Source organism: Streptomyces sp. TAA204, assembly GCF_000424965.1.
In genome coordinates, this window is record NZ_AUKW01000001.1 from 346,029 (window position 1) to 677,680 (window position 331,652).

Consider the following 331,652-nt stretch of genomic DNA (forward strand, 5'->3'; position numbering starts at 1 on the left):
GAATTTCGAAGCTGTCCTCCAGGCGGCGCGTGTCGACGAGGACGAGCAGGCCGATCGCCCCGATGACCAGGCCCTCCCACAGGTCCCAGAAGCGCCGCTGCCCCGGGGTGCCGAACAGGTAGAGCACCATGCGGGAGTTGAGCGTGATACGCCCGAAGTCCATGGCCACCGTGGTGGAGGTCTTCTCCTCGAGACCGGAGAGGTCGTCGACGCCGGTGCTGGCCTGAGTGATGGTCTCCTCGGTGCGCAGCGGACTGATCTCGCTGACGCTCCCCACCAGGGTCGTCTTGCCGACCCCGAAGGCGCCGACGACCAGGATCTTCAGTGCCTGGTCGACGGTCGGGGCCACGTAGCGCGGTTCAGGCGCTGAGTTGTCTGCGGAGTCCATCCAACACCTCTTGGAGTATGTGCACGTCGGGAAGCTGCGCCTGGGGGGCCTGGGAACGAGTGGTGAGGTACCCGGCGTCGATCAGGTCGCAGGCGAGGATCATGACGACGCTGACCGGCAGGCCCAGATGCGCGGCGGTCTCCGCGACGGACAGCCTGTAACGGCACAGCCGCCACAGCATCTGCTCATGCCGGCTCGCGGTCGGGGGGAGTCGAGTGCCCTCGGCGTCGGCCGTCTCCAGCAGCGTCTCCACTGCCAGCCGGCGCCGGGGACGAGCGCGTCCGCCGGTCAGCACGTAGGGGCGGACAGGTCCTCTTCCCGGCTCGGTCACGGTATTGATTGCCTCCTCGGTGGAGTGCCCTGGTGCTCACCGAACCGCTGCACCTGGAGGACCATCTGGGCGGCGATCACACCGGGATCGACCCTGTTGCTGGTGATCACCGCGAGCCTCGATCCGTCCCCGCCCCCACGCAGGAACAGGAACCCGCCCTTCCACTCGATCATGTGCTGCTTCGGCGCGCCTTCCCCGAACCTGCCCGCCAGGCTCGTGCCGAGCGACTGCAGCCCCGCCGCCGCCGCGGCGAGCGTGTCGGCCTCGTCGGCGTCGAGATCGCTGGTCCGCGCCCGGACCAGCCCGTCTGCGCTGAGTACCACCGCGTGCTGGACACCAGGGACATCAGCTACGTCACTGAGCATCCAGGACTGGTCGTGAGCAGCTGCTTCCTGCCTCATCGGTCGTTGTCTCCCCTGGGCGAGTCGGTTTCGTCGGTTCGTCCCCCGAGCACGAAGTTGCTCATGAACGAGGCGGCGGCATCGGGGTCTTCTTCGGTGCCGATGTTGTTCTGCTGTGCCTCGGCGGGGGCAACGGTGCGGGTGTGACGGGGAGAGCGACGCCGCGGCAGCCCCTTGCTGCTCGCCGACCGCTCCTCGGGCATGGGGACGCTCGCGGTGTCGTCGGCGGCACCCCGCGACGGCGGGGCGGAGGAGGCCGGGACTGCCGTGGGCGCGGACTCCCCCGGCACCTGACGGGTGGGCAGCGGCGACGCGGCCTCACGGACGGGCAGCGGGGACGGGCCCTCTTCGCGCTCCTCGTGCGACGCGGCGGCTCTGATGACGCCCTCGGGGAGGGGCATCGTGTTCACCGGGTCGATGGCTTCGAGCAGGTCCATCGGGACGAGCACGACCGCGCGGATGCCTCCGTAGGGCGAACGGCCCAGGCTCACGGTGAGCTTCAGCCGGCGCGCGATGTTGCCGATCACGGCCAGACCGACCTGCGGCGTCTGAAGGTCGCGCAGGGTGATGTCGCGCTCTCCCGCGACCAGTTCGTGCGCCCGCTGCAGACGGGCCTCCGTCATACCCGTTCCGCGGTCGTCGATCTGGATGACCGCTCCGGAGGGCACGGCCTCGAGCTGTGCCGTGACCTCCTTCGTGCTGGGGCTGTAGATCGTCGCGTTCCCCAGGATCTCGGCGACGAGGTGGATCAGCCACTCGGCCGCGAAGTCCTTGACTCCCAGGTCGGGTTCGCCGCCGATGACCACACGCTGGTAGTCGGTGATCTGACCGCCCGCGGCGCGGACGATGTCGGTGAGCGGAACGGTCTGCTGCCACTGCTGCCCGGTCCAGGAGCCGCCCAGGATGCGCAGGCTCTGCGCGTGGTGCGCGAAGGTCGTCGCCAAGTGGTCGATCTCGATACCCAGTTCCGGCAGGCCCGGCTCCGGCCGGTTCATCAGCCCGCTGACCTTCTCCTGGATCTGGAGTCCGCCCGCCTGAAGACGCTGGGCCAGGAAGACGACCGCGTGCTCACACGCGTCCTGGACGTCGACGAGTTCCTCGTCCACCTCGTCGAGCGCGTTGTCGAGCAGCTTCGCGGTCTGCGGACTCAGCCGGGTCGGTGAGGGTTCGGGTTTTCTCCGCTCCGTGAGCACGGTGTGCAGATCCCGGCACCACGCTTCGACCGATTCGTGGAATGCCTCGGTCTGGCTGTGGCTGCGCGCCTGCCACTGTTCCGCCATGTGTGCCCGCTCGGTGCCGAGTTGGGCATCGGCGGACTGCCGTATCTGGTCGGCCTGTTCCGCGCACCGTGCCGCGTACTGGCTCTCCTCCCGGTGCTTGCGCCACAGGTGCGGGAGGCAAAGCAACAGCCCCACAGTGGCCACTGAACCACCAGCCATGACAGCCGGGGACTGCATCCACCAACTGGTGAGCTGCGCGGCGACCGCGGCCCCCGCGAAAACGAGCGCGAGGGGCCACACACTCTGCCGACCGTGTCCCGCACGGCCGGCAAACGATTGGGTACTCAATATGGGACCGCAGCTTTCACATATCGACGACGGGGGACAATTGACGGGCTGATGCTGCGTCAGTGTAAAAGCCAATACCGTAACGCTGCGCTCGAAGACGGAAGTTGGCGGCCCCTGGCCAAGAAGTCCGGAAGCGCAACAACGCTTCTCTTCGCGTCTGCGGACAGCGGTCCCGAAGCGGGCGGAGCGCATGGTTCCGCTGCATTCGATTCAAACAGTGGAATCGCGGCGCAGAACGGGCACAGCATTCGGCGCACAACGTGCGGCGCGGTGAACGGCACGCGCCTCCGAGGCTTCCCCTATTGCCCGTCCGGACAACACCCCGGCGCCGTGGATACGCCTTCCCGGACACCCGTGGAAAAAACCGGCCCACCGGAATCCCGCAGTGCGCAGGCTTTCCCCCTCACACGGCGGGGAAAGCGTGCCGGACAAGACCCGGCGCGCATTCCTGAACGCCCTTTCGCGCGCAGTGAGTTCTGCGCTTCCCGGGTCCGTACCGCACCCGGAAGCGTCCGGGGACCGGACACACCGCCGGAGACTGCGCCTCGGCACGGTCAGGTGTCACATCCCGGGAGCGGCCCGGACGGCTCAATGGACCGCTCCCGACGCGCCGCCGGCCGTCCGCGGCAAAGCAGGCACCGTCAGCCGGAAGCGGTCTCAGGTGGCGCGCCCGGCGTGCACCAGCAACGTGCCGATGTGGCCAGGCGTCGGCGCCTCGAGCACTTTGGCCTCGGCACGTTCGAAGCCGGCACGCTTGAGCAGGTTCTCCCACTTCCGCGGCGTGTAGCTGTAGCGGTACGTGAACATGGCCTTCCCCGCGAACCCGCCCTTGTACATGCCCTGTGGGCCGTACGCGCCGGGGATGGCCGGCGGATGCGCGAACACGAACCGCCCACCCGGATTCAGGCGCTCGGCGACGAGCGGGAACAGCTTCACCGGGTCCGTGAACCAAGCTGCACCGAAGATGGAGTACACGGCGTCGAACGTCTCCGTGCACTCCCGGAGGAACTCGAGGACTTCGCCGTGGTGGACCAGCACGCCCAGCGGCGCCCAACGCTCGCGCGTCTTCGCCACCATGACGGGCGAGAGGTCGACTCCCTGCGCCTGCACTCCCTGCTGCGCGAGGCAGGCCAGAGCGCGACCTGTGCCGCAGCCGATCTCCAGCACCGTCGATGGCTCGCCGAGGAGTTCGGGGCCCGGACCGTGACCCGCGTACTGCGTCCAGCAGAACGCCGGGTCGGCGTCGGCCTTGAACGCCGACCCGGCGTAGGCGTCCCACAGTTCCGTCTCTGCGACGACGTCGTGACGTGCGGGCATCTCTGTCCTCTGCGGTCTCGGTCCGGCCGTCCTCTTCCCGCCACGGGACGGGCAGAGGACGGCAGCGTGTCGGGTCAATGGCTGTCGGGCACCTTGTTGTCGCACGGCGAGCACTCGGAAGCATCCACCGACCACAACTCGTCGTCGACCTCGAAGCCGTTGGCCCGGATGATTCCGGCCGTTCTCATCACCGTGCCGTCACGACGGCGCTCGATCAGCGGCGCATGGTGCTTGTACTTCCCGCTGTTGTGCTCGTCGCACAGAGCGAAGTACAGGGGCGTGTCCAGGATGACCTGATGCACGCCGACGTCCACCGTGTACCCGACGCCCAAGTCGACGCCCGGATTCTCCATGGCGGTGATCAGGTAGGCGACAGCTTGGCCGAGGGTGCGTTCCGCGAGGCTGCGCACGGCGACGCTGTCGCGGAGGAGGAGCCTCACCTCTCGCTCCCAGAGGTCGGGCACGCCGACATCGGCGACGAGATGAGGTACCCGGCCGACGAGCGCATTAAGGATGCTGCGCGGGTCACGAGTCCTCGTCCGTAAGGCAGTTGTCATCTCTTACACCTCTCAGCTGATGGTGCTCGGAAGGACCCGCCCCGGGCCGCTGTCGAACCGTCCCGGGGCAGGAGTCATCGCGTGGTGGCGGTCTTGCATCGGGAACAGCGGTACACGCCGCTGCCCATGGGCTTCATCTCCCGGCCGCAGCAGGCAGGCACAGTGACGCGCCCCGTCAACGCAGGTCCGTGGATCGCGTGGCCCGGGCGGCGCGGTCTTCCATGGCTGCGACTTGTTCGCGGAACCAGACGGGGGCGTCGCGGCGCCGCGCAAGGGGGAGAGCGCAGGGCAGGCACGCGCGGGTGCCTCCACCCGCCCCGGACCCTGCCTCGACCACGTTGACGAGAACGACGTCTTCCGCATGGCCCCCGTGGTGATCGCAGCGGCCTGGGTGCCCCCGGGACCTTCCAGCTGCGCCGCTCATCCGATCACCCCCGTGAGCGCCGTGTGCAGCCGATGCGTACTGGTGGCGAGGCGGAACGCGGTCCGTGTCCAGTGCGGCCCCGGCAGCGTCGTCAGCCGGTCCGCCGGCATCAGCACGTATCCGCTGGTGCCGAGCACGGTGACACCGGGCATCATGAGGCGGCCGCCCTGACCGGGCTCGACGAAGAACCACATGTGCGCACCGTCGGAAATGACGGACCCGCAGGCCGGGCCGAGGCGGTCCATGACCCTCCGGCCGACGGCGACGGTGACGCGGACGGCGTCCCAGCCCTCTCCGGCCCTCACCAGGGTCAGGTTCATCCGGGTCTCGGGGACGGTCACGGCGCGACCGCCTCTCGCGGATCCATCGCCTCCGTGGTGACGGCCCGCATAGCGGCCTGGAGCCGACGTGCACGGGTGAGCACGCGGCCCGCCACGACAGGCCGGGTCCAGTGCGGGCCAGGCGAGCGGTCCTGATGGACCGGCGGTACGAGGACGACGCTCGACGCGCCGAGAATGCGGATATGTGCGTCCCCAGGAAATGCCCAGTCGTCGGCGGCGCCGGGCCGGACGAGGAAATACAGGAGATGGTTGAACGGATCACGGATGACGGCGCCGCAGCCGTCGTCGAGTCGGGCCAGGACGCGGTCACCGAAGTGTTCGGGGATGCGCACCGCGTCCCATACCGTGCCCGCGTCGATCAGTTCGGCGGCACTCCCCCTGGGGAGAGACATGCGTGACGGGGTGAGTCCGGTAGCGCTGAGCACGGCGGCACTTCCTTACGTTCGGGCGAGTGATCGTCCACTCACCGAACGTAAGGGAGCTATCGGGCGAGCAGGGGCAGGAATCCTGACCCTTCGTCATCAGGCAGCCAGCACGCCGATCTTGACGGCCAGTTCAGAGGCGCGGCGCCTGCGCTCCGGGGCCTTCGCCTCGGTCTCCTCCAGGAGGATGCGGCGCGCATAGCCGTTGTAGCGGATCGTATCGGGCGCGTTGGCGTGCGCCTGGGCCAGCGTTTCCAATGCCGTCCCCGGCCTCCCGTCGAGGTGGTAAGCACGGGCTTCCTCGATGCGGTGACGCGCACGGCGGGGCCGGGACGGGATGGACCGGGCGTCAGCCCGCGCCGCCTGACGCACGCTCTCATTGCCGGAGTGCAACTCCACTGCGAGAGTCACCGCGTGAGCGCCCATCACCGCCCGTGAGAACGACGTGATCGGGTGGTAGTAGTCGGCAGGGAGGCCTCGGGCAGCACTGTCGGCCTTGTCCCACCACCGCCACGCACTGCCGGTGTCCCCTCGACGGGCGGCTGTGTATCCCGCCGCGACCTGCAACGCCCCGGCGATGGCACGCACGTCCTCCCCCGCGTCGGGCAGTTGCGGCTCAAGCCTGCGCAGCGCCTCGCGCGTCACCGCGTCCGCGCCGTCATAGTGCGCGGAGTCCCTGTGCGCCTCGGCGGTCAACCACGCGGCCATACCCAGCGCGTGTGGGTCCTCGGACTCCTGAGCGGCGACCATGCCCCGTTCGGCCACACGCCACAGCAGAGCCGAATCCGGCTGATAGGCGAGGAAGAACTGCGAGAGCGAGTACACCTCGGCGAGCACGGCCTGCGCCTCGCGTCGCTCAGCAGAGGTGCCGGCCTGCCGCACGGCCAGTTGCCCGTCTCGGATCAGGTCTGGCAGCAACTGGCCTACGACATCCCGGTGGTTCGGTGCCGAGTGCCGGGTCGCCCACGCGTGCGAGAGGCGCGCCCGCAGGTTCCAGGCGTCCGGCGCGGCTCGGTCATCCCCCGAACAGGGGAAAGCGTCCACGGCTGCTCGCACGCCGGGCAGTCGGGGGTGCCCGGGACCGATGAAGAGCTCTGTGGGCATGCGTGCGTCGCCTGTGAGGTCGGAGAGGTCACGCACCCTGAGGGCTTCGGCCATGCGCAGCACCATCGGAAGGGAGGGAATGTGAAGGTCCCCGCGCTCTACTTGCTTGAGCCAGGAGGGGGACTTGCCCAGCAGTCCGGCAAGTACCGGGCGGGTCATGCCGCGGCGGGTGCGCAGGATGCGAAGGCGCTCTCCGAACGCGATGGGTTCCGGCTCAGCATCGGGGTACGACATGGCTCCACCCTTCTCATGTGTGGCTCACCCACAGGGTATTGGGCAGGGGCGGTACTTGTGACCCGAGTTACATCCGCCCCTTCCGCGTGACGGACCCGGGCCGGACTGAACGCCCCGCCCCGGTCTCTGAGGGCCGGCCGGGCTCGAGGCCGCGGAAACCGGATCGTTCCGGGCCGCTCCGTCCGACGGTGCGCCGGCTTGAGCCGGACGTCCGACTGGTCTCCGAACAGCACGTCGTCGACGGCCGCACCCGCACCCGCTGCCCCGCATACGGCCGTCCGCGCGGTCAGCCGCGGCGTACCGCCTTGCGCAGCCCGTAGACGGCGGCGCCGAGCGCGAGCACCGCGCTGCCCGTGACCACCGAGGTGAGCGGCAGCGCGAAGGCCACGAGCAGGCAGCCGGCGAGCCCGGCGGCCGGGACGATCCCGGGCGGGCGCCCCTCGGCGCGGCTGAGGGTGAGCGCGGAGGCGTTGGCGACGGCGTAGTAGGCGAGCACGCCGAAGGAGGAGAAGCCGATCGCCCCCCGCAAGTCGGCGGTGGCGGCGAGGACGGCGACGACCGCGCCGACCAGCAGCTCCGCCCGGTGGGGGACGCCGGTACGCGGATGCACGGCGGACAGGGCGTGCGGCAGGTGGCGGTCGCGGCCCATCGCCAGGGCGGTGCGCGAGACTCCGAGGATCAGCGCGAGCAGCGAACCGAGAGCGGCGACCGCCGCGCCCGCACGCACCACCGGGGCGAGGCCGGGTACGCCCGCGGCGCGCACGGCATCGGCCAGCGGTGCGCCGCTCTCGGCGAGCCGCGCGGGCCCCAGTACGGACAGCACCGCGACGGCGACGGCCGCGTAGACGACCAGTGTGATGCCGAGCGCGACCGGGATCGCCCGGGGGATGGTGCGGCGCGGGTCGCGGACCTCTTCGCCGAGGGTGGCGATGCGCGCGTAGCCGGCGAAGGCGAAGAAGAGCAGTCCGGCCGCCTCCAGCACGCCGCCCGGTGCGGCGCCCGCACCGAACGCCTGCGGGGCGGCGCCGTCCGCGGCGGCCCCGGTGAGGCAGGCGGTGACGACCGCGGCGAGCACCGCCAGTACGACGGCGACGATCCCCCTCGTCAGCCACGCCGCCTTCTGAACCCCGGCCCAGCTCACCGCTGTGAGCGCCACCACCGAGGCGACCGCCACCTCGTGCGTACGGGCGGGCCACGCGTAGGAGCCGACGGTGAGCGCCATCGCGGCGCAGGAGGCGGTCTTGCCGACCACGAAGCCCCACCCGGCGAGGTAGCCCCAGAACGCTCCGAGGCGCTCGCGGCCGTAGACGTAGGTGCCGCCGGAGCGCGGGTAGCGTGCGGCCAGCCGGGCGGAGGAGGTCGCATTGCAGTACGCCACCACCGCCGCGAGGGCCAGTCCGAGCAGCAGGCCCTCTTCCGCGGCGCCGGCGGCCGGCGCCAGCGCGGCGAAGACGCCGGCTCCGAGCATGGCGCCCAGCCCGATCACCGTGGCGTCGAAGACGCCCAGATGCCGGGCAGGCTCGCCCGTGCCGCCGGGGGACGCAGCCGTGCTCATCTCTCACTCCTGGAGGCCGGGTGCCATCACCGCGGAATAAAACGGACTCCGATGCCGGGAAACGATAGAGGAGCGCCCGAGGGCACCCGGCCACCCGTACGTCCGCCGCCGGGAAGCGGCACCCGAACGCCGGACTCCATCATCCGCCCCGTAGGCCGACGTGGAACCCTTGCACCCCAAAGCCCCCCAGCGGCAGGCCAGTTGGGATCTACCATCATCAGCCGGCCGCAACCCGGCCCACTTTCGAGAAGAGGTGCTTCATGACGGACGACGACGTCGAGCGGGACCCGGAGCTCCAGACCAAGATCGACACCACCGTGCCCCAGTCCGCCCGGATCTGGAACTACTGGCTGGGCGGCAAGGACAACTACGAGGTCGACCAGGTCGCCGGCGACCAGTTCCGCGAGATCTACCCGGGCATCGAGGACGGTGCCCGCGCCGCCCGCTACTTCCTCGCCCGCGCCGTACGCCACCTGGCCGGAGAGGCCGGCATCAGCCAGTTCCTCGACATCGGCACCGGCCTGCCCAACGTGGACAACACCCACCAGATCGCCCAGCGCGTGAACCCGCAGGCCAAGATCGTCTACGTCGACAACGACCCGCTCGTGCTGGCACACGCCCGCGCGCTGCTCACCAGCACCCCCGAAGGTGTCACGCACTACGTGGACGCGGACCTGCGCGACCCGGGGACCATCCTGCGGGAGGCCGGGCGCATCCTGGACTTCTCCCGGCCCGTGGCTCTGATGCTCATGGGCATCCTCGGCCACATCGAGGACTACGACGAGGCACGTTCGATCGTGCGCACACTCACGGACGCGCTGCCGCCCGGCAGTCATCTGGTGCAGTACGACAGCACCGACACCAGCGACGCCTACGTGGAGGCGCTGCGCCTCTACAACGAGGGCGGCTCCGCCCCCTACATCCTGCGCAGCCCGGAGCAGATCACCCGCTTCTTCGACGGGCTGGAACTGCTGGAGCCGGGTGTGGTCTCCTGCCCGCGCTGGCGGCCGGAGGCCATGCCCGTGGGCGGTCCCGTGGACGTCGACCAGTACGGCGGTGTGGCCCTGAAGAGGTAGGCGGGGCAGGGCACTCGGGCTGCGGCGGCCCCTCCGTACGTCCGCACGCGGGCGGCGCGTACGGAGGGGCCGGGGACGCACGGGCGGCGGGGCGGCCGGGCGACGGGCCTCGGGGCCGGGGCCGTGCCTGCCTGCGCTGCCGGACCACCCGCACCGCCATGCCTCCCGCGCCTCCCGCGCCTGCCCCCGCGGGATCAGCGGCCCATGCGCAGGCCCTGTTCCGCCGCACCCCTGCTGAGGACGGCCTGTCTGATCTTCCGGTACGCCTCGGAGCGGCCGGCACCGGACGAACGGGCCTCCTCCGAGGCCAGGTTGACCACCCTGATCCGTGGCGCCGTCTGCACGAGGAAGGGAATGAACTCGGCCTTCCGCACGGACCACTCGCCCTTCCCGCCGGCGGCCCTCCCCTCCCCCCTGTCTCCCGCTCTCTTCCCGGCGCCCGGCGGTACGAAGGTGAAGCGGGCCGCCGAACTCATGGAGCCGCGCGGGTCGTTCATCTTCCCGGCGAGCTGATCGCCCATCCCGTAGACGACCCAGGTGCCGTTCACCTTCTCGTACGCCTGCGGCACATGCGCGTGCGTACCGATGATGAGGTCGATGTCCTTGCGGCCGTTGCTGCGGGAGCGGGTCAGCCGGTCGGCCAGGGCCTTCTGCTGCGCGTCCGGCGCCTGCTGCCACTCCGTGCCCCAGTGCAGGCTCGCCACGACGACGTCCGCGCCCGCGCGGCGTGCGGCGCGGGCGTCGGCGATGATGCGCTCCGGGTCGATGAGGTCCACCGCCCAGGACTGCTTCTTCGGCACGGGTATGCCGTTGGTGCCGTAGGTGTAGGCCAGTTGGGCCACGGTCGCTCCCCCGGCCTTCATCACGGCCGGGCTGCCGCGCCGGCTCGCCGAGGCGGCGGCCCCGGCGTGCTTCAGCCCCGCCTCTTCCATGACCGACAGGGTGCGGCGGACTCCTTCGACACCGGCGTCCATGCTGTGGTTCGAGGCGGCGGAGCAGCTCTCGTAACCGGTGTCCTTGACGGCGGACGCCACTTCCGGGGGCGTCCTGAAGGCCGGGTAGCCGGTGAAGGGGCCGCCCGCGCGGCCGTAGACGGTCTCCATGTGGCATATCGCCAGGTCGGCCCGGGAGGCGAGGGGCTTGGCGCCGGAGAGCATCTCGCGGAAGTCGTATCCGGAGCCGCCCGCGTCCTCACGGGCCTGCCGTATGACCGAGTCGTGGGAGAGGATGTCGCCGGTCGCCAGAAGGGTGAACGGCCGCTGTCCCTCCCCGGGCGAGGGCCGGCTCTTCGCCGCGTCCTCGCGGCCCCGTTCCCGCTGCGTGTGGTCCTGCGCGCTGCCGCAGGCGGAGACCGTTCCCAGCAGCGTCGTCGCGGCGGCGAGGAGGGCGGCCTGGCGTATGTACGTGATCATGGCGGGTTCTCGCTCTTCCTTGAGGAGGTCGACAACGACAAACCCAGATATATGGCCTGCAAACGGACAGCGCCCCGGCTGGCGGCCGAACGGCGCAACGTTCCGCCCGTCCGCACCTCCCACGGACCCCGCCCGGGGACGTACCGGCCCGAAGAGGGCACCGCCTCCCGGCGGGCGGGCCGCGAGCGCCGTACACCTCCGTCCCGCAACCCTGTCGTTACCGCAACAGTCCTGCGGCACTACGCGCGTTGACCGTAGGCTGCCCAGCGCCCGTGCAGTCCACGAAGGGGAACTCGATGTCAGCGAAACCTCAACGGCGCAGACGACTGAGCCGGTTGTCGGCAGGCGTGGCGGCGCTGGCCGCCGTCGGCGTGCTCTCCGCCGCCCTGCCGGCGGGGTCGGAAAGCGGCCAGGCCCAGGCCCGGTCCGGTCAGCAGAGCCAGTCCGGTCAGGCCGGTCAGTCCCACGGCCGTACGGTCGACGTCCAGTTGCTCTCCTTCAACGACTTCCACGGCAACATCGAGCCGCCCGCCGGCTCCTCGGGCGAGGTCTCACGGCTGAAGCCCGACGGCACCACGGAGACGGTCGAGGCCGGGGGCGCGGAGTACCTGGCGACGTCGCTGCGGAAGGCCCGCAAGGGCAACCCGTACAGCGTCACAGCCGCCGCGGGTGACCTGATCGGCGCCAGCCCGCTGGTCTCGGGCCTCTTCCACGACGAACCCACCATCGAAGCGCTCAACAAGGCCGAGCTGGACGTGGCGGGCGTCGGCAACCACGAGTTCGACGAGGGCCGCGAGGAGCTCCGGCGGATGCAGGACGGCGGCTGCCACCCGGAGGACGGCTGCGCCGAGGAGGGCAAGACCTTCAAGGGCTCCGACTTCCCCTACCTCGCCGCCAACGTGACGGACGAGAAGACGGAACGCCCGATCCTCAAGCCCTACACGGTGTGGAAGAAGAAGGGCGTGAAGATCGGCTTCATCGGGGTCACGCTGGAGGGCACCCCCGACATCGTCACGGAGGAGGGCGTCAAGGGCCTGAAGTTCCACGACGAGGTCGAGACGGTCAACAAGTACGCCGAGAAGCTGCACAAGATGGGCGTGAAGTCCGTCGTCGCGCTGATCCACGAGGGCGGCTCCCCGGCGAAGCCGGAGTACAACTACGACTGCGACAGCCCCGGCCCGGGTGACGGCATCTCCGGCCCCGTCACCGACATCGCCAAGGGCATCACCCCCAAGGTCGACGCGCTGGTCACCGGCCACACCCACCAGGCGTACGCCTGCACCGTGCCGGACCCCGCCGGCGACCCCCGCACGGTCACCTCCGCGTCCTCCTTCGGCAAGCTCTACACGGACACGACACTCACGTACGACCGCCGCACCCACGACATCGTGCGTACGGGCGTGGAGTCGGCCAACCACGTGGTGAGCCGCGAGCAGAAGAAGGCCAAGGACATCACCTCGCTCATCGAGCGCTGGAACGAGCTCGCGGAGCCCATCGCCAACCGGCCCATCGGCTACATCTCCGACGACATCGCGGGCCGCGGCGCCACCACACCCGAGTCGCCGCTGGGCGACCTCATCGCGGACGCCCAGCTCGAGGCGATGAAGCCGGAGGACAACGGGGGCGCCCAGCTCGCGCTGATGAACCCCGGCGGCATCCGCTCCGACCTCACCCACGCGGCATCGGGCAGCGAGGGCGACGGCGTGGTGACCTATGGGGAAGGGTTCACCGTGCAGCCCTTCACCAACATGATGACCGCGATCGACCTCACCGGCGAGCAGCTGATCACCGCGCTGCGGCAGCAGGTGAGCGGGGCCAACGAGGAGTCGCCGAAGATCCTCCAGGTCTCGGAGGGCTTCACCTACACCCTGGACATGACGAAGTCCGGTGAGGACCGCGTCGTCGAGGACTCGGTGAAGCTCGACGGAGAGGCGATCGACCCGTCGGCGACCTACCGCGTCGCGATGAACGAGTTCCTGGCGGGCGGCGGCGACGGCTTCGCGGCCTTCAAGGACGGCAAGGACAAGTTCGTCGGCGAGTCCGACCTGGACGCGCTGGAGGCGTACTTCGGCGAGCACTCCTCGGAGTCCGGCCCGCTCGCGCCGCCGGAGGCGGACCGCATCGAGGTCGTGGAGTAACGAGCCGCACGGGTACGTTCGCGCTCGCCGCGTCCCTGCCCGTGAGAGGCGGCAGCCTGTGCGGCGCGACTGCCCGGCGGGGGGCTCCCCCGCCGGGCAGTCGTATGCGCGCTGACGCCCCGCGTCCCCCGCATGGGGGAACGCCGCAGGTGGGAGGCGGAGTAAGAGAGCCCCTGATGGTGTGTCACAGGGGTCGGTGGTGGTTTGAGGGCGGCGGAGCGTGCTACCCGCCGCAGCGGCGCTCCCGTGCGCCGCACACGTACACGACCGCTGTGGAACCCGATCCCCTTCACGCTACGCAAGGAGCCATGAGATGGCCGTATGTGAGGTCTGCGGAAACGACTACGAGGGCGCGTTCGAAGTCCGTGCGGCCGGCGCCGTGCACGTCTTCGACAGCTTCGAATGTGCCGCGCAGAGGATGGCGCCCATCTGCGAGAACTGCGGGTGCCGCATCCTGGGGCACGGCCTGCAGGCGGAGGGGCAGTTCTTCTGCTGCGCGAACTGCGCACGCATGCAGGGCCGCATGGAGCTGGCGGACAGCGTCTGAGGGCCCGGCGGGGGGCCTGCGGACCGGACCGCCCGGGGGCCCGGCGGGCAGGCGGCCCTCTCAGCCGGTGACGCGGAGACGGGGAACGCCCCGCGCACGGGCGCGGGGCGTTCCGTCCATGGTCATTCCGCGGCGGCGGTGGCCTGTCAGCCCACCGGGCTGGCCTTCTCGAAGCCGAGGACCACGACTGCCTGGTAGTAGGTCCACGCGAGACCGTCGCAGGACGTCTTGGTCGCGCCGTCGTAGCCGGCGCACACACGCTTGAGGTCCTCGTAGAAGGCGCTGTCGACCCGGGCCTTGTTGGCCTCGAAGGTGCCCTGTGCCTTGTAGTTGCGGTAGCCGAAGTCGTGCCGGATGCACCCGTTCTCGAAGGGGAAGCCGAACGGGTTGTCGGGGGACGAGGAGCACTTGTCCGTCGACCAGTCGAAGTTGTAGTCGGCCCAGGAGCCCTGGTTGGCCCGGGCGGAGAGGAAGGCGCTCTGGCTTGAAGCGCTGGTCTGCGTCCAGCTCGAGAGCACCTGCGGCTTGTCGGCGGGGTCGGCGACAGCGGTCGTGGCTGATCCGATCACGGCAAGGAGAGCCGTCGAGGTGACGACAAGGCCCGCGGTGAGTCTTCGATGCATTTCATGCCTCCGTGGGGGAAGAGGTCCTGACGCCGGACCGTTGCAGCTTCAGCATGAGCATGACAGAACAATCGCCTCCCAAGTAGCTTCCTGCACCGAGGAATTCGTACTCCTCGCACATCGGCGAGAACGAGAAGCGCAGCGGGGAGTCACGCTCGGCCCCGCCCGTACGGGCACCGGCTGCGTCCGCCCCGCTCGCTCTGCCCGCACGGGCACCGGCGGACGCTCCGCGGAGCCCCCGGAAACGGCCTGAGGCTCCGGGGCGACCCCGGAGCCTCAGTTGCCAACGTGGGGGAAGAGACCCACGACCAGCCTGCACATCAACAACGAAGCGACCGTTGCAATGTCACGGTTTCTCGACATCTCTGACGTTGTCATTCAAAACTGATAAATAAATCTCCCGGCGACGACCGCTAATCCGCAGGAACCCGGAGGACCGGGGCTGCCGCCCCGGAGCAGGCCCCGCACCGCACCGACCACTGAACCGAGCCGCCACCCCGTTCACACGGTCCCCGCCGCGCGCTCGGGCGGCTCCGCACGCGCAGGCAGCGTGCGGACGTCTGCGCGGACACGGAGCGGAAGGAGGGGGTGTTTACGGGACTTGGTCAACAGGCCCAGGTCAGAGGGTGTTTCGCGCTGCGGGGCCGCCCGTACCGGAGTGATTTCAGCGAACCTGCACAACTGGTCCGTAGGGGAGGCACAGGGCCGTGCGGGAGCCGGCCCCTCCGCGTGACGAGCGGTGACTTTGGGGCGGGAATGTCCAATTGAATCAGGGGAGTTCACCGCGCACGCACCGACAGGGCCGGAGCGACAAGTGAAGGGATCGCCACGAACTCGTGCACATGGCTCCACGTAAGCGAAGCCCATTGCCCTCATCGGCGCGGAACGAGCACACCGGCGAGTGGCCCGGCAGCGCGTCAGCGTGCTTTGATCGGCCCAGACGCGGAAGTTGAACGAATGGTTCCCGTTGTCGGGCATCAGACGACCGCTCACGGCCGGACGGATTCACTTCCGAGCCGGCCGCTGCATAGAGAACATCCAGCAAGCGAAGGGAAGCTCAAATCATGGACGTTACGCCCCAGGTTGAGACCCGCGAGATCGCCGACAACGACCTGGACAACGTTTCGGGTGGCGTCCTCGGCGCCGTCGTCGGCACCGCTGTGAGCACCGCTGACTCCGTCGCCCCGGTCTCGGAGACCGTCGCCACCGTGAACGGCGCCGTCTCCGGCGCCACCGGCGTCGACACCTCCCAGGTCACGGGCCTCGCCGGCCTCTGAGGCGATGCCGGCACCCGGGCAGCACGGCCGGCTTCGCCGAGAGCCGGGCTGCCTGGTGCATCCCAATCCCATTGGGGTGAAGTGAGCCCCGGAACACTCGTTCCGGGGCTTACGGATGCGTTCGGGGGCAGGTCGCACCGGCCCTTCCCGAATTACTGTCAGCCGCTGCCATCCACACGGGCTCCGCGGTTTCACCCCGCACCGATCGACACGCCGAACGGCGTCGTCACCGAATGAGGCGTCGTGCCCGAAAGCAACGAACGCAGTTGAGAGAATAGCCCCGTGCAGTTCAGGCAGAAGGCATTTTCCAAGCTGCAGTCCCCGGAGGAACTCGACCTGCCCGTGCGCTTCGCACGGCCGCAGGGGTGGCTCGTCCTGCTCGTGACGCTCGCCGTCATGGCGGCCGCGGGCTACTGGGCCGTGACCGGCCGCGTCTCCGCGAAGCTCGACGCCCCCGGCGTCCTCACCCACCCCAAGGGCAGCTACGTGCTGCAGAGCCCCGTCTCCGGCCAGGTCGAGCAGGTACTCGCCGAGGAGGGCAGCATGCTGCAGGCGGGCGCCCCCGTGCTGAAGGTGCGTACGGAGCGCGGTTTCAGGGCCGTACGGACGGTGGCCGCGGGCCGCGTGACCACCCTGACGGCCAAGATCGGCTCCGTGGTCACCACAGGCAAGGACGTGGCCACGGTCGAGCGCATCGAGTCGGCCGGCGAACCGCTGGTGGCGATGCTGTACGTGCCGGGCAGCAGTGGTGCCACGGTCCGGCCGGGCGCCCGGGTCGACCTGACCGTCCAGTCGGCGCCGACGGACCAGTTCGGTGTGCTGCGCGGACGCGTGAAGGCCGTCGGCCGGTCCCCCCAGACGCAGCAGCAGATATCCGGCTTCCTCGGCGACGGCCAGCTGGCCGCCCAGTTCTCCAAGGAGGGCCAGCCCGTGGCCGTCCTCGTGCACCTGGAGCGCTCCTCGGCGACGAAGTCCGGCTACGAATGGTCCTCCGAGAAGGGCCCCCCGTTCCGGCTGGACTCCATGACGACGGCCGAAGGCGCGATACACCAGCCCGCGGAGCGCCCCGTCGACTGGCTGCTCCCGTGACCGCGCGGCAGGACAAGCGGCGGGAGAACAAGCGGCGGGAGAACAAGCGCGGAAGGGGCAGCCGGAACCGCCAGGAAGCCGCGGGCGGCCCCCAGCACGAACTGCCGCCCCCCGACAGGGGAAAGCACCGCACGAACAGCCGCGGCGGCGGACGCAGGCACCGCGCGGGCTCCGCCGGGGGCCGTACGCCGAAGTCCGTGCCCAAGCCCAGGTACAAGGCCGTACGCAGCCCGACGGTGCTGCAGATGGAGGCCGTCGAGTGCGGCGCCGCCGCCCTGGCCATGGTCCTGGGGCAGTTCGGGCGTCACGTGCCCCTCGAAGAGCTGCGCATCGCCTGCGGCGTCTCCCGCGACGGCTCGCGCGCCAGCAACCTGCTGAAAGCGGCCCGCAGTTACGGTCTGACGGCCAAGGGCATGCAGATGGAGCCCGCGGCGCTGGCGGAGGTGCCCGGGCCGGCCGTGCTGTTCTGGGAGTTCAACCACTACGTCGTCTACGAGGGCATGGGACGGCGCTTCGGCCGGCGCGGCGTCCACCTCAACGACCCGGACAAGGGGCGGCGGTTCGTCCCGCTGGAGGAGTTCGACACGAGCTTCACCGGCGTCGTCCTCACCTTCGAACCCGGAGAGGACTTCCGGCCGGGCGGCAAGCGCCCCGGCTTCATGAGCGCCATGCCGGCGCGGCTGCGCGGCACGACGGGCACCATGCTGACCGCGCTGCTCGCCAGCCTCCTGCTCGTCGCGGTGGGCGCGGCGGTTCCGGCGCTGAGCCGGACGTACATCGACATGTTCCTGGTCGGGGAACAGACCTCCCTGCTGGGCGTGCTCTTCGCCTCGATGGGCGCCACGGTCGTCCTCACGGCCGCCCTGACCGGACTCCAGCAGGCCAACCTGCTGCGCGGGCGCATCATCTCCTCGACGCTCAGCAGCGCCCGCTTCTTCCGCCATCTGCTCAGGCTGCCGGTCACCTTCTTCGGCCAGCGCAGTCCCGCCGACCTCGTCCAGCGTCTGCAGTCCAACGACACCGTCGCCGAGACCCTGGCGCGGGACCTGGCCGCCGCGGGCGTGGACGCGGTGGTCGTGGTCCTCTACGCCGTCCTGCTGTGGACGTACGATCCGCAGCTCACCGTCGTCGGTGTACTGATCGCGCTGCTGAACCTGGTGGCCATGCGGGTGGTGATACGGCTGCGCGCGACGGGCACCCAGAAGCTGCGCGCGGACACCGCGAAACTGACCAACACCTCCTACACCGGCCTCCAGTTGATCGAGACGATGAAGGCCACCGGCGGCGAGAACGGCTACTTCCGCCGCTGGGCCGGGCAGCACGCCACCACGCTGGAGGAACAGCAGAAGCTCGGGGTGCCCACGGCCGCGCTGGCAGTCGTCGCCCCGACCCTCGCCACCCTCAACAGCGCGATGATCCTGCTCATCGGAGGCATGAGGGCCGTCGAGGGTCACATCTCGATCGGCCTGCTGGTGGCCTTCCAGGCGCTGGTCACGCGCTTCACGGCCCCCATCACGCGGCTGAACGGCGTCGCGGGGCGCATCCAGGACTTCGCCGCCGACGTGGCGAGGCTGAAGGACGTGGAGAACTTCCCCGTGGACCCGCTCTACTCCCGGCGCGCGCCGGCCGCGAGCACCCGCCGCCTCAAGGGCCATGTGTCGCTGGAGAACATCACGTTCGGCTACAGCCCGCTCGACAAGCCGCTGCTGACGGACTTCTCCCTGTCCGTCGGGCCGGGGCGGCAGGTCGCGCTCGTCGGAGGCTCCGGCAGCGGCAAGTCCACTGTCTCCAGGCTCATCTCCGGTCTCTACAGCCCGTGGGAGGGAGTCATCCGTATCGACGGCGAGCGGCTGGAGGACATCTCCCGCAGCGCGCTGGCCGCCTCGGTCTCCTTCGTCGACCAGGACGTCTTCCTCTTCGAGGGCACGGTCCGGGACAACGTGGCGCTGTGGGATCCCTCGATCCCCGACGACGCCGTCACCGCCGCCCTGCGCGACGCCGCCGTGCTGGAGGACTTCGCCCACCGCCCCGGCGGAATCCACAGCCGGGTGGAGCAGGACGGCCGCAACCTCTCCGGCGGCCAGCGCCAGCGCCTGGAGGTCGCCAGGGCACTGGTGCGGCGGCCCAGCATCCTCGTCCTGGACGAGGTGACGAGCGCGCTGGACGCACAGACCGAGCAGCTCATCATCGACAACCTGCGCCGCCGGGGCTGCGCGTGCGTCGTGATCGCGCACCGGCTGAGCACCGTCCGCGACAGCGACGAGATCGTGGTGCTGGAGCGGGGGACGGTCGTCGAGCGCGGGCGGCACGAGGAACTGGTGGCCGCGGGGGGCCAGTACGCCGAACTGGTCAAGGAGCACTGAGTGGCATCCGTCGACGGCTCGGGCGGGCAGGGGACGCCGGAGCAGCAGGGAAGCGGGACGTACGGGACCGGCGCCCACCAGGCCGCGGGGTACGGCACGGGCGCCTACGAGACCGGTGGTTACGAGACGGGCGCCTACGACACCGGCGCGCCGCCCGCCGTGGACGCGGGAGGCGGCATCCCGCAGGCCCGGACCGGCACAGGCGCCGGCACCGGGACGGGCACAGGCGCCGGGACCGGCACCGGTGACACCGTCACCGCTGCCTTCGGTGCGCTGGGCGAACAGGTCGACGTCGTCGGCAGGCGCAGCATGCCGCTGGAGGGTCCTCATGTGCTGTGGCTGGTCACGGCCGGTGCGATGGACCTCTTCGCCGTGGACGCCGTCCAGGAGGGCCACTGGCACTTCCTCGGACGGCTCGAACAGGGAACCCTCCTGCTCGGCCCCGTGCAGGGGCCCGTGCACACCCTGACCGGCAAGCCGCTGCGCGACTGCGTCCTGCGCAGGATCGAGCTGCGGGAGCTTTTCGCTCCCGCGCACGGCGGCGCGTACGGCTCGGCGCCCTCCGGCACTTGGACCGGCGGGAGCAACGGCTGGGACGGGTGGACGGGCGGACACGAGGCGGCGGCTCCCGTCCCCGCCCCCACCTCTCTCGACGCCGCCTTCGCCCTCGGCATCGGCCGCAGCCTCCGCGTCCTCTTCGAGGCGCCGCTGGAGGGCGGGGCGGCCCTGGACGCGGTGGCGCCGGCACCCGGCCACAGCCCCGACGACGACGACATCATGTGGATGACGGTCGGTCCCCGCAGCGTCCAGTACGGCGCCGAGTTCAGCTCGGAGGCGGCGTCCCAGCTCCTCATCGACGGCGCGATGTGGCAGCGCATGGTGGACCAGCAGTTCCGCCTCCAGTCGGCGCTGGACCGCTGGATCGACCGGCTGGAACGCGCGCACGAGGACCGCACGGCCGCGGGCATCGAAGCGGGCGAGAACGTACGGGCTCAGGCGGACCAGGCGCTGCTCGCCTCCATCAACACCACGGGCAAGGGCCCCTCCGGCTCCTCCCGTGCCACGGACGACGCGACGTTCGCCGTCTCCCGTCTCGCGGCGGAGGCCGCCGGAATCAGCCTCACGGCCCCCGAGGAGGGCAACTCCGTCGACGAGCGCACCAATCCGGTGGAGCGCATCGCCCTCAGCTCCCGGGTCCGTACCCGCGTGGTCAGGCTGGGGGACCGCTGGTGGCGGGAGAACACCGGGCCGCTGGTGGGCCAGCGCTCCGGGTCCGGAACGCCCGTCGCGCTGCTGTGGCGGCGCGGCCGGTACGAGGCGGTGGACGCCGCCGGAAGACGCACCGCAGTGGGCAGGAGGAACGCGGGGGACTTCGAGCAGCGCGCCGTGATGTTCTACCGCCCGCTGCCCGAAGAGCCCATGAACGCGTGGCAGTTGCTGCGCTTCTGTCTGCGCGGCACCCGTACGGACGTACGCAGCCTGCTGCTCGGCGGGCTGGTAGCCGTGGGCCTCGGCGCGCTGGTGCCCGTCGCGACCGGACAGGTGCTGGGTGTGTACGTGCCCAACGCCGAAACGTCGCTCATCACGCAGGTCTCGCTGGCGATCGTGCTGAGCAGCTTCGTGACGGCGGCGTTCATGCTGATGCAGAACATCTCCATCCTGCGGATGGAGGGCCGCGTGGAGAGCGCGCTGCAACCGGCCGTGTGGGACCGGCTGCTGCGCCTGCCGACGAAGTTCTTCGCAGAGCGGTCGACCGGTGAACTGGCCAGCGCGGCCATGGGTATCAGCACGATGCGGCGCGTGCTGTCAGGTGTGGGCCCGGTGGCGGTGCAGGCGTGCACGGTCGGCGGGATGAATCTGGTGCTGCTGCTGTTCTACAGCGTGCCTCTCGCGCTGGTGGCTCTCGCCCTGCTGGTCGTCATCGCGGGCGCGTTCATCGGCATGGGTGTGTGGCAGCTGCGCTGGCAGAGCCGTCTGGTCGACCTCAACAACAAGCTGAACAACAAGGCGTTCCAGACTCTACGCGGTCTGCCCAAGCTGCGCGTCGCCGCGGCCGAGAGCTTCGCGTACGCCGCGTGGGCGCAGGAGTTCGCCCGCAGCCGGGAGCTCCAGCAGCGGGTTGGCCGGATCAAGAACGCGACGACGGTTCTCAACTCGGTCTACCTGCCCCTCACTTCACTGATCATGTTCATGCTGCTGGCGGGTCCGGCCCGCGGCACGCTGTCCTCGGCGGGCTTCCTCACCTTCAACACCGCGGTGACGATGATGCTGACGTCGGTGACGCAGCTGACCAACTCCCTCATCTCGGCCGCCGCCGCACTGCCGATGTTCGAGAAGGTCAAACCGGTGCTGCACGAGCCCACCGAGGTGCGCGGCGGAAGCGCCCTGCCCGGTCCGCTCTCCGGCGCCGTCGAGGCACGGCAGCTCTCCTTCCGCTACAGCGACGAGGGCCCTCTGGTACTCGACGACGTCTCCTTCCGTGTGCAGCCGGGCGAGTTCGTGGCAGTGGTCGGTCCGAGCGGCTGCGGCAAGTCGACGCTGCTGCGGCTCCTCATCGGCTTCGACGAGCCGCACTCGGGCAGCGTCCTCTACGACGGCCAGGATCTCGCCGCCCTCGACCAGTCGGCCGTCCGCCGGCAGTGCGGGGTCGTGCTGCAGAACGCGCAGCCGTTCGTCGGCTCGATCCTGGACTCCATATGCGGCGCCGAGATCTTCTCGCACGAAGAGGCCTGGGAGGCCGCCGAGATGGCGGGCCTGGCCGAGGACATCAAGCAGATGCCCATGGGCATGCACACCGTGCTCTCCGACGGCGGAGCGGCCGTCTCGGGCGGTCAGCGGCAGCGGCTGATGATCGCTCAGGCCCTCATCCGGCGCCCGCGCATCCTCTACTTCGACGAGGCGACCAGCGCCCTGGACAACGAGACCCAGCGCACCGTGATCGAGAGCACGCGCAAGCTGCAGGCGTCGCGAGTCGTGATCGCTCACCGGCTCTCCACCGTGATGGACGCCGACAGGGTCCTGGTGATGTCACAGGGGCGGATCGTGCAGCAGGGGACGCCCGCCGCGCTGCTCGCGGACACGGGCGGCCAGTTCCACGAACTGGTCCGCCGTCAGATCCGGTGACCGCACCTCCGGGCCGGCTCAGGACGCCCGGCTGTACCTGCTCACGACCACCCCGTTGCCGAACGTGCTCACCGACTCCAGGGAGAACTCGGTGAAGGCGAACGGGGAGGCGAACATCGGCATCCCGGTACCGAGAACCAGCGGATAGGTCTTGATGATCAACTCGTCCGTCTCGCCGAGCAGTTCACCGGCCATCGCGGACCCTCCGCAGAGGTAGATGCCCAGCCCCTCCTCCTGCTTGAGGGCGCGCACCCGTCCGGTCAGGTCCCCGCCCACGATCTCCACGGCGGGGTCGGGCGAGGTGCCGATGGTGCGCGAGGCCACGTACTGGCGCATGTGCCCGTACGGGCTGGTGATGCCCTCCGCCAGTGCGACGTCGTAGCTGCCCCGGCCCTGGAGGATCGTGTCGAACTTCTTGTTCTCCAGATCGTCGATGCCCAGTGCGCGGCGCCCGTGGGTGGGAAGCGTCTCGGGGAACTCCGCCTTCAGGAACGCGAGGAACTCCTCGTCGACGTACCGGGTGAAGAACTGCCCGTCGCCTCCCGGCGCCCCGATGAAGCCGTCGACCGACGCGGCGACGAAGTAGGTCAGCTTTCGCATGGAGGTCCCCCTTGTCCGTGGGCGATGAGGTGTGGCGGCGTGCTCGCACCCGCGCGACCACTACGGCTAGAGTGCTCCAGGCGTAGTGGTCGCGCAAGGTGATTCTTTCTCGCCGAGCCGGGCGGAGCCCGCGCGGAGCAGAAGGGAGCGGTGAGGGATGGCAAGGAACCCTCAGCGGCGAACAGCCCTTGTCGACGCCGCCATCGAAGTGCTGGCGCGCGAAGGGGCCCGCGGCCTCACCTTCCGAGCCGTCGACACGGAGGCCGGCGTCCCCGCCGGAACCGCGTCCAACTACTTCTCCAGCAGGGACGATCTGCTCACACAGGCGGGCGGCCGCATCCATCTGCGGATGGCGCCCGACCCCGCCGAGGTCGAGACCGCGATGAGCTCGGCCCCCCTCACCCGCGAAGTGGTCGCCGAACTGCTGCGCCGTCTGGTGCGCCGCATGACGCGGGAACGCACCGGATATCTCGCGATGCTGGAACTGCGTCTCGAAGCCACCAGGCGGCCGGCGCTGCGGCTGGAGCTCACCCGCGCCGTACGCTCCGAGTTCGACGAGAGCACGCGCTTCCACCTGGACGCGGGGCTCCCGGGTGACGCCGACACCGTGCTCGTGCTGTATCTCGCCATGACAGGTGTGCTGCTGGAGCACTTCACACTGCCGGGGATGCTCGCCGAGACCGATGTGGACAGCCTGGTGCAGACGGTCGTCGACCGGGTCGTCCCGCGCGAGTGAACACGGGGCGGGCAGGGGCGGGGCGAGCCGTGCCGTGCCGTGCCCTGCCGTGCCGTGCCGTGCCGTGCCGTGCCGGCGAACGTCTGTGGCCTGTCTGCCGCGGACGCCCCGCGTACCGCGGATGTCCGCGCCCGGCTCGAACGCCGTCACCGGGGACCGGCGGCGCGTGACCCGCGCGTGATCGAACGAGAGCCCTCGTGGCGGTGAACGGACTGCCGGAACGGTGTCCCGATTTCGCCCCCGGAGTTGCCCCGTCATGGGAAACACGTCATTCACCGTCCTCCGCGCCGTGCAGCCGCACGGGCTCCCCGGCCCGTCGCTCCCCGGCCCGCCGACGCAGTTCGCAGAGCTGACCGGCGCGTACTGGCTGGAACCGATCTACGCCGGACTCGCCGACGAATGGAACCGCCAGGGCAGGACCGTGCCCGGGACCGCCGACACCGCGGGGATCGCAGAGTCCGCCGGCTCCCCCGACACCGCGGACAGACATCTGCGCGTCCTCACCGAAGGGCCGGACGGGCCGCGTATGACGGCAAGTCCGAGTGACCCCCTCTCTTAACTCGATCGAGTCAATGTGCCGCCCTGGACGCGACGTGCGCCCCCCGGAGGACGTTGGCGGGCCAGGGGCACCCTCCTCACCCTGCCCTGCCCTCACCCCCTCTCCGAGCCCCCGCCCCGCCCCGCCCCGCAGAAGCGTCCAGGGAGTGTCCGATGCTGATCCGCCGCCTCGCCGTCACCGCCACCGCCGTCGCCGCCGCTCTGAGCCTCACCCCGCAGGCCCTCGCCGGCACCGGCTTCGGCCCCGTCGAGCACGCCCCCGAGAACCGTCTGACCGTCACCGTCGCCGACTCCGGCGCGGACGGATCCGACGGCACGTACGAGCTGTACTGCAACCCCGCCTCGGGCGACCACCCGAAGCCCGAGAAGGCATGCGACAAGCTGGACGAGGTGACGCGCTGGGGCGAGGACCCGTTCGCCCCCGTCAGCGCGGGCACCCGCTGCACGATGCAGTACGGCGGCCCCGTCAGCGCACACGTCCGCGGCAGGTGGGCCGGGCACCGCGTGAACGCACACTTCAACCGTGAGAACGGCTGCGAGATGCAGCGCTGGGACAACCTCGTCCCGCTGCTGCCGGCCATCAGCTCCGCGGGGCACGGGGAGAGCGGCGTTCGGTCCCAGCCGTTGTGACGCACGCCCGGCCGCCTCGCCGGGACGGTTCCGGCCGGCCCGACCCCCGACCCCCGACCCGGGACGTACGACCAAAGACGGAAGCGGTTCCCGAAATCAGCGCCCCCCGACGTCAGTTGGAACCAGTGACCGACGGCACGGCCCCGGCGGCCCACGGGCCGGGCCTGGCCGGGCCGCACCGCGAACGTCCGAGGAGACCAGCATGTCCGTAAAGCTCAACCACACCATCGTCCACGCCACGGACAAGAAGGCGTCGGCCGAGTTCGCCGCCTCACTGCTGGGCCTCGAAGTGCAGCCGCAGTTCGGCCCGTTCCTTCCCGTCGTCGTGGCCAACGACGTCACGCTCGACTACATGGACGCCGGCGACGGGCCGATCACGCCGCAGCACTACGCGTTCCTGGTCTCGGAGGAGGAGTTCGACTCCATCTTCGGCCGCATCAGGAAGGCCGGCCTCACCTACTACGCCGACCCGGGCCGGCAGCGTCCCGGCGAGATCAACCACAACGACGGCGGCAGGGGCGTCTACTGGGCCGACCCGGACGGGCACTTCCTGGAGATCATCACCCGTCCCTACGGCAGCGGCGGCTGACACGCGGCAGGCAGGGCACCGGGCGGGACGGGCGCGGCCTCAGCGTTCCCCCTGTCCCTCCCGTCCCCGCCGCTCCGGCTCGCCCGCCGGAGGCTCAGCCCCGTCTCCGTCGCCGTCTCCGTCTCCGTCTCCGTCGCCGTCGCCATCAGCGTCGTCGTCCGCGCCGGCGTCCGGGCCGTCGGTGCTGTTCGGCGCGAGGTCACGCTCACCCTCGGGGCACTGCGTTCCCCGGGGCAGCCGATAGGGCGCCGCCAGGCGGTAGGTGCCCGGCCGGGGGGCGTCCAGCAGCGTCCAGGTGTCCATCACCGGCTTCTTCTCACCCGGGGGCGGCGGACCGCCGACGGTCGGGTCCGCCTTCCGCAGACAGCCGTACCGGTTCGGCGCCCCGCTCTCGGGCGGCTCGATACGACGGCCGGACTTGTCCACAAGCCCCAGCCACGGGGACCAGGGAATGCGCACCAGTACCGCACCGCGCTCCCGTACCCGCACTTCCACCTCTCCCGCGCCCGCGTGCTCGACGCTCGCGGGCGGCTCGGCGAGCGGCAGCGGGTCGGCGACCCGGAAGAGGCGCCAGTTCTCGTCGCTCCAGATCTCGCGCAGATACGGCTGACCCGCGCGGACGATGTCGGCCTCCTCCTGGGCCGCGCCGTCGGGCGGGGAGGAGGGCAGCACCACGTAGTGCACCGCCCACCGGCGCAGCCACTGGTGGTAACTCTCCGGCGTGAGGCCGCCGTTCTCGTAGAAGACGGGATTGCGGTCGGTGTCCGCCTGCCTGTTCCAGCCCCGGGCGAGATTGACGTACGGGGCGAGGGCCGACGCCTCGCGGTGGCTGCGCACGGGCACCACCTCCACCCGGCCGCGCACGGCGTCGACGCGTTCGAGCTGCTCCACGAGAGGGGTCAGCCCGCTGCTCCACACCTTGTCGGGCGTCGTCGCAAGAACGTCGTAGACGGGCTTGGCGAGCTGCCAGCCGACCGCCACCACGATCGCGGTCACCATCGCCACGCCCCGCCGCGAACGCCAGTCGCCGACCACCAGCGGGGCGGCGGCCAGCAGCACCACCACGCCGAACAGCAGGCTGAGTCGCTCCACGTTGGAACCGACCTGCGAGGGGATCAGCCAGGTCAGCACGGTGCCCACCCCGTAGACCAGCGCGCCCAGCCGCACGGTGCGCCACGTACGGGGCACGAACAGCAGGGCGGAGAGCGCGCCCACCAGCGGGAAGAGCGCCGACCACCACGGCATCGGCTGCATGCCCTCGAAGGGGAAGAAGACCGTCGAGACGATGACCACGACGGGAGGGGTCACGGCGAGTGAATAGGCGGCCTGACGGCGGCGGTCCAGGAACAGCGCCGCGGCGACCACTTCGAGGAAGAGCCCGGCGACGGGGCTTCCCGTCGTCGCCAGCGCGGCCAGCACCGCCGCGGCGGCACCCCGCAGGAACCTGCCCTTGCCCGCGCTGCGCCACCAACGCCGCGGCCAGGCCCACACCATGGCGACCGCACCGAGTGCGAAGAGCACACCGAGTCCGAAGGTGACCCGTCCGGAAGCGGCGTTGCACGCGAAGGAGAACGCGCCCCACAGAGCGGGTACGAGCGGCCTGCTCAGCACACGGCGGAGGATCAGGGCGAGCAGCCCGGAGGAGAGGATGCCCGCTAGCATCAGCGTGGTGCGCACACCGAGCGCCGCCATCAGGTAGGGCGAGAGCACGCTGTACGAGAAGGGGTGGAGCCCGCCGTACCAGGCGAGGTTGTAGGCGGAACCCGGGTGCCGCTCGACGAACTCGGCCCATGCGTCCTGCGCGGCCAGGTCGCCGCCGCTGCTGGCCAGGAACCACAGCCAGATCAGGTGCAGGACGGTGGCGAGCAGTACCGGCGCCACGACGGGGTGGCGCAGCAGATCCGCCGCCGCGGAGCGTACGGATCGGAGCGGGACGCTGAAGGGCCGCGTCCCGCCCTCGGGCTCGCTGCGGGTGCGGGAGCGGGCGGCTGCGGCGGTGTCCGCGTCCGTGTCCGCGTCTGCGTCCGTGCTTGTGCTTGTGCTTGTGCTTGTGCCCGAGTCTGCGTCAGCGGTGACCTGATCGTGCGCGTCGGGGGCGCCGTGCACATGCTCGTGGGCGGTCGCGGAGACGTCCGCGTCCGGGGAGTCCGCTCTCGTGTGCTGCTCGTGCCGTGTGCCGACCGAAGTGCCGGTCTCCCGGTCGGTCTTCGCCGCCGAATCACCGGCCACCTGCCCGGACCGCGGTCCGGGTACGGCACCAGGCCCGGGACCAGTACTGGTCCCGGGACCGGAACCTCGACGCAAAGCGGTGTCGGCCCTGGGGAAACCCGTCTCCCCAGGGCCTATCTCACTGTCTTCTCCGTCCGGCATCTGCGGCTCCCGCACAGTGGGCACTGCGCTCTCCCCCGTAAGGCCGGCCCGCGCCCACCGGTACGCGGGCCGGGCTCAGTTCGCCCGGATCTCGTGTCGCCCGGATCAGAGGATCCTGGTCAGCTTGGCTCCGAGACCCGGTTCGGTCATGTCTTCCTTCAACGCCACCGGCACCCGTACCTGGCCGGGTCCGTCGCCGACGGTGAGCGTCCCGGCATTGTCACCCGCGCTTCCCTCGTGCGGCAGAGCCTTGCCTCCGTCGGTCAGCCCGAGCTTCACCTTCAGCCCGGACCAGCCGACCGCCGAGACGTCCTTGGTCGCCACGACCGGGGTCCTGCCGCCGAGCTGGTCGTCCACGTACCCGACGACGTCGCCCTTGCGCACGACCTTCTGGGTGCGCAGCTCCTCCTGAGCGCTGTCGATGAGCTTCTTGCTCTCGGCGAGCACGGTGTCGAGTATCGACGGCTGGTACTGCCCGAGAACCGCTCCGATGATCAGCTGCTCGGTTCCGCCGACCTTCTGCTCGGCCGCGAAGAGCAGGTTGCCGCCCGCCTTGGTCGTCGTGCCGGTCTTGATCCCGACGACGCCGTCGAGCGGGACGAGCTTGTTCCAGTTCCCGTGCTCATCGCCCTTGGTGTCGGTGTAGCCGGGAAGCCGCACCGTCTCCCGGAACAGGTCGATGGCCATCGCCTTCTTGGCCAGCTTCACCTGGTCCTCGGAGGTGCTCACGGTCGAGGCGTTGAGGCCGCTGGGGTCGGTGTACCTGGTGTTCGTCATCCCCAGGTCCTTTGCCGCGGCGTTCATCTTCTTCGCGAACGCCTTCTCCGAACCCGCGTCCCAACGGGCCAGCAGCCGCGCCACGTTGTTCGCGGACGCGATCATGAGCGCCTCGACGGCCTCCCGCTGCGAGATCTTGTCGCCCTGCTTCACCTCGACGGTCGACTCGTTCTGCGCGCTCAGCCCCGCCTCTTCCTCCGCCTTCTTGTCGACGGGGATGGTCGCGCCCTTCGACCCCTTCTTCACCGGATGGTCGCGCAGGATGACGTAGGCGGTCATCACCTTCGCCACGCTCGCTATCGGCACCGGCTTCTGCTTGCCGTACGTACCGAGCGAGCCCAGACCCTGGACGTCCAGCGTCGCCTGACCCTCGGAAGGCCAGGGGACGGAGGGCTTCGCACCCTGGAAGGTGTACGTCGGTGACGCGGTCAGCGACAGCCCCGGCTCCGGCAGCGGCCGTACCGCCTGCGCCACGACGAAGACGATCGCCAGCAGCGCCACCAGCGGCGTCCAGATCTTGACCCGGCGTGCGGCCGTGCGCAGCGGAGTCTCCGGCGGCGGCGGCTTGTTGGTGAGCTGGGCCAGCAGGTCGAGCGGTGCTTGGTCGGGCCGCGGCTGCTGCCGGGTGCGCTCGGCCTCGGTGAGCTGAGGGGCGGGGGCTTCGTCCGGCGCCTCGGCGGGCGCCGTGTCCGTCGCGGATCCGCCCAGGGGCTTCGGGGGCGCGGCGGGGTCCTGCTTCGGGCGCGGCGGGGCGTCGGCGGACTTCAGCGGCACGAACTGGCTCGTACGCTCGGACTCGGTCTCGGACCCGGATGTGGTCTCGGACTCAGACTCGGTCTCGGGCGTGGTCTCGGTCTCGGACGTGGCGCCCGGGCCGTCCACGGCGGGCTTGACCGGCTCGCCGGTGACCGTCCGCGGATCAACCGGCTTTGCGGGCTTTGCGGAAGCATCCGCGTTCGCCTCGCCCGGCTCAGCCTCCTTCCCCGTCCGCTCCGGCCCGGCGTCCTCGCCGGACGCCTCCGGAGTGCCGCTCTTCGGGGGCTGGACGGTACGGAAGACGGCGGTCGACTGGTCGACACCCTCCTGCTGCGCGCCTTCGCCGAGCTCGGCCGTACGGAAGACCGCGGTGGGCTCGTCGACACGGGAGGCGTCCGCCCCCGCGTCCGCCCCGCCCGGTTCGGGCTTCTCCGCGGGTTCCGGAGGCTCCGGGGTCTCTGCCTTCGGGGCCTGCGCGGTCTCCGGGATCTCCGACTTCGCGGTCTCCGACTGCTCGGCGGCGGACATCTCGGCCTCGGACCCGCTTGCCGCAGGCCCCAGGGGCTCCGGCTGCTCGGCCGCCGGCCGGCCGTCCGGTTCGGGGCCCGCGGAGCCGGGCGGTTCATCCTCTTCTTCGGATTTGGCCGCTCTGCTCGAGCCGAAGAAGGCCGCGGTCATGCGCTCCGCCCGGCGCGCGGCCTCCTCCTCGTCGTCCGCGTCCGCCGTACCGCCTGAATCCGGCCGTACGGTCCTGAACATAGCCGTCGGCTGGTCGACCTCCTCCACGCCCCGCCCGGGGCCTGCGGGCGCCGCTGCGGGCCTCTCGGAGCCCGTGGAGTCCGGTTCCGCCGTGCCTTCCGGCCGGGTCGCCGCCCCGGACACCTCGGCACCCTCCGCCTCCTCTTCGCCGTCGGACGAGGGGCGCACGGGCAGACCGCCGGCCGAGGATTGGCTTGAATTCCCCTCTCCGGAACCCGAGTCGGCGTGCTCACCCGCGGACTCGCCATCCGCGTCCCCGGCTGCGGAGACCTCTTCGTCCGGCTCGTCCGGCCCGTCGTCCGTACCGGCGACCCACGCCGCGACTGCCGCTTTGAGCCGGTCGTCACCGCCCGTACCGGTCGCGCTGCCGCCTTCGGAGGTGGACGCGCCGTTCTCGCCGTCCGCGGCCCTCTCCGGGCCGGAGGTCTTTCCTTCATCGGTGGTCACGGTGGCGGCGGATTCCGGCGTGGCGTCCTCGCCCGGCGGTGCCGCGGCCGGAGCGGAGTTCTGCTCGGGGCTCTTCCCGCCGGTGCCGTTGCCGTTGCCGTCCGGACCGTGCTCGGCCTTCGCGGAGCGGGGCGCCGGCATCGCAGGCTTGGCCTGCTCGGCCGCCTTGCCCGTCCCTGTTTCCTTGGCCGGCTTCGCCGCCTTGGCGCTCTTGGCAGCCTTCGCGCTCTTGACCGATTCGGCCGACTTCGCGGCCTTCGCAGCCTTCGCGGGCTTGGCCGTCTTCGCGGTCTCGGCCGACTTGGCCGACTTGGCGCTCTGGCCGGAGCCGCGCTTGCGCGCCGGCTTCTTCTCCCGGGGCTTGTTCCCACCGGAGGACGCAACCGCGTCGCCTCCCCCGGTCGTCTCCCCCGACGACTCCTCGCGCTCCACCTTGTCGGGGGACTCGCCCGCCACCGATGCCTCCTGATGCTGAATGCTCGCCGCTCGCCGTACCAGTTAACAGTGTCCTGTCCGCCGCGCCTCCCACATTGTGCGGGGACGTCCGACAGGGGCTTGGATCGGTCTTTCCACCCCGCAGACGAGAACGACATACCTACTGGTTCCCGTCCATAACACCCAGGCACTCTCGACAGACCATTGTGAGAGGAGTCACCCTGTCTGACATCCACGCGGGGAGGCATGGATGGGCAGGAGCCGCAGAACTATTCCGGAGGAGCTTCTGCTGCTGGCCTTGGACCCGGCCACGGGCACCACGGCACAGCCGCAGTCGCTTGACCTCGGCCTGGCCGGGGCCCAGCTCGTCGAGCTGGCTCTCGCAGGACGTATAGCCCCTGACGGGGACCGCATCGCCGTGGTGCTGCCACGGCCGACCGGAGATCCAACTCTGGACTCCGCGCTCGAGTTGCTGCGCAGGCGCGGCAGCCCGGTGCGCGCTGTCCACTGGATCGGTGGGCCCCGACTGGGGCTTCGCCAAACTTATCTCACACACCTGGAGCGGTGCGGCATGGTGCATGCCGTATCAAGCCAGATGTGCGGGGTGCTGCCGACGACTCGCTACCAGGCGACGGAGACGGCGATCAGCCGGGAGATCCGAACCCGGCTGGACGGGGCGATCCGCACCGGCGTGCCGCCGGACCCGCGGACCGCCGCACTCGCGGCGCTGGCCCACGCGGTCGGCCTCGGCAAGCACCTCTATCCCGGCAACGAGGGGCGCTCATGCCGCTCCCGGCTGCGGGACCTGATCCGGCACGACCCGATGGGCGGCCTCGTCGCGCACGCCGTGATGGACGTGCAGAACGGCGCGGGGGCGCAGCCCCGGCGTGCGGCGGGCAACAGTGCCCACGGCGGTCAGCAGGCACCCCAGGGCGCGGACGGCCGCGCTCCGGCGCGTGCGGGTGTGAACGCCGGATCCGTCGCGGCCCGGCACGTACCGGACCAGTCACGGCAGACCGTCGGCGGCGGGATGGCCCGAGCCGGCTGAGCAGGTGCGCGCGGGCCGGTGTGCGCGGGTGCGCACCGGCACCACAGCACCGCGGCACCACGGCGTAGCACCGCAGGCAGTGCAGGCGCGCGGGGTGGTGGTGCGGTCGCCGGGAACGGTGGCCGCACCACCACCCCGCGCGCATGTCCGGACCCACCCGACCGGAGACGGGACGGGCGCGGACGGCGCGCCCGCGGGACCGCGAGCCGTGAGTGCGCGTGCCGTCGTGCCGTCGAGCCGTCGAGCCGTCGAGCCGTCGAGAGCAATCGACTGCTGTCGGCATGCTGCCGCCGTGAAGCCGTCGGCGTGCCCGGGTCCGCACTGTCCGCACCGTCCGCGCCCTCTGTCGCCATTCTCCAGCGCGATAGCACACAGTGGTGGCAACCTTCTGGAAAGTAGTCGTACTTTACGCGGAGGTGCAGTCCCTGTGGCGTCCAACGTCAATCCCACCGTCCGACGCCGCCGACTGGGCCAGGAGTTGCGCCGCCTCCGGGAAGTGAAGGGCATGACGGCGGAAGAGGTGGCCGACAGACTGCTGGTCTCCCAGTCCAAGATCAGCCGGCTGGAGAACGGCCGCCGCAGCATCAGCCAGCGGGACGTACGCGACCTGTGCGGGGTCTACGAGGTGGAGGACAACCGCATAGTGGAGTCGCTGATGCAGATGGCCAAGGAGTCGCGTCAGCAGGGCTGGTGGCACGCCTTCGGCGACATCCCCTACAGCGTCTACATCGGGCTGGAGACCGACGCGGCCTCCCTGCGCGTCTACGAACCGCAGGTGGTGCCCGGTCTTTTACAGACACGCGCCTACGCGGAGGCCGTCTGCGAGGGCGCCAATCCCGAGGCGACGGGAGCGGAGACCGAAAAGCGCGTCCAGGTGCGCATGCGGCGCCAGGAGCGCGTCAACGACCTGCGACACCCGCTGCGCCTGTGGGCGGTGCTGGACGAGTCCGCGCTGCGGCGCGAGGTGGGCGGCCGGCAGACGATGGTGGAGCAGCTGGAGAAGCTGAACGAGGTTTCCCAGCTGCCGCACGTGACGGTTCAGGTGATGCCGTTCTCCATGGGCGCGCATCCGGGGGTCAACGGGCAGTACGCGATCCTCGAGTTCCCCGACGCGTCGGACTCCTCCGTGGTGTATCTGGAGGGCGTCACCAGCGATCTCTATCTGGAGAGGTCGCACGATGTGCAGAGCTACAGCGTGATGTACGAGCATTTGCGCGCGGAAGCTCTCAACCCCGACCAGACGCGGGAATTCATCGAGAATGTGGCAAAGGACTATGCCCGTGGATGAAAAAGGGGAGAGTACACTCCGCCAGCTGCGGATGTGAAGAGACGCCTGGAATATGCCATCCGGTCGAGTGAACGACTTCTTCGCCATGGGAAATCGGGGCGTACGGTCGGGCACACGAGTCGAACAACCGGAGCAGACATGGCTATTCACCAGGGAAACACCACCGACTGGATCAAATCGACCTACTCGGCCAACGGTGCGTGTGTCGAGGTCAGGTCCCCGACACCGCGCGCGGTGGCGGTGCGTGACTCGAAGGCCCCTGAAGGGCCGGCACTGAGCTTCCCCCCGGGAGCGTGGACCGGCTTCGTCGCCGAAGTGCGCGACGACGTCTGCGACGGTCCGAGCTGATCCGTCCGTCGACGCGCACGGTCCGGTGCACGAAGTTGCGTGAGCCACCGGGTGATTGACGGCCGCACGCGACAGCGTCGGCCTTGAGCAGAGCCCTCTCGACCGGTCCGCCGTCCCTGCCGAGAGGGCTCGCCCGTGTGCGGACCCTTCGAGGGCCGCGGCCGTTCACGCGGCACCCGGCACCCGGCACTTCGGGCGACGTAGCACACCCTTCGTGCGATCCGCCCCGCATACCGTCAAAACCGCATCCCGCCCGAACCGCGTGCCGCCAAAACCGCATCCCGCCAAAACCGCGTGCCGCCCGAACCGCGTGCCGCCGGAGCCGAGTGCCGTTCGGAGGCGAACGGACGGGTCAGGCCCGCGGATAGCGGGTCAGCCACGCCGGAGCCGCTGCCCCCGGTGCGTGCAGGGCGGGGCCCTGCGTCATCTCCATCGCGAAGTCGTCCGCCAGCTCCAGTACGGTCGCTCTGCCCTCCAACTCGGCGACCCAGCCCGGCGGGAGCGCCGTCTCGCCGTGCATCGCACCGAGCAGGTTGCCGCAGACGGAACCCGTGGAGTCGCTGTCACCGCCGTGGTTGACCGCCAGCAGCAGCCCGTGCCGTACGTCCTCGGCGACGAGCGCACAGTAGACGCCGATGGAGAGCGCCTCCTCGGCCGTCCACCCCTCCCCCAGGGACTCCACGAGTTCCGCCGTCGGCATGCCCTGCCGTACGGCTCCGAGGGCCCGTTTCAGCGCATGCGTCGTCTCCTCGTGGCCCGGGCGCGCGGCGAGCTGCACCAGCGCCTTCTGCACCGCGTGGTCGAGATGGTCCCCGCACGCGAGCGCGTGCACGATCGCGGAGAAGGCACCGGCCGCCAGATAACCGGTCGGGTGTCCGTGCGTCTGCGCGGCGCACTCCACGGAGAGCTGGAAGACCAACTGCGGCTCCCAGCCCACCAGCAGCCCGAACGGCGCCGACCTCATGACCGTGCCGCAGCCCTTGGAGTCGGGGTTCTTGGGCTGGTCGAGGGTTCCCATGCGTTCCTCGGCAAGACCGCTCAGGCACGCGTTCCCGGGCGCCCGGCGTGCGTAGAGCCACTCCTCGCGCGCCAGCCAGCCGTCCTCCTTCTTGCGCTCGTCCGGCCCCCAGTCCCGCTGTGTCGCGGCCCATCTGCGGTACGCGGCGTGCACGTCGGTGGGCGGGTGCCAGGCGCCCGTGTCGCGCCGTACGTGCGCGCGGATGAGGCCGTCGACCGTGAAGAGCGTCATCTGCGTGTCGTCGGTGACGGCGCCCCGCCGTCCGTAGGCCGGAACGTAGTCCGTCACCCCGGGCGGGCCGTGCGTCTCGCGTATCGCGTTCAGGGAGTCGAACTCGACGCCGGCGCCGAGCGCGTCACCGATGGCGCCGCCCAGCAGGCAACCGCGCACCCTGCTGCGGAAATCCTGCTGCTCGGCTCGGCCCCACACGGCATCTCCGCCTGAAGCGGCCACGTCTGACTCCCTGGAACGACGGCAGGCACGGGCAGGCAGGGGAAGGGCGTCGTCCCCCGGCCGCTTGCACTCTAGAACGCCGGTTCAGTTTTCCAACACCGGAAGCAGCTCCGGCAGATGTCCGTCGGAGCGCGCCGCCGCCCGCAGCCGCTCCTCGGGGACCTCGCCGTACAGCGTCGTACGCGCACGGGCGGGGCGCCCGGCAGCGTCGGCGATGGCGGTCAGGTCACGCACGGACCGGTAGGAACCGTAGGAGGACCCGGCCATGCGGGAGATGGTCTCCTCCATCAGCGTGCCGCCCAGGTCGTTCGCCCCGGAGCGCAGCATCTCCGCCGCGCCTTCCGTGCCGAGCTTGACCCAGCTCGTCTGGATGTTGGTGATGTGGGGATGCAGCAGCAGCCGCGCCATGGCGGTCACCGCACGGTTGTCCCGGAGTGTCGGTCCGGGGCGGGCGATGCCCGCGAGATAAACGGGCGCGTTGGTGTGGATGAAGGGCAGGGTGACGAACTCGGTGAAACCCTCCACGCCCTTCTCGAGGGCCGACTGCTGGATCTGTGCGAGCCGGCGCAGGTGGCCGAGCCAGTGCCGGGGCTGGTCCACGTGCCCGTACATCATCGTGGAGGACGAACGGATGCCCAGCTCGTGCGCCGTCTCGACGACCTCGATCCAGGTGGCCGCCGGGAGTTTGCCCTTGGTGAGGATCCAGCGGACCTCGTCGTCGAGGATCTCGGCGGCCGTGCCGGGGATCGATCCGAGGCCCGCGTCCCGTGCCCGTACGAGCCAGTCCCGGATCGAAAGGCCCGTACGGCTGGCACCGTTGACGACCTCCATCGGGGAGAACGCGTGCACGTGCATGCCCGGCACCCGCTCGCGCACCGCCCGTGCGATGTCGAAGTAGGCGCTGCCCGGGAGGTCGGGATGGATGCCGCCCTGCATGCACACCTCGACGGCCCCCACCTCCCATGCCTGCTGCGCCCGGTCGGCGACCTGGTCCAGGGAGAGGGTGTAGGCGTCGGCGTCCGTGCGGCGCTGCGCGAAGGCGCAGAAACGGCAGCCGGTGTAGCAGACGTTGGTGAAGTTGATGTTCCGGGTGACGATGTACGTCACGTCGTCTCCGACCACGTCGCGGCGCAGTTCGTCGGCGACGCGGCACAGCGCGTCCAGGGCGGGGCCGTCCGCGTGCAGCAGGGCGAGCGCTTCGCCGTCGGTGAGCCTCGCGGGATCGTCGGCGGCGCGGGAGAGCGCCGCGCGCACGTCCGTGTCGATGCGCTCCGGCACCATGCCGGGCCGGGCGGCCTCCCGCAGGGACTCCCAGTCCCCGTAGACGTCGTCGAAGTCGTCGCGGCGGTCCGAGGTGCGGCCGTCGGTGTCGATGGTGCGGTGCAGGTCCGTACGTCCCGACGGGGCGAGGAAGCCGTCCTCGGGCTCCTGCCACGGGCGGCCCTCGACCGGGGCGTCCTCCAGGGCCAGCCCCGTCTCCGGTTCGGTCAGCGCGGTCACGTGCGGCAGGAGCCGGGGGTCGAGCCAGGGTTCGCCGCGCCGGATGAACTCCGGGTAGACCGGCAGCCGTTCGCGCAGTGTGAAGCCGGCGTCGGCCGTGTGCCGTGCCAGCTCGTCGATCTGCGGCCACGGGCGCTCGGGATTGACATGGTCCTTGGTCAGCGGGGAGACGCCGCCCCAGTCGTCGATGCCGGCACGGATGAGCATGGCGTACTCACCGTCCACCAGGTTCGGGGGTGCCTGGATGCGGGTCGAGGGGCCCATGATGTGCCGGGCGACCGCGACCGTGGCGGCCAGCTCCTCGAGTTCGGCGTCGGGCATGCCACGCATGGCCGTGTCCGGCTTGGCGCGGAAGTTCTGCATGATCAGTTCCTGGATGCCGTGGTACGCCCGCTGGACGCGCCGCAGCGCGAAGAGCGACTCGGCACGCTCCTCCCAGGTCTCACCGATCCCGATCAGCAGACCCGTGGTGAAGGGAACGTTGGAACGTCCCGCGTCCTCAAGCACCCGCAGCCGCACCGCCGGGTCCTTGTCCGGCGATCCGTGGTGCGGGCCGCCGGGCTCGCTCCACAGCCGCTCGGCCGTCGTCTCCAGCATCATTCCCATGGACGGCGCGACCGGCTTGAGCCGTTGCAGGTCCGCCCAGGAGAGCACGCCGGGATTGAGGTGGGGCAGCAGCCCTGTCTCCTCCAGGACGCGGATGGCCATGGCCCGTACGTACGAGAGCGTGTCGTCGTAGCCGTGCGCCTCCAGCCACTCACGCGCCTCGGGCCAGCGGTCCTCCGGCTTGTCCCCGAGGGTGAACAGCGCCTCCTTGCAGCCGGTCGCGGCGCCGCGGCGCGCGATGTCCAGCACCTCGTCGGGCGAGAGGAACATCCCGTGCCCTTCACGCCGCAGCTTGCCCGGGACGGTGACGAACGTGCAGTAGTGGCACTTGTCCCTGCACAGCCGGGTGAGCGGGATGAAGACGCCGCGCGAGTAGGTGATCACGCCCTCACGGCCCGCCTCCGTCAGCCCGGCGTCACGCACCCGCGCCGCCGACCGGGCGAGTTCGGCGAGATCCTCCCCGCGTGCCTGGAGCAGCACGGCGGCCTCGGCGGTGTCGAGCGTCACCCCGTCGCGGGCTCGGCGCAGGGCGCGCCGCATGGCGGTGGGAGTGGGAGCTGCCTGCGGACTCGAAGTCATGGCCCGAGCATACGAGCGGCACGCCCGGGGCCCCGGAGACGTCGCTGCGGCCTATCTCACACCGCCGGCGATGCCGGATACTGAGCGGCCGCCTGACCGAGGGCAGGCAGCCGTGTCATGACCTTGTGCGTCTGCGGCGCACACAACAACGGGGAAAACCATGCGCATTGTCACAACGGGTCTGCTGCTGGTGTCGCTGCTGGGCGGTACGGCGGCGACCGCTTACGCCGCACCGGAGCGGAGCCCGGGCACCGGGGGCGCGGGGGCCTCCGGCGGTTCGTCGTACGGGCGGTCCGGGGAGTCCGGGCGTATCGCTGCGGCTCCGGGACGCGTGTCCGGTGGGAGCAGCAGCACGGGCGGCAGTTCGGTCTCCGCCTCCGGGTCCACGACGAGTTCGGCGAGCGGCTCCCCTTCCATATCGTCGTCCGGCTCGACCACGGGCTCCTCCTCGGCATCGTCGTCCGGCTCGACGACCGGTTCCGGTTCCGGTTCGGGTTCGGGTTCGGCCGCCGGGAGCAGCTCAGGAGGCAGCAAGACCAGTACGGCCGGCAGCAGGAGCGGCGGCACGGTCACCGGCGGAGACGTCAGCAAGAGCAGCTCCGGCGGCAGCACCGGCAGCAGCGGCGCCGTGGCCGGCACGAGCAGCCACGGCGGCAGTTCGTCCTCCGGCTGGGAGAAGAGCGGCACGAAGAAGAGCGGCAGCCCGTGGTGGGTGTGGCTGCTCGCGCCGCTGGTGGTGGGGGCCGTGGTGGTCGGCGTGTTCCTCGCCGTGCGGTCGGTCAGGCGCTCCTGAACGGGGCGCGCCCTCACGGGCGTTTCCCGGCCGTCACCGGGCCGCCGAGTTGTCCACAGGGGTTTTCGCGCCCGCCTCCTGCGCGTAGAACGGTGGTCCGTGGCGTCCGGGGCGGCGCCACGACCACGGTTGCGTGCGTACAGAGACGTGCGCTCAGGGGGAGGCTGAAATGACCCGTGTGGACAGACGTGACGTGCTCAGGCTGTCGGCGGTGGCGGGAGCCGCGAGCGCCGCCACGCTCGGCGGTGTGAGCTTCGCGCGCGCCGCCGAGGGCTCGGAGCACTCCAGGACGCTGCGGGGTCATCTGCCCACCGGCGCACCCGACTTCGTGTATCTGCCGGTGGAGGTGCCCCCGGGCGTGCGCGAGATCGCCGTGTCCTACTCCTACGGCAAACCGGAGGTGCCGGAAGGCACCCAGGGCAACGCGCTGGACATCGGCATCTTCGACGAGCGGGGCACGGCGCTCGGCGGCCGCGGCTTCCGCGGCTGGTCGGGCGGGGCCCGCGACCGGTTCTCGCTCAGCGCGCGTGAGGCGACGCCCGGCTATCTGCCCGGGCCCGTGCGGTCCGGCACCTGGCACGTGGTTCTCGGCCCCTACACCGTCGCACCCCAGGGGATGGACTACGAGGTCACCGTCACCCTCCGGCACGGCGAGCAGGGCGCCACGCCACGGCCCGTGCACCCGCCGGAGCGCGCCCGTGGCCGGGGCCGCGCCTGGTACCGCGGGGACTGCCATCTGCACACCGTGCACTCCGACGGCAAGCGCACACCGGCAGAAGCCGCAGCGGCCGCCCGTGAGGCCGGGCTGGACTTCATCGCCACCACCGAGCACAACACCACCTCGGGGCACGGCGCATGGGAAGGGCTGTGGGACGAGGACTTCCTCATCCTCTGCGGTGAGGAGATCACCACCCGCAACGGCCACTTCCTGGCCGTGGGCACCGACCCGGAGACCTTCGTCGACTGGCGCTACCGAGCGAGGGACGACGCCTTCCCCCGCTTCGCCCGCCGAATTCACCGTGCGGGCGGCCTGGTCGTCCCCGCCCACCCCGACTGCCCGTTCGTGGGCTGCCGGTGGAAGTTCGGCTACGAGGATGCGGACGCCGTCGAGGTGTGGAACGGCCCGTGGACGACCGACGACGAACTCTCCGTCGCCGCCTGGGACAACATGCTGACCGCCCCGCCCGGGGACGGCCGCCGGCTGCCCGCCGTCGGCAACAGCGACGCCCACTCCGAACCTCAGAAGGTGGGCCTGCCGCACACCGTGGTCCACGCCGACGACCTCTCACGGCACGCTCTGCTGGAGGGCATCAAGGCGGGCCGCAGCTATCTCGTGGAGTCCTCGGCGATCTCGCTGAAACTCACGGCGAGCGGCGCGCACGGAGAACACGCGGGCATCGGCGAGCGGTTGCGTGCCGGCCCGGAGTCGGAGGTCACCGTCCGGCTGGAGGTCTCGGGAGCCCCGGAGGGCGCGACGGCCCGGCTCATGACCGACCAGGGGGAGATGCACACCGGCGCGGTCTCCGCGAAGCCCCTGGTGTGGCGGACGACGGCCTCGCTGGCGACATACGTACGGGCGGAGATACGCCACCGGCCCGCAGAGGGGTCGCCGCCCGGGCTCCCCGGTGCGATGGCCGCGATGACGAACCCGGTGTGGCTCGGCCGGGACGGCTGACACACGCTCCTGAACCCCCGGTGGAACGCCGGCCCTTCCTCTCACGGCGGGGCTGCGTCACTCGTGCTGGGCGCAGCCGATGTGTACAGATGTGCCGGTTACGGGTGTGCTTACGACGCGACTGCGGCACCATATGAGACCCGCCGGATGACGGCCTGCCCTCCTCCCCGCGGCCGGACCTTGTTCACCCGACACCCTCCCTTCCCCCGCGATCCCTTGATCCCTTCCCCGCGATCCCGTTGAACCAAGGACACCGATGACAGACACACCGGTGGCGCTGATCATGTTCCTCGCCCTGGGTGCCGTCGCTCTCGTTCTGGCGCTGCTGCTCGTCCGCTCACAGCAGGAGCTGAGCCGTCTGCGGCTGCGCTCGGAGAGGACCGAGACGGAACTGGAGAGCGCCTCACGGCGGAGCGCCGATCTCGGGGCCAGGCTGCGTGCGGTCGAGTCCGAGCTCAAGCACCTCACGAACGCGCGGATACCGGACCTGGCGGCCTCACTGGGCCACTCGGGCGTCCCGGTCCGCGGTCCGCTCGGCTCCCCGGCGCTCACCCCGGAGCTGGAGCGGTCGATCGACGCCGTACTGGGTCAGGTCAAGGAGCAGGTCACCAAGGAGCGGCGCAGCGTCGACTTCGCGGCGCAGGCGGCGATGCGGGGCGCCACCACCACCATCCAGGCGCTGCTGTACCAGATGCAGAGCCTCCTGCAGCGTATGCAGGAGCAGTACGACGACCCGCTCGTCGCCGAGGACCTGCTCTCCGCCGACTTCCTCAACGAACGGGCGCTGCGCCGCATCCAGGCCACGGCCGTGGTGTGCGGGGCATGGCCCGGGCTGACCCGGGAGAACTCCCACCTCGCGGACGTCGTCGTCGGTGCCACCTCCCGGCTGGCCGGCTACGAACGCGTCCAGGTGACCAGCCAGCTGCGCGATCCGGTGGGCGTGGTCGCGCGGGCGGTCGAGCCCGTCGCCGTGGCCCTGACCGAGCTGATGGCCAACGCCCTGCACCACTCGCGTCCGGACCTGCCCGTCGTCGTCACTCTCCAGCAGGGCAACCGGGGCGTCTCGGTGATCGTCGACGACGCGGGCGTCGGCATGCATGCCGATGAGATGGCCCGCGCCAAGCGGCTGATGTCGGGCGAGGAGAGGCTGCTGCTCACAGAGCTCGGAGATCCTCCGCGCAACGGTTTCGCCGCCGTCGGCCGACTCGTGCGCCAGTACGGGTTCGGCACCCATGTGGAGACTTCTCCCTACGGCGGCGTGCGGGCGGTCGTGCACATTCCGGGCGAGCCGCTGCTCACCCTGCTCGACGAGGAGCAGCAGCCGATGTCCGCCATGGCGCCGACGCCGCCCGTGGCGATGGCCGCTCTTCCGGAGCGCGCGGGCGGCGGCTCCGGGCCGGTGACCCCGGCCGGGGTCACCGGCCCGGAGCCGGGACAGACCGAGGAACTGCCGCGCCGCCGCAGACGACGGCCCGTCAGCTCGACAACAGCGGCAGCGACAACGGAAGCGGCAACGGAAGCAGCGGCGCAGACCGTGGGCGGGGCCACGCGGAGGGGCGGCACCGGCTCGGCGGCGTCCGGCCCGGCGGCATCGCCCGGAGCGGGCTCGCCGTCCGCCGCCGTCCCGACCGCCGCCGCCCCGACCCCCGAGGAGAGCGCGCAGACGTGGTCGGCGCTCCAGCAGGGCACGGAATCCGGCCGTGCAGCTGCCCTGTCCGGGACGACACGCACCCGGGAACGGGCGGACGGCACCGCAGAGGCCGGTCCTCACGACGGCACCCCGCACGACAGCGCGTCCGGCGGTGAGGACCCGGGCACGTCCGGGGGCCGCGCCGACGGTGGCGACCTGACCGATCCCCCCGCTCCGGAAGGGAATCCGCCCTCATGACCACTTCCGCACGCCGGCCCGTTCAGGAGGACACCTCCTGGGTGCTCGCTCCGCTTCTGGAACTGCCGCATGTCGTCCATGCCGCCGTCATCTCCGGCGACGGCCTCATAGAGGGCCGCTCTCCCGAGCTCGGGCGGGACGCGGCGGAGGGTGTCGCCGCGATGCTGTCGGCCCTGCAGGGAGCCGCGCGTACCACCACGGCGGCCTTCGCCGGCGACTACGACGTGACACTGCGCCAGACCGTCGTCGAGTCCGACCGCGGCTGGGTCTTCGCGATACCCGCGGGCGAGAACACCTCTCTCGCGGTCTTCGCCGAACGCGAGGTCAACATGGGGGTCGTCACGCACCAGATGCAGGTGCAGGTGGCCACGCTCGGAGCCAAGGCCATGAGCAGTCCGCCACGGGACGACGGTTCCGTATGACGCCACCCCCGCGCGACCACAGGCGCCTCGTACCCGCGTATCTGGCCACCACCGGACGGGCCCGTCCCAGCCGCAACACACTGGACCGGCTCTCCGTGCTGCACTCTCCGGCCGAGCCGTCCACGAGCGGCCTGCGCCCGGAGCAGCGGAGGCTGTTGGAACTGCTGCAGCCGGGACCGCTCTCCCTCGCCGAGACGGCCGCGCACCTGCGGCTGCCGCTGAGCGTGGTGAGAGTCATGGTGGCGGATCTCGTCGACGCCGGCCTGCTGTCCGCCCGTGCCCCCGTACCCGACGCCGAACTGCCCGACCGGCAGATTCTGGAGAAGGTTCTCGATGGACTCCGCACTTTCAAGTCCTCCCGGTAGCGCGCCCGCCCGCGAGACCGGCCACGCTCAGGACGCCGGTCAGGACGCCGGTCAGGACGCCGGTGAGGGGGCCGCGCCCGGTCCCCTCCCGGACGCCGTGCCCCTCGACGGGGACAGGCCGCAGACGCTGGTGAAGCTGCTGGTCGCAGGCCCGTTCGGGGTGGGCAAGACCACGTTCATACGCTCGCTGTCGGAGACGGAGCCGCTGCACACCGAGGAGATCATGACGCACGGCAGTACGGCCGTCGACGATCTCACCGGCGTCCGGGAGAAGACCGCGACGACCGTGGCGATCGATTTCGGACGCCTGACGCTGCCCGGGGATCTGGTCCTCTACATGTTCGGCACCCCCGGTCAGCAGCGCTTCCGCCCGCTGTGGCAGGACATCGCCCGGGGAGCGCTCGGCGCGCTCGTCCTGACCGACACCCGCCGCCTGTCGGACTCCTTCGAGGTGATGGACATGATCGAGGAGGCCGGTCTGCGCTACGCGGTGGCGGTCAACACCTTCCCCGATTCGCCCTCCCACTGCCCCTCCACGCTCCGCGACCACCTCGACCTGCTCCCCGACACCCCGCTCGTGCTGTGCGACGCACGCGACCGCGACCAGGCCGCCGACGCGCTGATCGCCCTGGTGGGCCACGTACTCACTCTCACGCCGCAGGAGACCGTGTGACTCCTCCCAGCCCGCCGCCCGCCGGCCCGCCGCCCACGGCCGGAACACCGGACCCGGGCCCCGCCCGCTCCCACGCCTCCGGCGGCAGCGGCGGTGGTGATGGCGGCGGTGGCGGTGGTGATGGCGGCGGTGGCGGCGGTCGTGTTGACAGCGGCGAGAGCGATGAGCGCGGCGTGACGAAGCTGTACGGCCCGGAGTTCGCCGCCGACCCCTACGCCGTCTACGACCGGCTGCGCCGGTACGGCGCGCTCGCCCCCGTGGAGATCGCACCGGACGTCGGAGCCATGCTCGTCACCGACTACCGCGCGGCGCTGGATCTGCTGCACGACTCCGACACGTGGTCCAAGGACTCCCGCGCCTGGCAGCGGGGCGTTCCCGAGGACTCCCCGGTTCTGCCGATGATCGGCTGGCGCCCCAACGTCATCTTCAGCGACGGCGCGGAACACGAGCGCTACCGCGGGGTCATCACGGACGGCTTCGCCCGCATACCCCCGCACGAGTTGCGGGCGAGCGTCGTGGCGACGGCCGACTCGCTCATCGCGCGCTTCGGGAGGGACGGCGAGGCGGACCTGATGGGCCGGTACGCCCGTCTGCTGCCCCTGATGCTCTTCAACCGGCTGTTCGGACTGCCCGACGCCTACGGCGACCGGCTCATAGCGGCGCTCGCGGGAATGCTGGAGGGGAACACCCCCGAGGAGGCGTCCGCGGCGAACGCTGCCTTCACGGGCTACATCGGCGAGCTGATCGCGGCGAAGAAGCGTGCGCGCGGCCAGGACCTCACGTCGTGGTTCATGGACCATCCAGCGCGTCTGAGCGAGGAGGAGGTCACCCATCAGATCGTGCTCACGATGGGCGCCGGCCACGAGCCCACGGCCAATCTGATCGGCAACGCCCTGGCGCGGATGCTGACCGACGACCGCTACTACAGCACGCTCTCCAGCGGCGCCCTGACCCCGCAGGACGCCATCCACGACGTCCTGCGCAACGAGCCGCCGATGGCCAACTACTCGGCGCACTTCCCCAAGCGCGAGGTCTACTTCCACGGCAACCGGATACGCCCCGGCCAGCTCGTCCTCGTCTCCTACGCGGCTGCCAACACCCAGCAGGGCAGGACCGAGGCCGGTGCGGACGGCGGCACGGACGGCTCCGGCGGCGGCTCCCACCTTGCGTGGGCGGCGGGCCCGCACTCCTGCCCCGTGCACCGCTCCGCCCTGCTCATCGCGACGACCGCGATCGAGCGTCTGACGGCCTGGCTCTCCGACCTCGAACTGACCGTCCGGCACGACGAACTCGTCCACCGGCACGGCCCGTTCCACCGCGCCCTCGCGCAACTACCCGCCCGATTCACTCCGATCAGCCCCGACCAGGCAGGAGCCACCCCATGGGAGAACAGGCAGAGCACGGACAGCGGCGGCAGCAGCAGAGCAGCTTACGGCGGCCCGTCCCCGTCGACCCCGCCGGAAGAGACATCCACGGCGAGGCGGACCGCCTCCGCGAACACGGCCCGGCCGCCCTCGTCGAGCTGCCCGCGGGAATCCACGCCTGGTCCGTGAGCAGCCTCGACCTGCTCAAGCAGCTCCTGACCGACCCCAGGGTCTCCAAGGACCCGCGCCGCCACTGGCCCGCCTGGCAGCGCGGCGAGTTCCACGACACGTGGATACGGTCGTGGGTCGGCGTCACCAACATGTTCACCTCCTACGGAGCCGACCACCGCCGTCTGCGCAAGCTCGTCGCCCCCGCCTTCACCGGCCGGCGCACCGAGGAGATGCGTCCCGGCGTCGAGCGGATCACCCGGCAGCTTCTCGACGCGATGGCACTTGCGCCGCGGGACGAGCCGGTGGATCTGCGCAGTGCCTACGCGCATCCGCTCCCGATGGGCGTGATCTGCGAACTGTTCGGCATTCCCGAGGAGCAGCGCGGCGAGATGGCCCGGCTCGTCGAGCGGATCATGGACACCTCCGTCTCCGCCGAGGAGGCGGCGCGCACGGCACAGGACGTGCAGAGCGCCTTCGGCGCTCTCGTGGCCCGCAAGCGTGAGCAGCCCGGTGAGGATCTGACGAGTGTGCTCGTCTCCGCCCGCGACGAAGACGGTTCGAAGCTGTCCGAGCCCGAACTCCTCGACACCCTGCTGCTGGTCGTCGGCGCCGGACACGAGACGACGGTGAACCTGATCGGCAACGCGGTGCACGCCCTGCTCACCCACCCCGGACAGCTGCGGCTGGTGCTGGAGAAGGAGGTCTCCTGGGACGACGTCATCGAGGAGACGCTGCGCTGGGCCCCCAGCATCGCCAGCCTGCCGCTGCGCTACGCGGTCGAGGACATCGGCCTGCCGGACGGAGCGACTATCCGCGAGGGCGAGGCGATCCTCGCCACCTACGCCGCGGCCGGCCGCGATCCCGGCCGGCACGGCCCCACCGCGGGGCAGTTCGATGTGCGGCGTGGAGATACGGAGCACCTCTCCTTCGGGCACGGTGTGCACTTCTGCCTGGGCGCACCGCTGGCCCGCATGGAGGCGCGTACGGCGCTCCCCGCCCTCTTCGAACGTTTTCCCGCACTCCGTCTGGCGTCTCCCGCCGGGGAGCTGGAACAGGTCGAGTCCTTCATCGCGCACGGCTGGCGGACGCTGCCCGTGCTCCTGAACGGCGAGAACTGAGACCCGTCCGCACGGCGGAAGGCGGGCCGGATTCCCGCCAGGTGGTGGGGGACGCAAAGGGCTTCCCCCACCACCGTGATGCACACCGCCCGTACCACACCAAGTGCACCGGTTCAGCACGAAGTTCGAAGGTGTCGTAGAGGACTTGGTGCCGTGCTGACGCAGAGCTGGCGGCAAGGCAGACTGATCCCTGCGGGGAGTGGAGTGCGCAAAATCAGGGGGCGACCATGGGCGCCGAGGCAGATGTCGGCCGCGAGAGAGAACAGCAGATTCACCTGCTGCGCTTCGCGGTGCTCGGACCCGTCCGTGCCTGGCGCAGCGACGAGGAGATCCCGATGGGATCACCGCAGCAGCGCGCCCTTCTCGCCGCACTTCTGCTGCGTTCCGGCCACACCGCGACGGCCGAGGAGCTGATCGACGCCCTGTGGGGCGAGGAGTCCCCGGACCGGGCGAAGGCGGCGCTGCGCACGTACGCCTCACGTATCCGCAAGGCGCTCGGCTCCGAGGCGGAGCTGCTGGTGAGCGAGTCGGGCGGATACGCGGTCCGTCCGGACCGCGTCCATCCCGATGTCACCGTCGACCTCGAAACCGCCACGGCGTATGTGGCCGAGGCGGAGAAGTCGCTGGCGAGCGGCGACCGTTCCCGCGCCCGCGAGCAGTACATCTCCGCGCTGGAGCAGTGGAGCGGCGAGCCGCTGGCGCACGTACCGGGCCCTTTCGCGGAGCGGCAGCGTGACCGTCTCACGGAGTGGCAGCTCTCCATCCTGGAGCACCGCCTCGACCTGGACCTCCAAGTGGGCTGCCACGCCGAGGCCGTCACCGAACTCACCGCTCTGACCGCCGCACACCCGCTGCGCGAGAGCCTGCGTGAACTGCTGATGCTCGCCCTGTACCGCAGCGGCCGGCAGGCAGAGGCTCTGGCCGTCTACGCCGACACACGGCGCCTGCTCGACGACGAGCTGGGCGTCGATCCGCGTCCTGAGCTGGCGGACCTCCATCAGCGCATCCTGCAGGCCGACGAGGGCCTGGCGCTGACCGCCGAGGAGGAGGAACCCGCCGAGGCGGGCACGTCCAGACCCGCGCAGCCCGCGCAACTCCCGGCCACCGTCTCCGACTTCACGGGACGCGCCGCGTTCGTCGCGGAACTGCGGGACCAGCTCGCGCAGGCCGAGGGCACCGTGATGGCGGTCTCGGCGGTGGCGGGCATCGGCGGCGTCGGCAAGACGACGCTGGCCGTGCACGTCGCGCACGCCGCGGCCGAGCAGTTCCCGGACGGACAGCTCTACGTCGACCTGCAGGGCGCCGGCACCTCGCCGAGCGAACCGGAGGCCGTACTGGGCGCGTTCCTGCGTTCGCTGGGCGTGGAGGACTCCCGTGTCCCGGAGGGTGTGCAGGAGCGGTCGGCGCTGTTCCGGTCGCTGCTCTCCGGCCGCCGCGTGCTGACGCTGCTGGACAACGCGCGTGACGCGGCGCAGGTCCGTCCGCTCCTCGCGGGGGCGGCGGGGTGCGCGGCGCTGGTCACCAGCAGGGCACGCATGGTGGATCTGGCCGGTGCGCACCTCGTGGACCTCGATGTGATGAGTCCCGAGGAGGCGATGACGCTCTTCACCCGCGTCGTCGGCGAGGAGCGAGTGGCCGCCGAACGCAAGGCGGCCATGGACGTCGTCGGCGCCTGCGGTTTCCTTCCGCTGGCCATCCGTATCGCGGCGGCACGGCTGGCGGCGCGCCGTACCTGGACGGTCGCCACACTCGCCACCAAGCTCGGCGACGAGTGCAGGCGTCTGGACGAGCTCCAGGTGGGCGACCAGGCCGTCAAGGCCACCTTCGAACTCGGCTACGGACAGCTCGACGCCGAACAGGCCCGCGGGTTCCGCCTGCTGGGCCTCGCCGACGGCGCCGACATCTCCGTGCACGGCGCGGCGGCCCTGCTCGGCCGTCCCGCGGAGGACGCGGAGACCCTGCTGGAGTCCCTCGTCGACGCGTCCCTGCTGGAGTCCGCGGCGCCGGGTCGCTACCGCTTCCACGATCTGGTACGTCTCTTCGCCCGCGCCTGCGCCGAACGTGACGAACAGCCGCCGTCCGCAAGGGAGGAGGCGCTGAACCGGCTCCTGGACTTCTACCTCGCGACGGCCACCACGGTCTTCACCCTGGAGAAGCCGGGTGAACGCGGCGCCGACCACCTCATCCAGCCGTCCGCGGGCGGGATGCTCTTCGCCGACCGGAACGCCGCGCTGGAGTGGCTGTTCTCGGAGGCCGACTGTGTCCTGGCCTGCGTGGAGCAGTCGGCGGCACGCGGCATGCTGCGGCACGCCGCCGACCTGCTCATCGCGATCAAGGACTGTGCCGACTCCGGTGTGCACTCCCTGCGTTACGAGCGGGCCGCGACGACCGTACGGGATGCCGCACGGGACGCGGAGGACGCGCTGGCGGAGGCGCGTACCCAGACGATGCTCACGCATGTCCACATCGTGGCTGGACGCTTCGACCAGGCCGACCAGGAGGCGGAGCGCGCCCAGCTGCTCGCCGAGGGGGCGGGCGACGCGCTGGCGGGCTGCTGGGCCCTCAACGACCGCGGCATCATCGCCAATTGCCAGAACCGTTTCACCGACGGGGAGTCCTTCCTGCTGCGGGCGATCGAGGCCTGCCGCGAGGACGGGAACCGGCCGAGCGAGGCGAGCGCCCTCTCCAACCTCTCGCACATCAACCTCGCTCTGGGCCGGACGGACAACGCGATCCGGCTGGCGCGGCAGGGACTTGAGATCTACGAGAGCCTCAACCACAGAATGCGCGTGGCCAACGGCAGGTACGCGCTGGGGCGGGCCCTGGCACTGGGCGGACGCATCCAGGAGAGCCTCGATCAGCTCAACCGCGCCGCGGAGCTCTTCCGGGAGACCCGGCAGCCGCTGTGGGAGGGGGTCTCGCACTTCCGCATGGCCGAGGCCCACCTGGCGGCCCGGTCCCCCGCGAAGGCCGCCGGTCACGCCGAACAGGCCCTGGCGCTGCGCGGTATCGGCGGCGAGTGGATGCGGGGCAGGATGCTCACCGTGCTGGGCCGGGCGCTGGTCGCGCTGGGGCAGCGCGACCGCGCCCGCGTGTGCTGGAAGGACGCGCTGGCCATCTTCGACGACATGGGCGCCTCGGACGCGGAAGAGGTCCGCGCGTTGCTGACCCCCGCCCCGGCTGCCTGAACGCCGCCTGGGCGGCGCGCTTATCGGGCGTTCATCGATCGTTTATCGCGTCCCGCCATTCTTCTCATGTCGATCCGCTGCGTCGGGGGGCTGGCGGATCACGGGGGAGGCCGCTGTCCGGCTATGGTGAGCGGCCCTCACGCCCGTCCGGCGGCTTTCGGGGGAGTCGCTGGACGGGCCTGTCAGAAGAATCGGCCACCTAGCCAGGAGAGTTCGGCATGAGCGAGACGACACAGTCCACGGTCCAGGACCTCGACGAGTCCACGGTCGAGGACTTCGAGGACGAGATGCGTACGGCCGGCACCGAGGAGAACCACACTCCCATCCTTCCCGAGAAGGACGGGACGGAAGCGGGCGGCGACGAGGGCGTCACCACGATGGAGAACCACACCCCCATCGCCCCGGCCAGGGGCGAGGGCAACTAGACCCCTCCTCGGGGGAAAGGCGGGCTTGGTGTCAGCGGCGCGGAGGGGGCGCCGCTGACGCCAAGTCCCGCTGCTTGAGCGGCTGTTCAGGGGGAACCCTGATGGGTGCGCGCGGTGCGCGCCCCTGGGCGGGCCCCGGCTCGACCGGCCGGCTCCAGGGCCGCGCGCCCCGCATTTCGATGTCAGGTGCAGTACAGGACTTCCGGAGGACCGAGAATGCCCAGAGTGCTGAAGACGCTTCTCATTTGCTCGTTACTGATAGCTGGAGCGGTGTCTCCGGCGGTTGCCGCCGGATCGCACGGCCCGGACGCCGCCGCGACCGCGCACGGCACCCACTTCACGGGCCCCCCGGACGGGCACACGCCCTGAACCGGAACTGACACCGCAGCAGAGGGGGCGGGCCGCACCGGCCCGCCCCCTCCTCTGCGTTCTCGCGCGCTCCTTGCCGGCGTCGGCCCGCCGGCACGGCCTCAACTGACGGAGGAGACCTCGCACTCGGCGACGTCGCGGAGCCGTTCCGGGTGCTCCATCCGTACGTCCACGGTGCCGCTCCCGTTGGCGCTGACCGTCACTCGGGCCGACCCGGTGTCGACAAGAGTGTCGGCCGTGTCACGGAAGTCGACCCTGACCCGGTAGGTCTTGCGCTCACCGTTGGGGTTGCGGACCCGCACCACGGCCTTCGCCTCGGTCCCCTCCTCCGCCGCGCACCGGTCGACGGTCCCGGTCGGCGAGCTGCTGCTGGAGCTGTGGCTCGAACCGGACTTCCCCGTGCTGTTGTTGTAGCGCGAGCCACGCCGGTAGCCGCCGTCGGAGCCCGTCTTGTAGCCGCTGTCGTCGTCGTAGCTGCCGCTGCTGTTGTTGTGGCTGCTGGAGCTGGAAGAACTGCAGCCGCCGCCGCTCTTGCCGCTGCTACTGCCGCCGCTGCTGCTGCCCTTGCCGCTGCTACTGCCGCCGCGCCCGCCGCTCTTGGCGGGGCTGAAGCCGCTGAGAGCCACGAGCACCACTGCAACCGTGGCGATGAGCTTGAGATGACGCGACATGTATGAGAACCCCCGATGGTTGTCATGGCCGTTGAGGCGGGCGGGCCTCCTTGCCGGCCCTCGCACGGGCCTTCGTGTCCAGCCCCTCGCGTGCCCCTCCCGGGGACGCGGCCGAGTGGCCGAAGGGTTCCGTCAGGCGTACGGTTTTTTTCAAGGACCGACTCACGACGCACCCTGCGGTGCCCGCCGGGCTCCCCGCCACGCCGGGGGCCGCCCGGGTGCCGGGAAGCGAGGCGAAGCCGATGGTCCGGAACCTGCTCGGCGTCCTGCTCGCACTCGTCGGAGCCGCGGTGGCAGCCTGGAGCCCCTTCCGCGTGTGGTACGGGGGCCGCCTCGGCCGCTACTTCAGCGTCCAGGACCTCTTCACGGGCAGCGGAGTCACCGACGCCCGTGCCGGCCTGTGGACCGGTCTCTTCCTGCCGATGGTCGTGGCGGGGGCCGTGGCGCTGTTCGCGGTGCTGCTGCGCTCGCGCTTCTTCACGGCGCTCGCCGGCCTGATCGTGCTCGGCTTCACCGTGCTGTGGATGGTCCGCCAGGGGCAGGAGGCGGGAAGCCTCACCGCCGGCGGGGACGGACTGGGTTCAGGAGCCGGTCTCGCGGCAGGCGGAGGGGTGCTGCTCCTCCTCGGGGCACTCGTGATGCGCGGCCGCCACGTGGCGCCCCGGCGCCGGGGCGCACACGCACGCGTGGACGGACGGGAGCGCCACAGTCCCGTCGACGACGGCCACGAACCCTCGGAGTCGCCCCAGCCGTACGGGCCGTTCGGAGGCACCACGCACGGACCGCACGGCGCTTACCAGGCCGATGAGGGGTACGGGCCCCCGCCCGGCGGCTACTACGAGGACGACGCCACTCCCGCCGAGGAATGGGACCCCTGGGAGGCCGGACGCCCGCAGCAGGGTCAGCAGGATCAGCAGGGACCGCAGCCTCCGCAGGGACCGCAGCAGCAGCCCTACGGGCCGCAGCAGGGGCCGCAGCAAGGGCCGCAGGACAGCCAGCGCATCCCGCGCCGTCCCGACCACCGCCGGGGCGGGCCGCAGTAGCACCCGCGTGCCGGCCGGTTCGCCCGCCCGCCCGGTGCGTGCCCGGTCGCGGCAGGTCGATGCGCCCCGCCAGTGCCCCGTCAGTGCCCGGCCAGTGCCCGTCAGTGCCCGGCCAGTGCCCGGCCAGTGCCCGGCCAGGAACAGGCAGAACGGATGTCCGGCCGGGTCGAGATGGACGCGTACGCCCTCCTGCGGCTGGTGCTCCGCGACGACCGCACCGGCGGCCACCGCGTGCGCCCCCGCCTCGTCGAGATCGTCGACCTCGATGTCCAGGTGGACCATCATCTGCTGGTCCCCGGGACGGGCCGGCCACACGGGCCTGACGTGGTCCGGTTCCGTCTGGAACGACAGCCCCGCCCCGCCGTCCGGGGATTCGAGCATGACCCAGTCCGGCTCGTCCCACTTCACCCGCCAGCCCAGCAGCTTCCGGTAGAAACCGGCCAGGGCCCTCGGGTCGGGGGCGCCCAGCACGACTCCGGAGAGTCTCGTCCTCGGCCGGCTGGTCATGTGCGCCTCCTCGCTCGGACCTCGTCCGCCCGCCCGCCGCACCGCGGCGACGCCCACCACATCAGCGACGGACACCGGACAGCGGACACCGGCCGGACACCGCCTGGGAGGCGGAGCCGATGCTCAGCCCTGCCTGGCCTGCCCCGTCCCCTTGGCGGCGTCCAGTGCGTAGACGCAGCGGTCCTTGCTGCACGCGTAGACCACTCCGCGCTCGGCCACCGGCGACCCCGTGATCTCCCCGCCGGTCGCCAGCTTCCAGCGGAGCTGTCCGCCCACGGCGTCCAGCGTGTAGAGGCAGTGGTCGGCCGACCCGAAGTGCACCCGCCCCTGCGCGACGACCGGCGCGCCCACGACGTCGCCGCCCGCCGCGAACCGCCACCGCGGCGTACCGCTGACCGCGTCGAGGGTGTAGAGCGCGCCGCCGCTGCCCAGGTGCACCAGCCCGTCGGCGACGACGACGGGCTCCGGCGAGTGCCGGGCCTCCGTCGCGATACGCCACCTGTCGGTACCGGTGAGCGAGTCCAGGGCGTAGACGGTGCCCAGGTAGTCGGCGAGGTACACGCCGCCGCCCGCGACCGCCGGGCCGTGGGCGAGGGCCGGAGGACTCAGGAAGGCGGCCGGGGCGTCGAAACGCCACCGCTCCGCCCCCGTGGCGCCGTCGAGCGCGTAGACACGTGAACCGGCGCAGACGTAGACCGTGCCGTCCTCCGCGGGCGTCAGCCGCAGTGCGACGCCGCCGGTGACTCCGGCGTCCCCGACCGGGTACGACCAGCGCTCGGCGCCCGAACGCGCCTCCAGGGCGTACAGACGGCCGTCGCCCCAGGTGTAGACCGTCCCGCCGTGTATCGCGGGGCCGCCCTCGGGAGTCTCGAAGTCGGCCTGGGCACCGCTGAGTTCCCACAGTTTCTCGCCGCTGGCGGCCTCCCACGCCTGTACGCCGCCGCCACGGGTGCCGGTGACGATGGTGCCGCGGTCGACCTGGAGCGAATACACCCAGCCGTCCGTGGCGACGCGCCAGGCCTCCACGCCCTCGCGGGCGTCGAGGGCGTACAGGCTGGGCCCGTCGGAGGCGTGCACGCGGCCGCCCGAGACGGCCATCGACCAGGCCACCTCACGGGTCTTGAACTGCCTTCGCCCGCTGGCGACGTCGAGCGCGTGCACCTCGAAGGAGGTGACATAGAGGAGATCGTCGGCGACGACCGGAGTGCCCCAGACGTCGTTGGACATCCGGAACCGCCACGGGCGCCAGCGCTGCGGCTCCGGCTGGCCCGTGCCGGGCGCGGGCCCCGGTGCCGGGACGGCCCCGCCGTGCGGTGCGGCGGCAGGAGGCGGCGGTGCGGCGGCGGCACCGGGACCGGCGCCGGGACCGCTCGGCGGCCGGACCCAGCCGGTAGCGGGTCCGGCGTCCGCGTCCGGCCGCGCGTCCTCGGCGCGGCGCGGGCCCGGCCCGATGGGGACCTGCGACCCGGGCAGCCGTACGGGTGCGCCGTCCGCCCCCGCTTCCGGCGGGGGCCCGGGCTGGGGCGGAGGAGCTGCCGGTGGTGTGACGGGCGCCGGGGCGGGCGGTGCGACGGACGGTGAGGACGACGCCACCGCACCGACGGCCGAAGGTCCGCCCGGACCGGCCGGAATGGCGTGCCGGGGGCCGTCGCCGCGCTGCGGTGCGTGCCGTGGCCCGGAGCCGCCCGCGGCGTGCGCGGGTGCGGCCTCGGGGGTCTGCGGCGGGGCGGAGGAGGCGGGGGCGGAGGCGTGGGCCGGGGCGTGCGCCGGGGGGCGCGCTTCCGGTACTCCGGGAGCGGGGGCGGGGGCGTCCGGGCCGCGCGGCGGGCTGTCCTGCCGGTGTGCCGGACGTCTGGGGGTGGGCCGCGCACCGCGCTTCCGCTCGATCAGGGCCACGGCCCCCGCGGGCAGCCACGCGGAGGCCGTGCCGCTGTCGTCGCCGCCCGCGGCGAAGAGATGCGGGGCAAGCTGCGTCTGCAGGTCGGCGGGGCTCGGGCGCTCCTCCGCGGCCATGCGCATACAGGACTCGATGAGCGGCCGCAGCTCCTCGTTCATCCCCTCCAGGTCCGGGCCCTCACGCAGCAGCATGAAGACCGTCTCGACCGGGTTGGCGCCGTGGAAGGGCGCATGCCCGGTGGCGGCGAAGACGAGGGTGGAGGCGAGGGAGAAGATGTCGCTGGCACCGGTGACGCTGCGCGAGTCCCGCGCCTGTTCGGGGGACATGTACGCGGGCGTGCCGACGGCCACGTTCGTCATCGTCAGACGGGTGTTGGAGACACCGGAGGCGATACCGAAGTCGATGACGCGGGGCCCGTCCTCGACCACGAGGACGTTGGAGGGCTTCAGGTCGCGGTGGACGAGGCCGGCACCGTGGATGGACTGCAGCGCCTCGGCGACACCCGCGGCCAGCCAGCGCACGGCCTGCACCGGCAGAGGCCCGCACTCATTGACTATTTCCTCCAGCGAGGGAGCGGGCACGAAGGCGGTCGCCAGCCAGGGCACGGCGGCCCTCGGGTCGGCGTCCACCACGGCCGCGGTGTAGAAGCCGCTGACCGCCCGCGCGGCCTCGACCTCACGGGTGAACCGCACCCGGAACAGCTGATCCTCGGCCAGCTCGGTCCGCACGGTCTTGATCGCCACTCGCCGTCCTGACGCCGAGCGCGCGAGATAGACCAGTCCCATGCCGCCGGCACCGAGTCGGCCGAGCACCTCGAACGGGCCGATCCGCCGCGGATCGTGCTGCGTCAGCTGCTCCACCACTTGCCTGCCACCTCCCCGTAGGGGCTCATCGAAATCCGCCCCGTGCAGCTTCTCACTGCCGTACCGGACACATGGTCCACTGGCCGATTCTTCCTGCTGAAGCCGACGGTTGCGAACCCGGGGGCCGGTCGGAGGGGTCTTACCAGGCCACAGGCCGCCGAGAAGTGTCCTGATTCGATCGCTGAGGGCGCCGAGCGGGGACGAGTCCGGCACCGGCGCGCCGGGTACCTCCGTCTCACGCGGTACCCGCACCCGTCCCGGCTGCCGTACCCGTCTCCGCCGCCGGCGGCGGCAGCGGAGGGGGAGGCTGCAGCACGGCGAAACTCGCGCCCTGGTCGTCGGCGAGCACGGCGTACGTGCCGAACGGCGTCTCCTCCGGTTCGCGCAGCACCCGTCCGCTCAGCCGTACGGCTGTGCGCGCGGCGGCGTCGCAGTCGTCCACCGCGAAGTAGGTCAGGAAGTGGGCGGGCATCCGCGCGGGCCAGGTCTCCCCCATGACGCTGCGCCCGCCGATCGCGTGCTCCTCGTCGACCGGGTCCCCTGCCGCGGCCCACACCATGAAGTCCTCCTCCTCGCTCTCCCGCACGTCCGTCCGCTGCTCCGCGCTCTCCGCGCTCTCCGCGCTCTCCGCGCTCTCCGGGCTCTCCGGGCTCTCCTCCCCGGCTGCCCCGCCGTCCGGCTGCTCAGTGCCGGATCCGGCCAGTTCCCGCAGATCGCGCATGCCGAAGCCGAAGACCCGGGCGTAGAAGGTGTCCACGGCCGCCGTGTCGCGCACGTGGACCTCGGACCAGACATAGGCGCCGTGCTCGCCCCGGACCCCGAATCCGGTGAACTCGCCGGCCTGCAGCAGCGCGAAGACCGCGCCCGAGGGGTCGGCCGCCTCGGCCGTGATTGTGCCGCCTCCGGCGTGGACGGGCTCCGTCAGTACGCTGCCGCCCGCCTCGCGGACCCTGGCGACGGCGGCGACGGCGTCCCCGGTGGCGAGGTGGAGGTTCCACACGGTGGGCATCCGCCCGTCGGGCTTCGCGTAGAGACCCGCTGCGGGTCTGCCGTCCAGGTACGCCGTGCTGCCCTCGCGCTCCAGGAGGCTTCCGCCGAACGTCCAGCCGAAGAGCTCGCCGTAGAAGCGCCTGCCTGCCGCGACGTCGGAGAGCATCGCGTCGGTCCAGCAGGGGACACCCTCGGCGGACGGCTGTGCCTGTACGGCCATGACGGTGCCTCCCGTACCTTCCGCGCCCCGTGCCCGAGGGCGTGCGTTCGTAACGGCACGCTAGCCCCGTCGGCGGGCCTTCGCAGTTCAATGATCCGAGCGAACGGGCAATTGCGGGTGCCCGGGGACGTACCGGTCCCCGCGGCGGGCCCGGCGGACCCCATTTGCATGCGGCCGAATCGCGCTGTCGTTCGCCGTCGATAAGCTGACGGCATGACAGGACAAGTACGAACCGTCGACGGGCGAGTAGCAGGGCGCCGCGGGCAGGCGACGCGGCAGAAGCTGCTCGACTGCCTCGGCGAGATGCTCAGTTCGTCGCCGTATCGCGATGTCAAGGTCATCGATGTCGCCCGCCGGGCGGGCACGTCCCCGGCGACCTTCTACCAGTACTTCCCGGACGTCGAGGGCGCGGTGCTGGAGCTGGCCGAGTCCATGGCGAAGGAGGGCGCCGCGCTCAGCGGGCTGGTGGCCGAGCGCTCGTGGGCGGGCAAGTCCGGCTGGCGGACCGCCGAGGAACTCGTGGACGGCTTCCTCTCCTTCTGGCGCAAGAACGACGCCATCCTGCGCGTGGTCGACCTGGGCGCGGCGGAGGGCGACAAGCGCTTCTACAAGATCCGGATGAAGATCCTCAACGCCGTCAACGGCCCGCTCACCGACTCCATCAAGGAGCTGCAGGCCAAGGGCAGGGTCGACAAGGACGTCAACCCCGCTGCCACGGCGGGCGCCCTGGTCATGATGCTCGCCTCGGTGGCGAGCCATCAGAAGGGCTTCCAGACCTGGGGCGTGAAGCAGGCGGAGCTGAAGCCGAATCTGGCGCTGCTGGTCCATCTGGGCGTCACGGGCAGGAAGCCCACCAGATGAGGCGCCACCCGCACTCACCCGAAGAAACGTATCTCCACAACACGTGACGCTTCCTCACCGCGCCGCACACCCCTCACGACCGCACCACCGTCCCGCACCTTCTTCGGGGAACCTCCGCCGGCGTCCGCAAGGTGCTCTTCCCGTGATGCATCCGTGACGGGAACACCACGCCACCAGCACTAAACTCTCCGTCATGCCCATGACCGACGACGGAGTCCCCGTTCACATCATCGGCGCCGGTCCGGGCGGGCTGGCGACCGCCGCCGCACTGCACGAACGGGGCATCAGCACCGTCGTACTGGAGAAGTCCCCCTCCGTCGCGGCCTCCTGGCGCGCCCACTACGACCGGCTGCGGCTGCACACCACACGCCGCTGGTCCGCGCTCCCCGGTATGCCGATCCCGCGCTCGTACGGACGCTGGGTCGCCCGCGACGACTTCGTGCGCTACCTGGAGAGCTACGCCGAGCACCACGGCATCGAAGTGGCCACGGGCGTCGAGGTCGACAGCATCGAGAGCAGCAAGGGCGAGTGGGTGCTGCACGCCAACGGCGGACGCCGGCTGACGAGCCCGGTCACCGTCGTCGCCACCGGCCACAACCACACCGCGCACCTCCCCTCCTGGCCCGGCCGGGAGAGCTTCGAGGGCGAGTTGCTGCACGCGTCCCGCTACCGCGGCGCCCAGCCGTACGCGGACAAGGACGTGCTCGTCGTAGGCACCGGCAACACGGGCGCGGAGATCGCCGCGGACCTGGCGGAGGGCGGGGCCGCCCGCGTCCGGCTGGCAGTGCGCACCCCTCCGCACATCGTCCGCAGGTCCACGCTGGGCTGGCCCGCGCAGGCCAACGGCATCCTGTGCCGCCGCCTGCCCACACGGCTGGTGGACCGGCTCGCCGCGCGCATGGCGAAGATCGCGGTACCGGACCTGTCCGGGTACGGGCTCCCCCGGCCGGAGACCGGTCTCTACACGCGGGCCAGGCAGGGCGCGATACCCGTCCAGGACGTAGGGCTGATCAAGGCCGTGCGCGGGCGGAGGGTCGAGCCCGTCGCAGCCGTCGAGGCCTTCGACGGCGCGAAGATCCAGCTCGCCGACGGCTCCACCGCGAGCCCCGACACCGTGATCGCGGCGACCGGCTACCGGCCCGGGCTGGAGGACATGGTCGGCGGCCTGGGCGTGCTCGACGCCGAGGGACGCCCCCTGGCGCACGGCGGCCGTACGCACCCGGAGGCGCCCGGGCTCTACTTCCTCGGATACACCAACCCGCTCAGCGGGATGCTGCGCGAGCTGTCGCTCGACGCGCGCCGGATCGCGCGGGCGGTCGCCCGCACGACCTCGTGACCGCGCGACCTCGTGACCGCACGACCTCGTGACCGCACAGCCCCTCCCGCGGACCGGGCCGCGAGGGCGCACGCGAGGCCCACGTCAGCGGGCGACGTGTGAGCGCTCGGGGGCGGCTGCGGCCGACGGCGCAGTGGTACGGCACGCCTCGTGGATGCCCGGGCCCGAGCCGTCCGGCGCGATCCACGGCCGGAGCCTGAGTTCGTCGTCGTAGTCGCCGCCGCTCTCGCGGCGGTAGTCGATCGGCGCGGAGCCGGGCAGGGCGCGGAGCCGTTCACGCAGTGCGCGCGCGTATCCGTCGTAGGCGTCCGGGGTCAGACGGTCCGCGCCGTAGATCACGAAGGGCTCGTGCGCGCTCATGCCCGTGTACCAGAAGGTGCCGTGCAGCAGGGGCCAGAGGACGTCCTTGATGTGCCCGTGAATGCCGCGCGGTCCGAAGCTGCTCTCCCTGGCGCCGGCGGAGGTGACGACCAGAGCGCGCCTGCCCGCCAGGCCGCCCTCGCCGTAGCGGAGCGTACGTCCGTCCGCGTCGCGCACGCCGAAGGCGAAACCCTGGACGAGCACACGGTCGAGCCAGCCCTTGAGCACGGCGGGCGGCCCGAACCACCAGAGGGGGAACTGGAGGACGAGGGTGTCGGCCCAGGCGATCTTCTGCTGCTCGGCGCGGACGTCCTCGCTCTGCGTACCGCCGAGGTAGGCGCGTTCCTGCTCCGCGCCGACGGTGAAGCGGCGGGCGCCCCGGTCCGCTGCCGGCTCGTGTGCGCCGGCTCCGGGGTCTCCGGGGTCTCCGGCGCCTCCGCCGTCGCCGTCCGCGTCGAGCACAGCCCTCCAGCCCATCGCGTACAGGTCGCTGACCCGGGTGTCGTGGCCGTGTGCCGCCAGTTCGTCCAGGCCCTCGCGCATGAGGGAGGCGTTCAGGGAGCGCTGTTCGGGGTGGGCGAGTATCCATAGAACCTTCATGGCTCCGATGGTGCGAGGTTCTCTCCCCCCGCAGGCAGTGGCCAGATGGCCATGCTGTGAAAGAATCCGGCCATGCCACTTCCACCGTCCGCCGTCGCGTTCCGCGAGGAGAGCCGTCACCGGGTGGCGGTCCTGGTGCGGCCCGGTGTGATGCCGCTGGAACTCGGTCTGGTGCACCAGCTGTTCGGCACAGCGAAGAGCGCGAAGGACGGCAACGGGCTGTACGAGGTCGTCACGTGCGCCCTCACAGCGGGCCCCGTCAGGACGAACGCCGACTTCCCCGTCCACGTCGCGCACGGTCCGCACACCCTGGCCGAGGCGGACACCGTGATCGTCCCGGCCACGCACGAGGAGGACGAGCCCGGCAGCACGGGCCGGCTCGGTGACGCGCTCGCCGGCGCGCTGGCCCTGATACGGCCGGGAACCCGCGTCGCCTCGGTCTGCACCGGGGCGTTCGTGCTGGCCGCGGCGGGCTGGCTGAACGGCAGACGGGCCACGACCCACTGGAAGTCGGCCGGCCGCTTCCGCCGGCTCTTCCCCGCCGTCGACCTCGACCCGGACGTCCTCTACACGGACGAGGGCGACGTGCTCACCTCGGCGGGAGAGGCCGCCGGCATCGACCTGTGCCTGCACATGATCCGCCGCGACCACGGCGCCGCCGTCGCCAACGACGTCGCGCGCTCCACCGTCGTACCGCCGCACCGCGAAGGCGGCCAGGCCCAGTTCATTCCCCGGCCCGTCGCGGGCGGCGCGGGGCGCTCGTCCACGGGCGCCGCCCGAGCCTGGGCGCTGCGCCATCTGGACCGTCCGCTGTCGCTGCGCGAGCTCGCGGAGCGGGAGTCGATGAGCGTACGGACGTTCACGCGGCGCTTCCGCGAGGAGTCCGGCCAGACGCCCGTGCAGTGGCTGACACAGCAACGCATCGAACGGGCACGGCAGTTGCTGGAGGAGACGGACCTGCCGGTCGACCGCGTCGCCGCGGCGGCGGGCTTCGGCACGGGCGCCTCGCTGCGGCAGCACCTGCACACCGCCCTCGGGGTCTCACCCAGCGCGTACCGTGCCACGTTCCGCGGCCCCAGCGGCCCCAGCGGCCCCAGCGGCACGGTCAGGGCTTGAGGGCGGCTCCGTCCGCGGCAGTGCCGCCGCCCGCCTCCGGGAGCTCCGGCCGCTTGCGTATGACGAGGGCCATCAGCGCGGCCGTCGCGCACAGCGCTCCCGAGGCGACCCAGGCGACGTCATAGCTGCCGAAGGTGTCCCGCACGAGGCCGGTGAGGAAGGCGACGACCGCCGCGCCGAGCTGGTGCGAGGCGAGGACCCAGCCGAAGACGATCGCACCGCTCTCACCGAAGTGGCTGCGGCACAGGGCGATGGTGGGCGGAACGGTCGCGACCCAGTCGAGCCCGTAGAAGACGATGAAGAACAGCATCGGCGGCTGCACCGTCTCGGCGAAGAGCAACGGCAGGAAGAGCAGCGAGACCCCGCGCAGCGCGTAGTAGACCGCCAGCAGGCGCCGAGGGTCGAAGCGGTCGGTGAACCAGCCGGACGCGACCGTCCCCACCAGGTCGAAGACACCGATGACGGCGAGCAGGGACGCGGCCGCCGGGACGGGCATCCCGTGGTCGTGCGCCGCGGGCACGAAGTGGGTGCCGACCAGCCCGTTCGTCGAGGCCCCGCACACCGCGAAGGTGCCGGCCAGCAGCCAGAAGACCCTGCTGCGGGAGGCGTCGCGGAGGGCGCGCAGCGCCTGCTTCGCCGCGCCGGGCGGAGCGGGAGGCGGCGGAGTGTGGCCGGGGCCCGCTCCGTACGGGCGCAGCCCGATGTCCTCCGGACGGTCACGGAGCACGAACAGCACCAGGGGCACCACGGCCAGCGCGGCGAGAGCGACGGTCAGCGAGGCCGCACGCCATCCCGGACCCTCCACCAGCAGCGCCACGAGCGGCAGGAACACCAGCTGCCCGGCCGCGGAGCCGGCCGTGAGGATGCCGCTGACGAGCCCCCGGCGCCGGACGAACCAGCGGTTGGTGACGGTCGCGGCGAAGGCGAGCGCCATCGATCCGGAGCCGAGACCGACCAGGAATCCCCAGCACAGGACGAGCTGCCAGGTGGCGTCCATGAAGACGGTCAGACCGCTGCCCGTGGCGATCAGCAGCAGCGCGCCGGAGACGACGCGCCGGATGCCGTACCGCTCCATCAGCGCGGCGGCGAAGGGTGAAGTGAGCCCGTAGAGCAGCACGTTCACGGACACGGCCGCCGAGATGGTGCTGTGCGACCAGCCGAACTCCTCGTGCAGCGGGTCGATGAACACGCCCGGTGTCGCACGGAAGGCGGCGGCGCCGACGAGAGCGACGAAGGAGACCGCGGCCACCCACCAGGCGTGGTGGACGCGCGGGAGGCGGAGTGCGCGCCGCGCCGATCGGGGTGCGGAGTCAGGAGGCGCGGACTCAGGAGGCGCGGAGTCAGGAGGCGCGGAGTCAGGAGGCGCGGAGTCAGGCAGGGAGCCAGGAGGCGGGGAGAGGGCCTCTGCGGGCTCCTCGGGGACGGGGCGCGGGGCGCGGCGTGGAGCGGGTCTTCCGGGTGCAGGTGTCACATGCGCAAGCCTCCGCGCGGTGCTCACGACGGACGAGTGGCCCGGAAGCCATGTTGTGCGAGGATCGGGCCATGAGTGTTTTCCGCCATCCCGGGCGCCACCGCGTCGCGGTTCTCGTGCGGCACGGGCTGCTGCCCATCGAGCTGGGCATTCCGCACCGTCTGCTGGGCTGGTCCTGGGACGAGCGCGGCGAACCGCTGTACGAGGTCGTCACCTGCTCCGTCACGCCGGGCCAGGTCCGTACGGACGCCGATTTCACGGTCACCGTCGAGCACGGGCCACAGGCCCTCGCCGAAGCGGACACCGTGATCGTGCCCGCCTCCCACGACCTCGACGAGCCCTACACCGAGGGCCGTCTGAGCGCACCGCTCGCCGACGCGCTGTCCCTGATCCGGCCGGGCGCGCGCGTCGCGTCGATCTGTACGGGCGCCTTCGTGCTGGCGGCCGGCGGGATGCTCGACGGCAGACGTGCGACGACGCACTGGTCGAGCTGTGAACGGCTGCAGGAGCTGCACCCCGCGGTGAAGGTCGACCCGGACGTGCTCTATGTCGCCGACGGCAACGTGCTGACGTCGGCGGGCATCGCCTCCGGCATCGACCTGTGCCTGCACATGGTGCGCGACGACTTCGGCTCGGCCGTCGCCAACTCCGTGGCCAGACGTACGGTCGTGCCGCCCCACCGGGACGGCGGCCAGGCCCAGTTCATCGAACGGCCCGTCCCCGAGCCCGGTGGGCACACCACCGGGGCCGCACGGAGCTGGGCACTGCGCCATCTGGAGCGGCCGATCGGACTGCGGGAGCTGGCACGGCAGGAGGCCATGAGCGTACGGACGTTCACGAGGCGCTTCCGCGAGGAGGTGGGGACGAGCCCGCAGCAGTGGCTGACCCAGCAGCGCATCGAGCGGGCCCGGCATCTGCTGGAGAGCAGCGATCTGCCCGTCGACAGGATCGCGGCCGACGCGGGCTTCGGGTCGGCCTCGTCACTGCGGGTGCACTTCCAGGCAGCTCTGGGCGTCTCACCGAGCGCGTACCGGCGCACGTTCCGCGTCCGTACCGGTGGCGGAGGCGAGGGCGGCGGAAGCGGAGGAAGCGGGGGCGGAGGCGGGGGCGGAGGCGAGGACAGCGGGGCCGGGGAGCAGCGTCTCCGCACCACCGCCGCCTGAGGCGTGCGGCGGGCGGTGGGCGGACCGGCGCGTATCCGGGGTGGCGGCACGCGTGCGCACGCCGAGCGCGCGACGGACCGCGGGCCGCCACCCGTTCCAGCGCTCGGGCACCGTCTCCGCGCCCCGCGCGGACGGTACTTCCGGCCGACGAACAGCGGGCGCCGGAACACGACCCGCACTCGGCGAGGAGCCCTTCGGCTCCTCGTCGTCCCCTCGCAACGAATCGTGTACCCAAGGGTGATCAGACCGGCACTGAACGTCAACACCCTGTACCGGGATGAGCGTTGTGCCCGGAAAGCATCCTGGCCGGCCCGGAGTCCCGCACCGTCTCCGGGCCGCCACCGCCGAACGGCGCGGTCAACCGCACGGCGGGCACGGCCGGAACGGCAGGATCGAGGGGACCGGCGGGAGGAACGGGGGCGGCGGGACCAGGGGGACCGGGAGGACCGGCACAGTCGGCGGACGCCGTGACGTCCGCACCGGGCGCGACGCCACCGCCGGGCGCTCCGGCCCTCTCCCGGTCCAGTTCGCACCAGATGCGCTTGCCCACCCCCTCGCGCTGCCACCCCCAGCGGTCGGCGAGACCGGAAACCAGCTCCAGGCCGCGGCCGTTGGTGTCGTCACCGTCGACCTGGCGCTGCCGGGGCGGACGGCCGCAGCCGTCCACGACCTCGACGCGTACGGCACCGCTCGCGTGCTGTCCGGGCAGCTGTATGCGCAGCTCCGCGGGCGCACCCGTGTGCACCACCGCGTTGGTCACCAGCTCCGAGATCAGCAGCAACAGCGTCTCCGTGAGCTGTTCGTCCCTGCCGATGCCGCAGCCCGCCAGGCTCGACCTGGCCCACCTCCGTGCGCGTCCCACCTCCGCCGGGTCCGCCCCGATCTCCAACTGAACATGGAGCACCTGCACCGCTCACACCGTCCGAACTGGCAAGCACATCGCCTCGCGTCTGCCCGGGATCACGGAGTGTGACCCGCTGGAGAACAGCATGGTTGATGCATAGTTGGCACAACAAGAGCTTCAGGCATATTCAGGCGCAAAAGAGTATCCGTACTGCATACTGTGCGGCACCGTGCAGGCCGACAGGAACGAGGGCGCATCATGCCTTGTCGGCCAGTCTGCCTCAGGACTGAATTCCCCGTACGAAACGGAACGTCCGGGCGGATGCAGCGGGCGGATGCCGCTCTGCGCGCAGTGCCGGGCGTGGCAGGGGCGTGGGAACGTCCGGGCGCGGGAGTGGGCCGGGACGGTCCGCCGCACCGGCGGTTGGTCACACCGAGTGGCCGGTGCTTCCGCGGGCGTCAGCGGCTCCGCGGGCTGTGAACTCCGCGCTCCCGGCGCGGAGACCGTGTTCCGCTCTCAGGCGGAGAGAGGACCTGCGGCCGCCCCCTCCTGTGTGGCGGTGGAGAGGTCCGGATAGCAGTCGAAGAGCCGGCGCACGCCCAGCGCCGCCAGCACACGGTTGACGTGGGAGCCGTCCTCGGCGCCGCGCGCGGGCAGGATCAGTCGCAGCTGGCCGGCGCAGGAGCGCATCAGGCGACGCGACGCGATCAGAACACCGACCCCACTGGAGTCGCAGAAGAGCACGTCCGAAAGGTCCAGCACCAGACTGCGCCGTCCGTCCGCGACCGCGTCGTGCACGTGCTGCCGCACCGCGGGCGAGGTGACCAGATCCATCTCACCCGACACCCGGAGAACGGCCCACTCCCCTCGCTCCTCCTCCAACACCTTCAACGACACGTCCCGCATCCCCTTCGCTCGGCTGGGGCCTTGCCCGGGGCCGCCTTACCGGAATAGTTCCTTCCCCGTTCGGCTGCCCGTGCCCCCACGGTCAAAACGAGCCATTCACCAGACCCTATGAGCCCGCCAGCCTGTTCTCCCCCTCAATAGTCGCAGTCATACGCGTGTGACACTTCTGCAATTTCGGGTGTGACCGGTCAACGACGCTTCTTGAGAATTATCGCAACGTGACGGGACCGACACCATCAGCGATCAGCACGGGAGGCACATTGCCGCAAAGGGCCGTTGGTTGTCAGCCCCTCGCACTACATTCGAAGGGCCGCCCGCGACGAGGGGCAGCGACGAAGCAGCACGGACCGGGCTGGGAGCCACCATGGCGAATGACACACCACCGCGCTGGGACCGGAAGATGCAGCAGCGACTTGCGCGCGGCGAGGCGGCCGCGCTCGGCGAGTTGTACGACCGCTTCGCATCCCTCGTGCACAGCCTCTCCTACCGGGTGCTCGACGACGAGGACGCGGCCGACCGCACCACCCGCGACGTGTTCGGCTACATCTGGGAGAACCCGCACGCGTTCGACCCCAAGCAGGGCCCGATGCGCTCCTGGATCGCGGGAGTCACCCAGCGGCTCGCGACAGGGCGGCTGCGCCGGCGGCACCACGAGGAAGGGCCGCGGTCCCGGGAGAGGCACGCCCAGATCGAGGAGAAGGTGCGCGCCGCCTCGACCGCCGCCCGGGCCGACTACATCGTCACGTCCATGCCCGCCTCTCTGCGCGCGGCGCTCGAACTGACCTACTTCCAGCGCCGCGACTACCGCCGGACGGCACGGCAGTTGGGCGTCACGGAGGACGAGGCGAGACGGAGGCTGCGGCTCGGCCTGCAGTTGCTCTCGTCGGCGGCGAGCAGACCGCTGCCTTCGCACCACGGCAACGGACCTGGACTTCCGCAGTGAGCGGGCCGCACGGGGAAGTTCCGGACGGCGGGGACGGCGGGGACGGCGGGGACGGTCCGGACAGTACGAACGGCAGGGGCGGTACGAACGGTCCGGACAGCACGAACGGCAGGCACGGTCCGGACAGTCCGGACGGCATGAACAGCCACGACGCAACCCGCGAGTCCCGCCCGCCGCAGCGCCCCGGCGACGGCGCGGGCAGCAGCAGCGGCGCCCACCCGGCCGGTACGGCCCCGGAGGGCGACGCCTGCGGACCGCCCCGCATACCCGTGCCGCGCAGTCCGGCGGACGACGCGACGGCGCCTCCCGCCGGCATCGCGGACGGTCCGGCCGCGGCCCCTCGGCCGCCGGACGCCCCCGACACCCCCGGCATCCCCGAGATGCCCGAGATGCCCGGCGTCCCCGGTTCCGCCGAACCTGCCGCCGCCCGGCCGCAGTACGACCACCGTGTGCTGAAGTCGCTGCTCGGGGCCTGGGCGCTCTCGGCCTGCCCGGTCGAGGAGACCGCCGCCGTCGAGGGGCACTTGAGCGACTGCGGCGCCTGTGCCGAGGAAGCGCTGCGGCTGCGTGACGCGGTCGGACTGCTCCACCCCGAGGACAGCCTGGATCTGGACCCCACGCTGCGCTCCCACGTGCTGGAGAGCTGCATGACGCGCCGGCCGCCGCGCGTGCCCGTCCCCGAGTGGGCCGCCCCCTACGACGCGGAAGCCTCGCGGCTCGACGCCCTGCTGCGGGACATGGCGGACGCGGAGTGGCGGGCGTCCGTCCGGCTGCGCTGGTTCGACGGCGCGGGGCAGGCCGAGCGGGAGACGACGGTCGCCGGAGTCATCGCCCATCTGCTGGCCGTGGACGGGCTGGTCGCCGCCGCGCTCGGACTGCCCGACCCGCTCGATCTCGGCAGCGGCGCCACGGGCGGCGAGAGAGCCGGCGCCGACGCCCCAGGCGGCCCAGGCTGGACCGACGGCACTGACGGCACCGACGGCGGGAGAACCGTTGGCGCGCCACCGGCCGGAGACCGGACGGGCGCCGCCGACCGTGCGCACGGAGCGGACGGCTGCGGTTCCACGCGCGGTGTCCGGGCATGCCGGGCGGGTCCCTCAGCGCGCACGGAGAAGTTCTGGCGCTCGGACTGCGACATGCTGCGTACGCCGGACGCCCGCAGGCACTGGCGGGAACAGGGTCATGCCATGGTCCGTACGGCCTCCTTCGCCGGCGGAAGCGTCTCCGAACTGGACGTCTCCTACGGCGGCTTCGCCCTTCCCGTCCGCGACGCCCTGGTGGAGCGGGCCTTCGAATGCTGGGTGCACGCCGAGGACATCGCCGAGGCCGTCGACTACCCCTACGACGCGCCGCAGGGCGCGCACCTGCACCACATGGTTGACCTGGCGGCCCGGCTGCTGCCGTCGACCATCGCGCACCGGCGCCGCACGGGCCGCGCGGCCTCCCCGCGGCTCGCCGCAGCGGACGCCCCGGGCAGGGCGCTGCACCTGGAGGTGGAGGGCGACGGCGGTGGCGACTGGTACATCCCGCTGGACTCACCCGCGGCGCGCGTGCGACCGGCGGACGCCGTGGCCCATGTGGCCCTGGACGGCTACGAGTTCTGTCAGCTCGCCGCCGGACACGTACCGCCCCTGGAGGCGGCGGTGGGCCAGGACGGGGACCGGGAAGCCATCCGGGACGTGCTGTTCGCGGCGGCCTCCCTGTCGCGGATGTAGCCGCCGCCCCGAAGCGCATTCGCGTGGGGGAGCCTCAGGTGAAGACCACCGTGCGGTGGCCGTTGAGGAGCACGCGGTGCTCGCTGTGCCACTTCACCGCCCGGGCGAGCGCCTGGCACTCGACGTCCCGCCCGACGGCCACGAGCTGAGCCGGGGTGGCCTCGTGCCCCACCCGCTCGACCTCCTGCTCGATGATCGGACCCTCGTCGAGTTCCGCCGTGACGTAGTGCGCTGTCGCACCGATCAGCTTGACGCCGCGGGCGTGCGCCTGGTGGTAGGGCCGTGCGCCCTTGAAACTGGGCAGGAACGAGTGGTGGATGTTGATGATCCGGCCGGCGAGCTGTTTGCACAGGTTGTCGGAGAGGACCTGCATGTAGCGGGCCAGGACGACCAGTTCGACCCTCTCGTCCTCGACGAGGCGCAGCAGCCGGGCCTCACTCTCCTCCTTGCCGTCCTTGGTCACCGGAATGTGGTGGAAGGGGACGCCGTAGGAGCCGACGAGTTCGGCGAAGTCGGTGTGGTTGGAGACCACCGCGGCGATCTCCACCGGGAGGGCGCCGCTGCGCGAGCGGAAGAGCAGGTCGTTGAGGCAGTGGCCGAACCGGCTGACCATCAGCACGACCCGCATCCGCTCACCGGCGTGGTGCATCTGCCAGTCCATCTGGAAGGAGTCGCCGATCGCCGTGAAGCTCGCCCGCAGTTTCTCCACCGTGACCCCGGCGTCGGCCGAGAAGTGGACGCGCATGAAGAACAGTCCGGTGTCGTGGTCACCGAACTGCTGACTGTCCTCGATGTTGCAGCCGGTCATGAACAGATAGCTGGAGACCGCGTGCACGATGCCCTGCTTGTCCGGGCACGACAGCGTGAGGATGTACTGTCCGCGCCGGCCGGCCGGCTCCTCCCCCTCCGTCAGCTCCTCCTGCTCGCGGCGGGCGGGGTCGTCGGGGCTGTTCGCGGCAGCGTCGTGCTCTGCGCGGGCGGCGTGCGGCTGGCTCATGGGGTCAAGCCTGGCACACCCTTCGCGCGGTCATGACCGGCGCCAGGAGGTCCTCGGGGGTGGCGTTCAGACGGAATGCAGCATGGCCGCCAGCACGTCGAGCGAGCGCGGCGGCTCGTCCGGGTTCTCCTCGTCGTTCGTGGCCAGCCGTACGTGCGCGTCACGCGCGGCCCGTACCGCTTCGGGCCAGCCGTGGTGCTCCATGTAGGAGACCACGGGGGCGTCGGCGCCGACCTGGTGCATGATGCGCAGCACCCGCAGCACGGCGGTGTCGACGAGCGCGGCCTCCTGCGAGTCACGGAAGATCGTGCCGACGTACTTCTCCGCCGACCAGTTGTCCAGCCAGGTGTCCTCGACGAGGCGGTACACGGCGTCGGTGACGTCGCCGTAGCCGGGCCGGCCTGTGGCCCAGCACTCCTGCTGGAACGCGGGGTCGGAGAGCATGTGAAGCGCGGAGCGCACATTGCTGCGCCAGCGCCACCAGGGCATGTCATGGACGGGCATGGTCTCCATGGTGGTGGACCGGGGCCCGCGGCGGGAAGAGTTCACAGAACCTTGCTGCATGACCATCGACCATACGTTCCCCCCACGGCCTCCCGGCCGGGGGCCCGGTGTTCACCCCCGGGTCACGCGGAGTTGGCCGTCCGTGACGCACACGTTACGGACGGCCCGGAATCGTGCGGTGGCATGACTGTCCGTCGCCGCTCCGGCCTTCTTCGCTCCGCAGCCGCCACCGCCACCGTCACCGCCTGCGCCGTCGCGCTGAGCGGCTGCGGCGTGCTGCCCTCCGCCGCCGGGGCGGAGGACGGGCCGCTCAAGGTGATGACGTGGGCACCGCAGGGCACCAAGGCCACGAACATGCCCGGTATGCCGGCGATGGCGCGCGCGTACGCGCGCTGGGTCAACGCGGAGGGCGGCATCGACGGCCGCCGCCTGCAGGTGCTCACCTGCAACGACCACAACGACACGGTGCGCGCGGCCCGTTGCGCGAACCGTGCCGTGGAGGAGGACGTGATCGCGGTCGTGGGCTCCTACAGCCAGCACGGCCGCTCCTTCATGTCCACGCTGGAGCGCTGGGGCATCCCCTACATCGGCGGCTACGGCGTGGCGCACCAGGAGTTCACCAGCCCGCTGTCCTACCCCGTCAACGGCGGAGTGCCGGCCCTCATCGCGGGCAACGGACGCCAGCTCGCCGCCGGCGACTGCTCGCACGTCTCCCTGGTCCGGCCGGACACCATCGCGGGCGACCAGCTCCCCAGGCTGATCAACGCCGGCCTCGAGGGCAGCGGCACCGGCCCCGTCACGGACGTACGGGCACCGGAGGACGCCTCCGCGTACTCCCGGCAGGCACGCCGGGCACTGGAGGGTGCCGATGCCTCCGGCGGTGCGCAGGGGCAGGCCGAGGGCGGCGGCGAGGCGTCCGGACCGTGCGTCACCGCCGTTCTGGGCGGACGTACCGACACCTTCTTCGACGCCTTCCGCAGGCTGCGCGAGGACTCCCCGCGGGTGCGCACGGCGTCGGTGCTGGGCAGTGTGCGGCAGTCCCTGGTGGACCGGTCCGGAGGGCGGAGCAGCCCGCTGGAGGGCGCGTACGCGACGGGCTGGTACCCCTCGGCGGACGACGCCCGCTGGAACCGGATGAAGGGCGTCATCGAGCGGCACGCCTTCGGGGACAACCGGGTCCAGGACTCCGACCCGGGCGTGCAGACCACATGGGTCGCCTACACGGTGCTGCGCCATGTCCTGGAGTCGCTGGACGGTGAGGCCGCCACCGCCAAGTCCGTACGGCTGGCCCTGGACCGCGGTGAACCGGTCGGGACGGGCGGGCTGACGCCGAAGCTGAACTGGGGCTACGACAACATGCTCGCCGCCCGCGACTTCCCGCGCCTCGTCAACGCGATGGTGACCTACCAGCGTGTCCGTGACGGGAAGCTGACGGCGGTGCACAAGGGCTTCGTCGACGTGCGGGAGACGCTGGAGCGCGGAGCCGACGCCTCCTGAAAGCGCGGCGGCTCGCCGCGCCACGTCACAGCTGGCCGAACTCCCGCTTCTTCAGGCCGTACTTCTCGGCCGTGGGATTCCACAGCCCGGCCGCCTCCCTCTTGGCGGTGGTCGCCTCGCCGCTGGCACGCGTGCCCAGACCCGTGTGCGAGGTCACCCGCGCCTTGCCCTTGCGGCAGCCCTTCTTGCCCGCGGTCTGATCCGCCCACGCCGCGTAGTGGTTGTCGGCGGAGGCTGAGGACTTCCACGCCCGCGTCAGAGCTGACCTCAGCTTCGTGCTGGCGGGGATCGCGTCGGTCTCCAGGTCACCGAGCCGGGTCACGAGCCCGTTGCGCTGCTGGGCCGCGGCACGCAGATCGGCGGCGGCCTTGCCGAGCTTCTTGCACGCCTTGATGTTCTCCACCGAACGGACAACAGCCGTACGGCTGTTGTTGCTGTCGGCGAGAAGCTTGTCGAGCTCCTCGGCCTGCGCCTCGGCGGGGTCGACAGCGGCGGAGGACTTCTTCTCACCGGAGTTGGGCGAGGACGCCTCGCTCTTGGCCTTCTCCCCCTCGCCCCCGCCGCTCAGGGCGGCGCCCGCGGCCACGCCGATACCCGCGATGAGCACGACACCGATGGCGATCAGCACGACGGGAGACATCCGGGAGGCCCCGCCCCGCTCGGCGTTACGGCGGGCGGCACGGCCCTGCGGCTCGTACGGGCCGGAACCCCCGCCGCCGTTCCGTGCGTTCGGGCCCTGCCCCGCGACGGCGGCGTCGAAGACGGGCAGGCTCTGCGTCGAGCCGGGTTCGTCGGCGCCCGCGGCAGCCGGCCGGGCGGGCTCCGCCCGGAAGAGACGGTCGAACTCCGCGGGAGTCTGCCGCGGTTGCCCGTCGCCCTGGTCCGCGCCGTACGCACCGGAGCCGCCGCGTCTCTCGGGCGGCAGCGGCGAACGGAGCATCGTCGTCGATTCGGCGTCCTGGGCCGCCCCGGACTGCGGCGGCAGCATCTGCGTCGCCTCGGCGTCCCCGGCGGGAGGCGGAGGTCCCGGCTGCGGCACGGAGTGCTGTCCGGGCTGGGGCCCGTCGGTGACGGGGGGTATGTACTGGGTGGCGTCGCTCGCGGAGAGTGACGGCGGCTGCGAGGGCTGCGCGGCGGTGTAGTCCTGTGCGGACAGGCCCTGTTGAGGCGGCAGCATCTGCGTCGCATCGGCCCCGCCGGCGAACGGCTGCTGCGCGAAGGGCGTCTCTCCCGCCGTGTAAGGCTGCGGCGGCACCTGCGGTGGCGGCGGTGCCTGCGGTGGTGGCTGAGCGGGCGGAGGCGGCAAGTGGGAGTCCCCGTAGAGGGACTGACCGCCGTGCGGGGCACCGGGCGGCGGCATCCCCTGGGAGAGCATGCCCTCCGAAGCCCCCGTACCGCCCCCGCGGTGCCTGCCCCGGGGAGCGGGGCCCGCACCGTCCGCGCTCTCCGGCAGCGCGTGCTGCGGCGGACTGACGGCTGGCGGCTCGGCGGGGGCGTGCGGAGGCAGGGGTGGCGGTCCGGCGGAGTACTCGGGGAACGTGTGAGCCGGCTGCGGCCCCCAGGGGTCGCCCCACGGCTGCCCGGAGGGGGGCTGCATCTGTGACTGGGCGGCCTGTCGCTGCTGTTCGGGGGTCCACGGCTCGCCGTTCGCCGGCAGCACGACACCCTCATAGAGGGGCTTGTCGCCCTGACCGCGTCCGCTCTGCGCTGTCACCCGGGGCTCCTCGATCAACCTGGCTACCGGAACGTCGGGTCACGCTACCGGGTCGCTCGGATGCTCGACCACGCAGCTGATGGGGTGACACCAACCCTTCACCTCAGATAAGGAGCAGAAGCGAACATAACCGCCCTTAATCCATCGCGAGATGATCCACTCGCGCCAGGAACTCCCGCACGACCGGCTCCTTCACAAAAGGCACAAGTTGCCGACGAAGATCCTCCAGGTACTCACACCCCAGGCTGGAGCGCAGCGTTGCGAGCAGTTCCGCCGCTTTCGTCCCGGTTCGGCAGGCGTGTTCAAGCTCACGCATGTGCGCCTGCGCGGACGCCAGCAGCAGCAGCCCGACGGCACGCCGCCGCACGCGGCTGGGCGGACACCCCGCCAGCGCCTCCTCCGCCCGCTCGGCCGTCTCCCGCGGCCGGCCCAGGTCCCGGTGGCAGTGGGCCAGTTCGCCGGCCAGACAGGCGCGGTCGAAGTGTGCGATCCACGCCGGGTCGCCATCCGTCGCGGCCCCCGCCTCCGCCTGCTCCATCGCCGAGAGCGCCTCACCGGCGCACTCACGGAAGGCACGTCCGTCCCCCGTCAGGGCGTGCCCCCGCGCCTGTGCGGCACAGAACATCGCGAGCGTACGCGGCGTCACGAGCCCCCTCGTCCCTTGCTGCGCCGTACGGGCCAGCTGGGCCACCTCACGCGGGTCCTCGAGAGAGGCGGCCAGGTGGCTCATGCCGGCGGCCAGCACGTACCCGCCGAGTGCGCGGTCGTCCGCCGCCTGCGCCAGCCGCAGCGCCTGTACGTAGCAGCGCTGGGCCAGGCCCGCCCGGCCCGTGTCGAGGGCCGTGTAGCCCGCGAGTTCGGTCAGCCGCGCCGCAGCGGCGAACAGGGCGCGCCCCACCGCCTCCGTGTACGAGCCCGTCAGCAGCCCGGAGACGACGCTGTTGAGGTAGTGCACGACGACAGGACGGACGTGGCCCCCGCCGAAGCGGTGGTCGAGCTGCGCCAGGGAGCAGGTCGTCGCCCGCACCGCCGCCACGTCGGACATTCCCACCCTCGCGCCGGCATCCCGCGCGACATGGACGTCCGGCGGGGTGACGAGCCAGTCGCGGCTGGGCTCCACGAGGACGGAGACGGAACCGGCCGGCCCGCACAGGGCTCCGCTCCGTCCCGCGTCGCAGCGCCACAGCTCGCAGACCTGCTCGACGGCGGCGGCGACGGCGTGCGGGAAGGAGAGGCCGACACGTGACGCGGCACCCCCGACGCCGTCCATGCCGATCTCCTCCAGGGTGACCGTGCGCCCCAGCTTGCGTCCGAGCGCCTCGGAGATGACGAGAGCCGCGCGGCCGCGCGGCCGCTGCCCCCGCAGCCAGCGGGCGACGGAGGTCTTGTCGTACCGCAGGTCCAGGCCGTGCTCCGCACCGCACACGTTGACGCGTCTGGCCAGCCCGGCATTGGAGCAGCCGGCCTCCTGGATGAGTGCCTGGAGCCTTTCGTTGGACTGCCGAGCGGCCGGCGGCCTGGCGGCCATGATCCTCCCTGGAGGAACGACACCGAATGATCACTGACCGGGACATTTGCCCACGGTCCGGCCCACACAGGCACTTCGCGGCACTGTGCGCCGAAGTGGTGATTCCCCCTCACGCCGGGCATCTGACCGTGCGCCCCCACGCATGTACCCGTACGCCCCGGGCCGCACCGGCGGCGCCCACCGGTGCGCCCCCGACCGTCCACGGCGCTCCTGGCGGCACTCCTCCCGGCGGCCGTACCGGGGGGAGGCCCAGGGGGATGGCCAGGGGAGGTCCAGGGGGGAGGTCCGGGGAGGAGAGGGAGGGACCTCAGCCGTTCGGGGGAAGCACGGCCTGCAGGAACGGTTCGACGACGCGGCGCCAGTCGGCCGGCTGTTCCAGGTGCATGAGATGACCGCCCTCCGGCACCTCCGCGTAGATGCCGCGCGGAAGCACCCGCACCATCTCCTGCGCCTCCGCGCGCCCCAGTTCACCGTCGACGGCCCGTACGACGAGCGTGGGGCAGGTGACGCGGGCCAACTCGTCCCAGTGCGCGTCGTGCACCCACGCCTCGCGCACCGCGAGCATCTGACGGCGGGAGAAGACCGGCCGCCAGCCGTCCTCCGCCTCCGCCATCACCTCGGCGAAGAAGTCGCCCCTGGACGGCAGCGGCCGCTCCAGCGAGGGGTCCTCCTCGCCGAACCACTTGCGGACGTCCGCGAGCGTGGCGAAGGGCACCGGCCAGGAGGCGAACCACTGCTCCCACTCACGCTGCGACTGCTCACCCAGAGCGGAGGCCTTCATGTCGCAGATGACCAGCGCGTGCACGAGGTCCGGCCGCTTCGCCGCGAGCTGCCAGGCGGTGAGGGCACCCATCGAGTGACCGACGAGTGCGAGCGGGGCCAGACCGAGCTGTTCGATCGCGGCCTCCGCGTCGCGGACGAAGGACTCCCGTGCGAAGTCGCCGTCTAAGGGGCTGTCGCTGCGCCCGTGGGCGCGCTGGTCGAGGCCGACGGCGCGGTACCGCCCCGAGAGCCAGCGGGCGGTGTCGGCCCAGTGCGCCGCACGGCCCATCAGCCCGTGCAGTAACAGCACGCCTTTCGGGGCCTCTTCCGCCTCTCCGTCCCCGGGTGCACCGGCGTCGCGCGCGGAGGTCCCCGTACGGGCGGCCGGGCGCCCGGGCCGGAGCGCCGCACCCGCGCCCACGGCCTTCCCCCGCGCCTCTCCCGGGTCGGAGCTGCCCTTGGGCGGGTCCGCGAACTCCCAGGCGGCGAGCCGGAGTCCGTTCGAACCAGTCACGTTGATCCGTCGCACCATGCGTCCTGGCACCCCCATTCCGTCTGCCCGCTCCGCCACGCTATCGAACTTCTATTCGAACACGCCGTCGTCGTGGAGAAACCCCTACTTTCGAGTGACCGCGCTCGAAGGTTGGCCACCGAGGCCACGGGGAGACAGCTACCGGGAGGAGGGCCGACCCTGAGAGCTCGGGGCTCCGGGTCGCCCCCGGGGGACGAGGGGAGGCGGGGCCCCGGCTGCCGAAGGCGCCGGGGCCCTCGTCGACGGCCCCGCGAACCAGGGTTCTTCGAGCAGCCGCCGGGGCGGCTCCCCCGGGCGGTCTCCACCGACACGACTTCCGGCAGGCTCTTCGCCCCGGAAGGTCACCGCCTCCGCCGCCGCGGGAGAAAGCGGCCCCGCCTCCCGCCCCGCAGCCCCGCTCCGCCCGGTCCATCACGGCTCCCCTCCGCCCGTACACGCACACGCAGCGTCGAACGCCGGATGCTTGGGCCCTCGGTCTACCGCAACTTTCGTACCACCGGGGCTGTTTGGGAAGATACTCCGCTTCGAGCCGGATACGCCCCACGGCCCGGCCGCCGGCACCGGCAGCAGCGCCGGGCAGCGTCCGTCCAGGGAACTCAGCGCCGCGCCACGAACACGTGCGCCGCGATGTCCGAATCCAGTTCGGCCGCCTCCCCGCTGCTGCCGATCTGCACACCGCCGGTCGCCCCGGCGTTCACACTCACCACGGCGCCGGGCTGCACACCGGCCCGCCGCAGCGTGTACATCAGCTGGGAATCCATCTGGATCGGCTCGCCGATGCGCCGTACGACGACGGTCTTGCCGTCGCCCTCCGCCCCCAGGTCCGTCAGGCTGACCATGCTGTCGTCCAGGAACGCCTCCGCCTCCGCCTCCTCACCCAGCTCCTCCAGTCCGGGGATGGGGTTGCCGTACGGCGACTCGGTGGGGTGGCGCAGCAGCTCCAGCACACGGCGCTCGACCGCCTCGCTCATCACATGCTCCCAGCGGCACGCCTCCGCGTGGACCTGCTCCCACTCCAGGCCGATCACGTCGACGAGCAGGCACTCGGCCAGGCGGTGCTTGCGCATGACGCGCGTGGCCAGCCGCCGCCCCTCGTCCGTCAGCTCCAGATGACGGTCCCCGGCGACCTTGACCAGCCCGTCCCTCTCCATGCGCGCCACCGTCTGACTCACGGTGGGGCCGCTCTGGTCGAGGCGCTCGGCGATACGGGCACGCATGGGAACGACGCCTTCCTCCTCCAGCTCCAGAATGGTGCGGAGATACATCTCCGTGGTGTCGATCAGTCCGGACATGCGTGCCCCTCGTCGGTTCGTGCGGGTGGCCCCTGCTCCAATTCTGACGCATCGGAGGGACAACCGTCCCTCCGTGTACGAGATGCTCTCTTGACAAGGCAGTGGTCCAGACCTCACCGTGACCGCGGCGAGCACCGGGGCCGCGGACGGAGGCCCGCCCGCCTCCCCGGCGGGACGAGGGCGAGGGGACCTGCGGGATGAGTGACAGCACACCGGCGAGCGACTTCTTCGACGCCGCGGCGGCCCTGCTCCAGCAGGTCGGAGAGCTGGAGGCGGAGTCCGTGGCCGAGGCGGGCGCGCTGCTCGCCCGCACCGTCGCGGAGGGCGGACGCGTCTTCGCCTTCGGAGCGGGCCACTCCTCGCTCCCCGCCCAGGACGTCGTCTACCGCGCGGGCGGTCTCGCGGTGATGAATCTGCTCCCCGTACCGGGTGCGGTGGGAGTCGACGTACGCCCCGCCACGCTCGGGAGCGCGCTGGAGCGCGTGGACGGCCTGGCCACCGCCGTGCTCGACGCCGCCCCCGTGCGCGCGGGCGACCTGCTGTTCGTCATATCCCTCTCCGGCCGCAACGCGCTGCCGGTGGAGATGGCGGCGCACGCGCGCTCGCTCGGGCTGAGCGTCGTCGGCCTGACCTCCGTCGCCTACACCCGGGACACCGTCTCCCGGCACTCGTCCGGCACCTTCCTCAAGGACCACTGCGACATCGTCCTGGACAGCCACATAGCCGTCGGCGACGCGGAACTGACGGCCGAGGGCGTCCCCGCCCCCTTCGCACCCGCGTCGACCGTGGTCACCAGCGCGCTGATGCAGGCAGTGGTCGCGACCGCCGTGAGCGATCTGGCCGCGAGCGGCGCCGAGGTGCCGATGCTGCGCTCCGGGAACGTCGACGGCGGCCACGCGTGGAACGAGGGCGTCATGAAGCGGTACGCCGACCGGATCTTCCACAGCTGACGGGCCTGCCGGCACCGCCTCCCCCACGGCCCGGCCGACGGCCGGCGCCCCGCCGCTCAGCCCCCGGAGCCGCCCTGCCCCCGCCCCCGCGCATCCGTCTGCGCCAGGTCGACCACCGCTCCGATGCGTACCGCGATGTCCTCGGCGTACGCGGCGTCCGTACGGTCGAAGGAACGGCGGCTCGCGCCGCGCAGGAACGTCACCACACCCAGGGTGCGGCCACGGCTGCGCAGCACCGCGCACAGTCCGTGCCTCGTGCCCTCCGGCCACTTGCGGGCCGCGGCCCACCCTTCCGGCACGCCACCACCGCCCGCGCCGCCCTCACCGCCGGCCGGAGCGACGCTGCCGACACTCGCGCGGACCGAACCGCAGCGCGCGTACGCCTGCAGCACCGGGTGACCCTCCGCGTAGCCCACGGGGATACCGCTGGGAAGGCCGCTCTGAGGGGCGGGCAGCGGTCCCGGACCGGAGGCCGGCGTGACCGCCGCACGCACCAGCCGCGCCGCGGCGGCGGACTCGTCGGCGCTCCCCCGCGTGCCGGCGTCGACAGCGCCCTCGGCGCTCTCGACGCTCCCGGCATCCTCGCCGGCGCCGGCGGTGCCGTCCCCGCAGGGAGGCAGGACGAGGTCCAGCAGGGCGTGGTCGGCGAACCCCGCCAGGGCGAAGTCGAGATGGATCGTGGCCGCCTCCATCGGGTCCTCGCTCTCGGCGGCGGCACGGGCGGCCCGGTGGAGCTGGTTGTCGCGGAAGCGCAGCCGTGCTGCCTCCTGCTCGGCGCGCTTGGACTCGGTGACGTCCTGGAAGAGCCATGCCACCCCCAGCGGCACCGGCTCCTCGGCCAGCGGTGAGGCCAGCCGCAGAAAGCCGCTGCGCCAGCACCGGGCGGCGCCGGTGCCGCCCGCGCCCGCTTCGGCGCCGGGCTCGTCGGGGGCCGTACGGCTGCCCGGCCGCAGCGTCACCCAAATCTCCGACGGCGCGGACGGCGGGCCTTCCGCCAGCACGTGCTGCAGGGCGCCCTCCAGCTCCTCCGCTCCCCGGTCGATCAGCTCACCCAGCGGCCGTCCGAGCATCGCCGCGCGTGAGACGCGGAAGGCGTTCCCCGCCGAGACGTTGACCACGGCGGGACGCAGGTCCGCGTCGACCAGGACCACGCCCCAGGTCGCTTCCTCGAAGAGCCCTTCGCTCAGTGCGATGGAGCGCTCCAGGTCGATCTGGGTGTGCACTTCGCTGAACGCGCAGTAGACGCCCGTCGGACGGCCGTCCGCGCCGGAGACGCCGGAGGACTGGGTGCGTACGAGAACCCGCCCGCCGTCCTTCTTCAGCAGCGCGAACTCGTGGACCTGACGCCCGGGGGCGTGCATGGCGCCCAGCAGCCGCGCCTCCACGGCCTCGGCGTCGGCCTCTCGCAGCGCCCACCCGGCCAGACCCTTGCGGCCGACGGCTTCCTGCTGGGTCCAGCCGAGGATGCGTTCGGCCTCGCGGTTCCAGTGAGTGACGACGCCGTCCGCGTCGAAGGCGCAGAGCGCGGCGTCCATGCCGTCCAGAAGGGCGGCCAGCAGCAGTTCGTCGTCGGGCCCGCCGTCGTCGTCACCGTCGGACGACGAGGATGCGTGGGTCTTGAATTGAGCGGACAACCAATCACCCCCAGCTCGACGCGCGATCACCGCTGCCTGCCGCTGCGCGCAGGGATCATTCAACTCGAACGTGACGCAGCGCACACGGGGTTCCACGAAATCGTTGCGGCCCCGAAATCGCTTGCGGCCGTGCGCGGCGCTGCCTAACGTGCGGTGCACACGAGAAAGGAGGTGATCCGGTAGATGAAGCACACCCGGACGCGTGAGGTGGCTGCGGCCTAGCGCCGACGCCACAGTGTGACGCCGGTGTCGCCGGCCAATCTCAATGCAGTCACCCGGCCCGCGGGCTCGTCGGACTCGTCCGACCGGCGCCGTTCGCCACGGCGAGCGGAGCAGCCCGCGGGCCGTCTGCGTTCACGGGCAGAGACGGTCGACCGTCCAGCAGCCGTCCGAGCCGTCCGGGCCGCCCGGTCCCTCCGGCCCCTGCGCGCCCTCCGTGCGTACGTAGCGCAGTCTGTCGTGCAGCCGGTTCTCGCGCCCCTGCCAGAACTCGACCGTCTCCGCACGCACCCGGAAGCCGCCCCAGCCCGGCGGCGCGGGTACGTCCTCGCCCTCGGGGTAGCGGTCGGCGAGCTGCTCGTAGAGTCTGTCGAGTTCACCCCGTGAGGCCACCCGCGAGGACTGCTCGCTCGCCCAGGCCCCCAGCTGGGAGCCGTGCGGCCGGGTACGGAAGTAGGCGACCGTCTCGTCCCGCCCGATGCGCTCGGCGGTGCCCGAGACGATGACCTGGCGGGCGATGGGGTGCCAGGGGAAGAGCAGCGAGGCGTGGGCGTTGACCTCCAGCTCCCGGCCCTTGCGGGAGCCGTAGTTGGTGAAGAAGACGAAGCCGCGCTCGTCGTACTGCTTCATCAGCACCGTGCGGGAGCTGGGCCGTCCCCGGGCGTCGGCCGTCGAGACGATCATCGCGTTGGGCTCGTGCAGTCCGGCGGCTGCCGCGTCGGTGAACCACCGGGCGAACTGGCCGTACGGATCGGGCGCGAGGTCCGCCTCCGAGAGCCCTTCGGCACGGTAGAGGGCGCGCATCGCGGCGGGGTCGAGGAGGGCCGGCGGCGTACTGGGGGCGGCGTCATCGTCAGCATCGGACACGCCCTCATCTTGCAACACGGCACATCGCGGCGTTGACGGCAGCACCCGCATGGACGCCGCCCCGGAACGTGTGCCTGAACTCACCCTTCCCCCGCATGTGGCGGACCCCCCAAAATCGGCTGTCCGGCCTCTGCGCCCCCGGACAAAGGATCACCGTTTCCGGTGGAGCGTGCGGATGACCGCCCGCTCCACCGGGCATGAGCGCCCTCGGGACGCAGGTCCGCCAGCCGCACCGCGCGGCGGCGGAACCGTCACGTCACGTCCCGCCCCGCACAGCCAGGGACGGGCAGCCGGCCGGGCCACGGCCGCGCTGCCGCCGCAGAGACCGCAGCACTGTCTGCCGACAACCTCATGAGGAGCCGCCTGATGTCCGACTTCGTACCCGGACTCGAAGGAGTCGTCGCGTTCGAGACGGAGATCGCCGAACCCGACAAGGAGGGCGGCTCGCTGCGCTACAGAGGCGTGGACATCGAGGATCTGGTGGGGCACGTCTCCTTCGGCAACGTGTGGGGGCTGCTGGTCGACGGCGGGTTCAACCCCGGGCTGCCTCCGGCCGAACCGTTCCCCATCCCCGTCCACTCCGGCGACATCCGGGTGGATGTGCAGTCGGCTCTGGCGCTGCTCGCCCCGGTGTGGGGGCTCAGGCCGCTGCTGGACATCGACGCCGAGGAGGCGCGGGACAACCTGGCGCGTGCCGCCGTGATGGCGCTCTCGTACGTCGCGCAGTCCGCACGCGGACAGGGCGTGCCGATGGTGCCGCAGCAGGAGATCGACAAGGCGGACACGGTCGTCGAACGGTTCATGCGGCGCTGGCGGGGCGAGCCCGACCCCAAGCACGTGGCCGCCGTCGACGCCTACTGGACCTCGGCGGCCGAACACGGCATGAACGCCTCCACGTTCACCGCGCGCGTCATCGCCTCCACCGGGGCCGACGTCTCGGCCGCTCTCTCGGGCGCGGTCGGCGCCATGTCGGGACCGCTGCACGGCGGCGCGCCCTCGCGTGTGCTCGGCATGATCGAGGAGATCGAGCGCACGGGCGACGCGGAGAGCTTCGTCAAACGCCAACTCGACCGCGGCGAACGCCTGATGGGCTTCGGCCACCGGGTCTACCGGGCCGAGGACCCGAGGGCGCGTGTGCTGCGCCGTACGGCCAAGGAGCTGGGCGCGCCGCGCTACGAGGTCGCCGAGGCGCTGGAGCGCGCGGCGCTGGCGGAGCTGCACAGCCGCCGGCCCGACCGTGTGCTGGCGACCAACGTGGAGTTCTGGGCGGCGATCGTGCTGGACTTCGCGGAGGTGCCCGCGCACATGTTCACCTCGATGTTCACCTGCGCCCGTACGGCCGGCTGGTCCGCGCACATCCTGGAGCAGAAGCGCACGGGGCGGCTGGTGCGGCCCTCGGCCCGCTACGTCGGCCCCGGGCCCCGTGACCCCGGGGAGATCTCCGGGTACGCGCAGCCGCCCGGCTGAAACGCCGCCGAACCGCGCACGGCCCGGTCGCGGCACGGGCCGTGCGGCGGTGTCAACTCACGCACGGTCCGCGCCGGTCAGCAGTGTAGCCGTGCAGGGCTCCGGCGCCTTCGAGCATGGCCGCGGTCCGCCGGTCCAGCTCCGTGCCCCGCTGAGCGATCGCCGCGCGGAGAGCGTCGCGGCTGCCCGTGGCGCGTAGGTCGTCCAGGACGGCGCGGATGCGGAGCAGCGGATAGCGGCTCTGCCGGAGCGTGCTGACGAGCAGCGCGTCACGCACGTCGGCCGCGCCGAAGCGGCGGTACCGGGTGCCCGCCTCGCGCCGGGGGGCCAGCAGCCCCGCGGACTCCCACACCCTCAGCGCGGACGTCCGTACGCCGATGTGTGCGGCCAGCTCCCCGATGCGCATGCCGGAGCGCGGCACCGCCGCCTCGTCCGGCCGGCGCCGTGCGATCTCCTCCAGCGCACGGCTCGCCGCACGCAGGGAGAGCCGCTGCTCGTGCAGCGCCGCGTGCGCGGCGTCGACGAGAGCGAGCGCGGCGGGAAGGTCGCCGGCGTGGACGGCTCTCATGATCTCCTGGGCGGCGTGCGGGCCGTAGCCCCGCACCAGAGCCCGGTGGGTGAGCAGGGCACGGCGGTGAGAGCCGGTGAACCTGCGGTAGCCGGACGCGGTACGCGCGGCGGGCGGAAGGACGCCTGCCGCCTCGTAGTTGCGGACCTGCTGGCTCGACACACCCGCCTCGCGTGCCAGATCGACGGGCCGCAGCCCCTTCTCCTCACTGCTCACCGGCCGCCCCTCCCGTCCTGCTGTCCCTGCCGCCCTGCTGTCCCTGCCGTCCTGCTGTCCCTGCTGTCCCTGCTGTCCCTGCCGTCCAGCGGCCCGATTGCACCCGGGTGTTGAAGGTTATCCGCACCCATTCCCTCAATGCCGCGGCCTGTTGGCGAAAAAGTCTCAACAGGTACTTCAATGAGAAACTTGAAGGCATGGATGCCGTGAAGGATTCCGCCAAGGAAGACGACCGTCCGACTCCCTCCGCGCGCCGGCCGGACGACTCGATCCGCATCGAGGGCGCGCGCCTGCACAACCTGAAGAACATCTCCCTCTCCGTCCCCAAGAACTCGCTCGTCGTGCTGACGGGCCTGTCCGGCTCGGGCAAGTCCACCCTCGCCTTCGACACGCTGCACCGGGAGGGCCAGCGCCAGTACTTGGAGTCGCTGGGCATGGTCACCGGCTTCGTCAGCAAGCCGTCGGTCGACTCGATCACCGGTCTGTCGCCCTCGATCAGCGTCGACCAGCATCTGAGCAACCGCAGCCCGCGGTCGACGGTCGGCACCGTCACCGAGGTGTTCACGTATCTGCGTCTGCTGTGGGCGCGCATCGGCCGCCGTCCGTGCCCCGCCTGCGGCACGGACCTTCCGCCCGCCTTCCACGTCGGAGGGGACGAACTCCCCGACGGCGAGGGCGGGTCACCGCCCGGCGGTGAACCCGAGGATGAGGACGGGAGCTGGGACGAAGGTCCCGCCGTGCCGTGTCCGCAGTGCGGGAAGCACGTGCGGGCGATGGTGATGGGCGACTTCTCCTTCAACAAGCCCGCCGGCGCCTGCCCCGGCTGCACCGGCCTCGGCACCGTCTTCCAGGCCGACGCGCACCGCCTCGTCGACCACGGGCGGAGCGTCGCTGGAGGCGCAGTCCTCGCCTGGCGTCCCGCCCTGACCGCCCACAACATCCCGGTCCTCGAGGCGGCCGCACGGCACTACGGGTTCACCTTCGACGCGGACACTCCGGTGGATCGGCTGACCGGCCCACAGCGCGACCTGCTGCTGCACGGCGTCGACAGCCCGCGCTTCCGGGGGCACTTCCCCCTGACCGCGCCGCCCGCCACGGTCTCCGGCGGACGCTTCGAGGGAGTCGTGACGAGCATGCTGCGGCGGTACGCCGAACGCATCGACGACACCGACTACAGGGAGAAGACCGAGCAGGCGCTGGTCAAGCAGGTCTGCCCGGACTGCGAGGGCACACGGCTGCGGGCGTCGAGCCGCACCGTCACCGTCGACGGGCTGACCATCGTCGACGCCGCCCGCCTTCCGCTGGATGAACTCGCGACATGGATCGACGCCCTGCACGAGAAGGGCACCGCCCAGGAGGAGTCCGTCACCGAACCGGTCGTGGCCGACCTGCGGGAACGCGTACGCCGGCTGGTCGCCGTCGGGGTGGGATATCTGACGCTGGAGCAGGCCACGCCCAGCCTGTCGGCCGGAGAGGCCCAGCGTCTGCGCCTCGCGGCACTGCTCGGCTCCGGACTCACCGGCGTGCTGTACGTACTCGACGAACCCACCATCGGCCTGCATCCCTCCGACGGCGCACGCCTGGTCGAAGTGCTGCGGCGGCTGCGCGACTTGGGCAACACGGTGCTCGTCATCGAGCACGACCTGGAGATTCTGCGCGCCGCCGACCACGTCGTCGACGTCGGTCCGGGCGCCGGGCGGGACGGCGGGCGCATCGTGGCCGCGGGCACGCCGGAGGAGGTCGCCGCGCACGCCGGGTCTCCCACGGCCGACTGTCTGTCGGGCCGGATCGCCATGCCCGTACCGGCGGCTCCGCGCAAGGGCGACGGCAGGTCACTGGTCGTGCGCGGGGCGCGGGCGCACAACCTCAGGAACGTCACCGCCCGGCTGCCTCTGGGGCTGCTGGTCGCGGTGACCGGCCCGTCGGGGTCGGGCAAGTCCTCGCTGCTCTTCGACGTCCTCGACCGCGCGGGCCGCAGGCACTTCCACGATGCGGGCGAGAGACCCGGTCCGCACGACGGTGTCGAGGGCTGGGAGCACATCGACAAGATCGTGACCATCGACCAGCAGCCCGTCAGCCGTGTTCCCCGCTCGAACGCCGCCACGTACTCGGACGCCTTCACACCGATACGCGAAGCCTTCGCCGCCACACCCGCCGCACGCGAACGCGGCCTGACCGCCAAGCACTTCTCGCCCAACACCCCCGGCGGCCGGTGCGAGCGCTGCGCGGGCTCGGGTGTCCTCAGCGTACAGATGCACTTCCTGCCCGATGTCGAGGTGCGCTGCCCCGCCTGCGGGGGACGCCGCTTCGGCGGTGAGGTGCTCGGCGCGCGCTACCGGGGCCACGACATCGCGCAGGTCCTGCGGATGACCGTCGAGGAAGCGCTCGGAGTCTTCGCCGACGTGCCGGGTGCAGCCACGCGGCTGCGGCGCATGCACGACGTCGGGCTCGGCTATCTGCAGCTCGGGCAGCCTGCCACGACGCTGTCGGGCGGTGAGGCCCAGCGGATCAAACTCGCGAAGGAGCTCGGCCAGCGCGCCACCGGCCGCACGCTGTACCTGCTCGACGAACCGACCACCGGTCTCCATGTCGCCGACACCGCACGGCTGATGGACGTGCTCCAGCGGCTGGTGGACGCCGGCAACACCGTCGTCACCGTCGAGCACGACGTCCATGTCATCCGCGCCGCGGACTGGGTGGTCGACCTCGGGCCCGCGGGCGGCGCCGCGGGCGGCGAGATCGTGGCCGAGGGGACGCCGGACGACATCGCGCGGGTGAGCGCGTCACGGACGGGGGCGTTCCTCCGGGACTCCTGACGGCGCAGGGAGGGCCCGGGAGGGGCAGGGAGGGCCCGGGAGGGGCAGGCAGGGCCCGGGAGGGGCAGGGAGGGCCCGGGGCCGTACGTCCGCTCAGCGGGCGGGCGTCGGCTCCTGGGCGTCCTCCCCACCGGGGCCTCCGCCCCGGTCGGGGTCCGCGAGGAACTTCCGCTCCAGCGCGGCCCGTTCCTCCTCGCTGGGGTCGCTGCCGAGCGAGTCGACCAGCGCGGAACGCGCCGCGTCGGCCTCCGGCTTGAGCAGCCCGATGCCCACGTACAGCACGAGCGAGGTGAGCACGGGGGAACCGACCGTGACCGCCTCGGAGGCGTCCTCGGCCACCCAGTACAGGTACGCCCACACGGCCAGCCCGCCCGCCCAGGAGACGATGGCGGCGAGGGGCCCCGTCCGCTTGAACCAGGGCAGCAGTCCGAGCATCAGCGGGATGGAGATCGGCCCCATCGTCGCCGCCACGATGCTGACGACGACGGTCATGATGAAGCCGTCGGGGTCGCTGAGGAGGGCGAGGGCCATGCTCGACGTCACGAACGCGACGGTCGTCACACGCGCGAAGAGCAACTGGGCACCCTGCGTCATCCGCCTCACCCGGGGGACGAGCACGGGCGCGAGGTCCCGCGTGATGACGGCGGTGATGACGTTGGAGTCGGAGGCGACCATCGCCATGGTGTGCGAGAAGAACCCGGCGAGGAGCAGACCGATCACACCGGTGGGCAGCAGTTCCTGGGCGAGCCTGATGTAGGACTCCTCGCCGTTGTCCAGGCCGGGGACGATGAGCGGCGCGGCGATCATCGGAACGAAGAGGATGAAAGGCCACACCAGCCACAGCGCGCTGGAGAGAAGCGCCGACTTGCGCGCGCGGGAACCGCTGGGCGCCGACATGTAACGCTGCGCCAGGTTCCACATGCCGCCGTTGTACTCGAAGGTCTTCACGAGCAGGAACGCCATGAGAAGCCCGGTGGTGACGGTGCCGGCGACCGGGTCGCCGTGCCCCTCCGGCAGGTCGTCCCACATGGTCCACAGTGTGGAGACGCCGTCCAGGTGGGCCATGACGGCGAAGAGCATCGCGAAGCCGGCCACGGCCTGGATGACGAACTGACCGAAGTCGGTGAGGACATCGGCCCACAGCCCGCCGAAGGTCACGTAGAACATCGTGCACACACCGGTCAGACCGATGCCCCATACGAGCGGAAGGTCCGCGAACCCCTGCAGCAGTACCGCGATCGCGACCCACTTGGCCGCGATGTCGACGACCTTCAGCGCCGCACCGCTGTAGGCGAGCACCTGCTGGGTGGGCAGGTTGTAGCGGACGGCGAGGTAGGCCAGCGGAGAGTTGACACCGTGCTTGGCGCGCAGCCGGTTCCAGCGGGGCGCGAAGAGGAACGCGCCGATGCCGACGCCGAGTCCGATGGTCAGCGGCCACCAGAAGTAGACGGTCACGCCGTAGTCGTAGGCGACGGCGGCGAAGGTGACGAACATGATTGCGCTGTAGCCCGACATGTGGTGGGAGATGCCGGAGAGCCACCAGGGCACGCGACCGCGGGCCGTGAAGAAGTCCGCGACGTTCTTCACCCGGGCCTTGGACCACACGCCGATGACCACCATCACGAGGAAGTACGCACCGACCACGACCCAGTCCAGTGGGGACATCACGGCTCCTCACGCCATCGACGTGTTCATAATTGTGAACGAATGCCAGGTCTATGAACCAAGTGCCGTCACCTTAGAAGTGGCCCCAAGGGCCGTCAATACTGCGCACATCAGCGGGAGAACGGGCCGGGAGGCACGGCACCCCGCGGTTCACATCCATGTCGATGAATCGGAGCCGCGGGGGTGTTGGAGGTGTGCCGTGCGTACGGCGGCTGTATGCAGAGGGTATGGCGCCCGTATGCGCACGGCATGAGTGCTGCATGGGCGCGGTGCACCCACCCGCACGGCACCCCCAGCAGGCGCCGCACGGCGCTCGTACACGCGACATGCGGCCGCTCGAACCCGCCCTCGTCCAGGCGGTGTACCGGCAGTACGGCACCCGTACACCGGCCGCGTCCCTTCCCGGACCGGGCGGTGCACACCGGCCGCACGCCGGCTGTATACCGCGGCGGCCGGTCCGTACCGGTACGCGCTACCGCCCGAGCGCGTCCCGGAGGATCAGACCCCACTGCGCGGCGACCCTCTCCCGCCGCGCGCTGTCGTCGGTCAGCAGGTTGGCCAGCCCGAGTCCGCGCGCCATGTCGAGCAGCCCCTGCACGGTCTCGCGCACCCCCGGCACCGACTCGTCGGCCTCCAGCAGCTCCACAGCCATCCGGTGCGTCTCCCGCCCGATCCGCGCCTCCAGCGCACTGACGCGCGGCCCCAGTTGGTGCTCGTTCGAGGCCGCGACCCACAGTTGCAGCGCGGCCCGGAAGAGCGGCCCGGTGAAGAGGGAGACGAGCATCTCGACCGCCGCCTGCGTGTCCGGCGGCGTCGGCAGCGTACGCAGCGCCTTGGAGCGCTCCTCGGCGACATACTCGACGGCTGCCGTGAACAGGTCCTCACGGGTGGGGAAATGGTGCTGGGCGGCACCGCGTGAGACACCGGCGTGTTCCGCGACGACGGTGACCGTGCTGCCCGTCCAGCCGTGCTCGGCCAGGCAGGTCACGGCCGACTCCAGCAGCCGCTGCCGGGTCGCGCGGCTGCGGTCCTGCTTGGGCGCGGCACCGCGGGCGTTCACGGCACCCATGCGGGCTCCCGTCGTTCGAGAAAGGCGGTCATGCCCTCGCGGGCCTCCTCGGATGCGAACAGCCGCGCGGACAGCTCCGCGAGGCTGTCGGTGTCCCTGTCGAAGACGCGCAGCACCTCCGCCGTGACCAGGCGCTTGGACTCGGCGAGCCCCTGCGGTGAGCCGCGCCGCAGCCCGTCGAGCACGGGCGCCAGCAGACTGTCCACGTCTTCGCCCGCCTGTGTCACCAGGCCGATGCGGGCCGCCTCCGCCGCGTCGAAGCGCTCGCCGGTGAGGTAGTAGCGGGAGGCCGCACGGGCGTCCAGCCGCGGCAGCAGCGGCATCGAGATCACGGCCGGAGCGACGCCGATGCGCGCCTCTGTGAAGGCGAAGGACGAGCCGGGTCCGGCCACCGAGATGTCGCAGGCGCCCAGCAGCCCCGTGCCTCCCGCCCGTACGTGGCCGTCCACACGGGCGACGACCGGCTTGGGCAGCTCCACGACAGCGCGCAGCACGGCGGCGAGATCTCCCGGGCTGCCGCTGCCCTCGCGCAGATCGGCGCCCGCGCAGAAGGTGTTGCCGGTGTGGGTGAGCACCAGGGCGCGGACGCGAGGGTCCTCCGCCGCCTGTTCCAGTCGCGTGTACAGCTCGCCGACGAGACGTACGGAGAGGGCGTTCCTGTTGTGCGGCGAGTCAAGGGTGAGGGTGGTGACGCCCCGTTCGTGGGTGCTGCGCACCAGCGGCTCGTCCGTCCTTGCCTCTTCGGCGGCTCGGGTCACTGCTCGCTCGTCCTCTCCGGTGTCCACATCGTCTCCGGTCTCTCCGATCTCTCCGGTGCCTCCGGTGTCTCCGTTGCCTCCGGTGCCCCCGGTCTCTCCGTCCACGGCTTCGCCGTCCCGCTCTCCCCCCCGTTCACCTACGGCTCACCTACCGCTGAGGTGACGGCGCGGCACCCGCCCGTGCCAGGCACCCGGGAGGGCGGACAGGTCGCCGCGCCGCGCGCGCCCGCTGCCGCGCCCTACGCCTTCGCGGACTCCGCGGCGCGCAGTTCGCGCCGCAGGATCTTGCCGCTCACGGCACGCGGCACGCTCCCGGTGAACTCCACCTGCCGCACCTTCTTGTACGGGGAGACCTGCCCGGCCACGTACGTCAGCACGTCGTCCACGGTCAGCCGCCCGCCCGCCTCGTCAGGCTGCCGCACCACGAACGCCTTGGGCACCTCGCTGCCCTCCTCGTCCGTGACGCCGATGACCGCGGCGTCCGCGATCGCCGGGTGTGCGAGCAGTACGGCCTCCAGTTCGGCCGGCGCGACCTGATACCCCTTGTATTTGATCAGTTCCTTGACGCGGTCCACGACGTGGAGCCAGCCCTCCTCGTCGACCCGCCCGATGTCCCCGGTCCGCAGCCACCCCTCTTCGTCGATCATTGCGGCGGTCTCGCCCGTACGCCCCAGGTATCCCTTCATCACCTGCGGGCCGCGGAAGAGGAGTTCACCGGCCTCTCCCACTCCGAGGTCCCGGCCGGGGTCGTCCAGATCGACGACGCGCATCTGCGTGCTCGGCAGCAGCTTGCCGACCGCTCCGGGCGGAGCGGAGGTGGTGTGCCGGGGCACCACATGGGTGCCGGGCGAGAGTTCGGTCATCCCGTACGCCTGCATCACCGTCGGCAGTCCCAGCCGCCGCGCGCAGGCGGTGGCCAGTTCGGCGTCCAGCGGGGCGGCGGCGCTGACGACCATCTCCAGCGAGGACAGGTCGTACTTCTCGACGTCCGGGTGCTTGGCCAGCGCCAGAACGATCGGCGGCGCGACGTAGAGGGCGTTCACGCGGTGCGTCTCGATCGCGGAGAGGAACTGGCCCAGTTCGAAGCGCGGCAGCACCACGACGGTCGAGCCGTTGCGCAGGGGCGCGTTCATCAGGGCCGTCAGCCCGTAGATGTGGAAGAAGGGCAGCACCGCCAGGAGCTTGTCCCCGGGGCCGCTGGGCGTCAGCGGATAGAGCTGGGCCAGGTTGGTGGCGATGTTGCGGTGGGTGAGCATCACGCCCTTCGGCATGGACGTCGTGCCGGAGGAGTACGGCAGCGCGGCCAGGTCCTGGCCGGGGTCGACGGTGATGTGCGGCTCGGGCGCCGTGGTCTCCCGCATGTCCAGTACGCTGCGGTGCCCCTCGGCACGGTCGCAGACGAAGATCTCCTCCACTCCGCCCGTCCACTCGGCCGCCTGGCGTGCGGCTTCCAGCAGCGGGGAGACCGTCACGATCCAGCGGGCGCCCGAGTCGCTGAGCTGACGCGCGAGTTCCTTGGCGGTGGCGAGCGGATGGACGGTGCTCACCGCCGCTCCGGCTCTCGTCGCGCCGTAGAAGACGGCGGGGAAGGCGAGCGTGTTGGGGCTGTGCAGGGCCAGGACGTCGCCCTTGCGCACTCCCGCCTCCGCGAGTGCGGCGGCGATGCGGCGGGAGAAGGCGTCGAGCTGCGCGTAGGTGAGGGACGTGCCCTCGACCCCGTCGATGAGTGCGGTGCCGCTGCTGCAGGCGCCGGCGGACCAGCCGAGGACGGCGTCGTGGATGGGCTCGTCGAGAACGGGGACATCGACGTACTCGCTGTGGAAAATCATGCGGTCCTCCCGGAGCAGCGGGCGTGGGCGGCGCCGGCTGGTGCGCCGGCGGTACGGCCAGGGGTGACCTCACAGTCTCCGCCCGTTCGGCCTTCGTCAGAAGGTCCCGCGCGGGAGCCGTGCACCGGAGGCGGGCACAGCATGCCGGGGACGGGCCAGGGTCAGGGGGCCAGGGGGTCAGGGCTGGGCGGTCAGGGCGGGCCCGGCCGGGCTCAGTAGGACTTGGGCAGGCCGAGCGTCCGGTGCGAGACGAAGTTGAGGATCATCTCCCGGCTGACCGGTGCGATACGGGCCACGCGCGCCGCCGTGATCATGGAGGCGAGACCGTACTCGCGGGTGAGCCCGTTACCGCCGAGGGTGTGCACGGCCTGGTCGACGGCCCGCACGCACGCCTCCCCGGCCGCGTACTTGGCCATGTTCGCCGCCTCGCCGGCGCCCATGTCGTCGCCCGCGTCGTAGAGAGCGGCGGCCTTGGACATCATCAGCCGCGCCAGTTCGAGTTCGATGTGGGCCTGGGCGAGCGGATGGGCGATGGCCTGGTGCGCGCCTATGGGTTCCTTCCACACCTGGCGGGTCCGTGCGTAGTCCAGCGCCCGCTCCAGTGCGTAGCGGCCCATACCGATACCGAAGGCGGCGGTCATGATGCGCTCGGGATTGAGCCCGGCGAAGAGCTGGAGGAGGCCCGCGTCCTCTCCCCCGCTCTCCCCGCCGACGAGCGCGTCGGCGGGCAGCCGCACATCGTCCAGGACGAGCTCGAACTGCTTCTCCGGGGCGGAGAGTTCCATCTCGATGGGGTTGCGGGTGAAGCCGGGTGCGTCGCGCGGGACGATGAAGAGGCAGGGCTTGAGCCTGCCCGTGCGGGCGTCCTCGGTCCGGCCGACGACGAGGGTGGCGTCAGCGATGTCGACGCCGGATATGAAGACCTTGCGTCCGGTCAGCAGCCAGTCCCCCGACTTCCGGTCACGCCGGGCGGTGGTGGTGATGCGGTGCGAGTTGGAGCCGGCGTCGGGTTCGGTGATGCCGAACGCCATCTTGCGGCTTCCGTCGGCGAGTCCGGGCAGCCACTGCCGCTTCTGTTCCTCGGTGCCGAACCGTGCGATGACGGTGCCGCAGATCGCGGGCGAGACGACGAGCATGAGCAGCGGGCAGCCGGCAGCACCCAACTCCTCCAGGACGATGGCCAGTTCGGCCATGCCGCTGCCTCCGCCTCCGTACTCCTCGGGGAGGTTGACTCCCAGGTAGCCCAACGAGGCGGCCTCGGCCCACAGTTCGTCCGTGTGCCCGCCTTCGCGGACGACGCCGGCGAAGTACTCACGTCCGAAGCGCTTGCCGAGCGCGGCGACGGCCGCTCGCAGGTCGCACTGTTCCTCGGTCTCCAGCAGCGCAGTGGTCATGACGACTCCTTGTGTGCGGGCGTGACGGGCGGTTCGGGCGCGGCGGGCGGTTCGGACGTGGCCGACGTTCCCGGCCGGACGGGGCCCGGGGGCCGTGCGTCCTCCGTGACGACCGCGAGCAGCGCCCCGACCTCCACCTGACGGCCGGGTTCGGCGTGCAGGCCGGTGAGGGTGCCGGATACGGGAGCGACGACCTTGTGCTCCATCTTCATCGCCTCCAGCCACAGCAGCGGCTCCCCGGCCTTGACGCTCGCGCCCACGGCCAGCCCGGGTACGACGCGTGCGACCGTCCCCGGCATGGGCGCCAGCAGCGAGCCGGGTTCGTTGCGCGTCTCCGGCTCCCGCAGGCGCGGCAGCACGGTCAGGGCGTACGAGCCCAGGGGCGGCGGCCCGTCGACGTGCACGAGGGTGCCGTCGCCGTACTGCGCCACCTCGAAGTCCCGCCGTACACCGTCGACTTCGAGGCAGACCCGGTCCGGCGCCGCGTGGAGAAGGCGCAGCCGCAGTGCGCTCAGCTCCTCGTCGTCCTCGACCCGCAGACCCTCCCGTGTGAGGCGGTAGCGGACCTCGGTCTCCTCCCCCGCGTGACCCGCGCGGTAGGTCCTGACCTGGGGCTGGGCAGGGACGTTGCGCCAGCCGCCGAGGCGGGCAGCGACGCTGCGGCCCGTGGCCCGGGTGCGCGCGGCGTCCGCCAGGGCTGCCGCGAGCGCGGCCAGCCGGGGGCCGGCGGCGGACGCGGCGGACGCGGTGAGTTCCGGCAGGTGCCTGTCGTAGAAGCCGGTGTCCAGGCGCGCGGCGGCGAAGTCCGGGTGACGCAGCGACCGCAGCAGCAGTTCGCGGTTGGTGACGGGCCCGTGCACGCGGGCGCGCTCCAGGGCGTGTGCCAGTTTGCGGACGGCCTCACGGCGGGTGGGCGCCCAGGCGATGACCTTGGCCAGCATCGGGTCGTAGTGCACGCCGATCGTGTCGCCGTCCGCGACGCCGCTGTCGAGGCGGACGCCGTCCGGGACACGGAGCCTGTGCAGCGTGCCGGTCTGGGGCTGCCAGTCGCGTGCGGGGTCCTCCGCGTACAGCCGGGCCTCGACGGCGTGGCCGCGTGCGGGCGGCGGTCCCGCCGGGTCGAGCTGCTCTCCCTCGGCGACGCGGATCTGCAGCGCGACCAGGTCCACCCCGTGCACGCACTCCGTGACGGGATGTTCGACCTGGAGGCGGGTGTTCATCTCCAGGAAGTACGCCCGCGCGTCGCCGGCAAGGGCCGCTTCCCCGGAGCCCGCGCCCGCGCCTCCGTCCCCGCCGCCGTTCGTTCCCCCGCCCCCGCCTGCGCCCGCGCCGGCGGCCTCGCCGCCGCCGGAGCCTCCGTCCGCGCCGGCCACCAGGAACTCCACGGTGCCCGCGCCCCGGTAGTCCACCGCCCGCGCCGCGCTCACCGCGGCCTCGCGCAGGACCCGGCGCACGCCTTCGTCCAGCGCGGGCGCGGGCGCCTCCTCGATGACCTTCTGGTGGCGCCGCTGCAGCGAGCAGTCCCGGGTGCCCAGAGTCCACACCGTGCCGTGCCCGTCGGCGAGGATCTGCACCTCCACATGGCGTCCGTGCTCCACGTACGGCTCGACGAAGACCTCGCCGTCCCCAAAGGCCGCCGCCGCCTCGGCGCGCGCTGAGGCGATCTCGCCCTCCAGGGCGCCGAGTTCGCGCACGATCCGCATGCCGCGCCCCCCGCCGCCCGCCGCCGCCTTCACCAGCAGCGGCAGGTCGCGCCCGGTCGCCTTCCCGGGCCGTACGGGCGTGAGCAGCGGCACACCCGCCTCGCCCATCAGCCGCTTCGCGCGTGTCTTGGACGCCATCGCCTCGATCGCCTCGGCGTCCGGACCGATCCACACCAGTCCCGCGTCCCGTACGGCACGCGCGAACCCGGCGCTCTCGGAGAGGAATCCGTAGCCGGGGTGGACGGCGTCGGCGCCTGCCGCCAGCGCCGCCTCGACGATCAGGTCACCGCGCAGATAGGTCTCGGCGGGCGTGTCGCCGGGAAGCCGCACCGCCGCGTCGGCTTCCTCCACGTGCGGGGCGTGCGTGTCGGCGTCCGAGTGGACCGCGACCGTGGCGATGCCCAGCTCCGCGCAGGTACGGAAGACGCGCCGGGCGATCTCGCCCCGGTTCGCGACCAGCACCGAAGTGATCATGCTCCCCGTCACCTCTCACATCCGGAAGACGCCGAAGCCACCGCGTACGCCCTCCACGGGCGCCGTGTGGATGGCGGACAGACACAGGCCCAGCACGGTGCGGGTGTCGCGCGGGTCGATCACCCCGTCGTCGTAGAGGCGCCCGGAGAGGAACATCGGCAGCGACTCCGACTCGATCTGCTGCTCGACCATCGCCCTCAGCCCGGCGTCCGCCTCCTCGTCGAACGGCTTGCCCCGTGCGGCGGCCGACTCCCGCATGACGATCGACATCACCCCGGCGAGCTGCTGAGGGCCCATGACGGCCGACTTGGCGCTCGGCCAGGCGAACAGGAACCGCGGATCGTAGGCCCTGCCGCACATCCCGTAGTGGCCCGCGCCGTAGCTCGCGCCCATCAGGACGGACAGGTGAGGCACCTTCGAGTTGGAGACCGCGTTGATCATCATGGCGCCGTGCTTGATGATGCCGCCCTGCTCGTACTCCTTGCCCACCATGTAGCCCGTGGTGTTGTGCAGGAACAGCAGCGGGATGTCCCGCTGGTTGGCGAGCTGGATGAACTGGGTCGCCTTCTGCGACTCCTCGCTGAAGAGCACGCCGCGCGCGTTGGCGAGGATGCCCAGGGGGTACCCGTGCAGCCGGGCCCAGCCCGTCACCAGGCTCGTCCCGTAGCGCGGTTTGAACTCGTCGAAGTCCGAGCCGTCCACGACCCGGGCGATGACCTCGCGCGGGTCGAAGGGCGTCCTCAGGTCGCCGGGTACGACGCCCAGCAGTTCCTCCTCGTCGCACAGCGGCGGCGCGGCGGGGCCCGGATCGCCGTGCGCCTTGCGCCAGTTGAGGCGGGCGACGACGCGGCGGGCCCGGCGCAGGGCGTCCGGCTCGTCCAGGGCGAAGTGGTCGCCGAGACCGGACACGCGGGTGTGGACGTCCGCACCGCCCAGCTCCTCGTCGTCGGCCTCCTCGCCGGTCGCCATCCTCACCAGCGGCGGGCCGCCGAGGAAGACCTTCGACTGCTCCTTGACCATGATGACGTGGTCGGACATGCCCGGGACGTAGGCGCCTCCGGCGGTCGAGTTGCCGAAGACCACCGCCACTGTGGGGATGCCCGCCCCGGACAGCCGGGTCAGGTCGCGGAAGAGAGCACCGCCGGGGATGAAGATCTCTTTCTGGCTGGGCAGATCGGCACCGCCGGACTCGACGAGGCTGATGCACGGCAGCCGGTTGGCGCGGGCGATCTCGTTGGCGCGCAGCGCCTTCTTCAGCGTCCAGGGGTTGCTGGCGCCGCCGCGCACGGTCGGATCGTTGGCGGTGATCAGGCACTCGACGCCCTCGACCACCCCGATGCCGGTGACGAGCGAGGCACCCACCGTGTAGTCGCTGCCCCAGCCGGCGAGCGGGGAGAGTTCGAGGAAGGGGGTGTCGGGGTCGAGCAGCAGCTCGATGCGCTCCCGCGCGAGCAGCTTGCCGCGTCCCCGGTGCCGTTGGACGTACTTCTCACCGCCTCCGGCGACCGACTTGGCCAGCTCGGCGTCGAGTTCGCCGATCCGCTCGAGCATGGTCCGCCGGTGTGCGGCGTACTCCTCGCCCGTCACGTCCAGCGCCGATTGCAGCACAGTCACGCCGCGACCAACTCCTCCGGTATGTCCATGTGCCGGGAACGCAGCCACTCCCCGAGGGCCTTGGCCTGCGGATCGAACCGCGCCTGAGAGGCGACGCCCTGCCCGAGGAGCCCCTCGATGACGAAGTTGACGGCCCGCAGATGCGGGAAGAGGTGCCGGGTGACGGGCAGTTCGGCGGCTTCGGGCAGCAGCCGGCGCAGTTCGTCCACCGTCAGTGTGTGCGCCAGCCACCGCCACGCCTCGTCGCTGCGTACCCACACCCCTACGTTCGCGCTGCCGCCCTTGTCACCGCTGCGCGCGCCCGCCACCTCGCCCAGCGGCATCCTGCGCGGCGCGCCGGCGGCGAAGTCGGGCAGTGGCGGCGGCAGTTCGGGTGCGCCTACGGGTTCCAGCTCCCGCGTCACGCGGGGCGCCGGGATTTCCTGGCGCCGCCCGTCGGGCAGCACAGCCACGTGCGGTACGCCGCGCGCGTCCTCGTAGGCGGCCTCGAACACCCCGTAGGGCGCCCCTTTTCCGGGCGGTGCCGTCACGTGGAAGCCGGGGATGCTCGCGAGCGCCAGCTCGACGGCCGCTCCGCTGACCGCGCGGCCCACCGCCTCCGCCGAGGGGTCCCGCACGACCATGCGCAGCACCGCGGCGGCCTCCTCCTGTACGGGCGCGTCCGGGCGGTCGGTGCGGGCGAGGCTCCAGGTCACCTCCCGGGGGCGCTGCCCGGCTCGCTCCAGCGCGTCCTCCATCTGCCCCTGTACGAGCGCTGCCTTGGCCTCGATGTCGAGACCGGTGAGGACGAAGGTCACTTCGTTGCGCCAGCCGCCCGTCCGGGTCAGCCCGACCTTGAGTGCGGGCGGCGGCGGTTCACCCCGTACGCCCTCGATCCGCACGCGGTCCCGCCCGGCGCCGGTCAGCCGGACGGTGTCGAGCCGGGCGGTCACGTCCGGGCCGGGGTAGCGGGCGCCCGCCGTCTCGTACAGCAGCTGCGCGGTCACCGTGCCCACCGTCACGGCGCCGCCGGTGCCGGGGTGCTTGGTGATCACGGACGTTCCGTCGCGGGCGACTTCGGCGACGGGGAAGCCGGGGCGGCGGACGTCGATGTCCTCCCGCGCGAAGAAGGCGTAGTTGCCGCCCGTCGCCTGCGCTCCGCACTCCAGGACGTGCCCGGCGACCACCGCACCGGCCAGTGCGTCCAGATCGTCCTCAGCCCAGCCGAAGTGTGCGGCTGCAGCGCCGCTGACCAGCGCGGCATCGGTCACCCGCCCGGTGACCACGACGTCGGCGCCGCCGCGCAGGCATGCGGCGATTCCGCCGCCGCCGAGATAGGCGTTGGCGGTCAGCACGCCCTCTCCCCACGAGCCGCGGGTGAGGACGTCGTCGCCCTCGACGTGCGCGACCGCGGCCGGCACCCGGACGCGTTCACTCAACTCCCGTACCGCCGCCGCGAGTCCGGCGGGATTCAGCCCGCCCGCGTTGACGACGATCCGCACTCCCCGGTCCCTGGCGAGGGCGAGCCCGGTCTCCAACTGCCGCAGGAACGTCCGTGCGTAGCCGCGTGCCGGGTCCTTCAGCCGGTCGCGGCCGAGGATCAGCATGGTCAGTTCGGCGAGATAGTCGCCGGTCAGTACGTCCAGCTCGCCGCCGGTGAGCATCTCCTCCATGGCGTCGAAGCGATCGCCGTAGAAGCCCGAGCAGTTGCCGACGCGCAGGACGTCGTCCGGGTGGGCGCTCATGCCGTCCCCTTGCGCTCACGGCCCTGGCCGGGCGGTCCCGCGAACGCCTGCGCGATCTCCAGCCACCGTGCGGCGTCCTCACCTTCGGCCCGTACGTCCGCGTCGGCGGGATGGACGCGCCGGGTCACCAGACGGCAGAAGGCGACGGCGTCGCCCGTCACCCGCTGTGCGCCACCGGCGGGCCCGTGCTGCCACAACTGGCCGCCGACGCCGGTCAGTTCGACCCGGAACGGCTCGGAGGGCGGCTGAAGTCCGCGCACCGCGTAGGCGAAGTCCCGTGTCCGCACCCCGATCCGTACGACGTGACGCAGCCTCACCGTCGGCTCCCGGTACGTCCCCAGTGCCTCGGCCACGTCCTCGCCGTGCGCCCAGGTCTCCATGATCCGTGCAGTGGCCATGCTCGCGACGCTCATCGGCGGCCCGTACCAGGGCAGTCGCCGCCCCCGGGGCACCCGGCCCAGCACCTCCAGCAGCTCCTCGCGTCCGGCACGCCAGCTTTCCAGGAGCCGCGCGGGCGGCTGGGCGGCACCCGCCTCGGCGCCCTCGTCGACGAACGTGCCGGGCGCCGCGAGCGCCGCCTGCGCGGCGCGCTGGAAGGCGGCCTCGTCCCTGGCGGCCAGCAGGCTCTGCCGGTCGGTCCAGGCCAGATGGGCGATCTGATGGGCGACGGTCCAGCGTGGCGCCGGCGTGGGCAGGGCCCAGTCACTCGGCCGGAGCCCGGCCACCAGCCGCTCCGCCGACTCGCCCTCGTCCCGCAGGTCCGCGAGAACGGCTTCGGTCACATCCGCCGCGTCGGCCATCGCCCCGCCCCTCCTCCGCTCGCCCGGCACACACGAGAGTGGCAGCGGGAAGAAAAACAAGCAAGCGTGCTTGCATTACTTCCCGGGGTGAATCCGCCAGCCGTGCACCGGACGTCGCGCTCCCGTCACTCCCCGCCCGTCACTCCGCGGGCGCCTCCCCGCGCGGACCTCGCCCTCGCCCCGCACGCTCCTCCAGCGCTTCGGCCAGGACCTCCGCGAGGTGACGGCTCGTGCGCCCGCCGAGCTGTTCGAGCTGGGTACGGCACGAATAGCCGTCCGCCAGCAGTTCCGCGTCCGGCCCCGCCTCCCGCACGGCGGGCAGCAGCTGATCCTCGGCGCAGGCCGCCGAGACCTCGTAATGCCCCTTCTCGAAGCCGAAGTTGCCCGCCAGACCGCAGCAGCCCTTGCTCAACTCCCCGCTCAGCCCGGCCCGTTCACGCAGCCGCCGGTCCGCCGCGTCGCCGATGACGGCGTGCTGGTGGCAGTGGGTCTGTCCCGCGACCGGACGGTCCACGCGGGGCGGCTCCCAATCCGGGGCGTACTCCTGGAGCGTCTCGGCGAAGGTGCGCACGGACTCGGCCAGCCGCCGCGCACGCGGGTCGTCGCCCAGCAACTCCGGGACGTCCGTACGCAGCGCCGCCGCACACGGCGGCTCCAGCACGGTGACCGGCAGCCCGGCGTCCAGGGCCGGTTCGATGTGATCCAGGGTGCGGCGCATGACCGTACGTGCCTCGTCGAGCTGCCCGGTGGAGACATACGTCAGGCCGCAGCACACCTGCTTCGGCGGCACCGTGACACGCAGCCCGGCATCCCGCAGCACCCGTACCGCCGCCGAACCCGCCTCGGGCGAGAGGTAGTTGGTGAACGTGTCCGGCCACAGAACGATCTGCTCGCCGGACCCGGACCCGGACCCTGCCCCGGCGCCGGACTCCGCGCCGCCTCCGGTCCAGACCCGGGGCCCGCCGCGCTCCCCGTCCCCGGACCGCTTGCGCCACCAGCGCGTGAACGGCTCCCGCGGCAGCGGCGGGATGTCCCGTTCGGGCGCGATGCCGCCGAGCCGCTTCGCGAGCGCGGCGAGCGGCCGGACGCGGGCGGCGGCGTTCAGCAGCGGCGCGGTGCGGCTCGCCCCCCCCAGCCGCAGCCACACCGGCAGCCGGCCCATCGAGTAGTGCGCCATGGGCCGGCGCCTGCCCTCGTAGTGGTGGTGCATGAACTCGGCCTTGTAGGTGGCCATGTCGACGCCCACGGGGCAGTCGCTGCGGCAGCCCTTGCACGACAGGCACAGGTCGAGCGCCTCGCGCACCTCCTCCGACTGCCAGCCGTCCGTGACCACTTCACCGGCGAGCATCTCGTGCAGCAGCCGGGCACGTCCGCGTGTGGAGTGCCGCTCCTCCCCCGTCGCACGGAACGAGGGGCACATCACCGACGCTCCCGCGTCCGTGTTGCGGCACTTGGCGACGCCGACGCAGCGCCGTACCGCCGCCGAGAAGTCGCCGCCGTCGTGCGGGTAGCCGAACTCCACGTCGACGGGCCGGCGCGGCAGCGGCTCGAAGCGCAGGTTCTCGTCGATGCGGGCGGGCCGCACCAGCATCCCCGGGTTGAGCCCGCCTGCCGGATCCCACAGGTCCTTGAAGCGTCCGAAGGCGTCGATCATCTCCTCCCCGTACATCCTGGGCAGCAGCTCGGCCCGCGCCTGGCCGTCGCCGTGCTCGCCGGAGAGCGATCCGCCGTGGGCGACGACGACGTCCGCGAGGTCGTGGGAGAAGTCCCGGAAGCGCCGGATGCCCTCCTCGCCCAGCAGGTCGAAGTCGATACGCACGTGGATGCAGCCGTCGCCGAAGTGCCCGTAGGGCAGACCGCGCAGTCCGTGCTGTCGCAGCAGCGCGCGGAAGTCCCGCAGGTACGCGCCGAGCCGCTCGGGAGGCACGGCGCAGTCCTCCCATCCGGGCCACGCCTCGCTGCCGTCGGCCATCCGCGTGGCCGTCCCGGAGGCGTCCTCGCGGATGCGCCACAGGGCGCGCTGGGCGGCGGGTGCCACGACGAGCTGGTGCGCGGTCGCACCGTCCGCCGAGGCGGCGCGGCACAGCCGGGCCGCACGGTCCCGTGCCGCCGCCTCGTCCTCCCCGCCGACCTCGACGAACAGCCACGCGCCGCCGCGCGGCAGGTCCGCCCTGGCCGCGTGAGAGACCAGGTCGTTCGCCATGCCCTCGACGGTCAGCGGCTCGTGCGGCAGCAGCCCTGCCGCTGCCTCGGCGGCGGCGCTCTCGTCGGCGTAGCCGAGCACGGCGAGCACCCGGGCACCCGGCGTCGCCACGAGCCTCACCCGTGCCCGCGTCAGCACGCCCAGCGTCCCCTCGCTCCCGGTGAACGCGCGCGCCCAGTCCTCGCCCTTCTCGGGCAGCAGCTCGTCCAGGGCGTAGCCGGAGATGCGGCGCGGGAGCCCGGGGAAGCCCGTGCGCAGCAGGGACAGCTCGTCCTGTACGAGCTTCCGTACGCCCTCGCGCAGCGCTGGGGGAACGCCGTCCCCGCCTCGGGCGAGCCGCATGCGCTGCCCGCCGTACCCGAGGACGTCCAGCTCGTGGACGTTGTCGGCGGTGGTGCCCCAGGCGACGGAGTGCGAGCCGCAGGAGTTGTTCCCGATCATGCCGCCGAGGGTGCAGCGGCTGTGCGTGGACGGGTCGGGCCCGAAGGTGAGGCCGTGCGGGGCGGCGGCGTCGCGCAGCCGGTCCAGGATCACCCCGGGCTGTACGACGGCGGTGCGGGAGCCGGGATCGACGGACTCGATCCGGTCCATGTGGCGGGTGAAGTCGAGCACCACTCCGGTCCCGGTGGCCTGCCCGGCGATCGACGTCCCGGCGCCGCGCGCGAGAACGGGCACGCCCCGCTCCCGGCACACGGCGAGGACCGCCGCGACGTCGGCGTCGTCACGGGGAGCGACGATTCCCAGCGGTACGCGCCTGTAGTTGGACGCGTCCATCGTGAACAGGGCGCGGGTGCCCGTATCGAAGTCGACCTCGCCTCCCACGTCGGCGCGCAGCGCCTTCTCCACGTCGCCGGCCAGGGCTTCCGTCCCCGCCTGCTCCTGCATACCGCCTGTACGCGCCGGGGTGTCCCGGGCCGCATTCCGTGCCTGTGCCATGGGTCCAGCGTGCATGCTCACGGGCCTGGGACGGCACCCCTCCCGGGGGTCCTTCCAGGGTCTTTCCCGGTGCCGGACCCTCCGCGCAGCGCGCTCGTCGCGGCGACCGTACCCGAGCGTCAACCACGGGTTGACGACACCCAGGTGTCAACCTACGGTTGACGCATGGTGAATCCCATCGGCACGACACACCCCGTACGGCTCGACGACCTGATCACAGCCATCAAGAAGGTCCACCCCGAGGTCCTCGACCAGCTCTCCGACGCGGTCGTCGCCGCGGACCACCTGGGCGAAGTGGCGGACCACCTGATCGGCCACTTCGTGGACCAGGCGAGGCGCTCCGGAGCCTCCTGGACGGAGATCGGCCGGAGCATGGGCGTCAGCAGGCAGGCGGCCCAGAAACGCTTCGTCACGAAGGCCCCGGGCGAGGCCCCGGACCTCGACCCCTCCCAGGGCTTCGGCCGCTTCACCCAGCGGGCGCGGAACGCCGTCGTGGCCTCGCAGAACGAGGCGCAGGCCGCCGCCAACGACGAGATCCGCACCGAGCATCTGACGCTGGGGCTCCTGGCCGAGCCACGGTCGGTCGCGGCGCAGGCGGTCACCGCACAGGGCGTCGACCTGGAGTCCGTACGGGAGACGGTGACCGCGGCACTGCCGCCGGCCGCCGCCGACGTGCCCGAACTGGTCCCCTACGACGCGGGAGCGCGCAAAGTCCTGGAACTGACCTTCCGGGAAGCCCTGCGGCTGGGCCACAACCACGTGGGCACCGAACACATCCTGCTGGCACTGCTGGAGTTCGAGGACGGCTCGGGCGTCCTGACCGGCCTCGGCGTCGACAAGGCCGAGGCCGAGGCCGAGATCACCGCGGCGGTGGCCGCCGCAGTCGCCGCCGAGGAACCGGAGCGCCTCTGACAGCGGCCGGAACCTCCCGGCTCCGAATCCGCTCAGCGTCCGGCGGTCTCCCGGCACAGCTCTTCCGGGAGACCGCGGGTGTCGATGCTCACGCCCCCCAGTACGCGCCCGCCGGCGATGTCGGCGGCCCGCAGGCAGTAGTGCACCCACATGTTGAACTGGATCTCCTTGGCGACCCGCAGCCGGCTGTAGAGGAGGTTCGCCATCCGGTCGCCGGCCCGGGACCACGCCTCGATCTCGAACCGCAGCACCCCGTCGGACTCATGCGCCCGGAACTGGATCTGCCCCGCCTCCAGGTGCCCCTGAAGGGTGCCGAACCGCATCGAGGTCCCGTCGCGGTGGAGAACCCGTACCGGCCCGTCCCAGGGCCCCGGCATCTGCACCCGGTACTCGTCGGCGACGCGCGTCGCCCCCTCCTCCCCCCGGGTCTTGTGGAAGACGGCGACGGTCCACGGGGCGGCCCGGTTCAGGTTCCTGGCCACCGCGTCCAGCAACTCCCGCGGCCCCATCCGGGAACCGTCGATCCGGACGCTGAAGCGGCGGTGGAACATCGGCCCGACGCCGTCGCCGAGAGCCTTGGTCTGCTCGTCGACCAGTTCCGGCGGCAGGGGAGGCGGAAGGTCGGCCGGGGCTCCGGGTCTGTCGCGGCGGTGCAGGGCCGTGACGCGCCAGAAGTACCGCCAGGTCACCAGCGCCATCCCCGCCGGAAGGCGCAGCAGCACTCCCGCCCGGCGCTTCGGCGAGGGCCCTCGCGGTCGTGCTCCACTCGTTGCGGGCATGACCCTTATGACAACATGAGAGAAATTTGTTCACCTTTCCAGATCGCCCGGTCGCCGGACGGGGCGGCGCGGGACAGGAGGCCGGATGCTCGCGGTGAAGGTCGTCCAGGCTCTGGGAGTGCGGGGCTGGCTGCTCCAGACCGCATCCGTTTCGTCGGTCGCGCTGTGCATCGGACTGTGGACCCGGGCCGGCTGCTTCGACCAGGAGGAACGTGCCAACGCGGAACGCCGGGCCCTGCTCGTGGGCCTGTGGGCCCCGACGCTGTGGGTCATGGGCCAGTCGCTGCGGGAGTTCGAGTAGCACCGGCCGCCGCCGGGTCTCCCGGCGGCACACCGGAGGCGGCCCCGTGAGGCGTGGATGATGCGTGAGCGACGGCTGTACCGCGCCGGCGCGGTCTCCGCACTGCGCGACCTGCGCGGCCTGGACGTCAACTACGCCCTGCCCGGCCCTGACCCCGACCCCGGTGAGGGCTGGCACATCGACACGCTCGTCCAGCCCCTCCCGCCGGAGGCCGCCGGGGAACCCGTCAGCGACGGCTCGTGGGAGATCGCCTGCCGCCTCGTGCGCGACTACCAGTTCGCGGAACCACGCATCCTGCGCTCCGTCTACAGAGCGGCGGACCCGCTGCCCGGCCGGGACATGCTCCTGGAGGTCCGCTTCTACGGTCTGCGCTTCGACATGGGCGTACGCGTCACCCATGTGACCGATGACACACGCGGCAGCGGCTGCTCCGCCCGGCGTGTGTGGGGCTGGGGCTACCGGACCCTTGAGGGACACATGGAGGAGGGCGAACTCAACTACGAGGTGGTCAAGCACCTGCACACCGGCGATGTGGATTTCGTCATCACCGGACACTCACGCCGTGCCCCCATCGGTCACCCGCTCATCAGACTGGGCTTCGCCCTGTTCGGGCGCCTGACCCAGCGTCGCTTCTACCGAAGGAGCGCCGGACGTCTGCGCCGGCTCCTCCTCGCCGAGCTGGGAGGTCTTCCTCCTGCGGCGACGGAGACCCACCCCCTCGCGGAGGGCGTCGTGATCGCTCCGAGCCGCTGACGGCGCCTTCCCCCACCCGGATACGGGCTCCGCTCCAGTGATCGGCGGCGTCAACGTGGTTGAAATCGCTGTGAACGGGAGACTCGTCGCTCTGCATCCGACAGCGCTGCATGGATGAAGGCGCCGGCAGTTGGGAACGCAGCTCCGCCGCCGACCCCTCCGCGTGGGCTCACGCCCTTCGCGGAGGGGATCCCGGCAGCGCTCCGGCCTGCGGGTTCGTCTCACCCGGTGGACCTCGTCCCGTGCCGCGCCAGGGGACGCACTAGGCTTCACCCGTGGCTGATCTCCAGATTCCCGCTGACATCAAGCCCGCCGACGGTCGATTCGGCTCGGGCCCGTCCAAGGTACGCACGGAGGCACTCGACGCCCTTGCTGCCACCGGTACTTCACTGCTCGGCACCTCGCACCGCCAGGCCCCGGTCAAGAACCTGGTCGGCAAAGTGCGCGAAGGCGTCAAGGAACTCTTCCAACTGCCCGACGGATACGAGGTCGTTCTCGGCAACGGCGGCTCGACCGCCTTCTGGGACATCGCGACGTACGGGCTGATCGAGTCCCGCTCGCAGCACCTCTCCTTCGGCGAGTTCTCCAGCAAGTTCGCCAAGGCGGCGAAGCAGGCCCCGTGGCTGGCCGAACCCACGGTGATCGAGTCGGCACCCGGCACCCACCCCACGCCGCTGGCCGAGGCGGGCACCGACGTGTACGCCTTCACGCACAACGAGACCTCGACCGGCGTCGCGATGCCCATCCGGCGCGTGGCGGGTGCCGACGAGGGCGCGCTGGTGCTCGTCGACGCCACCTCCGGCGCGGGCGGCCTCCCCGTCGACGTACGCGAGAGCGACGTCTACTACTTCGCGCCGCAGAAGTCCTTCGCCTCCGACGGAGGACTGTGGATCGGCGTCTTCTCCCCGGCCGCGATCGAGCGCGCCGAGCGCATCGCGGCCTCCGACCGGCACATCCCGGCCTTCTTCGACCTGGCGACGGCGATCGACAACTCCCGCAAGAACCAGACGTACAACACCCCGGCCGTCTCCACGCTCTTCCTGCTGGGCGACCAGCTGGAGTGGATCAACGGCCAGGGCGGCCTCGACTGGGCGGTGAGGCGTACGGCCGCTTCCTCGCGCGCGCTCTACGGATGGGCGGAGGACGCCAAGTCCGCCTCGCCCTTCGTCGCCGACCCGGCCCAGCGCTCGCAGGTCGTCGGCACCGTCGACTTCGACGAGGACGTCGACGCCGCCGCGGTGGCCAAGGTGCTGCGGGCCAACGGCGTCGTCGACACCGAGCCCTACCGGAAGCTGGGACGCAACCAGCTGCGCGTGGCCATGTTCCCGGCGGTCGAGCCCTCGGACGTCGAGGCGCTGACGCGCTGCGTGGACTACGTCATCGAGAACCTGTAGCGGCGCGCGACGCGCTGCGGAGCGGGCCCGGACGGCGCGTCCGGGCCCGCTCTCTTCCACGGTCTGCCAGGCCGGCTCGTACGGTCTGCCACGCTGGCTCGTACGGTCTGCCATGCCGGACCGCCCGGCCCTCCGGTCCGCCGCTTGCGGCTCCCGCCCTACGCCGACAGGCGCTGGAACTTCCGCACGGCGAGCGGCAGGAAGACCGCCGTGATGAGCAGCGGCCACACCAGGGCCATCAGCGCGGAGTGCTGCTCGATCCAGCTGTCCCCGGCCGGCAGCGGATTGCCGTACAGCTCACGCACGGCGTTCGACGTGGAGGAGACCGGGTTCCATATGGCGATGGCGCCCAGCCAGTCCGGCATCGCCGACGGCGGCGTGAAGACACTGGAGATCATCCCGAAGGGGAAGGCCACCGCGAAGAGGTTCCCGGCCGCTTCCTGGCTCGGGGTGACCAGGCCCAGCCAGACGCCGATCCAGATGAGCGAGAAGCGCAGCAGGAGCAGCAGGCCGAAGGCGTAGACCGTCGCGAACAGCCCTCCGTCCGAGCGCCAGCCCACCACGAGTGCGATCCCCGCCAGCACCATCAGGTCGAGGGCGGCGTGCAGCACGTCGGAGACGCCGCGCCCGGTGACCACCGCGGAGGGTGACATCGGCATGGAGCGGAAGCGGTCGGTCACCCCGCGTTCCTTGTCGATGACGACGCTCATCGCGGTGTTCATGAAGCCGAAGGCCATCGTCATCGCGAACATGCCGGGCATCGCGTAGTCCTTGTAGTCCACGCCCTCGCCGATGTCCATGGCACTGCCGAAGACGAAGACGAAGAGCAGGACGGAGACGATCGGGAAGCCCAACTGCCAGGCGACGAGCGAGGGTTGCTTGCCCAGGTGGATCAGGTCCCGCCGTACGATCGTCCAGCAGTCGGCCAGCGCCCAGTGGAGGCGGCGCTCGCGCTCGCTCCCGCCGGGGGCGCCGGGCGGGAGCGCGGGTCTGCCGGGGGCGGTCGTGGTCCCGCTCATGCGCCGGCCCCCTGCTTGTGCCCGGTGAGTGTCAGGAAGACCTCGTCCAGTGTGGGGCGGCGCAGCCCGATGTCCTCCACGGTGATGCCCGCCTCCTGAAGGGCGAGCGCGACGTGGGTCAGCGCGACCACGCCCTCGCCCGCGGGGACGGACGCGTGGACGCGCCGCTCGTCGAGGTCGGTCTCCGGCTCGCCGCCGTCGGCGGCCACGCGGGCGACGGCCTTGACGACGTCCGGGATGTCCCGTTCCTCGCCCGCGACCACTTCGACGCGGTCGCCGCCGATCGCCCGCTTCAGCGCGGCCGGCGTGGGCGTCCGGCCCGAGAAGGCGGACGAGGCGTCGGTGACGTTCCGGCCGCGGTCGATGACGGCGATCCGGTCCGCGAGCTTGTCGGCCTCGTCCAGGTAGTGCGTGGTCAGCACGACGGTGGTGCCGGTCTCGGTCAACGACCGTACGGCCTCCCACACTTCGCTGCGTCCACGCGGATCGAGCCCGGTCGTCGGCTCGTCCAGGAAGAGCACCTCGGGTGCGAGGATCATGCTGGAGGCGAGGTCGAGACGGCGGCGCATGCCACCGCTGAAGCCCGCGCACTGCTTGTCGGCGGCCTCGGTCAGTCCGAACTGCTCCAGCAGCTGTGCGGCCCGCCGCCGTGCCTGCTTGCCGCCGAGGTGGAAGAGCCGGCCGAACATCTCCAGGTTCTGGCGGGCTGTCATGATCTCGTCGACGGCCGCGTGCTGGCCGGTCAGGCCGATGCGGCGGCGCACCTGACGGGGCTCGCGCGCCACGTCGTGGCCGCCGACGCGGGCGCTGCCGCCGTCGAGACGGATCAGCGTGGACAGGATGCGGACGGCGGTCGTCTTGCCGGCACCGTTCGGACCGAGAAGGCCGAAGACGGTGCCGCGCGGCACGGCCAGATCGAAGCCGTCCAGGGCGTGCTTGCCGCCGTAGGTCTTGCGCAGTCCCTCGGCGAGCACGGAGAACTCCTCGGACGGACCGGCCACAGGCGTGATCACAGCAGCTCCCTCCCTGGTGACGTGCGGATCGGGCCGCACGGGAACAAAACTGGGTACGGTGTACTCACAAAAAACAGCGTACAGCGCACGCGGAATTGCGCAAGCCCTTTAGGATGGCGGCCACTATGCGGACGGTGACGAGCGCGAAGAGGCCGGCGATCACGACGAGAACGGCGCGGACGCCGAGAGCGGCGAGAACGGCGAGAACGGCGCGGACGCGGAGCACGACGCCGACGCGGAGCACGGCGGGCCCGCCCGCGCCCCCGGGCAGCAGCGCATGACCACGGAACACAGCGGCAGTGGTGACATCACCCGCAGCCTCGAACTGCTCTGGAGCGGCAAGGAGCAGCCCAGCCGCGGGCCCAGGCCCGGACTGACCCTCGACCACATCGTCGTCACCGCCGTCGGCCTCGCCAACCGCGAGGGCCTGCCCGCGCTCTCCATGCGCAAGGTCGCCACAGAGCTGGGCGTGGGCACGATGACCCTCTACCGCTACGTCCCCGGCAAGGGCGAGCTGCTCGACCTGATGCTCGACCACGTCAACGGCCCCGGGGAGGACCTGGAGCAGCACCGCGGCAAGGGCTGGCGCAACGCCTTGGAGATCAGCGCCGAGGGCTCATGGACGCTCTACACGCAGAACCCCTGGCTGCTCCAGGTCAACCAGGTACGCCCCGTCCTCGGTCCGAACTCCATGGCCGGCTTCGAGCTCGCGCTCGCCGCCCTCGACGACGTCCCGCTGACCGGGCAGGAGAAGGTGCGCATGCTCACCACTCTGGACGCCTACATGGTGGGCGTGGCACGCACACACGTGCTCCAGCAGCAGGCCGCCGCCCAGACGGGTCTCTCCGACGAGGACTTCTGGACGGCCCAAGTCCCCTATCTCGAACGGGCGATGGCCAGCGGCGCCTACCCGCGGATCGCGGCGCTGCCCGAGGACTCCTTCTCCACGAGCGGCGAGGAGGCGATGCGCTTCGGGCTGCGGGCGCTGCTGGACGGCTTCCAGTCACTCATCGACGGCAGGAAGCGGGAGTGACGGCAGGGGCACACGGGCCCGCTCAGGTCCTGGCGGCAAACGGACCGTGAACGGCGGGCCCGTGCCGCGGCTGCCCGGCCGGCCGCGCGAACGGCGCTGAACGAGGGGCCGTACAGCCGCCGTGGACGACGGCCGCGCGCCCGGCTCACTCCCCGCGGCGGCGGAAGAGCCGCCGCAGGCCCAGCCACAGACCGACGAGGGCAGCGACGGCGGCACCGCCGACGACGACCTCACGGTCGGCGCCCTCGCCCCCGCCGGACGCCGCGCCGTCCCCGCCCTCCGCGTCGCCGCCGTCCGTTCCGCCGTCGCTGTCCGCGACGCTCTCCGGGAGCAGTTCGCCGTCCAGCTCCAGCGGGTCCACGGAGCTGGACCTGCCCTCGGAACCGCACATCAGGGTCCGGCCGTCCGGGGTGAAGGTCACCGACTCCCCCTGGCCCGCCATGGGCACGCTCACGGGACGGTCGAGCGGCTCGGGTCTGCCGTCCCGCCAGCGGAACATCTCCCCGCCGAAGTAGCTCCGCAGCATCAGGCGGGTGCCGTCCGGCGAGAAGGCGCCGTCGGTCGCCCACACCTCGGTGGGGGCGATCCGCTCGAAGGTGTTCACGCCCGAGGTGGAGAGCCGCTCGGGACCGGCGTAGATGCCGCCCTTCTTCTCCTGGCTCTTGCTGGCGATGTACGCCCGTCCGGTCTTCGGGTGCACCATCAGCGACTCGGCGTCACGCGGCCCGTCGGCGTAGCGCACGGTGTAGCGGTCCGGCGTCACCGTCACGTCGCGAAGCTGCTCCGGCTCCTCGAAGCGGTAGATCCACACCTCGCTCCAGGTGCCGTTCAGGTTGTCGCCGATGTCCCCCACGTACACGTTGTTCTCCGGGCCGATCGAGATGCCCTCCACGTCGCGGGGCTCGATGCCGCGCAGGGTGACGGTCGCGACGGTCCTGCCCGTCGCGGAGTCCACCGCGTAGACGTAGGGGCCGTCGTCGGAGTCGTTGTGCGTCCAGTAGATCCCCTTGTGCGTACGGCTCGCGGCGAGCCCGCTCGATTCGGTGATGCGAGGGCTCTCGATACGGAAGGACCGTGGGCCCTCCTCCCCGGAGTCCGCGGCAGCCGGGGCGGCGGGCCCCGTCACGGCCCCGAGAGCCAGTACACCCACTGCCGCGAGAGCGCGGCGCACATCGGCAGACATGCTCACCAGTGTCCAGCATGCGGCGGCCACCGCCGGGACACGAAGTACGGCCGGGCATGCGGGCCTTGCTTCGAGCCCACTCCAACGGATTGGCTTCCCGGCATGGAGTACACGAAGCTGGGCCGCACCGGTCTCACGGTCAGCCGGATCGTCCTCGGGACGATGAACTTCGGACCGCAGACCGACGAGGCCGACAGTCACGCGATCATGGACGCCGCACACAGTGCGGGCATCAACTTCTTCGACACCGCCAACGTGTACGGCTGGGGCGCGAACAAGGGCCGCACCGAGGAGATCATCGGCAGCTGGTTCGCCAAGGGCGGCGACCGCCGCGAGAAGACCGTGCTGGCCACCAAGGTCTTCGGGAACATGGGCCCCGAGGGCGAGCGCTGGCCCAACCGGGACCGCCTCTCCGCACTCAACATCCGCCGCGCCGTGGACGCCAGCCTCAAGCGGCTGCGCACCGACCACATCGACCTCTACCAGTTCCACCACGTCGACCGGGCGACCCCCTGGGAGGAGGTCTGGCAGGCGATCGACGTCCTCGTCCAGCAGGGAAAGATCATCTACGCCGGCTCCTCCAACCACGCGGGCTGGCACATCGCGCAGGCCAACGAGACGGCGGCACGCCATGGCACGTACGGGCTCGTCAGCGAGCAGTGCCTCTACAACCTCGCCGAACGCCGCGCGGAGATGGACGTCATCCCGGCCGCGCGGGAGTACGGCCTGGGCATCATCCCGTGGTCGCCGCTGCACGGGGGACTGCTGGGCGGCGCGATCCGCAAGGAGACCCAGGGCGGCGCCGGGCGCACCGCGTCGGGGCGGTCGGCGGACGCCCTGTCGAACACGAAGGTGCGCGAGCAGGTCCAGCGGTACGAGGACCTGCTCGGCAAGCACGGCGTGGAGCCGGGCGAGGCCGCCCTCGCCTGGCTGCTCGCGCAGCCGGGAGTGACCGGCCCGATCGTCGGTCCGCGGACGTCGGAGCAGCTGGATTCGGCGCTGCGCGCGGTGGAACTGAAGCTCGGCGAGGAACTCCTGGAGTCCCTCGACGAGATCTTTCCCGGGCCCGGGCCCACGCCGGAGGCGTTCGCCTGGTAATGGCGGCCCTTCCGGTGACCGGTCCGGGCTGCCGCTCGCGGCCCGGACCGGCCCCGTCCACAGCGCCCGGCACCGGGCACCGGGCGCCGGGCACGCAGTACGTCCTGTCCGGCAGGCTCTGCCCTCGCCGGGGGGCAGACCCTAGGCGCCGACGGCTGCCGCGACGGCCACCACGATGAGCATCAGCACGAGCACACCACTCACGATGCGCGTCCTTGTCTTGGTATTCACGCCATCCACCGTAACCGGACGTCCGACCGGCCCAGCGGCCAGGCCGCCACCTGTTCGTACCGGGGCTGCTCGCCCGGCCGGCCGCTGCGGGGCGGTTCGCTGCGTACGAGCGCGATCTCGTCGGCCGTCCAGGGCTCGCCCCGGAAGGGCTCCAGGGCCTCGGCGCAGGGACGCAGGCCGGCGGCAGGAGGTGCCGACGGACGGACCCTGGCGACGGTGAGGTGTGCGTGGAAGCGACCGGGCTCCTGCGCGCCGAGTCCCATGCGGCGCCCGGCGGCGGAAGTGGTGGCGGCGAGCCTCCGCAGTGCTTCGGCGGCTCCGCCCTCGTCCGGCTCCCCGGGCACGGGGGCGATCCCCGCCCACAGCGTCCTGTCCCCGAAGCGGCCGGACCCGGCGATCCGCAGCCGCAGCGGCCGGCCGCGCCGGGCGGCACGTGCCAGCCGGACGGTCAGCTCCGGCAGGCGCTCCTCGGGCACCTCGCCGTAGAAGGCGAGGGTGATGTGCCAGCCCGCCCGGTCCGTCCAGCGCAGCTCCCCCGCCCCGTCCGCCGAACGCAACGCGGCCACCGCCTCGGCGAGTTGGCCGGGGCCGTCGAGGACACGGGCGGGCGGGAACAGCGCCGCGAAGAGTCTCATGCGGCAAGCATGCCCCCGTCGGCGCGTGGACGCGGAAGGAGTGCGGTGTCCCGTCAGAGGAAACGGCGCAGGGGCCGTGTCGCCGACTCCTGCAGGCGCCGCGCTGCGGACCGGCGCTTCCACCTGCCGGGTTGGATGCGTTTGCTCGCGGCCAGGTCCTCGGTGAAGTGCTCGTCCAGTGTCCCCGTGAACGCCTGGTCCATGACGGCGAGCATCACTTCCTCGTCGTGGTCGAGGGAGCGGCGGTTGACGTTGGTGGACCCGACCAGCGACACCACACCGTCGATCGTGATGATCTTGGCGTGCAGCATGGTCGGCTGGTACTGCCAGACCCGCACGCCCGCCTGAAGCAGCTGCTCGTAGTAGCGCTCGGCGGCGATCCGGCACACCCGCTTGTCCGTGTGCGGGCCGGGCAGCAGGATGTCCACCTCGACGCCGCGACGCGCGGTGGCGCACAGCAGTTCGGTGAAGTAGTCGTCCGGCGCGAAGTAAGCGGTGGCCAGGCGGACCCGCTCGTGTGCCGACTCCAGTACGACCCGGAGCAGGGTCTGCATGTCCTGCCAGCCGAAACTCGCCGAGCCGCGCACCACCTGCACGACGGAGTCGCCCGTGGCCTCGTGCTCCACGAACCGGTCGCTCTCGTCGAAGAGTTCGCGGTGGCACTCCGCCCAGTTCTGCGCGAACGCGGCGCTGATCCCGTCGACGGCCGGGCCGCTCACCTCGATGTGGGTGTCACGCCACTCGTTCTCGTTCCGCGCGTCACCGCACCACTCCTCGGCGATGCCCACCCCTCCGGTGAATGCCGTCTTCTCGTCGACGACCAGCACCTTGCGGTGACAGCGGTGGTTCTGCTTCAGCGGCGAACTCCACAGCGGCTTGCGGAACCACACCACCTCCACGCCCGCCTCGGCCATGTCCTTCAGCAGGTGCTGCTCGATCGGCCGGCTGCCGAACGCGTCGAGCAGCAGCCGCACCCGCAGCCCGTTCCGCGCACGGTCGGCGAGAGCACCGGCGAAGTCGCGGGCGATGTCGCCCCGCCAGTAGACGAACGTCATCATGTCGACGGTGTGCTGCGCCGAGCGGACCGCCTCCAGCATCGCCGGGAAGATCTCGTCCCCGTTCCGCAGGATGCGCAGCCGGTTGCCCTCGGTCGCCGCGATGCCGATCAGCCGCTCCAGCCGTCTGCGTATGCTGTGCATGCGCTCCGCGGACCCGGTCTGCGACGAAGGGGTGTCATCCGCGGACACCGGTTCGGTAAGACTCATGACCGTCACCATACGGACTGTCGCATTCACACGATGGTGGTCACCCGGTCACGCTTGCGTGACGACGTCCCGTTCCTCCTGCCGTCCCCTCCTCTTCGTCCCCGCCCGGGCCCGACTGACCGGTCACCGGGGCCTGTTCGGATGCCGCCGCGCCGCCCGCGGCTTCCTCCCGCGGGACGAACGTCACATGACGGTGGCCGCGCCGCAGGTCCAGCCGGAGCCTCAGGCCGCCCGCCCGTGCCAGCGCCAGTCCGACACCGACGGCGATGACGGCCGAGATGACACCGCCGGACAGGAAGCCGATACGGGCGCCGAAGGTGTCGGTGATCCAGCCCATGAGGGGCCCGCCGATGGGCGTGCCGCCCACGAAGACCATCATGTAGAGGCTCATGACCCTGCCCCGCATCGCGGGGTCCGCGGCGAGCTGGACGGTCGAGTTGGCGGTGACGTTGAACGTCAGGCCCATGATGCCGATGGGCGCCATCAGCGCGGCGAAGAGCCAGAAGGACGGCGAGAGCGCCGCCGCGGTCTCCAGCACGCCGAAGAGGAGTGCCGCCCCCGCCATCAGCCGCAGACGGGACCTGCCGCGCCGCGCGGACAGCAGCGCACCCGCCACGGAGCCCACCGCCATCAGCGTGTTGAGCAGGCCGTAGGTGCCCGCGCCCTCCTCGAAGACCTTGTCGGTGAAGGCCGTGAGCCAGATCGGGAAGTTGAAGCCGAAGGTGCCGATGAAACCGACGAGCACGATGGGCCAGATCAGCTCGGGGCGGCTGCGTACGTGACTCAGCCCCTCACGGAGCTGGCCCTTGGTGCGCGGGGCGCGTTCGACGCTGTGCAGCTCGCTCGTACGCATCAGCAGCAGGCCGGCGAGAGGGGCGAGGAAGGAGAGGCCGTTGAAGAGGAAGGCCCAGCCGCTTCCCACGGCGGAGATCAGCACACCGGCGATCGCGGGGCCGACGAGGCGCGCGCTCTGGAAGTTCGCGGAGTTGAGCGAGACAGCGTTGCGTATCTGTGCGGGCCCGACCATCTCGGAGACGAACGTCTGCCGGGTGGGGTTGTCGAGCACCGTGGCCAGGCCGAGCACGAAGGCCAGCACGTAGACGTGCATGACGTGCACGTGTCCGCTCAGCGTCAGCGCGGCCAGCGCGAGGCCGGTCAGGCCCATCACGGACTGGGTGATCAGCAGCAGCCTGCGCTTGTCGCAGCGGTCGGCGACGAGCCCGCCCCAGAGGCCGAAGAGCAGCATGGGCAGGAACTGCAGAGCTGTGGTGATGCCGACGGCCGTGGCCGAGCCGGTGAGGCTGAGCACCAGCCAGTCCTGGGCGATGCGCTGCATCCAGGTGCCGGTGTTGGAGACGGCCTGGCCCATCGCGAAGAGGCGGTAGTTGCGTATGCGCAGGGAGCTGAACATCGACGGCTTGGCGGCCTCCTTCTGCACGGACGTGGGGTCCGGCGGGGAGGCGGGCGTCGTCGTCCTCGGGTGCTGCTCGTCGTGGGTGGGTTCGTCATCGGGCGCGGGTGCGGAATCTGCTCCGTTTCCCGTACGCAAATCGGGTTCGCCTCCTCATCCTCGTCGTTCTCGTCCTGGTGTCCTGCTCCTCATGAGTGCGCCAGCTTCTCCAGCACGGGCGCCGCCGCGCGCAGCCGCGCCCACTCGTCCTCGTCGAGCTGACCGGCCAGCTCGGCCAGCCAGGCGTTCCGCTTCTCGCGGCTGGCGGCGAGCATCGACTCGGCGCGCCCGGTCTGCGTGACCGTCTTCTGGCGGCGGTCCTCCGGGTGCGGGTCCAGCCGGACCAGCCCCTTGGCCTCCAGCATCGTGACGATACGTGTCATCGACGGAGGCTGCACGTGCTCCTTGCGGGCCAGCTCACTGGGTGTGGCCGAGCCGCAGCGGGCGAGCGTGCCGAGCACCGACATCTCCGTCGGGCTCAGCGACTCGTCCACCCGCTGGTGCTTGAGGCGCCGCGAGAGGCGCATGACTGCGGTGCGCAGAGCGTTCACAGCGGCCATGTCGGGGTCGCTGCCGGCGGGGTGCGCCGTGCCGCGCTCGGACGATTCCGGCATGTCATTAGCCTAACTCATTACCCGGCCTAAAGACCAGTCGGGGCGGAGCCCGCCACTGTCTGACGCCTCACACATACGAGTGAGTTCGCACGGAATTCTGACTCGCCGGACCCGTCCCGGGCGGGACGGTGGACGCATGACTTCGATGACCTCGAAGGTGCTCAGCCTGCGGATGGACGGTGACCTGTTCGACCGGCTGCACGACCACGCGGCCAAGCGCGGCATGAGCGTCCAGGACTATGTGATCCGCACTCTCGTGCGCGACGACTTCGACGAACGCTTCCATGCCTCCGTGGAGGAGACGGAGCGGCTCCACGGCCCGGCGGACCGTACGGGCGGCGCCGGGGCCTCCCGCCCCTGAGCGGTGACCGGCGTGACCGGCGCGACCGGCGCGCAGAGAGGGAGCGGCCCGCGCCCGGGCTGCGGGTGACCGAGCCGGCACCGACGAAGCTGCCCGCCGCACGCGGATAGGCTGGGCCCGACCGACGAGCCGACCTGCGAGCGTGAGAGGGAGCTGCGGCGATGGGCCTCTTGGACCGGTGGACCAACGGCGAGCGCGAGGCCCCCGAGCCGCTGGAGGGCCCCGTCACGGGGACGGTCGTCACCGGCATCGCCGTGTGGTCCGTGCTCTTCCTCGCCCAACTCCCCTTCTACGGCTGGTACGAGGACCACGGGCACACCTGGTTCATCTGGACCTGCCTCGCCGGAGCGGGCCTCGGGCTGATCGGCCTGTGGTACGTACGGGTACGCGAGCGGGCCGCGCGGCGCTCCGCGGCGGAGCGGGACGCCGAGCCGCCCGCCACGTGAGACCCCCGGCCCCTGGCGCGCCGCCTGCGCGGGGAGTGTGCCGAAACTGACCTGCGCCGTGCGGACCTGCGTATGATCGCCACTCGGGCATGTGCCCATCAGCCGGCTGAGCCGACGGTGCATCACAGGTCACCCTGAGTGGAATTGGGGCAAGCATGGGCGACGCGGAGAGTCCGCATCCCGAACTGGAGCAGCTGCGCCGGGCGATGGAGACCCGTCCGGTGATCGACCAGGCGCACGGCGTGCTGATGGCCGCCTACCGCTGCGCGCCTCCGGTCGCGTGGGACGTACTGGTTGCCGTCTCACAGCACACCAACGTCAAGCTGCACAAGGTCGCGGCGGCGCTGGTGGCCAGCACCCAGGGTGAGCCCCTGCCGGAACCTTTCAGCGCGGCACTGAAGGCAGCCCTGCACCGCACCGCCCGGCGGGAGCCGGGGCCGGGGCGGGAGTCGCAGACCCCGCCGTCACCGCAGACCGCACCGTCGCCGCAGACCCCGCCGTCGCCGCCGGTCCCCGAGGGCGCGTAGCGAACTGGGGCCCGGCCGTCCCGGCGCGCGTGAATCCGGACAACAGGTACTTGACGCCCGTAACGTCTCAGGAATGACAGAGCGGTCGGCCGGGCGGCCCGCTCCCGGCACGGGGCGGGGACTGAGCACGGCCGAGGTCGAGGCCCGGAAAGCGCGCGGGGAGATCAACGACGTCCCCGCGCGCAGCAGCCGCTCGGCCATGGACATCGTCCGCGCCAACGTCCTCACCCGCTTCAACGCGATCATCGGCGCGCTCTTCCTGATCATTCTCGTGGTCGGCCCGATCCAGGACAGCCTGTTCGGATTCGTGATCCTCGCCAACACCCTCATCGGCATCGTCCAGGAGCTGCGTGCCAAGAGGACCCTCGACAGCCTCGCCGTCATCGGAGAGGCGCGGCCGACCGTCAGACGGGACGGCGAGGCCCTCTCCCTCGCGCCCCACCAGATCGTGCTGGGCGACGTCATCGAACTCGGGCCGGGCGACAAGTGCGTGGTGGACGGCGAGATCACCGATTCCGACAGCCTGGAGATCGACGAGTCGCTGCTGACCGGCGAGGCCGACCCCGTACTCAAGCAGCCCGGTGGCCGGATCATGTCCGGCAGCTTCGTCGTCGCCGGCAGCGGAGCCTTCACCGCGACCCGCGTGGGCCGTGCGGCCTACGCGGCGCAGCTCGCCGAGGAGGCGTCCCGCTTCACGCTCGTCCACTCCGAACTGCGCAGCGGCATCGACACCATCCTCAAGTACGTCACCTGGATGATCGTCCCCACGGGGATCGGGCTCGTCCTCAGCCAGCTCGTCCTGGCGGGCAACGACATCGAGGGCGCTGTCCGGCGCATGGTCGGCGGCATCGCGCCGATGGTGCCCGAAGGGCTGGTGCTGCTGACGTCGATCGCCTTCGCCATCGGTGTCGTACGGCTGGGGCGCAAGCAGTGCCTCGTTCAGGAGCTGCCCGCGATCGAAGGGCTCGCACGGGTCGACGTCGTCTGCCTCGACAAGACGGGCACGCTGACCGAGGGCGGCATGGACGTCACCGAGGTACGCGTCCTCCCGGACGGCGCGGTCGGCGACGGGCCGGCGGACAGCGCGTACGTGCAGCGAGTGCTGTCCGCGCTCGGCGGGTCCGACCCGCGCCCGAACGCCAGCATGCGCGCCATCGTCGACGCGTACCCGCCCGACGGCCCGGGTCCGAGCGAGGTCCCGGGCCCGTCCGGACCCGACAGCCCCGAAGAACCCGACAGCCCCGACGGCTCCGTCCCGGACGGCTCCCCCGGCGCACCCTGGACCACCGCGCAGACGCTGCCGTTCTCCTCCGCCCGCAAGTACAGCGGCGCCACCTTCGTCGAGCAGGACGGCGCAGCCCGTACCTGGCTGCTGGGCGCCCCCGAGATCCTGCTGCCCCAGGGCCACCCCACGCTCGCCGATGTCGACAGGCTCAGCCAGGACGGGCTGCGCGTCCTGCTGCTGGCCGCCACGCACGGCCCCCCGGACGCGCCCGGGGCCGCGGACGGCGCCGTGCCCGCCGCCCTCGTCGTACTGGAGCAGCGGCTGCGCCCCGACGCGGCCGACACACTGCGCTACTTCGACGAGCAGGACGTCGCCGCGAAGGTCCTCTCCGGCGACAACGCCGTCTCCGTCGGCGCCGTCGCGGGCAAGCTCCGGCTTCCCGGCGCGCAGGCCCCCGTCGACTCCCGCCGCCTCCCCGAGGACCCCGACGGGATGGTTCAGGCCCTGGAGGAGGGGACCGTCTTCGGCAGGGTCTCGCCGAAACAGAAGCAGAACATGGTCACCTCGCTCCAGGCGCACGGCCACCATGTCGCCATGACCGGCGACGGCGTCAACGACGTACTCGCCCTGAAGAACGCCGACATCGGCGTCGCCATGGGCACCGGATCCGAAGCCACCCGGGCCGTCGCCCAGATCGTGCTGCTCAACAACAGCTTCGCGTCCCTCCCTTCGGTGGTGGCGGAGGGCCGCCGCGTCATCGGCAACATCGAACGCGTCGCCCACCTCTTCCTCACCAAGACCGTCTACTCGGTGCTGCTCGCCGCGCTCGTCATCGCCTGGCAGGTGCCCTACCCCTTCCTCCCCCGCCATCTGACGCTGGTCTCCTCGCTGACCATCGGCATTCCCGCCTTCTTCCTCGCCCTCGCCCCCAACCGCGAGCGCGCCCGGCCCGACTTCGTCCGCAGGGTCATGCGGTACTCCGTGCCCGCCGGGCTCATCGCGGGAGGCGCCACCTTCGCGGTCTACCTCGTGGCCCGGTACCGCTACACCGGACCCGGCTCGCTGGCGGCCGAGACGAGCGTGGCGACGCTGACCCTCTTCCTGATCGCGATGTGGGTGCTTGCGATCGTCGCCCGCCCCTACACGTGGTGGCGGATCGCGCTGGTGCTGACGATGGGACTGGGCTTCCTGGCCGTACTGGCGGTGCCCTGGCTCCAGGACTTCTTCGCGCTGAAGCTGGTGGGGACGGTCATGCCGTGGACGGCCGTGGCCGTGGCCGGGGTGGCGGGATCGGCCCTGGAGGCCGCCTGGCGCTACGTCGGCCACAGCCGCGGCGGCACCCGGGGACGCCGGAGGCGGGACCGGAAGGAGTCACCGGGCGCCGGGGGCCGGTGACCGTCCAGGCCACTGCGCCGGCGCCCCTCCCGGCGGGGGTCTGCCCCTCCCGGCGGCTCCATGCGTATCGACCACGAACGCTGTCGGCACTCGTGATCAACACCTCTAGAAGGCGTGCCATCGCACCGCCGTGTCCCCCTCCCGCAGAGAAGCCACACGGCGGGCGAACTCGCGGCTGGCCGCCGGGTTCCCCGGCGCGTGCTGCGCCACCCAGGCGCAGCTCGCCGTCTCCCGCGCGCCCCGCAGCACCGCGCATCCGTCCCACTCGCGTACGTCCCAGCCGTAGACGGTCACGAAGTCCGCGTAGCCGGCGGCGGAAAGTCCGTACCGGTCCAGGCTCAGGGCGAGGACCGTCAGGTCGTGCTCCCGCATGTCGTCGGAGAACGTCTCCAGATCGAGCAGGACCGGACCGTCCGGGCCGGCACGGACGTTGCGCGGGAGCGCGTCCCCGTGGAGGGGCCCCGGCGGCAGCACGGGAGCCAGCTCCTCGACCGCGGCGCCGAAGTCGTCACGCCGCGAGAGCAGATAGGCCGCGTCGCCGGCGGGCACCGCGTCCCCCGCCAGCCGAAGCCACCGGTCCACGCCGGAGAGCAGATCGCGGCGGGGCAGCGCGAAGGGCGCGGGAGGCAGGGCGTGGACGAGCCGCAGCAGCGCGGCGAGATCGCCGGGCCCGGCCTCGCGTACGGGCTGGGGCAGGCGCTGCCAGAAGGTGAGCGGATGCCCTTCGACGACGGTGACGCCGGGCCGCGCCGCCCGTACCGCGGGCACGCCCCGCTCCTCCAGCCACGCGGCGACCCGCAGTTCACGCTCCGCACGCGGGTACAGCCAGGGCCCGCGCCCGACCCGCACGACGACGGGTTCGGGGCCGTCCAGGGCGAAGACGGCGTTCTCGCCGAGCGCGAGCAGCCCGGCGTCCTCGCCGCGCTCACCGGCAGCGGCCAGCAGCGCCCGTGCCCGCGCCTCGGTGAAGGGCGCGGTCTCCTGCGTGCTCACCCGGTGAGGCTAACCGAGCTCGAACGTGCCGTACGCCGGGCGCCCCGCCCACTTGTAGGTGTGGATGGCGACACCCGTGCCGGTCGTCCTGGAGTTCGCCAGCTCCATCGCCGTGGGCAGCGCGCCGTCCGCGAACAGCCGCTTGCCCGTGCCGAGAACGACCGGGTAGATCAGCAGCCGCAGCTCGTCGATGAGGTCGCGCGCCATCAGCGACCGGGCGAGCCCGCCGCTCCCGTGGATCTGCAGCTCGCCCTCCGGCTGCTTCTTCAGCGCGGCGATCTGCTCCACCGCGTCCTCGCGGAGCACGGTGGTGTTGTACCAGTCCGCGCTCCGCAGGCTGGTCGAGGCGACGTACTTGGGCAGGGTGTTGAGCCGCGAGGCGATGGGGTCGTCCGGGTCCGTGACCCTCGGCCAGTGGGCCGCGAAGATCTCGTACGTGCGGCGTCCGAGCACGAAGCCGTCGGCCAGTTCGAAGCATTCGCTCATGAAGGCGCCCATGTCCGCGTCGGCGTACGGAACCAGCCAGCCGCCGAGGCCGAAGCCTCCGCTGGTGTCCTCGTCCGGGCCACCGGGCGCCTGCATGACGCCGTCCAGCGACAGGAAGGTGGTGAGCGTGAGTGAGGTCATACCGGACAGACCGCGGGCGGGGCCGGAACTCATCGGCGCTCACGGCCGGACGGGCCGTGGCGTCAGCGGCCCGTCCGGCCATCAGCCGGCCGGCCCGTCAGTCGAACCAGCGCGCCCGCTCCAGCTCCGCCACCCGCTCGGGGTCCTCCAGCAGAGCCGCCACCTCGAAACGGCGGCCCCACTGACCCGCCGCCCAGGCAAGCCCGGCGGCGACCCCCTCCAGCGTGGCCGCGTGCAGGACACCGTCACCGGTCAGGCGCCAGTCCACGTCGGTGCCGTCGACGACGAGTTCGTCGTGCTCCCGGTACTCCTCCGGCGCATCCGGCAGCAGCGCACGAACCGCCCTCGGCACCTCCCGCGGCGTGCCCTCACCCGACGCCGCAGCGTCCACCGCGCCCGGCACCACCTCGCTCAGGCGCCGTACCTCCAGCACGGCGGCCAGCCCCCCGGCGTGCGCGGGCGGTACGGGAAGCAGGGCACGCTCGCCCGCCAGGGGGATCAGGTCGGGCGCGTCCGCGACGACGGCCTCGTCCGAGGGGACGACCTCCACGGTTCCCGAACCGGCGCGTACCGCACGCAGCTCGGCGGGCAGCGTCACCTCGTCGGGGTCCATCACGGCCAGCAGGCCGTACAGACCGTGCAGTTGGGCGTGCCCGGCCTCCGACTCCGGCTCGGCGAGACGTCCCAGCAGCTCAGCGGCGCCACCGGGCTCCTCCAGCAGCGCGGCCGCGGACGTACGGATGCCCAGTGCCCGCAGCAGCCCGGGGTCACCGAACCCCGAGGCGTCCGCCTCCTCGTACAGCCCGTCCAGCAGCGGATCGCCGCCCGCCGCGCGCAGGCCCGCGGGACGCCGGCCCTCCAGCACGGGATGCCCGCGCAGCCACCACGCGGTGTACGGGCGCACGGTCTCCGTACCGCCGTCCGGCAGCACCACCCTCACCGGCGCGGTCAGCGCGTCACGCAGCGGCGGCTCGGCGAGCATCGCCAGCACCTGCGGCCAGCAATCGTCGTCGACGAGGTCCAGGTCGCGCACGGCCACCAGTTCGGCCGCGACGGGCGGCAGGGCCGTGGCGCTCTCCGGAAGCTGGTCCAGGACGTCCTCGCACCACACGTCGACCGCGTCCAGCAGACCGGCGTCGTCGGGCTCGGCGAAGTCGCCCTCACGAGGCTCCAGTTCGTCGGGGTCGAGCACGACATCGGTCGCGCGTACCAGGGCGAAGCCGGCCTGCACGCCCACGGCGGTCAACGGCTGCGAGCCCCATCGCTCCGTGAACTCTGCGTCGCAGGCAGCAAGTTCACCTTCGCGGATGACGTTCTCGAAGGGGCTGCCGGGAAGGACGAGTTCACCGGCGGGGGCGAGTTCGCCGTCCTCGTCGGGCAGCGCCAGCGCACCCAGCCACGGCTCGTCACCGGGCGCCAGGGCCGCGTCCCGCACCAGCCCCAGGACCACCTCGGCCAACTCGTCCGCGTCGAGGGGACCTTCACCCTCCTCGCCGAACCCGTCGTCCCAGGACTCCTCGGCGTCCAGCGAGGCGGCCACGGCGGCACGCACCTGCGGCGTGGTCAGCACGGCGCGCGGCGTCGCACCTGTCGCACCGAGCTTCTCCAGCAGGGGATGCGCGGCGTCCGTGTGTGCGACCTTCAGGCCCAGCCGCGCCAACTGCCGTGCCCGGTCCGGCTCCAGGGTGCCGCCCGGCAGCGGCATCAGCACGTGCCGCGGCCCGACGGTCGTGCGTCCCCCTGCCGCGAGCGGCACGGGAAGCCCGGTGAGCCGGTCCGGGTCGACCCCGGCGAGCGAGTCGTACAGCCGCCACCACCACTCCGGTGAGCGCTGCACACCCGCGAGCCGGTCGATCACCTCACCGAGCGGCACCCGCGCCACATCCAGCGCACGCAGCTCCGTACGCCGCTCCAGCCCCGCAGGCAGCAGGCTCGGGAACAGCTCCGCCAGCACGCCGACGGTGGCGGCCCCCGCCCCCTCCACGATCTCCGCCTCACGCGGGCGCAGCGCGAGCGGCTCGCCGTCCTCATCCGTGCCGGCACCCGCGAGGAACGGCACGGACGGCAGCTTCGACAGCAGCAACTGCCGCAGCTCACCGTCGAGTTCACTCTTCCCCAGCGGGCCCGGAACCAGCGGGACCAGCCCGCCCGAGACGGGACGCCACTCACGCAGCAGCCGCACATACGTCTCCGCCGCACGGCCCAGCAGGAACCGGGTCAACGGGCCCGGAGCGACATGCCGCCGTGTCGGCTCCAGCGGGAAACTCCCGATGAGCAGCGCGGGCAGACCCAGCGGCTCGTCCGTGGGCGTCGGCGCATGCAGGTACGGCACCGTGGGCGGCGGCACCGGAGCCCCGTCCTCCACCGGCACCGCCCAGGTGACCGACCATGCGGGCCGCATCCGCTCCTCGACGGGACGGTCGGCGAGCAGCTCCTCGTCCACGACCCCGCTGTCCCCCGCCACGCGCCAACGCCGCACCGACCGCGCGCCGTTGCCGTCCTCGTGGCGGATCTCGACACACGGACCGTCCTCATGGCGCGTCAGCGTCCTGACTCCCCCGCCGGGGGACTCCACGACGACCTCGGCGAGACCCGGCAGCGTCAGCAGCAGCGCGTCGTCCACCGCGTTGAGCAATCGTTCCGTCAACTCGTGCGCCGCGGCATCGCGCAGAGGCAGCACCACCGCCGTCTCGTACCCCTCCGGGGCGGTACCCTCCGCCGGCAACGGAAGCCGCAGCAACGGCGCGTGGCCCTCCCTGCGACGCAACTCCTCACCGAGCGCGGGCACTTCCTCCGCCCCGCCCACCACCAGCTCCCGCGCCTCCGCGAGCGACCAGCGCACACCGCCGCCACGGCCGACGACAGCGGGCTCGTCACTTACCGCGAGCACGGCGGAGAACCCCACACCGAACCGCCCGACGGTCGCCGCGTCCTCCGCGTCCCGCTTGGCGGACGCGCGCAGTGTGGAGAGGGACTCGACGCCCGTGTCGTCCAGCGGCGCCCCGCTGTTGGCCGCGACGAGCACGCCCTCCCGCAGGGTCAGCCGCAACCGTCCCGGTGTCCGCGCGCGTGCGGCGGCATCGGCGGCGTTCTGGGCCAACTCGACGACGAGACGGTCCCGGTAGCCGCCCAGAGCCAGCTCCTGCTCGGCGTTGGCGTCCTCACGGAAACGGGCGGGCGAAGCGGCCCACGCGTCCAGCACACCCCGGCGCAGCCGCGCGGTCCCGAACACGTCCGCCGGTGGTTCCGACTGGCCCATTGCCGCCTCCTTCATCACGCCCTGCCCCGCGTACCCCGCCCGGCGACGGTACGGCATACGGGGCGCCCTTCGCGGGGGCGGTTCGCTCGTGCGGGGTTCCGGTGCGGTGCCGGGTGCCGTGTCCGGCGGTGGTGGGTGCGGGGTGCGCCGGGGTGTGTGGTGGGTGCGGGGGCGTGCCGCTGCGCGCGTGACTCCGGGACGGCATGATTTCCGGCCCGGCCCCGGAATTATCGAGGGCGAAGCTCACCAACACCGGGCCGCAAATCACGCTTGAGTGTCCCGGAGCCACCCGCTCCGCGTCCCACCCCCTCCCGCCCGTTCCCCGGCTGCCACACTCTCCCGGACCCGGACCCGGACCCGGACCCGGCAAGGCCCCTGGCCCCCCTGCACACGAGGGGCATCGCCTGCGTATGAGACTCCGCACCCCTGAATGACCGCCGAGTTCCCCGCGTGCGGGCCGAGCAGCCCCCGGGGGGAGGGCCGCCGACGGACAGGAGGGGGTGGGACGCGGAGGGGTGGGTGTCCGGACACTCAAGCGTGATTTGCGGCCCGGCGAAAAAGAGCTCAGCCTCGATGTTCCGGGGCCGGGCCGGAAATCATGCCGTCCGGACATCCATCCCGCAGCGGCACACCCCCGCACCCACCACCGGCCACGGAACCCCGCACACCCGGCTAGGACAACTCGTCCGCCCGCGTCTCGTCGATCACCGGGGGCGGCGGCTGCGGCGTCTTCGGCATCACCGCGGCCTCCGAGTGGCCCCCGCATCCGTACGACAGGGACACCACGTGCCCGTCCGCCGGGCTGTACTCGTTGGCGCACACCCCGAACGCCTGCCGCAGCGACCCCACGAGGGGCACGAGGAAGCCGCACGTCACGCAGTTCGCCGGAGCGGACTGTGCCATGGGCGTCGCGGCCCCGTACTCCTCCTCCCAGCGGTCCGCGGCGGTGCGCAGCCCGTAGCGGGACAGCACGCGCGGGCGTGCCATGCCCAGTTCCGCCGCGACCGAGGTGATCGTGCCGCGCTCCGGCGGCGGTGCGACCTCGGGCGCGTAGGTGCCGGTGTCCGCGTCCTCCGCCTCGTCGGTGTCCTCGGGCGCGGGCGGGGCGGTGACGGCGCCGTCGGCGAGACCCGCGGTCTCGTCGCCCGCGTAACCCGGTTCGAGGCGCAGGTCCTCCGCCTCGGTGGGCAGCAGGTCGCCCGGCCCGAGGTCGCCGGGGCGCAACCGCTCGCTCCAGGGGACCCATTCGGGCGCGAGGAGGGCGTCGGGACCGGGAAGGAGTACGGTTTCGTCCAGTGTGACCGTCTTCGCCCGCGATGCGCGGGTTACGGTCGCGGCCCAGCGCCAGCCGCGGTACGCGGACTCCCGGCACTCGAAGAGGTGGGTGACCACGCGGTCCCCGTCGGCGACGACTTCGACGTGTTCGCCGACCGTCCCGGGAGCGGCGGCTCGCTGGACGGCCTCCCTCGCGAGTTCGACGGCCTCGGCGCAGAGCCGGTCCGGGGCGGGGGCGCGGCGGGCACGGCCACTTCGCGTCGCGGCACTCATGCAGCACTCACAAGAATCGTCTCTCCTACGCCATAGCGCCGTTGTCGGCGTGCACTGCCGTAGCGCGGCCGTGGAAGGGACGGGCGGGATGTGGACGGAGCGGGACAGGGGAGCCGCTTCGACGTCCGCGCCCCGCTCGGGGCCGTGCGGAGCGCACCGCCGACCACGCTACCCCACCGGCCGGGCAGTGGTCGTCGAGGGATTGAGTGCCCGGCCCTTCCGGCGTGGACCGGCCGCATCCGGTGCGGCTTGTGGGGCAGACTGAAACTCGTGGCTGCCGAGCCCCGACGTCTGCGTCAAGCGCTGTTCGGAGCCGCGCGTGCCGTGCGACGGCCACCCGCGGCGGTTGCCCGTCGCCTCCGGCGCTTCACGCACGCGGAGGGGGCGGGCGAGTCCGGGCTCGGCAAGCTCATCGAGTTGCACGCCGTCAACTCGGCGGGCGACATGCTGATCACGGTCGCTCTGGCCTCCACCATTTTCTTCTCCGTCCCCACCGGCGAGGCGCGTGGCCGGGTCGCTCTCTATCTTCTGGTCACGATGGCTCCGTTCGCGCTTCTGGCGCCCGTGGTGGGGCCGTTGCTGGACCGGGTGCCGCACGGGCGGCGGGCGGCGATGGCGGCGTCGATGCTCGCCCGTGCGCTGCTGGCGCTGATGATGGCGGGGGCGGTGGGGACGGGTTCGCTGGAGCTGTATCCGGCGGCGCTGGCGGTGCTGGTGTCCTCGAAGGCGTACGGGGTGGTGCGTTCGGCTGTGGTCCCGCGGCTGCTGCCGCGGACGTTCTCGCTGGTGAAGGCGAATTCGCGGGTGACTCTTGCCGGGCTCCTGGCCACCGGTGCGGCAGCTCCGCTCGGTGCGGGGCTGCATCAACTCGGTCCGCCCTGGCCGCTGTACGGGGCTTTCGCCGTCTTCGTCCTCGGTACGTTCCTCTCCTTCACCCTTCCGCCCAAGGTCGACTCGGCGAAGGGCGAGCACAAGGCGCGGCTGGCGCCGGCCGTGGTCTCGCTCAGGAAGCGGACGCAGGGCGAGGCGGCGCGGGAGGACGACGGCGGTGCGCGGGAGCGGCGGCCGGGGCTGAGGACGGTGGGTGCTCCGGTTCGCAGCGCGCTGATCGCCAATTCGTCGTTGCGCGGACTCTCCGGTTTCCTCACCTTCTTCCTCGCCTTCTTCCTGCGTGACCAGCCGCTGAGCGGCCTGACGGGGGCTTTCTCGCTGGGGCTGGTCGCTGTCGCGGCGGGTGGGGGCAACGCGCTGGGTACGGCCATCGGCGCGTGGCTCAAGTCCCGCGGCCCGGAAGTGATCATCGCGTGTGTGCTGGGGTGTGCGCTGACCGCGGCCGTCGTCGCGTCCGCGTTGTTCGGGACGGTGACCGTGGCCGCGGTGGCGGCGACCGCCGGTATCGCGCAGGCGCTGGGCAAGCTGTCGCTGGACGCGCTGATCCAGCGGGACGTGCCGGAGGAGGTGCGTACGTCCGCGTTCGCGCGTTCGGAGACGCTGATGCAGATGTCCTGGGTGGTGGGCGGTGGTCTGGGCATCTCGCTGCCGCTGATCGCGCCGCTGGGGATGGGTGCGGGCGCGGTCGTGGTGGCGGTGGGGCTGGTGCTGTCGACGGGGAGTCTGGTGCGTGCCGCCCGGCAGGGGTCACCCCGCCCGCGTACCGTCTGAGCAGCGCTCTCAGCGGGGGGGGGTTCGCCGCCTGTGCGGCGGTCCGGCGGCACCACCCCCGCGCGGTCCGGTGGCCCCGGCCCGGTAGCCTGCCGCCATGAGCTACGCGATCTCCCGGCGGGGTCTTCGTTCTGCCGCTGCCGTCTGTGCCGCCTCTCTCGGGCTTGTCCTGCTCTCGGCGTGCCAGAAGCCGACCCCGCTGGTGACCGCGACCGTCAACAGCACGACCATGACGACCGAGGCGGCCTGCTACGACGAGGGCCGGGCTCTGCCGTCCGGTGAGGCGAAGAAGTGCCTGGGCGAGAAGGCCGGCAAGAGCATCGAGGTCGGGCCGGGCGACAAGCTCCGTGTCGGCGTCGAACCGGACACGGCGGAGAGCGGCTGGCTCCTGGTCGTCGACGGCCGGCCCGCGATGGCGGGCCCGGTGAAGAAGACGTACTACACCTTCAGCGGTGACTCGCTGCTTCAGCAGCAGGACGAGCAGGGCCGCACGACGATGAAGGACTCGGCTCGGGTGAGCGTCGCGCAGATCGACGACGGGGACTTCAAGGGCGTGTGGCACCTCGATGTCCGGAACTCCGGCTGACCGGCGGGCGGTCCCGGTGAGCGGGCTCACGGCGCCGTGAGGGTCCTGGTCGTCACAGCCGTCGCGGCGGAGCGGGACGCCGTGGCGTCCGGTGTGACGGGCGGTGCGCCGTCGGGGAGTTCACCGTCGGCGGTGGCGCTTCCCGGCGGGCTGACCCTGCACCGTGGCGACGCGGGTACCTCCGGCCGGCTCGTCGTCGACGTCCTCGCCGCCGGTGTCGGCCCCGCCGCGGCGGCGGCCGGCACGGCCACGGCGCTCACCGCCGCCGCGTGCGGCGGCGCACCCTACGGCCTCGCTGTCTCCGCCGGTATCGCCGGCGGGTTCGCGCAGCCTCCCGGCGGCGCCGTGACCGCCACCTCGATCGTCGCCGCCGACCTGGGCGCGGTCACGCCGAGGGGTTTCGCATCGGTGACGGAGCTGGGTTTCGGCGCCGCCGCGCACACCCCGCCCGAACAGCTCGTACGGGCGGTCGCCGGGGCCACCGGAGCGGCGGCCGGACCCGTGCTCACCGTCTCCACGGTGACCGGGACCGCGGAGCGTGCCGGGGAGTTGGCGGCGCGGCACCCGGGAGCGGTGGCCGAGGCCATGGAGGGCTTCGGCGTCGCCGAGGCGGCGGCCGCGCACGGGGTCGCGGTGCTGGAACTGCGTACGGTCTCCAACCCCGTGGGCGCGCGCGACCGGGACGCGTGGCGCATTCCCGCCGCGCTGAGCGCGCTGAGGGACTCCTTCGCCGCCGCCGGGCCGGTGCTGCGAGCATGGGGGCCATGAGCACAAGCGGCCACGACACGTCCCGGAACCCGGTGAGCATCGCTTTCTCGCCGTGCCCCAACGACACCTTCGTCTTCGACGCCTGGGCGCACGGCCGGGTGCCGGGCGCGCCCCCGGTGGAGGTCACCTTCGCCGACATCGACGTCACCAACGGCATGGCGGAACGCGGCGAGCTGGATGTGCTGAAGGTCTCCTACGGAATGCTGCCGTGGGTGCTCGACGAGTACGCGCTGCTGCCCTGCGGCGGTGCTCTCGGACGCGGCTGCGGCCCGCTGGTGCTCACCCGCGACGCGCTGAGCGCCGCGGACCTGCGCGGCAGGACCGTCGCGGTGCCGGGCGAACGCTCCACCGCGTATCTGCTCTTCCGGCTGTGGGCGGCACAGGAGGTGCCGGGCGGCGGCGTGGGCGAGGTGGTCGTGCTGCCGTTCCACGAGATCATGCCCGCGGTGCGGGACGGCAAGGTCGACGCCGGGCTGGTGATCCACGAGGCCCGCTTCACGTACCAGGAGTACGGGCTGCGGCGGCTGGCCGACATGGGCGAGCACTGGGAGTTCACCACGCGGCTGCCGATCCCGCTGGGCGCCATCATCGCCCGGCGCGCGCTCGGCGGGCCGATGCTGCGCGCGCTGGCGGCGGCGACACGCGAGTCGGTGCGGATGGCGTGGGAGGACCCGGAGGCGTCGCGTCCGTACGTGCTGGAGCACGCGCAGGAGATGGACCCGGCCGTCGCCGATCAGCACATCGGGCTCTACGTCAACGAGTTCACCGCGGATCTCGGCGAGGACGGCCTCGCCGCGGTACGCGGTCTGCTGACCCGTGCCGCGGCGGAGGGTCTGGTGCCCCCGCTGGCCGACGACGCGCTGGCCTTCCCCTGAGCGGCGGGGGCCGGCGGGCTCCCCGGCCGCCCCGTCAGACGTCGAGCTGGTCGGCGACGGCCCGCAGCATGCCGGCGATCTTGCGGCCGTGCTGCTTGTCGGGGTAGCGGCCGCGTTCCAGGGACTGGGAGACGCCGTCCAGGAGAGTGGTCAGGTCCTGGACGATCGAGGCCAGTTCGTCGGGCTTGCGCCGCTGCGCGGCGGCCACGGAGGGGGCCGCTTCCAGCACACTCACGGAGAGGGCCTGGTCACCGCGCTGTCCGGCGACGACGCCGAACTCGACCTTCTGGCCCGGTTTCAGCGCATCCACACCGCTGGGCAACACGGAGGAGTGCACGAACACATCGCCGCCGTCGTCGCGGGAGAGGAAGCCGAAGCCCTTCTCGCTGTTGAACCACTTGACCTTGCCGGTAGGCACGTCTGTCCTCGTCCTCGTACTGCCGGGCAGCCTCGGCTGCGTCCTGAAAAGCTGTGTGATCTCGTCCGAACATGGCTCCGGAGAGCACTTGAGCGGGCCTCTCGACCCGCTCCCCACCAAGGCTGATCCCCCGGTGCCCGATGGCAGGCTGCCGCCGAGCGGTCCTCCGTACAGCTGCCCACCGATCTACCCTGGCGGCGTGAACACTGAAACGTCCCGCGCCGGTGATCTTCTCGTACGAATCGGCGGCGTCTTCTTCCTCGTCGGCGCCGTCGCCACACTCGTCACCGTGGCTCCTCTCTTCCTCGGCACCGAGCCCTTCCCCGCACCCGCCTATTTCGTGTGCATGCTGATGGCCGTGGGCTTCGTGCTGGCCGCCGCGGGGGTGCTGCGCACGGCCGCCCGTCAGCGGCGCGAGGCGCGCTCCGCGCTGAACCCGTCCCGGTAGCCCCGGAACCAGGCGGGGAAGCCGGGCAGCCCTTCGGGGAGTACGACGTCGGCGCCGGCGGCGCGCAGCTCCGCCGCGTCACAGGGTCCGGTGGGGACGGCGACCGAGAGCGCCGCGGCCGCTCTGGCGCCCCGTACGTCGCCGGTGTGGTCGCCCACGTACACGCTCGCGCCGTACTCGCGCAGCGCCTCCGCCTTGGCCTCGGCCCACAGCCAGCCGGCCACGGCGTCCGGCTCGATGCCGAGGTGTTCCAGGTGCAGCTTCGCGTTCGGCTCGTGCTTGGCGGTGACGACGACGGCTCTGCCGCCCGCCGCCCGTACGGCTTCGATCGCCTCGCGGGCGCCCGGCATGGCGAGGGCGGGCTCGATCCCGTACGCCGGGTAGAGCTCGCGGTAGAGATCGCTCACCTCCTCGATCCGCTCGTCGGGGAACCAGTGCGCCAACTCCTGCTCCAGCGGCGGCCCGAGGCGGGTGACGGCCAGATCGGCGTCGATCCGGGTGCCGGTGCGCGCCGACAGCTCCACGTAGGCCGCCCTGATACCGGGACGCGAGTCGATCAGCGTCATGTCGAGGTCGAACCCGACGGTGGGCCCCCCGGCGCTCGGCGGGGGCGAATGGGCCGCGGGACGGCCGGTGGTGCCGTACGGGTGCGAAGGGTGCGAAGGGTGCGAGCCGTGCGATGCCATATCGAACATTCTGCCTTGCCCGTACGCCGCACATCGCGGCTGCTCATGGCTGTCCGGCCTGCGGTGTCCGTCGTGCGGACGGGACGCCTCCCGCGCACGGCGCCCCGTTCCGGAGGACCGGCGGCGCTCGTACCGGAGCCCGGGCCGGCCGGGAAGCGGCGTCCGGCGCGCGACGGCCCGCCGCGACGCCCCCGCGTGACCGCCGAACGCCCTCCCGGTCACAGCCGCGTGCGCTCGGCGGAGCGTGGATCGTCCACGGTGGTCCCGCTGTTGAGGATGCCCGCCATGGCACGGGCGCGCCACACCGCCGTGGACTCGTACAGCGGCTCGCCGGTGTCGACGGTGGAGAGCAGCACACCGGTCCGGTTGCGCGGCAGCCGTCCCGTCGTGACGCCGTCGGCACGGACGAAGAACGCGCCCCAGCAGCTTTCGCGGGCCGAGGAGTTGGGGCAGCTGATCCAGACATGGTTGGCCGCCGCCTGCGCGGTCATCGTCGCCGGCATGGTGATGCCGGGATATGTGCCGCCCGGGTTGAGGCGCAGCACGTCCTCGCCGATCTCGGCGCGGATCGCGGCGATCTTCTCCGGTGTCACGTGCCCGGCGTGCTAGGAGTGCAGGACGAGTTGGACGTCCTGCCGCCGGTAGTCCCTGTACAGCTCCGGATAGCGGTAGTCGTTGCAGATCAGGGCACCGCATCTGACTCCCTTGACGGTGAAGACAGTTGAGTGGTCACCGGGGGTGTAGTGCGCCAGATCGCCCGTCGTGCCGTCCGCGTCGCCGGAGCAGAAGCGCTTGTCGTAGCGGTCGGCGAGGCGGCCGTCCGCGTCGATGACGTAGAGGCTGTTGTGCGGCTTGTGGTCACCGGTGAGGCGGTGCGCCGAACCGAGCACCGTCCACAGCCGCAGTTCCCCGGCGAGTTCGGCGACGCGCCGGGCGCGGGCTTCGAGCAGTTCCCAGCGGAATCCCGCGTGGTCGGGGAAGTCCGTGCCCGCGTAGCCGGACAGACACGCCTCGGGGAAGTGGACGAGATCGGCGCCGCGCTCCCTCGCGTACCGCATCTGCCGCATGACGTGGCGGCTGTTGCGGTCGATGTCGGCGTCCACCGGGAACTGGCAGGTCGCCACCGTGAGCCTGGCCATCACTCAGGATCGCACCGGCCGCGCCCCGCGTCACCGGCTTTACGGCCGCGTGCCCGGGGCCGGTCAGGACGGCGGCACCGCCTCGCCCTCCCACTCCCCCTACCGCGCGCGGAGCCTCTTCCCCCGCGCGGACTCAGCCCCTCGGACGCCGGGCGCGCCAGACGAGGAACAGCGCACTGGCGACCGCCGCGATCCGCAGCAGCACCGGCCACGTCCCGGACAGCGCCTGGCTCAGCCCTTCACCGCCCTGCGCCACGCGCTCTCCCCAGCGGCCGTCCATCCGGCCCCACAGCCACACGAGCGTGCCGCCCGCGACCACACCGGGCATGCCCGCCGCGGCCCACTTCGCCTCCGTACGGCTCAGCCGCGGCGACCACCAGGCAGCGAGCCAGCCGACCCCGAGGGGAATCAGCGAGCCGGCCACGGCACCGGCCACCAGCAGCAGCGCGGCCGCCCACTCCACGACCCCGCCCGTACGCGGCCCCGAGGAGCCGCCCCGTGGGCGGAAGGGAATCCCGCCCGGCCACAGCACCCTCCGCCGCACGCCGCCGCCGGTCTCTGCTTCCTCGCCGACGGCCGCGCCGCCCCGCTCCCCGCCGGGACGCGGCGCGGGGACCTTCGTGGTGCCGACGCCGGCACCACCGGCACCGGCCTTGATCCCGCCCGCCTTGTCGGGGTCCTGCGGCGGCTTGAACAGCTCCGGCAGCTCGATGCCTCCGACGAAGCCGGGGACCGTCTCCCCGGCAGCGCGTCCGCCGCCGCCCCCGTCCCCGAACGGACTGGTGTCGACACGCCACCAGTCGGGGTCGGACTCCTCCGGGCCCAGCTCGTCCATGCCCGCGAGATGAGGGGCGGAGGCCCCCCGGGACGCGGTGGCGGGCGGCGGCGCCGGCGGTTCCGGCCGGGAGGAGCGCCCGGGAGCGGCGCGCTTCCACAGCGAGATCTTCTCCTCCTCGCCGAACCGGTCGTCACCGTACGGTTCTTCACCGGACCGGCCTTTGCCGAAGAGGTCCTTGCCGAAGAGGTCCTTGCCGGGTCGGTCCTTGCCGAAGAGGTCCTTCGCCGGCCCGCCGGCCCTGTCGGCGCCCGACCCCTCCCGCGGCCCCGGGACCTGCGTACCGGCCCCCGGCGCACGCCCCGAGGTGCCGCCCCCTCCGGCGGCACCCGCGACGACGTCCTCCGGCTTGCCCAGCCGGGAGAGGATCTTCCGCACGGCCGCCTTGCTCTGGGCGCCGCCCTGTTCGGCACGCAGCCGGTCGATCTCGGTGCGCAGCCCGCCCACCAGCCGCGCCCGTTCGGCCGCGGTCATCGACGTACCGTGAGCCAGGTCGCCGATCCGGCTCAGATAGTCGAATACGAGCTGCTCGCTCTCGATCCCCACCAAATCCCCAACGACTGCGTGACTTTGGCGCCTGCCCTGCCGCTTTCCAGGCTCGATGACGACGGTACCGTGCCCCGCCGCCGACGGGACGAGGGCGACCGCCCGGAACCGCCCCGCTAACGTGGTGTGGATGAGCACCGAGCAGACCGGCGGCAGCGCCGCCCCCCGTACGCTCGCCGACGACCTGCGCTCCCGGGACGACCGGGCCCTGGCGGAACTCCTGCGCACCCGCCCCGATCTGCTCTCCCCCGTGCCCAACGACCTCACGCAGCTCGCCACCCGCGCCGGAACGCGTGCCTCCGTCGTCCGGGCGGTCCAGCGGCTGGACCGCTTCGCGCTGCAGACCGCGGAAGCCATCGCTGTCGCCCCCGACCCGTGCCCCCGCGCGACTCTCGAAGGGCTGCTCGCGGGCGACCAGCCCTGGGGAGGCGGCGACCCGGCCCACCACGTCGCGGACGAGCTGCCCCGCGCCCTGTCCGCGCTGCGCGCGCAGGCCCTGCTGTGGGGCGACGACGAGCGGCTGCGCCTCGTACGCACCGCTCGCGAACTCCTGGCTCCCAGCCCGTCCTCGCCCTCCCCCACCGGGCTCGGCCCGACCCTCGCCGAGGCGACGGCCGGAATGTCGCCGGGACGCCTCCAGGAGATCCTCGCCACCACGGGACTCCCCGCCACGCACGACCCCGTCAGTGCTCTCGCCTCGCTGACCGCCCTGTTCACCGACCGCGTGCGCATGGCCGTCCTCCTCGGCCAGGCCCCGCCCGAATCGCTCCTCATGCTGGACAAGCTGCGCTGGGGCCCGCCCTACGGTTCCGTGCAGAGCGACGCCCCGTCGGCGCCGGTGACGTGGCTGCTCGACCGGGCCCTGCTGGTGCGCTCCTCGGCCCGTACCGTCGTCATGCCCCGTGAGGTCGCCCTCCACCTGCGCGAGGGCCGTGCGCACCGTGACGTCGAACCGCAGGCCCCACCCCTGACCGCTCTGCGCGACCACCCGGTGGAGACCGTCGACGCGACGGCCGCGGGCCAGGTCCTCGCCGCGCTGGGCACCCTAGAGGACCTGCTGACGGACTGGGAGTCCGATCCTCCCTCCGTGCTCCGCGCCGGCGGCCTGGGCGTGCGCGACCTCAAACGCACCGCCACGGTGCTCGACCGTCCGGAGCCGGAGGCGGCCTTCTGGATCGAACTCGCCTACGCGGCGGGCCTGCTGGCCCCCGACGGCGAACCCGAGGAACGCTACGCCCCCACGCCGGCCTACGACGAGTGGCTGCACCGCCCGGCGCACGAACGCTGGGCGCACATCGTCGTCCGCTGGCTCACCGGCACCCGCGTCGCCGGGCTCGTCGGCACCCGCGACGCGAAGGGACGCGGCATCACCGCGCTCGGTCAGGGCCTGGATCGGGGCCTCACCGCCGACGTGCGCCGCCGCACACTGGCGCTGCTCGCCTCGCTCGAACCCGGCACGGCACCCTCCCAGCAGTCCGTCCTCGCCCGGCTGCGCTGGGAACACCCGCTGCGGGGCGGCGGCACCGGCGTGCCCGCCGGAGCGGAGGCCGCCGCCGGAGCGGGCACGGACGACATGCGCACGCAGATGGCCGAATGGGCGCTGCACGAGGCCGAGTTGCTGGGCCTCACCGGACGCGGCGCCCTGGCCTCCTACGCACGGGTGCTGCCCTTCCCCGAGGCCGGCGCCCGTACCGCACCCGAGCTGGAGACACTGAAGGCCACCGCATCCCGCGCCGCCGGGGATCTCGCGCCGCTGCTGCCCGAGCCGCTGGACCACATCCTCCTCCAGGCCGACCTGACCGCCGTCGCGCCCGGACCGCTGGAGCGGCCGCTCGCCGCGGCGCTCGGCACCCTCGCCGACGTCGAGTCCAAGGGCGGCGCGACCGTCTACCGCTTCACACCCGACTCCGTACGCAGGGCCCTCGACGCGGGACGCGGCGCCGGCGACATCCACGCCTTCCTCGCCGCCCACTCCCGTACACCCGTGCCCCAGCCCCTCAGCTATCTCGTGGACGACGTCGCCCGCAGGCACGGCCGCCTCCGGGTCGGGGTGGCGTCCTCCTACGTCCGCTGCGACGACGACGCGCTCCTGACCGAGATCCTGGCCGACAAGCGGTCGGCTGCGCTGCGCCCCCGCCGCCTGGCTCCCACCGTGCTGGCCTCACCCCTCCCGCCGGACCAACTGCTCGCCAGGCTGCGGGAGATGGGGTACGCGCCCGCCGCGGAGTCCGCCGAGGGCGATGTGCTCGTCGCCCGTGCCGACGCCCACCGCGCGCCGCCGCGCACGGCCCCCGAACCGGTGCCGGACGGTCCCCCGGTGCCGGACGCGGCGCTGCTCACCGCTGCCGTACGGGCGATCCGCGCCGGCGACCACGCGGCGACAGCGGAGCACAAGCCGCGGCAGACTCCCGGACGTGCGTCGCGGCCGCCCTCCAAGGAGGGCGAACTGCCCCGCACTACCTCCGCGGAGACGATCGCCGCGATGCAGGCGGCGGTGCTCTCGGGAGACTCCCTGTGCATCGGCTACGTCAACGCGGACGGCGCGGCAGCCCGTCGCGTGATCGCACCGGTGCGCGTCGAGGGCGGCTTCGTGACGGTCTACGACCACACCGCGGACGAGGTCCGCACCTATCCGCTGCACCGCATCACGGGCGCCGCCGAACTCGCCGACAGCTGACCGGGGCGGCCCGGAACACGGCCCGCCGGGCTGCCCACCGGCCAACCCGCGGTCCTGTCCACCGGCCCCGCTGCCCGCCCGCACCCCGGGGGAGCGCCGGACGGAAGGACCCGGGGCCCGGCGCTCAGGCCGCCCGGGGCCGACTTGGGCCGACCGGGGGCCGACGCGGGCCGACGCGGGCCGACCGGGGCAGCGGCGCACCCCGCCGTGCTCAGCCCTGCCGGGCCGCGCCCGCCGGCCACACCACGTCGACAGCCAGTCCGGCACCGCGCGCCCCGGCGACGAGGCCGGCCGTCGTACCGGCCTTCTCCTCCGACCCCGGATCGCCGTCCCAGATCGCGACGAGCCGGTCCGCACGCTCCACCAGTACGGCGTTCGCCGCTTCGTACGCCTTCCGGCTCACCGTCTCGTACGGCAGCACCACCACCTCGTCGGCGGCCGCGGTGAGCCGGTCGTAGGTCTCCGCGTGCTCCGGCTTGACCGTCGCCGTCCGGTAGTCCCGGCTGGGAAGCACCGCGACGAGCCGGCCGCCCGCCGCGAGCACCGACTCCGCGAACAGCGAGTCGGCCCCGGCCGCCACGCACGACAGCCCCACGAGCCCGGAGGGCTCGAACATGCGCAGCAGCCGCTCCAGTTCCGCCCGTACCAGCGGCACCGTCTCCTCGGACAGCTCCATGTGCCCGGTTACCGCAACTTTCGTCGCCATCCCGGTCGCTCTCCTTCGTCAGTTCCTTCAACGCCCCTCGGACACGGTCACGCATCCCACACGGACCACTACACCTTGAATCAGGACGTATTACCGTATGGCCGCCTGAGCCTCCTCCGTGGCCACACGCACGGCAGGCGCCCGTGTGGCCGTGCGCACCCGCGATGGCGGAATCCCCCCGGAGGGCCGGCCACCGCTCCGCACGCCCCCGCGGCCGCCGCACACCCCCGCAGACGCCGCAGCACAGCGAAACGCACCCATGGGGCACACTGGACGATTGACCCGCATGCGGGTCCCGCACCCGCGAGACGGAGGAAGCACGCGTGAACGCCGGTCCCCTGATCGTTCAGAGCGACAAGACCCTGCTGCTGGAGGTCGACCACGAGCAGGCGGACGAGTGCCGCCGTGCCATCGCCCCCTTCGCCGAACTGGAGCGGGCACCGGAGCACATCCACACCTACCGGCTCACGCCGCTCGGACTGTGGAACGCGCGGGCCGCCGGACACGACGCCGAACAGGTGGTCGACGCGCTCGTCGCGCACGCCCGCTACCCCGTGCCGCACGCCCTCCTCGTCGACGTGGCCGAGACCATGGCCCGCTACGGGCGGCTACGGCTGCTCAAGCACCCCACCCACGGGCTGGTCCTGGAGAGCAGCGACCGCCCCGTGCTGGAGGAGGTGCTGCGCTCGAAGAAGGTGCAGCCGCTCGTCGGCGAACGCCTCGACGCCGACACCGTCGTCGTGCACCCCTCCGAGCGGGGCCAGATCAAGCAGGTGCTGCTGAAGCTGGGCTGGCCCGCCGAGGACCTGGCCGGCTATGTGGACGGCGAGGCGCACCCCGTCGCGCTGGAGGAGGACGACTGGGAGCTGCGCCCGTACCAGAAGCACGCCGTCGAGGGCTTCTGGCACGGCGGCTCGGGCGTCGTCGTGCTGCCCTGCGGCGCGGGCAAGACGCTGGTGGGCGCCGGAGCGATGGCACGGGCGCAGGCGACCACGCTGATCCTGGTCACCAACACCGTCGCCGCACGTCAGTGGAAGCACGAACTGGTGCGCCGCACCTCGCTCACCGAGGACGAGATCGGTGAGTACAGCGGTACGAGGAAGGAGATCCGCCCTGTCACCATCGCCACGTACCAGGTCGTGACGACCAGGCGGAAGGGCGTCTATCCGCATCTGGAACTGTTCGACTCCCGCGACTGGGGCCTGATCGTCTACGACGAGGTGCACCTGCTGCCCGCGCCCGTCTTCAAGTTCACCGCGGACCTCCAGGCGCGGCGCCGTCTCGGACTGACCGCGACGCTCGTGAGGGAGGACGGACGCGAGTCCGACGTCTTCTCCCTCATCGGACCCAAGCGGTTCGACGCTCCGTGGAAGGAGATCGAGGCGCAGGGCTACATCGCTCCCGCCGACTGCGTCGAGGTGCGCGTGAGCCTGACCGACGCGGAACGGCTGGCCTACGCGACGGCCGAGACCGAGGAGAAGTACCGCTTCTGCGCGACGACCGACAGCAAGCGGCGAGTGACCGAGGCACTGGTCAGGCGGCACGCCGGCGAGCAGACACTGGTGATCGGGCAGTACATCGACCAGCTCGACGAACTGGGCGAGCACATCGGTGCGCCCGTCATCAAGGGCGACACGACCAACCGTCAGCGCGAGAAGCTCTTCAACGCCTTCCGTACGGGCGAGTTGAGCACTCTTGTGGTCTCCAAGGTCGCCAACTTCTCCGTCGACCTGCCGGAGGCGACCGTGGCCATCCAGGTCTCCGGCACCTTCGGTTCCCGGCAGGAGGAGGCCCAGCGGCTCGGACGCGTCCTGCGGCCCAAGGCGGACGGGCACGAGGCGCGCTTCTACTCCGTGGTCGCCCGCGACACCATCGACCAGGACTTCGCCGCACACCGGCAGCGCTTCCTCGCCGAGCAGGGCTACGCCTACCGGATCGTGGACTCCCAGGATTTGCTGACCGGTGACGGCGGACCGGCGGCGGAGCCGGCGCGTCCCTCCGAGAACCCGGAGGACGCCGGGGAGAGCGGCAACCCCGCGAACCGCGGGAACGGCGGGGCGGGCCCCGAGGCCGAATAGCAGCGCACAGCCACAGCCGTCAGCAGTGCGAGAGCCAGCAGCGGGTACGGCGAGGTCAGCGGCTGCGCCCACCACGCCGCCCGGAGGTCCAGGTCGCCCTCCCTCGGCAGCCACCACAGGGTCCGCGCGGTGAAGAGCGCGTACACGGCCACGGCCGCCGGCACACGCCACGAGGCCAGCAGCACCACGAGCGGCACGCACCACACCCAGTGGTGCGACCAGCTGACCGGGGAGACGAGCAGCGCCGTGGACGCGGTGACCAGTACGCCCCAGCCGTCGAGCCCGTGCCGCACACACAGGCGACGCGCCAGCAGCAGTCCGGCCACGGCGACCACGGCGGCGGGCAGCAGCCACAGCACACCCGGCTCGGCGGTGTGCGCGAGGCGGGCGGTCATGCCCTGGAGCGACTGGTTGTCGACGATCCACGCCTTGCCGACCCGTCCCGTCTCGAAGATCCGCCGGGTGAAGAACTCCACGCTGGCCGCGGGCAGTACGAGCGCACCCACGGCGACGGTTCCCGCGAAGCCGGCGAGGGCGCAGAGCCCCGCCCGTACCCGCCCGGTCAGCAGCAGATGGAGGGCGAAGACCGCGGGGGTGAGCTTGATGCCCGCCGCGACACCGACCGCGAGCCCCTTGCCGCGCGCACCGTCCGGGCGTCCCATGTCCCACAGGACCAGGCATGCGAGCAGCAGGTTGATCTGCCCGAAGACGATCGTCTGGTAGACGGGTTCGAGCCACAGCCCCGCGGCGGCCGCGGCGAACAGCACCGGCAGCCGGCGTCCGCGCGGCAGGTCCGTGAAGCGCAGGGAGAGGTGGACGAGGAGCACGAGCAGCGCGCAGTTGGCCGCCAGGAAAGCGATCTTCAGGGTTGACAGCGGGACCCAGCCGGTCGGTACGAACAGCAGCGCCGCGAAGGGCGGATAGGTCGCAGGTAGCTTCCACTCGGTGACCGTCAGGCCGTACAGGTCGCCTCCGCCGGCGACGGCCCGGCCCTCGGCGCGGTAGACGAGCAGGTCGGCCATGGGGAAGCGGTGGACCGCGCACAGCACGGCCAGGGCGGCGACGGAGAGGCCGAGGACGGCGGCGGCCGCGTGACTCCGGGGGAGGAGCGGCAGCCGGGGGGCTCTGGTGGCACGGGAGTTGAGGTGCGCGGCCTGCCCTGTCACCTGTGCGGTCTCTCCTTCGCGGTCTTCTGCGGACGGCGGGCGGGGCACGTCGGTGCGGTCCGCCCGGCCGATTCCGTTCCGGCTGGTGACCCTAGCTGTGGCCGGGCGTCGCGAGCCGGTGAACCTTCCCGGCCACAGCACCAGCACCAGCTCCCGCGGGGTCGCCCGTAGCGACGCCCGCACTCGCTCCGCGCCGGGCGACCCCGGCCCGGGAAAACCCGTGGCGCCGCTCACGCGTGCCGCACTAGGCTTCCGCGTCTGCCGCCTCCCGGACAGGGAAGGACCCCGGCCGCTCGGAAACCGGCCGGATCTCTTTCACCCGTACAGCGATGCGCCGCGCTCGCGGCGTACCGCACCTCACGTGTATCCGCCGGAGGCAACACCGTGTCCGCCCCTGCCCCTTCCGTGTCCGGCCCCGCACACAGTCCACTGGACCACGAGCGGGCGCATCTGGCTGCGTCGCGCGCCGCGCTGCGCGCAATGCGCGAGGACGCCGAGGCCCTCGACATCACCGACGTCACCGCGAACTGGGTCAACGCCCAGGCCCTGCGCGCCGGTCTCGACGCCCGGATCGCTTCCCTCGCCGACCTGCTCGGCACGCCCCTCTTCTTCGGCCGCCTGGACTTCCGCTCCTCCGACAGGCCGTTCCACATCGGCCGCCGCCACATCCACGACACCGACGGCGATCCGATGGTGATCGACTGGCGCGCGCCGGTCTCCCGCCCCTTCTACCGCGCGTCCCGGCAGGACCCCCAGGACGTCGCGCTGCGCCGCCGGTTCGGCTGGACGGGCGGGGAGCTGACCGCGTACGAGGACGAACAGCTCGGCGACGGCGGCCCCGGCGAGGAGGCGAAGACCTCCCGGCTGCTCCAGAGGGAGATCGAGCGGCCCCGCGTCGGCCCCATGCGGGACATCGTCGCCACGATCCAGCCCGAGCAGGACGAGATCGTACGGACGGGTCTGGAGGCCTCGCTGTGCGTGCAGGGCGCGCCGGGCACGGGCAAGACCGCGGTCGGCCTGCACCGGGTCGCGTACCTCCTCTACACGCACCGCGAACGGCTCGCGCGCACCGGCACCCTCGTCATCGGCCCCAACTCCTCCTTCCTGAGCTATATCGAGCAAGTCCTGCCCGCGCTGGGCGAGTTGGCGGTGCGACAGGCCACGGTCGCCGAGCTGGTGGCGCACGTACCGGTGCGCGGAACGGACTCCCCCGTGGCGGCCCGCGTCAAGGGGGACGCGCGCATGGCCGAGGTGCTGCGGCGCGCGGTCCGCTCGGGCGTGAGACTGCCTCAGGAGCCGTGCGTGGTGGTGCGCGGCTCCCGGCGGTGGCGGGTTCCCGCCCACGAACTGGCGGAGCTGATCGAGGAGTTGCAGGCCCGGGACATCCGCTACGGGGCGGCGCGCGAGGCGTTGCCCCAGCGGATCGCGCACCGCGTGCTGGTGCGCATGGAACAGGCGGGGGAGGCCCCCGACGACCGGGTGCAGGACGCGGTGGCGCGCAGCACCGCCGTCAAGGCGGTGGTGAAGGCGAGTTGGCCCCAGGTGGACCCGGCCAGGGTGGTGCTGCGGCTGCTGAGCGACCCGGAGTTCCTCGCGGCACACGCCGGTGGCGTCCTCACCGAGGAGGAGCAGCAGGCCGTCGTGTGGGCGAAGCCCGCCCGCGGGGTGAGGTCCGCGCCGTGGACGGAGGCGGACGCGGTCCTCGTCGACGAGGCCGCCGACCTGGTCAGCCGTACGGCCTCGCTCGGTCATGTCGTCCTCGACGAGGCACAGGACCTCTCCCCCATGCAGTACCGCGCGGTGGGACGGCGCTGCACGACGGGCTCGGTCACGGTGCTGGGCGACATCGCCCAGGGCACGACGCCCTGGGCGACGGCAGGCTGGCGGGAGGCACTGCACCACCTCGGCAAACAGGACGCCGCCGTCGAGGAGTTGACGCTCGGATTCCGCGTGCCGCGCCAGGTCATCGCCTACGCCTCGCGGCTTCTTCCCGAGATCGCGCCGGATCTGCGGGAGGCGACCTCGGTACGGGAGTCGCCCGGGGACTTCACCGTACGGGCGTGCCGGCACGAGGAGTTGGAGGAGACGGTCGTGGCCGCCTGCCGCGAGGCGCTGCTGCACGAGGGGTCCGTCGGTCTGATCGCGGCACCGGCGCGCGTGCCGGCGCTGGCACGCGCGCTGGACGCGGCCGGGCTGACACACCTCGCGCCCGGGTCGGAGACCAGCGCGGAAGCCCGGCTCACGCTGGTGCCCGCCTCGCTGGCCAAGGGCCTGGAGTACGACCACGTCGTACTGGATGAGCCCGCGGCCGTCGTCGGCGGCGAGCCGGATGCGCGTACGGGCCTGCGCCGGCTGTACGTCTGCCTCACCCGGGCGGTCTCGGGCCTGGCGGTCGTGCACGCCACCGCTCTGCCGGAGGCCCTGACCTGCCCTGGGGTACGGGCGTGACCGGAAGCCGCACCACCGAGCTGCACCGTGGTCACGGCCCCGGGCTGCGGGGCGGGCCGCCCGGCGGCGTCAGCTGTCCGCCAGGGCCGCGCCCAGCGGCGTGTGCTCGTAGCGGACAGCCCGGCCGACACGGGCGCGGGTGACCAGGCCGGCATCGCGCAGCACCGCCAGATGGCTGCCGACGGTGCCCAGGCTCAGGCCGAGCTGGGCGACCAGCTGTGTCGTCGTCGCGGGCACGTCCAGCGCGCGCAGCACGTCCGCGCGGCGCGGGCCGACCAGCCGGCTCAGGGCCTCACCGCCCGGTGCGCGTGCCACCGGGCCGAGCAGTTCCGCGATGCCCCGGGCGGGATAGACCAGGGCGCAGGGCCACGGCGGCTCGACGTAGCTGATCAGAGTCCCGAACACCGTCGGCATCAGCAGCAGGCCCTTGCCCGCCAGCCGGTGCCGGTCCCACTCGGTGCGCGAGCCCTCACGCACCTCGATGGTCCCGGCCTGCCCCTCGGAGCGCCATCTCACCCGCGGGTCGAGATCGGACAGCGCCGCCGCCCAGCCGTACATCGCCAGGTGCCCGGCGCGGTGGATGAGGTCACGCTCCAGCACTGCCCGCAGGCGCGGCCAGTCCGGCTCGACCAGCGCCTGCCAGCTCGCCTCGAGCGCATCGGCGAGCCGCGGTACCACGTCCGGCGCGTCGAGGACTCGCTGCACGTGACGTGGCGGCGCCCGCAGTCCCGCCAGGTTGCGGGCCAACTCCAGGCGGGCGCGGCGCAGCGGTGTGGCGCGCACGACGGCCAGCTCAGCGGCGAAGTCGCCACCGGAGCCCGACGGCGGCGGATGGATGAAGTCGGCGTTGTAGCCGCCGCGGCGGAACAGCGCCGTCAGCGCCCCGACCGCGGGCACCTGCCGGCGCAGCCGCTCGTAGCAGGGCGCGACGCGCTCGGCCCACGGCCGGAGCGGTCCGGCGGCCTGCATGCCGGCTGCGACGCGCAGCGCCTGCATCGCCTCGCCCAGCGGCGAGATCGCGTAGCGGGTACGCGCCAGATCGACAGGCCCTACCTCGATGGCCAGCATGTTTCGCCTCCACACGAAAGCATAGTCACCGTGGCCGGGCTGCCGTGATGCTCCCGGCCATGACCACCTCTCCCTCCGCGTCACGCCCTGCCACCTACCGCGAAGTCTTCGCTGTGGGCCAGTTCCGCGTGCTGTTCGGCAGCTACACGCTCTTCCTGATCGCCGAGACGGTGCGGATGCTCGCCCTGTCCGTGACCGTCTACACGGCAACCGGGTCGCCGCTGATGTCGGCGCTGGCGTTCGCGGCGGGCTTCCTGCCCTACGCCGTGGGCGGCGCGCTGCTGCTGGCTTTCGCCGACCGCTGGCCCCCGCGCGCCGTCATGACCGGCTACGAGGTGCTGCGCGCCGCGGTCAGCGCCGTGCTCGCCGCCGGTCTGCTGCCGGTACCGGCCATGCTGGCGCTCGTGTTCGTCACGGGGCTGCCCAGCGCCGTCGCCTCCGCTTCGCGCACCGCCCTTCTTCCCGACCTCCTGGACGGCGACCGCTACGTGCTCGGCCGTGCCGTGTTCTCCATGGCGGCCGGCGGCACGCAGGTGCTCGGCTTCGCCGCCGGCGGCGTGCTGATCGCCGCTGTCGGCGCGCCGGGCGCGCTCTGGATCACCACCGCGATCTGCCTGGTCTCGGCGGGTCTGCTGCAACTGCGCCTGGCCTGCCACCCACGCCGCCGCACCGGGGGTTCGCACGGCATCAGCGAGACCTGGCAGGTGAACCGGGCACTGCTGGGCCGGCCCGCGGTCCGGGCGCTGCTGCTGGCGCAATGGACGGCTCCGGCGCTGATGGTCGGCGCCGAGGGGGTGCTGGTCCCGTACGCCGCGCAGGTCGGCGTGCCCGACGCGGCGGGTCTGCTGTTCGCCGCTGCCGCCGCCGGAATGTTCGCCGGCAACCTGATCGTCGGCCGTCTGGTGCGACCTGCGGGCCGGGAGCGGCTGGCCCGCCCCCTCGCGCTTGTGCTCGGGCTGCCGCTGCTGGGGTTCACGCTGCACCCCGCACCGGAATACGCCGCCGTCCTGATGGCTGTGTCCGGTTTCGGTGTCGCCTACCAGCTCGCACTGGCCCGCAGGTTCCTCGACGCGGTGCCCGGGACGCAGCGCGGTCAGGCGTTCGGCCTGCTGCTGACCGGAACGATGACACTGCAGGGTCTGGCCGCGGCAGCCGGAGGCGCGCTGGGCGAGGTCGCCGCCCCGTCGCTGGTCGTCACGCTGGCCGGTGCGGCCTCGGCCGTCGCCGCTCTGCTGTCCTGGCGGACGCTGTCACCCGCACGGCGACCCTGACCGCCGCCCATGTGGGCCGCACGGCGGCCTTGGCTGTCTCGCGTGGGCGCCGGTGCGGGTGTGGCAGGGACGTGAGACGCTGACCGGCCGGTCGGCCGGGAGGAGCGGGCGCCAAGAGCTTGATGAAATCGTTTTCTCGCCTTTTCCGCACAGCCTTCTCCCTGTGCATGCCTGTGGAAATGGGCGTCGGCCACACCCGGGGCCACGGAAGAAGACGGAAGGACCCCCGCAGCGGAAGCCTCCCGGCGCCCATGAGTTGAAAACCATTTCAGACGTCCGTAAGGTGCGGCCCACGGGGTGCCGGGAGAGCACGCACAGCCGGGGGCCACGCGCCGTCCGTCGTGCGCGAGGGCGTTGAGGAGGCCCTGTGGCGACCATCAGCGACGTGGCACGGGCCGCGGGGGTCTCACCCGCCACCGTCTCCCGCGTCTTCAACGGCGGGCGCGTCACCGACACCCGTGCGGAACGGGTGCGCAAGGCCGCCGCCGACCTCGGCTTCTCACCCAACCGGGTCGCACGCTCCCTGCGCACGCAGCGCGCCAGTGTGATCGGGCTCCTCGTCCCCGACATCGAGGACCCGTTCTTCACCACGCTCGCCCGCGGCGTCGAGGACGCCGCACAGCGCACCAACCTCTCGGTCGTCCTGTGCAACACCGACGGGGACGTCGACAAGGAACGCCGCTACCTGGACGTCGCGCTCGCCGAGCAGATGGCGGGCATCGTCGTCGCACCGGCGTCCCGCAGGGACACCGACCTCTCCGCCCTCACCACCCGCGGCGTGCCCGCCGTCGCGGTCGGCCGCGGCCCGCGCACGGCGGCCGTCGACGCCGTGACAGCCGACGACAAGGGCGGCGGTGAGGACGCCACCGCCCACCTCCTCGAAGCCGGATACCGGCGGATCGCCTGCGTCGCCGGTCCGGCCGGCGCCCCCGCCTGCGAGGACCGCCTGGCGGGGCACCGCGCAGCCCTGCGGGACGCGGGCACGGACGAGGAGTGGGTCCGCGTCTCCACGCGGCACGCCGGCCCGGCTGACGACGGCGGCCGTACGGTGATGCGCGAACTGCTGTCCCTTCAGACGCCGCCGGACGCGGTGTTCGTCGCCGACGGCATGATGACGCTCGGCGTCCTGGAAGCGCTGCGCGAGGCGGGAGCCGAGCCGCCCGGCTTCGGGGTCCTCTCCTTCGGCGACGTGCCCTGGGCGTCCCTGGTCCGGCCCCCGCTGACCACCGTGCGGCTTCCCTCCTACGACCTGGGCGTGTCCGCGGCCGCGCTGCTCCAGGACAGACTGGCGGGCTCGGACAGGCCGTTGCAGACGGTCGTCCTGCGCACCGCGCTGAGGCCCAGGCAGTCCACGAGCGGGCCCGAAGCGGGACGCTGACAGCCCGCGGGCACCCAGGGGTGGGAGTGCTCGTGCCCGAGGCGTCCTCGGCGCGCGATTGTCAGTGGGCGGTGAGAATCTGACTCCCTCCGGGACCGCCGAAGGGAATCGCAATGATCACCACTGAGTACGCCGTGGGCTCACCGTGCTGGCTCGACCTCGGTGTGCCGGACGCAGCCGCGGCGAAGACCTTCTACTGCGGAGTGTTCGGCTGGACGTTCCAGCCGTTCGCGGCGGAGGGGGAGGACCACGGCTTCTTCCAGTCCGGCGGGAAGACCGTGGCCGCGCTCGGCCCGCTGGACACGGGGGCCCGCCCGGCCTGGATGATCTACTTCAGCACGCCCGACGTCGACGCGGTGGCCGCCACGGTGCGCGAGACGGGCGGCGAGGTCCGGCTCGACCCTTCCGACGTCGACGGTCACGGGCGTATGGCGCAGTTCAGCGACCCGCAGGGCGGTCAGTTCGCGGCATGGCAGCCGGGCAGGACGGCCGGGCTGGAACTCGTGGACGCGCCGGGCTCCCTGATGTGGGTGGAGCTGCACACCACCGACGCCTCCGCGGCCAAGGACTTCTACGGGGGCCTGTTCGGCTGGGACTTCTCCGACATGCCGCTTCCGGGCGGCGAGGCGGGCGCGTACACCGTCATCGGCCCGTCCGGCGGCGGCCAGGAACGCATGCACGGCGGGCTGATGGAGCTGCCGGCCGAGGCGCTCACGCATTCGGGCGGGCAGCCCTACTGGCATCCGGTCTTCCACACCGCGGACTGCGACGCCGCCGTCGCCGAGGTCCGGGAGCTGGGCGGAAGCGTGGCCATGGGACCCGAGGACGCCGAGGGCGTCGGGCGGCTGGCGGTCTGTCTGGACCCGTTCGGGGCGGACTTCGTCGTGCTGACGCCGCCTCCCATGTGACGGCTCCCCCGGGGGGATTTCAGGTCTCCCCGGGTGGTTTCCGCGCACGCTCCCGCACGGTGCCCGGGCACGGTGGACGACCGCGCGGGGGACAGCGGTTCACGAGCCCGCCGGGCGGTGCCCCTGTACGGGGGTGGGCACCGCCCGGCGGGGTACGCCCCGCCACGCGGGGAGCGGGGCGTACCCACACCGCACACGCGCACCCCGGTGGAGCGGCGTAGCGTCGGGCGATGCCCTCCGCCACGTACCTTCTGCGCGGCCCCCGGGTCGCGATCCGCCATGTGACCGTGCAGGACCGCGCGGAGCTCGCCGCGCTCTCCCGGCAGAGCACCGGACTCCACGGTCCCTGGATGCCGCAGCGGGAGATGACGCCGGAGGCCTTCACCCGCTATCTCTCCCGGTTCGAACAGCCCAGCCATGAGGGCTTGTTGATCTGCCTGTGCGACACGGGCGAGATCGCCGGAGCCGTCAACATCAACAACATCGTCCGGGGCGCACTGCAGAACGGCACTCTTGGCTACGTCGCCTACAGCTCCACGACGGGCCGCGGCTACATGACCGAGGGGCTGGGCCTCGTGGTGCGGTACGCCTTCGACGAGCTGGGCCTGCACCGGCTGGAGGCCAACATCCAGCCGGGCAACACCCGTTCCGCCCGTCTCGTCGCGCGTCTGGGCTTCCGCCTCGAAGGGCACTCCCCCGCCTTCCAGTTCATCGACGGCGCATGGCGCGACCACGACCGCTGGGCGCTCACCGCCGAGATGTCCCCTGCCGCGCCGCCTGTCGGCGAAGGGGACCGCAACGGGCCGTGAGACGGGCGCTGCTGACGACGCGGCGGGGCGCGACGGACGGTCCCGGGCGCGGGGCGGGCCCCGGCGCCGCACGGCACGGGGCACGCGGCACGCGGCACGCGGCACGCGCCGCACGGCACGCGGAGGATCGTCATCCGCCCGGCGCGCTCCACTCGTCGAGCACGTCACGCCACACCCCGACCGTGGCGGCGTCCACCGGCCCGTCCCAGCCGTCCGTGCGGGCCGCGCCGCCGATGTGGAAGGCGGTGAGGCCGGCCCGCGCCAACTCGGGGACATGTTCCAGCCGGAGGCCGCCGCCGGCCATGTTCCGTTGGACGTATCCGGGTTCGTGCGCTGCCGCCCGCGCGGCCTCCATGCGCAGGACCTCGCCTCCGGCGTCCACGCCGTGCGCCGAGCCGGCCGTCAAGTACGTGTCGAGACCCGGCAGTCCGGACAGTGCCTTGCGCAGCTCGGCCCGGTCCGCCGCGCGGTCGATGGCACGGTGGAAGGTCCAGCGGCATCCGTCGATCACCTGGGTCACGGCTTCGACCGCGCGCAGGTCCGGGCCGCCGCTCTCGTCGAGGAAGCCGAGTACGAACTCCTCGGCACCCTCGGCGCGCAGTCGTTCCGCGCGTGCGCACAGTCCGTCGAGCGCCGCGTCGCCACCTGTGGTGAAGCCGCCGCTCTCGCGCAGCATGACGCGCAGGGGGAGGCTCACGGCGGCACGGACGCCGGCGAAGGTCCGGTGACTGGGTGTGAGGCCGTCGGAGGCCATGTCGGTGACCAGTTCGAGGCGGTCAGCCCCTCCGGCCTGCGCGGCCCGCGCGTCCTCGGCGTCGAGTGCGATCACCTCGAGAATTGGTCTAGACATGTACGCACTGTTTCACACGCCCCGCCCCTCCGGAAGACGGCATCCGGCCGAGTGGACAATCGCCCCATGGCGACAACCGACGAGCCCAAACCGGAGACGCACGAGCCTCTGCTGCGCCGCTGGATCCAGCTCCTGATCAGCGCCCGCCACGGCGAGCAGCGCCCGGACCCGGAACCGTACGGCCGGAATCTGCTCTCCCGCTGGTCGGAGCCGCAGCGCCGGTACCACACCGCCGACCACCTCACCGCCGTTCTCGACCGCGTCGGCGAACTGGCCCCGCACACCCCGGAGGCCGACGTCGACACCGTCCTGCTCGCGGTCTGGTTCCACGACGCCGTCTACCGGCCCGACCGCAGCGAGAACGAGGAACGCAGCGCCCGTCTGGCCGAGCGCGCCCTCACCGAGGCCGGGGTCGCCGCGGAGCGTACGGCGGAGGCCGCCCGCCTCGTGCGCCTCACCGTGAGCCACGACCCGGCCCCCGGGGACGCCAACGGGGAGCTGCTGTGCGACGCCGACCTGGCCGTGCTGGCGGCGGCGCCCGGGGAGTACGCGCGCTACGCGGCCGCCGTCCGCGAGGAGTACGCCTTCGTGCCGGACGACCGCTTCCGCTCCGGACGGGCCGAGGTGCTGCGTCAGCTCCTCGGCATGCCACGGCTCTTCCGTACCTCCTACGGGCACGACCACTGGGAGGCCAGGGCCCGCCGCAACCTGGGGACCGAGATGGAGCTGCTCGGCGCGGGCCCCGCAGCGGCCGGTGACTGAGCCGGGCGGACTTGCCTCTCGTCCCGGTTGCCGCGACAGTGAACTGCCCGCCGGGCCGGGCGCAGCCGGTCCGGGGCGGGACCGACGCCGGGCGACCGGCGTGAGGGGGAGGACACGAGCCCTCCGGAACGGCGCACCAATGCACGAGCACAGCACCCAAGAGGCCACTCACCACGGAGGATTGCAGGCCCGTGGGCACTTCTTCCGCCACCGGCGAGGACACACCCGAGCCGTCGTTCGACGACGTCTTCTGCGGACTGCTGCACCGGCTCTACCGAAGAGCCGCGATGCTCGCGGGATCGCGGCAGACGGCGGAGGACGCCGTGCACGAGGTGTACCTCAAACTGGCCGCCAAACCCGAGAGGTTCCTCGCCCACCCGGAGCCGTACGCGTACGCCTTCTCGTCGCTGCTGAGCGTGATGCGTGACAGCTGGCGGCGGGAGCGGCGGCAAGTCCTGGTCGCCGACGTGGAGTTCGCCGGCGACGCGGGTACGGCAGGGGTGGCGCCCGGCCGGCGGGCGGACGACGGCGGCCTGGAGCAACGGGCCTCGGAACTCGAAGTCGTGCGTCTGCTGCGTCAGTTGTCGGTCCGCCAGGCGGGCGTGGTCATCCTCGTGGACCTCGACGGCTACACGCTCGACCAGGCCGCCAAGATCCTCGGTCTGCACCGGGGCACGGTGGCCGTGACCCGGCGGCGGGCACTGGACAAGCTGCGAGGCGCGTTCCCCCGGCGCGCGGGCCGGTCGAAAGGAGAGCGGCATGCGTGCTGAGGACCGTGAAGAGGCTGCCGCGGCCCTCCGCGAGCGGCTGCGGGCCGCCGAGGCCGGGATCGAGGTGCCGGAGGGCCTGTGGGAGCGGGTCCGTGCGCCGCGGGACGAGGCCGCGGTCGTCACCGCCGGACGTCCGCGCCGCCGTCCGGTGCCGTTCGCGGTGATCGCCGTCGCCGCGGCGGCGGTGGCACTCGTCGTGTGCGGTACGTGGTGGCTCGTCTCACCGTCCGGGCCGGGTGACGGTACGCCCCCGGCGGGCTCCGAGGGGGACGCCGTCACGCTGCGCGTCCACAACGCCGAGAAGCCCTGCCGGGATCTGCACACTCTGGAGTGCTCGCTGCGGCTCGCCGAGAACCCGTACGTGCTCTACGCGGACGCCGGGAACGCGGCGGGCCGCGTCTGGCACGGCGACCGTCTCCCGGCCGACTGCGTGGTCACGGACGGGCAGCTGGTCACGGACGAGGAGGGCCTCTCGTCCCGCCGCTGGTACCGGGTGGAGAAGACGGAGGACGGCGAGCGCATCGAGGGCTGGCTGCCGGGCGTCCGCACCCGAAACACCACCGAGATCCCGGTCTGCTCCGGCACCGAGAAGCCCCCGCGCGCGGGGAGTTGAGAACACGGCCGGGGCCGCACCCTCGTGCGCTCTCCGCGGCGCCCCGGCGCCCGCACCGGAAGCGGCGCCGGGACGCCCGGGCGGGGCACCGCGGCCCGCAGGCCACGAGCCACCCGCCACGGACGCCCCGGCACTCCCCCGATGCTGCACGCGGCCGCCGGCCACGCCGCCCCGCCCGTGCGGGCAGGACATCCGCTACACGTACGCGGAAGCCCTCCCGTACGACACGGCCGGGTGAGACCTGCGTCACATCGCACGTGCGGGCTCCGCGTGAGCCGTACGGGTCCGCCGGGATGCCGTCCACCGCACCGGGCGCACCATTGACACATGGAGCTGATCGACGCCTTCGACGCAGCGTTCACGGAGTGGGACCGCCTCGTCCACGAGGTCCGCGACGACCAGTGGGAGAACCCCACCCCCTGCACCGACTGGAACGTCCGGGATCTGGTCAACCACCTGGTCGGCGAGCATCTGTGGGCACCGCACCTGCTGAGCGGCGAGACGATCGCCGATGTCGGCGACCGCTACACGGGTGACGTGCTCGGCGACTCCCCCGTGGCGGCGTGGGAGAGGGCGGGCGGCGCGTCCCGGTCCGCGTTCCACCGCAAGGGTGCACTCCACGGCGACGTCCACGCCACCGGCGGAAAGATCCCGGCCACGGACTACGCCTGGCAGATGACGAGCGACCTCACGGTGCACGGCTGGGATCTCGCGCAGGGCATCGGCAGGCGGTCGCGGATGCGCGACGAACTCGCCGACGCAGTGCACGCGCACGTCGAGCCGCAGGCCGCGGGCTGGCAGCAGGCCGGGATCTTCGACCCGCCGGTGCCCGTGCCCGACGACGTCGTGCCGCAGGACCGGCTGGTGGCCCTGCTCGGCCGCCGACCGTGAGCCGAGCGCCGGGCGGCGGAATGCGGAGGCGCTGACCCGTCGTTGGTACGTCACATGCCTGCCAACACCGAAGCCGGTCCGGGTCCCGGCCGTCCGAACCCGGCCGCGGCGACGGTGACCGACAGCGGCACCGGCCCCGGCACGGGTATGCCGCCGGGCGGTGCCACCTCCCGGGTCCGTATGCCGGTGTCCGTGCACGTCCTGGGGCTCTCGGTCTTCGCGCTGGGCACCTCGGAGTTCATGCTCTCCGGCCTCCTCCAGCCCGTCGCACGCGATCTGGGCGTCTCCATCCCCCAGGCGGGTCTGCTGATCTCCGCCTTCGCGGTCGGCATGGTCGTGGGCGCCCCCGTGCTCGCCGCCGCGACCCTGCGGCTGCCGCGCCGTACGACCCTGATCACGCTGCTCGCCGTCTTCGGACTCGGTCAGGTGGCAGGCGCCCTCGCCCCCTCCTACGAGGTCCTCTTCGCCTCCCGGGTCGTCAGCGCGCTGGCCTGCGCCGGCTTCTGGGCCGTGGGCGCGGCCGTCGCCGTCTCGGTTGTGCCCGTGAACGCGCGGGCCCGCGCGATGGCCGTCATGGTGGGCGGGCTGAGCATCGCCAACATCGTGGGAGTTCCCGCCGGTTCGCTGCTGGGGCAGCACCTGGGCTGGCGGTCCGCGTTCTGGGCCGTGGCGGTCATGTCCGCCGTCGGTCTGGTGGGCGTGGTCGCGATGGTTCCCCGGACGCGGGTGCCGACCGGCGAGAACCGGCCCCGCCTCCGCCGGGAACTGCGCGTCTACGCCGACGGGCAGGTGTGGCTCACCGTCGTCACCATCGCGCTCAACGCCGCGGCCGTCTTCGCCGTCTTCTCCTATCTCGCGCCCCTGCTGACCGAAGTGGCCGGGCTGCGGGAGAGCTGGGTGCCCACGGTGCTGGCACTGTTCGGGCTCGGCGGGCTCATCGGCACGGCCATCGGCGGACGGATATCCGACGGGCACCTCTTCGGCACCATGCTCGGCGGCGTCACCGCCTCGACCGTCGCTCTGACACTGCTCGCGCTGCTCGCCCGCAACGCGGTCGCGGCCGTCGCCCTCGCCCTGCTGCTGGGGATCACGGCCTTCATGACGGCCCCCGCGCTGAACGCCCGTATGTTCGACGTCGCCGGAGCGGCCCCCACACTGGCCGGCGCCACGACGACGTCCTCCTTCAACATCGGCAACACGGTGGGACCTTGGCTGGGCGGCCTGGTCATCGACGCCGGCTGGGGCTACCGGACGGTCGCCTGGACGGGTGCGGCGCTCGCGGCGGCCGCGATCGGCGCGACAGCTCTCGCCGCCCTCGCGAACAGACGCACGCCGCGCGCCCCGCTCGGGGCCTGAGCAGGCCCGCGTGCCGAAGGGCCGGCGCGCTGAAGGGCCCGCGAACAGGTCGTTCCCATGTGCGGCGTCCCGCGCCGGCGTCCCGTGCGCGGCGTTCGCGCCCCGGCACCAGTGGACGTCCCGGCAGCCGTCACCGCCCGGTCCCGCGCCTCCTCGGACGCCGCAGACCCGCGTCGGTGAGCCGTCGCAGCAGCTCCTTGCAGCCGACCTCCACCGCACCCGCCTGAACGGCGGCGCCGTAGCGCTCGCCCGGTACGTCGTAGTGGTCGCGGTCGAACGCCCGGCGCGGACATCCGATGGCAGCGGCGAAGGCGTGCAACTCGTCGTAGGAGACATCGCTGACCAGATGCGACCACACAAGCCCGCGGCCCGGCCATACGGGCGGATCGATGTAGACGGTCACCGGATCACCGGGCCCGCGCGGACCGCGCGTGCGGCCCGGACCGGCCGCCTTGCCCGGACCGGCCGCATCCGCCCCGCGGCGACGGCACCACCGTGACCGCGGTGCCGTCTCAGAGCCACTTGCCCAGTGCCCCCACCCGCGCCACGGACGTCATGGTCTTGCTGCACACCCAGTGCGGGTCCTCGCCGAGGTCCGGCTCGATCTCCAGGGCGTGCGGATCGGACCCGAGACACACGGGGCACAGGGGCCACCTGCCGTACCGGTCGAGCAGCGCGTCCTGCACGTCCTGCGCCACCAGTCCGTTCACGAAGGCGGCACCGTCCGGCCACTGCTCGACCCACCACCTGCGGTGGGCGACGGCTTCCTCCACCAGCGAGACCACATCGGCGTCCGCGACCTTGCCCGCCTCGAGGTCGGCGAGCACGAGGGCGCGTGCCGCGTGGAGTGTCTGCTCAAGCTGGTCCATATATCCATTGCACCAAAACGCTGGGCCGTCCGTGGAGGGGCCCTGAGATCCACCGCGGAACGCGCGCGGAAGGGCTTGACGGGCCCCGCGGCCGAAAATAATCTCCACCGATGACTACCCACCTGAAAGAAAGTTCCGTGAGAGGCGGCAGAGCGCACGGGAGACCCCACGGCAATGGCGCCGTGGCCCCGTCCGCCGCCCGTCCCGCCCCGGGGCCGCCCGCCCCGGGCGCCCTCGCCGCCAAGGTGCGCACGATGGCGCCGTCGATGACGCGCTCCATGCAGCGCGTCGCCGAGACCGTCGCCGCCGACCCCGCCGGATGCGCCCATCTGACCGTCACGGGTCTCGCCGAGCGCACCGGCACGAGCGAGGCCACTGTCGTACGCACCTCACGCCTCCTCGGCTTCCCCGGCTACCGGGACCTGCGTCTCGCACTCGCCGGGCTGGCCGCCCAGCAGGAGTCCGGAGCGGCCCCAGCCGTCACCGCCGACATAGCGGTGGACGACCCGATCTCGGAGGTGGTGGCCAAGCTCGCGCACGACGAGCAGCAGACGCTCGCCGACACGGCCGCCGGTCTCGACACCGTCCAGCTCGAAGCGGCGGTCACGGCTCTTGCCGCTGCGCGCCGCGTCGACGTGTACGGGGTGGGCGCCTCCGGCCTGGTCAGCAAGGACCTCGCGCAGAAGCTGCTGCGCATAGGCCACGTCGCCCACGCGGAGGCCGACCCGCACCTGGCCGTCACCAACGCGGTGCAGCTGCGCGCGGGAGACGTCGCGATAGCCATCACGCATTCCGGCCGTACGGTCGATGTCATCGAACCCCTGCGGGCCGCCTTCGACCACGGGGCGACGACCATCGCCATCACGGGCCGCTCGGACGGGGAGGTCGCGCAGTACGCCGACCACGTGCTGACCACCTCCACAGCACGCGAGAGCGAACTGCGCCCGGCCGCGATGTCGAGCCGTACCAGCCAACTGCTCGTCGTCGACTGTTTGTTCATCGGCGTGGCGCAGCGTACGTACGAAAGCGCGGCCCCCGCGCTCTCCGCCTCCTACGAGGCACTCGCACACCGGCACTCGCCGCGTCCGCGCTGACCACACGGACACCGCGCACCGGCGCGACGCCCGGCCGGACCCGGTCCCGGCCCGGCACAGCGCCGGTCATGCCGCACCGCACCCCGCAAGTGACCCCGATCCGCAGTTCGCTCGCCAGCCAGAAAGAGCCGCTCCTCTCCATGACCTCCACCGCCGACACGCCTTCCTCGTACAGCTCCTCCTACGGTGATCTACGCGCGCAGCTGGAGACGCTGACCACGGAGGCCTTCCGCAGCGACCTGTCCGAAATCGACCAGCTCCCCACCCTGGAGATCGCAGAGATCATGCAGGGCGAGGACGCCACCGTCCCCGCCGCCGTGCACACGCAGCTGCCGCGGATCGCCGCCGCCATCGACGCCACCGCCGAGCGGATGGCCCGCGGAGGCCGCCTGATCTACGCAGGCGCGGGCACCGCAGGACGCCTCGGTGTGCTCGACGCCAGTGAGTGCCCGCCCACCTTCAACACCGATCCGGCCGACGTCCTCGGGCTCATCGCGGGCGGTCCCGGCGCGATGAGCAACGCCGTCGAAGGCGCCGAGGACAGCAAGGAGCTGGCCGCCGCCGACCTCGACGAGCTCCAGCTGACCTCGGACGACACCGTCGTGGGGATCTCGGCCTCCGGCCGCACCCCGTACGCGGTCGGTGCCGTGGAGTACGCGCGCAACACGCACGGCGCGCTCACCGTCGGCCTCTCCTGCAACGCCGACTCGCCGCTGGGCGACGCCGCGGAGCAGCGCATCGAGGTCGTGGTCGGGCCCGAACTGCTCACCGGCTCCACCCGGCTGAAGGCCGGTACGGCGCAGAAGCTGGTCCTCAACATGCTCTCGACCATCACCATGATCCGTCTGGGCAAGACGTACGGGAACCTGATGGTCGATCTGCGGGCCTCCAACGACAAGCTGCGCGCCCGCTCCCGCCGCATCGTCTCCCTCGCGACGGGTGCCGACGACAAGACGATCGAGGCCGCTCTCACCCAAGCGGACGATGAGGTGAAGAACGCGATTCTGATCATCGTGGCCGGTGTCGACGGCCGTACCGCCGCCCGGTTGCTCGCCGAGGCGCGCGGTCACCTGCGTGCTGCGATCCGCGCCGCGACGGGAGAGGGCTGACAGTGGAGCCAAGCGGCTGACGAATCACGGACCGACCGGAATCAAGGCCACGCCCGCCGTCCGCCAGGGCAGCACCACCTCCCCGGCAGCGCGGCGGACAGCACCGACCACAGCAGCACAGCAGGACAGCAGCACGGCAAGCACCCGCCGCGCATGACGGCACCGCAGTACCGCCTGACGACGGGACCGGCGACGATCACCCGATCGCACCGGTCACGTCAGGTGGCGTCGTCCGGCAAGAGATTGGTCAGCGCGCTCGACCGCCCACGCTCCGGGCCAGCCCGGACCGCCAGAGAGCGACGGCGCCACATGAGCAAAGACCAGAACCGCCAGACAGCCGAGGCCCTGCTCCCTCTCGTGGGGGGCGCGCAGAACGTCACTTCCGTCACCCACTGCATGACCCGGATGCGGCTCGGCCTGGCCGACCGCTCGCTGGTCCAGGACGCGGCGCTGCGGGAACTGCCCGCGGTGGTGGGGGTTGTCGAGGACGACGACACGTACCAGATCGTGCTCGGGCCGGGGAAGGTGGCCCGCGTCACCCCCGAGTTCCGGTCCCTCGTCGAGGGCGGGCAGACGCAGGCCGCGGCCCCGTCCGCGTCGGCGTCCGCGTCCGCGTCCGGTTCCGCTCCGGGGCCCGCGTCCCCCCTGCCCGCCACCGCGGAGGAGCTGGCCGAGCGGGGCGCCGCGATGCGCGCCGCGCGCAAGCGCCGGAACGCCACACCGGTCAAGCAGATGCTGCGCCGTGTCGCCAACATCTTCGTACCGCTCATCCCCGCCCTCATCGGCTGCGGCATCGTCGCCGGGATCAACGGGCTGCTGACGAACCTGGTCAGCAGCGGCAGCGCCCAGTGGGCCTCCGGGATCGTCCCCGCCCTCACTGCGATCTCCACCGGCTTCATGTCGCTGATCGCCGTCTTCGTCGGCATCAACACCGCCCGGGAGTTCGGCGGCACGCCCGTCCTGGGCGGCGCGGCGGCGGCCGTCATCGTCTTCGCGGGCGTCTCCGACGTCTCCGCCTTCGGGGAGGATCTCGCCCCCGGGCAGGGCGGCGTCCTCGGCGCGCTCTTCGCCGCCCTGCTCGCGGTGCACGTGGAGAGGTGGTGCCGCCGCTGGGTTCCGGAGTCGGTCGACGTACTGGTCACTCCGACCGTCACCGTTCTCGTCTCCGGCCTCGTCACGCTCTTCGGCCTGATGTACGTGTGCGGGCTGATCTCCACCGGCATCGGCGATTTCGCCAACTGGCTGCTCCTGCACGGCGGCGCGGCTGCCGGCTTCGTGCTCGGCGCCCTGTTCCTGCCGCTGGTGATGCTCGGCCTCCACCAGGCGCTCATCCCGATCCACACGACCCTGATCGAGCAGGACGGCTTCACCGTCCTGCTGCCGGTGCTCGCCATGGCGGGTGCGGGCCAGGTCGGTGCGGCCGTCGCCGTCTACCTCCGGCTCCGCCGCAACACCTCGATCCGCAAGACGATCAGGTCCGCGCTTCCGGCCGGGCTGATGGGTGTGGGTGAGCCCCTGATCTACGGCGTCTCGCTGCCGCTCGGCAGGCCCTTCATCACGGCGTGCGCGGGCGGAGCCGTCGGCGGGGGCGTGGTCGGCCTCTTCCACCAGCTCGGCACGTCCGTCGGCTCGACGGCCATCGGCCCGTCAGGATGGGCCCTCTTCCCCCTGCTCAAGGGCAGCCACGGGCTCGGCGCGATCGCCGGCGTGTACGCGCTGGGCATGGCGGCGGGTTACGCGGCCGGCTTCCTGGTGACGTACTTCTTCGGATTCAGCAAGCAGATGCTGACGGACCTGAACGTCGCCCCGGAGACGGAGGGCACGGCGAGCACCGTCGTCGCCACCGGCGCGGCACGGGCGCACGCCCGTGAGGACGACGACGGCGGCGGGACCGACGGCGGCGAGGACGGCGGCCCGGGTGGCGACGATGACGACGCCCCGGGCCGCGGTCCGGGCGAGCCGAAGCAGCCGGTGGGCGTCTGACGCGCAGAGGCGGGCGGAAGGGCCGCGAGCACCGGCCGTTCCGTCCGCCTCCGTGGTCCCCCCTTCGGATGAGGCAGCACGTATCGGCCCGGGTACCGGGTGTCGAGCCCGAGTCCGGCGTCACCGCGAGTTGGCCCCGCGCCGGCGCCCGGCGCGCTCACGGGAGAGGCGGGCCGGCACGTCTCACAGCGCCAGCAGCCGCTCCGTCGCCTCCTTGTACCGGCGCAGGGCGAGGCGCAGTTCCTCGGTGTCCGTGTGGGCGTGACCGCTCTGCCAGGGCTCACGCATCGCCAGACGGCGGCGGGCGAGGGCGTCGGTGAGGAGACCGGCGGCCTCCTCCAGGACCCCGTCGGCCTCCTCGACGGCACGGCGCGGCCCGTCCACGAAGCCGCTGACGGCCTGGTGGAGACGGGCGGTGAGGCGGTCGCGTTCGTCCCGGCCGAGGAGGGGGCCGGCCGGGACGGACTCCTCCCGTGCCGGGTGCCGCGTACCCGCGGGTCCGTCCGGTCCGTCCATGTGCCCGTCCTGCTCGGCGCCGGTCACGGGAGCCGCAGCCGGGGCGGGCGGTGCGTTCGGCGCGGGAGCCGCATGCGACGGGGCGGGCGGCACGGTGGGCGGCGCGGCATCGGCGGACGTCGGGTTCGTGGCCGAGCCCGGGTCGGCGCGGACGGCTCCCCCGGGGGGACGGCCCGCGGCCGGGGGCGGCGGAGGTGGCGGGGGAGGCACCGCCCCGGGCGGGGGCGGCGGGGGCGGTACGTTGCTGCCTGTGCCGCCGGTTCCGGCGGCGGGCCGCTCGTCGAAGCCTTCCCTCGTCACGAAACCTCACGTCCCCTCACACCACGGCGTCCGGAGTTCAGCGGCTTGCCTGCGGGCCCGTCATGGGTCAGCGGACGTCCGGTGCGTCCGCTCCGCCCGGGGCGCTCCGCCCCTCCGGTGTGTTCCGCCACCAGTGCGTCGAAGAAGGCGCGGGCCTGAAGCATCGCTTCGCGCATCTCCTCCGTACCGGTACGGCCGGCGGCTGCCGCCTGAACGCGCCGGTAGCCGTCGATGTGGTGCGCGTGGTGGACGGAGAGCGCCTCGATGTGCTCGTCGTGTCGCTCCGGTCCCGGGAACCCGCGCGCCTGCGCGAGCGCCCCGAGCAACTGGTCGGCCTCGGCGAGCGCCTGGCCCGGCGAGTCGACGAAGTGCTCCTGTGCCGCCGTCCAGCGGGTCACGTACTGCTCCCGTATGTCCGGGGGCAGCGTGTGCGGAACTATGGAGCCGTACAGCTGCACGCGCCGGCCGAGTTCCTGCTGGGCGGCCTTGGTGTCGCCGTTGTGCCGTGCGAGCACCCGGTCGTACTCCGGTCCGAAACGGCGCTTGAGGCTGCCGCTGCCGGGCCTGCCGAATCCCGTGCGGCCCATCCGGACCGTGGCGGCGATCGCGACGGCCGCAACGGCCACGATCAGAACAATAATCACAACTGTGGACACGATGACCTACCCCGAGCTTTCTACTCCAAGCGGATAGTTCACAACCGGGTAGCCCTGCTGCCGCCGTGCAAACCGGCTCCCCCGGGACGCGGTTGGCCGCACGGCGAGTTCGCCGCCGGGAGCGGCTGCGCGGATCATGGGTCCATGGACGCAGCCAGCGACGGACCGGTCTCCCGCCCGCGCGTCACGGTGCCGCGCCCCGCGGCGTTCTGGCTGGTGGCGGCGGCGTTCGCGGTGACGATGATGGGCACCACCCTGCCCACGCCGCTGTATGTGCTCTACCAGGGCGAACTGCGCTTCTCCACACTGATGATCACGGTGATCTACGCCGTGTACGCGGTGGGAGTGCTCGGCGCCCTGCTGCTCTTCGGCCGGGTCTCGGACCAGATCGGCCGCCGGCGTGCCCTGCTGCCGGGTCTGGCCGCCTCCATGCTCAGCGCGGTGGTCTTCCTGGCGGCCGATGATCTGGTGCTGCTCTTCACGGGACGGGTGCTGTCCGGGCTGTCGGCGGGCGTCTTCACCGGTACGGCCACGGCCGCGCTCGTCGACCTGGCCGGCGAGGAGAACACCGAGCGCGCCAGCCTGGTGGCGACGGCTGTGAACATGGGCGGACTGGGCAGCGGCCCGCTGCTGGCCGGGCTGCTCGCCGAACTCGCCCCGGCGCCACTGCGTCTGCCCTACGCCGTCGATCTCGTCCTGCTGGTCCTCGTCACGGCCGGGGTGTGGTGGTTCGTGCCGGAGACGGTCGAGGGTGCCGCCCGCCGTCCGCGGCTGAGGCCGTCCAGGCCCGGTGTGCCGCCCGAGGTGCGCGGCGTGTTCGTACGCGCGGCGACCGCGGGTTTCGCGGGGTTCGCGGTGCTCGGCCTGTTCACCGCGGTCGCACCGTCATTCCTGGGGGAGGTGCTCGGCCTGCACAGCTTCGCGCTCTCCGGGAGCGTCGTCGCCTCGGTCTTCGCCGCCTCGACCGTCGGACAGATCGTGCTCGTGCCGCGGTTCGGGGAGGCGTCGCTGCCGGTGGGCTGTGCGGGGCTCGTCGCCGGGATGGGCCTGCTGACGGCGGGACTCGCCCTGGAGTCCTTCCCGCTCGTCCTCATCGCGGGGATGGTGGCGGGGCTGGGCCAGGGTATGAGCTTCCGCGCCGGTCTGACAGCCGTCAACGCAAGGGCACCGTTCGCCCAACGGGCCGGTGTGGCCTCGACGTTCTTCGTCGTCATCTACGTCGCGCTGTCGCTGCCGGTGATCGGCGAGGGGGTCGCGACCGACGCGGTGGGGCTGCGCGCGGCCGGTATCGGCTTCAGCGTCGCGGTCGCCGTGCTGGCCGGGTCGGTGCTGGCCGCGCAGGTACGGGCGGGGCGAGGGGCCTGACGTGCCGCTGCGGGGAGCGGTGTCAGTACCGCACGTGCTTGCCGCCGTCCACGATCACCGTCTCGCCGGTCACCAAGTCCATTCCCAGCAGCCCGAGTACGGCCTGCGCCACATGGCCTGCTTCCGCCGTACGCCGAAGCGGGACGCTCCTGCGTTCGGCCTCCGCCCGCTCGGCGAAACCCTCCTCTCCGTGCAGACCGGTCTGCCAGCGGGTCGCGACCGTGCCGGGGGCGACGGCGTTGACGCGTACCTCGGGAGCGAGGGCGCTCGCGAGGTTCCGGGTGAGCTGGAGCATCGCCGCCTTGCTCACGCCGTAGGCGATCGACGAACCGCCCGCGCGGTAGGCGGAGATGGAGGAGATGTTCACGACCGCTCCCCCACTCTCGCGCAGCGCGGGCGCGAACGCCCGCACGGTACGGAAGGCCCCCACGACGTTGACGTCCAGCAGTTCGTGCCAGATGTCGTCGCCCAGCCCCTCCAGGTCCCCCTCGGGGACGGGGCGGGTGGTGCCCGCGTTGTTGACCAGTACATCCACCCGCCCGAACCGCTCCAGCACCTTCTCCGCGAAGCTCCGCACGGCCGCGTCGTCGGACACGTCGGCCCGGGCCGCCACGATCTCGCAGCCCCGTGCGGCCCCCTCACGGGCCAGGGCGTCCGCGGCGTCGGCCGACCGCGTCCAGCTCGCGGCGACGCCGCGCACGCCGGCGTCCGCGAGGGCGAGAGCCGTGGCCCGTCCGATGCCGGTGCAGCCGCCGGTGACGACGGCGACCTTGTCCCGCAACTCCATGGCTCCTCTGCCTTTCCCTCGTCCCTCGTCCGTCCGCGTCCGTGTCCGTTCTCGTCCCCGGCCCGTCGCCCGTCGTCAGTCGCCTGTCGTCAGTCGGACTTCGCCGCGGGCGGCGTCCCTCCCGCCGGAGCAGGTCCGCCGGGGCTCGCCGGTGCGTACTCCTCCAGTGTCACGTCCATCTCGCGGGACTCCTTGGAGTAGAGGAACGCGATCAGGGAGACCACGGCCGTCGCCGCCATGAACACCGCGACGAGCCACGGGTCGCCGTCCGCGTAGCCCAGCAGCGCGGCCGCGATGAACGGTGAGAAGCCGGCGAGCGCGGCACCGATCTCCCGGGAGGCCGCGAATCCCGTGTACCGCACGCGCGCCCCGAACAGCTCGGCGTAGAAGGCGGGTTGTACGGCGATCATCGGCGCCAGGCCGAGCGAGGTGGCCACGATCATCGCCAGCCAGATGACGACGGGGACGCCGGTGTCCAGGAGCATGAAGAACGGATACGCGAACAGCCCGGTGAAGATCACGCTGAAGAGGTTCAGCGGCCGTCGTCCGATGCGGTCGGAGAGGCCGCCGTACACCGGCTGCAGGGCGATGACGACGAGCCCGAAGGAGATCACCCCGGTCAGGGCCACCCACCTGGGCTGATCGACCTGCACCGTCAGGTACGACACGGAGAACGTGGCGTAGATGTACACGACGGAGGTGTCGCAGATGTGCGCGCCGATCCCCACCAGGAAGCTGCGGGGGTAGCGGCGCAGCGCCTCCCTGATCGGGAGCCTGACCACTTTCTGCTTCTCCTTCATCTGCGTGAACACCGGGGATTCGGCGACTCGCAGACGCAGATAGAGCGACACGGCGATCAGCACGAAGCTGAAGAGGAAGGGCAGCCGCCATGCCCACGCCTGCTGGGTCGCCTCCGGCAGCAGCCCCACGAACAGGAAGACGACCATGCCGAGGACGAGCCCGATCTGCACGCCCATCTGAGCGAACGACGCGTAGAAGCCGCGCTTGCGGGCGGGTGCGTGCTCGGCGAGGAGCGTCGAGGCGCCGCCGAACTCGGCGCCCGCACCCAGCCCCTGGAAGACGCGCATCAGCGTGAGCAGCAGCGGGGCCGCGAGACCGATCGAGTCATAGGTGGGCAGGAGACCGATCAGGCCGGTGGACAGCCCCATCACCAGCGTCGTCAGTACGAGCGTCGAGCGGCGCCCGATGCGGTCGCCCAGCGCCCCGAAGAAGAAGCCGCCGACGGGGCGGAAGACGAACCCGACACCGAAGGTGGCGAGGCCGATGAGCGTGCCCATGGCCGGGTCGTCCTGGACGAAGAAGAGGTCGTTGAAGACGAGCACGACCGCTGTGCCGTAGATGAAGAAGTCGTACCACTCGAGCGCGGTGCCGACGACGGACGCGGTGACCACGCGCCGCAGTTCGCTGTCGGTCCGTATGTTCCTCGTGGTGGGGGGTGGTGGTGCTTCCTGGGACATCGTCGTCTCCTCAAGGATCTGCGTGGTCCCCCTGGTCGCCGTACGGTCCGGGCTTCCCGCCGTCCTGGCCGTCCCCGTCGGCGGTGCCCTTGAGCGCCAGCAGTTCCTCCCACGTCCGCTGCGGAAGCGGGATGCCGTGCCGGCGCCGGTACTCCTGCGTTCGCTCCTCCGGCTCCCCCGGAACCAGTACTTCCTCCCCGCCCTCGGACGGCTCCGTCCGGGCCAGCTCCGCGCAGAACTCCTCGGTCTGCGCGCGGAATTCGGCGAGCGGGACGAACGCGTCGATCCGTACGCCGATCAGCACCGTGCCGAAGTGGCCTTCGTAGCCGGGCATGCTGGAGATGCCCGCGCGGCTGAGCAGTCCGCCCACGATCTCGATGACGACGCTCAGCCCGTATCCCTTGTGACCGCCGAAGGGCAGCAGCGCACCGCCCCGGTAGAAGTCGCCGGGATCGCGGGAGCCCGCGCCGGCGGAGTCGAGCAGCAGCCCCTCCGCCACGGACAGTCCCCGCGTCCGGGCGAGGGCCAGCTTGCCCTCGGCGACGGCGGCGGTGGCCCAGTCCATGACGAGCGGTGCCCGCCCCTCCGCGCGGGGCAGCCCCCACGACATCGGGTTGGTGCCCAGACGGCGCTCTCTGCCGCCGTACGGGGCGACCGTGGCGTCGGCGTTCGAGAGCGCGAGGGCCACCAGGCCCGCGTCGGCCAGCCGGGCGGTGTACTCGCCGAGCCTGCCGATGTGGTTGCAGTTCTCCACGGTGACGACGCCGACGGCGAACTCCTCGCACAGCGAGAGCAGTTCGCCGGTGGCGAGGCCGGCGGCGAGCTGCCCGAAGGCGCGCTCGCCGTCGATGACGGCGGTCGCTCCCCGGCGGGAGAGGAGGCGTCCGGTCCGGGCGGGGTCGATCAGTCCTTCCCGTACGGCCGCGAGGTAGCCCGGGAGCCGCCGCACACCGTGCGAGTCGTGTCCCAGAAGGTTCGAGGCCACCAGCGAGTCCGCCACGGAGCGCGCGGACCGAGGCGCAAGGCCGGCCTCTTCCAGCAGCTGTGCCGCCAGCCCGGTCAGCTCCCGCGCACCGGTCGACCGCTCTGCGTCGCTCCCTGTCTGCGTACTCACACCACTGCCGCCTTCGTCACAGCTCAGTATTCCGTGTGAAGGAATTCCGTTCCGGAAAACCTGATGTGCCGAGATGCTGCCACAGCCCCGGACGGCTGGGAACCCACCGCGCAGCAGGAAGACACGGCGCACCTTTTGCGCAGTTTTCCGGGCATTCCTGCCTTCCGTGTACGCGGAAGGCACGCTACGGGGCTGGCTAGACTGGGGCGATGGCCAGTGAGGCGCGGCGTACGGCGGCGGACAAGACGCTCGACGTGCTGGAAGCCCTGGCGCAGCACCGGAGCATCGCGGAGATCTCCGAAGTCACCGCACTGCCCAAGCCCACCGTCCACCGCATCCTGCAGACCCTCGTCGAGCGCGGATTCGCCCGCTACCTGGGCCGCGGCAGCTACGCCACCGGCCCCCGCATACTCACCCTCGTCGGCAGTCACCAGCGCGAGGTCGACCTGCCCAAGCAGGCGTGGCCGACGCTGGAGGAACTGCGCGAAGAGACGGACTGGACGGTCCACTTCGCCCTGCTCACCGGCGACGAGGCGGTGTACGCGGCCAAGCTGGAGGGCGACAAGCCCTACCGGCTGGCCTCCCGCGTGGGTATGAGCCTCACGCTGCACTCCACGTCCGTGGGGAAGTCCGTACTGGCCTCCCTGCCGGAGGAGTCGGTGCTCGCGCTCCTCAAGCGCACCGGCATGCCCGCGCGTACGGACCGCACGCACACCGACCCCGCGAAGCTGCTCGACGAACTCGGGACCGTCCGCGAACGCGGATACGCCGAGGACCACGAGGAGAACGAGTCCGGTGTCATCGCCGTCGGCGCACCCGTCTTCGACCACTCGGGGCTGGCCGTCGGCGGCATGAGCGCCGCCACCCTCAGCACCTTCTCCGACGCCGCGTCCCTGACCCGGAGCGGGGAGGCCGTCGCCGCGGCGGCCAAGCGCTTCTCCCTGACGCTGGGCGCCCCCGCGCACCGCTGCGGTCTCACCCCGCGCCGGCCTGATGCCGTATGACGCCACCCCGGCGGCCCTCCGGGCGGACGGCGTCCCGGTGGCCGGTGCTCCTCGCCGTACTGCTGACCCTGCTGGGTGGCTCCGCCCTCTCCGCCCCGGCTCCCGGCGGCACGAAGGCCGCCGGCAGCACGCTCTCGGCGGTCTTCGGGCAGGACGCGCACAGCACACATGACGACGGGTACGCCCACCGTCCCGCCCAGAACCTGGCGCACCTGCGCGGCCTGCTCACGCACCCGCCGCAGACCGCCGAGCACTCCGCCCCGCCGCTGCTCACCGCCGGGCAGCAGGAGGAGAAGGCGCAGCGCGGTTCCGTAGCGCCGCCGCGCACCGCCGTCACCGCCGCTCACCTCACGCAGCACCCACCCCGGCACGGCCGGGCACCGCCACTTCGCACAGGCATCTGACACCTCACCATTCGTCATCCCCGCCACCGCGGCCCCGCACCGGGGCGCGGTGCGTCTGTGCTGGAGGAAAACCCCATGACTCGCGCCAACAAGGTGCGGGCGCTGGTCGCGCTTGCCGTGACGGCACTCGCCGCGATCATCGCCGTGACACAACAGCCCCGCCTGGGCATCGATCTGCGCGGCGGAACGCAGATCGTTCTGGAGGCCCGCGACTCCGCCGCCGCGGACGCGACACCCGCGACCACCGACGACACGATGGAGGTGCTGCGCCAGCGCGTCGACGCGCTGGGCGTCGCCGAACCCACACTCGTACGCTCCGGAGACACCCGCATCATCGTCGAACTCCCCGGACTCCAGGACCCGCAGGAGGCCGCCGAAGTCCTCGGACGTACGGCACAGCTCACCTTCCACCCCGTGAAGGACGCGCCGCCCAAGGACTCCGCGCGTCCGCAGCTCGGCCGCGCCGCCATGACCGGCGAGCAGGTCGACTCCGCCGCGGCGTCCTTCGACTCCCAGCAGGGCTCGGGCTGGTTCGTCGACATCGGCTTCCGCGAGGCGGGCAGGGAGACCTGGTCGGAGCTGACGGGTAAGGCCGCCTGCTCCCCCGCGGGCGATCCGCAGCGGCGGGTGGCGATCGTGCTGGACGAGAAGGTGATCTCGTCCCCGCAGATCGACCCGGACGTCGCCTGCGGCCAGGGCATCGCGGGCGGGAACACCCGGATCACGGGCAGCTTCAGCGAGCAGGAGGCTCAGGAACTCGCCACGCTCATCGAGGGCGGCGCCCTTCCGGTGCCGGTCGAGGTGATCGAGCAGCGGGTCGTCGGTCCCACGCTGGGCGCCGACGCGATCGACGCGAGCGCGTGGGCCGCGGTGATCGGCACGCTGCTCACCTCGGCGTTCGTCGTCTGCGTCTACCGGCTGCTCGGCGCGCTCACCGCGGTCGGCCTGCTGTGCTACGGGCTGATCTCCTACGCGGCGCTGCTGGCGTTCGGGGCCACCCTGACCCTGCCGGGCCTGGCCGGGCTCGTCCTCGCGATCGGCATGGCCGTCGACGCCAACGTCCTCGTCTTCGAACGGGCCCGCGAGGAGTACGCGACCGGGCGGGGCCGGAGCATCCGTACCGCGGCGGCGAAAGGCTTCCGCGGCGCCTTCGCCGCGATCGTCGACTCCAACGTCACCACGCTGCTCGCGGCGCTGCTGCTGTTCACCCTCGCCTCCGGGCCCGTGCGCGGGTTCGGGGTCACGCTCTCGATCGGGGTGCTCGCCTCGATGTTCAGCGCCCTGGTCGTCACCCGGGCGCTGGCCGAGTTCGCGACGGGCCGCCGTGCCGTGCGCGCCCGCCCGAAGGTGACGGGACTGACGGGGCTGGGCCGTGTACGCACCCGCCTCTCGAAGCGGAACCCTGACTGGATGCGGCACGGCCGCCGCTGGCTCGCCGTCTCCGCCGCCGCCCTCGTTCTGGCCGTCGCGGGAATCGTGCTGCGCGGCCTGGACCTCGGCGTCGAGTTCACCGGCGGCCGGCTGGTCGAGTACTCAACGGCCACGGCCGTCGATCCGGAACGGGCACGCACCGCGCTCGCCGACGCCGGCCTGCCGGACGCACTCGTACAGAGCTCGGGCGGTGAGGAGATCTCGGTGCGCGCCGAGAAGCTCTCCGACGCCGAGCAGGAGACGGTGCGTTCGGCGCTTGCCGGGCTGGGCGGGGACGCGGAGAAGGTGCGCGACGAGATGTTCGGACCGAGCCTCGGCGACGAACTGCGCCGCAACGCGCTGACCGCACTGGCGGTGGCGCTCTCGGCCCAGCTGGCCTACCTGGCATTCCGGTTCCGCTGGACCTTCGCGGCGGCCTCGGTGCTCGCGCTCGCCCACGACGCCGTGCTGGTCGTCGGGGCGTTCGCCTGGCTGGGCAAGCCCGTCGACGGAGTCTTCCTGGCCGCGCTGCTGACCGTCATCGGCTACTCGGTCAACGACTCCGTCGTCGTCTTCGACAGGGTCCGCTCCGAGTGGCATGCGGGACGGAAGAGCCAGGACTCCTTCCGCGGCGTCGTCAACAGCGCGGTCGTACGGACGGTGCCGCGCACCCTCAACACGGGCGTCGGTGCGCTCGCGATCGTCGCCGCGCTCGCGGTGCTGGGCGGTGACTCGCTCAACGACTTCGCCGTCGCCCTGCTGATCGGCGTCGCGGCCGGCTCGTACTCGTCGCTGTTCGTCGGTGCGCCGCTCGCGGTCGAACTGGAGGCCCGCAGGAACGTCCCGCCGCCGCGTCCTCCGCGCGGACCGGCCGCGGGGCGGCGGAGGGAGAGGCCCTCCGGGGACAACGGCGCCCGCGTCTGACACCGGCACGTGCCCGTACAGGCACGCGCGCGCTCGCACACCCGCGCACACGCCGAGGGCGGCATCCCTTCTCCGGGATGCCGCCCTCGGTACGTGAACTCCCGCCGGGGGAGCGACCACTGACCGCCGCGCGATCAGAAGTCCATGCCACCGCCCATGCCACCGGTCGGGTCGGCCGCACCCGCGGCCGCCTTCTCCGGCTTGTCGGCGATGACGGCCTCCGTCGTCAGGAACAGCGCCGCGATCGAGGCGGCGTTCTGCAGCGCGGAACGGGTCACCTTGGCCGGGTCGTTGATGCCCTCGGCGAGCATGTCGACGTACTCACCGGTGGCCGCGTTCAGGCCGTGGCCCGGCTTCAGGTTGCGCACCTTCTCCGTCACGACGCCGCCCTCGAGACCGGCGTTGACCGCGATCTGCTTGAGCGGAGCCTCCAGGGCGTACTTGACGGCCTGGGCGCCGGTCGCCTCGTCACCTTCGAGGTCCAGCTTCTCGAAGACGCTGGCCGCCTGGAGCAGAGCCACGCCACCACCGGCGACGATGCCCTCCTCGACGGCGGCCTTGGCGTTGCGCACCGCGTCCTCGATGCGGTGCTTGCGCTCCTTCAGCTCGACCTCGGTGGCGGCACCGGCCTTGATGACGGCGACGCCGCCGGCCAGCTTCGCCAGACGCTCCTGGAGCTTCTCGCGGTCGTAGTCCGAGTCGGAGTTGTCGATCTCGGCACGGATCTGCGCGACGCGGCCGGCGACCTGGTCGCTCTCGCCCGCACCGTCGACGATCGTGGTCTCGTCCTTGGTGATGACGACCTTGCGGGCGCGGCCCAGCAGCTCCAGACCGGCGTTCTCCAGCTTGAGGCCGACCTCCTCGGAGATGACGGTGCCACCGGTGAGGATGGCGATGTCACCGAGCATGGCCTTGCGGCGGTCGCCGAAGCCCGGGGCCTTGACGGCGACGGACTTGAAGGTGCCGCGGATCTTGTTGACGACCAGCGTGGAGAGCGCCTCGCCCTCGACGTCCTCGGAGATGATCAGCAGCGGCTTGCCGGACTGCATGACCTTCTCCAGCAGCGGAAGGAGGTCCTTCACGTTGCTGATCTTGGAGTTGACGATGAGGATGTAGGGGTCCTCGAGCTCCGCCTCCATGCGCTCCATGTCGGTGGCGAAGTACGCGGAGATGTAGCCCTTGTCGAAGCGCATGCCCTCGGTGAGCTCCAGCTCCAGCCCGAAGGTCTGCGACTCCTCGACGGTGATGACGCCTTCCTTGCCGACCTTGTCCATCGCCTCGGCGATGAGCTCGCCGATCTGCGGGTCGCCGGCGGAGATGGAGGCCGTGGAGGCGATCTGCTCCTTGGTCTCCACGTCCTTGGCCTGCTCCAGCAGGGCGGCGGAGACGGCCTCGGTGGCACGCTCGATGCCGCGCTTGAGGGCCATCGGGTTGGCGCCGGCGGCGACGTTGCGCAGGCCCTCCTTGACGAGCGCCTGGGCCAGGACGGTCGCGGTCGTCGTGCCGTCACCGGCGACGTCGTCCGTCTTCTTCGCGACCTCCTTGACCAGCTCGGCGCCGATCTTCTCGTAGGAGTCCTCGAGCTCGATCTCCTTGGCGATGGAGACACCGTCGTTGGTGATCGTGGGGGCGCCCCACTTCTTCTCCAGCACGACGTTCCGGCCCTTGGGGCCGAGCGTGACCTTGACGGCGTCGGCGAGCTGGTTCATCCCGCGCTCGAGGCCGCGCCGCGCCTCCTCGTCGAACGCGATGATCTTGGCCATGTGAAGTGGTCCCTCCCGGACTGGGGATCCCCCTGCACAACCAGGGGACGGGTAATACCGGACCGCGCTGGCGCCCGCGACGGACGGCCCGCAACCGTGTGGTTCCTTGCTCCACCGGCGAAACGAGCCTCACCGACCCGGTCCTTGACTGTCACTCTCACTCGTAGAGTGCTAACGCAATGATTAGCACTCGACCCCTGCGAGTGCAAGCGCCCTGGGCAGCACGCCGGGCGATCGGGACACACCGCCCGCACCGGGAGAGAGCGCACACGGCACGCGGCCCCGCCCACGCCGGCCCTGGCCACGGCCCGGAGGGCGCAGTTCCGCGGCCCACGCCGGAGGGGCCGTACCCCTGCCGGGGTACGGCCCCTCCACACGGCTGTGTTGAAGCTCGTTGAAACTCTGCGCAGTTCGGTCGGCGCTCAGGCAGTCACACGGACCATGTCCGCCTGCGGCCCCTTCTGCCCCTGCGAGATCTCGAACTCGACCCGCTGCCCTTCGTCCAGGGTGCGGTACCCGTCCATCTGGATCGCGCTGTAGTGCACGAACACGTCCGCACCACCGTCGACCGCGATGAAGCCGTATCCCTTCTCCGCGTTGAACCACTTGACGGTGCCCTGAGCCATGCCCAACTCCCCTATTACTGGCCCTTGCACGGGCCCGCACTTCACGAACCCGGGTCAGACCCCACCTCCGGCACCACGTCCGGAAAGGGCGGAGGCGTGCGCCGGAAGGCGTCGACCGCCGCTGAATGTATCTGGACGGACGCCCTCTGCAACAGGTCATGAGGACGAGAATTCTGAGCCCCCGGAGAGGGGTCGAATGCCCGCGATCCAAGAGGAATCGGGGCAAGCGGGGCCAGGCATAGGGCACCAACACGACAATTGCGACCAGGAATTCACAGGCAAGTTGTCGCGTTCTCATATGCGCCCGGCACGTGCCCCGGCCGGTCACGGGGATGGGATCGTGCGCAACCCTATCGCGTCTCCAGACACGGAACCGCCCCCTCCGTTTTGCGCCCTGCCTGGAGGAGGCGGTCCGACGCTAGGTCAACGGCGCCGGCCGCGGAGGGCCTTCACCGACCTCTCACGACCTCAGCAGCCACCCGCCACGGCCGGGATGATGGAGACACCCGCGCCGTCCGGGGTCGGCGTCTGAAGACCCTGCTCGAAACGGACATCGTCGTCGTTGACGTACACGTTGACGAACCGGCGCAGCTTGCCGGAGTCGTCCAGCACGCGCGCGCCGATGCCGGTGTGGTTCTTCTCCAGATCCGCCAGCACCTCGGAGAGGGTCGCGCCCTCGGCGCTGACCTCGGCCTGGCCCCCGGTGTAGGTGCGCAGGATGGTCGGGATACGGACGTTCACGCTCATGATGCGAGACCAGCCTCTCGGAAGGAGTCCAGGTTGGGACGGATGACGGCGGACGGACCGGTGGTCGGCGCCACCGCGTCCAGGGTCTTCAGGCCGTCACCCGTGTTGAGGACGACGGTGGTGAGGGACGGATCGAGCCTGCCCTCCTCGATCAGCTTCTTCGTGACGCCGACGGTGACACCGCCCGCCGTCTCGGCGAAGATCCCCTCGGTCCGCGCCAGCAGCTTGATCGCGTCGACGATCTGCCCGTCGTCGACGTCCTCGACCGCACCGCCCGTACGGCGCGCGATGTCCAGCACGTACGGACCGTCGGCCGGGTTGCCGATGGCCAGCGACTTGGCGATGGTCTGCGGGCGGACGGGGCGCACGACGTCGTGCCCGTCCTTGAAGGCGCGGGAGACCGGCGAGCAGCCCTCCGCCTGGGCGCCGAAGATCTTGTACGGCCTGTCCTCGACGAGACCGAGCGCGATCAGCTCCTTGAGTCCCTTGTCGATCTTCGTGAGCTGGGAGCCGGAGGCGATGGGCACGACGAGCTGGTCGGGCAGCCGCCAGCCGAGCTGCTCGCAGATCTCGTAGGCGAGGGTCTTGGAGCCCTCCGCGTAGTACGGACGGAGGTTGACGTTGACGAAGCCCCACCCCTCGCCGGCCGGGTCGCCGATCAACTCCGAGCAGAAGCGGTTGACGTCGTCGTAGTTGCCCTCGATGCCGACCAGCTGACCGCCGTAGACAGCGGCCATGACGACCTTGCCCTGCTCCAGGTCGTGCGGGATGAACACGCACGAGCGCAGACCCGCGCGCGCCGCGGCGGCGCCGACGGCTCCCGCCAGGTTGCCCGTCGAGGAGCAGGAGAGGGTCGTGAAGCCGAAGGCACGCGCGGCCTCCACGGCGATGGCGACGACGCGGTCCTTGAAGGAGTGCGTCGGATTGCCCGAGTCGTCCTTGATGTGGAGGGAGCCGGTGACGCCCAGCTCACGGGCGAGCCGGCCGGCGTCGACGAGTTTGGTGAAGCCGGGGTTGATGCTGGGCTTGGAGGCCACGTCGGCGGGGACGGGCAGCAGCGGCGCGTAGCGCCAGATGCTGTCGGGGCCCGCCTCGATGCGCTCACGCAGCCCGGCGGGGTCGCCGCCGGGGAAGTCGTAGGCGATCTCCAGCGGCCCGAAACACTCCTCGCAGGCGAAGACCGGGCCGAGCGGCAGACGCTTCCCGCACTCGCGGCACGAGAGACCCGCGGCGGGGCCGAGCGACGGACCGGAGCCGGGTGCGGAGGCGGCGGAACGCTCGGGAGCAGCTTGAACAGCCATGATGTGGCGAGGCCCTTTCTCCTCATCTTCCTCATGACGTATCTCGCCAGGAGACGGACTTGGCACCTTCCCTAGCCGGGAGCCTCGCACTTGACATCAGCTTGGCGCTGTACGCGAGACCGGCTGGAGGGTTGCCGGGGCTTCAACGGGCCGTTCCCTCTGCCCCTCTGGATGAGCGGTGTGAAGTTGTCGACGGTGACGGCGCGGCACTGCCGCGGTGGCCGCCGGACGGACCCGGCGTGCGGTCGTCATCCGCGTTGTTCAAGACTGTAACCGACGGACCTGACCATTGAGACAGCCGTCCGAACCGCGAGACGGACCACGACGGGTCACAGGGAGTAGTGCGTGCTGGAGGAAGTCGAGCAGTGGCTGGGCCGGCGGTCCTTCTCGTCGGCCGATCGTCCCCTGGACGGGCTGCTGGCGGCAAAGCGCGCGTCGGGCACACGGGTGAGCGTCGTGCTTCCGGCGCTGAACGAGGAGCCGACCGTCGGCACGATCGTGTCGGTGATCCGGCGCGAGCTGATGCCGCCCCCGCCGGCCACGCGGCTCGTCGACGAACTGGTGGTGCTGGACTCCGGCTCCACGGACCGTACGGCCAGGACCGCGGCCGCGGCGGGCGCCCGGGTGGTCCACCGGGACGACGTGCTGCCGCGGCTGCCCGCGCTGCCCGGCAAGGGCGAGGTGCTGTGGCGTTCGCTGCTGGTGACGAGCGGCGACATCGTCTGCTTCGCCGACGCCGATCTGAGGGACTTCTCCGCCGGCTTCGTCTCCGGCGTCGTCGGGCCGCTGCTGACCGACCCCCGGCTGCGGCTCGTCAAGGCCATGTACGACCGTCCGCTCGGCGACGACCCGGCGGGCGGCGGACGCGTCACCGAACTCGTGGCACGCCCCCTGCTCAACCTCCACTGGCCGCGGCTCGCGGGCTTCGTGCAGCCGCTGAGCGGCGAGTACGCGGCCCGGCGCTCACTGCTGGAGACGCTGCCCTTCCCCGTGGGGTACGGCGTGGAGCTGGGCCTCCTCGTCGACTCGCTGCACGCCGCCGGGCTCGACGCCCTCGCCCAGGTCGACGTCGGCGTACGGCGCCACCGCCACCAGAGCGGGCAGGCTCTCGGCCGCATGGCGGCCGCGATACACCACACGGCACAGCTGCGCCTGGCACGGGGCGGCCACCTGGTCCGTCCGACGCTGACCCAGTTCGAACGCGACCGGCAGGGCGGCACACGCGGCGGCTTCGCACCGCGCAACCACTCCGTGGAGACGGTGGAGCGGCCCCCGATGCGCGAGATCGCCGAGTACGCGGCCCGCCGCGCGGCGTAGCCTTCGTCACGTTTGCCTGGATCTCCCGGCGGCTAAGCTCCGGCCATGGTCGTCGAACGCGCTTCCCAGCAGGTACAGGCCCGCGTACTGGTCGCGTCCAACCGGGGGCCCGTCTCCTACTCGGTCGCCGGCGACGGCTCCCTGTCCGTCAAGCGCGGCGGAGGCGGCCTCGTCTCCGGGCTCTCCGCGATCGGGGCGGACGGCGGGGACGACTCCGGCGGGGGCGGGGACGCCGTCTGGGTGTGCGCGGCGCTGGGCGACGGTGACCGGGAGGCCGTGCGCCGTACGGACGGCAGGCTCGACCCGCGGGAGACCGGCGGCCAGGCCGTACGGATGCTGGACATTCCCGCCGGCACCTTCACCGCCGCCTACAGCGGTGTCGCCAACTCCGTGCTCTGGTTCGTCCACCACATGCTCTACCAGACGCCTCTGGAGCCCTCCTTCGACGCGGAGTTCGAGGAGCAGTGGGCCGCGTACGAGCGCTACAACGCCGCGTTCGCCGACGCGCTCGCCGAGGACGCCGCCCCCGGCGCGAGCGTCCTGATCCAGGACTACCACCTGACGCTGGTGCCCGGTCTGCTCCGCGAACGCCGCCCCGACCTGCGCATCGGTCACTTCTCGCACACACCCTGGGCGCCGCCGGACTACTACCGGATGCTGCCCGACACCGTGGCGGGCCACGTGCTGCGCGGCGTCCTCGGCGCGGACCGTGCCGCGTTCCTGACCAGGCGCTGGGCCCAGGGCTTCGCGGACTGCTGCGTACGCGTACTGGGCGCCACCACCGCGGTGAACGGGACGACGGGCGAGCTGGAGGTCACCCTCGACGGCCGTACGACCCGCCTGGGAGTGCACGGGCTGGGCGCGGACGCGGAGTTCCTGCGCGAGCGTGCAGGGCGGGACGACGTCGAGGAGCGGATCGCCGCACTGCGCGAGGAGATCGGCACCGGCCCGGACGGGCAGCCGCGCCGGGCTCTCGTCCGCGTCGACCGCACCGAACTGTCCAAGAACATCGTGCGCGGGCTGCACGCCTACCGGCGCCTCCTCGCTGAACACCCCGAGTGGCGCGGGCGGGTCGTGCACCTCGCCCTCGCCTATCCCTCGCGGCAGGACCTGGCGGTCTACCGGGACTACATGGCCGAGGTCTCCCGCGTCGCCGACGAGATCAACTCCACGTACGGCACCACCGGGTGGACCCCGGTCGTGCTGTTCCTCAAGGACGACTTCGCGCGCTCGCTGGCGGCCTACCGGCTGGCGGACGTCGCCCTGGTCAACCCGATCCGGGACGGGATGAACCTCGTCGCCAAGGAGGTTCCCGTGGTCTCCGACGACGGCTGCGCGCTGGTGCTCTCGCGTGAAGCCGGCGCGTACGAGGAGCTGGGCGAGGACGCGATCGTGGTCAATCCCTACGACATCGCGGACACCGCCCGCGCGCTGCACGAGGCACTGACGATGGAGCACGACAGGCGGGCGGAGCGCACCAAGCGTCTCGCTGCGGCCGCCACGGCGCTGCCGCCGACGCGCTGGTTCCTGGACCAGCTCGACGCGCTGCGCGGCGGCCGGACCGCGTAGGGGCAGGGCGTAGGGGCAGGGGCAGCAGGCGGTCGGAGCGGGGACGGGCACCGGGAGGCGAGTCAGCCCCGGCCGCCGCCCTCGGCGATCATGTCGGCCAGCGCGGCGAGCAGTCGGACGACTCCGGCGGGGCCGTCCACCACGATGTCGGCACGGTCGGCGACCTCGGGGACGTGCTCGTCCGTCCCGGCGCCTCCGCTGCACACCAGCAGGCCCGGTACGCCCGCCTCACGCAGCTTCTCGACCGCGACGAAGGCGGCCAGGTCTCCCAGGTCGTCGCCCGCGTACAGCACGGCGCCGGCGCCGACTTCGCGTACGTACTCCTCCAGCACGGCACCCTTGTCGATGCCCGGTGCCCGCAACTCCAGCACCATGCGGCCCGGTTCGACGACCAGACCGTGCCGGTCGGCCAGCGCGAAGAGGGGGTCGCGCAGCAGTTCGAAGGCTGCTGCCGGATCTTCCGTACGCCGCGTGTGCACCGCGACCGCCCGGCCCTTGTCCTCGGTGGAGGTGCCGGGAGGAGCATCCAACTCGTCGAGGAGGCCGGGCAGTTCCGCACGCACCGCGGCGATGCCCGGCGGCGGCTCCACGGCGCTGACCGATCCGGTTGCCGCGTCCCAGCGCTCCGCGCCGTAGGCACCGAGCACGGTCAGATGCTCCAGCCCTTCCGCCTCGCCGAGTCCGCTGTAGCGCACGGCCGCCTCGGCCGGACGTCCGGTGATGACGGCCACCGCCCGCAGGCTCGGCGCGAGCCGGGTCAGCGCGGGAACGGCACCGGGGTGGGCTCGGGCGTCGTCGGGGTCGGGGACGATGGGTGAGATCGTGCCGTCGAAGTCGAAGGCGACGAGGGCGCGTTGAGGTTCCCCGACGATCGCGGCGAGCCCTTCCCGTCCTTCGGCGGTACGGGGCGTGGGTACGGCGTCCATGCGGAGACCTTATCGGGAGGCGGGCCGCAGGACGGGGTCAGCGCCGGGCGCGTTGCGCCTCGCGGCGGCGGCGGAGGCGGTTGACGGTCACCGGGTCGTGAGCCAGGGCGTGCGGGTCGTCCAGGAGTGCGTTGAGGAGCTGGTAGTAGCGCGTGGGTGACATCTCCAACTGCTCGCGCACGGCACGTTCCTTGACGCCGGGCGCGGACCAGCCGCGGCGTTCGAAGGCGAGTACGGCCACATCGCGTCCGGAGAGACCGGCCGGAAGCGAACGGGCGGCACCGTGGGCGGCGCCGGCGCTGTGGGCGGCGTCGGCACTGTCGGCTGCGGCGGTGGCGCCGACGGAGTGACAGCCGGAGTCACCGCCTGAATCTCCGCCCGGGTCACCCGGGTCACCGCCGGCCGCCTGCGGAGGCGCCACGTCCCCGCCCCCGGTCTCGCCGCTCTCCCCCATCCCGCTCATCCGTCCAACCTAACGCCGGCGTCCGACAGCCGGCCGGGTCACTTCGCGCTCGCCTCCGACTCCAGTCGCTCCGCGGTGCGCTGGATACGGCCGAGCACCTCGGCCGGGTCGGTGTCCTGCTCGACCACCCTCCCGGCGGATTTCTTGATCTCCGCGCTCACCCGCGACCAGGAGACCTTGCCCACCGGATAGAACTCGGCGCCGATGAGCTGGTCCTGGAAGCGGCCGAGTTCCTTGTGCTCGGGTGCCGCGCGCATCAGTTCGTTCGCCGAGGTGGTGACCGGGAGAAGTCCGTAGCGGTCGGCGAAGGCGTAGTGGTTCCGCTCGTTGAAAACGAAGTCGAGGAAGGTGCCTATCTGTTCGCGTCTGTCGTTCTCCTTGAAGGCGATCACCCAGTCGGCGACGCCGAGCGTGCCGCCGGAGGGCCCCTCGGTGCCGGGCAGCACCGCGGTGCCGTACTTCACGCCTTCTCTAGCGGCCTCCTTCAGCAGCTTGGGATGGCCGTTGAGCATGCCCACCTCTCCTCGCCCGAACGCCTCGAAGAGCTCCTGGCGGTCGGTGCCGCCGGGGTTCTCATTGGTCAGCCCCTTGCTCACGAGGTTGTCCCGCAGCCAGTTGAAGGTCCGGATGTTCCCTGCGGCGTCGACGGTGTAGGTGCCCGCCCTGTCGGTGTAGGCGCCTCCGCCGCTGACCATCCACATCAGCATCTCGGCGGGCGCCTCCTCCGAGCCGAGCGGCAGACCGTAGGGGATCTTCACCCCCGCCGCCTTCAACCGGGCCGCCGCACGGGCCAGTTGGGCCCAGTTCTCCGGCGGTGAGTCGGGGTCGAGGCCGGCCTTCTTGAAGAGGGTCCTGTTGTAGAACAGCACCCGCGTGCTGGCGGCGAACGGCATGCCGTACTGCACCCGGGCGACGGTGCCCGCCTTGGCCAGTGACGGCAGGAAGTCGGCCTGTACGGGTATGGAGAGCAGTTCTGCGGCGTTGTGGAGCTTGTCCTGTGCCGCGAAGTCGGCGTACGAGCCGAGCTGGGCGATGTCCGGCGCGCGTCCGGCCTCGACCATTTTCGCGACTTTACGGTCCACGTTCTTCCAGCTGTGGACGGCGACGTCGACGGTGATGGCGGGGTGCTTTTGATGGAACTTGCGGGTCAGCGCGTCCCAGTAGCCCTGGGAGCTGTCGCCCCGCCCGGGGGTGCCGTAGTCGGCCGCGACCATCCTGAGCGTGACGCTCTCCGCGCCCGCCCCGGCACCGCATCCCGCGGACGTGAGCCCGGCGCCGCCCGCCAACCCGGTGGCTGCCAGGCCAAGGAACTTCCGACGCTCCACAGCAACTACCCCTCAGACCATATGAATCGGCATCACGCCGCGCCCCCCACCCCCCGTGTCCGGTCCGGGCCAGACGTGTACGGAACAGGAGTCTCCACCGCCCCATGCCGAAGGTCTACGCCAGCGAACATATCGCTTTCACAACATCCTTGGCGTGTTTGATCCGCTTCATCCGTTACATGCACCGAAGACGCCGGTCACGCCGATTTCCCTCCCGTCACGGGACAGGGCACCGCAATCCGTTTCCAGGAAATGCACAAGAGATCCCACGAGTGGACTAGACCTGTTGCCCGCTTTCGCGGGACACTGACCCGGTGATCCACACTCCTGACCGGAAACCGGAGTACGTCCTCGCCCTCGACGTCGGCGGCACCGGGATGAAGGCCGCCCTCATCGGCCCCGGCAACGAGCTGCTGCACGAGGCACGCCGCACCACCGACCGCGGCGGCGGCCCCGACGCCGTCGTCGGCGGAATCCTCGACTTCGCCGCCCACCTGCGCGCCTACGGCACCGACCGCTACGGCACCGCACCCGCCGCGGCGGGCGTCGCCGTCCCCGGCATCCTCGACGAGGCGACGGGCACCGCCGTCTACGCCGCCAACCTCGGCTGGCGGGACGTACCGCTGCGCACCCTGCTCTCCGAACACCTCGGCGGCCTGCCGACGGTGCTCGGGCACGACGTCCGCACGGGCGGTCTCGCCGAAGGCCGCATCGGTGCCGGAAAGGGCGTCGACCGGTTCTTCTTCATGGCGCTGGGCACGGGCATCGCCGGGGCGTACGGGACCGGCGGCCGTATCGAGCCGGGCGCGCACGGGAGCGCGGGCGAGATCGGCCACGTGGTGGTGCGTCCGGACGGACCGCTGTGCGGATGCGGACAGCGCGGCTGCCTGGAGGCGGTCGCCTCCGCCTCCGCCGTCGCCCGCGCGTGGGCCGCCGCCGGCGGTGGCCCGGACGCCACCGCCGCCGATGCCGCCGGGGCCGTCGTCTCCGGGGACGAGAGGGCAGTCGCCGTCTGGCGCGACACCGTGGACGCGCTCGCCGCGGGAACCGTCACCGCACTCACCCTGCTCGACCCGCGCACGGTCGTCATCGGCGGCGGACTGGCCGAGGCGGGCGACACCCTGTTCACACCGCTGCGGGAAGCCGTACGCGCACGCGTCACCTTCCAGCAGGTCCCCACGATCGTCCCGGCGGCCCTCGGGGACGCCGCAGGCTGCCTGGGCGCGGGACTCCTCGCCTGGGACCTACTCTCCGCGGAGGTTGCGAGCCGATGAGCCCCAAGAGCCGGCGCACGGTGCTGACCGGTGCCCGTGTGGTACTCCCGAACGGTCCGGACGGCGGTCCGGACGGCGGTCCGGACGGCGGCGGCGCACTGACCGTCGAAGACGGCGTGATCGCCGAGAACGTTCCCGGTGAGGCCCCCACGCTCGACCTGAGCGGCCACTGGATCGTCCCGGGCTTCGTCGACATGCACGTGCACGGCGGCGGCGGCGCCTCCTTCTCCGCCGGCACCGCCGAGCAGGCTCTGACAGTCATCGACACCCACCGGCGGCACGGCACGACCACGATGGTCGCCTCCACCGTCACCGGCGAACTCGGCGACCTCGCCCAGCAGGCCGGAGTGCTCAGCGAGCTGGCCGAGCAGGGCGACCTGGCGGGCGTCCACTTCGAGGGCCCCTTCATCTCACCGCAGCGCTGCGGCGCACACGACCCCGCGCTCCTGCGCGACCCCGAACCGGCCGAGGTGCGCAAGCTCCTCGACGCGGCGCGCGGCAGCGCGAGGATGATGACGCTCGCACCGGAGCTCCCCGGCGGGCTGGAGTCCGTACGGATGCTCGCGGACAGCGGTGTCGTCGCCGCCGTGGGTCACACGGACGCCGCCTACGACGCGACGGTGGCCGCCGTCGACGCGGGCGCCACCGTCGCCACCCACCTCTTCAACGCCATGCCCGTCCTCGGCCACCGCGCCCCCGGCCCCGTCGCCGCGCTGCTGGAGGACGAGCGGGTGACCGTCGAGCTGATCAACGACGGCACCCATCTGCACCGCGCCGTGGTGGAGTTGGCCTTCCACAGCGCGGGCGGTGACCGTGTCGCGTTCATCACCGACGCGATGGGCGCCGCGGGCATGGGTGACGGCCGATACCCGCTCGGCCCGCTGGAGGTGGAGGTGCGCGAAGGCGTGGCCCGGCTCGTCGAGGGCGGTTCGATCGCCGGGTCGACCCTCACCCTCGACCAGGCTTTCCGGCGTGCCGTCACGGTCGACGGGCTCTCCGTGCAGGCGGCCGTACGCGCGCTGTCCACCAACCCCGCGCGGCTGCTGGGCGTCGCCGACCGCACCGGCTCGCTGGAGACCGGCAAGCACGCCGATCTGGTGGTGCTCGACGCGGACTTCGAACTCACCGGTGTCATGCGACGGGGCGAGTGGGTGGTCCGCCCCGGCGCGGAGTGACTTCTCGCGGGGCGCCCGGCCCACCCGTCCGGCGGGTCGGGACAGGGCGAGCGGGACGGGGCGAGCGGGACAGGACGGACGGGCCGAGCGGAGCGGGACGCCGACAGTGCGGTCCCGGGGGTCGCGACGCGATCGGCCGAATGGCATGATCGCTCGCGCGCCGGCGCCGCCGGCTTCCGGCACGTCCGCGCACACCCCCCTCGCCCCGTCCCCGTGGAGTGGTCTCCGGTGATCCTGACGGTCACGCTCAACACCGCCCTGGACCTGACCTACCGGGTGCCCAGGCTCGACGTGCACGGCTCCCAACCGGTGCGCGAGGTGCAGCAGCGCCCGGGCGGCAAGGGCCTGAACGTGGCGCGGGTGCTCGCGGCGCTCGGTACCGGGACGGTCGTCACCGGCTTCGCCGGCGGGCTCACGGGTGCGGAGGTACGCGCCCTGCTCGCGCGGGAACCGGGTGTCACCGACGCGCTGGTGGAGACCGGAGGCAGTACGCGGCGGACCGTGGGCATCGTCGACGAGAGCACCGGCCGCACGACACAGCTCAACGAGCCCGGACCGCACATCTCCCCGCCGGAGTGGGCCGACTTCCAGAGCTCGTACACGCGGCTGCTGCGCGGTGAGCCGACCGGGAGCCCATCGGCGGACGGCGGCCCGGCCGAGGCCGTCGCCCTGTGCGGCAGCCTCCCTCCGGGCGTACCGGTCGGCGCGTACGCACAGCTGATCCGGGAAGCGCACGCCGCGGACGTACCGGTCGTGCTCGACACCAGCGGGGAACCCCTGCGGCGTGGCCTCGCCGCCCGCCCCGACCTGGTCAAGCCCAACACCGACGAACTCGTCGGGGTGACCGGCACCGCCGAACCGCTGCGGGCGGCACGGGCGGCCCAGCGTCGCGGGGCGCACGCCGTCGCCGCCTCGATGGGCCCCGACGGCATGCTGCTGGTCACCCCCGACGGCACCTGGCAGGCGAGCCCGCCCGAGTCACTGGCGGGCAACCCCACGGGAGCGGGCGACTCCGCCGTGGCGGGGCTGCTCTCCGGGATGGTCGAGGGGCTCTCGTGGCCGGACCGGCTGGCGCGTGCGGTCGCGCTGTCCGCCGCGACGGTACGGGCGCCGACAGCCGGGGAGTTCGACGGGGCGGTGCACGCCGACCTGCTCTCACGGGTGTCGGTCACCAAGCACAGTGAGAGCGCGGCGGGCTGACCCCACCGGCTCAGCGGGGGACCGGACGAGCGGAGGGAGCGGGGAGGGCGGGTCACCGCCGGCGGGCTGCCGCGCGCCTGTCGCGGGCCGACTGCCGCGGGCCGGACCGTCGGGGACCGGACCGCCGCGGGGAGGGCTGCCGCAGGCCGGGCTGCCGCGCTCCGGCTAGCGCTCGACCTTCCCGGCCTTCAGCCAGACCCGGTCGAGATTGAAGTCACACTTGTTCCCCTGCTCGCAGGAGATCTTGAAGCTGTTCTGGCCCTTCTTGAGCTGGACCCAGGCGAAGGTCTGGGTCCAGCCCTTGTCCCATTCGCCCTTCTTGGCGTTGCCGAAGTTGGACATGTTGAGCGGCTGCTGGCGCGGCTGCCCGTTGACGGCCAGCGTCGAGTCGGCGTCCTGGCCGGGCACTCCGTAACGTACGAAGAAGGTGTAGGTGCCGTCCTTCGGGACGTCGTCGACCGTCCAGGTCGCGGAGGCGCCGCCGTTGTTCATGCCGGCGACGTACGCGCCGTCGCGGCCCTGGGCGTTGGGGACGTCCTTCGCCACTGCGGCACCGCCGTTCAGCGCGAGAGTGGCGGCGTCCCGCTTCTTGCCGATCATCTTGCCCTTGCGCAGCTTGTCCGAGTCGGGCTTGTTCTGCTCCCGCTCGTCCTCGCCCTCCTGGCCGCCGGCCGGGGCTTCGGGGGAGTCGCCCGCCCGGTCGCCCTCGTCGCCGCCGTTGAAGTAGATGGCCGCGCCGATGCCTATGACGACCGCCGCGACGACCGCCATCGCTCCGACGAGAAGGCCGTTACGGCTGCCGCCCCGGCCGGAGCCGCGCCCGCCGTGCCCGCTCCCGTTGCCCTCGCCATGGTGTTGAGCGGCGACACGGCCGCCGGGCATCGTCTCGGGCGCGGCATAGTGCGCGTTGGGCTGCTGGGCGCTCCGGCCCCCGTGCTGAGCGCTGTACTGGCTCCCGTACTGACTGCCGTACTGGCTGTTCTGCTGGGCGCCGTACTGGCTGTTCTGCTGGGTGCCGTACTGGCGCTCGCCGACCGTACGGACCTGGTTGTACGAGCGTCGAGGAGTACCGGGTTGCGGTGCGGCCGAGCCGTCACCGCCCTGCTGCCGGTAGAGGTAGGCAAACGGGTCGTCGCCCCCCGGCGTCGCACCAGTGCCTTCGTTCTCGGCGGTCATCCCCTGTCACTCCCTACTGCGTCACGTATCCGGCCGAGCCTACCTCCCCGGGGTGATGTGCACGCCAACGCCGGAATGATCCGGGGGCGACGCGCACGTGAATGTCTGTGGCCACGTCAGCTCCGCACCGCCCCGAACCGGTGCGCTGTCCGGGCGGCTATCCGGCCCGCCGGTGCCCCTTGGAGCGGGCCCGCTTCTCCACGTACATGCGCTGGTCGGCCGACTGCAGAACCTCTTCCGCGGACATGCCGCACCCGGCCCAGCCGATGCCGAAGCTGGCGCCCACACGCACCGCGCGGCCGTCCACCCGGATCGGCGGGATGATGGCGTTGCGCAGCCGGACCGCGAGGTCCTGGGCCTCGGCCGGGCCGAGGCCGTCGGCGAGCACGACGAACTCGTCGCCGCCCATACGGGCCACCGTGTCGTTGTCACGCACTCCGGCCGAGAGCCGCCGCGCCACCTCGACCAGGACGGCGTCGCCGCAGTTGTGCCCGAACCGGTCGTTGATCGACTTGAAACCGTCGAGGTCGCAGAAGAGAACGGCGAGGCCCTTCTCCCCCGTCCCCTCGCCCTTGGGCGGCACGGCGTGCGTGTGGTGCGGGTCGTACATGCCCGTGGAGCGCAGGACCCCCGTGCCCGCGTCGTCGAAGTTGAACTCGGGGAGCGCCCCGGTGTCGTGTCCGCCGAGATCTGTGTGTGCCACACCGGAGATGGCGGGGCCCGGACGGCCGCAGAGCCGTCCGTTCAGCCGGGCGCGGAGTTCGGCGCTGTTGGGCAGGCCGGTGAGGGAGTCGTGGCTGGCGCGGTGGGCGAGCTGCAGCTCGTGCCGCTTGCGCTCCTCGATGTCCTCGACGTGGGTGAGCAGGAAGCGCGGCCCGTCGGCGGTGTCGGCCACCACGGAGTTGCGCAGTGAGACCCACACGTACGACCCGTCCCGCCGGGCCAGTCTCAGCTCGGCGCGGCCACCCTCCGCGGACGTCCGCAGCAGCGTCCCGATGTCCTCGGGGTGCACGATGTCGGAGAAGGAGTAGCGGCGCATGGCCGAGGCCGGGCGGCCCAGGAGCCGGCAGAGGGCGTCGTTGATCCGTATCAGACGTCCGTGCTGTTCGCCGCCCATCTCCGCGACGGCCATCCCGCTCGGCGCGTACTCGAACGCCTGCCGGAAGCTCTCCTCGCTCGCGCGCAGAGCCGACTGCTCCCGCTCCAGCCGGACGAGCGCGCGCTGCATGTTGGAGCGCAGCCGTGCGTTGCTGAGGGCGATCGCGGCCTGCGACGAGTACAGCTGAAGGGCCTCACGCCCCCAGGCGCCGGGGCGGCGGCCGTTGCGCGGCCGGTCGACCGAGAGGACGCCGAGCAGTTCGCTGTCCGAGGCGTACAGCGGCGCGAACAGGCGGTCCATGGGGTGCCAGTCGTCGGGGCCCTGCGGCGCCGGACCGGCGGTGTGCCACTGCGGGACGTCGTCGTCGTCGAGTACCCAGCCCTCGGTGTAGGGGATGAAGCGGAGGTTCCCCCACTGCTCGCCCATGGACAGCCGGCGTTCCCAGGACTGCCGCGGCCCGACGCGGCCCGCCATCATCGCCTCGGCGCCCTGGCTGCCGGCGACGGCGGCGACGACGAGGTCGCCCTCGGGGCGTACGAGATTGACGGCCGCGATCTCGAATCCGAGCCCCTCGACCACTCCGTCCGCGACGGTCTGCAAGGTGTCGGCAAGACTGCGCGCTGTGCTCAGCCTCGCGACGACGAGGTGCAGCTGGCGCAGGCTGGCAAGGCGGACATAGGGCTCCGACTCGGTTTCCATCGCCCTCCCCCTGAGCCTCGTACGTCAACTCCAGGTGTACGCGGGACGTCATTGTCCGACTGCCACGGCCACTGAATCACAGCGAGCTGTTCTCCAGGTACACAGGGTCAACAATTATTGCCCGCTGTGACTCAAGTCACAACTGTATGCAGCCTGTTGACTCCTCTCCGTGTGAGGCTGTCACACCCGGGGCCACCAGGTCGAAGCGTCCGACGAAGGGCCCGGTCATGAGACGGTACGGCGTTACCGGAGCGTAGAGCGCCGAATGCGCCCCTTTTCGCGCCCCAACTCCCCTTCTGTGCGCCCCCCGCGGGGACGGAAGCCCGTCCCCGTGCACCGGCACCCCCGCAGCGTGCCTGCTCACAGCGCCGACACCGGATGTTCGCGGCGGCGCCACCCGCAGGACACGGATCGGTCACGACCGTACGCGCCCCTCCTGGGCCGCTGGTCCTGGTCCCGGAGCCTGATGCATGGGGTGCAGGCCAGCGGTTAGCGTTCTTGACGTGTCCTATGCAGTGCAGCAGCAGACGAACCCACCGGCGGCCGACCCGATGCCCCATGCTGACAGGGTGAGCGAGGACGAGTTCCGGGCTGTCATGGCACGGCTGGCGGCAGGTGTGGTGCTGGTGACGGCCTACGACCCCGACGACGGCCCCGAGGGTTCGGACGTCGGCATGACCGCCACCTCCTTCATGTCGGTCTCCCTCGACCCGCCGCTGGTCATGGTCAGCGCCCGCGAGGGGTCGCGGATGGACGAACTGCTGGAGCGCAGAGCCCTGTGGGCCGCCTCCCTGCTCACCGAGGACCAGCGCCAGACCGCGGGCCGCTTCGCCATGAAGGGGCGGCTGAGCGACCGGCTGCTCTTCCGCGAACTCCCGCACACGCGCGGGGAGGCCGCCCACGCCCCGCTGGTGGACGGAGCGCTCGCGACCGTCGAGTGCAGTACGGAGCAGCGCGTACGCGCGGGCGACCACACGCTCGTCATCGGACGGGTGCTGGCCACCGGACTTCCGCAGGTCCCCGGCGGGCCGCTCACCTACTACCGGGGCAGATACCACTCACTGTCCCGGCAGGGATCCTGATCCGGAGGGGTTGCGTGACGGGCGCGCGACATCGGCCCACGCCCCCTCATCACCAGTCGCGGCCCGAGCGTCCCCGCTTGAGGTCGCTCCGCTGCTGCTTCTTCCGCAGCCGCCGCTCATTGACCCCGCGCGGGACCTTCTTCTTCCGCCGGGGACGCGGGGGCGGCGCGGTGGCCTCCGCCAGCAGCGCGGCCATCCGCACGCACGCCGCCTCCCGGTTCCGCCACTGGGAGCGGTGCTCGCCCGCGCGCACCACCACGACGCCGTCGCCCACGAGGCGGCCCGTGCCGGCCAGCCGCTCCAGTGCGCGTTCCTTCCACACCTCGGGGAGCGCCTCCGTGGCCGCGAGGCCGAACCGCAGCTCCACGCGGGTGTCGCTGGTGTTGACGTGCTGCCCGCCCGGGCCCGAGGAGCGTGTGAAACGCCACACCAGTTCGGCCTCCGGGAGGGAGACCGAACCGCGGATGACGTAGGGCGAGGGCATACGTCCATGGTCGCGCCTGACCGCACCCCGAGTCACCCGCCTTTTCCGGCGGCCGTAACAGGGCCACGTCCGGCAGGGCCAGGTCCGGCAGGACCGATTCCGGGAGGACGGCGGGGCGGCCGCAGCCGTGCGGGGCCCAGGAAAGCCAAGAACGTGAAGAATGCTGGAACCCGCCCCTCCATCGCCTGCGTTGTGCAATGTGAAGAACCACACCCGAGAAGACTTCACCAACAGAAGGGCATCCCCATGGCTGTAAGCCTGTCCAAGGGCGGCAACGTCTCCCTCACCAAGGAGGCGCCGGGCCTGACGGCCGTCACTGTCGGCCTCGGCTGGGACGTCCGCACCACCACGGGCACGGACTTCGACCTGGACGCGAGCGCGATCGCCGTGAACCCGGAGGGCAAGGTCTACTCCGACGGGCACTTCGTCTTCTTCAACAACAAGACGACTCCCGACCAGACCATCGTGCACACCGGTGACAACGTCACAGGTGAGGGCGAGGGCGACGACGAGCAGATCAACGTCAACCTCGCGGGCCTGCCCGGCGACATCGACAAGATCGTCTTCCCGGTCTCCATCTACGACGCCGAGAGCCGCAGCCAGAACTTCGGCCAGGTGCGCAACGCCTTCATCCGCATCGTCAACCAGGCGAACCAGACGGAGATCGCGCGCTACGACCTGAGCGAGGACGCGGCCACCGAGACCGCCATGGTCTTCGGCGAGCTGTACCGCAGCGGCGCGGAGTGGAAGTTCCGCGCGGTCGGGCAGGGTTACGCCTCCGGCCTCGTCGGCATCGCCCAGGACTTCGGCGTCAACGTCTGACGCGCGCTCAGGCGCTCGCGCGGACGCGCGGAAGCTCACGCGGACGCGGCTACGGGCGGTGCTCCCCCTCGGTGGGGAGCACCGCCTCTGCCGTCTGCGCCTCCCTCTGCGCGCGTGACCCGGGAGGGGAAAGCACCTCGGCCCGTGACACGATCGCCCGCGTGCTCGACATCGGCTACTCGCTCTCCCGGCGCTTCCCCGACCCGCCGCAGACGGACTACGCCACGGCGGACGTACGGGCGTTGCGCCACGACCTGTTCAACGGGGACTTCCACCTCGCCGACACCTCGACGGACCGCGAGGTGTCCACATCCTGGGGATGGCTGCCCGTACTGGACTTCGCCTGGGCCCTGTGCGACGTCACCGAACAGCTCGACGCGGACCCGCGCGGCAGCCGCGCTCCCGGGCCGCAGCGCGCCGAGATCGACTTCACCGAGAGCACCGACCGGCTGCGCTTCGAGCGCCGCTTCGGCTTCGTCGACATCCAGGCCGACTGGACGGCCGGCGAGGGCGGTCCGCCACTCGGCTTCCAGCACGCCGAACTGCGCCGCGAGGCCCGCGACTTCCTCCACGACCTGCTGGCCGACCTGACCGACATGCACGAAGGGCTCGCGGACAACCCCGCGGTGTGGACCCTGCGGGCACGCTTCCCCCGCGTACCGGACGGTCGCTGACGCGCCGCCGCACCGCCCGCCGTGCCGCCCCCATCCGCCGCAATCCCTGCGCGCGGGCGATGACTGTCCGTGCTCAGCTCCCGACCCGTACACCGATCTCGGCCGCGAACGCCGGTGCCAGGTCCATCAGCTGGGCCGAACTGATCACCGCTCCCGCCAGCCGGCCGACACCCGCCGCGATCTCCAACTCGGCCGCTTCCCGCAGATCGACGTCCTTCAGCGTGGCCTGCGTGAAGTCGGCGCCGCGCAGCACACAGCCCGGGAACGCCACCCTTTCGAGCGTCGCCCCGCCGAAGTCCGGCTCCACCAGCACACAGTTCTCGAAAGTGACGTCCACCAGCCCGGTCTGGCGCAGACTCATGAAGTCGATCTTCCCGCCCCGCACGAGCACCCGCGACAACCGCGCCCCGTGCACCTGAGTGCCGCCCAGCCGGGCGTCGAGCACCTCCACGTCCCGCAGTTCGGCACCGGCGAGATCCGTACCGACTCCGGTCACGCCCTCCAGCACGCTGTCCAGCAACCGCACGCGCCGCCACCCGGCACCGTCGAGCGGGCAGCGGCGAAGCGCGCAGTCGAGGAACGTCGACCCCGCGCAGTCCGTGCCGCTCAGATCCACCCCCTCGAAGCACACCCCGTCGTGGTCCCCGTCCGGGCCGGGGCCGGCCACGGCACCCGTCCCCCGCGCACCGACGGGCCCCGCGGACTCACCCGGCTCGTACGGCCGCAGCTGTGGCAGCCGGACCTCGGGGAGCCGGGGAGACCTCACCGCGTCGGTCCTCTTCCTCGTCGTCCTCGCCATCGCCTCATGGTGCTCCCCACCACTGACAGCGCACCCACCGACAGCGGGGCCGCCGCGCGTTCACCGGCGCACGCTCACCGGCACTCGCTCACCGGCACGCACCCCCCACCGCCGCCGCGCTGCTCGCGACCCGCGCGGCGCGGCGGCGGCGAACCGGCTCCGGCCGTGTACGAACCCCGGCGGGGCTCAGCTCTTCGGCCTGCCGTACTCCGTCGCCATCGTGCCGGCGAAGTCGTACATCACGACGGGCTCGTCCCCCACGACCCAGGCGTCGTGTCCGGGCGCGCACACGAACACGTCGCCCGGACCGACCTCGGTCTCCTGGCCGTCGTTCATCCGGATCCGCATCCGTCCCCGGACCATGAACCCGTTGTGGTGGACCTCGCAGCTCGCCGTCCCGACGATCGGCCCCACCGATTCGGTCCAGCGCCAGCCGGGCTCGAAAGTGGCCACGGCGAAATCCAGACCGGTGAGGTGCAGTGCCTCGATGTGTCCCCGGGGAAAGTCGCGCCGTTCGTCGGCCTTGTCGACCGTCTTGACTTCCATCATGGGGTTTACCTCCAATCGCCCCCTCCTGCTCATTCCATGGTGCTCCGCGTCCCGCACGGGGCACGAACACGTTCCGTGAACGGACGTCACAGAGCTGCTGACCGCGGCCACCCGGCGGGCCGCCGAGTACGGGCACGCGCGCCTGTGGCCTCCCGGGGACGTCCCGGGAGGCCACAGGCGGGAGGTGCATACCGGCGCACGAGGCGCCGGGACGGTGCTCAGCCGGTGGCGAGCACCTTGAGGCGGTCGTAGGAACCGTTGAAGCGGTTGCGGTCACCGACCGTCTTCCCCGTGGAGGTGTACTGCCAGATCGTTTGGAACGGCCAGCCTCCGGGCAGCTCCCCGACGGTGGCGCGCCAGCTCGGGATCCACAGGGGGCTGGTGCTGCTGAACTTCTTCGAGTTGCCCGTGCACGTCTTCCACCAGGTGGTGGAGGTGTAGATGACGGGGTGCCGGCCCGTCCGCGCGTGGTAGGTGTTGGAGAAGTCGGAGATCCAGTTCACCATCGCCGCCTGGGACTTGCCGTAACAGGCGGCGCCGTAGGGGTTGTACTCCATGTCGAGCGCGCCGGGCAGTGTCTTCCCGTCGCGTGACCAACCGCCGCCGTTCGAGACGAAGTAGTTGGCCTGGGCGGCGCCGCTGGAGTTGCTCGGCAGCGCGAAGTGGTACGAGCCGCGAATCATGTCGTTCTTGTACGAGCCGTTGTACTGCTGGGCAAAGGTCGGGCTCTTGTAGGTCGTGCCCTCGGTCGCCTTGATGTAGGCGAAGCGCACGCCTTCCTTCCGCAGCGTGGCCCACGGCACGCTGCCGTTGTGGCTGGAGACGTCCACGCCTTCGACGGATGCGGAGAGAGGCCGTGTGGGCGCCGTGGAACCGCTTTCGGGAATCCCCTCGTTCGCGCTGATGGTGGAGCCCATCCAGTCCTTCTCTGGGTGAGCCGGTCGCTCACCGTCGCCCTCCGCTCCGGCCGTGCCTGGCAGCGCGAGGAGGAGGGCGAGGGCGGTGAGGAGTACGGCGGGGGACCCCACCGTGCCGCAGAGGGCACGGCGCGACGGGCCGGACCTGGGCAGTGGCATGCGTGCCTCCGTAGATGTCGATGAGTCGCGCGGCAGCAGTCTGAATGTAACGGGGCAAAGTCATATTAAATGGACGCCTCGCCGTGCAGCCTCCGCGAGATCGGCACGCTGGGAATCACCGCATTCCCGCCTCCACCGGGCCCTGGCCGGATGGACGAACGGACGCTTCGCCCTCCATGCCGCGGCACCCTCGTACGGCCCAGCAGATCGCGCGCACCGCAGCGCCCTGTGCACCAATGAGATGCATGGCGTCACAGAGGGAAGAGCGGCCCGTCGTCCCCGCCCCGGAGCCCCGCCCCGGCGCCGGCCATGTGCCGGCGGCCGGGCCCGGAAGTCCGCGAGCGGTGAGCCGCGCTGCCGGGCGGCGGAGGTCCCCCGTGCCCCCGGGACGTCCGGACGCGTCGCTCCCGGCCGTCCGCACACATGCGCGTGCGGTGAACCGCCTTCGTGGAAACGCGCATCGCGGGTCCCGGACTCCCCACGATTCCGCACGCGGAACAGCGCAGCGGCAGGACCCGAACCCGCGACACAACGGACAAGCAGCCGCCCGAAATTCACGACGGACCGGGATGGACTCATGAGTGACAGCCCGAAGGCCGCCCTCGCGGCCAGTATCGCCGGGGGATATCTCCTCGGCCGCAGCGGCAAGGCCAAGCTCGCGCTGACCGTGGCCGCCTACCTCGCCAGCAACAGGCTCCGGGCCAAGCCGCAGGAACTCCTCGCGTCCGGGGCGGGCAGGCTCAGCGAGTCGCCCGAAGTCTCGAAGCTGATCGACCAGTTGCGCAGCGAAGTGCTGACCGTGGGGCGGCAGGCGCTGAAGGCGGCGGCGGACCGGCGGCTGCAGTCCTTCGCGGACTCACTCGCCGACCGTACGAAGTCGATGGGTGAACTCGTGGACGCGGCGGCCGAGGAGTCCAAGGGCGGGCAGGACGAAGAGGACACCGAGGAGTCCGAGGGCAGGCAGGACGACGAGGAGGAGCAGGAGGAAGAAGAAGAGGAACCGGAGCGGAGGCGGACGGGCGAGCGCGCGAAGTCGCAGAGCAGAAAGCCCTCCAGACCCCGACGTGACACGGCCCAGCAGGCGCCTCCCGCGAAGAGGGCAGCGAAGAAGACCGAGAACAGGCCCGCGAGGAAGGCCGCCAAGAGGGCACCTGCCGAGTCGTCCCGTCGCCGGAGGTAGAGGTCATGCCGCAGAACGTGTCGGAAAAGAGCGCCGGGAACTCCGACGGCGGCTCGGGGCTCGACCGGGTACGTGAGGAACTCACCAACTACCTGATGGCAAAAGCGAGCAACGTCGTGAGTTCGGCGGGCGGGAAAGTCAGCGGCCTCGCGGAGAAGGCCGCCGAGGGCGGGGGCTCCGGCAGCGAGATCCCCAAGATGGGCGCGCAGTTGCTGAAGGGCGAAAGCCCGGCCAAGGCCGTCGGGGGCCAGGTGGCGAAGAGCGTGAAGGACAAGACCGTGGAGAAGACCAAGGAACTCTTCGGCGGGGGCGGCAAAGCGGGGACCAAGAAGGTGACCAACATCATCGAGGTGATCGATGTGGGTCTTCCGCTGCGCCGGGTGTACGACCACTGGACGGAGTTCGAAGAGTTCAGCAGCTTCATGAAAGGCGTGGTGGAGGCATCGCGCGAGGATGACGTCTCGTCCAACTGGACGCTCAAGGTCGGCCCGTCCAAACGCAGTTGGAAGGCGACAGTCCTGGAGCAGGTGCCCGACAACCGCGTGGTGTGGAACTCCACGGGCGAACGGGCCACCACGCACGGCTCGGTCTCCTTCCACGAACTGACGCCGAATCTCACGCGGATCGTGGTCGTCGTGGAGTACACACCCGGCGGGTTCTTCGAGAAGACCGGCAACATCTGGCGCGTCCAGGGGCGAAGGCTCCGCCTCGACCTCAAGCATTTCCAGCGGTACGTGACGCTGGGCGTGCAGGAGGTGCCGGAGGGCTGGCGCGGTGAGATCCGCGAGGGGGAGCTCGTGCGCAGTCACGAGGACGCCCTGGCCGAGGAGGAGAAAGAGGACGACGAGGACAAGAACCAGAACAGGGACGACGACGAGGGAGAAGGGGAAGAGGGGGACGAGGAGGAAGACGACCAGGACGAGGACGAAGAAGACGACGACGAGTACGAGGACGACGAGGACGACGACGAGGGCCGGTGAACGGCCACCGCCGGGCTGCGGGGCCCCGTCCGACCGAACACCGGGATGGGCGGGGCCCCTGTCGTGCCGCAAGCTGTGGAAGGCCCGTTCACGAACCGGGAGCTTCCCGGCGCGACGTGGCAGGGTGTACGCATGTGCGGCAGATACGCCTCGACTCGCAGGCCGGAGGATCTGGTGGACCTCTTCGAGGTCGACCGGTGGAGCCCGGAACAGGCCCTGGCACCGAACTACAACGTCGCTCCCACCGACGACGTGTGGGCGGTGCTGGAAGCGGCAGACCGTGAGACCGGTGCGGTCGAGCGGCGGCTGCGGCCGCTGCGCTGGGGCCTGGTCCCGTTCTGGGCGAAGAGCCTGAGCGTCGGCGCCAAGATGATCAACGCCAGGATGGAGACCGTCCACGAGAAACCGGCCTACCGCCGGGCGTTCGTGAAGCGCCGCTGCCTGCTTCCGGCCGACGGCTTCTACGAGTGGCAGACCGTCCCGGCGACCGGGACCAGGAAGGCGTACAAGCAGCCCTACTTCATCACCCCGCAGGACGGTCAGGTGATGGCGCTGGCCGGGCTGTACGAGATCTGGCGCGACCCCGAGCGCGACGAGGACGACCCGCAGGCGTGGTGGACGACCTGCACGGTCATCACCACCGACGCCACCGACGCGGCAGGCAGGGTCCATCCCCGTATGCCGCTGACCATCGCACCGGACGATCAGGCGGCGTGGCTCGACCCCGCGCACCACGAGCCGGACGAACTCCGCGCGCTGCTCACCTCCCCCGGCGGCGGCGACCTGGACGCCCGTGCGGTCTCAACGGCGGTCAACAACGTCCGCAACAACGGCCCCCACCTGCTGGAACCGGCGGAAACCGGCAACTGAACCCGCCGTCCGCGGCCGTCCCGGGCCGCTGGCCAAGCTCCGCCCCGGCAGGGATCTGGCGGCGCGGGGCCACTGCCGGGCGGGAGCGGCGCCCCCGCCCGGCAGCGCGGCGTCAGCGCAGGGTGCTGCCGAAGCGCGCACCCGCGACGGGGCCACCGACGTCGCCGGGGCCGAACGCCACCGCGCCGGCCGTCGTCAGACCGTCGCCCGTACCGGGCAGCGACCACACGGCTCCGGCCGAGGCGTTCTCCTCCACCGAGGAGACGTTCAGGTCCCGGTGACCGTCCCCGTCGACGTCCTTGAGGGCGCAGGCGGCCCCGAACTCGTCGCCCGTCTCGGCGACTCCGGGCACACCGGCCGTGTCCTGGTGCACGACCTGACTGCCGGTGCCGGTGACGCCGGAGGAGCTGCCGTGCAGCAGCGCGACCGAGCCGGCGTCGTCGTGCCCGCCGAAGTCCTCCCCGCTGATGCCGAGGGCGACCTCCGCGCGGCCGTCGCCGGTGACGTCGGCGACGGAGACGCAGGAGCCGACCCGGTCGCCGTCCTCCTGCGCACCGTAGAAGCCGGGCAGGCTCTGGTCGAAGGACTGCTCGCGCCCGGACGGGCCCGAGGGCGAGCCGAAGACGACGGTGACCTTCTCGTCGGCGTCGGTGCTGCCGAGTACGACGTCGTCGTAGCCGTCGCCGTCCACGTCGCCCACATCGCTGTCGCCCCCGTCGCCGACCGAGCCGAAGTCACCCACGGTGCCCGTGCTCTTGAAGCCGGCCGTACCGCCGAGCAGGACGTGGTTGCCCCACACCCCGTCGCCCTCGTACGCCCAGATCGCGATGTCCTCGCGCCCGTCACCGTTGACGTCGCCGACGGACCGGGCCGTGACGGGACCGCTGATCGACGAGGGGCCGTCGACGCACGAGTCGTCCTCCGCGCAGCCCGGGCCGTCGTCGCCGTAGCCCCACCACTCGGACCTGTCCATGAAGTCGAGCGTTTCGGCGGGCGAGCCGTCCCTGGCCACCGGGCCCTTGAACAACGCGCCCGGCTGCGTCACCGGGTCGTCACCCGCGACGTCGGCGTCGCCGAACAGCGCCAGGTCGGCCTTGCCGTCACCGTCGAAGTCGCCGATCTGCGGCGAGTGCCCGTACCCGTCGAGGGCGGTGCCCCCGGTCGGCCCGGACGGCGAGCCCCACACGATCACGCTGCCGGAGGGCGCGTCGGCGGAGCCGATAACGATGTCACCGAAGCCGTCACCGTCCAGGTCGCCCGTGCTGAAGGTCTTGCCGAACTGCTGCTCGGCGGCGGCCGATCCGGGCACGCCACTCGTCGAACGGCTCACCAGCTTCTTGCGGGAGGGGTCCAGCCCGTCCGCGGAGCCGTACGTCACCGCCACATAGCCCGCCTGCGCCTTGCCGGAGACCGTGCCTGAGGGAGCACCGGAGACGAGGTCCGCGTAGCCGTCACCGTTGATGTCGTCCGCCGGGGCCGCGGCGGGCGCCGGGGCGGCGTGCGCCTCCTGCGGGGTGAGCGTCCAGGCGCTCAGGCCGCCCGCAACGAGCAGTGCGGCGGCCAGCGGCGCTGCGGCACGGACCGCGCGCCCTCCGCGGGCGGTGCGGACATCGGCACGTCTTAAGGGTGTCATCACGAGAGTTCCTCCGAGTTGTCCAGTCCATCCGCATCAGGAGACACACCTGACCCCTGAGTTGGTTGCACCTGACAGCTACCGAAGTCACCGACCCTGCCGGGGATCTGCCGTCAGGAGACGATGTCCTTCCGCCCGAAGTGCCGGAAGGCGAGGGCGAAGAAGACGACGGCGAAGGACGCCGACAGCGATGTGCCCTTGATCATGCCTGCCCACTCCGCGTCCGGCTGGAGGGCGTCCGCCCACGCGTACTGCCAGTGGGTGGGCAGGAAGTCCCGCAGCGATCCCAGCGCGGTGATGGAGTCCAGGATGTTGGACAGGATCGTCGCCCCCACCGCTCCGCCCACCGCGCCGAGCGGGGCGTCGGTGACCGTGGAGAGCCAGAACGCGAATCCGGCCACCGTGAGCTGGCTGACGAAGACGTACACCACGATCACGCCCAGCCGCCCCACTGCCGTGTCGGCCGGGAGCGAACCGGCAGTCGTCAGTTCGAGGTCCCCCCAGCCGTACGCGAGTGAGCCCACCCCGAGCGCGACCGCGGGCAGCAGGACGACGGCTGCCGCGCTGAAGGCCAGGGCGACCGTCATCTTGCTGAACAGCAGCCGGGCCCGGGAGACGGGTGCGGTCAGCAGGTAGCGCAGCGAGGACCATCCGGCCTCCGAGGCGACGGTGTCGCCGAAGAAGAGAGCCACCGGCACAGTGAGCAGGAAACCGCTGGAGACGAAGATCGCGGCGAGGGAGAAGTTCACGCCGGAGGAGGTCGCCACGTCCAGGAGCGAGGACTCCCTGTCCCTGCCGTCCGGTGTGCCGCCGAGAGTGAAGGCGGCCCAGATGACCACCGGCAGGATGCCCATCACCGCGAACGTGATCAGGGTGCGGCGGCGCAGGAACTGCCGTACCGCCTCCACGCGGAGGGGCAGTGTGGCGGCAGCCCGGTATCCGGGGGCGGCCGCGGTGGCCGGGGCGGTGTCCGGGACGGTGTCCCGGGTGAAGCCCGTGGACCCGGGGGCGCCCGGGGAGGAGCCCCGGGTCTCGGTGGTGCCGGTCATGCGGGGTCTCCGATCAGGGTGAGGAACGCGTCCTCCAGGCGACGGTGCGGGCCGATCCGCTCCACGGGGACGTCGAGGCGCAGCAGTTCGGTGAGCAGTTCGTGCACCGGCATCCCGTCCAGGCGTATCAGCAGCCCCACGTCGGCGGTCGGCGCCGGTTCGGCCGAGGCGACCCCCGGCAGTTCCGACACCTTGGCGGCTGCCGCTTCCAGTTGGGCGGCGCTCATGGCGCTCGCGGCCACCAGCAGGGTGTCGCTGCCCCCGGTGATCTCCTCGACCGGTCCGGCGGCGATGAGCCTGCCCTTGTCCATCACGACGAGGTGCGTGCAGCTGAGTTCCACCTCGGAGAGCAGATGGCTGGAGACGATCACTGTCCGTCCGGTCGCCGCGTACCGCGACACGACCGCCCGCATCTCGCGGATCTGCGGCGGATCGAGGCCGTTCGTCGGTTCGTCGAGGATCAGCAGGTCGGGAAGGCCGAGCATGGCCTGGGCGATGGCCAGGCGCTGCCGCATGCCCTGGGAGTACGTCCGCACGGCACGGTCCAGGGCCTCGCCGAGGTCGGCGATCTCCAGGGCCTCCTCCACATGGGCGTCGGCGGCCGGACGTCCGGTTGCCTGCCAGTACAGCTTCAGATTGGCCCGGCCGGTCAGATGCGGCAGGAAACCCGGTCCCTCGACGAAGGCACCCACCCGGGAGAGCACCGCCGAGCCCGGCCGTACCGGATGTCCGAAGACCCGTACGGTCCCGGCGTCGGGCCGGATGAGACCCATCATCATGCGCATGGCGGTGGTCTTGCCCGCGCCGTTGGGGCCGAGCAGGCCCAGCACCTGGCCGCGTTCCACCCGTACGGACAGATCCTTGACGGCGTAGCGGTCGGCCGAGCCGCGGTAGCGCTTGGAGAGTCCGGAGATGGTCAGCGGCGACTCCGGCGACTGCGGCCCCTGGTCGTCGTCCCGGCGGCGGGAGCCGTTGGAGCGGGTGAGCAGCAGCCATGCCGCCAGCGCCAGAGCACCCGCCGGCATCGCCCAGACCCAGGCCGGCATCCCGGCCTGCCCGGTGTCCAGCGCCGCGTCGGTCGGCACGGTCAGCTCGGCGCCTTCCGGGATGGAGACGCGGTACGTGGCGGGCTCCGCCGGGGACGCGTAGCCGAGGTCGGTGGTGGACAGGACCAGACGCAGCCGGTTCCCGGCGGCGAACTCGTGGTCGACCGCGGGGAGCTGAACGGTGGTGGAGCTGCCCGAGTCCGTCACGCGCAGCGGTGCGACGAGCTGGTGGGGCAGGGACGTACGGCCGTCGGGCCGCACGTCGTACAGCTTGGCGAAGAGCACCGCGCCGTCCTTGGCTTCGGTGCTGACGGTGATGCGGGTCCTGGCCGCTCCGGTCAGCCGCAGCTCCGACGCGAGCGGGGCCGATTCGAAGGAGGCGTACTGGCCGGGGAAGTCCTGGGTCAGTGACAGTCCGCCGCCCAGATCGGGCAGGCGGGAGAGCGCCCCGATCCCGGGCACGGCGGACACGGCGGGCGGTGCGCCGCCCGCCGGGTTGGACACCTTCTGCGTGCGCCCGGTGAGCTCCACGGGGCGCTCGGACGTCCCGTCGAGCCCGGGGTAGCGGTCGGCGTCGGCGCCGCGCTGCACGGTCCTGCCGTCGGTGGTGTCGACCCCTCCGGTGCGGGTGCTCCGGAAGGCCGGGCCGGTGTCGGCCGCGCGGTCCTTCTTCAGGTGCCGGTCGAACCAGGCGGTGGTGCGGGCCTCGAGCCGTGCGGTCTCCTGGTCACCGCCGTCGTGCCCGCCGGAGGACCAGTCGACGGCGACCGGCGCACCGTTGGCGGAGACCGCGCGGGCGATGGCGTCACCCTGGTCGAGGGGGAAGAGCGAGTCGTTCTGGCCCTGGACGACCAGCGTCGGCACGTTGATGCGGTCGGCGACCGAGGACGGGCTGGAGCGCTCGAGCAGTTTCGCCGCGTCCTCGTCCGAACGGCCTGAGACCGCGGCCTTCTCGTAGACCTGGCACAGTTCGTCGGTGAAGCGGCAACCGCCCTGCCGGCCACCGGCGGTGGTGAAGAAGACACCGGCCCACAGCTTCTTGAACACCCCGCCCGGGAAGAGGGAGTCCTCCAGGTCCCACCAGGTGATCTGCGGGGCGATCGCGTCGACCCGCTTGTCGTTTCCGGCCGCGAGCAGGGAGATCGCCCCGCCGTAGGAGGCGCCCGCGATGCCGGCCCTCGGGTCGCCCCCGGCGTCCTGGAGCACGTCCTCGCGCCCGCCCAGCCAGTCGAGCAGCCGCCCGACGTCCGCGACCTCGCGGTCCGGGGCGTTGAGCCCGATCTGCCCGGTGGAGCGGCCGAAACCGCGCGCGGACCAGGTCAGCACGCGATAGCCGTCGCGGGCGAGGCGCTGGGCCTGGGCGGTCATGTCGTCCTTGTCGCCGCCGAAGCCGTGTGCGAGCAGCACGGCCGGGCGAGGTCCGGAACCGCCGGCGGTGAAGTAGGAGGTGTCGATTCGGACCGTCCGCTCGCTGCCCGGGGTCTCGGGCATGGAGATCACGCGGTCCTGGCGGCGGACGGGTGCTGGTTCGTCGGCGGCTGCGAACGTCACGGCACCTCCTGCGGCCAGCAGCAGGAGGACGGTGGCCGCAGCGGCCAGCCGTCGGGACATTCGGGGAAGCAGGCGCACGCGGTGATCCCTTGACGAACGAGGCGGAATGGTGTGCCGCAGGGGGCAGCGGCGGCACACCGGATCGCCCCACTCTCCCCCACTGTGATCGGCAAAACGTCCGCCCGAGGGTGGGTCTTGCGTACTGCACCGGCAGTACGCCGCCGAGTGATCTCCTCCTCGGGCGACCGCCCGTGCCCCGGCCCCATCCCGGCCGCGGCGGGGCAGCTCGCCGCGGGGTCGAGCGGCACATCCCGGCCTCATGCAGCAGGACGGACTTGCCATTCCTATCGATACTCAATAGATTTCTATTGCTATTCGACGACGGGAGTGATGATGGGAAAACTGACAGTGCTTGCGCTGCGCGCCGTGATGGTGGCCTTGCTCGCCGGATCGGTGTTCGTCCAGGCGGTGATGGCGGCGATGCTGACGGGCGCCATGCAGGACAGCGTCCCCGCGGACCACCGCACTCCGACCCTGGTGATCATGCTCCTGTTCGTCGTCACGGTGCAGGTCGTCCTGTTCGGCGTATGGCGGTTGGTCACGATGGTGCGGCGCGGAACTGTCTTCTCCCACGCCGCGTTCCGCTACGTCCACGTCGTGATCGGCGCTTTCGTGACGGCCGCGCTGCTGGTGTTCGCGCTCGGGGTGGTCCTGGCGCCGGGCGAGGCCGTACCCCCGGGTGTCGTGGCTCTGCTGGGCGGGATCTCCCTGGCGGTCTTCGGCGTCGCGCTCATCGTGCTGGTGCTGCGGATGCTGCTCGCCCAGGCCCTCGCACGCGACGTCGAAGCGTCGCGGCTGGGGGCCGAACTGGCCGAGGTGATCTGATGCCGATCGCCGTCGACATCGACGTGATGCTGGCCAGGCGGAAGATGTCCGTGGGCGAACTGGCGGACCGGGTGGGGATCACACCCGCCAACCTGGCGGTGCTCAAGAACGGCCGCGCCAAGGCGGTGCGCTTCACCACGCTCGCCGCGCTCTGCGCGGTGCTCGAGTGTCAGCCCGGAGACCTGCTGCGCTGGGAGCCCGAGAACCCCGAGGACGGGGAGCGGACGGCACACGGATCCGGAGAATCCGCCCCGGCCGGATCCTCGCCGTGGTGACCGCAGCCCCGGTGGGCGGGCCCCCGCACACCGTCACCGGTCACCTCGCCGGCCGGCGGCGTCCACACCACTCACCCGCGCGGTCCCGGACGCCGTCGCACCACCCGGCGCCGGCCGGTTCCTGCCGCGCACCGATGACGGACTCCCGAGGGACAGGGCACGCCACATGACCACAGCCGACCTCTCCCACGGGCACGGAGTCACGGACAGCGCCGACGTACTGGTGGTCGGCGCCGGACTGGCCGGGCTGAACACCGCCACGCTCCTCGCCCGCCAGGGCCACGACGTGCTCCTGGCCGAGCGCCGGACCAGCCTCGCCGACGCGATCCGCACCACGGGAATCTTCGTACGGAAGACACTCGACGACTTCCCACTGCCCCCCGACTGCCTCGGACCACCGATCCGGCGCGTGATCCTCTACCCGCCCGGCCTGCGCCGCCCGGTCAGCCTCACCAGCCCCCGCGACGAGTACCGGGTGGGCGACATGGCGCCGCTCTACGAAGCATCTGCCGCCGCCGCGACCGACGCCGGCGTACGGGTGAGGCTGGGCACGCGCTACGCCGGACGGCACGGCGACAGCTTCCTCCTGGCAGGCCGCGACAGACCGACCGTGGTCCGGGCCCGCTTCGTCGTCGGCGCTGACGGAGCCCGCTCAAGAGTCGCCCGTGACCTCGATCTCGACCGCAACCACCACCTGATCATCGGCGCCGAAGAGGTCTACGAACTGCCCGGAAGCGACGAGCCGCCGACGTTCCACTGCGTACTCGACCCCTCGCTGGCCCCCGGATACCTGGCCTGGGTGGTCAACGACGGGAAGCACGCCCATGTCGGCGTCGCAGGCTATGCCGACCGCTACCCGGACGGACTTCGCAGGGCCGTGGAACGGTTCAGCGACTCGGCGCCCGGACTCACCGGCGTCGAACGCCCCGGAACGGTGGAGCGGCGCGCGGGCCCCATCCCCGTCGGTGGCCTGCTGCGCAGGATCAGTTGCGCCGAAGGGCTTCTCGTGGGGGACGCGGCAGGCGCGGTCTCCCCGCTCACCGCCGGCGGCCTGGACCCGTGCCTGCGGCAGTCGGAACTCGCGGCGGAGGTGATCGACGACGCACTGCGCACCGGAAAACCGGACACGATGACCGGCTACGACGGCGCCGCGCTGCGCACCCGGTTCCGCGGACGCCTCATGCTGCGCCGGGGACTGGCCCAGGTACGGACGCCGGCCACGGCAGCGGCGGCGTTCACCCTGCTGCGCACACCGCTCGGCAAGGCGGCGGCAAGCCGGGTCCTCTTCGGCGACAGGTCCTTCCCCGACCCCGCGCGCAGGTGAATCCCACCACCTGCCCGTGGCGATGACTTCCGTCCTCCCACCGAACTCGCCGCACCGCCTCACCAACGGGTCACCCCCTGGCCGCCGGTCCCCGATCCTCGACGAAGGCGGCGACGCCCTCGTACTCGCCACGGGGCGCTCGGCCTGCTGTCCCGTATTCCAGGAGGAGCAGACCGTTCGGTGTCGCCTCGTGGTGGACCAGGCGGAGACCGGACGGGGCGCCCGGTCCGGACAGAAGGCGCCGCCCGGTCCGCAGCACGGTGGGCGCGACCACGAGGCGGAGCGTGTCGACCAGGCCCGCCGTCAGGAGCGCGTCGCCCAGGCGGGCGCTGCCGTGGATCTGCAGTTCCCGTCCCGGTCGTGCCCTGAGAGGGGCGACTGCCTCGACCGCGTCGCCCCTGAGCACGGTCGTGGGGTTCCAGGTCCCCGTTCCGAGGGTGTTCGAGACGACGTACTTCGGCAGCGTGTTCATCCGCTCGGTGAACGGGTCGTGCGGGTCGGTGATCTCCGGCCAGTCACGCGCGAACGCCTCGTAGGTGCGCCGGCCGAGCAGCAGACCGTCGGCGAGGTCGAGCCAGTTGGAGGCGCGCTGGACGAACGTCGCGTCGATATGGGGCACGAGCCAGCCGCCACCGGTGAAACCGCCGCTGGTGTCCTCGTCCTGTGAACCGGGCCCCTGGCTGACCCCGTCGAGCGTGACGAACGCGGTGAGGGCGATCTTCATCTCCCGGCCGTGCTCTCGGCGAGCGCGGCCAACTGGCCGGCGACCGACCCCCAGCCCTCGGCGAAGCCGAGCTCCTCGTGACGGGCGCGCGCCTCCGGATCACCGTGCCGGACGACCATCCGGTAGTCGGTGCCGTCCGGGTGATCGCTCAGCGTGACCGTGGCGGTCATCGCGACCGGGACGGGATGCGCGGGACGCCATGTGCCGTCGACCGCGTTGGTGAACACGATCCGCCGCAGTTCGTCGACGGCGAGGAAGCATGCGTCCAGGTGCGGGACGAACTCGGCCCCGTCGTCGCTCAGCCGCGTCGTGAACGCCCCGCCGGGCCGCAGCTCCAGGCGGTCCACCCGGCAGCGGGACGGAGCCGGGACCCACCACTGCTCAAGCCGGGACGGATCGGTCCACGCTCTCCACACGGTGGCGCGCGGGGCGCGGATGATCCGCTCCAGGCAAAGGTCGAGGTCGGGATTCACTGACTGTTCTCCTCCGGGTCGGTGACGAACTGTTCGAGTCGGTCGGTGCGCTCCTCCCATATCCGGCGCTGCTCCGCGAGCCAGTCGCCGACGAGGCCGAGGCGCTCGCGGTTGAGCTCGCAGGTGCGCACACGGCCGGACTTGACGGTGCGGATGAGCCCGTTCGATTCGAGGGTCCGCACGTGCTTCATGAACGAGGGGAGAGTCATCGGGAACTCGCGGGCGAGGTCGCCGACACTCGTGGGTCCGCGGCCGAGGCGGCGGACCACGGCGCGCCGGGTCGGGTCGGCGAGGGCGACGAACACGCCGTCCAGTTGCGCCGAATACTGTGCCATGTGGCTAAGTATTGCGCCGGGCAATGGCAGGTGCAAGGGCCGACCGCGTAGCGGGCCGACGGGCGCCCGCGAACGTACGGACGGGCCCGGACCGCAGACCCGGACCGCAGACCCCGACGGCAGACCCCGACCGCAGACCCCGACCGGCTGCCGGCGCTCAAATCCTCCCTGCGGGCAGCGGCTGTCGCCCCCGAGGCAGCGCACCGCCGGGGAGAGCGACCACCGTGGAGGTGTCAGCGGCCCGCCGGGCGGTCCCCGCGCAGCGCCTCGGCGGTGGCCGTGCCGGTGACGCCGGCGACGGGGCCCTGGTAGAGGATCTGCCCGCCGTGCTTGCCGGGGCCGGGGCCCAGATCGAGCATCCAGTCGGCGCGCCGGACGACATCGAGGTTGTGCTCGATCACCACGACCGTGTGCCCCTGGTCGACCAGGCCGTCGAGCAGACCCAGCAGGGTGTCGATGTCCTGGAGGTGCAGGCCGGTGGTGGGCTCGTCGAGGACGTAGAGGGTATCGGCGGCGGACTCGCGGAGCTCCTTGGCGATCTTCACACGCTGGCACTCGCCTCCGGAGAGGGTCGTCAGCGGCTGGCCGAGGCGGAGATACCCGAGCCCGACTTCGTCGAGGTGGCGCAGCGCCCCGGCGATCGCGCGGTCCGGGAGCCGGCGGACGGCCTCGCTGACGGTGAGGTCGTCGATGTCGGCGATCGAGAGCCCGTCCACCGTGTACCGCAGAACCTCGGGCGTGAAGCGGCGCCCCTGGCAGGTCTCGCAGACCGTCTCCTGTTCCTCCATGAAGGCCAGGTCGGTGCTCACGGTCCCGAGGCCCTTGCAGTCCGGGCAGGCACCCTCGGAATTGGCGCTGAACAGGCCGGCCGTGACGCCGTTGCGGCGGGCGAAGAGCTTGCGGACGGGGAAGGCGATCCCGGTGTAGGTGACGGGGGTCGAACGGCGGTTGGCGGTGACCGGCTTCTGGTCGATGACGACGCAGTCGTGCCGGTCGGCCAGTTCGCCCGCCAGGCTGCTCTTGCCGGAGCCGGCCACGCCGGTGAGCACGGTCATCACACCCGTGGGGATGTCCGCGGTGACGTTCCTGAGGTTGTTGCGCGTGGCGCCGGCCAGCGTGATGCGCCCCCTCGGCGTGCGCGGTTCGTCCTTCACGGGCCGGTGCTGCCTCAGTGCGGCCGCCGTGGCCGTCCCCGCCCGGCACAGCCCGTCGAAGGAGCCCTGGTACACCAGCGTGCCTCCCTGCTCGCCCGCTCCGGGTCCGACCTCGATGACCTGGTCGGCGACGGCCATGACCGCGGGATCGTGCTCGACGACCAGGACGCAGTTGCCCTTGTCCCGCAGCTGCCGCAGCAGCTCTGTCATGGAGGAGACGTCGTGGGGGTGGAGCCCGACGGTGGGCTCGTCGAAGACGTAGATCATCTCGGTGAGGCTGCTGCCCAGGTGCCGGAGCGTCTTGATCCGCTGTGACTCGCCGCCGGAGAGCGTCGTGGTGCCGCGGCCGAGGTGGAGGTAGCCCAGCCCGATGGTGACCATCGCCCGGAGCCGGTCCGTCAGCGCCGAGACGACCGGCGCGACGCTCGCGTCTCTCACCCCCTGCACCCGCTCCGCGAGCTCGCTGACCTCCATCCGCGCCATCTCACCGATGGTGCGGCCGAGCACGGTGGCGCTCCGGCTCTCCTCGCGCAGCCGGTCCCCGCGGCACTCCGGGCACTCCTCGGAGCGCGTGAACGCGGTGAGCGTCCTCTTCTTGCGTTCGGACATCTCCTCGGAGCCGCGCAGATGGATGCGCTCGAACCGCTCGACCATGCCCTGGTAGTCCTCGGGCAGCTTCTCCGCCACTGCTCCCGAGGCCCCCTTGCCGTACAGCAGCGCGTCCCGCTCGTCCGGGCTCCAGTCGCGCAGCGGCGTGTCGAGCGGGAACAACCCGATGTCGGCGAACTTGGAGTACCAGTAGCCGCCGGCGGCGAACCCGGGCAGCAGCACGGCGCCCTCCCTCAGCGACTTGTCCGGGTCGGTGAACCGGTCCACGGCGCTGGCCACGACCTCGCCGAGGCCCGAGCAGGCGGTGCACATGCCGGACGGGTCGTTGAAGGAGAAGCGGGTGGCCTCGCCGACGTGCGGAGTGCTCGACCGGGAGAACAGCAGCCGCAGGTAGGTCCAGATGTCGGTGACCGTGCCGACCGTGGAGCGGACGTTGCCGCCCAGCCGCCGTTGGTCGACCACCACCACCGGGGAGAGCCCCTCGATGTGCGCGACCTCGGGGCGGGCCCGTTTCGGCAGACGGTTGCGGACGTAGGGCGGGTAGGTCTCGTTGAGCTGACAGCCGGCCTCGGCGGCGATCGTGTCGAAGACCAGCGACGACTTGCCCGAGCCGGAGACGCCGACGAAGACCACGACCTGCGCGCGGGGCACATCGACGTCGAGGTGCCGCAGGTTATGGGTACGAGCTTCGCGAATCCGGATGCTGTCGTGCGTCATGACCAGGACCCTAGGAGGTGATGTGGCCGGAAAAAGGCCGCAATTCTTGGCAGACTGCACTCGTGGCAGACGTGACGCAGCGGACCCTCGCACTGCTGGTGATGTTGCAGTCGGGAAAGAAGTTCTCCGGTGAGGAACTGGCGGCCCGGCTGAACGTTCCCCCGCGCACACTGCGGCGCGACATCGGCCGGCTGCGCGGCCACGGATACCCGGTCGAGACCCAGCCGGGCCCGGGCGGCTACTACCGGCTCGCCGCCGGTCAGGCCATGCCGCCGCTGGTGCTCGACGACGACGAGGCCATCGCCACGCTCCTGGGCCTGGCCGCGCTCGGCGCGACCGGCAGCGCGAGCGAGGGCAGCATCGACGATGCGGCGATCCGCGCCTACGGCAATGTGGACCAGTACCTGCCCAGACGGCTGCGTCCCCGCGCGTCCGCGCTGCGCGCCAGCCTGGAGACGATGCCGACACCCGCCCCCAGCACGAGCGCGGAGACCCTCAGCTCGCTCGCCGAGGCGATCGCGCACGAGCGGCTCGTGACGTTCCACTACGTCGGGGCGGACGGGAAGGCCACCACCCGCGAGGTCGAGCCGCACCGTCACATCCACCTGCATCAGCGCTGGTACCTGCTGGGCTGGGACACCGACAAGGAGGACTGGCGCGTCTTCCGTCTCGACCGCGTCGCCGAACTGCGGGTGCGCACCCGCACGTTCACGCTGCGACCGCTGCCTGCAGAGACCGGCATCGACTACCTCCGGGAGGGCATCGGCCGTGACCGGCAGCGCGTGGTGCTGACCATCGACGCCCCCGTCGCGCAGGTGGCCGACGCGTTCACCCGCCAGGACGTCGACCTCACGGCGGCCGGGGAAAGCGGGACCCGCGCCGTGCTGATGCTGGATTCCTGGCAGTGGCTGCTGCCTGCGCTCGCCTTCCTCGACGCCGACGTCACCGTCGAGGAACCCGGGGAACTCCGCACGGCCCTGCGGCACTTCGGCGCCCGCCTTGGACGCTCCTGACTGCCCGGCGGTGGTTCGCGGACCGGCTGGGCCTCTCAGCCTGCGCACATGCCTCTACCTCGCACCCCGTTCGAGCGCAAACAGAGGCATACTGGTACATGTAAGTACAAGAAGGTGTGCGCCGTGTCTGACACAAAGCACTTCCCAGCGCCAGCGGCTGCCCGACGGCCTGCCGAATCAGAGCGTGCCACGCAGTCTCCCCCGCGCTCCCAGCAGGGGCAGGCGGTTGACGCACCGCCGCAGCCAGAGCAAGGGGGCCTCTTCCCTGAATCGCCTGCGCTCTCGAAGAGGTCGTACGCCGCCCCGTTGAGCTACGTCGGGATTACCCGAAGGATTTCGGCCCGGATCAAACGCGTGGGCGCGAACGGACCGTGGGCGGCGTGGCTTGCCTGGACCCTGGGCATCATCGCCATTCTGCTCGGCTGGGTTCTCGTCACGGTTTGGTACGCGGTCATCCTGCTGCTCTTCGACGTCTTCTTGATCCCGTACCGGCTGATCCGGCGCAGCCAGCGGAAGCGGGAACAGCTGCAGCAGGCCGAACTCGCGACCATGCAGGCAATGATGATCAACCAGCAGCGCGCCCTGAACGAGCGCAAGCCGCCACAGTGACCGGGCGGTCAGCCGACGGGGGCATGGACCAGCGGGCACCGTGACGGACACCGGCGATCGTTCGAGTTGCTGTACTTCGCTCCCGTACGCACGCCAGAGGCCCCGTTCCGATCATGGAACGGGGCCTCTGAACTGGCACTTTCGGGTGTGTCCAACGAACGGCTCTGTCTCACTTGCGGTGGTGACGGAGAGCGATGGGCTTCGTTGATGTTGTATGCATGACATCAACGAGCTTGTGAGTACGGTGTTTTCAGGGTTGTCTCCGCTGGTCATCGAGGATGTGCTGGATGAGGGTCGGCGGATACTGGTGCGGGCGCGGACGCCGTGCGGTACGGCTCCCTGCCCGGACTGCGGGGCTCGGTCGGGCCGGGTGCATGGGTATCACGCACGGACCGTCGTGGACGTTCCCGTTGACGCCCGGCGAATCGTGGTCAGGGTGTGGGTGCGCCGGTTGGTCTGCCCGACCCTGGGCTGTCGCCAGACGTTTCGGGAACAGCTCCCCGGGGTCCTGGAGCGCTATCAGCGCCGCACACCGCGACTGTCCGCGCAGGTGGGGGCCGTGGTGCGGGAGTTAGCGGGCCGGGCCGGTTCCCGGGCACTGTCCGTACTGGCTGTAGTCGTCTCTCGGCACACCGCCCTGCGCGCGCACTGATGCAACTGCCGATACCCGAGAGGCCGGTGCCCCGGGTTCTGGGGGACGACTTCGCCCTGCGCCGCCGCCACAACTACGCCACCGTCCTGATCGACGTCGAGACCTGTGAACGTGTCGACGTGTTGCCCGGCCGCACCGTCGAGGCGCTGGAAGGGTGGCTGCGTGAGCATCCGGGCGTCGAGACCGTGTGCCGGGACGGCTCGGCCGCCTACGCCGAGGCGATCCGCCGGGCACTGCCCGAGGCGACACAGGTTGGTGACCGGTGGCACATCTGGCAGCGGCCCGCCACCCCGCGAGGGCGTGCAGGCCACCACGACCCGTCAGCGATGGCATCAAGTCCATGACCTGCGCAAATGTGGAGTCGGCCTGCTGGAATGCGCACGCCGGCTGAACCTGTCGTTGAACACGGTCAAGCGCTACGACCGTGTCACCGAGCCGGAGCGCCTCATCCGTGCCCCCAAGTACCGGCCCACTCTGGTGGACCCCTACCGAGATCATCTACGGCAGCGACGCGAGGAAGACCCGGCCGTGCCCGTCCTGCACCTGTTGCGGGAGATCAAAGAACTCGGCTATCGCGGGAGTTCCAACCTGCTCCACAAGTACATCAACCAGGGACGCGTCGAAGCTGAACGCCCCGCGCTGTCCCCGCGTCGCCTCGCCCGCTACCTCCTTACCCACCCCGATCACCGCAAGGAACACCAGCGGGAACGGATCGAGGCCGCTGCCACCGCCTGCCCGGAAGTATCTGCCCTCGCCAGGCTGATCAGCGCCTTTGCCGCACTGCTGAGGCCCGCCGAGGGGAACGCCGAGCAACTCAGCGCGTGGATCACCACCGCGCAGGCCGAGCACCTGCCCCACCTGCACGCCTTCACCCGCGGTCTCGAACGAGACCGCGCCGCCGTGAACGCCGCCCTGACCAGGGCATATCACAACGGCGGCACCGAAGGCGTCAACAACAAAACGAAGCTGATCAAGCGACAGATGTACGGCCGGGCCGGATTTCCCCTGCTCCGCCACCGCATCCTCCTGGGATGACTTCGCTCTCCATCACCACCGCAAGTGAGACAGAGCCCAACGAACGGTTGATCTGCGGTTATTGGTTGGTCAGCGGCGGGCTGTGGAGAGCCGGCGTCCGAGGACGAACTGATCATCAAAGAGCGGCTGGCAGAGCAGTCCTGGGATGGCCTTGTTTCCGCCGCTGTGCAGCACTGCGCCCTTGTGTGCGCCCCTTGCGGCACCGTTAGCGTCTCGCCCTTGTTGTACGCGCGATCGCTCGCCGCAGGGGGGAACACGGTGAAGGACGCAGCAGAGGTACTGAATGATCTGACGAAGCCCTGGAATGTGCAGGTGAATTCGAACGCCGCGCTGAGCGGAGCCGTGGCGTCCGCCGCTGCGAAGGATGACGAGCAGCGGAGGGAAGACAAGCGTGAGCCGCTGCGGCGGAAGCCGGGGCTGCGCGGACTCTCTGCTAACGAGATAGGGCTTTCGGTCAAGCTGACGCCGTGGGAGGTACTGCACGCCTTGGGGCGCGCGACCGTGCTGGCCCGGCAGGGAGCAGGGCGAGGGCTGGCCGAACATTGGGGCTGCCTGAAGTACTGCCAAGCGTTGGAGGGTAGTTCCGGACACTACATGGCTGTCTCGGAGGAGGGTCTTAACCCTGCCCGTCACTACAAGACGGTGCAATCGGGGGAGTTGGGCCTCGGCTTCGCCCTCGCCCTGGCTGAGCGCCTCGTGCGGAAGTGGTACCCGGATCATTCGGTGTCGGTCGTCGACGCGGGAATCGCGCTGCAGGCCGGGTGGGCGTTGGTGGGTAAGGATGTCAAGCGGCGCGACTGGGTCCGACTGCGTCCGGACTTCTTCCTGGAGGCCTGGAAGCCAGGGGAGCCGTCGAGGGTGTTCCCTGTCGCGTGCAAGGGCAGCCACGGAAAGACCTCATATGCGTTCACCCAGCTAGCGAACGCGTCGGCTCAGGTCGAGGCGGTGCATATGGGGCCGTGGGGGCAGACGCCTTGCATAGTCACCTCGACGGAGCTTCTCGGTCAGGGCGGCATAACCATCCATGTCCTGACCGCTCCTGGCGACGGCACCTTGCACGTGGCGCCAGAGGGCGCCGGGACGGATGCCAATCAGAGCCTTGAGGATCGGAACATCTATCCCGACGTGCGCATCCCCGCCGACGGTGGTGACGAGCAGCGCGTGAGCGGCTTCCAGGTGCTTCCGGACGACAACGCCTGGTTCCGGCGAGCACTACTCAGGGCGGCAGCGGCCGGGCTGATGGCGTTCACGGGTGGCGGGGAACCCACCGCGCAGTACCTGACCAAGCGTCAGGGACAGCGCCACTTCAAAGGTTTTACCCACGCCGGGACCGGGATCGTCCAGGACATCGATCCGGAGATCCGCGGAATCCGGTTCATCGGCACAGACCACGTCTTCCGGCTAAACGGTAGGCGCGTGGAGGCGTTCTCCGGACTCGCAGCGGGCCTGTTCAAGCATCTCCACGACGGAGACGTTGAGGGGTACCGACGCGAGGCGCACGCTCTCCGGTCCACTTGGCGCTCAGCCCAAGGCAAGGACGAGTACAACGGCCCCGTCTCAATCCGAGAGGACGGCACTGTTATGGCGATGCAGTTGCTGCCCGAAGTGCGGCGAGCACGTCGCCGAAGGATCGGCACCTGACTCCCAGCCATGCCGGTCGGGAACGAGAACAGACAACGAGGAGTGGGGACATGGCAGACAGGGTCCGTCCGTGGCGGCTTGCCGTACTTGCCGGCGGAGACGCGCTGCGGCAGGAGCGACTTACCCGGGACCTGCTCGACACATTGCGGGGCTCAAGCATCCTGTCTGTCGGTTTCGTCGAGGCGGAAGAGACCGTCGAAGCCGGTCGCAAGAGCGCAGGGCTGGGCGACGTGGCGCTCTGGGCGGCCGCAGCGACAGCCGTCGCCCGCCCCGGATCCCAGGTCCTAATAACCCTGATCAAGGAATGGTGCGCTAAAGAACGGCACCGCCAAGTCGAGGTCAGCTACGGGGGCAACGCGGTCACGATCAAGGGTCGCCCAGACGCCGCTCAGGAGGAGATGGTCCGCGAATTCCTCAACAAGGTGGCGAACGACGGCAATGCCGGAGCCCCAGACGACGCCCGGATAACAGGGGGCGCCGAGTGACTCGACTGGTCCGGCGTCGCGCACTGCTGATTGGCAACGAACGCTGCGACGACGCCCGGTTCGGACCCCTCCCATCCACACAGGCCGACATCTGGCAACTGCGCCAAGTCTTGGAGCACCGAAGCATCGGTGCCTTCTCCTCCGTGACGCTCCTGGCTGACCTGACCGCCGACGACATGCGGCAGGCAATCAGCGAGTTCCTCGAGAGCTGTGAGCCCGACGAGCTGGCCCTCGTGTATGTCTCCGGACATGGCGCCCGACTGGCCCACTCCGGCGGGGAGTTTCACTTCATTGCCACGGACACCGACTTCGATCGGATCGCCGAAACCGGCGTGAGTGCCAGCTTCGTCAACGAGCAGCTGGAACAGTGCTGGGCCCCGCAGAAAGTCATGTTGATCGACTGTTGCCGCAGCGGTGGTTTCACCGTGGGCCTGCGCACCTCCGACAAACACGCCCGTTCGATGGCGAAGTCCGCCGAAGAGGCTCTGCTGACCAGCCGTGGCGTCTACGTGCTGTCCTCCTCTCGGGCCGGTGAGGACTCCTACGCCGACGTTGCTTCGTCTGACGATGTGAAGCCGTCGGACTTCACTGGCGAGGTGATCGAAGCCCTGCGCACCGGGAAGGTGGGCAAAGACGGCAGCGGCGAAATTTCGGTGGACGACTTGTTCAGCTACGTCAACCGGCGCATGCGGGCCCAAGGAGGACGCCAAGTGCCGGTGAAGTCTGCCCACGGCGTCGATGACCGCATAGTCATCGCCAGCTGCCCACTCGGCAGCGCTCCACTCCTCAAGCCGCTCAGTGGCAGGACTGTCATCCAGCAGAAGGAGAAGACGCGGTCGCAAGCACCCAAATCGGCCCGCCCACAGCCCACTTGGTCCGACCTGATGACGTACTTTCAGGAGTGCGTACTCGCCGATGACACCGAGATGCCGCTCATGTCCGTCGGCGCACCAGATGCGTCGTACGTATGCCTGTCAGGCGAGGAACGCTTTCTGACCGGCGATGTCGACGATGACGGATGCACGGCGCTTCCCCCCGAGGCGGCCGCCCTCATCGAGTCGGCCACGGAGCAGGATGCCGAACTGTGGGCCGGATATCCGGCCGTAGTCCTCAACGGACCGCGCGGATGTCAGCCCTGGCGACACCCGAAGTTCGCGCCCCTTCTGATGCGCCGCGTAGAGATCGTCATTACAGACGGCGAGGTGCGCCTGAAACCGTACGGCCCCGTCCAGCCGCACCCACGTCTCGCCCGCGACTGGCTCGGCGACGAGGAGGCAGCGCAGCTGGCCAATACCTACCAGCCCAGCTGGCATCGGGGGCAGCATGACCGCGTAGCCGTCGACGTACGCAACCTGCTCACTCAGGAGTTCGAGTTGCCTTGCGTCCAGGAACCGCGCCCTGACGGGCTCGCCGACCACATCGACATCCGCACCCCCGGTCACGGCGCCCGCAACAGCGCGGTCTTGTTCACCGCTCTCCCTAATACGAAAACCACCAAGAAGCTCATCGATGACTTCGGGAACATCGCGGAACAGCGGGCTCGCATTCGTTCGACAGCACTCGCCGCGCTGTCCCCCGACCCTGCAGAACGGGCCCAGGCACTTGCGCTCACCGAGCCGCTGCCTCACCTCGTAACCCCCTTACCCTGCAACGAAGCCCAGGCCGCAGTCCTTTCCTCGGCGATGACTCACCGCCTGACCGTGGCGACCGGGCCACCAGGCACGGGGAAGAGCCAGCTGGTCTCGAACCTCGTGGCCACCGCCGTTACGAGTGGCCAGACCGTCCTGGTGGCGTCCAACAACAACGAGGCCGTGGATGAGGTCTGGCGCCGCTGCGAAAAGCTCGTCCCCGCCAGTGTGGTGCGCACCGGTTCAGCATGGGCAAAAACCCGGGACTACACGGAGACGGAGGCCGCCGCCTTACAGGCCTTGCGTGCTGCAGCGGCACCCGCCCACAACACGACGACGGCAGCCATGGACGTCAGGGTGACAGGCGATCGGCTGACCCGTGTGCGCCTGGAACTCTCCCGTGCAGCAGGGGCCGAGCAGGAGTTGCGACGCGCTGGCGAGCTGCGCGAGGAGCACGCCCACCAGCTCGGACTGACCGTGCATGAGCTCGTCGATCTTCTCCGTGGCACCGCGAATCTGGACGAGATTGCACGCAAGTCGGCACGGCTCGCGCGCTGCCGTGTCCTAGGTCGGTGGCGGCGCAACCGTCTTCTGCGCCGATTCGGTCTGCGATACGACGGCGACCTCAATGCGCCGTGTCTCGCACTTGCCAACTTCACGGTCGCAGAGTCGACCTGGCGAGAGCTGTACGGGGACGCTTCCCGCATCGTGGACGCTGAACTTGCCGCCCAGCTGGAAGAGGCCGAAGAGTCCGTGCGGAAAGCCTCGCACACTCTGTTGACGAGCACCGTCCTCACCAACGCCCGCGGAGGGCGGCAGCGGATCCTCAGTCTGCTGAATGGTCGAGACAGCGGCCGCAGCGACTGGCCCGCGGTTAAGGAGGTCCTCCCCGCCGCGCCTGGCTGGGCCGTCACCAGTCTGTCGGTCCGCCGCTTCCCACCCGATCCGGCTCTGTTCGATCTGGTAATCGTCGACGAGGCCAGCCAGTGCGCAATACCGCACGTCATGCCCCTGCTCTTCCGGGCCCGGCGCGCACTGGTCATCGGCGACGCCATGCAGCTGCCACACATCGCCAAAACCGGACCGGAGCGCGAGGCCCTTATTCGTCACAAGACCAGCCTCCGTGCCGACTGGCTGGAAAAGCACCGTCTGTCCTACCGGCGCCACTCCGCTTTTCACGCGTCCGAACGCGCAGCCGGCGGCGCTTTGCTCCTTGACGAACACTTCCGTTGCCACCCTGATATCGCCGCAGTCTCCAACGAACTCTTCTACGACGGTGATCTGGAGGTTCTCACCAACACTCGAAACCGTCCCGCCCTGCCTCACCCAGCGATCTTCTGGTCGCACGTAGCAGGAAGGGCCGCTCGCGGGCGTTACGGCAGTTCCTGGGTCAACGGCGACGAAGTCGATCGCGTAGAGCAGTTCGTCGACGACCTGCTCAAACGCCTGCCCGGGGAAGCCACTGTCGGGCTCGTGACACCCTTCAAGGGGCAGGCGGACGAAGTGCGCAGTCGGCTGCGGCTGCACGACCCGGAGCGTCTACGCGTCGGAACGGTACATACCTTCCAGGGTGGTGAACGCGATGTAATGGTGTTCTCACTCGTCGCAGGAGAGGGCATGTCGCCTAATGCAATCAGTTGGGTCGACAGCCAACTCAATCTCTGGAACGTTGCCATCACGCGGGCGCGCACACACCTCATTGTGATCGGCGACGCCGATCTCTGGCGCAAACGAGGCGGCGTCGCCGCCACATTGCTGGATGCTGCTGGCGCGGAGAACTCCGAGCGCCGGCCGAACAAGAACGACGACCTGTTGAAGCGCCTCTACGAGTCGCTGTCCCAGCAGCGGGGAGCCGACATCGTGCTCGGCGGACGAGTCAACGGGCACAGGGCGGACGCGGTCGTACTGAACGGAGAAGATGGCAGAACCGCCGTCTTGCTCGACCGGGGCCCGGACGATGAGGTCGATGCGGCACGCCACCTCCGGCTGATGCTGCACCGACGTAGTCTGCTGGACAACAGCGAGAACCGCGGCACCGCCGTCCGGCACCCAGCTTGGAAGCTGTACGACACCGAGGCTGGGTGGCCTCGTCGCATGTGACGGCTCTGTCGAAGCGCACTTACACTCCGTGACCACCGGCGCTTCTTGGCGAGCCAGTCATCTAACCCCTGAAGATCGTCAGCGACGTCTGTTGGCATCTGAATTAGCAACCAAATTAGCACCCAAGATCAAAGAGGCCGGTTCCAAGATCGGAACCGGCCTCTGACCTGCTGTTTCCCTGGAGCCGCCTGTCGGATTCGAACCGACGACCTTCTGTTTACAAGACAGATGCTCTAACCAGCTGAGCTAAGGCGGCGGGGCGTGCGCGAGCAGTCTACCCACTCCGCCGGGGGCCTCCGCGATGCGGTTTCGTTGCTGTCCGAGTGCTGACAAGACGCACACGGGCGGGATAGCGTCACCGCACGTTCACAGCAGTGAAACACACTCCCTTTACGACGGATCGTCCGGCACGTACCTGCCGGTGAAGGAGACAACATCATGGCTACGGTCACGTATGACCAGGCAACCCGGATCTACCCCGGTGGCGACAAGCCCGCCGTCGACAAGCTGAACATCGGCATCGAGGACGGCGAGTTCCTCGTGCTCGTCGGCCCCTCCGGTTGCGGCAAGTCCACCTCCCTGCGGATGCTCGCGGGCCTCGAGGACGTCAACGAAGGCGCCATCCGCATCGGCGAGCGCGACGTCACGCACCTCCCGCCGAAGGACCGGGACATCGCCATGGTGTTCCAGAACTACGCGCTGTACCCGCACATGAGCGTCGCCGACAACATGGGCTTCGCGCTCAAGATCGCCGGCGTGAACAAATCGGAGATACGCAAGAAGGTCGAGGACGCCGCCAAGATCCTCGACCTCACCGACTACCTGCACCGCAAGCCCAAGGCGCTCTCCGGCGGTCAGCGCCAGCGTGTGGCGATGGGCCGCGCGATCGTGCGTGAGCCGCAGGTCTTCCTCATGGACGAGCCGCTGTCCAACCTCGACGCCAAGCTCCGCGTCCAGACCCGTACGCAGATCGCCGGCCTGCAGCGCCGCCTCGGCATCACCACCGTGTACGTGACCCACGACCAGGTCGAGGCCATGACCATGGGCGACCGGGTCGCCGTCCTCAAGGACGGGCTGCTGCAGCAGGTCGACACCCCGCGGCACATGTACGACCGCCCGTCGAACCTCTTCGTCGCGGGCTTCATCGGCTCCCCCGCCATGAACCTGGTGGAGGTGCCGATCACCGACGGCGGCGTGAAGTTCGGCAACAGCGTCGTGCCGGTCGAGCGCGAGGCGCTGTCCGCCGCTGTCGACAAGGGCGACAAGACCGTCACGGTCGGTGTCCGTCCGGAGCACTTCGACCTGGTCAACGGCGACGGCTCGGACAAGGCCCTCACGAAGGACGAGCCGGCCGGTGTGGCCGTCAACGTCAACGTCGTCGAGGAGCTGGGCGCCGACGGGTACATCTACGGCACAGCGAAGGTCGGCGACGAGGAGTGCGACCTGGTGGTCCGCGTCTCGGGCCGTCAGGTGCCGGAGAAGGGCGCGGTCGTGCACGTGGTGCCGCGCGGCGGCGAGACGCACGTCTTCTCCAGCTCCAGCGGCGAGCGCCTGAGCGACTGAGCGCCGGAGAGCAGACCGCTGAGGGCCTGAGGGCCCGACCTCTGAGCCGGGCCCGGGTACGCGCGTGACGTGCCTGCCCGGGCCTGCACGGGCCGCGCACCCGGTGATCAACTCCTGGGCGCGCGGCCCTTTTTGACGTCCGGGGGCGCCCGCGCGGTCCTCAGCGTCAACACCGGCCCGGCAGTTCGCGGTCCGCCGTCGCTCGACAGAGTGACCGAATGTCGCTGAAACACTACTCTTCGCTACGATGGTCCGCGTGAATCACGCAGCCCGCCGTATCGGCCGATCCCTCGCCCTCGCTCTCCCGGTCGTCCTCGTCCTGTCCGGAACGGTCGCGGTCGCCAGCGTGCCCTGGGTGACCTCTCCCCCGGAGCAGCAGGTGCTCACCGCGTCCTCCCGCGAGGCGTCCACGAAAGCCACCCCGCGCGCACCCCAGGAGGTGCTCCGGGACCGTCTGGTCGCGGAACTGCAGGAGAAGGACCCGGGGACGGCGCTGACCGGCCTCCAGCGGGAGATGGCCCGCAAGCCCTCCCTCGCCGGGCACTGCGCGTCGATCGCGCGGGCTCTCGGTCGTGCGGCGGTGCAGAAGTACGGCAGCGTGCAGCGCGCGAACCGCTATTCGCGCCCCGTCTGCGACACGTCCTTCGCCACCGGCGCCGCCCGGACGCGGTGACGCCGCGCCGCGGCTCCTTCATGTTCCGCAGCCGCGGGGTGCCGCCGGACGCATAGGGTGCGCTGCATGACGCAGCCCCTCACCCAAGCCGTGATCCTGGCCGGAGGCCAGGGGACGCGGCTGCGGCCTTACACCGACGACCGTCCGAAGCCGATGGTCGAGATCCCCGGAACCGGAGTTCCGATCATCGGCCATCAGCTGGCCTGGCTGGCCGCAGAGGGTGTCACCGATGTCGTGGTCTCCTGCGGTCACTTGGCCGAGGTGCTGCGGGACTGGCTCAGCACGGCATCGCTTCCCGTCCCGTCCGGCCCGTCCGGCCGGGGGGCCCCGGAGGAGCGAACTCCCCTGCGTGTCGATGTCGTTGTCGAGGAGGAACCGCTCGGACGTGGGGGCGGGCTGAAGTACGCCGCCGCGTCGCTGCCCCGCCCCGACGAGCCCTGGTACGCCACCAACGGCGACATCTGGACCCGCTTCCCGCTGCGCGAGATGGCCGCTTTCCACGCCGAGCGCGACGCCGTCGCCACCCTCGCTCTGGCCCGTCCGCGTATCCCGTGGGGGGCCGTGGAGACGGACCGGTTCGGCCATGTCCTGGACTTCATCGAGGCCCCGCCCTCCCCGTATCTGGTCAACGCGGGTGTGTACGCCTTCTCCCCGTCCTTCGCGGGGCTGCTGCCGGACCGTGGCGACCACGAGCGCACGACGTTCCCGCGGCTCGCGCGGCAACGGCTGCTCGCCGGCTTCCCGCTGCCGCAGGGTGCGTACTGGCGTGCCATCGACACCGTGAAGGATCTGACGGAGGCCGCAAGGGAGTTGAGGGAAGACTCCGATCACGGTGGGGAGAGCGGTCGGGACGACGGCGGTGCACCGTACGGTCCGGCGTCCGGCTGAGGAGGACTCGCAACCGGACGCACATCCGCGCGCAGCGCCCGGCCACACCCCGATCGCGCACCCCGACTCGGCGCCCGGCAGCAGGCGGCGCGCCCCACACGTAAGGGGCTCGCTCCAGGAGCGAGCCCCTTACACATTCGCTGATGCCCCACTGAGTCAGCCAGGGGCATCAGCGCGGGTCAGCCCAAGAGGCCGCCCAGACCACCCCCGCTTCCGCCCGAGGACGAGCCGCCGCCTCCGCCACTGGAGGCCGAACCGCCGCCCCCACCACCGGAGTTGGAACCTCCGCTGCCAGTGCTGCCCCCGCCGGAGGCGGCGGCAGCACCGCCCGTCGTGGCCTGCTCCCCCGGATCCGACTGCTGCGGCGGCCGGCCGCCCGGGACCGTCTGCTGCGGCGCCTGCACGGTCTCGCGCTGTCCGGGCTCGGAAGCGCCGCTCTCCCCCCGCTCCCCCGGCGAGGCGGACGCCGAGGGACCGCCGGAACGGCGGCTGTCCGGGCCGCTGTTCGCGCCCTGCGTCTCCTGTCCCTCCGTGGGCCGGCCACTGTCCGTACGGTCGCCGGGGCCCTCGGGATGCGGCGAACCGGGCAACTGGTTCGTCGGCGGCTCACCGGGCTCCGGCACGGTCGCCGTCTGCGAGGAGCGCACAGCGCCGCCCAGCATGGAACCGGTCAGCAGCGCAAGCCCCACCACGACCGTCGCGATCACGCTTCCGCGGCGCAGCACCCGGCGCCGCAGGTCCCACAGTTCGGCGCGCGGCCCCAGTTTGCGCCAGGCGTCGGTGGCCAGCCGTCCGTCGAGCGAGTACACGGGGGCACCGGCGATGACGAGGGGGCTCCACGCGGCGAGGTAGATGATGTCGGGTGCCTCGTAGGCGGGGCCGCTGCTCCAGCTGACCGTCATCAGCAGCGCGGCCGACAGCAGCGCGCCGACGGAGGCGGCGAGCCGCTGCCAGAGCCCGCACACGGTCAGTACGCCGATGATGATCTGTACGAAGGCGACGGTCAGCCCGGAACCGACCGGGTGCGCCATGGCGAAGCCGTGCAACGGGGTGGCGACGGCCCAGGGGTCCAGGGAGCCCAGCCACGTCACCATCGAGCCGCTGTCGCCGCCTTCGAAGTAGACGGGGTCGCACAGCTTTCCCATTCCGGCGTAGACCGAGATGAACCCGAGGAAGATCCGCAGGGGCAGCAGCACGCCGCCGAGGCTGGTACGGCGCCCCGGGTAGTACGCCTGACGCCGCGCGGCACCGGCCGCGCCGGCCTCGAAGTCCCCGTCGTCGAAGCTGTCGTCGAAGCCGTCGTCGAACCGGTCGTCACCGAAACGGTCGTCGCCGGAGCGGAGTTCGCTGCCGTAGCGCCCGTAACCGCCCGTCCGTTCGTCGTACTCGCCGGGCTCCGGGGCGTCGAAGGCGCCGCGTGCCGGGCGTACCCCGTGCAGCAGCGGCTGCGGCTGCGTCGTCTCGGACGGGCCGGGCTCGCGCGGAGCCACCACGCTGCGCGAGCTGTCGCCCGGGAACCCCCGGAACCCCGGGGAGCCCGAGGGAGGAGTGTCCTCGTCGATCCGCGGCAGCACCTGAGTCCTGGAACCGGCCGGCTCCCGGCTGTCCGTACGGACGGAGTCAGCACCGCCGCTCCGGGCGGCCGGCCCGCCGCGCGCCGAGGATGCGCCGAACTCCGGTTCGAAGCCGGACCCGGACGCGGAGGCGGCCCCGGACACGGAGCCGGATGTGGGACGGGAGCCGGACGGTGTCAGCTCCACCCGGAAGCTCGCGTGGGTGGCGACGACTGCCGCGGGATCGGAGGGGACCTTCACCGTGCTCAGGACAGGTTCGTCGTCGAAGAAACCGCTCGGGTCTCTCCTCGGGGTGTCCCCAGGGTGCCTGCCCGAGGGGTCGGGCGTACGGGGTGTTCTGGTGTCCACACTCCTCTAACCGAGTGACGGACGCTTAAGACACTGCCTTGACCGTCGCGATCTGTCCGAGGCCCGTCAAGGCCGGACGGCAGCGGACGGTCCCCCGGCACCGCACCCCGCCTGACCTCGTGCGAGGCCCAACGCGGGCCCGTCCGCCGCCTGTTCGTCCCCTCAAACAGGTCCAGGCCGGTCCAGGGGCGGACCCGGACAGGTCCAGCCGCTCAGGACGCGCACGCACGCCGCAAGCCCGCCGGCCGGAAGCACACCCGCCGTGAAGCCCGTCAGCTCCGCCTGCGGCTGGCCTCGTAAAGCACGACACCGGCGGCCACACCCGCGTTCAGTGACTCCGCACCGCCGGGCATCGGAATCCTCGCCCTCACGTCGCAGGTCTCGCCCACCAGCCGGGACAGCCCCTTGCCCTCGCTGCCGATGACGACGGCCACGGGCCCGTCCAGCGCCTCGACCTCGTGGAGTTCGACGTCGCCGTCCGCCGCCAGGCCGACGACCATCAGCCCCGCCTTCTGGTACGCCTCCAGGGCACGCGTGAGGTTCGACGCCCGCGCGACGGGCGTACGCGCCGCCGTGCCCGCGGATGTCTTCCACGCCCCCGCCGTCATCCCCGCGGCCCGCCGCTCGGGCACCACGACACCGTGCCCGCCGAAGGCGGAGACGGAGCGGACGACCGCGCCGAGGTTGCGCGGGTCGGTGATCCCGTCGAGCGCGACGATCAGCGGCTCCTCGCCCTGGTCGAAGGCCGCCGCCGGCAGGTCGTCCGGGTGGGCGTACTCGTACTCCGGGACCTGGAGCACCAGGCCCTGGTGGTGCAGCCCGTTCGTCATCCGGTCCAGCTCGGGCTTGGGCGCCTCCAGCAGGTGGATGTCACGGCTCTCGCCCGCGAGGCGGACGACCTCGCGCACACGGTCGTCGTTGTCGATGAACTGCTGTACGTACAGAGCCGTGGCCGGGACGTTCTCGCGCATCGCCTCCAGGACCGAGTTGCGGCCCACGACGAGCTCCGAGGTGCGCTTGCCGGTCCTGCGCTGCGGACGTCCCTGAGCGCGCCGCGACTTGGCCTGCGCGGCGCGCTGCTTGGCGTGCCCCTTGCGCATCTCGGCGGGCGGCGTGGGGCCCTTCCCCTCCAGGGAGCGGCGGCGGTTGCCGCCGCTGCCGACCTGGGCGCCCTTCTTGTTGGATGTACGCCGACTGGGGCGCTGGCTGTTCCCGGCCATCGGGGCACCTGCTTCTCTGCTTGGTCCGCCGCCCGCGGGCTCCTGTGCGGTCACGGCTGCTTCGGTCTCCCCGGGCCAGGGGCCGGGGAACATCTCGTCCCGGGCATTATCCCGGAGAGAGTGGCTTCCCGAAGAAGTGGATCAAGACCGGCCCGCACGGACGCACGGGACGCAGGGGACGCACCCCGCGGCGAGGGCGCTCAGTGCGGTCCGCTGTCGCCGCCCAGCTCCCAGCGCGGCCCGGACGGAGTGTCCTCGATGACCAGGCCCGCCTGCTTCAGCTCGTCGCGGATGGCGTCCGCCGTGACGTAGTCCTTGCGGGCACGGGCGGCCTGCCGCTGGTCCAGTACGAGGCGGACTAGGGCGTCGACGGCGTCGCGCAGCTCGCCGCCCCGCCAGGCGTCGGCCTGCGCCGACTGCCAGCCCTCGTCGAGCGGGTCGAGGCCGAGGATGCCCAGCATCGCCCGTACGTCCGCGTACGCCTTCGCCACGGCGTCCTTGTCGTCCTCGCTCAGCGCCGCGTTGCCCTGGCGGACCGTCGTGTGCACGACGGCCAGCGCCTGCGGGACGCCGAAGTCGTCGTCCATCGCCTCGGCGAACGCCGCCGGGACGTCCGTCGCCACGGGCACGTCGCGCACGGTCTCGGCCGCGCGGTGCAGGAAGCCCTCGATACGGCCGAAGGCGGCCTCGGCCTCGCGCAGCGACTCCTCGCTGTACTCGATCGTGGAACGGTAGTGCGGGGTGCCCAGGTAGTAGCGCAGGACGATCGGACGCCAGTGCTTGACCATCTCGCTGACCAGCACCGAGTTGCCGAGCGACTTGCTCATCTTCTCGCCGCTCATGGTGACCCAGGCGTTGTGCGCCCAGTAGCGCGCGAACTCGTCGCCGTAGGCCTTGGACTGGGCGATCTCGTTCTCATGGTGCGGGAAGACCAGGTCGACGCCGCCGCCGTGCAGGTCGAAGGCGGAGCCGAGGTACTTGTGCGCCATGGCCGAGCACTCCAGGTGCCAGCCGGGACGGCCGCGGCCCCACGGCGTCTCCCAGCTCGGCTCGCCCGGCTTGGCGGCCTTCCACATGGCGAAGTCGCGCGGGTCGCGCTTGCCGGTCTCGCCCTCGCCCTCGGGCTGCAGCAGATTGTCCAGCTCCTGGTTGGAGAGCTGGAGGTAGCGGTCGTAGGAGCGGACGTCGAAGTAGACGTTGCCGTCGGCCGCGTAGGCGTGACCCGAGTCGATGAGCGCGCGCATCATCTCGGTCATCTCGGGGACGTGGCCCGTGGCCCGGGGCTCGTAGGTGGGCGGGAGGCAGCCGAGGCCGTCGTAGGCGGCGGTGAACGCACGCTCGTTGTCGTAGCCGATCGACCACCAGGGGCGGTCCTGCTCCGCCGCCTTCACGATGATCTTGTCGTCGATGTCCGTGACGTTGCGCACGAACGTGACGTCGTAGCCGCGGTGTGTGAACCAGCGGCGCATGATGTCGAAGTTGAGCCCCGAGCGGACGTGCCCGATGTGCGGGGGAGCCTGCACCGTGGCGCCGCAGAGGTAGATCGAGACGCGTCCCGGTTCGAGCGGGACGAAGTCGCGGATCTGCCGGGCGCTGGTGTCGTACAGGCGAATGCTCACGCGACCAGGGTAGTAGGCCGGTGGAGCCGCGCGCCCGGCCCACCGGGAACACGCGGCAGCCCGTGACATACGTCAGCCCGGGACGTCCGGCGCCGGGGTCAGAGACGCCCTGCGACCTTGCGGGGCGTGATGCGCACGACGACCCGCTGGGCGTCCTCCTCCGAGCGGGGGTTGAAGGCGGCGTAGTCCTTCCCCACGTACTTCTGGGCCAGTTCGTCGATCAGCTCCCGGCCGCCGTCCGTGGTCATGGCTGCGGTGCCGCGGATCTCGGCGTAGGAGTACGGGGCGTCGGCCGGCTGCACCACGACGCTCACACGCGGGTCGCGCCGCATGTTGAGCGTCTTGCGGCGGTCGACGGTCGTGGAGATCAGCAACTCGTCGCCGTCCCGTTTCACCCATACCGGCGACACCTGCGGGCTGCCGTCGGGCTGGATGGTGGCGATGGTCACGAAGACAGGGGTGTCGAGGACCTGCTTGAGGGTGTCGGAGAGCTGTGCTGCCACGGCTGTTGCCTTCTCTCGGTAGACGTACGGCGGCCAGGCCGCCTCCAGTCTGCCAACTCCGGCCCGCCCTCCGGTGTTCCACGGCCCCGTGGCGCTCACCCGGACGATGCCCGCCGGCCGCGTTCCCCGTGCGGTACGGGCCGGCCCCGCCGGGACGGCTGCCGCCCGCTGTGCCCCTCACGCCTCCGGTGAGGAGACCGGCACCACCAGCGCCGGCACCACCAGCGCCGTCGCCATCGCGGCCAGCCCTTCGCCCCGGCCGGTCAGCCCCAGCCCGTCCGTCGTCGTGCCGGAGACCGAGACCGGTGCTCCCACCGCGTCCGAGAGCGCACGCTGGGCCTCCGCCCGGCGCTTGCCCACCTTCGGCCGTACGCCGATCACCTGGATCGCGACGTTGCCGACGGTGAAGCCCGCCTCCCGTACGAGCCGTGCCGCCTCCGTCAGGAGCGCCACCCCGGAGGCACCGGACCACTCCGGGCGGCCGGTGCCGAAGTGCGCGCCGAGGTCGCCCAGTCCGGCGGCGGAGAAGAGGGCGTCGCAGGCGGCGTGGGCGGCGACGTCACCGTCGGAGTGCCCCGCCAGCCCGTGGCTCTCGTCCTCCCACAGCAGACCCGCGCACCACAGCTTCCGCCCTTCCTCGAAGGCGTGCACATCGGTGCCGATGCCGACCAGCGGCAACGGGGCGCCCGGAGCGGGCCCGGCCGCAGCAGCCTCAGAAGCCATCGGTCGCACGCCTCCTCGCCAGTACGGCCTCGGCCAGCATCAGGTCCAGAGGCCGTGTCACCTTGAACGCCTCCTCGTGCCCCGGTACGGCCACGACCTCGACCCCCATCCGCTCCACCATGCCCGCATCGTCCGTCGCGCCCTCGCCCTGAGGCAGCACCTGCTCGTGCGCCGCGGCGAGCACTTTCAGCGAGAAGCCCTGCGGGGTCTGCACAGCCCGCAGCCGCGACCGCTCCAGGGTGCCGGTGACCGGCTCGGGGGAGCCGTCCGGGCGGGGCTCGACCTCCTTGACGGTGTCGGGGACGGGCAGCGCGGGCACCACGGCGGGTGCGCCGTCTCGTACGGCGGCGGCGACCGCGTCCACGGTGTCGACCGGCACGAGGGGGCGGGCGGCGTCGTGCACGAGGACCGTTCCGATGTCGTCCGGGAGCGCCGCGAGACCGAGGCGTACGGAGTCCTGGCGGGTTCCGCCACCGGGCACGACCAGGACGTCGGGCAGGGTGTGCTCGTCGAGCAGGTGACGGACCTCTTCGGCGCCGTCCGGCGGTGCGACCACGATGACCAGGGACACGGCGCGTGCGCGGGCCATCGCGCGTACGGCGTGCACCAGCATGGGGGCGCCGCTCAGGGCGCGCAGCGCCTTGGGGGCTCCGGGGCCCAGCCGCAGTCCGCGCCCGGCGGCGGGGATGACCGCGGCGGTGCGGTGCCCGGAGCGTCCCTCACCGGCGGCGTGGGCGGTGCCGGGCTCGGCGTGCGTGGCCGGGCCGGACGGCACTCCGTCCTGAACGGAATGCGACTCGCCCGCGGATTGAATTGACATGGGTTGCACGTTCAGGTTTGTGTCCTCAGCCGGGGTGGGTATGGCCACAGCGTGCCGGGCGCGAAGCCTTGACCGGCCCTTCCGTGACACCGGTCGAGGCAGTTGCCCGGGCCCGGCACGCTCTCAGCGGCCTGGGTGAGCGCTGTGCGGCGGGCAGTGACGAGGTTACTGAACGCTGCCGGAAGCCGCTCAGGCACCCTGTCCATACCCGCCCCGACATGACGCGGTGTCTTCGGACATGCCGCAGGTGTTCGGGCATGCCGCGGGTCTCGGACATGCCGAAGCGCCCGGCGACGGACGATGTCACTCGGGCACTGCGGCACAGCCTTGCTCCACTGCTGCGGTGCTGCTGCTTGCTGGGCTTGCTGTTGCTGCCGGCTTGCTGTTGCGGGGATCACTGCTCGATACGCCCCCGCCGAACGGCACCGGGGGGCGGTGCTCTCACGCGGTCAGGACGCGAGAACCTCGTCGAGCAGGGCCTCCGCCTTGTCCTCGTTGGTGTTCTCGGCGAGAGCCAGCTCGCTCACCAGGATCTGGCGGGCCTTGGCGAGCATCCTCTTCTCTCCGGCGGAGAGTCCGCGCTCGCGCTCACGGCGCCACAGGTCGCGGACGACCTCCGCCACCTTGATGACGTCGCCGGACGCCAGCTTCTCGAGATTTGCCTTGTAACGCCGGGACCAGTTGGTCGGCTCCTCGGCATACGGTGCGCGGAGCACCTCGAAGACCCTGTCCAGCCCGTCCGAACCGACCACATCGCGCACGCCCACGAACTCGGCATTGTCCGCCGGGACACGCACCGTCAAGTCGCCCTGCGCTACCTTCAGAACCAAGTAGGTCTTGTCCACGCCTTTGATCTGGCGAGTTTCGATGGCCTCGATCAGCGCGGCCCCGTGATGGGGATAGACCACGGTGTCGCCAACCTTGAACGTCATGTGTCAGGTACCCCTTCCGTGACTATCCAGAGTAACACGGAATCGGGCTCTTCTGAATGGCGTTTTCGCAGGTCAGGCCGCATCTCGGGGCTTGACAAGGAGGCCCGTCACGTGCTGCGGACCGCGCTCGTGAGCGGGTATTCGCAGGTCGGGGCACCTGCGTGCGCGGGGTGAAACACAACGGACACGACCGAAGAAGACACAACAGAAAGTGTCTACTGTCCGTTTTGTCCGGCTGTAAGTCGTCGCCCGTTCGGCCCCCTTCAGCCCTTCACCGACTTTCTCAAGAATTGATCAGCAGTTCCGCTGATCAATTCACAACCCGTTCGCATTCTTTACCGGGAAACGCCCGCCGGCGGATGCCCCCGCGGCTCCCGGCGTACGCCCACGGGCCCCCGGAACCCGCCGCGAGGGAGGGTCGGGTGCGGGCCGCGGCAACGGGCTCGGTAACCTGAGCGCGCCACAGATCGACGTCGCACGTCCCGACGTGAGATGACGCACCCGCCCCGGGTGCGAAACCCTGCCCGCCGCGACCGGCTCGAAGTTCGGCCGCCAGAGTTCGCCCAGGAGTTGCCGCCGCCGTGAGCAGCAGCATTCGACGCGGCACCCTCGCCGCCACCGCCCTCGCGCTCGCCGTCGTCACACTGTCCGCCTGCGGAGCGGGGAGGAACGCCGAGACGCTGGAGATCAAGCCGGACAATGCCGCGACCTCCGTCGGCGATGTCAAGATCCAGAACGCGAACATCGTCACCTCGCCGGATTCCGGTCCCTCCGCCGTGACCGCCCGGATCTTCAACGAGGGCACGAAGGACGAGACTTTGAAGTCCGTCACCGTCAAGGGCTCCGGCGGCCGCGTGGAACTCAGCCCGGCCGGGGGAGAGAAGACCCTGACCGTTCCGGCGGGGGGCTCGCTGGCCCTCGGAGGCAAGGGCAACGCCTCTGCCGTCCTGCCCGGGAGCGCCGCCGGCTCGGTGAAGGACGGCAACGCACAGTCCGTCTCCTTCGACCTCAGCCGTACGGGCACCGTGAGCCTGCGGGCGACGGTGGTGCCGATGACCGGGGACTACGAGAAGTTCGGTCCGACGGCGGCGCCGTCCCCGAGCGCACCCTCCGGGTCGCCGTCGGAGTCGCCTTCCGGTTCGCCTTCGGAGAGCCCGTCGGACGAGGCGTCCTCGCCCGCTCCGGACGGGACGGAGCAGGCCGACGAGGCGGATGAGGCTGCCGGGGACGGCGAGAGCGGGGCGGAGAGCCACTGACGGCCCGTCCCACATGAGTGGACGTGAGCGAGGGGCCTTGTCCGTACGGTCCGTACGGACAAGGCCCCTCGCTCACGGCGTTCCGCGGCGGTCTACGGCTCGAACTTGTACCCCAGGCCCCGCACCGTCACCAGATAGCGGGGGGCGCCCGGATCGGGCTCGATCTTGGCGCGCAGGCGCTTGACGTGGACGTCGAGGGTCTTGGTGTCGCCGACGTAGTCCGCGCCCCAGACCCGGTCGATGAGCTGCATCCGGGTCAGCACGCGCCCCGCGTTGCGCAGCAGCATCTCCAGCAGGTCGAACTCCTTCAGCGGCAGGTCGACCTTCCCGCCGGCGACGGTGACGACGTGCCGGTCGACGTCCATGCGCACCGGCCCGGCCTCCAGAGCGGTGGGAGAGACTTCCTCCGGCTCACCCTGGCGGCGCAGCACCGCCCGTACGCGCGCGACCAGCTCACGCGAGGAGAAGGGCTTGGTCACATAGTCGTCGGCTCCTATCTCCAGTCCGACGACCTTGTCGATCTCACTGTCCTTGGCCGTCACCATGATCACGGGGACGTTGGATCGTCCGCGCAGCTGACGGCAGACCTCCGTACCGGGCAGCCCCGGCAGCATCAGGTCGAGCAGCACCAGATCGGCGCCGTTGCGTTCGAACTCGTCCAGCCCCTCGGGCCCCGTGGACGCCACCGCGACCTCGAAACCCTCCTTTCGGAGCATGTACGACAGTGCGTCGCTGAACGATTCCTCGTCCTCGACGACGAGCACTCGGGTCACGGGAGGACCTCCGGGGCGGATTCCAGGCTGCGAAGCGATTCGCGCGGCGAGGTGGATGAAGAAGAGGGCCGCGGACCGTGGTGGTCCGGGGGTGTGTGCGGGTGTGCGCGGTCCGGGGAGGTGCCCGGCGCGGGCCCGTCCTCCCCGTCCCCGTAGGGCCGCTCCCCGGCCCCGAGGTCGTCGTCGTCCTCGGGGTAGGCGGAGCTGTCGACGTCGGTGGGTTCCTGCAGGGCGCCCGAGAGGCGGCCGCGGCCGCGGCGCTCCTCCTCGGCGCGCTCACGGGCGCTGCCGGCCTCCGGCAGCCGCAGGGTGAAGGTGGAGCCCTGTCCCTCGGCGCTCCATACGGTGACCTCCCCGCCGTGCGAGGCGGCCACGTGCTTGACGATGGCGAGGCCGAGGCCGGTGCCTCCGGTCGCGCGGGAGCGGGCGGGGTCCACCCGGTAGAACCGTTCGAAGACCCGGTCCTTGTCGCGCTCCGATATGCCGATGCCCTGGTCGCTCACGGATATCTCGATCAGCTCCCCTCCGGGTGCGGCGACCCTGCGCCCCGCGATGCCCACGCGGGTGCGGGCGGGGGAGTAGTTCACGGCGTTCTCGACGAGGTTGCCGAGGGCGGCCGCGAGCTGGCTGCGGTTGCCCCACACGAAGAGTCCGTCGGTGCCGCCGGCGGCGAGGGTTATGTGCTTGCTGCCGGCCGACTGGCGGCAGCGGTCGACGGCCTCGGCGACGAGTTCGCCGACGCCGACCGGCTCGGAGTCCTCCAGCGGGTCGTCGTTCTGGACGCGGGAGAGGTCGATCAGTTCCTGGACGAGGCTGGTCAGCCGCGTCGACTCGTACTGCATGCGGCCGGCGAAGCGCTCGACCGCCTCCGGATCCTCCGCCGCGTCCATCACCGCCTCGGAGAGCAGGGACAGCGCGCCGACGGGGGTCTTCAGCTCGTGGCTCACGTTCGCGACGAAGTCGCGGCGTACGGCCTCTATGCGGCGGGCCTCCGTGAGGTCCTCGACGAGGAGCATCACCAGCCGGGAGCCGAGCGGTGCGACGCGGGCGGAGACCGCGAGGGCCTCGCCCCGGCCCGTGCCGCGCCGTGGCAGGTCCAGCTCCACTTGACGTATCTCACCGTCCCGGCGGGTGTCGCGGGCCATTTGCAGCATCGGCTCGACGGCGAGCGTCCCTCCGCGCACCAGCCCCAGGGCGTACGCGGCGGAGCTGGCCTTGACCACCGCGTCGGCCTCGTCCAGCACGACGGCCGAGGAGCGCAGCACGGACAGTACGGTGTCGACTCCGGGAGGGAGCACGGGTTCGGTGTGCAGCGAAGAACGGGTGGGACGGGACTGCTCGCGTTCGCTCCAGCGGAACGCCAGCATGGCGATCACACCGGTGCACACTCCGGCGATCGCTGCCGCTGCGGCGACGGCCGCATTCACGTTCATGTCTCCAGGCTATGCGCGTCCCGCGACCCTGCCCCAGTGGAATCCTGAGCAGCTCGAACACTCGTCCCTCAGAGTTCACCTCTGTGTCGTGACTGGTTCACTTGGGAGGTCGACGGCAGACGCATTTCGGACGGAACGTGGGAGCGTGGAGGTGCCATCGGCCCTCTGCCGAGAGAGCCATGCGAGGGAAGGACAGTCATGCGGGACGCGTACCACGAGGAGCTGGACTCGATCAGCGACAGTCTGGTCGAGATGGCCCGGCTCGCCGGCTCCGCGATCGGCCGCGCCACGACGGCGATGCTCGACGCGGACCTGAAGCTGGCCGAGAGCGTCATCGCTGCGGACGAGAAGGTCGACGACCTGCAGCGCGGCCTGGAGACCCGGGCCATCCAGCTGCTGGCCCGGCAGCAGCCGGTCGCGACGGATCTGCGGATAGTCGTCACCTCGCTGCGGATGAGCGCCGACCTGGAACGCTCCGGCGACCTGGCACAGCACGTCGCCAAGGTGGCCCGGCTGCGTTTCCCGGATTCGCCCGTACCGCGCGATCTGCAGGCGACGCTGCTGGAGATGGGGCAGCTCGCGCAGCGGCTGATGGCGAAGGCGGCCGAGGTGATCATCACCAAGGACGTCGATCTGGCGCTGCAGCTCGAGCACGACGACGACAAGATGGACGACCTGCACCGGACGCTCTTCCAGCACCTGATGGACGACCGCTGGCAGCACGGAATCGAGACGGCGGTCGACGTCACGCTGCTCGGCCGCTACTACGAGCGCTTCGCCGACCACGCCGTATCGGTCGCCCGCCGCGTCGTCTATCTGGTCACCGGCGACTACGCGGACGAGATCGACCCGGCGATGGCCGGGGCGAACGACGGCACCGCTCCGGTCGAGGGGTCCTGAGCGCGCGCCGGGGCGCACGTGCGGGGGCGGGCCTGTTCGGGGCCTGTCGGGGGCCAGTCCGGGCCAGTTGAGCCAGGCGGGGAGCGTCTGTCCGTGCCGGGCGCGGACAGGCGCGTTGCGGCTTATGCGCCGACGCGCCCTTGATGCGCCCGTGGTGCCCACCGGAGGGTGGGCGGGGAACCGGGGACGCAGAAGGAGACAAGCCATGGCTGCTCACACCGATCCACGTCCGAGCCCCGCACAGTCCGGGGACCGGCCGGCACCTCACGTCCTGGGAGCGTGCGGATGCGGCCCGGGGTGCAGGTGCGGATGCCAGTCCGGCGGCCCCTGCAGCTGCGGAGGCAGCTGCGGCTGAGCCTCCGGGTCCGCCGAGGCCGTCGGCGCACTCAGCCCCGTCGGGCCGCGCGCCGCCCTTCAAGCCGCTGAGGACCCTGCCCGTTTCGAGGCCCGGTTCGGCCAGGCAGAGCTCTCAGCTTCGAACAAGCCCCCTGCCCGCGGAACGAACCGCCGGCAGGGGGCTGACCATGGGCTGTGCGAGGAGAGGCCGCTGCTTCCGGCGCGGCGGCACGCGACCCGTTCGAGGGGCCCGTGATCGCTGCGGTGCCGGGGACCGCCTCCCGTACGCCGGGAGCCTGCGGGGGCTCTGCCCGCCGTCACCGCGATCAGGGCGTGCCGTGCGAGGACGGCTCGGGGCCGGACCAGTCCAGGCAGAGCACGGTGGCGTCGTCCCGTGGGTCGTGTTCGGTGACCTCCAGCACGGATTGCGTCAGGGCGCGCATCGCTTCACGCGGATGCAGATGTCCGGTCTCTTCGATCAGACGGCGCAGCGACTGCTCGTGCCCGGGCGGCTCGAACATGCCGTCGGTGAGCATGACGAGACGGTCGCCGGGACGCAGATCAAGGCTCTGCAGGTGGTACCGGGTATGGGGTGCGATACCGAACGGCAGGTCGACGACGAAGGGGATCTCCTCGACCCGGCCGTCCCGCAGCACCAGGGGCCAGACATGGCCGGCGTTGATGAACTCGGTTCGTCCGGTCTCGAATTCGACCCACAGCAGTTGTCCCGTCACCATCGCCTGGGCACCGTGCTCGGCGAGCGCACTGGCCACTTGGACGGTCCGTCCGACAACCGAGCGGTGCTCGCGCACTGCGTGGGCGAGCACCGCCTCATTGGCGGCTTCTGCCTGCGCCGCGAGACCGAGACCCGCGCGGCGTGCGTTGCGCAGGGCTCCGACGACGACGGTGGCCAGCAGCGCTGCCCGTACGTCGTGACCCATGGCGTCGGTCAGGGACATGTTGAGGCCGTGACCGTTGAGGATGTAGTCGAAGGTGTCCCCGCCGACGTCGGCAGCCGGCTCCAGTGACCCGGCGATGACGAAACGCCCGGCATCGCAGGTGAAGGACTCGGGCAGCAGGCGGTGCTGGATCTCCGACGCCTGGGACAGACGAGTGGTCCGCCTCCCCCACTCGTACAGATCGGTGAACCGCCTGTTGATCACCACGACATACGCCAGCACGCGGCTGGCCTCTGTGATGCGCTCCAGCGTGGGCTGGTCGGGGGGAGCGGGAAGGGTCAGTTCCAGGAGACCGATCGCGTCGCCGCGGTCGGTCACGGGCGCGACGACCCGGGTGGGCGGATCTGCTGCGCCTTCCGCGGACTCCGCGGTGGTCACAGACATCTGCTGGGAGCGGATCACACGCTCGTAGAGCGTGCCGGGCAGTGCGAGGGGTGCGGGCGCGACGGTGCCGCCCTGTTCGATCGATCCCGTCAGCCGGACCACGGCGTTGCCTCCGAGGTCCGTGATGAGGAAGGAGACCTCCTCGGCGGAGAACTGCTCCCGCAGAACACCCGCGAGCACCGCGACCGACTTCACCGGCTGCGCCTCCTGCACCGCAGCCAGCAGGTCGCCCACCCAGCCCACGCTGTGCGCCACTCGCTGCGCCCTTTCCCTCGGCGGCCAGGGAGTCCTCCGTCGGGTGCGCCCCGCCGGGGGCGGCCCGGGCGGAAAGCTCCGCTTCCGGGAAGGATGTGCCGCACGGGGCTCCGCCGCCACCCTGGCGGTCCGTCGGGGTGAGCCGGAGTGAGGCCGGGGCCGGTGTGGGGCTTCGAGCTGGAGCTGCTTCGGGCCCGCCCGACGGGCGGGCCACCAGGCCGCTCACCACGGAATCAAGCCCCCTGCCCGCAGCAGAGCCGCGGGCAGGGGGCTCCTCCGTGCCGTGGTGCTACTTCTTGCCCTGGTTCTTGACCGCCTCGATCGCCGCCTTCGCCGCGTCGGGGTCGAGGTAGGTGCCGCCGCGGGTCACGGGGTGGAAGTCGGCGTCCAGTTCGTAGCTGAGGGGGATGCCGGTGGGGATGTTGAGGCCGGCGATCTCGTCGTCCGAGATGCCGTCGAGGTGCTTGACCAGTGCACGCAGGGAGTTGCCGTGCGCGGCGACCAGGACGGTGCGGCCCGTGAGCAGGTCCGGGATGATGCCGTCGAACCAGTACGGCAGCATCCGCGCGACCACGTCCTTGAGGCATTCGGTGCGCGGGCGCAGCTCGCTCGGCACGGCCGCGTAGCGCGGGTCGCCGCTCTGGGAGAACTCGGCGCCGTCCGGCAGCTCGGGCGGCGGGGTGTCGTACGAGCGGCGCCAGAGCATGAACTGCTCCTCGCCGAACTCCTCGCGGACCTGCGCCTTGTCCTTGCCCTGGAGCGCCCCGTAGTGGCGCTCGTTGAGCCTCCAGGAGCGGCGGACCGGGATCCAGAACCGGTCGGCGGAGTCGAGGGCGAGCTGTGCGGTGCGGATGGCCCGCTTCTGTACGGAGGTGTGCAGCACGTCGGGGAGCAGCCCGGCGTCCTTGATCAATTCGCCGCCGCGGACCGCCTCCTTCTCACCCTTCTCGGTCAGGTTCACGTCCACCCAGCCGGTGAACAGGTTCTTCGCGTTCCACTCGCTCTCTCCGTGCCGGAGGAGGATCAGCTTGTACGGTGCGTCGGCCATGCGGTGCACCCTACTGGGTGTGTCCGGAGGCGATATCCGGCCACCCCTTAGTGGCGGCCGGACACATGTGTCGGTGGCGGATTCGTCCCTACGGTCACGCCATGACCCCCGAGAACCCCGCAGCTCCCAAGAGTTCGGAGCCCACCGCCGCGTCATCGTCCCTGCGCCGCATCGTCGCCGCCAGCCTCGTCGGCACGACGATCGAGTGGTACGACTTCTTCCTCTACGGCTCGGCCGCCGCGCTGGTCTTCAACAAGCTGTTCTTCCCCGATTCCGACCCGCTCGTCGGAACACTGCTGGCCTTCCTCACCTATGCCGTCGGGTTCGCCGCCCGTCCGATCGGGGCGCTCGTCTTCGGGCACTACGGCGACCGGATCGGGCGCAAGAAGCTGCTGGTGCTCAGCCTGCTGCTGATGGGCGGTGCGACGTTCGCGATCGGGCTGCTGCCCACGCACGCCGCGATCGGTTCTCTGGCGCCCGTACTGCTGACGACGCTGCGCCTGGTGCAAGGGTTCGCGCTGGGCGGCGAGTGGGGCGGCGCGGTGCTGCTGGTCTCCGAGCACGGGGACGCCAAGCGGCGCGGCTTCTGGGCCTCGTGGCCGCAGACCGGCGCGCCCGCGGGGCAGTTGCTGGCGACGGCGGTGCTGGCGGTGCTGACCGCGCTGCTGTCGGAGTCGGCGTTCCTGAGCTGGGGCTGGCGGGTGCCGTTCCTGCTCTCGGGTGTGCTGGTCGTCGTCGGGCTGTGGATCCGGCTGGCGGTCGACGAGTCGCCCGTCTTCAAGGAAGCGCGTGCGCGGGCGGAGGCCCGCAAGGCCGAGGCGGCCCGGACCGGTGTGGAAGCGCAGGTGGAGCGTATGCCGCTGGTCGCCGTGCTGCGCTTCCACTGGAGGGACGTGCTGATCGCCATGGGCGCGCGGATGGCCGAGAACATCAGCTTCTACGTCATCACCGCGTTCATCCTCGTCTACGCCACGAACGAACTGGAGCTGTCCCAGCAGACCGCGCTCAACGCGGTGCTGATCGCGAGCGCGGTGCACTTCGCCGTGATCCCCGCCTGGGGTGCGCTCTCCGACCGTCTCGGAAGGCGTCCGGTGTATCTGCTGGGGGCGGTGGGGACGGGCCTGTGGGTCTTCCCGTTCTTCGAACTGCTCAACACCAGGAGCTTCGGTGCCATCGTGCTCGCGGTGATGGTCGGGCTGGTGCTGCACGGTGCGATGTACGCGCCGCAGGCGGCGTTCTTCTCCGAGCTGTTCGCGACCCGGCTGCGCTACTCCGGGGCGTCGATCGGTGCGCAGTTCTCCTCGGTGGTGGCCGGTGCGCCGGCACCGATGATCGCCACCGCTCTGCTCGCCGCCTACGGCAGCTCCACGCCGGTCTCCCTGTACGTGATAGCGGCGGCGCTGATCACCGCCGTGGCGATCCTCTGCGCGAAGGAGACCAAGTCGCGGGACCTGACGAAGGTCGGTGAGGAGGACGCCCTCGGCGCTGCGCTCGACGGCGGTCCCGCCGGGAGCACCGCCTCATCTGCCGGACCGGCCGACCGCTCCCGCGAGTCGGTGCAGCCGTAGCGCGAGCTGCGTCTCCAGCGCACGTTCCGGTGACACCCAGTCGTCGCCCAGCAGCCTGGCCACCCTCTCCAGGCGCTGGGCGACCGTGTTGACGTGCACGTGCAGCTCGTCCTTGGCGCGGGCGGGGCTCATGCCGCACGCGAAGTACGCCTCCATGGTGGCCACCAGATCGGTGCCGCGCCGTGCGTCGTAATCGAGGACCGGTCCGAGCGTGCGCCGTACGAAGCTGCCGACGTCCCGGCTGTCGGTGAGCAGCATGCCGATGAACCCGAAGTCCTCGGCCGCCGCGCCCTGGCCGGTGCGGCCGAGCAGCCGCAGCGCGTCCACACAGCGCCGCGCTTCGGGGTAGGCCGCCGCGACAGCGCCGGGCTGCGCCGCGGGCGCGGTCACGGGTGCGGAGGACCCGACGGTGACCGGGGCTCCGGCGGCGACGCGGAGTTCGGCGGCGATCTCCTGGGCGAGCCCGGAGACCGTCGGCGGGCGTGCCGCGTGGTCCCGGGAGCTGTCGGTGAGCGGCAGCAGCAGGACGGTGCCACCGTCCCGCGCTGCGGCCAGCCCGCGCCGGGTGACGGCCAGATGGGACGCGGCGGCCCACAGGCGCTGCCGTCCGAGGCTCTCCTCCGCCTCCGCTCCCGTGTGCCCCTCCAGCCGCGCGCTGAGCAGTACGTGCGGGGCGTCCAGATCGGCGTGCAGCCGGGCGGCGCGGTCGCGCAGCAGCCGGGGGTCGTGGCTGGTGGCGTCCAGCAGCTCGTCCAGCAGCTCACCGCGCACGCGCTGTTCGGCCTCACTGGCGGAGCGGCGGGCGAGCAGCAGCAGGGACGTGACCATGGCGGCGCGTTCGAAGGTGCGCTGGTCGACGGGGGCCAGCGCGGGGTGTCCGTGCAGTTCGAGCGCGCCGAGGAGTTCGCCGCCCGCGGAGACCGCGGTGACCCAGCTGCCGCCGTCCCATACGGCGTATCCGTCGCTGCGGGAGCGTTCCACGGCGGGACGTGCGGACGCCGCCACGGGTTCGACGAACTCCACGCGGCCCGCCAGCACTTCCGCGACCGCCGAGGCGACGTCGGTCACGTCTCCCCCGCGCAGCACGAGGTCGGTCAGGCGGTCGTGGACGTCGCTCGCGCGCTCCATCGTCTCGTTGGCCGTCTCCAGTTCGGCGACCGCGTCACGGGTCCCGGCGAGCAGGCGCGCGTTGTCGATGGCCACGGCCGCGTACGCCGCGAACGAGCCCAGCAGCGCGACCTGTTCCCGTTCGAAGACCCGTGCGCGCCGGTCGGCCGCGTAGAGCACGCCGATCACGTCCCGTCCGCCGAGCAGCAGCGGCACGCCGAGGATGGCGACCAGACCCTCCTCCCCCACGGCGCTGTCGATGGGGGAGGTGTGCCGGAAGCGCTCGTCCGCCGGGTAGTCGTCGGTGACGTAGGGACGTGCGGTCTGTGCGACCAGGCCGCCCAGTCCTTCCCCCATGCCGAGCCGCAGCTGCTGGAAGCGCGCGGAGACGGAGCCCTCCGTGACCCGCATGTAGGTGTCGCCGCGCTCGTCGTCGGTGAGGGTCATGTAGGCGACCTCGGTGCCCAGCAGTGATCTGGCGCGCTGGACGATGGCGCGCAGCACGTCGTCCAGGTCGCGCAGCCCGGCCAGGTCGTGCACGGTCTCGATGAGGGCGGTCAGTTCGGCCTCACGCCGCCGGCGGCCCTCCAGCTCGGCGCGGATGCGCAGAGCCAGCAGCTTGCCGCCCTGCAGCGCGGCGAGCTCTTCGGACGTCGCTCCCGCCGCGCGGGCCTCGGTGAGCGGCTCGTCGTACGCCTCGGCGGGCGCGCGTCGGGAGAGGAGTTCCAGGTAGGCGGCATCGGGCCGGGCTCGGGGCATGGTCACAGGCTTACCCGTGGTGCGGTGTGTGACGCCAGAGGCGAGAGCGGTTCACAGGGACGGGAGAGGGGCCGCGCGTCCGGGGCGGCCGGCACGTCAGTGCGCTGTCCACCCGCCGTCGAGCGGAAGCGAGGCACCGGTGACGAAGGAGGCCTCCGGCGCGCACAGATAGGCCACGGCTTCCGCCACCTCCTCCGGTTCGAGGAGCCGCTTGAGCGCGGAGTCGGCGAGCAGGATCTCGGAGACCACCCGGTCGGCCGAGATGCCGTGGGCCTCCGCCTGGTCGGCGATCTGCTGCTCCACCAGGCGTGTACGGACGTAGGCGGGGCTGACGCAGTTGGAGGTGACTCCGTGTGCCGCGCCCTCCAGGGCGGTGACCTTGGACAGGCCCTCCAGGCCGTGCTTGGCGGAGACGTAGGCCGACTTGTACGCGGAGGCGCGCAGCCCGTGCACGGAGGAGATGTTCACCACCCGCCCCCAGCCCTGCTCGTACATGTGCGGAAGGGCGCCGCGGATGAGCCGGAAGGGAGCCTCCAGCATCACCGTGAGGAGCCTGTGGAACTCGGCGGGAGGGAACTCCTCGATGGGCCGGACCAGTTGGAAGCCGGCACCGTTGACGAGGATGTCGGAGCCGGCCGCGGCGCTCTCGGCGGCGTCCAGTCCGTCCGGTTCGGTGAGGTCGAGCGGGTAGGGCTGCACCGCGTCGCCCTGCAGGGCGTCGAGTCCGGCGGCGTCGCGGTCGACCGCCCGTACCTTGGCACCCGCCGCCGCCAGCCGCAGGGCGCAGGCGCGGCCGATGCCGCTCGCGGCACCGGTCACCAGCGCGGTTCGTCCGGTGAGATCGAGGGCGACGGAGTGCGGGGCGGGTGAGAGCTGCTCGGTCATGCCGCAAAGCTAGGCGCGTGCACATCGGCGCCCAATGTGGTCACGCCACACTCGCCACCCGGAACCGCTGGACGCACCACACGTTCGGCCGCGTACCCGTGCGCCTCTACGGTCGGCCCGACCCCCACGGGACCACTCCCCCGGGAGGCTCCCCACGGGCCCCCGCGGGATCCCCACGGAAGGAGCGCCATGAAAGCTGCAAGGCGAAGAGTCGCTCTGATCATGACCACCCTGGCCTCACTCGGGCTGGCCACCCTGGGAAGCAGCACCGCCTCGGCACAGCCGCCGGCGCCGCGGGCGGAAGCGGTGCAGACAGGACAGGTGCAGGCAGGACAGGCACGGGCGGCGGCGGGCCTGGAGGAGGTCGCCGGCTTCGGCTCCAACCCGGGCGCGCTCAGCATGTACCGCTACACGCCGGAAGGGCTGCCCGCCGGCAGCCCTGTCGTGGTCGTACTGCACGGCTGCACCCAGGACGCGCCCACGTACTTCGAGGGCGCGGGCTGGCAGAGCGCCGCCGACGCGGGCGGCTTCGCCGTCGTCGCCGCACAGCAGGAGCAGGGCAACAACATCAACAAGTGCTTCAACTGGTTCCAGTCCGGTGACGCCTCACGGGACCGGGGCGAGGCGCTGTCGATCAAGCAGATGGTGGACCGCACGGTCGCCGACCTCGACGCGGACACCTCGCGGGTGTTCGTCACCGGGCTGTCGGCGGGCGGCGCGATGACGTCCTCGATGCTGGCCGCCTATCCGGACGTCTTCAGGTCCGGGGCCGTCGTCGCGGGCCTGCCGCACGGGTGTGCCGCCACCGTGGCCGAGGCGTTCACCTGCATGAACCCGGGTGTGAGCAAGTCGGCGGCCCAGTGGGGCGACCTGGCCAGGAACGCCGCTCCGGACCACTCGGGCGCGCGTCCCACCGTGTCGGTCTGGCACGGCACGGCCGACACGACCGTCGTCCCCGCCAACGCCGCCGAGTCGGTGAAGCAGTGGACGGACGTGCACGGTGCCGACCAGGAGCCGGACGGGACGGAGGAGCTGACGGGCGGCACTACCCGTACCGACTACACGAACGGCGACGGCGACGTCGTCGTACGCGACTACTCGGTGCAGGGCATGGGCCACGGCACCCCCGTGAAGCCGGACGAGGGCTGCGGAACGGCCGGAGCGCACTTCCTCGACACGATCTGCTCCACCGGTCACATCACCGCCGACTGGGGACTGGGCGGATAGCGGGAGAGGCCGACGCGTCCGGCCGGGCACCTGACGGCCGGTACGGCGGGTACGACGACCGCGGGGCGGGCCGTGGGGCCGGAGCACGAAGCTCCGGGCCCACGGCCTTCCTGCGGCCTCTCCGTGTCTGCGCGGAGGTGAGCCGGCCGCTCAGCCGGTCGGTCGGCCGGCCGCTCAGCCGCCGGCCGCTCAGCCGTCCCTGTTCCTTGCCGCCCTCGCCGCCAGTCCGGCGGCGGCCAGCAGGGACACAAGCGCGACGCACCAGAGGACAGCCGCGGCACTCTTGGCCACTTGAGACGCCGCGATGCAGGCGCCGGCAGCCAGGAGCAGACCGGCGATTGTCCGCTGTCGCTTCACCACGAACTCCCCCTCCCCTCACGCCCGCCGTGTCGCTCCCGGACGGGCATCGGTACTCACCGGCAGGCCACCGTCAGCCGCGGTCGTCCCGGGTGCCGCCGCCCGTGAGATGTGTGAAGGCGTCGAGGTTGCGGGTCGACTCGCCGCGGGACGTGCGCCAGTCGTACTCGCGCCGGATGGCGGTCGCGAAGCCCATCTCCAGCAGTGTGTTGAAGGAGCCGTCGGCGTTCTCCAGCACGGCGCCCAGCAGCCGGTCGACCTCCTCGGGAGTGACGGCGCTCAGCGGGAGGCGGCCGGCCAGATAGATGTCGCCCAGCTTGTCCAGGGCGTAACTCACCCCGTAGAGGCGGGTGTTGCGCTCCAGGAGCCAGCGGTGCACCGCGGCGTGGTTCTCGTCGGGGCAGCGGACGACGAAGGCGTTGACGGAGAGGGAGTGCCGGCCGACGACCAGGGAGCACGTGGTGGAGAGTTTCCGCGTGCCGGGGAGCGTGACGACGTAGGTGCCCTGGGCCGGGCTCTCCCACTCCACCTCGGCTTCGCGCAGGGCCTGTTCGAGCGCGCCCCGCGCTCTCGCGGAACCGTCGCCGGCCGCCGCGTCCGGTGTGCCGTCCTTCGCCTCAGCCATGAGCCGATCGTAGGCGACGGCGCTGATCGTGCAGCGCTGAGGCGTAGACCTCGAGCGTGCCCGCCGCGGCGGCCTCCCAGCCGAAGCCCTCGGCGTGCCGAGCCGCCGCCTCGCCCATGCGGTCGGCCGGCCCGTGCGGGCCGTCCGGCGTGGCGCTCCCTCCCGGGCCGGGGACGAAGTGCCGCAGGGCACGTGCGTACTCCCGCGGGTCGTGCCCCTCGACGAGGAAGCCGCTGACACCGTCGCGCACCGCGACGGGCAGACCGCCGACCGCCGCGGCGACGACAGGGGTGCCGCACGCCTGCGCCTCGACGGCGACCAGCCCGAACGACTCGCTGTAGGACGGCATCACCAGCACGCTGGCCGCGCGGTACCAGTCGGCCAGCTCCTCCTGCCCCACCGGCGGCCGGAAGCACACCACGTCCGAGATGCCGAGCTTGGCGGCGAGCTTGTGCAGCCGCTCCGGCTTGGCGAGTCCGCTGCCGCTCGGTCCGCCCACCACCGGGACGAGCATCCGTCCGCGCAGTGCCGGGTCCTCGTCCACGAGCTGCGCGACGGCGCGCAGCAGGATGTCCGGCGCCTTGAGGGGCTGAATACGCCCGGCGAAGAGAGGGATCAGCGCGTCCTGCGGCAGTCCGAGCCTCGCGCGTGCGGCGGCCCGTCCGTCGGCGGGACGGAATCGTGCCAGGTTGACACCGGGGTGGACCACGGCGGTACGCGCGGGGTCGGCGTCGTAGTGCCGCACCAGATCGCCCGCCTCCTCGGCGGTGTTGGCGATGAGGCGGTCGGCCGCCCGTACGATCTGCGTCTCCCCGATGACGCGGGCCGCGGGTTCAGGGGTGTCGCCGTCCGCGAGGGCGGCGTTCTTCACCTTCGCCATGGTGTGCATGGCGTTGACGAGCGGAACGCCCCAGCGCTGCGCGGCGAGCCATCCGACGTGTCCCGAGAGCCAGTAGTGGGAGTGGACGAGGTCGTAGTGGCCGGGCCGGTGGCCCGCCCACGCCTGCATCACGCCGTGCGTGAACGCGCACAGCTGCGCGGGCAGGTCCTCCTTGGACAGCCCTTCGTACGGGCCGGCGTCGATGTGCCGTACGAGCACACCGGGGGCGAGTTCGACGCTGGGGGGAAGAGCGGCGGTCGTGGCGCGGGTGAAGATCTCCACCTGGGTGCCGTGCTCGGCGAGCTGCCTGGCGAGTTCGACGATGTAGACGTTCATGCCGCCCGCGTCGCCCGTGCCGGGCTGGTGCAGCGGTGAGGTGTGCACGCTGAGCATGGCCACCCTGCGCGGCCGGCGCGAGGGCCCGGGCAGCCGCAGCAGGGGCCGCTGCTGCTGGGGCAGCCGGGCACGCATCTGGCCCAGCCGCGCTATGTACTGGCTCACGGGCGGTTGCCTCCTCGGTGGCTCCTGTGGCGTACGTCGCGCAGAGCCTCAAGGGCCCGTGGGAACAACACCGGAGGGTCGGCTTCCCATTTCCGTTTTGCCGAATCGTGACAACACCGCCGCACGCCCGGCCCGCGGCCCCCTGCCCGTACGCTCTTGCCATGGCCGCCCGCTCTCCTGCCCGTCCCGTCGGGACAGTGACGCGCGGCACCACCAACCCCAACAGGCTGCGGCGCATGGACCGGTGGATCGCCTCGGCGCTCGGCCCCGCGCTGCGCCGTTCCGCCGCGCCTCCCCTGGCGGTCGACCTCGGCTACGGTGCGGCGCCGTGGACCGCCGTCGAACTGCTCGGCCGGCTGCGCGAGGTGCGCGCGGACGTCCGTGTGGCAGGCGTCGAGATAGAGCCGGAGCGGGTCGCCGCCGCGCTCCCGTACGTGTGCGAAGGGCTGACGTTCATACGCGGCGGGTTCGAACTTCCCCTGCCGGAGGGGCCTCGGCCGGTGCTGGTCCGCGCCGCCAACGTGCTGCGCCAGTACGACGTGGCGGAAGTCACCCCCGTGTGGAACCGTCTGCGCGCACATCTGGCGCCGGACGGGCTGCTCATCGACGGCACCTGTGACGAGATCGGACGGCGCCACGTGTGGGTGGCGCTCGGAGCGGACGGGCCGCGCACGGTCACCTTCGCCGCACGGCTGGCCTCGCTGACAGTTCCCTCCGACCTCGCGGAGCGGCTCCCCAAAGCACTGATCCACCGCAACGTCCCCGGCGAGCCGGTCCACGCGTTCCTGCGCGACTTCGACCGCGCGTGGGCGGCGGCATCGCCCTACGGGGCGCTCAGTGCCCGGCAGCGCTGGATGCGTGCGGCGCACGCCCTGGCGCAGCACTGGCCCGTGACGGACGGCCCTCAGCGCTGGCGGCAGGGAGAGATCAGCGTGCGCTGGAGCGCGCTCGCTCCTGGCGGCCGCGTGTGCTGAGCCGGGAGCCGGCCCGGCCCGCATGCCCGCCGTACAGCCGAGGCTGTCCGACGAGCATGCGGACCGGGTCTCAGGCTGCCGCCCTGCTCAGCTCACCGCGGCCGAAGAGAATCGCGTACCCGGGGGGCAGGGAGGCGAGGACGCGGTCGGTCAGCTCCTCGCCGCACACGCCGGCCGCGACCGACAGCACCGAGCTCACGTGCCAGCGGGCGGTGGCGTGCGTCGCGCCCTCGACGCGGTCCGCGACGCAGTCGACGAACTCCGAGGCGGAGAGCGGCTTGGTGGCCGGGAGCTGGAAGGCCAGCGCCTCCGCCGCCGGCGCGGGAAGCCGCTGCGCCAGTTCGGCGCGGACGTCCGGAGCCACGTGCCCGCCTGCCTCCGAGAGCACGATCCGCACGATCCGCTTGGCCTCGTCCTCCGAGGCGTAGCGGCCGTATTCGGCCACCCTGGCAACGAACTCGCTCCACCGCATACCTGTGTGTTCCTTCCTTCGGCTTACGTGACATCGGCCCTCGGGCCTTGCGCCCCGAGGGCCGGGAAGAGATGTGCAGCAGGGTGGCTTTCCGGGGCGGGCGTAAACTTCTGCCTGCTCAGCCGCCCGCGCCGGATGACCCTCACCTCTTGTACTGCGGATTGTACCGTTTCTTGCTCAGCCGGCGATCTGGTGGGTCCCCGAATCGCCGCCGCTGATCTGGATCTTGCGTGGTTTCGCCTGCTCGGCGACCGGAATGCGAACCGTCAGCACGCCCGCGTCGTAGGAGGCGTCGATCCGGTCGGAATCCAGGGTGTCGCCGAGGAAGACCTGCCTGCTGAATCTGCCCGAGGGGCGCTCCGCGGCGATCAGTTCGGCGTCACCGGGGGCCGGTGAGCGGCGTTCGGCGTGCACCGTGAGGACGTTCCGTTCGACGTCCAGGTCGACGGCCTCCGGCGCGACACCGGGCAGATCGAAGTGGATCACGAACTCGTCACCCGCGCGGTAGGCCTCCATCGGCATGCCCGCGGGGCGTGCCTGCGTGCCGAAGACCTGCTGTGTGATGCGGTCGAAGTCGCGGAACGGGTCGGTACGCATGAGCATCACTGTTCATCTCCCTCCATGGATTGCACTTCCGTGCGATGCCCTGTGCTTTCTTATATACACCGACCCGAGGAAAGTTGACAAGCCGGGACTCAAGGTTATGAACAGCGGTCACGGCATGGGATGCGTCACATGTGGAGGCACATGTGGCCTGGGCTGATGCCACAGCCGTCCGAAGGCGGCACGGGCCACCTCGACCTCCTGCCGCTGGTCCGCGTGCAGCACCCCGAGCGCGTACGCCGTCGCGGGCGCGATGCGCGGCGTACGGGCGGCTGAGGCGGCCGCCTCAGCCGCCTCCACGGCGTCACGGTGACTGTCGAGCACAGCACGGGCCGAAGCCGGCCAGGACCGCGCACCGTCCGCGTCGTCGGGGACGGCCCGCTCCGCATTCAGCAGAACCTCTTCGGCATACCCGTGCAACCGCAGCAGCACACGCACCTCGTGCCATGCCGCGTCCTCGCGCATCCGCGGCCTCCGTACGGTCACCGGCCGCGAGAGGGCGCCGTCCTGGCCCGCCACGTCGGCCTGCGGAAGCCGGAGTGCCCGGACCGCCTGGACGAGCCGCTGCCGGGCCTGGTCCGCCGGCGGCACCAGCACCTCGGCAGCCGTCCGCCCCGGCGCCCCGTCCGGTGCGAGCGGCACCTCGGAGGCCAGCACGGCCACCGCGTCGGCGACCGCGTGGAAGCGGCCGGAGACGAGCGCCTGGAGTGCCGCCGAGTGCGCACGCGTACGGGCGAGGGTGAGCTGCCGCTCCAGCAGGGCGCCCGCCCGGGCGGCACCCGCGGGCAGCAGGGTGTCCGGACCGCCGCCGCGGACTGCGGCGCCGGCGGAGCGCCCGCCCTCGCCGCCGGCCGCGCGCCTGCCGGAGCCGGTCTCGCTCCCGTCGCCGCCGGAGTCGCCGACGAGCCGGTACAGGGCACCGTGGAGCCGTTCCAGCCGGTCGGCGAGAAGGTACTCACGGGAGAGCGTGTCCGAGAGCCAGCGCAGTTCCACGGCGAGCCGGTCCGCCCACGCCGCGTCCAGCAGCGAGCGGTAGGTGTGCAGGGTGCCGCCGAGACGGCGGCCCGTCCGCCGCAGGCCGCGCACCGCTTCGGCTGCCTGGGGGGCCGTCTCCGCGCTGCCCGCGCTCTCCGAGTGCCTGCGCAGGCTGCGCAGGAAGTCGGCCGCCCATGCCTGCAGGGCTCCGCCGAGCATCTCCGCCGCGTCCGCCGTCTCCACGTTCGCGGGCCGTGCGGCGGGCGCGGCGGCGGGCGTCCCCGCCGGCACCGGAGGCAGGACCGGACTCGGCGCGTCCCCCCTGGCTCCGGGCGGGGTCCGGGTCGCGGGCCCGGCGGCTCTCCCGCCCGCGGCCCCGGCTGTTCTCCCGGCCGCGGACCCGGCCCCGGCGCTGCCGCCGCCGCGGTCGGCTCCCCCGCGGACGGGAGGCAGCAGCCGGCCCTGACCGGCTGTCTCCCCTTGCCCCATCACAGTCCCCTCACGGGCTCACGGCACTCACCGCGCTCCCCCGGCCCACCCCGCGGGCCGTGCGCTCGTAAGTCCTGTTCGTGCGTCATGCCGCCGGACCACGTCGTCTTCTCCGGCGCTCGATCAGCGATTCCTGGACGTTGCGCAGCGGCTGTCCGTCCGGGTCGTGGGCGTGCCGCGTCCAGTCGCCGTCCGGGCCCAGGTGCCAGGAGGCGGTGTCGTCGGCCATGCCCGTGTCCAGCAGCTTGATCAGTGAGGCGCGGTGCGCGGGGTCGGGAACACGCACCAGTGCCTCGATGCGGCGGTCCAGATTGCGGTGCATCATGTCGGCGCTCCCGAACCACACTTCCGGCTCACCGCCGTTCCCGAACGCGAACACTCTGGAGTGCTCCAGGAACCGGCCCAGCACGCTGCGCACCCGTACGTTCTCGCTCAGCCCCGGCACCCCCGGACGCAGCGCGCAGATCCCCCGCACCCACAGGTCGACGGGCACTCCCGCCCGGGACGCCCGGTACAGGGCGTCGACGACGGCCTCGTCGACGATGGAGTTGACCTTGAAGCGCACAAAGGCGGGATGCCCCGCACGGTGGTGGACGATCTCCCGCTGGATGCGCGCGACCAGCCCGTCCCGCAGCGACGTGGGTGCCACCAGCAGCCGCCGGTAGGTCTCCCGGCGCGAGTACCCGGACAGCCGGTTGAACAGGTCGGACAGGTCCGCCCCGACGTCCTTGTCCGCGGTCAGCAGCCCCACGTCCTCGTAAAGGCGTGCCGTCTTGGGGTGGTAGTTGCCCGTGCCGACGTGCGCGTAGCGGCGCAGCGTCTCGCCCTCCTGCCGCACCACCAGCGACAACTTGCCGTGCGTCTTGAGTCCGACGAGTCCGTGCACGACGTGGCAGCCGGACTCCTCCAGCTTGCGCGCCCACCTGATGTTGGCCTGCTCGTCGAAGCGCGCCTTGATCTCGACCAGGACCAGCACCTGTTTGCCGGACTCCGCCGCGTCTATGAGGGCGTCGACGATCGGTGAGTCCCCGGAGGTGCGGTACAGCGTCTGCTTGATCGCCAGTACGTGCGGATCGGCGGCGGCCTGCTCCAGGAACGCCTGCACGGAGGTGGAGAAGGAGTCGTAGGGGTGGTGCAGGAGTACGTCCCGTTCGCGCAGCGCGGCGAAGATGTCCGGCGGCTGCGCGGACTCCACCTGCGCCAGGTCGCGCTGCGTGCCGGCGACGAAGTTCGGGTACTTCAGCTCCGGCCGGTCCAGGGCCGAGACGATCCCGGACAGTCCGGTCAGGTCCAGCGGGCCGGGCAGCGGGTGCACCTCGGAGTCGGAGACGTTCAGTTCGCGCACGAGCAGGTCCAGCACGTACTCGTCGATCGACTCCTCCACCTCCAGCCGTACGGGCGGTCCGAAGCGGCGGCGCAGCAGTTCCTTCTCCAGCGCCTGGAGAAGGTTCTCCACGTCGTCCTCCTCGACCTCCAGATCCTCGTTCCGCGTCACCCGGAACATGTGGTGGGCCAGCACCTCCATGCCGGGGAAGAGTTCCTCCAGATGGGCGGCGATGACGTCCTCCAGCGGCACCCAGCGATGCGGCGACGCCTCCAGGAAGCGCGGGAGCAGCGGCGGAACCTTCACACGTGCGAAGTGCTGCTGGTCTGTGACGGGGTTGCGTACGACGACGGCCAGGTTGAGTGACAGCCCCGAGATGTAGGGGAAGGGGTGCGCCGGGTCGACGGCGAGCGGCGTGAGCACGGGATAGATCTGCTGCCGGAAGAGGGTGAAGAGGCGGGCCTGCTCCTTCTCGGTCAGTTCGCCCCAGCGGATCAGGTGCAGTCCCTCAGCGGCGAGCGCGGGTGCTGTCTCCCGCTGGTAGCAGCGGGCGTGCCGCGCCATCAGTTCGCGGGAGATGGTCCAGATCTGCTCCAGCACCTCGCGCGGCTGCAGCCCGGACGCCGAGCGGGTGGCGACACCGGTCGCGATGCGCCGCTTCAGACCGGCGACGCGGACCATGAAGAACTCGTCCAGATTGCCGGCGAAGATCGCGAGGAAGTTCGCCCTTTCCAGCAGGGGTACCTCCTGGTCCTCGGCGAGTTCCAGCACACGCTCGTTGAAGGCGAGCCAGCTGCGCTCCCGGTCCAGGAAGCGATCCGGGGGGAGGTCGTCGGGGTCCGTCTCCCCCGCGTTCCGTCCGGGCGCCGGGTAGACGTCCGGGTCGGCGTCGAGACCGGGGTCCAGTCCGGCGGCCTGTCCGGCGGTTCCGTCCGCCGTCCCGGCGGGTGGGAGGGAGTAGGGAGCGGGTGATGCGGCACGTGACACGGGCTCGCTCATGACCCCATTGTTCCCCGCACCGGCCGATCCGGTACGGGTGGCGTGAGGGCGAGCGTACGGCTGCATTCGACGATGCTCGCAAGCACGTCTGAATCAATGGTTACGCGCACATGGCGCTCAGGCGAGCGCCACGCCACGTGCGCGCGATCACTGAAGCGCGCGGCACACGGAGCACCGAGGGGCGGGGGAAACGGGGGAGGCGGTCAGGTCAGATCAGGTCTGGTCAGGTCTCCGTGCGGTACATCAGGTCCGTCTCGTACGTGCGGAACCCCAGCCGCTCGTAGACGCGGACGGCGGCCACGTTGTCGGCGTCGACGTAGAGCATCGCGGTCGGCAGCCCCCGGTTGCGCTCCAGGTGGCGCAGCCCGACGGCCGTGAGGGTCCTGCCCAGCCCGCTGCCCTGCGCGGCGGGTGAGACACCCAGCACATAGACCTCGCCGAGCTGGTCCGCGCTGTGCACTTTCGTCCAGTGGAAGCCGATCAGCTCACCCTCCTGCTCGGCCAGGAAGAAGCCCGCCGGGTCGAACCACGGTTCCGTCTTCCGGTCGTCCAGGTCGCGCTGGGTGAGGCTGCCCTGTTCGGGGTGGTGGGAGAAGGCCGCGGCGTTCAGCGCCAGCCACGCGGTGTCGTCCTCGCCGGGCCGGAAGGTGCGTACGGTCACGCCCTCCGGCAGCACCGGTTCGGGCAGTGCGGGGGTGGAGGCGCCCGTGAGCGGGCGCCGCATCTGGCGCAGCTCCCGGAAGAGCGCCATGCCGAGCACCTGGGCGAGGTGGCGTGCCGCGGGGTGGCCGCCGTGCGCCCACACCCGCAGCCTCTTGCCGGACTCGTTCAGCAGCGCCTGCCCGAGCTGCCGTCCGTACCCGCGCCCGCGGTGGTCGGGGTGCACGACCAGTTCACCGGTGGGCGGTTCGACGGGGTCGGTGTCCTCCAGCTGCGCGTACCCGAGGAGTTGACCGTCCCGCCGCAGCAGCAGATGCCGGACGCCGGTCCGCAGCCCTCCGCGCAGATGCAACCACCCCTGCTCCGACAGGGGTGACTGACCGTCCGTACCGATCGACTCGTCGATCAGCGTCTGCACGTCCCGCACGACTTCGGCCGACGCCTCGCTCACTACCACCACGTCGCTCATGGGAGAAGACCCTACGAGAGGCACGGGCCGCTGTACTCCCCGGCCACGGGAACCCGTGCCCCCGACCGTGAATCCGCGGGCGCGGAACGCCCTTTGCGGCGCTTCAGACGGCCGAGGAGTACGGGACCTTGCCGCGGGCCTCCCGCAGCGCCAGCGCCCACCACTCCAGCTGCCGGAGCATGCCCTTGGCGGCGGCGCCGGTCCCCTCCTCGTCGCGCGGCCGGCCGTCCTCGGCGAAGCGTTCCCAGGCCATGTGGAAGCTGAGGGTGTCCCGGACGGTGACCGCGTGCAGTTCGGGGAAGACCTGCCGGAGCTGCTCGACGGCGCGCTGGCCGCCTGCCATGCCGCCGTAGGAGACGAACCCGACGGGCTTGGCGTGCCACTCGCTGCTGAACCAGTCGATGGTGTTCTTCAGCGGCGCCGGGAAGCTGTGGTTGTACTCCGGGGTCACGATCACGAAGGCGTCGGCGGCGGTGAGCCGCCGGGAGAGGCTGTCCCGGACCCGTGCGACGCGGGGCGGCAGTGAAGCACGGAAGTCCGGGAACGAGACGGGCAGTTCGTGATCGGCCTCGGCGAGGTCGATCACGTCCACCTCGTAGCTGCCGTGCTTCCTGGCCTCCGAGGCGAACCAGTCCGAGACGGTCGGGCCGAAACGGCCGGAGCGGACACTGGCGACGATGACCGCGAGGCGCAGCGGCTTGTTGCTTTCCATCGGAACTCTCCTGGGTCACGGTGTCCCCCGCACGTGACGTGCGCGAGCTGACGGACCCAGGCTCATACATGAAGTTAAGTTCAAGTCAAACTCTCAGGTGGCGCGTCCCCGGTCCGGTCCTCGGTCCGGTCCTCGTTCCCGCCCGGGCCCTGCGGCCCGCCTGACGAGCCGTCCGGCCCCTCTGTCCCGTCCGGCCCGTCAGGCGCCTGCGGTGCGCCCGGCAGGCGCAGCACCGCCTCCGTACCGCCCCCGTCCACCGGCTCCAGAGTCACCTCGCCACCCGCCTGCTCGACCGTACGGGCCACGATGGACAGGCCCAGCCCCGAACCTGGCAGACTCCGCGCGGACGGAGAGCGCCAGAACCGGTCGAAGACGTAGGGCAGTTCCTCCTCGCCGATCCCCGGCCCCCGGTCCCGTACGCGCAGCGTCCCCTCGCTCAGCCCGACCTCGACAGTGCCCCCGTCCGGGCTGAACTTGACCGCGTTGTCCAGCAGATTGACCACGGCACGCTCCAGCGCCGGGGGGTCGCCCCGTGCGTACCAGGGCTCCGTGCGCACCGTGACGGCCACACGCGTGCTGCGCAGACGCACCCGCTGTGCCGCCCGTTCGGTGATCTCGTGCAGCGCGACGACGTCCACACGCCCGCCGCCCGGCGACGCCTCACGCGAGAGCTCCTGCAGGTCGCCGACGAGCGCCGCGAGTTCGCTCATCTGCGCCCGTACCGACTCCAGAAGTGCCCGCCGGTCCTCGGGCGGCAGCGACCGTCCGGTCTCCTCGCTGCGCACGAGCAGTTCGATGTTCGTACGCAGCGACGTCAGCGGCGTGCGCAGCTCGTGCCCGGCATCGGCGATCAGCTGCTGCTGCAACTCACGTGAGGAGGCGAGCGCTTCGGTCATCGAGTTGAACGAGCGCGAGAGCCGGGCGATCTCGTCGTCCCCGTCGGCGGGGATGCGCACCCCGAGGTCCTCCGTGCGAGCGATGTGCTCGACCGCACCGGTCAGGCGGTCGACGGGACGGAGACCCGCGCGCGCCAGCGCGACACCCGCACCCGCCGCGGCCAGAACGCCCGCGCCGCCGACCAGCGCGAGGATCAGGGCGAGGTTCCGCAGCGACCTGTCGGTCTCGGTCATCGGCCGTGCCACCGACACCGCCACGTCGGTGCCCTCCACCGGGCTGGTGAGGACGCGGTACTCCGTGCCGGAGCCGTCCGTGCTGGGCGAGGTGTGCACCGACTCGATCTGCTTGCGTTCGGCCACCGCGACGTCGCCCGGCGCGATCTCCACCTTGCTGCCGACGATGACGCAGCTCTTGCCGTGCCGGTCGACGACCTGGACGGTCGCGTCGAAGGGGTTAGGCGCCCGCTGGTCGGCCGGTGAGCACTGCCCCGCGCTGACCTGCCCCACGATGAAGCTGGGGTCGACACGGTTGTTGTTGCGCAGCGCCTCGTCCAGCGAGCCGATCAGCTGCGCCCGTACGAGGAACCAGCAGGCCGTCGCGCAGGCCGCCACGGCGAGCGCCACCGTCACCGCGGCCAGCAGCGCCAGACGGGAGCGCAGCGGCGGCGCGGACAGCTTCAGCCGCAGCGCAGGCCGGGCCGGAAGCTTCACGCCGCGTCGTCCTTGAGGACGTAGCCGACGCCGCGCACCGTGTGCACGAGGCGCGGCTCACCGCCCGCCTCGGTCTTGCGCCGCAGGTACATCACATAGACGTCCAGTGAGTTGGACGAGGGCTCGAAGTCGAAGCCCCAGACGGACTTGAGGATCTGCTCACGCGTGAGCACCTGGCGCGGGTGGGAGAGGAACATCTCCAGCAGCATGTACTCGGTCCGGGTCAGCTCGACCGTGCGTGGGCCCCTCGCCACCTCCCGCGTGCCCAGGTCCATCCGCAGATCGCCGAAGCTCAGTGAGCCCGGCGCGCCGGCGGCTGGGTCCACGCCGGGGCCGGCCTGCTGCTGGGCGTAGGAGGTGCGGCGCAGCAGTGCGCGGATGCGGGCCAGCAGTTCGTCCAGTTCGAAGGGCTTGACGAGATAGTCGTCGGCTCCGGCGTCCAGTCCCGTGACCCGGTCGCCCACGGTGTCGCGGGCGGTGAGCATCAGGATCGGCACGCGGCGCCCGGCGGCGCGCAGCCGCCGGGCGACCGTCAGCCCGTCCATGCGGGGCATCAGCACGTCGAGGAGGATCAGGTCGGGGTCGTACGCGGGGGTCTTCTCCAGCGCGTCCAGCCCGTCGACGGCGAGCGCCGTCTCGTACCCCTCGAAGACGAGGCTGCGGCGGATCGCGTCCCGGACGGCCGGCTCGTCGTCGACGATCAGCACCTTCATGGCCACCATGGGGTCCAGCTTCGCATCAGCGGCGGGCGCCGGGGCGACACCCGGGACGACGGCCGGGGCGGGAGCCGTGGCGGCGGCCGCGTAGGGCTCCGTGGTCACGGTCAGACCTCCCCGGCGCCGGAACGCAGGTCGCCCAGGACGTCCTTGACGTCGTTGACGGGGACGGCGAAGCCCAGACCCGAACTCGCACCCGCGCCGGAACCGGAACCCGAACCGGAGGAGTACGTCGCGGAGTTGAAGCCGATGACCCGGCCGTCCATGGTGGCCAGCGCGCCGCCCGAGTTGCCGGGGTTGAGCGAGGCGTCGGTCTGGATGGCCTTGTAGGTGGTCGTCTCCTCGCCCGGGTCGCCGTTGTACTGGCCGCCGCCGAACTCGAACGGCCAGTCGCCGCCCTGACGCCCCTGGCCGCCGCCACCGTCCCCGCCGTCCCCGCCCTCGTTCCGTACGGTCACGTCCCGGTCCTTCGCCGAGACGATGCCGCTGGTGACGGTGCCCGTGAGCCCCTGGGGGGAACCGATGGCGACGACCTGGTCGCCGACACCCACCTTGTCGGAGTCGCCGAGCTTCGCCGGGGTCGGGCTGTCCGCGTCACGCGCCTCGATGAGGGCCATGTCGCGGTCCGCCGCCCTGCCCACGACGTCGGCCTCGGCCGTGCTGCCGTCGTGGAAGGTGACGCGCACGCTGTCCGCTCCCGCCACCACGTGGTTGTTGGTGAGGATCTCGCCTTCCTCCGAGACGACCACTCCCGACCCCGTGGACTCTCCGCCGTCCGAGGACGCCTTGATCTCCACGACGCTCGGGCCGACCGCACGCGCCACGCCGGAGACCGTGCCGTCCGCGCCGGCGGATGCCTGGCTGCCGTCGGCGACGGTGCCGTTCACGCCGCTGCCGCCGTCCCTGCCGAGCAGCTCCTCGAGCCCTGCCGCCGTACCGCCGCCCAGCGCGGCAGCTCCCAGCGCGAGCGCCGCCACGGCCGCCACCGGCATACGGACGCCGCGCCGCCTGCCCGCGTGGGCGGGTCCGCCGTCGTGGGCGGGTCCGCCGTCGTGTGCCGCGTTCGCGGAAGGCACGTACGGCCCGGGAGGCGCGTACGGGCCCGAAGGCGCATGGGGAGGGAGCGGCGGATGCCCGGAAGAGGAAGAGGAACCGGAACCGTCCGGAACGGCCGACGGCCCGGAGGGACCCGCGGCAGCCGGACGGGAAGCGGGCGACGACGGGGGCCCGGAGAACGCCTGGTGTTCGCTCATGCCGCCACAGTGGCCGCGCTCCATGAGAGGGGCCTGAGACACCGCTGAGAAGCCCCCAAGATCCCGGGAGGGGTCAGCCTCTCGGGGACGTACCGCACCCGCACGAGCGCCGCACGACCAGCCCCGCCGGGAACTGCCGCAGCCGCTGCCCGCGCGAACCGGCCACCCGCAGCGAGTCGTCCAGCACCAGGTCGACGGCTGCCTTCGCCATGCCCTCGCGGTCCGAACCGACCGTCGTGAGCGGCGGATCGCTCAGGCCCGCCTCCTTGACGTCGTCGAAGCCCGCCACCGCCAGGTCCTCCGGTACGTCCATGCCCAGTTCCCGCGCGGCCCGCATCACGCCGAACGCCTGGTCGTCCGTCGAGCAGAAGACCGCCGTGGGGCGGTCCGGGCGGCGCAGCAGGTCCATCGCGAGCTCGTAGGTGCCGTAGCGGTTGTACGGCGCCTGGAAGAGCCGCCCCTCCACCGGGAGCCCGGCGTCCTTCATCGCGAGCGACCAGCCCTCCACGTGGTCGGTCACCGGGTCCCCGGACTCGGGGGTGGAGTCGATGCCGCCGAGGCAGGCGACGTACTCGTGACCGTGCTCCAGCAGATGACTGGTGGCGAGCCGCGCGCCGCCGACGTCGTCGAGCACCACCGCGACGTCGTCGATGGCCTCGGGCCGCCGGTGCAGCAGTACGACCCGGGCGTCCCAGGCGTCTATCTCCACGGCGGCGTGCTCGCTGGGGCCCTGGCTGATGAGGATCAGGCCGGAGACCCGCATCCCCAGGAACGCCCGCAGATAGTGGACCTCGCGCTCGTCGAGGTAGTCGGAGTTGCCGACCAGCACCATCTTTCCGCGCTCGGCGGCGGCCTGTTCCACGGCGTGGGCCAGTTCCGCGAAGAAGGGCTGCCGGGCGTCCGGGACGATCAGGCCTATCAGGTCCGTACGGCGCGAGGCCATCGCCTGTGCGACCCGGTCCGGACGGTAGCCGAGCTCCTTGATCGCGGCGAGCACCCGTTCCCGGGTGGTCGGTGCTACGGGCCGCGGCCCGTTGTTGATCACATAGCTGACGACCGCTGTCGACGTACCCGCCAGCCTTGCCACATCGTCCCGCGTCACCCTCGCCACCCGCGCAGTCTACGCGGGAAGCATCCGCCGTCTGCGGGGCGTGCGGGGTTCGCGCAGGGCGCCCGGCACGGGGCCTCGCGCTGCCCCGGCCGCGCCCGCGGGCCGCGGGCCGCGCGCGTGCTACTCCTGGCCCGGGGCGCCCACCGCTTCACGTGCGACGCGGGTGGCGGCGTCGGTGACCGCGCGGGCGTCCGCCGCGGCCTTCTTCTCCTCGGCCGACTTCTCGCCCTTCTCCGGCGAGACGAAGCGGTAGCCGACGTTGCGCACGGTACCGATGAGCGACTCGTACTCGGGGCCGAGCTTCGCGCGCAGGCGCCGCACGTGCACGTCCACGGTCCGGGTGCCGCCGAAGTAGTCGTAGCCCCAGACCTCCTGGAGCAGCTGGGCGCGGGTGAAGACCCGGCCGGGGTGCTGCGCCAGGTACTTCAGCAGCTCGAACTCCTTGAAGGTCAGGTCGAGCACCCGGCCCTTCAGCTTCGCGCTGTAGGTGGCCTCGTCGACCGACAGGTCGCCGTTGCGGATCTCCGTCGGCGTCTCTTCCACACCGATCTGCCGCCGCCCCGTCGCCAGCCGCAGCCTCGCCTCGACCTCCGCCGGGCCCGCGGTCTCCAGCAGCACGTCGTCGACGCCCCATTCGGCGGTGACGGCGGCGAGGCCGCCCTCGGTGACGATGAGCACCAGCGGGCAGCCGGGTCCCGTCGAGTCGAGGAGCTGGCACAGGGAGCGCACCTGCGGCAGGTCGCGGCGCCCGTCGACGAGGATCACGTCCGCGCCGGGGGTGTCCACGAGGGCCGCGCCCTCGGCCGGTGCCACACGTACGTTGTGCAGCAGCAGCCCGAGTGCGGGCAGAACTTCGGTGGAGGGCTGGAGGGCATTCGTCAGCAGGAGTAGCGAACTCACGTCTGGTCCTTCCTCAGTCCCGCGGAGGGGACATCGGTACGGCACTGCTTCGTACGGTTGCGCTCCTGAAAGCACAAAAGGACCCGGGGGCGGCGCTGCCCGGATCCTTCACTCGGAGCAGAATAGCCGACATGCGCGACGAAGTGCAGTGTGAGTTCGCTCGCTCCGACACCGCAACGGACACCGGGAGTGAGCACGCAGACGCGGAAGGTGCGCGCCGGAAGCAGATCCTGCGGACCGGGGACGGGGTGCGGATCGACGCGGCGTACGAGCCGTGGGCGGGCAGCGGCGGTACGGACAGTGGCTCTGCCGGCGCCCCGTCCGCCCCGTGCGCGATCGTGCTCGCGCACGGTTTCAGCGGATCGGCGGACCGGCCGGCGGTGCGCCGTGCCGCACAGGTCTTCGCGCAGTACGGAGCCGTGATCACCTTCTCCTTCCGCGGCCACGGCAGGTCCGGGGGACACTCCACGGTCGGCGACCGCGAGGTCCTCGATCTCGCCGCCGCGGTCGGCTGGGCGCGCTCGATGGGACACGCACGCGTGGCCACGGTCGGCTTCTCGATGGGCGGCTCGGTCGTCGTCCGGCACGGCGCGCTCCACCGCCCCGGCCGCGAGGAAGCGGAACAGTGCCGGGAGACCGTACGCACCGGGGAGCAGGAGGGGCACGAGGGGCGCACGGTCGCACATTCCGGCACAGCACCACCGTCGCCGCCGTCATCGTCACCGTCACCGTCACCGCCGCCTTCGGCGTCACCACCGGTGTCCGCCCCGGCATCCAGCCGGCCGTCCGGCACCGACGGCGGGCCGCACGGCACGCACGCGGACGCGGTCGTCGCCGTCAGCGCCCCCGCCCGCTGGTACTACCGCGGTACGGCGCCCATGCGCCGGGTGCACTGGGTGATCCAGCGTCCGGTGGGCCGGCTCGTCTCCCGGTACGGGCTGCGCACCCGCATCCACCCCCGCGACTGGGACCCCGTACCGCTCTCCCCGACCGCCGCGGCCCCCGCCCTCGCGCCGACGCCGCTGCTCGTCGTACACGGCGACCAGGACGCGTACTTCCCTCTCGACCACCCCCGTTCCCTCGCCGGAGCCGCCGATCCCGGCTGCACCGAACTGTGGCTGGAGCCCGGCTTCGGCCATGCCGAGAACGCCGCCGCGCCCGCCCTCCTGCACCGGATAGGCGCGTGGATCACCGCTCGGTGGCCGAGCGCCCCCGACGGCCCGGCATGATGGTGCGAGCAAGAAGGACAGCGGGAGGGACGGAACCCACGATGGCGAGTGGCACGATCCGTTACTGGGCTGCGGCCAAGGCCGCAGCCGGGATCGCCGAGGAGCGGTACGAGGCCGGAACCCTCGCCGACGCCCTCGACGGCGCACGTGAGCGGCACCACGAACACGCGGACTTCGCGACGGTGCTGCGGCGCTGCTCGTTCCTCGTGAACGGCGAGCCGGTCGGCAAGCGCGCCCACGACACGGTGCGGCTGAGCGAAGGCGGCACGGTCGAGGTGCTCCCGCCGTTCGCGGGAGGCAGCGCATGAGCGAGCAGCAGCCGCAGCACGGCGCCTACGGTCAGCCGAAGCAGTACGGGAGCGACGACCCGTACGAGCCGCAGTACCCGGGTCACGGGCGGCCCCATCCGGGACCGATGCCTTCGGCCGCCACCGCCCCGGCCTCGTCCGCCTCGCCGACCGCCTCCGCCGCGCCCGGTCCGACCGCGCCCGGTCCGGCCGCGCCCGGTTCCCCCGGCGTGCCCAGCCCCACCCCGGCGCGGCGTCCCGCCACGGCAGCGCGCGGAAGCAGTTCACCGCTGATCGCACCGGGGCTCCAGCCCGCCGCGCTCACCGCCGCCTTCGCCGTCCTGCTGGGGGGCGCGGCACCGCTCGGCAGCGTCCCGCTCGCCGTCGCCGTCGCGCTGCTCCAGGCCGTGACGGCCGCGGGCTGGTTCCGGCTGAACGGGATGTGGCCGGCCCGGCAGGGCATCGCGCTCGCCTTCCTCGGCGGGCTGGCGACCGACGCCGCCCTCCTGCTGACCGACGGCGGCAGTACACCCGCCGTGCTCATCGGCGCTCTCGGGGCGTGGTGCGTCCTCACGCTCACGCTCCACCTGCGCAACCAGTCCGGTCCCGACGAGCGGCTCTACGCCCTGACCGCCGCCTTCGCGGCGACGGCGCTCACGGTCGTGGCCGCCGCGTTCCTCGGCGCGCTCGACGTGGCCACGGCGGACGCCGTGACGGCCGGTACTGCCGCGGTCGCCGCCGCCGTTCTCGTACGGGCGCTGCCGCTGCCGCCTCTCGCCGCGCCCGCCCTCGCACTGCTGGCCGCGGTGGGAGCGGGTGCGGCCGTGGGTCACCTCACGCTCCTGGGGGGAGACGTCTACCCGGCGGCACCGGGCATCTCCGGCGCGATGCTGGGGCTGGCGACGGGTGCCTGCGCGCTGGTCGGCCTGCGGGTGGCCAGCTACGACTACCCCTCGCGTTTCGTCCACATGACGGCGGGAGTGGCACTGCCCCTGACCCTGGCGGCACCGGCCGTGTATCTGTTCGGCAGAGCTCTCGTCTGACGAAAGCTCAGGTTAGGCTCGCTGAAGACCGGCAGATCCGGCGGAATCGGCACCCACGGCCACGAGCACGGGGAGATCGCAGATGCGCGCACTACGCAGAGGGCTGATCGTCCTCTTCGTCCTCGCGGTGCTGTTCGTGGCCGCCGACCGGCTCGCACTCAAGCTCGCCGAGGACGAGGCGGCCGAGCGGATCAAGAACGCGAAGGGCGTCTCCTCGACGAGCGACACGTCGATCGACATCAAGGGCTTCCCCTTCCTCACGCAGGTGTTCGCGAGGGAGCTCGACCAGATCGACGCGGATCTGAGCGGTATCCGGGCGGAGGGCGCGGGGGGCACGCTGACGGTCAGCCGGGTGGACGCACAGCTCAAGGACGTCCGCATCAGTGACAGCTACGACTCCGCGGTGGCGAGCGAGGCCACCGGCTCCGCGATCGTCACCTACGACGACCTGACGAAGGCCGCTCCGGACGGTGTCCGCGTGGCCTGGGGCGGCAAGGACGGCGAGGGCAAGGGCCGGGTCAAGGTGACCGCAGGGCTCAGCCTGCCGGTGCTCGGCGACTTCAGGCGCAGCGTCACCAGCACGGTCAGCGTCTCCGGCGGTGACACGGTGAAACTGGAGGCCGACGAGGTGCCGGGCGGCGACGTCCCCGGGCTGGAGGACACGATCCGTCAGCGGATCGACTTCGCACGGGAGATAGCGGGTCTGCCGGAGGGCCTGGAGCTGGACCGGGTCGAGGCCACCACGAAGGGCATCGAACTGTCCGTGCGCGGCAAGGACGTCGAACTCACCGGCTGAGCCCCGCCCGTCCGCTTCCGGCCGGGGACGGACGGGGGCCGGCCCGGCCCAGCCACTGCTCCAACCCCTGCCGCTGCCGCTTCGTACTGGCGTCCCATTCCACGAGACGAAGGCGTCCGCAGACCAGGCATCGCCGCACCACGGCCCCCCGGCGGAGCCCTCCCCGGAGGCCGCGCCCGGCCCGCCAATCCCATATCGCGGTCAAATTCGTCTCACGATACGGATCTGCGGTGACACGGAGCCTCTGTCGTCCTTACGATCGTGTGCATGAAGCGACAGGCGAACCTCACGAAGCGGCGTGCCGTCGACCTGTGCCGCGTCGCCGCCATGCTCTGTCGCACCCCCTCCTGACGGCTGCCGCCCCGCACACTCCGCCGGAGCCCCGGGCCCAGCGGCCCAGTGGCCGCGCGGCCACCGTGCCGCCCGCCGGCCCCGGGCTCCCCGCCGTACCGGCGCCGTGCGCGTGCGCCTGACGGTCCCCGCATCCGCTCCCCCGCATGTACGTGCGCGTCCGCCCCGCACGACCCTGCTCAGCCCTGTACGCACCCGTTCATCCCGCTATCCGCCTCGGAGGAGAAACATGAGCCGCAGTGACGTCCTCGTAGACGCCGACTGGGTCCAGGACCGCATCGACGACCCCAAGACGGTCATCGTCGAGGTCGACGAGGACACCTCGGCCTATGACAAGAACCACATCAAGAACGCCGTACGGATCGACTGGAAGCAGGACCTCCAGGACCCCGTCCGCCGCGACTTCGTCGACCAGGAGGGCTTCGAGAACCTGCTCTCCGAGAAGGGCATCTCCAACGACGACACTGTCGTGCTTTACGGCGGCAACAACAACTGGTTCGCCGCCTACGCCTACTGGTACTTCAAGCTCTACGGCCACCAGGACGTGAAGCTGCTCGACGGCGGCCGCAAGAAGTGGGAGCTGGACTCCCGCGACCTGGTCGAGGGAGTGCCCGACCGCCCGAAGACCCAGTACAAGGCCAAGCCGCAGGACACCTCCATCCGCGCCTTCCGCGACGAGGTCGTCGACGCGATCGGCTCCAAGAACCTCGTGGACGTCCGCTCCCCCGACGAGTTCAGCGGCAAGCTGCTCGCACCGGCCCACCTTCCGCAGGAGCAGTCGCAGCGCCCGGGGCACGTGCCCAGCGCGCGCAACATCCCGTGGTCGAAGTCGGCCAACGACGACGGCACCTTCAAGTCCGACCAGGAGCTGAAGGAGCTGTACGAGGGCGAGGGCGTGGACCTCGGCAAGGACACGATCGCCTACTGCCGCATCGGCGAGCGCTCCGCGCACAGCTGGTTCGTCCTGCACGAACTGCTGGGCCAGGAGAACGTCAAGAACTACGACGGCTCCTGGACCGAGTACGGCTCACTGGTCGGCGTCCCCGTGGCCGTCGGCACCGAAGACTGACCGGCCCTGCCGGCACCGACCGAAGAGAACCGAAGGGACACCCATGTGCGGAGCTCAGGCAGGCGGCCCGGACGCCTCCACCGTCAAGCCCGGTGAGACGACGATCCAGGGCAGCGTCACCCGGGGCGGCGAGCCCGTCACCGGGTACGTGCGGCTCCTGGACGCCACCGGCGAGTTCACGGCGGAGGTTCCCACCTCCGCGACCGGCCAGTTCCGCTTCTACGCGGCGGAGGGCACCTGGACCGTGCGTGCCCTCGTGCCGGGCGGCACGGCCGACCGTACGGTCGTCGCGCAGAACGGTGGCCTCTCGGAGGTCTCCATCGCGGTCTGACGGACGTACCCGTCCTGCGCGAGTCCGCGGTACGGGCCGGTCGTCGACCGTCTGAACGGCTGTGCGGGGCCGTGCCCCGGGTTTCCGCCCGGGGCACGGCCCTTCGTGCGTGGGCCGGGCGGCGCCGCACCGCGTGCCGTGCCGCCCGGCCTACGCTTGCCCTCATGGCAGCAACCAGGAAACTCGTGATCAAAGTGACCGCCGGAGCCGACGCGCCGGAGCGGTGCTCGCAGGCGTTCACCGTGGCGGCCGTGGCCGCGGCCAGCGGCGTGGAGGTCTCCCTCTGGCTCACCGGTGAATCGGCGTGGTTCGCGCTGCCGGGCCGGGCCGAGGAGTTCGAACTGCCGCACGCCGCCCCGCTGCCGGAGCTGATCTCGGGTGTGCGGGCGGGCGGCCGCATCACTCTGTGCACGCAGTGCGCAGCTCGCCGGGGCATCGAGGAGAAGGACGTTCTGGAGGGCGTGCGCATCGCGGGAGCGCAGTCGTTCGTCAGTGAGATCATGGACGAGGGCGTACAGGCACTCGTCTACTGAGCACCGCGGCGCCCGGGGCGCCCCGGGCGGGCCCGCTCCGTCCACAGGCCGTGTACGGGGCCGGCGCGGGTGCCGACTAGACTCGGGCGTGTACGTCCGCAGCACTTCTCGCCACCCCAAGGAGCACACCCCGTGCTTGAGGCATTCTTCACCGCGCTGATGGCTCTGGTCTGCGTCGGCACCGTCGCCTTCGCCGGTCTCATGCTCAAGAAGCTCTACCAGGGCCAGCGCTGACCGGCGGCTGCTGACCGCCGGCCGCTGACCGGGACCACCGACCGCCGGCCTTCTCCCAGGCTCCCTACAGATCGTCTGAGTTTCCATGATCGAGATTCCGTCCGACCTGCACCCGGACCTCGTCCCCCTCGCGTTCCTCCTCGGCAACTGGCAGGGCGCGGGCGTGGCCGCCCTCGACGGCGAGGAGGGGCCCGGCACGGACAAGTGCAACTTCGGGCAGGAGGTCACCTTCACCCACGACGGCCGTGACTTCCTCGAGTACGTCTCACACAGCTGGCAGCTCGACGAGGACGGCAAGAAGGTACGGCCGCTGGAGACCGAGACCGGCTACTGGCGCATCGACTCCGAACGCAAGGTCGAGGTCGTCATGATCCGCGACCAGGGCGTCGCGGAGGTGTGGTACGGCGAGATGGCCGAGCAGAAGCCGCAGATCGACCTCGCCACGGACGCCATCGCCCGCACGCCCTCCGCCCCCGAGTACAGCGGCGGCAAGCGGCTGTACGGCTACGTCAAGGGCGATCTGATGTGGGTCGGCGAGCGGGCGGCTCCGGAAGTGCCGCTCCACCCCTACATGTCGGCCCATCTGAAGAAGGTCGTCGACCCCAGCGAATGGGCGAAGGACCTGGGCGATCTGCCCGACGACGGCATCGCCTTCTTCAAGTGAGCGACGGTTCTACACTGTCGTTGTGATGACGACCGACTGGCAGAGCGACCTCAGAGCGCGCGGGTACCGGCTGACTCCGCAGCGTCAGCTCGTGCTGGAGGCTGTGGACAAACTGGAGCACTCCACGCCGGACGACATCCTCGCCGAGGTGCGGCGCACGGCGGGCGGGGTGAACATCTCCACCGTCTACCGCACGCTGGAGCTGCTGGAGGAGCTCGGACTCGTCTCACACGCGCACCTCGGCCACGGTGCACCGACCTACCATCTCGCCGACCGGCACGACCACATGCATCTGGTCTGCCGCGACTGCACCGAGGTGATCGAGGCGGACCTGTCGGTGGCCGAGCCCTTCACGGGCCGCCTGCTGGAGACGTTCGGCTTCGACACCGACATGAAGCACTTCGCGATCTTCGGGCGCTGCGCGAAGTGCTCGCGGCAGTCCGGGGCCGCCGGGGCGGCCCCGACCGGTCAGGAGCAGTCCTCGAAGGGCGCCCCGGAGCCGTCGTAGTCTGGTCGTATGTGCTTCAACAGCCCGATCCGATGCCTTCCCGTGCTGCCCGGTGGTGCCGCATGAACAGTCCGCTCCTTTCACAGCCCGGCGCCGTCGCCGCCGAGGGCCAGGACGAGGGGGTCGCCGCACACTACGGCGATCTCTTCCGGGAGCAGCGCTCACTGGCCGAGGGCACCGGCTTCGTGGACCTCTCGCACCGCGGTGTCGTCACGGTCACCGGCGCCGACCGGCTCACGTGGCTGCACCTGCTGCTGACCCAGCACGTCAGCGAACTCCCGCCGGGGCACGCCACGGAGGCGCTGATCCTCTCCGCGAACGGGCACATCGAGCACGCGCTCTACCTCGTCGACGACGGCGAGACGGTGTGGATGCACACCGAGCCCGGCACACAGGAGGCGCTGCTCGCCTACCTGGAGAGCATGCGGTTCTTCTACCGCGTGGAGATCGCCGACCGCACCGAGGAGTTCGCGGTGGTGCACCTCCCGGCCGGGTCCATCGCGGAGGCCCCCGCTCAGACCGCCGTACGCGAGACCGCGCACGGCCGGGACCTCTTCCTGCCGCGATCGGCACTGAAGTCCTTCGCCGACACGAACGGGCCGGCCGTGGGGCTCCTGGCCTACGAGGCACTGCGCGTCGAGGAGCGCAGGCCGCGGCTGGGGATGGAGACCGACCACCGCACCATTCCGCACGAGCTGGGCTGGCTGAACACGGCCGTCCACCTCACCAAGGGCTGCTACCGGGGCCAGGAGACGGTCGCGCGCGTGCACAACCTGGGCAAGCCGCCGCGGCGGCTGGTCTTTCTGCACCTCGACGGCAGCGAAGTGCGTCTGCCGGTGCACGGAGACGCGGTGCGCCTCGCCGACGACGGCCCGGACGGGCGCAAGCTCGGCTTCATCACCACTTCCGCCAGGCACCACGAACTCGGGCCCATCGCGATGGCGTTGATCAAGCGCAATGTGCCGGTGGACGCGGCGCTGATCGCGGGCGGGGACGCGACGGCGGCGGCGCAGGAGGTCGTCGTCGCGCCCTGACGCGCGGCGGGCGGGCGGCCCGGTGGGCCGTCCGCGCCCTGTCCGCTCGCGGGCGGTCAGACCTCCAGCAGCACAGTGAACGGGCCCTCGTTCGTCAGCGAGACCTTCATCCGGGCGCCGAACCGGCCCGTCGCCACCTCGGCACCCAACGCGCGCAGCCGGGAGACGACTTCGTCCACCAGGGGCTCGGCGACCTCTCCGGGCGCGGCGGCGTTCCACGTCGGACGGCGACTTTTGCGCGCGTCACCGTAGAGGGTGAACTGGCTGATCACGAGCAGCGGCGCTCCCACGTCCGAACAGGACTTCTCGCCCTCCAGGATGCGCAGGGACCACAACTTGCGGGCGAGTTGCGCCGCTGTCGCCGCCGTGTCGCCGTGCGTGACGCCGACCAGCACGCACAGTCCCTCGCCGACGATCTCTCCGACCGTCTCTGCCTTTCCCTCTCGCTCCGCCGGAAGGTCGCCGTCCACCACGACGCTCGCGCCGTTCACTCTCTGCACCACAGCTCGCATAGCAGCCATCATGCCGTGCCGCTCGGCGATCTGTTCGTATGCTCCGGATGGGTGCGACATCGCTGCGCGAGAGCGCCGCAGAGTGGCACGATGCGTACACGCGGTACGTACCGCTGCTCTCACCGCTATTGCGGCCATAAAGGATGAAGGGGACACCATCCATGAGCGCAACCGGCGCCGCCCGTACGCCTGGTGGTCTTCCGGCCGCCCGTGCGGGCTCGAACGCCTCGGACGGCCCTGATCTCCCCGGCCTTCCGGAGCTCCCCGAACTCAGCGCCCTGCGGCTGCCCGAGCTTCGGACGCTGCTCCGCCGCGTCAAGCAGGAGGAGGGTGACCTCAGCTATGTACGGCGCATGCTCCAGGGCCGCATCGACATCCTCCGTGCGGAGCTCGTGCGGCGCACCGACCCCGGCTCTCCGCTGATCGACCTGCTCCCGCAGATCCTGGCCGACGGGCCTTCGGCTCACCGCTCCTCCGCACGCCACGTCACGCTGAGCACACCGCGCAGCGCGGAGTACCGCTCCCTGGCGGAGCGGATGCTGGGAGAGGTCGAGTTGAGCGATCTCACCGCCCGTACGGATGACGAACTGCACGCGGCGATGGGGCGCCTCGTCGGCTACGAGCAGGAGGTCTCGCACCGCCGGCAGGTGATACAGCGCACGGCCGACGGGTGCAGTACGGAGATCGCACGCAGGTACCGTGAGGGCGAAGCGCAAGTGGAAGACCTGCTCCCGTAAGGGGACCGCACCCGGCCGCAGCAGCGACGTGACGCGCTGAGCGGCGGCGCGGCGCCCGGGGGCACCGGTCATGATCTGAAAGGCAGCCGCCGATGCCCTCCCAGACCGCTGAAACGGCCGACCCCTCCGGGATACCTCCCGTGCTCGCCGAGGTCGTGCGCTCCGGATTCGTCGAGGGACACCACCGCGGCTCGCTGGTGGTGCTCGCCGCCGACGGCAGCGTCGAGCGGTCACTCGGCGACCCCGGCGCCCCCTTCTTCCCCCGGTCCTCCAACAAGCCCGTACAGGCGGCGGCCATGCTCCGGGCGGGCCTGGACCTCACGGGCGCCCGGCTGGCGATGGCCGCGGCCAGCCACTCCGGGGAAGCCTTCCATCTCGACATGGTCCGCGTGATGCTCGCCGAGCACGGCCTGACCGAGTCGGACCTGCAGTGCCCCGCCGAACTCCCGCTGGACCAGGAGGAGGCCGAGCGCGCGCTGGCCGCCGCGGGCGACGGCGGCGCGGCGGAGGCACGCAGCCGTCTGGCCATGAACTGCTCGGGCAAGCACGCCGCGATGCTCGCCGTCTGCGCCGCACGCGGCTGGCCGCCGGAGAGCTACCTCGACGCCTCCCATCCGCTTCAGCGGCTGATCGCCGAGACCCTCGAATCCCTCTCCGGCGACCGCGTCGCCCACGTCGGCACCGACGGGTGCGGCGCCCCGCTGATGGCGATCTCCCTGACCGGGCTGGCCCGTGCATTCCGTACGATCGCGCTCGCACCGCCGGACACCCCCGAGGGCCGCGTCGCCGAAGCCATGCGCGAGCACCCCGAGCATGTGGCCGGCACCCGGCGAAGCGACAGCTGGCTGATGCGTGAACTGCCGGGCGCCGTGGCGAAGGTGGGCGCCGAGTCCGTGCAGGCGGCGGCGCTCCCCGACGGCCGTGCTCTGGCATTCAAGATCTACGACGGCGGCAACCGCGCCGTGGGCCCCGTCCTTGCCCGTACGCTCGCGACGCTCGGTGTCGACTCGCCGGTGCTCGAACGCATCGGCGACTCGCCGCTGACGGGCGGCGGCCACAAGGTCGGCGAGGTCCGCGCGGCGTTCTGACGGGGGACACCCGCCGGTCGGATATCCGGATGCGGCTGCGGGCCGCCCCGCCTAACGTGACGGCATGGCCCTGGAGATCCGTACTCTGACCTCGCCCGACGAGCTGCCCGACTGGTTCCGCGCGGTCTCCGTCGGCTTTCTTCGCGGTCCGGAGGTCTCCGGGGAGGAGGTCGCAGCGAGGAGCCCCGGCATCGATCTGTCGCGGACGCAGGGTGCGTACGACGGAGACCGCTGCGTGGGCACCTTCCGTACGACGCCGCAGCAGATGACCGTCCCCGGCGGCGCGAGCCTGCCCGCCTGCGCGGTGACGAACGTGACCGTCTCACCGACCCACCGCCGGCGCGGGCTGCTCACCCGGATGATGAGCGAGGCCCTCGTCGCGGCGAAGGAACGCGGTGACGCCTTCTCCTCGCTGATCGCCGCCGAATACCCCATCTACGGCCGGTACGGCTACGGACCGGCGGCCTGGACCACCGAGTGGGAGGTGGAGGTCGCCGCGTCGGGCTTCGATCCGCGCCACGCCCTGCCCGCCGGGGGCGGGCGCGTGGACCTCGCCGACGCCGCGGAGGTGCGCGACCTGGGCCCCGTCCTGTACGAGCGCTACCGGGCACAGCCGCACCGGCAGGGCGTCATCGACCGGCCCGCGGAGTGGTGGCGGCGGCACACGGGTCAACGGCGTTTCCCCGGCGACGGGTTCACCCCGCCCTTCCACGCCGTGCACCGCAACGCGCAGGGCGAGCCCGAGGGCCTGGTCTCCTGGACGGTGCGGGAGCACTGGGAGGGGAAGCTGCCGCAGAACACCGCCCAGGTGGACTTCCTCACCGCCCTCACACCCGCCGCCGAGCGCGCCCTGTGGCACTTCATGCTCTCCATCGACTGGGTCACCCGCGTACGTTCCGGGCACCGCGCCCCGGACGACGTGCTTCCGCTGCTCCTCCCCGATCCCCGGGCCGCCCGGCCGGCGACGGTCGCCGACTTCCTGTGGCTGCGTCCGCTCAACGTGCCGCGCATGCTGGAGGCGCGCACCTACGCCGCACCGGGCACGCTCGTGATTCAGCTGCTGGACGGCGCGGGACTCGCCGGCGGCCGGTACCGCCTGGAGGCGGGCCCCGGGGCCGCGGTGTGCGCGCTCACCGGCGAGAGCGCCGATCTGGCCATGGACGTAGGGGAGTTGGGAACGCTCTTCCTCGGCGACGAGTCCGCGGTACGGCTCGCGGCACTGGGCCGCGCCGAGGAACGCCGCGAGGGTGCCGCCGAGTTGGCCGACACCCTCTTCCGTACGTCTCGCCGGGCGTGGTGCCCGGACATCTTCTGAGACCGGCGGCCGCGCGCCGCCGCCTCAGACGATCAGCATGGTGAGCACCACGGCACCGACGCAGCTGCATGTGATGTTCCTGGCTTTCACGCCGACACTCAGCAGCACGAAACCGATGACTCCCAGAGCGCCGAACTGCCACTCCACCAGTCGCTCGAAACCGATGACGAGACCCGCGAGCATGAGGGCGAACAGAGGCATGGCATTCCCTCCTTCGTCGAGAACGGAACTGACGGAAGCGGGGGGCTTCGACGCCCGTACGTCGTCGGACAGGCGGCGGACCGGAACGCGAGGGTTGGCGGTCACTGCACACACTTGGTGAAACCTGATGGACTTGGTCGCCATTCGAGTCAAGTTGTACGCCAACTTCAATCAAAGTCTCCCCACTTGGCGGAAGGCTGAAAACTGTTGGCGTACAACTCCCACGTCTTGGCCGGAAGTTGTACGGTCTTGGTGTGAACAGGACGAGCCCCTCCGAGTACGGGCATCCACCGCACCTGACGGTCGCCGCGACCCTCCGTGAGCGAATCTCATCGGGCGTGCTGCCGCGGGGAAGCCGCATCCCCACGCAGAAGGAGCTGGCCGAGGAGTTCGGCGTCAACCGCACCGTCGTCCGGCAGGCCCTCGAGGAGCTCAGGCGCGACGGGCTCCTCGCCGACACCGGCCGCGGCGCGCCACCCACCGTGACCGAGCCCGCGCCCGCCCACGGCGCGCCCAAGCCCGCCGGCACGGAGCTGGCACAGCGGCTCTACGAGGCCTTCCGATCGGATCACGTCACGATCGACGCCTACTCCCTCACGACCGAGACCCTCAACAACGCCCTCGCACGGCCGCACCGGTCCCTCGTCGACGGCACGCTCTCCCCGCGCTCGGTCACCGTCCGCGCCATCATCCCCAGCGCGGACGCCTACCTCGCACTGCCGCGCATGGTCGACGACCCGTTGGACAGGCGGCCCCTGGAACGCCTTCACGAACTTCAGGGCGTGTGGACGACGGCGCTGCGGATGGGCCTGCGCACCTTCCGGGACAGATACGACGTACCGGAGGTCTCCTGCGAGATACGGACGGTGGCCGCGACTCCCCTCCAGAAGCTGTACGTTCTCAACGGCACCGAGGCCCTCATGGGCTACTACCACCTGGTGCGCGAGGAAGTGACGTACGAGGGCGAGGAACTGGCCATCTTCGACGTCCTCGGCTTCGAGACGGACCTCTTCCGCTTCTCCGCCGACCCGGAATTCCACGGCGAGCAGGAAGCCGCGTTCGTCGAGAACGCCAAGAAGTGGTTCGACTCCCTCTGGCACAACATCGCCACACCGCTGGATTGATCGCCTCCGGCTTCCCGACCCCGGAGAAGCTGTAGTCTCAGCGCCCTCACCCTCCTCTGAGGCATCATCGGGCGGCGCGCATGACTGTCCCCTCCGGCCCCCCGGCGGCAGACCCCACTCCCCTGCAACGCTGGCGTCTGCGCTGGCACTTCGAACGGCACCGGCTCCGCCCCGGCGGGCTGCTGCTCCGCGGCCACCACCACCACAACTACGTCGTCGAACTGCGTGAGCCCCTCGCGTCGATACTGCGGGAGCCCGAGGGCAGGCTCGGCAAGTTCCGCACCCGCCGGCGCACCGTCCAGGTCGTCCCCCGTGTCTGGCAAGAGGGGGACGTGCTGCGGGCGCTGCGGCCGCATCTGGCATGTGTGCCCCGGGTCCTGTTCACCGTCCCCGGCCGGGCGCTGCACACCTACGTGGAAGGCACCGCGCTGTCAGAGACCGCACCGCCCGGCAGCCCCGTGGACGACGCGACGCTGCGCCGCATCGCCGGCCTCTTCGGCCAGCTCACCGCGGTGCCCGTGCGGGCACTCCCGGGGCTGCCCGACGAGTGGCGAGGGGAGAACCTCAGCGACAGCACGGGGTTCCTGCGCAACCTCGCCTCGTTCACCCAGCACGAGGTGTACCTGCGCAACCACCCCCGCTTCGGCCGGCTCTTCCACGAACTGGGAATCCCCGACGACGCGATGGGGCGCTTCTACCGTGAGGCGAAACGGCTGCGGCCACGGGCGTACTCGCTGCTGCACACCGACATCCACCGCGGCAACCTGCTGCGCCGCAGGGACGGCGAACTCGCCCTGGTGGACTGGGAGTGCGCGCTCCTCGGCGACCCCCTGCACGACCTGGCCACCCACGTCGTACGGATGGAGTACACGGAGGAGGAGCGGGGGCGCCTGATCGGGCACTGGCGGCGCCGGATGCGCCGCAGCGGCCGGCCGGACCTCCTCGACGGGACGGCGGACGACTTCCGCCTCTACCTCGACTTCGAGTACGCGCAGTCCGTCTTCCCGGACACCATGCGTGCCGCGCGCGCCCTGCCGCGTGCCGCCTCCGAGAGCGATTTCGACATCGCGGCGGCATCCGTGCACCGGGCACTGCGGCGCGCCCGTACCTCGCTGGACCTGACCCTCCCCGAACACGGGGCCGTCAAGTCGGCGCTGCGGAGCTGGCACCGGGAGCAGCGGGCGCTGACCGGCCGCGTGCAAGCTGTACGCCGCGGATCACGCGGGAGATAGTTGTGCCCACCATCACGGCACTTGGTACGAGGAGCGGAATGCGCGATCTCATCGAAGCCGCGAAATGCGTGCTCTTCGACTTCGACGGACCCGTCTGCCATCTCTTCCGGGACCGTCCGACGCCCGCCATCGCGCAGCGGCTCCGCGAGGTGGCGCTGACGGCTGACGGGGACCGGGTCCGGCTGCCGGAGACCAGCGACCCGCTGGAGATACTGCGTGCCGCCTTCGAACTGCCGGACCTCGTCGCACACGGCGTCGCCCGCGACATCGAACGGGCTCTGACGGAGGAGGAGGTGGAGGCGGCCCCCGGAGCGTTCCCCACCGCCTACGCCGACACCCTCATCCGCACGCTCGCGGCGACCGGCCGGCAGCTGGCCATCGCCAGCAACAACTCCCCGCAGGCCGTGGAACGGTATCTGGACACTCGGCTGACGGGCGAACTGTTCACCGGCCACATCCACGGCCGCAGTCCCGACCCCGAGGGCACGCCGCGGCTGAAGCCGGACCCCGACTGCGTGCTGCGGGCGCTGGCCTCCACCGGTACGCCCGCGCGGGACGCCCTGATGATCGGGGACGCTCCCCGCGACCTGGAGGCGGCACGGGCGGCGGGCGTCCCCTTCCTGGGCTACGCACGCAACGAGCACAAGGCCGCTCTGCTCCGCGAGGCGGGAGCGGAGCACACCGTGGACTCCCTGCGCGAGGTGGTGCTGGTCGTGGACCCGGGGGCGCACGTCTGAGCCTTGGGTTCACGCGGAGTTCGGGACGCGGGGTTCGAGACGCGGGGTTCAACGCGGCTGCCCGCGTCGCCGGGCCGCCGGCGACGAGAACCGCCGCGAGAGTACGGATGTGGCGCGTGGAGGCGGGCATGTGTCGAGCGTACGTAAGGTGGGCAGCCGGAAGCACCGCCGCGGACACGTCCACGGTCCCCGGCCCGGTCGGGCCCGGGCGGGATCCGGCGGAGCGAGGGGCGAGTGCCCCGGCCCCACCCGGCGCAGCAGGACGAGGAGTACGCATGACCGACGCCCCCGTGCCCCAGAGCAACGAGCCCGCGCACGACCCCGAGGTGCTGGAGCTCGCCCAGAAGATCTTCGGGCTGGCCCGGCACGGCGACACCGACACCGTGTCCGCCTACGTCGACGCCGGCGTCCCGGCGAATCTGACCAACGACAAGGGCGACTCCCTCGTCATGCTGGCCGCCTACCACGGCCACGCCCCCGCCGTTCAGGCGCTGCTCGACCGCGGCGCCGACCCCGACAAGCCCAACGACAAGGGCCAGACGCCCATCGCGGGTGCGGTCTTCAAGGGCGAGGAGCAGATCGTGCGCATCCTGCTCGACGCGGGCGCGGACCCCCGGGCGGGACAGCCGTCGGCGGTGGAGACGGCCCGCATGTTCGAGAAGAAGGAACTGCTGGAGCTGTTCGGCGAGAGCGCGTAGCCGCAGCCGGCACCCGCACAGCCGCCCCTCCGCGCCCTCGCCCGGCGGCTGTTACCGCCCCGGCTCCAGCACGTCGGCGACCACGCAGCTGACGTTGTCGGGGCTGCCGAAGCGGTGGGCGCTGTCCACGAGTTCGCGTACGGTCTCCTCCGGGCCGCCCCCGCCGGAGACCGTCCGGTGCACCTCCTCCGGCGGCACCACCGTGCTCAGCCCGTCCGAGCAGAGCATGTAGCGGTCACCGGCCCGGACGTCCTGCAGCCGCAGGTCGGGCCCCCGGTCGTTCCCCCGCCCGGGTCCGTGCCCGGCTCCACGGTCGGACCCGTGCCCGGCTCCACGGTCGGACCCGCCTTCCAGCGCCCGTATCAGCAGGGACCGCTGCGGATGCGAGAGGGCCTCCTGAGCGCTGATGCGTCCCTCGTCGACCATCGACTGCACGAGGGTGTGGTCGTGGGTGATCTGGAAGAGTTCACCGTCGCGCAGGAGGTACGCGCGCGAGTCGCCGATGTGGACGAGCGCGAGCTGCGAACCGGTCCACAGCATCGCGGTGAGCGTGGTGCCCGCCTTCGGACCGGCGGGGTCCGAGGCCGCGATGTCGTGCACGGCCCGGCCGGCCCGCTCGACGGTGTCCTCGAGGACGTTGAGCAGGTCCGCTGCCGGGACCACGTCCGTCTCCAGCTGCTTGAGCGTGTCGATGGCGGCGGCGCTGGCGGGCGCGCCCCTGCCTCCGAAGCCGTCGGCGACTGCGAGCAGCCGCGCGCCGGCGTAGGCCGCGTCCTGGTTGCTCTCACGTACGAGACCGGCGTCGGTCAGCGCGGCGTAGCGGATGTCCAGTGGTGTGTCGTTGTCCGGCACGGTCGAGTCCTTCCGGGACAGGTGGTCGATGAGGAAGGCGGCCATGCCGCGCCGTTCGGCGACGTCCCGCTCGACCTGCGCCCAGTACGCCCGTACCTCCCGCGCGGCGGCCTCGCCCTCCAGCGCGGTCACTTCACGGATACGGGCGAGCGGCATGCCGAGCCGGCGCAGCCACGCCACGAGCCGGGCCTGCTCCAACTGGTCCGGTGCGTAGAGGCGGTAGCCGGTCGCCGGGTCGGTGCGGGCAGGGGGCAGCAGTCCGAGTTCGTCGTACAGGCGCAGCGCCTTCGGCGTCAGACGTGCCGCCCTGGCGAACGCTCCGATCGTCAGCAGCCCCATGCCCGCTCCTCCTCACACCGGGCGCCTCGCCCGGCCCGTCCGATGCTGGGCCTTGCCCGAAGGTGAAGGTCAAGGACGGCCGCGCGGTGCCGCGTGAGATCCCGGTACGGCGCTCCGGGTTCCGGCACGGGTGCGGCCCTTCGCGGGATGCGGGGTCCGCCTCACGGCCGGGCCGGGGCGGGTGCCATAACCTCGTCGGGCATTGGCCGTGAAAAGGCCGATGGCGCCATATTCCACCGGAACGGGGAGAAAAACCATGCTCAGGCATCTCCGCCTCCTCGGGGCGGCCGCGGCGGCCGGTATCGGCGTGAGCGCACTCGGCGCGTGCGGACTGGTCCCCGGGGAGACCGTCGAGGACAGCACCACGCTCTCGGAGAAGATCACGTCCGTGCGGCTGGCCAACAACTCCGGCGGTGTCAGGCTGCACGGCCAGGAGACCGTCACCGAGGTCTCGCTTCGCCGCGTGATCGAGTACGACGGCGACAAGCCCGGGGGTGCCACCCACCGCGTGGAGGACGGGGTTCTCGTCCTCGGTGGCTGCGGCAAGGGATGCTCGGTGCGCTACACGGTCGATCTGCCGCCGAACATCCCGGTGACCGGCAGGACCTCGACCGGCGGGATCAGCGTCTCGGGGGTGGGCGCGGTGAAGGTGACGTCCGCCTCGGGCGCCGTCGACCTCGACGACGTGGAGGGAGCCGTGGACGTGCGTACGACCAACGGCCGGATCAACGGGCGCGGCCTGAAGGGCGAGCGCCTGGCCGCGGTCACGTCGAACGGCGCGATCGACCTCTCCCTGGCCACACCGCAGGACGTACGGGCCAGGACGTCCAACGGGGCGATCTCGCTCACCGCGCCGGAGGCCCGGTACAAGGTGTCGGCCAGGACGAGCAACGGCCGCAAGAACCTCGGCTTCCGCGACGACCCGTCCGGCGACCACACCCTTGAGCTGACGACGGGCAACGGAGCGATCACCGTCAAGCGGGCGTGAACGCCCGCCGTCCGTGCTCCTCCCGGCCGGCGACCTGCCGGCCGGCGACGTGCCGCCGCTCAAGCGTCCCGCAGCACGTGCGAGGCGACCGCCTCCGCGGCACGGTCCGCGTCCTCGGCGGTGTTGTTGAGGTGGAAGGCCAGCCGCAGCCGCCCCGCACGGACGCCGCCGACGACGCCCGCGCGCTCGAGCAGTTCCGGCGTGCCCTCCTCGACGGCGAGGCTGACGATCGCGGAGTCCCCCGGCTCGGTCCCGACGGCCGACCGGAAACGGTTGGCCAGGCCGAGTGCGTGTCCGTGCAGGACGTCCGTGCCGATCCCGGTGAGCAGCTCCAGCGCCGGCGCCTGCGCGACCCAGGAGTGCCACACCGGGGAGAGGTCGAAGCGCCGCGCGTCCTGAGCCAGCCGCATCGGCCCGCCGTAGAGGCTCTCCCACCGCTCCTCGCCGGCGAACCAGCCCGCGCCGAGCGGGACGAGGCCGTCCGCGAGTTCGGGCTGCACCGTGAAGAAGCAGGTCCCGCGCGGCGCCAGCAGCCACTTGTAGCCGCCGCCCGTGGTGTAGGCGAACCGGCTCGCGTCCACGGGCAGCCAGCCGGCCGCCTGCGTGGTGTCGAGCAGGACCTTGGTGCCGGTCGCCGCGCACGCCTCGGTGAGCAGGTCGAGGTCGGCGAGGCGGCCGTCCGCCGACTGCACCGCGGAGACGGCCACCAGTTCGGTCCGCGGCGTCACGGACTCGGCCAGCCGCTCCAGCGGCACCTCCCGCACCCGCACGCCGCGCCGGGCCTGGGCGTGGAACGGGAAGATCACACTGGTGAACTCCCCTGCCGCGGTGAGGACCTCACTCCTGTCGGGCAGGGACGCGGCGATCAGGCCGGCGAAGGCGCTGACCTGGCTGCCCACCGCCACCCGGGAGGGATCGACGCCGACCAGCCCGGCGTAGGAGGCGCGTGCCTCGGCGAGGGGCGCGTCGTAGGCCCTGGGGTTCGCCCGTCCGGTGCGCCAGTCGTCCAGCGCGGCCCGCAGGGCGTCCAGGGAGCGGCGGGGCGGCAGGCCCATCGCGGCGGTGTCGAGATAGACGACGTCGGGCTCGAACTCCGCCTGCGCGAGGGCGAGTGGGGAGCGCTCCCCGTGCGTCTCGGGACGGGGCCGCCCTGTCTCGGGCTTCGTTGCTTCAGCCTTCTCCTTGTGCATTGCCTCAGCCTGAGCCAGCCGGGGCCCGTGCGGAAGTGCGCGGGGGAGCGCGCCGCCCCCGGGAGCGCCGCTCCGGGGAGGACGACGGCCACCGCTGGGCAGGTGTCGTTCGGAGAGCGCACCCACTCTCCCGGCGGGCCCGGCCGGCTCGCCCCGTACAGCGTCCTGTCGTACGGGGTCCTGCCTGTGCGGGTCCCCGCTTTGAACTGCGGCACTTGACACCGATGTAGGCTGTGCGTAATGCGCACAAGCGGAAGCAGTCGTCGTACTGCGGGAGGTGTTCGGGCGTTGTCCCAGCCCGCCATGAAGGGCCGCGACGAGTACGGGCCGCACTTCGTGCAGTCCGTGGCGAGGGCACTGTCCGTGATGCGCTCCTTCACGGCGGACCGCCGGTCGCAGACGCTCACCGAGGTCGCCCGCGAGACGGGCCTCGACCGCGCCACCGCCCGCCGCCTCCTCCTCACCCTCGCCGACCTGGGCTATGTGACCGGCGACGGCCGCGCCTTCGAACTCACCCCCCGCATCCTCGAACTCGGATACTCCTATCTCTCCAGCATGTCGCTGCCCGAGATCGCCCAGCCGCACCTGCAGGCCCTCGCGCGCGAGCTGAACGAGACAGCCGCGCTGGCCGTGCTGGACGGCGGCGAGATCGTCTACGTGGCGCTGGTCCCCAGCACCCGCCTCGTCGCGGTGAAGATCAGCATCGGAACGCGGTTCGACGCCTACACCACCTCGATGGGCCGCGTCCTGCTGGCCGGACTCCCCGACGCCGAACTGGACGAACGCCTCGGCCGGCTGCGGCTGGAGAAGAAGACCGACCACACCGTCCGCAGCGTCCGGACACTGCGGGAAGAGATCGAGAAGGTGCGCAGGCAGGGCTGGTCACTGGTGGACTCCGAACTGGAGGAAGGGCTGCGCGGTGCCGCCGCGCCCGTACGCGACCGCGCCGGCAGGGTCGTCGCCGCCGCCAACGTCTCCGTGCACGCGGGGCGCACGACGCCTCAGCTCGTCGAGCGCGACTACATCCCGATCGTGCTGCGCACGGTCCGCCTGATCGAGGCGGATCTGGTCAGCTCCGTCACCTCCTGACGGCGCCGGACGCCGCCCGCGCCGGACGCCCGAGGTTGATCCAGCACTTGCCCGGCGTGGAGGCCACGGCGTCGAACGCCGCCGCCGCGTCGGCCAGGGCGAACTCCGCCCGCAGGACGCGGTGCGGCGCGATCGTGCCCTCCGCAAGCAGCGCCACCGTCCCGGTGAAGTCGTGGGGGTGGTCGTAGATCAGGGAGCCGGCCAGCGACAGCTGCCGGCGGACGATTTCGTGCAGCGTGAGTTCCAGCGGCGCGGCGCTCATGCCGATGAGAGTGACCTTCCCGCCGGGTGCGACGTGCGCGAGTCCCGCTTCCAGCGCGGCGGGCACTCCGGAAGTCTCGAAGAGGTGCCCGACCTTCGCTCCCGGCTCCCCGGCCGGCTCCGCGCCCAGGGCTGAGGCGAGGGCCCGGCGGCCGTCGTGGGGTTCCTGCACGAGCGGCGTGATCCCGGCCGCGACGAGACAGGCGCACACCAGCAGCCCCTGCGAACCCGCGCCGACGACGAGACACCGGTCGCCCGCGACGGCACCGGAGCGCCGGACAGCGGTACGCGCGACGGTGAGAGGTTCCGCGCACACAAGGTCCTCGGTGCGCACGTGCCCGGCCGCCGGGTGCGCGAACTCGGCGGGCACGGCGACGTACTCCGCGAGGACGCCGGGCACCGCGAGCCCCACGGCCACACGGCCGGCGCATCCCGAGGTGAATCCCCGCGCGCACTCCGGGCACCGCCCGCAGCAGTAGTTCGGCTCGATGGCGACGCGTTCACCGTTGCACCGGCCCCGCACGTCGCGCCCGACCGCGGCGATCTCACCGACACCCTCGTGCCCGAGCACCCAGGGAAGGCGGGGCGCCGGGCGGGCACCGCTGACGACACCGACGTCGGTCCCGCACAGCCCGACACCGGTCATGCGTACGAGGACCTCGTTCGCTCCGCACTCCGGACGGGGCAGGTCGATGATGTCGACCCGTCCAGGAGCGGTGAGTGCTGCTGCCTTCATCGTTCCTCCCTGTGCACGATGCGCACTACTGTACGCATCGTGCCATCTTAGTGGAATCCTCCGCCAGGACATCGCCTCCATGACTCGCCCCAACAGCCCACAGGGCAACGGGGATCTCACCCGTCATCCGGAAGCCGCGTCCCACGACTTCCACACTTCATCCGGAACGACCCCTTGACCCACCCACGACCCGACCCCACCATGTCGTGCAAGTCACGCACACTTGTGCACCAAGCGCACAGAGGTCGGTCAATGAAGAACGCAGCTGAGCAGTCAGGGACGGGAAAGCAGACACGGGCGGCGATCGGCAGCTCCATCGGGGCCGTCGTCGAGTGGTACGACTTCCTGCTCTACGGGATCGTGGCGGCCATCGTCTTCAACGAGGCCTTCTTCCCCGAAGTAAGCCCTCTCGCAGGCACGTTGGCGGCCTTCGCCACGTTCGGCATCGGATTCGTGTGCCGCCCGCTGGGAGGTCTGTTCTTCGGGCACTTCGGCGACAAGCTCGGGCGGAAGCGGATGCTCGTGTGGACGGTCCTGCTGATGGGGGTCGCCACGGCGCTCATCGGACTGCTGCCCACCTACGGCGCAATCGGCTGGTGGGCACCGCTGCTCCTGGTGATCCTCCGCGCCCTGCAGGGCTTCGCCGTCGGCGGGGAGTGGGGCGGCGCCGCCCTGATGGCGGTGGAGAACGCGCCGTCCAAGCTGAAGGCGTTCTACAGCAGCGGCGTGCAGGTCGGCTACTCCGTGGGTCTCATCCTGGCGACCGGAGCCGTGGCGGTCACGGAGTCCGTGTTCGGCGAGAGCGCCTTCCGGGACTGGGGCTGGCGCATCCCCTTCCTCGTCAGCGCCCTGCTCGTGGCCCTCGCGCTGTGGATACGGGCGGGCGTCCCCGAGAGCGAGGTGTTCAAGGAGGAGGTCGAGGCACAGGCCCCGAAGCGCCCGAAGCTCCCCGTCGTCAAGGCGCTGCGCGAACAGCCCAGGGCCTTCTTCCAGATCATCGGCATGCGGCTCGGCGAGCTTGTGACGATGTACGTCGTCACGACCTTCGCGCTGTCCTACGCGACCTCCGAGTACGAGTTCAGCTCCGCGTTCATGCTCAACATCGGACTGCTCGTGGGCGGCATCGGCATCGTGACGATCCCCCTCTTCGCCTGGCTCTCCGACCGCTTCGGCCGCAGGCCCGTCTTTCTCACCGGCGCGGTCATCGGGGTGCTGGGCTCGGTGCCGTACTTCATGTCGATGGAGTCCGGTTCGATGATCCTCCTCGCGGTGACCTCCGCCGTCCTCGTCAACATCTCCCACGACATGATCGTCAGCGTCCAGCAGCCGCTGTTCACGGAGATGTTCGGCGCGGAGTACCGCTACAGCGGCGCCGGCCTGGGATACCAGGTGGCAAGCGCGGTGGGCGGCGGCTTCACCCCGTTCATCGCCACGGCGCTCGTCGCCTTCGGCGGCGGCGACTGGTACTGGGTGGCGGCCTACCTCGGCGCCGGATGCGCGGTCTCCGCGCTGGTCGCGCTGACGCTCCGCGACCCGGCACCCGCGCCGCGCGTGAACGCGACCGACGCGAAAGCGCCGGCCGCGGCGAGCGGGCAGGGAAGCTGAGGGCCCTCGCAGATCTCGCCGGACAGGGCCCCGCCGGACAGCACCGCCGGACAGCACCGCCGGAGACAGCACGGCCGGACGGGCAGGGTCCCGTCGCTTGACGGACAGATGTCATCGGTTATCGTCGATTACCGATGACTGAGTATCTCGAACGTTCCGAGGCCGCGCAGTACGCGAGCTGGTTCAAAGCCCTGGCCGACGCCACCCGCATCCAGATCGTCACGCTCCTCGCACGGCACGCGGCCCCCATGACGGTCGGGGAGATCGTGAGCGCCGTGGGCGTGGGCCAGTCGACCGTCTCGCATCACCTCAAGGGCCTGGCCGAGGTGGGATTCGTCCTGGTGGAGCGGCAGGGCTCGTTCAGCCGCTACCGGCTCAACGAGGAGTGCGTGGACGCCTTTCCGTCGGCCGCCGACGTGGTGATGGGCCGTCCCGCACCCGCCGCTGTCTCCTCCGGCACCCCGCACTCCGGCCCGGGCAGGTCGTCCCGTTGAGCCGGACCGAGGCTCCCCCGCGCGAACTGCCGGAGCCGCGGTCGGGCATGACGTACGCACTCCTGCTCGGGCTGGGCGCACTGGACGCCGCCGGCTACAGCCTGATCGCGCCCGTGCTGCCGGAACTGGCACGGCAGACCGGCGCGAGCGCCACCGTGACGGGTCTGCTGGTCGCCACCTTCCCGCTCGGCATGGTCGCCGGGTTCGCACTGGGAGGCGCGGCCGTACGCCGCGCCGGCCCGTCCACGGTCGTAGTGACGGGCTCGGCGCTGATCTGCGTGGGGTGCGCGGGCTTCGTCCTCGGTGACGGCCTGGGTCTCTTCGCCGTGGCGCGGCTGCTGATGGGACTCGGGTCGGGCTGTCTGTGGCTCGGCGTCACCTTCACCACGCTGGCCTGCTGGCCCGGCCAGGAGTACCTGTGCATGAGCCGGATCTTCGCCGCGTACTCCGCCGGCGGACTGCTCGGCCCCCTGCTCGGCGCCATTCCGGGAGTGCGGGGCCCCTTCGCCGCCTATCTGGTCCTCACGCTGCTCGCGACGGCCCCCGTTCTCGTGCTGCGGCTGCCCGCACAGGCGGGAAAGTTCGCCTCCGACCGCGGCGCGCTGCACTCGCGCGGCTTCTGGGCGGCCAGTGCGGGGATCGCCTTCGCGGTGACGGCACTGGGCACACTGGAGGGCGTGATGCCGCTGCACTTCGGGACCAGGCTCGTCCAGTCGCAGATCGGGGTGCTGTACGCGGCGACGTCGGTGCTCGTGGCCGTGGCCGCCGCACTGGCCGCCCGCCTGCGTCCCCGCCGTGCGCTGCTGATCTCGACGGTACTGACCGTCGCCGGTTTCACCATGGCCGGTGCCACCTCAACGGTCACGGCGTGGGCCGGGGCCCTGGCGCTGGCGGGCACCGGCATCGGGTTGGCCAACACCGGCGCGATCGGCGTGCTGCTGGAGGCCGTTCCCGCGCGGCGCATCGTGACCGCCATGGTGCTGTGGTCCCAGATCGGCATCGCGGGCTATCTGATCGCACCGCTGCTGGGCGGGCCGCTCGCCGACGCGTACGGCTACGCGGCGGTGCCGGCCGCTGTCGCCGCCACAGCCGTGACCGTCGTCCTCGCGCTTCGCCTCGCGCGGCGCGAGACGGGCGGCTGACAGATCACGGACGCCGGACAGGTCAGACAGATCACGAGGCGACGCGCCCCAGCATCTGGCCCATTGCCGCCAGAACGGAGGGGTCGACGCGGTAGTAGACCCAGGTGCCGCGCCGCTCGGAGGTCAGCAGCCCCGCCTCCCGCAGCTTCTTCAGGTGGTGGGAGACGGTGGGCTGGGAGACGCCGACGTCGGAGATGTCGCACACGCATGCCTCGCCCCCCGGATAGGAGGCGATCAGCGAGAACAGGCGCACACGGACCGGGTCACCCAGGGCCTTGAACATCGCGGCGGTGCGTTCGGCCTCCTCCGCCGTGAAGGGGCGTTCCGTCAGCGGCGGGCAGCAAGGCACCGCATCGGCCTCGACGAGCGGGAGCGCTTCCGTGTTCGACATACTTCTATGTTGACACACATCGAATCAACACCCCAGGGGCCGGGCTGCTCCATCCCTGCCCCCACCCTTCTGTTTCGATAATCGTCTATGTTGACGCTTGTCGAAACAGATGCCATGCTGACCGTGCAAGCCATAGACAGATGTCGAAACAATCCAGGGAGCCGCAGTGAACGCGCCGACCAACCCACTGCCCACCGTGGTGATCGGAGCCGGCCCCGTCGGCCTGGCCGCCGCCGCCCATCTCGCCGCGCGCGAACTGAACCCGCTGGTCCTGGAGGCGGGCGGGAGCGCGGGCAGCGCCGTACGCGAATGGGGCCACGTACGGCTGTTCTCGCCCTGGTCCGAAGTCGTCGACCCCGCCGCGGAGAAACTCCTCGCCCCCACCGGCTGGGTCCGTCCCGACGGCGCCTCCTACCCCACCGGCGACGACTGGACCGAGCTGTATCTCCGGCCGCTGGCCGGCGCCCTCGGCGACCGCGTCCGCTACGGCACCCGCGTGACGGGCGTCTCCCGCGCCGGACGTGACCGGGTCGTCGACGCGGACCGCGAGAAGCAGCCCTTCACCGTCCACGTCGCCGCCGCCGACGGCAGCGAGGAACGCCTGCTCGCACGCGCCGTCGTCGACGCCTCCGGCACCTGGTCGACGCCCGCGCCCCTCGGCGGCGACGGCCTGCCCGCGCCCGGCGAGCGGGCCGCCGCCGACCGGATCGTCCACCGCGTCCCCGACCTGAAGGACCCCGCCGTACGGGCCCGTTACGCGGGCAGGCGCACCGCCGTCGTCGGCTCTGGCGCCTCGGCGTTCACCGCACTCGCCCAGCTCGCCGACCTCGCCGGGCAGGCACCCGGCACACACGCCTCCTGGATTCTGCGGCGCGGCATCGGCGAGAGCACCTTCGGCGGCGGCGAAGCCGACCAGCTTCCCGCGCGCGGCGCGCTCGGCCTGCGCGCCAAGGCCGCCGTCGAGGACGGGCACGCCGACGCGGTCACCGGGTTCCGTACGGGCGCCGTGGAGCAGGCGGACGGCGGGCTCGTACTCGTGAGCGAGGACGGCCGCCGCCTCGAACCCGTCGAGGAGATCATCGTCCTCACCGGGTTCCGGCCCGACCTCTCCTTCGTCTCGGAGCTGCGTCTCGGCCTCGACGAGCGTCTCGAAGCCCCCGTCCGGCTCGCGCCCCTGATCGACCCCAACGTCCACTCCTGCGGCACCGTGTACCCGCACGGCGCGGAGGAGCTGTCCCACCCGGAGCAGGACCTCTACCTCGCCGGTATGAAGAGCTACGGCCGCGCGCCCACGTTCCTCGCCATGACCGGCTACGAACAGGTCCGCTCCATCGCCGCCGCGCTCGCCGGGGACGAGGAGGCCGCCCGGCGTGTGGAGCTGACGCTGCCGGAGACCGGGGTGTGCAGCGGGTCCGGGCTCTTCGAGGAGTCCGGGGCGGACGGGGCCGAGGAGGAGGGCGGCGGCTGCTGCGCCGCTCCGGTCACGGCCGTACAGGTCAGCGGGCCCGGCGCCCCGGCCGCCCCGTCCTCCGGCGGCTGCTGAGACCGTAGGACCACCGGCGAAGGGGGCACGTCATGAATGTCATGGACGCCATGAGCGTCGCGCGGGCCGTGCACGTCACACGCGTCACGCACGTCACACGCGTCATGCCGCGACCGCGACCCGGCCTCGCGGCTACCGCCCCGTCGCTCGCCACGGGCGGCTGTCGCTGAGGTGCGCCGGACGGAGCAACGAGCCGGCGGAGCCGTGACCGGCACGGGGGACCGGTCGCGGCCCCGCTTCGTCCTGCCCGCCCTGTGCGTCACACAGATCACGAGCTGGGGCGTCCTCTACTACGCCTTCCCCGTTCTGCTGCCCCACCTGACCGCCGAGACCGGATGGTCGGGCACGGCCGCGACGGGCGCGTTCTCCGCCGCCCTGCTCGTCTCCGCGCTGGCGGGCATCCCGCTCGGGCGCGTACTCGACCGCCGGGGGCCGCTGGCCGTGATGACGGCCGGTTCCGTACTGGCGACCGCGTCGGTGCTGGCCGTCGCCGCCGCCCCCGGCCTCGCGGCCTTCGCCGTGGCATGGCTCTTCGCGGGCGCCTCGATGGCCTGCACCCTCTACCCGCCCGCGTTCGCCGCCCTCACCCGGTGGTGGGGCACCGACCGCGTCCGCGCCCTGACGGTCCTCACCCTCGCCGGCGGCCTGGCCAGCACCGTCTTCGCCCCACTGACCGCCGCGCTCGCCGAACACCTCAGCTGGCGAGCGTCCTACGCCGTCCTCGCCCTGATCCTGGCCGTGGTGACCATCCCCGCCCACGCCCTCGCCCTGCGCGCACCCTGGCCCGACGCCCCGCCGCCCGCCCCTCCGCACCCGGCGGGCGCCGCGAAGCGCGTACCCGTGGCCCGCAGCCGCCCGTTCGTCCTGCTCGCCCTCGCGCTGACGCTCTCCGCGTGCACCGTCTACGCCGTGGTCATCGGCCTCGTCCCGCTGATGAACGCCCGCGGCGCCACCCCGACCGAGGCGGCGTGGGCACTGGGCCTCGGCGGAGTCGGCCAGACCCTCGGCCGGGTCTTCTACGCCCCGCTCGCCCGCCGTACCGGCGTCACCACCCGCACCACGGCGCTCATCGCTGCGGGCGGCGCCACCACGGCGGCCCTCGCACTCGTGCCGGGCCCCGTGCCGCTGCTGACGCTGCTGGCCGTCCTCGCGGGGACGGTCCGCGGCAATCTCACCCTCCTGCAGGCGACCGCCGTCACAGACCGCTGGGGAACCCGCCACTACGGACGGCTCACCGCGATCCTCACCGCCCCCGTCACCGTCGCCACCGGGCTCGCCCCCTTCACGGGGGCCGCGCTCTCCGGGCCCCTCGGCGGCTACCCCGCGCTCTTCGCCGCCCTCGCGTGCGTCTCCGGGCTGAGCGCGCTGCTCGCGCTCGGCGGTACACCGGGACGGCTCGGCACCGGGCGGGCGGACTGAGCACCGGGCGCCACGGCGGCCCGGCGGCCCGGCGGCCCGGCGTCAGCCTGCGCGGCCCATGAGCAGCGAGACCTCGACGTGCTCGGTGAACGTACCGGCTTCGGGAAGCGCCCGACGCAGGTCCCTCGCGAAGGACGGACGTTCGCACGGCGCGGGGAGCTGTTCGGCGGGAACGGCGGAGAAGACCGCGCCGACCACCTGATCGAGGGTCAGTTCGTCGCTGTAGGAGACGACTGTCTCGTGCACACCCCCGAAGCCCGCGTCCTCCAGGGCGTTCGCGTACCTGAGCCTGTCCTGTGCGCCCGTTCCGCACGACGCCTTGAGCTCGGTGTCGAAGTACCGTTCCAAGTGGGCACGCAGCGCTCTCGACCACTCGCTGTCCTGGAGCCACAGAGGCGTCCCGTTCGCGGCCACAGCGATCCCTCCGCCGGAACGGAAGAGGGGCAGGAGGCGGGGGAAGAGTTCCTCGTGCCGCATCCAGTGCAGTGCCTGTCCGATGACGGCCGTCGCCAGGGACTCCCTGCCCAGCAGGGCACCCAGTGCGGCGATGTCGGTGTCCCCGCCGAGAAGCCAGGTCACGTTGCCGATCCCCCGCGCTGCTGCCGCCTTCCGGGCGAGGCGGAGCATGTCGGGTTCCGGGTCCATGCCGATCACGGAGCGAACACGGGATGCCAGCGGAACGGCGAGCTGCCCTGTGCCGCAGCCGAGGTCGAGGACGCGGTCGTCAGGGGTCAGCGCGAAGAACTCCTGCACACTGTCGAGGACTTGGTCCGGGTAGCCGCGCCGGAACCTCGCGTAGTAGTCGGCCACGTCACCGTTGAATCCGAGGGTCATGCTCCGCACTCTGCCCCGGATCGCCAGGCAGGAAGAGCCCGGCGAGGTGCCGATCGCTACCGGCTGAAGGCTCCGGTGCGGTGCGCGGATCGAAGAGGTGACCGGACCGGTGCACAGGCAGAGCGGGACGGGGCAGGGCGGGACCCCGGCGGCGCTGGGCAAGTCGGGCGCGGCGTGGCACGATTCCGCAGGTGAGCAGCAGATCCAGCACGGCGCAGCACCTGCGCGACCTCGCGCGGCTGCGCCGCGTCCGTGACCGGATCGACCGGGAGTACGCCCAGCCGCTGGACGTCGAGGCGCTCGCCCGCGGCGTGAACATGTCGGCCGGTCATCTCAGCCGCGAGTTCCGGCGTGCCTACGGCGAATCGCCGTACTCCTGGCTGATGACGCGGCGCATCGAGCGCGCGATGGCGCTGCTGCGCCGCGGCGACATGAGCGTCACGGAGGTCTGCTTCGCCGTCGGCTGCTCGTCACTGGGCACCTTCAGCACACGCTTCACCGAACTGGTCGGTGTGCCGCCCAGCGTCTACCGGCGCGAGGCGGCGCACGCGACGGCGGGAATGCCGCCGTGCGTGGCGAAAGCGGTGACCAGACCGGTCAGGAATCGAGAAGCACCGGCCAACGGGTCGTAGCTAGCGTGACCGGCATGGACGACATCACCATTCACACCAGCTTCCTTCCGCACGACGACCCGGACGAGTCCCTGGCCTTCTTCCGCGACATCCTCGGCTTCGAGGTCCGCAACGACGTCGGCAAGGGCAAGATGCGCTGGATCACGGTGGGCCCCGCCGGCCAGCCCGGCACATCCATCCTCCTGGCGCCTCCGCTGGCCGACCCGGGCATCACCGACGACGAGCGCCGCACCATCACCGAGATGATGGCCAAGGGCACCTACGGCTGGATCATGCTGGCCACCACAGACCTCGACAGCACGTTCGCGCGGCTGCAGGCGAGGGACGCCGAGGTCGTCCAGGAGCCCGTCGACCAGCCGTACGGCGTTCGCGACTGCGCCTTCCGCGATCCCGCGGGCAACCTGATCCGCATCCAGGAGCTGCGCCGAGCCGCCGACTGATCCCGGCGGTGACCTGCGCGGCCCAACGACGGCCGCCGGACGGGCGGCGTACGGGCGCCGACCCGTCCGGGCCCGTCCGAGCCCCGGAAGCCCACCGGCCGAAGCGGTGGAGAACCGGACGTACTGTGCAAGGCTGTTCCGATCGAGCCGGGCGACACCGGTGGAGACCGCGAAGGCGGCCCGCCCAACCGATGGAGACACCATGAGCATGACCACGAGGACGGACCCGCAGTCGCCTGTGCCCTCGTCCGCGCCGCCGCACGTGGCCGACAGCCACGGCCTGATCCGCGTGCACGGCGCACGCGTGAACAACCTCCAGGACGTCAGCGTCGAGATCCCCAAGCGCAGGCTGACGGTGTTCACCGGCGTCTCCGGCTCGGGCAAGAGCTCGCTGGTCTTCAGCACGATCGCCGCGGAGTCGCAGCGGATGATCAACGAGACCTACAGCGCCTTCGTGCAGGGCTTCATGCCGACGCTGGCACGGCCCGAGGTCGACGTGCTCGAAGGGCTGACGACCGCGATCATCGTCGACCAGCAGCGGATGGTCGCCGACGCCCGCTCCACGGTCGGCACCGCCACGGACGCCAACGCGATGCTGCGCATCCTCTTCAGCCGGCTGGGGAAGCCGCACATCGGCCCGCCCGGGGCGTACGCCTTCAACGTCCCCTCGGTCCGGGCGAGCGGCGCCATCACCGTCGAGCGCGGCGCCAAGAAGACGGAGAAGCAGACCTTCACCCGCACCGGCGGCATGTGTACGCACTGCGAGGGCCGGGGCGCGGTCTCCGACATCGACCTCACCCAGCTCTACGACGACTCCAAGTCGATCTCCGAGGGCGCCTTCACGATCCCCGGCTGGAAGTCGGACAGCTGGTGGACCGTACGGACCTACGCCGAGTCCGGCTTCGTCGACCCGGACAAGCCGATCCGCGAGTACACCGAGAAGGAGATGCGGGACTTCCTCCACCGGGAGCCGACCAAGGTGAAGGTCGAGGGCGTGAACCTCACCTACGAGGGACTGATCCCCAAGATCCACAAGTCGTTCCTGTCGAAGGACAAGGAAGCGATGCAGCCGCACATCCGGGCGTTCGTGGAGCGGGCGGTCACGTTCACCACCTGCCCCGAGTGCGGCGGCACCCGGCTCAGCGCGGGGGCCCGCTCGTCGAAGATCGGGGGCATCAGCATCGCCGACGCCTGCGCGATGCAGATCAGCGACCTGGCCGAGTGGGTCCGTGGCCTGGAGGAGAGGTCGGTGGCGCCGCTGCTCGACGCGCTGCGGCAGACCCTGGAGTCGTTCGTGGAGATCGGGCTGGGCTATCTCTCGCTGGACCGGCCGTCGGGCACGCTGTCGGGCGGTGAGGCCCAGCGCGTCAAGATGATCCGCCACCTCGGCTCCTCGCTCACCGACGTGACCTACGTCTTCGACGAGCCGACCGTCGGCCTGCACCCCCACGACATCCAGCGGATGAACAAGCTGCTGCTGCGGCTGCGGGACAAGGGCAACACGGTGCTCGTCGTGGAGCACAAGCCGGAGACGATAGCGATCGCCGACCACGTCGTCGACCTCGGCCCCGGCGCCGGTTCGGCGGGCGGCACCGTCTGCTACGAGGGCACCGTCGAGGGGCTGCGGGCCGGCGGCACCATCACCGGCCGCCACTTCGACGACCGGGCCGCCCTCAAGGAGACGGCGCGCAAGCCCACCGGCACGCTGGAGATCCGCGGCGCTACGACGCACAACCTGCGAGGCGTGGACGTCGACGTCCCGCTCGGGGTGCTCTGCGTCGTGACCGGAGTCGCCGGCTCCGGCAAGAGCTCACTCATCCACGGTTCCATCCCGGCCTCGCAGAACGTGATCTCCGTGGACCAGACGCAGATCCGCGGCTCGCGGCGGAGCAATCCGGCGACGTACACGGGGCTGCTCGACCCGATCCGCAAGGCGTTCGCCAAGGCCAACGGCGTGAAACCGGCGCTGTTCAGCGCCAACTCCGAGGGTGCCTGCCCCGTCTGCAACGGTGCCGGCGTCATCTACACCGACCTGGCGATGATGGCGGGCGTCGCCAGCCCCTGCGAGGAGTGCGGGGGGAAGCGGTTCCAGGCGTCGGTGCTGGAACACCACCTCGGCGGCCGCGACATCAGCGAGGTGCTCGCGATGTCGGTGGCCGAGGCCGAGGAGTTCTTCGGCACCGGCGAGGCCCGCACCCCGGCGGCGCACACAGTCCTGGCCCGGCTCGCCGACGTCGGGCTCGGTTACCTCAGGCTCGGGCAGCCGCTCACGACGCTGTCCGGCGGCGAGCGGCAGCGGCTCAAGCTGGCCACGCACATGTCCGAGAAGGGCGGCGTCTACGTCCTCGACGAGCCGACCACCGGCCTCCACCTCGCGGACGTCGAGCAGTTGCTCGGCCTGCTCGACCGGCTCGTCGACTCCGGCAAGTCCGTCATCGTCATCGAGCACCACCAGGCCGTCATGGCGCACGCCGACTGGATCATCGACCTCGGCCCCGGCGCCGGTCACGACGGTGGCCGGGTCGTCTTCGAGGGGACACCCGCCGAACTCGTCGACGCCCGCTCCACCCTCACCGGCGAACACCTCGCGGCCTACGCCGGCACCTGACCGGAGGGCGAGGCCCGCGCGTCCACGGTGCGGGGTCCTGTCCCGGCGCAGGGCCCCGTCCCGGTACGGCACGCCCTCGCCGGGCCGGGGACGGGCCCGGCAACGGCGGCACCAGTGACACCGCGTCATACGTGCGCCCCCCAGGAATGTCATCGCGCGGTGCTGACACCACGCCACTGACGGACGAGCGCGACAACGGGTGAGATCGACGCATGACCTCGACACCAGTCATCGACGTTGAACGTCTCAACCTCAGCTACGGCGACTTCCACGCCGTGAAAGACCTGTCCTTCCAGGTGGGCAAGGGGGAGCTCTACGCACTGCTCGGCACGAACGGGGCCGGTAAGACCTCGACCCTGGAGACCGTCGAAGGCCACCGCAAGGCCACTTCGGGCAGCGTGCGGGTCTTCGGTCAGAGCCCGCGCGACCGCCGTGCCGTCCGGCCCCGGATGGGCGTCATGCTGCAGGAGAGCGGATTCTCCCCGGATCTGACGGTGAAGGAATCAGTCCGGCTGATCGGGAAGCTCTCCCAGCGCACGGACAGGGTCGAACGCGTTCTCGCCATCGTCGACCTCACGCACAAGGCCGGCACCAAGGTCTCCCAGCTCTCCGGCGGTGAGAAGCGGCGTCTGGACTTCGCCACCGCCGTGTACGGCAACCCCGAGCTGATCTTCCTGGACGAACCCACCACCGGCTTGGACATCCAGTCCCGGGACGCCCTGTGGGACGCCGTGGACAAGCTGCGCGAGAACGGCTCGACCATCGTGCTGACCACGCACTACCTGGAAGAGGCGCAGCAGCGCGCCGACCGCATCGGCCTCATGCACAAGGGCGCCTTCCACCAGGAGGGGACGGTCGCCGAGCTGACGCAGACCCTGCCGGCCGCCATCCGCTTCGCCCTTCCGCCCACCGCACCGGCACTGCCGCTGCAGGCCACTCGCGACAGCGACGGGGAGTTCCTCGTCGAGACCTTCGGCCTGCAGAAGGACCTCCACACCCTGCTCGGCTGGGCGCACGCCAACGCGGTGGAGCTGCGGTCGCTCCAGGCCGGACCGACTCGGCTCGACGACGTCTTCCGCTCCATCGGCAGCGAATAGACCGCTCCCGGAACTCCCAGGAACAGGACCTTCACCATGCTCTCAATCGCTCTCGGCGAGCTGATCCAGATCTTCCGGAACCGGCTGGTTCTGGTCACCAGTTTCGTCATGCCCGCAGCGGTCAGCGCGTACTTCATCCAGCAGCACGAAGTTTTCGCGAAGCTGGGCAGCCTCGGATACATCGCGGCGGTGGTGATGTTCACCGTGGGCGCGTTCGGCCTCTACACCACCACGGTGACCACCCTGGCCTCGCGCCGTCAGAACCTCTTCCTCAAGCGGCTGCGCTCCACCCCGGCAGGCGACGCCGGCATCCTCTCCGGGCTGATGCTCCCGGTGACCGTCCTCGCGCTGGTCCAGGTGACCGCGATCCTCGCCACGCTGGCCGCGGTCGCCGGCGGGCCGTCGGATGTCCCCCTCCTGACGGTGGCGGTCCTCTCGACGGTCGTCATGATGCTCGGACTGGGCCTGGCCACGGCGGGACTGACGAACTCCCCCGAGCACGCCCAGGTGACCACGCTGCCCGTCAGCCTCGGCGTCATCGCCGTCACCAGCTGGGTGGGTATCACCGGCACCGAGGACTTCACCATGCTCAAGCGGCTGCTCCCCGGCGGGTCGGCCACCGAACTCGTCCTGAACGCCTGGAACGGCGGTGTTCCCGTGGCGGACTCCCTGATCCTGCTGCTGCCCACGCTGGGCTGGGTCGTGGTCGCCATCGCGCTGGCCTCCCGCCTCTTCCGCTGGGAACCGCGCCGATGACCGCCCCCTCCGGAGCCGGTCACCCGTCGGCGCCGCCCGCCGGAGCGCCGGGCGGCGAAGCAGGGAGCCCGACCGGGCGCGGACAGCTCCGACGCACGGTCAACCGGGGCGACCGCGGGCAACCCCCGGAAGGAGGGGAGAACATGCAGAGCGAAATGCTGCTCGTCGAGGATCTGATGCTGCTGATGCTCCACGACGAGACGGGGATCCCCGCCGGAGCCGGCACCCTTCACTACACCCTCGGCGGCGCCGTGCTCGTCGAACTCGCACTCCGCGGCAGGATCACGACCGACGGGACCCGCGTCGCGGGGCTCAACGGGCCCAAAGTGCTCGCGGTCGGGGACGGTTCACTCTCGGACCCGCTGCTGCGGTCCGCCTACGAGAAGGTCGCCCGGCGACCCCAGCGCGTCCAGACGCACCTCCTCGACATCGGAGGCGGCCTCTGGAAGCCGGTGATCGAGCGGCTCCTCGAGCGCGGCCTCATCCGCCGCGAGCGCAGGCGGATGCTGGGCTTCCTCCGCACGACGAGGCTGCCGACCGCAGCGACACAGCACGAGGCGGAGCTGCGGCGAAGGGTCTGCGCCGTACTGGAGGACGGCGAGAGTCCCGACACCCGCACCGCGGCGGTGATCGCGCTGCTCTCCTCGAGCGGTACCCTGCCGAACCTCCATCCCGCGCCGAAGTGGTCGGCCAAGGTCCGCGAGCGGGCGAAGGAGCTCGAGAACGGCAACTGGGGGGCGGCGGCCGTGAACATCGCGGTGACCCGCACGGCTGCGGCGGTCGCGGCGTCGACCGCCGCCGTCACGGTCGCCGTGATCACCTAGCAGGTGTCCGGGCGATCTTCGAGGATCATCCCGCGGCGCCGGACAAAGGCCCCGGCAGCTCCGCTGCCGGGAGTACCGGCCGGCGCCGCCCTCGGCCGCGTGCGTGAGAACCACACCCCCTGCCGGCGGACAACCGGCGGAACGAAGCCGACCGCCCGCGGCGTTCACCCCCACTCCCCCGGAGCGGGGTCGATGGCGGGACGCTGCTCCCCGGACCGCTCGACGCGCTCGGCGAGCCGTTCGCCCAGCGCCCGCCGGACTGCGGCGCAGGCAGGGTCGCCGACCCGGTTGACGAGTTCGTCGGGGTCGGTGTGCAGGTCGTAGAGGTAGGTCTCGACATAGCGGTCGGACGCGGGCACGTGCCAGGGGTCGGCCCCGGGATCGGTCACGCCGTACTTCCAGCGACGGGTTCGCACGGCCCGGCCGAGTTCGGACTCGCTGATCTGGATCAGCACCTCGTCCTGCCAGTCGGCGTCCTCACCGTCCTCCTGCAGCAGCGGCAGCAGCGAGCGGCCCTGCATCTCGCCGGGTACGGCCAGTCCCGCGGCGTCGAGGAGCGTGGGGGGAAGGTCGATGTGGCTGACCAGTTGCTCCAGCCGCCGTCCCCCGCGCAGGCCGGGGCCGCACAGCACCGTGGGTACCCGGACCGACGCGTCGTGCAGGCTTCGCTTGTACTCGTCGTTGCGCGTCTTGAAGTGGCACCCGTGGTCCGAGGTGAACAGGACGACCGTGTTCTCCCCGGCCTCCTGCTCGGCCAGTACGCCGAGCACCGAGCCGAGCACCTCGTCGATGCGGCGCACCATTCCGTAGTAGCCGGCGAGGTGCTCGTCGGAGTTGCCGCCGCCGAGGGCTCGCAGGTCGGGCGGCGTCCAGGCGTCGGCGTAGCGCTCGCGGTAACCGTCGGGTGCGGGGTAGTCGTCGCGTGCGTTCTGGTGGTGGGGTTCCAGGAAGGACAGGAAGAGGAAGAACGGCTGCGTGCGCCGCTGCCGCAGGAACCGGGCGGCGGCGGCGCCGAGCGCGTCGGCGCGGTAACCGTCGAAGTGGTGAGGGCTGCCGTCCTTGTCGTAGAGCGTGGTCCCGTACGCGTCCGAGGTGAACTCCAGCAGGTTCGCGGCGAGCCAGTGGTCGTAGCCGCCGCGGTACGCCTCGGGCACGGGCCCGACGTGCTCGCCGGGCGCCAGGTGCCACTTGCCGATGTAGCCGGTCTCGTAGCCTGCCGCGCGGAAGTGGTGGGCGAGCGTGGGAATGTCAGGCGAAAGGGCGATGCCGTTGCGGAAGACGCCCGTGGTGGTCGGATACAGACCGGTCTGCAGGCTGGCCCTGGAGGGAGCGCACACCGGCTGGCAGGTGTAGGAGTGGTCGATGCTCACCCCCTGCCCGGCCAGGCGGTCGAGCAGGGGAGTCAGGCCGTGCGGGTTGCCGTGCAGGCCGGTGGTGTCCCAGCGCTGCTGGTCGGTGAAGAAGACCAGCACATTGGGGCGTTCGCGGGGAGCATCGGTGTTCACGTGGAGGTCGTGGCCTTTCGTCCGGAGGTCGGAGGGTCCTGTTGCCGGCGTGCTTCCCGCTCGGAGACGTCCTCCTCCCGGGTCTCGGCCAGCAGCAGCGTCGAGACGAGCGAGGCCAGCGCCACGACGATCAGCAGCACCGCGACGGGCCAGCTGGAGTCGAAGACCACGATCAGCGACGCCGCCACCGCGGGCACGAAACCGGCCACCATCGCGGAGGCCTGGGTCGCGATGCCCAGCGCCGAGTACCGCACCCGCGGCCCGAACAGCTCGGTGTAGTACGAACTCTGGACGCTGGACATGCAGACGGCGCCGCCGAGCGCCGCCAGCCCCATCGCCGTCCACACCAGCGCGGTGGAGCCGCTGTCCACGAGCCAGAAGTACGGGAAGGCCGAGACGGCCACGAGGACCGCCCCGGTCAGGTACAGCGGCTTGCGGCCGGTCCGGTCCGACACCGCCCCTGCCACGGGCATCAGACAGAGGCCCAGCACGTTGTAGAGGACCACGCCGATCAGGGCGACGTGCGTGCCGTAGCCCATGGTCGTCGTGGTGTAGGCGATCGCGAACGGCTGGTATATCTGCGAGCTGCACGCTTCTCCGAGGCGGGCCCCGAATGCCAGCACCATTGTGCGCGGGTACTTCCGCAGGGCGGCGACCAGCGGCATCCGCTCGCGTGTGCCCGAATTCCTGACCTTCTGGAAGTCGGGGGTCTCCCGGATCGTCCGGCGGACCAGCACACCCACCACCATCAGCACCGCGCTCAGCAGGAACGGTACGCGCCAGCCCCAGGCGAGGAAGTCCTCTTCCGGGAGGCCGGCGAACAGGCCGGTGACGCCCACCGCCATCAGATAGCCGATCGGACCCCCGGTCTGCGGCAGGCTCCCCCAGAAGCCGCGACTGTGCCGGGGGGCGTGCTCCACCGTCAGCAGGGACGCACCCGCCCACTCGCCGCCGAGCCCCAGGCCCTGTCCGAGCCGGAGGGCGACGAGAAGCACGGGGGCCCAGATGCCGATGTGGCGGTAGTCGGGCAGCAGGCCGATCAGGAAGGTGGCCCCGCCGATGATGAGCATGGTCGCCACCAGCGAGTTCTTCCGGCCGATGCGGTCTCCGAGGTGCCCGAACAGCAGGGCCCCGAGTGGGCGCAGGACGAAGCCCGCACCGAACGTGGCCAGGGCGGCCAGGGTTCCGATGGCCGGGTCGGCGTCGGGAAAGAAGATCTTGTTGAAGACCAGGGCGGCGGAAATGCCGTAGAGGTTGAAGTCGTACCACTCCAGGGCGGCACCGGACAGGCTCGCCGCGATCACCTGCCGCATCGACTGGCGGGCGGGTTCTTCCTGCACGGCGGGGGACGACGGGCGGGGTGCTGGGTCCGGTGGCGGCTCAACTGTCATGTCATGGCCTTCCGGAGTCGTGTGGCGGGACTGACGGCAGGGGCGCTGATCCGGCCGGCACACGGCAGTGACTGCCGGAGCGGGGCCGTGGAGGGGTGCGTCGACGAGGGACGCGAACACCGCGGCCGTTTATATAAGTGGCCTTTATTTAATATCGGGTAGGCTGGCAGGCCATGCCGAGCACGTCAACAGATGTGGCGGACTCCGCCTACGTCCGCAGGCTGAACGCAGTCCGCGTACTGGCAGCACTGCGCGCGGGCCCGGCGCTGTCCACCAGCGAGGTCATCTCGGCCACCGGCATGTCACGGCCCACCGTCCACGCCGCGGCGCAGCACCTGATCGACCTCGGCTGGGTCACCGAGGCCGAACAAAATCCCGAGCCGGGCCCCGCCCGCCGCGGGCGCCCCTCACGGGTCTTCGCCTTCCGCGCGGACGCCGGCCACGTACTCGGGATCGACATCGGCGCCCACACCGCACGCGCCGTCCTCGCCGACCTGCGCGGTGAACCGGTCACCGACGGACAGATCGCCTTCGAGGACCCGGACATCCGCCCCCGGGAGCGGATCGCTCTCGTCCGCGACCTCGCCGCCACCACCGTGCGCGATGCGGGCTTCGGGTCCGGACACGTCCTGTCTGTGTGCGTGGGCACCAGCGGCACCATCAGCGACGCCGGCGTCGTACGCCATCGCACCGGAATCCCCGGCTTCCTCGGCCTCGACCTGCGCGCGGCCTTCGAGACGGACTTCGGCCGGCACGTCACCGCCGAGAACGACTGCAATCTCGCCGCGGTGGCGGAACGCTGGCGGGGCGTGGCCACAGGCACCGACGACGTCGTCTGCCTGCTGGCCGGCGAACGGCTGGGCGTGGGCGTCTTCACCGGCGGCACACTGCTGCGCGGCCACCACAACAAGGCCCGCGACCTGTCCTTCCTCAAGCTGATGCCCGACGCCACGCCCTCCGGCATCGCACTCCTCGCCCGCGAGCGGGGAACCGAACTGGTCGCCGGCCTTGCCCGGCAGCCGGCCGCCCCCACCGCCGGCACCGCGGGAGCCGTCCTCTACGACCTCGTGGAGGGAGACCCGCGACGCGTCGATGCCGAAACCGTCTTCCGAGCCGTCCGTGAAGGCGACGCCGCGGCATCCGAGATCCTCGACCACGCCCTCGCCTCCGCGGCGCGGGCCGTCGCCACGCTCTCGATGATCCTCGCGCCCGAACTCATCGTCATCAGCGGTGCCGTGGCCGCCGCGGGGGACGTACTCCTCGAACCACTGCGCAAGCACGTCGAGAGCATCACGCGCGAGGTGCCGCGACTGGCCGCCTCCCCTCTCACCCACCGGGCCGTCGTCACCGGCGCCCTCCACCACGCCCTGCAGCAGGCGCAGACCCACTACCTCGACACACTCGCCCGGGCACCGCGGCGGGCCACGCCGTGACGTCCGGGCACCGGGTGCCGCGCTCGCACCCGGCACCGGGCGACTCATCTCACACCGGACAGCGACACACTTGCAAGCGCGGCGCTTGCAAAAGTTAGCAAGAGCGGGCATGGTTGACGTCATGGCATCCCTGAACGTCGGCAATGTGGGTGAGTTCCTGCGTGAGCAGCGGCGCAACGCCCAGCTCTCGCTGCGGCAGCTCGCCGACGCCGCCGGGGTGTCCAACCCGTACCTGAGTCAGATCGAGCGCGGCCTGCGCAAACCGAGCGCCGACATCCTCCAGCAACTGGCGAAGGCTCTGCGGATCTCGGCGGAGACGCTCTACGTACAGGCCGGGATCCTCGACGAGCGGGAACGGGAGGATCTGCTGCAGGTCCCTGCCGCCATCCTCGCCGATCCGTCGATCAACGAGGGGCAGAAGCAGGCGCTGCTCCAGATCTACGAGTCGTTCCGCAAGGAGAACGGGCCCGTGGAGCAGTCCGAGGGCACGAAGGAGGCCCCGGACACCGAGGGCCCCCAGGACGCCGTGAACTCCACGAACACCGTGAACACCACGAACACCGGGGACGCCGAGGACAAGGACGTCCAGGACATCCGGGAAGACGAAGCAGCGGCCCCCGAGGCCGGCGCCCGATAGCACTCCGTCCATCAGGGAGAGACCTTTTCATGTCCAGCACCGACGACCTCCGCAAGACTCTCACCGACCCCAAGCCCCTCTACTTCGCCGCCGGTGTGCTCGACAAGATCCGCGAGGAGGCTCCCGAGCGGATCGCGGCCGTACGGGCGACGGACCCCAAGGAGGTCCAGGCGCGGGTGACCAAGCAGGCCAAGGAGACCCAGGCCAAGGTCAGCGAGACGCTGGGCGGCATCGACACCGACATCAAGAAGCTGCGGGAGCAGGCACAGCACCTCGCCCTGCAGAGCGTCGGCGTCGCCGCCGAGTACGCCGTCAAGGCCCGTGAGACCTACGACGAGCTGGCCGACCGCGGCCGGGGCGCCGTGAAGAACTGGCGCGGCGAGGAGGAGGCCCCTCAGGTCACCGTCGAACGCGAGCCGGTCAAGATCGCCGAGCCGCCGGCCGAGCCGCGCGGCAGCCAGTCCGCGGCGAAGACGCGGGGCCAGGGTCAGGCCGGGGGCCAGACCCGGAGCCAGAGTGGCACCAAGTCCACCGGTTCGGCATCGTCTGCCGCGAAGTCGACGGACTCCGCCGCCCGTAAGACCACGACGGCGAAGACCACCACCGACTCCAAGCCGGGCACGAGCGCGAGCACCGCGAAGTCGTCGAGCGCCTCGAAGACGAGCACCTCGCAGACGAGCGCCGCGAAGACGAACGGGAGCAAGAAGAGCAACCCCAAGTCCGGCTCCTGAGCCGACCGGCGGCGGCCGGCTCGCCGGGCCACTGACCCGGCGAGCCGGCCAGTCGTCCGCCGGGCCGTTCGCCGGGCCGTCCGCCGGAGCGGGACCGGGCACAGCCCGGACTACCCGGTCCGGCGAACGGGTACGGTGGCAGGACAGGCTGGCCGCCTGGCGTCAGGTGACCGGCCGGTCCGACAGAGGGAATCAGCACTCACAGGGACGTGGACGAAATGCTGCAGGGATTCTTCGGGGTGCTGGGCCTGATCTCCGTGGTCCTGCTCGCCATGGCGGTCTTCGCGTTCATCGACGCGTCGCTGCGCCGTACCGACGCCTACCCGGCGGCCAGCAAGCAGACCAAGGTGTTCTGGCTGGTCATCCTCGGTCTGACGATTCCCGTGAACTACTTCCAGATCCTCTTCCTGCAGGTCATCGGGCTGATCGCGACGATCGTCTACATCGTCGACGTACGTCCCGCGCTCAAGCAGGTCACCGGGGGCGGCCCCCGCAGGGGCGGCAGCAGCAGCGACGGGCCCTACGGGCCGTTCAACGGCCGCTGAAGCGCGTCGATCACAGGGGCCACAGGGACAACAGGGGCCGCGGGCAGCTCAGTCACCGCGGGCACCTCAGCCATAACGGGCGCCTCAGTCACCAGGGGCAGCACCGCGACCGTCATGAGCACACACTGCCGGAGCCCGGTCTCCCGCCGGCTCATTTGCGGTCGAGCAGCAACACCGCCACGTCGTCGGTGAGTTCACCGCCGTTGAGCCGCCGCACGTCTTCCATCGTGTCGTCCAGCAGCCTCTCGCCCTGAGCGCCCTGCGCCATCCGGCCGGTGACGATGTCCACCATCCCCTCCTGGCCCAGGCGCCTCCTGCCCTCGCCCACCCGGCCCTCGATGAGGCCGTCCGTGTACATCAACAGGCTCCAGGCTCTGCCCAGTTCGACCTGACGCCGGGGCCAGCGCGCGTTGGGCAGCACACCCAGGGCGGGCCCGCTGTCGTCGTACGGGAGCAGCCGCGGCGCCGAGCCGCCCGCTCCGGCGACCAGGGGCGAGGGATGTCCGGCCAGGCACACTCCGGCCCGCCGTCCGTCGGGGGAGATGTCGACCGTGCAGAGCGTCGCGAAGATCTCGTCGCTCGCGCGCTCGTTTTCGAGCACCTTCTGCAGAGTGCCGAGCAGTTGGTCGCCGCACAGGCCGGCGAAGGTCAGCGCCCTCCACGCGATGCGCAGTTCCACGCCCAGCGCCGCCTCGTCCGGGCCGTGACCGCACACGTCACCGATCATCGCGTGGACCGTTCCGTCGGCCGTGCGCACCGTGTCGTAGAAGTCGCCGCCGAGCAGCGCGCGGGAGCGGCCGGGCCGGTAGCGGGCGGCGAAGTGCAGGTCGCTGCCCGCGAGGAGAGGCGTGGGAAGCAGTCCGCGCTCCAGACGGGCGTTCTCCTGGGCGCGCAGCCTGGATTCGGTGAGCTGCCGCTGTGCGAGGTCTGCGCGTTTGCGTTCGACGGCGTAGCGGATGGCGCGGCTGAGCAGGCGGCCGTCGAGTTCGTCGCGGAAGAGATAGTCCTGGGCGCCGACGCGTACGGCTTCCGCGGCCCGCTGGGCGTCGGCGCCCTCGGTGAGCACCAGCACGGCGTGCCGGGGCGCCATGCGCAGGACGTGCCGCAGCATCTCCAGTTCGTCCGGGGCTGGGGCATCCGCTCCGGGGGCGTCCGCACCGGGGGCGTCCGTACTGGGGCCAGGCGTTGCTCCCGTGCCGGTGGCACCGGTGTCGCCCGGGCCCCGGCCCGCACCGCCCGGTCCCTGCTCCGGCTGTGCCTCCGGTGCGTCGGCGCCCTGCTCACCCGTGAGCGCCAGGTCGAGCAGGATGCACTGAACGTCGTCGGTCAGCAGGCGTTCGGCCTCGGTGAGATTGCGCGCTGTGCGTACCTTGACGCGGTCGCCGGCCGCCCCTGACGCCTCGCCCGGCAGGTGGCTGCCCGCAGTGTCCAGCATCTCCGGGACGCTGCGGCCTCCGGTGCGGCTGTCCTGGATGACGAGCAGCGTCAGTCCGCTCTTCGTGGCGGCCCCGGACCGCCCGGGCGCGCCGCCCTGATGCGGCACAGACGCGCGTGGCGGCGTGGACAGGGCGTCCTCGCGTGGCACGCCTACGGGCATGTGCGCTTCCTTCCCTCCCCCCGAGGGTGCGGTCGCGTGCCAGTCGGCACACCACCGGGCCCGGCCCGCGGCGCGTTCACGACTGCGCCTGCGCATGCCGGGCTGTCCACGGACTTTAGCGCCCCCGCACGTACGGATGGAATGGCTGGAGGCAATCCGCCCCTGTCATATGCCCTTGTCCTGTCGGGGTTTCGCCCCTATTCGTCCGGGCGGACCACTCCCTTGATCGGAAGCGACCCCGCGCCCTCGATGGTGATCTGGCGGCCGGTGCGCGGGGCGTGAACCATCTCGCCGCCTCCCACGTACATCCCGACGTGGCTCGCGTCCCCCTTATAGATGATCAGGTCGCCGGGGCGCATGTCCCTGACCTTCACACGCGGCAGCCGCTTCCACTGCTCCTGGGACGTCCGCGGGATCTCCTCGCCCGCCGCCTCCCAGGCGCGCAGCGTCAGCCCGGAGCAGTCGTAGGTCAGCGGGCCCTCGGCGCCCCACTCGTAGTCCTTGCCGATCTGGTTCGTGGCGTAGGCGATGGCGCGCTTGCCCGCCTCGGACGCCTTGCCGGTGATCTCGTCCAGGACACCGGACTTGAGCCACTGGGACTGGCGCGCCCAGGCCGCTGCGTCCTCCAGCTGCCGCAGGCGCTCCAACTCGTCCTCCGCGAGCTGCGACTCGAGATCCTCGGCCTGCTTCAGCTCCTTCTCGATCTTCTTCTTCGCCGCCGCCTTGCGCTTCCGGTTCCCCTCCAGCTTGCGCAGCTTCGACGACGCCTCCTCGGCGTAGTCGTCGAGGTCGGACTTGGTGCGGGTGAGGGTGCTGATGACGCCCAGAGCGGCCCGCTGCCCCTTCCGCATGACCACGGCGTCGCGCATGAACGACTCCGGGTTCTCGCGCAGCACCAGCCGCGCCTCGTCGGGCATGCCACCGCTGCGGTACTGGGCGCGTGCCAGGGCGCCGGCCGTCTTCCGGTACTTCGCGCGGCGTTCGCGCAGTCCGTCGATCTTCTTCTCCAGCGCCTTGACGGCCTTCGCCTGTTTCTCGGCCCGCTCCTCGGCGCCGTTGTAGGCGTCCGTCGCGGACTCCGCCTCGTCGTGCAGGCGTGCCACGCGCTTGTGGATCTCCTCCAGGCTCTGCCCGCCCGGTCCGCGCCCGTCGCCCGGGTCCTCGGGGGCCGCGTACGCGCTTCCCGCCGCGGGGGACGCCAGCACCCCGAACGCGCACACCGCCACCAGCATCCGACGATTCGCCGTCCTGCCCACCAGGCCCCCTCGAAGGTCGCGCGCCTGCCGTCCCCGGCCGCAACGGATTGCGTCAACTCCCGCCGACTCAGCGGATGGTGCCACGCTCTTCCGCGATGCGACAGGCCCCGCCGCCCAACGCGGGGGCACCGCGGCCGTCCTCCGGGAGCGCCGGTCCGGACTCCCGGCCAGGTCCGTACCCGCCGGTAGGGACGGGAAACCGAACGCCCCGGCATCACACAGCGCCACTGGGCCGACCGCCGAGGTTCACCCTGCGTTCATTCGGTGCCGTGGGCCGCTTCACCTGATCTGTCTAATTTCAGCCTTACGGAGCGCGGCATGCCCGCACTCCGCGACAACCGACAGAAGTTTCGCGCGCCGCCCCACCGGCGGGCTCCAGGAAGGAAACCGAACGAAAGTGATGCTTCAGCGCACGAACCGGCTTCGCGCCCTCGCTCTCGGCGCCGTCGCGGTCTCCGGCGCCCTGGTACTCACCGCCTGCGGCTCGGACAACAACACCAGCAAGACCACCGAGAAGGCCGCCGCGGACATCAAGTGCGACGGCAAGGGCAAGCTCCTGGCCTCCGGCTCCACGGCGCAGAAGAACGCGGTGGACGCCTGGGTCAAGAACTACCAGGCGGCGTGCAAGGAAACCCAGATCAACTACAAGGACATCGGCTCCGGCGGCGGCATCCAGGAGTGGCTGCAGGGCACCACCTCCTTCGCCGGCTCCGACTCCGCCCTCAAGCCCGAAGAGGTCGCCTCCTCCAAGAAGGTCTGCAAGGACGGCCAGGGCATCAACCTCCCGATGGTCGGCGGCCCCGTCGCGATCTCCTACAACCTCTCGGGCGTGGACGACCTCGCCCTGGACGCGCCCACGCTCGCCAAGATCTTCGACTCGAAGATCAAGAAGTGGAACGACCCGGCGATCAAGAAGCTCAACCCGGGCAAGGAACTGCCCAGCACCGACATCCAGGCGTTCCACCGCTCCGACGAGTCGGGCACCACCCAGAACCTGGGCAAGTACCTGGGCACGGCCGCCAAGGACGACTGGAAGTACGAGGACGAGAAGTCCTGGCCCGCCAAGGGCGGACAGTCCGCCTCCGGCTCCGCCGGGATCGCCCAGCAGCTGAAGCAGACGGACGGCTCCATCGGCTACTTCGAGCTGTCCTACGCCACCGCGAACGACCTCGACAGCGTCAAGATCGACACCGGAGCCGGCGACCCCGTCGAGGCGACCCCCGAGAACGCCTCCAAGGCCATCGCCGACGCGAAGGTCATCGGCAAGGACAAGGACCTCGCGCTCGAGCTGAACTACGACACCAAGGCCGAAGGCGCGTACCCGATCATCCTCGTCACCTACGAGATCGTCTGCGACAAGGGCAACAAGAAGAGCACCCTCGACGCCACCAAGTCCTTCCTGACCTACACGGCCAGCGAGGACGGCCAGAGCACCCTCACCAAGCTCGGCTACGCGCCGATCCCCGAGGAGATCGCCAAGAAGGTGCGCAGCACCATCCCGGAACTGTCCTGAGCTCTGTGAGCCCGGGCTCCCGGTCCCAGACCGACGACGCGTGAGACGGCCGGCCCGGCACCCCAGGGCCGGCCCCCACGCCTGATCAGCAACCCATCCGGTGCACCGCCGCCAGGGGAACCTCCGAACGTCCCCACCCAGACCGGAGACACCATGGACATCTCACGTACTTCCGAAGCGCCACCCACCCGGCCCCCGGACGATCCCGACGGTCCCGCCGCCGCTCCCGCGCCCTCCCCGCCCGGTCCCGAGGCGGAGCCCGCGCAGGTCAAGGGTCAGGCCGTGCACCCCGGGGACAAGGTCTTCCGCGGGCTCTCACGCGGCTCCGGCATCACGCTGCTGGTGATCATGGCCGCCATCGCGGCGTTCCTGGCCTACCGCGCGTCGATCGCGATATCCCAGAACTCGGTCAACTTCCTGACCGCCTTCGAGTGGAACCCCCAGGGCGACCCGCCCGCGTTCGGCATCGGCATCCTCGCCTTCGGCACGGTCGTCAGCTCACTGATCGCGATGATCATCGCCGTGCCCGTCGCCGTCGGCATCGCGCTGTTCATCTCGCACTACGCGCCGCGCAGGCTCGCCGCGCCGCTCGCGTACGTGATCGACCTGCTGGCCGCCGTGCCCTCGATCATCTACGGCCTGTGGGGCGCGCTCTTCCTCGTCCCCTACCTCGACGGCCTCACCCGCTGGCTCGACCAGTTCCTCGGCTGGACCGTGATCTTCGAGATGTCGAACCCGGGAAGCCCGGCCCGTTCCATCTTCACCGTCGGCATCCTGCTGGCGATCATGATCCTTCCGATCATCACCAACGTCTCCCGCGAGGTCTTCCTCCAGGCGCCGAAGATGTACGAGGAGGCGGCGCTGGCCCTCGGCGCCACCCGCTGGGAAGTCATCCGGATGTCGGTGCTGCCCTTCGGGCGTTCCGGGATCATCTCCGCCTCGATGCTCGGCCTCGGGCGCGCGCTCGGCGAGACGATGGCCGTGGCCACGGTCCTCTCCCCCGGCTTCGTCTTCACCTGGCACCTGCTCGACCCCGGCAGCGGCACCTTCGCGCAGAACATCGCCGCGAAGTTCAACGAGGCCGACGAGTTCGGGCGGGACGCGCTGATCGCCTCCGGCCTCGTCCTCTTCGTCATCACGCTGCTCGTCAACGGCGCGGCCCGCTACATCATCGGCCGCCGCAAGGAGTACTCGGGGGCCAACGCATGAGCGACAACGCACTGATGGACAAGCCGCAGGTCACCGGCCCTCCTCCGGGGACCGCACCGCTCGCCCGCCGGCGCATGCCCCGCTGGTCTCCTCCTGCCGTCGCGCTGGTCTCGGCCGCCCTCGGAATCGGCGCCGGCAACGCCGCCGGCTGGGAGAGCCGCACCCAGTGGGGCCTGCTCTCCGCGCTGCTGTTCGTGGTCATCACCTATGTGGCCACGAGCGTCGTCGAGGACACCCGGCAGGCCAAGGACCGGGTGGCCACCAGCGTCGTCTGGGTCTGCTTCGCGGCAGCCGTCGTCCCGCTGGTCTCCCTCGCCTGGACGACCGTCAGCCGCGGCGTGAAACTCCTCGACGGCTACTTCCTGTCCCACTCCATGGGAGGCATGACCAACCTCGAAGAGGGCGGCGGCGTCTACCACGCACTGCTCGGCACCCTCGAACAGGTCGGTCTCGCCACGCTCATCGCCGCTCCCATCGGCCTGCTGACCGCGATCTACCTCGTCGAGTACGGACGCGGCCGGCTGGCCCAGGCCGTCACCTTCTTCGTGGACGTCATGACGGGCATCCCCTCCATCGTCGCGGGCCTGTTCGTGCTCGCGTTCTGGAACCTCGGCCTGGGCTTCGGGCCCTCCGGGTTCGCGGGCTCGATGGCGCTGGCGATCCTGATGATGCCGGTCGTGGTCCGCTCCACCGAGGAGATGCTCAAGCTCGTACCGAACGAACTGCGCGAGGCGTCACTGGCGTTGGGCGTCCCCAAGTGGCGCACGATCCTCAAGGTCGTACTGCCCACATCCGTGGGCGGCATCGCCACCGGTGTGATGCTCGCCGTGGCACGCATCGCCGGCGAGACCGCGCCCGTCATGCTGCTGGTCTTCGGCAACCCCCTGATCAACCCCAACCCGTTCTCCGGCGCGCAGGAGTCCCTGCCGCTGTACGTGTGGAACCAGTACAAGCTCGGCAACGAAGCCAGCATCGACCGTGCCTGGGCCGGAGCACTCGCCCTCATCGCGTTCGTGATGCTGCTGAACCTGCTGGCGCGCGGGATCGCCCGCTGGAAGGCGCCCAAGGCGGCGGGACGTTGACGGACACGCCCCGCGCCCCCATGCAGCACTCCCCGCAACCGGAAAGGGCCAAAGCCATGGCCAAGCGAATCGACGTCAGCGGCCTCACCGCCTTCTACGGCGGTCACCGGGCCATCGACGACATCTCCATGAGCGTCGAACCCCGCTCCGTGACGGCCTTCATCGGCCCTTCCGGCTGCGGCAAGTCCACCCTCCTGCGCACCCTCAACCGCATGCACGAGGTCACCCCCGGCGGCCGCGTCGAGGGCAAGGTGATGCTGGACAACGAGGACCTGTACGGCACCCACGTCGACCCCGTCGCCGTACGCCGCACCATCGGCATGGTCTTCCAGCGCCCCAACCCCTTCCCGACGATGTCGATCTACGACAACGTCGCGGCGGGGCTGCGGCTCAACGGCGAGCACCGGAAGAAGGACCTGGACGGCATCGTCGAGAAGTCCCTCAAGGGCGCCAACCTCTGGAACGAGGTCAAGGACCGCCTGAACAAGCCCGGTTCGGGTCTCTCCGGCGGTCAGCAGCAGCGGCTGTGCATCGCCCGCGCCATCGCCGTCGAGCCTCAGGTGCTGCTGATGGACGAGCCGTGCTCGGCGCTGGACCCCATCTCGACGCTGGCGATCGAGGACCTCATCGGGGACCTCAAGTCGCAGTTCACCATCGTCATCGTCACCCACAACATGCAGCAGGCGGCACGCGTCTCCGACCGTACGGCCTTCTTCAACCTCTCGGCGGTCGGGCAGCCCGGCAAGCTCATCGAGATCGACGAGACCGAGCGGATCTTCTCCAACCCCTCGGTCCAGGCGACCGAGGACTACATCTCCGGCCGCTTCGGCTGATCCGCCGCCGACCGGCCGGTGGCCGGAGAGCCGCGCGGTGCTGCATGGCGGTGCCACCGCGCGGCTGCATGAGGCTCGCCCCCGGCTCTCCGGGGGCGAGCCCATGTCCGTACGTGCGCGCGTTTCGCCGGCTGCCGCCCGCGCGGGGCGCCGTACGTGCCGTGCGCGCCGTACGTGCCGTGCGTGCAGCTAGGCGAGGGTGAGCAGGATGGCCCAGTAACTGAGCGCCGCGACGGTCGCCGCGGCCGGCATGGTGATGAACCAGCCCATCACGATGTTGCCCGCGACGCCCCAGCGCACAGCGGAGAACCGCTTCGTCGCGCCGACACCCATGATCGCCGAAGTGATGACGTGGGTCGTGGAGATCGGCGCCTGGAACATGAACGAGGCCGTGTACATCACGGAGGCCGCGGTCGTCTCCGCCGCGAAGCCCTGCGGCGGGTCCAGTTCGATGATGCGGCGTCCCAGCGTCCGCATGATGCGCCAGCCGCCGGCGTACGTACCCAGCGAAAGCATCCCCGCGCAGGCGAACTTGACCCACAGCGGAATGGTGTTGCTCTGCTGGACGTCGGCGATGGTCAGCGCCATCACCACGATGCCCATGGTCTTCTGCGCGTCCTGAAGACCGTGCCCCAGGGCCATCCCCGCCGCGGAGACCGTCTGCGCTATGCGGAAACCGCGCTTCGCCCGGTGCGGGTTGGAGCGCCGGAAGAGCCACAGGATGATCACCATAGCGAGATAGCCGAGCAGCATCCCGACCAGCGGCGAGATGAACATCGGCAGGACGACCTTCTCGAGCACGCCCGTCCACAGGACGCCGATGCCGCCCGCCAGCGCCGCGCCCACCATGCCGCCGAACAGGGCGTGCGAGGAGGAGGAGGGCAGTCCGAAGTACCACGTGATGAGGTTCCACACGATCGCACCGGTGAGCGCGGCGAAGAGGATCGCCATCCCGCTCTGCCCGCTCGGCGTCTCGATCAGTCCCTTGCTCACCGTGTCGGCGACGCCGCTGCCCATGAAGGCGCCGGCGAGGTTCATCACGGCGGCCATCGCCAGCGCGGCGCGCGGCGTCAGCGCACGGGTGGAGACGGACGTGGCGATCGCGTTCGCCGAGTCGTGGAAGCCATTCGTGTATGTGAAGAAGAGCGCGACCCCGATGGTCACGATCAGAGCGAACGTGTCCACTGGTGGTCAGGACTCCTTGACGGCGATGGTCTCGACCGTGTTCGCCACGTGCTCGAAGGCGTCCGCCGCTTCCTCCAGCACATCCACGACCTGCTTGAGCTTCATGACATCCATCGCGTCGTACTTGCCGTTGAAGAGATAGGCGAGCAGCTTGCGGTGGATCTGGTCCGCCTGGTTCTCCAGCCGGTTGACCTCGATCCAGTACTCGGTGAGGTTGTCCATCGTGCGCAGATGCGGCATGGCCTCCGCGGTCAGCTCCGCGGCGCGCGAGAGCACCTCGATCTGCTGCTCGATGCCCTTGGGCAGGTCCTCGATCTCGTAGAGGACGACGAGATCGACGGCCTCCTCCATGAAGTCCATGATGTCGTCGAGCGAGGACGCCAGCTTGTAGATGTCCTCCCTGTCGAAGGGCGTGATGAAGGAGGAGTTGAGCTGGTGGAAGATCGCGTGCGTCGCGTCGTCCCCCGCGTGCTCCGCTGCACGCATCCGCTCGGCGATCTCGGCGCGTGCGGAGGATTCCGCCCCGAGCAGTTCCATGAGGAGTCTCGAGCCCGTGACGATGTTGTCCGCGGAGGCCGCGAACATGTCGTAGAAGCTCGTCTCCCTGGGGGTCAGACGAAAGCGCACTGGAGATCCTCGGGGTGCGTCGGTGACGGTCTCGTTGATGCTAAGTGCATCATCCGGCCACTGCGAGGCGGCCTCAGACAGTGTCGCGCATGGCGGACCGCGTACTGAACCGCCCTCCCCAAATCCGCTATGCTATACCCACGAGGGGTATCTTTCGGGCTCACTGAACGGGTCTTGGAACCGTACAATTCCGGCCATTGGCACCCATTCCATGCGCCGAGCACGACCCCGCCCGCGCCCGCCCTCAGCACCGGGAGGACCTATGACGACGGCCACCACACCCGACGGCGACGGCACCTCCGGCGAAGGCGTCACCACGGCCGGCGACCCCTGCCCGGCACACGCCGCCACCGGCGAACACGGCTACACCAAGGACAAGGACGCCCACCTCAAGCGCCTCCGCCGCATCGAGGGCCAGGTCCGCGGCCTGCAGCGCATGGTCGAGGAGGACGTCTACTGCATCGACGTCCTCACCCAGGTCTCCGCCTCCACCAAGGCACTTCAGTCCTTCGCGCTTCAGCTCCTGCAGGAGCATCTGCGGCACTGCGTGGCACACGCCGCGAAGGAGGGCGGCGCGGAGATGGACGAGAAGGTGGAGGAGGCCACGGCGGCCGTGGCCCGGCTGCTGCGCACGTAGAAGCGGCCCACGCGGAAGGGGCGCACGCAGAAGGGACGCACGCGGATGCGGCCCACGCGGACGGTGGTGCGCGGAGCGGGGAGGAACGGGCGACGGGGAACGGGCAACGGCGAGCGCCGGTGCGGAACTCCGGCCCTGACACCGGCGCGAGTGGTGAATCACACGCTGCCCGACGCCACGCGGCCGGCAGGCGTGCGACTCGGCGAGGCCCGGCACCGCCCTCCTCAAGGGCGCTGCCTCAAACCCGCTGCCTCAAAGACGCTGCCCCGAGGAGCGGCTGGCGCGTGGGGACTGCGCGGACCTGCCCGCACGGGCGGCCGGCGACGGGGACCGGGTCGCGGCGCGGTGGACCGACTGCCAGGCCGTCTCCTCCACTTCCCCCTGGACCGTCCCCAGCACCTCGTCGATGCGTGCGATGCTCAGACGTTCCTCACCGGCGGCCTCCGCCGCGGAAGCCGCGATCATCAGCTCACCGCACAGCTCGATCTCGGCGAGGGCGACGTGATCCTGGACGACTGAACCCCGCGAACCACGTCCGGACGCACCGGGAACGCTGCCAGGCACACGTACCACCTCCTCGTGTATCCCCACAGTAGGGACGGGCGCACCCTCCGCGCATGGCAAATCCGAACCATTTCGACCCCACCAGCCCGGCCAGTGACCGCCGCCCCGGGGCCGCCCGCTCCGTCCGCCGCCGACGGGACGCCCGGCGGCTAGAACGGTGCGATCTTTCCGGAGTAGATGTCGTCAGGTTCGGGCATCACGACCTTCACCGGCGTGCCGAAGCCGTAGAGCCACGTCGTCGACGAGACGGTGACCCCCGCGTCCCCGGCGGCGCCCGGCTCCTCGGCTGCCCGCCCGCTGCGCGTACCACCGGCGAAGGTGAACTGATGTCGAATCTTCCGGAGGCGCCCCTGCCCATCGATGTCCGCGTCAAACGGCACCGATCCACCGGAGAACCCTTCGGCCGCCGCGGCCAGCTGTTCACGCCAGTTCGGTGACGCCGCCCGCGCCGCCGACGCCAGGTCCACCGTCCCCCGGTAGCGCCGCACCCTCTCCCCGCCGACGTCCCGGCGGCCCGCGTAGGTCACCTCTCGTGCGCCGCGCAGCAGTTCGGCCGCGCTGACCGGGTCGGTCGCACCCGCCGTGACCAGATTGCCGTCGCTCAGCCCGGTGGTGTCCACCCGCACCCACTTCCCGTCCGGCACACCCGCGCCCCGGTTCTTCATGTACAGCGCCCGGGGCACGACGATCTCCGTGACCGGCCGGCGCTCGCCCGGCCGCGCGCCCGAAGTGCCCTCGGGGAGCCGGACGATGAGCTGCCCGCGCCGCTTGCGGTAGTCGAAGCTTCCCTTGCCGTCCACGGCGATCCGCGTCCCGCCGCTCTCCATCGTCATCGAGGTGCGGGTGCGGGAGGTGCCGTACCTCTTGAGCGTCTCCGCCACCGACCGGACGGCCTCACGCGGGCCCGGCTTGTCGCTGGCGGCCGCGGTGCCGTTCTCGGAGCAGCCGGTCCCCAGGAGCAACGACGCGCCGACAGCCGCCGCCGTGACGGGAGCGGTCCAGGAGTGTCTGCGCCCGTGCCACCGCGCCACCATCGTCTCCCGGCCCCCAACAAGCGCTCTGTTCCTGGGATTCGATGCCTTAACGACCGGCCGGGGCGGGCCGTCACGGGGACGGATACGGTTGTCACGTGGTAGAGCGAACGCGCGAGGGCACGGAGCCGGAGCAGGCCGGACACCACACGTCGACGGTCGAGCGCGGCGCCTTCGTCCACGCTCGCTGTTCCTGCGGGTGGCTGGGCCCCGCCCGCAGGGCGAGATACACCTCACACGCCGACGCGGCGGCACACACCTCCCGCGCGGAGGGCCGGGAGCACGGACAGCGCTGAACGGGCCGGCCGCCGGGGTTCCTGCTGCCCGGCCGGCAGAGTCCGGCCCGGCCCGCGGTTACGCCGCCAGGTCGCGGTCGTCCCGGACCTCTCCGGGGCGTCGCGGGCGCTTCGCGCTGGGACCTGAGCCGTCCCCGGCGCCGTCGGCCTCCGCCGCAGCGCCGTCCGTCCGCCCCGGCCCGGCCCACACCACAGCGCCCAGCCGCGGCGAGTTCCCGGCCGTACGAACCAGGGGCGTCAGCATCCACATGGCCGCGGGCGCCAGCAGCAGCGCGACGGCCGTGCCCAGCGCGAACCCTCCGATGACGTCGGTCGGGTAGTGAACGCCCATGTAGATACGGCTGATTCCGGCCGCGAAGGCCAGCACGACGGCCACCAGCCCGTAACGGCGGTGGACCATGAAGACCCCGACGGCCAGTGCCATGGCCAGAGTCGAGTGGTCACTCACGAACGAGTAGTCGGTCTTCCCCTTGATGAGCACCTCCAGCCCCCTGTGTTCCAGGAAGGGGCGGGGCCGCTCCACGAACCCTCTGATGGGGATGTTCACCAGCAGCGCGACAGCGGCGGCGAGCGGCGTCCACACCAGACCGGCGAAGCCGGAGACGGCTTCCTCCCGGGAGCCGCTGCGGCGCGTACCCCGCCACCAGGCGAGGAGGCCGAGGAGGACGAGCGCGAGGACGATGCCGTACTCGCCCACGTATTCCATGATTCTGTCGGCCCAGGTCGGTGCGGCCTCGGCGAGACCGTTGATCTCGTAGAGAAGTCCGACATCCGGGTCGTCCCACACTGCCATCGTGATGCCTGACCTCTCACTCTGCTCTGCTCGTGGCTCGTCCGCCGCGTTACCGACCCCCGTCGTCACAACTGCGGAAGTTGTCCTCCCGCCTCATACAGAACGCCACTTGACGCTTCGGGCGTTCCGGTCTTACCGAACGATCACCCGGACGTTATCGAAGGGTGATCGTCTTCCCAGCTCAGGAGCCACCTCCTCACGCAGCGTTCCGAATCGCTCACTCACATCCGCACGCTCTTCTCACGTGCCCGCCATGTACTTCCGTCCGCACAGGCCGTATCCGCGTGCGCGCACGTCCACGCTCTCCCGTCCGGCCGTCGCCTCTCACCCGTCTCCTCTCACCCGTCTCCGCCTTCAGTCGGCCGTCGGCCGGGTCGCGCCGAAGTACTTCGGCGTGTCGATGGGATCGAAGCGGATCTTCGCCCCGGTGTAGGGCGCGTTGATCATGTGACCGCCGCCCACGTAGATGCCGACGTGGTCGATGGAACGCGAGTTGTTCAGGTCCGTGGCGAAGAAGACCAGGTCCCCGGGCAGCAGTTCGTCACGCTTGGGGTGCGGGCCGCTGTTCCACTGGTCGTTGGCCACCCGCGGCAGGGTGATGTCCACGCTCCTGTACGCGGCGAGGGTCAGTCCCGAGCAGTCGAACCGGCCGCCCTGCTCCGGGGTGCCGTTGCCGCCCCACAGATACGGCGTCCCCAGCTTCTTCTGCGCGTAGTAGATCGCGCCGGCGGCCTGCTTGGACGGGTCGACGCGGCCCTTGGTGGAGGCGAAGGACTGCTCCATCTTGCGGATCGTCGACACGTAGTTCTTCGTCTCGCGGTAGGGCGGCACACCCGCGTACTTGATCACGGCGTACGCCCCCGCGTTGTACGCGGCCAGCATGTTGTCCGTCCGGTCGCCGGGGGCGTCCTCGACGTACGACGCCAGCTTGCAGTCGTAGGTCGCGGCCGAGGGGATCGCGTCCTTGGGGTCCCACACGTCGCGGTCGCCGTCGCCGTCACCGTCGATGCCGTGCGCCGCCCAGGTGCCGGGGATGAACTGCGCTATGCCCTGGGCCTGCGCCGGGCTCTTCGCATCGGTCTTCCAGCCGCTCTCCTGGTAGAGCTGCGCGGCCAGCAGCGCCGGACTCAGCGCCGGGCACAGCGAGCCCCACTTCTGCACGAGCGCCTGATACGCGTCGGGCACGGCGCCCTTGGCCAGCCCCACGCCACGGCCGCCGCCGAGACTCGCCGCCGTCACGTACGTCCCGACCACGAGCAGCGCCAGAAAGCCGGCGAACAGCCCTAACCCGCCGCCGACACCCAGCAGCCAGACCTTCCTGCGCCCCGCACCTCGCACCCGCACCACTCAACCATCCCCCATACGGGCGTCGTTCACTGCCCATCCCGTCCGACTCATGACAGAATCCAAGTAGGCGTGCCCACGCGCGCCGGGCATCCACACCCGGGATACATTCCCAGCGTTCATCCTCAATCTCCGACATGGGGCGGTGAGTTCACCATGTTTCTGGCGGCCGACAAGGGCGACATCACCACCATCATCGGCGGAATCGCGCCCGACTGGGGCCCGTTCGGGTCCCTGGGCAACGAGGCACGGATCATGATCGAGGTGGTGATGGCGATCGCCATCCTCCTCTGCCTGGGCATCGCCATCTGGGGCGCGGCCAAGCAGCGCATCGGCGCCACGGCCCTGCGCGACACCTTCAGCGCCGAGCAGGGCAAGGGGTTGATCGTGGCGGGCCTGACGGGCGTCTTCATCATCGGCTCCCTCGGCACGCTCTTCACCATCGTCTACGGGATGGCCGTCTAGCGGGGCGAGTTCCAGCCACACACAGCACCCCCGGACGAAACGGGCGGACCGCAGCGGAACGGTCGTAGCAGACACCACGGACGGTATGGTCGGCCCATGGAGATCGTGAACCCCGCCCTCAACGACTATCTGCTGGCCCACGCCACCCCCGCCGACGACGTCCTGCGCGACCTCGTCGAGGAGACGCACCAGGTCGCCCCCGGCACGACGATGCAGGTGTCGCACGACGAGGGCGAGTTCCTCACGATGCTCGTGCGGCTCACCGAGGCGAGGTTCGCCGTCGAGATCGGCGTCTTCACCGGCTACTCCTCGATCTGCATCGCACGCGGGCTGCGCGAGGACGGACGGCTGCTGGCCTGCGACACCTCCGAGGAGTGGACGTCCGTCGCCCGCCGCTACTGGGAGCGGGCCGGCCTGACCGGCCGCATCGACCTGCGCCTCGCCCCGGCCGCGGAGACGCTTCGCTCCCTTCCCACGGACCAGGCCGTCGACTTCGCCTTCATCGACGCCGACAAGACCGGCTACCCCACGTACTACGAGGAGCTGGTCCCGCGGATGCGCACGGGCGGCCTGATTGTCCTGGACAACGTGCTGTGGGGTGGCCGCGTCGTCGATCCTGAGGCGCAGGACGCGGACGACCGGGCCATCCGGCAGATCAACGACACCGTCACGGCCGACGAACGCGTCCAGTCCGTCATGCTGCCGCTGCGGGACGGCGTGACGGTCGTGCGGAAGCGGTGACGACGGCGGGAGCGGGCGACGGCGCGGGAGGGCTCGCCTGGGTCCGGGCGACGGACGACCCCGACCCGCACTCCGTGTGCATCGAGATCGCGGCGGGCGCGGGGGGCCTCGTCCATCTCCGTCAGAGCGACGCCCCGGAGCGGGTCGTCACCACCACCCGGGCGAAGTGGGACGCGTTCGTACGCGGTGTCCGGAACGAGGAGTTCGACCACTTCGTGACCGGCCGGGACGGGGAGCGCTGAGCACACCCGAACAAACGGCACGCGGTTGTCGGTGCCGGTCAGTAGGGTCTCGGACATGCCCCACAGACTCGTGTTCGACCGCTGCTGCGACGAGATCGTCGAGCAGACACGCCTGTTCCGCGACACCCTCGGCAGCGCCTCCTCCGACGCCCGGGTCCCCTCGTGCCCCGAGTGGACTCTGCGCGAACTGGCCGTGCATGTGGGCAATGCCCACCGCTGGGCGGGCGAGATAGTCCGCACACGGGCCACGTCCTACCTCCCCGTCGAGGAGGTCCCCGGCCACGACGGGCCCGGCGCCTCTGCCTCTGCCTCTGCCGGCGACGACCCGGAGACCGACGCCGCGGCGCTGGACGCGTGGCTCGCCGAGGGCGCCCGCACACTCTCCGACGAGCTGCGCGCCGCCGGTGAAGACGCCACCGTATGGACGTGGTTCACGGAGCAGCGCGCCGGATTCTGGGCACGGCGGATGACGCACGAGACCCTCGTCCACCGCTGCGACGCCGCGCTGGCGGCGGGCGTCGAGTTCGAGGCGGACGCGGACGTCGTGGCGGACTGCCTGGACGAGTGGCTGGAGATCGTGACCAGCCCGCTGTCGGCGGAGCACAAGCCGGAACTGCGCAGGCTCGGCGAACGCGCTGGCGACACCCTCCACCTGCACGCCACCGACACCTCGCAGACGCTCGCCGCGGAGTGGCTGATCACCCTCGGCCAGGACGGCATCGGCTGGCGCCGCGCCCACGAGAAGGCCACGGTCGCACTGCGCGGGCCGCTCACGGACGTGCTGCGCGTCTTCATGCGGCGGCTGCCGCCCACCGACGGACGGGTCGAAGTGCTGGGCGACGCGGCGCTGCTGGACGCGTGGCTGGACGTGACCAGCTTCGAGTGACCGCGTACCGCCCGGGGTTCGGGCGCGGCTGCCCGATGCGGTGATTCAGCGTGTCTGCGTGGGCGGAGGCACGGCGGCGTAGCGGGGCAGCCCGACCGTGGGCAGCCGGTCGCTGTGGAGTCCGGCCGTGGGCACTCCGGCAGCCGTGAGAGGTACGGGGTCTCCGTACCGGCCCGTCCTGTCGAGCCAGTAGTGGCCCGCGACGGGCTCACTGTGGAGGGTCCAACTGCCGGATTCCGCATGCGGATCGATGACGAGAAGCGCCCGTACGCCCGCTGCCGCGTACCGGTCGGCGGCCATCCCGACGTCCTCTGCCGAGGCACCTGGGAGGACGACCTCGACGGCGATATCCACAGCCTGTGGATGAAGCAACGACTCGTCGGAGGTGAGGAATCGCACGGGACAAACACACAGGTCAGGCCTCACATACGCACCCGGCCAGAGGTCGGCCGCCACCGACACGCCTTCCACAGCCACCAGTTCCGGCGGCAGTCGGGGCGCGAGCCCCAGCCGGACGGCCCGCACGATACCGGCGTGCTTGCCCGGTCGCGGGCGCGGCGCGGGGTGCGCGGCGTCGATTTCGACCCGCAGGCCGAAACGGCGCAGCACCCGCGCGGCGGCACGCAGCCCGTCAGGGCCGAGCCGCACCGTACGGGCACGGACGCGCGATCCCGCACCCATCAGGCGAACCCCACCTGGAACCAGAGCGACTTCCCCGGCCCGGGCCCGTCGGGACACACGCCCCAGCGGGCGGCCAGGCCGGCGACCAGGCCCATCCCCCGACCGTCCACGTCGGCCGGTGCGGGCTTCCGTACCACGGGGAGGCCGGGCGCGCCGTCCCGAACATGGATGCGCAGCGAACCTTCCGGCACGCTGCCGGGCGCCGCGCCGGGAAGGCCCCACTCGGCATGCAGGCTGACGGGGTGCGGGCAGCCGCTCGCGGCGGAGGCGGTGACGGCGTTACTGACGCACTCGGACGTCAGCAGCACTGCCACATCGGCGAGTTCGGTATCAAGCGCGTACGCGCGGGCGGACGTACGCACGCTGTCGCGGCAGGTACGCACCCAGGCCGGGTCGGGCGGAAAGGTCAGTGAGAAGTCGGGCGCGCTGAGCACCCCGGGATTCGGGCACATGGGGTTTGGGTTCCTTCCGGATCGTTCCCGGTCTGTGCACTCGCCGGAGGGCATGGACACGCCTCAACTGCGGGCGGCACAGCGCAGTTCCGAGTCCCTCGGCGGATCGGACAACGCACCCTCCGCCCCGTTGACCCGAACGCGCGTCCGGAGTCTCATAACGTCGAGACTCGCTGAGCCTGATTCAGCACATCCTCTACAGCCTCTGAAGGAGCCGCTTCCATGTCCGAGTTGGCCTGGCAGAAATCCTCGTTCAGTGGAAGCGGCCAGAACGACTGCATGGAGATCGCCACCACGCCGGCGGGCGAACTGCGGCTCCGCGAGAGCGAGGAGCCGGGGAAAGTCCTCCACCCGGACCCGCACGCGCTCCGCGGCCTGCTGGCACACCTCAAGTCAGACGCGGACGACATCCGCTGAGACACACCCTCCCCGTGCCAGACTCCCGGCTCTGGCTTCCCCGCCGTCGGAACGCCGTTCACCCTCTTCGGCTCCACGCCGCCCGAATTGAGCACGGTCTATCTCGAACACGACGCAGGCTCGGTCTTCCTCGGCGACCACAGAGAAATCGGCCGTTACACGGAGATTTTCTCCAGTCTCTCGACGGTGGCCCTACCGCCCCTTGCCATGGACGCCGAACGGGAGTTCGCTACCAAGCGAGACTCGTACAGCCTCGTGCAGCACTTGGCATACATCCTCTGACAAGGGCACCGATGACTGAACTGAACTGGCAGAAGTCCTCCTTCAGCAGCGGCGACGGCAACACCACCTGCATCGAGGTCGCCGCCGCAGGGGGCTCACTCCACCTCCGCGAGAGCGAGGAGCCGGGGAAAGTCCTCCACCCGGACCCGCACGCACTCCGCGGCCTGCTGGCACACCTCAAGTCAGACGCGGACGACATCCGCTGAGACACACCCTCCCCGTGCCAGACTCCCGGCATGGACCAGCGCATCCACTTCGTCACGCTCGCGACCCCCGGCCTCGACGCCACGCGCGCGTTCTACCGTGACGGGCTCGGCTGGGAACCGCTCGTGGACGTACCCGGGGAGATCGTCTTCTTCCAGACGGGCCCTGGGCTGGTGCTCGGCTTCTTCGACGCGGAGAGGTTCCGCGAGGACCTGGAGAACACCGTGTCCGACCCGAGCACGACAGGCGTGACGCTGTCCCACAACGTCGACAGCCCGGAGGCCGTCGAAGCGCTCCTCGACACGGCCGTCCGGGCCGGCGCCCGCCTGGTCACCCCACCACGGCCTGTCCCGGCGTTCGGCGGCTTCCACGGGCACTTCGCCGACCCCAACGGCGTGATCTGGGAGATCTGCCACAACCCCGGCTGGAGCATCGACGCCACGGGCCGCGTCCACCTCGGCCCGCCCGGCTGACGAGACCGGTACGACACCGGCTCGGTACGGCTCAGCCCGCTCAGGCGGGCGACCGCACCTCGTCGCGCACCTTGTCGACCGTGTCGGCGAACGCGTCGAGGTCCACGTCCTGCGGGTCGCTGAGCATGGTGTCGTAACTGTTCTCGGCGACCATGCCGGCCGATCCCCTGTCGCCCCAGGCACACGCGGGCACGGACAACTTCTGGCCGTTCTCGCTCTTGGTCAGAACCTCGCAGGTGAGCGTCTCACCACCACCGGAAGGAGTGACCTCGCGGCGCGGCACGGCCACGTCCATGGAGGGGTCCTCCTCCATGTTGTCGAGCACCTTGTCGTCCGACTCCGTGTACGAATCGCCGCCGGTCGAGTCGGAGTTCAGCCCCGAGAAGAGCATCTGCTCCCGGGCTGAACTTCCCTGGTACATGGCCAGGAACTCCGCGTCGTCCGGGCCCAGTTCGGGGTTCTTCGCCTCCGCGTCGTCGGACATGTCCTTGGAGAGTTCGTACTCTCCGTCCATCAGGGTCTTCGGCAAGCTGACCTTGTAGCGCGGCGACGAGGAGACACCCGGCGACGACCCCCCGCTGGAGCGGAAACTCATGTTGCCGAACCAACTGAGCAGCATCAGCCCGGCGATACTCGCCGCGATGATCGCGAGCACCTTCCCCGCGTTGCCCTTCTTCGGAGGCGGCGGCCCCCAGCCACCACCGGGCCCCGGCTGTGGCCCGTACGGATACTGCGGCGGGTAGGGCTGCTGCTGTGGAGGCACTCCGTACGGCCCGGGCGCGGGGCCTTGTTGCGGCGGCACGGGCGGCGGCCCGTACGGCCCCGGGTGAGGCCCACCCGCCGGAGGCGGCGTCCCGTACGGCGACTGCCCATAACCGGGCGGAGGCGGAGGCTGCGTCACGTCTCTCTGTTCCTTCCCTCTCAAGGTTCGGCCGATGGTCACCTGCGAGCGCAGGGCCAATATCACGGCCACAGTTCAGCGGGCTCAACGATGATCCCACCGGCGTGCGTAGGCCATTACCCACAGAGAGGCGGGGCGAGGGACTACTTCTTCCACCGAAAGGAAACCGTGGGGAAGTTCTCAATCTGCTGGTATTCTGCACACTTCCCCTCAGCGCGCACGTCGAGTCACTGAGAACGGCTCACCGGCACGCACCTCGAATACGTACTCCTCGTAGATGATCGTGACACCCACGATCTCACCGACCTCGTTCCTCAACTCAGTCAATCCACTGCTTCGGCGCAACGAACATTCGGGAGTCACGCCAGGAATCGGACGATATTCCCACTGCTCTGCCGGGTGACACCATTTCGGCAATCTATTCCAGGCTTCGCGCCCTAAACGTAGCGTCCAGTCTGTAGCGGTTGTGAAAAGCACGGAGACGCCACCGCGGAGAGGAAATGCGACTGCTTCCGGATTTGCCTCCACCGAATCACCGTCAGGGATATAGTAAACCCCCCGAATATCAACGGTGTCATGCCTCAACATTTCGTCAAGCACTTGCAGGGCAATAACCCTTCCCTTACATAGATTCTTACTGCATTTTCATGCCGGGTATTCGGCTTGCCCTCCAGGAACATCGTCACAAACTCGCCGTCTGGCTTCGTGATGAGAAGATCTTTTTCCTTTCGGTAGAAGAAGTAGTCCTCACCTCCACCTCTTTGTGGATTCCAGGGGCCTTGACGAACCTCGTCAGGACTACTTTGCACTTGACTTATCCGCTCACGGAACCAGGTTCGTGAGGACGCGTCGCCGGGTTCCAGGCCGTAATCCTCCGCGTGTACCCCACTTCTTTCCGAACTGCTTCTCATTGCGCCTTTTCCAACCTGGCTGGTTACGGAAACTCTGGCCGAAACGCTGCCAGGATCACCCGAAGGGCATGCTCCGCGAAAGGTGCTGAACACGAGCGTTCCAAGGCTGCCTGATATCGGCATCCATTTCTTCGACCTGAATTCGAGCTCTTGCCAGAAGGACGAGACTTGCCCCCAGAACACCCTCGACGAGAATCCGCAGAACTTCATTGTTTGTTTCCATGTGCTCACGGAGTAGGACTGACACGAAACCAGCGAACAGCTCACCGTCGATCACGATCTCGTCCTCCTCGATCTCTCCGATGCCACATCGACAACCGAGAACCTTTCCCACTGCCGTGGCCTCAGCAAGGAACAGACTCGCTACTTGGTTCGAGGGGTTCCATACCCAAACTTCTCCGAGTCGGAAGAAGCAGCTCATTCAACCCACCTTGGCCGTAGTGCCGACCATGATCGGTCCCGCTTCGCTGTTGCGCCGCTCGGCGTCTGACAGCGCCGTTTCCGGAACCTCACCGTGAGACTTCTTCGGGCACCTCACGTCGCTCTCATCAGGCTCGCCGTAAAGCCGAGAAGATCGTACTCTGCGAAGTCTTCAACCGACAGGTCAACGGAACCGCACTGAAGGCTCGCCCCACACATATAGCGCGGGCCCGGGGCATGCATGTAGAGGAGGTCCGCGTCTCGAAAAGCATCCTCCGTACGGCACAGGATGGCACTGTCGTCAGCGTTGTAACTGATCATGGTGTAGGAATGGCGCCCCAGGGCGGTTTCGGCCAGGCGACTCAGAGCAGGTCCCTCGTCGTCTTCCAGGGACACGAAGATATGCGGTGTCTTCGTCCAGTCGATTCTGCTCGGCAGCCAGGGCAATGCTTCCAGGTGTTCCCAGAATGACCGCGAGTATCGCCGGTCCAGCAGGTAGTTCTCATTACACGCCATCCACTCTCTGATGTGAGCATCCTCCGTGTATGACACTACTCAGCCCCCTCTGCATTGTGAAACATTTCCGCGCTGCACCGGTACCGTCGAACAGCTGCAGGGCCGCGAACTCACCAATTGGCTTCGCAGTGCGAAAGTCTTTACCTCTTTCGGTGAAGGAAATAGTCCCCAAACCCAAGCCTCTCAGCGGGACCCAGGACCTTGACAATCCTCGTCGGGGACCCTGCACGCACCTGGCACATCAACTCAGAGATAAGCAAGTCCGCCGCCACCGTCAAGGAAGTTGGCGATCTGCTGCATGCCCGAATCACCGTCCAGTACGGAGGAATTCTGGCCCAGTTTTTCTGCCACTGCATCGTATGAACTGTTATGACAGAACAGTACGTGGCCGGCGGCCGGGTGCCTATTGAGGGGCACCAACGGCATGAAACCCATCTCGATGGCCGCCGACACGTAAAGCGTCACCAACTTCCTTCGCAGAGCCTCAAGGTCGGGGGAATTTTCGAAGTCGAAGGCCAGCGAGAAGTGACCTTCAAGTAGCTGTGCAGCCCCTGCCCATCCGTCCGAACGGCCGCCTGATACCTGGATACCCAGGGCGTATCCTGAGTTCCTGTGCAGTAGCGGCTCGATCTCTGGATAGTGATCGGCATTGAGGTGCGAGTAACACCGATAGGTTGACTCAACGAACGGCATACTTGGGAATTTCTTGATCCCCGCACGCCTTCCGATCCTTGTGAGATACGCATGAGTATTTTGCCCTGATGCTGGTTGCTCATCTGCCGAAATCCTGGTCGCCCACGTGAAGAGCTGACATCCACCAAAGGAGGCGACCGTTTCCTGAAGGCACAGCAATTCGTTGACGGGGTCACACATGACCCAGAATGCGGAAACTTCAGAAAGAAGACTTCCCTCAAGTACTGAGAGCGACCATTCGCCTCTTGGACGATCCCATGTGGATTGGCCGAGGATCATTCTTCCCGATGTGCCTTGTGCGGGGCTACTCTGCACCTCTGGGCCTTCCTTGCAGTCCGTATCCAGAATCCATGCTCCCATAGTAGACGTGTTCACCCTTGGGCCCATGATAATGAGGAAGTGCCCATTGGTCCGCGTCTCTGAAGTAGTGGCCATTGGCATGGTGATGGATTTCGACGATGTTCCCTCTGGAGTCGATGGCGGAGATGGTTTCCCAGGATTCCCCGTTGGGACCTGTCAGGTTTGGGTTCTTGCCCCATTGTGGCGTTCTCTCGATGAGAGAGGGATCAGCTACACCGTGTCGCTGTAGTGCCTGGGCCAGAGCTTCCTCCTGAGTGGAATGGACGACATCTCCACGTGCAGCATTGAGCGGGACGTGGTTCTCTTTTCCGCCTATGGGGCACGGACCGAGCCCCAGTGGGTCCGCCCAGGTGTGCGGATTATGGACGTACGTGGCGGGGTTGGGCGCCGGAGCGAGGCCGAGGGGGTCGGGGCTGGTGTAGCGGGCCGTGGTGGGGTCGTAGTAGCGGTGGAAGTTGTAGTGGAGGCCGGTCTCCGGGTCGTAGTACTGGCCGGGGAAGCGCAGAGGCGTGTACGTGGTCGCGTCGGTGTTCCAGGTGGTGGTGCCCCACAGGGTGCTGCGGGTGTGCCAGGCGATGTCGCCGCTCTCGTCGAGGAGTTCGGTGGGCGTGCCGACGAGATCGGTGACGATGGCGAAGAAGCGGGAGTCGATCTCGGCCTTGGTGGTGGCATCGGTGATGCGCTCGACCTGAGCGAGGGGCTGGAGGCCGTCGTGGTCCCAGGTGAGGGTGACTGGATCGGGCAAGTCCGGTGCGGTGGTGGTCTGTTCGATGAGGGTGGAGCCGTCCCAGGTGAAGTCGACGCGTTCCACGACGGTTTCGCCGTCCCCGTCAAGGCGCTGCTTGGCGGTGCGGCGACCGAGAGGGTCGTAGAGGTAGCGCCAGACCGTCCCGTCGGGGGTGGTGACGGAGGTGAGACGGTCCTCGGCGTCCCAGGTGTAGCGCCAGGTCTCAGGCTTCTTCGACAGGCGGGTCTTTCGGCGGCAGGTGACACGTCCGGCGGCGTCGTACTGGTAGCGCACGGCGCCGGCCGTGAGCAAGCTGGTGCCGTTGTAGATGCGGCGGCCGCGTGCGTCCGTACGGGCGTGCTGGGTGGGCCAGTTCGCCGCCGTCTGGTTGCCCGCCTCGTCGTAGGCGTAGGACTCGGACCAGTCCTGTGCGCGGACACCGGTGACACGGCCTGCCGGGTCCAGGTCGAAGACCCTCGGCCCGTTCAACTGGTCCTCGACACCCATCAGATGGCCGTCGGGACGGTAGGTGTAGGCACGCTGCTGCACGGTCGCGGAGGAGGGTCCGGTGACGGTCTGGGCGGTCAGGCGGCCTGCCGGGTCCCACAGGTGGGCCAACTCCACGCCCTCGCCGATACGCCGGTGGGTCTCGCGGCCGGCCGCGTCGTGGGAGAAGTCCAGCGTGTGGCCGGAGGCGGTCAGCGTGGTGCGGTTGCCCGCCGCGTCGTAGGCGAAGGCGGAGACCGCACCGGTGGGAGTCACCCGGCGGTTGCGGCGGCCCAGGGCGTCGTAGGTGTGGGTGAGCGCGCCCGCGCCCGTCAGTTCGGTCTTGATGCGACCGAGCCTGTCCCGCTGCAGCAGCACCTCCGAGTCCGGGCCCTGCGCGTGCGTGAGCCGTCCCGCGGGGTCGTAGGTGTAGGCGGTGGCCACCCCGTCGGCGTCCTTGCGGATGATCTGCCCCAGCAGATCCCGCTCGAAGGAGACGGTCTGCCCCAACGGGTTGGTGCGCGAGCGCAGTTGCCCTGCCGCATCCACCTCGTAGGAGACGGTACGGCCGTCGAAGTCGCACTCGGAGACCGGGCGGCCGGCCGCGTCATAGACGTAACTCCACGTCAGACCCTGCGGGTTGGTCACCTTGGTGAGTCGCAGCCCCGCGTCGTGCTCGAACTCGTAGCGGGCACCGTCCGGGTCCGTGCGAGCTGCGAGAAGATCGAAATGCGTGTACTCGTAACGCGTCACGCCTCCGCCCGCCGCCGTGTGCGCCAGGCAGTTGCCCTCACCGTCGTACGTCCACGACTCCCGCGAGCCGTCAGGACCGGTCCGCGAAGCCGGCCGGCCCTCCACGGTCCAGGACAGGCGCGTCACAGCGCCCAGCGGATTCACGATCTCCACCGGCCGCCCGAAAGCGTCACGTACGTAGCGGGTGGTCGCCCCGCCCGGCTCGGTGATCTCCACCGGCAGACCCACCGCGTCGCAGCGAACCCCGACCGTGGCGCCCAGCGCATCGGTCACGGCGGAGAGATGGCCCCGCTCGTCATACGCGTAGCGGGTGACGTTCCCCGTGGGATCGGTCTTCACCGAACGGTTGCCGCGCTCGTCGTACTCCAACTGCCAGCGCGAGCCGTCGGGTTGCGTGATGTCAGTCGGGAGGCCGAGAGCGTTCGCCTCGACCTCGCCTGCCCGCCCGTCCGGCCGGACGACGGCTTCGAGGCGGCCGGACCCGTCCCCGTACCGGTATCGCGTGGTGCGCCCCAGCGGGTCCGTCCGTGAGAGGAGCCGGTTGCGCCGGTCCCACTCGCTGCGGGTCGTGTTGCCCAACGAGTCGACTTCCGCGACGACTTGCAGACGCTCGTTGATCACGTACCGCTTGGTGTGCCCGTACGGGTCGGTGACCGAGGTGACGCGGTGGCCCGTGCTCTCGTCGCGCCCGCCGTAGTCGAAGACATGCCGCATGTAACCGTCGTCGCCGGTCTGCGACACGCAGCGGTGCTCGTCGTCGTAGACGTAGGAGAAGCCGCGGTCATTGGTGTCGGTCCAGGACGTCATGCGTCCCGATTCGTCGTAGCCGAACCGCAGGGCCAGGCCCGAGGAGTCGGTGACGGACGTGAGGTGTCCGCCGGTGTAGCCGTAGCGCTTGAGTTCCCGGTCACCGCCGTCCGCTGCGGCTCCCGCCAGGTGCAGCGCGGTGATCCGGCCGTCCTCGGTGGTGAACTTCAGCCGGTAGCCGCCGGAGTGGACGATGCCGAGCGGGACGCCGTCAGCGGAGTACTCGAACGTGATGCGGTTGCCGTTGCGGTCCGACAGCTCCTCCAGCAGCGCCGTCCCGTCACCGCCTGAGCCGTCCGGGCCGGTGAAGTGCCACTCCCGGCCGCTGACCGGGTCCTTGAGGACGTAGTCCCCGTCGACGGTGCTCTCCAGGGGCCATTCCGCGCCGGCCTTCGGCAGCGTGGGCACGCCGGGCGCGGGATGCGGATAAGCCAGCAGGAGACTGGCCTCGCCGTGGAAGACGACACCTTGTGCATCGATCTCCAGGCGCTGGTCGACCGTACTGGCCCACGTGGGACCGAACCAACGACCGGCGCGGTAGGAGGAGTCGAAGTTGCGACGCAGCAGGAGCGGCAGTGTCCCAGGCAGCGAGACATCCGTCTGCGGCAGCAGGACGCGGCCCGTGGCGATGTCGACCGGGTCGGCGTCGCACTTCGTGCAGTCCGGGTCGCGGCTCTTGTCGTGCTCGTTGTGGTTGGCGTCCTGGCGCCCGGGGTTCTTGGGCTCGTCCTCCGGCATTCGCCGCGCAGTGCCCACGCCTTTGCGCAGCATTCCCGCGCCCTTGCCGCCGATCAATTCGGGACCGATGCGTCCCAGGATCTCCGAGGGATTCTTCCTGAACTCCTCCCACAGCACCTTGCCGGTGCCCACGGGATCGTTGACTGTCTGGATCGCACCCGTCGCGACGCTGTTGAGGTTCATCGCGTACTCGCTCGGGTTCCTGATGACATGCGGGTCGAGCGGGTTCAGCCCCCGCGCGAAGTTCACCAACCCGGCGGCGCCCCGGATCACTCCACTGCCGGCCGCCTCGGAGTTGAGCATGAACCCCTGGACCGCGTGCGCCAGTTGCATCTCGTACTGAGGCTTCGGAGGAGCCGCGTCCCGCGCCGAATCCACCCGCGACTTAGCGGTCCTGGCGGCCTCGTCGCGCTGCCGCCGCGCCTCCTGAAGGATGCTTTGCGCCTCACGCATTCCCGCCGCACCCGGGTCGGTCTCCCCCGGCTTGTCCGGCAGATCGCCCTTGTCGGTGCCGTCCTCGACGGCGGTGTTGTAATCCTCGACCTTCCCCTTGTACGTCTCGGAGGCGGACTGCGCCTTGTTGAACTTCTCCAGCGCCTCCTTCGCCTGGCCCTGCGCCCACGAGACGGTGTCGGAGAAATCGTCCAGCGCCTTCGCGGCCGTCTCGCACGCGTCGGCGGCCCTGACCCACCGCCCAGGCTCCACCGAGACCTTCTCGCGGAAGGCGTCCGCCGCCTTGCCGCGCAGGTGCTCCGAATCGAGCCCCTTCAGTCCGCGCGCGACCTTCTCGAACGCCTTCTGGAAATCACGAAGACGGCGGGCGTTCGCACGCAGCGTGCCGACACTGCCGTGAATGAGCTTCTTGTGGTCGTCCGTCTCGCCGAGCTGCGCCTCGGCGACCTTCGCGCCGAGGGTGGTGGCCGCACCGTCGCCCGCGTCCCTGACCCACTTCCCGGCACCCTTGGGGATTCCGACGGAGTCCATGCCGTCGGCCACGGCGTCTGTGGACTTGTCGATGCCGGTACCGACGAGTTCGGCGCCCCGCTCGACCTTGTCCTCGATCCAGTCCGGTGTCGCGTCCCCGAAGACGCCCATCAGCCCTCGCCGCCCGGCTCGCCACGGGACTGCTCGCGCTGCGCCCGCTCCTCGGGGGACGGTCCGAACGCGTCGTCCAGCTCCTTCTCCCGCGCCTCGTCCGAGACACCCGCCTGGTCGTAGAGGAACTCGGACTGTGCCCCGCCCAGTCCTTCGGTGTGCAGACTGCGGCCGGTGTCCTTCCAGTCCTGCTTCATCTCCGCGAAGTTCTCCTGGCGCTCGGCGGCGGTCTCCGGCGCGTCCAGGGTGAGGATGTCGTCGTAGCTCTGCTCGGCGACCTCGTCCTCACTCGCATAAGGATTGCCGGCGAGGGCGTTCAGCCCCACCTTCCACGTCTCCGCCTGGTACTGGTCCTGCTCGTGGACCATGCCGGCGGCCAGGCCCAGCTTGTCCGCGAGGTTGCTCGCGCTCCCTACCAGGCCGCGTACGCCCCAGTCCCAGCGTTCGCAGAAGTCCTCGAAGGAATCGGCGAGCGCGCCGTCCCCCGCCTCCAGCCCCGTCATGGACATGCTGCTGAAACCGGCCCCCTGTCTCGAGGTCACCTCGGACCCGAAGCCCCCCAGCTCCCCGAGTTCGTCCATGGTGGCCTTCAAGCCGTCGGTGACGGCCTTGGCGGACTTCCGGCTGATGTTCAGGTCGCCGAACTCACCGCTCACCGGGCAGCCTCCCCCACTGTTCCCTCCCCGCCCGGTCCACCGTCCGGGTACCGGCGAATACCGTACCCGTGTGCTACCGGCCGGTCACAAGCCGGTATCGGACGAAGGTGCCGGAGGGAGCCGGGAGGAGCGGACCACCGGGAGAGCGAGGCGCAACACCCCCGGACGCGACGCCCTGTCACATCTTCCCTGCCTCGAACGGGTCCTGCTCGGTGAGGAGTTTGTCGACGCGCGCCCGTTCGACCCGGCTGGTCATCTCCTCGACCTCCTCCCGGTCGCGTACGCACTTGGCGAGAGTGAAGGCGGAGGACACGACGAAGACCAGCCCGAGCCCGAGGAAGCTGCGCTCCCACGCGCCGACGGGAAGCTTCGCGATACCGACGAGCAGCGCCGTCAGCGACAGTCCGAAGGCGATGGCCGACTGCACGAAGAAGGCCGCTGTGGTGGGCCGTTGAACGGAAGGAGTAGTCATGGGGCCAGGGTGGCGACCCCGCGGGCGACGCACATGAGTCAAGGTACTCGGACACCCATGGGGGTTCCGACGGGTTCAGCACAGCTCACATGTGCCTCATGGGGCGCGTGTGGCAGAACTCGTACCGCATCGTAAGACGGCCCCCACCCGTTATCCACAGGCCCCCCGCACGGGCGGGGACCCAGCTACCTTCGTGTGAGGAGACAATGGCCTGACGGCAGTTGACTGAGCATGAGGTTGCGAGGGGGCACGTCCGGAATGAGCATCGGCGGCGAGGGGTACGGCGAGCGCGACCGTACGGGCGAGGAAGGTGCGTCGGGCTACGGCCGCGGCTCCACCGGCCTCACCACCCGCACACGTCTACCGGACGGTGAGAGCAGCGGCAGACAGCCGGCGCGCCCCGGACGCAGCCTCGTCACCGTGGTGGGCGTCGTGGTGCTGCTGATCGCGGCCATCGCCTTCGCCAACAGCGGCGCCGGCGGCCCGGACGACGACGAGGGCGGCGGGCGTGAGGGCGGCGGGGCACAACCGACCGCCCCGACGGGGCAGAAGCCGGTCAAGGGCAAGGACGGCGGCATCGCGTCCGGCTTCCCGCAGACGGAGCAGGGCGCGGAGAGCGCGGCGGCGAACTACGCGGTGGCGCTGGGCGGAGACGGGATGTTCAACAAGGACACCCGCCACGACATCGTTGCGGCTGTCGGTGCCCCATCAGATCTCGAGAAGCTGCAAACGGGGTTCGACTCGGACTACAACGGAAGCTTGAACAAGAAGATCGGCCTCGATGACGAGGGCAAGGCGCCTTCGGGTGCCACCTTCGTCAATCGGACGATGCCCGTGGGTACGAGCGTGAGGAACTTCGACAACGGAGCAGCCACGGTCGCCGTGTGGTGCTCAGGACTTTTCGGTGTCGCCGGGGAGGACTCGACCAAGCCCGTACAGAACAACTGGTTCACAGTCACGTTCAAGCTGAAGTGGACGGGCGGGGACTGGAAGGTTGTCGACTCGGCCCAGAAGAACGGCCCGACACCTGTCAGCAGTGACAGCCGCATCTCGGGAGCCGAGGAGATCAGCGAGGCAGTGGACGAGTACGGAGGCTTCACTTATGCGCGATAGCCGCTGCCCCCGCATACTGCAAATCGTCGGCATCACCGCGAGCCTGCCCCCGGCACTCGTTCTGTTCTCGTCCCGTGCCGCCGCTGCACCACACGCACCGGGAGACGAGGACCCGTGCGAACTCATGGCAGGCCCCGCCAAGGAGTACTGCGAGGAAGGCGAGGGCGGCGGAGGCGGCGGCTCCGCCCCGGACCCCACCAGCACCCTCGACCCACTCTCCTCCCTCGCCAAAGGCTGCGCGGAGGCCGCCTCCTGGACCGTCGACAAGCTCTCCGAGCTCGTCAACAGCACCACGAAGGTCGACTTCACCAACCCCGAGTTCCTGCGCCAGTACGCGGTCGTCTTCGCCGCCTCCACCATCCTGACGCTCACGCTGTGGCTGCTCGCCGTCGCCAAGCGAGCCATCCGCGGTGTCCCGTTCACCGAGGCCCTCACCGAAGCGGTCGGCTTCCTCTGGCTGACCGTCCTCGCCTCGGCGTTCACTCCGCTCATCCTCTACACCCTCGTCTCGGCGACGGACAGCGTGACGGACGTCGTCGCCTCGGGCACGTCGGATCAGACGGACAAGTTCTTCGGCACGTTCTCCGAGGCGCTCAAGGAGGGCAACGAGATCGGCGGCGGACCGATCATGCTCATCGTCGTCTCGCTCATCTCCGTACTCGCCGCCGGTGTCCTCTACCTCGAACTGGTCATCAGGGCCGCCCTGCTGTACGTCGGGGCGCTCCTGGGCACCGCCGTCTACGCGGGCCTCGTCGACAAGAACATGTGGGGCCACGTACGCCGCTGGGCGGGCATCATGATCGCCGTCATCCTCGTGAAGCCGGTGATCGTGATCGTCCTCGGGCTGGCCGGGGCGCTGTCCTCGTCGGACGGTCCCAACGCCTTCTCCGCCATCGTCTCCGGGCTGTCCATCATCCTGCTGGCCATCTTCGCCAGCGCGATGATCTACCGGTTCGTGCCCGGCTTCGGCGACGAGATCGTCAACCACCGCAACGCGTCGAGCGATCCGGCATCCCGCAGCGCCGCCGCGGTGGTCTCCTCGCCCGCGGCACTCGTACGGCAGGGCATCAACACCCACAGCGCACGAGGCGGCGGAGGCGGCGGCGCCGCCGCTTCCGGCAACGCCGGGGCCGGAAGCGGCGGCAAGTCCGGCGGCGACCAGGTCTCCGGCGGCATGGCCGCCCACAGCTCTCGCGGAGGCGGCGGTGACGTGCCACGCCGTCAGGCGCCGCCCGCCCCGCGCACGTTCGACCGCTCCTCCGCTTCGCGTCCCGCCCGGAGCGGCGGCACCGGCAACCGCTCCGGAGGTGACCGCGGGTGACGACTTCGGCCCCCGCCGCGCCCGCCCAGCGGCGCACGTACATGATCGGCCGGGCACGGCCCAACGCGATGATCGGCAAGAACCGGGAGACCGGCGAGATCGGCCTGATCATCGCCGGCGCCTTCCTCGGCATGATGAGCGGCCTGCTCATCCCGGTGCTCTCGTTCCGTATCCCCGCCCTCGTCGGCTTCCCGATGCTCGCGCTCGCCGCGATCTACGTGCCGTACAAGGGCCGAACTTTCTACAGGTGGTTCGAAATCAACCGTTCGTTCCGCAGAATGCTCCGCAGCGGCAACGCCGCCTACCGCGCCGGCACGGCCGAGGCCGGCACCCGGCTGGACGGCCGCGAGGTCGAGGTCGGCCCGCCCCCCGGCGTCGGCCGGATCAACTGGCTCACCGCGCCCTTCGGCCCGGACGAACTGGCGGTGCTGCTGCACGCCGACCGCCGCACCGTCACCGCCGCCATCGAGATCGAGGGCCCGGGCGTCGGCCTGCGCGACAGCGAGGACCAGGAAGCCCTCGTCGACCGCTTCGGCACCCTGCTCAAGCACGTCGCGAACGGCGACGGGTTCGTCACCCGTCTGCAGATACTGGCCCGTACGCTCCCCGCCGACCCCGACGCCCACGCCAAGGACGTCGAGCAGCGTGGCGACGAGCGCGCGGCGCCCTGGCTGCGCAACTCCTACGACCAGCTCCAGTCGATGGTCTCCACCTCCAGCGAGCAGCACCGCGCGTATCTGGTGGCCTGCATGCACTACGGGCGGGAACTCGCCGCCGAGGGCGCGACGATCGCGAAGGCCGCCCGGCGGTCGGCGGGGCGTTCAGGCCGCAGTCTGTCCAAGGACGAGGGCCTGGCGATCGTCATGGCTCGCGAGTTGACGGACATCTGCGCACGTCTGACGGAGGCCGACATACGGGTGCGCCAGCCGCTGGGGCAGGCCCGGCTGGCGTCGCTGATCCACTCGATGTACGACCCGGACCACCCCATCGACCACCTCCAGGCGATGTCGAAGCGGAACGCGTGGCCCGCCGAACTGGACGCGACGGAGGCCACCTACCTCCAGGCGAAGACACGCGAGTCCTCCACGCGCGCCCCGTGGTGCCATTCGACGGCGTGGGTGAAGGAGTGGCCGATGACTCCCGTCGGCGTCAACTTCCTCGCGCCGCTGCTCGTCCACACCCCTGACGTGATCCGTACGGTCTCGGTTGCGATGGACCTGGAGCCGACCGAACTCGCCATCGAGCGGATGCTGACGGAGAAGACCAACGACGATGCCGAAGCCAGCCGTCAGGCGAAGATGAACCGCACCATCGACCCGCGCGACGTCGCAGCGCACGGACGCGTCGACCAGCGCGGTGAGGACCTCGCGTCGGGCGCCGCCGGCGTCAACCTCGTCGGGTACATCACGGTCTCCTCGCGTTCCGCGGAAGCACTGGCGCGGGACAAGCGGACGATCCGCGCCTCGGCCGGGAAGAGTTACTTGAAGCTGGAGTGGTGCGACAGGGAGCATCACCGGGCGTTCGTCAACACGCTGCCGTTCGCGACCGGCATCCGCCGCTGAGGAGGACGCTCAAAATGATCAACGGCTACCGTTCGCGGGGCAGTTGCCGGCCGTGGCACGCACCGGCGGCCGGTGCGGGGCGCTTCACTGCCCCGGCCGTCCCGATACGGCAGGCTCCCGTCCGCGGCCACGCCCACCGCTCCGGCATCCGCACCGTCCGCGGAAGGGGCTGAAGGGTTCCCATGACTGCGCGCGACCCGATGACCGCGATCACCGACGCCTTCACCAGCTTCCTCTTCGGCAAGACGGAGACGACACGCCTGCCCGTCCGCACATCGACCGGCCAGGCCCAGGCCGTCTATCTGCCGACGGCCGCTCCCGGCCTCGGCGACTCCGGCGTCATCATCGGCCGGGAGGTCTACAGCGGCAAGGGCTACATCTACGACCCCTTCCAGCTCTACGGCCAGCAACTCCCCGCCCCGCACTGGCTGGTGCTGGGCGAGTCGGGCAACGGCAAGTCGGCGCTGGAGAAGACGTACGTGCTGCGCCAGCTGCGTTTCCGCGACCGCCAGGTCGTCGTACTCGACGCCCAGGGGGAGGACGGAGTCGGCGAATGGAACCTCATCGCCGAGGAGATGGGCATCACCCCCATCCGGCTCGACCCGACAGCCGCGCTGGATCAGGGAATCCGCCTCAACCCCCTCGACCCGTCCATCACCACCACCGGCCAGCTCGCCCTGCTCCGCACCATCATCGAGGTGGCGCTGGGGCACGGGCTGGACGAACGCTCCGGCTTCGCGCTGAAGGTGGCCCACAGCCATGTGAACGCGACCATAGCCGACCGGCAGCCGGTGCTCATGGACATCGTCGACCGTCTCCGCCACCCCAAGCCGGAGTCGGCGGAGGCGATGAATGTCGCGCTGGACGACGTACGGGCATGGGGCCTGGACGTCGCCCTCGTACTGGACCGCTTGGTCGACGGTGACCTGCGCGGCATGTTCGACGGGCCCACGACCGTCGGCATCGATCTCGACGCCCCACTGATCGTCTTCGACCTCTCCCACATCGACCGCAACTCGATCGCGATGCCGATCCTCATGGCCATCGTGGGTGTCTGGCTGGAGCACACCTGGATCAGGCCGGACCGCAGGAAACGCATCTTCCTAGTGGAGGAGGCGTGGCACATCATCAACAGCCCGTTCGTGGCCCAGCTCTTCCAGCGGCTGCTGAAGTTCGGGCGCCGCCTCGGTCTGTCCTTCGTTGCGGTGGTGCACCACCTCTCCGACGTCGTCGACGGGGCAGCGGCACGGGAGGCGGCGGCGATCCTCAAGATGGCCTCGACCCGCACCGTTTACGCGCAGAAGGCAGACGAGGCCCGCGCGACCGGCAAGGTTCTGGGTCTGCCCCGCTGGGCCGTCGAGATCATCCCCACTCTCTCACCGGGTATCGCCGTGTGGGACGTCAACGGCAACGTGCAGGTCGTCAAGCATCTGGTGACCGAGGCCGAAAGGCCCCTGGTCTTCACCGACCGCGCCATGACGGAGACATCGGCCGCACCGGACGACTTCGACGCAGCGCTGGAGGCGGACCTGGAGGCCGAAGCGGAGGCCCGCGCCCTCGCCGTCGAACAGTCCCCGACGTCCTCCAACTCGACAGTCGCCTAGCGATGCGTCACGACCACGAACGCAGCGGGCTCCCCGCACGCGGCCGGGGCCACGGCCATGAGGCACGGTATCGGCCGGCGTCCGCCCGTTCCGGCAGCTCAGGCAGCGGCGGTGTACCCGACGGACTGCTGCTGGGCGGACTGGCACTGCTGCTCGGGGTGACGGTCCTCACCTGGACGTCGACCGGTCTCGCGGGCCTCCTCAGCCACGGCGCCTGGCCGGACGGGCTGAAGTTCACCAGCACCCCCGTGGCCTTGCGCGAACTGGCCGCCGACCCCCAGGACCTCGCCGGCGCCTGGCCGGCGGTGAAGCCCTCCCACCTGTCCGGATACGGGCTCTTCTGGGGCCTGTTCATCGGCCAGCTGCTCGTCCTCGCCGTCTTCACGGTCTTCGTGCTCGGAACCGTCGTGCGCGCCCGCGCGGTACGAGCCGCGCGCCGCGCGACGTACGGCGACACGGACCATCCGGACGTACGAAAGCCGGCACCGGGCGGACCCTACGACGGCAGCTCGGGGCTCCCCGGGGAAGCTCCCGCAGACCCCGGCGCCTTGCCACCCGCAGCGCACACACCCGCGGTGAACGAACGGGCAATGGACGAAGGGACAGTTCAGCAGCCTGCGGAACCGGCCGCGTACCCGTCCGCCGGCACAGCTCACCCCGCCAGTCCGGAAGCCGCCGTCCAGAAACCCGCCGACGCGACCGGCACGCCTCACCCGGTCCCCGGTCTGCCGTCCGACTCCTCGACGACGGACACAGACCCGCGCCACCGCATCCAGCAGGCCCCGGGCGCGGTGCTGGTGACCACGAGCGATCCGGATCTCTGGGCGGCGACCAAGAGTTCGCGCGCGAAGCTCGGCCCCGTCCACCTTTTCGACCCGGGCCAGCTCTGCGACACCCCGGACCGTCTACGCTGGTCACCGCACCACGGATGCGCCGACAGATCCACCGCCGCCGCACGGGCGACGGCTCTCCTCGCCCCTCTGCGCTCCCCACGTCCCATCGACGGCGAAGTCCACGCCACAGCGGAGACCTTGCTGCGCTGCTGGCTCCACGCCGCGGCCCTCGACGACAAGCCGTTCCGCGAGGTGCACCGGTGGGCCCACGCGAAGTCCGTCCCTACCGACCCCGTGCAGACGCTGCGCACCCATCCCAAGGCATCGTCCGGGGCGGCGGGGGAGCTGGAGGCCGCTCTCACCGGCCATCCCGAACGGCGCAGAGAAGCCACAGGAATCGTCCGCAGTGCCCTTTCGCCACTCTCCCAACTCCATGTACGCAACGCGTGCACCGCGGCTCGCGCGGACCGCGTCTCGTTGGAGTCATTCATTGACGAAACGGGCACGCTCTATGTTGTGGGCGAGGACGAGGCGTTGATGCCGATCCTCAATGCGCTCACCCAGAGCGTGGTCGAGCACGGCCGCCGCGTGGCCGCACGGTCATCCGCCGGCCGTCTCGACCCACCACTCACCACTGTCCTCGAACTTCCCCTGGGCGATGAGCCGTTGTCCACTCCCCGGAGCAGACCTCAGCGGTTGAAGTGATCAGCGGCCTCCTCGCCGCCGTTCCGGCCGGCGCCGCGTGGCGCCGCCTCCGCAGAAGGCGGGCTTGGGGCACTCCCGCCGACGGCAGGGGAAGTGCCGGGCGTCGCGGCGGGGCAGACCTCGCCGGCAGGGGCACCGGCGTCCCGCCTCAGCCCTCGGACCATCTCGAACTCTCGCAGTCCCGTCCCCTTGGGGTCCATCACGAACTTCCCTGTACGGACGTATCCCAGCCGCCGGTAGAACGCCTCCGCACGGGGATTGTGCTCATGGACATGGAGCAACATGTAAGCCGCATAGGGCCGTTCGAGCGCCCATGTCTCCACCGCACGGAAGAGTGACTCCGCCAGCCCTGTCCCCCGGTGCTCGGGCAGAACGTAGACCCCCACGATCTGAGCGCTGCCGCCCTCGTCCAGCACGGTCGCGCTGCCCACCCAGTGCCCGTCGGATGCCTCGTCCTCAGCGACGAACGTCTCCGCCAGCATCCCCTGTTGGCTGCTGGCGGCTCGGCGGCGCCAGAATCCGTCGTCCTGGGCCGCCGCATCGTCGTAGGTCTCGTTGAAGGCCACCGGCGCCACAGGGTCCGCGAGGGCGGCGAGCCGCAGTTCACGAAGCTTCCGCCAGTCCTCGACCCGCACTGCCCTGATTCTGTACGCCATGCCCCGATGATGCCCCAACGTTCCTGGTCATCACGATGACTTGCGGTGGAGTCAGAAGCGGGAAGCGGGGCCGGCGCTCTGCGCCGGCCCCGCCTTGTGCACTCCCAGACTCTACGGGTGCCCGCTCGCATGCGGCTCATACATGCCCCGCTATGGCACTCATCGAGGCCCGGATATGGGAGAAGCCCTGTCGGGGTGGCCACGCCACACCCGACAGGGCTTCTCTCACGTGTTGTTCGGCGGTGTCCTACTCTCCCACACGCTCCCGCATGCAGTACCATCGGCGCTGTCAGGCTTAGCTTCCGGGTTCGGAAAGTAACCGGGCGTTTCCCCGACGCTATGACCACCGAAACTCACACCCCCCACTTCTCCTGGGCCTGCCACACGTAGTGGTGGCCCCGGCAAGGGGGGGAAGTCTCAGCAAACACACACTGTTCACATGTCACGTGGTGGTGCTGGGTGTGGGGTTGCTGTCTCAGAAACCGCACAGTGGACGCGAGCAGAAGTACCTGTGGTCAAGCCCTCGGCTTATTAGTACCAGTCAACTCCA

General features: G+C 71.4%; 291 protein-coding genes, 1 tRNA gene, 1 rRNA gene, 7 pseudogenes and 1 riboswitch (1 of these 301 only partly in view). Of the genes and pseudogenes, 151 read left to right on the forward strand and 149 right to left on the reverse strand.

Annotation, left to right across the window (positions count from 1 at the left end):
* The 10 genes from H343_RS0101485 to H343_RS0101530 all read right to left on the reverse strand — a co-directional run.
* A protein-coding gene (locus H343_RS0101485; RefSeq protein ID WP_028429692.1) for an ATP/GTP-binding protein crosses the window boundary here: on the reverse strand, nucleotides 1-388 show its 5' portion. Its footprint begins 221 nt before the window's first position; the window shows 388 of its 609 coding nt (coding positions 1-388); its start codon is at nucleotides 386-388; the stop codon falls past the left edge of the window.
* Nucleotides 360-719, reverse strand: a complete 360-nt coding sequence (locus H343_RS0101490; protein ID WP_028429693.1) for a DUF742 domain-containing protein — start codon at nucleotides 717-719, stop codon at nucleotides 360-362. The genes H343_RS0101485 and H343_RS0101490 overlap by 29 nt, the downstream gene beginning before the upstream one ends.
* Complete coding sequence (locus tag H343_RS0101495; protein WP_028429694.1) at nucleotides 716-1,120, reverse strand: roadblock/LC7 domain-containing protein; 405 nt, start codon at nucleotides 1,118-1,120, stop codon at nucleotides 716-718. The genes H343_RS0101490 and H343_RS0101495 overlap by 4 nt, the downstream gene beginning before the upstream one ends.
* Nucleotides 1,117-2,535, reverse strand: a complete 1,419-nt coding sequence (locus H343_RS34680) for an ATP-binding protein (protein ID WP_051264443.1) — start codon at nucleotides 2,533-2,535, stop codon at nucleotides 1,117-1,119. Before H343_RS34680 ends, H343_RS0101495 begins: the two co-directional genes overlap by 4 nt.
* An 810-nt stretch (nucleotides 2,536-3,345) precedes the next feature.
* On the reverse strand, nucleotides 3,346-4,005 hold the full coding sequence (locus H343_RS0101505) for a class I SAM-dependent methyltransferase (protein WP_028429695.1): 660 nt from the start codon (nucleotides 4,003-4,005) through the stop codon (nucleotides 3,346-3,348).
* Nucleotides 4,006-4,079: 74 nt separating this feature from the next.
* Complete coding sequence (locus H343_RS0101510; RefSeq protein WP_028429696.1) at nucleotides 4,080-4,562, reverse strand: hypothetical protein; 483 nt, start codon at nucleotides 4,560-4,562, stop codon at nucleotides 4,080-4,082.
* A gap of 420 nt (nucleotides 4,563-4,982) precedes the next feature.
* Complete coding sequence (locus H343_RS0101515; RefSeq protein ID WP_028429697.1) at nucleotides 4,983-5,327, reverse strand: hypothetical protein; 345 nt, start codon at nucleotides 5,325-5,327, stop codon at nucleotides 4,983-4,985.
* Complete coding sequence (locus tag H343_RS28255; RefSeq protein ID WP_037902039.1) at nucleotides 5,324-5,719, reverse strand: hypothetical protein; 396 nt, start codon at nucleotides 5,717-5,719, stop codon at nucleotides 5,324-5,326. The genes H343_RS0101515 and H343_RS28255 overlap by 4 nt, the downstream gene beginning before the upstream one ends.
* Before the next feature lie 129 nt (nucleotides 5,720-5,848).
* Nucleotides 5,849-7,087 (reverse strand): helix-turn-helix domain-containing protein, encoded by a 1,239-nt coding sequence (locus H343_RS0101525; RefSeq protein ID WP_028429698.1) that lies wholly within the window; start codon nucleotides 7,085-7,087, stop codon nucleotides 5,849-5,851.
* Between the two features lie 286 nt (nucleotides 7,088-7,373).
* Complete coding sequence (locus H343_RS0101530) at nucleotides 7,374-8,642, reverse strand: APC family permease (protein ID WP_028429699.1); 1,269 nt, start codon at nucleotides 8,640-8,642, stop codon at nucleotides 7,374-7,376.
* Nucleotides 8,643-8,902: 260 nt separating this feature from the next.
* Here H343_RS0101530 and H343_RS0101535 point away from each other — a divergent pair, with 260 nt between their 5' ends.
* Nucleotides 8,903-9,718 (forward strand): SAM-dependent methyltransferase, encoded by an 816-nt coding sequence (locus tag H343_RS0101535; protein ID WP_028429700.1) that lies wholly within the window; start codon nucleotides 8,903-8,905, stop codon nucleotides 9,716-9,718.
* 194 nt (nucleotides 9,719-9,912) lie between these two features.
* Here H343_RS0101535 and H343_RS0101540 read toward each other — a convergent pair whose 3' ends face one another.
* The gene (locus H343_RS0101540) at nucleotides 9,913-11,130 is read right to left on the reverse strand and encodes a CapA family protein (RefSeq protein ID WP_028429701.1); all 1,218 of its coding nucleotides are present in this window, start codon (nucleotides 11,128-11,130) and stop codon (nucleotides 9,913-9,915) included.
* A 296-nt stretch (nucleotides 11,131-11,426) separates the two neighbouring features.
* Here H343_RS0101540 and H343_RS0101545 point away from each other — a divergent pair, with 296 nt between their 5' ends.
* Nucleotides 11,427-13,268 carry a bifunctional metallophosphatase/5'-nucleotidase gene (locus H343_RS0101545; protein WP_028429702.1) on the forward strand — a complete coding sequence of 614 codons (1,842 nt, stop codon included), beginning with the start codon at nucleotides 11,427-11,429 and terminating at the stop codon, nucleotides 13,266-13,268.
* Between the two features lie 313 nt (nucleotides 13,269-13,581).
* On the forward strand, nucleotides 13,582-13,815 hold the full coding sequence (locus tag H343_RS0101550; protein ID WP_028429703.1) for a hypothetical protein: 234 nt from the start codon (nucleotides 13,582-13,584) through the stop codon (nucleotides 13,813-13,815).
* 146 nt (nucleotides 13,816-13,961) lie between these two features.
* Here H343_RS0101550 and H343_RS0101555 read toward each other — a convergent pair whose 3' ends face one another.
* Nucleotides 13,962-14,438, reverse strand: a complete 477-nt coding sequence (locus H343_RS0101555; RefSeq protein ID WP_028429704.1) for a phospholipase — start codon at nucleotides 14,436-14,438, stop codon at nucleotides 13,962-13,964.
* A gap of 1,064 nt (nucleotides 14,439-15,502) precedes the next feature.
* Here H343_RS0101555 and H343_RS0101560 point away from each other — a divergent pair.
* From H343_RS0101560 to H343_RS28260, 4 genes are all read left to right on the forward strand, one after another.
* Nucleotides 15,503-15,715, forward strand: coding sequence for a hypothetical protein (locus tag H343_RS0101560; protein ID WP_028429705.1), 213 nt, complete (start codon nucleotides 15,503-15,505; stop codon nucleotides 15,713-15,715).
* Between the two features lie 282 nt (nucleotides 15,716-15,997).
* Nucleotides 15,998-16,804 (forward strand): HlyD family efflux transporter periplasmic adaptor subunit, encoded by an 807-nt coding sequence (locus tag H343_RS0101565; protein ID WP_028429706.1) that lies wholly within the window; start codon nucleotides 15,998-16,000, stop codon nucleotides 16,802-16,804.
* Nucleotides 16,805-17,049: 245 nt separating this feature from the next.
* A complete protein-coding gene (locus tag H343_RS0101570; protein WP_486586759.1) occupies nucleotides 17,050-19,167 on the forward strand; it encodes an NHLP family bacteriocin export ABC transporter peptidase/permease/ATPase subunit in 2,118 nt (705 codons plus the stop codon).
* Between the two features lie 309 nt (nucleotides 19,168-19,476).
* Nucleotides 19,477-22,290 (forward strand): NHLP bacteriocin export ABC transporter permease/ATPase subunit, encoded by a 2,814-nt coding sequence (locus H343_RS28260; protein ID WP_078504953.1) that lies wholly within the window; start codon nucleotides 19,477-19,479, stop codon nucleotides 22,288-22,290.
* Between the two features lie 18 nt (nucleotides 22,291-22,308).
* Here H343_RS28260 and H343_RS0101580 read toward each other — a convergent pair whose 3' ends face one another.
* Nucleotides 22,309-22,890, reverse strand: a complete 582-nt coding sequence (locus H343_RS0101580) for a dihydrofolate reductase family protein (RefSeq protein ID WP_028429708.1) — start codon at nucleotides 22,888-22,890, stop codon at nucleotides 22,309-22,311.
* A 157-nt stretch (nucleotides 22,891-23,047) separates the two neighbouring features.
* On the opposite strand from H343_RS0101580, the pseudogene H343_RS35730 reads away from it, so the two are divergent.
* From H343_RS35730 to H343_RS0101600, 5 genes and pseudogenes are all read left to right on the forward strand, one after another.
* A pseudogene (locus tag H343_RS35730) lies at nucleotides 23,048-23,200 on the forward strand (TetR/AcrR family transcriptional regulator); the annotation flags it as partial.
* Nucleotides 23,201-23,239: 39 nt separating this feature from the next.
* Entirely contained in the window at nucleotides 23,240-23,626 is a 387-nt protein-coding gene (locus tag H343_RS0101585; protein WP_486586760.1) for a hypothetical protein, read from the forward strand.
* A gap of 256 nt (nucleotides 23,627-23,882) precedes the next feature.
* Nucleotides 23,883-24,185 (forward strand): hypothetical protein, encoded by a 303-nt coding sequence (locus H343_RS0101590; protein ID WP_028429710.1) that lies wholly within the window; start codon nucleotides 23,883-23,885, stop codon nucleotides 24,183-24,185.
* A gap of 152 nt (nucleotides 24,186-24,337) precedes the next feature.
* Nucleotides 24,338-24,814 (forward strand): SSI family serine proteinase inhibitor, encoded by a 477-nt coding sequence (locus tag H343_RS28265; protein WP_051264445.1) that lies wholly within the window; start codon nucleotides 24,338-24,340, stop codon nucleotides 24,812-24,814.
* Between the two features lie 202 nt (nucleotides 24,815-25,016).
* A complete protein-coding gene (locus H343_RS0101600; protein ID WP_028429711.1) occupies nucleotides 25,017-25,403 on the forward strand; it encodes a VOC family protein in 387 nt (128 codons plus the stop codon).
* Between the two features lie 39 nt (nucleotides 25,404-25,442).
* Here the strand turns inward: H343_RS0101600 and H343_RS28270 are convergent, their stop codons facing one another.
* Together H343_RS28270 and H343_RS0101610 are read right to left on the reverse strand one after the other, a co-directional pair.
* Complete coding sequence (locus tag H343_RS28270; RefSeq protein WP_199778845.1) at nucleotides 25,443-27,632, reverse strand: MFS transporter; 2,190 nt, start codon at nucleotides 27,630-27,632, stop codon at nucleotides 25,443-25,445.
* A gap of 246 nt (nucleotides 27,633-27,878) precedes the next feature.
* The gene (locus H343_RS0101610) at nucleotides 27,879-30,968 is read right to left on the reverse strand and encodes a serine hydrolase (RefSeq protein WP_028429712.1); all 3,090 of its coding nucleotides are present in this window, start codon (nucleotides 30,966-30,968) and stop codon (nucleotides 27,879-27,881) included.
* Nucleotides 30,969-31,197: 229 nt separating this feature from the next.
* Here H343_RS0101610 and H343_RS28275 point away from each other — a divergent pair, with 229 nt between their 5' ends.
* The 3 genes from H343_RS28275 (at nucleotide 31,198) to H343_RS0101625 (ending at nucleotide 33,631) form a co-directional block, all read left to right on the forward strand.
* Nucleotides 31,198-31,995 (forward strand): GOLPH3/VPS74 family protein, encoded by a 798-nt coding sequence (locus H343_RS28275; RefSeq protein WP_028429713.1) that lies wholly within the window; start codon nucleotides 31,198-31,200, stop codon nucleotides 31,993-31,995.
* A gap of 427 nt (nucleotides 31,996-32,422) precedes the next feature.
* Nucleotides 32,423-33,283, forward strand: coding sequence for a Scr1 family TA system antitoxin-like transcriptional regulator (locus H343_RS0101620; protein WP_028429714.1), 861 nt, complete (start codon nucleotides 32,423-32,425; stop codon nucleotides 33,281-33,283).
* A 138-nt stretch (nucleotides 33,284-33,421) separates the two neighbouring features.
* On the forward strand, nucleotides 33,422-33,631 hold the full coding sequence (locus tag H343_RS0101625; RefSeq protein WP_028429715.1) for a DUF397 domain-containing protein: 210 nt from the start codon (nucleotides 33,422-33,424) through the stop codon (nucleotides 33,629-33,631).
* Between the two features lie 352 nt (nucleotides 33,632-33,983).
* On the opposite strand, the gene H343_RS0101630 is transcribed toward H343_RS0101625, so the two are convergent.
* The 3 genes from H343_RS0101630 to H343_RS0101640 all read right to left on the reverse strand — a co-directional run bounded on the left by H343_RS0101630 (nucleotide 33,984) and on the right by H343_RS0101640 (nucleotide 38,597).
* Nucleotides 33,984-35,102 carry an ADP-ribosylglycohydrolase family protein gene (locus tag H343_RS0101630; RefSeq protein ID WP_028429716.1) on the reverse strand — a complete coding sequence of 373 codons (1,119 nt, stop codon included), beginning with the start codon at nucleotides 35,100-35,102 and terminating at the stop codon, nucleotides 33,984-33,986.
* Between the two features lie 84 nt (nucleotides 35,103-35,186).
* A complete protein-coding gene (locus H343_RS0101635) occupies nucleotides 35,187-37,787 on the reverse strand; it encodes a bifunctional FO biosynthesis protein CofGH (RefSeq protein ID WP_028429717.1) in 2,601 nt (866 codons plus the stop codon).
* Between the two features lie 222 nt (nucleotides 37,788-38,009).
* Complete coding sequence (locus tag H343_RS0101640; protein ID WP_028429718.1) at nucleotides 38,010-38,597, reverse strand: hypothetical protein; 588 nt, start codon at nucleotides 38,595-38,597, stop codon at nucleotides 38,010-38,012.
* 161 nt (nucleotides 38,598-38,758) lie between these two features.
* On the opposite strand from H343_RS0101640, the gene H343_RS0101645 reads away from it, so the two are divergent.
* The 9 genes from H343_RS0101645 to H343_RS0101690 all read left to right on the forward strand — a co-directional run bounded on the left by H343_RS0101645 (nucleotide 38,759) and on the right by H343_RS0101690 (nucleotide 49,869).
* Nucleotides 38,759-40,255, forward strand: a complete 1,497-nt coding sequence (locus tag H343_RS0101645) for a PHP domain-containing protein (RefSeq protein WP_028429719.1) — start codon at nucleotides 38,759-38,761, stop codon at nucleotides 40,253-40,255.
* Nucleotides 40,256-40,511: 256 nt separating this feature from the next.
* The gene (locus H343_RS28280; protein ID WP_078504913.1) at nucleotides 40,512-42,143 is read left to right on the forward strand and encodes an ATP-binding protein; all 1,632 of its coding nucleotides are present in this window, start codon (nucleotides 40,512-40,514) and stop codon (nucleotides 42,141-42,143) included.
* Nucleotides 42,140-42,565 (forward strand): roadblock/LC7 domain-containing protein, encoded by a 426-nt coding sequence (locus H343_RS0101655; protein WP_028429720.1) that lies wholly within the window; start codon nucleotides 42,140-42,142, stop codon nucleotides 42,563-42,565. Before H343_RS28280 ends, H343_RS0101655 begins: the two co-directional genes overlap by 4 nt.
* Nucleotides 42,562-42,930 carry a DUF742 domain-containing protein gene (locus tag H343_RS0101660; protein ID WP_028429721.1) on the forward strand — a complete coding sequence of 123 codons (369 nt, stop codon included), beginning with the start codon at nucleotides 42,562-42,564 and terminating at the stop codon, nucleotides 42,928-42,930. The genes H343_RS0101655 and H343_RS0101660 overlap by 4 nt, the downstream gene beginning before the upstream one ends.
* Complete coding sequence (locus H343_RS0101665; protein ID WP_199778846.1) at nucleotides 42,899-43,603, forward strand: ATP/GTP-binding protein; 705 nt, start codon at nucleotides 42,899-42,901, stop codon at nucleotides 43,601-43,603. The genes H343_RS0101660 and H343_RS0101665 overlap by 32 nt, the downstream gene beginning before the upstream one ends.
* Before the next feature lie 173 nt (nucleotides 43,604-43,776).
* A complete protein-coding gene (locus H343_RS35735) occupies nucleotides 43,777-45,156 on the forward strand; it encodes a cytochrome P450 family protein (protein ID WP_486586744.1) in 1,380 nt (459 codons plus the stop codon).
* A complete protein-coding gene (locus H343_RS0101680) occupies nucleotides 45,153-46,256 on the forward strand; it encodes a cytochrome P450 family protein (protein ID WP_486586745.1) in 1,104 nt (367 codons plus the stop codon). The genes H343_RS35735 and H343_RS0101680 overlap by 4 nt, the downstream gene beginning before the upstream one ends.
* Before the next feature lie 227 nt (nucleotides 46,257-46,483).
* Nucleotides 46,484-49,444, forward strand: coding sequence for an SARP-family global regulator AfsR (gene afsR / locus H343_RS0101685; protein WP_028429724.1), 2,961 nt, complete (start codon nucleotides 46,484-46,486; stop codon nucleotides 49,442-49,444).
* A 218-nt stretch (nucleotides 49,445-49,662) separates the two neighbouring features.
* Complete coding sequence (locus H343_RS0101690; RefSeq protein WP_028429725.1) at nucleotides 49,663-49,869, forward strand: hypothetical protein; 207 nt, start codon at nucleotides 49,663-49,665, stop codon at nucleotides 49,867-49,869.
* 470 nt (nucleotides 49,870-50,339) lie between these two features.
* Here H343_RS0101690 and H343_RS0101695 read toward each other — a convergent pair whose 3' ends face one another.
* Nucleotides 50,340-50,909 carry a hypothetical protein gene (locus tag H343_RS0101695; RefSeq protein WP_028429726.1) on the reverse strand — a complete coding sequence of 190 codons (570 nt, stop codon included), beginning with the start codon at nucleotides 50,907-50,909 and terminating at the stop codon, nucleotides 50,340-50,342.
* Nucleotides 50,910-51,151: 242 nt separating this feature from the next.
* On the opposite strand from H343_RS0101695, the gene H343_RS35435 reads away from it, so the two are divergent.
* The gene (locus H343_RS35435; RefSeq protein WP_199778862.1) at nucleotides 51,152-51,952 is read left to right on the forward strand and encodes a 6TM ABC transporter family protein; all 801 of its coding nucleotides are present in this window, start codon (nucleotides 51,152-51,154) and stop codon (nucleotides 51,950-51,952) included.
* A gap of 150 nt (nucleotides 51,953-52,102) precedes the next feature.
* On the opposite strand, the pseudogene H343_RS33770 reads toward H343_RS35435, so the two are convergent.
* The 3 genes and pseudogenes from H343_RS33770 to H343_RS28295 form a co-directional block, all read right to left on the reverse strand.
* Nucleotides 52,103-52,459: pseudogene (locus tag H343_RS33770) on the reverse strand (VOC family protein); the annotation flags it as partial.
* 123 nt (nucleotides 52,460-52,582) lie between these two features.
* Entirely contained in the window at nucleotides 52,583-55,219 is a 2,637-nt protein-coding gene (gene afsK, locus H343_RS0101705; RefSeq protein ID WP_028429727.1) for a protein serine/threonine kinase AfsK, read from the reverse strand.
* A 235-nt stretch (nucleotides 55,220-55,454) separates the two neighbouring features.
* Nucleotides 55,455-56,429, reverse strand: a complete 975-nt coding sequence (locus H343_RS28295) for a VOC family protein (RefSeq protein ID WP_078504915.1) — start codon at nucleotides 56,427-56,429, stop codon at nucleotides 55,455-55,457.
* 213 nt (nucleotides 56,430-56,642) lie between these two features.
* On the opposite strand from H343_RS28295, the gene H343_RS0101715 reads away from it, so the two are divergent.
* Nucleotides 56,643-57,290 carry a TetR/AcrR family transcriptional regulator gene (locus H343_RS0101715; protein WP_028429728.1) on the forward strand — a complete coding sequence of 216 codons (648 nt, stop codon included), beginning with the start codon at nucleotides 56,643-56,645 and terminating at the stop codon, nucleotides 57,288-57,290.
* Nucleotides 57,291-57,483: 193 nt separating this feature from the next.
* Nucleotides 57,484-58,626 carry a flavin-containing monooxygenase gene (locus tag H343_RS0101720; protein ID WP_028429729.1) on the forward strand — a complete coding sequence of 381 codons (1,143 nt, stop codon included), beginning with the start codon at nucleotides 57,484-57,486 and terminating at the stop codon, nucleotides 58,624-58,626.
* 84 nt (nucleotides 58,627-58,710) lie between these two features.
* Here the strand turns inward: H343_RS0101720 and H343_RS0101725 are convergent, their stop codons facing one another.
* A complete protein-coding gene (locus H343_RS0101725) occupies nucleotides 58,711-59,586 on the reverse strand; it encodes an NAD(P)H-dependent oxidoreductase (RefSeq protein ID WP_028429730.1) in 876 nt (291 codons plus the stop codon).
* A 72-nt stretch (nucleotides 59,587-59,658) separates the two neighbouring features.
* On the opposite strand from H343_RS0101725, the gene H343_RS28300 reads away from it, so the two are divergent.
* Nucleotides 59,659-60,702, forward strand: a complete 1,044-nt coding sequence (locus tag H343_RS28300; RefSeq protein WP_051264447.1) for a helix-turn-helix domain-containing protein — start codon at nucleotides 59,659-59,661, stop codon at nucleotides 60,700-60,702.
* Here the strand turns inward: H343_RS28300 and H343_RS28305 are convergent.
* Nucleotides 60,692-62,080, reverse strand: coding sequence for an MFS transporter (locus H343_RS28305; RefSeq protein WP_051264506.1), 1,389 nt, complete (start codon nucleotides 62,078-62,080; stop codon nucleotides 60,692-60,694). The two genes, H343_RS28300 and H343_RS28305, sit on opposite strands and share 11 nt — an antisense overlap.
* Before the next feature lie 164 nt (nucleotides 62,081-62,244).
* Between H343_RS28305 and H343_RS28310 the strand changes: the two genes are divergently transcribed.
* On the forward strand, nucleotides 62,245-63,336 hold the full coding sequence (locus tag H343_RS28310) for a helix-turn-helix domain-containing protein (protein ID WP_078504917.1): 1,092 nt from the start codon (nucleotides 62,245-62,247) through the stop codon (nucleotides 63,334-63,336).
* Nucleotides 63,337-63,793: 457 nt separating this feature from the next.
* Here the strand turns inward: H343_RS28310 and H343_RS35170 are convergent.
* A pseudogene (locus H343_RS35170) lies at nucleotides 63,794-64,246 on the reverse strand (ATP-binding protein); the annotation flags it as partial.
* A gap of 450 nt (nucleotides 64,247-64,696) precedes the next feature.
* Nucleotides 64,697-65,086 (reverse strand): STAS domain-containing protein, encoded by a 390-nt coding sequence (locus H343_RS0101750; RefSeq protein WP_199778848.1) that lies wholly within the window; start codon nucleotides 65,084-65,086, stop codon nucleotides 64,697-64,699.
* Between the two features lie 364 nt (nucleotides 65,087-65,450).
* Here H343_RS0101750 and H343_RS0101755 point away from each other — a divergent pair, with 364 nt between their 5' ends.
* Both H343_RS0101755 and H343_RS35740 read left to right on the forward strand, forming a co-directional pair.
* A complete protein-coding gene (locus tag H343_RS0101755; protein ID WP_028429732.1) occupies nucleotides 65,451-66,029 on the forward strand; it encodes a sigma-70 family RNA polymerase sigma factor in 579 nt (192 codons plus the stop codon).
* A 137-nt stretch (nucleotides 66,030-66,166) separates the two neighbouring features.
* On the forward strand, nucleotides 66,167-67,744 hold the full coding sequence (locus H343_RS35740) for a hypothetical protein (RefSeq protein ID WP_486586746.1): 1,578 nt from the start codon (nucleotides 66,167-66,169) through the stop codon (nucleotides 67,742-67,744).
* Between the two features lie 34 nt (nucleotides 67,745-67,778).
* On the opposite strand, the gene purU is transcribed toward H343_RS35740, so the two are convergent.
* Nucleotides 67,779-68,741, reverse strand: a complete 963-nt coding sequence (gene purU, locus H343_RS0101765; RefSeq protein ID WP_078504918.1) for a formyltetrahydrofolate deformylase — start codon at nucleotides 68,739-68,741, stop codon at nucleotides 67,779-67,781.
* Between the two features lie 66 nt (nucleotides 68,742-68,807).
* Nucleotides 68,808-69,254 (reverse strand): SCO4402 family protein, encoded by a 447-nt coding sequence (locus H343_RS0101770; RefSeq protein WP_028429735.1) that lies wholly within the window; start codon nucleotides 69,252-69,254, stop codon nucleotides 68,808-68,810.
* 174 nt (nucleotides 69,255-69,428) lie between these two features.
* On the opposite strand from H343_RS0101770, the gene H343_RS0101775 reads away from it, so the two are divergent.
* A complete protein-coding gene (locus tag H343_RS0101775) occupies nucleotides 69,429-70,742 on the forward strand; it encodes an ABC transporter substrate-binding protein (RefSeq protein ID WP_028429736.1) in 1,314 nt (437 codons plus the stop codon).
* Between the two features lie 25 nt (nucleotides 70,743-70,767).
* Here H343_RS0101775 and H343_RS0101780 read toward each other — a convergent pair whose 3' ends face one another.
* The 4 genes from H343_RS0101780 to H343_RS0101795 form a co-directional block, all read right to left on the reverse strand.
* Nucleotides 70,768-72,456, reverse strand: a complete 1,689-nt coding sequence (locus H343_RS0101780; RefSeq protein ID WP_028429737.1) for a hypothetical protein — start codon at nucleotides 72,454-72,456, stop codon at nucleotides 70,768-70,770.
* 136 nt (nucleotides 72,457-72,592) lie between these two features.
* The gene (locus H343_RS0101785) at nucleotides 72,593-73,984 is read right to left on the reverse strand and encodes an NsdA family TPR-like regulatory protein (RefSeq protein ID WP_028429738.1); all 1,392 of its coding nucleotides are present in this window, start codon (nucleotides 73,982-73,984) and stop codon (nucleotides 72,593-72,595) included.
* 307 nt (nucleotides 73,985-74,291) lie between these two features.
* Nucleotides 74,292-75,278 (reverse strand): alpha/beta fold hydrolase, encoded by a 987-nt coding sequence (locus H343_RS0101790; protein WP_028429739.1) that lies wholly within the window; start codon nucleotides 75,276-75,278, stop codon nucleotides 74,292-74,294.
* 596 nt (nucleotides 75,279-75,874) lie between these two features.
* Nucleotides 75,875-76,570 (reverse strand): iron-dependent transcriptional repressor DtxR, encoded by a 696-nt coding sequence (locus tag H343_RS0101795; RefSeq protein ID WP_028429740.1) that lies wholly within the window; start codon nucleotides 76,568-76,570, stop codon nucleotides 75,875-75,877.
* Between the two features lie 197 nt (nucleotides 76,571-76,767).
* On the opposite strand from H343_RS0101795, the gene H343_RS0101800 reads away from it, so the two are divergent.
* Nucleotides 76,768-77,520: an SIS domain-containing protein gene (locus H343_RS0101800; RefSeq protein WP_028429741.1), complete on the forward strand. Its 753-nt coding sequence runs from the start codon at nucleotides 76,768-76,770 to the stop codon at nucleotides 77,518-77,520.
* A gap of 56 nt (nucleotides 77,521-77,576) precedes the next feature.
* On the opposite strand, the gene H343_RS28320 is transcribed toward H343_RS0101800, so the two are convergent.
* Both H343_RS28320 and pdxH read right to left on the reverse strand, forming a co-directional pair.
* Nucleotides 77,577-79,154 (reverse strand): PAS domain-containing protein, encoded by a 1,578-nt coding sequence (locus H343_RS28320; protein ID WP_051264448.1) that lies wholly within the window; start codon nucleotides 79,152-79,154, stop codon nucleotides 77,577-77,579.
* A 354-nt stretch (nucleotides 79,155-79,508) separates the two neighbouring features.
* Nucleotides 79,509-80,177 carry a pyridoxamine 5'-phosphate oxidase gene (gene pdxH, locus H343_RS28325; protein ID WP_051264507.1) on the reverse strand — a complete coding sequence of 223 codons (669 nt, stop codon included), beginning with the start codon at nucleotides 80,175-80,177 and terminating at the stop codon, nucleotides 79,509-79,511.
* Between the two features lie 429 nt (nucleotides 80,178-80,606).
* Here pdxH and H343_RS0101815 point away from each other — a divergent pair, with 429 nt between their 5' ends.
* On the forward strand, nucleotides 80,607-81,707 hold the full coding sequence (locus tag H343_RS0101815) for a citrate synthase 2 (protein WP_028429743.1): 1,101 nt from the start codon (nucleotides 80,607-80,609) through the stop codon (nucleotides 81,705-81,707).
* A 52-nt stretch (nucleotides 81,708-81,759) separates the two neighbouring features.
* Here the strand turns inward: H343_RS0101815 and H343_RS0101820 are convergent, their stop codons facing one another.
* On the reverse strand, nucleotides 81,760-82,491 hold the full coding sequence (locus H343_RS0101820; RefSeq protein WP_028429744.1) for a MerR family transcriptional regulator: 732 nt from the start codon (nucleotides 82,489-82,491) through the stop codon (nucleotides 81,760-81,762).
* A gap of 197 nt (nucleotides 82,492-82,688) precedes the next feature.
* On the opposite strand from H343_RS0101820, the gene uvrA reads away from it, so the two are divergent.
* Complete coding sequence (gene uvrA, locus H343_RS0101825) at nucleotides 82,689-85,307, forward strand: excinuclease ABC subunit UvrA (RefSeq protein ID WP_078504921.1); 2,619 nt, start codon at nucleotides 82,689-82,691, stop codon at nucleotides 85,305-85,307.
* 93 nt (nucleotides 85,308-85,400) lie between these two features.
* Here the strand turns inward: uvrA and H343_RS28330 are convergent, their stop codons facing one another.
* The 10 genes from H343_RS28330 to H343_RS0101875 form a co-directional block, all read right to left on the reverse strand.
* Nucleotides 85,401-86,972: a sodium:solute symporter family protein gene (locus tag H343_RS28330; RefSeq protein WP_051264449.1), complete on the reverse strand. Its 1,572-nt coding sequence runs from the start codon at nucleotides 86,970-86,972 to the stop codon at nucleotides 85,401-85,403.
* A 472-nt stretch (nucleotides 86,973-87,444) separates the two neighbouring features.
* Nucleotides 87,445-88,041 (reverse strand): TetR/AcrR family transcriptional regulator, encoded by a 597-nt coding sequence (locus H343_RS0101835; protein WP_028429746.1) that lies wholly within the window; start codon nucleotides 88,039-88,041, stop codon nucleotides 87,445-87,447.
* Entirely contained in the window at nucleotides 88,029-88,760 is a 732-nt protein-coding gene (locus tag H343_RS0101840; protein WP_028429747.1) for an enoyl-CoA hydratase family protein, read from the reverse strand. The genes H343_RS0101835 and H343_RS0101840 overlap by 13 nt, the downstream gene beginning before the upstream one ends.
* Before the next feature lie 278 nt (nucleotides 88,761-89,038).
* Nucleotides 89,039-90,628: a 4-coumarate--CoA ligase family protein gene (locus H343_RS0101845; protein WP_028429748.1), complete on the reverse strand. Its 1,590-nt coding sequence runs from the start codon at nucleotides 90,626-90,628 to the stop codon at nucleotides 89,039-89,041.
* A 212-nt stretch (nucleotides 90,629-90,840) separates the two neighbouring features.
* Nucleotides 90,841-92,022, reverse strand: a complete 1,182-nt coding sequence (locus tag H343_RS0101850) for an acyl-CoA dehydrogenase family protein (protein ID WP_028429749.1) — start codon at nucleotides 92,020-92,022, stop codon at nucleotides 90,841-90,843.
* On the reverse strand, nucleotides 92,019-94,199 hold the full coding sequence (locus tag H343_RS35745; RefSeq protein WP_158679494.1) for an ATP-binding protein: 2,181 nt from the start codon (nucleotides 94,197-94,199) through the stop codon (nucleotides 92,019-92,021). Before H343_RS35745 ends, H343_RS0101850 begins: the two co-directional genes overlap by 4 nt.
* 15 nt (nucleotides 94,200-94,214) lie before the next feature.
* On the reverse strand, nucleotides 94,215-95,813 hold the full coding sequence (locus H343_RS0101860) for a carboxyl transferase domain-containing protein (protein ID WP_028429750.1): 1,599 nt from the start codon (nucleotides 95,811-95,813) through the stop codon (nucleotides 94,215-94,217).
* Complete coding sequence (locus H343_RS0101865; protein WP_028429751.1) at nucleotides 95,810-97,537, reverse strand: acyclic terpene utilization AtuA family protein; 1,728 nt, start codon at nucleotides 97,535-97,537, stop codon at nucleotides 95,810-95,812. Before H343_RS0101865 ends, H343_RS0101860 begins: the two co-directional genes overlap by 4 nt.
* Nucleotides 97,534-98,337 carry a TIGR03084 family metal-binding protein gene (locus tag H343_RS0101870; RefSeq protein WP_028429752.1) on the reverse strand — a complete coding sequence of 268 codons (804 nt, stop codon included), beginning with the start codon at nucleotides 98,335-98,337 and terminating at the stop codon, nucleotides 97,534-97,536. The genes H343_RS0101865 and H343_RS0101870 overlap by 4 nt, the downstream gene beginning before the upstream one ends.
* A 139-nt stretch (nucleotides 98,338-98,476) precedes the next feature.
* On the reverse strand, nucleotides 98,477-101,425 hold the full coding sequence (locus tag H343_RS0101875) for an FAD-binding and (Fe-S)-binding domain-containing protein (protein ID WP_028429753.1): 2,949 nt from the start codon (nucleotides 101,423-101,425) through the stop codon (nucleotides 98,477-98,479).
* A 216-nt stretch (nucleotides 101,426-101,641) separates the two neighbouring features.
* Here H343_RS0101875 and H343_RS0101880 point away from each other — a divergent pair, with 216 nt between their 5' ends.
* The gene (locus H343_RS0101880) at nucleotides 101,642-102,388 is read left to right on the forward strand and encodes a Clp protease N-terminal domain-containing protein (protein ID WP_028429754.1); all 747 of its coding nucleotides are present in this window, start codon (nucleotides 101,642-101,644) and stop codon (nucleotides 102,386-102,388) included.
* A gap of 32 nt (nucleotides 102,389-102,420) precedes the next feature.
* Here H343_RS0101880 and H343_RS0101885 read toward each other — a convergent pair whose 3' ends face one another.
* Entirely contained in the window at nucleotides 102,421-103,167 is a 747-nt protein-coding gene (locus H343_RS0101885; RefSeq protein WP_028429755.1) for a DUF1990 family protein, read from the reverse strand.
* Between the two features lie 85 nt (nucleotides 103,168-103,252).
* Between H343_RS0101885 and H343_RS0101890 the strand changes: the two genes are divergently transcribed.
* The 3 genes from H343_RS0101890 to serC all read left to right on the forward strand — a co-directional run bounded on the left by H343_RS0101890 (nucleotide 103,253) and on the right by serC (nucleotide 105,615).
* Nucleotides 103,253-103,468: a hypothetical protein gene (locus H343_RS0101890; protein ID WP_028429756.1), complete on the forward strand. Its 216-nt coding sequence runs from the start codon at nucleotides 103,253-103,255 to the stop codon at nucleotides 103,466-103,468.
* Between the two features lie 57 nt (nucleotides 103,469-103,525).
* Nucleotides 103,526-104,221 (forward strand): DUF1990 family protein, encoded by a 696-nt coding sequence (locus H343_RS0101895; RefSeq protein ID WP_028429757.1) that lies wholly within the window; start codon nucleotides 103,526-103,528, stop codon nucleotides 104,219-104,221.
* A gap of 275 nt (nucleotides 104,222-104,496) precedes the next feature.
* Nucleotides 104,497-105,615, forward strand: coding sequence for a phosphoserine transaminase (serC, locus tag H343_RS0101900; protein WP_028429758.1), 1,119 nt, complete (start codon nucleotides 104,497-104,499; stop codon nucleotides 105,613-105,615).
* Between the two features lie 158 nt (nucleotides 105,616-105,773).
* Here the strand turns inward: serC and H343_RS0101905 are convergent, their stop codons facing one another.
* The 3 genes from H343_RS0101905 to H343_RS0101915 form a co-directional block, all read right to left on the reverse strand.
* Nucleotides 105,774-106,634 (reverse strand): ABC transporter permease, encoded by an 861-nt coding sequence (locus H343_RS0101905; protein ID WP_028429759.1) that lies wholly within the window; start codon nucleotides 106,632-106,634, stop codon nucleotides 105,774-105,776.
* Nucleotides 106,631-107,647 carry an ATP-binding cassette domain-containing protein gene (locus H343_RS28340; protein WP_486586747.1) on the reverse strand — a complete coding sequence of 339 codons (1,017 nt, stop codon included), beginning with the start codon at nucleotides 107,645-107,647 and terminating at the stop codon, nucleotides 106,631-106,633. Before H343_RS28340 ends, H343_RS0101905 begins: the two co-directional genes overlap by 4 nt.
* Before the next feature lie 64 nt (nucleotides 107,648-107,711).
* Nucleotides 107,712-107,939 (reverse strand): hypothetical protein, encoded by a 228-nt coding sequence (locus tag H343_RS0101915; protein WP_158679495.1) that lies wholly within the window; start codon nucleotides 107,937-107,939, stop codon nucleotides 107,712-107,714.
* Between H343_RS0101915 and H343_RS0101920 the strand changes: the two genes are divergently transcribed.
* Complete coding sequence (locus H343_RS0101920) at nucleotides 107,925-108,680, forward strand: TetR/AcrR family transcriptional regulator C-terminal domain-containing protein (RefSeq protein ID WP_028429761.1); 756 nt, start codon at nucleotides 107,925-107,927, stop codon at nucleotides 108,678-108,680. The genes H343_RS0101915 and H343_RS0101920 overlap by 15 nt on opposite strands.
* 145 nt (nucleotides 108,681-108,825) lie before the next feature.
* Here H343_RS0101920 and H343_RS0101925 read toward each other — a convergent pair whose 3' ends face one another.
* Nucleotides 108,826-109,863 carry a hypothetical protein gene (locus tag H343_RS0101925; RefSeq protein WP_199778849.1) on the reverse strand — a complete coding sequence of 346 codons (1,038 nt, stop codon included), beginning with the start codon at nucleotides 109,861-109,863 and terminating at the stop codon, nucleotides 108,826-108,828.
* 102 nt (nucleotides 109,864-109,965) lie between these two features.
* Here H343_RS0101925 and H343_RS0101930 point away from each other — a divergent pair, with 102 nt between their 5' ends.
* A complete protein-coding gene (locus tag H343_RS0101930; protein WP_028429763.1) occupies nucleotides 109,966-110,961 on the forward strand; it encodes an aldo/keto reductase in 996 nt (331 codons plus the stop codon).
* Nucleotides 110,962-111,188: 227 nt separating this feature from the next.
* Here H343_RS0101930 and thpR read toward each other — a convergent pair whose 3' ends face one another.
* The 4 genes from thpR to H343_RS0101955 are packed head-to-tail and all read right to left on the reverse strand — an operon-like array spanning nucleotide 111,189 to nucleotide 115,156.
* Nucleotides 111,189-111,827: an RNA 2',3'-cyclic phosphodiesterase gene (gene thpR, locus H343_RS0101940; protein WP_028429764.1), complete on the reverse strand. Its 639-nt coding sequence runs from the start codon at nucleotides 111,825-111,827 to the stop codon at nucleotides 111,189-111,191.
* 53 nt (nucleotides 111,828-111,880) lie between these two features.
* A complete protein-coding gene (locus H343_RS0101945; RefSeq protein WP_028429765.1) occupies nucleotides 111,881-113,092 on the reverse strand; it encodes a cardiolipin synthase B in 1,212 nt (403 codons plus the stop codon).
* A gap of 40 nt (nucleotides 113,093-113,132) precedes the next feature.
* Nucleotides 113,133-114,641, reverse strand: coding sequence for an MFS transporter (locus H343_RS28345; RefSeq protein ID WP_051264451.1), 1,509 nt, complete (start codon nucleotides 114,639-114,641; stop codon nucleotides 113,133-113,135).
* Nucleotides 114,642-114,691: 50 nt separating this feature from the next.
* Entirely contained in the window at nucleotides 114,692-115,156 is a 465-nt protein-coding gene (locus tag H343_RS0101955) for a MarR family transcriptional regulator (protein ID WP_028429766.1), read from the reverse strand.
* A 145-nt stretch (nucleotides 115,157-115,301) separates the two neighbouring features.
* On the opposite strand from H343_RS0101955, the gene H343_RS28350 reads away from it, so the two are divergent.
* From H343_RS28350 to H343_RS28360, 4 genes are all read left to right on the forward strand, one after another.
* Nucleotides 115,302-115,517, forward strand: a complete 216-nt coding sequence (locus H343_RS28350; protein WP_037902100.1) for a hypothetical protein — start codon at nucleotides 115,302-115,304, stop codon at nucleotides 115,515-115,517.
* Nucleotides 115,518-115,678: 161 nt separating this feature from the next.
* Nucleotides 115,679-115,963, forward strand: a complete 285-nt coding sequence (locus H343_RS0101965; protein ID WP_028429767.1) for a DUF2530 domain-containing protein — start codon at nucleotides 115,679-115,681, stop codon at nucleotides 115,961-115,963.
* Nucleotides 115,964-116,118: 155 nt separating this feature from the next.
* Nucleotides 116,119-116,490 carry an ANTAR domain-containing protein gene (locus H343_RS33430; RefSeq protein ID WP_051264452.1) on the forward strand — a complete coding sequence of 124 codons (372 nt, stop codon included), beginning with the start codon at nucleotides 116,119-116,121 and terminating at the stop codon, nucleotides 116,488-116,490.
* Between the two features lie 73 nt (nucleotides 116,491-116,563).
* The gene (locus H343_RS28360) at nucleotides 116,564-119,110 is read left to right on the forward strand and encodes a cation-translocating P-type ATPase (RefSeq protein WP_078504923.1); all 2,547 of its coding nucleotides are present in this window, start codon (nucleotides 116,564-116,566) and stop codon (nucleotides 119,108-119,110) included.
* 105 nt (nucleotides 119,111-119,215) lie between these two features.
* On the opposite strand, the gene H343_RS0101980 is transcribed toward H343_RS28360, so the two are convergent.
* From H343_RS0101980 to H343_RS28365, 4 genes are all read right to left on the reverse strand, one after another.
* Complete coding sequence (locus tag H343_RS0101980) at nucleotides 119,216-120,103, reverse strand: aminoglycoside phosphotransferase family protein (RefSeq protein WP_028429768.1); 888 nt, start codon at nucleotides 120,101-120,103, stop codon at nucleotides 119,216-119,218.
* Nucleotides 120,104-120,112: 9 nt separating this feature from the next.
* Complete coding sequence (locus H343_RS0101985; RefSeq protein WP_028429769.1) at nucleotides 120,113-120,730, reverse strand: dihydrofolate reductase family protein; 618 nt, start codon at nucleotides 120,728-120,730, stop codon at nucleotides 120,113-120,115.
* 97 nt (nucleotides 120,731-120,827) lie between these two features.
* Nucleotides 120,828-123,989, reverse strand: coding sequence for a sacsin N-terminal ATP-binding-like domain-containing protein (locus H343_RS0101990; RefSeq protein WP_028429770.1), 3,162 nt, complete (start codon nucleotides 123,987-123,989; stop codon nucleotides 120,828-120,830).
* 672 nt (nucleotides 123,990-124,661) lie between these two features.
* On the reverse strand, nucleotides 124,662-125,537 hold the full coding sequence (locus H343_RS28365) for a DUF3027 domain-containing protein (protein ID WP_051264453.1): 876 nt from the start codon (nucleotides 125,535-125,537) through the stop codon (nucleotides 124,662-124,664).
* Between the two features lie 261 nt (nucleotides 125,538-125,798).
* On the opposite strand from H343_RS28365, the gene H343_RS0102000 reads away from it, so the two are divergent.
* The 4 genes from H343_RS0102000 (at nucleotide 125,799) to H343_RS0102015 (ending at nucleotide 129,428) form a co-directional block, all read left to right on the forward strand.
* A complete protein-coding gene (locus H343_RS0102000) occupies nucleotides 125,799-127,199 on the forward strand; it encodes an MFS transporter (RefSeq protein ID WP_199778857.1) in 1,401 nt (466 codons plus the stop codon).
* A 97-nt stretch (nucleotides 127,200-127,296) separates the two neighbouring features.
* Nucleotides 127,297-127,785: a hypothetical protein gene (locus tag H343_RS0102005; RefSeq protein WP_028429772.1), complete on the forward strand. Its 489-nt coding sequence runs from the start codon at nucleotides 127,297-127,299 to the stop codon at nucleotides 127,783-127,785.
* Between the two features lie 36 nt (nucleotides 127,786-127,821).
* Nucleotides 127,822-128,553, forward strand: a complete 732-nt coding sequence (locus H343_RS0102010) for a futalosine hydrolase (protein ID WP_028429773.1) — start codon at nucleotides 127,822-127,824, stop codon at nucleotides 128,551-128,553.
* Nucleotides 128,550-129,428: a 1,4-dihydroxy-6-naphtoate synthase gene (locus H343_RS0102015; protein WP_037902115.1), complete on the forward strand. Its 879-nt coding sequence runs from the start codon at nucleotides 128,550-128,552 to the stop codon at nucleotides 129,426-129,428. The genes H343_RS0102010 and H343_RS0102015 overlap by 4 nt, the downstream gene beginning before the upstream one ends.
* Nucleotides 129,429-129,462: 34 nt before the next feature.
* On the opposite strand, the gene H343_RS0102020 is transcribed toward H343_RS0102015, so the two are convergent.
* Complete coding sequence (locus H343_RS0102020; RefSeq protein WP_028429775.1) at nucleotides 129,463-129,846, reverse strand: cold-shock protein; 384 nt, start codon at nucleotides 129,844-129,846, stop codon at nucleotides 129,463-129,465.
* A 199-nt stretch (nucleotides 129,847-130,045) separates the two neighbouring features.
* Between H343_RS0102020 and H343_RS0102025 the strand changes: the two genes are divergently transcribed.
* Nucleotides 130,046-130,294 (forward strand): hypothetical protein, encoded by a 249-nt coding sequence (locus H343_RS0102025; RefSeq protein WP_028429776.1) that lies wholly within the window; start codon nucleotides 130,046-130,048, stop codon nucleotides 130,292-130,294.
* On the opposite strand, the gene H343_RS28370 is transcribed toward H343_RS0102025, so the two are convergent.
* From H343_RS28370 to H343_RS0102040, 4 genes are all read right to left on the reverse strand, one after another.
* Nucleotides 130,252-130,980, reverse strand: a complete 729-nt coding sequence (locus H343_RS28370; RefSeq protein WP_078504958.1) for a haloacid dehalogenase-like hydrolase — start codon at nucleotides 130,978-130,980, stop codon at nucleotides 130,252-130,254. The two genes, H343_RS0102025 and H343_RS28370, sit on opposite strands and share 43 nt — an antisense overlap.
* A 218-nt stretch (nucleotides 130,981-131,198) precedes the next feature.
* Nucleotides 131,199-131,573: a hypothetical protein gene (locus H343_RS35450; RefSeq protein ID WP_199778851.1), complete on the reverse strand. Its 375-nt coding sequence runs from the start codon at nucleotides 131,571-131,573 to the stop codon at nucleotides 131,199-131,201.
* Between the two features lie 12 nt (nucleotides 131,574-131,585).
* Nucleotides 131,586-132,119 (reverse strand): carbon-nitrogen hydrolase family protein, encoded by a 534-nt coding sequence (locus H343_RS35455; RefSeq protein ID WP_199778852.1) that lies wholly within the window; start codon nucleotides 132,117-132,119, stop codon nucleotides 131,586-131,588.
* A gap of 133 nt (nucleotides 132,120-132,252) precedes the next feature.
* The gene (locus H343_RS0102040) at nucleotides 132,253-133,500 is read right to left on the reverse strand and encodes a hypothetical protein (RefSeq protein ID WP_028429777.1); all 1,248 of its coding nucleotides are present in this window, start codon (nucleotides 133,498-133,500) and stop codon (nucleotides 132,253-132,255) included.
* 130 nt (nucleotides 133,501-133,630) lie between these two features.
* On the opposite strand from H343_RS0102040, the gene H343_RS0102045 reads away from it, so the two are divergent.
* Nucleotides 133,631-136,177 carry a helicase-associated domain-containing protein gene (locus H343_RS0102045; protein WP_028429778.1) on the forward strand — a complete coding sequence of 849 codons (2,547 nt, stop codon included), beginning with the start codon at nucleotides 133,631-133,633 and terminating at the stop codon, nucleotides 136,175-136,177.
* Between the two features lie 211 nt (nucleotides 136,178-136,388).
* Here H343_RS0102045 and H343_RS0102050 read toward each other — a convergent pair whose 3' ends face one another.
* The gene (locus H343_RS0102050) at nucleotides 136,389-136,883 is read right to left on the reverse strand and encodes a hypothetical protein (protein ID WP_028429779.1); all 495 of its coding nucleotides are present in this window, start codon (nucleotides 136,881-136,883) and stop codon (nucleotides 136,389-136,391) included.
* Nucleotides 136,884-137,206: 323 nt separating this feature from the next.
* Between H343_RS0102050 and H343_RS28385 the strand changes: the two genes are divergently transcribed.
* Nucleotides 137,207-138,961 carry a DNA repair helicase XPB gene (locus H343_RS28385; protein WP_078504924.1) on the forward strand — a complete coding sequence of 585 codons (1,755 nt, stop codon included), beginning with the start codon at nucleotides 137,207-137,209 and terminating at the stop codon, nucleotides 138,959-138,961.
* Nucleotides 138,962-139,200: 239 nt separating this feature from the next.
* On the opposite strand, the pseudogene H343_RS33805 reads toward H343_RS28385, so the two are convergent.
* Nucleotides 139,201-139,983: pseudogene (locus tag H343_RS33805) on the reverse strand (glycosyltransferase 87 family protein); the annotation flags it as partial.
* 528 nt (nucleotides 139,984-140,511) lie between these two features.
* On the opposite strand from H343_RS33805, the gene H343_RS0102065 reads away from it, so the two are divergent.
* Nucleotides 140,512-142,575, forward strand: coding sequence for a helicase domain-containing protein (locus H343_RS0102065; protein WP_028429781.1), 2,064 nt, complete (start codon nucleotides 140,512-140,514; stop codon nucleotides 142,573-142,575).
* Nucleotides 142,576-142,644: 69 nt separating this feature from the next.
* Here the strand turns inward: H343_RS0102065 and H343_RS0102070 are convergent, their stop codons facing one another.
* Nucleotides 142,645-143,643 carry an ArsR/SmtB family transcription factor gene (locus H343_RS0102070; RefSeq protein ID WP_486586748.1) on the reverse strand — a complete coding sequence of 333 codons (999 nt, stop codon included), beginning with the start codon at nucleotides 143,641-143,643 and terminating at the stop codon, nucleotides 142,645-142,647.
* 59 nt (nucleotides 143,644-143,702) lie between these two features.
* Here H343_RS0102070 and H343_RS0102075 point away from each other — a divergent pair, with 59 nt between their 5' ends.
* The 4 genes from H343_RS0102075 (at nucleotide 143,703) to H343_RS28390 (ending at nucleotide 148,009) form a co-directional block, all read left to right on the forward strand.
* Nucleotides 143,703-144,914 (forward strand): MFS transporter, encoded by a 1,212-nt coding sequence (locus tag H343_RS0102075; RefSeq protein WP_486586749.1) that lies wholly within the window; start codon nucleotides 143,703-143,705, stop codon nucleotides 144,912-144,914.
* 367 nt (nucleotides 144,915-145,281) lie between these two features.
* Complete coding sequence (locus tag H343_RS0102080; protein WP_028429784.1) at nucleotides 145,282-146,292, forward strand: LacI family DNA-binding transcriptional regulator; 1,011 nt, start codon at nucleotides 145,282-145,284, stop codon at nucleotides 146,290-146,292.
* Nucleotides 146,293-146,405: 113 nt separating this feature from the next.
* Nucleotides 146,406-147,200 carry a VOC family protein gene (locus H343_RS0102085; RefSeq protein WP_028429785.1) on the forward strand — a complete coding sequence of 265 codons (795 nt, stop codon included), beginning with the start codon at nucleotides 146,406-146,408 and terminating at the stop codon, nucleotides 147,198-147,200.
* Nucleotides 147,201-147,430: 230 nt separating this feature from the next.
* Nucleotides 147,431-148,009: a GNAT family N-acetyltransferase gene (locus H343_RS28390; RefSeq protein WP_051264454.1), complete on the forward strand. Its 579-nt coding sequence runs from the start codon at nucleotides 147,431-147,433 to the stop codon at nucleotides 148,007-148,009.
* Between the two features lie 130 nt (nucleotides 148,010-148,139).
* Here H343_RS28390 and H343_RS0102095 read toward each other — a convergent pair whose 3' ends face one another.
* Nucleotides 148,140-148,859 (reverse strand): copper homeostasis protein CutC, encoded by a 720-nt coding sequence (locus tag H343_RS0102095; RefSeq protein ID WP_037901846.1) that lies wholly within the window; start codon nucleotides 148,857-148,859, stop codon nucleotides 148,140-148,142.
* Nucleotides 148,860-148,925: 66 nt separating this feature from the next.
* Between H343_RS0102095 and H343_RS0102100 the strand changes: the two genes are divergently transcribed.
* From H343_RS0102100 to H343_RS28405, 5 genes are all read left to right on the forward strand, one after another.
* On the forward strand, nucleotides 148,926-149,621 hold the full coding sequence (locus H343_RS0102100; protein WP_051264455.1) for a hypothetical protein: 696 nt from the start codon (nucleotides 148,926-148,928) through the stop codon (nucleotides 149,619-149,621).
* A gap of 191 nt (nucleotides 149,622-149,812) precedes the next feature.
* On the forward strand, nucleotides 149,813-150,391 hold the full coding sequence (locus H343_RS28395; RefSeq protein ID WP_078504925.1) for an RNA polymerase sigma factor: 579 nt from the start codon (nucleotides 149,813-149,815) through the stop codon (nucleotides 150,389-150,391).
* Nucleotides 150,381-151,004, forward strand: a complete 624-nt coding sequence (locus H343_RS28400) for a hypothetical protein (RefSeq protein WP_037901850.1) — start codon at nucleotides 150,381-150,383, stop codon at nucleotides 151,002-151,004. Before H343_RS28395 ends, H343_RS28400 begins: the two co-directional genes overlap by 11 nt.
* 327 nt (nucleotides 151,005-151,331) lie before the next feature.
* Complete coding sequence (locus tag H343_RS0102115; protein WP_028429788.1) at nucleotides 151,332-151,895, forward strand: TIGR03086 family metal-binding protein; 564 nt, start codon at nucleotides 151,332-151,334, stop codon at nucleotides 151,893-151,895.
* A 180-nt stretch (nucleotides 151,896-152,075) separates the two neighbouring features.
* Nucleotides 152,076-153,251, forward strand: a complete 1,176-nt coding sequence (locus tag H343_RS28405; RefSeq protein WP_106958764.1) for a Cmx/CmrA family chloramphenicol efflux MFS transporter — start codon at nucleotides 152,076-152,078, stop codon at nucleotides 153,249-153,251.
* A 130-nt stretch (nucleotides 153,252-153,381) separates the two neighbouring features.
* On the opposite strand, the gene H343_RS0102125 is transcribed toward H343_RS28405, so the two are convergent.
* Both H343_RS0102125 and H343_RS0102130 read right to left on the reverse strand, forming a co-directional pair.
* Complete coding sequence (locus tag H343_RS0102125) at nucleotides 153,382-153,654, reverse strand: DUF4031 domain-containing protein (RefSeq protein ID WP_028429789.1); 273 nt, start codon at nucleotides 153,652-153,654, stop codon at nucleotides 153,382-153,384.
* Between the two features lie 109 nt (nucleotides 153,655-153,763).
* Nucleotides 153,764-154,120 (reverse strand): hypothetical protein, encoded by a 357-nt coding sequence (locus H343_RS0102130; RefSeq protein WP_028429790.1) that lies wholly within the window; start codon nucleotides 154,118-154,120, stop codon nucleotides 153,764-153,766.
* A gap of 110 nt (nucleotides 154,121-154,230) precedes the next feature.
* Between H343_RS0102130 and H343_RS0102135 the strand changes: the two genes are divergently transcribed.
* From H343_RS0102135 to H343_RS0102145, 3 genes are all read left to right on the forward strand, one after another.
* Entirely contained in the window at nucleotides 154,231-155,214 is a 984-nt protein-coding gene (locus H343_RS0102135) for a MurR/RpiR family transcriptional regulator (protein WP_078504926.1), read from the forward strand.
* A 140-nt stretch (nucleotides 155,215-155,354) separates the two neighbouring features.
* A complete protein-coding gene (murQ, locus tag H343_RS0102140) occupies nucleotides 155,355-156,323 on the forward strand; it encodes an N-acetylmuramic acid 6-phosphate etherase (RefSeq protein WP_028429792.1) in 969 nt (322 codons plus the stop codon).
* A gap of 309 nt (nucleotides 156,324-156,632) precedes the next feature.
* Nucleotides 156,633-158,306: a PTS transporter subunit EIIC gene (locus H343_RS0102145; protein ID WP_028429793.1), complete on the forward strand. Its 1,674-nt coding sequence runs from the start codon at nucleotides 156,633-156,635 to the stop codon at nucleotides 158,304-158,306.
* A gap of 183 nt (nucleotides 158,307-158,489) precedes the next feature.
* On the opposite strand, the gene H343_RS28410 is transcribed toward H343_RS0102145, so the two are convergent.
* Together H343_RS28410 and H343_RS28415 are read right to left on the reverse strand one after the other, a co-directional pair.
* The gene (locus tag H343_RS28410) at nucleotides 158,490-158,822 is read right to left on the reverse strand and encodes a hypothetical protein (protein ID WP_078504927.1); all 333 of its coding nucleotides are present in this window, start codon (nucleotides 158,820-158,822) and stop codon (nucleotides 158,490-158,492) included.
* A 296-nt stretch (nucleotides 158,823-159,118) separates the two neighbouring features.
* Nucleotides 159,119-159,748: a hypothetical protein gene (locus tag H343_RS28415; protein WP_106958753.1), complete on the reverse strand. Its 630-nt coding sequence runs from the start codon at nucleotides 159,746-159,748 to the stop codon at nucleotides 159,119-159,121.
* Nucleotides 159,749-159,922: 174 nt separating this feature from the next.
* On the opposite strand from H343_RS28415, the gene H343_RS0102160 reads away from it, so the two are divergent.
* Nucleotides 159,923-161,143 carry an MFS transporter gene (locus tag H343_RS0102160; RefSeq protein WP_028429794.1) on the forward strand — a complete coding sequence of 407 codons (1,221 nt, stop codon included), beginning with the start codon at nucleotides 159,923-159,925 and terminating at the stop codon, nucleotides 161,141-161,143.
* 22 nt (nucleotides 161,144-161,165) lie between these two features.
* Here the strand turns inward: H343_RS0102160 and H343_RS0102165 are convergent, their stop codons facing one another.
* The 3 genes from H343_RS0102165 to H343_RS0102175 form a co-directional block, all read right to left on the reverse strand.
* On the reverse strand, nucleotides 161,166-161,930 hold the full coding sequence (locus tag H343_RS0102165) for an SDR family oxidoreductase (protein WP_037901853.1): 765 nt from the start codon (nucleotides 161,928-161,930) through the stop codon (nucleotides 161,166-161,168).
* 89 nt (nucleotides 161,931-162,019) lie between these two features.
* The gene (locus H343_RS0102170) at nucleotides 162,020-163,408 is read right to left on the reverse strand and encodes an MFS transporter (protein WP_051264456.1); all 1,389 of its coding nucleotides are present in this window, start codon (nucleotides 163,406-163,408) and stop codon (nucleotides 162,020-162,022) included.
* Nucleotides 163,409-163,418: 10 nt separating this feature from the next.
* Nucleotides 163,419-164,522, reverse strand: a complete 1,104-nt coding sequence (locus tag H343_RS0102175) for an Ldh family oxidoreductase (RefSeq protein WP_028429797.1) — start codon at nucleotides 164,520-164,522, stop codon at nucleotides 163,419-163,421.
* 209 nt (nucleotides 164,523-164,731) lie between these two features.
* Between H343_RS0102175 and H343_RS28420 the strand changes: the two genes are divergently transcribed.
* The 3 genes from H343_RS28420 to secD all read left to right on the forward strand — a co-directional run bounded on the left by H343_RS28420 (nucleotide 164,732) and on the right by secD (nucleotide 168,264).
* On the forward strand, nucleotides 164,732-165,526 hold the full coding sequence (locus H343_RS28420; RefSeq protein WP_051264457.1) for an IclR family transcriptional regulator: 795 nt from the start codon (nucleotides 164,732-164,734) through the stop codon (nucleotides 165,524-165,526).
* Complete coding sequence (locus tag H343_RS0102185; RefSeq protein ID WP_158679496.1) at nucleotides 165,523-165,930, forward strand: hypothetical protein; 408 nt, start codon at nucleotides 165,523-165,525, stop codon at nucleotides 165,928-165,930. The genes H343_RS28420 and H343_RS0102185 overlap by 4 nt, the downstream gene beginning before the upstream one ends.
* 75 nt (nucleotides 165,931-166,005) lie before the next feature.
* The gene (secD, locus tag H343_RS0102190) at nucleotides 166,006-168,264 is read left to right on the forward strand and encodes a protein translocase subunit SecD (RefSeq protein ID WP_028429799.1); all 2,259 of its coding nucleotides are present in this window, start codon (nucleotides 166,006-166,008) and stop codon (nucleotides 168,262-168,264) included.
* A gap of 134 nt (nucleotides 168,265-168,398) precedes the next feature.
* On the opposite strand, the gene groL is transcribed toward secD, so the two are convergent.
* The 4 genes from groL to thrC form a co-directional block, all read right to left on the reverse strand.
* Nucleotides 168,399-170,027, reverse strand: coding sequence for a chaperonin GroEL (gene groL, locus H343_RS0102195; protein ID WP_028429800.1), 1,629 nt, complete (start codon nucleotides 170,025-170,027; stop codon nucleotides 168,399-168,401).
* A 422-nt stretch (nucleotides 170,028-170,449) separates the two neighbouring features.
* Nucleotides 170,450-170,653, reverse strand: coding sequence for a cold-shock protein (locus tag H343_RS0102200; RefSeq protein ID WP_028429801.1), 204 nt, complete (start codon nucleotides 170,651-170,653; stop codon nucleotides 170,450-170,452).
* A 468-nt stretch (nucleotides 170,654-171,121) separates the two neighbouring features.
* The gene (locus H343_RS0102205) at nucleotides 171,122-171,400 is read right to left on the reverse strand and encodes a MoaD/ThiS family protein (RefSeq protein ID WP_028429802.1); all 279 of its coding nucleotides are present in this window, start codon (nucleotides 171,398-171,400) and stop codon (nucleotides 171,122-171,124) included.
* Nucleotides 171,397-172,701 (reverse strand): threonine synthase, encoded by a 1,305-nt coding sequence (gene thrC, locus H343_RS0102210; RefSeq protein ID WP_028429803.1) that lies wholly within the window; start codon nucleotides 172,699-172,701, stop codon nucleotides 171,397-171,399. Before thrC ends, H343_RS0102205 begins: the two co-directional genes overlap by 4 nt.
* 19 nt (nucleotides 172,702-172,720) lie before the next feature.
* A riboswitch (SAM riboswitch) is annotated at nucleotides 172,721-172,879 on the reverse strand.
* A gap of 167 nt (nucleotides 172,880-173,046) precedes the next feature.
* Between thrC and H343_RS0102215 the strand changes: the two genes are divergently transcribed.
* A complete protein-coding gene (locus tag H343_RS0102215; RefSeq protein WP_028429804.1) occupies nucleotides 173,047-174,018 on the forward strand; it encodes a glucosyl-3-phosphoglycerate synthase in 972 nt (323 codons plus the stop codon).
* Between the two features lie 45 nt (nucleotides 174,019-174,063).
* The gene (locus H343_RS0102220; RefSeq protein WP_028429805.1) at nucleotides 174,064-175,587 is read left to right on the forward strand and encodes a trehalose-6-phosphate synthase; all 1,524 of its coding nucleotides are present in this window, start codon (nucleotides 174,064-174,066) and stop codon (nucleotides 175,585-175,587) included.
* A gap of 62 nt (nucleotides 175,588-175,649) precedes the next feature.
* Here H343_RS0102220 and otsB read toward each other — a convergent pair whose 3' ends face one another.
* The 3 genes from otsB to H343_RS0102235 are packed head-to-tail and all read right to left on the reverse strand — an operon-like array spanning nucleotide 175,650 to nucleotide 178,301.
* Nucleotides 175,650-176,513, reverse strand: coding sequence for a trehalose-phosphatase (gene otsB / locus H343_RS0102225; protein WP_028429806.1), 864 nt, complete (start codon nucleotides 176,511-176,513; stop codon nucleotides 175,650-175,652).
* Nucleotides 176,514-176,550: 37 nt separating this feature from the next.
* Nucleotides 176,551-176,976 (reverse strand): DUF3263 domain-containing protein, encoded by a 426-nt coding sequence (locus H343_RS35750; RefSeq protein WP_486586750.1) that lies wholly within the window; start codon nucleotides 176,974-176,976, stop codon nucleotides 176,551-176,553.
* 38 nt (nucleotides 176,977-177,014) lie between these two features.
* The gene (locus H343_RS0102235; RefSeq protein ID WP_486586751.1) at nucleotides 177,015-178,301 is read right to left on the reverse strand and encodes an extracellular solute-binding protein; all 1,287 of its coding nucleotides are present in this window, start codon (nucleotides 178,299-178,301) and stop codon (nucleotides 177,015-177,017) included.
* A gap of 314 nt (nucleotides 178,302-178,615) precedes the next feature.
* Between H343_RS0102235 and H343_RS0102240 the strand changes: the two genes are divergently transcribed.
* From H343_RS0102240 to H343_RS0102250, 3 genes are all read left to right on the forward strand, one after another.
* Entirely contained in the window at nucleotides 178,616-179,575 is a 960-nt protein-coding gene (locus H343_RS0102240) for an ROK family protein (protein WP_028429809.1), read from the forward strand.
* The gene (gene nagA, locus H343_RS0102245; protein ID WP_028429810.1) at nucleotides 179,572-180,750 is read left to right on the forward strand and encodes an N-acetylglucosamine-6-phosphate deacetylase; all 1,179 of its coding nucleotides are present in this window, start codon (nucleotides 179,572-179,574) and stop codon (nucleotides 180,748-180,750) included. Before H343_RS0102240 ends, nagA begins: the two co-directional genes overlap by 4 nt.
* A gap of 228 nt (nucleotides 180,751-180,978) precedes the next feature.
* On the forward strand, nucleotides 180,979-181,950 hold the full coding sequence (locus H343_RS0102250) for a 1-phosphofructokinase (protein WP_028429811.1): 972 nt from the start codon (nucleotides 180,979-180,981) through the stop codon (nucleotides 181,948-181,950).
* A 165-nt stretch (nucleotides 181,951-182,115) separates the two neighbouring features.
* On the opposite strand, the gene H343_RS0102255 is transcribed toward H343_RS0102250, so the two are convergent.
* Nucleotides 182,116-183,126 (reverse strand): hypothetical protein, encoded by a 1,011-nt coding sequence (locus H343_RS0102255; RefSeq protein ID WP_028429812.1) that lies wholly within the window; start codon nucleotides 183,124-183,126, stop codon nucleotides 182,116-182,118.
* A 157-nt stretch (nucleotides 183,127-183,283) separates the two neighbouring features.
* Entirely contained in the window at nucleotides 183,284-184,924 is a 1,641-nt protein-coding gene (cdgB, locus tag H343_RS0102260) for a diguanylate cyclase CdgB (protein ID WP_028429813.1), read from the reverse strand.
* A 551-nt stretch (nucleotides 184,925-185,475) separates the two neighbouring features.
* Between cdgB and H343_RS0102265 the strand changes: the two genes are divergently transcribed.
* Nucleotides 185,476-186,006 carry a flavin reductase family protein gene (locus H343_RS0102265; protein WP_486586761.1) on the forward strand — a complete coding sequence of 177 codons (531 nt, stop codon included), beginning with the start codon at nucleotides 185,476-185,478 and terminating at the stop codon, nucleotides 186,004-186,006.
* Nucleotides 186,007-186,055: 49 nt separating this feature from the next.
* Here the strand turns inward: H343_RS0102265 and arfB are convergent, their stop codons facing one another.
* On the reverse strand, nucleotides 186,056-186,490 hold the full coding sequence (arfB, locus tag H343_RS0102270) for an alternative ribosome rescue aminoacyl-tRNA hydrolase ArfB (RefSeq protein ID WP_028429815.1): 435 nt from the start codon (nucleotides 186,488-186,490) through the stop codon (nucleotides 186,056-186,058).
* Nucleotides 186,491-186,736: 246 nt separating this feature from the next.
* On the opposite strand from arfB, the gene H343_RS0102275 reads away from it, so the two are divergent.
* Nucleotides 186,737-187,312, forward strand: a complete 576-nt coding sequence (locus tag H343_RS0102275) for a TerD family protein (protein WP_028429816.1) — start codon at nucleotides 186,737-186,739, stop codon at nucleotides 187,310-187,312.
* A 161-nt stretch (nucleotides 187,313-187,473) separates the two neighbouring features.
* Nucleotides 187,474-187,986: a hypothetical protein gene (locus tag H343_RS0102280; RefSeq protein WP_028429817.1), complete on the forward strand. Its 513-nt coding sequence runs from the start codon at nucleotides 187,474-187,476 to the stop codon at nucleotides 187,984-187,986.
* A gap of 73 nt (nucleotides 187,987-188,059) precedes the next feature.
* On the opposite strand, the gene H343_RS0102285 is transcribed toward H343_RS0102280, so the two are convergent.
* From H343_RS0102285 to H343_RS0102295, 3 genes are all read right to left on the reverse strand, one after another.
* Nucleotides 188,060-188,785, reverse strand: a complete 726-nt coding sequence (locus H343_RS0102285) for a pentapeptide repeat-containing protein (RefSeq protein ID WP_037901860.1) — start codon at nucleotides 188,783-188,785, stop codon at nucleotides 188,060-188,062.
* Nucleotides 188,786-188,971: 186 nt separating this feature from the next.
* Complete coding sequence (locus tag H343_RS0102290) at nucleotides 188,972-189,334, reverse strand: cupin domain-containing protein (RefSeq protein WP_028429819.1); 363 nt, start codon at nucleotides 189,332-189,334, stop codon at nucleotides 188,972-188,974.
* A gap of 218 nt (nucleotides 189,335-189,552) precedes the next feature.
* Nucleotides 189,553-190,410, reverse strand: a complete 858-nt coding sequence (locus tag H343_RS0102295; protein WP_028429820.1) for a lysozyme — start codon at nucleotides 190,408-190,410, stop codon at nucleotides 189,553-189,555.
* Between the two features lie 577 nt (nucleotides 190,411-190,987).
* On the opposite strand from H343_RS0102295, the gene H343_RS28425 reads away from it, so the two are divergent.
* From H343_RS28425 to H343_RS0102310, 3 genes are all read left to right on the forward strand, one after another.
* Nucleotides 190,988-191,590, forward strand: a complete 603-nt coding sequence (locus tag H343_RS28425) for a hypothetical protein (RefSeq protein WP_037901863.1) — start codon at nucleotides 190,988-190,990, stop codon at nucleotides 191,588-191,590.
* Nucleotides 191,591-191,595: 5 nt separating this feature from the next.
* Nucleotides 191,596-192,570, forward strand: a complete 975-nt coding sequence (locus tag H343_RS0102305; protein WP_028429821.1) for an SRPBCC family protein — start codon at nucleotides 191,596-191,598, stop codon at nucleotides 192,568-192,570.
* Between the two features lie 132 nt (nucleotides 192,571-192,702).
* Nucleotides 192,703-193,440 (forward strand): SOS response-associated peptidase, encoded by a 738-nt coding sequence (locus tag H343_RS0102310; RefSeq protein ID WP_028429822.1) that lies wholly within the window; start codon nucleotides 192,703-192,705, stop codon nucleotides 193,438-193,440.
* 112 nt (nucleotides 193,441-193,552) lie between these two features.
* On the opposite strand, the gene H343_RS0102315 is transcribed toward H343_RS0102310, so the two are convergent.
* From H343_RS0102315 to H343_RS0102325, 3 genes are all read right to left on the reverse strand, one after another.
* The gene (locus tag H343_RS0102315; RefSeq protein ID WP_028429823.1) at nucleotides 193,553-195,073 is read right to left on the reverse strand and encodes an FG-GAP-like repeat-containing protein; all 1,521 of its coding nucleotides are present in this window, start codon (nucleotides 195,071-195,073) and stop codon (nucleotides 193,553-193,555) included.
* Nucleotides 195,074-195,186: 113 nt separating this feature from the next.
* Nucleotides 195,187-196,122 (reverse strand): ABC transporter permease, encoded by a 936-nt coding sequence (locus tag H343_RS0102320; RefSeq protein ID WP_028429824.1) that lies wholly within the window; start codon nucleotides 196,120-196,122, stop codon nucleotides 195,187-195,189.
* Nucleotides 196,119-198,779, reverse strand: coding sequence for an alpha/beta fold hydrolase (locus H343_RS0102325; protein ID WP_051264458.1), 2,661 nt, complete (start codon nucleotides 198,777-198,779; stop codon nucleotides 196,119-196,121). The genes H343_RS0102320 and H343_RS0102325 overlap by 4 nt, the downstream gene beginning before the upstream one ends.
* 333 nt (nucleotides 198,780-199,112) lie before the next feature.
* On the opposite strand from H343_RS0102325, the gene H343_RS0102330 reads away from it, so the two are divergent.
* The 3 genes from H343_RS0102330 (at nucleotide 199,113) to H343_RS0102340 (ending at nucleotide 201,203) form a co-directional block, all read left to right on the forward strand.
* Nucleotides 199,113-199,604 carry a DUF2975 domain-containing protein gene (locus tag H343_RS0102330; RefSeq protein ID WP_028429826.1) on the forward strand — a complete coding sequence of 164 codons (492 nt, stop codon included), beginning with the start codon at nucleotides 199,113-199,115 and terminating at the stop codon, nucleotides 199,602-199,604.
* Nucleotides 199,604-199,879 (forward strand): helix-turn-helix domain-containing protein, encoded by a 276-nt coding sequence (locus H343_RS0102335; protein ID WP_028429827.1) that lies wholly within the window; start codon nucleotides 199,604-199,606, stop codon nucleotides 199,877-199,879. Before H343_RS0102330 ends, H343_RS0102335 begins: the two co-directional genes overlap by 1 nt.
* 166 nt (nucleotides 199,880-200,045) lie before the next feature.
* Nucleotides 200,046-201,203, forward strand: coding sequence for an NAD(P)/FAD-dependent oxidoreductase (locus tag H343_RS0102340; protein WP_028429828.1), 1,158 nt, complete (start codon nucleotides 200,046-200,048; stop codon nucleotides 201,201-201,203).
* Between the two features lie 70 nt (nucleotides 201,204-201,273).
* On the opposite strand, the gene H343_RS0102345 is transcribed toward H343_RS0102340, so the two are convergent.
* The 4 genes from H343_RS0102345 to H343_RS0102360 all read right to left on the reverse strand — a co-directional run bounded on the left by H343_RS0102345 (nucleotide 201,274) and on the right by H343_RS0102360 (nucleotide 205,215).
* Nucleotides 201,274-201,927, reverse strand: coding sequence for a dihydrofolate reductase family protein (locus tag H343_RS0102345; protein WP_028429829.1), 654 nt, complete (start codon nucleotides 201,925-201,927; stop codon nucleotides 201,274-201,276).
* The gene (locus H343_RS0102350) at nucleotides 201,924-202,400 is read right to left on the reverse strand and encodes an SRPBCC domain-containing protein (protein WP_028429830.1); all 477 of its coding nucleotides are present in this window, start codon (nucleotides 202,398-202,400) and stop codon (nucleotides 201,924-201,926) included. The genes H343_RS0102345 and H343_RS0102350 overlap by 4 nt, the downstream gene beginning before the upstream one ends.
* Nucleotides 202,397-202,735: a metalloregulator ArsR/SmtB family transcription factor gene (locus H343_RS0102355; protein WP_028429831.1), complete on the reverse strand. Its 339-nt coding sequence runs from the start codon at nucleotides 202,733-202,735 to the stop codon at nucleotides 202,397-202,399. Before H343_RS0102355 ends, H343_RS0102350 begins: the two co-directional genes overlap by 4 nt.
* A 233-nt stretch (nucleotides 202,736-202,968) precedes the next feature.
* Nucleotides 202,969-205,215: an ATP-binding cassette domain-containing protein gene (locus H343_RS0102360; protein ID WP_028429832.1), complete on the reverse strand. Its 2,247-nt coding sequence runs from the start codon at nucleotides 205,213-205,215 to the stop codon at nucleotides 202,969-202,971.
* A gap of 62 nt (nucleotides 205,216-205,277) precedes the next feature.
* On the opposite strand from H343_RS0102360, the gene H343_RS0102365 reads away from it, so the two are divergent.
* The 6 genes and pseudogenes from H343_RS0102365 (at nucleotide 205,278) to H343_RS0102390 (ending at nucleotide 214,378) form a co-directional block, all read left to right on the forward strand.
* Nucleotides 205,278-206,228 (forward strand): helix-turn-helix transcriptional regulator, encoded by a 951-nt coding sequence (locus H343_RS0102365; RefSeq protein ID WP_028429833.1) that lies wholly within the window; start codon nucleotides 205,278-205,280, stop codon nucleotides 206,226-206,228.
* A gap of 306 nt (nucleotides 206,229-206,534) precedes the next feature.
* On the forward strand, nucleotides 206,535-206,837 hold the full coding sequence (locus H343_RS0102370) for a hypothetical protein (RefSeq protein WP_158679497.1): 303 nt from the start codon (nucleotides 206,535-206,537) through the stop codon (nucleotides 206,835-206,837).
* A gap of 214 nt (nucleotides 206,838-207,051) precedes the next feature.
* Nucleotides 207,052-208,524, forward strand: a pseudogene (locus H343_RS28430) (ISL3 family transposase).
* 258 nt (nucleotides 208,525-208,782) lie between these two features.
* Nucleotides 208,783-210,165, forward strand: a complete 1,383-nt coding sequence (locus tag H343_RS28435; RefSeq protein ID WP_037901866.1) for a hypothetical protein — start codon at nucleotides 208,783-208,785, stop codon at nucleotides 210,163-210,165.
* A 50-nt stretch (nucleotides 210,166-210,215) separates the two neighbouring features.
* On the forward strand, nucleotides 210,216-210,650 hold the full coding sequence (locus H343_RS0102385; protein WP_028429835.1) for a hypothetical protein: 435 nt from the start codon (nucleotides 210,216-210,218) through the stop codon (nucleotides 210,648-210,650).
* Nucleotides 210,647-214,378, forward strand: a complete 3,732-nt coding sequence (locus H343_RS0102390) for a caspase, EACC1-associated type (RefSeq protein ID WP_028429836.1) — start codon at nucleotides 210,647-210,649, stop codon at nucleotides 214,376-214,378. The genes H343_RS0102385 and H343_RS0102390 overlap by 4 nt, the downstream gene beginning before the upstream one ends.
* Before the next feature lie 179 nt (nucleotides 214,379-214,557).
* Here H343_RS0102390 and H343_RS0102395 read toward each other — a convergent pair.
* Nucleotides 214,558-214,634: transfer RNA gene (locus H343_RS0102395), tRNA-Thr, on the reverse strand.
* A gap of 182 nt (nucleotides 214,635-214,816) precedes the next feature.
* Between H343_RS0102395 and H343_RS0102400 the strand changes: the two genes are divergently transcribed.
* The 3 genes from H343_RS0102400 (at nucleotide 214,817) to H343_RS28440 (ending at nucleotide 217,502) form a co-directional block, all read left to right on the forward strand.
* Entirely contained in the window at nucleotides 214,817-215,941 is a 1,125-nt protein-coding gene (locus tag H343_RS0102400; protein ID WP_028429837.1) for a sn-glycerol-3-phosphate ABC transporter ATP-binding protein UgpC, read from the forward strand.
* A 256-nt stretch (nucleotides 215,942-216,197) separates the two neighbouring features.
* Nucleotides 216,198-216,614, forward strand: coding sequence for a hypothetical protein (locus H343_RS0102405; protein WP_028429838.1), 417 nt, complete (start codon nucleotides 216,198-216,200; stop codon nucleotides 216,612-216,614).
* Nucleotides 216,615-216,680: 66 nt separating this feature from the next.
* A complete protein-coding gene (locus H343_RS28440) occupies nucleotides 216,681-217,502 on the forward strand; it encodes a nucleotidyltransferase family protein (RefSeq protein ID WP_051264459.1) in 822 nt (273 codons plus the stop codon).
* A gap of 179 nt (nucleotides 217,503-217,681) precedes the next feature.
* Here H343_RS28440 and H343_RS0102415 read toward each other — a convergent pair whose 3' ends face one another.
* The 7 genes from H343_RS0102415 to H343_RS0102445 all read right to left on the reverse strand — a co-directional run bounded on the left by H343_RS0102415 (nucleotide 217,682) and on the right by H343_RS0102445 (nucleotide 225,241).
* Nucleotides 217,682-219,424, reverse strand: a complete 1,743-nt coding sequence (locus tag H343_RS0102415; protein WP_078504932.1) for a DoxX family membrane protein — start codon at nucleotides 219,422-219,424, stop codon at nucleotides 217,682-217,684.
* Nucleotides 219,425-219,696: 272 nt separating this feature from the next.
* Nucleotides 219,697-220,644, reverse strand: coding sequence for a 23S rRNA (guanosine(2251)-2'-O)-methyltransferase RlmB (gene rlmB / locus H343_RS0102420; protein ID WP_028429840.1), 948 nt, complete (start codon nucleotides 220,642-220,644; stop codon nucleotides 219,697-219,699).
* A 200-nt stretch (nucleotides 220,645-220,844) separates the two neighbouring features.
* Nucleotides 220,845-222,263 carry a cysteine--tRNA ligase gene (gene cysS, locus H343_RS0102425; protein WP_028429841.1) on the reverse strand — a complete coding sequence of 473 codons (1,419 nt, stop codon included), beginning with the start codon at nucleotides 222,261-222,263 and terminating at the stop codon, nucleotides 220,845-220,847.
* 98 nt (nucleotides 222,264-222,361) lie between these two features.
* Nucleotides 222,362-222,766: a PPOX class F420-dependent oxidoreductase gene (locus H343_RS0102430; protein ID WP_028429842.1), complete on the reverse strand. Its 405-nt coding sequence runs from the start codon at nucleotides 222,764-222,766 to the stop codon at nucleotides 222,362-222,364.
* Nucleotides 222,767-222,943: 177 nt separating this feature from the next.
* Entirely contained in the window at nucleotides 222,944-223,489 is a 546-nt protein-coding gene (gene ispF, locus H343_RS0102435; RefSeq protein WP_028429843.1) for a 2-C-methyl-D-erythritol 2,4-cyclodiphosphate synthase, read from the reverse strand.
* A complete protein-coding gene (gene ispD / locus H343_RS28445) occupies nucleotides 223,479-224,309 on the reverse strand; it encodes a 2-C-methyl-D-erythritol 4-phosphate cytidylyltransferase (RefSeq protein ID WP_078504933.1) in 831 nt (276 codons plus the stop codon). The genes ispF and ispD overlap by 11 nt, the downstream gene beginning before the upstream one ends.
* 449 nt (nucleotides 224,310-224,758) lie before the next feature.
* The gene (locus H343_RS0102445) at nucleotides 224,759-225,241 is read right to left on the reverse strand and encodes a CarD family transcriptional regulator (protein ID WP_016472332.1); all 483 of its coding nucleotides are present in this window, start codon (nucleotides 225,239-225,241) and stop codon (nucleotides 224,759-224,761) included.
* 581 nt (nucleotides 225,242-225,822) lie between these two features.
* On the opposite strand from H343_RS0102445, the gene H343_RS0102450 reads away from it, so the two are divergent.
* Nucleotides 225,823-226,497 carry a copper chaperone PCu(A)C domain-containing protein gene (locus H343_RS0102450; RefSeq protein ID WP_028429844.1) on the forward strand — a complete coding sequence of 225 codons (675 nt, stop codon included), beginning with the start codon at nucleotides 225,823-225,825 and terminating at the stop codon, nucleotides 226,495-226,497.
* Nucleotides 226,498-226,589: 92 nt separating this feature from the next.
* Here H343_RS0102450 and phoP read toward each other — a convergent pair whose 3' ends face one another.
* Both phoP and H343_RS0102460 read right to left on the reverse strand, forming a co-directional pair.
* Nucleotides 226,590-227,270 carry a two-component system response regulator PhoP gene (gene phoP / locus H343_RS0102455; RefSeq protein ID WP_028429845.1) on the reverse strand — a complete coding sequence of 227 codons (681 nt, stop codon included), beginning with the start codon at nucleotides 227,268-227,270 and terminating at the stop codon, nucleotides 226,590-226,592.
* A complete protein-coding gene (locus H343_RS0102460; protein WP_028429846.1) occupies nucleotides 227,267-228,703 on the reverse strand; it encodes an ATP-binding protein in 1,437 nt (478 codons plus the stop codon). The genes phoP and H343_RS0102460 overlap by 4 nt, the downstream gene beginning before the upstream one ends.
* A gap of 198 nt (nucleotides 228,704-228,901) precedes the next feature.
* Here H343_RS0102460 and phoU point away from each other — a divergent pair, with 198 nt between their 5' ends.
* A complete protein-coding gene (gene phoU, locus H343_RS0102465) occupies nucleotides 228,902-229,603 on the forward strand; it encodes a phosphate signaling complex protein PhoU (protein ID WP_028429847.1) in 702 nt (233 codons plus the stop codon).
* 662 nt (nucleotides 229,604-230,265) lie between these two features.
* On the opposite strand, the gene H343_RS0102470 is transcribed toward phoU, so the two are convergent.
* Nucleotides 230,266-231,537 (reverse strand): PP2C family protein-serine/threonine phosphatase, encoded by a 1,272-nt coding sequence (locus H343_RS0102470; protein ID WP_028429848.1) that lies wholly within the window; start codon nucleotides 231,535-231,537, stop codon nucleotides 230,266-230,268.
* Between the two features lie 289 nt (nucleotides 231,538-231,826).
* Nucleotides 231,827-232,585, reverse strand: coding sequence for a phosphoglyceromutase (locus H343_RS0102475; protein ID WP_028429849.1), 759 nt, complete (start codon nucleotides 232,583-232,585; stop codon nucleotides 231,827-231,829).
* A gap of 101 nt (nucleotides 232,586-232,686) precedes the next feature.
* Here H343_RS0102475 and H343_RS0102480 point away from each other — a divergent pair, with 101 nt between their 5' ends.
* Nucleotides 232,687-234,153: an MFS transporter gene (locus tag H343_RS0102480; RefSeq protein ID WP_028429850.1), complete on the forward strand. Its 1,467-nt coding sequence runs from the start codon at nucleotides 232,687-232,689 to the stop codon at nucleotides 234,151-234,153.
* Here the strand turns inward: H343_RS0102480 and H343_RS0102485 are convergent.
* Both H343_RS0102485 and H343_RS0102490 read right to left on the reverse strand, forming a co-directional pair.
* Nucleotides 234,106-236,019 (reverse strand): GAF domain-containing protein, encoded by a 1,914-nt coding sequence (locus H343_RS0102485; RefSeq protein WP_028429851.1) that lies wholly within the window; start codon nucleotides 236,017-236,019, stop codon nucleotides 234,106-234,108. The two genes, H343_RS0102480 and H343_RS0102485, sit on opposite strands and share 48 nt — an antisense overlap.
* A 96-nt stretch (nucleotides 236,020-236,115) precedes the next feature.
* Nucleotides 236,116-236,904 (reverse strand): 3-hydroxybutyrate dehydrogenase, encoded by a 789-nt coding sequence (locus H343_RS0102490; protein ID WP_028429852.1) that lies wholly within the window; start codon nucleotides 236,902-236,904, stop codon nucleotides 236,116-236,118.
* Between the two features lie 189 nt (nucleotides 236,905-237,093).
* Here H343_RS0102490 and H343_RS28450 point away from each other — a divergent pair, with 189 nt between their 5' ends.
* On the forward strand, nucleotides 237,094-238,131 hold the full coding sequence (locus H343_RS28450) for an extracellular catalytic domain type 1 short-chain-length polyhydroxyalkanoate depolymerase (RefSeq protein WP_051264460.1): 1,038 nt from the start codon (nucleotides 237,094-237,096) through the stop codon (nucleotides 238,129-238,131).
* Nucleotides 238,132-238,561: 430 nt separating this feature from the next.
* On the opposite strand, the gene H343_RS0102505 is transcribed toward H343_RS28450, so the two are convergent.
* Both H343_RS0102505 and mshA read right to left on the reverse strand, forming a co-directional pair.
* On the reverse strand, nucleotides 238,562-239,113 hold the full coding sequence (locus H343_RS0102505) for a type III secretion system chaperone family protein (RefSeq protein WP_028429853.1): 552 nt from the start codon (nucleotides 239,111-239,113) through the stop codon (nucleotides 238,562-238,564).
* Nucleotides 239,106-240,494 (reverse strand): D-inositol-3-phosphate glycosyltransferase, encoded by a 1,389-nt coding sequence (gene mshA, locus H343_RS0102510; RefSeq protein WP_028429854.1) that lies wholly within the window; start codon nucleotides 240,492-240,494, stop codon nucleotides 239,106-239,108. The genes H343_RS0102505 and mshA overlap by 8 nt, the downstream gene beginning before the upstream one ends.
* 161 nt (nucleotides 240,495-240,655) lie before the next feature.
* Here mshA and H343_RS0102515 point away from each other — a divergent pair, with 161 nt between their 5' ends.
* Nucleotides 240,656-241,468: a hypothetical protein gene (locus H343_RS0102515; RefSeq protein WP_028429855.1), complete on the forward strand. Its 813-nt coding sequence runs from the start codon at nucleotides 240,656-240,658 to the stop codon at nucleotides 241,466-241,468.
* A 70-nt stretch (nucleotides 241,469-241,538) separates the two neighbouring features.
* On the opposite strand, the gene H343_RS28455 is transcribed toward H343_RS0102515, so the two are convergent.
* The 11 genes from H343_RS28455 to H343_RS0102570 all read right to left on the reverse strand — a co-directional run bounded on the left by H343_RS28455 (nucleotide 241,539) and on the right by H343_RS0102570 (nucleotide 253,758).
* Nucleotides 241,539-241,940 carry a DUF2267 domain-containing protein gene (locus H343_RS28455; RefSeq protein WP_051264461.1) on the reverse strand — a complete coding sequence of 134 codons (402 nt, stop codon included), beginning with the start codon at nucleotides 241,938-241,940 and terminating at the stop codon, nucleotides 241,539-241,541.
* Nucleotides 241,941-242,117: 177 nt separating this feature from the next.
* Complete coding sequence (locus tag H343_RS0102525) at nucleotides 242,118-242,543, reverse strand: Hsp20/alpha crystallin family protein (RefSeq protein WP_028429856.1); 426 nt, start codon at nucleotides 242,541-242,543, stop codon at nucleotides 242,118-242,120.
* A gap of 111 nt (nucleotides 242,544-242,654) precedes the next feature.
* Complete coding sequence (locus H343_RS28460) at nucleotides 242,655-243,809, reverse strand: CHAD domain-containing protein (protein WP_486586752.1); 1,155 nt, start codon at nucleotides 243,807-243,809, stop codon at nucleotides 242,655-242,657.
* Nucleotides 243,810-244,092: 283 nt separating this feature from the next.
* Complete coding sequence (locus H343_RS0102535) at nucleotides 244,093-246,330, reverse strand: RNA degradosome polyphosphate kinase (protein WP_028429857.1); 2,238 nt, start codon at nucleotides 246,328-246,330, stop codon at nucleotides 244,093-244,095.
* Between the two features lie 223 nt (nucleotides 246,331-246,553).
* Nucleotides 246,554-247,459, reverse strand: a complete 906-nt coding sequence (gene mshD / locus H343_RS0102540; protein WP_028429858.1) for a mycothiol synthase — start codon at nucleotides 247,457-247,459, stop codon at nucleotides 246,554-246,556.
* A 103-nt stretch (nucleotides 247,460-247,562) separates the two neighbouring features.
* The gene (locus tag H343_RS0102545; RefSeq protein ID WP_028429859.1) at nucleotides 247,563-248,171 is read right to left on the reverse strand and encodes an NAD(P)H-dependent oxidoreductase; all 609 of its coding nucleotides are present in this window, start codon (nucleotides 248,169-248,171) and stop codon (nucleotides 247,563-247,565) included.
* Nucleotides 248,172-248,251: 80 nt separating this feature from the next.
* Nucleotides 248,252-249,778 carry a sensor histidine kinase gene (locus H343_RS28465; protein ID WP_078504936.1) on the reverse strand — a complete coding sequence of 509 codons (1,527 nt, stop codon included), beginning with the start codon at nucleotides 249,776-249,778 and terminating at the stop codon, nucleotides 248,252-248,254.
* Nucleotides 249,775-250,500 carry a response regulator transcription factor gene (locus H343_RS0102555; RefSeq protein ID WP_037902163.1) on the reverse strand — a complete coding sequence of 242 codons (726 nt, stop codon included), beginning with the start codon at nucleotides 250,498-250,500 and terminating at the stop codon, nucleotides 249,775-249,777. The genes H343_RS28465 and H343_RS0102555 overlap by 4 nt, the downstream gene beginning before the upstream one ends.
* Before the next feature lie 101 nt (nucleotides 250,501-250,601).
* Nucleotides 250,602-251,747, reverse strand: a complete 1,146-nt coding sequence (locus H343_RS0102560) for a trypsin-like peptidase domain-containing protein (protein ID WP_028429861.1) — start codon at nucleotides 251,745-251,747, stop codon at nucleotides 250,602-250,604.
* A gap of 73 nt (nucleotides 251,748-251,820) precedes the next feature.
* Nucleotides 251,821-252,858, reverse strand: coding sequence for a LacI family DNA-binding transcriptional regulator (locus tag H343_RS0102565; RefSeq protein WP_028429862.1), 1,038 nt, complete (start codon nucleotides 252,856-252,858; stop codon nucleotides 251,821-251,823).
* 120 nt (nucleotides 252,859-252,978) lie between these two features.
* Nucleotides 252,979-253,758 carry a response regulator transcription factor gene (locus H343_RS0102570; RefSeq protein ID WP_028429863.1) on the reverse strand — a complete coding sequence of 260 codons (780 nt, stop codon included), beginning with the start codon at nucleotides 253,756-253,758 and terminating at the stop codon, nucleotides 252,979-252,981.
* 230 nt (nucleotides 253,759-253,988) lie between these two features.
* Between H343_RS0102570 and H343_RS28470 the strand changes: the two genes are divergently transcribed.
* The 11 genes from H343_RS28470 to ygfZ all read left to right on the forward strand — a co-directional run bounded on the left by H343_RS28470 (nucleotide 253,989) and on the right by ygfZ (nucleotide 261,837).
* Entirely contained in the window at nucleotides 253,989-254,987 is a 999-nt protein-coding gene (locus H343_RS28470) for an alpha/beta fold hydrolase (RefSeq protein ID WP_199778861.1), read from the forward strand.
* Nucleotides 254,988-255,028: 41 nt separating this feature from the next.
* Entirely contained in the window at nucleotides 255,029-255,295 is a 267-nt protein-coding gene (locus H343_RS0102580) for a MoaD/ThiS family protein (RefSeq protein ID WP_028429864.1), read from the forward strand.
* Complete coding sequence (locus tag H343_RS28475) at nucleotides 255,292-256,317, forward strand: hypothetical protein (protein ID WP_051264465.1); 1,026 nt, start codon at nucleotides 255,292-255,294, stop codon at nucleotides 256,315-256,317. The genes H343_RS0102580 and H343_RS28475 overlap by 4 nt, the downstream gene beginning before the upstream one ends.
* Before the next feature lie 82 nt (nucleotides 256,318-256,399).
* Nucleotides 256,400-257,113: an LmeA family phospholipid-binding protein gene (locus H343_RS0102590; protein ID WP_028429865.1), complete on the forward strand. Its 714-nt coding sequence runs from the start codon at nucleotides 256,400-256,402 to the stop codon at nucleotides 257,111-257,113.
* Nucleotides 257,114-257,380: 267 nt separating this feature from the next.
* On the forward strand, nucleotides 257,381-257,464 hold the full coding sequence (locus tag H343_RS35755) for a putative leader peptide (RefSeq protein ID WP_486586762.1): 84 nt from the start codon (nucleotides 257,381-257,383) through the stop codon (nucleotides 257,462-257,464).
* A gap of 229 nt (nucleotides 257,465-257,693) precedes the next feature.
* Entirely contained in the window at nucleotides 257,694-258,533 is an 840-nt protein-coding gene (locus H343_RS0102595; RefSeq protein WP_028429866.1) for a sulfurtransferase, read from the forward strand.
* A 43-nt stretch (nucleotides 258,534-258,576) separates the two neighbouring features.
* On the forward strand, nucleotides 258,577-258,864 hold the full coding sequence (locus H343_RS0102600) for a DUF1416 domain-containing protein (RefSeq protein WP_028429867.1): 288 nt from the start codon (nucleotides 258,577-258,579) through the stop codon (nucleotides 258,862-258,864).
* 164 nt (nucleotides 258,865-259,028) lie between these two features.
* Nucleotides 259,029-259,397, forward strand: coding sequence for a DsrE family protein (locus H343_RS0102605; RefSeq protein WP_037901874.1), 369 nt, complete (start codon nucleotides 259,029-259,031; stop codon nucleotides 259,395-259,397).
* A gap of 319 nt (nucleotides 259,398-259,716) precedes the next feature.
* Nucleotides 259,717-260,295, forward strand: a complete 579-nt coding sequence (locus H343_RS0102615; protein ID WP_028429870.1) for a heme-binding beta-barrel domain-containing protein — start codon at nucleotides 259,717-259,719, stop codon at nucleotides 260,293-260,295.
* Nucleotides 260,296-260,317: 22 nt separating this feature from the next.
* Nucleotides 260,318-260,803, forward strand: coding sequence for a transcriptional repressor (locus H343_RS0102620; protein ID WP_028429871.1), 486 nt, complete (start codon nucleotides 260,318-260,320; stop codon nucleotides 260,801-260,803).
* Nucleotides 260,804-260,865: 62 nt separating this feature from the next.
* Entirely contained in the window at nucleotides 260,866-261,837 is a 972-nt protein-coding gene (gene ygfZ, locus H343_RS0102625; protein ID WP_028429872.1) for a CAF17-like 4Fe-4S cluster assembly/insertion protein YgfZ, read from the forward strand.
* Nucleotides 261,838-261,893: 56 nt separating this feature from the next.
* On the opposite strand, the gene dtd is transcribed toward ygfZ, so the two are convergent.
* The gene (dtd, locus tag H343_RS0102630; RefSeq protein ID WP_037901877.1) at nucleotides 261,894-262,349 is read right to left on the reverse strand and encodes a D-aminoacyl-tRNA deacylase; all 456 of its coding nucleotides are present in this window, start codon (nucleotides 262,347-262,349) and stop codon (nucleotides 261,894-261,896) included.
* A 161-nt stretch (nucleotides 262,350-262,510) separates the two neighbouring features.
* On the opposite strand from dtd, the gene H343_RS0102635 reads away from it, so the two are divergent.
* The 3 genes from H343_RS0102635 to H343_RS0102645 all read left to right on the forward strand — a co-directional run bounded on the left by H343_RS0102635 (nucleotide 262,511) and on the right by H343_RS0102645 (nucleotide 265,489).
* Entirely contained in the window at nucleotides 262,511-263,086 is a 576-nt protein-coding gene (locus tag H343_RS0102635; protein WP_028429874.1) for an RsiG family protein, read from the forward strand.
* 92 nt (nucleotides 263,087-263,178) lie between these two features.
* Complete coding sequence (locus H343_RS0102640) at nucleotides 263,179-264,174, forward strand: asparaginase (protein WP_028429875.1); 996 nt, start codon at nucleotides 263,179-263,181, stop codon at nucleotides 264,172-264,174.
* A gap of 64 nt (nucleotides 264,175-264,238) precedes the next feature.
* Nucleotides 264,239-265,489 (forward strand): GNAT family N-acetyltransferase, encoded by a 1,251-nt coding sequence (locus H343_RS0102645; RefSeq protein ID WP_028429876.1) that lies wholly within the window; start codon nucleotides 264,239-264,241, stop codon nucleotides 265,487-265,489.
* A 24-nt stretch (nucleotides 265,490-265,513) separates the two neighbouring features.
* On the opposite strand, the gene H343_RS35460 is transcribed toward H343_RS0102645, so the two are convergent.
* The gene (locus H343_RS35460) at nucleotides 265,514-265,690 is read right to left on the reverse strand and encodes a hypothetical protein (protein ID WP_199778853.1); all 177 of its coding nucleotides are present in this window, start codon (nucleotides 265,688-265,690) and stop codon (nucleotides 265,514-265,516) included.
* A gap of 254 nt (nucleotides 265,691-265,944) precedes the next feature.
* On the opposite strand from H343_RS35460, the gene H343_RS0102655 reads away from it, so the two are divergent.
* From H343_RS0102655 to H343_RS0102670, 4 genes are all read left to right on the forward strand, one after another.
* The gene (locus tag H343_RS0102655) at nucleotides 265,945-266,814 is read left to right on the forward strand and encodes a winged helix-turn-helix domain-containing protein (protein ID WP_051264469.1); all 870 of its coding nucleotides are present in this window, start codon (nucleotides 265,945-265,947) and stop codon (nucleotides 266,812-266,814) included.
* Between the two features lie 80 nt (nucleotides 266,815-266,894).
* Nucleotides 266,895-268,046, forward strand: coding sequence for an aminoglycoside phosphotransferase family protein (locus H343_RS28480; protein ID WP_051264471.1), 1,152 nt, complete (start codon nucleotides 266,895-266,897; stop codon nucleotides 268,044-268,046).
* A 38-nt stretch (nucleotides 268,047-268,084) separates the two neighbouring features.
* A complete protein-coding gene (locus tag H343_RS0102665) occupies nucleotides 268,085-268,783 on the forward strand; it encodes an HAD family hydrolase (protein ID WP_028429878.1) in 699 nt (232 codons plus the stop codon).
* Nucleotides 268,784-269,058: 275 nt separating this feature from the next.
* Nucleotides 269,059-269,481 carry an ankyrin repeat domain-containing protein gene (locus H343_RS0102670; protein ID WP_028429879.1) on the forward strand — a complete coding sequence of 141 codons (423 nt, stop codon included), beginning with the start codon at nucleotides 269,059-269,061 and terminating at the stop codon, nucleotides 269,479-269,481.
* A gap of 51 nt (nucleotides 269,482-269,532) precedes the next feature.
* Here the strand turns inward: H343_RS0102670 and H343_RS0102675 are convergent, their stop codons facing one another.
* Entirely contained in the window at nucleotides 269,533-270,672 is a 1,140-nt protein-coding gene (locus H343_RS0102675; RefSeq protein WP_028429880.1) for a MerR family transcriptional regulator, read from the reverse strand.
* A gap of 256 nt (nucleotides 270,673-270,928) precedes the next feature.
* Between H343_RS0102675 and H343_RS0102680 the strand changes: the two genes are divergently transcribed.
* Entirely contained in the window at nucleotides 270,929-271,660 is a 732-nt protein-coding gene (locus H343_RS0102680; RefSeq protein WP_028429881.1) for a DUF4097 family beta strand repeat-containing protein, read from the forward strand.
* Between the two features lie 59 nt (nucleotides 271,661-271,719).
* Here the strand turns inward: H343_RS0102680 and H343_RS28485 are convergent, their stop codons facing one another.
* The gene (locus H343_RS28485) at nucleotides 271,720-272,850 is read right to left on the reverse strand and encodes an aminotransferase class V-fold PLP-dependent enzyme (RefSeq protein ID WP_078504937.1); all 1,131 of its coding nucleotides are present in this window, start codon (nucleotides 272,848-272,850) and stop codon (nucleotides 271,720-271,722) included.
* Between the two features lie 288 nt (nucleotides 272,851-273,138).
* Between H343_RS28485 and H343_RS0102690 the strand changes: the two genes are divergently transcribed.
* Nucleotides 273,139-273,939 (forward strand): IclR family transcriptional regulator domain-containing protein, encoded by an 801-nt coding sequence (locus H343_RS0102690; protein WP_486586753.1) that lies wholly within the window; start codon nucleotides 273,139-273,141, stop codon nucleotides 273,937-273,939.
* Here H343_RS0102690 and H343_RS28490 read toward each other — a convergent pair.
* Entirely contained in the window at nucleotides 273,929-274,936 is a 1,008-nt protein-coding gene (locus H343_RS28490; protein WP_051264472.1) for an alcohol dehydrogenase catalytic domain-containing protein, read from the reverse strand. The genes H343_RS0102690 and H343_RS28490 overlap by 11 nt on opposite strands.
* A 252-nt stretch (nucleotides 274,937-275,188) precedes the next feature.
* Between H343_RS28490 and shiA the strand changes: the two genes are divergently transcribed.
* The 3 genes from shiA (at nucleotide 275,189) to H343_RS0102710 (ending at nucleotide 278,177) form a co-directional block, all read left to right on the forward strand.
* A complete protein-coding gene (gene shiA, locus H343_RS0102700) occupies nucleotides 275,189-276,541 on the forward strand; it encodes a shikimate transporter (protein WP_028429883.1) in 1,353 nt (450 codons plus the stop codon).
* A 134-nt stretch (nucleotides 276,542-276,675) separates the two neighbouring features.
* Nucleotides 276,676-277,035, forward strand: a complete 360-nt coding sequence (locus tag H343_RS0102705) for a metalloregulator ArsR/SmtB family transcription factor (protein ID WP_028429884.1) — start codon at nucleotides 276,676-276,678, stop codon at nucleotides 277,033-277,035.
* A gap of 47 nt (nucleotides 277,036-277,082) precedes the next feature.
* Nucleotides 277,083-278,177 (forward strand): MFS transporter, encoded by a 1,095-nt coding sequence (locus tag H343_RS0102710; protein WP_028429885.1) that lies wholly within the window; start codon nucleotides 277,083-277,085, stop codon nucleotides 278,175-278,177.
* Nucleotides 278,178-278,208: 31 nt separating this feature from the next.
* On the opposite strand, the gene H343_RS0102715 is transcribed toward H343_RS0102710, so the two are convergent.
* On the reverse strand, nucleotides 278,209-278,568 hold the full coding sequence (locus H343_RS0102715) for a metalloregulator ArsR/SmtB family transcription factor (protein ID WP_028429886.1): 360 nt from the start codon (nucleotides 278,566-278,568) through the stop codon (nucleotides 278,209-278,211).
* Between the two features lie 166 nt (nucleotides 278,569-278,734).
* On the opposite strand from H343_RS0102715, the gene H343_RS0102720 reads away from it, so the two are divergent.
* Together H343_RS0102720 and H343_RS28495 are read left to right on the forward strand one after the other, a co-directional pair.
* Nucleotides 278,735-280,111 carry an NAD(P)-binding domain-containing protein gene (locus H343_RS0102720; RefSeq protein WP_028429887.1) on the forward strand — a complete coding sequence of 459 codons (1,377 nt, stop codon included), beginning with the start codon at nucleotides 278,735-278,737 and terminating at the stop codon, nucleotides 280,109-280,111.
* Between the two features lie 204 nt (nucleotides 280,112-280,315).
* On the forward strand, nucleotides 280,316-281,530 hold the full coding sequence (locus H343_RS28495; protein WP_037901880.1) for an MFS transporter: 1,215 nt from the start codon (nucleotides 280,316-280,318) through the stop codon (nucleotides 281,528-281,530).
* Nucleotides 281,531-281,572: 42 nt separating this feature from the next.
* On the opposite strand, the gene H343_RS0102730 is transcribed toward H343_RS28495, so the two are convergent.
* On the reverse strand, nucleotides 281,573-282,364 hold the full coding sequence (locus H343_RS0102730) for a methyltransferase domain-containing protein (RefSeq protein WP_037901882.1): 792 nt from the start codon (nucleotides 282,362-282,364) through the stop codon (nucleotides 281,573-281,575).
* A gap of 191 nt (nucleotides 282,365-282,555) precedes the next feature.
* Here H343_RS0102730 and H343_RS0102735 point away from each other — a divergent pair, with 191 nt between their 5' ends.
* The 6 genes from H343_RS0102735 to H343_RS0102760 all read left to right on the forward strand — a co-directional run bounded on the left by H343_RS0102735 (nucleotide 282,556) and on the right by H343_RS0102760 (nucleotide 288,721).
* A complete protein-coding gene (locus tag H343_RS0102735; RefSeq protein ID WP_028429889.1) occupies nucleotides 282,556-282,996 on the forward strand; it encodes a helix-turn-helix transcriptional regulator in 441 nt (146 codons plus the stop codon).
* 14 nt (nucleotides 282,997-283,010) lie between these two features.
* Nucleotides 283,011-283,436, forward strand: coding sequence for a VOC family protein (locus H343_RS0102740; RefSeq protein ID WP_037902179.1), 426 nt, complete (start codon nucleotides 283,011-283,013; stop codon nucleotides 283,434-283,436).
* A gap of 202 nt (nucleotides 283,437-283,638) precedes the next feature.
* Nucleotides 283,639-286,044 carry an excinuclease ABC subunit UvrA gene (locus H343_RS0102745; protein WP_028429891.1) on the forward strand — a complete coding sequence of 802 codons (2,406 nt, stop codon included), beginning with the start codon at nucleotides 283,639-283,641 and terminating at the stop codon, nucleotides 286,042-286,044.
* A gap of 212 nt (nucleotides 286,045-286,256) precedes the next feature.
* Complete coding sequence (locus H343_RS0102750; protein ID WP_028429892.1) at nucleotides 286,257-287,141, forward strand: ABC transporter ATP-binding protein; 885 nt, start codon at nucleotides 286,257-286,259, stop codon at nucleotides 287,139-287,141.
* A 36-nt stretch (nucleotides 287,142-287,177) separates the two neighbouring features.
* Nucleotides 287,178-287,897 (forward strand): ABC transporter permease, encoded by a 720-nt coding sequence (locus H343_RS0102755; protein ID WP_028429893.1) that lies wholly within the window; start codon nucleotides 287,178-287,180, stop codon nucleotides 287,895-287,897.
* Between the two features lie 143 nt (nucleotides 287,898-288,040).
* Nucleotides 288,041-288,721, forward strand: coding sequence for a GOLPH3/VPS74 family protein (locus H343_RS0102760; protein WP_028429894.1), 681 nt, complete (start codon nucleotides 288,041-288,043; stop codon nucleotides 288,719-288,721).
* 164 nt (nucleotides 288,722-288,885) lie between these two features.
* Here the strand turns inward: H343_RS0102760 and H343_RS28500 are convergent, their stop codons facing one another.
* A complete protein-coding gene (locus H343_RS28500; protein WP_051264476.1) occupies nucleotides 288,886-290,226 on the reverse strand; it encodes a sulfatase family protein in 1,341 nt (446 codons plus the stop codon).
* A complete protein-coding gene (locus H343_RS28505; protein ID WP_037901886.1) occupies nucleotides 290,223-291,566 on the reverse strand; it encodes an MFS transporter in 1,344 nt (447 codons plus the stop codon). The genes H343_RS28500 and H343_RS28505 overlap by 4 nt, the downstream gene beginning before the upstream one ends.
* Before the next feature lie 224 nt (nucleotides 291,567-291,790).
* On the opposite strand from H343_RS28505, the gene H343_RS0102775 reads away from it, so the two are divergent.
* From H343_RS0102775 to H343_RS0102790, 4 genes are all read left to right on the forward strand, one after another.
* On the forward strand, nucleotides 291,791-293,050 hold the full coding sequence (locus H343_RS0102775) for an ROK family transcriptional regulator (RefSeq protein WP_078504939.1): 1,260 nt from the start codon (nucleotides 291,791-291,793) through the stop codon (nucleotides 293,048-293,050).
* 121 nt (nucleotides 293,051-293,171) lie between these two features.
* Nucleotides 293,172-293,687: a helix-turn-helix domain-containing protein gene (locus H343_RS28510; RefSeq protein ID WP_078504962.1), complete on the forward strand. Its 516-nt coding sequence runs from the start codon at nucleotides 293,172-293,174 to the stop codon at nucleotides 293,685-293,687.
* 29 nt (nucleotides 293,688-293,716) lie between these two features.
* A complete protein-coding gene (locus tag H343_RS33820; protein WP_028429896.1) occupies nucleotides 293,717-294,418 on the forward strand; it encodes a hypothetical protein in 702 nt (233 codons plus the stop codon).
* A gap of 218 nt (nucleotides 294,419-294,636) precedes the next feature.
* Nucleotides 294,637-294,963: a DUF2516 family protein gene (locus tag H343_RS0102790; protein WP_037901888.1), complete on the forward strand. Its 327-nt coding sequence runs from the start codon at nucleotides 294,637-294,639 to the stop codon at nucleotides 294,961-294,963.
* Between the two features lie 151 nt (nucleotides 294,964-295,114).
* Here H343_RS0102790 and H343_RS0102800 read toward each other — a convergent pair whose 3' ends face one another.
* A complete protein-coding gene (locus H343_RS0102800) occupies nucleotides 295,115-296,560 on the reverse strand; it encodes a response regulator (protein WP_028429898.1) in 1,446 nt (481 codons plus the stop codon).
* 197 nt (nucleotides 296,561-296,757) lie between these two features.
* Nucleotides 296,758-297,816: an NlpC/P60 family protein gene (locus H343_RS0102805; protein WP_028429899.1), complete on the reverse strand. Its 1,059-nt coding sequence runs from the start codon at nucleotides 297,814-297,816 to the stop codon at nucleotides 296,758-296,760.
* 397 nt (nucleotides 297,817-298,213) lie between these two features.
* Here H343_RS0102805 and pstS point away from each other — a divergent pair, with 397 nt between their 5' ends.
* The 4 genes from pstS (at nucleotide 298,214) to pstB (ending at nucleotide 302,453) form a co-directional block, all read left to right on the forward strand.
* Nucleotides 298,214-299,329: a phosphate ABC transporter substrate-binding protein PstS gene (gene pstS / locus H343_RS0102810; protein WP_028429900.1), complete on the forward strand. Its 1,116-nt coding sequence runs from the start codon at nucleotides 298,214-298,216 to the stop codon at nucleotides 299,327-299,329.
* 153 nt (nucleotides 299,330-299,482) lie between these two features.
* Entirely contained in the window at nucleotides 299,483-300,538 is a 1,056-nt protein-coding gene (pstC, locus tag H343_RS0102815; RefSeq protein ID WP_078504940.1) for a phosphate ABC transporter permease subunit PstC, read from the forward strand.
* 14 nt (nucleotides 300,539-300,552) lie between these two features.
* Nucleotides 300,553-301,620: a phosphate ABC transporter permease PstA gene (pstA, locus tag H343_RS0102820; protein ID WP_486586763.1), complete on the forward strand. Its 1,068-nt coding sequence runs from the start codon at nucleotides 300,553-300,555 to the stop codon at nucleotides 301,618-301,620.
* Between the two features lie 56 nt (nucleotides 301,621-301,676).
* Complete coding sequence (gene pstB, locus H343_RS0102825) at nucleotides 301,677-302,453, forward strand: phosphate ABC transporter ATP-binding protein PstB (RefSeq protein ID WP_028429903.1); 777 nt, start codon at nucleotides 301,677-301,679, stop codon at nucleotides 302,451-302,453.
* Between the two features lie 189 nt (nucleotides 302,454-302,642).
* On the opposite strand, the gene H343_RS0102830 is transcribed toward pstB, so the two are convergent.
* Together H343_RS0102830 and H343_RS0102835 are read right to left on the reverse strand one after the other, a co-directional pair.
* The gene (locus tag H343_RS0102830) at nucleotides 302,643-303,638 is read right to left on the reverse strand and encodes an inorganic phosphate transporter (protein WP_028429904.1); all 996 of its coding nucleotides are present in this window, start codon (nucleotides 303,636-303,638) and stop codon (nucleotides 302,643-302,645) included.
* 6 nt (nucleotides 303,639-303,644) lie between these two features.
* The gene (locus H343_RS0102835; RefSeq protein ID WP_028429905.1) at nucleotides 303,645-304,265 is read right to left on the reverse strand and encodes a DUF47 family protein; all 621 of its coding nucleotides are present in this window, start codon (nucleotides 304,263-304,265) and stop codon (nucleotides 303,645-303,647) included.
* Between the two features lie 262 nt (nucleotides 304,266-304,527).
* Between H343_RS0102835 and H343_RS0102840 the strand changes: the two genes are divergently transcribed.
* Nucleotides 304,528-304,902: a metal-sensitive transcriptional regulator gene (locus tag H343_RS0102840; RefSeq protein WP_028429906.1), complete on the forward strand. Its 375-nt coding sequence runs from the start codon at nucleotides 304,528-304,530 to the stop codon at nucleotides 304,900-304,902.
* A 330-nt stretch (nucleotides 304,903-305,232) separates the two neighbouring features.
* Here the strand turns inward: H343_RS0102840 and H343_RS28515 are convergent.
* Nucleotides 305,233-305,466: pseudogene (locus H343_RS28515) on the reverse strand (hypothetical protein); the annotation flags it as partial.
* 149 nt (nucleotides 305,467-305,615) lie between these two features.
* Complete coding sequence (locus tag H343_RS0102850; RefSeq protein ID WP_028429907.1) at nucleotides 305,616-306,500, reverse strand: SCO4651 family lipoprotein; 885 nt, start codon at nucleotides 306,498-306,500, stop codon at nucleotides 305,616-305,618.
* A gap of 95 nt (nucleotides 306,501-306,595) precedes the next feature.
* On the opposite strand from H343_RS0102850, the gene H343_RS33825 reads away from it, so the two are divergent.
* On the forward strand, nucleotides 306,596-306,793 hold the full coding sequence (locus tag H343_RS33825; RefSeq protein WP_078504941.1) for a hypothetical protein: 198 nt from the start codon (nucleotides 306,596-306,598) through the stop codon (nucleotides 306,791-306,793).
* A 58-nt stretch (nucleotides 306,794-306,851) separates the two neighbouring features.
* On the opposite strand, the gene H343_RS0102855 is transcribed toward H343_RS33825, so the two are convergent.
* Nucleotides 306,852-307,586 (reverse strand): phosphatase PAP2 family protein, encoded by a 735-nt coding sequence (locus H343_RS0102855; RefSeq protein WP_028429908.1) that lies wholly within the window; start codon nucleotides 307,584-307,586, stop codon nucleotides 306,852-306,854.
* A 354-nt stretch (nucleotides 307,587-307,940) separates the two neighbouring features.
* Entirely contained in the window at nucleotides 307,941-308,933 is a 993-nt protein-coding gene (locus H343_RS0102860) for a C40 family peptidase (RefSeq protein WP_486586754.1), read from the reverse strand.
* A 153-nt stretch (nucleotides 308,934-309,086) separates the two neighbouring features.
* Between H343_RS0102860 and H343_RS0102865 the strand changes: the two genes are divergently transcribed.
* From H343_RS0102865 to H343_RS0102880, 4 genes are all read left to right on the forward strand, one after another.
* Nucleotides 309,087-309,395: a hypothetical protein gene (locus tag H343_RS0102865; RefSeq protein WP_028429910.1), complete on the forward strand. Its 309-nt coding sequence runs from the start codon at nucleotides 309,087-309,089 to the stop codon at nucleotides 309,393-309,395.
* A 96-nt stretch (nucleotides 309,396-309,491) separates the two neighbouring features.
* Nucleotides 309,492-310,136 carry a class I SAM-dependent methyltransferase gene (locus H343_RS0102870; RefSeq protein WP_028429911.1) on the forward strand — a complete coding sequence of 215 codons (645 nt, stop codon included), beginning with the start codon at nucleotides 309,492-309,494 and terminating at the stop codon, nucleotides 310,134-310,136.
* Nucleotides 310,133-310,378, forward strand: coding sequence for a DUF397 domain-containing protein (locus H343_RS0102875; RefSeq protein WP_028429912.1), 246 nt, complete (start codon nucleotides 310,133-310,135; stop codon nucleotides 310,376-310,378). The genes H343_RS0102870 and H343_RS0102875 overlap by 4 nt, the downstream gene beginning before the upstream one ends.
* A gap of 55 nt (nucleotides 310,379-310,433) precedes the next feature.
* Nucleotides 310,434-311,264 carry a maleylpyruvate isomerase N-terminal domain-containing protein gene (locus H343_RS0102880; RefSeq protein ID WP_028429913.1) on the forward strand — a complete coding sequence of 277 codons (831 nt, stop codon included), beginning with the start codon at nucleotides 310,434-310,436 and terminating at the stop codon, nucleotides 311,262-311,264.
* Nucleotides 311,265-311,309: 45 nt separating this feature from the next.
* Here H343_RS0102880 and H343_RS33440 read toward each other — a convergent pair whose 3' ends face one another.
* Nucleotides 311,310-311,945 (reverse strand): Uma2 family endonuclease, encoded by a 636-nt coding sequence (locus tag H343_RS33440; protein ID WP_051264479.1) that lies wholly within the window; start codon nucleotides 311,943-311,945, stop codon nucleotides 311,310-311,312.
* Complete coding sequence (locus tag H343_RS0102890; RefSeq protein ID WP_037901898.1) at nucleotides 311,945-312,397, reverse strand: ATP-binding protein; 453 nt, start codon at nucleotides 312,395-312,397, stop codon at nucleotides 311,945-311,947. The genes H343_RS33440 and H343_RS0102890 overlap by 1 nt, the downstream gene beginning before the upstream one ends.
* A gap of 222 nt (nucleotides 312,398-312,619) precedes the next feature.
* Here H343_RS0102890 and H343_RS0102895 point away from each other — a divergent pair, with 222 nt between their 5' ends.
* The 4 genes and pseudogenes from H343_RS0102895 (at nucleotide 312,620) to H343_RS0102910 (ending at nucleotide 313,773) form a co-directional block, all read left to right on the forward strand.
* Nucleotides 312,620-312,814, forward strand: a complete 195-nt coding sequence (locus tag H343_RS0102895) for a DUF397 domain-containing protein (protein ID WP_028429915.1) — start codon at nucleotides 312,620-312,622, stop codon at nucleotides 312,812-312,814.
* A 51-nt stretch (nucleotides 312,815-312,865) separates the two neighbouring features.
* A pseudogene (locus H343_RS35760) lies at nucleotides 312,866-313,096 on the forward strand (Scr1 family TA system antitoxin-like transcriptional regulator); the annotation flags it as partial.
* A gap of 11 nt (nucleotides 313,097-313,107) precedes the next feature.
* Nucleotides 313,108-313,302, forward strand: a complete 195-nt coding sequence (locus tag H343_RS0102905) for a DUF397 domain-containing protein (protein ID WP_028429917.1) — start codon at nucleotides 313,108-313,110, stop codon at nucleotides 313,300-313,302.
* Nucleotides 313,303-313,332: 30 nt separating this feature from the next.
* Nucleotides 313,333-313,773, forward strand: a complete 441-nt coding sequence (locus H343_RS0102910; RefSeq protein WP_028429918.1) for a VOC family protein — start codon at nucleotides 313,333-313,335, stop codon at nucleotides 313,771-313,773.
* A 40-nt stretch (nucleotides 313,774-313,813) separates the two neighbouring features.
* Here H343_RS0102910 and H343_RS0102915 read toward each other — a convergent pair whose 3' ends face one another.
* From H343_RS0102915 to H343_RS0102945, 7 genes are all read right to left on the reverse strand, one after another.
* On the reverse strand, nucleotides 313,814-314,536 hold the full coding sequence (locus H343_RS0102915; RefSeq protein WP_158679500.1) for a hypothetical protein: 723 nt from the start codon (nucleotides 314,534-314,536) through the stop codon (nucleotides 313,814-313,816).
* 1,104 nt (nucleotides 314,537-315,640) lie between these two features.
* Nucleotides 315,641-316,006 carry a DUF6086 family protein gene (locus tag H343_RS35185; RefSeq protein WP_158679501.1) on the reverse strand — a complete coding sequence of 122 codons (366 nt, stop codon included), beginning with the start codon at nucleotides 316,004-316,006 and terminating at the stop codon, nucleotides 315,641-315,643.
* Between the two features lie 113 nt (nucleotides 316,007-316,119).
* A complete protein-coding gene (locus H343_RS0102925; RefSeq protein ID WP_158679502.1) occupies nucleotides 316,120-316,557 on the reverse strand; it encodes a hypothetical protein in 438 nt (145 codons plus the stop codon).
* Nucleotides 316,558-316,767: 210 nt separating this feature from the next.
* On the reverse strand, nucleotides 316,768-317,529 hold the full coding sequence (locus H343_RS35190) for a hypothetical protein (RefSeq protein WP_158679503.1): 762 nt from the start codon (nucleotides 317,527-317,529) through the stop codon (nucleotides 316,768-316,770).
* Nucleotides 317,519-322,180 carry an RHS repeat domain-containing protein gene (locus H343_RS28525; RefSeq protein WP_051264482.1) on the reverse strand — a complete coding sequence of 1,554 codons (4,662 nt, stop codon included), beginning with the start codon at nucleotides 322,178-322,180 and terminating at the stop codon, nucleotides 317,519-317,521. The genes H343_RS35190 and H343_RS28525 overlap by 11 nt, the downstream gene beginning before the upstream one ends.
* Nucleotides 322,180-322,836 (reverse strand): hypothetical protein, encoded by a 657-nt coding sequence (locus H343_RS0102940; RefSeq protein WP_028429922.1) that lies wholly within the window; start codon nucleotides 322,834-322,836, stop codon nucleotides 322,180-322,182. The genes H343_RS28525 and H343_RS0102940 overlap by 1 nt, the downstream gene beginning before the upstream one ends.
* 178 nt (nucleotides 322,837-323,014) lie before the next feature.
* On the reverse strand, nucleotides 323,015-323,308 hold the full coding sequence (locus tag H343_RS0102945; RefSeq protein ID WP_028429923.1) for a YiaA/YiaB family inner membrane protein: 294 nt from the start codon (nucleotides 323,306-323,308) through the stop codon (nucleotides 323,015-323,017).
* Between the two features lie 258 nt (nucleotides 323,309-323,566).
* Between H343_RS0102945 and H343_RS0102950 the strand changes: the two genes are divergently transcribed.
* The 5 genes from H343_RS0102950 to H343_RS28530 all read left to right on the forward strand — a co-directional run bounded on the left by H343_RS0102950 (nucleotide 323,567) and on the right by H343_RS28530 (nucleotide 330,446).
* A complete protein-coding gene (locus H343_RS0102950) occupies nucleotides 323,567-324,421 on the forward strand; it encodes a DUF8175 domain-containg protein (protein WP_028429924.1) in 855 nt (284 codons plus the stop codon).
* A complete protein-coding gene (locus H343_RS0102955; protein ID WP_106958756.1) occupies nucleotides 324,411-325,742 on the forward strand; it encodes a hypothetical protein in 1,332 nt (443 codons plus the stop codon). The genes H343_RS0102950 and H343_RS0102955 overlap by 11 nt, the downstream gene beginning before the upstream one ends.
* Before the next feature lie 41 nt (nucleotides 325,743-325,783).
* The gene (locus tag H343_RS0102960; protein WP_051264516.1) at nucleotides 325,784-327,304 is read left to right on the forward strand and encodes an SCO6880 family protein; all 1,521 of its coding nucleotides are present in this window, start codon (nucleotides 325,784-325,786) and stop codon (nucleotides 327,302-327,304) included.
* A 182-nt stretch (nucleotides 327,305-327,486) separates the two neighbouring features.
* Nucleotides 327,487-328,908 carry an ATP-binding protein gene (locus H343_RS0102970; RefSeq protein ID WP_028429927.1) on the forward strand — a complete coding sequence of 474 codons (1,422 nt, stop codon included), beginning with the start codon at nucleotides 327,487-327,489 and terminating at the stop codon, nucleotides 328,906-328,908.
* Between the two features lie 2 nt (nucleotides 328,909-328,910).
* Nucleotides 328,911-330,446, forward strand: a complete 1,536-nt coding sequence (locus H343_RS28530) for a hypothetical protein (protein ID WP_486586755.1) — start codon at nucleotides 328,911-328,913, stop codon at nucleotides 330,444-330,446.
* Here the strand turns inward: H343_RS28530 and H343_RS28535 are convergent.
* Both H343_RS28535 and rrf read right to left on the reverse strand, forming a co-directional pair.
* On the reverse strand, nucleotides 330,431-331,102 hold the full coding sequence (locus tag H343_RS28535; protein WP_078504942.1) for a GNAT family N-acetyltransferase: 672 nt from the start codon (nucleotides 331,100-331,102) through the stop codon (nucleotides 330,431-330,433). The two genes, H343_RS28530 and H343_RS28535, sit on opposite strands and share 16 nt — an antisense overlap.
* 234 nt (nucleotides 331,103-331,336) lie before the next feature.
* Nucleotides 331,337-331,453: ribosomal RNA gene (rrf, locus tag H343_RS0102985) — 5S ribosomal RNA — on the reverse strand.
* Nucleotides 331,454-331,652 lie beyond the last annotated feature (199 nt).

Coding starts and splice junctions, on each gene's coding strand:
- H343_RS0102855 (WP_028429908.1), bottom strand. CDS start 307,586: ATGGCAGTGTGGGACGACCCGGATGTCGGACTTCTCTACGAGATCAAC.
- H343_RS0101800 (WP_028429741.1), top strand. CDS start 76,768: ATGAGTGACAGCACACCGGCGAGCGACTTCTTCGACGCCGCGGCGGCC.
- H343_RS0102905 (WP_028429917.1), top strand. CDS start 313,108: ATGACTGAACTGAACTGGCAGAAGTCCTCCTTCAGCAGCGGCGACGGC.
- H343_RS0101535 (WP_028429700.1), top strand. CDS start 8,903: ATGACGGACGACGACGTCGAGCGGGACCCGGAGCTCCAGACCAAGATC.
- H343_RS33430 (WP_051264452.1), top strand. CDS start 116,119: ATGGGCGACGCGGAGAGTCCGCATCCCGAACTGGAGCAGCTGCGCCGG.
- H343_RS0101590 (WP_028429710.1), top strand. CDS start 23,883: ATGGGAAACACGTCATTCACCGTCCTCCGCGCCGTGCAGCCGCACGGG.
- H343_RS35750 (WP_486586750.1), bottom strand. CDS start 176,976: ATGAGCGGGATGGGGGAGAGCGGCGAGACCGGGGGCGGGGACGTGGCG.
- pstB (WP_028429903.1), top strand. CDS start 301,677: ATGGCCAAGCGAATCGACGTCAGCGGCCTCACCGCCTTCTACGGCGGT.
- H343_RS0101725 (WP_028429730.1), bottom strand. CDS start 59,586: ATGAAGGTTCTATGGATACTCGCCCACCCCGAACAGCGCTCCCTGAAC.
- H343_RS0102310 (WP_028429822.1), top strand. CDS start 192,703: ATGTGCGGCAGATACGCCTCGACTCGCAGGCCGGAGGATCTGGTGGAC.
- H343_RS0101505 (WP_028429695.1), bottom strand. CDS start 4,005: ATGCCCGCACGTCACGACGTCGTCGCAGAGACGGAACTGTGGGACGCC.
- H343_RS0101510 (WP_028429696.1), bottom strand. CDS start 4,562: ATGACAACTGCCTTACGGACGAGGACTCGTGACCCGCGCAGCATCCTT.
- H343_RS0102890 (WP_037901898.1), bottom strand. CDS start 312,397: ATGTGCCCGAATCCCGGGGTGCTCAGCGCGCCCGACTTCTCACTGACC.
- H343_RS0101925 (WP_199778849.1), bottom strand. CDS start 109,863: ATGTCTGCCGATGTGCGCCGCGCTCTCGCGGCAGTGGGTGTACTGGCT.
- H343_RS28300 (WP_051264447.1), top strand. CDS start 59,659: ATGCCACTTCCACCGTCCGCCGTCGCGTTCCGCGAGGAGAGCCGTCAC.
- H343_RS28485 (WP_078504937.1), bottom strand. CDS start 272,850: ATGCACAAGGAGAAGGCTGAAGCAACGAAGCCCGAGACAGGGCGGCCC.
- H343_RS0102970 (WP_028429927.1), top strand. CDS start 327,487: ATGACTGCGCGCGACCCGATGACCGCGATCACCGACGCCTTCACCAGC.
- H343_RS28400 (WP_037901850.1), top strand. CDS start 150,381: ATGCGTGCTGAGGACCGTGAAGAGGCTGCCGCGGCCCTCCGCGAGCGG.
- H343_RS0102045 (WP_028429778.1), top strand. CDS start 133,631: ATGAGCACCGAGCAGACCGGCGGCAGCGCCGCCCCCCGTACGCTCGCC.
- arfB (WP_028429815.1), bottom strand. CDS start 186,490: ATGCCCTCGCCCTACGTCATCCGCGGTTCGGTCTCCCTCCCGGAGGCC.
- H343_RS0102745 (WP_028429891.1), top strand. CDS start 283,639: ATGAGCATGACCACGAGGACGGACCCGCAGTCGCCTGTGCCCTCGTCC.
- H343_RS0101635 (WP_028429717.1), bottom strand. CDS start 37,787: ATGACTTCGAGTCCGCAGGCAGCTCCCACTCCCACCGCCATGCGGCGC.
- H343_RS33820 (WP_028429896.1), top strand. CDS start 293,717: ATGTCCAGCACCGACGACCTCCGCAAGACTCTCACCGACCCCAAGCCC.
- H343_RS0101580 (WP_028429708.1), bottom strand. CDS start 22,890: ATGCGAAAGCTGACCTACTTCGTCGCCGCGTCGGTCGACGGCTTCATC.
- cdgB (WP_028429813.1), bottom strand. CDS start 184,924: ATGGAAACCGAGTCGGAGCCCTATGTCCGCCTTGCCAGCCTGCGCCAG.
- H343_RS0101665 (WP_199778846.1), top strand. CDS start 42,899: ATGGACTCCGCACTTTCAAGTCCTCCCGGTAGCGCGCCCGCCCGCGAG.
- H343_RS0102750 (WP_028429892.1), top strand. CDS start 286,257: ATGACCTCGACACCAGTCATCGACGTTGAACGTCTCAACCTCAGCTAC.
- H343_RS28390 (WP_051264454.1), top strand. CDS start 147,431: ATGCCCTCCGCCACGTACCTTCTGCGCGGCCCCCGGGTCGCGATCCGC.
- H343_RS0102325 (WP_051264458.1), bottom strand. CDS start 198,779: ATGTCCCGACGGCTGGCCGCTGCGGCCACCGTCCTCCTGCTGCTGGCC.
- H343_RS0102635 (WP_028429874.1), top strand. CDS start 262,511: ATGAGCGCAACCGGCGCCGCCCGTACGCCTGGTGGTCTTCCGGCCGCC.
- H343_RS0101525 (WP_028429698.1), bottom strand. CDS start 7,087: ATGTCGTACCCCGATGCTGAGCCGGAACCCATCGCGTTCGGAGAGCGC.
- otsB (WP_028429806.1), bottom strand. CDS start 176,513: ATGGACGCCGTACCCACGCCCCGTACCGCCGAAGGACGGGAAGGGCTC.
- H343_RS28440 (WP_051264459.1), top strand. CDS start 216,681: ATGACGCAGCCCCTCACCCAAGCCGTGATCCTGGCCGGAGGCCAGGGG.
- H343_RS0102670 (WP_028429879.1), top strand. CDS start 269,059: ATGACCGACGCCCCCGTGCCCCAGAGCAACGAGCCCGCGCACGACCCC.
- H343_RS0102205 (WP_028429802.1), bottom strand. CDS start 171,400: ATGAGCGTGAACGTCCGTATCCCGACCATCCTGCGCACCTACACCGGG.
- H343_RS0102715 (WP_028429886.1), bottom strand. CDS start 278,568: ATGTCGAACACGGAAGCGCTCCCGCTCGTCGAGGCCGATGCGGTGCCT.
- H343_RS0102790 (WP_037901888.1), top strand. CDS start 294,637: ATGCTGCAGGGATTCTTCGGGGTGCTGGGCCTGATCTCCGTGGTCCTG.
- H343_RS0102485 (WP_028429851.1), bottom strand. CDS start 236,019: ATGCCCCGAGCCCGGCCCGATGCCGCCTACCTGGAACTCCTCTCCCGA.
- H343_RS28360 (WP_078504923.1), top strand. CDS start 116,564: ATGACAGAGCGGTCGGCCGGGCGGCCCGCTCCCGGCACGGGGCGGGGA.
- groL (WP_028429800.1), bottom strand. CDS start 170,027: ATGGCCAAGATCATCGCGTTCGACGAGGAGGCGCGGCGCGGCCTCGAG.
- H343_RS0101880 (WP_028429754.1), top strand. CDS start 101,642: ATGGTGAATCCCATCGGCACGACACACCCCGTACGGCTCGACGACCTG.
- H343_RS0102950 (WP_028429924.1), top strand. CDS start 323,567: ATGAGCATCGGCGGCGAGGGGTACGGCGAGCGCGACCGTACGGGCGAG.
- H343_RS0102705 (WP_028429884.1), top strand. CDS start 276,676: ATGACTGAGTATCTCGAACGTTCCGAGGCCGCGCAGTACGCGAGCTGG.
- H343_RS35740 (WP_486586746.1), top strand. CDS start 66,167: ATGAACAGCCACGACGCAACCCGCGAGTCCCGCCCGCCGCAGCGCCCC.
- H343_RS0102070 (WP_486586748.1), bottom strand. CDS start 143,643: ATGCTGGCCATCGAGGTAGGGCCTGTCGATCTGGCGCGTACCCGCTAC.
- H343_RS0101655 (WP_028429720.1), top strand. CDS start 42,140: ATGACCACTTCCGCACGCCGGCCCGTTCAGGAGGACACCTCCTGGGTG.
- shiA (WP_028429883.1), top strand. CDS start 275,189: ATGAAGAACGCAGCTGAGCAGTCAGGGACGGGAAAGCAGACACGGGCG.
- H343_RS0101945 (WP_028429765.1), bottom strand. CDS start 113,092: ATGAGTCTTACCGAACCGGTGTCCGCGGATGACACCCCTTCGTCGCAG.
- H343_RS0101850 (WP_028429749.1), bottom strand. CDS start 92,022: ATGACCACTGCGCTGCTGGAGACCGAGGAACAGTGCGACCTGCGAGCG.
- H343_RS0102535 (WP_028429857.1), bottom strand. CDS start 246,330: ATGAGCGAGCCCGTGTCACGTGCCGCATCACCCGCTCCCTACTCCCTC.
- H343_RS0102185 (WP_158679496.1), top strand. CDS start 165,523: ATGACGCCACCCCGGCGGCCCTCCGGGCGGACGGCGTCCCGGTGGCCG.
- H343_RS0102275 (WP_028429816.1), top strand. CDS start 186,737: ATGGCTGTAAGCCTGTCCAAGGGCGGCAACGTCTCCCTCACCAAGGAG.
- H343_RS0102755 (WP_028429893.1), top strand. CDS start 287,178: ATGCTCTCAATCGCTCTCGGCGAGCTGATCCAGATCTTCCGGAACCGG.
- H343_RS0101785 (WP_028429738.1), bottom strand. CDS start 73,984: ATGGCCGCCAGGCCGCCGGCCGCTCGGCAGTCCAACGAAAGGCTCCAG.
- H343_RS0102910 (WP_028429918.1), top strand. CDS start 313,333: ATGGACCAGCGCATCCACTTCGTCACGCTCGCGACCCCCGGCCTCGAC.
- H343_RS0101770 (WP_028429735.1), bottom strand. CDS start 69,254: ATGGAGACCATGCCCGTCCATGACATGCCCTGGTGGCGCTGGCGCAGC.
- H343_RS0102525 (WP_028429856.1), bottom strand. CDS start 242,543: ATGCTCATGCGTACCGACCCGTTCCGCGACTTCGACCGCATCACACAG.
- H343_RS0102345 (WP_028429829.1), bottom strand. CDS start 201,927: ATGAAGATCGCCCTCACCGCGTTCGTCACGCTCGACGGGGTCAGCCAG.
- H343_RS0102290 (WP_028429819.1), bottom strand. CDS start 189,334: ATGATGGAAGTCAAGACGGTCGACAAGGCCGACGAACGGCGCGACTTT.
- H343_RS0101720 (WP_028429729.1), top strand. CDS start 57,484: ATGCCCATGACCGACGACGGAGTCCCCGTTCACATCATCGGCGCCGGT.
- H343_RS0101920 (WP_028429761.1), top strand. CDS start 107,925: ATGACCACGGAACACAGCGGCAGTGGTGACATCACCCGCAGCCTCGAA.
- H343_RS28425 (WP_037901863.1), top strand. CDS start 190,988: ATGAGTGACAGCCCGAAGGCCGCCCTCGCGGCCAGTATCGCCGGGGGA.
- H343_RS35455 (WP_199778852.1), bottom strand. CDS start 132,119: ATGGCCAGGCTCACGGTGGCGACCTGCCAGTTCCCGGTGGACGCCGAC.
- H343_RS28530 (WP_486586755.1), top strand. CDS start 328,911: ATGCGTCACGACCACGAACGCAGCGGGCTCCCCGCACGCGGCCGGGGC.
- phoU (WP_028429847.1), top strand. CDS start 228,902: ATGCGGGACGCGTACCACGAGGAGCTGGACTCGATCAGCGACAGTCTG.
- H343_RS0102340 (WP_028429828.1), top strand. CDS start 200,046: ATGACCACAGCCGACCTCTCCCACGGGCACGGAGTCACGGACAGCGCC.
- H343_RS0102600 (WP_028429867.1), top strand. CDS start 258,577: ATGTGCGGAGCTCAGGCAGGCGGCCCGGACGCCTCCACCGTCAAGCCC.
- H343_RS0101835 (WP_028429746.1), bottom strand. CDS start 88,041: ATGGGTGCCGTGAACGCCCGCGGTGCCGCGCCCAAGCAGGACCGCAGC.
- H343_RS0101985 (WP_028429769.1), bottom strand. CDS start 120,730: ATGACCTCACTCACGCTCACCACCTTCCTGTCGCTGGACGGCGTCATG.
- H343_RS0101775 (WP_028429736.1), top strand. CDS start 69,429: ATGACTGTCCGTCGCCGCTCCGGCCTTCTTCGCTCCGCAGCCGCCACC.
- pdxH (WP_051264507.1), bottom strand. CDS start 80,177: ATGCGCGCCCTCTACCGTGCCGAAGGGCTCTCGGAGGCGGACCTCGCG.
- H343_RS0102050 (WP_028429779.1), bottom strand. CDS start 136,883: ATGGCGACGAAAGTTGCGGTAACCGGGCACATGGAGCTGTCCGAGGAG.
- H343_RS0102590 (WP_028429865.1), top strand. CDS start 256,400: ATGCGCGCACTACGCAGAGGGCTGATCGTCCTCTTCGTCCTCGCGGTG.
- H343_RS0101555 (WP_028429704.1), bottom strand. CDS start 14,438: ATGCATCGAAGACTCACCGCGGGCCTTGTCGTCACCTCGACGGCTCTC.
- H343_RS0101585 (WP_486586760.1), top strand. CDS start 23,240: ATGGCGCCCGACCCCGCCGAGGTCGAGACCGCGATGAGCTCGGCCCCC.
- H343_RS0101715 (WP_028429728.1), top strand. CDS start 56,643: ATGACAGGACAAGTACGAACCGTCGACGGGCGAGTAGCAGGGCGCCGC.
- H343_RS0101660 (WP_028429721.1), top strand. CDS start 42,562: ATGACGCCACCCCCGCGCGACCACAGGCGCCTCGTACCCGCGTATCTG.
- H343_RS28450 (WP_051264460.1), top strand. CDS start 237,094: ATGAAAGCTGCAAGGCGAAGAGTCGCTCTGATCATGACCACCCTGGCC.
- H343_RS0102850 (WP_028429907.1), bottom strand. CDS start 306,500: ATGGTGGCGCGGTGGCACGGGCGCAGACACTCCTGGACCGCTCCCGTC.
- pstC (WP_078504940.1), top strand. CDS start 299,483: ATGGACATCTCACGTACTTCCGAAGCGCCACCCACCCGGCCCCCGGAC.
- H343_RS0102545 (WP_028429859.1), bottom strand. CDS start 248,171: ATGGAAAGCAACAAGCCGCTGCGCCTCGCGGTCATCGTCGCCAGTGTC.
- H343_RS28455 (WP_051264461.1), bottom strand. CDS start 241,940: ATGCGGTGGAGCGAGTTCGTTGCCAGGGTGGCCGAATACGGCCGCTAC.
- H343_RS0102200 (WP_028429801.1), bottom strand. CDS start 170,653: ATGGCTCAGGGCACCGTCAAGTGGTTCAACGCGGAGAAGGGATACGGC.
- H343_RS0102710 (WP_028429885.1), top strand. CDS start 277,083: ATGACGTACGCACTCCTGCTCGGGCTGGGCGCACTGGACGCCGCCGGC.
- H343_RS0102315 (WP_028429823.1), bottom strand. CDS start 195,073: ATGACACCCTTAAGACGTGCCGATGTCCGCACCGCCCGCGGAGGGCGC.
- H343_RS0102400 (WP_028429837.1), top strand. CDS start 214,817: ATGGCTACGGTCACGTATGACCAGGCAACCCGGATCTACCCCGGTGGC.
- H343_RS0102130 (WP_028429790.1), bottom strand. CDS start 154,120: ATGGACCAGCTTGAGCAGACACTCCACGCGGCACGCGCCCTCGTGCTC.
- H343_RS0102865 (WP_028429910.1), top strand. CDS start 309,087: ATGTTTCTGGCGGCCGACAAGGGCGACATCACCACCATCATCGGCGGA.
- H343_RS0101895 (WP_028429757.1), top strand. CDS start 103,526: ATGATGCGTGAGCGACGGCTGTACCGCGCCGGCGCGGTCTCCGCACTG.
- H343_RS0102160 (WP_028429794.1), top strand. CDS start 159,923: ATGGACGCAGCCAGCGACGGACCGGTCTCCCGCCCGCGCGTCACGGTG.
- ispF (WP_028429843.1), bottom strand. CDS start 223,489: ATGGCTTCTGAGGCTGCTGCGGCCGGGCCCGCTCCGGGCGCCCCGTTG.
- H343_RS28275 (WP_028429713.1), top strand. CDS start 31,198: ATGGGCAGGAGCCGCAGAACTATTCCGGAGGAGCTTCTGCTGCTGGCC.
- H343_RS0102115 (WP_028429788.1), top strand. CDS start 151,332: ATGGAGCTGATCGACGCCTTCGACGCAGCGTTCACGGAGTGGGACCGC.
- H343_RS0101550 (WP_028429703.1), top strand. CDS start 13,582: ATGGCCGTATGTGAGGTCTGCGGAAACGACTACGAGGGCGCGTTCGAA.
- afsR (WP_028429724.1), top strand. CDS start 46,484: ATGGGCGCCGAGGCAGATGTCGGCCGCGAGAGAGAACAGCAGATTCAC.
- rlmB (WP_028429840.1), bottom strand. CDS start 220,644: ATGGCCGGGAACAGCCAGCGCCCCAGTCGGCGTACATCCAACAAGAAG.
- H343_RS0102595 (WP_028429866.1), top strand. CDS start 257,694: ATGAGCCGCAGTGACGTCCTCGTAGACGCCGACTGGGTCCAGGACCGC.
- mshD (WP_028429858.1), bottom strand. CDS start 247,459: ATGAGCGACGTGGTGGTAGTGAGCGAGGCGTCGGCCGAAGTCGTGCGG.
- H343_RS0101865 (WP_028429751.1), bottom strand. CDS start 97,537: ATGAGCGCCCACCCGGACGACGTCCTGCGCGTCGGCAACTGCTCGGGC.
- H343_RS0102355 (WP_028429831.1), bottom strand. CDS start 202,735: ATGGCACAGTATTCGGCGCAACTGGACGGCGTGTTCGTCGCCCTCGCC.
- H343_RS0102740 (WP_037902179.1), top strand. CDS start 283,011: ATGGACGACATCACCATTCACACCAGCTTCCTTCCGCACGACGACCCG.
- H343_RS0102135 (WP_078504926.1), top strand. CDS start 154,231: ATGACTACCCACCTGAAAGAAAGTTCCGTGAGAGGCGGCAGAGCGCAC.
- H343_RS0101530 (WP_028429699.1), bottom strand. CDS start 8,642: ATGAGCACGGCTGCGTCCCCCGGCGGCACGGGCGAGCCTGCCCGGCAT.
- H343_RS0102775 (WP_078504939.1), top strand. CDS start 291,791: ATGCCGAGCACGTCAACAGATGTGGCGGACTCCGCCTACGTCCGCAGG.
- H343_RS0102305 (WP_028429821.1), top strand. CDS start 191,596: ATGCCGCAGAACGTGTCGGAAAAGAGCGCCGGGAACTCCGACGGCGGC.
- H343_RS0102480 (WP_028429850.1), top strand. CDS start 232,687: ATGACCCCCGAGAACCCCGCAGCTCCCAAGAGTTCGGAGCCCACCGCC.
- H343_RS0101790 (WP_028429739.1), bottom strand. CDS start 75,278: ATGGTGCGACGGATCAACGTGACTGGTTCGAACGGACTCCGGCTCGCC.
- H343_RS0101695 (WP_028429726.1), bottom strand. CDS start 50,909: ATGTCGCGTCATCTCAAGCTCATCGCCACGGTTGCAGTGGTGCTCGTG.
- H343_RS0102085 (WP_028429785.1), top strand. CDS start 146,406: ATGATCACCACTGAGTACGCCGTGGGCTCACCGTGCTGGCTCGACCTC.
- H343_RS28490 (WP_051264472.1), bottom strand. CDS start 274,936: ATGAAGGCAGCAGCACTCACCGCTCCTGGACGGGTCGACATCATCGAC.
- H343_RS28265 (WP_051264445.1), top strand. CDS start 24,338: ATGCTGATCCGCCGCCTCGCCGTCACCGCCACCGCCGTCGCCGCCGCT.
- H343_RS28405 (WP_106958764.1), top strand. CDS start 152,076: ATGCCGGTGTCCGTGCACGTCCTGGGGCTCTCGGTCTTCGCGCTGGGC.
- dtd (WP_037901877.1), bottom strand. CDS start 262,349: ATGCGAGCTGTGGTGCAGAGAGTGAACGGCGCGAGCGTCGTGGTGGAC.
- H343_RS28255 (WP_037902039.1), bottom strand. CDS start 5,719: ATGTCTCTCCCCAGGGGGAGTGCCGCCGAACTGATCGACGCGGGCACG.
- H343_RS28330 (WP_051264449.1), bottom strand. CDS start 86,972: ATGTCCCCACTGGACTGGGTCGTGGTCGGTGCGTACTTCCTCGTGATG.
- H343_RS35435 (WP_199778862.1), top strand. CDS start 51,152: ATGGTCCGGAACCTGCTCGGCGTCCTGCTCGCACTCGTCGGAGCCGCG.
- H343_RS0102680 (WP_028429881.1), top strand. CDS start 270,929: ATGCTCAGGCATCTCCGCCTCCTCGGGGCGGCCGCGGCGGCCGGTATC.
- H343_RS0102360 (WP_028429832.1), bottom strand. CDS start 205,215: ATGACGCACGACAGCATCCGGATTCGCGAAGCTCGTACCCATAACCTG.
- H343_RS35755 (WP_486586762.1), top strand. CDS start 257,381: ATGAAGCGACAGGCGAACCTCACGAAGCGGCGTGCCGTCGACCTGTGC.
- H343_RS0102880 (WP_028429913.1), top strand. CDS start 310,434: ATGCCCCACAGACTCGTGTTCGACCGCTGCTGCGACGAGATCGTCGAG.
- H343_RS0102075 (WP_486586749.1), top strand. CDS start 143,703: ATGACCACCTCTCCCTCCGCGTCACGCCCTGCCACCTACCGCGAAGTC.
- H343_RS0102945 (WP_028429923.1), bottom strand. CDS start 323,308: ATGACTACTCCTTCCGTTCAACGGCCCACCACAGCGGCCTTCTTCGTG.
- H343_RS0101990 (WP_028429770.1), bottom strand. CDS start 123,989: ATGGGCCAGTCGGAACCACCGGCGGACGTGTTCGGGACCGCGCGGCTG.
- H343_RS28410 (WP_078504927.1), bottom strand. CDS start 158,822: ATGGACGGACCGGACGGACCCGCGGGTACGCGGCACCCGGCACGGGAG.
- H343_RS0102645 (WP_028429876.1), top strand. CDS start 264,239: ATGGCCCTGGAGATCCGTACTCTGACCTCGCCCGACGAGCTGCCCGAC.
- H343_RS0102475 (WP_028429849.1), bottom strand. CDS start 232,585: ATGGCCGACGCACCGTACAAGCTGATCCTCCTCCGGCACGGAGAGAGC.
- H343_RS0102730 (WP_037901882.1), bottom strand. CDS start 282,364: ATGACCCTCGGATTCAACGGTGACGTGGCCGACTACTACGCGAGGTTC.
- H343_RS0102095 (WP_037901846.1), bottom strand. CDS start 148,859: ATGTCTAGACCAATTCTCGAGGTGATCGCACTCGACGCCGAGGACGCG.
- H343_RS28480 (WP_051264471.1), top strand. CDS start 266,895: ATGACTGTCCCCTCCGGCCCCCCGGCGGCAGACCCCACTCCCCTGCAA.
- H343_RS0102165 (WP_037901853.1), bottom strand. CDS start 161,930: ATGGAGTTGCGGGACAAGGTCGCCGTCGTCACCGGCGGCTGCACCGGC.
- H343_RS0102445 (WP_016472332.1), bottom strand. CDS start 225,241: ATGACGTTCAAGGTTGGCGACACCGTGGTCTATCCCCATCACGGGGCC.
- H343_RS28350 (WP_037902100.1), top strand. CDS start 115,302: ATGACCTCGAAGGTGCTCAGCCTGCGGATGGACGGTGACCTGTTCGAC.
- H343_RS0102665 (WP_028429878.1), top strand. CDS start 268,085: ATGCGCGATCTCATCGAAGCCGCGAAATGCGTGCTCTTCGACTTCGAC.
- H343_RS0102580 (WP_028429864.1), top strand. CDS start 255,029: ATGGCGAGTGGCACGATCCGTTACTGGGCTGCGGCCAAGGCCGCAGCC.
- pstA (WP_486586763.1), top strand. CDS start 300,553: ATGGACAAGCCGCAGGTCACCGGCCCTCCTCCGGGGACCGCACCGCTC.
- H343_RS28420 (WP_051264457.1), top strand. CDS start 164,732: ATGGCCAGTGAGGCGCGGCGTACGGCGGCGGACAAGACGCTCGACGTG.
- H343_RS0102560 (WP_028429861.1), bottom strand. CDS start 251,747: ATGAGCGAACACCAGGCGTTCTCCGGGCCCCCGTCGTCGCCCGCTTCC.
- H343_RS0102505 (WP_028429853.1), bottom strand. CDS start 239,113: ATGGCTGAGGCGAAGGACGGCACACCGGACGCGGCGGCCGGCGACGGT.
- H343_RS33440 (WP_051264479.1), bottom strand. CDS start 311,945: ATGGGTGCGGGATCGCGCGTCCGTGCCCGTACGGTGCGGCTCGGCCCT.
- H343_RS0102295 (WP_028429820.1), bottom strand. CDS start 190,410: ATGCCACTGCCCAGGTCCGGCCCGTCGCGCCGTGCCCTCTGCGGCACG.
- H343_RS0102145 (WP_028429793.1), top strand. CDS start 156,633: ATGAGCAAAGACCAGAACCGCCAGACAGCCGAGGCCCTGCTCCCTCTC.
- H343_RS0101625 (WP_028429715.1), top strand. CDS start 33,422: ATGGCTATTCACCAGGGAAACACCACCGACTGGATCAAATCGACCTAC.
- H343_RS0102330 (WP_028429826.1), top strand. CDS start 199,113: ATGGGAAAACTGACAGTGCTTGCGCTGCGCGCCGTGATGGTGGCCTTG.
- H343_RS28295 (WP_078504915.1), bottom strand. CDS start 56,429: ATGGCCGTACAGGCACAGCCGTCCGCCGAGGGTGTCCCCTGCTGGACC.
- H343_RS0102460 (WP_028429846.1), bottom strand. CDS start 228,703: ATGAACGTGAATGCGGCCGTCGCCGCAGCGGCAGCGATCGCCGGAGTG.
- H343_RS0101755 (WP_028429732.1), top strand. CDS start 65,451: ATGGCGAATGACACACCACCGCGCTGGGACCGGAAGATGCAGCAGCGA.
- ygfZ (WP_028429872.1), top strand. CDS start 260,866: ATGAACAGTCCGCTCCTTTCACAGCCCGGCGCCGTCGCCGCCGAGGGC.
- H343_RS28370 (WP_078504958.1), bottom strand. CDS start 130,980: ATGGCATCGCACGGCTCGCACCCTTCGCACCCTTCGCACCCGTACGGC.
- H343_RS0101955 (WP_028429766.1), bottom strand. CDS start 115,156: ATGCCGGAATCGTCCGAGCGCGGCACGGCGCACCCCGCCGGCAGCGAC.
- H343_RS0102555 (WP_037902163.1), bottom strand. CDS start 250,500: ATGGTGGCCATGAAGGTGCTGATCGTCGACGACGAGCCGGCCGTCCGG.
- H343_RS0102285 (WP_037901860.1), bottom strand. CDS start 188,785: ATGGCGAGGACGACGAGGAAGAGGACCGACGCGGTGAGGTCTCCCCGG.
- H343_RS28280 (WP_078504913.1), top strand. CDS start 40,512: ATGACAGACACACCGGTGGCGCTGATCATGTTCCTCGCCCTGGGTGCC.
- H343_RS0102760 (WP_028429894.1), top strand. CDS start 288,041: ATGCAGAGCGAAATGCTGCTCGTCGAGGATCTGATGCTGCTGATGCTC.
- H343_RS0101875 (WP_028429753.1), bottom strand. CDS start 101,425: ATGCAGGAGCAGGCGGGGACGGAAGCCCTGGCCGGCGACGTGGAGAAG.
- H343_RS0101815 (WP_028429743.1), top strand. CDS start 80,607: ATGTCCGACTTCGTACCCGGACTCGAAGGAGTCGTCGCGTTCGAGACG.
- uvrA (WP_078504921.1), top strand. CDS start 82,689: ATGGATGCCGTGAAGGATTCCGCCAAGGAAGACGACCGTCCGACTCCC.
- H343_RS0102005 (WP_028429772.1), top strand. CDS start 127,297: ATGAGCTACGCGATCTCCCGGCGGGGTCTTCGTTCTGCCGCTGCCGTC.
- H343_RS0102615 (WP_028429870.1), top strand. CDS start 259,717: ATGATCGAGATTCCGTCCGACCTGCACCCGGACCTCGTCCCCCTCGCG.
- H343_RS28525 (WP_051264482.1), bottom strand. CDS start 322,180: ATGGGCGTCTTCGGGGACGCGACACCGGACTGGATCGAGGACAAGGTC.
- H343_RS0102335 (WP_028429827.1), top strand. CDS start 199,604: ATGCCGATCGCCGTCGACATCGACGTGATGCTGGCCAGGCGGAAGATG.
- H343_RS0101930 (WP_028429763.1), top strand. CDS start 109,966: ATGGAGTACACGAAGCTGGGCCGCACCGGTCTCACGGTCAGCCGGATC.
- murQ (WP_028429792.1), top strand. CDS start 155,355: ATGACCTCCACCGCCGACACGCCTTCCTCGTACAGCTCCTCCTACGGT.
- H343_RS0101905 (WP_028429759.1), bottom strand. CDS start 106,634: ATGAGCGGGACCACGACCGCCCCCGGCAGACCCGCGCTCCCGCCCGGC.
- H343_RS0101890 (WP_028429756.1), top strand. CDS start 103,253: ATGCTCGCGGTGAAGGTCGTCCAGGCTCTGGGAGTGCGGGGCTGGCTG.
- H343_RS0101870 (WP_028429752.1), bottom strand. CDS start 98,337: ATGGCCGACGCGGCGGATGTGACCGAAGCCGTTCTCGCGGACCTGCGG.
- H343_RS0102220 (WP_028429805.1), top strand. CDS start 174,064: ATGGTCGTCGAACGCGCTTCCCAGCAGGTACAGGCCCGCGTACTGGTC.
- H343_RS0101560 (WP_028429705.1), top strand. CDS start 15,503: ATGGACGTTACGCCCCAGGTTGAGACCCGCGAGATCGCCGACAACGAC.
- H343_RS0101885 (WP_028429755.1), bottom strand. CDS start 103,167: ATGCCCGCAACGAGTGGAGCACGACCGCGAGGGCCCTCGCCGAAGCGC.
- H343_RS0101795 (WP_028429740.1), bottom strand. CDS start 76,570: ATGTCCGGACTGATCGACACCACGGAGATGTATCTCCGCACCATTCTG.
- H343_RS0101495 (WP_028429694.1), bottom strand. CDS start 1,120: ATGAGGCAGGAAGCAGCTGCTCACGACCAGTCCTGGATGCTCAGTGAC.
- H343_RS28535 (WP_078504942.1), bottom strand. CDS start 331,102: ATGGCGTACAGAATCAGGGCAGTGCGGGTCGAGGACTGGCGGAAGCTT.
- thrC (WP_028429803.1), bottom strand. CDS start 172,701: ATGGCTGTTCAAGCTGCTCCCGAGCGTTCCGCCGCCTCCGCACCCGGC.
- H343_RS28510 (WP_078504962.1), top strand. CDS start 293,172: ATGGCATCCCTGAACGTCGGCAATGTGGGTGAGTTCCTGCGTGAGCAG.
- H343_RS0101845 (WP_028429748.1), bottom strand. CDS start 90,628: ATGATTTTCCACAGCGAGTACGTCGATGTCCCCGTTCTCGACGAGCCC.
- H343_RS0101600 (WP_028429711.1), top strand. CDS start 25,017: ATGTCCGTAAAGCTCAACCACACCATCGTCCACGCCACGGACAAGAAG.
- H343_RS0101690 (WP_028429725.1), top strand. CDS start 49,663: ATGAGCGAGACGACACAGTCCACGGTCCAGGACCTCGACGAGTCCACG.
- H343_RS0102100 (WP_051264455.1), top strand. CDS start 148,926: ATGGCGACAACCGACGAGCCCAAACCGGAGACGCACGAGCCTCTGCTG.
- H343_RS0101965 (WP_028429767.1), top strand. CDS start 115,679: ATGGGCCTCTTGGACCGGTGGACCAACGGCGAGCGCGAGGCCCCCGAG.
- H343_RS35745 (WP_158679494.1), bottom strand. CDS start 94,199: ATGATCACTTCGGTGCTGGTCGCGAACCGGGGCGAGATCGCCCGGCGC.
- H343_RS0102320 (WP_028429824.1), bottom strand. CDS start 196,122: ATGACCGGCACCACCGAGACCCGGGGCTCCTCCCCGGGCGCCCCCGGG.
- purU (WP_078504918.1), bottom strand. CDS start 68,741: ATGAGCCAGCCGCACGCCGCCCGCGCAGAGCACGACGCTGCCGCGAAC.
- H343_RS0102895 (WP_028429915.1), top strand. CDS start 312,620: ATGTCCGAGTTGGCCTGGCAGAAATCCTCGTTCAGTGGAAGCGGCCAG.
- H343_RS28475 (WP_051264465.1), top strand. CDS start 255,292: ATGAGCGAGCAGCAGCCGCAGCACGGCGCCTACGGTCAGCCGAAGCAG.
- H343_RS0102955 (WP_106958756.1), top strand. CDS start 324,411: ATGCGCGATAGCCGCTGCCCCCGCATACTGCAAATCGTCGGCATCACC.
- H343_RS0102840 (WP_028429906.1), top strand. CDS start 304,528: ATGACGACGGCCACCACACCCGACGGCGACGGCACCTCCGGCGAAGGC.
- H343_RS0101570 (WP_486586759.1), top strand. CDS start 17,050: ATGGAGGCCGTCGAGTGCGGCGCCGCCGCCCTGGCCATGGTCCTGGGG.
- H343_RS0102015 (WP_037902115.1), top strand. CDS start 128,550: ATGAGCACAAGCGGCCACGACACGTCCCGGAACCCGGTGAGCATCGCT.
- H343_RS0102490 (WP_028429852.1), bottom strand. CDS start 236,904: ATGACCGAGCAGCTCTCACCCGCCCCGCACTCCGTCGCCCTCGATCTC.
- H343_RS0102515 (WP_028429855.1), top strand. CDS start 240,656: ATGGCCGCCCGCTCTCCTGCCCGTCCCGTCGGGACAGTGACGCGCGGC.
- H343_RS0102255 (WP_028429812.1), bottom strand. CDS start 183,126: ATGACCGCCGAGAACGAAGGCACTGGTGCGACGCCGGGGGGCGACGAC.
- H343_RS0102640 (WP_028429875.1), top strand. CDS start 263,179: ATGCCCTCCCAGACCGCTGAAACGGCCGACCCCTCCGGGATACCTCCC.
- H343_RS28260 (WP_078504953.1), top strand. CDS start 19,477: ATGCCGCTGGAGGGTCCTCATGTGCTGTGGCTGGTCACGGCCGGTGCG.
- H343_RS0101540 (WP_028429701.1), bottom strand. CDS start 11,130: ATGATCACGTACATACGCCAGGCCGCCCTCCTCGCCGCCGCGACGACG.
- H343_RS0102385 (WP_028429835.1), top strand. CDS start 210,216: ATGGCAGACAGGGTCCGTCCGTGGCGGCTTGCCGTACTTGCCGGCGGA.
- thpR (WP_028429764.1), bottom strand. CDS start 111,827: ATGAGACTCTTCGCGGCGCTGTTCCCGCCCGCCCGTGTCCTCGACGGC.
- H343_RS0101750 (WP_199778848.1), bottom strand. CDS start 65,086: ATGCGGGACGTGTCGTTGAAGGTGTTGGAGGAGGAGCGAGGGGAGTGG.
- H343_RS0102265 (WP_486586761.1), top strand. CDS start 185,476: ATGCCCCATGCTGACAGGGTGAGCGAGGACGAGTTCCGGGCTGTCATG.
- H343_RS28365 (WP_051264453.1), bottom strand. CDS start 125,537: ATGAGTGCCGCGACGCGAAGTGGCCGTGCCCGCCGCGCCCCCGCCCCG.
- H343_RS0101545 (WP_028429702.1), top strand. CDS start 11,427: ATGTCAGCGAAACCTCAACGGCGCAGACGACTGAGCCGGTTGTCGGCA.
- ispD (WP_078504933.1), bottom strand. CDS start 224,309: ATGTCAATTCAATCCGCGGGCGAGTCGCATTCCGTTCAGGACGGAGTG.
- H343_RS35460 (WP_199778853.1), bottom strand. CDS start 265,690: ATGCCTCTGTTCGCCCTCATGCTCGCGGGTCTCGTCATCGGTTTCGAG.
- H343_RS0102605 (WP_037901874.1), top strand. CDS start 259,029: ATGGCAGCAACCAGGAAACTCGTGATCAAAGTGACCGCCGGAGCCGAC.
- H343_RS0102675 (WP_028429880.1), bottom strand. CDS start 270,672: ATGGGGCTGCTGACGATCGGAGCGTTCGCCAGGGCGGCACGTCTGACG.
- H343_RS28310 (WP_078504917.1), top strand. CDS start 62,245: ATGAGTGTTTTCCGCCATCCCGGGCGCCACCGCGTCGCGGTTCTCGTG.
- H343_RS0102170 (WP_051264456.1), bottom strand. CDS start 163,408: ATGTCCCAGGAAGCACCACCACCCCCCACCACGAGGAACATACGGACC.
- H343_RS0102800 (WP_028429898.1), bottom strand. CDS start 296,560: ATGCCCGTAGGCGTGCCACGCGAGGACGCCCTGTCCACGCCGCCACGC.
- secD (WP_028429799.1), top strand. CDS start 166,006: ATGACTCGCGCCAACAAGGTGCGGGCGCTGGTCGCGCTTGCCGTGACG.
- nagA (WP_028429810.1), top strand. CDS start 179,572: ATGAGCCCCAAGAGCCGGCGCACGGTGCTGACCGGTGCCCGTGTGGTA.
- H343_RS0102870 (WP_028429911.1), top strand. CDS start 309,492: ATGGAGATCGTGAACCCCGCCCTCAACGACTATCTGCTGGCCCACGCC.
- H343_RS35185 (WP_158679501.1), bottom strand. CDS start 316,006: ATGAGCTGCTTCTTCCGACTCGGAGAAGTTTGGGTATGGAACCCCTCG.
- H343_RS0102960 (WP_051264516.1), top strand. CDS start 325,784: ATGATCGGCCGGGCACGGCCCAACGCGATGATCGGCAAGAACCGGGAG.